The following is a 457046-nucleotide window of genomic DNA, read 5'->3' on the forward strand; positions in this document are numbered from 1 at the left end:
GGTCGCCAAGCTCCAAAAGATGCGCAACGCCAGTCTTTTTGCTCTCCCAACGACCGGGCTCGCTCTCGCGGGCGGTGCGACGAGCATCCTTGGTGAGGTCGCCAAGCTCCAAAAGATGCGCAACGCCAGTCTTTTTGCTCTCCCAACGACCGGGCTCGCTCTCGCGGGCGGTGCGACGAGCATCCTTGGTGAAGTTGCCAAGCTCCAACAGGCCTCGCTGAGGCTGGGACTGCGTAAGTCGCTCGTGGATTTCAACACCGCCTCATCGCAAAGTTATGCAACTACAGCGTTCCAGTTGGCCAGCCTGGCACGGATCACTGCACCCTTCGCGACAGGCTTTACCCCTCTGGGGTCGACAGGCACTCTTAGCGCCACTCCCGTGATCTCCTCAGCTTTGAAGCTGAAAGACCTCTACGCAGGGCGGCCCCCGTTCTCTGAACCTGCGACCCAGATGTCAGTTGATGCGGTCTCGGTGGTAGACCCGGAATCTGTCCACATCACTGCGCAAAACTTGCTTGCAGATAAAGAGGCGGCTTCAGAACTCGCAAACCTAGTCAAGGCTTTCATTGACCAGACGAGCGAGGCCGGTAGAACCACAGAAGAGCCAGCCGACAGGTTCAGCCCAAAGAGCATCGCACCAGGAGCGCTCTTCCTTGGAGCGTTGGTTTTTCTTTTTGGAACAGCAGTTGATGTCATCGGTGCTCTAGAACCGAGCCTGACGGCCACCCTTGACAGGCAGTTCATGTACGTGTCCTTCGGGATGGCGACCGTTTATTTTCTGTACCAGGAAGGGAAGCGCTAGGCAACGCCGTGGTCAAACCAGCCGACTCTCAAGAATTGGTGATCTTCCCATCTCTCAAGCCAATCACCGAATCGGCCTCAAAGCACTCAGCTGCCCGAGTTGACAGTCCGTAGCGCGTGCTTTTGAACGCCGTCACTCGCCTCGATCGGCCGCTGCTGGGTACCGTCATGGTCGTGTCTGGCGTGCGTCGGGTTGGTCACCCGTGTGGCGTGCGCTGGTTGATCGCGCGCGACTAGGGGAGCTGGTACGGGCATGGCCGTTGATGCTGCTCGCACGGAAGAGCAAGAGGGGTTCACGTCGGCGAGGGCTGCGCGGGTGATGGTTGCCGCGTGTCGGGCTGCGGGGCTCGATGACAGAGGGGCAGAGCTGATCCGTCTCGGGGAGAACGCGCTGTTTCAGCTGGCCTCCGTGCCGGTGATTGTGCGCGTTGCACGGGGTGAAGAGTGGCTACCCAAAGCCCGCACCGAGGTCGCTGTGTCGCGGTGGCTGGCGAAGGAAGGGTTCCTGGCGGCTCGGATCGTCGAGGACCTGGAGCAGCCGTTCTTGATCGATGGTCACCCGGTGACCTTCTGGCATCTGATCGTCGAAGGGAACCGTAAGGCGGAGTACGGGGAGTTGGGCGGGATCCTGCGGGATCTGCACGCGCTGACTGTGCCCGACGGTCTCGTGCTGCCGTCCTACGATCCCTTCGACAAGCAAGCGCTGCGGCTTGACCGGGCGGTGATTCCGGAGGATGACAAGGTCTTCCTGCGGAAGCGCTGGCGCGAACTGCACGACAAGTACGCCGAGTTGCGGTTCGAAACGCCCAAGGGGCCGGTCCACGGGGATGCCCACGTGCAGAACCTCATGGTGGACGACCAAGGCCGCGTGGTTCTGATCGACTTCGAAATGTTCTGCTATGACCATCCCGAGTGGGATCTCATGGTTACGGCTGTGGAGCACTACAGCCTTGGCTGGCAGACCGACGAACAGTACGCCGACTTCGTGGGCGCGTATGGGCGGGACCTGCACGACTGGGACGGCTACGAGACGCTGCGAGGCATTCAAGAGTTCGGCATGACGACGTGGCTGATGCAGAACGTGCAAGAGGACGAACGGACGGCGGCCGAGTACCGCCGGCGTATCGCTGGTCTGCGCAATGACGATGGGCCTCGGGACTGGCGGCCCTGGTAGCGGCTACTCGTCGTCCTCGTCCAGGCGGTTGAGCGCGTCGCGCACCTTCTCGTTGAAGGCGGCAACTGTGGGGTTCGTCGCGTGCACGCTGACTTCGTTCTGGAAGTCGGTGACGTAGCGCTGGAAGCGGTTGGACTGAAGGGAGTCGCCGCCGTCGACTGCGAGGCTCGCGGTGGTGACGGCGGCTTCCAACTCGCCGTTGAGCAACTGGCTTTGGGCGAGGACCATGCGGCAGAAGCCCAGGGTCCGGGCGTACTTGGGGTCTGTGCTGTCCACGGCGCGCTGAGCCTGGGCGACGGCGTCTCGGCGCATCTTGAGGTCGCGGAAGCAGTGGCAGAGTTCGCCCATCAGTTCTGCGGGGTCGAAGTAGCTGATCCACGCGGGGTCTTCGGCCGTGTCGGCACGCTCGAAGTAGCGCTCGGCCTCCTTCATAGCGCGCCCCGCCGCGCTGGAGTGACCAGCGTTGGACAGGGCGCGGGCCTCCATCGCTGAACTCAAGGCCATGACGCGGGGCGTCGCCCGGCCCTTGGCGCCCTCGACTGCGGCGCGGGCCAGCTGGATGGCCTGGGCGTGGTTGCCCAGGTAGTTGGCCTGGTGGCTGAGGTTGCCGAGGATGCGGGCGCCGAACATGCGGTCGTCGATGACCTGGGACAGGCGCAGTGTTGAGGTCAGGTATCGGTGGGCGAGTCGGTGGTTACCGACGTCGTACGCGGTCCAGGCGAGCAGTTGGGAGATTTCGGCGGCTGCTCCGAATAAGGAGGTGCCGACCTTCTCGCTGTAGCTCGCGTTCAGCAGCGGCAATACGTCTTCGCGGAAGTAGTGGCGCAGTGCCTTGTGGCCGTGGCCTCCGCCGTACTTGAAGTCGAGTTGCATGAACAGGCCGGCGGCTTCCTTGATCGCGCGGACGTCGCGCATGCCGATGCGTCGGTGATCGGGTCTGTCGGCCTGGATGCCGTCGGGGCGCGCGATCATCCATGACAGGACGGCGGAGTTGAGGTCGGCGTCCGCGACGGCCAGTGGGCTCGAAGCGGGAGCGTCGGCGTGCTCGTGGGTGAGTCCGTCGAGCATGGACAGGACGTCGGGCACGGTGCTCGGGTAGCCGACAGGCTCGGGGGTCGTCGACTTGGTGTGGTCGAAGAAGCCGAGATCGCCCGGCGTGATGCGGCGGCGGAGCTTGTTCGAGAGAACGTCTGCCATGAGAGCGGCTGTCTGCGGCCTGATGCCTGCACCTTCTCGCCAGCGCTTGACGGCGACATGCGTCGTTCCCAGGGGCATGCCACGTTGGGCGCCTTCGTCTGTCATGCGCTTCGCAAGGCCTTTGTTCGAGACCTTCGCTTCGTCCATGACCGCGATCAACTGCGCGTTTGGCTCTCGGCTCATGCTCCCCTGCCAACCCGAGATTGACGGCGAGTATTCATCGTGTCACAGCGGCCTCACTCTGGGGGGTTCATTCCTGAACCCCCATTGCCTTTGCCGGTGTTCACGTGAACCCCCTGGTGAACACTGCCGATTGAGCCTCCCGCGCCGTTCACTGGTCGACACAGATCAGCGGGCTACGGGCCCATCGGCGCGCGGGAGGGAACGCGGTGGACGTGCAACACAGCAGACACCCGGTGATCGTCTCGGCGGAGGGAGCTCCGCGCCGGTCGGTGCACGACCCGTCCAACGGTCATTTCCGGGCGCTCACGCTCTACGCCGAGGACTCCGGCTGCGCCAAGGCTGCGCGCGACACGGTGGGCTCCTACCTCCGAACGTGGGGGTTGGAGCACGCGGTTGTCGACGCTCAGCTCATCGTGTCGGAGCTGGTCGGCAACGTAGTGCACCACGCCGTGCCGGATGATGCCCTAGCTTCGCCCGGTGCTTCGCGGAGGATCGAGGTGTCGCTCATGACGGTGCCTGAGGTGCTGGTCATCGGTGTCTCGGATGAGGACTCGGACCCGCCTGAGTTGGCGGCTGGCGAGTGGATCTCACCAGAGCTGGCGGGGGACTTCTCCGAGGCGCTGTTGCCGGAGCGAGGGCGCGGGCTGTTGATCGTTCAGCGGCTGGCTGATGCGGTGTGGTGGTCGCCCGGTGTGAAGGGTGGCAAGACCGTGTGGTGTCGCCTCGACCTCGACCGGCTGTGGGCTGAGAACTCGGCCTGACAAGCGCCGGGCCACCGCCTCTGTTTGCTCCCTCGCGATCGGGAGCGGGCGGCGACCCGGTTACCGGCTGGAGTTTGACCACTCCGGCCAACCAAAGGGGCGCAGTTTCTCGAACACTCGGGGGGCTCCCCTCCCGATTGAGGGGCCGCGCTTCACATCCCCCATATAGGCCGGGCCACCCACTGCCCTGGTAAGCGAACGGGTGGCCCGGCTGGGAACACGGCGGTTCCCGGTGCCTGATGGTACCGGGGCCGCCGTGCTGCGTTCTGGCCCTGGCCCAAAAGAAGTTGACGATCCGTTACCTAGATCAGGGCAGAGGTGGGCAAGGTGACTGGCTCCGGTGAGGACTGGCCGAACGACGGTCTGGACGTGGCGGGCTCGGACTTCGGTTTCTGGATGTCCGGCGTCGACTACATCGCGGGGTGGCGCGAGGCGCGCGACGCTGCCGACCGGCTGAACCGGGCGCTCCTGGGCGTGGGCTTCGAACTCTCCGCCGTTCGGGCCGTGGCCTCAACGAACGAGGATGGTGGTGGTGTAGTCCGCTTGGCGGGTTGGCCGGGTGCCGTGGATCGCCTCGCCGGTCTCCTGGAGGCGCTTGCGGACGGCGACGGTGGTGCGCTGTGAGGTGTCTTTTCGCTGGTGAGTGGCGCGCGTTGGGCACGTCGCCGGCCGTAGAGACTTTGGGCGGGAGCTGCCATGGGGCGAGAGAACAGGGGGCCTTACGCTCGCCGGCGGATCGGGCAGTCTGTTGGGGCTGCCCGTGTTTGGCCCGATCGGCCCCCTGTTCTTCGAGGCTCGCCCCATGGTGGCTGCCTAAAGTCTCGGAGGCCGGCGACCCCCAGCCCCGTGGGCTCCGGCCCGGGACGGCTGGTCGACGCTTCCCGTCCTGTGGCGTGCTGCGGTGTGGGGCGTGGGCCGACCGGACGGGACCGGCGGCCACGCCGCACGCCCGGCCGGGGCGGCCGGGCGCCCCGGCGCGCCGCAGGCGCGCCCTTGAGGAAGTGAAGGCTGTTTCGACCGATCGCCGTTGCCGCTCAGGCGCGGGTGCGTCGGGTGGGCTGTTTGTCGGCGGTGATCCGGTAGGCGAGTTCGGCACGGTCCGCACCCACGCGCAGCTCTTCGAGGATCAGCGGGCGGTCGTCAGTGCCGTGCGCGGTGCGGGCCACGTGCAGGACCGGGGTCGCGTCGGGGAGTTGGAGGGCGGTGCGCTCGTCGGGCAGCGGCATGTGAGCGCGTACCGTCTCGGTCCACGTCAGCTTGTGTCCGGCCTGGGTGAGGACCCAGTAGATCGCTGCGGGGAGCTTGCACGGCTCCTCGCCGAGCAGCGGGACGGACTCGGCGACCTCGAAGGGGATCAGCGTGCGGTGCATGGCGCGCGTCCCGGTGGCTGGGTCGATCAGAAGGCGGTCGCAGCCGAACAGGGCTTCCTCCTCGTCGAGTTGGAGGAGTCGGCCGGTGGTCTTGGTGGTGTGGGTGCGGTAGGTGCTGGGCTGTTCGGTCTCCTGCCAGATGTCGCCGTTGGGCATCACGAACTTGCCCTCGGCGGTGCGGCTGATGCGGCGCTCGACGGTAAGGACGGGGTGTCCGCTGGAGCGCACGAAACTGCCCTTGCCGTGCCGAACATCGATCAGGCCTTCCGCGCGCAGCGCCGCAATCGCGTTGCGGACGGTCGGCCGTGAAACGCCGTAACGGGTCATCAGTTGGGCTTCGGACGGCATGAGGGAGTCCGGGGCGAACTCGCCGGACAGGATCGCTTCCCGCATCACGGCGGCGACTTGCTGGTAGAGGGCTCCGGGGCGCTGGATCTCCGACATGGCGGCATCTCCGGGTGAGTTGAAGTCGTAGGCACGTCGCACGCGCGACATCACTCGTCAGCATAAGCACTTGCACTCTCGCCGTACAGAGCTTCATAGTCGTAACTCGTAAGGACAAGTGACGTCTGAATATGTCAGGCGTCCCGACCGGCCAGGAGGCCAACGAAATGCAGTCCATTCCCGTGGACACGACACGGCTGGGCGTACTGCGGTGCGCAGGCGTGCCCGAAGTGAAGTTCAGCAACTCCGAGACACAGGAGGTGAAGAAGGACCGGGACGGCAACCCGGTCTACTCCGTCGCGGTCACCGTACGGCCGGACGGACGGCGGATCTCCGTCATCGAGATCGCCGTGAGCGGAGAGCCCAAGGGCCTCGAAGCGGGCCAGATCGTCAAAGTGACCGGACTGACCGCGTTCATGTGGTCGATGGGCGAGAGGCACGGCGTCAGCTTCCGCGCCGACGCCATCACGCCCCTGCACTCAACTGGTGTGCAGGGCAAGGGCGGTGACGCGTGATGGGGCCCATCCTGCTTGCCTTCGCGCTCGGCGCGCTGGCCTGGCTGCTGGTCGTCGGCGACCTGGTGCGGCGGCACCGCCCGCTCTGGCACTGGTACTTCACCGGCTACCCGGTGACCGTGTTCCGAGTCCTGGCGACTTGGCGCAAGGCGGCCGTGCTCAACGACCTCGCCGTCTCACACCGTCCGCCGCGCGGCCTGCTCGGGGACCTGGTGGTCAAGGGCGATCCGCTGCGGCCGATCGCACCCCGGATCTCCTTTCCCCGTGCCACCCGCACGGGCCTGACAGTGACGGTACGGCTGCACGCGGGCCAGACACCCATGACGTACATGAAGGCGGCGGAAGCACTCGTCCACGCATGGCGGGTGCACGCGGTACGGGTCACCTCACCGGAACGCGGCCTGGTGCTGCTCACGGCGACGGCCGACGATCCGCTTCAGCGACCCGGCTTAGCCACCGCCCCGGCCGAACTCCTCTCGGCGCTCATCGGCGTGATGGAGTCCGGCGGCGCCTGGGTGATGAACCTCCGACTGGTGCCGCACTGGCTGATCACCGGGGCCACCCGCTCGGGCAAATCCACCCTGCTGGCCCGACTGATCGCCCAACTCGCCACACAGCCCGTCGCCCTGGTCGGCATCGACTGCAAAGGCGGCATGGAACTCGGCCTGTTCACCCGGCGGTTGACCGCGCTGGCCACCTGCCGACGCGAAGCAGTCGCGGTGCTCTCCGCTCTGGTGGTCGACATACAGGACCGGATGAGCGTGTGCCGGTCGGCGGGTGTGCGCTCCATCTGGGAACTGCCGGACAAGCTCCGGCCGGTGCCGGTCGTCGTGATCGTCGACGAGATCGCGGAACTGTATCTGTCCGACGGCACCCGTGAGGGCAAGGCGGAAGCGGAGCAGTGCTCCACGCTCCTGCTGCGGCTGGGACAGCTCGGGGCCGCGCTCGGCCTGCACCTGGTCGTCGCCGGACAACGTGTCGGCTCCGACCTCGGCCCCGGCGTCACCGCCCTGCGGGCCCAGCTCGGCGGCCGGATCTGCCACCGCGTCAACGACCCCGGCACGGCAGAGATGACCTTGGGCGACCTCAACAAGGACGCCGTGGCTGTCGCGCAGTCGATCACGGCGGAGGAACGCGGCGTGGCCGTGTGTACGGGCCCGGACGGCGGTTGGAGCCGTGCCCGTTCCCACCTCACCCCGACGCAAGAGGCCGTGGCGACGGCCCGGAAGTACTCCGGCATGACCCCCGAACTGCCCGCCCTCGACCGCGCGCTTGCGGCGCTGGAAGGAGACGACGAATGACCGGCGATGTGATCAGCAACGGCACCGCGTTCACGTTCGCAGTGATCTTCGGGACCATCACCGTCCTCCTCGTCCGCTCCCGCAACGTGCGCGCCTGGGAAGCGGTCTGCGTCGGCCTCTTCGGCGTCTACCTCGGGCAGACCCCTGTGGTCTACACCATCCACGGCCTCGTGCTCTGGATGATCAGCGGCTTCTCCCACACCTGAGCAGAAGGGACCCACCACCATGCCCATGTCCCGCGTGAGGTGCCCGTTCTGCAAGGGCGACGGAGCCCGTAGAACCTGGACCGGACGGCTGCGGCGCTGCCGCGTCTGCCGGGGCACCGGAACCATCCGCTGACCCGAGATCACCACAACCGGCCCCGCACGAAAGGACCCAACCCATGACCGACCACGCGCCACCACCAACCATCCGTGCCGCTTCGGCGGCCCACCCCGGAAGGTCACCACCATCACCCCGGAGTACACCCCGGCTGACAGGCGCGCCGTCCTCGACCGCGCGGCGCGCCTGCATCAGCTCCCCGAAGCAGACCGTGACGCACTCCGCATTGCCCAAGACCCGAAGTTCCCGCGCTGGCTGGAGCAGATCACCGCAACCGGCGGCTGCGCCCACCCCGTCCACCTCTCCGGCTCCACCACCACCTTGAACGGGGCAACCGGCGAGATCCTGCACTACTACGACACCCGCACCGAGCCCGGCGAACGCCTCCTCGTCCGCTGCCGCAACAGACGGGCAACCGTCTGCGCCCCCTGCTCCCGCCTCCACGCCGGAGACACTTACCACCTCGTCCGCGCCGGTCTCCTCGGCGGTAAGAACATCCCCGCCACGGTCCGCAACCGGCCCCGCCTCTTCGTCACGCTGACCGCCCCGTCCTTCGGGCCAGTCCACCGCGCCGGAGAGATCTGTCGACCGCGCCGTGACGGCAGCAGCTGCGAGCACGGACGCCCCCTCGGCTGCGGCACCGTCCACGCCCCGGCCGCGTCGGTCGTCGGCCAACCGCTGTGTGCCGACTGCTACGACTACCCCGGCCACGTGCTGTGGCACGCGCACGCCTCCAAGCTGTGGGACCGGTTCGTCATCGACGTCCGCCGTCGCCTGGCCTCCTCAGTCGGCATCGTCCAGTCCCGCTTCCCGGCGCACGCCCGGCTGTCCTTCGCCCGCGTCGCCGAGTACCAGAAACGGGCGGCCGTCCACATCCATGCCGTCGTCCGCCTCGACGGCCCCAACGGGCCCGACGACGAACCCCCGGCATGGGGCACCATCGACCTGCTCACCGATGCCGTGCTCGCCTCGGCTCGGCGGGTCCTGGTCCGCACCCCCTACAGCCCGGCCGTGGGGGAACTGGCCCTGCGCTGGGGAGCCCAGGCCGACGCCCGGCCGCTGCATGCCGACAGTGACGGGCCCGACGATGACGCTGTGGCCGCGTACGTGGCCAAGTACGTCACCAAGGGAGCCAGCGAGACAGGCGCCGGCACCGACCACAAGGTCACCACCTGGGACGACATCGACACGGCCCCCGTCAGCGCGCACGTCCGCACCCTCATGCGCACCTGCTGGCGCCTCGGAGGTCTGCCCGAGTACGAACCGCTGAACCTGCGCACCTGGACCCACACCCTCGGCTACCGAGGCCACATCCTCACCAAGTCCCGCGCCTACTCGACGACATACGCAGCACTACGCGCCGAACGCGCCCACCACATGGGCCACGCCGACCTGCCCGACGCGATCACCGAACGGAACTGGCGCTACGTCGACTCCGGCCACACCCCCGGCGCCGCCCTCATCGCAGCTGGAATTGCTGAAGACCTGGCGACCAACCGGGAAGCGGTTCATGACGCCATGTCCCCCACGTCCGGAGGCGCCTTTGGTACCGGATGAGTTACGGAGACGGGTTGCCGAATCCCGGGCACGGCAAGGACTTCCCCCGGTCATCGAAGACTTGGCAGTGATCGAACGCGTTGCGCTCGCCTTCCGCCTCGTCGAGCCAGATCTTTCCGAATCCGGGCCTACCGACAGAGACTTGCGCTATTGGGGCGGCTGAGAGCACAGCCGCCCCACGCACAACGCTAGTTGTCCTGTTTCGTGATGTAAGTGACCGCGCCCATAGCGATGCCAAAGCAGCCTGCAATGGTCGCGCCTCCTGCACCAACTGCTGTTAGCGGCGATGCACCGAGCACAGCCACGAGAAGGCCAGCCAGGAGCCCGAAGATTACGGACGCCTCAAGAGCGATCAGAACTTCATACAGCCGGTGGTTACACACCTGAGAAGGAGCAGACACGACGGTCCTTCCGAGTTCCATGCGGACATCGGCAGCCGGTCATGTCGACGGGAAACGCACATGAGTCCAGACGGCTAATGTCAACGCAGCGAGAACGTTGCCAAGCGGCGCATGGGGCGCCCTGGAGCCACCACGTGGCAAGACACACGTGGTAGGACGCTGTTCATGTGCATCCCCCAATCTGCTGCGCCTCTGGGCGCCCAGGTCATTGAATTTCAGGGTAGTACAACTACCCAACCCTTCGACAGAGCACAGCGGTTGATCCCTGGCTAGGCAATCCAGTCGAATACAAATCGATCTTCGTCCCATCGCTTCCGAGGGTTCGCAGGATGTACCTCGATGGACGGGACGCACGCCGTGACGATCGCCCGGCGTTGGGAGTTGTTCATCTTCTTCCAGCGTGCCTGCATGTCCTCGAAGCTGCCAACGAAATCCCTGAGAACCGCGATCCGCGAGACCTTCGCGAGTTTGTCCCGGTTCTGGTTCAGCCGGTCCTCGATGGGCTGTCGGGCGATCATCCATTCCTTGCGGCTGATTCTCCGCTCCCCGACGTCCAGGGCGAGTGCTTCAAGGTCTTCCTCGTCTTCCCGGATCTCGTCATACAGCTCCTGTCCCGCGTCGTCCTGATCGCGCAAGCGCCTCATGAAGGCGGGCGACTCCAGCGCGGCCAACACCATGTCCCGCACGTGCTGGTCGGTCCGTTCGGCGTTGGTGGCCGTACCGGCGCACGCGTCCGTGCCCGGGGTGTTGGGGCAGACGTACCGGGCTACGCCGCTCCGGGGACGGCCGCTCATCCCCCACCCGCAAGCCTTCCCGTCCTCCTTCGGCTTCCCGCAGCGCAGGACGCCGGAGAGTAGATAGCTACGCCTCGTCGTGCCCTCCACGCGGCGCCGCCGTGCCGGATCGCTGAGGATCCTTCGTACGCGGTCCGAATCCTCGCGGCTGACGATGCCGGGCCAGACAGCATCGGCAACGATCTCCCCGAGCAGCGGGCGCGTCCCCTCCCAGGAACCGCGCGGGGTGTGCTCACGTCGTCCACTGATCCGGGCCGACGCCAGCAATCGGCGCAGTCCGCTCGGCTTCCAAGGCTTGCCCGCCGGACTGACGATCCCCCGTGCCTGCCAGTCACGGCAGATGCTCGCCAGGCTCTCGTTCGCAAGCACACGCCGAACGCCCTCGCGAAGCACCTCCGCCTCGCTCTCGCGGATGGTCACACGGTCGTCCTCGTACCCGAACGGACGCTTACCGCCCCCGGCCACCCTCCCCGCTTCGGCGGCTTGTCGCCGCTGACGCGTCTGGCGCTCTGCCTTGTGCTCCGCCTCGTGGCGGGCGGCGGCTCCCAGCATGCGAGCGACCATGCGGCCAGTCGGTGTGGCCAGATCGATCTCCCCACTCACGGTGGCGAGTTCGACGCCTTGGCGGTCCGCGAGGTCAATGACGTCTTCCAATTCACGCGGTGACCGGGTCATCCTGTCGACGTGCCATACCGCTATCGCCTCGACCTCACCCCGACTCACCGCCGCCAACAGTTCCTGCCACGCCGGCCGAGGCGCTCCCGAGTACGCGCTGACGTCGTTGTCCGTGTGGACGGCTACAACGTCCCACCCCACGCGGTCACACAGTGCCCGGCAGTCCTCTTCCTGACGCGCGACCCCGAGTCCGGCGCCGCCCCGGTCCTGGCTGATCCGGCAGTAAATCGCTGCTCGCCTCGTACCCGAAGTGCCCTTCGTACCCGTCGAGTTCGTCATGGGTCACATAGGTACACCCTCGTAGGGACAGGGGTGTCCTGTCCGACGGGGCTCGCTCAGGCTGCCACGGATGACTGACCCCTTGCCGGCGGCCAGGTTCGGTGATCGTCGCGCCGGGGAGTTCAGCTTCAGGGAACACCTGGAGCTGATCAGGACCCGCCCTGGCATGTACGGCCTGGACGGCTCCTACGGCAACTACGTGACCTACCTCTACGGCTATGACGCGGGGACCCAGGGCAGCGCGCTGCTCGGGTTCCGGGAGTGGCTGCTCCTCAGGCTGGGGCAGCAGAGCAGCTTTGTGTGGTCGAGCCTCATCACAGAACTCGCAGTGCCGGGCGTCTCGGGATCCCTGGGCCATCGAGGCCTGGACGAGGAACAGGACCACAGGGCGGTACTGGCCCTGTTCCAGTTCCTGGGAGACTTTCTGCGGGACCGTGACGCAGAGCGCAACGGACTGCGCGTCATCTTTCGCGACTACTCGCTGCGCTTCGCCGAGTGATCCACGAACCGACTACGCACTCGTGGCATCGTCGGCTCCGCCTGCCGACGCACTGACGAACACCGCCAGGTAGCGGAACTCTCCACCTGCTCCGCCCTGCTCGGAGTACGTCTCCCACTTGAGGGGGTACGTACCTCGCAGACTGCAGGTGTTCCGCTCGTAGGTCCCCTCGGCCCAGAGCAACGTCCCCGCAAGTTCCCGTCCGTGGTGAATCCGGAAGTCATGATCCCGAGTACGTCTGCGGCCGGAACCCGGCGAAGTCCACAGGGACGCCTCGTTGGACAGCATGAGGGCAAGGCCGTTCTGGTCGGGCCGACGACAGAAGCGCTCCAGCCTCGCCATGTCCCGAACGAAGTGCAGACGGGCAAGGTCGGTGGCACCGTGTGCCTTCAGGTCGTAGTCCTCGACCGGAGTACCGACCTTGCCTGACCAACCTCTGGTGAAGTACTTGAACTCGATCGCGGTGCGGCGCTCAGGCCCGAGGCACTGGAGGTCCAGATACTCGGTCTTGCCCGACCTCCGCTGCGGCACCTCAAGCCGCGAGTGCACGTCCGGCGCCAACTCCCAGAGGACCCGGGCAAAACTGTGCTGAAGGTCGGCTTCGGAGTGAAAGACCGGTCTGCGCCGAGACAGCTCCGTCATGACGTCGTCCAGTGAGGCCTGTCCGGCAATGCTGCTCGTGGGATCTATCGGCGTCATGGTCACTGCGCCATTGAAGGGGCACTCGCCTGAACTCTCAAGCTCTGCAGGCTCCGTGCACGGAGCCAAGCGCGTTCAAAAATGAATGGCTGGCAGGGAGCCGGGAACCTCACCCTGTATGTCATGGACGAACCACAACACAGGATCCGCGCTCTGTACACGACATCCACAATCACCGTTTACCAGGCATACGCCCCGGAAATCGGCCTGCCCGCCGTCCAGGAGGGCCGTTTCCCCGCCGTGTGGAAGCGCGACCGGATGACGTGGATCAAGCCGTCTTTCCAGTGGATGATGTACCGCTGCGGCTGGGGCGCCAAGGCGGGGCAAGAGACCGTCCTCGCTGTCGAGATCAGCCGCGACGGCTTCGAGTGGGCGCTGCGCCACGCCTGCCTGTCGAGCTACGTTCACGGGGCGCACTCCGACCGAAGCACCTGGCAGCGTCAGTTGAAGCGTTCGCCTGCCCGCGTGCAGTGGGACCCCGAGCGGGATCTGCACCTCCAGCCCCTGCCGTACCGGTCCTTGCAACTGGGTCTCTCAGGTGAGGCCGTGCGACGGTATGCGGACGAGTGGACGGTCGCCATCCGCGACGTGACCCCGCTCGCCCACCAGATCCACTCCCTCGTCAGCAGTGGTGACCTGACCTCTGCGACCCGGCTACTGCCGCAGGAACGCCCTTATCCCGCCGGCGACGAATCCCTTGCCCACATCCTGGGGTGACGGACCGGTCCGCCGAACGGCGAACCGCGGCCGACGGGTCACACGGCAGCACAAGCTCGGCGGGACGGGGGTGTCCTGTCCGACCGGTGCGGCGTCGGCCGAAGGATGAGCAGCGACCTCGACAGAGACCGTCTGTCCACACTGTGGCAGCGCCAGTTCCCGAAGGGGCCTCCCATCGCCCTCCACCGGTAGAACACGGTCCTGGACGAACTCTTCGAGGGCACCGACGTCCACGTCATCACCGTGGCCTGGTCCTGGGAGCCGGACGGACCGGAACTCCCGCCGGAGCGGTACCAGTTGCACCCCGAAGGCCCCCGACGGACGACGCTCGCTTACGACGACGATCCAGACCTCGAACTCCACAGCTACAAGCGTCTCTACGCCGACTGTCGGCTCAGCCGCATCCACCATCCATACGACGGCGGCGCGGACGTCATCGCAACGAGTTCCGCAGAACGCGACCGGGTGCGCGACTGCGACGAAGACTGACTGCCTCGAAACCGCCGGCCTTTGAGACGACGTTCGGGGAGGGATCAGCCGCTCCCCGATCGGGAGTTGACATCAGTAGCACCTGGCGATGAGCCAGGGGGTGTGCACGCCCACCCGTGTGCGGTGGCATCCCCAACAGGACCTCCACCTGCACACCCCCTGCCGCACCGCCCGTTGCAGTTCGGCCTGTCCGGAGCGGGCGTACCCAACCGCAGCCGCAGCCGCCGTCGCCGTCGCCGTCGCCGTCACCCTAGAGCGTCAGCCCTCCGTGCGAGTCGGCAGTCGCCACCCCGGGCGTGGGAAGTGGCAGGTGTAGCCGTCCGGGTAGCGCTGGAGGTAGTCCTGGTGCTCGGGCTCGGCCTCCCAGAAGGGGCCGACCGGTTCCACCTCGGTGACGACCTTGCCCGGCCACAGACCCGACGCGTCCACGTCCGCGATCGTGTCCTCGGCGATCCGCTTCTGCTCGTCGTCGACGTAGTAGATCGCCGAGCGGTAGCTGAGGCCGATGTCGTTGCCCTGGCGGTTCCTGGTGCTCGGGTCGTGGATCTGGAAGAAGAACTCCAGCAGCGCGCGGTAGTCGGTCTTCTCGGGGTCGTAGAGGATCTCTATGGCCTCCGCGTGCGTGCCGTGGTTGCGGTAGGTCGCGTTCGGCACGTCACCGCCCGTGTAGCCGACGCGGGTCGCCTCCACGCCCGGGAGCCGGCGGATCAGCTCCTCCATCCCCCAGAAACATCCGCCCGCCAGTACGGCCCTCTGCGTCTGCGCAGCCATCGCGTTACCTCCACTTTCTGTCGGCCTGTCGGCTCGGTCACCCACAGTCCACAACGCGCGGGGGCGCCCCGCGATTCCTCACCCGGCGGGTTCCGGCGCCTCCGGGTCGGCCCCGCCCCGACCGCAGGATAAGGTAAGCCTTACCTTGCCAAATCGTGGCGGAGAGTCGGAGTGTCGGAGTGGCAGTGACAGTGCGTTTGTTCGTGACCAAGGCCTGCACGGTGGTGGGTGCCGCCGCCGTCGTCGGAGGCCTCCTGGCCGGGTGCTCGGGCTCCTCCGGTGACAACGATGCCGAGACCGGTGCGGGCTCGCACGACGCGGGGGCGCAGAACAAGGTCATCGGTGCCTCGGAGGGGCCCTCCGCCGCGCCGAGCACGCTGGCTACCGGCATGGGCGCGGACACCGCCACCGACGGCACCTTTCCCCGGACCGTCACCCACTTCGAGGGCACCACGACGATCGAGGCCACGCCTACGAAGATCGCCGTGCTCAGTACCGGGCAGCTCGACGACCTGCTCTCGCTCGGTACCGTGCCGGCCGTCACCACCCGGGCCGAGAACGCCGGGCTCGTGCCCGACTACCTCGCGAAGGCCTTTCCCTCGGACAGGTCGAAGCTCGCCGCGATGACGGACGCGGGCACCCGTACCGCGCCCAACCTGGAGACGCTGGCCGCCGCGAAGCCCGATCTGATCCTCGTCAACGACTCGCTCGGCGACCTCTACCCCAAGCTGTCGAAGATCGCGCCGACCGTCGTCACGGCGGGCAACGGCATCAACTGGAAGCGTGACCTGCTGCTCGTCGGTGACGCGATCGGCAAGGGCGAGCAGGCGCGGGAACTGCTCGACGGGATCGTCGAGGACGCGCACGAGAAGGGCGAGGCGCTCTCGAAGACCTCCGTGTCGATGCTGCGGTTCACGCCCGGCAGGACCCGGATGTTCGGGGTGTCCTCCTTCACCGGTTCGATCGCCGTCGACATGGGGCTCGACCGGCCCAAGTCGCAGCAGTTCAAGGCGATTTCGCAGGACATCGGCGCGGAGAGCATCGACTCGGCTGACGGTGACTGGATCTTCTACTCGGTGCAGGGCGACGCGGGGAAGACCGACGCGGCGAGCGTGCTGGCCGGACCGCTGTGGAAGTCGATGAAGGCCGTGGGGGCCGGGCACGCGGTGAAGGTCGACGACGACCCCTGGTACCTCAACGCGGGTCCCACCGCCGCCCGTCTCGTCGTGCTCCAACTCGCCGAGCACATCAGCGAGTAGCGCGACGAACCGCGGAAGCGAAGTGACTCTCAAACGCCTCGCCTGGCCGGCGGCCACCCTCGCGGTGGCCGCCGCCGTTCTGCTCAGCCTCGCGGTCGGCACCCGCCCGGTCCCGCCGTCCGCCGTGCTCGACGCCCTTGTCCACGGCGGGAGTTCACCGGACGCCCTGGTCGTACGGTCGCTGCGGCTGCCCCGCACCGAGATCGGACTGACGGCGGGCGCGGCGCTCGGCGTGGCGGGCGCCGCGCTCCAGGCCGTCACCCGGAACCCGCTCGCCGACCCGGGCATCCTCGGCCTCAGCCAGGGCGCGGCGGCCGGAGTCGTCCTCGCCATCGCGACCGGCCTCGCGAGCGGCTTCGAGGGCTACGTCTGGTACGCCTTCGCCGGTGCCGTCCTCGCCGCCTGCCTGGTCTACGGGATCGCAGCGCGCGGCCGGGGCGGCGCGTCCCCGGTCAAACTCGCCCTGGCCGGTACCGCGTTGGCCGCGATGACGGCGGGCGGGACGACCGTCGTCCTGACCTCCAGCTCGGCCACGCTCGACCAGTTCCGGTTCTGGCAGGTCGGCTCGCTGAGCGGTCGGGACGCCGACACCGTCGTACGGATGCTGCCGTTCCTGGCGGCGGGCGGGATGCTCGTGGTGGCGTGTGCGCGCGGGCTGGACGCGCTGGCGCTCGGGGACGAGACGGCGCGGGCGCTGGGGCATCGGGTGGGGGTCGTGCGGGTGTGCGCGGCGCTCGGTGCGACGCTGCTGGTGGCGTCGGCGGTGGCCGCGGCCGGTCCGATCGCCTTCGTCGGGCTCGCCGTCCCGCACCTGGCCCGGCGTCTCACCCCGGGCGGGCACCGGGCCCTGCTCCCGCTGTCGGCGCTGCTCGGCGCGGCGCTGCTGGTCGCGGCGGACGCGGCGGGCCGGGTGGTACGGGCCCCGGCGGAGGTGCCGGCCGGGGTGATGACGGCGCTGGTCGGGGTGCCGGTGCTGGTGGTGCTGGTACGGCGCCGGGGAACCGCCCTGTGACCACCACCGGAGTCACCGTCCTGCGCCCGCGCCCCACCATCTCCCTTGTCCTGCACCGCCGTTCGGCCGTCGTCGCGGTGGCTCTCGTGCTGCTGCTGGCGGTCGCCATGGGCGCCGCCGCCTGTCTGGGGCAGACCTACCTCCCGCCGGCCGAGGTGTGGCGCACGCTGCGCACCGGTGGCGGGCCCCATGACCTGGTCGTCAACGAGTTGCGGGTGCCCCGGATCGTGCTCGGGGCCCTGGTCGGGACGGCTCTCGGGCTCGCGGGGGCGCTGGTGCAGACCGTCACGCGGAATCCGCTGGCCAGCCCGGATGTGATCGGGGTCGGACACGGTGCCGCCGCGGCGACGGTGCTCGCGCTGTCCACCGGGCTGGTCGCCTCGCCCGGTGCGATGCCGGTCGTCTCGGTGGTGGGCGGACTGGCCGCCGCCGCGCTCGTGTACGTGCTGGCGTGGCGGCACGGGATGCGGCCGAGTCGCTTCGTCCTGACGGGTGTCGGCGTCGGGGTCGCGCTGTCGGCCGTCGTGCAGCTGTATCTCGCCGACAGCGAGCTGGAGGCCGCCGAGCAGGTCAAGCTGTGGCTGACCGGTTCGCTGAACGGGCGCGGCTGGGAGCAGGCGGGGCCGCTGGCCGTCGTACTGCTGCTGTCCCTGCCCGCGCTGGTGTGGGCGGGCAGGGCCGTACGGCCGCTCGGCCTGGACGCCGATACGGCGGCCTCGCTGGGGGTGCGGGTGGACCGGACGCGGCTGGCCCTGACGGTCCTCGGGGTGGTGCTGGCCGCGACGGCGACGGGTGCGGCCGGGCCGATCGGGTTCGTCGCGCTGACCGCCCCGCAGTTGGCCCGCCGCCTCACGCGCACGCCTCAACTACCGCTGCTGTGCTCGGCGTTGGCGGGCGCGCTGATCCTGGTGACGGCGGATCTCGCGGCCCGCACGGTGTTGCCCCCACTGGAGGTTCCGGTGGGGGCGCTCACCTCGCTGGTCGGGGGGCCGTATCTGTTGTGGTTGCTGGGGCGGAACAAGGCGAGAGGTTAAGGCGGGCGACGCCGTCAGATCGTCGACGTGTCGATCACGAAGCGGTACCGCACATCACTCGACAGCACCCGCTCGTACGCCTCGTTGATCTGGTCCGCGGAGATCAGTTCGATCTCGGCGCCGAAGCCGTGCTCGGCGCAGAAGTCCAGCATTTCCTGGGTCTCGCGGATGCCGCCGATGCCGGAGCCGGCGAGGGTCTTGCGGCCGCCGATCACCGAGAACAGGTTGAGGGAGACGGGCTCCTCGGGGGCGCCCACGTTGACCAGGGCACCGTCCGTCTTCAGGAGGGAGAGGTACGCGCCGAGGTCGAGCGGGGCCGACACCGTGGAGATGATGAGGTCGAGGCTGCCGCGCAGGTCGGTGAAGGTCTTCGGGTCGCTGGTCGCGTAGTAGTGGTCGGCGCCGAGCTTGAGGCCGTCCTCCTGCTTGCGCAGGGACTGCGAGAGGACGGTGATCTCCGCGCCGAGCGCGTGCGCGATCTTGACGGCCATGTGGCCGAGGCCGCCCATGCCGATGACCGCGACCTTCTTGCCGGGGCCGGCGTTCCAGTGCTTCAGCGGCGAGTAGGTGGTGATGCCGGCGCACAGCAGCGGCGCGGCCACGTCGAGGGAGATGCCCTCGGGGATGCCGAGGACGTAGTTCTCGTCGACGACGATCTTCTCGGCGTAGCCGCCGTAGGTGGGCTCGCCGTTCTTGTCGAGCGCGTTGTACGTGCCGACGTTGCCACCGGTGCAGTACTGCTCCAGACCGGCCTCGCAGTTCTCGCACTCGCGGCAGGAGTCGACCATGCAGCCGACGCCGACCCGGTCGCCGACCCGGAACTTGGTGACACCGGGGCCGACCTCGGAGACGATGCCGGCGATCTCGTGGCCCGGCACCATCGGGAAGATGGCCTGGCCCCAGCCCTCGCGGGCCTGGTGGATGTCCGAGTGGCAGATGCCGGCGAACTTGATGTCGATCAGGACGTCGAACTCGCGGACGGCCCGGCGCTCGATCGTCGTGCGCTCCAGGGGAGCCTTGGCGGCGGGGGCCGCGTATGCGGCGACTGTGGTGGTCATGCCGGAACACTCCTTGGGGGGATGCGCGCCCGGCTGCCTTCCGTCCGGGCACGGTGACCAGCCTGCCCGAATCTTCCACGGCTACCCAGGCCACGGTTCTGCGTACGTCCGCTGTGCCTACCACCAGCGAGGTCAGGCTCATGGACGTACGACCGGGAATACTGGAGCGTATGGACGAACAGCCCGAATCCGCCCCTGGGCCTCTGGACGCCGGCCGGCCGCTGGACCGGCGTGCCGAGCTGAGTGAGTTCCTGCGCACCCGGCGGGCCCGGCTGAAGCCCGGGGACGTCGGGCTGCCGGACTTCGGGCGGCACCGCAGGGTGCCCGGACTGCGGCGCGAGGAGCTGGCGCAGCTGGCCGGGGTGTCGGTGGCGTACTACACCCGTCTTGAGCAGGGCAACGGGCGGAACGTGTCGGCGGAGGTCCTCGACGCCATCGCCCGCGCGCTGCGGCTGACGGACGCCGAGGCCTCGCACCTCACGCATCTCGCGAAGCCGAAGCAGCACAAGAAGAAGTCCTCGACCCCGGCCCAGCAGCATGTGCGGGCGCCGCTGCGGCAGCTGCTCGACACGATCGACACGGTTCCCGCGTACATCACGGGCCGCCGCACGGACATCCTGGTGTGGAACCGGATGGCGGCGGCCGTCTTCGGCGACTGGTCGGAGCTGCCGCCGCAGGAGCGGAACTGGGCGCGGCTGGTGTTCCTGCGGCCCGAGTACCGGGATCTGTTCGTGGAGTGGGAGCAGAAGGCGTCGGACGTCGTCAGCATGCTGCGGATGGACGCGGGCTTCTGCCCGGACGACCCGCGGCTGTCCGCGCTGGTGGGTGAACTCTCCGTGAAGAGCGAGGAGTTCAGGCGGCTGTGGGCGACGCACGACGTGAAGGAGAAGACCTACGGCGTCAAGCGTCTGCACCATCCGCTGGTCGGTGACCTCACCCTGCACTTCGAGGGCTTCCGGCTGTCGGACGGCTCCGAGCAGGCGCTGATCACCTATCACGCGGAGCCGGGCTCGCCGTCCGCCGACGCCCTTCGCCTGCTGGCGAGTTGGGGCACGGACGCGACGCGGGCGGGGGCGGCGGCCGAGCGTCCCGGGTTCAGTCTCTGACGCCGAGGTCGGTGCGCATCAGTTGTCGCATCGCGGTGAGCCGGGGTTCGGCCTCCGCGAGGTCGCGCATGGTCTGTTCGGTGGTTTCGCCGTCTCTGGCCAGGCCCCGGTCGAGGCGTTTGACGGCCGCGTCGGTGTTCGCGAGGACCTCGTTGACGGCGCGTGACGCGTCCAGGACGTGTTCGGGTACGACCAACTGGGCTTCGGCGTAACGGTCGCGGTGGTCGCGGCGGGCCTCTTCCAGCTGCTCGCGTTCCGCCTCGGTGTAGACGCCGTCGCGGATGCGGTGCAGGGCGTCCTTGAGGAGGGTGTGGAACTGCCGTGAGGCGCGGTTCATGGCGGTGTAGGCGTCTCTGCGCTCCTCGAACAGCCGTCTGCGCTCGGCGACTTGGGCGTCCTCGGCGCGCTGCCGGGCGGTGAGGCGCTGGCTGAGGACGGGGGCGAAGAGGGTACCGAGCACGCCGACTACGGCGGTGATCATGGCGGTGACGGCGGCGGTCATGGAGTCAGGGAAACACGGAAGGCCCGCCGGAAGGTGCGCTTCCGACGGGCCGACCGCTTCGACCGGACCTGCTTCGGGGCCTACTTGGCGTAGTACGCGTTGTAGATCGAGATCGTCGACCTGTTGCCCTTCTTGTCGGCGATCTTCGCGTGGAAGGAGATGGCCTTGCCCTTGGCCGGGTTGGTGACGGTGATCCTGCCGTCGACCACGGTGAGCTTCTTCCAGGTCTGGCCGTAGTCGTACGACACCCACACGCCGAGGGACTTGAGGTTGCGGCCGGCCGCCGCGCCCTCGACGGTGACCGGGAAGGTCGTCTTCTTGCCCGCCGCGACGCGGTTGTCCGGGCCGGTGACCGCGTGGAAACGGGCGGTGGAGACCGGGAGTTGGGCGACGTTGGAGCCGTTCGGCTTCTTCGAGGAGAACGTCCAGCTCGCGTCGATCCGGGTGGAGGCGGCGGCGACCTTGACGCTGCGGATGACCGAAGTGGTCAGCTTGTAGGCGGCGTTGGCGGCCGGGACCGTGAACGGGGTGTCACCGAACAGCGGGTCCTTGTTGGAGCCGACCTTGGTGCCGTTGCGGTACAGGGTCGTGTTGACCGAGGTGAAGGTCGACGAGCCCGGGTTGCCCTGGGAGTCGGCGAACAGCGGCACCAGTGCGGAGATCTCGTTGCCGCTGCGGAACACGCCGAACCCGGCGGTGAGACGGGGTCCGAAGACCGCCGTGTTGAAGGTCCTGGAGTAGGTCCGGCCGGCCTTGAAGGTCTGGAGGCCGTTCAGCGAGTAGTAGGCCTCCTGGATCGGGAAGCCGTCCGCGTCGAACCCGCTGTCCTGTGCGAAGTCCAGCTCCCACTGGACGCGGTCGACGGTGGAGAGATGCAGGGTGCGGACGCCGGGCAGCGGCTGCGGGATGCTCGTGGCGGAGCCGCCGATGCCGTCGGGCAGGTAGCCGAAGGCGGTCACCTCGCCGCTCTTGCCGCGCGCCCCGGCGCCCATGTGGACCTTCACCGTGGCGAGTTCACTCGCCTTGTAGTGCCTGGTGTAGCCGGTGGCGAGCTGTTTGACCTTGGCCACGGTCGTGGTGTCGTACTGCTCGTCGCCGCCCTTGACGAAGTGGGCGTCCCACTGTTCGGACAGCGAGCCGTCGGTGATCTGCGGACCGAGGTGCGCGGTACGGAAGTTGTCGTAGGAGTCCAGGAGCCAGCCGAAGGAGGTGCCTCCGTCGGCGGTCTCGACCAGGTAGGCGGGGGACGCGAAGGTCGACTTGACGCCGGTGCCGGGCACGGTGATGTCGACCGGCTTCGTCGTGCGGGCGTCGACGGTCAGCGTGGTGTCCTTGCTGATGTCGAGCTTCGGCCGGGCGAGCCAGTCGGCGCCCTTGGCGGGGTCGCGCGGGTCCACGAAGATCCCGGCGTCGAGGACGTAACCGCCCTTGGGGACACGGACCTTGACGGTGCCGGAGGCGTCGTAGGGGCTGAAGAACGAGCCGTTGCCGAGGCCGGAGACGCCCGCCACCGAGGCGTCGTAGTAGGTGGCCGGGGTGCCGTCGCGGTTGACGAACTTCAGGGTCAGGTCGTACGACTGCACCTCGCGCACCACGGCCGCCGCGGTACGGACGCTCTGTCCGCCGCCGGTCGCCGTCACGTACGCGGAGTAGGCGCCGTCGAGGGTGCCGCCGAGCTTGGTGTTGACGGTGAGGCCGACCGAGGCGCTGCCGCCGGCCGGGACGGTGACCTTGGTGGCGCCCAGCTTGTAGAAGCCGGCGGGTGCGGTGCGGCCCTTGGGGTCGGTGGCGGCGACCTTCAGGTCGAGGGTGACGTCCTTGGTGCCGAGGTTGCGGTAGGTGAGCTGCTTGGTGACCGGGGTGTCGTCGGTGTGCGGCCACTGCTGGATGCCGAAGCTCTCCGACACCGGGTCGGCGATCACGGTCTGCTTGATGGCCCTGTCGACGGCGATCCGGCCCGAACCCTGCTGGAACGGCGTGTAGTCGCCGCCCTTGGCCGACCCGGTCAGCGCGCCCTTCAGCTCGGCGTAGCCCCAGGTGGGGTGCTCCTGCTTGAGGAGGGCGGCGGCGCCCGCGACATGCGGGGTGGCCATCGACGTACCCGAGATGGTCAGGTAGCCGGGCGGGTTCTCGCCGACTTCCTGGTCGATGAGGCTGCCCGGAGCGGCGGCGGCCGTGATGTCGACGCCGGGCGCGGTGACGTCCGGCTTGATGGCGCCGTCGCCCAGGCGTGGGCCGGTGGAGGAGAAGTCGGCGAGCTGGTCGTTGTGGTCGACCGCGCCGACCGTGATGGCCGCGTCCGCGCTGCCGGGCGAACCGATCGACTCCGGGCCCTCGTTGCCCGCCGCGATGGCGAACAGGATGCCCTTCTCGGCGGAGAGCTTGTTGACCTCCGCCTCCAACGGGTCGATGCCCGGGGTGTCCTGGCCGCCCAGGCTCAGGTTGACGATGTCGGCGCCCTGGTCGGCGGCCCACTCCATGCCGGCGAGGATGCCGGAGTCGTCGCCGGAGCCGCTGTCGTCGAGGACCTTGCCGCTGAGGATCTTCGCGTCGGGCGCGACGCCCTTGTACTTGCCGTGCGACTTGGCGCCGGTGCCCGCCGCGATGGAGGCGACGTGCGTGCCGTGCCCGACGCGGTCCTCGGTGTCGGGTGAGGTGGAGAAGTTCTTGGCCTCGACGACCTGCGTCTTCAGGTCCGGGTGGTCGGCGTCGACCCCGGTGTCGAGTACGGCGATCCTGACGCCCTTGCCGGTGTAGCCGGCGGCCCACGCCTTGGGGGCGCCGATCTGCGGCACCGATGTGTCGAGGCTGGCCCGGCGGACGCCGTCGAGCCAGACGTGCGCGATGCCGGAGGCCGCCGTGTCGCCGTCGGTGACCGCGTCCCACAGCTCGTGGGTGTCCTTCGGCGGGGTCTGGACGGCGTCGGCGTTCAGGGTCTTCAGGGACCGGCGCAGGGTGCCCGCGTCACGGACCTCGGCCTTGGTGGCGGTGGCGGCGCCCCGGTAGCCGACGATGACCTTCAGGCCGGCCTTCTGGGAGGCGCGCTCGGCGGACTTGCTCAGTTCGGTGATGTCGAAGAGCCGCTGGTCGAGCTTGCCGGTGGCGACCAGGCGGGCCGCGTCGGCGGGTATCACGAGGGTGTGCCCGGCGACCTTCCGCACCTGGACGGGTATGTGCTGGCGGCCCTTCGCCGGCTGGAGGCCCACGACCCGGCCCTTGGCGTCGACGGTGACGCGGTCGCCGGTGATCAGGGTGAGGTGGTGCTGGCCGGCCAGTCGGGACCGCGCGGCGCTGTCCGTGCGCTGCGCGGAGCCGGTCGTGCTCGACGCGCTCTGTCCGGGCTTCGCCGATGCCGGGCTGGTCAGGCCGGCGGCGAGGGCGACGGCGGCGGCCGTGGCCACACCGGCCGCGCACGCTCTCTTCACTTGTCTGCGCAAGACTCCCCCTGGAGCTCAGGTACCGGGCGGATTCCCCGTCCACCCGGCCGGGGGAGCATTCGCACACCTGCGCGTACACCCCCCGGAACACGCAGTATGCCGAGGGGTGATCAACCGCTCAAGAGGTGAAAGGAGGGTGAGAAAGCGCGGCCGGAGAATGTTACGAGCCCGCGCGGACTCCGTTACCCAGTCGCCGGGTGCAGCCCGCCGAAACTCCGCTAGGCAGCTCCCGCAGCCCCTCGAACTCCCTTGCACAGCACAGAAGTTGACTGCACTACTTGGACCCCGCGTTCTCCTTCACGGTGATCTTCCCCTTGCGGATGGTGGCGAGACGCGGCGCCTTCTTCGCGATGGCGGAGTCGTGGGTGACCATGATGAAGGTCAGCCCGTGCTCCTTCCACATGCGCTCCAGTACGTCCATGATCTCGTCGCGCATCGACTCGTCGAGGTTGCCGGTGGGCTCGTCGGCGAGCAGCACCTTGGGCTGCTTGACGAGCGCGCGGGCGATGGCGACGCGCTGCTGCTGCCCGCCGGACATCTCGCCGGGGAGGTGGCCGAGGCGCTCGCCGAGACCGACCGACACCAGGGCGTCGGCGGCCCGTTGGCGCCGTTCCTTCGCCTTCACACCGAGCGGTACGAGGGCGGTCTCGACGTTCTCCTGCGCGGTGAGGGTGGGGATCAGGTTGAAGGACTGGAAGACGAAGCCGATGTTCTCGCTGCGGACCTTGGTGAGCTTGGCCTCCGACAGCTTCGCCAGGTCGACGCCGTCCAGGACGATTTCACCCGCGCTGGGCCGGTCGAGGGCGCCGATCATCTGGAGCAGGGTGGACTTGCCGCCGCCGGTCGGCCCCTGGATGACCAGGCGGTCGCCGTCGCCGATGGTGAGGTCGATGCCGTCGAGGGCGTGGACGGTCTCCTTGCCCCGCGAGTAGAGCTTGGTGACGCCTCTGAGTTCGTACATCGTGCAACTCCTGGAGAAGTAAAGGGGGTTGGGGCCCGCCGGAGAGACGGGCCCCAAAGGGCCGGGCCTGACTGCCGTACCGGTGCCGCTACTCGACTCTGCGCAGGGCGTCGGCCGGGCGCAGCCGGGAGGCGCGCCAGCCGCCGAAGGCACCGGCGATCAGACCGCCGGCGACGGCCAGGCCGACCGCGAGCGCGATGGTGGTCGCGTTGACGGGCGCGGTGAGCGCGACGTCGAGCGTCTTGGCCGCGGCCTCCCGGCCGGGACCGCCGAAGCCGCCGCCTCCGCCGGGGCCGCCCGCGCGGGCGCCGCCGCCGGCCGAGTTGCCGAGGGAGGCCGACAGGGTGGGGCTGATCGCGGTCACGACGTACGCGCCCGCCAGGCCGAGCGCGATACCGAGGACACCGCCGACCAGGCCGTTGACGACGGCCTCGCCGACCACCTGCCGGGTCACCCGGCCGGACTTCCAGCCGAGCGCCTTCAGCGTGCCGAACTCCCGCACCCGGCGGGAGACCGCCGAGGAGGTGAGCAGACCGGCGACCAGGAACGCGGCCACGAGCACCGCGATCGACAGCCACTTGCCGACGCTGGTGGCGAGGGAGGAGGCCGTGGACAGCGAGCCGGAGACGGTGTCGGCGAGGTCGGCGGAGGTGGTGACCGTCGTACCCGAGACATTGCTCGTGATGGTCTTCTTGACCGCCGAGATCTGCTTGGAGTCGGTCGCCTTGACGTAGATCGTGGTGACCTTGTTCTTGTCACCGCTCAGGGTCTGCGCCTGCGTCAGCGGGATGTACAGGTTGGCCGCCGCGTCACCGCTGGTCGCGGTGGCGATCCCGATCACCTTGTACTTGACGCTCTTGATCGTGACGGTGGACCCGACCTTGAGCTTCTTCTCCTTGGCGTACGCCGAGTCGGCGACGACGACCTTGGCGTCGGTCTCCGCGGTGGTGAAGGTGCGGCCGCTGGTGATCTTCGAGGAGGTCAGCGGGCCGAGGGCCGGCTTGGTGACGTCCGTGCCGTAGACCGTGTACGCGTTGATGTTGAAGTTGGCGCCGCCGCCGGTGACTTCACCCTGCGGCTGGCCGTTGCCGCCGCCGTTGCCGCCGCGGTTCCCGCCCTCCGCGTTGCCGCTGCCACTGCCCTGGTTCTGCCGGAACTGGCCGCGGGTGAACTGTCCGTCGACCTTGACGACGTTGAGGCTCAGCCCGCCGACGGCGTCCGAGACGCCCTTCTGCCCGGCCACCTTGGTGACGGTGCTGGAGGCCAGCGTGGTGAAGCCCTGGACCATGACGCGGTCGCTGCTCTGCGTGGTGCTGTCGCCGTTGTTGTTGGCGTCGAACCGGAACCGCGGCTGCTGCGAGCCGCTCGCGGTGGGCGTGGCCGCCTTGGTCACGGTCATGTCCGTGCCGAGGCCGTACAGCGACTGGAGGACCTTGTCCTGAGCCTTCCCCATGCCGGAGGACACGGAGTTGACCACGATGACCAGCGCGATGCCCAGGGCGAGGCCGGAGGCGACGACGAGGGCCGCTTTTCTGCGGCGGCGCAACTCGCGCCTCAGGTAGGTGAAGAACATGGCCCGCAAGCTAGGTACAGCGCGTGATGATGCCATAAGGCCGACATAAGAGAACGATGAGAAGGCTGTCCGTGGGCAAGGAATCAACCGCTGGAGAGCTGTCAAAGCGCGTGCGGGAGGGCCTCGCCCGGCTCGCACCACACCGTCTTGCGGTCCGCGCCGTGCTCGACGGTCATTACCGCCGGCCAAACGCGAAGGCGGTCACCCCCAGCCACCGGCCAGGAGCAACCGCCTTCAAGCGAAGCGGAGTTGACGGGTCGGATCAGACCGCCGAACCCGCCTTCCACTGGGCCCAGTCCATGTTCCAGCCGTTGAGGCCGTTGTCCGGGGAGACCGTCTTGTCGCCGGTGTTGGAGACGACGACCACGTCACCGATGATCGAGTGGCTGTACATCCACGCGGCCGGGGTGTTCGGGTCGTCCGCGCCCTTCTTGTCCTGGAGGCCGACGCAGCCGTGGCTGGTGTTGGTGTTGCCGAACACCGACGCGGCGCCCCAGTAGTTGCCGTGGATGAACGTGCCGGACGTGGTCAGGCGCATCGCGTGCGGCACGTCCTTGATGTCGTACTCGCCCTTGCCGTCGTCGTCGGTGAAACCGACCGTCGCGCCGTTCATCCGGGTCTGCACGAACTTCTCCGAGATGACCATCTGGCCCTCGTACGTGGTGTGTTCGGGCGAACCGGCCGAGATCGGGATGGTCTTGACGACCTTGCCGTCCTGCTCGACCTTCATCTGCTTGGTCTTCGCGTCGACGTAGGAGACCTGGTTGCGGCCGATGTGGAAGGTGACCGTCTTCTGCTGCACGCCGTAGACCCCGGAGGCGCCCTCGACGCCGTCGAGCGCGAGCTTCAGCGTGACGGTGGAGTTCTCCTTCCAGTAGTCCTCGGGGCGGCAGTCCATGCGCTGGGTGTTGAACCAGTGGCAGACGACCTCCTGGCCGCTGCTGGAGGTGACGGTGACGCCCTTCTGGACGGCGGCCTTGTTGGTGATCGCCTTGTTGAAGTTGATCGAGACCGGCATGCCGACGCCGACCGTGGAGCCGTCCTCCGGGGTGAAGTTCCCTATGAAGCTGTTGGCCGGGGAGACCGTGGTGAAGGACGCGTTCTCGTGGGCGGCGAGGCCCGCGGAGTCCTTGGCGGTGGCGGCGACCTTGTAGGTCGTGGAGCGCTCCAGCTGGGCGCTGGGCTTCCAGCTGAGCTTGTCGGCGGAGATGGTGCCCGCGACGGCCGTACCGTCCGCGGTCGTCATCGTCACGGCCGTGAGCGTGCCCTTGCTGACGGTGACGGCGGCCGAGTTGTTGATGGAGGCGTTGTCCGAGCCGTCCGCCGGTGTGATCTTGATCTGGGCCGCGGACGACTTCTTCGCCGCCGCCTCGTCGGCCTTCGACTGCGAGCTCTGGCTCGCGTCCCCGCCGGACGACTTGTCGTCGCCGCCGGAACACGCCGTGAGCACGAGCACACCGCCGAGCAGTGCGGACGCGGCCATCAGGCCCTTGCGCCGCTTACTGTCCGTCATCACACGCTTCTCCATCGTTGCCGAATAACCGAAAACCCGAGCACCCCGTCGAACAGTTCTCACGCTGTTCTCAACAGCTCTTAAGAAACCAACGCTACGACTGGTGCGTCCCGTTCCGTTTCCCCGTCAGGTGTGGGGCACACCACGTCCGCCGTGGACGCCCGGAACCGTTGGGACGACGAAACCCCGGACAGCGGTTGCCGCCCGGGGTCACCTGGTCCCGCGCACGGCTCAGCCGACCACTGCCGTCCCGTCCGTTTCCTCGTCGCCGTCCACATCATCCTCGTCGAGGTCCCAATCCGGCGAATCCGGGTCGTAGTCGATCTCCTCACTGCTCCACGAGGCCTGGGCCAGGTCGACCCCCGGCATCTCGCCGACCAGGTCGAACGGGTCCACGAGATAGGCGAGGGCCTCGGCGGTGTCTTCCGTCACAGCGCTCTCGGCGTGCGCCCGTTCGTCACCGGGCAGCTCCGGATCGTCGGCGACCTTGGCCAGCGCGGCCCTGGTCACGGCGTCCTCGTTCTCGACTTCGAGGACGAGTTCGACACGAAGGCGTACAAAACGTGATGTCTCTGGGGTGCTCATGCCGGGAGCGTACGGCCCACAGCTCCCGCGACTTTCCCACGACCCGCAGAGTTCATTAGCATCGCTCCACACGGCCAATTCGCCAGCGCCACAAGGGGATCGATATTCCGTGTCAACCGCTCGCCGAACGATGCTGACCGCCACCGCCGCGGGCACCCTGCTGGGCGCCCTGTGGTTCGTCCCCTCCGCCAACGCGACGGTGACCGACCAGGTGAGAGTGGAGACTTCGGCGACGCCAACCTCCCAGGTCACCCAGCAGGCGAGAGTGACCTCGACGGCCGACAGCACCTCCGCGGACGGCACCCAGCTCGCCGACACCGGCAGCCCGGACACCACTCCGTACATCGTCGGCGGGACCCTTTTCCTCGGTCTCGGCGCCGGTTTCGTGGCGTATTCGGTGCGCCGGGAACGGCTCGGTTTTTAACTTACTTGACTCTTGCTTGACTCAAGCTTCATAGTCCGCTCATGAAGAGATCATCGGGCATACGGCTGTGCGTCACCGTCGCGGTGGGCGCACTGTCGCTGGCCCTCATCACCGGTTGTTCGGACAGCGGTTCGGACGACGTCAAGAGCAACACCGGGAACACCGCCGAGGGTTCCGGGAAGAACACCGCCAAGGCGCTCACCGCCGCGGAGTTGAAGAAGCTGGTCCTCGCCCAGGGCGATGTCGACGGCTACAAGATCGAGCCGGGCGAGACGATCCCCGGCGGCAAGAGCGGCATCAAGGCCGACGAGAACTGCGAGCCCCTCCTCTACGTCCTGAGCGGCCTCGCCCCGGCCGACGCCTCCGTGCAGACCAGCCGCATGGCCACCGCGGAGAAGAAGCCGTCGGCCGCCGCCTCCGCCGACCTGGAGGACCTGAGCGGCGACGACGTCGAGAAGGCCCTGACCGACTCCATGAGCGTCGACCTGACGATGGTCGGGCTCTCCTCGTACGACGGCGACGGCGCCGAGCAGGCCTTCAAGGCCGTGTCCGACGCGGTCACGGCCTGCGCCGGCGGCTTCACGGGGACGGCCGGGGGCGAGGAGCAGAAGGTCACCAAGATCAGCACCGAGAAGGGTTCGGGGGCCGGCGACGAGTCGGTGGCCTACGCGACGTACGGCGAGCCGGACGAGGCGGACGGCAAGGCCCCCGTCGCGCACGCCGAGGTCGTCCGCCACGGGAACGTCGTGGCGACGTACTACACGATGAACATCGGCGCGATGGTCGCCGACAAGAGCTACACGGTGCCGGCCGCGGTCGTCACCGCGCAGTCCGCCAAGCTCAAGTGACGTACGGGGCCCGGCCGTTGCCACGGCCGGGCCCCGACTGCCCTACAGCAGCGGCCCGGTGACCTTCTCCGCTGCCGTCACCACATGCCCCTCGCGCACGAACGCCTCCGCCGCCGCCAGGTCGGGAGACAGGAAGCGGTCCGGTCCCGGACCCTCCACCCCCGCCGCCCGTACGGCGTCGATGACCGCGCGGGACGCGGGCGCCGGGGCCAGGCCCTCGCGCAACTCCACGGCGCGGGTGGCCGCGTACAGCTCCACCGCGATGATCCGGGTGAGGTTGCCCACCGCGGTACGCAGCTTGCGCGCGGCCGACCAGCCCATGGAGACGTGGTCCTCCTGCATGGCGGAGGACGGGATCGAGTCGGCCGAGGACGGTACGGCCAGCCGCTTCATCTCGCTGACCAGCGCGGCCTGTGTGTACTGGGCGATCATCAGCCCGGAGTCGACACCGGCGTCGTCGGCGAGGAACGGCGGCAGCCCGTGCGAGCGGTTCTTGTCGAGCAGCCGGTCGGTACGGCGCTCGGCGATCGAGCCGAGGTCGGCGGCGGCGATGGCGAGGAAGTCGAGGACGTAGGCCACGGGCGCGCCATGGAAGTTGCCGTTGGACTCGACCCGGCCGTCGGGCAGCACGACGGGGTTGTCGACGGCGGACGCCAACTCCCGTTCCGCGACGAGGCGGGCGTGCGTGATGGTGTCCCGGCCGGCCCCGGCGACCTGCGGGGCGCAGCGCACGGAGTAGGCGTCCTGGACGCGGGGCGCGTCGTCCTGGTGGTGGCCGGTGAGTTCCGAACCGGCGAGCACGGCAAGCATGTTGGCGGCGCTGGCGGCCTGCCCGGGGTGCGGGCGGATGGCGTGCAGCTCGGGCGCGAGCACCTTGTCGGTGCCGAGCAGGGCCTCCAGGGAGAGGGCGGCCGTGACGTCGGCCGACTTGTAGAGCATGTCGAGGTCGGCGAGCGCCATGACCAGCATGCCGAGCATGCCGTCGGTGCCGTTGAGAAGGGCGAGACCCTCCTTCTCGCGCAGTTCGACCGGCGCGATGCCGGCCTCGGCGAGCAGCTCGCCGGCGGGCTTGACGACCCCGTCCGGGCCCTCCGCGTCGCCCTCGCCCATGAGCGTGAGCGCGCAGTGCGAGAGCGGGGCGAGGTCACCGGAGCAGCCGAGGGAGCCGTACTCGTGGACGACGGGCGTGATCCCCGCGTTGAGCACGTCGGCCATGGTCTGCGCGACCTCGGGCCGCACTCCGGTGTGGCCGGAGCAGACGGTCTTGAGCCGCAGGAACATCAGGGCCCGGACGACTTCCCGCTCCACCCGCGGGCCCATCCCGGCGGCGTGCGAGCGGACGATGTTGCGCTGCAACTGGGCGCGGAGCTCCGGGCTGATGTGCCGGGACGCCAGCGCCCCGAACCCGGTGCTCACGCCGTACACGGGCTCCGGCTTGGCCGCGAGCGCGTCGACGATCTCCCGCGCCGCGACGAGCGCCGCGACGGCCTCGCCCGAGAGCTCGATCCGGGCGCCCCCACGCGCCACGGCAAGGACGTCGGACGCGGTGACCCCGGACGTCCCCACCACCACAGTGTGCATATCCATATTCAGGAGCGTACGCATTGAATGCGGCAGTGTCACTACCGGGGTGCCGGTTGAACCCTTACAGGTAGGTCACGCCCGCCGCCCCCGGAACCGCCGCCGCTCCGCCGGAGTCTCGGGGGTCGGCGAGTCCGCGAGCCGCACCACCGGGTCGTCCGGGCCGTCCCGCCCGGCGACCACCGGGCGGTCCGCGCGCAGCGCCTTCGCACGGTACTGGGCCGCGTCCGCCAGCCGGAACAGCCGGCGCCCGGACCGCACCGCCCCGATCTGGTCCTCGGTCGAGGCGACCCCGCAGGCGACCCCCTCGCCGAGCTCCAACTCGGCGGCGCGGCGACACAGTTCGGTCGCCGCGTCGACCACCTCGTCGGCCGGCGGCCCGACCGCGAGCAGACAGAACTCGTCCCCGCCGAGCCGTGCGGCGAGCGCGCCCGGCAGCATGGCACCGCACAGCGACAGCACCGACCCGAAGCGCTCCAGGAGCCGGTCGCCCACCGCGTGCCCCCGGGTGTCGTTGACCCGCTTGAGCCCGTTGAGGTCGCACACGACCAGGCTGACCACGACCCCGTCCCGCCGGTGCCGCTCCACCGCCTCGTCGAGCCGTACGTCGACCGCGCGGCGGTTGGCCAGACCCGTGAGCGCGTCCGTGAACGCCAGCCGCCGCGCCTCCTCAAGGCGCTCGGTCTGCGCGAGCCCGGCCGCGACCACGGAGGCCAGCACGGTCGCGAAGTCCGCGTCGGCCCGGTCGAACACGGGCACCCCGACCGGCCGCGCCACGTACAACTCGCCCCAGGCCCGCCCGTGCAGCACGATCGGCGCGACCACACAGCAGCCGCGCCCACGACGCCGTAGCGCCGCCACCCGCTGATGGCAGTACCCGGGGCTGCCCGCGGCCGGGCCCTCGGCGGTCTCCACCCAGGCGTTGGGCTCGCCGCCCCCGGCCCACCGCTCGTGCAGGAACTCGGTGATCTCGGGGAACTGGTGCACCGGATACGTCTCGGCGTCCGGGAACTCCTCCTCGCCCCCGGCCCGCTCCCCCACATTGACCAGGACCCGCAGCCGCCCCAGATCCCGCTCCCACACCGACAGCGCGGCGAAACTCCCCGCCAGTGCCCGGCACGCCCCGGTCGCCGCCGCCCGCCAGGACTCGCGCGGGGTGTGCGCCGCCGCCATCCCCTGCGCCAGCTCCACCACGGCAGCCAGCCGCCTGTCCTCACCCATCACTCCAGGCTAGGGACGTTTGCCGCATATCGGGACATTGATGCGGCGAACAGGTGTCTACGCCCGGTGGCCGCCGCTACTCACCCGGCCACTGCGGCGTCCGCTTCTCGTTGAACGCCGCCACCCCCTCGGCCCGGTCCCCCGAGAACGCCACCGACCGCCACGCCGCGTCCTCGACCTCAAGGCCCGCGCGCAGATCCAGACCATGGCCGAGCCGCAGCGCGCGCTTGGCCGCCCGCAGGCCGACCGGCGAGTTCGCGGCGATACGGGCACCCAGCGCGAGAGCCTCCGCGCGGTCCTGACCCGTCTCCACCAGGACGTCCACGAGCCCCAGCTCCGCCGCCTCGGGCGCCGCCAACCGCCGCGCGGTGAAGATGAGTTCGGCCGCGCGCGCCGCGCCCACCCGGCGCGGCAGCAGCTGCGTACCACCGCCTCCCGGGATGACGCCCACCGACACCTCCGGCAGCCCCACCACCGCCGTGCCGTCCGCCACGATCAGGTCGCAGGACAGGGCGAGTTCGAAGCCGCCGCCGAGCGCGAAGCCGTGCACGGCGGCGATCGTCGGCATCGGGAGGTCCAGGACGCCGGTGTACGCGCCCCGGGCGACCGGCCGCTGCCGTACCAGCTCCGCGTCGGTGAGCGAGTTGCGCTCCTTGAGGTCCGCGCCGACGCAGAAGGCCCGCTCGTGCGAGGAGGTCAGCACGGTCACCCGGACGTCCCGGTCGGCCGCCAGCGCCGTACAGGCCGCGGCGACGGAACCGGCCATCGCGGTGGACACGGCGTTCATGGCCCTGGGCCGGTCGAGGACGAGTTCCGCGACCTGGTCGTGCCGCCGCACCAGCACGAACTCCCCGAACCGCTCCTCGCTCATGACACCCTCCTGGTTAACGTGGGTTAACAGAAATCGCCTCGATCATCGCACGCGCCTTCCCCGTTCGGGTGACATGCCGCCCAACTCCCGCCGCGGCGCCGGGAGAAGCGCATAACGTGCGTCCGCCACACGACAGGGGAGGGATCGTGACGACGACCACGACGGCGGAGCGGGCCGAGGGCGACACGGACACCGAGCCCCCCGTCCTCCCCCGGGGCAGGCACCGCCGGCCCCGCCCCCGCAAGCTCCTGCTGGCCCTCGGCGGGCTCGTCGTGGCCGCCGGGGTGCTGAGCCTCGTACGGCTGACGCCCGAGTCGGGGGTCAGCGGGGTGGGCACGGCGGAGGCGGAACCGAGCGCGGACGCGGACGCGGGGCGCGATGCCGGGCACCCGGCCAACGCCGCCGCCACGATCAGCGCCGATCCGGCGGCGGTCCCCTCCACGATCCCCTCCGCGACCTCGGTGATGGGCGGCGCGAGCGCGACCCCGACCACGGCTTCCGGCGTCGTACCGACCCCGTACGCGACGACGGCACCCACGACCGCCCCGGAGCCGACAACGGCTACGGCCACGGACCCCGACAGCGCCGCCGCGCAGCCGCAGGCATCCACCACCGCGCCGGAACCCGGGACGCCCGAGCCGAGCGCGCCCCCGGAGCCGACCCCGAGCAGGACCGGCGGCTCCCCCGCCCCGGCGCCGAGCCGGCCCGGTCTGTGCGTGCCGATCATCGGGCTCTGCGTGGACACCCCGGCGCACGGCGGCTGACCGGACGAGCGCGGGGAAGGCAGGGAGGCCTAGGCCGGGGCCGAGTCCCGGCGGGTCAGCAGCCAGGGTTCGACCACGCCCAGGCCGCGCACCGGGCGCTGCCACATCGGCTGGAGCGCGAAACGGTACGTCGGGGGCTCCTCGCCCTCCTTCTCGGCGGTCGCCGCCGCCTCGGCCGCCTCCGCCTCGGACGCGGGCGCCTCGCCGCTGCGGATCAGCTCCTCGGCGAACGCGCTGTCGACGAGGACGGCGTCGCGGGGGGCTATCGAGGTGAGTCGCGAGGCGAGGTTGACGGTCGTGCCGAACACATCGCCCATGCGGGTCGTGACCGTGCCGAAGGCGATGCCGACGCGGAGTTCGGGCATGGTCTCGTCGTGCGCCATCGTCTCGATCAGGCGCAGCGAGATCTCGGCGGCGACCCCCGCGTCGTCGGCGGAGAACAGGACCTCGTCGCCAAGAGTCTTGATGAGCCGGCCGCCCCGCGCGGCCACCAGGTCGGCGGCGGTGGTCTCGAACGCCTCGACCAGCTCGCCGAGTTCGTCCTCCTCCATACGGCGGGTCAGCCGGGTGAAGCCCACCAGGTCGGCGAAGCCCACCGCCAGGCGCCGGTCGACCATCTCCTCGTCGTCACTGGCCTGCACGACCCGGCCGGCCGAGGCGGCGAGCTGGCGCCGCCACACATAGACGAGGAACTCCTCCAGCTCGGGCAGCAGCAGCTCGATGATCGGGTACGTCACCTCGGTGCGGGACATGCCCGGCTCGGGCGGCTCGGTCAGGCCCTCCAGGAACGAGTCCATCTGCCAGCCCGCCAGCCGCGCGGTGGTCTGCCCGGTGGAGCGGGCCACCTGCACGGCCATCGCCTCGCTCAGCAGCCCCGCCTCGACCAGACCGGCCAGGCGGCGCAGCGCGAGGACGTCCGCCTCCGTGAACGCCTTGGCCTGGCCCACGTCGGCGAAGCCCATGGCCCGCCAGAAGCGGGTGGCCAGCTCCATGGAGACACCGGCGGTACGAGCCGCCTGGAACGGCGTGTAGCGGCGCTCGGCGCCCAGGATGAGGCCTTCGAGGCGCAGCGCGAGGGGGTCTTCGCCGGGATCGGCGGCATAGGGGTCGGCCCGGCCACCGGTGGCATCGGGGTCCACCCGGCCGTCCGCGTCCGCGCCGGAGCCCGTGTCGTCGACGGTCACGCCTGCTGCCCTTCCGATCTGCCACGGTCAGGTATCGACCGGGCCCAATGCTACGGCAGGTGTGGGCCAGCTCACTCCGTGAGTCACACGGAGAGCGCCGCCACAAGAGCGGTCGGGGTCACGCGGGGCGCAGGTGCACGATGTCGCCCGCCCCCACGGGCTCCTGCACGCCGTCCTCCGTCGCGAGCACCAGCCGCCCGTCCCCGTCGATCGCGACGGCCTCCCCGGTGATCGACCGGTCCCCGGGCAGCTCGGCCCGCACGACCCGGCCCAGCGTGGCGCAGCCGGCCGCGTAGGTCTCCTGGAGGCCGCTGGCGGCCGGGTCCCCGCCCGCCGCGCGCCACTTGTCGTACCACTGCTCCAGGGACCGCAGCACCGCCCGCAGCAGGGGGTCGCGGTCCGTGGTGACGGCCCCGGCCAGGGCCAGGGAGGCCGCCTGGGGCACGGGCAGCTCGTCCTCGCGCAGGGAGACGTTGACGCCCACGCCGACGATCACGGCGCCCTCCCCGGCGCGCTCGGCGAGGATGCCGCCGGCCTTGCGCTCCTCGCCACCGACAGTCACCAGGAGGTCGTTGGGCCACTTGAGTGCCGTGTCGACCCCGGCCGAGCGGGACAGGCCGGTGGCGACGGCGACACCGGTGAGCAGCGGGAGCCAGCCCCAGCGGGACACGGGGACGTCGCCCGGCTCCAGCAGCACCGAGAAGAACAGGCCCGAGCGGGCCGGGGCCGTCCACTGCCGGTCGAGCCGCCCGCGCCCGGAGGTCTGCTCCTCGGCGACCAGGACGGTGCCCTCGGCCGCCTTGCCTGCGGCGGCCAGCGCGACGAGGTCGGAGTTGGTGGAGCCGGTGGACTGCACGACCTCCACCCCGGTCCACAGCCCGCCCTCCCGGACCAGCCCGCGCCGCAGGGCGCCGGCGTTGAGGGGCGGCCGTTCCAGATCGGACCAACGGCTGCTGTTCTCGTCTGAGGCATCTCGCGGCGTCATGCAAGCCACCCTAGGTGTGTTGTACGCCGCACTGCCGATCGGTAGGCCCGCCACTACTCTACGAATGAGTAACCGTCCCCCCTTTTGAGCAGGCAGGGAGCCGAAATCCCGATGTCCGAGCCGGAAGCGCCTCAAGAGATCGACATCCACACCACCGCCGGGAAGATCGCGGATCTTCGGCGCCGCACCCAGGAGGCGACGCACGCGGGCTCGGAGCGCGCGGTCGAAAAACAGCACGCCAAGGGCAAGTTGACGGCCCGTGAGCGGATCGACCTGCTCCTCGACGAGGACTCCTTCATCGAGTTCGACGAGTTCACCCGGCACCGCTCCACGGACTTCGGCCTGGAGAAGAACCGCCCCTACGGCGACGGTGTCGTCTCCGGCTACGGCACGGTCGACGGCCGTCCCGTAGCCGTCTTCTCGCAGGACTTCACGGTGTTCGGCGGCGCCCTGGGCGAGGTCTACGGGCAGAAGATCGTCAAGGTGATGGACTTCGCGCTGAAGACCGGCTGTCCGGTCATCGGCATCAACGACTCCGGCGGCGCCCGCATCCAGGAGGGCGTGGCCTCGCTCGGCGCGTACGGCGAGATCTTCCGCCGCAACACGCACGCGAGCGGGGTGATCCCGCAGATCTCCCTCGTCGTGGGCCCGTGCGCGGGCGGAGCCGTCTACTCCCCCGCGATCACCGACTTCACGGTGATGGTCGACCAGACCTCGCACATGTTCATCACCGGACCGGACGTCATCAAGACGGTCACCGGCGAGGACGTCGGCTTCGAGGAGCTGGGCGGCGCGCGCACCCACAACTCGGTGTCGGGCGTGGCCCATCACATGGCGGGCGACGAGAAGGACGCGATCGAGTACGTCAAGCAGCTGCTGTCCTACCTGCCGTCCAACAACCTCAGCGAACCCCCCGCGTTCCCCGAGGAGGCGGACCTCGCCCTCACCGACGAGGACCGCGAGCTGGACACCCTGGTCCCGGACAGCGCGAACCAGCCGTACGACATGCACACGGTGATCGAACACGTCCTGGACGACGCCGAGTTCTTCGAGACGCAGCCGCTGTTCGCGCCGAACATCCTCACCGGCTTCGGCCGGGTCGAGGGCCGCCCGGTGGGCGTCGTCGCCAACCAGCCCATGCAGTTCGCGGGCTGCCTGGACATCGACGCGTCCGAGAAGGCGGCACGGTTCGTGCGCACCTGCGACGCGTTCAACGTCCCGGTCCTGACCTTCGTCGACGTCCCCGGCTTCCTCCCGGGCGTCGACCAGGAGCACTACGGCATCATCCGCAGGGGCGCGAAGCTGATCTACGCCTACGCGGAGGCCACGGTCCCGCTCATCACGGTCATCACCCGCAAGGCCTTCGGCGGCGCCTACGACGTCATGGGCTCCAAGCACCTGGGCGCCGACCTCAACCTCGCCTGGCCGACCGCGCAGATCGCCGTCATGGGCGCCCAGGGCGCGGTGAACATCCTGCACCGCCGCACGCTCGCCGAGGCCGAGGCCGCCGGAGAGGACCTGGACGCGGTCCGCGCCCGGCTGATCCAGGAGTACGAGGACACCCTCCTCAACCCCTACATCGCGGCCGAGCGCGGCTACATCGACGCGGTCGTCCTGCCCTCCGACACCCGCCGGCACGTCGTCCGGGGTCTGCGCCAACTCCGCACCAAGCGCGAGTCGTTGCCCCCGAAGAAGCACGGCAACATCCCCCTGTAAGGAGCCCGCTGTGACAATCAAGGTCGTAAGGGGCAACCCGACCCCGGAGGAGTTGGCCGCCGCCCTGGCGGTGGTCAGGGCCCGCGCCGCGGCGGCGTCGGAACCGCCCGGCGCGCCGAGGCAGCGGGACGCGTGGTCGGACCCGTCCAGGATCGCGACGGCGAGGCTGCCCATCCCCGGGCCGAGTGCGTGGACCCGCACGTTCTGGCCGGGTTAAAGGCATCGCCCTCAGGGGGCGGGGGGGGGGGGAACCGCGCACGCCACCGCGATGATCCCGAGCACCGATTTGAGTACCCGTACTCAGGCGCCCGCCCCCGCCCGAGCCGCACGCTGGTGTCATGTTGTGGTCCGACCCCGATGACGAGCCTCCCGAGGAACTGCGGGAGACGCAGGTCATGTTGCGGCGGCTCGGCATCCTCATGGCACTGGCGATGATCCTGGCGATGATCGTGCTCGGACTGACCTAGGTCGTGTCCGCGGGCCCGTCTGGCGGATCATGCCGCAGACGCGGGTCCGGCACGCCCGCCCGCCGCGTTGTCGTCACGCGCCGGCTCCCCCAGTCCCGGCTCCGCTCGACCGGGGACCCCCATCGCGTCGACTCCCTCCTCCGCCTCGCGGTCGGACGCACCGGACCCCGCCCGCCGGTGCTGATCAGGCACCGGCGCTTCCTGCGACCCGATCCGCCGGACAGGCCCCGGGTGTCCGGTGCGCCGCCGATACCCTGGGCCCATGACAGATCAGCCGCGCCGCCGACTCGTGCTCGCCTCTCAGTCCCCCGCCCGGCTGGGGCTCCTGCGTCAGGCGGGACTCGATCCCGAGGTGATCGTGAGCGGGGTCGACGAGGACGCCGTCAGCGCGCCCACCCCGGCCGACCTCGCGCTCGCCCTCGCCGAGGCGAAGGCCTCCGTCGTGGCCGCCCTGCCCGAGGTGCGCGGCGCTCTGGTGATCGGCTGCGACTCGGTGCTCGACCTGGACGGCGAGGCCCTGGGCAAGCCCGCCGACGCCGAGGAGGCCACCGCCCGCTGGAAGGCGATGCGCGGCCGGGCCGGCACGCTCCGGACCGGGCACTGTGTCTACGACACGACGAGCGGCCGGTATGTGTCGGCGACCGCGTCGACCGTGGTCCGCTTCGGCGAGCCGACCGACGCCGAGGTCGCCGCGTACGTCGCCTCGGGCGAACCCCTTTACGTCGCCGGGGCGTTCACGCTCGACGGCCGTTCGGCGCCGTTCATCGAGGGCATCGACGGCGACCACGGGAACGTGATCGGCATCAGCCTGCCGCTCGTTCGCCGTCTGCTGGGTCAACTGGGCGTCGGCATCACGGAGTTGTGGACGCCCCGAGAGGCGTGATCAGGAGGGGCTGGGGGCCGGCGGCGGAGCGATCGGCGCCGGGTCCTTGTCGGGCTGCTCCGGGTCCTCGGGGCGGTCCGGGCCGTCCGGTGCCGGGGCCGCGTCCGAGGGGCCCTCCAGCCGGTCGTAGGTCATCAGGAGCAGGACGACGAGGCCGAGCACCACCACCATGAAGACGAACGCGGCCTTGTCCTCCACCATGGCCCAGGCGAACGCGCCCAGCAGCCCGTGCACCACGGCCACGCTGATCAGCAGGATGCGGCCGAGGCCGGCCGGCGCCCGGTCGCGCACCGCGACCAGCAGGGCGACCACGGCGCACAGCAGGAAGTACAGGCCGAAGACGACGCCTCCCGCCTTCGAGGAGACGGACATCGCGTCCGGGTCGATACCGGCCAGGGACATGTTCTGACGGTCGGCGACGATCCCCAGGAACCAGTTCAGCGCGGCCACCGCGAAGGCCTCCACGAACAGGACGACCGCCAAGATCCATGCCACCGGTCTGCGTATCACCGGCCCCCACCCACTTCCGTTCGAGACATCCCGAACGCTACTAACGGGTAAACCTCGGGACAAGGGTTGCGTCAGGGGCAAAGAATCATTGGGCCGTTCGTAGGGACTCCACAAAGAAACGGCGTGGCGCGCGGCACGCTCTCACAGAGACCTTGACCACACCGGAGGGCTAGGGTTTCCCGGAGGAGTCCTGCGTACCGAGGTGCGACAAGGGATTTCACGGGTCGAGCGGGCCTCGTATCACGCTCCGTGTGGGCAAGCTCACCACTGGGGACGGGTCGATGCGCCGTGTCGGCAGTCCCTAAACTCGGCTTGTTTCAAGGAGGGAGCCTCAATCGTGCGCAAGGTGCTCATCGCCAATCGTGGCGAAATCGCTGTCCGCGTTGCCCGGGCCTGCCGGGATGCCGGGATCGCGAGCGTGGCCGTATACGCCGACCCGGACCGGGACGCTCTGCATGTCCGCGCCGCGGATGAGGCGTTCGCCCTGGGCGGTGACACACCGGCGAGCAGCTACCTGGACATCGACAAGGTCCTCAACGCGGCCCGCGAGTCCGGTGCCGACGCCGTCCACCCCGGCTACGGATTCCTGTCCGAGAACGCCGAGTTCGCGCAGGCGGTCCTCGACGCGGACCTGATCTGGATCGGCCCGCCGCCGCAGGCCATCCGGGACCTCGGTGACAAGGTCGCCGCCCGGCACATCGCCCAGCGCGCCGGCGCCCCGCTCGTGGCCGGCACCCCCGACCCGGTGTCCGGCGCGGACGAGGTCGTCGCGTTCGCCGAGCAGCACGGCCTGCCCATCGCGATCAAGGCCGCCTTCGGTGGCGGCGGTCGCGGTCTGAAGGTGGCCCGCACGCTCGAAGAGGTTCCCGAGCTGTACGACTCGGCGGTGCGCGAGGCGGTCGCCGCCTTCGGGCGCGGCGAGTGCTTCGTGGAGCGCTACCTCGACAAGCCCCGGCACGTGGAGACCCAGTGCCTGGCCGACACCCACGGCAACGTGGTCGTCGTCTCCACCCGTGACTGCTCCCTCCAGCGCCGGCACCAGAAGCTGGTCGAGGAGGCGCCCGCGCCGTTCCTCTCCGAGGAGCAGGTCGCCGAGCTGTACTCCTCCTCGAAGGCGATCCTGAAGGAGGCCGGCTACGTCGGCGCCGGGACCGTCGAGTTCCTCGTCGGGCAGGACGGCACGATCTCCTTCCTTGAGGTCAACACCCGCCTCCAGGTGGAGCACCCGGTCACCGAGGAGGTCGCCGGCATCGACCTCGTACGGGAGATGTTCCGCATCGCCGACGGCGGCGAACTCGGCTACGGCGACCCCGAACTGCGCGGCCACTCCTTCGAGTTCCGCATCAACGGCGAGGACCCGGGCCGCGGCTTCCTGCCCGCGCCGGGCACCGTCACCACCTTCGCCCCGCCGTCCGGCCCCGGTGTCCGCCTCGACGCGGGCGTCGAGTCCGGCTCGGTCATCGGCCCGGCGTGGGACTCGCTGCTCGCCAAGCTGATCGTCACCGGCGCGACCCGCGAGCAGGCGCTCCAGCGCGCGGCGCGGGCGCTGGAGGAGTTCCGGGTCGAGGGCATGGCCACCGCGCTCCCCTTCCACCGCGTGGTCGTCAAGGACCCGGCGTTCGCTCCCGAACTCACCGGCTCCGCCGACCCGTTCACGGTCCACACCCGCTGGATCGAGACCGAGTTCGTCAACGACATCAAGCCCTTCGCCGCCCCGGCCGACGCCGAGGCGGACGACGACGCGGACCGCGAGACGATCGTCGTCGAGGTCGGCGGCAAGCGCCTGGAGGTCTCCCTCCCGGTCTCCCTCGGCATGTCGCTGGCCCGCACCGGCCTCGCCGCCGGGGCCAAGCCCAAGCGCCGGGCGGCCAAGAAGTCCGGTCCGGTCGCCTCGGGCGACACCCTCGCCTCGCCGATGCAGGGCACGATCGTCAAGGTCGCGGTCGAGGAGGGCCAGGAGGTCAAGGAGGGCGACCTCGTCGTCGTACTCGAAGCGATGAAGATGGAACAGCCGCTGAACGCGCACAAGTCGGGCACGATCAAGGGCCTCGGCGCGGAGGTCGGCGCGTCCATCACGTCCGGCGCCGCGATCTGCGAGATCAAGGACTGATCCGGCGGTACGTCCAGGGGTGCCCGGCCGACAGGAACAGCCTGTCCGCCGGGCACCTCTGTACTGTGACGGGACAGCGCCGAGGAGAGCAGGTGGGAGCGATGGCCGACACGGTCAGGCCGCCGGCTGGGCTGCGCGCCGACGCCCGCCGCAACTACGAACGGCTGCTCGCCGAGGCCCGGGTGTCCTTCGCCGCGCACGGCACGGACGCGTCCCTGGAGGACGTGGCCCGGCGCGCGGGTGTCGGTATCGGCACGCTGTACCGGCACTTCCCCAACCGGCAGTCCCTGATGAGCGCGGTCTTCGAGGACGCGGTCGGTGAACTCCTCGCCCGGTCACGGGAGTTGCTGGACGCGCCGCAGCCGTGTGCGGCACTGGTGACCTGGCTGCGCGAGATGGTGACCCACGCGAGCGAATACCGGGGGCTGGCGCGGGCGTTGCTGGCGGTGGCCGACGACGACACGTCGGCGCTCGCCCGGTGCAGTGGCCCCATCCGGGAGGCGGGCGGTGCGTTGCTCTCGCGGGCGCAGGGCGCCGGTGACGTGCGCGGTGACGTCGAGATCGGCGACCTGTTGCAGCTGACGCACGCGATCGCGCTGGCGGCCGAGGGCAATCCTGGGGATCCCGAACTGGCGGACAGGTTGCTCACGTTGACGTTGCGGGGGTTGAAGCCGTAGGTCTGGTGCGGTTCGTTCTTGAGTGCGGGCCGGTCAGGGCTCGTGGGGGCTGGTCGCGCAGTTCCCCGCGCCCCTCAAAGACACGGCTCGTCTCAGCCGACCTGCTCTTAAGGGGTGCGGGGAACTGCGCGACCAACCCCGCCCGCCGACGATGCGGTCAACGCCTCCGCAGATCCGCCACCCTGGCAGCGCGTTCCCGCTCGGGGGACTCCCCGGTGAGCACCCCCGCCGGGCGCAACCCCGGTGCCCCGCCCGGTACTTGACCCCGTCGCGGTGCCGGAAGGGGTACGTCCCGGCGGCGTTGGTCCCGCGCCGGGGTCTGATCACCCCCCTGGGCTCCCGAACCGCCCGCCACGGCGATCTGCACCCCCTGGTCGGCCAGCGCCTGCAACTCCGTGGCGGCGCGGTCGTCGTGGCCCGGGGGCTCGTCCGTGACGAGGCGGGTGATCACGTCCGTGGGCACGGTCTGGAACATGGTGTCCATACCGAGCTTGGTGTGGTCGGCGAGGACGACGACCTCGGCCGCCGCCTGGACGAGCGCGCGGTCGACGGACGCCGAGAGCATGTTGGACGTGGACAGCCCGCGTTCGGCGGTGAGCCCGCTTCCGGAGAGGAAGGCCCGGGAGACGCGCAGCCCCTGGAGGGACTGCTCGGCCCCGCTGCCCACCAGCGCGTAGTTGGAACCGCGCAGGGTGCCCCCGGTCATCACGACCTCCACGCGGTTGGCATGGGCCAACGCCTGGGCCACCAGCAGGGAGTTGGTGACGACGGTCAGTCCGGGCACCCGGGCGAGCCGGCGGGCCAGCTCCTGGGTGGTGGTACCCGCCCCGACCACGATGGCTTCGCCCTCTTCGACGAAGCTCGCGGCGAGATCGGCGATGGCCGTCTTCTCGGCGGTCGCGAGATGCGATTTCTGCGGAAAGCCGGACTCCCGCGTGAACCCGCCCGGCAATACCGCACCGCCGTGCCGGCGGTCGAGGAGTCCTTCTGCCTCCAGTGCGCGCACGTCCCGCCGTACGGTCACTTCGGAGGTCTGGACGACGCGGGCGAGCTCACGGAGCGATACGGCTCCATTCGCTCGCACCATTTCGAGGATCAATTGGCGACGTTCTGCAGCGAACACGAAACTGACAGTAACCCCAACGACCGTCTGCTTTCAGCTGTTTGCGGTGAATAGCAGAAGTTGTTCGCACAGGGGGGCGAGAAGTGGTATAGGGGTTAGTCCTCGCGCCTATGCCGTGCGAATGGGCGGCAACTCCCCGTGACCAGCGGGGAGTCGGCGTCGCCTCAGACTTCGCCCGTCGCCTTGCGGGTGTGCAGCTGTCGGGCCACCTCGGCGATCGAGCCCGAAAGGGACGGGTACACGGTGAAGGCGTTCGCGATCTGTTCGACCGTCAGATTGTTGTCGACGGCGATCGAGATCGGGTGGATCAGCTCCGAGGCGCGGGGCGCCACGACCACACCGCCGACGATGATGCCGGTGCCGGGGCGGCAGAAGATCTTGACGAAGCCGTCCCGGATGCCCTGCATCTTCGCGCGCGGGTTGCGCAGGAGCGGGAGCTTCACGACCCTGGCGTCGATCTTGCCCGCGTCGACGTCGGCCTGGGAGTAGCCGACGGTGGCGATCTCCGGGTCGGTGAAGACGTTCGAGGAGACCGTCTTCAGGTTCAGCGGGGCCACCGCGTCGCCGAGGAAGTGGTACATGGCGATACGGCCCTGCATCGCGGCCACCGAGGCGAGCGCGAAGATTCCGGTGACGTCGCCGGCCGCGTAGACGCCGGGAGCTGTCGTACGGGAGACCTTGTCGGTCCAGATGTGGCCCGAGTCGCGCAGCCTGACGCCCGCCTCCTCCAGGCCCATGCCCGCGGAGTTCGGGATGGCGCCGACCGCCATCAGGCAGTGCGAGCCGGTGATGACGCGGCCGTCGGCGAGGACGACCTCGACCTTGTCGCCGACGCGCTTGGCGGACTGGGCGCGGGAGCGGGCCATGACGTTCATGCCTCGGCGGCGGAAGACGTCTTCGAGTACGGCGGCTGCGTCCGGGTCCTCGCCGGGGAGGACGCGGTCGCGGGAGGAGACGAGGGTGACCTTGGAGCCGAGGGCCTGGTAGGCGCCGGCGAACTCGGCGCCGGTGACGCCGGAGCCGACCACGATCAGCTCTTCGGGGAGTTCGGTGAGGTCGTAGACCTGGGTCCAGTTCAGGATGCGCTCGCCGTCCGGGCGGGCGTCGTCCAGCTCGCGGGGGTGACCGCCGGTCGCGATGAGGACGGCGTCGGCCACGAGGGTCTCCTCGGTGCCGTCGGCCGCCTTGACGATCACCTTGCGGGAACCGTCGATCGCCTGCATGCCGTCGAGCCGGCCCCGGCCGCGCATCACCCGGGCGCCGGCCCGGGTCACGGACGCGGTGATGTCGTGCGACTGGGCGAGCGCGAGGCGCTTCACACGGCGGTTGACCTTGCCGAGGTCCACGCCGACGACCCTTGCCGCCTGTTCCAGGGGTGGGGTGTCGTCGGCGACGATGATGCCGAGTTCCTCGTACGACGAGTCGAAGGTCGTCATGACCTCGGCCGTCGCGATAAGGGTCTTCGACGGGACGCAGTCGGTCAGCACCGACGCCCCGCCCAGACCGTCGCAGTCGACGACGGTCACCTCCGCGCCGAGCTGCGCGGCCACCAGCGCCGCTTCATAGCCGCCGGGTCCGCCACCGATGATCACGATCCGAGTCACGTACCCCATTGTCCCGCACGCTTCAAGATGCTTCCGCCCGGGGGCGACGGGGGTGCCTGCGGTTCGTTGTGGGTCGGTGCCGTGCCGGGGGGTGTCCGTCCTCGGAACGGCGCGGAATCGGTCTCGCAAGAGTGCCAGGGGGTTGACGCGCCAACCGCTGCGGGCGGACACCCCCCGGCACGGCCCCTTCTCGCCGTACTCGGCTCTCCCGCCGTGCGGGGTGCTTCCGTCACGGGAGTGGCGGGTGGGTTCGCTGCCGTACTCTCGGAGCATGTCGCTCTACGCCGCGTACGCCGGCAATCTCGACGCGCGGCTGATGACCCGCCGCGCCCCGCACTCGCCGCTGCGTGCCACGGGCTGGCTGAACGGCTGGCGGCTGACCTTCGGCGGTGAGCACATGGGCTGGGAGGGCGCGCTCGCCACGATCGTGGAGGCGCCGCGCTCGCAGGTCTTCGTCGCGCTGTACGAGATCGCGCCGCCCGACGAGGAGTCCATGGACCGCTGGGAGGGCGTCGGCCTCGACGTCTACCGGCGTATGCGGGTGCGGGTGCACACCCTGGACGGTGAGGAACCCGCCTGGGTGTACGTCCTCAACGGGTACGAGGGCGGGCTGCCCTCGGCCCGTTATCTCGGCGAGCTGGCCGACGCCGCCGAGTCCGCCGGGGCGCCGCACGACTATGTGATGGAGCTGCGGAAGCGGCCCTGCTGAGGGTTTCCCACACATAACGTCCGCCACGGGTCTCGTTGGAAACGACAAGACAACGATCGCCATCCCGTGAGCTCTGTCATCTACGCGCGTAGGCCCGGACCGGCTACCCTCGACCGCGTGAACGCATCTCTTCTTCCGGACGACATCCAGGGCGACCCCCACGCCGCCGCCGACGCCGCCGCCGCGCACCTGCGCGAACTGACGGGCGCCGAGACCCACGACGTCGCTCTTGTGATGGGCTCCGGCTGGGGGCCGGCCGTCGACGCCCTCGGTGTGGCCGAGGCCGACTTCCCCGTGACCGAGCTGCCCGGTTTCCCGCCGCCGGCCGTCGAGGGCCACGGCGGGCGGGTCCGCTCGTACGCGATCGGTGACAAGCGCGCGCTGGTCTTCCTCGGCCGCACCCACTACTACGAGGGCCGCGGTGTCGCCGCCGTCGCGCACGGCGTCCGTACCGCCGTCGCCGCCGGCTGCAAGACCGTCGTGCTGACCAACGGCTGCGGCGGACTGCGCGAGGGCATGCGGCCCGGGCAGCCGGTCCTGATCAGCGACCACATCAACCTCACGGCCGCCTCCCCGATCATCGGCGCCAACTTCGTCGACCTGACGGACCTGTACTCGCCCCGGCTGCGCGCGCTGTGCAAGGAGATCGACCCCGGTCTGGAGGAGGGCGTCTACGCCCAGTTCCCCGGCCCGCACTACGAGACGCCCGCCGAGATCCGCATGGCGCGGGTGATCGGGGCGGACCTGGTGGGCATGTCCACCGTGCTGGAAGCCATCGCGGCCCGGGAGGCGGGCGCGGAGGTGCTGGGTATCTCCCTGGTGACGAACCTCGCTGCGGGCATGACCGGGGAACCGCTGAACCACGAGGAGGTTCTCCAGGCGGGCCGGGACAGCGCCGCGCAGATGGGGTCGCTGCTGGCCCAGGTGCTCGGCCGGCTGTAGGACCTGTCCGGCGGATCAGGTCGCAGGAAAGCTTCGGTGCCTGATCGACCCCGCGTCTGCGGCATGATCCGTCGGACACGACCGAGGCGCCGTCTCCCAGGAACGCAAGTAGACACGAGAGGTTGACCTGACGTGCACGACGACGATCTCATCGCGCGGGCCGGGACCTGGCTCGCCGAGGACCCCGACGCGGACACCCGCGAGGAGCTGGGCAAGCTCATCGAAGCCGGGGACGTCACGGAACTCGCGGACCGCTTCCGCGGCACCCTCCAGTTCGGCACCGCCGGACTCCGCGGCGAACTCGGCGCCGGACCCATGCGGATGAACCGCGCCGTCGTCATCCGCGCCGCCGCCGGACTCGCCGCGTACCTCAAGCGCACCGGCCACACCGACGGGGTCGTCGTCATCGGCTACGACGCCCGGCACAAGTCCGCCGACTTCGCCCGCGACACCGCCGCCGTGATGACCGGCGCGGGGCTGCGCGCCGCCGTACTGCCCCGCCCGCTCCCCACCCCCGTACTCGCCTTCGCCATACGGCACTTGGGCGCGATCGCGGGCGTGGAGGTCACCGCGAGCCACAACCCGCCCCGGGACAACGGCTACAAGGTCTACCTCGGCGACGGCTCCCAGATCGTGCCCCCGGCCGACGCGGGGATCGCCGCCGAGATCGACGCGATCGGCTCCCTGCACGACGTGCCCCGCCCGGCGGAAGGCTGGGAGGTGCTCGACGACAGCGTCCTGGACGCCTACCTCGCCCGCACGGACGCCGTCCTCTCCCCGGACTCCCCGCGTACCGCCCGTACCGTCTACACGGCGATGCACGGTGTCGGCAAGGACGTCCTGCTGGCCGCGTTCGCCCGTGCCGGGTTCCCCGAGCCGGTGCTCGTCGCCGAACAGGCCGAGCCCGACCCGGACTTCCCGACCGTCGCGTTCCCCAACCCGGAGGAGCCGGGCGCGATGGACCTCGCCTTCGCGCGGGCCCGGGACACCGACCCGGACCTGATCGTCGCCAACGACCCCGACGCCGATCGCTGTGCGGTGGCCGTCCCGGAGGCGGGGGTCTGGCGCATGCTGCGGGGGGACGAGGTCGGTGCTCTGCTCGCCGCCCACCTCGTGCGGCGCGGTGCCCGGGGCACCTTCGCGGAGTCGATCGTCTCCTCCTCCCTCCTCGGCCGCATCGCCGAGAAGGCCGGCCTGCCCTACGAGGAGACCCTCACCGGCTTCAAGTGGATCGCCCGGGTCGAAGGCCTTCGCTACGGCTACGAGGAGGCCCTCGGCTACTGCGTCGACCCGGACGGTGTGCGTGACAAGGACGGGATCACCGCCGCCCTGCTCATCACCGAGCTGGCGTCCGAGCTGAAGGAGGAGGGCCGTGGTCTGCTGGACCTCCTCGACGATCTCGCCGTGACGCACGGTCTGCACGCCACCGACCAACTCTCCGTACGCGTCGAGGACTTGACGGTCATCGCGGACGCCATGCGGAGACTGCGCGAGCAGCCGCCGACCGAACTCGCGGGCCTGGCCGTCACGAAGGCCGAGGATCTGACCGAGGGGACCGAGAAGCTGCCGCCCACGGACGGGCTGCGGTACACCCTCGACGGTGCCCGCGTCATCGTCCGGCCCAGCGGCACCGAGCCCAAACTGAAGTGCTACCTGGAGGTCGTGGTCCCGGTGGCCGCGCACTCCGGCCTTCCGGCGGCCCGCGCGCGGGCGGCCGAGACCCTCGCCGCGATCAAGCGGGACCTGTCGGCCGCGGCCGGCATCTGAACGGCCCGACGCCCCCGCACGGGGTTCAGTCCCGCACCAGGTAGCTGAACCCCGTGTCCGGTCCCAGGCAGGACGTCGATCGTGAGCAGCTCGTGGCCTTCCTCGGTGCCGATCGTGGGGTCCGTCCTCCGCACGGCTTCGCGGGCCGGGGTCGGCCTCCGCCTGTTCATCCCGGAGAGCGGTCGGTGTCGCCCCCGTGTGCGTGAACCGCGCCCCGCGAGCGGCACCGTCGTGAAACCGTCGTGAACGGGCCACCTCTCCCCGGCGTTACCCGGACCGCCCGTTCACGTGGTCCGAAGTGTGCCGCTCGGTAAGGCGGGAGGCGTGGCGGTCAGGACAGCCAGCGGACGACGAGCGCCGCGATCCAGGCCGCACCGAGGATCACGGCCAGCGGCCACAGCGGGCGTCCGCGCTCCTTCTCGGCGCTCTCGCCGGTGGGGCGCAGGGCGGGGTCGGCGATCATCGCGGAGAGTTCGGCGGCGAGGGCGTCGTGGGGGTGGGTCCAGCCACGCCTGCGCTGGAGCCGGGGCCAGTGGAGTGCGGAGAGGTCCCAGTCGTCGCCGTCCCGCACCCGCAGCCTGACGTCGAACGCCACCCGGCCGGCCGAGCGGAGATCCTCCCAGGGGACGTGGCGCGGCCGGCGCAGGCCGTTCAGCCAGACGCCGGTGCGCTCTGCGGTGACGCGCCAGAACAGCTTCCGCGGAATGAAGGTGGCACCCGCGACACCGCCGACGATCACCCAGGTCGCGTCCCAGGGGCCCGGGTCGCTCACGACCAGGAGGACCCAGCCCGCCCACTGCGCGACCAGCAGGGTCGACAGCCAGTCCACCCGCCCCGCCCGCCAGCGCCGTACCGGGACGGGCGTCAACGTGCGCGCGGCCTCGACCAGTTCCTGGTAGTCCGCCTCGGCCCGCGCCGCCCGCTTCTCCCGGGCCAGCCCCCTGCGCACCCCGCGCTCCGACAGCGGCCGTACCGGCCCGGTCGAGCGCTCCGTCAGCGGCGGCTCGCCCGGCTTCGGGGCGGCGCTGACGAGCAGTATCTCGGCTCCGTCGTAGGGCGTGCCGTAGAGGACGGCCTCGTGCAGGGGGCCGCGTTCCTCGTCCTTGAGCCCGTCGAGGAGTTCGTCCAGCTCCTCTTCCTCATCCTCCTCGTCCGCCTCCCCGTCGTCGGCCTGTGTCATCACCGGGACCGTGAACAGCGGCCGGAGCGCCGTCGCGTCGTCGGCCGCGAAGACCACGGCGTCCCCGTGCACGTCCTTGCGGACGAGGACCCGCAGCACCGGCGCGGGCGCCCCGCGCAGCGCGAGGGCCCGCCTGCGGCCCAGCACCCCGGAGAGCAGCACGCTGCACGCGAGCCCGAGCAGGAACAGGCCCGCCCCGGCCGCCCCTTGGCGGTCGTCCGCGTCGTGCCACAGCGGGGAGGCACCGAGCAGCACGAGTGCGGGCACGGCCACGAAGCCGCCGAAGCCGACGAGCAGCCGGCCCCGCCGCAGCGGCTCGTCCGCCGTCGGCGGCACGGCCGTGACCCCGTCGGCCGCCGCCAGGGCGATGCCCCGCTGCCGGGCACGCGCGCGTGCCCGCAGTTCGGTGGCCGTCACCGACAGGACCAGCAGCAGCGCGGCGCACACCGGCGCCGGCCACGGCACCCCGTCCACCGCCACCGCCCACGCCAGGGCCGCGGCCACCACCGGGACGGAGAACCGTACGACCTCGGGCCGCCACACCCCCCAGACGACCTGGAGCGGCAGCAGCGCGATCAGATATCCGGGCAGGTCCGTCAGGGTCAGCAGGCAGAAGGCGACGATCAGCGCGAACACCGCCGACTGCTCCAGCAGCCACCTCCGGGGCCGGACCGGCACCCACCACGGGGCTTCCGCCCGGGCCCACGCGCGCGTCGGCTCCTCGTCCCAGGCGGCGCAGCCGTCGGGTATCGCGCCCGGGGGCAGCCTCAGCGGCTCCTGAAGGATCGTGTCCATGACTTCCCAGACTTCCCAGAGACTCGGACCACGGGTGTGGTCGGCGTGGCTCGGCTTCGTCTCCGGGCTTGCCCGAAGGGGGGACCAGCGCCGCCGAGTTCGGGTCGCACGATGACCCGGAAAAGCTGTGCGTGCCGGGGGGGGCGGTCCGGTCAGCCCGTCGCCAGCAGGATCGCCAGCACCACGGCGCCGGCGAGCGCCGGGGCGATCACCTCGTAGGCCCAGCGGACGGTGATCTCGCCCTGCGCCGACTCCGCCTGTTCCCGGTTCTCCAGCAGTTCGTTCAGGTCGCTCATGATCTGGTCGGACTCGGCCCGTGTGGACCCGCCGGCCCCGGAGTCGCCGGCCGCGCTCGCGCCGAAGCTGCCGAACCCGCCGAAGCCGCCGCCGAAGGCACCGGCCCTGCCGCCCCGGCCGGCCTGGCCGCTCGCCTCGGCCTTGGACCGCGCCTCGCGGCGCGCCGCCCGCTTGCGGCCGCGCAGCGAGACCGGGATCGCCCACAGCTGGAACTTGGCGCCGGCCTTGGTGAGCACCTCGTTCGAGAGCCCGGACCGCAGCGCGGCCACCTCGCCCCACGGGACGACGACGAGCCGGAAGGGGTTGCGCACCCGCAGCCGGTCGTCGTTGGCGTACACGGCGGGGCGGAAGGTGAAGGCGACCACCAGCGGCACCACGAGGATCAGTCCCGCGAGCGCGAGCCACGGCGTGCGGCCGTCGCCCCGTACGAGCGCGTCGATGCCGAGCCAGAGCCCGATGGCGAGCAGCAGGACACCGCCGGCGATACCCATGGACGACCTGTAGACGCGGTCCGGGGGCTGCGGGGTGGGGGGCTCGTGGTGCGGGGTCGTCATGCGCCGATTGTGCCTCAGGGCCGCGCCCGGTCGTGGTCGGGGACCCGTTCGGCGGCGAGTGCGGGTGCGTCGTGGCTCGTCGCGCGGTTCCCCGCGCCCCTCAGGTGAGACGACTCCTCGGGGTGTACAAGCCGCTACGCGCGTAGATATGCTCGTGTGGTGACCATGCCCACCACTGCACCCACAGCACCCGCTCTCGGCGACGTCACCGCGTCCGACAGCACGCTGCGCCGCTTCCTCCACGGGCTGCCCGGCGTCGACGCGGTCGGCCTGGAGGCGCGTGCCGCCTCGCTCGGGACCCGTTCCATCAAGACCACCGCCAAGGCGTACGCCATCGACCTGGCCATCTCGATGGTCGACCTGACGACGCTGGAAGGCGCGGACACCGCGGGGAAGGTCCGGGCGCTGGGCGCCAAGGCCGTCCACCCGGACCCGACCGACCGGTCCGCGCCGTCGACCGCGGCCGTCTGCGTCTATCCCGACATGGTGGCCGCCGCGAAGGAGGCCGTCGCCGGTTCCTCCGTGAAGGTCGCCTCCGTCGCCACCGCCTTCCCGGCCGGCCGTGCCGCGCTCGACGTGAAGCTGGCCGACGTGCGCGACGCGGTCGCCGCGGGCGCCGACGAGATCGACATGGTCATCGACCGCGGGGCGTTCCTCGCGGGCCACTACATGAAGGTCTACGACGAGATCGTCGCCGTGAAGGAGGCCTCGGGCGCCGCGCGTCTGAAGGTCATCTTCGAGACCGGCGAGCTGTCGACGTACGACAACATCCGCCGCGCGAGCTGGCTCGGCATGCTGGCCGGCGCGGACTTCATCAAGACGTCGACGGGCAAGGTCGCCGTCAACGCGACGCCCGCGAACACCCTGTTGATGCTGGAGGCGGTGCGGGACTTCCGCGCGCAGACCGGCGTCCAGGTCGGTGTGAAGCCCGCGGGCGGTATCCGCACCTCCAAGGACGCCGTCAAGTTCCTGGTCCTCGTCAACGAGACCGCGGGCGCGGACTGGCTGGACAACCACTGGTTCCGCTTCGGCGCGTCCTCGCTCCTGAACGACCTGCTGATGCAGCGTCAGAAGCTGGCCACCGGCCGCTACTCCGGCCCCGACTACGTGACGGTGGACTGATCCGACATGACTGCCTTTGACTACGCTCCGGCGCCCGAGTCCCGCTCCGTCGTCGACATCGCGCCCTCCTACGGCCTGTTCATCGACGGCGAGTTCACCGAGGCGGCGGACGGCAAGGTCTTCAAGACCGTGTCCCCGTCCACCGAAGAGGTCCTGTCCGAGATCGCCCGCGCGGGCGAGGCGGACGTGGACCGCGCGGTGAAGGCCGCCCGCAAGGCCTTCGAGAAGTGGTCGGCGCTGCCCGGCTCCGAGCGCGCCAAGTACCTGTTCCGCATCGCCCGGATCATCCAGGAGCGCAGCCGCGAACTGGCCGTCCTGGAAACCCTGGACAACGGCAAGCCCATCAAGGAGACGAGGGACGCCGACCTCCCCCTCGTGGCCGCGCACTTCTTCTACTACGCGGGCTGGGCCGACAAGCTGGACCACGCCGGCTTCGGCGCGAACCCCCGACCTCTGGGCGTGGCGGGCCAGGTCATCCCCTGGAACTTCCCGCTCCTGATGCTCGCGTGGAAGATCGCCCCGGCCCTCGCGACCGGCAACACGGTGGTGCTGAAGCCCGCCGAGACGACCCCCCTGTCCGCGCTCTTCTTCGCGGACATCTGCCGCCAGGCGGGCCTGCCCAAGGGTGTCGTCAACATCCTTCCGGGCTACGGCGATTCGGGCGCCGCGCTGGTCGCGCACCCGGACGTGAACAAGGTCGCGTTCACCGGTTCCACGGCCGTCGGCAAGGAGATCGCGCGGACGGTCGCGGGCACGGACAAGAAGGTCACCCTCGAACTCGGCGGCAAGGGCGCGAACATCGTCTTCGACGACGCCCCCATCGACCAGGCCGTCGAGGGCATCGTCACCGGCATCTTCTTCAACCAGGGCCAGGTCTGCTGCGCGGGCAGCCGCCTGCTCGTACAGGAGTCGATCCAGGACGAGTTGATGGACTCGCTCAGGCGCAGGCTGTCCACGCTGCGCCTCGGCGACCCGCTGGACAAGAACACGGACATCGGCGCGATCAACTCCGCCGAGCAGCTCTCCCGCATCACCACGCTCGTCGAGCGGGGCGAGGCGGAGGGCGCCGAGCGCTGGTCCCCGGAGTGCGAACTCCCGTCCTCCGGCTACTGGTTCGCCCCGACACTCTTCACGAACGTCACCCAGGCGCACACCATCGCCCGCGACGAGATCTTCGGCCCGGTGCTGTCGGTGCTGACCTTCCGCACGCCCGAGGAGGCGGTCGCGAAGGCCAACAACACGCAGTACGGCCTGTCGGCGGGCATCTGGACGGAGAAGGGCTCCCGCATCCTCGCGGTCGCGAGCAGGCTGCGCGCGGGTGTCGTCTGGTCCAACACGTTCAACAAGTTCGACCCGACCTCGCCGTTCGGCGGCTACAAGGAGTCGGGCTTCGGCCGCGAGGGCGGTCGCCACGGCCTGGAGGCGTACCTCGATGTCTGATCGCTTGACTGTGCTGAAGACCTACAAGCTGTACGTCGGCGGGAAGTTCCCGCGTTCCGAGAGCGGCCGGGTGTACGAGGTGACCGACGCAAAGGGCAAGTGGCTGGCGAACGCCCCGCAGGGGAGCCGCAAGGACGCCCGTGACGCGGTCGTGGCGGCCCGCAAGGCGTTCGGCGGCTGGTCCGGCGCCACGGCGTACAACCGGGGCCAGATCCTCTACCGCGTCGCCGAGATGCTGGAGGGCCGCAGGGACCAGTTCGTGCGCGAAGTGGCGGACGCGGAGGGCCTGTCGAAGGCGAAGGCGGCCGTCGTCGTGGACGCGGCGATCGACCGCTGGGTCTGGTACGCGGGCTGGACCGACAAGATCGCCCAGGTGGTCGGCGGCGCGAACCCGGTGGCGGGCCCGTACTTCAACCTCTCCTCCCCCGAGCCGACGGGTGTCGTCACCGTCCTCGCCCCCCAGGAGTCCTCGTTCCTGGGCCTGGTCTCGGTGGTGGCCCCGGTGATCGCGACCGGCAACACGGCGGTCGTGATCGCGAGCGAGAAGTCCCCGCTCCCCGCGCTGTCGCTGGCCGAGGTGCTGGCGACCTCGGACCTGCCCGGCGGAGTCGTCAACATCCTCTCCGGGACGACGGCGGAGATCGCGGCGCCCCTCGCCGCGCACCAGGACGTCAACGCGATCGACCTCGCGGGCGCCGACGCCGTACTGGCGAAGGAACTGGAGATCGCGGCGGCCGACAACCTCAAGCGGGTACTCCGTCCACAGCCTGTGGATTACACGGAGACCCCGGGCACGGACCGCCTGACGGCCTTCCTGGAGACGAAGACGGTCTGGCATCCGACGGGTTCGCTGGGAGCGGGCGGCTCGTCCTACTGAGCCCTGCCCGCGACCCCCGGGCCGCGCCTCACCGTCCGGGAGGCGCGGCTCGCCGCGTGTTCCGCCGTCAGCCGTTCAGCAGGCCCGTCACCTGGCCCACCACCGGCATGCTCCCGATCGACTGGGCCTCCGCCACCGGTCCCGTCAGCGCCCGCGAGGCCAGCGGCTGGAAGTCCGCCAGCTGGGTCGCCACGCCGTTGTCGAGCGGGTCGACACCCGTCCCCGCGAGGGGGTTGGGCTTGAGCCCGGCGACCGGACCGGTGACGTACCCGACCGTGCCGGTGAGGGCACCCAGCCCCGCCGCGGGGTCGATCTTGCCCAGCGAGGTGGGGCGCGTCCGCATCACGTCGACGACCGGCGCGTTGTCCGCGGCGGCGGCCGTCGCCGCGCCCGCGCCCAGGGCGACTCCCGCCGTCGCGAGGGCGACCAGGGCGCGCTGGGCGGTCGGGTGCGGGGAGGACGTGTGTCGTGCCATTGCTGGTGCCACCTTCTGGTGCGCAGGGTAATCAGGTCAGCACGAAGGGTAGTTGACGTGTGATGCGCGTTCCAATGCCGACCCGCGGGGTCGGCAGGACGTACGGAATACGTCAAACTGGTGTCCCGTGAGCATCCTTTCCCCGTCACCGGCCCGTGTCGTGCTGCTGTGCGGCCCCTCGGGTTCCGGCAAGTCCCTCGTCTCGGCCCGCTCCGGTCTCCCCGTGCTGCGGCTCGACGACTTCTACAAGGAGGGCGACGACCCGACACTGCCACTGGTGGCGGGGAGTTCGGACATCGACTGGGACCACCCCGACTCCTGGGACGCGGAGGTCGCGGTCACCGCGATCGTCGAGCTGTGCCGCACGGGTCGTACGGATGTGCCGGTCTACGACATCTCGCTGAGCGCCCGTACGGGCACGGAGGCGGTCGATGTCGGGCGGACGCCGTTGTTCATAGCCGAGGGGATCTTCGCCGCCGAGGTGATCACCCGCTGCCGGGAGCTGGGTGTCCTCGCGGACGCGCTGTGTCTGAGCCGGGGGCCGGTGCGGACCTTCCGGCGACGTTTCCTGCGGGACCTGCGGGAGGGCCGCAAATCGGTGCCGTTCCTGGTGCGGCGCGGCTGGCGGCTGATGCGGCTGGAGCGGTCGATCGTGGCGCGGCAGACGACGCTCGGCGCGTACGCGTGCGACAAGGACGAGGCACTGGGCCGGCTGGCCGCGGCGGCGGTGGGCCGGCGCCCGGCGGCGGCCCCCGCGCCCACCCCCACGCCCAGCATCTGACGGCACACACGCAGAAGCGGGACTGGACGGACCCCCCGGCCCTCCAGTCCCGCTTCCTGTTCCCCCGTGGTCCCCCGTGACCCCGTTCGGCACCCCCCGGTACCGATCCCCCGCGGCCCCGTGCTTCCCCCGTGACCCCCTGTACTTCCCCCCGTTTTCCTTGCTTCCCCCCCGACCCTCAGGCGACGAGCTCCCCGAAGGCGTCCTCCTCGTCACGGCCGAAGCTGAGGACCTCGTCCTCGCGCATCCGGCGGAGCGACCGCCAGATGCTGGACTTCACCGTGCCGACACTGATGTCGAGGATCTCCGCGATCTCCGGGTCCGTGCGGCCCTCGTAGTAACGGAGGACCAGCATGGTGCGCTGGAGTTCGGGCAGCCGGGCCAGCGCCTGCCACAGGACCGCGCGCAGTTCGGTGCCGCGCATCGCGTCCGTGTCGCCGGGCGTCTCCGGCAGTTCCTCGGTCGGGTACTCGTTCAGCTTGCGGCGGCGCCACGCGCTGATGTGCAGGTTCGTCATGGTGCGGCGGAGGTAGCCCCCGACCGCGGCCTTGTCGCTGATCCGGTCCCACGCCTTGTACGTCGAGAACAGCGCGCTCTGGAGCAGGTCCTCGGCCTCGAAGCGGTCGCCGGTCAGGTGGTAGGCGGTCGCGTACAGGGAGGCGCGGCGCTCCTGGACGTAGGCGGTGAACTCCGCCTCCGACAGCGAACGACGCTCCCCCGTGTCCTCCCTGTACCCGCTTCCCCCGTGTGCTTCCCCCGTGTGCGCGTCAACCACCGTCATGTAACCGGTGTGCTGACGCCCGGCACCGCGAACGCACCCCCGCCCGCTCACGGCACCGGACTTCTCGGAACCCCGGGTGACGTCGTGCAGACGCGTGATGACTGCGTTGTTGCTGGTGCTGTGCAGCGTGTTCATCTCGCGCCCCCCGTAGTGGACTTGCCCGGTGTTCGGATGTTCCGGCGTGGTTCCTTGCCTGTGCCGAAAATCCTGCCGGGGTGACTTCATGGGCATGTCCGCCGACTGTCACAGACCTGTCACAGGGGTGGGTCTCTGCGGCCGTCCTCAGAAAACGGACAGTCCGGTCACAGAGAGGAGCGCTACGGGGACGTACCCGTACAGGTGTCGAAACACCGACCCCGCATGGGCCAGAATGAGCCCCGTGCCTTCCCTGTTGCTGATCGAGGACGACGACGCCATCCGGACGGCCCTGGAGCTCTCGCTGACGCGCCAGGGCCACCGGGTGGCCACCGCTGCCAGCGGCGAGGACGGTCTGAAGCTGCTGCGCGAGCAGCGGCCGGACCTGATCGTGCTGGATGTGATGCTGCCCGGCATCGACGGTTTCGAGGTGTGCCGTCGCATCCGGCGCACGGACCAGCTGCCGATCATCCTGCTCACCGCGCGCAGCGACGACATCGACATCGTCGTCGGGCTGGAGTCCGGTGCCGACGACTATGTGGTCAAACCCGTGCAGGGGCGGGTGCTGGACGCCCGTATCCGGGCCGTGCTGCGGCGCGGCGAGCGGGAGGCCAACGACGCGGCCTCGTTCGGTTCGCTGGTCATCGACCGGGCCGCCATGACCGTCACGAAGAACGGCGAGGACCTCCAACTCACGCCCACCGAGCTGCGGTTGCTGCTCGAACTGAGCCGGCGGCCCGGACAGGCCCTGTCCCGGCAGCAGTTGCTGCGCCTGGTGTGGGAGCACGACTACCTCGGCGACTCCCGGCTGGTGGACGCGTGTGTCCAGCGGCTGCGTGCCAAGGTCGAGGACGTGCCCTCGTCCCCCACCCTCATCCGTACCGTGCGTGGCGTCGGTTACCGCCTGGACTCGCCTCAGTGACCGACGCGCAAGGGGGGATCCGCGGCTGGCGCCCGGGTCGTAAGGGAGTTCTGTGGCGGCTGCGGTTCACCAGTCTGCGACTGCGGCTGGTGGTCGTGTTCGGGCTGGTCGCGCTGACCGCCGCCGTGTCCGCGTCCGGCATCGCCTACTGGCTCAACCGCGAGGCCGTCCTCACCCGCGCCCAGGACGCGGTGCTGCGCGACTTCCGCCAGGAGATGCAGAACCACGCCGGCGCCCTGCCCGTGCACCCCACGCAGGACGAACTCATGCGCACCGCGGGCCAGATGGCCAACAGCAGCCAGCGCTTCAGCGTCCTGCTCGTCGCCCAGGACACCAACGCCAAGACGGTCTACGGCAACTCCGGCGGCCTGAACGGCTTCTCGCTGGAGGACGTGCCCAAGTCGCTGCGCACGGCGGTCAACAAGCAGCAGTCGGTGACCGACGGCAACAAGGAGCCGTACCACCTGTACTGGCAGCGGGTCACCGAGCACGGCACCCCGTTCCTGGTCGCGGGCACCCGGATGATCGGCGGCGGACCGACCGGCTACATGCTCAAGTCCCTTGAGCCGGAGGCGAAGGACCTCAACTCCCTCGCCTGGTCGCTCGGGATCGCCACCGGCCTCGCGCTGATCGGCTCCGCGCTGCTCGCGCAGGCCGCCGCGACCACCGTCCTCAAGCCCGTGCACCGGCTGGGCATCGCCGCGCGCCGGCTGGGCGAGGGCAAGCTCGACACCCGCCTCAGGGTCTCCGGCACGGACGAACTCGCCGAACTCTCAAGGACGTTCAACCAGACCGCCGAGGCGCTGGAGAAACGGGTCGCCGACATGGCCGCCCGCGACGACGCCTCGCGCCGTTTCGTCGCCGACATGTCGCACGAACTGCGCACCCCGCTGACCGCCATCACCGCCGTGGTCGAGGTCCTGGAGGAGGAACTCGACGCCGAGACCGGCAGCGTGGACCCGATGATCGAGCCCGCCGTACGGCTCGTCGTCAGCGAGACCAAGCGGCTCGGCGACCTCGTCGAGAACCTCATGGAGGTCACCCGCTTCGACGCGGGCACCGCCCGGCTCGTCCTCGACGACGTCGACCTCGCCGACCAGATCACCGCCTGCATCGACGCCCGCGCCTGGCTCGACGCCGTCGACCTCGACGCCGAACGCGGCATCCACGCCCGGCTCGACCCGCGCCGCCTCGACGTCATCCTCGCCAACCTCATCGGCAACGCCCTCAAGCACGGCGGCTCCCCGGTCCGGGTGTCCGTCCGCCTGGAGGACGACGACCTCGTCATCGCGGTCCGCGACCACGGCCCCGGCATCCCCGAGGACGTCCTGCCGCACGTCTTCGACCGCTTCTACAAGGCGAGCGCCTCCCGCCCCCGCTCCGAGGGCAGCGGCCTCGGCCTCTCCATCGCCCTGGAGAACGCCCACATCCACGGCGGCGACATCACCGCCGCCAACTCCCCCGACGGCGGCGCGGTGTTCACCCTCCGCCTGCCGAGGGACGCCTCCGCGCTCATGGCGGAGACCGACAAGGGCGAGGCCGAAGGGGACAGCTCGAAGGGGAACGCCTCATGAAGGCACGCCGGTTGCTGGCGCTTCCGCTGCTCGGTCTGGCGCTCGCCGGGTGCGGGATCCGCGCCACGGAGGTGCCCACCGACTTCGGGGCCGCGCCCTCCCGGGTGCCCTGCACCCTGGCGGAGCCGGACGTGACGGCCCAGGCCGCGCGAGGCGTTCCGGTGCAGGTGTTCCTGCTCTGCGGCTCCTCGCTGGTGGCCGTCGACCGGGCCGTACAGGTGCCGGACGGCACGGCGGACGTACGGCGCCGGGTGATCGTGGCCCAGGGTCTGCTGGACCAGCTCGCCGAGTCGCCGTCGACGGGCGAGCGGGACGCCGGGTACACGACCGACGTACGCGGTGGCATGTCCGTGAGCGGCCCGCGCGCCAAGGACCCCAAGGACGCGCTGCGGCTGTCCAACGCACCCGCCGACCTGACGTCGTACGCGCTCGCCCAGATCGTCTGCACCTTCTCCGACTCGGCCGCGGCCGAGGGCGACGGCTCCGTCATCCTCGGCGGGCCGGACGACGCTCCGCTGCGCCGCTACGAGTGCACGGACGACGTCCGCTCCGCGCCGGGGACGAAGGCTCCGCCTTCGAGTGAGGTCACCGAGGGCTGAAAGCGCCCCGGAGGTGAACGAGCCCAGAAGCAGGGGTGTGGCGGAAGCCTCACCTTGGTGCTTGGGCCCCGTCCGGAACCGATCGTGCCGGACGGGGCGTCTAGTGGGGCGTGCAGCGTCAAGGCTCCATCGGCGGCAGTGCCGCGATTCGCGTCCGTGTGACAGGGGGTGTCCTCCTCGTCGCACACCTCGTGCTCGTCGCCTGGGTCACGCTGCGACCGAGGGACGTCCCCTGGGTGATGCCCCCGAACCTGCACCCGCTGGCCAGCATCCGCGCCGATCTGGACCTGGGCTGGGCGGAGGCCTCGAAGCGGATCGGTGAGGGCCTCGCGCTGCTGGCCCCGCTGGGCGTGCTGCTCCCCACGGTCAGCGGCAGACTCCATGTCTCCCCGCTCGCGTCCCTGATCCGTACGGTCGCCGCCGGGGCCCTGATCTCCCTGGGCATCGAACTGCTCCAGACCGGGGTGCCGGGCCAGGTCGTGGACGTCGACTCACTGCTCATGAACACGGTGGGCGTGGCCCTCGCGCACGTCGCGATCGTCCCCGCCGCCCGCGCGTGGCTCCGCCGCAGGGCCGAGAGCCCCCTCCCCACGCCCCTCCTCCAGGAGGAAGTGCCTCAGGGACGGACCCCGACGATTCCCAGGGTCGGCATCGCACCGTAGAGCGACGCCGGGCGGGCTTCCGGTTCGTAGCGTTGATGTCAGATGAGGCAGCCGCAGGGGAGGCCTCGGAGAGACGCTCGCGAAGGAGCCCATGATGACCGCCATTGCCCGCCCCACCCAAGGCCGCATGATCGGCGGAGTGTGCGCAGCGCTGGCGCGGCGCTTCGGCACCTCCGCGACCACGATGCGCGTGATCTTCCTGCTCTCGTGCCTGCTGCCCGGCCCGCAGTTCCTGCTCTACATCGCCCTGTGGATCCTGTTCCCGTCCGAGGACAAGGTACGCACCGAGGCCTGGTAGCCCCATCCCCACCGCAGCACACCGATGGGACGCGCCCCTCGCCCGGGGCGCGCCCCATCGGCGCGTTCAGATCATGCGGGGCGCGATGGGCCCGGTTTGGGAGCCTCCGGGCCTGTCGGGCGCCCAGCGGGCCCGGCCCAACGGCCGTCTGCCCGGCAGGCGCGCCGGCCCACCGGGCTTCAGCCCAACCGGACTTCGAACAACCGAAACCCGGCCCGGCAAACCTCAACCCAACGACCCGGGCCCGGCGGACCTCAGCCCACCGGGCCTCAACCCAACTGCCCCAGCCCAGCGGGCATCAGACCGGCCGGTCTCAACCCAACTGCCTCAGCCCGGCAGGCATCAGGCCAACAGGGCATCAGGCCAACAGGTCTCAGCCCAGCGGGACGCCGTTCAGCGGGAGGCCGTGGGTGGGGAGGCCCGTCTGGGAGAGGGGGAGGCCGCCCAGGAGGCCCGCGACGGGGGCGGTGGGGCCGTCGGAGAGGACCTTCTCCGCGGCCGGCTGCACGGCGGAGAGGCCGCCGGCGAGCGCGGGCTGCGCCTGGCTCAGCGCCTGGCCGGCGCCGGGGAGCGCCTTGGTGACGTTCTCCGCGGGCAGCGTGTGGGTCACGGCGCCCAGGGCCTGGGTGGCGTCCGGGACCGCCGGAGCCGCGCTCGCGGCACCCGCGCCTACGGCGGCGAAGGCGGCACCGAGGGCGGCGACACCGAGGGTCTTGGCAGCAGACTGCTTCATGGTGAATGCGTCCTTGAATGGGATGACGGGGGATGTGAGCGGTCCAAGACCGTAAACACGCGAAGGCATCCGCCGCAAACATCGAAATGCGGACGGATTGTGAAAGCCCGTCCGCATCTCCCGTGTCCCGAGTGGTGCTTGTCAGTCCGCTTCGGGCGTAGAACCGCTGGTGGAGGCCGTCTGACGGAACAGCCATTCGGATTTGAGTTCCGCATATCCGGGCTTGATCACGTCATTGATCATGGCCAGTCGTTCATCGAAAGGAATGAATGCTGACTTCATAGCATTGACGGAGAACCATTGCATGTCGTCGAGCGAATAACCGAACGCCTCGACAAGGTGCTCGAATTCGCTGCTCATGCTGGTGTGGGACATCAGCCGGTTGTCCGTGTTGACCGTGGCCCGGAAGTGCAGTCGGCGCAGCAGGCCGATGGGGTGCTCGGCGTAGGAGTCGGCGGCGCCGGTCTGGAGGTTGGAGCTGGGGCAGAGTTCCAGCGGGACGCGCTTGTCGCGGACGTAGGAGGCGAGCCGCCCCAGTTCCACCGAGCCGTCCTCCTTCACCTGGATGTCGTCGATGATGCGCACCCCGTGCCCGAGCCGGTCGGCCCCGCACCACTGCAACGCCTGCCAGATGGACGGCAGTCCGAACGCCTCGCCCGCGTGGATGGTGAAGTGGTTGTTCTCGCGCTTGAGGTACTCGAAGGCGTCGAGGTGCCGGGTGGGCGGGAACCCGGCCTCCGCGCCCGCGATGTCGAAGCCGACGACGCCCAGGTCGCGGTAGCGGTTGGCGAGTTCGGCGATCTCCAGGGCGCGGGCGGCGTGCCGCATCGCGGTGAGGAGCGCCCCGACGCGGATCCGCCGCCCGTTCTCGCGGGCCAGCGACTCCCCTTGCCGGAAGCCCTCGTTGACGGCCTCGACGACCTCTTCGAGGCTGAGCCCGCCGTCGAGGTGCTGCTCGGGCGCGTACCGCACCTCGGCGTACACGACACCGTCCTCGGCGAGGTCCTCCGCGCATTCGCGGGCGACCCGGATCAGCGCGTCCCGGGTCTGCATCACGGCGACGGTGTGCGAGAAGGTCTCCAAGTACCGTTCCAGGGAACCGGAGTCGGCGGCCTCGGCGAACCACACGCCGAGTTTGTCCGGGTCGGTCTCGGGGAGCTGGGTGTATCCGGCGTCGCGCGCGAGTTCGACGATCGTCCCCGGGCGGAGGCCGCCGTCGAGGTGGTCGTGCAGCAGAACCTTCGGCGCCCGGCGGATCTGGTCCGAGCTCGGGATGTTCGTGGTCTGGCTCGTCATTTCCGCACTCTAACTCCTACGCGCGTAGATCGCCCGTAGCGCGAATCCGTCGATACGCAACGGTGACCGCGCGGAAGGATGGCGTACACGCCCACTTCTGACACTGTTCTGTCATGGCACAGCAAGCGACACCGGTTCGGACGGCCCGGCTGGGGAGAGCACTCGGTCCCGAACCGACCTCGGTGAGCGGCGTGGTGCTGCTGCTCCCCGGCGGCGAGGAGGTCTCCGCCCGCAGGCCGTCCCCTCTCATGGCGACAGCGTCCGTACGCGCGTTGGGGCGCCGGCTGGCCCGGGCGGGCGCCGCCGAGGGCCTGGCCGCGCATGTCGTCCACTACCGCTGCCGCGGCTGGAACGGCAGCGAGGCGCATCTCGCGCACGACGCCACCTGGGCGGTGGACGAGGTCGTACGACGCTACGGGGACGTGCCGGTGTGTCTGGCCGGGGTCGACATGGGCGGGCGGGCCGCGCTGCGCTCCGCCGGGCACGAGGCGGTCAACTCCGTGGTGGCGCTGGCCCCTTGGCTGCCCGAGCAGGACGTGGCCGCGTCACCCGAACCGGTGAGGCAGCTGGTGGGCCGGCGGGTGCTCATCGTGCACGGCACGAACGACGAACGCACCGATCCCGAACTGTCGTTCCGGCTGGCGGCCCGGGCGAAGAAGGCGAACCGGGACGTGTGCCGGTTCGAAGTCCACTCCGACGGACACGCGTTGCACCAGCACCGCCAGGAAGTCCACGCGCTGACCGAGGACTTCGTGCTGGGGGCGTTGTTCGGGCGGTCGTTCTCCCGGCCGGTCGAGGACGCGCTGCACGCTCCGCCGCCGTTGGGGCTGAGGATGCCGTTGGCCGCGGGGTTCGGGCGGTCGCTGCGCAGGGGGTGAGGGTCCGCCGACCCGTCAACAGCCCTTCCGCTGCGGCTAGTCGGGCAGCAGGTGCCCTCTCCTCGACAGGAGGAACCGCTTGAAGGCCGCCACCGGGGGTGTGTCCGGGCGGCCGTCCAGCCAGGCCACGCCGATCTCCCGTACCGCCTTGGGTGCGGTGACGGTCAGTTCGGCGACTCCCGGGCGGGGCACGGCCGGTGGCGGGAGCAGGGCCACTCCAAGACCCGCCGCCACCAGGCCCCGCAGCGTCTCCGCCTCTTCGCCCTCGAAGGCGATCTTCGGGCGGAAGCCGGCCTCCGCGCAGACGTCGTCGGTGATGCGGCGCAGACCGTAGCCCGGTTCCAGGGTCACGAAGGTCTCCTCGGCGGCCTCCGCGAGGCGGATCCGGCGGCGCGCGGCCAGGCGGTGGTCGGCGGGGACGACGAGGCGGAGCTTCTGCACGTCGAGGCGGTGGGCCACGACGTCGGGGGCGTCGAGGGTCGGGGCGGTCAGCAGGCACAGGTCCAGTTCGCCCGCGCGCAGCCGCTCCAGCATCGCCTCGCCGTAGTTCTGGACGAGGCTGAAGCGGACCCGGGGGTGGTCGGCGCGGAAGGCGCGGATGAGTTCGGGGACGGTCTCCGAGCCGAGGGTGTGCAGGAAGCCGAAGGCGACCTTGCCGGTGCTGGGGTCGGCGTCGGCGCGGACCTCGTCGGCGGCCTTGCCGATCTCGGCGAGGGCGCGTTCGACGGAGGCGAGGAAGGTGCGGCCGGCGGGGGTCAACGACACCGTGCGGCCCCGGCGGGCGAACAGGTCGACGCCCAGGTCCTGTTCGAGGCGGACCATCGCCCGCGACAGGGTGGACTGCGGGACCTGCATCTCCTGCGCGGCCCGGGTGACGTGCTCGGTGCGGGCGACGCCGGCGAAGTACGCGAGGCGGGGCGCGAGCAGCGCGACGATGTCTTCTGTGTCACCGGACGGTGACAGGTGAGCCGGTGAGCTGTACTGATGCGCCATGGGAACGATTATGGCGTTTCCGTGCATTGGACGGATCAGCGGGAACGTCCGTAGCTTCGAAGCATGTCTCCCGCCGATACCGGGGCGTCCACCGTCGTGGCCGCCACCGTCCCCGCTCCCGCCGCCTCCTCCCCCGCCGCCGCGGGCGACTCACGGCTGACGCCGGGCGGTCCCGGCTATCGCCGGATGAGCTTCGCGCTCTTCCTCGCGGGTGTGGCGACCTTCGCGCTGCTGTACTCCACACAGGCCCTGCTGCCGCTGATCTCCGGCGAGTTCGGGGTGGCGGCGGGCGCGGCGAGCTGGACGGTGGCGGCGGCGACCGGCGGACTCGCGCTGTTCGTCCTGCCGATGAGCGCGCTGTCGGAGCGCTTCGGACGCCGTACGGTCATGACCGCGTCGCTGGCGGTCGCGGTGGGCATCGGGGTCCTGGTGCCGTTCGCCCCCTCGCTGGGCGCGCTGGTGGTGCTGCGGTTCCTCCAGGGCGCCGCGCTGGCCGGGCTGCCCGCGTCGGCGACGGCGTATCTGGCGGAGGAGGTCCGGCCGAAGGCGCTGGTCACGGCGATCGGCCTGTTCGTGGCGGGCAACAGCGTCGGCGGGATGAGCGGCCGGGTCATCACCGGCTGGGTCGCGCAGGAGTGGGGCTGGCGGGTCGCCGTAGGCGTGATCGGTCTGCTCGCGGTCGGCTGCGCGGTCGCCTTCCGGCTGCTCCTGCCCGCCCCGCGGCACTTCACGCCGGGCTCGCTGCGCCCGCGGGTCCTGGCCCGCACGGTCCGCGCCCACCTCGCGAACCCGCTGCTGTGCCGGCTGTACGCGATCGGCGCCCTGTTCATGACGGTCTTCGGCGGCGTCTACACGGTGATCGGCTACCGCCTCACCGAGGCCCCCTTCTCGCTCCCCCAGGGCATCGTCGGCTCGATCTTCCTGGTGTATCTGGTGGGTACCGTGTCGGCGTCCACGGCCGGGCGGCTGGTGGGCCGGCTGGGGCGGCGCGGGGCCCTGTACCTGGCGGGCGGCACCACGGCCACCGGTCTGCTGGTCTCCCTCGCCGACTCGCTGCCCCTGGTGCTGCTGGGCCTGGTGCTGATCACGGCGGGCTTCTTCGCGGGGCACGCGGTCGCGTCCTCGGCGGTCAGCAAGACGGCGACGACGGGCCGCGCGCAGGCCTCCGCCCTCTACCAGTCCGCGTACTACATCGGGTCCAGCACCGGCAGTACGGTCGGCGCGCTGGCGTTCCACGCGGGCGGCTGGGCGGGGACGGTCGGCGTGGGCGTGCTGGCGGTAGTCGGTGTCGTGACGATCACCGTGCTGGGGTCGCGGGCGGCGCGCGTGGAGCGGGCCCTCACCCCCGCCTGACCTGCACGTTCACCGACTCCGGGCGCCATTGTCAGTGGGCTGCGGTAGCTTCCGGAGTGTGGCGCAAGGACGCGCACGACGGGAACGGCCACAGGGGTGGGTGGGCGAGACGATGACCGACAGCACCGCGACGACGACAGACCTCGACATCAGACTGGAGAAACACCGCGTCGAGCTGACCGGGTACTGCTACCGCATGCTCGGCTCCTCCTTCGAGGCCGAGGACGCGGTGCAGGACACGATGGTCCGCGCCTGGCGGAGCTACGACAAGTTCGAGGGGCGCTCCAGTCTGCGGTCCTGGCTCTACCGGATCGCGACCAACGTCTGCCTGGACATGCTGTCCGCGGGCAACAAGCGGGCGCGGCCCGTCGACCTCAGCGACTCCACCCCGCTCGCCCAGGCCGCGCTGTCGCCCCGGCCCGACAACACCTGGCTGGAGCCGATGCCGGACGCGCGCGTGCTGCCCACGGTCGCCGACCCGGCGGAGGCCGCCGTCGCCAAGGAGTCGGTGCGGCTCGCGTTCATGGCCGCCCTGCAACAACTGCCGCCGAAACAAAGGGCGGTGCTGATCCTGCGCGAGGTGCTGGCCTGGCGGGCGAACGAGGTCGCCGAACTGCTCGGCACCTCGGTCGCCTCGGTCAACAGCGCGCTCCAGCGGGCCCGCGCCACCCTCGCCGAGCGGGACGAGAAGGCGGCCGACGCGGCTGTCTCCGACCCGCTCGACGAGGAGCAGAAGAAGCTCCTGGAGCGGTATGTCGCGGCCTTCGAGGGCTACGACATGGCGGCCCTGACGGCGCTGCTGCACGAGGACGCCATCATGACGATGCCGCCGTTCGACCTGTGGCTGACCGGCCACGACGACATCACGGGCTTCATGACGACGATCGGCGCCGCCTGCGAGGGCTCCCGCCTGGTCCCGGTGGAGGTGAACGGCCTGCCGGGCTTCGCCCAGTACAAGCCGGACCCGGAGGCGGGCGGTTTCAGCCCCTGGTCGGTGCAGGTCCTGGAGATCTCAGACGGCAGGCTCACCGGGTTCCACTTCTTCCTGGACACCCAGCGCTGGTTCCCGCTCTTCGACCTGCCCCTCCACCTCGAAGCGGAGCCCGACCAGATCGAGGAGGGCGCGTAGTCCGGGGGCGGGCCCGCGCAGCCTGATCCGGCCGCCGGCCCGCCGCGCGGTCAGTTCGAGGCGGGCCAGCAGCTCGACGGTCGCCAGCCCCGGCGGTCCGGGCCCCACGCTCTCCACCCGGACGGGTACGACCCCGGCACGGCCCGCCGCCAGCCGCAGCCGTACCTCGTCGCACAGCCGCGCCACCTCGTCACGGGTGACGGGGCGGTCCGGCACGAGTACAGCGGGTGTCATGGCGTCCACGATCGGTAGACCGGGCGGGCGGTCGTAACTCATCGGGGGGCCACCGCCCAGGACTCGGGGGTCACCGCCCAGGACTCGGGGGCCACCGCCTAAGTTGGCTGTATGCCCCACGGATCAGCCCCGCCCCGGATACCCGACGCCCTCGTGCGCGCCGCTGCCGTCGAGGAGGCGCCGTGCAGGGGGTGTTGACCGGGTTCGCGGTCATCGGGGTCGTCATCGCCGTCGGCTATCTGCTGGGCGTGCGCGGCTCCCTCGGTGAGAACGGCCGGGACGTGCTGACCCGGCTGGCGTTCAACGTGGCGTCCCCGGCGCTGCTGTTCACCACCCTCGCGCGGGCCGACCTCTCGGTGGTGTTCTCCAGCTGGCTGCTGGTGACCGTGCTGAGCACGGCGGCGGTGGCGGGCGTGTTCGTGGCGGTGGGGGTGGCCCGCGGCTGGGGGGTGGGCCGTACGACGATCGGCGCGCTCTGTTCCGGCTACGTCAACTCCGGCAACCTCGGCATCCCGATCTCGGTGTACGTCCTGGGCAACGCCTCGCTGGTGGCGCCGGTGATGCTGTTCCAGCTCGTCGTGGTCAGCCCCCTCGCGCTCACGATCCTCGACCTGTCGGACCGGGGCGAGAAGGGCCCCCGGTGGCTGCGGCTGCTCACCCCCGTGCGCAACCCGATCGCGGTCGGCTCGCTGGCCGGGGTCGCGGTGGCGGCGGCCGGAGTGCGGCTCCCGGGACCGGTGATGGACCCGCTCACCCTGATCGGCAACATGGCGGTACCGGCCGTCCTGCTCGGCTTCGGCATCTCGCTGCGCGGGAGCGCGCTGCCCGCGCGGGGTGCCGAGCGGTGGCCGGTCCTGCTGTCGGTCGCCCTGAAGTCGGTGGGACAACCCGCCGTCGCCTGGGGGCTGGCCGTCGGGGTGTTCGGACTGCGCGGGGCCGCGCTGCTCGACGTGGTGGTGACATCGGCGCTGCCCGGCGCGCAGAACCTGTACACGTACGCGAGCCGCTATCGGGTGGGCGAGGTGCTGGCCCGGGACTCGATCCTGCTGTCGACGATCCTGTCGGTGCCGGTGCTGGTGGTGATCGCGGCGCTGCTCGGGTGAGCCGGGCGGCAAGCACCGTAGGACGAAAAGCCGTTGGCCGGGCGGGGTGGCCGCTGTTACCTTGCCGGAGGCCGTGCGAGAGAACGAGGAGGTGGTACCCGTGGACACAACGACGACATGGGTGCTCTCCTGCGGGGTCACGGTCGGGCGGTAGGTCGTCCGGGAGCGCCGTACACAGCTCTCCCGAAAGGCACGACCATGGACACGACCCTGCGCTTCACCTCCGAGCGGCGCCTCGACGACGGCGTCCTGGAACGCGAGTTCACCCTCGGCGAGATCCCCGGCACCCTGTGGACGCCCGACTCCACCGCGCCGGCCCCGCTGATCCTCATCGCCCACAACAACGGCCTGCCCAAGGCGCAGCCCCGGCTGATCGCGCGGGCCCGGGCCACCGCGGCGGCCGGTTACGCGGCGGTCAGCATCGACGCCGCGGGCTGCGGCGACCGGCCCCGTTCCGCCGCCGACGCACAGTTGCGCGCCGATCTCGGCCGGGCGATGCGGGCCGGCGATCCGACCGACGAGATCTTCGAGTCCCTGGTGGGCCCGCTGGTCGAGAAGGCGGCCCCGGAGTGGCTGACCACGCTCGACGCCGTCCTCGCGCTGCCCGAGGTCGGCGGCCCGGTCGGCTACTCGGGGTGGATGGCCCTCGGCATCCGCCTCGCGGTGACCGAGCCGCAGATCGCGGCGGCCGGATTCTTCGCCGGGGGCTATGTGCCCCGCGCCCAGCGCGCGGAGGCCGAGCGGGTCGCCGTCCCGCTGCTGCTCCTGCTCCAGTGGGACGACGAAGGAAACCCCCGCCGGCGGGCCCTGGACCTGTTCGAGGCCTTCGGCACCCGGGAGAAGACCCTGCACGCCAACATGGGCGGGCACACGGGCACTCCGTGGTTCGAGGCGGAGGACGCCTTCCGGTTCTACGGCAGGCATCTGAAGAAGTAGGCGGCCGGGCGCCGAGCAAGCGGGAGGGGCCGGGACGTTACGTCCCGGCCCCTCCCCCGCTTCCGGCCCGGCTCAGGCGATGCGCTCCAGCACCACCGGCGAAGGCGTGAACGCCGTGTCCTGGGCGCCGATGTCGTACGAGCCCTCGACCGCCTCCAGCGCGTACGCGAAGCGCTCGGGGGTGTCGGTGTGCAGGGTCAGCAGGGGCTGGCCCGCCGTCACCACGTCGCCCGGCTTGGCGTGCATCTCCACTCCCGCGCCCGCCTGCACCGGGTCCTCCTTGCGGGCACGCCCCGCGCCCAGGCGCCAGGCGGCGATGCCGATGTCGTAGGCGTCGAGGCGGGTCAGGACACCGGACGTCGGGGCCGTCACGACCTGGCGCTCGCGGGCCACCGGCAGTTCGGCGTCCGGGTCGCCGCCCTGGGCCGCGATCATCCGGCGCCAGACGTCCATCGCCGAGCCGTCGGCCAGGGCCTTCGCCGGGTCGGCGTCCTTGACGCCGGCCGCGTCGAGCATCTCGCGGGCCAGCGCGACGGTCAGCTCCACGACGTCGGAGGGGCCGCCACCCGCCAACACCTCGACGGATTCCCGGACTTCGAGGGCGTTGCCCGCCGTCAGGCCGAGAGGAGTCGACATGTCCGTCAGGAGCGCGACCGTCCGCACGCCGTGGTCGGTGCCCAACCCGACCATCGTGGACGCCAGTTCACGCGCGTCCTCGATCGTCTTCATGAACGCGCCGGTGCCGACCTTGACGTCCAGGACCAGGGAGCCGGTGCCCTCGGCGATCTTCTTCGACATGATGGACGAGGCGATCAGCGGGATCGCCTCCACCGTGCCGGTGACGTCACGCAGGGCGTACAGCTTCTTGTCCGCGGGGGCCAGGCCGTCGCCCGCCGCGCAGATGACCGCTCCGGTGCCCTCCAGGACCGACAGCATCTCCTCGTTGGAGAGCAGCGCGCGCCAGCCGGGGATCGACTCCAGCTTGTCGAGGGTGCCGCCGGTGTGGCCCAGGCCGCGGCCGGAGAGCTGCGGGACGGCCGCGCCGCAGGCAGCGACCAGGGGGGCCAGCGGGAGGGTGATCTTGTCGCCGACACCGCCCGTGGAGTGCTTGTCGGCGGTCGGGCGGGAGAGCGAGGAGAAGTCCATGCGCTCGCCCGAGGCGATCATCGCGGCGGTCCAGCGGGCGATCTCGGAACGGTTCATGCCGTTGAGGAGGATCGCCATGTTGAGGGCGGCCATCTGGTAGTCGGCCACCTCGCCGCGGGTGTACGCGTCGATGACCCAGTCGATCTGCTCGTCGCTCAGTTCACCGCGGTCCCGCTTGGTGCGGATGACGGAGATGGCGTCCATCGAGACTTGCGCCATGGCTTGGCTTTCCTTCCAGAACGTTCGGAACACGCACGGCCCCGCCGAGTGAGCCGATGGTCGACTCAGCGGGGCCGCACGGGAGTTACTTGGTGAGGTGGTCCGGCCCGAAGGCCTGCGGGAGCATCTCCGAGAGCGGCAGGACGCCCGCCGGTGTCTCCACCAGCAGACCGGGACCGCCGAACTCGTACAGCAGCTGACGGCAGCGACCGCACGGGACGAGGATGTCGCCCTTGCCGTCGACGCAGGTGAAGTGGGTCAGCCGGCCGCCGCCGGTGCGCTGGAGTTCGGACACGAGCCCGCACTCCGCGCACAGGCCGAGGCCGTACGACGCGTTCTCCACGTTGCAGCCGGAGACCGTGCGCCCGTCGTCGACCCGGGCGGCGACCCCGACCGGGTAGCCCGAGTACGGCGCGTAGGCGTGGGACATCGCCTCCCGCGCCTCGGTGCGCAGTTCGTCCCAGTCGACGGCCAACTCGGCGGCGGGCGCGGTCACTTGCCCTGTCCCTTCCGGTACGGCAGGCCGTCCGCCTTCGGCATCCGCAGATGCTGTGCGGACAGCGAGAGGACCAGCAGGGTGACGATGTACGGGCTGGCGCCGACCAGTTGGGTCGGGACCTGGTCGGTGGTGGCGTACCAGACGAACATCAGGGCCGCGACGACGGCGGTGAGGCCGGCCGGGACGTAGCGCTTCTTCCAGACCAGGTAGCCGACGCCGGCCACCAGCAGGAAGCCGAGCAGCAGGATCAGCGCGTGCACGTTGGTGGCACCGCCGCGCAGGTTGAGGCTGTCGGTGTAGCCGAACAGGCCCGCGCCGAGGGCGAGTCCGCCCGGCATCCAGTTGCCGAAGATCATCGAGGCGAGGCCGATGTAGCCCCGGCCGCCGGTCTGGCCGTCGAGGTAGACGTTCGAGGCGACGATCGACAGGAAGGCGCCGCCGAGGCCGGCGAAGCCGCCGGAGATGATCACGGCGAGGTACTTGTACTTGTAGACGTTGACGCCGAGGGACTCGGCGGCCACCGGGTTCTCGCCGCAGGAGCGCAGCCGCAGGCCGAAGGCGGTGCGCCACAGGACCCACCAGGTGGCGGGGACGAGGGCGACCGCGACGACGGTGAGCGGCGACAGGTTGGTGACCAGACCGCCGATGAGACCGGCGATGTCGGAGATCAGGAACCAGTGCTTGCCGTTGAGCGTGTCCAGCCAGCCGGAGAGGCCCGGGATGTCGAAGTTGCCGAGCGAGTCGATGGGCGGGGACTGCTTGGCGGAGCCCTCGGAGGTGTTGGCGAAGGTGAACTTCGACAGATAGCGGGTGACACCGAGCGCCAGGATGTTGATGGCGACACCGGAGACGATGTGGTTGACGTTGAACGTCACGGTGGCGACGGCGTGCAGGACGGCGCCGAGGCAGCCGCCGAGGATGCCGAAGACGACACCGGTCCACGGGCCCCACTGGTAGCCGGCCCAGGCGCCGAACCAGGTGCCGAGGATCATCATGCCTTCGAGGCCGATGTTGACGACGCCCGCGCGCTCGGCCCACAGACCGCCGAGACCGGCGAGGCCGATCGGTACGGCGGCGCGCAGGGCGGTGGACATCTGGCCGGTGGAGGTGATGCCGTCGGCGCCGGTGATGAGGCGGACGACCGAGGTGAGGATCAGCGCGCCCGCGATGATCAGCAGGAGCACGGGGAGGGAGAATCGGCGTCCGCCCTTGCCGGGCTGCTTCGCCTGCGGCTTGGCGATGGTCGCGGTACTCATCGGGCCGCCACCTCCTTCTTCTCGGAGTTGTTCCGGGCGGCGGCGGCGAGTTCGGCGCCGACGCGGCTCTGCTGGCGGCGCAGGCCCCAGGTGCGGACGACCTCGTAGGAGATGACGACCGCGAACACGATCAGGCCCTGCATGATCGTCGCGATCTCCTTCTCGTACGCCACCGGGGTCGCGTAGTCGAGGGCGGGCGAGGCCTTGTCGAGGAAGGCCCACAGAAGGGCGGCCAGTGCGATGCCGCCGGGGTTGTTGCGGCCCAGGAGGGCGATGCCGATGGCGGTGAAGCCGAGGCCCTCGGGGAAGGTGAGGCTGTAGGTGTGGCTGTCGCCGAGCAGCAGCGGCAGTCCGGCGAGACCGGCGACACCGCCGGAGATCAGCATCGCGGTGAGCGTCATGCGCTTGGCGTCGACGCCGGAGGCGGCTGCCGCCGTCTCGGACTCGCCGGTGGCGCGCAGGTCGAAGCCGAAGCGGGTGCGGTTGAGGACGAGCCAGTACAGGACGCCCATGATCACCGCGAGGAAGACCAGGCCGTAGATCTCGCCGGTGTCCGCGCCCATGTCGATGCCGGGGATCCAGCCGGACTTCTTCATGATGCCGGTCGTCATGTTGTTGCCGACCTGGACGCCCCACGTGTCGGTCTGCGTGAGGTAGAGGATCAGGCTGGTCGCGATGGCGTTCAGCATGATCGTGGCGACGACCTCGCTGACCCCGCGGGTGACCTTGAGGACACCCGCGATACCGGCCCAGAAGGCGCCGGTGAGGACCGCGACGAGCAGCAGCAGCGGCACCTGGAGGACGGCCGGGAGGCCGACGTGCGCGCCGACGACCGCGGTCATCACGGCGCCGAGCCGGTACTGGCCGTCGACACCGATGTTGAACAGGTTCATCCGGAAGCCGAGGGCGACCGCCAGGGCGGCGATGTAGTACATCGACGCCTGGTTGATGATCAGCACCTGGACGTCCGAGTACCCGATCTGCTGGAGCATCAGGTGGTACGGCTCGATCGGGTTCTTGCCCGAGGCGAGCAGCACGACCGAGGTCAGCAGGATCGCCGCGACAAGCGCCATGACCGGGCCGGCCACGGCGAGGAGCAGCCGCTCCTTGTCGAACTTCTTCATCGGGCCTCGTCCTCCGGGGCGGCGGTGTCGTCCGTGCTCTCAGCGCGCTCAGCGCTCTCTACGGTGCTCTCCGCGCCGTCCGCCGCTTCCTCGACGTGTTCGAGGTGACCGGAGGCGGCGCCGGTCATGGCCGAGCCGAGTTCCTCGGGGGTGACGGTGGCCGGGTCGGCGTCGGCGACCAGCCTGCCGTCGTAGATCACGCGCAGGGTGTCCGACAGGCCGATCAGCTCGTCGAGGTCGGCGGAGATCAGCAGGACGGCGAGGCCCTCGCGGCGGGCGGCGCGGATCTGGTCCCAGATCGCGGCCTGCGCGCCGACGTCCACACCGCGGGTGGGGTGGGCGGCGATCAGGAACTTCGGCTTGTGGCTCATCTCTCGGCCGACGATCAGCTTCTGCTGGTTGCCGCCGGAGAGGGAGGCGGCGGTGACGTCGATGCCGGGGGTGCGGACGTCGTACTCCTCGACGATCCGGCGGGTGTCCTCCTGGGCGCCCTTGATGTCGAGCCAGACACCCTTCGCGTTGGGGCGCTCGGTGACATGGCCGAGGATGCGGTTCTCCCACAGCGGGGCTTCCAGCAGGAGGCCGTGGCGGTGGCGGTCCTCGGGGATGTAGCCGATGCCGTGTTCGCGGCGGCGGCGGGTGGCCCAGGGGGTGATGTCGTCGCCGAGGAAGCCGATGGTGCCGGAGTCGGCGTTCTTCAGGCCGATCAACGCGTCGATCAGCTCGGTCTGGCCGTTGCCCTCGACGCCGGCGATGCCCATGACCTCACCGGCGTGGATGGTGAAGGTGACGTCGTCCAGGACGCGCTTGGCGGCGCCGCCCGCGACGGCCGCGTCGCCGAGGAGTCCGCCCGCGGTGGGCTCGGACTCGGCGCCCAGGGAGGCGCCGGCGGCGTACACGGTGAGGTTGCTGACCTCGATGACGGGCTGGTCGGTGACGGTCGACTCGGCGGTCTCGGGGGTGGGGAGTTCGCTGCCGACCATCATCTCGGCGAGCTGCCGGGAGGTCGTCTCGGCGGGGACGGCGGTGCCGACGGTGGTGCCGCGCCGGATGACGGTGATCTCGTCGGCGACGGACAGCACCTCGCCCAGCTTGTGCGAGATGAAGATGACGGCGAGGCCCTCGGACTTCAGCTCGCGCAGGTTGCTGAAGAGGGCGTCGACCTCCTGCGGGACCAGGACGGCGGTGGGCTCGTCGAGGATCAGGGTGCGGGCGCCGCGGTAGAGGACCTTCAGGATCTCCACGCGCTGGCGCTCGGCGACACCGAGGCTCTCGACCAGGACGTCCGGGCGGACGCTGAGGCCGTAGCGGTCGGAGATCTCCTTGATCTTCTTGCGGGCGCCGCCGCCGATGCCGTAGAGCTTCTCGCTGCCCAGGACGACGTTCTCCAGGACGGTGAGGTTGTCGGCGAGCATGAAGTGCTGGTGGACCATGCCGATGCCGCGGGCGATGGCGTCGGCGGGCGACGAGAAGGCGACCTGCTCGCCGTCGACGGCGATGGTGCCCTCGTCCGGCTTCTGCATGCCGTAGAGGATCTTCATCAGGGTCGACTTGCCGGCGCCGTTCTCGCCGACGAGGGCGTGCACGGTGCCTTTTCGGACAGTGAGGTGGATGTCGTGGTTGGCCACGACCCCGGGGAAGCGCTTGGTGATCCCGGCCAGCTCGACCGCGGTCGACTGTGCGGTGAGCGGAGGGCTGCTGGACGCGTCGATGGCGAACTCTCCTCGTGGAAAGGGGCCTCTCTACGCGCGTAGCGCCCCTGCTTTAAATAGTGCCCGGACCTGACCGGCTCTGTTTGACATCCGATCCGTTCCGAGCATTCTGCCGCGAGAACGGGGCGCGAAGAGACATGCTCCCCGCACCCCGTTCCGTGGCCGTAACGCTGCCATTACAGCGCTCTTTTGGCCATGGTCGTAACTGGCCTACGAGCCTCGGATCAAGAGGTCTTGACCGTGATCGAGCCGCTCTTGATGCCGTCCTCGGCCTTCTTGAGGGCGGCCTGGAGGGTGGCGTTGTTCTTGAAGACCGGGTTGGAGTCGGCCAGGCCGACGCCGCCGTTGCTCAGCGAGCCGCGGATCTCGCCGCTGAGCGGCTTCTTGTCCTTGATGACCGACTTGGCGAGGTCGTAGACCGCGCCCTGCACGTTCTTCAGCGCCGAGGTGAGGATGTACGGCTTGTAGGCGGCGAGGGCCTTCTGGTTGTACTGGTCGGAGTCGACACCGATCGCCCACACCTTGTGCGCGGCGGCGGCCTTGATGACGCCCTGGCCGGAGAGGCCCGCGGCGGCGTAGACGACGTCCGCGCCGGCCTCGATCTGGCCCTCGGCGGCGGCCTCGCCCTTGTCGGGGCTGGAGAAGCCGCCCTCCTCGGCGGTCTGGGTCAGGTACTGCGACTTGACCTTGACGCCCTTCTTGGTGTCCGCGACACCCTGCGCGAAGCCCGCCTCGAACTTGTGGATCAGCGGGACGTCCACGCCGCCGATGAAGCCGACGGTGTTGGTCTTCGTGGTGAGCGCGGCGGTGACGCCGGCCAGGTAGGAGGACTGCTCCTCGTGGAAGACCATGTCGGCGACGTTGTCGGCCTTGATGGTGTTGTCGTCGATGATGCCGAAGGTGATCTTCGGGAACTTCGCGGCGGCTTCCTTGACGGCGGGCGCGTAGGCGAAGCCGACACCGATGACCGGGTTGTAGCCGGCGCGGGCCAGCGTCTCCAGACGCTGCGTCTTGTCCGCGTCGGACTCGCCGTCCTGCGGCTCCACGTCCCGGCCGCCGACGCCGAAGTCCTTCTCGGCCTTCTGGAAACCGGCGTACGCGGCGTCGTTGAAGGACTGGTCGCCCTTGCCGCCGACGTCGTAGGCGAGGCCAATACCCTTGGAGGAGCCGCTGCTGCTACTGCTGCTGGCGGACGAGCTGGACGAGCTGCCGCAGGCGGAGACGGTGACGGCAAGTGCTGCGGTTGCAACGCCTGCAACGGCGATACGGGACACCCGGCGCATGGAACGAGACTCCTTCGTGCAAGCGCCCCAACCAGGCGCTGGTTCCGTCGCAGAGTAACGCGCGTAGACAGGCGGGAGAACCCCAACTTGCCAGAGCGTTATCCGACCGTTTTGAACCTTTGCCAAACACCAAGCACCCGGATGGCGGAGCGGGCGAACGGGAGCCGAGGAAACGGAGAACCGGACCCGGAGAACGCGGGGAGCCCCGGGACCGTCTCGGTCCCGGGGCTCCCCGTGTCGGCGTCAGGAGGGCGCTGTCACCCTCACTTGGTCGTGGTGGCGACCGTGACCTTGCCGTCGATGATGTCCTGCTTGGCCTTGTCCACCGCGGCCACGGCGGCGGTCATGGCCTTGTACTTCGGGTTGGTGTCGGAGAAGCCGACCCCGTCGTTGTCGAGGCCGTAGCGGATCACGCCGGTCTTGGGCTTGCCCTCGTACACGGACTTCACCAGGTCGTAGACCGCGCCGCCGACGTTCTTCAGGGCCGAGCCCAGAATCGAGTCCTTGTACTTGGCGAGCGCCTTCTGCTGGTACTGGTCGGAGTCCACTCCGATGGCCCACACACCCTTGGCGGAGGCCTCGGAGATGACGCCCTGGCCGGAGAGACCGGCGGCGGCGTAGATGACGTCCGCGCCCGCCTCGATCTGGCCGCTGGCCGCGTCCTTGCCCTTGTCGGGGCTGGAGAAGCCGCCCTCGGCCGCGGTCTGGGTCAGATACTGCGACTCGATCTTGATGCTGGGGTTGACCGACTTGGCGCCCTGGTCGAACCCGGCCTCGAACTTGTGGATCAGCGGGACGTCGACGCCGCCGATGAAGCCGATGTGGTTCTTCTTGGTCGCCTTGGCCGCGGCCACGCCCGCCAGGTACGAGGACTGCTCCTCGTGGAAGACGAGGTCGGCCACGTTGGCGGCCTTGTCCTGCTCGTCGTCGATGATGCCGAACGTGATGTTCGGGAACTTCGCGGCGGCCTCCTTGACGGCGGGCGCGTAGGCGAAGCCGACCCCGATGACCGGGTTGTAGCCGGCCTGGGCCAGCTGCTCCAGGCGCTGCACCTTGTCCGCGTCGGACTCGCCGTCCTGCGGCTCGATGTCGCGGCCGGAGATGCCGAAGTCCTTCTCGGCCTTCTGGAAACCGGCGTAGGCCGCGTCGTTGAAGGACTGGTCGCCCTTGCCGCCGACGTCGTAGGCGAGGCCGATGCCCTTGCCGGTGTACTTGCCGGACGAGGACGACGAACTGTCGCTGGCCTTGTTGGCATCCTTGCTGGAGCTACCGCAGGCGGTAGCCGCGAGGGCGATGACCGTGACGGCCACCGCGGCTTGGGAGAACTTCGTCCTCCGAGATGTATGACGCACAGCAAGCACTCCTTCGTCCTCACGGCACCGTCACCGGACCGCTTCCCCAACGCGCCGCCTCTGGTGGCGATTTCCGCGCACAGTAACGCGCGTAGACGAGGAGGGGAACGGGGTTTCTCCTTGCCGTTACCGGATCGTGCCGCCGCCGCGTTACGTTCCCGCGCCGGTGGTTACACCCGGGTGACACAAGGGGACGTAGGGGTACCGAACGGGCATCCCCACGCCCCCGTCCCGGTCAGAGCGCCGCGTCGATCAGCGCGGCGGCGGTGAACAGCTCCACGCCGGCCGTGATCGCGGACTCGTCGGCGTCGAAATCGCCCTGGTGGAGGTCCCGTACGGTCCGCTCCCCCGGCCGCCGCACGCCCAGCCGGGCCATGGCACCCGGCACACGCTCCAGATACCAGGAGAAGTCCTCGCCGCCCAGGCTCTGTTCGGTGCCCTCGACGGAGAGCGGGCCGCGGCGCGCGACCATGGCGTCCCGCAACAGCTCGGTGACCAGCGGGTCGTTGACCACGGGCGGCACCCCGCGCACGTACTCGATCACGGACTTGGCCCGGTGCAGCCCGGCGACCTCGTCGATCGCCGCGTGCACGATGTCGGGCGCCTGCCGCCAGGCGTCGAGATCGAGACACCGTACGGTGCCCGACAGCTCGGCGTGCTGCGGAATGACGTTGGGGGCGTGACCGGACTCGATCCTGCCCCAGGTCACGGACACCCCGCTCCGCGCGTCCATCCGGCGGGCGACGAGCGCGGGCACGTCGGTGGCGACCCGGGCGGCGGCGGTGACGAGGTCGGTGGTGAGATGCGGCCGGGCGGTGTGCCCGCCGGGCCCGTCGAGGGAGACCTCAAGCCGGTCGCAGGCGGAGGTGATCGGCCCCACCCGCAGCCCGATCTTCCCGCTGTCCACCTTGGGGTCGCAGTGCACGGCGATGATCCGCCCCACCCCGTCCAGCACCCCGCACTCGATGGCGTCGGCCGCCCCGCCGGGCAGCACCTCCTCGGCGGGCTGGAAGAGCAGCCGCACCGCCCTCGGCAGCAGCCCCCGCTCGTGCAGCGCGGCGAGCACGAGCCCCGCGCCCAGCACCACGGTGGTGTGCACGTCGTGCCCACAGGCGTGGGCGCGGTCGGGCACGGTGGAGCGGTACGCGCAGTCACTCTTCGTGTCCGGGATGGGCAGGGCGTCGATGTCGGCGCGCAGCGCGAGCATGGGCGCGCCGTTGTCGCGCGGCCCGATGTCACAGACGAGCCCGGTCCCGATGGCGAGGACCCGCGGCTGGAGACCGGCCTGCTCCAGTCGGGACTTGATCGCCGCGGTGGTCCGGAACTCCTGGTTGCCCAGCTCGGGATGCATGTGCAAGTCCCGGCGGAACGCGACGAGTTCGGCCCGCAGGGCCTCCGGCAGGGTGCCGGGAAGCACGTTCCCGGCAGACCCGACGGACTCGCCCTCGGACTCCGCGTCGGATCCTGCGTCGGATCCCGCGCCGGACTCTGCCTCGGACTCTGGTGACATCAATTGCTTCACCCTCTGAAGGGTAGGGCGCCCGGGTGGTCAACTGACCCTCGATCAACAAAAGTTCAACCCGTTAGACGAAGAAAATCTGACCGCCGGCCGCATAGCTGCTAGCTGAGATGGGTAAGCTCTCTGCCTCTTCTGGGATACCACGCCTCCCCACAGTCCAGCGTGCACCGTCCGCATCGCGGAATCGTCACTGCCGCGCGGCGCTACGGCTACGCAGCGTGTCCGGCCCGGACCCTGGTCGGACCTTGGTCGGATGCCGGTCGGATGCCGGTCGGATGCCGGTCGGCTCCTGGCGGGAAGCGCACCCTCGGGCCGCACACCGTTGCTAGGGTCCGCCGACGTGAGCGACCCGGACTTCCTCCAGGCAACCCGTTCCTCCTACGACACGATCGCCCCCGCGTACAGCGCGGAACACCCCGACGGCCTCGGCGAGGGCCCCGTCGAGGGGGCGCTGCTGACCGCCTTCGCGGAACTCGTCCGCACAGCGCCGGGCGAGGCGTCGGTGGCCGACGTGGGCAGCGGCCCCGGCTACGTCACAGCCCGCCTGAACGCCCTCGGCCTCCAGGCCTACGGCATCGACATCTCCCCGCACATGGTGGCCCTGGCCCGCGAGGCACATCCGGGCCTCCGCTTCGAGGTGGGCTCGATGACGTCTCTGGACGTGGCCGACGGCACCTTGGGCGGGATCATCGCCCTGTACTCGACGATCCACGTCCCGGACGCCCACCTCCCCGGAGTCTTCGCGGAGTTCCACCGGGTGCTGCGGGCGGGGGGCTATGTGCTGCTCGCCTTTCAGGCGTCGGAGGGCGAGCAGATTCATATGGCGGAGCGGTATGGGCAGGAGATCTCGCTCGACTATTACTTCCGTACGCCGGCGAAGGTTTGCGAGGTCCTCGCGGGCACGGGCTTCAGCTTGTACGCACAGGCTCGGGTCGAGGCGCAGGGGGAGCGGAAGTGGGGGCGGGCGTTCGTCCTGGCTCAGAAGGTTCAGAAGGTCGGGTAGGGGGTGGTTTTCAGGGCTGTGACGAAGGCGGAGAAGGGAGTTGGGCGGAGGGTGAGGGTGGCGCGGGCCGGGGATATGCGGGTGGGGGTGGTGGCGATCTCCACGCACGAGTTGCCGTCACCGCCTCCGGAGTAGGACGACTTCCGCCACGTGCCGAGGCTGTTCATGGGATGCCTCACAGCTCCTTCGCCAGTCCATGTGCGCTGCCCCTCAGGGCCTGCACGAAGGTGGAGAAAGCTCCGGCCGGGAGGGTGAGGGTGACGCCGGTCGGGGTCTTGGAGTCACGTATCGCCACGCGTGTGAGGTCACTCGCAATCTCCACGCACGAGTTGCCGTCACCGGCACCGGAGTAGGACGACTTCCGCCAGGTACCGGAGATGGCCATACGGTGCCTCACAACTCTCGCGTCAACTCGTGGGCACCGTCTTTCAGGGCTTCGATGAACGCGACGAAGGATCCTGTCGGGAAGGTGAGAGTGGCGCGACCTGGGGTCTTCGAATCACGGATGGCCATCCGGGAACGCCGGTTGGCGATCTCCACACAGGCGTTGCCTTCGCCGCCGCCGGAGTAGGACGACTTTCGCCAGGTGTCGGGGGTGCTCATAGCTGGCTTCACAGCTCCTTCGCCAGTTTGTGGATGAAGTCACGTGAACGTTCGGGTTCGAGTGACACCCCTTCCACTCTACGGAAGAGCGTTCGAAAGCGGGCGAGTTGGGCATGCGCGTCAACGAAGACCGTGCCGTGAGGTCCATCGCGCACCACAGTGTCCAGCGCAGGGATGGAGCCACCCGCGTACACCATCGCGCTTCCGGCACCGGCGAACCCGTCCACTTGGAACGGGATGACGCGCACGGTGACTTGGTCGACTTCCGAGAGCTCCAGGATGCGCGCGAGCTGTGTCCGTGCTGCCGCACGATCGCCAACCCTGATGCGCAGCGCGGCCTCATGGATCACGGCCTCGTAAGGAATGGGGCCAGGGTGTTCGATGACGACCCTTCGCATCATCCGGTGCTCCACCCAGCATTCCACCTCGCTGTCCGGGAACTCCGGGTTCATGTAGGAGAACAGGGCTCGCGCATACTCCCCGGTCTGCAGCAGGCCCGGAACGTGGAGGAAGTCGACGTCCCAGCGATAGCCAGCGTGGTGCTCCAACTCGGCCAGATCCAGGAACGTCATGGGCAGGCGCCCTCGATACTCCTCCCACCAGCCGCGGATCCGATCCGTCGCCATGGCCACCAGCGCCGAGACCAACTCCTCGTCCGCGCAGGCGTAATGAGCCGCCATCCGCCGCAGCCGCTCCTCGCTCACCCCCGCGATCCCGGATTCGATCTGGCTCATCTGAACGGAGTTCACACCGAGCAGACTGGCCGCCTCGGTCGCCTTGAGCCCTGCGGATTCCCGCAGCTTCCGCAGTTCAACTCCCAGACGCACCTGACGCGCCGTGGGCTGCCGTCTGGGTGGCATGGTTTCCTCCCCCGCGTTCACCAGCCCTGGTGGGGCTACTCGTTCGGGGTCAGATTACGCGATCACCTTGCGAGGGAATAAATCTATGACCTACCGTCAGTGACGCAACGTGCACCGTGCGGAAGTGCACCACCCCGTCCCGCCATGACGGCCGCGGCAAGCCACCGCACGCGAACTCCCCACCACCCGAACAGAGTTGCCCCATGCCCGAAACCAGGACCGGCGTCGAACCCTGGGAGTACTCCCTCTCCATCCCCAACGACCCCCGCTCCGTCACGATCAGTCGCCGCACCCTCCGTCTCATCCTCACGATGCACGGCCTCATCACCCTCGTCGACACCGCCGAACTCCTGGCAACGGAGCTGGTGGGCAACGCCGTACGCCACACGGAAGGTCCCACCGCGCTGCGCATCGCCTGGGCTCCACACACCCTTCGCATCGGCGCCTGGGACGCGAACCCCGAACCCCCGGAACCACACGGCGAGTTGACCACGCTCACCGACCGGGAGGACGGACGCGGCCTCGCTCTCGTCCAGGCCTGCGCCGATCTCTGGGGCTGGCAGCCGCTGTCCAGGAACGGTCACCGGGGCAAGTACGTCTGGTGCGAGCTGGGCAGCGCGGCCTGAACGATCCTTCGCCCCTCGAAAGGGTGAACGCATCCAAATCGGCTCGACACCCCGGCCCTTGATCAACCTAGGTTGCGCACATGGTCACATCAACCCACGAGGGCATGCACCGGATCTTCCAGGAGCGGCCCGAGATCCTGGCTCCGGTGTTCGAGGTACTGGAGGTCCCGTTATCCGGGAAGGCGACCGTGGACGCCGTCACCACGGACGTGACGGAGACCCGGCCACTGGAACGCCGCGTGGACACAGTCCTGCGCGTCGCCCAGTCCAACGGCGAGGACTTCCTGCTCGCCATCGAGGCGCAGTCGGACAAGAAGGAAGCCAAGGCCGCGAGTTGGGCGTACTACATCGCCTTCCTCCAGGCCAAGTACCACCTCCCCGTACTGCTTCTCGTGGTCTGCCAGGACCGGGCCACAGCGAAGTGGGCGGTCGGCCCCTTCAAGTGCGGCACTCGTGAATGGACAGCTCAGCGGACGTACCCGCTGGTCGCCGGCCCGGACAACCTCCCGGTGATCACCGACATCAGAACGGTCGCGAACAAGCTCGCCCTGGCCGTCCTCTCCGCCGTGGCCCACGCCCGCAACCCGAAGTGCGCCGCCATACTGGAGGCGATCGGCACCGTCCTCCAAGACCTCCAGGAAACGGACCCCGAGACCGTCGGCTACTTCGCCGAGTTCCTGGAAATCAATCTGGGTAACACCCCAGCCGGAAAGAAATGGCAGGAAATCATGTCGTTCGTCATCTACTTCCCCGGCCGGGGGACGGTCCGCGAGAGGGCCTACCTGGAGGGCAAAACGGAAGGCAAGGCCGAGGGCAAGGCCGAAGGCAAAGCTCGTGGTCAGGCAGCCGGCGAAGCCAAGGGCGTTCTGCTCGTGCTGGAAGTACGCGGCATCCCCGTACCGGACAGCGTGCGCGAGCGCATCACCACCTGCACCGATCTCGACCGCATGGACACCTGGTTGGAGCGTTCTCGCACGGTCGAGCGGGCGGAGGACCTGTTCGCCGAGGACCCGGAGTCTCCGGAAACTGGACCCGAGACTGCCTGAACGACGAACAGCACCGGGATCGGCACCGCCGAATCACTCGCGGCGGCTCAGTCACCCGGCCGCCCGTACTCCGCCCGCGGCCCACTGAGCCGCTCGGCGACGACCGCGAGCCAGCCGCTGGGTGAGTAGGGCGCCGGTGGGTCGACCTCCATGCCCAACTCGGCGACACCCAAGGCATAGTCCGACTCATCCAGATCCAGGGCCAGCAGCTCGCGCAACTCCCCCACCACCCGGGCCACCACGTGCGGGTCCGTGCCCGCCCGGTAGTCGTCCACGGCCCCGTCGTGATCGTCGAACTCGTCCGGCATGTCCTGCGAGAACCAGCCGCCGAGGAACTGACCGAGTTCGGGGAAGCGGGCGTGCCATTCCCAGTGGGTGGTGGGGGTGGCCGGGGGTGGGACGTCGCCGTCTTCGACGCTCTGCTTGAGGTGGTCGGCGAGGCAGTACAGCCACTGCTGGACCTCCGCCTCGGGGAGCCCGATGTCCGGGATCGCGTAGAACTCACCCAGGCGCAGCCGGAGTCGACCCGGAGGATTGTCGGCGTACTCCCTCAACTGCCGTTCCGCGACGGCGAGGGCCCATGGTCGGCTGTGCCAGGTGTGGCGGAGGTAGGCGGTCAGGGCGTGGCTGGGCTTGTCCGGGGTGTCGTCGGCCGGCTGTCCGGCGTAGGCGCGGATCACCTGGTCCAACTCGCCGTAGCGGCGGTCGTGTTCGAGGGGGGTCAGGGGCACGGTGGCAGGCCTTCCGCGGGTAGCTAGAGGTAGATCGGGAAGGTGGCGTGGACGGCGAAACCGTGCGGGCGTGACCCGTCCCGCTTCAGGATCACCCGGGCCGCGCGGACGTCCACCGGCTCCCGTCCCGCCAGCATCATCGCCTGGAGCAGGACCCGCCCGACCGGCTCCTCACGGGAGGGCCAGGACGCCTCGATGGTCAGGCGGGGGCGGGTGGATCGGGCGAGCCAGCGGTGGATGACCTGTTCGTTGGCGGTGACCGTCTGTTGGGTGGCCCATTGGGCGGTCTCGTGGTCGGGGTAGGTGGCCGAACGGGCTGGGTACGCGGTCATGAATGCTCTCGCTGCATGTGCTCGTTGATGGTGTCGATGACTTCCTGCAGACGGCTGCGGGTCGCCCAGGACAATCGCTCGCGCAGCGCGTCCGGACCTGGAAACAGGGTGAGGGCGCGCTGTGCCTCAGTGGTGTAGGAAGCGGCACGTTCATGGCAATAGGGGTGTTCGTCCGTCACCACGGAACCCACGACATCCGTGAATGTTCGGTCCGCTTCATCGGCAAGGATCGCATCCAGCCCAAACAGATGAGGAAACGTCTGCAAGAACTCCCAGCCCCCCATGGGGAGTTGCCAATACTCCGGCACCCCCTGCCGGTCGAGCGTCCGGACAATTTCAGCAAGCATGCGCAGATACTCCGCCGGCTCCACATCTCCGCAGGCCCGTTTCATCTTCTCCAGAAAATTCGACGGAAGCGATTCAAGGCCGGTGTTGATTTCGACGTGGTCGGCGGCGGCATCGAGAACGCCGGTGGCCACGTACACCGAGCAGTTCCAGTTCGCGCTCCAATTTCCGCCTACGACTCGGATGTACCGTCGGATCTCATCGTCCAGCGACAGCTTTCCCCGGGATTCCTGGACCGCGATCGCGATGTCGAGGAGCCGGATCACCGGGCCGTCCGAAAGAAGCGAAGGCGGGAGTGACTGCACGCTGATCACCTGTCTTATGGCCCCTTGTGAGGCATGGCTGTGAGAACGATGAAGGGCGGCTCCAGGCCCACCTTGTAGATCAGGCGGACCTGCACCCACTCCGCGTCCGTAGCTGCCGCCTGCATACCGTCGTTATCATAGTCGTCGCGCGAGACGCTGCGCCCGACGGACTGACCGGGGAATTCCTTGTAGAGCGGGGGCTGGAGTTCCGATTTATTCGGGTCGTAGTTCGGATTATTCTTGATCTTCTTCTTGACGCTTTCAATCCACTTGTCGACCCGGTCCGCGTTGTCAATGTCCTCGATGGTCGCAGTGGTAAATCTCTGGGCGGAATCGAGACTCTCGAACGCCGACGCCGCCGGAGCGCTGCTCTGGTCCCGCAATCGCATTCTCAGCTGGTCGTCGGTGAGACCGACGTGCTTGTCGATGACGTGACTGCCGTACAAGCCCTCCTGACTCGCCAAGTCCAGCGGAAAGTACATGTTTTCCGGATCCTGCCCCGGAACCGTGAAGTGGTGCTCTTCTCTGAACTCGTTCAGCGATCGCGCGCCGAACGCCTCAGCACGTGCCTCTTCCGCAGCGTACGTAGGCACGCTGCGTCTGGCCTCCTCCAGGGCGGGCTTGAGCTTGGTCAGGTCGGTGGCGTGGTCGTGTATCTCCTGGTTGTAGGAATCAACGGCGTGGTTCAAGCGGCCCGTGTCGATGTTGGAGATGAACTCCGCTGCGAGTTCGGGGAGTTCGCCGACTTTCTCCAGGGCGTCCAGGACACCCTTCACGGCGAAGGTCTTCGTCGCGGCGTCCTTGTAGACGTCGGTGATCGTCGACCTGATCCTCGTGACCTCCGCGCTGACGCCGTCGCTCGCCGCCGCGATGTCGCGCGCGGTGTCCTGGAGGACGTCCAGCGCGGGCTGTCGGCCGTCGCTGTGGGCCCACTTGTAGCCGTCGCGCTCCTTGCCCCAGGCCGTCGTGCCCCAGATCGCGGAGCAGAACTGCTTCATCGCGCTCTGCCACTCGTCGTTCCCCGGCGAGGGATTCGTGATGTACGCGATGGCGTCGTCGAACGTGCCGGCCGACGCCTTGGCGTCCTTGGCCGCCGTTCGCCAAGCCTGCGCGATCCTGGGAAGGCTGACGTCGTCGCCGCCCGGCGTGATGTCGGCGACCTTCCCGTGCTGCAACGCGTATTTGAGGACAGGGCGCAGGATGTGGTCGCCGACCCAGCTCAGTGCGCCGGAGACCTCGTCGATGACCGCGTTGCCCCAGCCGTCGTCGACGGCACCGCCGCCCCAGCCCAGTTCGGCGACCGGGCCGCCCGCGCCGGCCTTCTTCAAAACGGCGGGTGGGCTCTTCCTCACCACCGCCGGGGTCAGGATGTTGGTCGCGTGCTCGGCTTCCGCGTAGTTGTTCGCGGTGACCGTGAGGCCGACAGCGGCGCCCCCGACGCCTTGTGTCGCCGCGTCCCAGACATCCAGGAACAGGGCCGCGACCTCGGCGTACGCCCTCGCGAAGGCCTCCGGGCCGGTGCCACAGCCCACCGCGTGTTCGTATCCGTCGAGGGTGTCGACCAGGCTCTTGGCCCGGTCCGCGAAGTCGTACTGGGCGTTGCGCAGCATGAAGGAGGCGTAGTACACGTGCGGCGGCCGGACGTCGAAGCCGGTGACCACGCTGCTGCCGGGTGCCGCGGGTTTCATCGCGGCCAGTTCGTCGGAGCGCTGCTGGCGCGCCGAGACCGTGTCCTGCTGCGAGATGTCCTTGCCCTGCGGGTCCTGAAGAGTTCCGGGAGACGGGGCCGGGGTCGGGGCCGGGACCGGGGTGGGCCCGGAGCCGGAGCCGGATGTCGGCGCGGGCGTCGGCGCTGGCGTCGCCATCAAGCCGCCCCCCAGCCCCGCAACACCGCCCGATGCGCCGCCGCGTAGTTCGCGTGACCGGTGGTGACGTACGCGTGCAGCCACCGCTGGGCTGCCTGGAGGTCCTGGGCCGAGTGGTCCCACTCGTCGAGCTTCTCGACGAAGACCTCGCGGGCCTCGCCCTTCCAGGACAGGACGACCGGTTCGGCGCGGTCGTAGAGGTCGTCGAGTCTGGTGTTGAGCTGTTTGAGGATGTCCTCCAGTTCGGCGGCGAGGTCGTGGAGGGTGGCGAAGGAGACGGCTATGTGGTCGTCGTCGGCGGAAGGCCCGGTCGGCATGATCCCCCTGGATACCGGTCGGCAACTACGGCTGGATGGACGTGTCCGACGGCTCGTTCGGAAGGAGTCGAGGCTGTTGCGCGGCGGTGCCGTTGTCCCGGCAGCCGAAGCCTCGTCGGGCGCCTGCGAGTGCCGTCGAGCGATCTGATCTTACGAGACATGACAAGAGTGGGGGTCGACCGGCCACCCGGCGAACCCCTGCTCCGCTCCCGACGCCGCCCCGACAGCGCTCCGGCACCGCCCCTACGTCGCTCCTACGCAGCCCCTACGCCGCCGTGACCGCCGACAACCTGTGCACGTCCTTCGCCGTCCCCGTGACCCCCGACAGGAACCCCTGTGCCCGTGGCGACGCGTTCTCCGTCAGCCATGTCGGGTCGATGTCGCAGACCGCTACGCGGACCTCCGTGCCGACCAGGGCAAGTGGCAGGGTGTGGACGACAGTTGAGGGGAAGCTCAGGATCGTGCGGCCGATCGGGCCTCGGCGGGCGATCAGTTCGAGAGGGAGGTCCGGGCGGACGATCTCCAGGCCCGTCTCGACCGCCAGGCGGTGGAGTTTCTCCGTCGACTCGCGGCGGTGGGCGAAGTAACGCGTCGCGCCGTGGGTCTTGGCGAGCGCGGTGACCGCCTCCAGGTAGCGGTCGGCGTCGACAACTCCCGTTTCGACCAGGGATGTTCCGACCATGTCGGCGCCCTTGGTGATGCGGGGCGGGCCGAAGGTGGCGCGGGTCCACGCGAACTCGTTCGCGGTGATCGTGACGCCCTCGGGCGGGGAATCGATCGGCATGGAGGAGAAGATCTCCACCCGGCGGCGGGTGCCCGGCGTCAGGCGGCGGCGGGCCGCGGAGGACACCGGGGCGAAGATCAGGTCGCGGGGGCCCTGCCGGCCGCCCTTGCGGTGCCAGCGCACCAGGCGTTCTCCGCTGGCCAGTTGGGCGACGAACTCCATCGTCGCCGTACCGTCGTCGACGACCACCAGGTCACGTGCGCTGGTGATCGTCAGGAGGAGTTGTACGTAGCGGGAGAACGGGTCTCCCATGACGATCCGGTCCGCCCTGCGCAGCAGCCGGGTCAGGCCGCCGACGGTCTGGAAGGGAGCCGCGGGTCCGCCCCGCGCCTCCTCCCAGCGCACGGTGTGGCCCTCGTCGCGGGCCAGTTCGGCCATGCGGCGCAACTGGCCGCGGGTCATCGGGTCGGTCGGGGACAGGACCACGAGGGTGAGCCCCCCGCCGGGTGCCTCCTCGGCCCTGGGCGCACGCAGGTGCGCCCACTCCAGCACGTTCAGCAGCTGTACCGGACTCTCCACGAACGCGAGAGTGTGGGGGGTGAGGCCGGCGGTGCCGGCGCGAGGGCTCATTGTCGTACGACCGTCCCGTGACCGTAAGTGGGGCTTGATGACTCAGCTCACATTCAGACCGAGACCGGCTCGCCCGCCGCGGCGGCGATCTCCGCCTCGGCGACCACGCCGTTGACGCGGCGCAGCTTCTTCATCGGGCCGAGCTCCGACTCGTAGACCTTCTTGACGCCGTCGCCGAGGGAGGCCTCGATGGTGCGGATGTCGCGGACCAGGCGGGTCAGGCCCTGCGGCTCGACGGAGGCGGCCTGGTCCGAGCCCCACATGGCGCGGTCGAGGGTGATGTGGCGCTCGACGAAGGTGGCGCCGAGGGCGACCGCGGCGAGGGTGGTCTGGAGGCCCGTCTCGTGGCCGGAGTAGCCGATCGGCACGTTCGGGTACTCGGCCTGGAGGGTGTTGATGACGCGGAGGTTGAGCTCCTCGGCCTGCGCGGGGTAGGTCGAAGTGGCGTGGCACATCAGGATGTTGTCCGAGCCGAGGACCTCGACCGCGTGGCGGATCTGCTTCGGGGTGGACATGCCGGTGGAGAGGATGACCGTGCGGCCGGTCGCGCGGAGGGCACGCAGCAGCTCGTCGTCCGTGAGGGACGCGGAGGCGACCTTGTGGGCGGGGACGTCGAACTTCTCCAGGAAGGCGACGGCCTCGGTGTCCCACGGGGAGGCGAACCAGTCGATGTTCTTGCTCTTGGCGTACTCGTCGATCTGGCGGTACTCGTCCTCGCCGAACTCCACGCGGTGGCGGTAGTCGATGTAGGTCATACGGCCCCAGGGGGTGTCCCGCTCGATGTCCCACTGGTCGCGCGGGGTGCAGATCTCCGGGGTGCGCTTCTGGAACTTGACGGCGTCGCAGCCGGCTTCGGCGGCGGCGTCGATCAGCTTGAAGGCGTTCTCCAGCTCACCGTTGTGGTTGATGCCGATCTCGCCGACGACGTAGACGGGGTGGCCGGGGCCGGCGGTCTTCGAACCGAACTGGCGCAGACGGGAGTTGATGCTCATGACAGCGGGTTTCCTTACTTGGTGAGGGAATCGAGAGAGGGGCCGAGGATCCAGCTGGCGATCTCTCGGACAGCGCCGTCGCCGCCGGGCACGGTGGTGACCGCGCGTGCGGCGCCGCGTACGACGTCGTGGGCGCTCGCGACCGCCACGGGCCAGCCCACGAGGGCGAAGCACGGGAGGTCGTTGACGTCGTTGCCGACGTAGAGCACGCGCTCCGGCGCGATGCCCTGCTCCTCGCACCACTGCTTGAGTGCGAGGTCCTTCCGGTCGATGCCGTGCAGCACGGGGAGTTTCAACTTCCGTGCGCGGGCGGCCACTACCGGGTTCTGCTCCGAGGACAGGATGAGCATCTTCAGGCCGCTCCTGCGCAGCGCCGCGATGCCGAGCCCGTCTCCGCGGTGTACGGAGACGAACTCCCTTCCCTCGGAATCGATCAGCACCCTGTCGTCGGTCTGGGTGCCGTCGAAGTCGAGTACGACCGCGTCGATGTCGTCGGCGGTCGGGAGCGAGCCGGGGCGGTCCGCGTCGAAGAGCGGGGCCAACGCCCGTGCCCGCGCGAGCTCGTGGGGGTCGTCGATCTCCAACACCCGTGCGGGGTCGGTCCGGACGAGTTCGGTGCGGCCGAAGAAGCGGTGGCCGGCCTTGCGGAAGCCGGCCGCGTCCATGCCGTAGACGGCGCCGGTCTCCAGGAAGTCCTGGGGGCGGTCCTGGCGGCGCGGGCGGAAGGACTTGTCGTGGTTGACGCCGTAACCGCCGCTGGTGACAGGGGGGTTGGCGACCTTGGTGGCGCCGCCGACCTGGCCGGTGGCGGTCGGCTCGACGACCGCCGTCGCCTCGTCGTCGGCGTCGCGCCACACGAAGCCGTGGAAGGGGGCCACCGTGTGCGCGGTGTCGGCGCCGTTCGCGACGATCGCGTTGACGATGCCGTCGACATCCTCGCGGACGATGAAGGGGCTGGTGCACTGCACCAGCAGGACGACGTCCACGGGCGCGCCGTGCAGGGCCTCGTGGGCGTCCATCGCGTGCAGGACGGCGGCCTCGGAGGTGGCCGTGTCGCCGGCGATGGCGGCCGGGCGCAGGACGATCTCGGCGCCGGCCTGGCGGGCGGCGGCGGCGATGGCCTGGTCGTCGGTGGAGACCACGACGTCCGTGACCAGTCGGCTGGCGCGGCACTCGCGCACCGCGCGGGCCACCAGCGGCACTCCGCCGACCGGCGCGAGGTTCTTGGCGGGGACGCCCTTGGAGCCGCCGCGCGCGGGGATCACCGCGAGCACCCGGCGCACCGAAGCGCCTTGGCCCGCTTGCGGGTTGGACATGGGCTCTACTCCTTGAGCGGGAATCCTGACGTTCACAGCTCCCCCATCCGGCGGATGACGGGCGCCACGCGCTGCACGCCGTGGCGGTAGGCGCCGCGGGCGGCCCGGCGGACGATCTGCCGGACGGGTCCGGGCGCCCGGTCCGCGGCCGGGGCGCCGGGCAGCGGGGTGCCGTCCGGGCCGAGGTGGTGGCGGGCGAGGATGCCGGGCAGATAGCCGGGGGCGGTCTCGGGGGTGTAGTAGGGGGTGAGGGCGGGCATGTCGGCGGCGGCCAGCAGCTTGGCGATGCGCTCGCGGGCCGCGTCGAAGGCCGTCTCGTACGACCCGCCCCCGACGCCGTCGCCGGCCATGACGCCCTGTCGGGCCACCCACCCGGCGTCCGGCACCGGCTCGTACCCGGCGTCCAGTTGCTCCCAGGAGGCGAGGCACCCGGAGCCCACGAAGTGGTGGTTGCCGAGGCCCTCGCGGATGCCGAGGTCGGTCAGCACGACGGTGGGGATACGGCGGTGCAGGGACTCCAGGGCGGCCGTGGAGCTGATGGTCACCAGGAGGTCGGTGCGGTCGAGGACTTCGCCCATGTGCCCGTACACCAGGCGGAAGTTGGCGGGCAGGTCCTTGCCCTGGACCAGCTTCTGGTAGGGCAACTCCTCGATGTGCGTGGTGTGTTCGCCGGGCTTGGAGCGCAGCTTGAGCAGCACCTCGCGGTGCGGGTGCAGCCGGGCGTGCCGGATCGCCCGGTCGAGCAGGTAGGCGCGGTCGCGGCGGTTGTCGGGCACCGAGGGCTGCACCGCGAACACCACGGTGTACGGGTCCTGCCGGCCGGTGTAGGTGTCCCCGCCGAGGAACGGCAGGGCGACCTCGGTGACCGCCGAGGAGTCGGCGCCGACGCCGTCGTAGACCTCGCGGAAACGGTCCGCGTCCTGGCGGGAGTTGGCGAGCACGAGGTCCGCGCCGTGCCGCAGCAGCAGGCCGTCCGCGAGCTTCTCGTAGACGACTCCGACATAGCCGGTGACGACGACGGGCCGCTCGGCGCGTCCGTGCCAGGTCCGTGCCAGACCGTGCAGCATCGCCTGGACCCCGCCGCCGACGAGGGAGAGGACGAGGATGTCGTACTGGTCCTCGGGGCTCCGCTCCATCGCGCGCAGGAACTCGACGGCGGTCACCTCGCGGAGGGAGTCCGCGGTGACGCCGACTTCCTTCAGCTGGCGGGCTGTCGGGGTGGCACGACCCCGCAGGAGGTATCCGTCCAGAGAGATGTCCGAATTCGGCGGAGCGATGCGATTCGCGGTGAGCGAACCCCATTTCCACCGGGTGTCGGAATCCGCGAGGACGGCGACTCGCAGGGTCTGCGTTGCACTTGCTGGCACACCGAAGACGCTAGGAAGCCATTCCGTTGCTCGGCCCAACCCGAGGGCAACAAACGGTTAACAGCACAACGCCGAATGGCGAACCGGCACAGGAACGGGCCTGAATAAAACCCGGTACACAGGTTCGCCATGTTTCGTTCACCCAAAATCAAGGTGACAGTAAAGACGGATGCCGGGCTGCCGCCTAACGTCGCTCCCGTGGTCAAGCTCTCCGTCATCGTGCCGTTCTACAACGTGCAGCAATACGCGCCAGACACCCTCAGGAGTCTGCGCGCGAACGCGCGCGCGGACTTCGAATTCATTCTCGTCGACGACTGCTCGCGCGACGGGACACCCGACATTCTCGCGCGCGCGGAGCGCGAGTTGCCAGGCGCGGTGTATGTCAGACACGAGAAGAACGGAGGACTGGCGACCGCGCGCAACACCGGGATCGACAAGGCCCGGGGGGAGTACCTGACGTTCCTCGACGGGGACGACTGGCTCGCCCCCGGCTACTTCCCCCAACTGGTGCACGCCATCGAGGAGTTGGGCTGCGACTTCGTGCGCACGGACCATGTCCAGTGCACCGCGCGGGCCCGCACGATCCAGCGGATGCCGCACGGCAGGCGCGGGGTCGTGATGAATCCGCGCGAGGCGATCCTGCCCGCCGACCGGTCCACCTCCGTCGACTACGCCTACGCCTGGGCCGGGGTCTACCACCGCCGGCTGGTCGACCGCGGACTGCTCCACTTCACCGACGGGCTGCGCACGGCCGAGGACCGGCCGTGGATCTGGAAGCTGCACCGGGAGGCGGAGTCGTTCGCCGCGGTGAGCCTGCTCGGGGTCTTCTACCGGCGCGGGGTCGCCTCCTCCCTGACGCAGATCGGGGATGTCCGCCAGCTCGACTTCATCCGCGCGTTCGACCAGGTCATCGAGGAGACCGCCCAGGACCGGGACGCGGACAAACTGCTCCCCAAGGCCGTCCGTACATACTGCGCAATCATTTCCCATCATCTGGGATCCATCGAAAGGTTCGAGCCCGCGGTGGCGAGAAAACTGAAGTCGATGAGCGCCGTCGCCCTGCGACGCATGCCACAGGACGTGGTGGACGAGGCGCTCGACTCCATGGACATCCAGCGCGCGACGAGGCTGCGCCGACTGCGCCGCCGTCCCGCCGCCGCGGGGGCCGCCGCGTGAGGACCCAGATCTTCCTGGCGTCGACGCTGTACGGCACCGCCACGCTGGCCGCCGCCCTCGACTCCGACTGCTTCCGCCCCGCCGACCGGCGCATCCTCCTGGTCTGCAACAACGCGGCGACCCCCGAGACCACCCCGGGACTGGACGAGGCCCCCGGCTTCGAGCGGCTGCGCGAGCGCTTCGACGACCTGCTGTCGTGGAACGAGACCATCTCCCCCTTCCACCCCGGCGGTTGGGCCCCCCGCCCGGACGACGTCCCGCTGTGGGAGCGCCATCTGCGGCTGCTGTGGAACCTCGGCGACGACGACGTGGAGCTGATCGTCGAGTCGATCCAGGTCAACCCGGCGCTCGGCGTCTGCCAGATCTTCACCGGCGCCCCCGTCACCGTCTACGCCGACGGCCTGATGAGCTACGGCCCGACCCGCAACAAGATCGACCCGCTGGTCGGCACCCGGGTGGACCGGCTGCTCCACCTCGACCTGGTCCCGGACCTCACCCCGCTGCTGCTCACCGAGTTCGGCGTGCCGCCGGAGATCGTCCCGACCGACGCCTTCGTCAAGGTGCTGGCCGAACTCGGCGACACCGCAGACGAGTTGCCCCCGCTGCCCGACCAACCCGCCCTGCTGCTGGGCCAGTACCTCTCCGCGCTCGACATCCTCACCGCCGAGGAGGAAGAGGACCTGCACGTCCGGATGCTCAAGGGCGTGGTCCAACTCGGCCACACGCGCGTGGTGTTCAAGCCGCACCCCTCGGCACCGGCCCGCTGGTCGCGCGCGCTGGAGCTGGAGGCGGAGAAGCTCGGCGTCGACCTCACGGTCCTCGACACCCCGGTCCTCGCCGAGGTGCTCTACCAGCGGCTGCGGCCCGCCCTGGTCGTCGGCTGCTTCTCCACCGCGCTGCTCACCGCGAGCGCGCTGTACGGCCTGCCGGTCGCCCGCACCGGCACGTCGACGCTGCTGGACCGGCTGACGCCGTACGAGAACAGCAACCGGGTGCCGGTGACGATCGTCGACGCGCTGGTGCCCGAGCTGACGAACCGCGCGGCGGTCACCGACCAGCGCGAGGGCATGGCCGTCGCGGTGCTCAACGAGCTTGTGCGGGCGGTCGGTTACGCGATGCAGCCGAAGATCTACCCGAACCTGCGCCCGGCCGCCGAGGCCTATCTGACCCGGCGGCTCGACGGGCACAGCTGGCGCTACTTCAAGCGCAAGCGCCTCACCTCGCTGGCGCTGCCCGGCGCGGTACCGGCCCAGCTCGCGTTCATCCCGCGCAACGCGACCGTGCGCCGGGTGGCCCGCCGCGCCCGCCTGCTGAAGCGGGGCGTGAGCCGCTGACGCGGGGGCCCTACGGCACGACGGCGGGCCGGCTCCTCGGGGGGTCGGCCCGCCGTCGTGCCGTAGGCCCTACACGCCCGTCGTGGCGGGGACGCGACAAGGTTGGGTACGGGCAGGCGAAGCCTGGATGAACGGCCGCGGACGGGGTGACGAAGGGTCGCGGCGAGCGCGCAAACCCGCCCGGATGTCGGACTAGTGTGCTGTGATCCAGCTGAGTCAGACCGAGGGGAACCTTGTGATCGACACGCCCGCGGACACGCGGGAGAACCCGACGGCCACCGTGGTCCGCGCCGAACTGCCGCCGACCACCGAGGAGCTGCCGCCGGCCGAGCCGCCGCAGCCCCCCAAACGCCGGGAGACCCGCCTCCGCGCCCTGGACGGGCTGCGCCTGATCGCCGCGCTGATGGTGGCGGCCTACCACTACGGCGGCCGTGACGGCGAGGTCGTCCAGGCGTGGGGCACCTCGCCCAGACACCAGTTCCCCACCCTGCACACGCTGTTCTCGTACGGCTGCCTGGGTGTGCAGGTGTTCTTCGTGATCAGCGGCTTCGTCATCTGCATGAGCGGCTGGGGCCGCCCGCTGCGCTCCTTCTTCGCCTCCCGCGCCTCCCGGCTGCTGCCCGCGTACTGGGCGGCGATCCTCATCATCACCGGCGTCTTCGCGCTGCCGATGGTGGCGTACAAGGCCGCCGCGCCGAGCGACGTCCTGGTCAACCTGACGATGCTGCAAATGCCGTTGGGTGTCGACCGGGTGCTCGGGGTGTGCTGGACGCTGTGGGCGGAGATCCGCTTCTACGCCCTGTTCGCCCTGTGCGTCGTGCTGCCCGGCGCGAACCGGCGGCGCGTGATCATGTTCTGCGCGGGCTGGACGCTCGCGGCGGCGATCACCCAGGGCGCCAAGTCGCCGCTGCTGGACATCGTCCTGATGCCGGAGTACGCGCCGTACTTCATCGGCGGCGTCGGCCTCTACCTCGTGCACCGCGACCGCAAGGACGCGTACGCGTGGGGCATCGTCGCCGTCAGCTGGCTGATCGGCCAGCACTACGCGGTGGCCCGGCTGTGGCACACGCCCAACGACACGGCCTTCTCCAACCGTTCCGCCTGGGGAATCATCCTGGTCGTCACCTTCGGCTATGTCGCGGTCGCCGCCATCGCCCTGGGCTGGATGCGCTGGGCGAACTGGCGCTGGCTGACGGTCGCGGGCGCGCTGACATATCCGTTCTATCTCGTTCACGAACATCTGGGCTGGGTCGTGATAAAGGCCTACCACCGGTCGCTGGGAATTCCGTCGTACGCGACCATCGTGCTCACCGTCTTCACCATGCTGCTGCTCGCGTACGCGCTGAACCGCGTGGTCGAGAACCGGCTGACACCGAAGCTGCGCACGCTGCTGTCGACACCGCGCGGCTGACCGCCCGCGGAATGCCGCGCGAAATGCCGCGTGGAAACGAAAAGGGGCGCCCGAGAATTCCGGGCGCCCCTTCCGCGCCTCCGCACAACGGGCGTACAGGAATTGGCCCGGCGTTCACCTGAAGGCCCGTTTGGGCGGGCGCCGCTGGGCAGATGCTGGGGTGTCCCGCACGGGCTCAACCAGGCGAGCCCGTCCCTGCCAGGGAGTGTTCTCCACGATGACCCCCGTACCAGGCACGATACGACCGCCCCGCCGGCTCGACGACGTACCCGGCTGGTTCCCCGTTCTCGACCAGGTGCTCTTCGAATGGTTCCTGGACCGGCAGGAAGCCGCGGGGACGAAGGGCGATCTGCTGGAGGTCGGGGTGTACATGGGCAAGAGCGCGATCTGCCTCGGCCGGCACAGCGGGGACGGTGAGCGCTTCACGGTCTGCGACCTCTTCGAGGGCGACGCCCAGGACGACGCCAACCAGGCCGAGTCGACGAAGTCGTACAGCGCGCTGACGCAGCGGGTCTTCGAGGAGAACTACCTCGCCTTCCACGACACCCTGCCCCGGGTCCTGAAGGGCCCCAGCAGCATCGTGCCGGAGGAGGTCGCCCCGGCCAGCTGCCGCTTCGTCCACATAGACGCCTCGCACCTGTACGAGCACGTCCGCGACGACATCGGCGCGGCCCGCGAGACGCTGCTGCCCGGCGGGATCGTGGTCCTGGACGACTTCCGCTCCGAACACACGCCCGGCGTCTCCGTGGCCGTCTGGGAGGCGGTGCTCACCAGGGGCCTGCGCCCGATCTGCCTGAGCACCCAGAAGCTCTACGGCACCTGGGAGGACCCGGGCCCGGTGCAGGACGAACTGCTGGCGATGGTGCGCGGGCGCGAGGACTGCGACCTCAGCGTCCAGCAGGCCGCCGGCCACCGCATCATCCGCCTGAAGTCCAGGAAGGGCATGCAGGCACCCCCCTTCCCCCCGTCCCGCTACGCGCACCGCACGGCACAGACCACGTCCGGTCGCCCCCGCGCCACACCCCCGCCCCGCCACCACGCAGCAGCCCGGGCCCGCCGCTTCGCCGCCGACCTCCTGCCACCCATCCTCACCCGCACCATCCGCAACAGCCTCAGCCGCTCCTGAACCGCGCCTCGATACCCGCCAGCACCAGGTCCAGCCCCTCCTCGAAATGCCGGCCGCAGCACAGGAAGGGCACACAGACGCCCCCGTCCCGCCTCGCGGGGTACGGACCGGCACGGACCACGTCCGGGCGCTCGCGGACCACGCCCCCGATCCGCCGCGACACGACACGTCTCGCCCCGCGCCCGCCGCTTCCCCGCCGATCCCCTCCCGTCGATCCCCTCCCGCCCATCCTCACCCGCGCCATCCGCAACGGCCTCAGCCGCTCCTGAACCGGGCCTCGATACCCGCGAGCACCAGGTCGAGTCCCTCCTCGAAGTGGCGGCCGTAGTCCTGGAAGATCTCCGCGCCCGCCGCGGCCGACAGGGGGAAGTCGGCCAGCCGGCGGGCGCGTTCGTCCGTGCTGTAGCCCTCGCGGCGTTCGTCCGGGAGTGGCTGGACGCCCTGTTCCTCGCTGACGAAGCCGATCGTGTAGAGGTACGACGTGGAGGTCGCGCGGACCGCCTGGGCGAGGGTGAATCCGGCCTGGGTGAAGACGCGCAGGGTGTCCTCCATCTGCACGGCGTGCAGGGTGCCGGTGAAGCGTGAGCCGCTGAAGACCTTGGCGCCGTCGCGGTAGCAGAGCAGTGCGGCGCGCAGTCCGCGGTTGGACTTCAGCAGCCGTTCCTGCCAGGTGTCCTCGGGTGCCGGCGGGGCGTCGGCGACCATCCGGCGGTACATCTCCGTCGCCATCTCGTCGAGCAGCGCCTGCTTGTCCTTGAAGTGCCAGTACAGGGCGGGCGCCTTGACGCCCAGTTCCTTGGCGATGGCGCGCAGGGACAGCCCGTCGAGGCCGGCCTCGTTCAGCACCTTCAGGGCGGTGTCGGCGACCCGTTTGCGGTCCAGGGGGATGCGTCGTTCCGTACTCACGCTCGACAGCTTGACAGCTTAACGGTGTTAAGGGCACCCTGCTGTCCATCGCCACTTAACAGCGTTAAGGAGATGAGGATCATGACAACCCACACCGATGTACTGATCGTCGGCGCCGGCCCCACCGGCCTCGCCCTCGGCATCGACCTGGCCCGGCGCGGAGTGGACGCGCTGGTCGTGGAGAAGGCGGACGCGCTGTTCCCCGGCTCACGCGGCAAGGGCATCCAGCCGCGCACGCTGGAGGTCTTCGACGACCTCGGCGTGATCGACGCGATCCTCGCGCAGGGCGGCGCCTACCCGGTCGGCGCCGTCTGGAAGGACGGCCGCAAGGTCGGCGAGCACCGGATGTTCGAGCCGTCCGAGACCGACCCCGACACCCCGTACGGCGCCCCGTGGATGGTGCCGCAGTGGCGCACCCAGGAGATCCTGTCCGCGCGGCTGGCTGAGCTGGGCGCGACGGTGGCCTTCGGCCGCGAGGTCACCGGCCTCGCCCAGGACCGGGACGGCGTGACCGTCGAGTTCGCCTCCGGCGGGCCGGTCCGCGCCCGGTACGTGGTGGCCGCCGACGGCGGTCGCTCCGTCGTCCGGCGGACCCTGGGGATCGGCATGACCGGCGAGACCGTCGACCCGAACCCGATGCTGGTGGCCGACGTCCGGATCACCGGCCTCGACCGCGACAACGTGCACGTCTTCCCACCGCACGGGGACACCGGCTTCCTCGCGGTGTTCCCGCTGGCCGGCACCGAGGACTTCCAGGTCGTCGCCCAGTTCCCGGAGGGCACCGCCATAGACCTCACGCTCGACGGCATCCGCGAGACCGTGGCCGCCCGCACCCACCTCGCCCCCGAGGCCGTGACCGAACTCCGCTGGGCCTCCGACTTCCGGCCGCGCGCCGCGCTCGCCGACCGCTTCCGCGCCGGGCGGGTCTTCCTCGCCGGGGACGCGGCCCACGTCCACTCGCCGGCCGGCGGCCAGGGCCTCAACACCAGCGTCCAGGACGCCTACAACCTCGGCTGGAAGCTCGGCGCGGTACTGCGCGAGGGCGCCCCCGAGTCGCTGCTCGACACCTACGAGGAGGAGCGGCTGCCCAACGCGGCCGACATGCTCGGCGTCTCCACCGGGGTCCACCGGGGCGAGGTGCGGCGCGGCCGGGCCACCCAGCAGCTCGGCCTCGGCTACCGGAACGGCTCGCTCTCGGTGGACACCCGCACGGGCCTGCCCGAGGACGCGCTCCGGGCGGGCGACCGCGCCCCGGACCGTACGCTCGACGGCGTCCGCCTCTTCGACGCCTTCCGCGGCCCGCACTGGACCCTGCTGGCCCTGGACACCAAGCCCCCGGCGGCCGTCCCCGCCGCGGTCCCCGTCGTGGCGGGCCCGGCCGTCGAGACGTACGGCACGGGCCTCTTCCTGATCCGCCCCGACGGCTACGTCGGCTGGGCGGGCAGCACGCAGGACGGCCTCGCGCGGTACGCGGACCGGCTGGGCCTCGGCTAGATCCGGCTGGATCCGGTTAGATCCGGTCAGACCGAGCTGGCCAGCGACAGCTTCACCGCGAAGCCCAGGAACAGCGCGCCCGCCGCCGAGGTCGCCCCCGCCGCGAGCCGCCTGCGCCGCCGGAAGGCCGACGCCAGCCGGGTCCCGCCGAAGATCAGCGCACTGAGGTAGAGGAAGCTCGCCAGCTGCGCGAAGGCGCCGAGCACGACGAACGACAGCGCCGGATAGGCGTACCCCGGGTCGACGAACTGCACGAAGAAGGCGACGAAAAACAGAATCGCCTTCGGGTTGAAGAGACTCACGACGAAGGCACGCCGGTACGGCCGCTCGTCGGCGACCTCCGCGGCGGGAGCCGCCGTCATGGCCGCCCGCTCCTTCCGGGTCCGCCACATCGCCCACGCGGCCCGCAGCATGCCGAACGCCAGCCAGGTCAGATACCCGGCCCCCGCGTACTTCACGATCCCGAACAGCACGGCGTTGGCCTGCAACAACGAGGCGACCCCGGCGGCGGAGAGCGTCATCAGCACGGTGTCCCCGCACCACACACCGGCGGCGGCGGTGTACCCGTCCCGGGTCCCGCGCCGAGCGGCGACCGAGAGGACGTACAGCGAGTTGGGGCCGGGCAGCAGAACGATCAGGACCAGGCCGGCGAGGTAGGTGGGGAGGTCTATGACACCGAACATGAGCACGAGTGTGCCACGGGGGCGGGGCTGTGGGCCCTCGCCGTCGGGGAGGAGGTCCACGGGGAGATCGAGCGGGCCGGACCGCGGCTCGCGTGCCGTGGTGGGCACCTCCGGTCGCCACACGATGCCGCGCCGTTCGCGGTCCGTCGTCCGGGGGTACGTGTCCGGGTGACACCGGTGAGACGGCGGGGGTCCGGGATGCGTACTACGGGTATGGGGAGAGCGATCGTCGCCACGGCGGCCCTGTCCGCCCTGCTGGCGGTGTCCGGCTGCACGGTGGAGGGCACGGACGCGGACGGCAGACACCATCTGCCGGTGCGCATCGAACTGCCGGGCGCCAAGGCCAGTCCCTCGGCCACGCCGAGCACACCCGGTCCCACCCGCGCCGCGAACGTCCTGTGGTCGCGCGGCGACAGCGGCTCGGGCGTGCGGGAACTACAGGCGCGGCTGCGGCAGGTCGACTGGCTCTTCGACGGGCCGACCGGGACCTACGACGACCTCACCGAGCAGGCCGTCGCCGGTTTCCAGGGCAAGCGCGGGCTGCCGAGGACCGGCGCGACCGACCAGGTCACCTGGCGGCGGCTGCTGGGCATGACGCACGAGCCCGGCAAGTGGGACCTGTATCTGATGGGCGGCCAGCCGGCCGGCCCGCCCGACCCGCGCTGTCTGACCGGCCGGGTGCTGTGCATCGACAAGACGACCCGCACCCTGCGCTGGATGATCGACGGCCGGACGGTGTCGACGATGTCGGTCCGGTTCGGCGCGCAGTACACCCCGACCCGCGACGGCGTCTTCCACGTCTACTGGAAGGCACGGGACTGGGTGTCCACGCTGTACCACTCCCCCATGCCGTACGCGATGTTCTTCAGCGGCGGCCAGGCGGTGCACTACTCCTACGACTTCTCGGCCCGGGGTTACGCGGGCGGCTCGCACGGCTGCGTCAACGTACGGGACGAGGCGGCGATCGAGAGTCTGTTCGCGCAGGTGCGGACCGGCGACAAGGTCGTCGTCCACGAGTGAGGTGTGCGGGGCGCGGGCGGGACCGGGGGAACGTGTCCCGCCCGCGCCGAGTGCACGAGCCGTAGGTACGGGGGGAACCCCGGCTCTGTGCGACGGCCGATGACCAGTCGGCTCACTCAGTACTGCGCCACGGGGGCCGAAAACGTCACACCCCGCGCGAAAAAAGTTCCGAGCCGGGCGAATGCGCAGGTCAGAGGGTGCTGTACGTCGGTGCGGGCGTCGGTGTCCCGGTGGCCGCGGTGGTGTGCGCGGGGGCGGCCGGGGTCTGCCGGGCGAGCGGGGTGAAGGCGGAGGGGCGGGGGGTGGCGATCACGCCGTTGCCGTTGTGGCCGCCGCCACCGCCGCCGCTGTTTCCGCCGCCCGCGTTGCCGCCGCCCGGGGCGATCGGGGCCATGTCCCCGTTCCCCTCGCCGTCACCGCCCTGGCCGCCGCCCTGGTCGCCCGCGTCGCCCTGTCCGCCGCCGGGGCCGTTCTGGTCGCCGCCCTGGGAGCCGCCGCTCTTGCCGTCGCCGCCCTGGGTGCCGCCGGTCTTCTTGAGCACGCCCTGGCAGTACGTCCACACATGGGAGGTGCCGCCCGCCGCGCCCTCCAGGGTGCGCTTGCGGCCGGGTGCCAGGGACTTGCCGTCGCGCACGGCACGGCAGGACGAGGCGACCGCGTTCCACCAGCCGCCGGAGTGCGCGGACTCGTCGTCGCCGGTGCCGGGGGCGGGGGTGCGGTCCGTGCCGCCGCCGGCCGCCTCGCCGGAGGAGTCGTCGGAGCCGGCCGTGCCGTCGCCCGCCGAGGGGGTGCCGGAGCCGGGGGTGTCGCTGGGCGAGGGCGGGACGAGCGGGTGGTCCGGGGTCGCGGCGGCGGAGAGCGAGGCGGCGGGCGCCGGGTCGTCGAACGGCGACGGCAGGACTCCGGTACCGGCCGCGGCGGCGACCCCGCCGGCCAGTCCGACGGCGAGCGCGGCGGTCAGCGCGAACCGCGCGGATGTGCCGAGCCGCGGTTCGCGTACGGTCCCCTCGGGCCGTCCGAGCCGGATCAGCCCGGCGTCGGAGGGGTGCGCGCGGCCGGGCCCGCCGAGGGCGGTCCGTTCCGCGTCGGCGTCCGCGCGCGCGGCCCGGAACGCGGCCAACGCGGCTTCCTCGCCCGGGAGTTCGGCCTTGGCGGAGGTGGGTTCCACGGACAGCGCGCCGAGGGTCCTGGCGAGCCGTTCGGCCTGGTCGCGGGCGGCCGGGTCGACGGCTTCGAGGGACTCGCCGCGCAGCAGGAGTTCAGCGGTTTCGCGGTCCAGCCATCGGCCGGGGGTCCGGGGGGTGTCCCCCGGCACAGCGGAGCGCTCGTCGGCCATCACATGTCCTTCTGCGTCCGCGTGCGCGTATGCGTCACAGTGGCGGACGTCACCGCGTGGTCGCGCGGTTCTCGCTGGGGCGGCAGGGCGTCGAGGGCCGCGGCCGTTTCCGGGTCGCCGCCGAGCAGTTCGGCGAGGCGTTTCAGACCGCGGTGCGCGGCCGTGCGGACGGCGCCGGGCCGCTTGCCGAGGGTCTCCGCGGCGGTCTTGGCGTCGAGGCCCATCACCACCCGCAGGACGACGGCCTCGGCCTGGTCCTGCGGGAGCTGGGCGATGAGGGAGAGAGTGCGGTCGGTGGCCAGCGCCTCGATGGCCTCGTCGGCCGTGTCGGACTCGGCGGCGCGGCCGGCCAGCTCGGTCTCGTCGCCGCCGATCGCGGGCCGGCGCCCGCGCATCCGTATGTGGTCCAGGGCGCGGTTGCGCGCGATGCGGGCCGCCCAGCCCCGGAAGCGGTCCGCGTCCCCGCTGAAACGGTCCAGGTCACGGGCTATCTGGAGCCAGGCCTCGGACGCGACGTCCTCGGCGTCGGGTTCGCCGACGAGCGTCCGTACGTATCCGAGCAGCCGTGGGTGCACCGTGCGGTACACAGTCCGGAACGCGGTCTCGTCCCCGTCCTGTGCCGCAAGCACCGCGGCGGTCAGCTCCGCGTCGTCCCCCAGCACGTGGTCCCTCGAATTTTGTCGGTCGCCGCCGTCCGGCGCGAAAGGCACGTTACGACCTGAAACCGCTGCTCGTCCATGTCCGTACAACCCGCAACTACCTGCTCGGGACCCGCGGTGTGACAGAAAACGCACTCCTGACGCTGTAGAGAGTACGGGCCGCCGCGCGGCCCGTGCCGCGCGACGGCCGGGGCCTCTCCTGTGGGGGGTGGCGGCCCCGGCCGTTGCCGCGACGGCATCTCGTCGGCACGGTGGCTGTCGACCTCCGCGCATCCGCGGTCTCCCGGTTCGCATCGCGCACGGCCTATGTACGGCGCGCGTGACCGGTGGCGGGCTCACCCGAACAGCGCGGCGGACAGGCGGTGCGGAGACCGCGCGGGCAGTCTGGCCTCGAACGCTGCGCCGGGGACCGCTCCGATCCGACCTCTCTGCGGCTTCGCCACGCCCCGCCGTACCTGCGGATCACCCAGGAGACGCCCCATGTCCACGATCGCACCGTCCGAGCTCCGCTTCCCGGTCGGGCCGCCGTTGTCCTTCGCCGAGTTGGAGCGGGCCGCCGAGGGCCCGTTGCGTCTCGTGGTGGAGCCTGAGGTACGGCAACGCGTCGCCGGCTGCCATGAGTTCGCCCTGCGCCGGATGGCCGACGGGCGTCCGGTGTACGGGGCGACGACCGGCTTCGGGCCGCTGGTCACCTTCCCCGGGCGGTCGAAGGCGGCCGACCAGTGCGCCAACGTGCTGGCCCATCTGACCGCGGGCCAGGGTCCCGATCTGGACCCGGGTGTCGTGCGGGCCACGATGCTGGTGCGGCTGAGGTCCCTGTGCAAGGGGCACTCCGGGGTGTCGCTCGACGTCGTCGACGCCCTGACCGCCGCGCTGGGCACCGGGTTCGCCCCGGCGGTGCCCCGGTTGGGCTCGCTGGGCGCCAGCGGGGATCTCGTCCCGTTGGCGTATGTCGCCCGGGCGCTGAGCGGGGAGGGCCGCGCGTATGTCGACGGCCGTGTCATGTCCGCGGCCGACGCGCTGGCCGAGTGCGGTCTGGCGCCGGTCGCCCTCGACGGGCGGGACGCTCTCGCCCTCGTCAACGGCACGTCCCTGACGGCCGCGGCGGCGGCTCTCGCCTCGGCGTCGCTCGCCCGGTCCCGGACCGTCGCCGTCCTGCTCTCCGCCGCCCTCATCGACGTCCTGGGCGCGGCGCCGGACTTCCTCGCACCGGAGCTCCTGGACGCCTTCGGCCACCCCGGGACGGTGCAGGTGGGCCGGGAACTGCGGCGCGGGCTGGCGGGCCTGGCCCCGTCCGGCACCCGGCCGCTCCAGGAGCCGTACAGCGTGCGTTGCACCCCGCAGCTCATCGGGGCGGCCGGGGCCGCGCTCGACCACGCCCGCGAGGTGGTCCACCACGATCTGGACTCCGTCAGCGACAACCCGCTGTTCTTCCCCGACCGGGACCTGGTGGCGCACGGCGGAAACTTCTTCGGCCAGCCCGCCGCCTTCGCCGCCGATCAACTCACCCTGGTCGCGACCCAGTTGGGCAATCTGGCGGAACGTCAGCTCGGCCTGCTGATCGACCCGCACCGCAACGGGGGCCTGCCGCCCATGCTGTCCCCCGATCCCGGACGTCAACACGCCCTCCAGGGCGTGCAGATCGCCGCCACCGCCGTCGTCGCGACGATGCGGCGCGCCGCCCACCCCGCGTCCGTGCAGAGTCTGCCCACCAATCTGCACAACCAGGACGTGATCCCCTTCGGCACCCAGGCCGCCCTCAACGCCCTTGACACGGCACGCCTGTTGCGCCTGCTGCACGGCTCCCTCGGCGTCGCCCTGCGCCAGGCCGCCCACCTCACCCCCCGCACCCTGACGCCCGGCACCGCGGCGCTCGTCGGCCGACTCGCCGAAGTCTGTGCCCCCGTCGAGCAGGACCGCCCGCTGGACGAGGAGATCCGCCGGGCGGCCGACGTCCTGGACCGGTCGGCCCGGCGCGCCTGACCGGGGTCCCCGGCACCGCCGGTCGGCCCCTCCATGCCCCCCACCGCTGTCCCCACCGGAGCACGGCATGCCCCAACTCACCACCACACCCTGCTGTCCCACCGCCACGGGCCCCACTCCCCGCGGTCTGGTCGAGCCCCTCGCCCTCCCCGAACCGGGCACCCGACCGGACCCGTGCCCCGGAGGCGGCCGTCAACGACCGCCCCGCTGCGGGCAGTTCCTCGAAACCGACCTGGGCCTGATACGAGCGGCGGCCGGCGGAGCGCGTCCCGTCGCCCTCCTCGCCCCCGAGGATCCCCGCCGACGCGCCCGCTACCGCTGGGCCGTGGGCCATCACGCGGCCTTCGCCGTATGGCAGCAGCTGCGGCACGCCCTGGAGTCGACGCTCACGGGACCCGAACCGCCGACGGCCGCGATCCGCGCCGCCGCCGGGCTGTACGACCTCTACTCCGTGCTGTTCCTGTACGCGGGCAGTTGCTCGGCCCAGCAGTACGCGGCCACCGTCCGGCCCGACATGACGGACCATCACCCGGCGTTCAGCGGTGAGTGGGCCCCGGACCACGAAGCGATCCCGTCCTTGCTGAAGCGTGTACGGGCCGCCCTGCCGGACACCGCCGCCTTGCCGCTGACCGGCGCCGTCAGGCTCAACCACCGGATCCACATGAGCGTCGCCCGCAAGCTCGTCCCGGACGGCGCGTCCCTGCTCCAGCAGGCCGGCCGGCCACCGGGACGCGGCCCGTCACCGGCCGAACGCGACCTCTACGACGCCTACTTCGCCGTACGAAGACAACGCGTGTGCACCTCGGCCTTCGCCTCCCAGCTCGTGCGCCGACTGGCCCAGGTGCTCTGCGACATCGCCGTGCACGGCCTGCCCGGCTCCCCCGCCCGGCCCGGCCACGCGGAGGACATCGAGGCCCTCCGGCTCCGAGCCCCCGAGCTGCTGCGCCGGCTGGCCGAGGACACGGCGGCCGGCCTGCCGCCCCGAACGGAAGGACTCCTGTGAACCACCCGACCACCACCACCGACCGCGTCAAGAGTCTCGCCATGAGCCCCGGCCTCTACGACTACCTGCTCGCGCAGGCCGAACCGCCCGACCCCGTCCAGCAGCAACTCCTGGACACCACGCGGGCCTTGGGCGGTGTCGCGGAGATGCAGATCCCGCACGAGCAGAGCGTGTTCCTCAGCCTGCTCACCCGGATCAGCGGCGCCCGGACCGTCGTCGAGGTGGGCACCTTCACCGGGTACTCGACCCTGGCCTTCGCCCGCGCGCTGCCCCCGGGCGGCACCGTCATCACCTGCGACGTGTCCGCCGAGTGGACGGACGTCGCCCGCCGGGCCTGGCAGGCCGCAGGCGTCGCCGACCGCGTCGAGCTACGGCTCGGCCCCGCCCAGGACACACTGCGCCGGCTCCCCGAGGAGCCCTGGATCGACCTGGTCTTCCTCGACGCGGACAAGCCCGGCTACCGGACCTACTGGGACCTCCTGGTGCCCCGCGTCCGGCCCGGCGGCCTCCTGCTCTGCGACAACGTCCTGTACGGGGGCGAGGCGGCCGATCCCGGGCGCACCGGGAACGCGGACGCAATCCACCGCTTCAACCAGCACGTACGCGCCGACTCCCGGGTGGAATCCGTCCTCCTGCCCGTCGCCGACGGCCTGACCCTCGCCCGCAAACTCCCCGCGCCACCCGTGCCACCCACGGAGTCCCGGTCCGGGGCCACCCCATGACAACCGCCAGGACCCCGGAACCAGGGGTGCTCGCCGACGCCGTCCGGCCCGCGCCGGGCGGCGGGACCCGCCGGCCGGACGCGGGCGCGCTGGCCGGCCGTACGGTCCTCATCACCGGTGCGAGCCGCGGCCTGGGGCGTTTCTTCGCGGACGTCTGCGCCGGAGCCGGCGCCCGCCTCGTCCTGACCGCACGCTCCTCCCGGCCGCTGCTGGACGCGGCGGACGAACTGCGGGCGCGCGACACCGAGGTGCTCGCGGTACCGGCCGACGTCACCGACCCCCGTGCCATGTCCCGAGCCGTCGAACGCGCCGTAGCCGCGTACGGCGCGGTCGACGTCCTGGTCAACAACGCGGGCGTCCCCGGCCCGCTCGGCCCGCTGTGGGAGACCGATCCGGACCAGTGGTGGCACACCCTGGACACCAACGTCCGGGGCACGGTACGGGCCTGCCAGGCCGTGCTGCCCGGCATGCTGAGCGGGCGGGGCGGACGGATCGTCAACATCGTCAGCGAGGCGGGGCACCACCGCTGGCCGCACGCCTCCGCCTACTCGGTCTCCAAGGCGGCCGTCATCAAACTCACCGAGAACCTCGCGGCGGAACTGCGGCCCCACCCCGTGAGCGTCTTCGCGTTCCACCCCGGTCTGCTCGACCTCGGCATCACCCGCAGCCACCTGGCCCGCCATCCGACGGGCGACCGCTGGACCGACATGGTGGGCGACTGGCTCGTCGACCAGCGGGACTCGGGACGCTTCGCCGCACCCGGGGACACGGCCCGCATGCTGCTGCGCCTCGCCTCCGGGGAGGCCGACCGGTACTCCGGGCGCTATCTCACCCCGGACACGGCGATCGGCGACACCCATGACGGCCACGCGCAGGGCCGTTGACGACGAGAGGCGGCCCGATGTCCCTGCCCCGGTTCACCGCGGACCGACCCACCCGAGCGGGCTTCCTCACCTCGGCGTTCCTGGCGCTCGGGGAGCGCGCGACGGACCCCGCGGACCTGTACTTCGGACTCCACCTGCGCCTGCACGGACCACCGCCCGATCTGCTCGCCCTGCGCGCGCTCGTCGCCGAGCGGGCGGCGCGCGTCCCCCTCCTCACCCACCGGCTCACGGTGCGCCCCGACGGCCCGTGGTGGGAACCCGATCCGCTGTTCGACGCGGCCCACCACGTCCACCAGCTGCCCGACGGCGACCTCGCTCCCCGTTCCGCGCAGAGCCTGCTCAGCACCCCGCCCGACGACAACCGGCCCCGGTGGGGGCTGTGGTTGCAGCGCGGCGACGCCCGGGACTGGGCTCTGTGCTACCTGGTCCACCACGCCGTCCAGGACGCCACCTCGATGCTGCACACCTTGCGCGCCCTGTTCGAGCACGTCCCCCACGCGCCCTTCCCGACCGGGCCCGCTCCGGCGAACAGCACACCGCGCGGCACGCGAACCGTCCGGAGCCTGATGCCGCTGCTCCCCGGCGTCCTCGGCACGTATCTCCCTCGGAAGCGGTGGAACCAGCCCCGGCAGAACGACGGCGCCCTCCCGGTCCTGGCGCACTCCGCGGTCGGGCTGACCGTGCTGCGCGCCTCCGCCCGGGCCACCGGCACGACGGTCAACGACGTCCACCTCGCCGCCATGGCGACCGCTGTCGGCGACTGGAACCCGGACCCGCACCCGGCCGGACCGTGGTGGCGGCGCGGCCCGCACGTCCTCGTGCCCGTCAGCACCAGGCTTCCCGAGGACCGCGAGGACCTCGCGCCCGACCGCGGCAACCGCATCGGGCTCCTCAGAACGCGCATCCCCTGTACGGCTTCGGACCGACGGCGCCTCAGCCGCCGCCGCGTCGCGCTGCGGGCGCTCACGGAACACACCCCGCCACGGCTCGCGGCCTGGATCCTCGGGCGCGTGACCGATCCCTCCGGGGTCGCCCTCACCGCCTCCCACATCCGCGTCGACGAACCGCTGACCGTCCTCGGCTCCCGGGTCACCGACACGACGGCCATCCCCTGGCTGCCGCCCGGCCACGGCTGTTTCACCTTCCTGGTCACCTATGACGGGACCGCCAGACTCTCCGCCCTCACCCGTACGGCGAACCCGAACCCGCGGCGCCTCACCGGGCTCTGGTCCCTCGCGCTCCGGTCCGCCGCACCTTCGCGCCGTACGGACGACGGGGATCGACACCTCAGCGTGGAGTGACTTCGGTCACACCTTGAGGTCCTCGCGCTCCCGCCGGGCGGAGCCGGCCCGGCGCCGACCGATGGCACACAGCGGGGGCGAAACGTTCATTCAAGCGCGGACCTCGGCCGTTCGAAAGTTCCGCCCGCGCGCGCGACGAAGACGACGGCCGTCCCACCGGTCGAACACCACGAGACGGCCAATACCCCTTATCCAGAAGGCGTGTTAACTCCGTGAAACCCGATGGAGTGACCTCCGGAACCCACGGTTGACGGTGATAGCATTCCGCCGTCTGCGACCTTGATCCACATTTGGTCAGGCCTCGGGTCTGAACGCGGCCACCCCACCGCGTCGATCAGTCATGCAGTCCCCTGGACGGGTTGCGGATCCTTGCAAGGCGTACCCCCGATGACGCCTGCGTGCCACGCGCCGGGAAAGGTTTCCATGACTCAAGACGTGCTTCTCTGGTGCCTGGTTGCGATAGCGGTGACAGCCGTAGCCGCAGTCGTGGCACTCGTGCTCCGCAGCAGAGCCCTGGGGCGGAGGAAGAAGGAGTCCGAGGCCGCGCTGGAGGCGCGACTGCGGTACGCCCAAGGTGAACTCGACCGCGCCCAGGCCGCCTTGACCACCCTGCGCGACGAGCAGGACGGTGTCATCCGCGAGGCCGAGCAGGCCGCCGAGGAGAACACCAAGTCGGTCCTCAAGGGCGCCGCCCGCTTCCTCCAGAGCCTCGCCGCCGAGCAGACCACGCTGCTGGACGGCGTCCAGCGCGAGTACGGCGGCCACGCGGTCCTCACCGACCTGATGGACATCACCCACGCCAACGCCCAGATGGCCCGCAAGGCGCAGGGCATCGCCGTCATGTGCGGCGCGCCGCTGGGCCGCCGCAACCAGCCCGCCAGCGTCTACGACGTCGTCCGCAGCGCGCAGAGCCAGATCCGCAACTTCCAGCGGGTCGAGATCATGCAGCCCAGCGGTATCGCGCTGAAGGCCTCCGCGGTCGCGCCGGTCGCCCTGGCGGTGGCCGAACTCCTCGACAACGCGGCCAGTTTCTCCCAGGCGGACGCCCCCATCGAGGTCACCTTCCGGCAGGCGCAGAAGAACCTGTGCATCGTCATCGACGACGCCGGCGTCGGCATGGGCGACGAGGACCGGCAGCGGGCCAGCGCCCTGCTGTCCGGCGAGGGCCTGCCCCGGCTGTCCCAGCTGGGCACGCAGCCGAAGTTCGGCTTCCCCGTCATCGGTCTGATCGCCCGTCAGCACGGCTTCACGGTGGACGTCACCGGTGTCTCCCGCTACGGCGGTGTACGGGCCGTCGTGCTACTGCCCGAGGAGCTGTGGACCATGGAGGAGACCCTGCCGCCGGCCACCGAGGCGCCCGTGAGCACCATCCGGCCGATGGAGACCGGGCGGACGGCGCGCACCGCGGGCGGCCTGCCCAAGCGCGGCTCGCGGATGTCGCCCACCGGTGTCGGCACCGGCGGGGAGCAGGCGCCCCGGCGCGGTTCCCGGCGCGGCACCGGCAGCCTGGCCGCCCTGCAGCGCGGTACGCAGTCCGCGCGCGACACGGCCTCCTTCGACATCCAGACGCCCGGAGGGTCCGAAAACGCATGAGTACAGCAGACCTGTCCTGGATGGTCCAGGACATCGTGGACAACGTGCCGAGAGCACGGCACGCCGTGGTGCTGTCCGCGGACGGTGTACCGCGCGGGTCCACGGACGACCTGACCGGCCAGGACGTGCGGACCATCTCCGCGGCCATGGCGGGGATGCAGTCGCTCAGCCGGGCCACCGCGCACTTCGCCGGACTGGCGCCGAGCCGGAACTGGATCCAGACGGTCATCGAGTTCCAGCACGGCTGGGTGTTCCTGATCGGGGCCGGGCAGGGTGCCTACCTGGCCGCCGCCGCGGAGCCCGACGTGGACATGGAGCAGCTGTCGTTCCGGATGAACCGGCTGGTCTCCCGGCTGGGCAACAACCTCACGGTCCCGGCGCGGGTGACCGGCGGCGAGGCGACCCAGGCCGTCGACGGCGCCGGAGCGCCGCTGGAGGGCGGGGGCAGCGGGGTCTTCCTGCTCGCGGAGCTGGACAAGGCGGTGGCGTCGGTGCCGGGCGCGCTGCACGCGCTGCTGCTCGGCGCGGACGGGCTGCCGCGCGGGTCGAGTTCGGGGATCGGCCGGAACCTCGCGGACACCATCTCGGCCGCCATGACGGGCATCCACGCCTACAGCCGGGCGACCGCGCCGTTCGCGGGCGGTCAGCAGGACGACGAATGGCTGCAGACGGTCATCGAGTTCGAGCACGGCTGGGTGTTCCTGATCGCCGCCGGCGAGGGCGCGTTCCTCGCGGCTGCGGCCGAACACGGCTGTGACATCGAGGAGTTCACCGTACGCCTGGGCGACACGATGCCGGCACTGGCCGGCGGGTCGGGCGCCCGGGGAGGAAGGACGGGCGATGCGTGACGAACTGGAAGGCGACGAGCTGGAACTGACGGCCCCATTAGTCCCACTCTTCGTCATCGCGCAGGGTCGCGCGCTGCCGCGGGAGAGCGAGTACGAGCACACCACGATCATCACGGCCCAGGACGGTGCCGTGGCCGCGGCCCGCACGATGGCCCCCGAGGCCCGTACGGTCATGGATCTGATCGCGGACGGGTTCCTCTCGGTCGCCGAGGTCGCCGCGCACACCCGGCTGCCCCTGGGCATCGTGCGCATCCTGCTGGCGCAGATGGCCGAGGACGGCCTGATCCATGTGCGCAATCCGGTGCCCCATGCCGAACGCCACGATCCCGTCCTGCTGACCGCCGTGCTCGACGGCCTGATGCGAATTCGAACCGGAGCGTAGTCCCGTGTATCTGGATCCCGACGTCTCCCGTTCCGTGAAGATCCTGGTCGTGGGCCACTTCGCGGTCGGGAAGACCACGTACATCGGCAGTGTCTCCGAGATCGAACCGCTCCAGACCGAGGAGGAGATCACCGAGGCCAGCGAGGGTCTCGACGACCTCTCCGAGACGCCGGACAAGACGACCACGACCGTGGCGATGGACTTCGGGCGGCTCACCCTCGGCGAGGACCTGGTCCTCTACATCTTCGGCACGCCCGGGCAGGAACGGTTCAAACAGATGTGGGAGGGGCTGTCCCGGGGAGCGCTGGGCGCGCTCGTCCTGGCGGACCCCGAGCGGCTGGAGGAGACGTTCCCCGTCCTCGACCTGGTCGAGGCGTTCGGACTGCCCTACGTCATCGGCGTCAACACGTTCGAGGGGAAGCACCAGTTCCCGCTCTCCGAGGTGTGCGAGGCGCTCAACATCTCCGAGGAGACCCCGGTCATCCACTGCGACGTGCGTGACCAGGACTCCTCGATGCAGGCACTCATCACGCTCGTGAAGCACCTCTTGTCCTCACTCGGCTAGGAGCCAGCGCATGCAACAGCCCTTCGACCCGGCCGGGGCCCCGGCCGGCTGCCCCGCACACGGCAACGTCCCGCTGTACGGGTCCGACTTCGGCTCCGACCCCGAGAACATGTACGCGCAGCTGCGCACGCTGGGGCCCAGCGCCCCGGTCGACATCGCACCGGACGTCGAGGTCGAGCTGGTGACCAGTTACGACGCCAGTCTGTACATCCTCCAGAACCCGACCCTGTTCGTGCGCGACTCGCGCCGCTGGAACGCCCTGAACAACGGGGAGATACCGGCGGACAGCCCGGCGCTGCCCATGATGGGCTACCGGCCCAACGCCCTGTTCAGCGACGGCGCGGCGCACGCGCGGCTGCGGCAGGCGGTCACGGACAGTCTCGCGACCGTCGACCAGAGCCGGATCGTCCGGCTGACGCAGCAGTCGGCCGACTACCTGATCAGCCAGTTCAGCTCCGAGGCCATGGGGCAGGCGGAGCTGATGTCCGCCTACGCGCAGCCGCTCCCGCTGCTGGTCTTCGGTGAACTGTTCGGCTGCCCGCCCGAGTTGGGCGACCGGGTGATCGCCGGCATCACGGGCATCTTCCAGGGCACCCCGGGTGCCGACGAGACGCTGGGCGGCGCGCTCGCCGAGCTGATCGCGCTCAAGCGCCGGCAGCCCGGCGAGGACCTCACCACCCGGCTGATGGTGCACTCGTCCCGGCTGACCGACGAGGAGGTGCTGCACCAGCTGGTGACCCTGCTCTCCGGCGGGACCGCGCCCCTGACGGCCTCGATCGGCACCAGTGCCGCGCTGTACCTCAGCGACGACTGGCCGAGCGGTCTGCCGGTCGAGGACGCGGTCGTGAAGACCCTGTGGAACTACGCGCCGATCGCCAACTACGCGGCCCACTACCCCACCCAGGACGTCGAGTTGGGCGAGCGGACGCTGCACGCGGGCGACCCGGTGCTGATCTCGTTCGCCGCCGCCAACAACGACCCGAAGCTGACCGCGCACCGCGAACAGCTCAGCTCCAAGGCCCACTTGGCCTTCGGCGCGGGTCCGCACGCGTGCCCGGCGAAGGACCCGGCGTTCATGATCGCGGCGACGGCCGTCGAGTCCCTGCTGAACCGGCTGCCCGACGTCGAGATGCGCGTCCCGTTCAAGGAGCTGGCCTGGGTGCCGGCGCCGTGGAGCCGCCAGCTGGTGACCGTGCCGATCCGGTACACGCCCCGTACGGTGCCGTCCGCGGCCACGCCCCGTCCGGCCCGGCCGGCCACCACCGCCCAGGCCGTGCCGTCGGCCGCCGCCATGCCGCAGCCGGCCGCGTTCAGCCGGCCGTCGCACGCCGCTCCGAAGCCCAAGGGCGGAATGTTCAGCCGCTTCCGGGCCTGGGTGAATGGCGAGTGATGTAAGTAACCCTATGAAAGCACTGCGTTATTGGATGATTCAAACATCCCACGGGTACGAATGGCGGCTGGCAGAAAGGAGCCACCATCGTGGGAAGCGTCACGACTCCGTCCACGGACCGTCGGGCCACCGTCTCCCTGTTCTCCCGTCTTCGGACGGCCGACGGACAGGCCGATCCCTTCCCCATCTACGCAGAACTCAGGGCGCGCGGCACGGTCAGCCGCGCGCCCTGGGGCGGTCACCTCGTGACCGGCTACGGCACCTGCGACCAGGTACTGCGCAATGGCGTGTGGCTCGAACCGGACACCGAATGGCGCGCACGGCAGGGCGAGCGCACCCGCTGGAGCGCCCCCTCCTCGCGTGAGATCAGCCGAACCATGCCGGCGCTCAACCCCCCGGAGCACACCCGGGTGCGCCGGTCGGCCGGCTCCTTCGACCGCACCACGATCGAGCAGATCGGCCATCGGGTGAGCCGGGTCGTCGACCGGCTGCTCGACACCTTGCAGGAGCATCTGCACGCGGGCGAGGCCGACTTCTCGGCCCTCGTGAGCGAGGAACTCCCGGTCGCCACCATCGGCGACTGGCTCGGGCTGCCCGGCGCGGACTGGCCCCGGCTGCGGGAACTCACCCATGACCAGGTCTTCACCCAGGAGTTGCTGCCGAACGCCAGCCAACTGGCCCGTTCCGACGCGGCCATGGTGGAACTGCGCGCCTACTTCCTGGAGTTGATCCGCGATCGGCGCGCACACCCCGGGGACGATCCCGTCTCCCGGTGGATCCGCACCTGGGACGAGCTCGAACCGGACCGGGACAAGGCCGACGAGGCCGTCTACTTCCTCGCCCTGTTCGTCCTGCTGGCCGCCCTGGAGACGACCTCGACACTGCTGTCGACGACGACTCTCCTGCTGGTGGAGGACCCCGGCCGCTGGGACCAGCTCGCCGAACACCCCGACCTGGTACCCGCGTTCGTGGAGGAGACACTTCGCTACGACCCTCCCACCCACGTCATCAGCCGGGTCGCCTCCGAGGACTGCCTCCTGGAGGGCACCGAGGTGAAGGCGGGGGAGATGGCGCACCTCATGGTGGGCGCCGCCCAGCGCGATCCCACCCGGTTCACCGACGCCGACTCCTTCGCGCCCCGGCGCAAGGCGACCCATCTGGCCTTCAGTGGCGGCATCCACTACTGCCTGGGCGCACCGCTGGCCCGGCTTGAGGCACAGACCCTGCTCAGCCGCATGATCGCCCGACTGCCGAGACTCACCCTGGTCCGCCGCCCCGCGCGGGCGCCCCGGGTGGCGTTCAGGCGACTCCTGAACCTGGACGTTTCACTGACATGAACCCGCCAATCACTTCCAGCCAGGCGGGGCCCGCCGCCCTTCCCGACACCGCGCCTCCCGACACCGCGCCACCCGGCGCCGTGAGCCTCACCCGGACCGGTTCCGTCCTCCACGTACGGCTCAACCCCACCGCCCAGGACGACGACGTCCTGGACACCGCCGTTCTGGACGCGCTCATCGCCGTGCTCGACGGCCTCCACGAACAGCCCGACATCCAGATCCTGGTGCTCTCCTCCCTCGGCAAGGACTTCTGCCTGGGAGCGGACCGCCAGGAGTACCAGGAGGCCCTGGCCGACGACCCGACCGGAACCACGCTACGGCTCGCCGCGGACAAGGCCCACCGGCTGTGCCAGGCGCTGGAGAACACCCACGCCGTCACCATCGCCCGGCTGCACGGCGGGGTGGTCGGGGCCGGCCTCGCGCTCGCCGTGCACTGCGATCTGCGCGCGGGAGCGGACACCTGCCGTTTCCGCATGCCCGAGGTCGGCCTCGGACTCGCACCGGCCTGGGGCGGCGCCATGGGACGTCTCATCGCCGAGGCCGGCGCCGCCAGGATCCGCGAACTCATGCTCACCTGTGACGAGTTCGACGCCTCCACCGCCCAGCGGCTCGGGCTCCTCCACAAGGTCGCACCCCTCGACCGGCTGGACGAGGCCGTCACCGCCTGGACCAGACCGCTCGCCCGGCGCTCCCCGCAGGCGCTGGTCCTGACGAAACGCATGCTCGCCGGGTACGCGCGCGCCGCCCGCACCAGCGACACCGCCCTGCTCGACTCCCACCTGCTGGCCGCGCAGCTCGCCCGGCCCCGCTGAGCGAGAGCGCGAGAGAGCGGGAGAGCGGGAGGCGCGTGCCGGACGGGGGCGGCACGCGCCCGCGCGCAGTCGGCGCGTCGTGTTCAACTGCCGTGTTCGGGTGCCGTGTTCAACTGCCGTGTCGAGCGACGCACCCCGGCTCAGCCCACCCCTGGGCGCCAGTCGTCCTCGCGCCGCGGGCTCGTCGCGTGCGTGCCGGAGTCCCTGGCCCGGCGGAACGCGGCCACCGCCCGGCGCTCCGCCTCGTCGTCCACGGCCGCCTCGCGCAGCGCGGCGCCCAGCAGGGCCGGGAGGCCGTCGCCGTTCCGCTGCTCAGTCATCTCCGTGTCCATCCGTCGGCGAACCCTCGTCCGACTCCCCCAGCGTCCCGGTACCGGCATCCGTCACACCCTCGCCGGCGAGTTCGCGGGCCAGTCGCTTCAGCCCACGGTAGGCCGCCGTACGGACCGCGCCCGGACGTTTGCCCAGGACGCGCGCGGCGGCGGGGCCGTCCAGTCCTACGACGACGCGGAGCAGGACCGCCTCCGCCTGGTCGCGGGGCAGGCCGCGGACCAGGTCGAGGGCGTGTTCGGTGGAGAGGGACTCCAGTGCCTGGTCATGGGTGCTGTGCGGACCGGGGAGTTCGAACACGTCCTGTTCCAGCGTCGCGGACCGGGGCCGTACCCGCTGTCTGCGGAGGTGGTCCAGGGCCCGGTGCCGGGCGATGGTCGCCGTCCAGCCGCGGAAGCCCGCGCCGTCGCCCCGGAACCGGCCGAGGTCGCGGGCGATCTCCAGCCAGGCGTCGGCCGCCACGTCCTCGGCCTCGTCGCCGACCAGCCCGCGCAGATAGCCGAGCAGTCCGGGCTGCACGATCCGGTACGCGATCGCGAAGGCCCCGTCGTCGCCCTCCTGGGCGCGCGCGACAGCGGCACCCAGTTCCCCGTCGCGCGCGTGCCCACGGCGCGGCTCGCCTGTCTGGCCCAAGGACTGTCCTCGTCCGTACGCTTCACGTGACGTACCGCTGCGCGTACCGGGTTCGCGAAGGATCCGTACCGGGCGCGGCGGTCCCCCGCACCCCCATGGCCATCAGCGCCGGGCCTCACAGAAGTGTCACAGCGCCCCGCCACGGGGTACGGCTCCTCGGAGCCGTCGTCCTAAAGCGTTGTGTCCACCGGCTGTTGGGGCGTCTCGGCGGGCACCGCGCCCGGTGCGGGCACGCGGTCCGTGTTCACCAGGACGCCCGCGATGAGCGCGGCCAGCAGCAGTGAGGCCATCGCCCACCAGGTGGCGACGTTGAAGCCGTGCACCGCGGCCTTGGCCTCCAGGAGCGGCTTGTCGACGCCCGGTCCCGCGTGGGCGGTGGCGTAGCGCGTGGTGACCGTGGCGGCGATCGTGTTGAGGAGGGCCGTACCGATCGAACCGCCCACCTGCTGTGCGGTGTTGAAGGTCGCGGAGGCCGCGCCGGAGTCGCGCGGGGCGACGCCACCGGTGGCCAGGGACACCGAGGTCATCATCGCCGTACCCATGCCGAGGCCGAGCATCAGCATGCCGGGCAGGACGTACTTGGTGTACGCGGGCTCCACGCCGACCTGGGCGATCAGCGCGAGCGCGCCCGCCGCGACCAGCAGGCCGGGGACGATCAGGGTGCGGGGCGGGACCCGGTACACCAGCCGGGCCGCGATCTGCGTCGAGCCGGTGATCATGCCGACGGTGATGGGGAGATAGGCGACACCGGTCTTGACCGGCGAATAGCCGAGGACACGCTGCATGTAGTACGTGAGGAAGAGGAACACGCCGAACATGCCGATGGTGACGAACAGGATGGTGAGGAAGGCCCCGATACGCTGACGGTCCTTCACCACCGTCATCGGCAGCAGCGGGACCCGCGCGCGGGTCTGCCAGAGCCCGAACGCGAGGAGCAGGACGACACCGGCGGCGAGCAGCCCGAGGACGAGTCCGTCGCCCCAACTCCGCGACTCCGCCTCGGAGAAGCCGTAGACGAGGGTGAGCATCCCGGTCGAGCCGAGCAGTGCGCCGGGGATGTCGAGGTGGGCCTCCGGGTGCCGGGAGCTGTCGCTGAGCAGGACCCAGGCGCCGGCGAACGCGACCAGCGCGATGGGCACGTTGACGTAGAGGCACCAGCGCCAGTCCAGGTACTGGGTGAGGAAGCCGCCGGCGAGGAGGCCGACCGCCGCGCCCGCGCCGACGATCGCGCCGAACACGCCGAAGGCCTTGCCGCGGTCCTTCGGGTCGGTGAACGTCGTCGTGAGCAGCGAGAGCGCGGAGGGGGCGAGCAGCGCGGCGAAGACGCCCTGCAACGCGCGGGCGCCGAACAGCATGCCCTGGTTGGCCGCGGCGCCGCCGAGCGCGGACGCAGCGGCGAAGCCGATCAGGCCGATCATGAAGGTGTTCTTGCGGCCGGCGAGGTCGGAGACCCGGCCGCCGAGCAGCAGCAGCCCGCCGAAGGCGAGGGTGTAGGCGGTGATGACCCACTGCCGGTTGCCGTCCGACATGCCCAGGTCGGTCTGGGCGGACGGCAGTGCGATGTTGACGATCGTCATGTCGAGGACGACCATCAACTGCGCGAGCGCGATGACGACCAGCGCCCACCAACGACGGTTGTCGGCCATGTGCCCTCCCCGGTCCGGCAGTTGCCCTCATCGTCCTCCCGGACCTGCCGGTTGGGAACGCAAGCGTCTCCAATTACACCGATTTTGCCGAGGCCCCGCCCCGCCGCCCGGCCAACCCCCTTACCGGGACGCCCCGTTCAGCGCGTCCCGGCACAGCAACCGCAGCGAACCGTGCCCGCCGAAACACCGCCGCGCCTCGTCGACGGGATCCCACAGGCGACCGTCCGGGGTCCGCAGCCAGTGCTCGCCGCCGCTCGTCCACCACTCGGCGCCGGTCTGCCACGCGATCACCTCGCCGGCGTAGGCGCCGAATACGCGCAGCTCGCTCCGCACGGCGGCGTACGGCGTGCCCTCCCGGCGGATCTCCTCGATCATCCGGTCGACGCGCCACAGGCTGTGTGCCGAGTAGTCGAGGCGCACCCGGGCGCCCTCGCGCATCGTCGCCACCGCGTCCGCGGCCCATCGCATCGGCTGCGCGGCGGCCCTGGGCCGGGACCCTTGTCTCATCCGTTCTGTCGTCACCCCACCAGGAGAAGCACGGCGGGACGCCCTCGCGGCACCCCGATCCGGACATTCCGCCGGACCGGCGCAGGACCGCCCCACACTCACCGCACGACGCTCACGGACCGGCCGGAAACGGGCCTGCCCTCAGCACCGGCCGCGGGCCCGGCGCGACACCACCGCGCGCAGCACCCGGCGGCCCTCCGTCGACACGGCCAGGGCCTGGCGGATGCCGCCCGGGGCGGCGCCGGAGAGGAGTTCGAGCACGGTGACCTGGCGGCGCAGTTCGGCGCCGACGAGCGGCGAGACACCGTCCGTGCGGCCGGCCCGGCGGGCGTCGACCGGGGAGCCGTCGTCGGCCGGGTCGAGGAGCTGGTGGACGCGGAGCGAGGCGACGGAGCAGGTGTCCGCCCACGCCCGCGCCGACGGGTCGGCCGGTACGTCCGGGGCGGTGTCGAGCATCCGCCGGGCCAGCGGCGCGGCCAGGTCCTCGCCGGGTTCCTCGAAGAGCGCGGGCAGTTCGGCGCGCGCCTTCTCCAGCCGCTCGCCCCACTCCCGCGCCGCGGCGCCGTCCGCGAGCGCGGCCCACAACGGCCGCAGCACCTCGTCGCCGCCGCCCAGCAGCGGCACGCACCGATCCAAACAAGCCAGCCCACTGACGGCCAGTGCGCGTTCGTCGGCCTGAGCGATCAGTTCCACCAGACTCATCCGAACCTCCCTCGGCGGGGCCCCTCCCCTTTGGGGCCCGCGTCTCCCCTGACTGCGTGCTCCACCACGGGAGTGTCACACGGGACGAGCCCGGTCAGGTCGGGAAAGCGGAAGAAGAGCTTTTCGGCCAACATGCCCCACAGCGCGCAGCTCCGGGGCCGTCCCCGCCGCCCTCCCTCAACCCACCTTGTCCGCAAGGGACTTGAACTGGGCCCAAGTCAGCGCCGGGGTCCCCGGGTCCCACAGTTTCTGGACGGTGGCCCGCAGCGGCATCCGGATCCCGGCCGCGACCTGCGCCTGCGTCTGCGAGCCGGCGAGGTCGCACCAGACCGCGAACGAGCCGCCGAGGATCTGCGCGTCGTACTTCGCCGGGACGGCCTGCGTGCCGCGCAGCACGCGCGGGGTCCACTGCTCGTAGATCCGCCGCCCGGTCGGATAGACGAAGGTCTGCGGCTCACCGAGGACGTAGTACAGGTACTCGTCGTTGTAGTTGAGCACTTCCCGCCCCGCGGCGAGATAGCTGACGGGCTGCCGGGCGCCGATCTCCTTGCCCGTCCAGTACGCCACCTGGAGGTCCTTGGCCGCCTGCACGGACGTCCCCGCGAAGAAGCCGTCGTTCCACACCCGCATCGTCCGGTCGTGGTTGCGGACGGTGTCGGCGCGGTCGTTGAGCCAGCCGGTGGTGAGGTCGGCGACGGTGCCGCCGGAGCCGTAGGCCTTGGTCGCGGCGGCGGCCAACTGCGGGAACGAGGCCTGGGGGTCGGCGACGGTGAGCGCCTGGTACTCGTCGCCGCCGAGGTGCCACTGGTCGCCGGGGAACAACCCGGCGTATTCGTCGAGGAGTTCGTCGACGATCGCGGCGGACGCGTCCTTGGAGATGTCGATGGCCCCCCGCGTGGCGACACCGGACGCGTTGCGCAGCTGGAGATCGGGGTGCGCGGCGATGACCGCGCCGAGATGCCCCGGAGAGTCGATCTCGGGCACGACGGTGATGTGCCGGGCGGCGGCGAGTTCGACGATCGCCTTCACCTGCGCCTTGGTGAGATGGTCCTTGGAGACGACCTCGGGATGGCTGGTGGACTCGATCCGGAAGCCCTGGTCGTCGGAGAAGTGCAGCCCCAGTTCGTTGAACTTCAGGTCGCCCAACTCCCGTACCCGGTCCTCGATCCAGGACGCGGTGAACGGCTTGCGCGCGATGTCCAGCATGAACCCCCGCCGCGGCTTGGCCGGTTGGTCGTGCACGACGCCCTCCGGCGCCGAACCGCCGCCGTGCACCTCCTGCTTGAGCGTCCGGGTGCCGTAGAACACCCCCGCGTCCGAGGGCCCGCTGATGGTGACCCGGCCACCGCGCACGGTCATCGCGTACGACTCCGGGTTCGCGCCCTCGTCGTCGTTCAGCGCCAGCCGTACGTCCCCGGCGCGCACGTCACCCGCCTCGCCCGCGTACGTCAGGCCCAGTTCGCCGGCGATCAGCCGCCCCTCGTCGACGAGGTCGGCGTCGTCCACCACGACCCGCTCCCCCTTGACGGGACGCCAGCCGGGGCCGCGCGCGGGAGTGTGCGAGCGCACGGCGGGAATCGTGCGGGGGGTCCGCGACAGCGGATAGACGCGGGTCGGGCTCGGGGTGGGCGCGGGGGTGCGGGAGGCGGTGGCCCGCGAGGACGCGGTGGTGCCGTCGGCGGGACTCAGCGCGGCGCCCACCGGGCTCCCGTCGCCCCCGGAGGAGGTCCACAGCCCGAGGCCGACCCCGCCCGCGACCACGGCGGTGGCCGCGGCGACCGCGATCAGCCCCCGCTTGCGGTTCCGCTCCACCTGCTTCGCCGACGCGCGGCGCCTGTGCTGGCTCACGGCGCCAACCTACGGCCCCGGGCGGATCGCGAGTGTCCACCACGCGTTCCGAAACTCTCCCTTCCGGGTGAAATTCGGGCATGCGTCGGACACCTCATGACCACTCCCGATAACGTGGTGACGCACCTCTCACCGCATCCCCTGCCGCACCATCCGTGACGCGAGGATCCACCCTGCCTGCGCACCGCCTCCCCCACCTTCCCGGCCGACTGGTCATACCGGCGCTGCCCGAGCAGTCCCGCACCCCGCCGTCCCCGCAAGCGCTGGCCGCGTTCAACTCGGCACCGCCCGAGGACGCCCGCCGCACCCTCCTGGCCTGCCTCCACAGCCACCGCTGGTCCCGCCGCCTCACCGACCACCGCCCCTACCCCGACCTGGACGCCCTGCTCGCCGCGTCCGACGAGGCGGCGTACGACCTCACGGCGGGCGACCTGGCGGAGGCGCTGGCGGGCGAGTCGCTCCCCGTCCTCCCCGACGACACCTACGAGGCCGCCCACATGGCCCTCGACGCGGCCCACGCGGCCTACGAGGCCCGCTTCGGCCATGTGTTCGTCATCTGCGCGGACGGGATCGCCCCGGACGAGGTACTGGACCACGTACTGGCGGGCATCCGGTCCCGGCTGGCGAACGAACCGGAGGAGGAACGGGTGGTGGTGGCGGAGGAACTGCGGCTGCTGGCGCGGGGGCGGCTCGCCGGGCACTTCTGAGCGCGCCCGGAACTAGCCCATACGCGCCCCTTTGGGTGCCAGTTTGATCACACAAGCAGGCCCGCCGTAAGACCCGCGTCAGCGCCTGGTTACGATGCTGAGGGCCGGAGGACCGTACCCGGCCGGGCCCGACCGACAGAGAAGCCGGCGCGGCCCTACATCCCCGCTCCCGGAGGGCTTCCGTGCCGGCTGGAACGCTGTACCGCGGCCGGGAAGGAATGTGGTCCTGGGTGGCTCATCGAGTCACCGGCGTCCTCATCTTCTTCTTCCTGTTCGTACACGTGCTGGACACCGCTCTTGTGCGTGTCTCCCCCGAGGACTACGACAAGGTCGTAGCCACCTACAAGACGCCGATCGTCGCACTGCTGGAGTACGGCCTCGTCGCCGCGATCCTCTTCCACGCCCTCAACGGCCTGCGCGTCATCGCCGTCGACTTCTGGTCGAAGGGCCCGCGCTACCAGAAGCAGATGCTCTGGTCCGTCGTCGGCCTGTGGGTCGTGCTCATGCTCGGGGCGATCTACCCCGTGCTCGGCCACGCCGCTCGTGTTCTCTTCGGGAGCTGACACAGATGTCCACGACTGAAACCGCGGCGTCGGGCATCGGCCCGGTGGAGAGCGCGGCCGTCTACACCGTAGACAACCCCGCGCCCCTCATCGAGGCCCCCCGCAAGCGCACCAAGAAGACCCCGAAGTCGACCCGGGGCAATTTCGAGATGTACGGCTGGCTCTTCATGCGCCTGTCGGGCGTCGTGCTGGTCGTCCTGGTCCTCGGCCACCTGCTGATCCAGCTCGTCCTCGACGGCGGTGTCTCCAAGATCGGCTTCGCCTTCGTGGCCGGCCGCTGGGCCTCGCCGTTCTGGCAGGTCTGGGACCTGCTGATGCTCTGGCTCGCGATGCTGCACGGCGCGAACGGCCTGCGCACGGTCATCAACGACTACGCGGAGCGCGCGAACACCCGGCTGTGGCTCAAGGGCCTGCTCTACACCGCCACGGTGTTCACCATCCTGCTGGGCACGCTGGTGATCTTCACCTTCGACCCGAACATCCGCTAGGCCACCGGGCTGAGGGACTGAGGAATTCCTGATGAAGATCCACAAATACGACACCGTCATCGTCGGCGCCGGCGGCGCCGGTATGCGCGCCGCGATCGAGTCGACGAAGCGCAGCCGCACCGCCGTCCTGACGAAGCTCTACCCCACCCGCTCCCACACGGGCGCCGCGCAGGGCGGTATGGCCGCCGCGCTCGCCAACGTGGAGGAGGACAACTGGGAGTGGCACACCTTCGACACGATCAAGGGCGGTGACTACCTGGTCGACCAGGACGCCGCCGAGATCCTGGCGAAGGAGGCCATCGACTCCGTCCTCGACCTGGAGAAGATGGGCCTGCCGTTCAACCGCACCCCGGACGGCACGATCGACCAGCGCCGCTTCGGCGGTCACAGCCGCAACCACGGCGAGGCCCCGGTCCGCCGGTCCTGCTACGCGGCCGACCGCACCGGCCACATGATCCTCCAGACGCTGTACCAGAACTGCGTGAAGGAGGGCGTGGAGTTCTTCAACGAGTTCTACGTCCTCGACCAGCTGATCGCCGACGTCGACGGCGTCAAGACCTCGGTCGGCGTGGTCGCGTACGAGCTGGCGACCGGTGAGATCCACGTCTTCCAGGCGAAGGCCGTGATCTACGCGTCCGGCGGCTGCGGCAAGTTCTTCAAGGTGACGTCGAACGCCCACACCCTGACCGGTGACGGCCAGGCCGCCGTGTACCGGCGCGGGCTGCCGCTGGAGGACATGGAGTTCTTCCAGTTCCACCCGACCGGCATCTGGCGCATGGGCATCCTGCTGACGGAGGGCGCCCGCGGTGAGGGCGGCATCCTCCGCAACAAGGACGGCGAGCGCTTCATGGAGAAGTACGCGCCGGTCATGAAGGACCTCGCGTCCCGTGACGTCGTCTCGCGCTCCATCTACACGGAGATCCGCGAGGGCCGCGGCTGCGGTCCCGAGGGCGACCACGTCTACCTCGACCTCACCCACCTCCCGCCGGAGCAGCTCGACGCGAAGCTCCCGGACATCACCGAGTTCGCGCGCACCTACCTGGGCATCGAGCCGTACACGGACCCGATCCCGATCCAGCCCACCGCGCACTACGCGATGGGCGGCATCCCGACGAACGTCGAGGGTGAGGTCCTCACCGACAACACCACCGTCGTCCCGGGCCTGTACGCGGCCGGCGAGGTCGCGTGCGTGTCGGTGCACGGCGCCAACCGCCTGGGCACCAACTCCCTCCTGGACATCAACGTGTTCGGGCGCCGGGCGGGCATCGCGGCGGCGGAGTACTCGCAGAAGGCGTCCTACGTCGAGCTGCCCGAGGACCCCGCGCAGCAGGTCATCGACCAGGTCGAGCACCTGCGCAACTCCACCGGCACCGAGCGCGTGGCGGTGCTGCGGCGCGAGTTGCAGGAGACCATGGACGCGAACGTCATGGTCTTCCGCACCGAGCAGACCATCAAGACGGCGGTCGAGAAGATCGCGGAGCTGCGCGAGCGCTACAAGAACGTGTCGATCCAGGACAAGGGCAAGCGGTTCAACACCGACCTGCTGGAAGCGATCGAGCTCGGCAACCTGCTGGACCTCGCCGAGGTCATGGCGGTCTCCGCCCTCGCCCGCAAGGAGTCGCGCGGCGGTCACTACCGCGAGGACTACCCCAACCGCGACGACATCAACTTCATGCGCCACACCATGGCGTACCGCGAGGTCGGCGACGACGGCACCGAGTCCATCCGTCTCGACTACAAGCCGGTCGTCCAGACCCGCTACCAGCCGATGGAGCGTAAGTACTGATGGCAACTCCTGTTCTGGACAAGGAAGAAGCGGCCGGCCAGCCCGAGCCCGGCTTCGCCGACTCCCCCTACATCACGGTCACCTTCCGGGTCCGCCGCTTCAACTCCGAGGTCTCGGCCGAGGCGACGTGGGAAGACTTCCAGCTGGAGATCGACCCCAAGGAGCGCGTCCTCGACGGTCTCCACAAGATCAAGTGGGACATCGACGGCACGCTGACCTTCCGCCGCTCGTGCGCGCACGGCATCTGCGGTTCGGACGCGATGCGGATCAACGGCAAGAACCGTCTCGCCTGCAAGACCCTGATCAAGGACCTCAACCCCGAGAAGCCGATCACGATCGAGCCGATCAAGGGTCTGACGGTCCTGAAGGACCTGGTCGTCGACATGGACCCGTTCTTCCAGGCGTACCGCGACGTCATGCCCTTCCTCATCACGAAGGACACGAACGAGCCGACGCGTGAACGGCTCCAGTCGGCGGAGGACCGCGAGCGCTTCGACGACACCACGAAGTGCATCCTGTGCGCCGCGTGCACGTCCTCGTGCCCGGTCTTCTGGAACGACGGCCAGTACTTCGGCCCGGCCGCCATCGTCAACGCGCACCGCTTCATCTTCGACTCGCGCGACGAGGCCGGCGAGCAGCGCCTGGAGATCCTCAACGACCGTGACGGCGTGTGGCGTTGCCGCACGACCTTCAACTGCACGGACGCCTGCCCGCGCGGCATCGAGGTCACGAAGGCGATCCAGGAAGTGAAGCGGGCACTGATCACGCGCCGCTTCTGACGTCCTTCCCCGCACGTCTCCGTACGTCCGCGTACGTCCCCGAGGGCCCCGTTCCTGTTCCGGAACGGGGCCCTCGGCCGTGCCGGCGGCACGCGTCCCCGGACACCCTGGGGCGCCCGGGTCCAGGGTCTTCCCCGGGCCCCTCCCTGGCGACGCCGTACCCGGCGCGCTGCCAACGTTGCGGTCCCAGGCCCTGGTTCGGGGGTCTGGACAGGTCGCGTCGGCGCACTGCCGGGAGGGGCTGGTCTCATGCAGCCGTACGAAGAGGAATACGGAAGGCGTTACCGGGAGGAGGAGGAAGAGGAGTTCGGTGGTGAGGAGCGCCGCGAGGAGCGGGTGGCCGAGTCGCTGGAGAGCCCCTTCGACGAGGAGGAGGAAGTCCAGCTGGCCACCGAGCTGTTGGGGGTCACCTCCGAGGAGGAGCTGGAACAGTTCCTGGGCAACTGGCTGAGGGCCGCCGCGCGGAAGGCCGGGGGCATCCTGCGGTCCTCGGTCGGCAAGCCGCTCGGCGGGATCCTCAAGAACGTCGCCAAGCAGGCGCTGCCGGCCATCGGGGGCGCCCTCGGGACGGCGATCGGCGGCCCCGGCATCGGCACCGCGATCGGCGCCAAGGCGGGCGATCTGGTGAGCAACCTGTTCGAGGTCGAGGGCGAGGGCATCGACCACGAGGAGTACGAGTTCGAGACCGCCCGGCGGTTCGTCGCGCTGAGCGGTGCCGCCGCGCGGAACGCGGCGTTCGGCTCACGCCGGTTGGCTCCCCGGGCCCTGGCGCAGCAGGCCGTCCACTCCGCCGCCCGCCGCTACGCGCCGGGAGTGGCCCGGCGCTTCCGGTCCTTCGCCCTGCCGGCTCCTTGGTACTGGCCCGGCCCCGTGCCCGCGTTCGTCGAGGACCCGGCTCCGGTACCGGGCGCTCCCGCCGTCAAGGAGGAGTGGGGCGGCCACGAGGAAGGGCGCGAGGAACGGCGCGAAGAGCGGCGCGAGTTCGGTGAGCGGCGCGCCGAGGAGGAAGCGGAGGAGTGGGAGCGCGCCGAGGAGGAACGCGCCGAGGAGGAGCGCCGCGCCCGGGAGGAGGGCTGGGGCCACGAGGAGCGGAGGCACCGCGACGGCCATCACGAAGGCCACCACGAAGGCCGTCACGAAAGCCACTACGAGGGCCGCCACGAGGCTCACCACGAAGGCCATCACGACGGTCACCACAACGGCCGTGCCCGGTCCGGGCGTTGGGTCCGGCAGGGCCGCAAGATCGTCATCATGGGGGCCTGACCGCCATGGACCTGCGGCCGGCAGCCACCGCGCTGCTCGAAGGCGAGGCCCGCGCGCTGCTGACCCGGCTGAACCGGGTCGAGCCGTTCGCACTGCACGAGACCATGGTGCCTGCCGCCGCACCGTCCGCCGCCGCCCGGAGCGCGATCGAGCGCTTCCTCATGGAGGGCCGCAGCAGGCTCCGGCACCGGGTCGGCGCGTATCTGGAGTGGCTGCGCGGACCGGGCGCCGACCGGGACCCCGAGTGGCAGCAGCACCAGTTCTCCTTGCTGCGCTGGGAGTTCAACTCCGTGCTGAGCCACTTCGACGTCTTCTCGGAAGCCGTCACCCAGCGCAGCGAGCACGACGTCGGGGTGCAGCTCGCCGGCCTGGACGTCGCGGCCGTGGACGCGCTCACCACCCCGGGCACCCCGCTCGCCGACCCGCCGCCCGTCGTCTGCTACCTCGCCCGTGGTCCGGGCGGCGCGATCCGCCGGGTGCACACCCGCATCCCCGGCGGCGGACGCAGCCCGGTCGCGCTGATCCGGATCCCGCGCGAACGCATGGTGGGCTACGGCATCGGCTCGTCCCTGGTCCACGAGGTCGGACACCAGGCGGTGGCCCAGCTCGGGCTCCTGGGCTCACTGCGCCCGGTCCTCTACGACATCGAGCGGCACGCGGCCACGGCCGCCGAGCGGTCGGCGTTCCGCTACTGGGGGCTGACCCTCTCCGAAGTGCTGGCGGATCTCTTCGCCGTGGGGAAGCTCGGCATCGGCGGCACCCTGGGCCTGATGGCCGTGGTGAGCCTCCCGCGCCGGCTGGTGCTCGCGCCGGCTCTCGACGACCCGCACCCGTTCCCGTACATCAGGGTCCGGCTCAGCTGCGCCATGGGCGACGCCCTGTACCCGCATCCGCAGTGGCGGCGGCTGAGCGCGCTGTGGGCGGCGCTCTACCCGCCGCGGCGCGCCCCGCGCGAACTGCGCGAGCTGACCGTGCTCCTCGAACGGTCGCTGCCCCGCTTCGTCCGTCTGCTGGTCACCCACCGCCCGCCCGCGCTGAGCGGCGCCCGCCTGGCCGACCTGATGCCCCGCTCCAGCCGCGCGCCCGCGCTGCTGCTGACCCGCTACCGGAGTTGGGCGCGCGACCCCCGGTCGCTGCGCACGGCCCCGCCCACCCTCGTCCTGGCGGTCCTGGGCCAGGCGAGAGCCGCGTCGCTGATCACACCCGAGGAGGAGAGCCGTCTGCTGGGCGAGCAGCTCACCCACTGGGCGCTCACCAGCTCCCTGCACAGCGCGGCCGCAGAAACCCGACAACCCATCACCGCGAGCGCGGCGAACCGCACCCGTTGAGGAGGCCGTCATGGCCACGATCGAAGTACGGCCCCACCACATCCAACAGGGCGGACGCGTCTCCCTGTTCGCCACATCCACCCACCCGGAACCCACCGTCACCTGGGAGGTCCTCGGCTTCGGCCCCCTGCCGGGCGACCCCCAGGACCCGGCCCGCGCCGTCTGGGACGTCCCCGACGACCAGCGGCCCGGCGCCTACACCGCCCGCGTGACCTTCCGCGGCCCCGGTGTCGCCGACGACGTGGCGACGGCCGACCTCACCGTGCAGGTGCGGCCGATCGCCGCCGGCGACAGCATCAACGTCCAGCTGCGCAGGGCGAGTTCGGACCCCACGGACGACCAGGCCCTGTGGACGGCGATCCGCCGCTCCACCGACCGGATCTCGTTCAACGAGTACAGCGCGTTCATCGACCCGATCATGTGCAACGTCGCCCCGCTGCCCGGCGCCCGCGAGCCCCGCAGGTCGATCGGCCCGCGCGCCCTGCCGTTCCCCGGTGTGGACGCGTACCGGCTGCTGAAGGTCGCCACCGAGGTGTTCCTGATCGTGCGCTGCGGGGTCCTGGTCGACGGCGACGACCTGACGTCGCCGTTCGAGGGGGTCGACCTGGAGGAGGAGCGGCGCCGCTACGGCGAGTCGGGCGACGTGGACGGCGACGCCTTCGGGCGCGCGATCCAGCAGCGCTGGCTGCGCTACATCTCGGCCCACTCGCCGGGTGAACGCCGTCCGGACGAACAGGACTTGGCGCTGCTGCCCTACCTCGGGGTGATCCGGCTGAAGCTGGGCGAGCTGGCGATCACGGACGCGGACAAGTTCGGCGTGGAGTGCTTCGGCATCCTGCGCGACAAGCTGACGTTCCCCTGCTTCCTGGAACTGATCTGGTCGTACTGGCACGAGGAAGGCATGCTGGTCCGCTCGACCGAGGCCATCGCCGCCCGCTTCCAGAACGTGCACGGCCCCGGCGACTACGACCCGCTGGCCCATGTCGACATCGATCCGCTGCGTGCCCTCAGCCAGTTGATGTGGGGCTATGTGCAGGACGAGCAGAACCGGCTGTCGCCGCTGCGCCGGGCCTACGAGTACGACCACCAGTACGGGGTGACCCAACTGGCGCCCGGCGGACCGCCGATCAGGTCGGTGGACAGCCGTCCGCGTTTCCTGGAGGCCTTCCACACCCTGCTGAGCCTGACGAACGTCTTCTTCCGCGAGGACGACGACACCACGGTCATCGCGGACGGCTTCCCGATCCTCAACGCGCTCAAGGACGTCCATCTGCTGCTGACCGAGGGGCAGCACAACCAGTACGGCGACCTGCCCTGGACCGCCCGCCAGGAGATGCTGATGGAGGAATGGCTGCTGGCCCGCCCGGAGATGCGGGAGTTCCTGCCCGGCCGCACGATGGTCGCCTACCCCGAGCAGTGGATGGACCGCGTCGACACCATGAAGCGGCTCCAGGGCTGGACCCCGGACACCGTCATCCACTTCCGCGACCTCGGCCGGTTCGGCGAGCAACTGCTCCTGTCGATCCGCTACGGCAACTGGAACGCGGTCAACGACCGTACCCAGGCGGCGAACTGGGCCCGCTACTGGCGCTCGGAGATCCAGGGGTACCTGCACTCGTACCGCTCGGTGACCGGGGTCGACCTCGGTCTTGAGCGCACGGACGGGCGCGTCGACGCGACCATGCCCGCCGTGCATCTGCGCCGCAGGCTGCTGGAGCGGCAGGGCCGGCCCGCCGTGGGCGCGGGCGCCGACCGGCGGGGTGCGCGGCAGCTGGGCGGGGCCGAGCCCAGGGCGCAGCTGCCGCGGGCCGCCCGGAGCCCGCAGGAGCTGCCGCGCGGCAGGCAGCCCGAGCGGCGCCCGGCCGGACTGCCGCCGGGCCGGTCCGGGGCGGTCCGGCACGGCCGTCCGGAAGGGGAGTGAGGTCATGCCGACGACCTCGACCGCCGGCCGGGGCCCCGCGTCCGTCGCGCCGGTCGCCGCCCCCGCGCGGCTCGGTGTGCTGAGCGCGCAGGGCAAGGCGCCGTACCGGTTCACCGCCGAGGACGCCGAGTGGACCGCGCGGTTCGTCATCGGGGAGTCGGGCGGCCGGGACGATCCGGACAGCCACGCGGTCGTCTGGGCGATGTTCAACCGGTACGCGCTGCTCACCCGCCCCTACTACCGGACGTTCAACGCCTTTCTGCGGGCCTACTCGACGCCGTTGCAGCCGGTCCTCAAGAGCTGGGGGGCGAGCCGGCGGAACATGGACCGGGCCGACTTCGTCCGCACCGGCGGCACCTTCGGACCGCCCGCCCCGCCCGGCATCCCGCGCGGTCAGCGCCGTGCCTACCTGGACCTCCAGCGGCGGCCGTGGGCCCAACTGCCGTCCTCGGCACGGTCGGTGGCCCTGCGGGCGCTCGGCGGGGCGGTCGCCAACCCGATCGGGAACGCGACGGAGTTCGGTTCCACGTACGTCTACTTCCACGACGCGAACCGCAGGTATCCGAACCCCGACGAGTGGCGGCGCTTCACCGAGCGGTACGCCGAGCGGATGGGCTGGAAGTGGATCGGGCCGGTGCCGGGGCTGGACCAGAACACGAACACGTTCTTCGTCCAGCGCAGGCTCGCCGCGCTGCCCGTCCCGGCGGTGCGCGTCCTGGCGGGATGAGCCCCCGGGCCCGGCCGGCCGGACCGCTCAACGGCACGCGCGTTGAACCGACTTGACGGGGCGGGCAGCATGGCCCCGCGAACACCGACGCAACTACGGGGGTAGACGTCGACATGCCGGTGAACACATTGTCGTGCCCTGCGCAGCGACCGGCCGACGCCGGGGAGGTGCCCTTCCTCGGCCGGGGGCCCCACCTCACGGCGATGGAGGACCGGCTGCGGGAGGCCCGTTCGGGCGCCTCGCGTCTGGTCGTCGTCGAGGGCCCGCCGGGCATCGGGAAGACGGCCCTGGTCCGCCGCTTCCTGCGCACGGCGGAGCGGGTCCGGGTGCTGGAGGCCAGCGGCGCCGAGAACGAGACGGCGCTGTCCTACGGCGTACTCGCCCAGCTGCTGAGCGGGACCTCGGTGGGCGAGGACCTGCCGGGGCCGGGGGACGAGCCCGGCGCGGTCGGGGCGCGGCTGCTCGCCCTCACCCGCCGCATCCCCGGGGACACCGTCGTCGTCCTCGTCATCGACGACGCCCACTGGGCGGACGCCCCGTCGCTGGACGCGCTCACCTTCGTGCTGCGCCGGCTGCCGCGCGAGCCGGTGCTGACCGTGCTGGCCGTCCACGGGCCGGCCGAGGCCCGACTCCCCAAGGGGCTGGGGAAGTTGCTGGCCGACGAGGAGACCCTGCGCGTCGCGCTCGACGGCCTGAGCGCCGAGCAGACCGGCGCGCTGTGCGAGCGGCTGCTGCCCGCGGGCCTGCCGCCGCAGGCCGTCGGCAGACTGCACGCCCACACCCGGGGCAATCCGCTGCATCTGCGCGCCCTGCTCCGCGAGGTGACGCCGAAGGCCCTGGCCGCCGCCGACTCCCCGCTGCCCGCGCCCCGTTCGTACCAGTCCCTGGTCCGGGACCGCCTCGCCCACTGCGATCCACCGGCCCGGGAGCTGGTGGCCGCGGCCAGTGTGCTGGGGCTGCGCGCGCCGCTGCACCGGGTGGCGCAGCTGGCCGGTCTGGAGAACCCGCTGCCCGCCGTCGAACAGGCCGTGGGACAGGGGCTGTTGGAGGAGTGCCCGACGGGCGGCCCGCCCGAGCTGGCCTTCCCGCAGCCGCTGGTCCGGGCCGCCGTCTACCACCAGTTGGGGCCGGCCCGGCGGGCCGCGCTGCACACCGGGGTGGTGCGGGCCAGCAAGGACACCGCGAACCGCACCTGGCACCAGCTGCTCGCGGGCCGCGGCCCGGATCCGGCGCTCGTCGCCGACCTCGCCGCGGGCGCCCGCCGGCAGGCCGCCGCGGGTGACTGGTCACGGGCCGCGTCGATGGCGGCGCACGCCTCCCGGATGGCGGCGACCCGGCCCGAACGGGAGCGGCTGACCGTGGAGGCGGCGGACGCGCTGCTGTGCGACGGGCGGGTGGAGGAGGCCACCGACCTGGTGCGGGCGCTGCCCGGCGACAGCGCCCGGGCCGCCCACCGCTACGCGCACGGCCAGCTCGCGTTCGCCCGGGGCGAGACGCCCAGCGCCCGGCTGCTCCTCGACGACGCGTGGCGGCACTGCGACCCCGCCCTGGACCCGGAGCTGGCCCGGCGCATCGCGGAACGCCTCGCCCTGCTCGGCCTCGTCCAGGGCGAGGCGACGGCCGCCGTGCGGTGGGCGCGGCGGGCCGGGAACCTGCCGCCCGTGCCGTTCACCGGCGGACTGCTGCGCTACGCCCAACTGGCCGCGCTGGGCCTGACGGGCGCCGCCGAGGAGGGCGTCGCGCGGGCGGCCGGGCTGCCGGAGTCGGTGCTCGTCCGGTCCGGTGACGTGGACGTGCTGCTGGGCCGCAGTGCGCTGCGGCTGGACCGCGACGACCTGGAGGGCAGCCGGGCGGACCTGCGTTCGGCGGCGCCGCTGTGCCGGAGCGGTCCCGCGCCGCTGCGCGCGACGGCCCAGCTCCTGCTGGGCGAGACCGAACTCCGGCTCGGGAACTGGGACATGGCCCTGCGCGAACTCGAATCCGCCGCTACGACCGCTGCCGTCGGCGGCCTCGCCTGGCTGGCGCCGGTCGCCTGCGCGGACCTCGCCGGGGCGCTCGCGCTGCGCGGCCGGACCGAGCAGGCCGCCGCGTACCTGGCGAAGGCACGGGCCGGCGGCGGACACGGCCACACCGCGGCGGCCTTCGCCCATGTGGCGAGGGCGCGGGCCCGGGCGGCGGCGGCGCGGGGCGCGCAGGACGAGGTGGCGGGCGCGCTGCTGCCGCTGCTGGAACGGGAGCCGGTGGCGCGGACGCCCGTGGCACCGTGGTGCGATCTGCTGGTGGACGCGCTGACCGCGCTCGGGGAGCACCGGCAGGCCGAGCGGATCCTGGACGGCCTCGACGCGCCCGCCGCGCACCGGGGCCGGCACTCCCGGCTGGCGGCGGCGGCCCGGGCGCGCGGCACGCTGCTGGCGGCGCGGCGGTCGCCGGCCGCGGCGGAGTCGTCGTTCCGCACGGCACTGGCCCACGCGGAGCAGGTCCCGGACCCTTTCGAGCGGGCCCGCGTGCAGCTCGCCCACGGCGCGTTCCTGCGCCGCGCGGGCCGGCGCACCGACGCGGCCGGCCAACTCCGCGCCGCCCTGCGCACGTTCACCGACCTGGGCGCCACCCCGAACGCGACCCTCTGCGAACGAGAACTGTCCGCCACCGTCGGATCGACCGCCGCCGACTCCCCCCTCACACCCCAGGAACTGTCGATCGCCCGCCTGGCCACCTCCGGCCTGACCAACCGCCAGATAGCCCGCCACCTGGTACTCAGCGTCAAGACGGTCGAGTTCCACCTCAGCCACACCTACACCAAGCTGGGCATCAACTCCCGCATGGGCCTGCTGGACAAGCTGCCGCAGCGACCATGAGGTTCGCCTCAACGAGTGATCACATCGTCGGCCCGCGGTCGCCTCTCGACGGCATTCGTCCCCGTCCACCTAATCTGACGGAATGTCAGACGAAGAGTCGTACGAACTGCTCGGTTTCGACAACGTGCTCCTCCCCGTAGGGGATCTCGCCGAGGCGGTTCCCTTCTACGAACGTGCGGGGTTCACCGTGGGGTTCCGGCTCGACGAGGCCGGGATCGCGATTCTGAAGGTGGGGGGCGAGACGCCCGGGGTGCTGCTGCGGCAGGAGGAGGGGCTCGGGCACCGGCCGCCGCCGTGGCCCTCGCCCCGGGTGTGGCTGGAGGTCCCGGACGCGCGGCGGGCCGCGCGACACCTCACCGGCATCGGCGTCGAACTGCTGGACGCGCCCCTGTCCGTGGCCACCGGGTGGACCGTCGAGATCGCCGACCCCTGGGGCAACGTCATCGGGTTCACGGACTACACGAAGCGGCCGGAGCTGGCCCGGCGGGTGTGACGCAGATCCCGGCACAGGCGAGTTGAACACGTTCAAAAATGCTTCTACAGTCTCCCCTGTCAGCATTTTTGAACGCGTTCAAGAAGGGGGAGGCGCATGGACCGCACGGTCATCGCCTACGTCATCTACCTCGCCGTCAGCATCGGACTCACCGTCTGGGTGGCCCGCACGCTCAGCCGCAACGGGCGGATCTTCCTGGCCGACGTCCTGAAGGGCAACGAGAAGCTCGCGGACGCCGTGAACCACCTCCTGGTGGTCGGCTTCTACCTCGTCAACCTCGGGTTCGTCGCCCTGTACCTCAGCGGCGACGGAACCATCGACGACACCCGGGGCATCTTCGAGGCCCTGTCGACCAAGGTGGGCGTGGTGCTCCTGGTGCTCGGGGTGATGCACCTGGGCAACGTGTACGTGCTCAACAAGATCCGGCGGCGCGGGGTCCTGGAGCGGGAGCAGGTGCCGCCCGTCGCGCCGCAGGACTGGGTCGGGGCGTGAGGACCGTGGCGGCCCCCTCGGCGGACCGGGCGGTCCCGGTCCGCCGGCTCACCGTCCTGTACGACGCCGACTGCTCCCTGTGCGCCTTCCTGCGCGACTGGCTCGTACGGCAGCCGCAGCTGGTGCCCCTGGAGCTGGTGCCGGCGTCCTCCGAGGAGGCACGGCGGCGCTTCCCCGGCCTCGATCACCGGGCCACCCTTGAGGAGATCACCGTCGTCGGCGACTCCGGGCAGGTCTACCGGGGCCCCGCCGCGTGGATCGTCACCCTGTGGGCGCTGCGCGAACACCGGCCGCTGGCACACCGGCTGAGCACCCCGGCCGGGGCGAGGATCGCCAAGGGCGCCGTGCTGGCCGCCGCGAAGTGGCGTGGGGCGCAGCAGGGCAGCGGCCGGTGGGGCGGCGGTGTGTACGGGCGGACCGACGGGTGGACGTACGACCCGGCCGGCGGCTGGTCGTACACCGGGCCGGGCTGCGACAACGGCACCTGCGCCAGTGGCTAGGCTCTGGTTCCGTGCCCGCGAACAACGACGGCCCCGACGAGGGCGCGACCCCCAGCAAGTCCGAGCAGACCCGCTCGCTCATCCTGGAGACGGCCATGCGGCTCTTCCAGGAGCACGGCTACGACCGGACGACGATGCGGGCCATCGCCAAGGAGGCGGGCGTCTCGGTCGGCAACGCCTACTACTACTTCGCCGGCAAGGAGCACCTGATCCAGGGCTTCTACGACCGTATCGCCGAGGAGCACCGGCTCGCGGTCCGCGAGGTGCTGGACCGGGAGACCGACCTGGAGGCGCGGCTCGCGGGCGTGCTGCGGGTGTGGCTGGACATCGCGACGCCCTACCACGAGTTCGCGGTGCAGTTCTTCAAGAACGCCGCCGACCCGGACAGCCCGCTCAGCCCGTTCTCCCCGGAGAGCGAGCACGCGCGCGTGCAGGCCATCGACGTCCACAGGGAGGTGCTCTCGGGGGCGAAGACCAAGGTGGCGCCCGAACTGCGGGACGTGCTGCCCGAGTTGATGTGGCTCTCGCAGATGGGGCTCGTCCTGTACTGGGTGTTCGACCGGACCGAGGGACGGGAGCGCAGCTACCGGCTCGCCGAGCGCGGCGCCCGTCTCACCGCGCGCGGCGTCTCCCTGGCGCGCTTCCGGGTGCTGCGCCCGCTCGTCCTTGAGGTGCACGAGCTGTTCACGGACTTCCTGCCGGGCATGACCCACGCGCTGCCCGACCCGGCACGGAAGAAGCGGGGGGAGCAGCGGGAGCGCGGGGCGTCCGCCGACGTCAGCGACGACGGCGGACGCCCCTGAGCGGCCGGGTCAGTTGACGGCGTCGACCTCGCCCTCGGCCAGCTCGACGTCGTAGACCAGCGGGTCGTCCGTCACGGCCACCTGCCGGGCGACCGAGCCGTAGGAGGGTGCCGTCGTCGCCAGGAGGTAGCTCCCCGGTGCCGGGGCCGAGACGATGTACGAGCCGTCCGCCAAGGACTCGACGCGGTCCAGTTCGCGTCCCCCGGTCGTCCGCAGGGTGACGGACGCGCCCTCCACGGGCTCGCCCTCGGTCGTACGGACGAAACCGTGGACGGCCGACGCCGGGCCCTCCACGACGGCCTGCGCGGGCTCCTCGGCGGGTTCCACCGCGAGGTGCGGCAGGCTCTTGTCGAGCCAGGCCGGGAGCCACCAGTTGGAGTCGCCGAGCAGGTGCATCGCGGCCGGGACCAGGGCCGTCCGCAGGATGAACGCGTCGAGGGCGACCGCGGCGGCCAGGCCGACGCCCGCCGTCGCCGCGCCCGTGTTGCCGCTCAGGACGAAGGCCAGGAAGACGCAGACCATGATGAGGGCGGCGGAGTTGATGACGCGGCTGGTCTCCGCGAGACCGACGCGGACCGCGCGGGCGTTGTCCCGGGTGTGGACCCACTCCTCGTGCATCCGGCTCACCAGGAACACCTGGTAGTCCATGGAGAGGCCGAAGAGCAGGGACAGCATGATGACCGGCAGGAAGGCGTTGATCGGGCCCTCCTTGCCGAGGCCCAGCAGGTCCAGGCCCCAGCCCCACTGGAAGATCGCCACCAGGACACCGAAGGAGGCCGCCGCCGCGATGAGGTTCATCAGGGCGGCCGTCAGCGGCACGACCAGGGAGCGGAACGCGAGCAGGAGCAGCAGGAAGCTCAGGCCGATGATCGTCGCGACGAACAGCGGGAGGCGGTCCCCGGTGACGGACGCGAAGTCCTTGGAGATCGCCGTCACCCCGCCGACGTGACCGGTCGCGCCGGCCCCGGGTATCACCTTGTCCCGCAGGGTGTCGATCAGGTCGTCGGTCTGCACGGACTGCGGTGAGGCCTTCGGGACGACCTGGATCACCGTCACCCCGCCCGTGGGCGGCAGCGCGGCGACCCGGGCCACGTCCTCGGTCGCCTGGATGTCCTTGACCAGGGTGGCCGTGTCACCGCTCGAAGTGACCACCTGGAGGGGGCCGTTGAAGCCGGGTCCGAAACCGTCGGCCAGGAGGTCGTAGGCCTTCCTGGTGGTCGTCGAGGCGTTGTCGTTGCCCTGGTCGGTGGCGCCCAGGCGCAGCGACAGCACGGGGAGGGCGAGGACGGCCATGACGACGACGGCGAGGGCGGCGATCCGGCGCGGGCGCTTCTGCACGGCGGCCGACCAGCGGACCGCGAGGTTGTCGGCGCGCTCCGGCTCGGGACCGGTCGCGGCCAGCCTGCGGCGCTGCTTGCGGCTGAGCACACGCGGGCCGAGGAAGCCGAGCAGCGCGGGCAGCAGGGTGGTCGCCGCGAGGACGCTCAGGACGACCGTGAGGGAGGTGCCGATGACGACGCCGTCCAGGAAGCGCAGGTTCGTGACCAGCATGCCGGCGAGCGCGATGCACACCGTGCCGCCCGCGAACAGCACCGCGCGGCCGGAGGTGTTGAGGGCGACGACCGCCGACTCCTCGGGATCCATGCCCCGTTGGAGGCCGCGCCGGTGCCGGGTGACGATGAACAGGGCGTAGTCGATGCCGACGCCGAGGCCGATCAGGGTGGCCAGCAGGGGCGCCAGGTCGGGGATGTCGGTGGTGTGGCTGAGCAGCTGGGTGGAGAACAGGCCGGTGCCGACGCCGAAGATCGCGACGCCGATCGGCAGCAGGGCGGCGTAGAACGAGCCGAAGGCCAGGAACAGGACGATCGCCGCCGCGAGGATGCCGACGCCCTCGGCGATGCCGCCGGGCGGCTCCTCGACCCGCTGGACGGCCTGGCCGCCCAGTTCGACGTGCAGGCCGGCGCGCCGGGCGTCCTGCGCGGTGTCGACGACCTTCTGGACGAGGTCCTTGGGGACGGCGTTCGCCTGCTCGGCGAAGGTGATCTGCGCGTAGGCGATCGTCCCGTCGGAGCTGATCTGGGCCGCGCCGCGGGCCCCGGAGTAGGGGCCGGTGACCTCGCCGACACCCTTCATGGCTGCGATCCGGTCCAGGGCGGGCTGGATACGGGTCTGTACCGACGGGTCCTTCACCGAGCCCGAGTCGACCTTCCAGACCACCGTGTCGGTGTCGCCCGAGCTGTTCGGGAACGCCTTCTGCATCAGGTCGTACGCGCTCTTGGAGTCCGTGTCCGGGAGGGAGAAGACGTTCGCGTAGTCCGTCCCCGCCGTCGTCGCCGAGAAGCCGAGGCCGAACAGTGCCCCCACCCACAGCAACAGGACCACCAGCCGGTGCCGATAGCACCACCGTGCCAATGCCGCCACGCTCAACACTCCTTACGCAAAACCGAGTTGACTCGGTCGATCGGTCGGATGGTCCCCCAGGTCCTGGGCTACACAATTGGCGCCGGCACGCGCGCGTGGACACGTCCTGGCCATGACTCTCAAGGAACTCCAAAGACCGGACGGCCCCGATGTCAGTGGTGCCGCCGATACTGGGGGCATGACGGCTCCAGGAACCGTGCTGGTGGTGGAGGACGAACCGAGCATCGCCGACGTCCTCGCCATCGCGCTGCGCTACCACCGCTTCGAGGTCATGACCGCGGGCACGGTCCGCGAGGCGCTCGCGCTGGCCGAGCGCACCCGCCCGGACTGCGCGCTGCTCGACGTGATGCTCCCGGACGGCGACGGCCGCGCGCTCGGGCGGGAACTGCGCGCCCGCAGGCCCGACCTGGCCCTCGTCTTCCTCACCGCGCGGGACGCGCCCGCCGAGATCGTCGGCGCCCTCGGCTTCGGCGACGACTACATCACCAAGCCCTTCGACATCGACGTGGTCGTCGCCCGCATCACCGCCGTCCTGCGCCGCACCCGCCCCGCCGACGTCCTCCCCCAGCGCCCGCCGCTGCGCTACGGCGACCTGGAGCTGGACGAGACGACGTACTCGGTGCACCGCGAGGGCCGCTCGGTCGAGCTGACCCCCACCGAGTACGCGCTGCTGCGCTTCCTGGTGCGCAACGGCGGCCGGATCGTGCCCAAGGAGCAACTGCTGCGCCATGTCTGGCAGTACGAGCACACCCCGCCGGAGTCAACCGTCGTCGAGACCTACATCAGCTATCTGCGCCGCAAACTCGACACCCTGGGGGCACCGGTGATCACCACCCGGCGGGGCGTCGGATACGGGCTCGCATGAGGATCCGGCTGCCGAACTGCGAGCGCGGCATCCACTCGCTGCGCGCCAAGCTGACCCTGGCCAACCTCGCGCTGCTCGCCCTGGGCATCGTCATGGCCACCGCCGTCAGCCTGATGGGCATGCGGCACTACCTGCTCGCCCAGGTCGACGCCGAACTCACCAAGTCCCGTGACTCGCTGAGCAGTTCGCAGCTCACCATGCGGCAGATCAACGTACTGAGCTCACTGGCCGGCATCGGCGACCGGATGGTGCCCCAGCAGCAGCCCGGCTCCCCGAAACCCGACACGGTGTTCGCGGCGGTCGACCGCCGGGGCAGGGTGCTCACCATCGCCGGCTACGCCCCCACGGCGGCGCAGCGGGCGCTCGCCGACGCCTTCGGCGACCCGGCCGCGCTCACCAAGGACCGCGCGCCGCGCGACATCTCGCTGCGCGGCGACTCCTACCGGGCGACCGGGACCCGGCTCAGCGACGGCACGTACATCCTGATCGCCGCCTCCACCGGCGGCCTGCACCACGGCATGGCCAAGGCGCTCAAGCTGGACCTCGCCTTCGGCAGTCTGCTGCTGGTGCTGCTCGCCACGCTCACCATGGTCAGCGTGCGGCGGCGGCTGCGGCCCCTGGAGGACATGGTGGAGACCTCGACGGCCATCGCCGAGGGCGATCTGACCCGGCGGGTGCCCTCCAGCCACCATCCGACCCAGGAGGTCGAGCAGCTGCGGGTCGCCCTCAACTCCATGCTCCACCAGGTGGAGTCGGCGTACCGCACGCGCGAGCGCACGGCGGCCCAGCTGCGCCGTTTCGTCGCCGACGCCTCGCACGAACTGCGCACCCCGCTGGCGGCGATACGCGGCTACCTCCAGCTCTACGACAAGGGCATGCTGACCGAGCCCGACGAGCGCAGACGGGCCTGGGACCGGATGAACGCGGAGGCCGACCGCATGGGCCGCCTCGTCGACGAACTCCTCACCCTGGCCCGCCTGGACCAGCGGCCCGAACTGCGCATCCGGAACGTCGACGTGAGCCGGCTGGTGCGCGACGCCGCCGAGGACCTGCGGGTGCAGCAGCCGGAGCGGCCGGTCACGGTCGGCGCCGACGGCTCCCTGCTGGTGCGCGCCGACGAGTCGGGCCTGCGCCAGATACTCGGCAACCTGGTGACCAACGTCCGCACCCACACGCCCGCCGACGTGCCCGTGCGGCTCGGTGTGGAGCGCGAGGACGGAATCGTGCGGCTGTGCGTCGCGGACGAGGGCCCGGGGCTCGAAGAGGACGACGCGGCCCGTATGTTCGACCGCTTCTTCCGGGCGGGCGGCGGCGCGGGCAGCGGCCTGGGGCTGGCGATCGTGCAGGGCGTGGTGCGGGCGCACGGCGGGGACGTGGCGGTACGGACGGCACCGGGCGAGGGCCTCGCGGTCACGGTGACCCTGCCGACCCGGGCGCCGGTGCCGTCGTAGGACGTCAGGAGCGGTTGTACGGCGTCGGGGGCCGTCGGCTCAGATCCAGTCCAGGGCCCACAGCCGGAACACGCCGGTGCCGTCCGTGAGATAGGAGATGCCGCCGACGTCCTCGCTGCTCACGACGTACTCCTTGCGCTGCCACAGCGGGATCAGCGGGACGTCCTGGGCCACGTCCACCTGGAGGTCGCGGAAGTCGTCGTCGACGCGGCTGCGGTCGGCGAACTGCTGGCTGTTGAGGATCAGCTGATCGACGATCTTGTTGCTGTAGCCGGTGTTCATGGTGGAGCCGGTGCCGACCAGCGGGGAGCCGAAGGTGTCCGGGTCGGGGTAGTCGGCGACCCAGCCGACCGCCCACGCGTCCAGCTTGCCGGTGGCCCAGCGCTTCTGGAAGTCCGTCCACTCGTAGCCCTTGACGTCCACCTTGAACAGGCCGCCCGCCTCCAGTTGCTTCTTCAGCTCGGCGGCCTCCTCGGCGCCGGAGCCGTGCCCGATGCCGTAGCCGTAGGTGAAGTGGACCGGGACGGAGACGCCGGCCTCTTCGAGGAGTGCCTTGGCCTTGCTGACGCTCTCCGTGGGATAGGCGTCGAAGAACGACGTCGTGTGGCCGACGATGCCCGCCGGGATCAGCGAGTACAGCGGGTCCACGGTGCCGTCGTAGACCGTGGCGGCCAGCTCGTCGCGGTTGACCAGCCAGGCCATCGCGCGCCGGACCAGGACGTCGTGCAGGGGCGTGCCCTTACGGGTGTTGAGGTACAGGTTGCGGGTCTCGGAACTGTCGGCCTCCGACACCCGCTGGTTCGGGTCGCTGGCGGAGAGCCCGGAGAGCATCTTCGGCGGCAGCTGCCGGGTGGCGACCTGCACCTGCTTCGCCCGGTACGCCTTCTGGAGCGCGTCCGAGTCGGCGTAGTACCGCAGCTCGATCGGGCTCCCGGTGTTCTTGACCGCGCCCTTGTAGTGGCTGTTGGGCTTCAGTACGGCCTGCTTGCCCTTCGTATACGTCGACAGGGTGTACGGGCCGGTGCCGTCGACCTGGAACCCGTTGCGCGGGGCGTCCTTCGGGTACTTGGTGCTGTCGACGATCGCACCGGCCCCGGTGGCCACCTTGAACGGGAACGTGGCGTCCGGCGACGACAGGTGGAAGGTGACCGTCATCCCGGAGGCGGTGACCGAACCGAGGGTGGAGAGCAGCGAGGAGGGACCGACGTCGGAGTTGATCTTCTTGACCCGGTCGAAGGAGTACTTCACGTCCTGCGCGGTCATCGTCCGCCCGCTCGGGAAGGTGAGCCCGTCGCGCACCACACAGCGGTACGTCCTGAGCCCGCCGCCCACGAAGCCGCAGCTCTTGGCCGCGTCCGGGACGGGTGACGTGCCGCCCGAGTCGAATGTCATCAGCGTCTGGAAGACATTGCTGTACAACGCCCAGGAACCCGCGTCGTAGGCGGCGGCCGGGTCGAGCGAGGTGACGGCGTCCGTCGTCCCCACCGTGATCGTCCTGTCCTTGTTCCCGTCCGACGGCAGCAACTGCCAGCCGCCCACTCCCACGGCCGCCAGAACCAGCAGCGTCGCGAGAATCCGTATGCGAACCGACCGCATCGGTGTGCCCTCCCCAGAACCCTCCCGGGTTCCTGCGCATCTGCCACTCCCCTAGTGGCGCGGATCACCTAACCACAGGAGTTTCATCCGGGGGAAGAGGGTTCTGGCGAGATGAGAAAGAACTTACCGACGGGTTTCGACCGCCCGTTTCACCGACGTTTCCCGGCCAACCCGCGGAACTGCCCCGACCGGGCAACTAGGCCTGTTTCGAAGCCAGTTCGACGACGGTGATGTCGGACGGCGCGCCCACCCGGGTCGGCGGTCCCCAGGCACCCGCGCCCCGGCTGACGTACAGCTCGGTGTCCCCGTAACGCTCCAGGCCCGCGACCGTCGGATTGGCCGCCGCCGCGATGAAGTTGCCGGGCCACAGCTGTCCGCCGTGGGTGTGCCCGGAGAGCTGGAGGTCGACGCCGTGCCGGACCGCCTGGTGGATCTGGGCGGGCTGGTGCGCGAGCAGCACGCACGCGCGCGTGGTGTCCCGGTCCCCGAGCGCCTTCTCGAAATCGGGCCCCTGCCCCTCGCTCTCGCCCTGGAGGTCGTTGACCCCGGCGAGGTCGAAACCGGGCAGTTCCGTCCGGGCGTTCTCCAGGGGGTGGATCCCGAGCCGGCGGACCTCTTCCAGCCACTGTTCGGCGCCGGAGAAGTACTCGTGGTTCCCGGTGACGAAGAAGTTCCCGAACCGTGCCCGCAGTCCCGCCAGGGGTGCCGCCGCCGGGCCCAGGTTCTTGACGCTGCCGTCGACGAGGTCGCCCACGACCGCGATCAGATCGGGCTGCGTCGAGTTGATCGTGTCGACGACCTTCTGCGCGAACCCCCGCCCCAGGACCGGCCCCAGGTGGATGTCGCTGACGACCGCGATCCTGAACCCGTGCGCGGACCGCGGCAGTTTGGCCAGCGGCACGGTGACCCGCCGTACGCCCGGCCCGCGCAGGACGCCGTAGGTGCCGTAGCCGACGGTCCCCGCGGCGGCAGCGGCGGCGGCGCCCCCGACGACCCGGGAGACGAACAGCCGGCGGGAGGGCACGCTCCGCGGCTCCTCCGGGGCCGCGGTCACGGGCTCCTCCGGGGCCGGGACGGTCGCGGGCTCCGCCACCGGCGTCACGGCCCGCCCGCGCCGTTCGAGGAACCGGCGCAGCAGCGGCCGTAGGACCTCTCCGGCGAGGACGGCCAGCAGGAGGTAGATCGCCAGGGCCATCCACAGGAAGCCGGGCCAGCCCAGGGCGCGCTGGAGCCAGAAGGGCGCGCCGCCGCGTTCGGCGGCGAGGGCCGCGATCATCAGGACCGGGCCGGCGGTCAGCACCACCGTGCCGGTGATCCGGGCCGGGCCCCACGCGCGCGTGGTGTCGCGGACCAGGCGGCGCCAGACGTACCAGTGCGCGCCGCCCAGGACCGCGACCGCGACCAGGGCGGCGAGGGCGACGACGACGATGGCCACTTCGCTATGACGTCTCGCGCAGTGCGCGCAGTCCACGCAACCCGAGGCCCCCGATGACCGTCCCCAATACGAAGGACACGACGGCCAGGGTCAGATGGACCCAGAAGTACGCCGTCGGCCGGCCGTCGTCGAAGGCCAGTCCGCTGCCGTCCGCGACGAGATTCTTGACGAAAGTGATCCAGATGACCCAGCTCCACACCCCGAAGGCGAGCAGGAACCAGGAGACGCGGCGGCTGAGCTTCATGAGTCCAGTATCGCGGCCGGTGTCCGGGGCCCGTGTCCGGGGTGGGGCCGGTGACGGGACTTCGGTTCCCCGGGCCTGTACGTTCTCGTGCGTGCCCGCTCCACAGCAGACCATCAGGCGATCCCTGCTGGTGCTCTCCGCCGCCCTGTCGTCCCTCGCGCTCACCGCGCCGCTCGCCCTCGCGGCCCCGAGTCCGACCCCCACTCCGAGCGCCACGACGACCGCGTCGGCGAGTCCTACGGCCACTCCCCCGGCGCACATGTCGTCGGTGGGCGGCACCCGGCTCGCGCGGCCCGGCACGCAGGTCAATCAGGCCGCCGGGGTCCCGGTGCTGCCCAAGGACCTCACCGCGCGGTCGTGGATCGTGACCGACGCCGAGTCCGGCGACGTCCTGGCCGCGCACAACGCGCACTGGCGGCTGCCCCCGGCGAGCACCCTGAAGATGCTGTTCGCGGACACCGTGCTGCCGAAGTTCCCGAAGACGACCGAGCACAAGGTCGTCCCGTCCGACCTGGCCGGGATGGGCGAGGGGTCCAGCCTGGTCGGGATAAAGGAGGGCGAGAGCTACACGGTCCGCGACCTGTGGCTCGGGGTGTTCCTGCGCTCCGGCAACGACGCCGTGCACGTCCTGTCCCACATGAACGGCGGCGTCGGCAAGACCGTCGCCGACATGAACGCGCACGCCCAGGACCTCCAGGCGCTGGACACGCGCGTGGTGACTCCGGACGGCTACGACGAGCCGGGGCAGGTCTCCTCCGCGTACGACCTGACGCTGTTCGCGCGCAGCGGGCTCCAGAAGAAGGACTTCCGGGAGTACTGCTCGACGGTGAGCGTGAAGTTCCCGGGCGCGACCACCAAGGAGAAGGGCAAGTCGGTCCGCGGGACCTTCGAGATCCGCAACACCAACCGGCTGCTGAGCGGCGACTCGGACGTCTCGGTGTACCCGGGCATCGCCGGGGTCAAGAACGGCAACACCACCAACGCGGGCGCCACCTTCACCGGGGTCGCCGAACGCGGCGGCAAGGTGCTGCTGGTGACGGTCATGAACCCGGAGAAGGACGAGCACAACGAGGTCTACAAGGAGGCCGCCAAGATCCTCGACTGGGGCTTCCAGGCGGCCGGCAAGGTGCGGCCGGTGGGTGAGCTGGTCGCGCCGAGGAACGTGGCGCAGGCGAGCGCGCAGCCGGGCGCGACGGCCGACGCGCAGGCGGGCGGCGACACCTCGGGCACGCAGCCGGCCGCGTCCGCCACGCCCCTGGCCGCCGAGGAGGACGGTTCGGGCGGGGTGGGGATCGCGCTGGCGATCGTCGGCGGGCTGCTGGTGCTGCTGGCCGGCGGTGTCTTCCTGGTCAACCGGCGCTGGCCGCTGCCGGATCTGGTCCGTCGTCGCCCGCGTCCCTGACCTTCGGGTTCTGGGCCGCCTCGGCCGGGACGTAGTCGTCGTCCTCGCCCGGGCGGCTCGGGGTGGCCGTCCAGGCCGCGCAGAACAGGACGAGTTTCGACGTGAAGTTCATCCACAGCAGCAGGGCCACGGGGACGCCGAACGCGCCGTACATGCTCTTCGCGGCCACGCCCTGGATGTAGCCGCTGAGGAGCAGCTTCAGCAGTTCGAAGCCGACCGCGCCGATCAGCGCGGCCACGGTGAGGCGGCGGCGCGGGGGCTCGACGCCGGGCAGCAGGGTCAGGACGTACAGCAGGAGCAGGAAGTCGGCGAGTACGGCGACGGCGAACGCGGCGGCCCGCAGCAGGATGCCGCCCCAGCCGCCCTGGGCGATGCCCAGCTCCCCGTTGATCCAGTCGACCAGCGCGGAGGCGACGGTGGAGACGGCGATCGTCGCGAGGACCGCGCCGCCCAGGCCGATCAGCACCCCGGTGTCGATGAGCTTGCGCAGCAGCGGGTTCTCGTCGCGGTCGGGCAGCTCCCACACCGCGCGCAGGCACTCCCGCATCGAGCCGACCCAGCCGATGCCGGTGAACAGCAGGACGGCACCGGCGATGAGGCCGACGGTGCCCGCGTTGTCGACCAGGGAACCGATGTTCAGCTGGTCGGAGATGCCGGGGACCTGCTCGGCGATCTTGTCCTGGAGTTCGTGCTGCTGGTCGGTGCTCAGGGTGGCGGCGGCGATGGCGGCGGCCACGGTCAGCAGCGGGAACAGCGCGATGAAGCTGATGAAGGTCATGGCGGCGGCGAGCTGCGACCACTTCACCCGGTCCAGGCGCTCGTACGACCGCCACGCGTGCGTGGCCGTCAGGCGCGCCGTCAGCGGCCCGACGAAGGGGAGCTTCTTCAGCCAGTCCATGATCCGATTCTGCCCTCGTCCGCCGACACCGATGTGCGGGTACCCCGTAAACACGCGGGTGGCGCCCCCTGGCACGGCATCCGATTAATCGCCCATTTCAGGGAGGCCGCGAACGCCGCACGACGAACCGCCCATAAGCGGGCGATACGGTCACGGGCATGCGTCCTCCACAGTCCCTCCTCGTCCTCGGCGGTACGTCCCGGATCGCACTGGCCACCGCCCGCCGGCTGATCGCCCGCCGCACCCGCACCGTGTGGCTCGCGGGCCGCCCCTCCCCCGCGCTGGAGAGCGCCGCCGCGGAACTGCGCGCCCTGGGGGCCGAGGTCCGCACCGTCGACTTCGACGCGCTGGACCCCGCCTCCCACGAGACCGTGCTCGGCAAGGTGTTCGCGGAGGGCCCCGTCGACATGGTGCTGCTCGCCTTCGGCACCCTCGGCGACCAGGCCCGCGACGAGCGCGATCCGGCCGCCGCGGTGCGGGTCGCGCACACGAACTACACCGGCGCCGTCTCCTCCGGCCTGATCAGCGCGCGGGCGCTCCAGGCCCAGGGCCACGGCTCCCTGGTGGTGCTCTCCTCGGTGGCCGGCGAACGGGCCCGCCGCGCGAACTTCATCTACGGCTCCAGCAAGGCCGGCCTCGACACCTTCGCGCAGGGCCTGGGCGACGCGCTGCACGGCACGGGCGTGCACGTCATGGTCGTACGCCCGGGTCTCGTCCGCTCGCGCACCATGGCCGACCCGAGGGCCGCCTCCCTCACCACGACCCCCGAAGCGGTCGCCACGGCCATCGAACTCGGCCTGCGCAGAGGCTCGGAGACGGTCTGGGTCCCGGGAGCACTGCGCGTGGTGACGTCGGCGCTGCGGCACCTGCCGCGCGGGCTGTTCAGACGGCTGGCGGTGTGAGCGGACTCAGTGGCTGGGGATCGTCCCACGATCCGTACGGGCCGCCTGGGGCGGTACGACGGAGCCGCCGAAGGTGAACTCGCGGAGCTTGCGCCAGATGTCGTCGGCGCCCTGCTCGTAGAGCGCGAAGCCGGTGCAGGACCACTCGGCGCGGTAGTCGGCGAGCGCTTCGAAGGCGCGGTCCATCGACGCCTCGTCGATGCCGTGCGCCACGGTGACGTGCGGGTGGTACGGGAAGTGCAGCTCGCGCGCCATCGGCCCGGAGGCGGCGCGGATCTGCTGCTGAAGCCAGGTGCAGGCGGAGACGCCCTCGGCCACCCGGACGTAGACGACCGGGGAGAGCGGCCGGAACGTGCCGGTGCCGGACAGCCGCATCGGGAAGGGGCGCCCGGCGGCGGCTACCGACATGAGATGGTCCTCGACCTCGGACAGCCGCGCGGCCTCCACCTCGGTGGGCGGCAACAGCGTGACGTGCGTGGGGATGCCGTGCGCAGCGGCGTCGCCGAAGCCCGCGCGCCGCTCCTGGAGCAGGCTGCCGTGAGGCTCCGGGACCGCGATCGACACACCGATCGTTACGGTCCCCACGTCGTCTCCTGTCGTCCTGTCGGTGGTCGTGCTGGTGCTGTCCGGTGGTCCCGATGCCGAGCGGGGCGGCCACGCGCGCGGCCACCCGGCTATCGACTGTACGGCCACAGCGGAGTTGTGGGCAGGCGCAACCGTAGTGATGTGCAGCGCTCTGTCCAGTGGTACGGGGTCGGTACCCGGCCGGTGCCCGGGTGCGGTCGTGCGCCTCAGTGCTTGGCGGGCAGGAAGCCGACCCGGTCGTAGGCCTGGGCGAGGGTCTCGGCGGCGACGGCCCGCGCCTTCTCCGCACCCTTGGCGAGGATCGCGTCCAGCGTCTCCGGGTCGTCCAGATACTGCTGGGTGCGCTCCCGGAACGGCGTCACGAACTCGACCATCACATCGGCGAGGTCCGTCTTGAGCGCGCCGTACATCTTGCCCTCGTACGCCCGCTCCAGCTCGGCGACCGGTGTGCCGGTGAGGGTGGAGTGGATGGTGAGGAGGTTGGAGACGCCCGGCTTGTTCACCGCGTCGTAGCGGATCACGGTCTCCGTGTCGGTGACCGCGCTCCTGACCTTCTTCGCGGTCGCCTTCGGGTCGTCGAGCAGATTGATCAGGCCCTTCGGCGTGGACGCCGACTTGCTCATCTTGATCGACGGGTCCTGAAGGTCGTAGATCTTCGCCGTCTCCTTGAGGATGTACGGCTTGGGGATCGTGAAGGTCTCGCCGAAGCGGCCGTTGAAGCGCTCGGCGAGGTCGCGGGTCAGCTCGATGTGCTGGCGCTGGTCCTCGCCGACCGGGACCTCGTTCGCCTGGTAGAGCAGGATGTCGGCGACCTGGAGGATCGGGTACGTGAAGAGGCCGACGGAGGCGCGGTCCGCGCCCTGCTTGGCCGACTTGTCCTTGAACTGGGTCATCCGGCTGGCCTCGCCGAACCCGGTCAGGCAGTTCATGACCCAGGCCAGCTGGGCGTGCTCGGGGACATGGCTCTGGACGAAGAGCGTGCAGTGGTCCGGGTCCAGGCCGGCGGCGAGCAACTGGGCCGCGGCCAGCCGGGTGTTGGCCCGCAGGTCCGCCGGGTCCTGCGGGACCGTGATCGCGTGCAGGTCCACGACCATGTAGAACGCGTCGTGGGACTCCTGGAGCGCCACCCACTGGCGGACGGCGCCGAGGTAGTTGCCGAGGTGGAACGAGCCTGCGGTGGGCTGGATTCCGGAGAGCACGCGGGGTCGGTCTGAGGCCATGCGGACCATTGTCTCAGAGAGCTCGGGTGGGTTCGGTGCATGGGGAACCGCGGGCCGGTGGGGGCTTGGCGCGCCCCGCGCCGGAGCCGCAAATGAATGCGGCCCCGCGCCCCTGAAAGCAGGTCGGCTCAGCCCAAGTCGATCTCCGGGTACAGCGGGAAGCCCGCTACCAGGTCCGTCGCGCGCTGCGCGATCTCCGCGGAGACCTTCTCGTCGAGGACGTGGGAGGCCTTCGAGGGGGCGCCCGACTTCGTCGTGCCCGGCTCGGCGGTGGTCAGGACGCGGTCGATGAGGGCGGCGACCTCGTCCATCTCGGCGGTGCCCAGGCCGCGCGTGGTCAGCGCCGGGGTGCCGATGCGGATGCCGGAGGTGTACCAGGCGCCGTTCGGGTCGGCCGGGATCGCGTTGCGGTTGGTGACGATGCCGGAGTCGAGGAGGGCGGTCTCGGCCTGGCGGCCGGTGAGGCCGTAGGAGGACTCGACGTCGATCAGGTTGAGGTGGTTGTCGGTGCCGCCCGTGACCAGGGTGGCGCCCCGGCGCATCAGGCCGTCGGCCAGCGCGCGGGAGTTGTCGACGATGCGCTGCGCGTAGTCCTGGAAGGCGGGCCGGCGGGCCTCGGCGAGGGCGACGGCCTTGGCGGCCATGACGTGCGGGAGCGGGCCGCCGAGGACCATCGGGCAGCCGCGGTCGACCTGGTCCTTGAGGGAGTCGTCGCACAGGACCATGCCGCCGCGCGGGCCGCGCAGCGACTTGTGGGTGGTGGTGGTGACGATCTGGGCGTGCGGGACCGGGTCGAAGTCGCCGGTGAGGACCTTGCCCGCGACCAGGCCGGCGAAGTGCGCCATGTCGACCATCAGGGTCGCGCCGACCTCGTCGGCGATCTCGCGCATGAGGCGGAAGTTCACCAGGCGGGGGTAGGCGGAGTAGCCGGCCACGATGATCAGCGGCTTGAAGTCGCGGGCCGAGGCGCGCAGGGCGTCGTAGTCGATGAGGCCGGTCGCCGGGTCGGTGCCGTAGGAGCGCTGGTCGAACATCTTGCCGGAGATGTTCGGGCGGAAGCCGTGGGTGAGGTGGCCGCCCGCGTCCAGGGACATGCCGAGCATGCGCTGGTTGCCGAAGGCCTGGCGGAGTTCGGCCCAGTCGGCGTCGGAGAGGTCGTTGACCTGGCGGACGCCCGCCTTGGCGAGGGCGGGGACCTCGACGCGGTCGGCGAGGACCGACCAGAAGGCGACGAGGTTGGCGTCGATGCCGGAGTGCGGCTGGACGTAGGCGTGCCGGGCGCCGAAGAGTTCGCGGGCGTGCTCGGCGGCGAGGCCCTCGACGGTGTCGACGTTGCGGCAGCCGGCGTAGAAGCGGCGGCCGATCGTGCCCTCGGCGTACTTGTCGCTGAACCAGTTGCCCATGGCCAGGAGGGTGGCCGGGGAGGCGTAGTTCTCGGAGGCGATCAGCTTGAGCATCTCGCGCTGGTCGGCGACCTCCTGGCCGATGGCGTCGGCGACGCGCGGCTCGACGGCGCGGATCACGTCGAGGGCGGCGCGGTAGGCGGTGGACTCGTTCGAGAGGGGCGCGGAATTGTCGGGCATGGGGACCTCCGGACGTGGCGTTCGGCGTTCACGGTACGGCCCAGGCGCACGGCACAGATCGCAGCTCGGACCGCTCCCCGATGGTCGGTCCCATCCCAGCGCGCCAGTCACGGCCCGCCGGTCAGCCTACCGGGCGGGCCGGACGGGACGGCTCGGGCGTCCAGCATCTGGAGTTCGGTGAGAGTCCCCGCGCGGGGGGTCTCGGCGATCTCCGCTCCCCTAGAGTCCCTTTCGTGCTCTTGGGAATGGTGTGCGCGCTCGGCGCGGCGATCTGCTTCGGTACGGCGACGGTCCTCCAGGCGGTCGCCGCGCGGGCGGCGACGACGGGTGGGGGCGGGGACGCGGCGCTGCTGCTGCGGGCGCTGCGGCAGTGGCGGTATCTGGCGGGGCTGGGGCTGGACGGACTGGGGTTCGTGTTCCAGATCGCGGCGCTGCGGTCGCTGCCCATCTACGCGGTCGGGGCGGCCCTGGCGTCGAGCCTCGCGGTGACGGCGGTGGTGGCCGCGCGGCTGCTGAAGGTGCGGCTCAGCGGGATGGAGTGGGCGGCCGTCGGCGTGGTGTGCGCGGGGCTCGCGATGCTGGGGCTGGCGTCGGGCGCGGAGGGGGACCGGGCCGGGTCCACGGCCTTGAAGTGGGCGATGCTGGGGACGGCCGGTGCGGTGCTGCTGCTCGGGCTGGTCGGCGGGCGGCTGCCGGAGCGGGGGCGGGCGTTGACGCTGGGGCTCGGTGCCGGGTTCGGGTTCGGGGTGGTCGAGGTGGCGGTCCGGCTGATCGACTCGCTCGCGCCGTCGACGCTGTTCGGCAATCCGGCGACGTACGCGCTGCTGGTGGGGGGCGGCGCCGCGTTCCTGCTGCTGACGACGGCTCTTCAGCGGGGGTCGGTCACGACGGCGACGGCGGGGCTGGTGATCGGGGAGACGATCGGTCCGGCGGCGGTGGGCGTGGTGTGGCTCGGGGACCGTACCCGGGACGGGCTGGAGTGGCTGGCGGTGCTGGGGTTCCTGGTGGCGGTGGCGGGCGCGTTGGCGCTGGCGCGGTTCGGCGAGGCGCCGGCCTCCGGCGGTGGAGCGGGTGACAGGGCGGGTGACGGTGCGGGTGAGTTGGTGTGACCGTCCCTGGGGGCTGCGCCCCCAGACCCCGCTTCGGCCCTGAAGGGGCCTCGTCCTCAAACGCCGGACGGGCTGCTTGTCGCCCGCCTGGGTCAAGCACGTACTCCCCTCAAGGAAGCACCCTGCACAGCGCCTCCAGCGCCCCCGGCCAGGTGTGGTCGGACGGTGTGCCGTAGCCGACCGGCAGGGCGTCCAGCGGGGCGGCGAGGGCGTGTTCGTGGCGGTAGGTGGACAGGGAGTGGAGGGCCAGGCCCTGCCAGGCGGCGGCCTGGACCACCGTCTGTTCGGTGCCGGGCGGGAGGGTGAGGACGGCGTGGAGGCCGGCCGCGATGCCGGTGACGTGGACGGCGGGGGCGTGCCGGGCGAGGGCCTCGATCAGGGTGTCGCGGCGACGGCGGTAGCGCAGCCGGGTGGCGCGGACATGGCGGTCGTAGGCGCCGGAGGTGATGAACTCCGCGAGGGTCAGCTGGTCCAGGACGCCGCAGGTGTCGATGCCGCCCTTCACCTCGGCGACCTCCTCCGCGAGTGCCGGGGGCAGGACCATCCAGGCCAGGCGGAGGCCGGGGGCGAGGGACTTGCTGGCGGTGCCGAGGTAGACGACGTGGTGGGGGTCGAGGCCCTGGAGGGCGCCGATGGGCTGGCGGTCGTAGCGGAACTCGCCGTCGTAGTCGTCCTCCAGGACCAGGCCTCCGGTGCGGCGGGCCCAGTCGACGACGGCGGAGCGGCGGTCGTGGCGGAGCGGGACACCCATCGGGAACTGGTGGGCGGGGGTGAGCAGGACGGCCGACTCGTCCGTCAACCGCCCCGGGTCCGTGCCCCGTTCGTCGAAGGGGAGCGGGCGGGTGCGCAGGCCGGCCCCGGCGAGGATCGTCCAGTGCGCGGGCAGGCCGTAGGACTCCACGGCGACGGTGCGGGCGCCGCGGGCCCGCAGCGCGGCGCCGATCAGCCGCAGGCCGTGGGAGATGCCCGCGCTGATCAGGATGTGCTCGGGGTCGGCGCGGACGCCTCGGGCGCGGGCGAGGTAGCCGGCGAGGGCGGTGCGCAGTTCGGCACGGCCGCGGGGTTCGCCGTAGCCGAGGGCCTGGTGCGGGGCGGCGGTGAAGGCGCGGCGGGCGGCCTTGAGCCACTCGGTGCGGGGGAAGGCGGCGAGGTCGGGGGTGCCGGGGACGAGGTCGTAGGCGGGGCGGGTGCTCGGGCGGCGGGGCGGGGTGGTGTCGGTGGGCGGGACGACGGCGCGGTCGGCGACGCGGGTGCCGGAACCCTGGCGGGCGGTGAGCCAGCCCTCGGCGACCAGGTCGGCGTAGGCGTCGGCGACCGTGTTGCGGGCGATGCCGAGGTCGGCGGCTAGGGAGCGGGAGGAGGGCAGCCGGGTGCCGGGGGTGAGGCGGCCGGTGCGGACCGCGTCGCGCAGCGCGTCCGTCAGGCCGCGGCGGACGCCGGTGCTGGTGGCGGCGGGTTCGAGGTGCAGGTCGACGCCCAGAGTGGCCCATGATTTCGCCATGGAAATGGACCATACCCCTGGGCTGCCTCGCTTCTAGGGTCGGGACATGACCACAGCACGAGAAGCTCCTTACGCCCCCGAGCACCAGCCCCGCCTGCACTGGGCCGAGCACGCCCCCGAGGTCTACAAGGCGATGGTCCGGCTCGACGCCGCCGCCCGGCAGGGGCTCGACCCGAAGCTGCTGGAACTGGTGAAGATCCGCGCCTCACAGCTCAACCACTGCGCGTTCTGCCTCGACATGCACACCAAGGACGCGCTCGCGGCGGGCGAGAGCGTGGAGCGGATCGTCCAGCTCGGCGCGTGGGAGGAGTCGCGGCACTTCTACACCGAGAAGGAGCTCGCGGCGATCGAGCTGACCGAGGCCGTCACCGTCCTCACGGACGGCTTCGTGCCGGACGAGGTGTACGAGCGGGCCGCCGCGCGGTTCGAGGAGGCCGAGCTGACCCGGCTGATCGCCGCGATCACGGTGATCAACGCGTGGAACCGGTTCGGGGTGAGCACCCGGATGGTGCCGGGGCACTACCGGCCGGGACAGCACAAGTGACCGTGCGGACAAGGGAGTTGAGCCGTGGGAGGCGTTGAGCTGTTCCGGAGTCTGCACCGGCGGCGGCTTCCCGGGGACCCGCTGGTGCTGCCGGGGCCCTGGGACGCGGCGAGTGCCCGGGTGTTCGTGGACGCCGGGTTCCCGGCGCTGGCCACGCCCAGTGCCGGGGTGGCCGCCGCGCTGGGGTACGCGGACGGGGCGACTCCGGCGGACGAGATGTTCGCGGCCGTCGCGCGGATCGCGGCGGCGGTGGACGTGCCGGTGTCGGCGGACGTCGAGGGCGGATACGGGCTCGCGCCGAAGGAGCTGGTGGAACGGCTGCTGGAGGCGGGGGTGGTCGGGTGCAACCTGGAGGACTCCGAGGGGGGTGTGCTGAAGGACCCCCGGCGGCACGCCGACTGGCTCGCCGAGGTGCGGTCGGCGGCGGCGGGCCGGCTGTTCGTCAACGCGCGGGTCGACACCTTCGAGTACGGCGACGGCGATCCCGGACAGGCCATCGAGCGGGCCGCGTTGTACGTCGCGGCGGGTGCCGACTGCGTGTATCCGATCGGGGCTCCGGCGGACGTGCTGCCGTTGCTGCGGGCCGGCATCCAGGGGCCGGTCAACGCGTTCGCGCGGCTGGACGGCAAGGGCCCCCCGCCCACCGCACTCGGTGAACTCGGGGCCACGCGCGTCACGTTCGGAGCCGGGCTCCAGCGGTGGGCGGCACTCGCGCTGTCCGGGATGGCGGGCGAGCTGCGGCGGTGAGCGGGGTCAGGACAGCCATGCCTTCCAGGTGGCGGGGTGGCTGTCCACCCACTTCTTCGCCGCGTCGGCCGGGGACAGCTTCTGGTCGGCGATCATCAGGGAGACCTCGTTCTGGTCCTCGGTCGTCCACCGGAACTTCTTGAGGAAGGCCGCCGCCTTGCCGCCGTGCCGCGCGAAATCCGTGTTGAGGTACTTCTCCAGCGGGGTGTGCGGGTAGGCGCAGGCGACCTTGGCCGGGTCGGCGTCGCAACCCTCCTTGTGGGCGGGGAGTTTCACCTCGGTCATCGGGACTTTCTTGAACAGCCACTGGGGTGCGTACCAGTAGGTGAGGAAGGGCTTCTTCTCCTTGGCGAACTGCTTGATCTGGGTGATCTGCGCGGCCTCCGAACCGGCGAACACCACTTGGTAGTTCAGCTTCAGGTTGCTCACCAGGGCCTTGTCGTTGGTGACGTAGGAGGGCGAACCGTCCATCAGCTGGCCCTTGTCGCCGCTCTCGGCGGTGCGGAAGAGGGACGAGTAGTCGTTCAGGTTCTTCCAGTTCGTGATGTCGGGGTGTTGCTTCACCAGGTACGTCGGGACGTACCAGCCGATGTGGCCGGTCACGCCCAGGCCGCCCGCGCGGGTGATCGTCTTCTTGTCGTCGACGTAGCGCTTCTCTTGGTCGGGGTGACCCCAGTCCTCCAGGATCGCGTCGACGCGGCCCTGGCTGAGCGCGTCCCAGGCGGGGACCTCGTCAACCTGGACGGTGTCGACGCGATAGCCGAGCTTGTGCTCCAACAGGTATTGCGCGACAGCCACGTTGGCCTGCGCGCCCACCCAGGACTGCACGGAGAGGGTCACGGATTTCGCGCCCTGGGTGCCCGCGAAGGGCGAGGCCTGCTTGGTCATGTCGGCGGCGCCGCAGCCGGTCACCAGGACCAGCGACGCGAGCGACGCCATGGCAGTGGTCGTACGGACGCGCATGTCAGGCTCCCTTCTTCGCGCGGCGTTCGGTCGGCTGGGTCACGCGGTCGAGCATCAGGCCGAGGCAGACGATCGCGGCGCCCGCGACCAGGCCCGTCGCCAGGTCGCCCTGCGCCAGGCCGAACACGGCGTCGTAGCCGAGCGCGCCGCCGCCGACCAGGCCGCCGATGATGACGACGGCGAGGACGAGGACCACGCCCTGGTTGACGGCGAGGAGCAACGCCGGGCGGGCGAGCGGGAGTTGGATCTGCCGCAGCTGCTGGGCGCCGGTCGCGCCGAGCGAGCGGGCCGACTCCAGGGCGGCCGGGTCGACCTCGCGCAGGCCCTGGGCGGTGATGCGGACGACGGCGGGCAGGGCGTAGACGACCGCCGCCGCGACGGCGGGGGCGCGGCCCACGCCGAACAGGGCGACGACCGGGATCAGGTACACGAACTGCGGCATCGTCTGGCAGACGTCGAGGACGGGGCGCAGGGCGCGTTCGCAGCGGTCGCTGCGGGCGGCGGCGATGCCCGTCGCGAAGCCGAGGACGAGGGTGACGGCCACGGCCGCCAGCACCTGCGACAGCGTGTCCAGCGACGGCTTCCACACGCCCAGCACGCCGATCGCGGCCATGGCGAGGACGGCGGTGAGCGCGGTGCGCCAGGTGCCGATCACCCAGGCGAGGGCGGCGACGATCAGCAGCACCGACCACCACGGCAGCCACTGGAGGCCGTCGCGCACGGGGTCCAGGACCCAGGTGGTGAAGTGCCCGGCCCAGTCGGCGGTGCCGCCGAGGTAGGGGACGCCGGAGTAGAGGTGGGCGGTCATCCAGTCGACGACGCGGTTGACCGGTCCGGCGATGTCCAGGGTCCGGCCGGAGGGCCAGTCCACGGCGCCGGCGAGCCGGGCGGCCAGCGCCACGGCGACGGTGGCGCCGAGCGCGTACAGCCACCGGCGCGGGTGCGAGGCCGTGGGTTCGCCGCTCTGCTCCCCCGCCGCCGCCGTGACCCGGTCGAGTACGACGGCCAGGAGCACGATCGGGATGCCGGCGGCCAGGGCCGCGCCCACGTCCACGGACGCGAGGGCCTGGTAGACGCGGTCGCCGAGGCCTCCGGCGCCGATGACGGAGGCGATGACGGCCATGGAGAGGGCCATCATGATCGTCTGGTTGAGGCCGAGGAGCAGTTGCTTGCGGGCCAGCGGGAGCCGGGCGGTCAACAGGCGTTGGCGTCCGGTGGCGCCCAGGGACTCGACGGCCTCCAGGACCTCCGGGTCGGCCTCGCGCAGGCCCAGCGCGGTGAGGCGGGCCATGGGCGGGGCCGCGTAGACGACCGTGGCGAGGACGGCGGCGGGGACACCGATGCCGAAGACCAGGACGACGGGCAGGAGGTAGGCGAAGGCCGGGAGCACCTGCATGGTGTCCAGGACCGGGCGCAGCGCGCGGTCGGTCCGCGCGGAGAGGCCGCCGGCCAGGCCGAGCAGCGCGCCCACGATCACCGAGGTGAGGACCGCGACCACCATGAGGGCGAGGGTCTGCATGGTCGGCACCCACATGCCGAGCAGCCCGCAGGCGAGGAAGGCGGCACCGGTACCGGCCGCGAGCCGTACGCCGGCCACCCGCCAGGCGACCAGCGCGCCGAGCGCGGTCACGCCCGCCCAGCCGGCCGCGAGCAGCACCAGGTACACGGCGCGCACGGACAGTACGACGGCGTTGCTGACGTAGCCGAAGAAGTAGAGGAACAGCGGGGAGCTGTCGCGGTTGTCGATGATCCAGTCGTTGGCCCGGCCCAGCGGTCCGGACAGGTCGACGGTGAGGGCGCCGGGCCAACTGCCGCTGGACCAGTGGGCGTCGGCGAGCGGCACCAGGACGGCGGCGGCGAGCGCGAGCAGCAGGAGCTTGGACGCGGCGCGGTGCCGGAGGACTCCGGGCAGGGCCGGGCGCGGGAGGGACGCGGTGACCGTGGCCATCAGACCGCCTCCTTCCTGGGCTCCGTTCCCGCGACGACACCGAGGAGCGTTTCGTGGTCGACGACTCCGAGGCAGTGGCCGTCCGCCACGACACAGGCGGGTCTGCCGGTGCGCGCGACGACCTCGATCGCCTCGGTGACGAGTGCGCCGGGGGCGAGCGTGCCCGGATGCTCCGCCGCGCCGCACCCCCCGGGGCGCATCGCGGTGCGGACCGTCATGACGTCGGCGCGCGGCACGTCCCGTACGAACTCGCGGACGTAGTCGTCGGCGGGGGAACCGACGATCTCCTCGGGGGTGCCGAGCTGGACGATGCGGCCGTCGCGCATCAGGGCGATGCGGTCGCCGAGCTTCAACGCCTCGTTCAGGTCATGGGTGATGAAGACCATCGTGCGGCCCTCCTCGCGGTGCAGCCGGACGACCTCCTCCTGCATGTCGCGCCGGATCAGCGGGTCGAGCGCGCTGAACGGCTCGTCGAACAGGAGGACTTGCGGGTCCACCGCCAACGCCCTTGCCAGGCCGACGCGTTGGCGCTGACCGCCGGAGAGCTGGCCGGGGCGGCGCTGTTCCATGCCCTCCAGGCCGACCTTGGTGACCACCTCGGCGGCCCGGCGGCGGCGCTCGGCCTTGCCGACGCCCTGGATTTCGAGGCCGTAGGCGACGTTGTCGAGGACCGTGCGGTGCGGCAGGAGGCCGAAGTGCTGGAAGACCATCGCGGCGCGGTGGCGGCGGAGTTCGCGCAGCCGGGCCCGGTCCATGGCGCGGACGTCCTCGCCGTCGATGGCGATGGCGCCGGCCGTGGGTTCGATGAGGCGGGTGAGGCAGCGCACCAGCGTGGACTTGCCGGAGCCGGACAGGCCCATCACCACGAAGACCTCGCCCTTGCGGACGTCGAAGGAGACGTCGCGGACGGCGGCGGTGCAGCCGGTGCGGGTGCGCAGCCCGGCGGCGTCGAGGGCGGCGAGTTCCGGATCGGCGGGAACCTGCTCGGACTTGGGGCCGAAGACCTTCCACAGGCCGTCGACGGAGAAGACGGGACCGCTCGTGGCGGCGGAGGCGCTCATCACGCACCGCCCCCGATCAGCTCGACGGCCCGCTCGCCGACCATGAGCACCCCGATCATCGGGTTCACGGCGGGCATGGTCGGGAAGACGGAGGCGTCGGCGATCCGCAGGCCGTCGAGGCCGCGGACCCTCAACTCGGGGTCGACCACGGCCAGTTCGTCCGCCTCGGCGCCCATGCGGCAGGTGCCGGCCGGGTGGTAGACGGTGTGGGCGGCCTTGCGGGCGTACTCGCTCAGCTCGGCGTCGCCCAGGATCTCCGGGCCGGGGGCCACTTCGCGCTTGAGCCAGCCGGCGAGGGGTTCGGTGCGGGCGATCTCGCGGGCGATGCGGATGCCGTCGACGAGGGTGCGGCCGTCGTAGTCGTCCTCGTCGGTGAAGTAGCGGAAGTCCAGGGCGGGTTTGACGGCGGGGTCGGCGCTCTCCAGGTACAGGCGCCCCCGGCTCTTCGGCTTGGGGATGTTCGGGGTCATCGAGACGCCGAACTCGGGGCGTTCGTAGCCGAGCCGCTCGGGGTTGTCGGTGAAGGGGACCTGGTAGAAGTGGAACATCAGGTCGGGGCCGGGGTGTTCGGGGTCGCGGCGCACGAACAGGCCGGCGTCGGAGTCCATCGCGGAGTTCTCCGGGATCGGCCCGTCGGTCTCCCAGACGATCACCGACTCGGGGTGGTCGAGGAGGTTCTCGCCGACGCCCGGGAGGTCGTGGGCGACGGGGATGCCAAGGGCTTCGAGGTCGGCGCGCGGGCCGATGCCCGAGTGCAGGAGCAGCCGCGGGGAGTCGACGGCGCCGGCGCACAGCACGACCTCGCGGCGGGCGCGGATCAGCAGTTCCTCGCCGTCCTCGGTACGGACGTGCACGCCCTCGGCGCGGGTGCCGGCCAGCTCCAGGCGGTACGCCCAGGTCTCCAGGAGGATCGTCAGGTTGGGGCGCTCGTCCATCACCGGGTGCAGATAGGCGACGGAGGCGCTGGACCGCTTGTTGTCCTCGGGGTGGTAGGCGAGGTCGAAGAAGCCGACGCCCTCGGTGAAGGGCGCCTTGTTGAAGCCCTCGACGCGCGGGACGGCGAGCGCCTCCTGGGCCGCGTCGACGAAGTCGCGGGCGACGGCGTTCCGGTCCTTCTCGTCGACGGGGACGATGTTGTTGAGGAGGCGGGCGTAGTACGCCTCCATCGAGATCGCGCCCCAGCCCTTGGCACCGGCCGCCTCCCACTCGTCCCAGTCGGACGGCAGCGGCTTGAACGCGATGAGCGTGTTGTGCGAGGAGCAGCCGCCGAGGACGCGGGCGCGGCTGTGCCGGATGTGGGAGTTGCCGCGCGGCTGTTCGGTGGTGGGGTAGTCGTAGTCCAGCTCGCCGCCGAGGAGGCCCGTCCAGCGGCGCAGGGTCAGTACGTCCTCGCGGCCGACGTCGCTGGGGCCGCCCTCGATGACGGCGACGGTGACGTCGGGGTTCTCGGTGAGGCGGGAGGCGATGACGGAGCCTGCGGTGCCGCCGCCGATGACGACATAGTCGTACATGTGCTCGTTCTGGGGCATGGGGGTACTCACTCCTGTCGTGAAGGATCGGGGCGGGGGGCTCAGCCCGCGAACCAGCGCACCGGCTTCGGTGCCAGGTTCTGGTAGACGTGCTTGGCCTCGCGGTACTCGGCCAGCCCGGCGGGGCCGAGTTCCCGGCCCACCCCGCTCCTGCCGAAGCCGCCCCACTCCGCCTGCGGGAGGTAGGGGTGGAAGTCGTTGATCCAGACGGTGCCGTGCCGCAGGCGTCCGGCGACGCGGCGGGCGCGGCCCGCGTCGGCGGTCCAGACGGCGCCCGCGAGGCCGTACTCGGTGTCGTTGGCGAGCGCGACCGCTTCGTCCTCGGTGCGGAAGGTCTCGACGGTGAGGACCGGCCCGAAGACCTCCTCGCGTACGACGGTCATCTCGCGGTGGCACTGGTCGAGGACGGTCGGCTCGTAGAAGTAGCCGGTGGCGGGGAGCGTCGCGGAGGGCTCGGGGCGCCGGCCGCCGGAGCGCAGCACCGCGCCCTCGGCGAGGGCGGCGGCGACGTACGACTCGGTCTTCTCGCGCTGCGGCGCGGAGACGAGCGGGCCGCACTCGACGCCGTCCTCGGTGCCCCGGCCGAGCCTGATCCTGCCTGCCCGGCGGGCGAGTTCGGCGACGAAGCGCTCGCGGACGGACTCCTCGACGATGAGCCGGCTGCCCGCCGAGCAGACCTGGCCGCTGTGGATGAAGGCCGCGTTGAGGGCCTGGTCGACGGCGGTGTCGAAGCCCTCCTCGGTGGCGCAGGCGTCGGCGAAGACGACGTTGGGGTTCTTGCCGCCGAGTTCGAGGGCGACCTTCTTCACGGTGACGGCGGCGGCCCGGGCGACCTTGGTGCCGCTGACGAGGCCGCCGGTGAAGGAGACGAGGTCGACGTCGGGGTGCTCGGCGAGGCGGGCGCCGACCGTGTGGCCCGGCCCGGTGACGATGTTGGCGACCCCGGCGGGCAGCCCCGCCTCGACGAGCAGGTCGATCAGGGCGATCGTCGTCAGCGGGGTGAGCTCGCTGGGCTTGACGACGAAGGTGTTGCCGGCCGCGAGGGCGGGCGCGATCTTCCAACTCGCCTGGAGGAGCGGGTAGTTCCAGGGGGTGATCAGCGCGCAGACGCCGACCGGCTCGTGCACGACGACGCTGTGGACGTCGGGGGTGCCCGCGTCGACGACCCGGCCGGGGGCCTCGGCGGCGACGAGGTCGGCGAAGTAGCGGAAGGCGTCGGCGACGCAGTCGATGTCGACCCGGCCCTCCTCGACGGTCTTGCCCGCGTCCCGGCTCTCCAGCAGGCCGAGGTCCTCGCGGTCGCGCACCAACAGGTCGGCGACGCGGCGCAGCAGGGCGGCGCGCTCGGTGACGGGGGTGCGCGGCCAGGCGCCCGCACCCCCGTCGAAGGCGGCGCGGGCGGCGGCGACCGCCAGGTCGGTGTCCTTCCCGTCGCCCTCCGCGACCACGGCGAACGGCACCGCGTCGGCGGGGTCGATGATCTCGCGGGTGGCTCCGGAGACCGCTTCCAGCCACTCCCCGCCCGCGTGAATGGTCTTCCCCGCCCGCTGTTCCGTCTTGTCCTTGTCGGCCATGATCGGTGTTGCCTTCCGTTCCTGTTCAGTGCCCCGGCGCCTGCCCGGACCGCTCGTATGCATGCGCGTTCGACGGCCGGAAGTGGGCGGGATCACCCCGATGGACACCCACGACTCCTTTGACTAAAGTCAAAGAAATATGGAACCAGTATCGGCGGCGGACATCGCCGCCCTCCGCCGCTTCAACCGCTACTTCACCCGCCGCATCGGCGCCCTCGACGACCACTACCTCGGCCAGGACCGCCCGCTCGGCGAGGCCCGGCTGCTCTTCGAGATCGGCGATGGCCTCCCGCTGCGCGAACTGCGCGGCCGGCTCGCCCTGGACGCCGGCTACCTCAGCCGGATGGCGAAGGCGCTGGAGGCGCAGGGCCTGGTCCGGCTGACCGTGCCCGCGCACGACACCCGGCTGCGCCTGATCGAACTCACCCCGGCCGGCCGGATCGAGGTCGAGGAGCAACACCGCCGCGCCGACGCCCTCGCCGCCGGTCTCCTCGACACCCTCACCGCACCCCAACGCACCGAACTGACCCGGGCGTTGGCGACCACCCAGCGCCTGCTGCGGCTGGCCGGCATCACGGTCGCCCTGGTGGACGGCGCCGCCGAGGACGCCCGCGCCTGCCTCGACGCCTACGCCGCCGACATCGACACCCGCTTCCCCGAGGGCTTCGACAAGACCGATCTCGTACGGCCGGAGGAGGTCACCGGCGACGCGGGCGCGTTCTTCGTCGCGTACGAGGAGGGACGGCCGGTCGCGTGCGGGGCGCTGCGGACCCTGGAACCCGGCATCGGCGAGATCCGGCACGTCTGGGTCCACCCCGACGCCCGCCGCCTGGGCCTGGCCCGCCGCATCCTGACCGAACTCGAACACGCCGCCGCGGCCCACGACTTCACCGTCGTACGCCTCGACACGCACGCGACGCTCACCGAGGCGCAGGCGATGTACCGGGCGTGCGGGTACACGGAGATCCCGGCCTACGTCGACCATGTCTACGCGTCCCACTGGTTCGAGAAACGACTGCCGGACGCCCACTGACCCGCCTCCCTCCTCACGCGCACTATCGCGTCCTGCGCGGAACGCGTACTATCGCGTCGTCCGGTCCCGCCCGAACGCCGACTTCCTCCATGTGCCGTCCAGTTGAGGAGCCCCCGTGCCCACCGCCCTCCTGAACCCCGTCCTCGACCTGCTGACCCTCCGCGGCACGGTGACCGCCGCCGAACCGATCACCGCCCGGATGCGCCGGCTGCGCGTCGAGGGCGACGGGCTCGCCGGGCTCGACGTCCGGCCCGGCCAGCAGGTACGGGTCCTGGTCGGCGGTCTGACCCTGCGCACGTACTCGGTGTGGCGCCACGACCCGTCCGGCGCCGTCGAGTTGTGCGTGCTGGACCACTCCGAAGGGGGACCCGGGGCCAGTTGGGGCAGGAGCGTCCGCGTCGGCGACCAGGTGCGGCTGCGCAGGCCCGAGGGCACCTTCACCCTCCGCCCCGAGGCCGCCCACCATGTCTTCGCCGGCGAGGAGACCGCCTCCGTCGCCTTCGGCGCGATGCTGGCCGCGCTGCCCGAGGGGGCGCGGATCTCCGGCGCCGTAGAGACGGAATCGGCGGCGGACCGGCTGCCGCTCGCCCACGCCGACCGCCTCGACTGGCTGACCAGGGGCGGGACTTCACTCCCGGACGCGGTGCGGCGGCTCGCCCCCGAGCCGGGCGGGATCGCCTATGTCGCCGGGGAGGCCCGGACCGTGCAGGCCGTACGGCAGGTGCTCGTACGGGACTTGGGCTGGGAGCGGCGGTCGGTGCTCACCAAGCCGTTCTGGGCACCGGGCAAGCGGGGGCTTGAGTAGCGGGTACTGCGGTGGCGGGGGCCGGCGCGGTGTCTCCCGCCGGTCAGCAGCGGGCGCCCGCCGGGCAGAAGGAGGCCACCGCCTCGGTGAGCGGGCCCCTGACGAGAGACGGGGACACGGACTCCGGGCCGCTGGCGTGGATCGCGTAGAGCGAACCGTCCGCCGCCGTGAAGCGGTGGTCGATCACCCGGCGGGCACCCCGGTCCGGGTCGTCGTAGCGGTAGGCGAGTTCGGCCCAGGTGGCGCCCGAGGCACGGCCGAGGACCCGGTAGCCGGGCTGTCGGGCGAAGCCGTAGCCCCGGGCGTACTCGGCGAGGTCCAGGGACGCGGCCGGGGAGGTCTCGGAGACACGGAAGATCTGGAGGTGCCGGGTGCCGTCCGGGGAGTCGTAGGAGACCACCGGGGCCTTGACGCCCTGCCGTTGGGCGCGGGTCCAGCCACGGGGGATCTCGACGGTGTAGCCGGTGGGGTCCTTGGTCGTGCGGTAGGCGGAGCGGGTCGCGGAGACCTGGTCCTGAGCGGCGGTGCGGTGCTGGGTGACGTACCAGAAGCCGCCGCCGGCGCCCGCGCCCAGGACCACCGTGGCGGTGAGCACGAGCACGACCCGCCAGACGCGACGGCCGGGGACCGGCACGGGAACCGGAGCGGGGGCGGACGGTGACACCCACAGCGGCGGCGGGACCGGCGAGGTCTGGGTCTCCGCGGTCGACCACGCCGACCAGACCGCCTGCCCGCTCTCCTCGCTCGGCCCGCGCCGCGCCCCGAAGTCGTCCCAACCGCTCATCGCGAAACCCCCGAATCGCCGCGCCACGCACTGCTTCAGAAGTTAGCGGCGGAAAAGGGGACGGACCCCGCTCCGGCGGAGACCGGAACAGGGCCCGTGCAAGCCCGTGACAGAGCCGTGGCGAACGGCCCCTCGGGGTGGCTCAGATGAGGCCGAGCGAGCGGACCGCCTCGCGCTCCTCCTCCAGTTCCTTCACCGACGCGTCGATGCGGGCGCGGGAGAACTCGTTGATGTCCAGGCCCTGGACGATCTCGTAGACGCCGTCCTTCGTGGTGACCGGGAAGGAGGAGATGAGGCCCTCCGGGACGCCGTAGGAACCGTCCGAGGGGATGCCCATGGAGGTCCAGTCGCCGTCCGCCGTGCCGTTGACCCAGGTGTGGACGTGGTCGATGGCGGCGTTCGCGGCGGAGGCCGCGGACGAGGCACCGCGGGCCTCGATGATCGCGGCGCCGCGCTTGGCGACGGTCGGGATGAAGTCCTCGGCGAGCCACTGCTCGTCGTTCACGGTCTCGGCGGCGTTCTTGCCCGCGACCGTGGCGTGGAAGATGTCCGGGTACTGGGTGGCCGAGTGGTTGCCCCAGATGGTCAGGCGCTTGATGTCGGCGACCGTGGTGCCCGTCTTCTTCGCGAGCTGGGTCAGCGCGCGGTTGTGGTCCAGGCGGGTCATCGCGGTGAAGCGGTCGGCCGGTACGTCCGGGGCGGCGGCCTGCGCGATGAGCGCGTTGGTGTTGGCCGGGTTGCCGACGACGAGGACCTTGATGTCGTCCGCCGCGTTGTCGTTGATGGCCTTGCCCTGCGGCTTGAAGATGCCGCCGTTGGCGGAGAGCAGGTCGCCGCGCTCCATGCCCTTGGTGCGGGGGCGGGCGCCGACGAGGAGGGCGACGTTGGTGCCGGCGAAGGCGACGTTCGGGTCGTCCGTGATGTCGATGCCCTGGAGGAGCGGGAAGGCGCAGTCGTCGAGCTCCATGGCCGTGCCCTCGGCGGCCTTGAGCGCCGGGGTGATCTCCAGGAGACGCAGCTTGACCGGCACGTCCGCGCCGAGCAGCTGGCCGGAGGCGATGCGGAAGAGCAGGGCGTAACCGATCTGGCCGGCCGCGCCGGTGACGGTGACGTTCACGGGAGTGCGGGTCATGGCGTTCTCCGTTATGACAGCTGGCGGTGGGGCGACACTGCCCCGGGGTGCGGGACGTACAAATGATCGATCTCTTGGCATCAAGAGATCCACCGGTCAGGCTATCGCGCATCCGGGATCGCGGGCTGCCGGGTCCGTGTGGCCCACCCCACAGCGCCCGGACCGGGACGCGTCGGGACACGGAAAAGGCGGCCGTCCGGCTCGGGAGAGGAACACCGGACGACCGCCGTGGGGGGTACCGGAGCTCCGGACTCCCGTGGGGGTGATGACCGCCTGCCCCGATCCGGGGCGGGCATTCCCCACGTTCACCGAATCCCCACATACCCGCCCTGGGCCGTGTCCGCGAAGTCCCGTCGTCCGCCCGGAGGTCGGGCCTCGCGGCGTCCGGTGCGTGCGCCGGGGGTCCCCCCGGCCGGAGGCAGGGGGAGTGCCGCCCGGAAGCCCTCGTACTGGGCGTACTCGGGCTTTCGGGCGGTGCGGCGAGCGTGCGTGCGTGCCGGGCGTCGCGAGGCAGGCGGGACTTCGCGGACACGGCGACACCGCGACACGGCCTAGGTCGTGCACCCCTTCTGTCCGGACGCCAGCGTCACGCAGGCCTTCGCCGCGCTCGCGTCCTTCACCGCCACCATCGGGGTGTAGGCGATGGAGTCACCGGCCGCCGTGATGCTGTCGGCCTCCTTGGCCGTGCCCGCGCTCACCTGGACGGAGTCGCCCTGGACACCCGTGGTGATCCGGCCCCAGGCGGCCCCGCAGGTCCTGCTGTAGCGGACCTCGACGACGGTCGTGCCCACGGTCGCGGTCTTCACGGTCGTCGCCGCGCCCGCGTCCGTCGTGCAGCCCATGGCCTCGGCGTCCTTGCCGGTGCAGCCGGCGCCCACGCACTTCACCCCGGCCGGCAGATCGGGGTCCGCGCTCGGCGACGGCGAGGCCGAGGCGGGCGGGGCGCTCGCGGTCCTGTCCCCGCCGCTGTGGCGGGTGAACAGGAACACGGCCCCGATCACGACCAGCATCCCGACGACCCCGGTCCCGAACATCAGCAACCGCCGCCTGGCCCCGGCCAGTCCGTCCGGCGGCCCCGGCCGGGGCGCCCGCGGCAACTCCGCGTGCGGCACCTCCGTATACGGCACGTCCGCGTGCGGCACCGGGGCCTCCGGCACCCGCCCGGCCCCCGGCCGTACAGCCGCGCCACCGGCCCCGGCCCCTGCTCCCGGACCCGGTCCCAGTCCCGAATACCCGGCCAGCCCCCACGAGTTGCCGACCTTCGAAGCGCCTTCCCGTACGTCGGACCCGGGCGCCGCCGGCTGCGGCGGCACGGTCGGGGAGACCCCCGCCGGGCCCGCGATCCCCGGAGTCGCGGCGACCCTGCCGCCCTTGCGGGAGGCTTTGCCGCCCTCGGTCTTCTGGGCCGGGGGCGCCCCCGACTCGCCGAGCGCGGCCCGCGCCTGGGAGATCCGCACCGCCTCCATGGTCATGTCGTGCCGCATCTCCGAACGGCTCCAGGCCCGTTCGGCCAGCTCCCACATCGTGGTCAGATGCACGGGATGGGTGCCGGTGACCTCCGCGAGGGCGACGATCGCGCCCTTCGGCGCGAGGAGCCGGCCGTTGAGATAGCGGTCCCAGGACGTCTTGCTGTAGCCCGTGCGGTCGGCCACCGCCGCGACGCTCAGGCCGCTGCGCTCCACGAGCCGGCGCAACTGGCCCGCGAACTCCTTGACCTGCGGATCGAGTTCATCCGGCAAGGCCCTCCAACGAGGCATTGCGTTCCCCCCTCTGCCCTGAATTGCCCACGCTAACGCGGTTGTTGGTCGAGTTCGTTGCATATCCGCAAACTTGTCAATACATCGACACACCGGACACATAACGGTGTTCACCCGAGCGCAACGACTCCCGCGACAGTCATGAGAAGCATCAGAACCAGCAGCACCAGCGCGTACCGGAGCAGCCGTCCGCCGGGCCCGCCGTCCCCCTTCCCGGGCGGGGTGTCCCACCAGGGCAGGGTCGGATCGTCCCGGTACTCGTCGCCGCCCGCCGCCGGCTCCGGGACGGCGACCGGTCGGGGCCAGGCCTGGACCGCCAACTCCCAGCGCACACCGATGCGTTCGGGATCGACGCCGGCGACCCGGCACAGCGCGACCACGGCCTGCCGGGGCGGGGGCTGGGTCGCGTTGAGATAGCGGTGCCAGGAGGACTTGCTGTACGCGGTGCGCGCGCCGAGCGCGACCAGGCTCAGCCCGGTGCGGTCCTTGAGGAGGCGCAACTGCTCCACGAAGTGCCGTACCTCCGCCGGGAGATCGTCCGGCAGCGGCTGCCAGCCGCTCATCGCACCCCCACCGCCCACCGCTCGCACGGCCCACTTGCCCGTTCCGAGCGAAATGACGACGTGGGAAGAGGAACGGTTCCCTCGTCGCGGCGCCGTGCGGACCGCGTAGCGAAACGGTCACCTCCCTGCCACAGCGCGCCGACAGCCGTTGAACAGCCCGCGCACAGCGGGGCACGCTGAGACGCAGACGGCGGCGCGTCCCTGCTCGGGGGAGGGGACGGGCCGCCGTCGTGCGTCGTGAACAGGCCTGCTGTCAGCTGGTGTTGACCGTGTAGTGCAGCGTGTCCTTGAGGAACGGGATCACCAGCCACGGCTTGGGCTGCGCCATCATCGCCAGCAGGACGATCGCGAGGCCGAGCACGCAGTAGGTGACGACGTCGGTGAAGCGGGAGCGGACGGCGAGCATGCCGACGTCCGGCACCACCCAGCGCAGGACGGCACCGGCCAGCAGGGCGGCGCCGATGAGCAGGGTGCCGTAGCGGAAGACGTCGAAGGCGGTCAGCAGGAGGCCGAGGCCGACCGTGCCGAGCACCGCGAGGATCGGCCACTGGCGGGCCGGGGCCGGGGCGGCGCCGGACGCGGCCCGGCCGCCGCCCTCGGGGCGGGCGGTGTCCCGGGTGAAGAGCGGGAAGCGGCGGGTGGTGCGGCGCGGGGTGCCGTCCGCGTCGGGGGCGCTGACGGGGTCCGTCACCTCGATGTCGTCCACGGCGTCGGTGCCCCTGCCCGCCGGCCCCTTGCGCTCAGGCGACACTGCGCTCCGCCGCCTCGACCACGTTGACGAGCAGCTGGGCACGGGTCATCGGGCCGACTCCGCCGGGGTTCGGGGAGATCCAGCCGGCCACCTCGGCGACGCCCGGGTGGACGTCCCCCACGATCTTGCCGTCGGCGTTGCGGGAGACCCCGACGTCGAGGACGGCGGCGCCCGGCTTCACGTCCTCGGGCCGGACCAGGTGGGCGGAACCGGCGGCGGCGACGATGATGTCGGCGCGCTTGAGGTGGGCGGAGAGGTCGCGGGTGCCGGTGTGGCACTGGGTCACCGTCGCGTTCTCGCTGCGCCGGGTGAGCAGGAGGGGCATCGGGCGGCCGATGGTGACACCGCGTCCCACGACCACGACCTCGGCGCCCTTGATCTCCACGCCGTGGCGGCGCAGCAGGGTCAGCACGCCGTTCGGCGTGCAGGGCAGCGGGGCGGGCTCGTTCAGGACCAGCCGGCCGAGGTTCATCGGGTGGAGGCCGTCGGCGTCCTTGTCGGGGTCCATGAGTTCGAGGATGCGGTTCTCGTCGATGCCCTTGGGGAGCGGCAGTTGGACGATGTAGCCGGTGCAGGCCGGGTCCTCGTTGAGTTCCCGGACGACCGCCTCGATCTCCTCCTGGGTGGCGGTGGCGGGCAGTTCGCGCTGGATGGAGGCGATGCCCACCTGGGCGCAGTCGCGGTGCTTGCCCGCGACGTACTTCTGGCTGCCGGGGTCGTCCCCGACCAGGATCGTGCCGAGGCCGGGCGTGACGCCCTTCTCCTTCAGCGCCGCCACGCGGGCGGTCAGATCGGACTTGATCGCGGCTGCGGTGGCCTTGCCATCGAGAATCTGGGCGGTCATGACGCCATTCTCGCGGATGACGCCCTCCGGGTTCCAATCCAGGTACACCCCCGGGGTATCACCATGATCACTGATGTTGCACTTACACAACGCCTTTGGAATGCCGCTGGACAAAAACTCGTCACGAAGAGAACGATGAACACGCTGCATTGCGGTGTGTGTTGGGGGGGGGCAAACCGCTCATGTTGTGACGTACCTCCGCGCAATCCGCATCGTCCCCGCATTGCCAACGGAGGAAAACCCGCCATGAGTTACGACCCCAACAACCCGTACGGGCAGCAGCCGCCGCAAACCCCTCCGCCGGGCTACGGCCAGCCCCAGGGCCAGCCGGGCTACGGCTACCCGCAGGGAGCGCCCCAGGGCGTCCCGCCGCAGGGATACGGCTACCCGCAGCAGCCGGGCTATCCGCAGCAGCCGGGTTACCCCGGCGCGCAGGCCCCCGAGGGCTACGCGAACGTGCCCGGTCTCGGTGTCGTCGAGGTCGGCACCTACGGCGCCCGGTTCGGCGCCCGCCTGCTCGACATGGTCTTCGCGTACATAGTGGTGATCATCCTCAACCTGGTGATCTTCGGCGCCGCCTTCGGCACCGGCACCAAGAGCAGCGGCGTCGCCATCGGCGCCCTCCTCGGCGCCGCGCTGCTGTCCGCCCTGACGTTCATCCTCTACGACGTGATCTTCGTGTCGACGCTCGGCAGCACGCCCGGCAAGATGATCCTCGGCATGAAGATCGTCAGCTCCCGCACCGGCCAGAAGCCCGGCTTCGGCTCGGCGCTGGTCCGCTGGGGCTTCCCCATCGGCCTCGGCTACATCACGTGCTTCCTCGGGTACGTCCTCATCGTGATCTCGCCGTTCTTCGACAACACCGGGCAGCTGCGCGGCTGGCACGACAAGGCGGCCAACACCCTGGTCATCAAGGGCTGACCACCGGCCCGTAAAAGCCCGGAAGGCCGCGCACCTCCAGAGGTGCGCGGCCTTCCGCATGCCCGTGGCCCGTCAGTGGAAGAAGTGGCGCGTCCCCGTGAAGTACATCGTGACGCCGGCCTTCTGCGCGGCCTCGACCACCAGCTCGTCGCGGACCGAACCGCCCGGCTGGACAACGGCCTTGACGCCTGCCTCGGTGAGGATCTCCAGCCCGTCCGGGAACGGGAAGAAGGCGTCCGAGGCGGCGTAGGAACCCTGGGCGCGCTCGGCGCCCGCCCGCTCGACCGCCAGCTTCGCGGAGTCCACCCGGTTGACCTGGCCCATGCCGACGCCGACCGAGGCGCCGTCCTTGGCCAGCAGGATCGCGTTGGACTTCACCGCGCGGCAGGCCTTCCACGCGAAGGCGAGGTCGGCCAGCTCCGCCGCGGACAGCGCCTCGCCGGTCGCCAGCGTCCAGTTCGCCGGGTCGTCGCCGTCGGCCTGGAGCCGGTCGGTGACCTGGAGCAGCGCCCCGCCGTCGATCGCCTTGAACTCGACCGCGTTCGCCGGGGCGCCCGGGGCCTTCAGCACCCGGATGTTCTTCTTCTTGGCGAGGGCCTCCAGCGCGCCCTCCTCGTAGTCCGGCGCGACGATGACCTCGGTGAAGATCTCGGCGACCTGCTCGGCCAGCTCCTTGCTGACCGGCCGGTTGACGGCGATCACCCCGCCGAACGCCGACAGCGGGTCACAGGCGTGCGCCTTGCGGTGCGCCTCGGCCACGTCCGAACCGACCGCGATACCGCAGGGGTTGGCGTGCTTGATGATCGCGACACAGGGCTCGGCGTGGTCGTAGGCGGCACGGCGCGCGGCATCCGTGTCCGTGTAGTTGTTGTACGACATCTCCTTGCCGTGCAGCTGCTCGGCCTTGGCGAGACCGCCGCCCGAGGCGTCGACGTAGAGCGCGGCCGGCTGGTGCGGGTTCTCGCCGTAGCGCAGGGTGCTCTCGCGCTCCCAGGTGCCGCCCAGGAAGTCGGGGAACCGCGACTCGTCGACCGGCGCGTAGGCGCTCGCGAACCAGCTCGCCACCGCCACGTCGTAGGACGCCGTGTGCTGGAAGGCCTCCGCGGCGAGCCGCTTGCGGGTGGTGAGGTCGAAGCCGCCGTTCTGTACGGCGTTCAGGACGTCGGCGTAGCGCGCGGGGCTGGTGACGACCGCGACCGAGGGGTGGTTCTTGGCGGCGGCGCGGACCATGGAGGGGCCGCCGATGTCGATCTGCTCGACGCACTCGTCGGGGGACGCGCCCGAGGCGACGGTCTCCCGGAAGGGGTAGAGGTTGACGACCACCAGGTCGAAGGGGGCCACGCCCAGCTCGTCGAGCTGCTGCCGGTGGCTCTCCAGCCGCAGGTCGGCGAGGATGCCCGCGTGCACCTTCGGGTGCAGGGTCTTGACCCGGCCGTCCAGGCACTCGGGGAAGCCGGTCAGCTCCTCGACCTTGGTGACGGGGACGCCGGCGGCGGCGATACGGGCGGCGGTGGAGCCCGTCGAGACGAGTTCGACGCCCGCCTCGTGCAGGCCGCGTGCCAGCTCTTCGAGGCCGGTCTTGTCGTAGACGCTGACGAGCGCCCGTCGGATGGCTCGCTTGTTGCTCTCGGCGGTCACTGGATAACTACCTTTCGTCCCTCGATGCGATAGCCGTTGCGGGCCAGCCGCCCCACGACATCGACGAGCAGCCTTCGCTCGACTTCCTTGATGCGCTCGTGCAGAGCGCTCTCGTCGTCCTCGTCCCGGATCTCGACCACGCCCTGAGCGATGATCGGTCCGGTGTCGACGCCGTCGTCGACGAAGTGGACGGTGCAGCCGGTGACCCGGGCGCCGTACGCGAGCGCGTCCCGTACGCCGTGGGCCCCCGGAAAACTGGGCAGCAGCGCGGGGTGCGTGTTCACGACCCGGCCGCCGAAGCGGGCGAGGAACTCCTTGCCCACGATCTTCATGAACCCGGCCGACACGATCAGGTCGGGCTCGTACGCCCCGGTCGCCGCCGCGAGGGCCGCGTCCCACTCCTCGCGGCTCGCGAAGTCCTTCACCCTGCACACGAAGGTGGGCAGTCCGGCGCGCTCGGCACGGGCCAGGCCCTCGATGCCCTCGCGGTCCGCGCCCACGGCGACGATCTCGGCTCCGTACGCCGCGTCGCCCTCGGCCGCGATGGCGTCGAGGAGCGCCTGGAGATTCGTACCGGAACCGGAGACCAGCACGACAAGGCGCTTGGCCACGGGCTTGGCGGCCACGGTGGGGCCCTTTCTCGGGGGAGCGGGGTACGGGTGGCCGGCCCGTCTCGTGCATTCATACGAATGCATCGCGCCCCGGGATACGGGGAAGTCTACGAAGCGGCCGACCGTCAGCAACGATACCGGCACACCGGACAGCCCCCACGGGACGGGGGCGTGGCCGGAAGGTAGCGTCTGCGGAGAGCGGGTTCGGGAACGCCGTTGTGGTGCGAGGCGTTCACGAAGTGACAGCTCGTGTCGGAAAGACGTGACCAACGACGACGCAACCGACGAAGACACAGTCGACAAAGACGTATCCACCAAGGGGAAGACGCTCACTTGATGCCGGACCGCAGTCTGCGACTCCTCACGTTCCCCCCGCAGTCCTTGCAGGGAGGGGAGCGCGGCACCGTGCTGCTCCGGGAGCGGCCCTCGTCGCCGCCCGACGCGCCCTCCGAGGGGCAGAGCGGCGCGGGTCAGGACGACAACCCGTTCGCCCCGCCGCCCGAGGGCACCCCGGACCGGCCGTGGCAGCCCCGCCGCCCGGAGGGCCGCGGCGGTGACGACTCCTCGCAGGGCGACGGCGGCCGTTCGCCGTGGGGCAGCCAGTGGAGCGACCGGCAGCCCGGCCGGTCCCAGGGCGGCTTCGGCGACCGGCTCGGCGGACAGGGCGGCCCCGGCGGCGGCCCCGAGGGCCCGAGCGGCCCCGGTTCCGGACCCGGCATGCGCTGGGACCCGACCGACCCGGCCCAGCGCCGCGCCCGGTACGCCCTGCTGAGCGGCATGTGGGCGTTCTTCTTCGCCCTCTTCAGCTGGCCGTACGTGGCCCTGCTGCTCGGCGCGCTGGCCCTGTACTGGGGCGGCAGCGCGCTGCGCGCCAAGCCCCGCGGCACCGACCCGGACACCCCGGCCGCCCCCGAGGCGGCGGGCCGCCCGCAGACGACGGCGGCGGTGAGCGGCCTGGTCACCGCGTCCCTCGCCATCGCCCTGGTCGCCGCGATGTTCGTCGCGCAGCTGGCCTACAAGGACTTCTACACCTGCACGAACGACGCGCTCACGAACGAGGCGAAGCAGTCCTGCAACCAGCTGCTGCCGAAGGACCTGCGGGGCTTGCTGGGGACCGCCAACTGACCTTCCTCACCGGATCATTCGGTCCCCGGCGACTCGGGGGACTCCGAGGCCTTCGGGGTCTCCGGGGTCTCCGGGGAGTCCTGGGGCGCCGGGAACTCCTCCGGCTCGGGCCGAGTCGACGCCTCCCTCAGGACCGCCCAGCGGGCCTCGCGGGAGGCGTCGTCGTACCAGGGCGTGGGTGAGGGCTCCGGCGGGACGTCGACCGGCAGGAAGTCGTAGGGGTCGAAGGTCGGGTCGTGGTCGTAGGCGATGTACGGCTGGTCGACGGCGGCCGGGACCGGGACGGGGACGGGGGGCGGGACCGCGAGGGGGGTCTTCTTCGGCCCGCGAGTGAACCGGCGTCGGCCGACCGTGAGCAGGTCGCGGAACCGGCGTCGGGGTGTGGCGTCCGGCGCCGGCCCGGCCGCACCGTCCCGGGGCTTCGCGATCGTCGGCGTCGGGACCCTGGGTTCCCGCAGTCGCCAGGCCCGCAGCCCCGTCGCCGTGGGGACGGCCACCACCGCGAGCCACGCCAGCGCCGCTCCCCCGGTCTGCCACCACACCGGCCCGAACCGGGCCAGCGCCGCACCCCCGAGCGGACCGCCCGACAACTCCGCCAGCAGCGCCAGCGCCATGGCGCACAGGGCGGCGGCGAGCAGCGCGGTGGCGGCGGTACGGCCCTGCGGCCAGGGTGCCGCCGGACCACCGGTGCCTCCCGGTGTCGTCAACCGGCCCTCGCCGTCGCCCCGTTGTCCCACCGCGACCCGCGCCACGAACCACCCGACCGTCCCCCCGGCGACCAGCGGCACCAGTACCGCCAGCCAGTTCAGCGGGGTTCCGGTGCCCGCGTCCGGGACCGCCGCGAGCAGCGGGAACGGCGGAAGCAGCGGGGCCGGGGCCGAGTTGAGGGGGTCCACCGTGTGGTGGGTGCCGAGCGCGAAGCCGGGGCCGAGGGCGTAGGCCGCCGACCAGACCGCCGCGTTCGGGACCAGCGCGAGACAGAGCAGCAGCACGGCGAACCGGCCCGACAGCGCCTCCGTCAGCCGTAGGAACGAGGCCTGGGCCGCGCCCCCGTGCCACACCAGGGAGGCCGTCAGCAGCAGCGCGCCGCCGCCGACGAACACCGCCGTGCCGATGCCCGCGGCGCGCGCGGCGGTGCCGATCCGGGCTCGGGACGCGCGGGCCTCCGGGCCGAGGACGAGCCGCCGCAGCCCGGCCGGCAGCAGGACCAGCACGCTCAGCACGGGTTCACGCGGGCGCCCGTACGCCGTCCACACACCGGAACCGGCGGCGCCCGCCGCGAGCAGCGGCAGGCAGACCGCCGTCCAGCTCCAGGAGGGGGAGAGTTCGCCGCCGGACGCGTAGAGCGCGGCGGTGGCGCCGACCGCGAGGTAGCCGAGGGCGACGCCGGTCCAGGCGGTGCGGGCCGGGACCGGCGGGATGTCGGTCTCCTCGTCCGCGCCGCCCAGCACGGCGTCCCGGGCCGCCCGGTGCAGCAGCCAGACCGGCAGCACGAGGAGGAGCAGCGGGGTCACGCCCACGGGGGCGGGGATCCCGGAAAGAGTGTCGGTGCGGACCAGTTCGACGCCGTGCGCGAGCAGCCAGAGCGCGGCGGCCATGTGCAGGGCGCCGCCGGGTCCGCTGTCGGGGTACGGCGAGCTGATCCACAGCACCGTCACGAGCACGGCGAACGAACCGAGCCCGAGCCCCGCCGCGACGGCGCCACCCAAGAGGCTGGCGGCCAGTCCGGGGGATCGGTCGCGCATCCGGGTGAGGAGGGGCGACAACGACGGTCGGCGGTGGGTCATCGGCATCACGACCGCCATGCTCCCAACGACACGCGCTTTCTCGTCGTAACAGGCGAACCTCCGAAGTGTCGCTCAATATACATTTATGTACTTTTTCGTACGAAGGGGCACCCGGTGACGCAGACCCCTGCAACCCCGCTCCCGCCGCCCAAGGAACGCCGACGCCTGCGCGAGGCCGCGTCGCTGACGCAGGCTCAGCTCGCCACGCGGGTCGGCGTCAGCCGCGAGACGGTGCGCGCGTGGGAGACCGGCCGCACCACACCGCGCGGCCGGAAACGGGAGGCGTACGCGAAACTGCTCGACGACCTGGCCGCGAACACCCCCACACCAGAAGAAGCAGAAGCAGACACAGACGCAGACGCAAAGGCAGAGGTGGAGGTGGAGGTGAAGGTGGACGCAGTCGAGGTGGGGACGGCCGTGCCGGAGGCCCAACCGGAGCCGCGGCACGCCGACATCGTCGTGGTCGAGATCCCCGTACCGCACACGGACCCGCCGCAGGCTCCGGCGCCGGCTCCGGTGCCCGCCCCCCTGACGCCCGCTCAGGCCTTCGACGCGCTCTACGCGTTCTGCGCGCCCTCCCTCGTCCGGCAGACCTATCTGCTGACCGGGCGGCGCGAGTTGGCGCGGGAGTCGGTGGAGCGCGCCTTCCAGACCGCCTGGCAGCGCTGGCCCGAGGTGGCGGTCGACCGCGACCCGGCCGGCTGGGTGCGTTCGGCCGCGTACGAGTACGCGCTCTCCCCCTGGCACCGCTTCCGCCCTCGATACCGCCACCCGGAGCCCCCGCCCCCGGCCCCCGCCGACCGCGCCCTGCTCACCGCACTCCTCGAACTCCCCCCGTCGTACCGCCGCACACTGCTGCTCTACGACGGTGTCGGGCTCGGTCTCGCGGAGACGGCGGCGGAGACGGAGGCGAGCACACCGGCCGCGGCGAACCGGCTGCTGCACGCCCGCGAGGCGCTGGCCGCGCGGCTGCCGGACCTCTCGGACCCGGCCGAGCTGCACCGGCGGCTGACCGAACTGGCCTCCACGGGGCGTCTGCACGCGGCCAAGCCGCCGATCGTACGGTTCGTCGGCGAACGCCGGACCCTGTTCTGGACCCGGGCGGCGATCGCGTTCACCGTCACCATCATCGGCGCGACGACGCTGACGCTGCGCACGGCACCGACGCACTACGAGCCGCCGGTGCCCTTGGGCCAGCGGATCGAAGGGGTGCCGGCGCGGGTGGTGCAGGGGGCGCTGTCGGAGGAGCAGGTGGCGCTGCGGAACCGTCTGCGGACCGGGATGACGAACGGACCGGAGCGGTTGGTGCCGCTGAGCCGGTAGTTCGCGTCAGCAGTTCACGTCGGTGGTTCGAGTCGGTCGGCTGTCGGTGGTTCGAGTCGGTCGGCTGCGGGCCGGAGTTCCCGCTGACGCGCCGATGGGCCCGCCCCCACAAGGGGAACGGGCCCATCGGCGTTCAGCGGAGAGACTCAGCCGGCGAGGATCTCGCGGGCGAGCTTCGCCGTCTCGGTCGGCGTCTTGCCGACCTTGACGCCGGCGGCCTCAAGGGCCTCCTTCTTCGCGGCGGCCGTGCCGGAGGAACCGGAGACGATGGCACCGGCGTGGCCCATCGTCTTGCCCTCGGGCGCGGTGAAGCCCGCGACGTAACCGACGACCGGCTTGGTGACGTTCTTCGCGATGAAGTCCGCCGCGCGCTCCTCGGCGTCGCCGCCGATCTCACCGATCATCACGATCAGGTCGGTGTCGGGGTCGGCCTCGAACGCGGCGAGCGCGTCGATGTGCGTCGTACCGATGACCGGGTCGCCACCGATGCCGACCGCGGACGAGAAGCCGATGTCACGCAGCTCGTACATCATCTGGTAGGTCAGCGTGCCGGACTTCGAGACCAGGCCGATACGGCCCGGCTTCGTGATGTCGCCCGGGATGATGCCGGCGTTCGACTGACCGGGGGTGATCAGACCCGGGCAGTTCGGGCCGATGATGCGCGTCTTGTTGCCCTTGGCGACCGCGTACGCGTAGAACGCGGCCGAGTCGTGGACGGCGATGCCCTCGGTGATGACGACCGCGAGCGGGATCTCCGCGTCGATCGCCTCGACCACGGCGGCCTTGGAGAAGGCCGGCGGTACGAAGAGGACGGATACGTTCGCGCCCGTCTTCTCGATCGCCTCGGCGACCGTGCCGAAGACCGGGATCTCGGTGCCGTCGACGTCGACGGACGTGCCGGCCTTACGGGGGTTGACGCCACCGACGATGTTGGTGCCGTCGGCCAGCATGAGCTTGGTGTGCTTCATGCCCGTGGAGCCGGTCATGCCCTGGACGATGACCTTGCTGTCCTTGGTGAGGAAGATAGCCATGGCTGTTTTGTCCCTCGTCCCTTACTTCGCAGCCGCGAGCTCGGCGGCCTTGTCGGCCGCGCCGTCCATGGTGTCCACGCGCTGGACCAGCGGGTGGTTGGCGTCGGAGAGGATCTTGCGACCCAGCTCGGCGTTGTTGCCGTCGAGACGGACGACGAGGGGCTTGGTGACTTCCTCGCCCTTGTCCGCGAGCAGCTGAAGCGCCTGCACGATGCCGTTGGCGACCTCGTCGCACGCGGTGATGCCGCCGAAGACGTTGACGAAGACCGACTTGACGTCGGGGTCGCCCAGGATGATCTCCAGGCCGTTCGCCATCACGGCCGCGGACGCGCCGCCGCCGATGTCGAGGAAGTTGGCGGGCTTCACGCCGCCGTGGTTCTCACCGGCGTACGCGACGACGTCGAGGGTGCTCATGACGAGACCCGCGCCGTTGCCGATGATGCCGACCTCGCCGTCGAGCTTGACGTAGTTGAGGTTCTTCGCCTTGGCGGCGGCCTCAAGCGGGTTGGCGGAGTCGTGGTCGATCAGCGCCTCGTGCTCCGGCTGGCGGAACTCGGCGTTCTCGTCCAGCGAGACCTTGCCGTCGAGGGCGATGACCTTGCCGGAGGCGACCTTGGCGAGCGGGTTGACCTCGACGAGGAGGGCGTCCTCCTTGACGAAGGTGTTCCACAGGGTCACCAGGATCTCGGCGACCTGCTCGGCGACGTCGGCCGGGAACTTCGCCTGCGCGACGATCTCCCGGGCCTTCTCGATCGAGACGCCCTCGTTGGCGTCGACCGGGACCTTCGCGAGCGCCTCGGGGTTCTCCTCCGCGACGACCTCGATCTCCACGCCGCCCTGGACGGACGCCATGGCGAGGAAGGTGCGGTTGGTGCGGTCGAGGAGGAAGGAGACGTAGTACTCCTCGACGATCTCGGGCGCGGTCTCGGCGATCATCACCTTGTGGACCGTGTGGCCCTTGATGTCCATGCCGAGGATGTCCGTCGCGCGGGCGACGGCCTCGTCCGGGGTGGCGGCGAGCTTCACGCCACCCGCCTTGCCACGGCCGCCGACCTTCACCTGCGCCTTGACGACGGACTTGCCACCGAGCCGCTCGGTGGCTGCGCGGGCCGCCTCAGGCGTGTCGATGACTTCACCGGCCAGCACCGGTACATCGTGCTTGGCGAAGAGGTCCCTCGCCTGATACTCGAACAGGTCCACGCGCTTCCGTCCTCAGTGATATCGCGGTTCGTTGGATGCGTGGGCGTGCCGCGAAGGGCAACGTGACGTCCGCTGTCACAAGGGAGGCGCACACGGTGACCGAGCGCGCGGCATGTCCGTCTCGCAGGTTATCGCTGGTTGCGGAGGGCCTCTAAATCGAGGGTCACACCTGAGCGGTGATACCTGTCACATGATGCCGGGATCGGTGACACGGAGTGCCGCGAACGGGACCCGCAGGCGGGTTCCGCGAACGGGTTCCGCGGACCGATTCTCCGGGCGGGGTCCCCACCGGGTTGGGGCTGGCCCGGCGGGGACCCCTACCGCGAGACGCGCCCCCGGACGGACCGACGGCATTCGGCCGTCCGGGGTCACCGCCTCACGGAGTCTGTTACTCCCAGCGCCGGACGGCCCGGGCACGGACGACGTGGGCGGCACGCACATCGTGTACGTCACGCACATCGCGTGCGGCCCGGGCGGCCCGTGCGCCCTGGATGGCCGCGGCGGCCCTGACCCGGGACCCTCGCGGGACGGAGACCACGGCATCGACGAGACGTCGTCGGACCTCGGCCGGAGTGATGTCGGTGCTCGTGCTCGTGCTCATGTTGTTGCTCATGGGTACGTCGGTTCCTCAGGCGTTCCAGAAAGGGAGACATGGCGACTTTCCGGGCAGACCAACTGCCGGAAGGACTCCCCTAGCCCGGGAAAACGGGAACGTCCCGGTACCTGTCCCGGGTCTCCCCCGCGTCCGCCCTCTCGGCAGCACCGCGCACGAACCGCACGGCCACCCTCGCGCCCGACGTCACGGCCTGCGCGTCACAGTGCCGCGCCCCACCGCCGTCCACCGCCTGCTGATCACGCGGACCACCGCCCGGGTCCCCGCCGGGCGCCCGGTGGGCGGGCACGTGCCGGACGACCGGAGCATGACCCACCCCCGCCCGCCCTACGGCGCCGAGCGCGTCCGCAGCGTCGACGACCCGCGGCCCGTACGCCACGCCTGCCCCTACGGCGGCCTTGGCGGTCCCCGCCTTCGAACGATGCCCACCGCCCGAACGCCCCGGAGCCGACCGGACCGGCGTCGATGCCGACGCCGGAACCGTCACCGGCGCGGTGTGCGCCGGCGGCTCCTGGCCCGGAACCACCGGCTGCCTCGGCACTTCGGGGACCGAGGGCAGAGAAGGCAGGGTGGGCAGCACAGGCAGCGTGGGCAGTGCGGGCGCCTCGGCCAACACCTCGGTCACCGTCTTCGTCACCAAGTCACCCACGGGCCGGACGACCCGCTCCACGGTGTCCGCGACCGGATCGAGACCAGGGACTTGAATCGGAACAGGAACTGGAGCCCGAACATGAACCGGAGCCGGAATCCGAACCGGCTTCACCACGGAGGCCGCCGAAGCCGCCGCCGAAGCCAGCACCGGGACCCCGGGCTGCCGGCCCGGCGCCCCGTCCGCCGCCCGCGCCTGCCCTCCGCAGACGAGGGCGAGCACGAACAACCCGCCCACCAGCACGGCGAGTTGAAGAGCACGCCGCCCGACCGCCGTACGCATCACGCGCGGGGCGGCACCGGACGGTACGGCAGGGCAGATCATGAGGTGACGATCCTTGCACGGGCGCCTCGGGGACGCACAACCCCCCTGTCCCACGCGCCCGTTCATCACCACCGGTACCGGTTCGTCAGGCGGTGTCCGGTATCGGCAACGGCCGCTTCTCGATCGCCGCGGCCATCACCTCCGGGAACAGATCGGGTGTGCACGCGAACGCCGGCGCCCCCAACGCGCCCAGCGCGGCGGCGTGTTCGCGGTCGTAGGCCGGCGCCCCCTCGTCGGACAGCGCGAGCAGTGTCACGAACTGCACCCCCGACGCCCGCATCGCCGCGACCCGCTTGAGCATCTCGTTGCGTATGCCTCCCTCGTAGAGGTCGCTGATCAGCACGACCACCGTCTCGGCGGGCCGGGTGATCTGCGACTGGCAGTACGCGAGCGCCCTGTTGATGTCCGTACCGCCGCCGAGCTGGGTCCCGAAGAGCACGTCCACCGGGTCGTCGAGCTGGTCGGTGAGGTCGACGACCGCGGTGTCGAAGACCACGAGCCGGGTGTCGATGGAGCGCATGGACGCGAGCACCGCTCCGAACACGGAGGCGTAGACGACGGACGCGGCCATCGACCCGGACTGGTCGATGCAGAGGATCACCTCCTTCTTCACGGACTGGGAGGCACGCCCGTAGCCGATCAGCCGCTCCGGCACGACCGTCCGGTAGTCGGGCAGGTAGTGCTTGAGGTTGGCCGCGATCGTGCGGTTCCAGTCGATGTCGTGGTGGCGCGGCCGGTTGATACGGGCACTGCGGTCCAGGGCCCCGGTGAGAGTGGCCCGGGTACGGGTGGCGAGCCGCTTCTCCAGGTCCTCGACCACCTTGCGCACCACCGCCCGTGCCGTCTCCTTGGTGGTCTCGGGCATCGCCTTGTTGAGGGAGAGCAGCGTGCCGACCAGGTGCACATCGGCCTCCACCGCCTCCAGCATCTCCGGTTCGAGCAGCAGCGCGGACAGCCCGAGCCGGTCGATGGCGTCCCGCTGCATGACCTGGACGACGGAGGAGGGGAAGTACGTCCGGATGTCCCCGAGCCACCGCGCGACAGAAGGCGCCGACGCCCCCAGCCCCGCCGAACGGTCCTTCCCCGCCCGCCCCTTGTCCCCCCTGCCGTACAACGCGGCCAGCGTCCCGTCCATCGCGGCGTCCTGCCCGGACAGCGCGCACCCGGTCCCATCGGCCGCGTCACCCCCGAGCACAAGCCGCCACCGCCGCAGCCGCTCCGCGCCGGCGCCTCCGGTACCGGCATCGGTATCGGTATCGGTCGTGGTCGTGGTCGTCCCAGCCGCACCACCGGTCGCCATCACGCGCGTACCCCCGCCCGCAGCCCCTCCCACAAGGGCACGACCCGCGCGACGGTCGCGGGACGGTCCTCGGCCCGACGCCCCCCGCCACCCGGCGCGGTCCGGCGCCCGGCAGCCCCCGCCTGCGCCCTCTCCCCCGGCCTCCGCGTGCCCTGCTTGCCCTGCTTGACCTGCTTGACCTGCTTGACCTGCTTGCCGCCGCTCGTCGTCATCCCGCCACCCCCACAAGCTCGTTGTCGTCGTTCCCCATCACGTCGTCCAGCCCCAGCAGCAACCGCAGCACCGGCACCACCGCGTCCGCCCGCCCCGCGTCCAGCTCCGCTCCGAACCCGGACATCCCGACCGCCGCCGCCACCGACCCCGCCCGCTTCCCGGGACCGCGCCGCACGAGTTCGCCGAGTGTTCTGCGTACCCCCGACTCGTACGCCGAGAACGTGCGCCGCAGCAGCGGCAGTACGTCCGTGAACGCCTCCGCCGACACCCCGGTCAGCCAGGTGTCCACCAGCCCGAGCAGTCGCTCGTCGTGCACGAGGAGCAGCCCGCCCCCGCCACCGACGAAGCCCTCGATCCAGGCCGCCGCGTCCGCCGGTGGTGTGCCGGGCGAGAGCACCAGCCCCATCAGCCGGGCCGCCTCGTCCGGCCCCAACTCCCCGCCGTCCAGCAGCAGTCGTACGGCACGCCCGCGGATGACGCCCGGCACGGTGTCCCGCGCGGAGAGCGTCCGGAGCACCGCTCGCCAGCGGCCACCCAGGTCCGGGGCCTCGGCGCCGGCCTCCCCGAGCAGTGCCACCGCCCCGTGCACCGCGTCCACATGGCGGCGCATCTCCTCGGCCGCTTCCGTGTCGAGGACCGTGCAGGCCGGGGGCAGGCCGACGAATATCCGCTCGGCGAGGCCTGCGGCGACCTCCGTCAGCGCTCCGGTGTCGGTGTCGCGCACGTCTCCGTAGCGCAGTGAACGGACCAGAGCAGGGAGCGCCTGGGCGAGATGGCCGACGTCCGTGTCGAGTGCGGCGCGGTCGGCGAGGGTCCGCATCACCACGGGGAGCGCGTCCGGCAGTTCGGCCAGCAGGCAGTGCTCGGCGAGGGCGGTGATGTCGGCGAGGCTCTGTGCCCCTACGGTGTCCGCCTCCGCCTTGGCGTTCGCCGCGGCGAGCACCGTGGTGCCCCAGACGCCCGCCTCGGCGACCCGCACGGCCAACTCCGGTTCCCAGCGCAGCCGCCACGTCTCACGGAACGTGCCCGTGCTCCCCCGCGAGGCGGTCGGCTCACCCCACGCGATGCCCAGCAGCCGCAGCCGGTGGAGCAGTCTGCTGCGCGCCGCGTCGGTCTCCTTGCGCAGGTCGAGCTCCAACTCCCGCTCCAGCGCCTCCGGTTTGATCCGCAGTCTGCGCTGCTGCCGGTCGAGGTCGCGCTGCAACGGCACCGCCGGGGCGCCCGGCGGCACCTCGCCCAGCACATCCCCGACGACGAGCCGGTCCCGCACGAGGGACAGCGGGACGTCCGAGCCCTCGCACATCACCGCGCGCACCGCGTCGGTGGTCTCACCGAGCCCCGGCAGCGGCCGGCCGCGCATCACCGCGAGGGTCTCGGCCAGCCGTACCGCCTCGATGACATGGGCCGAGGAGACGATCCGGTCCTCCTCCCGCAGCAGCCCCGCGACCTTCGTCATCCAGCGCTCGACCGGCCGGTCCGGCGCCGCGAACAGATGGCCGTACCAGCCCGGCGAGTCGATGCCCGCGCCATAGCCTCCGGCCCGGGACAGCCGGCGGTGCGTCCACGGCACCCAGGTCAGCTCGGCCTTGACCTTGGGCAGCCCCTTCAGCAGTGCGCGGTCCCCCGCGACGGTGCTCCGCCGCCGCAGCGCGGGCACATGCCAGGCCCCGCACACCACGGCCACACCGCCCTCGAACTCCTGCTGCGCCGCCCGCACTTGGAGCCGCATGTACGCCTCGCGCGCCAGGTCCCGGTCGTGTCCGCCGGGCCCGTACGTCTCGCGCAGCGCCTCCATGGCCTCCTCCAGCGCGGTGAACGGCGCGTACGGGTCGCGTTCCCCCGCACCCCGGTGCTCGACGACGTCCTCCCACCAGCGCTCGGGGTCGTCGTACCCCGCGGTCTCGGCGAGCACGGCGAGGGGATCGACGCGGATGTCCGGGCCGGAGGGCGCGTCGGGGGCGGGCGGGGCCGTGGGCGGATCCGGCTGCCGCTCCTCCCCCATCGGCTCGTCCTTCGTCGGCTCGTCCTTCGTCGGCTCCTTGTCCGTCCGCCCCTCCCCCGCCGACCCGTTCTCGGCATCCGGGGTGTCCTCCGCCGCCCTCCCCCACGCCAGCGTGTGCACGGCCGGAAGGTCGATGAAACGGGCCGGTACGCCGTGCTCCAGGGCCCAGCGGATCGCGACCCATTCCGGGGAGAACTCGGCCAGCGGCCAGAAGGCCGAGCGGCCCGGCTCGTCCACGGCGTGGGCGAGGAGCGCGACCGGCGGTCGCATGTCCTCGTCGGCGGCCAGCGGAATCAGCGCGTCGGCCTCGGGCGGCCCCTCGATCAGTACGACCCGCGGCCGGGCCGCCGCCAGCGCCGCCCGCACGGCCCGCGCCGAACCGGGCCCGTGGTGCCGCACCCCGAGCAGCAGCGGTCCGGCACCCGGACCACCGACCTCCTCGGCACCCCGCCCCCTGGACCGGCTCACGCGCTCACCTCCCGGCAGGCCCGGTAGAAGTCCTTCCAGCCGTCGCGCTCCCGGACGACCGCTTCCAGGTACTCCTGCCAGATGACCCGGTCGGCCGCCGGGTCGCGGACGACGGCGCCGAGGATGCCCGCGGCGACATCGCTCGGCCGCAGCAGCCCGTCACCGAAGTGGGCCGCCAGGGCGAGCCCGTTGGTGACGACGGAGATCGCCTCGGCCGTCGACAGCGTGCCGCTGGGCGACTTCAGCTTGGTCCGCCCGTCCGCGGTGATCCCGTCGCGCAGTTCGCGGAAGACGGTCACCACCCGGCGGATCTCGTCGACCCCTTCGGGGACCGCGGGCAGGTCGAGCGAGCGGCCGATCTGGTCGACGCGGCGGGAGACGATGTCGACCTCGGCGTCCGCGCTCTCCGGCAGGGGCAGCACCACCGTGTTGAAACGGCGGCGCAAGGCGCTGGAGAGGTCGTTGACTCCGCGGTCGCGGTCGTTGGCCGTGGCGATCAGGTTGAAGCCGCGGACGGCCTGCGTCTCCTGCCCCAACTCCGGTATCGGCAGCGTCTTCTCGGACAGGATCGTGATCAGCGAGTCCTGTACGTCGGCCGGGATCCGGGTCAGTTCTTCGACCCGCGCGGTCATCCCCTCCGCCATGGCCCGCATGACGGGGCTGGGCACCAGGGCGTCGCGGCTCGGGCCGTTGGCGAGCAACTGCGCGTAGTTCCAGCCGTAGCGGATCGCCTCCTCCGGGGTGCCGGCGGTGCCCTGGACGAGGAGCGTCGAGTCGCCGCTGACCGCTGCCGCGAGGTGTTCGGAGACCCAGGTCTTGGCGGTGCCGGGCACGCCGAGCAGGAGCAGGGCGCGGTCGGTGGCGAGGGTGGTGACGGCGACCTCGACGATGCGGCGCGGGCCGACGTACTTCGGCGTGATCACCGTGCCGTCCGGCAGGACGCCGCCGAGCAGATAGGTGGCGACCGCCCACGGCGACATCTTCCAGCGGACCGGGCGCGGCCGGTCGTCCTGCGCGGCGAGCGCGGCGAGTTCGTCGGCGAAGGCGTCCTCGGCGTGCGGACGCAGCGCCTCCGGCCGCTCGGCCGACTGCTGCTCACTCGCCTGCGCGTTCATGGATTCTGCGGACACAGTCATGGCTGAGGCCCCCTCCAGCTCGGCCGGTTCGGATCTGGTGTCCACCGTGCACCACGCCACTGACAATCCGTTCCGACCTGCGGAAACGTGCTGGCGGAGGCATCCGCCGAACCGCTCGCGGGCCGATTGTCAGTGCCGGGATCTACCTTCGATGTCATGACTCAGCAGGGGGTGCGCTGGACGGCTGATCAGGTGCTCGCACTGGCGCCTGACGCAGCGTCACGCAAGGCGGGAAGCAAGCTCGGGGCGGCGGGGCCGTGGTCCGAGGCGGGGAGTTCCGACGAGGGGACGGTGTGGGGGCTGTGCAAGGGCAGTGGCAGCAAGCCGTATCAGACGGTCGTCGACATCGCGGAGGCCGCGGGGCCGGCGTACAAGTGCAGTTGTCCGAGCCGCAAGTTCCCGTGCAAGCACGCGCTGGGACTGCTGCTGCTGTGGGCGGGCGAGGACGGCGCGGTACCGGCGGGGCAGGCGCCGGACTGGGCCGAGCAGTGGCTGGCGGGGCGGCGGAAGCGGACGGAGGACAAACGGGCGGCGGAGGCGTCCGGTTCCCCGGCCACCGCTGATCCCGAGGCGGCGCGGCGCAGGGCGGAGCGCCGGGCCGAGCGGATCACCGCGGGCGCGGGCGAGTTGGAGCAGCGGCTGACGGACCTGCTGCGCACCGGGCTGGCCGCCGCCGAGCAGGCGGGGTACGGGCTGTGGGAGGAGACCGCGGCCCGCATGGTCGACGCGCAGGCTCCCGGACTGGCCGCGCGGGCGCGGGAGTTGGGGGCGATCCCGTCCTCGGGACCGGGCTGGCCCGTGCGGTTGCTGGAGGAGTGCGCGCTGCTCCACCTCCTCGACCGGGCGTGGCTGCGCCGCGAGGGGCTGCCGGACGGTCTGGCGGCCACGGTCCGCTCCCGTGTCGGCCTGCCCGGTTCGGCGGACGGCCCGCCGGTGCGGGACAGTTGGCTGGTTCTGGCCCAGTACGACACGGCGGACGCGAAGCTGACGACGCGCCGGATATGGCTGCACGGCACGGTGTCGGACCGTACGAGCCTGCTCCTGTCGTACGGTGCGGCGGGCCGTGCTCCGGAGTTGGCGCTGCCGGTCGGGCTGGCCCTGGAGGCGGAGGTGTCCGCGTTCCCCGGTGCCGGGCAGCTCCGGGCGGCCCTGGGCGAGCAGTTCGCACCGCCCGGACCGACGACGGCTCGGCCGCGAGGTGTGACGACCGCGCAGGCCGCGGCCCGTTACGGCGCGGCGCTGCGTGACGACCCGTGGCTGGACGCGGTCCCGGTGACCCTGGACCGGGTCGTGCCGACCCCGGACGGCGACTCCTGGCAACTGGCGGACGCGGACGAGGAGTTGGCACTGCCTCTCACTGCCGCCGCCTGTTCCCGGCCCGGCCTGTGGCGGCTCGTCGCGCTCTCCGGGGGCGCCCCGGTCAAGGTCTTCGGCGAACTGGGCCACCGGGGCTTCACCCCGCTGACGGCCTGGCCGGAGGCGGCGGGAGAGCCGGTGTCCCTGTGCTGAGCACACCCACCCACTCGACGGAAAGGCACCGCATGAACAGCACCTCCGCCGCGGGCGACTGGGAGGAACTGGTCACCACCGCGCTCCTCGGCACGGACCGCCGTACGCCCGCGGGGTGCGCGCCGGGCCGGGACGCGCCCGTGGCGCTGCTGGACGCGGCGGCCGTGGCGACCGTGCGGCGGCGGGCGGGGCTCCGTCCGGCGCGGGCGGCCGGACGACCGGAGCCGGCCGTGCCCGACACGCGTCCGGCGCTGCCCGTCGCGGCGGCCCGCCGGCTGGTCATGCTGCTGACCGACCGTCCCGGCACGGGCGGCGGCGGACGCCGGGGCACCTCGCCCGATCTCATGGAGTTGCTGCCCCAGTGGCTCGCGGCGGCCAACGCGCGCGGTTTCGGCGCCCCCGTCGAGGTGCTGCCCGCGCTGCTGGACGCGGCCCGGGGGCGTACGGATCTGCGGCCGGCGGCGCTGGAGTTCGCGGGCCCGCGCGCGTTGTGGCTGGCCCGGCTGAACCCGGACTGGCGGTTCGCGCTGCGCGCCACCCCGGGCGGCGGTGCTGCCCTGCCCGACCTCGACGACCCGGACCAGGTCCGACAGCTCTGGCAGGAGGGCCTGTTCGCCGAACGTGTCGCCCTGCTCGCGGCGATACGCGCGCACCGCCCCTCGGCCGCGAGGGACCTGCTCGTCACCACCTGGGCGACGGAGCGGGCGGAGGACCGGCTGATGTTCCTCGACTCGCTGCGCACGGGGCTCACGGCCGGGGACGAGCCCTTCCTGGAGCAGGCGTTGGCCGACCGGAGCCGCAACGTACGGGCCACGGCGGCGGAGTTGCTGTCGGCGCTCCCCGACTCTGCGCTCGCCGCGCGGATGGCGGTCCGGGCGACGGCCTGCGTGGCGGTGGACCGTACGCGCGAGGAACCCGGCCTGGTCGTGGAGGCGCCGCACGAGTGCGACCCGGGTATGGAGCGGGACGGTGTGATCGCCAAGGCTCCGGCGGGGCGCGGTGAACGCTCTTGGTGGCTCGGCCAGTTGGTGGAGGCGACCCCGCTCGGGACCTGGGAGCGGCGGCTCGGCGGACGTACGCCCGGGGACATCGTGGCGCTTCCGGTGGCGGACGACTGGCGGAGCGAGCTGCACGCCGCGTGGTGCCGGGCGGCGGTACGGCAGCGGAACGCCGCATGGTCCCGGGCCCTGCTCGGGTCGCCGTCCGCGCCCGAGGCGGGAGGGCCGGGGGCGGTGTCGCTGGCCGAGCGCGCCAAGCTGCTCGGCACGCTGCGCGGGGACGAACGCGCCGAGTGGGTGGCCGGGTTCATCGCGGCGCAGGGGTTGTCCGAGGCGTTCCAGCTGCTCGGGGTGTGTGCGGTGCCATGGGCCGCGCCGCTGGGGCGGGCGGTGGTGGACGCGCTGAACATCGCGCGGGACGCGGGGAGTTACCCATGGAGCTTCAGCGGGGTGATGGGGCTGGCCGAGCGGTGCCTCGACCCGGCCGAGGCGGGCCGGCTCGACGGTCTGCTCGCGGTGCCGGACGAGTCGGAGGACGCGGCACCGGGAGCGGGGGGTTATTGGGCGGAGGCGTTCCAGCGACTCGTGACGACCCTGCGGTTGCGGGCCGCGATGGCACGGGAGTTGGCGGGGCCGTGACGCCGACTCCCGCTCGCCGCAGGCCTACGCGCCGGCCGGCTGGCGCACGTTCTCCCGCACCCAGTCCACGATCGACTGTGTGGTCGCCCCGGGGGTGAAGATCTCCGCGACGCCCTTCTCCTTGAGGGGGGCGATGTCCTCCTCGGGGATGATGCCGCCGCCGAACACGAGGATGTCCTCCGCCTCGCGCTGCCGCAGCAACTCGATCACGGCGGCGAAGAGCGTGTTGTGGGCGCCGGAGAGGATGGAGAGGCCGATCGCGTCGGCGTCCTCCTGGATCGCGGTGTCGACGATCTGCTCGGGGGTCTGGTGCAGGCCGGTGTAGATGACCTCCATACCGGCGTCGCGCAGCGCCCGCGCGATCACCTTGGCCCCGCGGTCATGGCCGTCGAGCCCCGGCTTGGCCACCACCACGCGGATCGGACCGGCTGCCACACCCATCACTGCCTCCATGAAGCGCTCGCGTTCATCCCTACCGGCGGGTACCGCGGCACCCGCTCCGGCGCGGGGAGTGAACGAACGTTATCTCCAGCATCCCGCAACCGGCAGTTTCGCGGTGGATACCGAGGGGGAAATCACACGATGGGACACGTTCACCGCGCAGCGTTCCAGCGGGAACAAGCGCACCGGGAGCCGCAACGAGGTCGCCGCACCACCGCGCCGCAGGCCGCGCGCCGTGGTGGTGCGGCGCATCGGCGCAGGCACGAAGGGCACGCAGGGCAGGTGCGCCACGCCCGCTCCGCGCGTACCCCTCGCGCGACCGCCGGTGATCCTCGCGGCGGCCTCCCACGAGGGCACACGGGGGACGGAGCTGTCGTTCCGTGTGCCGACAGGAGGTCGGCCATGAAGGTCACCAGGGCGGTGCAGCCCTTTCTCCCCCTCTGTCAGCGCCTTCTGCCCAGCAGGCTGGCGGGGCTCTCCATGGCCCTCCTGAAAGCAACGGCCCTGGAGATCGCGATCCTCGCGGGCCACCTTCTCCTCTATCCGTCCGGCATCACCCAGGAACGCAGGCTGCCGCTTCCTCCGGCCCCCTCCCCGGAGGACGCGGCACCGCTGCCGACCGAGGCGAGGCCCCCGGTGGTGCTGCTGCACGGGTTCATCGACAACCGCTCGGTGTTCGTGCTGCTGCGCCGGGCCCTGGCCCAGCACGGCCGCAGGCCGGTCGAATCGCTCAACTACTCGCCGCTGACCTGCGACATCCGTACCGCGGCCGAGCTGCTCGGCCGGCATGTCGAGGAGATCTGCGAGCGCACGGGCAGTGAGCGGGTGGACATCGTCGGGCACAGTCTGGGCGGGCTGATCGCCCGCTACTACGCACAGCGGCTCGGCGGTGACCTGCGGGTCCGCACACTGGTGACGCTCGGGACCCCGCACTCGGGCACCGCCGTGGTCCCGCTGGCCGACGCGCATCCGATCGTCCGCCAGATGCGGCCGGGCTCGGCGGTCATCGAGGAGCTGCGCCTGCCCGCCCCCGGCTGCCGCACGCGCTTCGTCTGTTTCTGGAGCGACCTCGACCACCTGATGGAGCCGCTGGAGACCGCCCGCCTCGACCATCCCGATCTGATCACTGAGAACGTGCAGGTCAGCGGTATCGGCCATCTCGCGCTGCCGGTGCACCCGGCCGTCGCGACGGGAATCTGCCAGGCGCTCGACACACCGCAGACGGAAGCTCCGGCCACGACCGCCCGCGCGGGCGGTCTGACGGTGGCCTGATGCCGACCCGACAGGTGGCCCGACGGATGGCCTCACAGGCGCCCTGACGGCGGCCCGATCGTCGGCGCCCGGACGTCTCGCACAGGGCGCCGACAGCCGCGGAACAGCCTCCGACCTCGAACGCTATTCGAACACCAGGCCAAACCCGTGCCCGCCGTCCCCCGAAACACGGCCGAATGCCCGTTTCCGGCGGACGCGAAACCTGAGGAAGATTGTCGGGCCCGCGTACCGCCGGGTACAGTCGCCGCACTGCTCTGGCAGCCCCTGTTGTCGAGGCGAATAGAGAAGTTGGTGAACGACCGTCACCCGTCGGGGATCATGACCACCCCGGCTCCGGCTTCCGATGCCACCTCGGCGCAGTACGCGTCGTACGGCGGACAGGACGCTCAGTACGGTGACTTCACCACGTACGGCGACCACTCCGCCACGGGTTTCCACCCGGGCGCGGACAGCGAGCACAGCACCGCGAGTTTCGCCACCGATCCCCTCTTCGGCGACATGCAGGGCCACGGCACCGGTTCGCACACCACGGGCGCCTACGACTCCTCGGGCTGGTCCACGGGTGCCCAGCACGCCCTGAACTACGACCCGTACGCGGCCCAGCACCACGCCGCCTACGACACGGGCGCCTACGAGACCACCGCCTGGTCGGCCGACTACCAGCAGCTGTCCGCGATCCCGCCGCAGACCTCCGCGCAGGACATCAGCGGCCAGTGGGACGCCGCCGCCTGGCTCCAGCCGGACCGGTCGGCCCACTCCGCCGCCCCCGCCGACCCGACCCAGCAGTGGGAATGGGGCACGCAGGCCTTCGACACGGGCGCCTACGACGCCACGCAGTGGAACGCCGACGGCAGCCCCGCCGACGCGACCACCGCCTTCGAGCAGCCGTCGTACGACACGACGCACGAGGGTTCGTACGACGGCACGCACGAGGGCACCTACGACGAACCCGCCCCGGAAGACGGCGAGTTGACCGCCACCGGTGAGATGCCCGCCCTCGACGAGGACGGGTCGGACCCGGACGGTCCCGAGGCACGGCACGAACTCCTCGAAGACCAGGAGGAGTTCACCCCGGCCCCGGCGACCGCCTCGCGAGCCGCCGGCCGTGGCGGGAGCCGTTCCCGGCGCCGTACGCCTCCGAAGCGGTCCAAGCTGATCACGATCGCCGTGCCGTCCGCGTGTGTGATGGGGGTGGCGGGGATCGCCGCCGCGTCCGTCGGCACCCTGTCCGGCGGCAGCGACACGACGGCGTCCGCCTCCGACGCGACCACGGTGAAGCCGTCCGTCGCGAACAACAAGCTGGACGCGCAGATCAAGAGCCTGTCGGCCGGTGCCGACGACTTCGCCGACCGGGCCAGCCGTACGCAGGAACGCATCGACCTCAAGGCCCAGCAGGAGGCCGAGCAGAAGAAGGCGGCGGCGGAGGCGGCCCGCAAGGAGCGGCTGCGCCCCAAGTACGTGCTGCCGGTGACGCAGAAGGGCCTCAGCGCCTACTTCGGCCAGGCGGGCGTCAACTGGATGTCCGTGCACACCGGCATCGACTTCCCCGTCTCGTACGGCACGACGGTGATGGCCGCGACCGACGGCGTCGTCAGCACGAAGTGGAACAGCGCCTACGGCAACATGCTGATCCTCACGGAGAAGGACGGCACCCAGACCTGGTACTGCCACCTCTCCAGCTACCGCGTCGCCTCGGGCACGACGGTGAAGGCCGGCGACCCGATCGCGTACTCCGGGAACTCGGGCAACTCCACCGGTCCGCACCTGCACTTCGAGGTGCGCCCGGCGGGCGGAGCGGCCATCGACCCGCTCCCGTGGCTTCGCAGCCACGGGCTCGACCCGACGTAACTCCCCTTCCTCCTACAGCTTTTCGACCGGCGCGTACCGCAGCAGCAGGCGCTTCGGCTTGGCCTCTCCGAAGTCGACCGTCGCCTCCGCGTTCGCCCCCGTGCCCTTCACGCCGACCACTGTGCCGAGTCCGAACTGGTCGTGCGTGACCCGGTCGCCGACGGCCAGGGACACCACCGGCTTCTCCGAGGTCCGGCGGGTGGCGAAGCCCGACGCGCCCGACGCCGACGAGCGCGAGCGGGTCGAGGACAGCGAGGCCGCGATGCCCGAGGCCGGACCCGTGGACGGCGGGGCCGCCATGGCACCGGTCCGCTTCCACTCCACGTGCGCCGCCGGGATCTCCTCAAGGAAGCGCGAGGGCGGGTTGTACGACGGCTGTCCCCAGGCGCTGCGCAGCGAGGAGCGGGTGAGGTACAGGCGCTCCCGCGCGCGGGTGATGCCGACGTAGGCGAGGCGCCGCTCCTCCTCCAGTTCCTTGGTCTGGCCGAGGGCGCGCATGTGCGGGAAGACGCCGTCCTCCATGCCGGTGAGGAAGACGACCGGGAACTCAAGTCCCTTGGCGGTGTGCAGAGTCATGAGGGTGATGACTCCGGAGCCGTCCTCGCCCTCGTCGGGGATCTGGTCCGAGTCGGCGACCAGGGCCACCCGCTCCAGGAAGGCGGCGAGTCCCACGGGGGTCTCGCTCTCGCCGTCGCCCGCGCCGCTCTCCTGCTCGAACTCCAGGGCCACGGCGGCGAGTTCCTGGAGGTTCTCGATGCGGGTCTCGTCCTGCGGGTCGGTGGAGGCCTGCAACTCGGCGAGATAGCCGGTGCGTTCGAGGATCGCCTCCAGGACCGTCGCCGGTCCGGCACCGGACTCGACGATCGTACGGAGGTCCTCCATCAGCGTGTTGAACTTCTTGACGGCGTTCGTCGACCGCGCGGCCATGCCGTAGGCCTCGTCGACGCGCTTCAGCGCCTGCGGGAAGCTGATCTTCTCGCGCTGCGAGAGGGCGTCGATCATCGCCTCGGCGCGCTCCCCGATGCCGCGCTTGGGGACGTTGAGGATGCGGCGCAGCGGGACCGTGTCCTCCGGGTTGGCCAGGACGCGGAGGTAGGCCAGGACGTCCCGGACCTCCTTGCGCTCGTAGAAGCGGACGCCGCCGACGACCTTGTAGGGCAGGCCGACGCGGATGAAGATCTCCTCGAAGACACGGGACTGGGCGTTCGTCCGGTAGAAGACGGCGACGTCCGAGGCCTTGGCCTCGCCCGCGTCGGTGAGACGGTCTATCTCCTCGGCGACGAACTGCGCCTCGTCGTGCTCGGTGTCGGCGACATAGCCGGTGATCTGCGCGCCGGCGCCCGCGTTGGTCCACAGGTTCTTGGGGCGGCGGGACTCGTTGCGCTCGATGACCGCGTTGGCGGCGGAGAGGATCGTCTGGGTGGAGCGGTAGTTCTGCTCCAGGAGGATCGTCGTCGCGTTCGGGTAGTCCTCCTCGAACTGGAGGATGTTGCGGATCGTCGCGCCCCGGAAGGCGTAGATCGACTGGTCGGCGTCGCCCACCACGCACAACTCGGCCGGGGGCAGGTCGTGTTCGGCGGGCGGTACGTCCTCGTCGTGCGCGCCCGTCCCGACCAGCTCGCGCACCAGCGCGTACTGCGCGTGGTTGGTGTCCTGGTACTCGTCGACCATGACGTGCCGGAAGCGGCGGCGGTAGTGCTCGGCGACGTCCGGGAAGGCGCGCAGCAGGTTGACCGTGGTCATGATCAGGTCGTCGAAGTCGAGGGCGTTGGCCTCGCGCAGCCGCGACTGGTACATCGCGTAGGCCTGGGCGAGGGTCTTCTCGAAGCCGTCGGCAGCCTGGGCGGCGAAGTCCTCCTCGTCGATCAGCTCGTTCTTCAGGTTCGAGATCTTGGCGCTGAAGGACTTCGGCGGGAACTTCTTGGGGTCGAGGTCCAGGTCGCGGCAGACCAGGGCCATGAGGCGCTTGGAGTCGGCGGCGTCGTAGATCGAGAACGAGGAGGTGAAGCCGAGCTTCTTCGACTCGCGGCGCAGGATGCGGACGCACGCGCTGTGGAAGGTCATCACCCACATCGCGTTGGCGCGCGGGCCGACGAGCTGCTCGACGCGCTCCTTCATCTCGCCCGCGGCCTTGTTGGTGAAGGTGATCGCGAGGATCTGGCCGGGGTGCACATGGCGCTCGCCGAGGAGGTGGGCGATGCGGTGGGTGAGCACGCGGGTCTTGCCGGAGCCCGCGCCGGCCACGATGAGCAGCGGGGTGCCGGAGTGGACGACGGCCGCGCGCTGGTTCTCGTTCAGCCCGTCCAGGAGGGCCGCCGGGTCGACCGCGGGGCGCGGGGCGCCGTCCCGGTAGTAGGCGTCTCTGCTCGCGGGCATGTCGAACTTCCCGCCGAACAGGTCGTCCGGGACCGGCTCCGGTCCGTGCTCGTCCTCGGGCGGTGGCGGGGGCTCTTCCTCGTGGGCCCGAGGGGCCTTGAGATCCGCCAGGAAGCTGTCGTCAAAGAGGCTGCTCATCGCCCTCCGAGTTTAGGGCGCGCCACTGACAACGGGTCGCCACCCCGAGAACTCGGGAAAATTCACGGTCCACAACCATCCCGTCACGATCAGCGACGACCGCTCCCGCGCATGACCGAGGTCACGCGAACCTATCGGGCATTTCGGCCGCCAACCTTCACACAAGACACACACGTTGGTTAGCGTTCGATCAAGCTCCGTGACCCCACCGACCCGGAAGGAGTCGCCCCTTGGCCTCGTCGCACCGCAAGCCGCGTTCCGCCGGCTCGCGCATCGCAGGCATATGGACCCCCGCCGACGACGGCGGCGACCGGAACCCCGGAGAGGTCGAGCGGAAGATCGACGACCTCTACCGCCGGGCGGACTCGGCGGCCGAGGAGCACGGCACCCCCAAGCGCACACTGAAGTTCAACTCCGCGCGGAAGAAGCCGGGTTCCTTCACCGCCACCCCGGACGACCATTACGACCACGCCCAGTTGATGAGCCGGCTGACCGCCCGCCAGAAGGACGCGGTCGCCGCGCACCTCAGGCAGCGCTCCACGGCGGCGGCGAGGCCGCAGGAGTCGGCGGCGGGCGGCCGGGTCCCCGACGGGACGCCGAGCGACCTGAGGACGGCCAAGGCCACCGTCCAGAAGAAGCTCGCCACCGCACACGCGCTGCTGTCCCAACCGGCCACGCCCACAAGGGGGCAGGAGGCCGCCGCACTCGCGAAGCAGGCCATCGCCTTCGCCCGCGCCCAGATCGGCAAGCCGTACGTCGTGGGTGCCGCGGGACCGGGCTCCTACGACTGCTCGGGCCTCACCCAGGCCGCCTGGAAGGCCGCCGGAGTCACCCTCCCGCGCGCGACCGGCGAGCAGGCGACCGCCGGCCCGGCGGTCCCCCTGGCCGACGCGCAACCCGGCGACCTGGTCTTCTTCCACGACGACGTCAGCCACGTCGGTGTCTACGTCGGCGACGGCCTGATGATCCACGCCCCGAAGCCCGGCGCCTACGTCCGCGAGGAGTCGATCCACTTCGAGAGCACGGCGACCGTCCACAGCGTGGTGCGGCCGGCCTGAGCCGAATCGGCCGGCCTGAGCGGAATCGGTCGGCACGCGCGCGTGCGGGCGGCGTCGGCGTTCTCGACAGCCACGCGCGCGTGGAGGTGCTTTTGAGGTCCACGCGCGCGTGCCCCGGTGTCGCCGCCGGAACGGCTCCCTAGCATCGGAACCATGTCCGGTACCGGTATCTCCCGCTTCCGCGCCTGGTGGGCGCAGCGTCCGCCGGCGGCCGGGGCCGTCGTGATGGCGACCGGCATCGTCTCGGTCGGCCTGCGTCTCACCGGGTACGAGGTGCTGTCCCGTATCGCCTTCGCGCTGGCCTGCGCCTTCTGGCTGGGGCTGGCCGTGGACTTCGCCGTACGGCTGCTGTGGGACCGGCGGCGGTGGCTCACGGAGGCGGGGACGCCCGGTGCGCTGACCGCCGTGGCCGCGACCGCCGTGCTCGGCACCCGGTTCTCGATCGCGGGGTGGCAGACCGTGGCCGAGGCGCTGCTCGCGCTCGCCGCGGTGCTGTGGCCGGGGCTGCTCGTGCGGGTCCTGGGGAACTGGCGGGGGCGCATGCCCGGGACGGTGTTCCTGGGCTGTGTGGCCACGCAGTCGCTGGCGGTGCTGGGGGCCACGGTCGCGGCGGCCGGGTCGGTGGCCTGGCTCGCCCACACGGCGTTGGTGCTGTTCTGGTCCGGGCTGGTCCTCTACGGGTTCGCGCTGGCCCGTTTCGAGTGGCGGCAGATCGTCGTCGGGGCCGGTGACCACTGGATCGTCGGCGGCGCGCTGGCCGTCTCGGCGCTGGCCGGGTCGAAGCTGATCGTCGCCGACAGCGCCCGCCTGTATCTGTGGAACTCCGACGACCGGGGCGTCCTGCGGGCCGTGACCGTGGCGCTGCTGGTGCTGGACGTGGCCTGGTGCGTGGTGCTGCTGGCCGCCGAGATCGGCCGGCCCCGGCCGCGCTTCGACCTGCGCCGCTGGTCGACGGTGTTCCCGCTCGGGATGACGGCGGCGACCGTCCTGTCCGTGGGCACCGCCGTGGACGCCCCGTGGCTCAGGACGCCGGGGCAGGTGGTGCTGTGGATCGCGGTGGCGGCCTGGCTGGTGGTGGCGGCCGGGACGGTCCGGTTCTACTTCACCGCCGCCTCCGGGGTCACGTCCACAGGACCGCGATGAAGATGTTGACCATGGTGAGGCCGCCCACCAGCGCGAACTGGTTCTTGTCGACGCTCTCCTCGTCCCGCTTCACATAGACGAGTCCCAGGATCACGACCAGCAGCGCGAGCTTGACGCCGATCTTGATGTTGTTGACGTGCTGGTCGTCGGCCTGGTTGAGGCCGACCAGGATCGCGCCGGTGACCAGCATGGTCAGCGCGCCGTGCAGCATGCCGGGGACGAAGCGGGCCGTGCCCTGGCCCATCGCCTTCAGCTGGGTGAGGAAACCGCCGAGCAGCGCCGCGATGCCGATGATGTGCAGGCCGACGAAGAGATGGATGAGTACGTCCATGGCTCCGGAGCCTATGCAGGGGCCTGGGACGGGCCGACACCGGGCCGCCCTACGACTCGTACGACCGTGCATATATGCGGCCCATAGCACCGTGTCACCCCGTGTCGCGCCGGAACCGCCGCATCGGTCAGCGCGCCGCGCGAAGGCGGTGGCCCCGGGCCGGAATCGCAGTCACCCACCGTCAATCGGCGATCACCTCATGTCATTTCCGGACATGCGTTACCGGGCCGTCACCATCAGGTTTAGCGTCCTCCACCAGGTGACCGGCTCCCCACCGCCGCCCGGACCAGGGGCGGCAGTCGGACACCACCGCCGAGAAGGTCCGGCGGCGGTCCGCTCCCCCTGTGCGGGCCGCCGCCGGACGCGCAACCGGCCGCTCCCCCGGCGGTCGTACGAAAGGACGTGCAGTCCACGTGGCAGCGCACCGCAAGCCCCGACAGCGCTCGCTCAGCGGCCATACGGCCCGCACCGCCGCCACGATCGCCCTCGCGGGCGCGGCGACGGCGACCGGCTTCGACGGGACCTCGCAGGCCGAGCCGCAACTGACTCCGACACAGGTCAAGGCCAAGGTGGACAAGCTGTACCAGGAGGCGGAGGTCGCCACCGAGAAGTACGACGGCGCCAAGGAGAAGGCGGACGCGGCCGAGAAGCGGCTCAACACCCTGCGGGACGAGGCGGCGCGCAGGACGGAGAAGCTCAACTCGGCCCGGGACGCGCTCGGTTACGTGGCCGCCGCCCAGTACCGCAGCGGTGGCATCGACCCCGCGGTGCAGCTCATGCTCTCGAACAATCCCGAACGCTTCCTGGACGGCGCCGAGTTCGCCGACCGGGTGGGCCACCGGCAGACGGCGGCCGTCACCCTCGTACGCCAACAGCTGCGGGAGATCGAGCAGTTGCGCGGCGCCGCGCACATCGAGCTGACCTCGCTGAAGTCACGGCAGGCGGAACTCGGCCGGCAGAAGAAGACCATCAACGGAAAGCTGGACCAGGCACGGCGGCTGCTGTCCGCGCTGCCCCCGCAGCAGCGGGCTCAGGTCGAGCAGACCGCGGGCACCTCGGGGCGCGCGTCCCGGTCGGCGACCACGGCCCGGGACGCGCTGCACGCGCCCGGCTCCGCCGCCGCGGCGGCCGACGCCCCCGACTCCCGCGCGGCGGCGGCCGTCGCCTACGCCTACCGCAAGCTCGGCAGCCCCTACGTGTGGGGCGCGACCGGACCCGACGCCTTCGACTGCTCGGGCCTCGTCCAGGCCGCCTACAACTCCGCCGGAGTCGCGCTGCCCCGCACGACCTACGCCCAGATCAACGCCGGCCGGCGGGTCTCCCGGGACGAACTGCGCCCCGGCGACCTGGTGTTCTTCTACTCGGGCATCAGCCATGTCGGCATCTACGTAGGCGACGGCCAGATGATCCACGCCCCGAACCCGACCGCTCCGGTGCGGCTGGCGCCGATCGACCAGATGCCGTTCGCGGGGGCGACCCGGGTGGTGTGAACTCCCTTACGGGTCACACCAGTCGGCGGGCCGTCGCCCAGCGGGTCAGCTCGTGCCGGTTCGACAGCTGGAGCTTGCGCAGCACCGCCGAGACATGGGACTCGACCGTCTTCACCGAGATGAACAGCTGCTTGGCGATCTCCTTGTAGGCGTAGCCGCGCGCGATCAGGCGCAGCACCTCGCGCTCGCGCTGGGTGAGACGGTCGAGGTCCTCGTCGACCGGCGGGGCGTCGGTCGACGCGAAGGCGTCGAGGACGAACCCGGCCAGCCTCGGGGAGAAGACCGCGTCGCCCTCCTGGACCCGGAAGACGGAGTTGACGAGGTCGGTGCCGGTGATCGTCTTGGTGACGTAGCCGCGGGCACCGCCGCGGATCACCCCGATCACGTCCTCCGCCGCGTCCGACACCGACAGCGCGAGAAAGCGCACGGGCTGCTCGGCGTCGCTCATCAACGGGGCGCAGCGGCGCAGGACTTCGACCCCGCCGCCGCCCGGGAGGTGGACGTCGAGGAGGACCACCTCGGGGCGGGTCGCGGTGATGACCGTGACCGCCTGGTCGACGTCCGCGGCCTCACCGACCACCTCGACACCGGTCTCCTCGGTGCGGCCGATCTCCGCCTGGACCCCCGTACGGAACATGCGGTGGTCGTCGACGAGGACCACCCGCACGTGACGCCCGCCCGCGCTCGTGCCGGTCGGCTCCACAGGCTCGTTCGTCTCGGTCGCGTCGCTCATGACGTCTTCTCCGCCCTCTCCATCTCCAGCTCGACCTCGGTACCACCGTCCGGCACCGCGCGCAGCCGTGCCGTACCGCCGTGTCGCTCCATGCGGCCGATGATCGATTCTCTGACGCCCATGCGGTCGGCGGGTATCGAGTCGAGGTCGAAGCCCGGTCCGCGGTCACGGACGGACACGAAGACCTTCTTCCCCTCCACCTCGGCGTAGACCTGCACGGCGCCGCCCTCGCCACCGTACTTGGCCGCGTTCACCATCGCTTCGCGCGCGGCCTGCATCTGGGCGCCGATTCTCTCGTCGAGCGGGCAGTCGCCGACGACGACCACCTCGATGGGGACGCCGTGCTTGTCCTCGACCTCGGCCGCGCTGCGCCGGACCGCCTCGGCGAGGGTGTCGGGTTCGTCGGCCTCCTCCTTGCCGGTGCCCTCCGGTTTGTAGAGCCAGGCGCGCAGGTCGCGCTCCTGGGCGCGGGCCAGCCGGCGCACCTCGTTCGGGCTGTCCGCGTTGCGCTGGATCAGGGTCAGGGTGTGCAGCACGGAGTCGTGCACATGGGCGGCGACCTCGGCGCGCTCCTGGGCGCGGATGCGCATCAGGCGCTCCTCGGAGAGGTCCTGGGTCATCCGCACGAGGTAGGGGCCGGCGAGCAGGGTGATGCCGACGAGGACCGCGAGGGCCGCCTGGAGCACCGACCCCAGGTGGGCGGCGGAGCCCTGGAGCACGAAGATCGCGGTGGCGCCGGCGGTGACCAGCAGGACGCCGCCGCCCGCGCGCAGCAGGCTGAGCGTACGGCGCCGGCCGCCGACCTCGGCCCAGCGGGCGCGGCGCGCGTTGTCCGCCTGGCGCCAGACGAGGGCGACGCCCGCGCCGACGAGGACGGTCGGGAAGAGATAGGCCTTGGCTCCGTCGCCCAGATTCACGTTGCCGACGAAGACCAGCGCCACGACGACCATGAGGAGCAGGGCGACGATCTGGCCCTTGTCCGGCTTGCGGGCGACGAGTCTGCGGCGGCCGTCCGGCGAGGTCTCGGTGGAGACCAGGGACGGGGGCCGCTGGCCGGCGACACCGCCGACGCCGAGCGGTACGAAGAACCAGAACGAGGCGTAGAGCAGCGCGCCGAGTCCGTCCGCGAGGAACAGCCCCACGAACACCAGGCGCACCCAGATCACCGGCAGGCCGAGATGCCCGGCGAGCCCCCGCGCCACTCCGCCGAGCCAGCGTCCGTCGCTGCTGCGGTAGAGCTTGCGCGGGGGCCGCGGGTCCTCGACTGGCACTGCTGCGGCGTCCGGCATGCCATCGATGTTCACACGCCCCGCCGCCCGGAGCATCAGGGTCGGCCCCCGAGACTCCCCTGATCTTCGAAAACGACGTGTCTCAGGGGCCTTTCGCGGTGTCGGGGTCGGGGTCGAACACTACCCCGGTCCCTGTCAGGGCGGATCTCAGGGTTCGGCCAGGGTCGTCCCGACTGCCATCGGCGCCTCGCGCCGGGCAGCATGGACGCATGACAGATCACGAGCGCGCCGCGACGGGTCAGGGACCCGGCTCCGGCCCGGGCCCGGCAGCGGGCGGCGGGCCCGAGGACGCCGTGCCCGCCGCGGGTGCCGCGTCGCCGGGTGCCGCGCCCGGCGGCACCATGACGGCCGCGCACCGGTTCCGGCGGGACCGGCGGTCCAAGGTGCTCGCGGGGGTGTGCGCGGGGCTCGGGCGGCAGTGCGACATGGACCCGGTGATCTTCCGGATCACGCTCGCGGTGCTCTCGGCGACGGGCGGCATCGGCCTCATCTTCTACGGCTTCGCCTGGCTCTTCGTCCCGTACGACGACGAGGAGGAGAACGAGGTCCGCAAGCTCTTCACCGGCCGCGTAGACGGCCAGGCCCTGGCCGCCGTGCTGTTCGCGCTGGTCGGCTGCGGTGTGTTCCTGTCGATGCTGAGCAACGGCAGTGTGCTCACCTTCGCCGTCGTCCTCTCCCTCCTGCTGGCCGGCGCGGGGTACTGGTCGCAGCAGCGCGGCGCCCCCGACCCCGACCCGCTGGCCGCGCAGGCCGTCGCCGACGCCCCGCCGGAGGCCCAGGCACCGCCGGTGCCCGCCTCCTACCCGTCCTGGTGGCGCGACCCGATCGTCAAGGACGGCACCCACGTCGGTGGCACCGGATATCTGTGGGGCCCCGGCGACTCCCGTGCGCGCGACATCACGGACGCGGTCCACATCAGTCTCGGCCCCTCCTATCCGCACTGGCCCGCGGATCTGCGGACCGCGCGGCCGGCCGTCCCCAAGCCGCGCGGCCCGCGCTGGATCGGCGGCTGGGTCTTCCTGTTCGCCCTGCTCGCGGGCGCCCTCGGCACCGCCGCGAAATGGGACGACCAGGCACTCGGCACCAGCCTTCAGACGGGCCTGGCCTGCGCGCTCGTCGTCTTCGGAGTGGGGATCGCGGTCAGCGCGTTCACGGGGCGTACAGGGGCGGGCTCGGTGTTCCTCGCGATCGTCACGGCAGGTCTGCTCGCCGCCTCGGCGGCCCTGCCCAAGGACCTCACCACCCACTGGGAGCACCTGACCTGGCAGCCCGCCGCGGTGACCCAGGTACAGCCGAAGTACGACCTGGGCAACGGCGTGGGAACCCTCGATCTGACCCGGCTGCGGCTGGCCGACGGACAGACGGTGACGACGCACGCCGAAGTGGGCATCGGCCAGTTGAAGGTGATCGTGCCGTCGGACGCGACGGTGAGACTGACCGTGGACGTGGGCGTCGGGGACATCCAGTTGCCCGGTGACGACAAGAAGGACGTGGACGTGGAACCGGGCAAGCACCAGCAGGTCACCCTGACCCCGGCGACGGGCGTCAAGAGCACCGGCACGCTGGACCTGGACCTCCGGGTCGGCGTCGGACAGGCGGAGGTCAGCCGTGCCGCGTCATGAGTTCCAGCCCGGGAAGCTGGTCATCGGTCTCTTCCTCGTCGCCGCGGGCGTGGCCTACGCCGGGGACGCGGGCGGGCTGTGGGTGACCGAGTGGTTCACGGCGATCCCCCTGGTCGTGGTCGGCCTGCTGCTGGCCGGTGTGGTGGCGGGGGTCAACGGGGCGGTCCGCAGACGACGCAGGGCCGGCCGTACGGGCACGGCCGACCCCGGTCCTGAGATATCCGGCTGAGGGCCGACTACCGGTAGCCGCCCGCCCGTTGCCTTCGCCTCGCGCGTAGCGCCGCGTCCAGGGAGAACACGGAGGCGCCCGCGAGGACGAGGGGCAGCCAGGCCATCAGATAGGCGAGGTCGTTGCCGTAGTAGTAGGGGTCGGACTGCCAGCTGACGGTCAGCCACAGGCTGAGGGAGATCAGCGCGCCGCCGAGTGCGGCGATGCGGGCCAGCAGACCGATCAAGGTGCCGATGCCCACGGCGAGTTCACCGAAGGCGATGGCGTAGCCGAAACCGACGGGGCTCTTCAGGGACAGGTCGACCAGGGCCGGGATCGCGGACGAGTCGCGGACCGCGCGCATCGTCTCGCCGACCGAGCCCGCGCCGGACGCCTTCAGGAAGGCGCTGTCGGTGAGTTTGTCCAGGCCCGCGTAGATGAAAGTGACGCCCAGGAAGACGCGCAGTGGGAGGAGGGCGTATCGGGTGGCGGTGTCCCGCCAGCTCCGGTCGCCGTCGAGGTACGGGGTTTGCGTATCCATTCGAGTGCCGTGAGTCATCGCCCTTAGCCGCCTCTCGCCCGCCGTTGACCCCTCAACAGACCATACGTACGAAAAGGGGGACCCGCTCAACCATGCTTCGGACAGTTTTTCGGAATGGGGCCGCCTTCGGGCGGTGGTCGGCCAGGTTCGTCGGCCATGCGGATGTGAGCCCGGATCTGCCGCACGGAGCGCCCGGGGACTTCGGCGACGGCCGCCCGCGCGTCGTCGCCGAACCGGACCAGGCGGCCCGGGTGACGAACCCGGTGGCCTGGGTGGCGGACCCGCTGGCCTGGGTGGCAGGGCGCGGTCACGGCGAGGGGCGGGGAGCCGTCCGGGTGGGGCTCGGCCAGGCCTACGCACGACTCCCGGTCGACCGGGCCGCCCGCTCGGTCGCCGGACTCCCGCCCGGACTGCCCGTGAGGGTCGGCCGGGAGGACCGAGCGGACCGGTCGGACCGGTCGGACCGGTCGGACCGGTCGGACCGGTCGGACCGGTCGGACGTCGTCACCCGTGGGTGGGGTCAGTCGGCCACGTCGACGACGCAGGTGTTCGTCTCGACGCCCGCCGCGGTCACGACCTGTACCTCCACCCGTCCGGGTTCGACGTCCACGGGGACCGGGACGGTCAGGAGGGTGTCCGTCGGGTTGGAGAAACCGCCGGTGACCGGGACGAGCGGGACATGGACGTTGACCGGGCCGATGCGCACGACCATGCGGGAGAGCCGGTCCGCGGTCCGGGCGCCCGGGGGCACGAAGCCCGCGCCGCGGATCTCGATGTCGTCGCCGGTGCGGATGGGGGCGTCGAGGTCGCCCGCCTCACGTGCCCGCACCACGGAGAGGATGACCGGACGGCCGCCCTCCGCGTACTTGCCGGCCAGGTACGTCGCGGCGGAGATGAGGACGACCACCGCCAACCCCCAGGGCAGGTCCGGGAGTTGGTCGGGGCGGCGGGCGAGTCGCACGGCCGCGAAGACCAGGGCGACAGCGCTGATCACGACGTACTGGATGTCGGCGAAGGTGCCGCGTCCCGCGTCGTCGGTGAGGAGGTCGGCCGCGCGCGGGCGGTCGGCGGGGATCTTCTGGAGGCGCTGGCCGAGGACCCGCAGGCCGACGACCCGGCGGACCAGGACGGCGATGGCGCTGACCACGGCGAGGACGGTCACCACCCCGGCGCCGCGGGCGAGTTCGAGGCCGGAGATGAGGGCGTCGCGTTCGGCGTGGTCGGAGGCGGCGGCGAGGCGGCCGGCCAGGACCAGCACCGCGTACGCGACGAACAGCACCCAGGACACGGCCACCGCGCGGGAGGTCGACAGCCGGTTGTCCTCACCGATGACCGGGGCCAGCGCCCCGCCGCGCGCCCGGTGGAACCAGGAGGCGGCGCTCAGCGCGCCCGCGACCACCAGCGCGGCCAGCGCTCCGGCCGTGCGGGCCGCCGTCCAGCCCGCGCCGATCGCGGTGAACGACTGCACCAGGAGCAGTACGACGAAGCCGCCCCACACGGCGAGTGCCGTGCGGTGCCACAGGCGCGCCAGCCAGGCGCCGCCCTCGGCCCGGCCGCGTTCGGCGACGTCGTCGGCGGACTGGGTCAGCTCGTCCGAGACCCACTGCCGGGAGGCGGACGCCGAGTGCGCCACCGCCGCGGGCAGGCCCTCCCCGGCCGCGAAGCCGTCCCGCTTGACCAGGAACGCGGCGACCGCGCGCCGATGCCCCTCGCGTGCTCCGTGCGGGCAGTCCCCGCAGGTGCAGCCGCCTCCGTGGGCACCGATGTGCTCGCCGCCCTGTCTCGCCTCCTGCACCGCCACGCCCGATGCCCGCCTTCCCCACCGTTGTCCGACACAACTCCCGCACGACAAGAGCGGATTGTGCCCTACGGGACACGGCTCGCGTCCGGCAGGTCTGGTCAGCGCGGGTGAAGTGGGCGCCGCCGTGTTGACCCGGCTGCGAGAATTTCCGTATGGCCGAGATCATCCAGCGCGACGGGACCTGGGCCTTCGACGGCACAACGGTCAGGATCACACCGGGACTTCACCGCTCCGTGCCCCTGTTCCGGCAGACCTACGGCGAGATCGCGGTACCCCTCGAAGCGGTCGCGGGCATCGTCTACGAGCCGGAACGCAAGCGCGGCCGGTTGCGGTTGAGGCTGCGCGAGGGGGCCGATCCGCTGTTGCAGGCGACGGGCGGGCGGCTGCCGGACGCGGCGGATCCGTACCGGCTGATCGTGGACATCGACCGGTCCGGGGTCGCGGAGTACGTGGCGGAGGAGATCCGGCACGCGCTGCTCCTGGACCAGATCCCCAAGGAACCGACCAAGGCCTATCTGCTGCCGGGTCCGCCGGTCCCGGTCTCGGTCCGGTCCTCCGACGGCACGGTGTCCTTCGACGGCGCCCAGGTGCGGATCGACTGGGCGGACACCTCGGAGCGAGTGAAGCGGGCGACCGGGCCGCGGATAGTCGCGGTGGGCGATCTGGTGCAGGTGGAGTGGCTGCCCAACTCCGGTTACGAGGACGGGTTCATGCGGTTCGTGACCCGGGAGACGGTGTTCTCCAAGCTGCCGCCGGAGAAGGATCCCTACGCCCTGGACCTGTGGGGCAGCACCCGCCGTGATCTGCTCACCGCGCTGGTGGCGACGGCGGTGACCGCGCGGCTGCCGCATCCGTCGGTCCGGGAGCGGGAGAACGGCGAGTTCGCGGACCGTCCGCGGCGGGCGGCGAGTGTTCCTCCCCCGGCCGACCATCACGACGTACTGCTGCGCAGGCTGCGGGAGTTGGGCGAGCTGCACCGGGAAGGGGTGCTCACGGACGAGGAGTTCAGGATGACCAAGGCGGCCGTGCTGCGGGGCTTCAGCTGAGGAGGTCCGGTTCGTTGCGGCTGATGTCCTGCCACAGGGGCTGGTAGTTGATCCACGCGACGAGGTCTCCGCCGGTCTGTTCGCGGGTGGCGACGGCGAGTTTGTGGTCGATGAGGAGGGGGCGGCCGGCGGCCTTGGCGAGGAGTTGCACTTGGCAGGAGCGTTCCATGGACACGAACCACCAGGCCGCCGCGTCCACCGAGTCGCCCACGGTCAGCAGGCCGTGGTTGCGCAGCACGAGTGCCTTGCGGGAGCCCAGCGCGGTGGCGATCCGCTTGCCCTCCTCGGTGTCGACGGAGACCCCGCTGTAGGCGTCGTAGAGCGCGTGGTCCTCGTAGAAGGCGCAGCTCTCCTGGCTGATCGGGTCGAGGAAGTCGCCGAGGGCGGAGAGGGCGCGGCCGTGCACGGAGTGGCAGTGGGCGACGGCGACGACGTCCGGGCGGGCGGCGTGGACCTGGGAGTGGACGGTGAAGGCGGCCTGGTTGACGTGGTGGTGGCCCTGGAGGACCTGGCCCTCGGAGTTGGCGAGCACCAGGTCGCTGACGGTGACGTGCCGGAAGGGCATGCCGAAGGGGTTGACCCAGAAGCAGTCGGTGAACTCGGGGTCGCGGGCGGTGATGTGCCCCGAGACCCCGTCCTCGAAGCCGAGCCGGCCGAACAGGCGCAGGGCACCGGCGAGCCGTTCCTTGCGGTGCCGGCGTTCGTCCTCGACCGACTCGTGCATCGGCGGCATGGCGAACCGCAGCCGGTCGGTGGGCAGGGGGGAGGGCGGCGTCGGCCCGTGCATCGGTCCTCCAGCACTGGGTTTGTTGTAAGGGCGAGAAGTTACCGCCGGTCGGTCGAAAAGGGCAGTGCAGGGCCGTAAAGAGGACAGAGGTTGTCGGTTATCGGCGGAACACTCGCCGTATGACAGCGAACTGGGCCACTTTCACCGCCGCCGAACCCGACCTCGCCGCGACCGTCGAGGCGCGGTTCGGTGCCTTCACGCACCACACGCTCGCGACGCTGCGGGCGGACGGGTCGCCGCGCACGAGCGGGCTCGAAGTCCGTTTCCTGAACGGCGAGTTGTGGCTCGGGATGATGCCGGACTCGTTCAAGGCGCTGGATCTGCGGCGCGATCCGCGCTTCGCGCTCCAGGCGAATCCGGGGGCGGGGACGGAGATGGGCGGCGGGGACGTGCGGGTCGCCGGGCGGGCGGTGGAGGTGACGGACGCCGGGGTGAAGGGGGCATACAGCGAAGAGGTGGAACCGCCGGAGCCGTTCCACCTCTTCCGCACCGAGTTGACCGAGGTCGTGCGGACCTACGTCGAGGACGAGACGTATCTCGTCGTGCGGGTCTGGAAGCCCGGAGAGCCGGTGCGGACCCTCAGGCGGACCTGATCGCGGGCCGGTGGGACTACTCCCACTCGATGGTCCCCGGGGGCTTCGAGGTGATGTCGAGGACGACGCGGTTGACGTCGGCGACCTCGTTGGTGATGCGGGTGGAGATCTTCGCGAGGACGTCGTACGGCAGGCGGGACCAGTCGGCCGTCATGGCGTCCTCGGAGGAGACCGGGCGCAGCACGATCGGGTGGCCGTAGGTGCGGCCGTCGCCCTGGACGCCGACGCTGCGGACGTCGGCGAGGAGGACCACCGGGCACTGCCAGATGTCGCGGTCGAGGCCGGCCGCGGTCAGTTCCTCGCGGGCGATGGCGTCGGCGTCGCGGAGCAGGTCGAGGCGGTCCTTGGTGACCTCGCCGACGATGCGGATGCCGAGGCCGGGGCCGGGGAAGGGCTGGCGCTGGACGATCTCGTCCGGCAGGCCCAGTTCCTGGCCGACCATGCGGACCTCGTCCTTGAAGAGCTTGCGCAGCGGTTCGACCAGCTCGAATTCGAGGTCTTCGGGGAGGCCGCCGACGTTGTGGTGGGACTTGATGTTGGCCGTGCCGGTGCCACCGCCGGACTCCACGACGTCCGGGTAGAGCGTGCCCTGCACGAGGAAGGCGACCTCGGGGCCCTCGTCCGCGATGATGTCCGCCTGCGCCTGCTCGAAGACGCGGATGAACTCGCGGCCGATGATCTTCCGCTTCTGCTCCGGGTCGGAGACCCCGGCGAGCGCGGTGAGGAAGCGCTCCTCCGCGTCGACCACGACGAGCTTGACGCCGGTCGCGGCCACGAAGTCCTTCTCGACCTGCTCGGTCTCGCCCTTGCGCATCAGCCCGTGGTCGACGTAGACGCAGGTCAGCTGGTCGCCGATGGCACGCGCGACGAGGGCGGCGGCCACGGCGGAGTCGACGCCGCCGGACAGGCCGCAGATGGCGCGCTTGTCGCCGACCTGCTCGCGGATCGCGGCGACCTGCTCGTCGATCACGTTGCCGGTGGTCCAGGACGGGGTCAGGCCCGCGCCCCGGTACAGGAAGTGCTCCAGGACCTGCTGGCCGTGCGTGGAGTGCATGACCTCGGGGTGGTACTGGACGCCGTAGAGCTTCTTCTCGTCGTTCTCGAAGGCGGCGACCGGGACGACGTCCGTGGACGCGGTGACCGTGAAGCCCTCCGGGGCGGCGGAGCAGGCGTCGCCGTGGGACATCCAGACGGACTGCTCGTCCGGGGTGCCCTCGAAGAGGGTCGAGGACGAACGGGAGACGTGCAGGGGGGTGCGGCCGTACTCGCGGGCGCCCGTGTTGTCGACGGTGCCGCCGAGGGTCGTCGCCATCAGCTGGAAGCCGTAGCACATGCCGAAGACCGGGACGCCGGCGTCGAAGAGTTCGCGGTCGAGGCGGGGGGCGCCCTCCGCGTAGACCGACGAGGGGCCGCCGGAGAGGATGATCGCCGCCGGGTTCTTGGCGAGCATCTCGGCGACCGGCATGGTGCTCGGCACGATCTCGCTGTAGACCCGGGCCTCGCGGACGCGGCGGGCGATGAGCTGGGCGTACTGCGCGCCGAAGTCGACGACCAGGACGGTGTCGGGGGCGGGGGTCGCTGCTGACACGGGGGCCTTCCGGCGGTTGGGCGGGGTTCTGGTCACCGATTCTAACGGGGTCGGCGCCGGACACCCGGTCGTCCCGGAGGCTCCGCCCCCGGACACCCGGACACCCGGACCCGCGGACCCGCGGACCCGCAGACCCCCGAACCCCGAACCCCCGAACCCCGAACCCCCGAACCCCGAACCCCCGAACCCCCGGCCCCCGGGCCCCCGGCCCCTTTGCCCACCCGCCACCCGACCCGGTCGGCCGAGAAGGCGCTGTGGCATACTCGCCGCATGCGCAAGACCGCGACCTTCCGATTTACCTATGGCACCGGGCCCACCGGCTGCCATGGTCGTGCTGCTTGAGCATCTGACAAGCGACTTCCCCAGGCGCCCCGGGCCGACAAGGTCCGGGGCGCCTGTGTTTTCCGGACCGCGTCGATCCGGGGCACCCCTCACCTCACCTCATCTCGCCTCACTTCACTTCACCGAGGAGCCCCGCATGACCGCCACCACTCCCGAGCGGACCATCGCCGACGCCCGTGAGCGCATCGACGCTCTCGACGACCGGATCATCGGGCTGATCCAGGAACGGATCGCCGTCTCCGCCGTCGTGCAGGAGACCCGGATCGCCTCCGGCGGGCGGCGGGTGAACCTGTCCCGGGAGAACGAGATCCTCGGCCGCTACCGGGACGCGCTCGGCAAGCCCGGCACCTCGCTGGCGATGACGCTGCTCGAACTGTCCCGGGGGCGGATCTGAGTTCGAGCGCCGTCTCACCCGTACGGCGCGTGACCGGCCGTGAACGGCTTCGTTGGTGGTGGTGTCCGTGCCAGCCAGGGGCGGGCCCGAAAGAACCACGCGTGGCTCGCTGGGGCGATGAGACGTACGGATCGTGCCGTGCGTCGTGGGACCTCGCTCCAGGGTCGTGACCGGACGGCAGGGGACAGCAGCCCGGTCACCCAAGAGAACGGTCGGCTCCGGGGACGCCCGGGGCCGCCCGGCGGAAACTGCAAAAATGCACAAAGCCGGATCGAACGGTTGCGGTGGCCGTCTCCATCCAGCACGATGCGTAGAAACCCCCCGAGCGTCCCGCCGAGCCCCAAGTCCCAAAGCAGTCAACCGCATTGCGGTACACCGTCCCACTGCCAAAGGTCGAGACCAAGCGCGCGCCCCGTGTGCGCCGGGGCGCCGACCGGGGGCACTCGAAACAACTTGAGACCAGCGGCGCAACCCCCCGGCGCCGCTCCCAGGCACCGGCGCTGCCCTGACGTCGGTGCTGACGGAGAAGGGCCCCGCGGCTCCGTCCCGCGGGGCCCTTCGCTTGCCCGGCACACACCATCCACCCACGACCGGGGCTAGGTCCGGCTCACCGTCCCGCACGTGCCCTGGCCCTTGCCGATGTCGCGGCTGCGGTCGTACGGGTCCGTCGTCGGGCCCGAGGGGGTCGCGCCGGTGGGCGACGACGTCGCGTCGGAGTCGAACTGCGGGTGCAGATAGCCGTCGTAGACATCGCAGGCCGAGTTGCCGAAGTCCGCGTTGTTGAGGGTGAGGGACAGCAGGCCGGGGGTGACCTGGTAGCGGGCGGGGTCGAGGATCTCCAGGTCGATCACCCGGCGGACGATGGTGCGGGCGACCTCGGTGGAGCCGCCGGTCCGGACCAGCGGGTAGACGAAGGTGTAGTCGGAGTGGATCGTGACGCCCCCGCTGGAGTCCTTGGCGAAGGTGATGCGTCCGCGCGTCTTCACCACCTTGCCGACCAGCCGTACTTCCTTGGGGTTGAAGCGGCTGAACAGCAGCGTGGGGTCGTCTGTCTTGCTCGGGGCGGTCAGGGAGGTGTTCAACTCGCTGAGCACCTTGGGCTGCTTGGGGTCGAGGACCGCGAGCGCGGCGGACGGGCGCCCGCCGCCGATCGTCTTCGGGTCGAGGTTGGCGGCGACGAGCAGGATCTTCGTCTGCTGGAGGGCGAGTTCGACCCGGTCCTTGGAGATCGTGCCCACGGCCGTGGCCTTCGGCAGGATGATGCCGGCCGCGCCGTCGGCCCAGTTCAGGGCGGGTGAACCGGCGAACGGCCGGTCCAGGGTGGGCGTTTGGGGGTTCACGGTGGAGGGCGCGGCGGTCGGGGCGGCGGTCTCCGGCGCGAGCGGGGAGGCCGAGTCGGAGTGGCCCTTGCCGAAGGGGTCGCCGGGCAGCAGCGAGGGCCGCATCGCGACCACGGCGAGCGGGACACCGAGCACGGCCCACAGGCGGCGTCTGCGCCGGGACCGCCCGTTCATCTCCTGCCAGGCGGGACCGGTCCGCCAGCCCTCGGGCTGCTCGGACCGCTTCAGACGTTCGGTGACCTCGCGGGCGCGCGCGGAGGGTTCCTTCTGTGCGGAGGCCCGGATGTCCCGCTCCGTGTCACGGGCGAACTTGTCCCAGACGTCGTCGGGGATCTCCGGGGTCGAGGACGGTTCCTCTGACGGTTTGTCGGACACCTGGTAGTTGTAGGCGCCCGAAAGCGTGTTCACAAGAAGAACCCGGGTGTGACTCAGCCCACAAACAGTGATGTGACTCAGCCCACATAAGAATTCGGTGAGGATTCGCACAACCTTTCACGGGCTTCCCAGGTCACACCTGCAAGAACAAGGGCCACACCCGCGCCCCACACGCGGAGCCCTCCGCCCAGCGCGCCGTACTGTCGCGGCGCTCCGGACTTCCTGAGGACTTCATGAAGCTTCGCCGTGTCATGGCCACGATCGCCGCGACGGCCGCCATCGCTCCGCTCGCCCTGCTGTCGGCGCCGGCCGCGTTCGCCGAGGACGGCGCGCCGGACACGTCGTCCAGCAGCCCGGCGGCCGAGGAGAGCAGCCCCGCCGCCGACGCGAGCAGCCCCGCGGCCGACGACAGCTCCCCCGCGGCGGACACGAGCAGCCCGGCGGCCGACACCAGCAGCCCCGCCGCCGACACCAGCTCGCCGGCCGCGAGCACGAGCAGCCCCGCCGCGTCCGGCACCCCGAGCGGCAGCGCCTCGGCGAGCCCCTCCGCGTCGCCGAGCAAGCCGTCCGACTTCGACCCGTACGAGGACTGCACGTCGTTCGACCTGGACGAGAAGCTGACCGCGTCGCTCACCGGGCTGCCGAACAAGATCGTCGCCGGTTCCGGCTGGCACAACTTCAAGTTCGTGGTGAAGAACGCCTCGGACAAGGACCTTCAGAACGTCTGGATCAACGCGCTCACCGAGTACAGCGACGATGTGAACGACGACGCGTCGCTGCTGCTGGACCTCGCCGACATCCAGCTGAAGCAGGACGGCAAGTGGACCGACTCCTACCAGCAGACCGTCGGCAGCGGCCATGACAAGATCACGCTGTCCGGCAGCGTCGTCGCGGTCCTGCCCACCCTGGAGAAGCACTCCTCGACCACGCTCGACCTGCGCGTGAAGATCAAGTCCACGGCCCCCGCGGGCTCGTCGTTCGCGCTGAGCCAGGCGGTGTACGCGGGCCAGGACGACGACTGCTACGTCAACGGCGACTACTACGAGTTCTCCGTGCTCGCCGCGGGCAGCGGCAAGCCGGGCGACGTCGGCGAGGCCAAGCCGACCGGCCAGAAGCCCAGCGGGACCGACGAGGACCTGAAGCCGCAGGGCTCGGTCAACGAGGCCACCGGCAACCTCGCCGAGACCGGCTCCAGCTCCGCCCTGCCGGTGATCGGCCTCGTCGGCGGCGCGGCCGTCGTCGCGGGTGCCGCCGCCGTGGTCATGGTGCGCCGCCGCAAGACCGGAGAGAGCGCGTAACCCGTAGCTCGCCCGACAAAGGACCTGCGCTCGGAGGGGGGCGCAGGTCCTTTCGTTCTACGGCTTCGGCGGCACCGTCGGCATCCCCAGGAACGGCAGCCTCAGCGCGCCGAACGCGCCCTCGGGGACGGCCGGTCGACGCGGCGCCACCGCTTTCAGCCGTTCGTACGACGCCCCTTGGCGCGGACGCGGGTCCGGCTCGCCCTTGTTGGGCCAGTACGACATCGCGCGCTCGGCCTGCGCGGTGATGGTGAGCGACGGATTGACCCCGAGGTTCGCCGAGACGGCCGCGCCGTCGACCACCGAGATGCCGGGATGGCCGTAGAGGCGGTGGTACGGGTCGATCACGCCGCTCTCGCGGGAGGCGCCGATGGGGCAGCCGCCGAGGAAGTGGGCGGTGAGAGGGGTGCCCATCAGTTCGCCGACGTTCGAGCCCGCGAAGCCGTTGATCTCGGCGGCGATGGCGGTCGCGGCCTCCGAAGCCGCCCTGATCTGAAGGGGGTTGGGGGCGCCGTGCCCCTGACGGGCCGTCAACAGCCCTTTCCCCACGCCGTCCTGCTTCAGATACGTCGTCAGGGAGTTGTCCAGCGACTGCATCACCAGGCCGATGATGGTCCGTTCCGACCAGTGGCGGTTGGAGAGGGACCGCAGCACCAGGAGCGGGTGGCGGGCCGCGTTCGCCAGCCAGGCCAGCACCCTCGACGAGCCCTCCGCGTAAGGGACTTGGAGGATGGAGAGGCCGCCCATCGAGTTGGAGCCCTTGCCGTAGCGGACCGGTTCGATGTGGGTGTTCTCGTCGGGGTGGATCGAGGAGGTGATGGCGACTCCGCGCGTGAAGTCGGCCTTCGCGCTGCCGGTCGCCCTGCGGTAGCGGCGGTCGCTCGTCTGCGCGCCGACCAGCGCCTCCGAGTTGGTGCGGGTGAGTTCGCCCAACTTCTCCGACAGGTAGGGCAGTTGGCCGCCCGCCTTCATGCGGTGCAGGAGGGTCTGGGTGCCGTAGGTGCCGGCCGCGAGGACGACCCGGCGGGCCTTGAACACACGGCCCTTCGACGACTTCCGCGCGTCCGTGGGCAGGGTCGCCACCGCGTAGCCGCCCTGCGAGTCGTCCGTGACCGACACGACCGTCGTCATCGGGTGGACCTCGGCGCCCGCCTTCTCGGCGAGGTGGAGGTAGTTCTCGTTAAGGGTGTTCTTCGCGCCATGCCGGCAGCCCGTCATGCACTCGCCGCACTCGGTGCAGGCGCTGCGGTCCGGGCCCGCGCCGCCGAAGTACGGGTCGGCGACCCGCTCGCCGGGCCTGGCCTTCGCGGTGCCGTCGGCGTCCTCGCCGTCGCCGAAGAAGACGCCCACCGGGGCCATGTGGAAGGTGTCACCGACGCCCATCCGCTGCGCGGCGGCCTTCAGATGGACGTCGGACGGGGTCGTCGTCGGATTCAGCCGTACGCCGAGCATGCGGCGGGCCTGGTCGTAGTACGGGCCCAACTCCTCCTGCCAGTCCGTGATGTCACGCCACTGGGGATCCTCGAAGAACGGCTTGGGCGGGACGTAGAGGGTGTTGGCGTAGTTCAGGGAGCCGCCGCCCACGCCCGCGCCGGCCAGGACCATCACATTGCCCAGCAGATGGATGCGCTGGAGGCCGTAGAGGTTGAGCCGGGGAGCCCAGAGGTAGTTCTTCAGGTCCCAGGAGTTCCTGGGGAGGGACTCCCGGGTGAAGCGGCGGCCGGCCTCCAGGACACCTACGCGGTAGCCCTTCTCCGTCAGGCGCAGGGCGGTTACGGAACCACCGAAGCCCGAGCCGACGACGATGACGTCGTAGTCGTAGGTGTCCTGTGACACGTGCTCTCCTCGTCGAGAACCAGGGACCGGTCAAGTACGGGCCGGACAAGTACGGCCCGGATACCGCTACTTGAGGCGCAGGGCCTTCATCACCCGGAGGCTGCGGCTCATGAACTGGGCGTACGCCTCGTCGGTCATCCCCAGCGAGGGCGCCATCGGCAGCAGCCGCTGCTGCGCGACCGTCTGGGCCTCCGTGTACTTGAGGATGCCCTCGGAGCCGTGGCGGCGGCCGAGGCCGGAGTCCTTCATGCCGCCCATGGGGGACTGCACGCTGCCGTAGGCGGGGGCGTAGCCCTCGTTGACGTTGACGGTGCCGGTGCGCAGCCGGGCGGCGACGGCATGGCCACGGCGGCCGTCCTTCGTCCAGACCGAGGAATTGAGGCCGTAGGACGTGGAGTTGGCCGCTTCCACCGCCTCGTCCTCGGTCCTGAAGCGGTAGACGGAGACGACCGGGCCGAAGGTCTCCTCGCCGCACACCGACATGGGGGCCTCGACGCCGTCGAGGATAGTCGGTTCGAAGAAGTAGGGGCCGATGTCGGGGCGGGCGACACCGCCCGCGAGCACCTTGGCACCCTTGGCGACGGCCTCCTCCACGTGACGCGTCACCGTCTCCAACTGCCGCTCCCCCACCAGCGATCCCATGTCCGCGCCGTACGCCAGGGAGGTGCCCAGGCGCATGGCCTTGGTGCGGGCGGCGAAGCGCTCCAGGAAGGCGTCGGCGATCGACTCGTGGACGTACAACCGCTCGATGGAGATGCAGAGTTGGCCGGCGGAGGAGAAGCAGGCGCGGACCGCGCCCGCCGCCGCCTTGTCGAGGTCGGCGTCCTCCAGCACCAACATGGCGTTCTTTCCGCCGAGTTCGAGGGAGACGCCGACCAGCCGGGCCGCCGCGCCCTGCGCGACCTCGCGCCCGGTGCGGGTGGAGCCGGTGAAGGAGACGTAGTCGGCGTGCCGGACGACCTCGGGGCCGACGACCGGGCCCTCGCCGAGGACGACCTGGAAGACGTCGGCGGGCAGCCCGGCCTCGATGAGCAGGTCCCGGGCCCACAGCGCCGTGAGGCAGGTCTCCGTGTCCGGCTTCATCACCACCGCGTTGCCCGCGACGAAGGCCGGGAGGGCGTCGCCGACGGAGAGTTCGAGCGGGTAGTTCCAGGGGGCGATCTGGCCCACCACCCCACGCGGGTGGCGGAGTTCGGTGACCTTGGTGAGGGTCGGGACGGCGCCGGTGTGCCGCTTCGGCCTGAGATAGGCGGGGGCCTTGCGGCCGTAGTGGCGGGCCGCGACGGCGACGGCCTGCACCTCCTCGTGCGCGTGCAGCCGCGCCTTGCCGGTCTCCAGCTGGATCAGGTCGAGGACCTCGGCCTGGCGGGCGAGGACGAGGTCGTGGAAGCGGAGCAGGACGGCGGCGCGCTGCCGTACCGGGGTCCGCTCCCACAGCGCCTGGGCGGCGCGGGCCGCGTCGAAGGCCTTCGCCACGTCCTCGGGGGTGGACTCGGGCAGGTCGGCGAGCTTCTCGCCGGTGAACGGCGTGTGGTTGGCGGTCCGCCCGGAACCGGCCACCCCCTTCGTGAGCTGGGCGACCAGCTCCGGGGTGACCACATCGGCGGCGGTACGGGCGCCTGTGGGGGCCGGTGCGAGGGGGTTCGTGCCGGTCGTCGTTTCCGTACCGGTCTTTTCCGGGGCCTGCGAGTCCGTCATGTGCGGCAGAGTATGCCGCCGCGGAGGGTTTGGGTACCCGTCGGTAATCGGGATTCACCAGGCGCTCACACCGCGCCAGCGATCACTGGCAACGAATGCGCTGATCAGGGCGTTGTGCGGGGATGATCACCGGCCGGTCGCCGCCGGATCAGTTTTCCGGGAGGGTGAGCCTGGCGCGGGCGCCCTTGAAGAGCGCGGTGCCCTTCTTCTCCGCCGGTGTGCCCTTGGGCATGTCCACGCGCAACTCGTACATGCGCCGGTCGGCGGTGCGGACGACCAGGGCCATCGTGCGGGTGGGGACGCCGGACTGCGTGTAGGTGATGTCGGCGAGGGCCGCGTCCTTGTTCGCGCGGAAACTGGTGCGCGTGTACCGCGAGTCGGCCGTGCCCCGGCCCAGCGCGCGCGCTTCGGCGAGCGCCGACTCGGCCGCCGCGTCCCATTCGGTGAGACGGACACGGAGGGCGCCGGTGCCGTAGACGACGGTACGGGTGCCTGCCGCCGCGTCGGACCGGAGCAGGCGGTACGGGGGCGGGAGGTAGAGGACCGCGCGCATGCCCGCGCGGCGGTGGGCGGTCCAGGTGTCCTTGTCGAGGACGTGCTCAAGAACGGTGCCGACGACCAGACCCACGAGGAGGAGCGCGCCGACGGAGACGAGGGTGAGGAGGAGGGGGCGGCGGGGGCGGCGGGGGCGGGAGCGGGGTTTGGGCCTCAGGCTGGGCCTGGGGGTGGCTTCGGGTGCGGTGGGCGCCGCTGTCGGCTCCGGGATCGGGTCGACGTCCGTGTTCTGTACGGCAGTTGTCGGCTCCACCGATACGTCCCTCCCCTCGGCCACCGCCTCCAGTACCGCGTCGGCTTCCTCCGCCGTCGGCCGCTGCTGCGGGTCGCGGGCCAGCATCCGGACAATCAGCGGTCCGAGGGGCCCGGGTCGGCTCGGGCGGTTCGCCGGCCAGGATCGCGCCGAGGGTGGACTCCACTGTCGCCCGGCGGAAAGGCGACGCCCCTTCGACGGCCGCGTACAGGAGGACGCCGAGGGACCACAGGTCGGAGGCGGGGCCGGCGCCGGTGCCGGACATGCGCTCGGGGGCGACGAATTCGAGCGAGCCGACGAACTCGCCGCTGGCGGTGAGGGATTCCTCGCCCTGGATGTGCGCGATGCCGAAGTCGGTGAGGACGACCCGGTCGCGGGGGCCGAGCAGGACGTTGGCCGGTTTCACGTCACGGTGCACGATCCCCACGGCGTGCGCGGCGCACAGGGCGCCGAGGACGGCGTGCCCGACACGCGCGGTCTCGGCGGGGGTCAGACGTCCGCGCCCGAGCCGGTCGTGCAGGGACTCGCCGCGCACCAACTCCATGACGATCCAGGGGAGTTCCTCCTCGATGACGACATCGTGGATGACCACGGCGCACGGGTGGTCGACCCGGGCGGCGGCGCGGGCCTCGCGGTAGAGCCGGTGGGCGGCGCGCTGGAACTCCTCGTCCTGCGGGTCGCCGGGCAACCGCGGTTGTTTGACGGCGACTTCGCGGTCCACGAGTTCGTCGAAGGCCCGCCACACGGTGCCCATGCCGCCGGAGCCGATGCGTTCGAGCAGCCGGTAACGACCGCCGACCAGACGTCCGTCGCGCACCTGTTCGCCGACTTCGCTCATGCCCCATCAGTACCGTGCCGGATACGGACTTGTCGACGCGCCCCGGGCTCGGGAATCCGGGCTCAGGAATCCGGGTCCTCGTACTGCTCCGCGAGCCGGAGTCCGAGGTCGGATTCCCATTCCAGGGCCCACCGCCGCAGTCGCCCGGTCTCCGCCGCGTCGAGGCCGTGCGCCGCGAACTCCTCGTCGCTCACCCAGACCACGCCCTCCAGCCGGTCCCGCAGGCCGAAGAGGTCGAACTCCCGCCCGGCGGCCCGCAGTCCGAGCTCTTCGAGTTCGACGACGGAGAAGTGTCGGCAGGCCGCGCGCACGGCGATCACGTCCTGCGGCAGACCCCGGTCCGCGAGCGCGCGCACGCTCGCGACCGCCAGGTCCACGTGACCCGTCGCGTCCGGCACACCCACCGCCGACTCCCCTTCCACCGACTTCCCCTCCGCCAACTCCCCTTCTACGCCGGTACGAACGTGTCCAGCGCGACGTCGAAGTACTCCTTCGCCTCCCGCACCTTCCCGACCGGCGCCGACACCCACACGTCGTACATCCGGCCGCCCTGCTCCCAGCACAGGTCGTAGGTGTGCCGGGGGCCCTCCGCCGTGCTGAAGCCGTTCCAGGTGAACTCCCAGAGCGCGGCGGGATATCCGTAGTGGGTGGTGTCGGTGACCTTGCCGTCGTGGTAACCGGGGTTCGTGGACGCCCCGTCGGCCGCCGCGCTCTTCATCACCGCGAGCGGGCCGCCCGCCTCCGGGTCGGCCATCTTGATGCCGAGCCGGAAGGTCTCCCCCGGCGACATGTAGAAGATCCGCTCGCCCTGCGGGACGCGCACGAAGTCCTCCGGTACGGCGAGCACGAAGCCGTCCGGGTCGTGGGCCACGCGGTAACCGGAGGGCGCGGTGGGGCTGTTGACGCTCTTCGAGGGCGAAGGCGACGGCGAAGACGTGGGCGTCGATGACGGTGACGGTGACCGTGTGGTCGGACGAGTGGGTGACGGGGACGTCGTACCGCCGCTCGTGGACGTCAGTGGCGCCGAACTCACCGGCGGGGCGGCCCCCTTGTCGTCGCCGCGCATCAGCAGCGCCGCCGCCGACACCCCCGCCCCGGCCATCGCCGCGACCAGCAGCGCGGCCACCAGGACACCTCGGGTGGAACGCCGAGGGGGCGGCACCTCCGTGTCGGCGGGTGTGGGCGTCGGCACCGACGGCCTCGGAGGCGCCAACTCCCTTAGCGGAACGTCCTGTTGGGTCGGTGTGTAGCCGGGCGCGGGGTGCGCCGCCGCCCGCCCGTCACCGGCCGGCGGCTTCGGCGCGTGCCCCGTGCCCACCTGCGGAGTGCGGCCCGTCTTCAGGAAGGCGCGCAGCATCCGTTCCGCCTCGGCCGCCCCCAGCCGCCGGTCCGGGTCGCGTTCGAGCAGGCCCCGTACCACGGGCAGCAGCGGCCGGGCCTCCTCCGGCGGCCGGATCTCGTCGAAGACGACCGCGTGCAGGATGCCGCCCAACGAGTCGCGCCGGAACGGCGATTCACCGCTCAGCACCGTGCACAGCAGCGCGCCCAGGGACCACAGGTCGGAGGCGGGACCCGTCCGCGCGCCGGACATCCGCTCCGGCGCGGTGTACTCGGGCGAGCCGACGAACGCGCCGTTCTCGGTGAGCGTCGTGGCGCCCGCGACCTGCGCGATACCGAAGTCGGTCAGGACGACCCGGGCGAAGGCGGCCGGGTCCGGATCGGAGGTGCCGGTGTCCAGCAGCACGTTCGCCGGTTTGATGTCCCGGTGCAGGACGCCCGCCGCGTGCGCCGTGCGCAGCGCGCCGAGGAGCGCGACACCGATCCGGGCGGCCTCTGCCGCCTCGACCGGGCCGTGCGCGGAGATGCGGTCGGCGAGCGAACCGCCGTCGATCAACTCCATGACGATGTACGGCCGTTCGTCCTGCTCGACGACGTCGTGCACGACGATGACGTGCGGATGCCGCAACTGCGCGACCGCCCGCGCCTCGCGCAGCGTCCGGTCGCGCTGCTGCCGGGCCTCCTCCTCGGAGAGGGAGTCGTCCTGGGCGATCTCCTTGACGGCCACCTGGCGGCCCAGCAGTTGGTCGGTCGCCCGCCACACGACGCCCATGCCACCGCGTCCGAGCCGCTTCTCCAGTCGGTAACGCCCGGCGATCACCCGGACGTTGTCCCCCTCGGTCCCCATGCGCACCATCATGACGTAACCGGAAGCGGTCAGCCCGAGTCCGGACTCCAGCTCTGGAGGACCGACTTGAACTGCTTGCTCGTCTTCGCCCAGTCGGCGGCCGGCGAGGACATGTAGATCGCGTACTCGATCCCGTCCCGGGAGGTGTACGTCTCCTCGATGGCGCGCCGCGGCCCCGGGAAGGGTGTGTCCTTGGCCTGCGCGGTCCAGGTGTAGTCCCACAGGGAGCCCGGACGGTCGCGGAACGTGTTCGCCTCCAGGGTCACCCGCTGGTAGTCGACCAGCCGCTCCAACTGGACTTCCAGGTCGAGCTGGTGGGCGTTCGGGGTGGGGAAGTCCGGCGAGGAGTCGATGGCGATGCGGACGAAGTGCTCCCCGTCGTCGGGCGTGTAGTCGACCTGCCTGATACCGCCGGAGTCGCTGTACTCCTTCCGCGCCCAGCCCTTGGGGAGCGAGATGTCGAAGCCCCAAGGGTCGTGCCGGACCTGCCAGTTGGCGGAATCCGAACTCTCCGGCGAGGCCGTGGCACTGTGCGAGACCGAGGTGCCCGGGGTGGTGCCCTGGGCCTGGTCGCGGTCCTCGTTCCACTTCTGGAGGCCCAGCGCCGTACCGCCGCCGACGAGTGCGGCGAGGACGACCACCAGGACGACGGAACGGAACCGGCGGCGCTTGGGCGGAGCCGGCGCGACGGTACCGGTACCCGCGAGGGAGATGGCGGGCGTCCGCTGCTGGTACGTGGCTCCCGTCGCCGACGGGTACGGCGTCGTGCCGTTGCCGGAGTACGCGGTCGCACCGGTGGCGGAGTACGGGGTCGCGCCGGTGCCGGGCGTGTCCGAGCCGAGGCTCTCCGCGCGCGAGCCCACCCGCTGGGTCGGCAGCCACTCCTGCGCCGACCGGGGCCGTCGTCCCTCGGCGGCCTCCGCGAGCATCTGCTCGGTCTGGTCCGCGTCCGGCCGCAGTTCCGGGTCCTTGTTGAGCAGCGCGGTGATGACGGGCGCGAGCGCACCGGCGTACCGCAGTTCGCCGGCCTCCTCCTCGACGACGGCCTGCATGGTGGACAGCGGCGAGGTGCGGCGGAACGGCGACCGGCCCTCGACGGCCGTGTAGAGCGTGGCGCCCAGCGCCCACAGGTCGGAGGAGGGCCCGGGATCGGCGCCGCGGACCCGCTCGGGAGCGAGGTAGTCGACGGACCCGACGACCTCGCCGGTCCGGGTGATGGTGCTGTCGCCCTCGATCTGCGCGATGCCGAAGTCGGTGAGCAGCACCCGCCCGTCCTGCCCGAGCAGGACGTTGCCCGGCTTGACGTCACGGTGCAGGACACCGGCGGCGTGCGCGGCCCGCAGGGCGCGCAGCACCCACATGCCGATGCGCGCGGCCTCGGCCGGCTCGATCCGGCCCTGCTCCTTGACCGCGTCGGCCAGCGAGTTGCCCTCGACCAGCTCCATGACGATCCACGGGCGGCCGTCGTGTTCGAGGACGTCGTGCACGGTGACGACGGCGGAGTGGTTGATGCGCGCGGCGGCGCGCGCCTCGGCGCGGGTACGCGCCAGCAGTCTCGGCTGGTCGCTCTCGGACACGTACAGCGCGGCCGTCAACTCCTTGATGGCGACGGCCCGGTGCAGCACCTCGTCGTGCGCACGCCACACCCGGCCCATGCCGCCGCTGCCGATCGATTCGGCCAGTCGATAGCGCCCCGCGAGGAGCAGGCCCTGCATCTGATTCACGTTGCCCCGCAATGCTCTTGACAGGCTCAGCGTAAGGACCGGCCCTCCGACAGGGAACCAGCGGGGTACCAAGGAGACCGCACTGTGACGGTTGTCGCTTCTGCGTCCGAACGGGAACCGTCCGGCCCCGGCGCGCCGCCTTTTCGGGTCATCCGGTGTACTGGTAGGTCGACGACGCCTGCTCGTACAACCGTGTCACCTCGTCCCGTTGGGCCTCCGGGCCACGCACCTGGACGATGTGGTAGCGGCCGTCGATGAGGAACACCATGTTGCGGACGAAGAGGTCGCCGCCCTGGCTGTCCGTCCAGGTGAACTGCCCCTCGGCCATGGTCCGTCCGCCGACCGTGATGGTCCGCAGGCCGGTGGCCGTGGCCCAGCTGGAGTCGCGGTAGGGCTGCAACTCGCGTTCCGTGTCCCGCTGGTAGACCATCGGGTCGCTGCCGTACTTCGACGCGCTGTCCCGTCCCGCCACCACGATCAGCTCGAAGTCGCCGTGCGAGTACACCACTTGGCCGCTGCCGTTCTTCGGGGTGCGGGTCCAGCCCTTGGCGACGGCGACCTGGAAGCCCACGGAGTCCGTGCGCAGCACGAACCCTGCGGCCACGGTCGCGCCGGTCTGCGTCCCGGTCGAACCGGCCGACTGGGACGGCGTGTTGGAGCCGGAGCCGGTGCCCGAGCCGGAGGCATCGGGTGAGGTCTGGTCGGGCTGCGGCCGGCTGCTCGCCGGGGCCGAGGACTGACCGGGCGCCGGACTGACGTCCCCCGCCGCTCCCGTCCTGTCCCCCTGCCCGGCGCCGGTGTCCTCCCCGGCCTTGGGCAGGAAGAGCATGGCGTACGCGACGGCACCGGCCAGCAGCAGGAATATGAGCACCAGCAGGGTCCGGCCGAGGCGCCGGGGCGAGCCCCCGACCTCCTCCTTGGCCCGCTTGTGCCGGCCGTGCGGACTGGTCGCGGGCAGCCCGGCCCGCCGCCTGCGCACCAACTCGCCGCGCCGCCGCACGATCGGCAGCCGCCTCGGGTCGGTCGGCGGAGTGGCGACCACATGGGCACCGGCCTCGGGCTCGGGCGCCGAGCGCACCAACGACCGCAGCCAGCCCCGCAGTTCCTCGAAGTCCAGCCGCTCGGTCGGGTCCTGCCTCAGCAACGACTCCACGACCGGCCGCAGCGGCCCGCACTCCTCGGCGAAGGCAGGCGGCTCCGCGCACACCAGCTGCACCAGCTCGGCGGTCGCCTCCTCCGGATAAGGAGCGTGCCCCTGTACGGCCCGGAAGAGCAGCGCGCCGAGCGCCCACAGGTCGGTGGCCGGTCCGATCGGCGCGGCCAACTGCCAGTTCTCGTGCACCGGTACGGCCTGCTCCGGCGCCCACCGCTCGGTCACGGGTCCCACCACGGTCATCCGCACCTGCCGGGCCCGCTCGGCCGCCAACGCGGTCGCGGGCCCACGCCGGACGGACGCACCGGCGGCGGCCAACTCGTCCCAACGCGCGGGAGTTTGGGACTGCGGCGCCAATTGCGGCTGAGACTGCGGCTGCGGCTGCGCATAGGGCTGCGGTGCGGGTACAGGTGCGGGGCTCGCGGTGGGAGGGGCGGGTTTGTCGAGGCGCGGAGCCGAAGTGCCCGTACCGGTGAACCTGTCCGCCGGCGTCGGCGCACCCGGCCGCGGCACGGCGCCGTGCCAGGAGGTGTTGCGGACGCCGTAGGGGTCGGCTATCTGCCCGGGCGGCGTACCACCGCCCGCGTGCTCCACTCCGCTGCCACTACCACCACCGCTGCCACCGGCATACGGCAGTGGCGCAGGCGGCAGTGCGGCCGAACCGCCGGGCTGCGTACGGCCGTTCTCGCCCTCGGCCGTGGGGCGGGCGCCGGGCAGTGCGGGCCGTCCGGGCTGCTGGGCCTCCTGCACCCGGGCGGCGGCACGCGCTCCCGCCCGGTACGCGGCGATGGCACCGGCCCGCGCGGCCCTGACGTCACCGCCCGTGTCCGCTTCCCTGCGGGCCAACGCGGCGGACGCCCCGCTCCCGCCACCGCCCTCCGCGCCGACTCCGGGCAGCCCGCCGGCAGCCCTGGCTTCGATGGCGGCCCGCCGAGCGGCCTCGGGATCGAAACCGGCGGGGCCGACGGCAGGGTTCGCAGCACTGGGGGCGGTCGGAACGGCCGGAACACCGGGCGCACCAGGCCCTTCACCGCGGGCTACGGCACCGGCGGCGCCCGTCGCGCCCCCGAATCCGATGGCGGCACCACGGGCAGGAGCCGTAGAGGCAGCCGATGCCGGAGGACCCGAGGACCCCGCGAAGCCCGTAGGAATCGGGGCGGCGGAACCGGTGGGAAGTCGGGGAGTCGAAGGTGCTGGAGCGCCGCCCCCGCTGCCCGCACCGCCCCCGCCGTGCGGGCCAGGGTGTGCGCTGCCGTTCTCGGCGGTCTCGCCGTCCTGCGGGGGGACCGGGTCGTAGCCGCAGAGTGCTTCCTCCGCCGCGCCGACCGCGAGGCCGGTCAGCATCACTCGGCCGTCGTCGCAGACCAGTACCGTGCGCGCGGTGATGTTCCGGTGCACCCAGCCGTGGGCGTGCAGCACCCGCAGCGCCATGAGCACGTCGGAGGCGACCTCGGCCGCCCGGTACGGCGACATCGGCTTCTCGGCGAGGAGTGCGGCAAGCGGCTGGGCGGACACCAGTTCGCTCACTATCCACAGCGAGCCGCCTTCGGCGAACACGTCGAAGACCTGGTCCAGCCGGGGGTGGTCGGGGATCCGCGCGGCGGCCTGCGCGGCCTCGACGGCGCGCCGTACCGCCGGATCGGTGGGCCGTCGCGTGGCGGTGCGCGCCGCGGCCGGCCGTCGTGCGCCCCGGTCGCGCGCGGTGAACCCGTCGGGCAGCCCGTCCTCGCCGAGCACCTCCGCCTCGACGACCTCGGGCAACGGCACCTGGCGCACCAGGACTTCCTGTCCGCTGTACGTGTCGAAGGCCCGGGTCTCGCTGAGTTCGTACTCGTCGGAGGGGGGCAGCGGCAACCGGTAGCGGTCGGCGAGCACCCGACCCGCATAGTCGTCCACGTTGCCTCCCCCGGCCGTCCGGTTGGTCAATTCCGTTCGCCTTGCGCCCCGTTCCGCCTACCCGCATACCTGGATGCGTACGGTCCGCAACCACTCACGATACGTGCCGGAGGCAACCCGCAAAGAGGGGTTGACGGATCTGGCACGCCAAACCCGGACCCACCCGCCTCACGACTTCGGCTCGAACGTCTTCGTCAGCGTCGTCCAGGTGTCCTGACGCAGCTCACTGTCCCAATTCGCGGCTTTCGCCGTGTACATGAGCGCGTAGCCGAAGCCATTGGCGACGAACCCGCGGTCGATGGTCCGGTACTTCGTCCCGCCGTCCGTGTAGGTGAACTCCCAGTCCGCCGTGTTCCAGCCCCGGTAGTCCACCTTCTCTATGCGGATCCGCGTGTACCCGGAGCGCGTCATGTACCGCTCCTGGTTCTTCCAGTCCGCCACCGGGTCGTTCTTGGGCGAAGTGGTCCAGGCGATCAGCAGCTTCTGCCCGTCGGGGCCGACCAGCCGGACTCCGGCGGAGTCCGTCGACCGGTACGACCATCCGGCGGGCAGGCCTATGGAGAACCCCTGGCTCCCCTTGTACGTCTTCACGACCGCGGCACCGTCCGAGGAGCCGTCGGTCTCGGCACCGCTGCCGCCGGACGCGCTCGTACCGGTGGACGTCGACGTGTCGTCCGAGGCCGACGCGGTCGACGAGGAGTCGGTCTGCGCACCGCCCGTGCCCGCCTTGTCGCCGTCGTCCTTCTTGGTGTCGGTTCCGCCGCTCGCACTCGCGCTCGCGCTGGCGACCGCCTTGCCGCCGCTGTCCTTCTTCGAGCCCTTCGAGCCGCTGTCGTCACCGCCACCGAGCGTGAGCGCCAGCACGACACCGACCACCGCGAGCACGACCACCACCGCGATGATCACCAAGGTCCGCCTCGGCACCACATCGGTGATCGGCGCCCTCGGCACGGGCCGCGGCGGCAGATCCGGCGGAGTCATCACGGGCCACCCGGAACTCCGCCCGCCCGAACCGGCGTTGACCCCCCGCGCACCCACTTCATGGGTCGCGGCGGAATCCTTGACCCCGGTGTCCCCCCGCCCCGGCTCCCGCAGCCCGGAGACCTGCGCACCCGACGCCTTGACACCCGAAGCCTGCACACCCAGGTCACGCGTACCGGCGTCCGACGCGTCGGCCTTCGCCGCCGAACCTGACGCGGCACCCGAACCGGCCGACGTCCCGGACCGGGTCACCGCACCGGAAGCTCCCCCGGACCGAGCCGAAGGCACCCCAGGGGTCCGAGACCCGGCAGCCGCGGCGGCAGCACCCGAGCCACCGGCCGCACCCTTCGCATCACCGGAGTCACCGGACTTACCGGCCTCCGAAGTACCGGCAACAGCCGCAGCGCCATCACCGCTCGCACTTGAGCCGCGCGAGCCACCAGGTCCAGCGGCAGCGGGAGTTGCCCCCGCACCAGAACCGGAACTCGAACCAGAACCAGAACCAGTACCTGTGGCCGCCGAACCCGGAGTCGTGGCCGAACCCGTACCGACCGCAGCAGCAGCCGCGCTACCCGCCCCCGCAGCCTTCCGCATCGACCGAAACGCCCCGCGCAGGCGCTCGGCGCCCGCCGAACTCCCGCCGCTCTTCCTGCCACCGGACTCGGCCGACCCCGATCCCGATCCCGATCCCGACCCAGGCCCCGGCTGCGCGGGCAACGGCACCACCGTCGTCGCGTCCACCGGAGGTACCGGCTCCGGCTCGGGCGCGTGGATCACCGCGTTGAGCATCGCCCGCGCACCGGCGTCGTCGAGCCGCTGGACCGGGTCCTTGTTCAGCAGGCCGTAGATGACGTCCTTCAACGGCCCGGCGTTCTTCGGCTCCTCCAACGGCTCGGTCATCACCGCGGTGAGCGTGGCGATCGCGGAACCCTTGTCGTAGGGGGGTGCGCCCTCGACCGCCGCGTACAGCAGGCCGCCGAGCGACCACATGTCGGCCGCCGGGCCCGGCTTGTGCCCGCGCGCCCGCTCCGGGGAGATGTACGAGGGCGCGCCGACGAGCATGCCGGTGGAGGTGATCGACGGGTCTCCCTCGACCTGTGCGATACCGAAGTCGGTGAGCACGACCCGGCCGTCCTCGGCGATCAGCACGTTCGACGGCTTCACGTCGCGGTGCAGGATGCCCTCGCGGTGCGCGGACCGCAGGACGTCGAGTATCGCGAGCCCGACCTCCGCGGCGCGGCGCGGTTCGAGCAGGCCGTCCTCGCGGATGGCCTCGGCGAGCGACTTGCCCTCGACCAACTCCATGACGATCCACGGCCGGTCGTCCTCGTCGACCACGTCGAAGACCGTCACCGCGCTGGTGTTGCGGATTCGCGCGATGGCCTTGGCCTCGCGCAGCGTCCGTGTGATCAGCCGCCGTTTCTCGTCCTCGTCGATGCTGGACGGGAACCGCAGCTCCTTGACGGCGACCGTCCGGCCCAGGGTTTCGTCCTCGGCACGCCACACCGTGCCCATGCCTCCGCGGCCGAGCACTTCTCCCAACCGGTACCGCCCGGCGAGAAGACGCTCGTTCTTGTCCTGACGAGTGTCCTGACGGGATGTCCCCGCCCGCTCCGCCTCCGACATGCGTCCCCTCATGCAACCCGCCCTGACAGAGCCTCCATTGTCCCCCACCGAACAAGTGCCCAACGCCCAGGGGGCCTCTCGTGGCGCACGCCCCGCGCATCAGGTCGGACATCCTGCGCAGGTCACACAGCCAAGGGGGGCAGGATGACCGTCGAGAACGGAGGTTCGCGATGCCCATCCCTCGGACACTGCTGGCCATTCCGGTGTCCCTGGCGCTCCTCTGCCTGTCCCCGGCGGCCTCCCGGGCAGGTGCCACAGCGACCCCGAGCGCCCTGGTCCCCCTGCTGGTCAGCAGGGGCAGAGCACCCGGCGCGGCGCTCCTGGCCGCCGACGGGACAGGCCTCCGTTACACGCAGGCCGGAACGGGTGTCAGCCGTGCCGACCACTTCCGCGCGGGCAGCATCACGAAGACCTTCATCGCGACGGTCGTCCTCCAACTGGCCGTGGAACACCGGCTGTCGCTGTCCGACCCGGTGGAGCGGTACCTGCCGGGCCTGGTGCGCGGGGCGGGCAACGACGGGCGCGCGCTGACCCTGCGTTCCCTGCTCACCCACACCAGCGGCCTGTACGACTTCACCGAGGCCACCGGGGGCACGATCCCCGTGTCACCGCTCGAGGCCGTCCGTATCGCGCTCACCCACCCTCCGGCCGATCGAGGCCGCTTCTCCTACTCGAACACCAACTACGTGCTGCTCGGCCTGGTGATCCGGCGGGTCACCGGCCGCTCGTACGCCACCGAGGCCGAGCGCCGCATCATCGCTCCGCTGCGTCTGACGGGCACCTCCTTCCCGGGCTCCCGCACCACTCTTCCCGCGCCGCACGGCCGCGCCTACGCGACCGACGGCTCCGACGTCACCGATCTCGACCCGCAGGTGGCCGGCGCCGCGGGCGAGCTGGTGACCACGCTCGCCGATCTGGACCGCTTCTACTCGGCCCTGCTCGGCGGCGCGCTACTGCCCCCGCGCCAACTGCGCGAGATGCTCAACACCCGTACCGCACACGGCTCGTACGGCATGGGGCTGTTTCCGGTGAGGCTGCCGTGCGGCACCACGGTGTGGGGGCACAACGGCCGGATCTCGGGCAGCTACGTGCGCACCGCAGCCACCGTCGACGGCCGTCATGTCCTCACCTTCCGGGTGAACACGAGCGAGATCGCGGACCCCGGTCTCGAACCTGCCCTGCTCGCCGCCGAGTTCTGCCCCCGCACCTCGTAGAACGGCCGGGTTCCGGACAAAGATCCCGGCTCACGACACTCGTTCGAGTGAAGCCGCCGTCGAGTGGATCAGCGGTGCGCGCCCTAGCAGAGTCCGCGCCGGGCGGAGTCCGCGCCAGGCCGAGTCCCCGGCGGAGTCCCCGCAGAGTCCCGGTCGCGCTGAGCCGCCCTCAGTCGCCTTCGGTCGGCACGATGTCCGGCGCGCCCAACCGCGCCGCGTCCGCCGTCAGGTCGTCGGGCTGGCGCTGCGACTCGCGCTCGGCCTCCACCCGCTTCTCGTAGTGCTCGACCTCGCGCTCGATCTGGTCCTTGTCCCAGCCGAGCACCGGTGCCATCAGCTCGGCGGCCTCGCGGGCGCTGCGGGTGCCCCGGTCGAAGGTCTCGATGGAGATGCGGGTGCGGCGGGTCAGCACGTCGTCCAGGTGCCGGGCGCCCTCGTGCGAGGCGGCGTAGACGACCTCGGCGCGCAGATAGTCGTCGGCGGCCTGGAGGGGTTCGCCCAGTGTCGGGTCCTTGGCGATGAGGTCGAGGACCTCCTCCGCCATGGTCCCGAAACGGTTCAGCAAGTGTTCGACGCGCACCACGTGGATGCCGGTCCGTGCGGCGATCCGCGCTCGCGCGTTCCACAGCGCGCGATAGCCCTCGGCGCCGAGCAGCGGCACGTCCTCGGTGACGCATTCGGCGACGCGCATGTCGAGCCCGTGCACCGCCTCGTCCACCGCGTCCTTGGCCATCACCCGGTACGTCGTGTACTTGCCGCCCGCCACGACGACGAGCCCCGGCACCGGATGCGCCACGGTGTGCTCGCGCGACAGCTTGCTGGTGGCGTCCGACTCGCCGGCCAGCAGGGGCCGCAGCCCCGCGTACACGCCCTGGACGTCGTCTCTGGTCAGCGGTACCGCGAGGACCGAGTTCACATGCTCCAGGAGGTAGTCGATGTCGGCGCTGGAGGCGGCCGGGTGGGCCTTGTCGAGGTCCCAGTCGGTGTCGGTGGTGCCGACGATCCAGTGCCGGCCCCAGGGGATGACGAAGAGCACGGACTTCTCGGTGCGCAGGATCAGTCCGCTGCTGGAGTTGATGCGGTCCTTGGGGACGACCAGGTGGATGCCCTTGGAGGCGCGGACGTGGAACTGGCCGCGCTCGCCGACCATGGCCTGCGTGTCGTCGGTCCACACGCCCGTGGCGTTCACGATCTGCTTGGCGCGGATCTCGTACTCGCCGCCCGCCTCGACGTCCTCCACCTTGGCGCCGACCACCCGCTCGCCCTCGCGCAGGAACCCGGTCACACGCGCGCGGTTGGCGACCTTCGCGCCGTACGACGACGCCGTGCGCACCAGGGTGGCCACATAGCGGGCGTCGTCCATCTGGGCGTCGTAGTACTGGAGGGCGCCCACCAGGGCGTCCTTCTTCAAGGCGGGGGCCACGCGCAGGGCGTGACGGCGGCTCAGGTGGCGGTGGGTGGGCAGGCCGCGTCCGTGGCCGCGGGCCATCGACATGCCGTCGTAGAGCGCGACGCCGGAGCCGGCGTACAGGCGCTCCCAGCCCTTGTGCTGGAGGGGGTACAGGAACGGCACCGGCTTCACCAGGTGCGGGGCGAGCCGCTCCAGGAGCAGTCCGCGTTCCTTGAGGGCCTCGCGGACGAGGGCGAAGTCGAGCATCTCCAGGTAGCGCAGGCCGCCGTGGATGAGCTTGCTCGACCTGCTCGATGTGCCGGACGCCCAGTCGCGCGCCTCGACCAGTCCGGTGGACAGACCGCGTGTCACGGCGTCCAGGGCGGTGCCCGCGCCGACCACGCCTCCGCCCACGACGAGCACGTCCAGTTCGCGCTCGGCCATTCCCGCCAGTGCCTCGGCCCGCTGCGCCGGACCCAGTGTCGCTGTCCTCACCGCTGCCTCCCGCTATCGGTAGCGCCGGCCGCACCCGTTCGGCGAAGCCCGGTTCGTATCCCTCCTGCCCAAATTCTGACCGGGTTGCCCGACTTCAGCCACCACTCGCCCCCAGCCTGTGGACAACAATCACAGGACTGCCGAAAAACACAGCCGTCCAATCCCGCATAACGGTCATATTTACTCCTAGTCTGACATTGCGCTCGCTCGTTCTGTCCACAGGGCTTGCGCACCTGTCCCGCTTCGGTTACTGGGAAGGACGGCCCACGCCATGCCCGCAGATCTCGCCGTCATCGGACTCGGTCCTCTCGGCCTGCCCCTGGCCCAGGCCGCTGTCGCCGCCGGTATCGCCACGGTCGGCTTCAAGACCGGCCCCGAGGCCGGCTCCCTCAGCCCCGCCGAACTGCGCCGGATGCTCTCGGGGGGCTTCCGGACGGCCACGAACCCCGCCGAACTCGGCCGGGTACGCACCGCCGTGATCTGCGCGCCGACGCCCCCCGACGCCGACGGCGGCCTCGACCTCGGCCAGGTGGAGACGGCCGCCCGCGCCCTCGCCGCGCATCTGCGCCCGCACACCACGGTGATCCTGGAGTCACCGGTGCACCCCGGCACCACCGAGGACTTTCTCCGCCCCCTCCTCGAAGAGGGATCCGGCCTCCGCGCGGGCCGCGACTTCCACCTCGCCCACTCCCCCAGCCGCGTCGACCCCGGCAACCGCGACTTCACCCCCGCCAACACCCCCAAGGTGATCGGCGGCCTGACCCCGGCCTGCACCGAGTCCGCGGCCGCCTTCTACGGCCGGCTCACCGACAAGGTGGTACGCGCGCGTGGCCTGCGCGAAGCGGAGACCGTGCAGCTCCTGGAGACCAACTTCCGGCACGTCAACATCGCCCTCGTCAACGAAATGGCCGTCCTGTGCCACGACTTGGGCGTCGACCTCTGGGACGTCATCCGCTGCGCGGAGACCAAGCCGTTCGGCTTCCAGGCCTTCCGCCCCGGCCCGGGCGTCGGCGGCCACGCCGTCCCCCAGGGCCTGACGGCACCCGGGGGCCGCCCGCTCCGCATGGTCGAACTCGCCCAGCAGGTCAACAACCAGATGCCCCGTTACGTCATCCAGCGCGCCGCCACGCTCCTCAACGAGCACGGCAAGTCCGCGCGCGGGGCCCGTGTCCTCCTCCTGGGCGTCACCTACAAGGCCGACCTCGCCGACCAACAGGCCACTCCCGCCCAGGAGATCGCGATCCGGCTCATGGAACTCGGCGCCTCCGTCAGCTACCACGACCCCCACATCCCCTCCTGGAGCGTCCTGGGCCGCCCGGTCCCCCGCGCGGACTCCCTCTACGAGGCGGCGGCCGACGCCGACCTGACGATCCTGCTCCAGCAGCACCGGACGTACGACCTCCAAGGCCTGTCCGTGAAGGCCCAGTTGCTCCTGGACACGCGCGGGGCCACGCCGACCGGGGCCGCACACCGACTCTGAGCACGAAAACGACTGGTCACAGGGTCACGTCGACCTGCTAATCTCCCCTCACTCGTCGCACAGCCGTCTCATTTCCGTGCGCGCGCATCTCCGCTTCACCTTTCTCGTCTTCGTATCCCGTGGGGGGATTTCTGTCATGAGCCAGTCAGCCACGCCACCGCAGCCACAGCCTCAGCCCGAGGTCCAGGCCCAGCCCGAGACTGAGGCCCAGGCCCAGGCCCAGCCGCAGCAGCCCGCGCCGCCGCAGCCGCAGCCGGTCGACGGCAACCCGTACGCCCAGCAGCCCGGCGCGGTACCGCCGCCGCCCCCGGCTCCGTACGCGCCGCCCGCTCCCCCGAGGAACAACATCGCGCTCGGTCTAGTGACCGCTGTAGTCGCCGCGCTGGTCGCCGCCGGGATCTACGGCGTCGTCATCGGCACCACCAAGCACGAGATCGGCTGGGCGGCGGTCGGCGTCGGCTTCGTGATCGGCCTGGCCGCGGGCAGGCTCGGCGGGCGCAACCCCGCGCTGCCCGTGGTCAGCGCCGTGCTGGCCCTGGGCGCGGTCTACCTCGGCCAGCTGGTCGGCGAGGCGATGATCGGCGCGGACGAGCTGGGCGTGAACTTCAGCAAGGTGTTCTTCGACCACTTCGACGTGGTCCAGGACGCCTGGAAGGCCGACGCCGACCCGATCACCTTCCTCTTCTTCGCCATCGCCGCGTTCGCCGCGTTCTCGGGGGCCAAGAAGGCGGCGCTCTGATCCCGGCGCGCGGGTTGCGCAGGGGGCGCTCGGGGCGGGGTGTGCGTCGGGGGCTGGTGGCGTGTGACTTTCGGCGCCGGTACCGTGAGAAGCAGGTGGAGCCCACCGCAGGGCTAACTGCGGTGAGCTCCTGAAAAGTGAACGGAGTGTCCACCCCTAGTTGGTATAGGGGTGGCCGCTCACTTTCCGCCGTGAATCCACAAGATGCACCTCCTCCGGAACTTCACCAGCCGAAGCCAGGTTCGGTCCCAAGAGGTGGGCTTGCGGTGGCGACCCATGGGCGCCCCCTTCCACGAGGCCGCCCATTAGCCCGGTAGGCGGTTCGTCTGGAATTCGGGCCGGGCCCCGAGAGCCCGGGTCCGGAACGATTTCCGTGGAAGGGGGCACCCCGCACAACTGGGGCGCCGATCACGGACGTTACCGCCCCGACCCGCCCCACCAGCGAACTTTCGCCCCGAACGCAACCGTGCGCCCCCTCTCTCCAACTCACGCCCCGCCAGCCCCACTTGGGCACACGAAAAGGCCCGGACCGCTCGGGTCCGGGCCCTTCGAGGCGTCGTAGGGCTGACTGGGGCTACCGCTTGTGCTGGGAGTCCGCGACCGTGACCTCGACGCGCTGGAACTCCTTCAGTTCGCTGTAACCCGTCGTCGCCATCGCGCGGCGCAGCGCGCCGAAGATGTTCATCGAGCCGTCCGGGACGTGCGACGGGCCGGTGAGGATCTCCTCGATCGTGCCGACCGTGCCGAGGTCGACCTTCTTGCCGCGCGGGAGTTCCTCGTTGACCGCTTCCATGCCCCAGTGGTGGCCCTTGCCGGGGCCGTCCGTGGCGCGGGCCAGCGGGGAGCCCATCATGACCGCGTCGGCGCCGCAGGCGACGGCCTTGGGGAGGTCGCCGGACCAGCCGACACCGCCGTCGGCGATGACGTGCACGTACCGGCCGCCGGACTCGTCCATGTAGTCGCGGCGGGCGGCGGCCACGTCCGCGACCGCCGTCGCCATCGGGACCTGGATGCCCAGGACGTTGCGCGTGGTGTGCGCGGCGCCGCCGCCGAAGCCGACCAGGACACCGGCCGCGCCCGTGCGCATCAGGTGCAGGGCCGCCGTGTAGGTGGCGCAGCCGCCGACGATGACCGGGACGTCGAGTTCGTAGATGAACTGCTTCAGGTTCAGCGGCTCGTGCGAACCGGACACGTGCTCGGCGGAGACCGTCGTACCGCGGATGACGAAGATGTCCACGCCCGCGTCGACGACGGCCTTGGAGAACTGGGCCGTGCGCTGCGGGGAGAGCGCGGCGGCGGTGACCACGCCCGAGTCGCGCACCTCCTTGATGCGCCGGCCGATCAGCTCCTCCTTGATGGGAGCCGCGTAGATCTCCTGGAGGCGGCGGGTCGCGGCGTCCGCGTCCAGCTCGGTGATCTCGTCGAGCAGGGACTGCGGGTCCTCGTAGCGGGTCCAGAGTCCTTCGAGGTTGAGCACGCCGAGGCCGCCGAGCTCGCCGATGCGGATCGCGGTGGCCGGGGAGACGACCGAGTCCATGGGGGCGGCCAGGAAGGGCAGTTCGAAGCGGTAGGCGTCGATCTGCCAGGCGATCGAGACCTCCTTCGGGTCCCGCGTACGGCGGCTGGGGACGACGGCGATGTCGTCGAAGGCGTACGCCCTGCGCCCGCGCTTGCCGCGCCCGATCTCGATCTCAGTCACGTCTGTGGCCTTTCCTTCTGCGTCTCAGCGTCTTCCAGTATCGCCGACGGGTACGACAAGGGCGGCCCCGGATGCTCCGGAGCCGCCCTCGACCCGCTTCACGCGCGCGTGGCGCTCACTTGCTGCGGCTGTAGTTCGGTGCCTCGACCGTCATCTGGATGTCGTGCGGGTGGCTCTCCTTGAGGCCCGCGGACGTGATGCGGACGAAGCGGCCCTTGGTCTCCATCTCCTCGATGGTGGCCGCGCCCACATAGCCCATGGTCTGGCGCAGGCCGCCGACGAGCTGGTGCAGCACGTTGGCCAACGGGCCGCGGTAGGGCACCTGGCCCTCGATGCCCTCGGGGACGAGCTTGTCGTCGGAGGCGACCTCGGCCTGGAAGTAGCGGTCCTTGGAGTACGACCGGCCCTGGCCGCGGGACTGCATCGCGCCGAGCGAGCCCATGCCGCGGTAGGACTTGAACTGCTTGCCGTTGATGAACTGGAGCTCGCCCGGGGACTCCTCGCAGCCCGCGAGGAGGCTGCCGAGCATCACCGTGTCGGCGCCGGCGGCGAGCGCCTTGCCGATGTCGCCGGAGTACTGGAGGCCGCCGTCGCCGATGAGCGGGACGCCGGCCGCGCGGGCGGCGAGGGAGGCTTCGTAGATGGCGGTGACCTGCGGGACGCCGATGCCGGCGACCACGCGGGTGGTGCAGATGGAGCCGGGGCCGACGCCGACCTTGATGCCGTCGACACCCGCGTCGACCAGGGCCTGGGCGCCGTCGCGGGTCGCCACATTGCCGCCGATCACGTCGACGCCGACGCTCGACTTGATCTTCGACATCCAGCTGAGGGCGTTGCTGTTGTGGCCGTGCGAGGTGTCGACGACCAGGAAGTCCACGCCGGCCTCGGCGAGGGCCTGGGCGCGGTCGAGCGCCTCGGGGCTGGCGCCGACGGCGGCGCCGACGATGAGGCGGCCCTCGGCGTCCTTGGCGGCGTGCGGGTACTGCTCGGCCTTGACGAAGTCCTTGACCGTGATGAGGCCCTTGAGGACGCCGGCCTCGTCGACCAGGGGAAGCTTCTCGATCTTGTGGCGACGCAGCAGCTGCATGGCGTCGGCGCCGGTGATGCCGACCTTGCCGGTGACCAGGGGCATCGGGGTCATGACCTCGCGCACCTGACGGGAGCGGTCGGTCTCGAAGGCCATGTCGCGGTTGGTGACGATGCCGAGCAGCTTCTTGTTGCCGTCGGTGACCGGGACGCCGCTGATGCGGAACTTGGCGCACAGGGCGTCGGCCTCGGCGAGCGTGGCGTCCGGGTGCACGGTGATCGGGTCGGTGACCATGCCGGACTCGGAGCGCTTCACGAGGTCGACCTGGTTGACCTGGTCCTCGACGGACAGGTTGCGGTGCAGGACGCCGACGCCGCCCTGGCGGGCCATCGCGATGGCCATCCGGGACTCGGTCACCTTGTCCATCGCCGCGGAGAGCAGCGGGATGTTGACCCGGACGTTGCGCGAGATGCGGGACGAGGTGTCGACCGCGTTCGGGAGCACCTCGGACGCGCCCGGCAGCAGCAGCACGTCGTCGTAGGTCAGCCCCAGTGTCGCGAATTTGGCGGGCACTCCGTCGACGTTTGCAGTCATGACACCTTCCCCAATGGCCTTGATCGGTGCGGATGTCCATGCTAACGGGAAGCAGGGGCCGCGAATTCCATGATTCGACGGCTACGGCCGACTCCGGGCTTCGTATGTTCGTACGGAACCGGGCGCCCGGCTGTTCAAAAAAGGTGTCGCGCGTACCGGTGTTACTGCTCGGCCAGGGCCCGCAGACGGCTCAGCGCACGGTGCTGGGCGACCCGGACCGCGCCGGGTGACATTCCCAACATCTGGCCGGTCTCCTCGGCCGTCAGGCCCACGGCGATGCGCAGCAGGAGCAGTTCGCGCTGGTTCTCCGGGAGGTTGGCCATGAGTTTCTTGGCCCATTCGGCGTCACTGCTGAGCAGGGCGCGCTCCTCGGGTCCGAGGGAGTCGTCCGGGCGCTCGGGCATCTCGTCGGACGGCACCGCCGTGGAACCCGGGTGGCGCATCGCGGCGCGCTGGAGGTCGGCGACCTTGTGGGCGGCGATGGCGAAGACGAAGGCCTCGAAGGGGCGGCCGGTGTCCTTGTAGCGCGGGAGGGCGAGGAGGACGGCCACGCAGACCTCCTGGGCGAGGTCCTCCACGAAGTGGCGTGCGTCGCCCGGGAGTCGGGACAACCTGGTGCGGCAGTAGCGCAGGGCCAGTGGGTGTACGTGGGCGAGCAGGTCGTGCGTGGCCTGCTCGTCTCCGTCGACCGCGCGAAGGACGAGTCCACCAATCGCCCCTTGGGCACTGGCCCCCTCGTCGTCACGCATCGGTCCATGGTGCCTTGCGGCCGTGTGGTCCGTGGCACCGCGTCCGTTGTTGTGCACCGAAGCGTTATGAGCAGGTGCGCCGGAACTCATCTCCTGCGCCCTCCCCTCCCGCTCGACCGACTCGTCCCCGAGGAACTCCACATCTCAAGGATGCGGCATCCGCGGCGAAACGAGCAGCGGGCGCCCGGCGGGCCCCGTCACCCTCCCCGCCCGCCCGCAGACAGGCGGGGATTCCCGTACCCCCGCTACAACCCACTGACCTGGCCCTAACGGACCAGACCCCAGCGGAAACCGAGCGCCACGGCGTGCGCCCGGTCCGAGGCGCCGAGTTTCTTGAAGAGCCGCCGGGCGTGGGTCTTGACGGTGTCCTCGGAGAGGAACAGCTCACGGCCGATCTCCGCGTTGGAGCGGCCGTGGCTCATGCCTTCGAGGACCTGGATCTCGCGTGCGGTGAGCGTCGGCGCGGCGCCCATCTCGGCGGACCGCAGCCGGCGCGGGGCCAGTCGCCAGGTCGGGTCGGCGAGGGCCTGGGTGACCGTGGCCCGCAGTTCGGCGCGCGAGGCGTCCTTGTGCAGATAGCCGCGGGCGCCGGCCGCGACCGCGAGGGCCACGCCGTCCAGGTCTTCGGCGACGGTGAGCATGATGATGCGGGCGCCCGGGTCGGCGGAGAGCAGCCGCCGCACGGTCTCGACACCGCCGAGTCCGGGCATGCGGACGTCCATCAGGATGAGGTCCGAGCGGTCGGCGCCCCAGCGGCGGAGGACTTCCTCCCCGTTGGCCGCGGTCGTCACGCGCTCGACACCGGGCACGGTCGCGACCGCGCGGCGGAGCGCCTCTCGGGCAAGCGGGGAGTCGTCACAGACGAGGACGGATGTCATGGCCGCCCTCCGCAGCTGATGCGCGTCACCTTGAGCCTCCAGGCTGGTACGAAATCGTCACCTGTGCGGTCGACCGTCTCGGACGCCTGCCCGAGCACTTGTGTTTGCAACCGCCTCGCACTCTCAACGACGGTCACTCGAAAGAGTTACGGGGCCGTGTGTCGTCTTCGGCACTCTACGTGAGGGTGCGGACACGGCGGAGGGATGCGCGGCCGACCCTCAAGCTTTCATCACAACCAGTGCCCCATTCAGCCCTATTTCTTCCCTTTTCATGGTGTCTAAGGCTAGATTCGCAATGAGTCATATTTTCATCTCCTTAGATCGTAGTTGTACGGTCGTGGACACCGTATCCGCCCATAACGGCTACAAGGGGTCACGCAATGGCAGATTTCTCCCGCCTTCCCGGACCGAACGCGGACCTGTGGGACTGGCAGCTCCTGGCTGCCTGCCGAGGGGTCGACAGCTCGCTCTTCTTTCATCCCGAGGGCGAGCGCGGTGCGGCACGAAGCGCTCGTGAGAACTCGGCCAAGGAGGTCTGCATGAGGTGCCCGGTCCGCGCACAGTGCGCGGCGCACGCGCTGGCGGTGCGCGAGCCGTACGGCGTCTGGGGCGGCCTCACCGAGGACGAGCGCGAAGAACTGATGGGACGGGCCCGCAACCGGCTGGTGTCGGCCTCGGCCAGCGGTGGGGACACCGTCTCGAACACCTGAAGGAACGTTTCTGCAAGGAGACCGCAAGACGACCGCAAGGACGGGCACGCGCACGCGTGCCCCTTACTTTTCGCGGCCCGCCGTGGCCCCCACTTTTGGCGGCCCGCCGTGCCCCCTACTTCTGGCGGCCCGCCGTGGCCGCCCGCGCCAGCTGGTCCAGCGTCGCCGCCACCGCGGGCACGCGTGCCAGGTCGGGCAGGGTCAGCGCGACGATCTCCCGCCGCACCGCCGGTTCCAGGGTCACCGTCCGCGCGCCCCGGGGCCGTACGGACTCGATGGCGAGCTGGGGCAGGACGGCGACGCCCAGGCCCGCGCTCACCAGGCCGACGACCGCCGGATAGTCGTCGGTCGCGAAGTCGATGCGCGGGGTGAAGCCCGCCTTCTCGCACACCTCGACCAACTGGCCGCGGCAGCGCGGGCAGCCGGCGATCCAGGGGTCGGCGGCGAGGTCCGCGATGGCGACCGACCGCACGCGCGCGTGGCGGTGCTTTTCCGGGACCAGGGCCACCAGGCGGTCGCGGAGCAGCGGTCGTACCACCAGGTCGGACCAGTCCTCCGCGCCCGCCGCCGTCTCGTAGCGGAAGGCGAGGGCGATGTCGCAGTCGCCCTCCCTGAGGAGGTCGACGGAGTTCGGCGGCTCGGCCTCCTCCAGGAAGACGCGGGTGCCGGGGTGGGCGGCGCGCAGGGCGGCGAGGGCCGTGGGGACGAGGGTCGAGCTGCCGCTCGGGAAGGAGACCAGCCGGACCCGGCCGGCCCGCAGGCCCGCGATGGCGGCGACCTCCTCCTCGGCGGCGGTCAGCCCGGCGAGGATGCCGGCCGCGTGCCGGACCAGGGCCTCGCCCGCCTGGGTCAGGCGCATCTCACGGCCGGTGCGGATCAGCAGCGGGGTGCCGATCGAGGTCTCCAGGGCCTTCATCTGCTGGCTCACGGCGGGCTGGGTGCAGCCCAGTTCGCGGCCGGCCGCCGAGAAGGAGCCGGTGGCGGCGACGGCGCGCAGCACACGGAGATGTCGGGCCTCGATCATCCGCCGAGCATAAGCCGACCTTGGGTGTACGGGGGAATAATCCGCCGCGGCTTTGGGGCGCTCTCGCCTACCGTGACCTCATGAAGCTTCTCTCGCTGAACCTGGGCCGCGCCACGGCCGTGCCGTACACGGACCAGCCGGACGGCGTGACGGGGATCGACAAGCGGCCGACCGACGGGCCCGTCCGGGTGAGCGCGCCCGGTCCCAAGGGGGTCGCGGGCAGCGGTCTCGCCGGGGACGCCGTGTGCCATCTGCGCCATCACGGCGGCGACGACCAGGCGGTGTACGCGGTCGCGCGCGAGGATCTCGACGACTGGGAGCGGGAGTTGGGGCACCCGCTGGCCAACGGCTCCTTCGGGGAGAACCTGACGACCCTGGGCCTTGACGTGTCCGGCGCGCGGATCGGGGAGCGGTGGCGGATCGGGGCCGAGGTGGTCCTGGAAGTCACCTCCGGGCGGATTCCGTGCCGCACCTTCCAGGACCATCTGGGCGAACGCGGGTGGGTGAAACGGTTCACCTTGAAGGGTGCGCCGGGAGCCTATCTGCGGGTGATCGAACCCGGTGAGATCCGGGCGGGGGACGCGATCGAGATCGTGCACCGGCCCGGTCACGAGGTGACGGTGGCCCTTCAGTTCCGGGCCGTGACGACCGAGCGGGCGCTGCTGCCGCGGCTGCTCCCGGCGGGCGAGGCGCTGCATCCGGAGGCTCTCGCGCAGGCCCGGAAGTATGTCGCGGAGCACACCGGCTGACCTGCCGTCACGGCCTGTTCGACGCTTTGTTCGACACGTGTTCGTCACGGATCGGGAGGGCCTGTGCAGAGATCCGGCCCGATCGCCCGGGGTCACTAATCTTGCGCCATGACAACGGCATTGATTACGGGATCGACCGCGGGGATCGGTGCCGCGTTCGCGCGGCGGCTCGCGGCGGACGGACACAACCTCGTGCTGGTGGCGCGGAACACCGCGCGGCTCGGCGAGCAGGCGACCGAACTGCACGACCGGCACGGCATCGAGGCGGAGGTGCTGACCGCCGACCTCGCCACCGACGAGGGCATCGAGACGGTCGCAGCCCGGCTCTCCGACCGCAAGAACCCGGTCGACCTGCTGGTCAACAACGCCGGCTTCGGCAACAAGGGCCGCTATCTCGACGTACCGATGGCGGACGAGCTGAGGATGCTGAAGGTGCACTGCGAGGCGGTGCTGCGGCTGACCGGCGCGGCGACCGAGGCGATGCGCGAGCGCGGGCGCGGCGGGGTCGTCAATGTGGCGTCGGTGGCGGCCTTCGTACCGCGCGGGACGTACGGCGCGTCGAAGGCGTGGGTGGTGCAGTTCACGCAGGGGGCGGCCAAGGACCTGGCCGGGACGGGCGTACGGCTGATGGCGCTGGCGCCCGGTTTCGTGCGGACCGAGTTCCACGAGCGGGCCGGGATGGGCACGGACAACATCCCGAACTGGATGTGGCTGGACGCGGACAAGCTGGTCGCGGCGGCGCTCACGGATCTGGCGCGCGGCAAGTCGCTGTCGATCCCCGACCCGCGCTACAAGGCGCTGATGGGCCTGGTGAAGGTCACTCCGCAGGCGGTGCTCGGCGGGATCACGTCGAAGACCGGGCGGAAGTACGGGCCGCGGTGACGGCAGCCGCCCTGGCGACGGTGACAGCGGCACGAAGGCCCGGCTCCCCCAGAGGGGTGCCGGGCCTTCGGTCTGTCACAGGTCCTGCTACGGGTTCACCGACTCGCGTCAGTGGGAGTGGCCGTGGCCGTGACCGGCGGCGGCGGGCTCCTCCTCTTCCTTCTTCTCGACGACCAGGGTCTCGGTCGTGAGGAGGAGGGAGGCGATGGAGGCGGCGTTCTCCAGGGCGGAGCGGGTGACCTTGACCGGGTCGATGACACCGGCCTTGACCAGGTCGCCGTACTCGCCGGTCGCGGCGTTGAAGCCCTGGCCGGGCTCCAGGTCGGCGACCTTGGAGGTGATGACGTAGCCCTCAAGGCCGGCGTTCTCGGCGATCCAGCGCAGCGGCTCGACGACCGCGCGGCGCACGACCGCGACACCGGTGGCCTCGTCGCCGGTCTTGTCGAGGTTGCCCTCGAGGACCTTGGCGGCGTGGACCAGAGCGGAGCCACCACCGGAGACGATGCCCTCCTCGACCGCGGCGCGGGTCGCGGAGATGGCGTCCTCCAGACGGTGCTTCTTCTCCTTCAGCTCCACCTCGGTGGCGGCGCCGACCTTGATCACGCACACGCCGCCGGCCAGCTTCGCGAGGCGCTCCTGGAGCTTCTCGCGGTCCCAGTCGGAGTCCGTGTTCTCGATCTCGGCCTTGATCTGGTTGACGCGGCCCGCGACCTCGGAGGCGTCGCCGGCACCGTCGACGACGGTCGTGTCGTCCTTGGTGACGGTCACGCGACGGGCGGAGCCGAGCACGTCCAGGCCGACCTGGTCGAGCTTGAGGCCGACCTCCTCGGCGATGACCTGACCGCCGGTGAGGGTGGCGAGGTCGCCGAGCATCGCCTTGCGGCGGTCGCCGAAGCCGGGGGCCTTGACCGCGACCGCGTTGAACGTGCCGCGGATCTTGTTCACGACCAGGGTCGACAGGGCCTCGCCCTCGACGTCCTCGGCGATGATCAGCAGCGGCTTGGAGGCGTTGGCCTGGATGACCTTCTCCAGCAGCGGCAGCAGGTCCTGGATGGAGCTGATCTTGCCCTGGTGGATGAGGATGTACGGGTCTTCGAGGACCGCTTCCATCCGCTCCTGGTCCGTCACGAAGTACGGCGACAGGTAGCCCTTGTCGAAGGCCATGCCCTCGGTGAAGTCCAGCTCCAGACCGAAGGTGTTGGACTCCTCGACGGTGATGACACCGTCCTTGCCGACCTTGTCCATCGCCTCGGCGATGAGCTCGCCGACCTGGCTGTCCTGGGCGGACAGGCCGGCGACGGCCGCGATGTCGGCCTTGTCGTCGATCGGGCGCGCGGTGGCCAGCAGCTCCTCGGACACGGCCTTGACGGCGGCGTCGATGCCCTTCTTCAGGGCGGCCGGGGAGGCACCGGCGGCGACGTTGCGCAGGCCCTCGCGGACGAGCGCCTGGGCGAGCACGGTGGCGGTGGTGGTGCCGTCACCCGCGATGTCGTTGGTCTTGGTCGCCACCTCCTTCACCAGCTGGGCGCCGAGGTTCTCGTACGGGTCGTCGAGCTCGACCTCGCGGGCGATGGTGACACCGTCGTTGGTGATGGTGGGGGCGCCGAACTTCTTGTCGATGACGACGTTGCGGCCCTTGGGGCCGATCGTCACCTTCACCGTGTCGGCAAGCTTGTTGACGCCGCGCTCAAGGGCGCGACGGGCGTCCTCGTCGAACTTCAGGATCTTCGCCATGGGAGCGGTTCAGCCCTCTCGGAAAACGTGGGTGAAACGAACCGCGCCCCCGACGCCCGGCTTCATAAGGTCGCGGGGGCCAGGGGCGCAGCTCACATACTGAATGTGCTTCAGTCACATACTGAATGTGCTTCAGACGGTGCTTGAAGCGAATTACTTCTCGATGATCGCGAGCACGTCGCGGGCCGAGAGGACGAGGTACTCCTCGCCGCTGTACTTCACTTCGGTGCCGCCGTACTTGCTGTACAGCACGATGTCGCCGGTCTTGACGTCGAGCGGCAGGCGCTCGCCGTTCTCGAAGCGGCCCGGGCCCACGGCGAGGACGACGCCCTCCTGGGGCTTCTCCTTCGCGGTGTCCGGAATGACCAGGCCGGAGGCCGTGGTCTGCTCGGCGTCGAGCGGCTGGACCACGATGCGGTCCTCAAGCGGCTTGATGGCAACCTTGGAGCTGGCGGTCGTCACGATCCGACCTCCCCCTTCGGAGATCTCACGGGGTTAACTGTCTGAGGTGGCGACCAGGTGGATCCGTCGTCGCGGGTGCCGGACCTGCCCGTCGCTATTGGCACTCTCCAGGGGGGAGTGCCAGGTCTGAGACTATGACTGCGATTAGCACTCGGTCAAGCGGAGTGCCAATGCCCGCGGCGCTTGAGCGGATTTTTCACCACCGTCGGCCGTGGCTGCCGCCCCTGGGGCTGCGCCCCCGGACCCCCCGATCGGCCTGGACGGCCTCGTCCTCAAACGCCGGACGGGCTGATCGTGCCGACCGGCGCCGGGCAGTTGCCGTGAGCCACCGGCGCGGCAGAGGTGGTCCTCAGAGATAGCCCTCAGAGATAGTCCTCCAGGCGCCCCACCGTCAGGCCGCGCTCCTGGATGCCCCGGAGCAGTCGGGCCGTCGTGCCGGTCGGGGTGATGCGGACGATGTCGCCGGGGACGAGGCGGTGGGCGCCCCGGGCGTAGGTGAGGGTTCCGGTGGTGGTGGAGGCGCGCCACAGGACCAGGGCGGAGATGCCGCAGTCGGCGGCGGCCCGGCGGGTCGTCGTGTCGTACGTGCCGTCGGGGGGCCGGAGCAGGCGGGGCCGGGGGTGGGCCAAGTGGCCGCAGATCCGGGTGCGTTGGGCGTCGTAGGGCAGGCCCGCGACGGGGCGGTGGTCCTGGGGCGTGCCGAACTCGGTGACGGGCAGGCGCAGTTCGCGGACCATGTCGGCGAAGCCCGGGTCCGGGCGGGCGCCCGTGCCGTGGTCGTAGGTCAGGAAGACGACCCTGTCGCGGGTGCGGACGTGGTCCACGACGGGTGGCAGGCCGGGGCCGGCGGAGCGGGCGGGAGGTCCCGGGGAGGGTTTCGGGGCCGGGGCCATGGGGGCCGTCAAACCCCAGTGGCGGTACGGCTGTTCGGGGGCCGGGCCGTGCGGGTGGACGCGCTGGGCGGCCTTCTTGCCGAGCCGTTCGATGGGGTCGACGGACTGGGCGCAGCCGGTGAGGAGGGTGGCCGCCAGGGCGACGGCCACCGGTACCCGGAACCTCACAGGTAGTCCTCAAGGCGCGCCACCGCGTAGCCCTCGGCCGTGACCTTGCCGAGGAAGCGGCGCATGTCGTCGACCATCGTGCCCTTCCATTCGTCTCGGCCCCTGAAGTGGGTCAGGACGATGTCCCCGGGGTGCAGTTCCTGGTCGTCCTCGCGGTACTCCCAGTGGTCGACGAAGACCTCCTCGTCCCAGATCGGGGCGTACTTGATGCCGCAGGACTTGGCGGCGACGAGGGTGTCGTGGTTGTAGTTCCCGTACGGCGGCCGGAAGACGGTGGGGGCCTTGCCGAACTGCTTCTTCATGATGTCCTGCATGCCGCAGATCTCGCGCTTCTGCTCGGCGTAGGACAGGCCGGGCAGGTAGGGGTGCGTGAGGGTGTGGTTGTTGATCGTGTGCCCCTGGGCCTGCATCTTCCTGAAGTAGCCGTAGTCGTCCTTGACGAGGTAGTTGCTGAGGAAGGCCGTGTACGGGATCTTCAGCTCGTCCATCATCCGCAGGAACGCCGGGTCCTTGTTCTCGCCGTCGTCGATCGTGAGGAAGACGATCTTCTGCTTGGTGGGGATCGTCGTGAAGACCGGCGGGAGGTTCAGCTCCTCCTGGTCGTCCACCTCGAAGCCCTTGCGCGCGGTGATCTCCGGCTTGTGCGCGGGCGCCGGCGGGGCCTGGAGCGGCACCTTCGCCAGTCCCCAGCGCTTCGCCGCGGCGACCCGGGCGGTGTGGGCGGCGCGCAGCCTGGTGGCGTAGGAGTCGAGCGCGCGGGCGGGGGGCGCGTGCAGGGGCCGCGCGCCGTGCGCCGGGGGCGCGGGGTGCGCGGTCGCACCCGAATCGGACTGGCCGCAGCCGGAGGCGAGAGCGGCGAGCGCGAGGGCGGCGAGCGCGGCGCGGACGCCCGGCTTCCACCCCCGCCCGCCCGTCCGCTCCCCCATGCGCTCACACGTCCGATTGATGTCATTTTGTACGACTACTCGCATGGGGTGGGATCTTTTCAGGCCCCGGCCCCGATCCCGTGCCGACACCGCCGACACACCGCCACCGGAGGCAGACCGTCCACCGACTGGCCCACAATGTCCCGGTGAACGACCCCGTACTCGCCTTCGCCGCCCTGCTCACCCCCGAGGGCCGTGCCCTCCTCGACGAGGTCGCGGGCACCGACCCGGCCAAGGAGCTCGCCGTCGCGACCCGGCTGCGCCGCGAGCACCCCGCCGACCTCGTCTCGGCGGCCCTCGGCCAGGCCCGGCTGCGGCAGCGGGCGGCGGCGAAGTTCCCGTCCGAGGACGCCTCCCGCATGTTCTTCACCCCGAACGGCTTCGAACAGTCCACCCGCGCCACGGTCGCCGCCCACCGCGCCGGACGCCTGCGCGAACTGGGCGTGGGCTCCGTCGCCGACCTGTGCTGCGGCATCGGCGGCGACGCCGTCGCGCTGGCGCGGGCCGGGGTACGGGTGCTGGCCGTGGACCGCGATCCCCTGACGGTCGCGGTGGCCCGCGCGAACGCGGAGGCGCTGGGCCTCGCCGACCTCATCGAGGTGCGCGAGGCGGACGTCACGGACGTCGACACGTCCGGGTACGACGCCGTGTTCGTCGACCCCGCGCGACGCGGCGGCCGGGGCCGCGTCTTCGACCCCGAGGCCTACTCGCCCCCGCTCTCCTGGGCCGTCCGCGCCGCTACGGCGGCTCCGCTCGCCGCGCTGAAGATCGCGCCGGGTGTGCCGCACGAGGCGATCCCGGAGACGGCCGGGGCGGAGTGGATCTCGGACGGCGGGGACGTGAAGGAGGCGGTGCTGTGGTTCGGGACCGGGGTGCGGCCGGGGTCGGTGCGGGCAACGCTCCTGCCCGGCCCGCGAGTTCTGCACGGCCGCGGCCTGCCCGACCCCGAAGTCCGTTCCGTGGGGCGGTACTTGTACGAGCCCGACGGTGCCGTCATCCGCGCCCACCTCGTCGCCGAGGTGGCCCAGGAGGTCGGGGGCGGCCTCGTCGACGAGACCATCGCCTACGTCACGGCGGACGAACTCCGGCCCACCGTGTACGCCTCCGCCTACGAGATCACCGACCGACTCCCCTTCGGCGTCAAGAAGTTGAAGGCCCTGCTGCGGGAGCGCGAGGTGGGCGTGCTCACCGTGAAGAAGCGCGGTTCGGCCGTCGAACCGGAGGAACTGCGCAAGAAGGTGAAGCCCCAGGGCCCCAACTCCGCGACGGTGTTCCTGACTCGGGTGGCGGGGGCACCGACGATGCTGATCGGCCGGCCGGTCTAGGGCCTGTCCGCGAAGTCCCGTCGCCCGCCCGGAGGTCGGGCGTCGCGAGGCGGGCGGGACTTCGCGGACCGGGCACGGTCTAGGACCCGTCCGCCTCCTCGGCTCTGCGCAGCAGGAGTTGGCGTTCGCGTTCGTTGCGGGCGAGGGCAGCGGCCCGTGCGAACTCCGTTCTCGCCTCCGCCGTGCGGCCGAGGCGGGCGAGGAGGTCGCCTCGGACGCTGGGCAGCAAGTGGTAGTCGCGCAGGGCGGGTTCGGCGGCGAGGGTGTCGACGATCTCCAGGGCCGGGGCCGGGCCGTCCGCCATCGAGACCGCCACCGCGCGGTTCAACTCGACCACGGGGGACGGGGACCGGGCGGCGAGCAGACCGTACAGGGTCGCGATCGTCGGCCAGTCGGTCTCGTCGTAGGTGTAGGCGTGGGCGTGGCAGGCGGCGATGGCGGCCTGGAGGGCGTAGCGGCCGGGGGCGCCGGTGGAGACGGCGTCCGCGCGGCCGAGGGCGGTGATGCCCCGGGCGATGAGCAGGCGGTTCCAGCGGCGGCGGTTCTGGTCCCTGAGGAGGACGGGGTCGCCGTTCGGGGCGGTGCGGGCGGCCGAGCGGGCGGCCTGGAACTCCAACAGGGCGGCCAGGGCGTGGACTTCGGGTTCCTTCGGCATCAGGCCGGACAGGAGGCGGGCCAGCCGCAGGGCGTCCTCGCAGAGGCCGGGGCGGAGCCAGTCGTCGCCCGCCGTCGCCGCGTAGCCCTCGTTGAAGATCAGGTAGATGACGTCGAGGACGGAGCCGAGGCGGGCCTCGCGGTCGGGGCCGTAGGGGACCTCGAAGGCCACGTTCTTCGTCGCGAGGGTGCGTTTGGCGCGGACGATGCGCTGGGCGATCGTCGGCTCGGGGGCGAGGAAGGCGCGGGCGATCTCGGGGGTGGTCAGGCCGCCGAGGAGGCGCAGGGTGAGGGCGGTGCGGGCCTCGGGGGACAGCACCGGGTGGCAGGTGGTGAAGACGAGGCGCAGCAGGTCGTCGTCGATGTCGTCGGGGGCCGGGGGCTCCTCGGGCGGGGCGGTGGTCTCCAGGGTGCGGCCGATCTCCTGGAGCTTGCGGGCGTAGTTCTCCCGGCGCCGGACCAGGTCGACGGCGCGGTGCCGGGCGGTGGCCATGAGCCAGGCGCCCGGGTTGTCGGGGACGCCGTCCCTCGGCCACTGTTCGAGCGCGGCGACCAGCGCGTCCTGGGCCAGTTCCTCGGCGATGCCGACGTCGCGCACCGTGCGGGCGACGGCGGCGATGATCCGCGGCGACTCGATGCGGAAGACGGTCTCCAGGGCGGTCACGGGCGAGGCGGTGGGTTGTGCTTGCGGTTCCACAACCCACCATCGAACACCTCCGGTGCCCGCGGGCCAAGGAATGCTCAGCCCTCCGCGATCTCCCGCACCTCGCAGGTCACCGTCCAGAACTCCTCGTGGACCTTCAGGAACCGCTTGGTCCACTCGATCGCCTCGGCCATGTCCTTGCACTGCATGAGCGCGTAGCCGCCGACGACCTCCTTGGACTCGGTGAAGGGGCCGTCGGTGACGGAGATCCGGCCGCCCTCCCAGTGGACGCGGGCGCCCTGCGCGCTCGGGGTGAGGCCCGCGGTGTCGAGCATCACCCCGGCCTTGGTGATCTCCTCGATCAGCTCGCCCATCCGCTGCATCAGTTCGGGGCTGGGGCCCTCGGCGGGGGCGGTCTTCTCGTCGATCTGCACGAGGGAGAGGTAACGGGGCATGGTGACTCCTCGGACGGGACACGGGCCGGGTCCTTCCCGGCCTTTCAACCATGCGTCGAACGGGGGTCCGCCGGATCGACACACTCGCCGGAATTCCCCGAAGATTTTTTTCCGGTGCCCTGTTTCCGCAGGTCAGGCCGCTCAGCCCAGCGACTTCCACAGATCACTCGCCGCCGGTTCCTTCGCGATCACCCGGTTGGGGTCGGACGGAGCCGTGACGACCGGCATCGTGATCGTCTTCACCGCGTCGGCCGACAGTCCCTTCAGGCTCTCGCCGAAACTGATCAGTTCGCTGAGGGAGTCGAGGCCGGTGTCGGTGGTGAGGCTGTCGGTGACCGCGTCGGTGACCTCGTAGAGCTTGGTGGGGTCGGTGAGCAAGTCGTGGGTGGAGATCTGGGTCAACAGCGCCTTCACGAGCATCTGTTGGAGGCCTATGCGGCCGAGGTCGCTGCCGTCGCCTATGCCGTGCCGGGTGCGGGCGAGGGCCAGCGCCTGCTTGCCGTTGAGGTGGTGGGTGCCCTTCTTCAGGTGCAGGTGGCTGTCGTCGTCGTCGATGTCCTGGGTGGTGGTGACGGTGACGCCGCCGAGCGCGTCGACCAGCTTCGCGAAGCCCGCGAAGTCGATCTCTATGTAGTGGTCCATGCGGACGCCCGTGATCGACTCGACCGTCTTGACCGCGCAGACCGGGCCGCCCACCGAGTACGCGCTGTTGAACATCGCGTTGTACGCCACGGAGGTCGAGCCGCCCGACTTCAGCGGGCAGGACGGCCGGGTGACGAGGGTGTCGCGCGGGATGCTGACGATCGTGGCCTTCTTGCGGCCCGCGTCGAGGTGCACGACCATCGCCGTGTCGGAGCGGGCGCCGGAGCTGTCGCCGCCGCCGAGCGCCTTGTTCGCCTTGCCGCTGCGCGAGTCCGAGCCGAGGACCAGGATGTTCAGCGAGCCGGTCGGCACGGGGGTGGCGGACGCGGAGGCGGACGCCGAGGGGGTGGTCACCGCCTTGGCGGGGCGGTCGGTGCCGAGCGCGCTGTCGATGTCGACGCTCTTGATGTTGTCGTTGAGGTGCCAGTAGGCCCAGCCCGCCGTGGCGACCCCCAGGACGAGGGCGCCGGCCAGAGCGAGGCCGGCGATCTTCAGCACCCTCGACCGCCGGCCCACTCGTCTGTCCCCGTCGGCGTTCTCGTTGTCCGTCACGGGGAGGAACGTAAGTCCGAATTATTAGGAGAAAGTTAGGGGAGGCGTCCTGGCTCGGTTTTCTGCGGAAAAACTCACGGTTCTCAGTCCCGCCTCACGCCTCCCGGCGTCCTCATCCCAAGGTCACCACCGGTACCGGGTTGCTGCCGCTCCAGGACGCGTTGAACCCGAACGTCACCGAGCCGCCGTCCGGCACCGTCCCGTTGTAGCTCGCGTTGGCGCAGCTCACGGCCGCCCCGGACTGGGTGCACGTGGCGTTCCAGGCCTGTGTGATCCGCTGCCCCGCGCCGTAAGTCCAGCTCGCGTTCCAGGACGACAGCGCGGCCCCGGCGCAGGTGATCGTCACCTGCCCGGTGAACCCGGTGTTCCACTGGCTCGTCACGCCGTACATCGCCGAGCACGCCCCGGTCGGCGGGGTCGTGGTCGTACCGCCGAGTGCCTCCGCAATGCCGTAGTACGCCGGTTTCGGCGCGTAGTTCTCGTCGTACGGGGTCGCCGCGCCGTAGCCCGGGAAGGTGCTCGGCACCCAGGAGTCGGAGTCGGTGAAGCCCCAGACGGTGATGTTCACGCAGCGCGCGACGGCGGCGCAGGCGGCGACCACGCTCTTGAAGTCGGCCTTCTGCTGGGCGAGCTTGGCGCTGTCGGCCGGGAGTGCCATGCGTACGTCGAGTTCGGTGATCGCGACGTCCACGCCCAGGTCGGCGAAGCGCTGGATGTTCTGCTGGAGGGTGGCGGGGACCTGGCCGAGGATCAGATGGGCCTGGAGGCCGACGCCGTCGATCGGGACGCCCGCCGCCTTGAGGGACTTGACCAGGTCGTAGAGGGCGGTGGACTTCGCGTTGACGCCCTCGACGTTGTAGTCGTTGATGTACAGCTTGGCCGCCGGGTCGGCCGCGTGGGCCCAGGTCAGCGCCTGGGCTATGTAGTCGGCGCCGAGGCCGTTGTACCAGAGCGTCGAGCGGTAGCTGCCGTCCTCGTTGAAGGGTTCGTTGACGACGTCCCAGGCGGCGATCTCGCCCTTGTAGCGGCCGACTTCGGTGTTGATGTGGTTCTGGAGCAGGCTGCTCAGCTGTGCGGAGGTCCAGGTGCCGTTGGTCAGCCAGCTCGGGTTCTGACTGTGCCAGACCAGGGTGTGGCCGCGCACCTGCTGGCCGTGGGCCTGCGCGAAGGCGACGATCTGGTCCGCCTCCGACCAGTTGAAGCTGCCCTGCGTGGGCTCCACGGTCCCCCACTTCATGGCGTTGCCGGGGGTGAGCGAGCTGAACTGCGTGCCCGCGATGTCGCCGTAGGCGCCGGTGAGTTTGGAGCCGGTGACCGCGGTGCCGACGACTTTGCCCTTCGCGGCGGCGAGGTCGCGCAGCGGGGTGTCGGCGGCCTGTGCGGCGGGGGCGGTGAAGAGCATGACGGCGCCGGTGACCAGGGCCGCCAGGGACAAGCCGGTTCTCAGAGATCTCATGCGGATGCCTCCGAAAGTTTCGGTTGTGCAACCGATTGGCTTCGGAGGAGTGTGGGGCGGCTCACCCCACTCGTCAAGACGTCAGCTTCCGGCCACCGCGCTCACCCGGCGACCGGCGGAGCCGTACTGCTGCGCACCACCAGGCTCGTCGCCAGCTCCACCCGCCGCGCCGCCGAGGACTCCTCCTCGCGTGCGAGGTCGAGCACCAGCCTGGCCGCCGCCTCGGCCATCTCGGTGAGGGGCTGTCGTACGGTCGTCAGCGGCGGCCCGACCCAGCGGGCGACCGGGAGGTCGTCGAAGCCGACCACGCTCAGGTCCTCCGGGACGCGCAGCCCCAGTTCGCGCGCGGCCTCGTACAGGCCGAGCGCCTGGAGGTCGTTGCCGGCGAAGACGGCCGTGGGCCGGTCCGGGCGGCGCAGCAGGTCGAGGCCCAGCCGGTAGCCGGCCTCGTGGTGGAAGTCGCCGGTGACGACGAGCGAGCCGTCGACCGGCAGTCCGGCCGTCTCCAGGGCGGCCCGGTAGCCGTCGACGCGGGCGCGGCTGCACATCATCCGGGAGGGTCCGCTGATCGCGCCGATCCGGGTGTGGCCGAGTTCGACCAGGTGCCGGGTGGCGGCGAGCCCGCCCTGCCAGTTGGTGGCGCCGATCGACGGCACGTCGGCGCCGGGGTCACCGGCCGGGTCCATCACCACGAACGGGATGGACCGGCTGGTCAGCAGCGCGCGCTGCGACTCGTCGAGCCCGGACAGCACGAGGATCACACCGTGCGGGCGGCGGGCGGCGACCTGGTCGGCCCAGGTCCGGCCGGGGGTGAGCCGCCCCGCGCTCTCGCTCAGCACCACGCTCAGCCCGGCTTCCCGCGCCACGTTCTCCACACCCCGGATGACCTCCAGCGCCCAGGCGCTCTCCAGTTCGTGGAAGACCAGGTCGATCAGCGGGGAGCGGGTCGCCTCGGCGCGGCGGCGCCGGTAGCCGTGGACGCGGAGCAGGTCCTCGACGCGGGTGCGAGTCGCGGGCGCCACATCGGCACGGCCGTTGAGGACCTTCGAAACAGTCGGAGCCGACACTCCCGCCTCGCGGGCGATCTCGGCGAGCGTCGCGGTCTGCGTCGATCGACCTGTCCTCTGGCTTTCAGCGGAATCCGGGGCAGTCATGGCGGCGATCGTATCCCTGCGCGACCCCTTGACGAACCTTTTCACGCGCCTTACGTTCCCGGAACATTCGTAGAACGGCTCGAAACATTCGCACGAGAGGTGCTGTCTGTGCTGTTTATGGATCCCCACACGTCCGACGGCGGGCGTACGTTCAGCAGGCGCTGGGTGCTCGGCGCCGGTGCCACCACCCTGCTCACGACCGGCCTCACGGCCTGCGGCTCCAGTGACGGCACCGGCGGCAGCGGTACGGTCACCGCCTTCGTCTACGGCGACGACGCGACGAAGGTCCAGGTCAAGGCCGTCACCCGGTTCAACGCCTCGGCGGCGGCCAAGAAGGCCAAGGGAAAGATCAAGCTGGAGAAGGTGCCCGGCACCGACTACCCGGCCAAGCTGCGCACCGCGATGGGCTCGCCGAACGCGCCGGACGTCTTCTTCAACTGGGGCGGCGGCTCGATCAAGGCGTACCAGGAGGCGGGCCAGCTGGTCGACCTCACCGACACCATCAAGTCCGACCCGGTCCTCAAGGACGGCTTCCTGCCCTCGGTGCTCGCGGCGGGCGCGCTCAAGGGCAAGAACTACGGCATACCGATGCGCGGCATGCAGCCCGTGATCCTCTTCTACAACAAGTCGGTCTTCGCCGCGCAGAAGCTCCAACCGCCCACCACCTGGACCGAGTTGCTCGGCATCAACAAGAAGCTGAAGACCGCGGGCATCACACCGTTCGCGCTCGGCGGCGCCGACATCTGGCCCGAGCTGATGTGGCTGGAGTACCTGGTCGACCGGATCGGCGGCCCCGACGTCTTCGACCGGATCAAGAACGGCGACGCGTCCGGCTGGGGCGATCCGGCCGTCCTCAAGGCCGCCGAGACGGTCAGGCAGCTCATCGACGACGGCGCCTTCGGCAAGGGCTTCAGCTCGGTGTCGTACGTCAACGGGGGCGCCCCGGCGGTGTTCGCCAAGGGCAAGGCGGCGATGCACCTGATGGGGTCGTGGGAGTACTCGACACAGCTCGGCAAGTTCCCCGACTTCGCCAAGAACGACCTGGGCTGGGCCGCGTTCCCGAAGTACGAGGGCGGTGCGGGCGACATCCGCAACGTGGTCGGCAACCCCACCAACTACTGGTCCGTGAACACCCGTACGGGCAACAAGGACGCGGCCATCGCGTTCCTCCGCGACTGCGCCTCGGAGGCGTACGCGAAGGACCTGGTCGCCAACGGCGACATCCCGACCACCTCGAACGCGGAGCAGCTGCTCGACTCCTCCCCCAACCCCGAGTTCGCCAAGTTCCAGTACCAACTGGTGCGGCAGGCAACGGCGTTCACACTCAGCTGGGACCAGGCGGTGGATCCGGACGTGTCCACACCGATGCTGACGGAGATCAACAAGCTGTTCGTGGGCAAGAGTTCACCGAGCCAGTTCGTGTCCGCGCTCAAGGCGCTCAAGTGACCCAGAGCGCGGCGGCGAGGTCCGGCCGGCCGCACGCGGTGTGGGCCATCCCGGGTGTCCTGTTCTTCGCCTTCTTCGCGGTGGCCCCCATGCTCCTGGCCGTCTACCTCTCCTTCACCACGTGGAACGGCCTCGGCGACCCCAGGCCCGTCGGCCTCGCCAACTGGACGAAGCTCCTGCACGACGACCGGCTCACCCAATCCCTCACCGTCACCGTCCTGTTGACGGTGACGAGCTGGGCGTTCCAGACGCTGGTGTCGCTGCTGCTCGGGGTCTGGGCGGCGGGACGCCAGCGCAACCGGGCCGTCCTGTCCGCGATCTTCTTCGTGCCGTTCCTGCTGTCCTCGACGGCCATCGCGCTGCTCTTCTACGCGCTGCTCGACCCGAACTTCGGCGTCATCCACCAGGACACGCTGGGCTCGACGAGCGGCGCGTTCCTCGCGATCGTGTTCGTCGGGGGCTGGCAGTTCATCCCCTTCCACACGCTGATCTACCAGGGCGGGGCCCGCCAGATCCCCGAAGTCCTCTACCAGGCGGCGGCGATCGACGGCGCGGGCCGCTACCGCCAGTTCTTCTCGATCACCCTGCCCCAGCTCCGCAACACGGCGACGACGTCCAGCGTGCTGATGATCGTCGGCTCGCTCACCTACTTCGAGACCGTCCTGATCCTCACCCAGGGCGGCCCCGGCACGGACACGGCGATCCTGCCGTACCTGATGTACGAGGCCGGCTTCAAGAGCTACGACTTCGGCTACGCGAGCGCGATAGCGACCTTCCTGGTCGTGGCCGCCACCGCGCTCTCCCTGGTCCTGGTCCGGCTCACCGGCTTCGGCGCCATGCGCAGTACCCGCGAAGGGATGTGACGGAGTGTCACACGACACCTTGCCGCGTCCGGCGAGGACGGCCGAGGAGCCCGTGCCTCCCCCGCGCACCCGAAGGCACCGCCACTGGAGCCGACGTCCCAACCCGCTGGCCGGCCTCGGCTCGCTGGTCTGGCTCGCGGTCGTCGTCGTCCCGATCTACGCGATGATCTCGGCCTCGCTCACCCGCCAGGACAAGGCCCTCGGCAACAACGCCCTGAAACCGCCCACCGATCCGACCCTCGCCAACTACAACACCGTCCTGCACAACGGCTTCGGCCACTTCCTCGCCAACACGGCACTGGTCGCGGCGGCGGTCGTGGCCATCGTGCTCGTGCTGTGCGTACCGCTCGCCTACGTCGCCGTCCGCACCCGCACGATCTGGTCCGGCGCGGCCTTCCGCCTGTTCCTGCTGGGAGTCGCCATCCCGGCCCAGGCGGTGGTGGTCCCCCTGTACCTGATGATCGCCAAACTCGACCTGTACGACAGCCTGTTGGCGGTCGTCCTGCCCACCGCGGCCTTCGCGATGCCGGTCTCCGTACTGATCCTGACCGGCACCCTGCGGGACATCTCGGAGGACCTGTACGAGGCGATGGCCCTGGACGGCGCCTCGGCGACCCGGATGCTGTTCCAGCTGGTCGTCCCGCTGGCCAGGGGCGGTATCAGCACCGTCGTCATCTACACGGCGCTCCAGGCCTGGAACGGCTTCCTCTTCCCGCTGATCTTCACCCAGTCCGACGGCCCCCGGGTCCTGACCCTCGGACTGTTCAACTACGTCAGCCAGTTCGGCGTGAACATCCCCGCGCTGCTCGCCTCGGTCGTCCTCTCCGGCATCCCGATCTTCGCCGTCTACCTGGTGGCCCGGCGCGCCCTGGTCGGCGGTCTGATGGGCGTGGGCGGCAAGTGATCCCGGCGGCCCGGAAGCAGCCCAACGCCTTTTCTCTGACAGGAGTTTCATGACCACCGCCCCCTGGCGCGACCCCGCCCTGCCCGCCGCCGCCCGCGTCGACGACCTGCTCGCCCGCATGACCCTCCAGGAGAAGACCGCCCAGCTGTACGGCGTGTGGGTCGGCGCCGACACGGACGGCGACGGAGTCGCCCCGCTCCAGCGGGAGATGACCTCCGACTACGACTGGGACGAGCTGATCACCCACGGCCTGGGGCAGTTGACCCGTTCCTTCGGCACCGCCCCGGTGGACCCGGAGCTGGGCGCGCGGGCGCTGGCCCGCGCGCAGCGCCGGATCGCCGCGGCCGGCCGGTTCGGCATCCCGGCCGTCGCCCACGAGGAGTGCCTGGCCGGGTTCACCGCGTGGGGCGCGACGGCGTATCCGGTGCCGCTGGCCTGGGGCGCGAGCTTCGACCCGGCGCTGGTGGAGGAGATGGCCCGGCGCATCGGCGCCGACCTGCGCGCGGCCGGTGTCCACCAGGGCCTGGCCCCCGTCCTGGACGTCGTCCGCGACCCGCGCTGGGGACGGGTCGAGGAGACGATCGGCGAGGACCCGTACCTGGTCGGCACGATCGGTGCCGCGTATGTGCGGGGCCTGGAGTCGGCCGGGGTGGTGGCGACGCTGAAGCACTTCGCCGGGTACGCGTCCTCGGTGGGCGCGCGGAACCTGGCGCCGGTGCGGGCCGGGGTGCGGGAGTTCGCGGACGTGACCTTGCCGCCGTTCGAGATGGCGCTGCGGGAGGGCGGCGCGCGGTCGGTGATGGCGGCGTACAACGAGACGGACGGCGTCCCGGCCTCCGCGGACCCCGCACTCCTGACCCAACTCCTGCGCGAGGAATGGGGGTTCACCGGGACGGTGGTCGCCGACTACTTCGGCATCGGCTTCCTGGAGACGCTGCACCGGGTGGCGGGCAGCCCGGCGGAGGCGGCGCACGCGGCGCTGGCGGCGGGGATCGACGTGGAGCTGCCGACGCTGAAGTGCTACGGGAAGCCCTTGGTGGAGGCGGTGCGGGCGGGGGAGGTCCCCGAGGCGCTGATCGACCGGGCCGCGCGCCGAGTGCTGTTGCAGAAGTGCGAGTTGGGGCTGCTGGACGAGGACTGGTCACCGGAGCCGACCGCCCCGATCGACCTCGACTCGGCGGCGAACCGCACCCTTGCCCGCCAACTGGCGGAGAAGTCGGTGGTGTTGCTGGACAACCCGGACGGCCTGCTGCCGCTCGCCCCCGACGCCCGCATCGCGGTGGTGGGCCCGAGGGCGGCGGACGCGCTGGCCATGCTGGGCTGCTACTCCTTCCCGTCCCACGTGGGGGTCCTCCACCCCGAGGTGCCGATGGGCATCGGGATCCCCACGCTTCTGGAGTCGCTGCGGGCCGAACTCCCGGACGCCAAGGTGACGTTCGCGGAGGGCTGCGACGTGTCGGGACCGGACCGGGCCGGTTTCACGGAGGCGGTCGCGCGCGCGTCCGAGTCGGACGTGTGCGTGGCGGTGCTCGGCGACCGGGCCGGCCTGTTCGGACGCGGCACCTCGGGCGAGGGCTGCGATGTCGCCGACCTCCAACTCCCCGGCGTACAAGCAGAGTTGCTGGACGCACTGGTGTCGACCGGCGTCCCGGTGGTACTGGTCCTGCTCACCGGCCGCCCCTACGCGCTGGGCCGCTGGCACGGCCGGCTGGGCGCGGTGGTCCAGGCGTTCTTCCCGGGGGAGGAGGGCGGCCCGGCGGTGGCGGGAGTGCTGTCGGGCCGCGTCAACCCCTCCGGCCGCCTCCCGGTGAGCGTCCCGCGCATGCCGGGCGGCCAGCCGTGGACGTATCTCCAGCCCCCCTTGGGCCTGGCCGACGAGGTCAGCAGCCTCGACCCGACCCCGCTGTACCCCTTCGGCCACGGCCGCTCGTACACATGCTTCACGTGGGAGACGACCCAGTCACCGGAACCCGTGATCGACACGGACGGTTCCTACGACGTGACGGTCACCGTCCGCAACACGGGCGACCGCGCCGGCACGGAGGTCGTCCAGCTCTACCTGCACGACCCGGTGGCCTCGGTGACCCGCCCCGACGTCCGCCTGATCGCCTACCAGCGCCTGGAGTTGACCCCCGGCGAGGCCTCCCGCGTCACCTTCCGCTTCCACCCGGACCTGTCCGCGTTCACCGACCGCTCGGGACGCCGGGTGGTCGAACCGGGGGCACTGGAACTCCGGTTGGCGGCGTCGAGCGCGGACGTACGACACACCACCCGCCTCCAACTGACGGGACCTGTACGGGTACTTGGAGCCGGACGGCGGTTGTCGTGCGGGGCGGAGGTGTCGGGGGTGGGGTGACACCGGGCGCGGGTCAGACCTTGATCACCTGGACACCGGCACCGCAGAGGTCCCGGAGGTCCTCGGGGTCAGAGGTCAGCACGGTGACGGGAGCGGGCGAAGCGAGCGCCGTCGCGGCAACGATCGCGTCAAGGGCGTACTTGTTCCCGTGCAGACCGGTCGCGGCGAGGAGCCTGCTCGCGTGGCGGGCGATCGCCTCACCGGGCGGGACGACGTTGACCCGCGAGACGGCGTGGTCGAAGCGTGCCTGTTGCGTCCTGGGGTCACGGGCCTCGACGAGGGTCACGGAACTGACGACCACACGGATGTCCTCGGCCTCGGCCGCGACGAGCCACTCGGTGAGTTCCGGAGTGCGCCGGACGAGTTTGGACAGGCCCTCGCAGTCGAGGACGAGCGTGCCGCTCACGCGGCGTCGGCGGAACCGGCCGAGCCGCCCCGCAGGACGGCCCGCTTGGCCTCGACCGCGGTCGGGTCGGCCGGACCGTGCACGGCCTCGGCGTCCTCGATCAGTTCCCGCAGCCGGTCCCGCTCCAGTTGGCGCTGGATGAGCGCTTCGACATAGGCGGACATACCTCGATTGCCGGTGCGCGCCTTGAGGGCGGCGATGGTGCCTTCGTGGAGCGACACCGACACCGGACGGACGGGACCTTCGCCGGGCGCGGGAGACTCAGCCATGAACCCAGTTCAACAAAACTCTTGTTATTCACCCACCGACTCGAACCGCCACCGATGCACCGCCCGCATGACCAACTCCCCCTCCGGCTCGGGGAGTTCGGGCAGCTCGGCGTCGTAGGCCGCGTCCCACCACGTGATGACGAGGACGCGGTCCTGGGGGGCGCGGAGGAACTCCCGGCGCAGGGGTTCGGACGGCAGGCGTTGCGCGCGGGCCCAGGCGAGCAGGTCGGCGCCCCGGCCCTCGGCCGCCCTCGCCTCCCACATCAGGGCGACCGTCACGAGTACAGGTTCTTCCCGCTGACCTCGTGCACGTGGTCGTGGTCGTGGCTGTGGCCGGGGACGTGCGGGTCCGTCACCGGGAGGGACGAGTCCGCCGAGAGGTCCCAGTCCGAGGGGGCGCGGTCGCGGGCCACCATCTCCGCGCCGAGGGCGGCGACCATCGCGCCGTTGTCCGTGCACAGCTTGGGGCGCGGCACGCGGAGGCGGATACCGCCGGCCTCGCAGCGCTCCTGGGCCAGAGCCCGCAGGCGGGAGTTGGCGGCGACCCCGCCGCCGATCATCAGGTGGTCGACACCCTCGTCCTTGCAGGCCCGTACGGCCTTGCGGGTCAGGACGTCGACGACCGCCTCCTGGAAGGACGCCGACACATCGCGCACCGGCACGTCCTCCCCCGCCGCCCGCTTCGCCTCGATCCAGCGCGCCACGGACGTCTTCAGCCCGGAGAAGGAGAAGTCGTACGCCGGGTCGCGCGGCCCGGTCAGTCCGCGCGGGAAGGCGATCGCGGTGGGGTCGCCCTCCTTCGCGTACCGGTCGATGACCGGGCCGCCCGGGAAGCCGAGGTTCAGGACCCGCGCGATCTTGTCGAAGGCCTCGCCCGCCGCGTCGTCGATCGTCGCGCCGAGCGGTCGTACGTCCGAGGTGATGTCCGAGGAGAGGAGCAGCGAGGAGTGGCCGCCGGACACCAGCAGGGCCATCGTCGGCTCCGGGAGCGCGCCGTGCTCCAGCTGGTCGACGCAGATGTGGGAGGCGAGGTGGTTGACGCCGTAGAGCGGCTTGCCCAGCGCGTAGGCGTAGGCCTTCGCCGCCGAGACGCCGACCAGGAGCGCGCCCGCGAGGCCGGGGCCCGCCGTGACCGCGATGCCGTCGAGGTCGCTCGCGCTCACGCCCGCGTCCTTCAGGGCGCGCCGGATCGTCGGGACCATCGCCTCCAGGTGGGCGCGGGAGGCCACCTCCGGTACGACCCCGCCGAAGCGGGCGTGTTCGTCGACGCTGGACGCGACCGCGTCGGCGAGCAGGGTGTGGCCGCGGACGATGCCGACGCCGGTCTCGTCGCAGGAGGTCTCGATGCCGAGGACGAGGGGTTCGTCAGCCATTGATCTCGGTTCCTTGTACGGAAGACGACCCCGCGGCGGAACTGCCGTCGGGATCTGTGGTCAGGCGCATCACCAGGGCGTCGACGTTGCCCGGCTGGTAGTAGCCGCGCCGGAAGCCGATGGGCTCGAAGCCGAAGCGCTCGTAGAGCTTCTGCGCGCGGACGTTGTCGACCCGGCATTCGAGCATGATCTCGGAGCACTCGAACTCGCTCGCCGCGCCCAGGAGTTCGGTGAGCAGGGTGGCGCCGAGGCCGGTGCCCCAGTGGTCGCGGGCGACGGCGATGGTCTGGACGTCGGCCGTGGCGGGGCCGCTGTCGGACGCGGTGCCGGTGGTGGCGAGGCCCGCGTAGCCGATGATCCGGACACCGCCCTCGTCCTGGTCGTCGGTCACCTCGGCCACCAGGTAGCGGCGGGTCGCCTCGGCGCCGCGCGCATGGGCCAGTTCGGACCAGAACATGCCCCGGGACCAGGCGTCCTCGGGGAAGAGGTCCTTCTCCAGCTCCAGCACGGGATCGATGTCCCACCAGCGCATCTCGCGCAGCCGGGGGCTCGTGGATTCGGTCACTTGGGGGTGACCACCTTGTAGTTCTTGGGGACCTGGGCGTCGGGTCGGCGCAGGTAGAGCGGGCGGGGCGCGGGGAGTTCGACGCCCGCCGCGAGTCGCTCGGCGGCCAGGGCGGCGAGCGCGGCGGCGGACACGTGCTCGGGCTCGTGCGCGGACGGGAAGGTGTCCGGGTAGAGCAGGGCGCCCGCGCCGACCGCGGGCAGTCCCGCGATCTCGTCGGCGAGGTCGGCGGGCCGGTCCACGGCCGGGTCGGTGACCCGGGTGCGGGAGTCGGCGTAGCGCGCCCAGTAGACCTCCTTGCGGCGCGCGTCGGTGGCCACGACGAAGGGGCCGTCGAGGTCGGCGGCGTAGGCGAGGCCGTCCAGCGTGCACACTCCGTGCACGGGCACGCCGAGCGCGAGGCCGAACGTGTCGGCGGTCATCAGGCCGACGCGCAGCCCGGTGTAGGGGCCGGGGCCGGTGCCGACGACGACAGCGGTGACGGCGTCGAGCCTGCGCCCCGCGTCGGCCAGCACACGGTCGACGGCCGGAAGCAGCAGCTCACCGTGGCGGCGCGCGTCCACCTGACTCGACGAGGCGATGACGGCCTCGCCGTCGTGCAGGGCGACGGTGACGGCGGGGGTGGCGGTATCCAGAGCGAGCAAGAGCACGCAAACAGCCTACGGCTCCGACGCCCCGGGCACGGCCGCCCCGGTCGGCCCGGCCCGACTGCTACCGTCACCTACGGTCACCACACTTACTGGACATACAAGACACGGAGGTGGGCGCCGATGGCCGGCAGCAGCTCGGGAATCGTGGCCGGGCTCACCGTGGCGGCCGTCGCCACGGTCGGTTTCCTCGCCTATCAGGCGTCGGCGAGCGTCCCCGCCGGGCTCGGGACCTCGGCCCGCGCGAGCGCCCCGCCGGCGGTGGCCACCTCGAAGGCGCCCCGCGACAAGAAGAACCCCGCCGCGCTGCCCACGGGCTCCGGCCGGGGCGAGCGGGTCGTGTACTCGCTGGACGACGACCGGGTGTGGCTGGTCGCCGACAACAACAGGGTCAACCGGACGTTCAAGGTCACCCCCGGGACGGTGGACCCGGCCCTGGGCTCCTACTGGGTCACGTCCCGCTCGAACGCGGTCACCGGCACCGACGGCACCCCCATCCAGCACGTCGTCCGCTTCACCGGCACGAACGGCGTCGCGATCGGCTTCAGCTCGGCGGTCGGCGGCGCGACCCAGGAGCCCGACCCCACGGTGAAGTCCGGCGGCATCCGCGAGTCGGTCGAGGACGGCACGGCGATGTGGCAGTTCGCGACGATCGGGCAGTCGGTGGTGGTGATCCACTAGGGCGTGGCGGTCCGGCGACGGTCCCTGCGCACGCTGCGGGCCCTGCGCACACTGCGGGCCCTGGGCACACTGCGCGCGGCCGGTCGCGTGCTACGCGGCTTCGCGTGACTCGGCCGGTGCGGTCTCCGGGGCGCGCGGCGGTGTCGAGACGGCCCTCGCCGCGGCGCCGGCCGCCAGCAACTCCCGCATGGACACCGCGGCGAACGCGTACGGCCGCGGGCGGTCCTGGTTCTCTGAGGCCGACGAAGCCGGCGTGGACGCCATGGACGCCTCCTGGGACCTGGGGGCGGACGTAGTTAGGTAGACCTAACTACGAACGGGATACCATGTGACCACGCGCGGGACCCGAAACGCAACATCTTGCCGACACCTTGTCGGAACCTGACCGACCGTACGGCCCGGCCGCACCGCCCGGTCGTAGCGCCCGGTCAGCCGCCGAGGACGCCGAGTTCCACTCCGGACCAGCGCTCGCCGAGCCCGGTGACGGTGACGTGGCGTACCTCGTCCGTGGTGTCCCCGACCGCGCGGTGGATGACGACGGACAGCCGGTCGTCGGTCAGTTCCTCGACCTTGCCCTCGCCCCACTCCACGACGATCACCGACTCCGGCAGCGAGACGTCGAGGTCGAGGTCCTCCATGTCGTCGAGCCCACCGGCCAGCCGGTACGCGTCGACGTGGACCAGCGGCGGCCCGTCGCCGAGCGAGGGGTGCACACGGGCGATGACGAACGTCGGCGAGGTGACCGCGCCGCGCACCCCGAGCCCCTCCCCCAGGCCCCGGGTCAGCGTCGTCTTGCCGGCGCCGAGCTCCCCGGTGAGCATCACGAGGTCGCCCGCGCGCAGCAGCTTGGCCAGCCGGCGGCCCAACTCCCCCATCTGGTCGGGGGAGTTGACGGTGATCGAGACGGACAGGGGCTCAGCCGCGCTGTGCGGTGCTGCTGGTGCTTCCATAGCCGCTTACGGTAGCCCCTGCGGGCACGGCCCCCGCGCGGGTGAGCAGGTCGGCGAGGCGGTCGGTGACGACCTCCGGGTGCTCCAGCATGACCAGGTGTCCGGCGTCCGGTACGAGCACCAGCTCCGCGTCCGGCAGCTGGTCGGCGATGGCCTCGCTGTGCTCACTGGGGGTGACGAGATCACCGATCCCGGCCAGCACGAGCACGGGCATGTCCTTGAAGAGTTTGAGGGCCGCCGTCTTCTCGTGGTCGGTGAACGCCGGATAGAACTCGGCGACCACGTCGATGGGCGTGCCCTCGATCAGCCGCTCCGCGAACCGCGCGACCGCCGGATCGACGTCCCGCGACGCGAACGAGTACCGCTTGATGATCCCGGCGAACAGATCGGCGGTGGCCCGCCGCCCCCGCTCCACCAGCGCGGCCTGCTGACCGAGCGCCTTCAGCACACCGGGCAGCACCCGCCGTACCGCGTTGACCCCGGCGACCGGCAGGCCGAAGCTGACCTCGCCCATCCGCCCGGCGGACGTACCGACGAAGGCCGTGGCCACGACCCGGTCGCGGATCAGCTCCGGGTACTGGTCGGCGAACGCCATCACCGTCATGCCGCCCATGGAGTGGCCCACGAGCACGATCGGCCCCTCGGGCACGGCCGCGTCGAGCACGGCTCTCAGATCGCGGCCCAACTGGTCGATGGTGACCGGCATGCCGTCCTCCAGCTGCGCCACCCCGCGCGCGGACCGGCCGTGACTGCGCTGGTCCCAGTACACGGTCCGTACGACCCCGCGCAGGGCCGCCCGCTGGAAGTGCCAGGCGTCCTGGTTGAGGCAGTAGCCGTGACTGAAGACGACGGTGACCGGGGCCGGTGTCTTGCGTCCGAAGAGCCGGCGGCGCCTGGGGGTGACGGCGGCGATCTCGGGCTCGATGTCGTCGACCTCGTAGTACAGCTCGGTGCCGTCCTCCGCGCGGGCCGTGCCGGGGACGCCGCGCAGCGAGCCGTACGGTCCCGTGGAGTCGAGTGCCAGCCGCGCCCGCTCGCGCATGCTGCGCCCGACCGTCATCCGCTCTATGGCGACACCGGCCGCGGCACCGGCGGCGATCACGCCTATCGCGGCGCCCGCGATCCCGGTCACCTTGCGCCAGTTGCCCGTCGCCCCCGTGGCGGCGGAGGCGACCGCGGCGACCGCCTCCGCACTGCTCTCGCTCACGTGCCGCTCCTCTTCCCGTCCCGGTCCCGCGCTGCGTCGTCTGCCTCATACCCAGGGACGACCCGATCGACGAGGGCGGCCTCGTCGTCCACCGGGACGTCCTCATCGACGCCGTCCTCATCGACGTAGACGCGCGGAACGCGTGTTCCGATGCGGGTCACGATCTCGTAGGCGATGGTCCCGGCCGCCTGCGCCCAGTCCTCGGCGGTGGGCTCGCCGCGGTCCCCGGGGCCGAAGAGGATCGCCTCCGCCCCGGCCTCCGGCTCGTCCCCGCCGAGGTCCACGACGAACTGGTCCATGGCGACCCGGCCCGCGACCGTGCGCCACTTGCCGCCGACCAGCACCGGGCCGGTGCCGGAGGCGTGCCGGGGGATGCCGTCCGCGTAGCCGACGGGGATGAGGCCGAGGGTCGTCGTGCCCGGGGTGACGTAGTGGTGGCCGTAGCTGACGCCGTGCCCGCCCGGCACCTGCTTCACCAGGGCCACGGACGCCTTCAGGGTCATCACCGGCCGCAGCCCGAAGTCGGCCGGGGAACCCTGCTCCGGGATGGGCGAGACGCCGTAGACGGCGATGCCTGTGCGGACGAGGTCGAAGTGGGAGTCGGGGCGGGTGAGGGTGGCGGGCGAGTTGGCGATGTGCCGGACCTCGGGCCGTACGCCCTGGTCCTCGGCGTACGCGACCATCTCGCGGAAGAGGGCGAGTTGGGCGTCCACGGAGGGATGTCCGGGTTCGTCCGCGCAGGCGAGGTGCGACCAGAGGCCGGTGACGCGGAGCAGGCCCTCGGCCTCCGCGCGCAGGGCCTCGCGCACGAGTTCGGCCCAGTCGGCGCCGGGCTGGCAGCCGTTGCGGCCCAGTCCGGTGTCGGCCTTGAGCTGCACGCGCGCGGGGAGGCCGCTTTCGCGGGCGGCGGCCACGACCTCGCGCAGCGCCCACATGTCGCTGAGCGACAGGTCGAGGTCGGCCTCGATGGCCTCGCGCCAGGGCCCGCCGGGTGTCCAGAGCCAGCACATGATCCGCACCCCGGCCGGCAGCCCGGCGCGGGCCCGCAGGTCGAGGGCCTCCTCGGGGGTGGCCGTACCGAGCCAGGTCGCCCCGGCCTCGACGGCCGCGCGGGCGCACGGCAGGGCGCCGTGGCCGTACGCCTCGGACTTGACGACGGCCATGACGGCGGCGCCCGGCGCGAGGGCGCGCAGGGCCCGCACATTGGCCCGCAGGGCGCCCAGGTCGATCTCGGCGCGGGCGCGCAGGGGCGCGGTCGGCACAGTTGCTGTCTCGTTCATGACGCCCCCAGTCTCTCAGAGGGGACTGACAGTCCCGCAGGCCCGGCTAGTTCCCGGGCCGGTGGCCCCAGACGTAGACGCGGTCGCCCTTCTTGAGGACGTTCCACAGTTTGCGGGCGTCGGCCAGCCGGAGGTTGACGCAGCCCCAGGAGCCGGTGGTGGTGTAGATGCTGCCGTAGACGGCGTGGAAGGCGATGCCGCCGTCGAAGAACTGGGCATACGGCATCGGGCTGTTGTAGAGCGTCGACCAGTGGTTCTTGTGCTTCCAGTAGATCTTGTGCCAGCCGCCCCGGGTGACGTGCCCGGTACGTCCGCTGCGCATCGGCACCGGCCCGAAGACGACCTTCTTGCCCTTCTGCACCCAGGTGAGCTGCCGGTCGAGATCGACACAGGCGACCCGGTACGCGCGGACGGGGCACTTGCCCGCCGCGTTCGGGTTGTTCTTCGCGGCGAGGAGCTGCATCCGCGCCCAGGTCACGGGTCCGGCGAAGCCGATCGCGGGCTTGATGCCCTGCTTCTTCTGGAAGGCCTTGATGGCCGCGCAGTCGGCGGCCGACTGCCGGCCGTCCACCTTCAGCCGCAGCCACCGCTCCACGCCCCGCTGGTAGGGCCCGGTCTGTTTGCTGCACGAGACCTTCGCCACGGCGTCCCCGATCGGCACGTACTCGACGAGCGCGTACGTCCCCGCCGCCGCGTCCCTCGGCTCGACCCGGTCCTCCTCCGGGGTGGGTGTGTACACCTTCGGTACGAGGGCCTGGTCGGGCGTGTCGATCTGCCAGGGCTGATACGGCCCCGGAGGCACCCCCGGCACGAGCTCGCTCTCGCCGGGTCCGGCCGCCGGCGGCACCGGCCCGTCGGCGGCGGCGGTCGTGGCCCCGAACGGGAGGGCGATCACCGCGGTGAGCAGCACCGCGATGCTTCTGTGCGCGATTCGTGTACTGATCATGCGATCAGAGAAACGTGACGCCCGGTCGGTGGGCGGGTGCCGCGCGGAGGGGTCACTCTTATTGACGAGTGGGGAGAGTGGGGTGGGAGCGGTGGGCGCGGTCCGCGCGGGACGGGTTCAGTCCCTCACGTCCCGCCACGCCGTCCGTACGGCCTCCGCGACGTCGTGTGCTCCCGCCGGTGCCCCGTCCGCCGCCAGGCGTCCCGCGAGGCCGTGCAGGTACGCGCCCGCGCTGCCCGCGTCGAACGCCGTCAGGCCCGCCGCCAGCAGTGAGCCCGCGAGGCCCGACAGGACGTCGCCGCTGCCCGCGGTGGCCAGCCAGGCGGTGCCCGTCGGATTGACCCGCACCGCGCCGCCCCCGGAGTCGGCGACCAGTGTCGTCGAGCCCTTGAGGAGCACGGTCGCCCCGTAGCGGCGCGCCAACTCCCGCGCGGAGGTGAGACGGGCCGCCTCGACCTCGGCGCGCGGTACTCCGAGCAGCGCGGCGGCCTCGCCCGCGTGCGGGGTCATCAGCGTCGGCGCCCTGCGGGCCCGTACGGCGTCCGGATCCGCCAGCCGCAGGCCGTCCGCGTCGATGAGCACCGGCACGTCGGCCGCCACCACCTCCGCCACGGTCGCCGCGTCGTCGCCCGCACCCGGCCCGACGACCCAGGCCTGCACCCGGCCCGCCTCGGCCGGTCCCCGGTCCGACACCAGGGCCTCGGGGAACCGCGCGATCACCGCGTCCGCGGCCGGACCGACGTACCGTACGGCCCCGGCCCCGCCCCGCAGCGCTCCGGCGACGGCGAGCACGGCCGCGCCCGGGTAGCGGCCGGACCCGGCGGCGATGCCCACCACCCCGCGCCGGTACTTGTCGCTCTCGGCGCCCGGCACGGGCAGCAGCACCGCTACGTCGGCGTGTTGCAGGGCCTCCAGTTCGGGTTCGGGGGGCAGTTCGGCGCCGAGTCCGATGTCGACGAGCCGTACGGAACCGGCGTACCCGCGCGCGGGGTCGATCAGCAGCCCGGGTTTGTGGGTGCCGAAGGTGACGGTGAGGTCGGCCCGGACCGCCGCGCCCCGTACCTCGCCCGTGTCCGCCTCGACGCCGCTGGGCAGGTCCACGGCGACGACGGCACCCCGGGAGTCCCCGGCGAGGGTCGCGAGCCGCGCGGCGTCCGGGCGCAGTCCGCCCCGGCCGCCGATCCCGACGATCCCGTCGAGGACCAGATCGGCGCGCAGGACCGGCCCTTGGGCATTGTCCGGCGACACGGTTCGGCCGCCCGCGCGGAGCAGCGCCACGAGCCCGCGCGCGTGGGTGCGGTCGGGGGCGAGCAACACCGCCGTGACGGCCGCGCCGCGCCGGGCCAGCCGGGCGCCCGCGTAGAGCGCGTCGCCGCCGTTGTCCCCGCTGCCGACCAGCAGCGCGACCCGGCTGCCGTAGACCCGGCCCGTCAACTGGGCGCAGGCGACGGCCAGTCCGGCCGCCGCGCGCTGCATGAGCGCGCCGTCAGGCAGCCGTGCCATCAGCCGCCGTTCGGCCGCCCTCACCGTCTCCACGCTGTACGCAGTACGCATGCGGTCGAGTCTGCCCCGGGGGGTGCAGGGAACGCACGCGGGGGCTCACGGTTCCCCGCCCCCGTCACCCCTCCGCGATCACCACCGCCGAGGCCACCCCCGCGTCATGGCTCAACGACACGTGCCAGGAGCGGACGCCCAGTTCGGCGGCGCGGGCCGCGACCGTGCCCGTCACGCGCAGGCGGGGCTGTCCGCTGTCCTCGACGTAGATCTCGGCGTCCGTCCACAGGAGCCCGGCCGGGGCGCCCAGTGCCTTCGCGAGGGCCTCCTTCGCGGCGAAGCGGGCGGCGAGGGAGGCGGGTCCGCGGCGTTCCCCGCTCGGCAGCAGCAACTCGCTGTCCAGGAACAGGCGTCGGGCCATCCCGGGTGTGCGCGCCAGCGACGCCGCGAACCGGTCGATCTCGGCCACGTCGATACCAACCCCGATGATGCTCATGGCGAGCACCCTACGGCCGTGTCCGCGCGGGCCACGGACACGGCCGGGAGGCTTCGGCGCCCTTGCCGCGCGGATCAGGCGGCGTCGAGGGCCGCGGTGATCTTGCGGATCATCTCGTTCATGACGGGCCCGGGTTCGCCCTTGACGCCCCGTACGGCCTCTTCCACGGCGACCAGGACGGTGGAGCGGAAGTTGTCGGCCTCGGCCGGGTCCTGTTCCCTGAGGAGCGCCGTGGTCGCGGTCAGGGCGGGCAGCACCCGGTCGGCGATCTCGGCCGCGGACCTGCCGTCCAGGCCCTCGGTCTTCGACTTCTCGGCGAGGACGTGGCCGACCCGGCCGGTCGCCGAGGACAGCGCGATGCTGCCCCGGGTGGCGATCCGGTGCGGCGATCCGGTGGCACCGGCGGCGACCAGCAGCGACACGGCGCCGAACGCGGCGGTGCGCAGGGTGGCCTTGTCCTTGTCGGTGAGGGTGAGTTCGATGGCCATGGTGGTGTGCTCCTCGGACGGGAGTGGGCGGGCGTCTGTTGTGGAACAGAGCCTGCGCCCGGCCGGTTTCACCACGGCCTCAGCCTGCTTTCAGCGGGCCCGCCGCCCTCAGAGCGTCCGGATTCCGCGCCGCCACACTCCGCTGACCAGCGGCACGCCCGGCCGGTAGGCCAGGTGCACATGGCTGGGCGCGTCCAGCAGGATCAGGTCGGCGCGGGCGCCGGGCGCGATCCGGCCCACGTCCTCGCGCCGCAGGGCCGCCGCTCCGCCCGCCGTGGCCGACCACACCGCCTCGTCCGGGGTCATGCCCATGTCCCGCACCGCCAGCGCGATGCAGAACGGCACCGAGGAGGTGAACGACGAGCCCGGGTTGCAGTCGGTGGACAGCGCGACCGTGACCCCCGCGTCCAGGAGCCGGCGCGCGTCCGGCCACTGGGCCCGGGTCGAGAACTCGGCGCCGGGCAGCAGGGTCGCGACGGTACGGCCGCTCGCCAGCGCGTCGACGTCCGCGTCCGTGAGGTGGGTGCAGTGGTCGGCGCTGGCCGCGTCCAGTTCCACGGCGAGCTGGACGCCGGGGCCGTAGGAGAGCTGGTTGGCGTGGATGCGCGGGCGCAGGCCCTTCGCCTTGCCTGCGGTCAGGATCGCCCGCGCCTGGTCGCCGTCGAAGGCGCCCTTCTCGCAGAACACGTCGATCCAACGGGCGTACGGGGCGCAGGCGTCGAGCATCTCGCCGGTGACGAGCGACACGTACGCGGCGGGGTCGTCGGCGCGGTCGGGCGCGACGATGTGCGCGCCGAGGTAGGTCACCTCGTCGGTGTGCGCGGCGGCGATCCGCAGGGCGCGGGACTCGTCGGCGACCGTCAGGCCGTAGCCGGACTTGGTCTCGAAGGTGGTCGTGCCCTGGCGCAGGGCCTCGTCGAGGTAGCGGGTGAGGTTGGCCTCCAGCTCCGCGTCGCTCGCGGCGCGGGTGGCCGCGACCGTCGTGCGGATGCCGCCCGCGCTGTAGGCCCGCCCGGACATCCGGGCGTTGAACTCCTGCGTGCGGTCGCCCGCGAAGACGAGGTGCGAGTGCGAGTCGACGAAGCCGGGCAGGACCGCTCTCCCACCTGCGTCGACCCGATTGTCAGTGGCGGGTGCTTTGCTTGATTCACCGGTCCACACGACGTGGTCGCCGTCGATGACGACGGCCGCGTCCTGGACCAGACCGAGGGGCGAACCATCACCGAGGGAGGGGTCGTTGGTGACGAGTGTGGCGATGTTGGTGATGACGGTGCTGCTGCTCATCGTGTCCTCGTGGGTGGTGGTCAGGCCCGCAGGGCTTCGACTGCGCGCGCGAGCGCTTGCGGCACATCCGGGACGAGCGCGTGCGCCCCGTCGCGTACGACGTGTCGCCCGCCCACGACGGTGTGCCGTACGTCGGCCGCCGTCGCCGCGAATACGGCGGTCTCGGCGCCGAGCCTGGGCACCGGCCCCGCTGTTCTGACGGAGTCGAGCGCGATCGTCGTGAAGTCGGCGAGGGCGCCTTCCGTGAGGCTGCCCGCCTCGTCCCAGCCGAGGGCCGCGTGGCCGTCGGCGGAGGCCGCGCGGAGCAGGGCCGCCGCTGTCCAGTGGCCCCGGGTGCGGGTGCGCAGGCGCTCGTTCAGCTCCATCGCGCGGGCCTCTTCGAGCAGGTCGATGACGGCGTGGCTGTCGGAGCCGAGGGAGAGCGGGGAGCCGGCCCGCTGGAGGGCGACCGCGGGGCCGATGCCGTCCGCGAGGTCGCGTTCGGTCGTCGGGCACATGCAGGTGCCCGTGCCGGTCGAGCCGAGCAGCGCGATGTCCTCGTCGGTGAGGTGGGTGTTGTGGACGCCCGTGGTGCGCGGGCCCAACACCCCGTGTTCGGCGAGGAGTTGGGTGGGCGTCAGGTCGTGGGCGGCGCGGCAGGCGTCGTTCTCGGCGGTCTGCTCGGACAGATGGACGTGGAGCGGGGCCCGCCGCTCCTGGGCCCACTGGGCCACGGTCGCCAACTCGCCGGCGGGCACGGCCCGTACGGAGTGGACGGCGGCGCCGATCCGCGCGTGATCCCGTTCCTTGAGAAGTGAAGAGCGTTCGGCCCAGGCCTCCGCGCTGCCGTCGGAGAAGCGGAGCTGGTGGTGGTTGGGGGGCTGTCCGAAGCCGGAGGAGAGGTAGGCGGTGTCGAGGAGGGTGATGCGGATGCCGGCTTCGGAGGCGGCGGCGAGGAGGGCCTCACCCATCGCGTTGGGGTCGGCGTAGCGGGTGCCGCCGTGGGCGTGGTGCACGTAGTGGAACTCGCCGACCGCCGTGATCCCGGCGAGCGCCATCTCGGCGTACACCGCGCGGGCCAGTGCGTGGTAGGTGTCCGGGGTGAGCCGGTCGGCGAAGGAGTACATGAGCTCCCGCCAGGTCCAGAAGGTGCCGGAGCCGACCTGGACGGTGCCGCGCAGGGCGCGGTGGAAGGCGTGGCTGTGGGCGTTGGCGAGCCCGGGGAGGGTGAGTCCGCGCAGGATCTCGGCCCCGGGGGGCGGGCCCTCCACGCCCGTGCGGACGGCCGCGATCCGTCCGTCGCCCACCTCCAGGGCGACGCCCGGCTCGACGTTGGTGTCGAGCCAGGCGTGTTCCAGCCAGTACGTCCGCGTGTCGGGGTGCGTCACCTGCGGGCCAGCCCTTCCAGTACGTCGGCGAGTGCGGTCACCCCGGCCACGCAGTCGTCCTCGGCCGCGAACTCGGCCGGGGAGTGCGAGACGCCCGTGGGGTTGCGCACGAACAGCATGGCGGTCGGGATGCTCCCGGAGAGGATTCCGGCGTCGTGTCCGGCGCCGGTGCCCAGGACGGGGACCTTGAGGTCGGTGTCCTTGCCCAGGACGCGGGCGAGTTCGTCGCGCAGGGCGTGGTCGAACTCGACGACGGGGGTGAAGGACTCCCGGACGACGTCGAGGTCGACGCCGTGCGCCTCGGCGTACTCGCGGGCCGCCTTCTCGACGCCGGTGACCACCGTGTCCAGGGTGTCCTGGTCGGCGGCGCGGGAGTCGAGCCAGCCGCGCACCAGGGAGGGGATGGCGTTGACGCCGTTCGGCTCGACGGCGATCTTCCCGAACGTGGCGACGGCACCGGCGAGTTGGGCCTCGCGGCGGGCGGCGAGCACGGTCTCGGCGTACGACAGCATGGGGTCGCGCCGGTCCACCAGGCGGGTGGTGCCGGCGTGGTTGGCCTCGCCCCGGAAGTCGAACCGCCACCGGCCGTGCGGCCAGATGGCGCTGGCGATGCCGACCCGGTCGCCGGACAGGTCCAGCGCGCGGCCCTGTTCGACGTGGAGTTCGACGAACGCGCCGATGCGGGCGAGCCGTTCGGGGTCGGGGCCGATGGCGTCGGCGTCGTAGCCCGCCGCGGCCATGGCCTGCGGCAGTGTGATCCCGTCGCCGTCCGTCAGGCGGTGCGCCTGCTCGACGGTGAGCTGCCCGGCAGCCAGCCGCGAGCCGACGCAGGCGAGCCCGAAGCGCGCGCCTTCCTCGTCGCCGAAGTTGACGATGGCGAGCGGCTTGCCGAACTCGACGCCCCTGCCGCGCAGTTCGTCGAGCGCGGCGAACGACGACACGACACCGAGGGGTCCGTCGAAGGCCCCGCCGTCCGGCACCGAGTCGAGATGCGACCCGGTGACGACGGCGTCCCCGGCGGCGGGGTCGCCGAGCCAGGCCCACTGGTTGCCGTTGCGGTCGAGTTCGTAGGTCAGGCCGCGGGCCCGGGCCTGCTCCTCGAACCAGGCCCGGCATGCGGCGTCGGCGTCCGTCCAGGCGAACCGGCGGTAGCCGCCGGAGTCGGGGTGCCGGCCGATGGGGAGCAGGTCGCGCCACATCGAGTGGAAGGAATCACCGGCCGGCGCGGCCGGCGCCCGGTTCCCCGTCCCCGTCCCCGTCCCCGTCCCGGTCGCCGTCGGAAAGTCGCCGCGCCGCTCGTCTCCCGGAAGGGTCACGCGTCGTCACCCTCGCGCATCGGCACCCGCACGCCGCGCTCGTCGGCGACCCGCTCCGCGATGTCGTAGCCCGCGTCGACGTGGCGGATGACGCCCATGCCCGGGTCGTTGGTCAGGACGCGGCGGATCTTCTCGCCGGCGAGCTTGGTGCCGTCGGCCACCGAGACCTGGCCGGCGTGGATGGAGCGGCCCATGCCGACACCGCCGCCGTGGTGGAGGGAGACCCAGGAGGCGCCGGAGGCGACGTTGACCATGGCGTTCAGCAGCGGCCAGTCGGCGATGGCGTCGGAGCCGTCGAGCATGGCCTCGGTCTCGCGGTAGGGGGAGGCGACGGAGCCGCAGTCGAGGTGGTCGCGGCCGATGGCCAGGGGCGCCACCAACTCGCCGCTCGCCACCATGTCGTTGAAGCGCTCGCCGGCCTTGTCGCGCTCGCCGTAGCCGAGCCAGCAGATGCGGGCGGGCAGGCCCTGGAAGTGGACGCGTTCACCGGCCAGCTTGATCCAGCGGTGCAGGGACTCGTTCTCCGGGAAGAGGTCGAGGATCGCCTTGTCGGTCTTGGCGATGTCGGAGGCCTCGCCGGACAGGGCGGCCCAGCGGAAGGGGCCCTTGCCCTCGGAGAAGAGCGGGCGGATGTAGGCGGGGACGAAGCCGGGGAAGGCGAACGCCCGCTCGTATCCGGCGAGTTGGGCCTCGCCGCGGATCGAGTTGCCGTAGTCGAAGACCTCGGCGCCGGCGTCCATGAAGCCGACCATGGCCTCGACGTGCTTGGCCATGGACTCACGGGCGCGGGTGGTGAAGCCCGCCGGGTCCTTGGCGGCCTCGTCGGCCATGTCCTCGAAGGCGATGCCCACGGGGAGGTAGGCCAGCGGGTCGTGGGCCGAGGTCTGGTCGGTGACGATGTCGATGGGGGCGCCCTCGGCGAGCATCTGCGGGAGCAGTTCGGCGGCGTTGCCCAGCAGGCCGATGGAGAGCGGGCGGCGGGCGTCGCGGGCCTCGACGGCGAGCTGGAGGGCGTGCGCGAGGGAGTCGGCGCGGACGTCGAGGTAGCGGTGCTCGATGCGGCGCTCGATGGCGCGCGGGTCGACGTCGATGCAGATCGCGACGCCGTCGTTCATGGTGACCGCGAGGGGCTGGGCGCCGCCCATGCCGCCGAGGCCGGCGGTGAGGGTGATGGTCCCGGCGAGGGTGCCGTTGAACTTCTTGGCGGCGACGGCGGCGAAGGTCTCGTAGGTGCCCTGGAGGATGCCCTGGGTGCCGATGTAGATCCACGAACCGGCGGTCATCTGGCCGTACATGGTGAGGCCGAGGGCCTCAAGGCGGCGGAACTCCTCCCAGTTGGCCCAGTCGCCGACGAGGTTGGAGTTGGCGATGAGGACGCGCGGGGCCCACTCGTGGGTCTGCATGACGCCGACCGGGCGGCCGGACTGGACGAGCATCGTCTCGTCCTGCTTGAGGGTGCGCAGGGTGCGGACCATGGCGTCGTAGGAGCGCCAGTCGCGGGCGGCCTTGCCGGTGCCGCCGTAGACGACGAGCTTGTCGGGGTGTTCGGCGACCTCGGGGTCCAGGTTGTTCTGCAGCATCCGCAGGGCGGCTTCCTGCTGCCATCCCAGGGCGCTCAGTTCCGTACCGCGCGGTGCTCGTACGGGGCGGGGTCCTGACATGGTCTGCCTCCTAGCGGACTGCTCTCAGCGGATCTGTGTACGCGTCTCTGCCGCGGTTCCACCGCGGTTGTTCACTGCGATTCTTACTGCGGTTATTCACATCCTGGCGCTCTGAATAGAACTAGTCAATACATGGCGGCGCCGATGTGGGCGGCCTCGGGATGTTTGGCTGGATGTGACGAGCACGGGCAACGACACGACGGGGGACACGGTGAACGACGTACACCAGGGTCACACGGACGGCGCCGAGCGGGCGGCGCGGCGGGACCGGGCGGTGCGGGCCGCCCTCGAACAGGGGCTGCTGGGACCGGAGTCGCCCATCGCCGCGCTGCTGGACGTCACCGGGATCCGGGAGTCGGCGGCAGCGCTGCGGGCGGCGTTCGACGCGGTGACGGCGCCGGGGACACCGGTGCTGCACGCGTTCGCGGTGAAGGCGAACCCGATGGTGGCGGTGGTGCGGCTGCTGCGCGAGGAGGGCATCGGCGCGGAGGTGGCGAGCCCCGGCGAACTGGCGCTGGCGCGGGCGGCGGGCGTACGGCCGGAGCGGACCGTGTTCGACGCGCCGGCGAAGACACCGGCGGAGCTGCGCGAGGCGCTGGCGCTGGGGATCGCGGTGAACGTCGACAACCCGCAGGAACTGGCGCGGATCGACGGGCTGATGAGGTCGGCGGACAGTCGTTCGCCGGTCGGGATCCGGGTCAACCCGCAGATCGGCGCCGGGTCGATCGCCGCGCTCTCCACGGCGACGGCGACCTCGAAGTTCGGGGTGGCACTGCGGGACGAGGGGGCGCGCGAGTGGGTGGTGCGGGCGTTCGCCGAGCGGCCGTGGCTGACCCGGCTGCACGCGCACACCGGGTCGCAGGGCATCCCGCCGGAGCTGCTGGCGCGGGGCGTCGCGGAGACGTACACGCTGGCGGAGGAGATCAACGGGCGGCTCGGGCGCCGGCAGATCGACACGCTCGACATCGGCGGCGGGCTGGGGGTGGCCTTCGACGCGGACGCGACGAGTCCGACGTACGCGCAGTACGCGCGGCTGCTCAAGGAGACCGTGCCGGGGCTGTTCGACGGGCGGTACGGGCTGGTGACCGAGTTCGGGCGGTCGCTGCTGGCCAAGCAGGGGACGGTGGTGGCCCGGGTCGAGTACACGAAGAGCGCCGGCGGGCGGCCGATCGCGGTCACCCACGCGGGGGTGCAGGTGGCGCCCCGGACGGTGTACGCGCCGCGGTCGTGGCCACTGCGGGTCGCCGCCTACGACGCGAAGGGGCGGCCCAAGTCGGGGGCCGCGGTGGTGCAGGACGTCGCCGGTCCGGCCTGTTTCGCGGGTGATCTGCTGGCGGAGGGCTGCGCGCTGCCGCTCCTTGAGCAGGGCGACCATGTGGCGGCGCTGGACACCGGGGCGTACTACTTCACGGCCCACTACGCCTACAACTCCCTTGCCAGGCCCGGCATTTACGGCTTCGTGCCGGACGGTTCGGGAGGTGTGGCGTTCGCGACCGTGCGGCAGCCGCAGACGATGGCGGAGATCGTGGCCGAATCCGGAGGGGCGCACGCCGCCGCGCTCACCACCCTTCACGCACCCGGGCGCCATTGACGCACCCCCGTGACCATGGGGTTGAACTGGTGGGGAAACGGGGTCAGTTGACCCACCTTAGTCACTCGGGGCATGTTCCACCGGAAAATGCCGGATCCCTCACCCCTCGGCCACACGGTGCGTAGCTTCGTGGTCACTCAGCCGAACCGCAGGCGGGAGGGGAGCCACGGTGCCCGGAATCGACGAGTGCTTACTGGAGGCGATGCGGCTGCCCGGTGCCCGGGGCGCCGCCCTGGTCGACTGGACCAGCGGGCTGGCCCTGGGCGTCGTGGGAGAGTCGCCCGGCGGCGACCAGGAGGCCAGCGCGGCGGAGGCCGCGGAACTGGCGCGGCTGGCGGCCGAGCACCGGGCGTTCGCGTCCGAGGCGCAGGACGGGGAGGAGGCCGACGATCCTCCGCTGGAGGATCTGATCGTCAGCAACCGGGACAGCTATCACGTCCTGCGGTTCGTGCGGACGTCGTTCGACAGCAGTGTGTTCCTGCATCTGTGGCTGGCCCGCGCGGAGGGCAATCTCGCGCTGGCCCGGATCCGCCTCGGCGAGATGGCGGGACGGCTGGTGCTGGGATGACCGCGCTCAGGACCACGCCGACCACCCCGCCGCCCCGGCTGCCGGTACGGGACAAGGCCGCCGCGATCGACCGGGCCTGGGGCGGGGTCTCGCCGATGCTGACCCGGCTCGCGACCGAGGAGGCCACCGGCGTCCTCGTCCGCGAGCGCGGCAGTCTGCATCTCGTCGCGGGCCGGGTGGTGCACGCCGAGAGCCCCTCCGCTCCCGGACTCGACCTGCTCCTCACCGCGCACGGCACCCTGCGCGCCGAGGCCTGGCAGGCCGCGACCGACGCGACCGACGACCGGCACGACACCACCCGGCTGCTGCTGGACGGCGGCCTGATCGGCGCGGGCGCGCTGGAACTGTGCCAGCTCGGGGCGCTGTACGACGCGGCGTACTTCGTGCTCGCGCCGAGCAGCACCCCGGGGCGTTTCCGGTACGGGGTCACGCATCCGCTGGGTTCCGTGCGGCCGGTTCCGGTGGCCGCACTGGAGCGCGAGACGCTGCGCCGCCGCGAACTGCTGCACCGCGTCTGGCCGGACGCGGCGACGGACGGCGCGCCGCTGGTGCGGACCGACCCCGTCGCGCCCCCGCCGGTCACCCCCCGGCAGGCCGCCGTACTGGCGTGGGTGGACGGGGTGCGGACGGCGCCGGAGATCGCGCGGCTGCTGGGCCGGCGGGCCTACCCCACGCTGCTGGACGTCCGGCGGCTGGTGTCGGCGGGGCTCGTCTCGCCCCGGCCGCCCGCGCCGCCCGCCGTCATGCCGCCGCCCGACGTCACCGACCCCGACATCACATTGCTGAAGAGGCTCAGGGATGCGCTGGAGGCCCTTTGAGTGGCAGCGAGCACGCGCCGAGAGGAGAGAGCCGATGGCCGCCGAGGCCGAAGTCCTGGACGAGCTGCGGCGGTTGAGAGCCCGGGTGCCGCAGCTGACGGGGGCGCTCGCGGCGGGTGTCGACGGTCTCGTGCTGGCCCAGGACACCCCGGGCGTCGAGCCGGAGCGGGTCGCGGCGCTGACCGTGACGGCGCTCGGCGTGGCCGTACGGATGGCGGACGCGACCGGGCAGGGCGACTTCCGCGAGCTGCTGGTGCGCGGGGTCTACGGCTATGTCGTGACCTGCGCGGCGGGCCGGGGCGCCGTGCTGACCGTGCTCGCGCAGGACAGCGTGAACGTCGGCCGGCTGCTGCTGGAGAGCCGCCGCTCGGGGGCCCGGATCGGGGAACTGGTCGACGCCGAGGCGGCGGCGACGACCGAGGCGGCGGAGCGGGCCGACGCGGCGCCGGTCAAGGAGCCCACCAGAGCCACCACCGCACGACCGAGAACAGCGCGCGCACCACGCACCACCGCAACGACCAACGCGCGCACCACCACGGAAAGTTGAACGGACCCAAGGGAGCACTGTCATGGCCAACACCGAAACCTCGCTCAAAGAGGCGCTGACCTCCATCGAGGGCGCGACCGGCGTCGCGCTCGTCGACTACACCAGCGGTATGGCGCTCGGCACGATGGGCGGCAGCAAGACCTTCGACCTCGGCGTCGCCGCCGCAGGCAACACCGACGTGGTGCGCGCCAAGATGCGCACCATGGAGCACCTCGGCCTGAAGGGCGAGATCGAGGACATCCTGATCACCCTCTCCAGCCAGTACCACCTGATCCGGCTGATCAAGGGCCGCGGCGGCAACGGGCTGTTCCTGTACCTGGTGCTGGACGCCGGCCGCAGCAACCTGGCGATGGCCCGCCACCAGCTGAAGCGGATCGAGGCCGATCTGGAGGTCTGAAGACCGGGTCAGGAGACCGGTCAGACGTAGACGTCGCCGCGGCGGCGCGCCCCGCCCGGGGTGGCGTCGCCCGCGGCGATACCGGTGGAGCGGTAGCCCTTGACGGACTTCCCGGCGGGGGCACCGCCCCGCCCGTCCAGCCAGTCCACGCGGATCCACAGCAAGACGTCCTCGGCCCGTTCCCGGCGCCCCAGCCAGGCGGCCTTCAGCCGCAGGCCGGTGCCGGCCCCGGCGAGCAGCATGCCGCCCGCCGCCGGGACGGCGAACCCGCTGCCCAGCGCGAGCGCGAAGGCGAGGACGAGCCACCAGCGGTGCGCGCGGCGCCAGTTGCGCACCGACACCGCGCGGTCCTGGAGCACGTCGTGCTTGCCGGCCCGGGCGGCGCCACGGGCGAGGGCTATGTAGCGCCGACGGCGCACGTACGACACGACGGCCGCCGCGAGGATGAACAGGGCGGCCCCCGCCATCACCCCGATCCGGCGCCCGGTGATGCCCGACGGCAGCACTCCGACGCCCGCGGCCAGCACCCCGAACCACCACAGCGGGGCGGCTCCGGCCCGTACGACGACGGCCACTCGGGCCAGTCCCTGGACTCTGCGATCTCCGCGATCTCCGCGTGCCACGTCCTGCCTCCTGGTCGTCCCGGCACAGTTGTGTCGGGCCGGGAGACTAGTGAGCGAACGTGAGACGAGTCTGAGAACGGGCTATTTCGCCCGCACCCGGATGCCACCCCCGCCCCGGGTCAGGAGGGCGTGTCCAGGCGCTCGGTGAGTTCGCCGGCGGCCCAGCGGGCCCACTGCTCGGCGGTCTCGGAACCCCGCAGGCCGTATTCGAGCATGAGCCAGCCGCAGATCTGGACGGGGTCGCCCACCCACTCCGCGTTGTCGAGGATGGCCTGCATCGCGGTGAGCCGCTGGTGGTTGTGGTCGGCGAACTTCTCCAGGTACGCGGCGCCCTCGCCGCGGTCGAGGGTCCACAGGAAGAAGACGCGGAGCAGGGCCGCGCTGCGGAAGGCGAGGTCGACGTCGGATTCGGTGAGCCAGCGGCGCAGTTCGGCGCGGCCCGCGTCGGTGATGCCGTACTCGCGGCGCTGGCGGGCGCCGGTGCCGGTGATCTCGATCAGCCCGTTCTCGTCGAGCTTGGCCAGCTCGCTGTAGACCTGGCTCTTCTGGGCGGGCCACACGGCCGACAGCCCCTCGTCGAACCGCTTGAGCAGGTCGTAGCCGCTGGCGGGCTGCTCGGAGAGGAGCCCGAGGAGGGCGTGGGGCAGGCTCATGACCTCACCCTACCGTCCGGACTTTCACTAACCATGACTGGACGGTCGAGAGTTGGACGGTCATAATCCAACCGTCCAACATTGGACTCCCCGGTACGGCTGCTCTTGGACTCGTGGAGGAAAACACCGGTGAACTACGTCCGCGGTTTCGCACCCTGGCTGTGTTACGCGGCCCTGAGCCCGGTCGACTGGCGACTGGGCACGGGCGCCGCCGCACTGGCCGCGCTCTGGTTGCTCGCAGGGCAGCTCCGCGCCCGGAGCGTCGATCTGCTGGGCGCCGCCACCTGCGCCTTCTTCGTGGTCATGGCCGTCGTCGCGCTGGCGGACCCGGCGTCGGGACTGCGGCACTGGATCTGCGCGCTGGCGAACGCCACCCTGGCGGCCACCGCCCTGGCCTCCCTCGCCGTGCGCCGCCCCTTCACGCTGGCCTTCGCCCGCGCGGAGGTGGCACCGGAGTTCTGGCACTCGCCGCGCTTCATCCGGGTCAACATGGTCCTGACGACCATATGGGCGTCCGCGTTCGCGCTCGGCGCGCTCGCCTGCGCCCTCGTGGTCGGCTACGACCACTCCGCGACGGCGCCGCTGGTCGCCGCCCAGGTGCTGGCGTTCGTCGTCCCGTTCGTCCTCTCCGGCCGTTACGCGGCCCGGGCCAAGGCCGCCGCCGCGAACGCGACCGCGGCCGGACAGGCCATCGCATGAGCGCCCCCGACACGACGACCGAACCGACCGGATCAACCGGGTCGGCCGGGTCGGCCGGGTCGGCCGAGCCGTCCGAACCCACCAGACCCGCCGAGCCGGCCGGGCGGATCGAACCGGCGAGTCCGGAGCGGCTGATCTACTTCTCGGACGCGGTGGTGGCCATCGCCATCACCCTGCTGGCCCTCGAACTGCCGGTCCCGGGCGCGGACGCGCACGGCGACGCGGGCGTGCGGCACTTCCTGCGCGAGCACCTGACGGAGTACGTCGCGTTCCTGGTCAGCTTCGCGGCCATCGCCATGCAGTGGATGCTGCACCAGCGCGTGTTCCGGTACGTGAGGGGCCTGTCCGGCGGGGCCATCCGCTGGAACCTGCTGTGGCTGCTGCTGATCGTCGTCACACCGTTCACCACGAAACTGCTGACCAGCGAGGCGGACGCGTTCCGGACCCAGTTCATCGTGTACGCGGCCGGCCAGGCCCTGACCGGCCTGTGCTTCAGACTGACCGTCGCGGATCTGCGCCAGTCCGGGCTGCTGCGCCAGGACGCCCCGCGCGAGGTGATCGCGGAGACCCTGGCGTGGGTGGACGCGACGATCGTGACGTTCGCCGTCTCGATCCCCGTCGCCCTGGTCACGCACTGGGCGTCCCTGTGCTGGGCGCTGCTGCCGGTGGCGCAGAAGCTCCTGCGCCGCGTCACCTCCTGACGCGAAGGGGCCGCCCGGCCACCACGCCCCGGGCGGCCCCGACACCGAACAGCACGTCCGCACAAGGCACTTGACGCCCGTCCTTTCACGCCTGCCAGGTCACGGTCACGCCCGTCACTCCACGAACAGCCCCCGTGCCGCCGCCCGCGCGTCGAACTCCTCCAGCCGGGCCTGCGCGTCCGGCAGGTCGTCGCACATCGCCTCAAGGAGGACCCGCCCCAGCAGCATCGGCGCGCACGCCGTGTCGAAGGCGAGCCCGGTGCCGACGGCGGCCGGGATCAGCAGGTCGGACACCTTGGCGACGGGCGCGAACGCCGAGTCCGCGACGGTGACGACGGTCAGGCCCGCCTCCCGCGCGTACGCCAGGGTGTCGACGACCTCGCGCGGATGCCGGGGCAGCGCGAAGCAGAGCAGAGCGGTGGCACCGGCCCGGACGGCCGCGTCGATGCGGTCGTGGATCATCGTGCCGCCCTCGTTGAGCAGCCGTACGTCCGGGTGCACCTTGGCGGCGAAGTACGCGAAGCCGTACGCCTGGGAGGCCGCCGCGCGCAGTCCGAGGACGGGCAGCGGGCGCGAGGCGGCGAGCAGCCGGCCCGCCTTGGCGACCGGGCGGGGATCGGCCAGTATCTCGGAGAGGTGCCTGAGGTTCTCGATCTCGGCCTCTACGGCCTGCTGGTACTCGTTGTACGACGCCGTGTCCGGGGCCGACTCGGCGGGCGCGACCTCGCGGAGGTGCTTGCGCAGCGCCGGGTAGCCGTCGAAGCCGAGCGCGACCGCGAAGCGGGTCACGGAGGGCTGGCTGACGCCGGCGAGTTCGGCGAGTTCCACACTGGACAGGAACGGCACCTCCGCCGCGCGCCGCACCATGCTGTGGGCGATGCGCCGCTGGGTCGGGGTGAGCCGGTGCCCCTCGAAGAGCGTCTGCAACCGTGCGGCCGGGCTGTCGATCGCACCCGTACTCGTGTCCAAGGTCCCCTCCAGGATCGCGTCCACCGTCTCGTCCAGACTCCCATCCACGGTCATGCCGTGTTCCCCCTCCAGATCTCGGTGAACCGGTCCAGCAGTCCGGCCGCCGCCGTCACGTCGTCCGTGAGCGGCCGGTCCGCCGGGTCGTCGTCGAGCACCGCCTCGGCGAGTTCCAGCGCGCGCCCGACCGGCAGTTCCGGGTCGGGCCGCAGGTCGCGCTGGCGCAACGCCCGTACGGCGGCGACGAGTTCGCAGCCGACGACGAGACGGTACGCGCGGCAGGCGCGCAGTGTCTGACGGGCGGCGAGCGAGGCGAAGCTGGCCTGTTCCTCGACGCCCCGGGAGAGTACAGCGTGCCCGAGCGAGGCGGGAGCGGAGAACGCGCGCAGGTCGCCGAGGGCCGCCGCGGCGGCGTACTCCAGGATCATCACGCCGGAGGAGGCGGGTTCGCTGTCGGCGAGGAAGGGCCTGAGGCGGGTGAACGCGGGCTCGTTGAGGGAGGAGAGCCGCGAGGTCGACAGCCGGGCCACCTGGGTCAGCGCGAGCCTGAAGTGGTCCAGGGCGAGGACGAGTTGGGCCTGGTAGAAGCCGCCGTGGTGGTAGGCGGTCATGTCCTCGGCGGAGATGAAGGGGTTCTCGGCGGCCGCGTTGATCTCGATCGCGAGCACCTCCTCCAGCGCGTCCGCCGCGTCGTGCGCGGGCCCGTGGATCTGCGGCAGGCACCGGAAGCCGTACGGGTCCTGGATGCGCCCGAGCGGAGGGGTGGGCCGGTCGGCGGCACCGATCAACTCCCGCATCCGGCGGGCGACTTCGACCGAGCCCCGGTGCGGGCGGTGGGCGTGCACGGGCGCGGCGAACGGCTCGTGCGACCCGTCCACGGCGAGCAGCGACAGGGCCCCGACGACCTGCGTGGCACCGATCAGTCCGCGCAGTTCGTGCAGCGCGAGCGCGGCCTGTCCGAGGGTGAGGGCGTTGCTGCTGATGAGCGCCAACGCGTCGTTGTTGTCGAGGGGTTGGGGCTCGGGGACGCCGGCCGCGTCCCGGTCCGTCCCCCGCCAGGGCCGCTCCCCGACCAGGGCCAGTCCCACCTGGGCGAGTGCGGCGATGTCCCCGGTGCCCACCGAACCGAACTCGTTGACGGCCGGATGCACCCCGCTCTCCAGGGCCTCGCACAGGGCGGTGACGACGGTCGGGCGCAGGCCGGCGCCGCCGGCGAGGAGCTGGTTCGCGCGGACGGCGAGCATGGCGCGGACCTCGCGGGCCGGGAGTTCGTCGCCGATCGCGCCGGCGTGGCTGCGGAGCAGGCGCAGGCCGTGTTCTGCCGCCGCCTCGGTGGGCACGTCCTCGTTCCGGTTGGCGCCGACGCCGGTCGAGCGGCCGTAGACGCGGCCGGTCGCGGCGATCTGGCGGGCCGCGTCCCAGGACTCGGTGGCGCGCTTCATGGCGTCGGTGCCGGGAACCGGCCGCGCGTCCCCGTCGGCGAGCCGGACGACGTCGGCGACCCCGAAGCCGACCCCGTCGAGGACGACGAGATCGGAGCTCCCGGACACCATGGCATCGGCGGCGTCCACGATCCGAGACGACATAAGGCCCAAACTCCCCTCAATCAGGACACTGGATCTTGCCTACCGGGCATCCGTTACCTCGGATTAACGCGGAGACATTGACAAACTATTCAGACACCGAGAACTCTGCATGACGTTATACAGCCGGGCAAGGGACAACTCATGATCCAGTTCGACGCGGTCCACAAGCGCTTCCCCAACGGCACGACAGCAGTTCACGACCTCTCCCTGGAGATGCCGGAAGGCGGGGTCACCGTACTGGTCGGTTCCTCCGGTTGCGGCAAGACGACCACCCTTCGGATGATCAACCGGATGATCGACCCGACCTCGGGCGTCATCAAGGTCGGCGGCAAGGACGTCACCCAGCAGGACGCCGCCGAACTGCGCCGCTCCATCGGGTACGTCATCCAGCAGTCGGGGCTCTTCCCGCACCGCACGGTCCTCGACAACATCGCCACCGTGCCGCTCCTGCTGGGCCACGGCCGGAAGAAGGCCAGGGCCCGCGCGGCCGAGCTGCTGGAGACCGTCGGCCTGGCCGCCGACGCCGGCAAGCGGTACCCGCACCAGCTCTCCGGCGGCCAGCAGCAGCGCGTCGGCGTGGCCCGCGCGCTCGCCGCCGACCCGCCCGTCCTGCTGATGGACGAGCCCTTCGGCGCCGTGGACCCGGTGGTCCGCACTCAGCTCCAGGACGAACTCCTGCGCCTCCAGAAGGAGTTGAACAAGACCATCGTCTTCGTCACGCACGACATCGACGAGGCCGTACGGCTCGGCGACAAGATCGCGATCTTCCGCACCGGCGGCCACCTCGTCCAGTGCGCGGCGCCCGCCGAACTCCTCGCCCGTCCGGCCGACGACTTCGTCGCCGACTTCCTCGGCGCCGAGCGCGGTCTCAAGCTGCTCTCCCTGACCACCCTCGCGGACGTCCCGCAGGGCCCGGCCCCCCAGGGCACCGCCTGGACCCTGGTCCTGGACGAGGCCCGCAAGCCCCTCCACTGGGCGTCCGAGAACACCGAGATCCCCGTACGACCGCTCACGGACGGCGACTCGCTGCTCGCCGCCCTCAACGAGTCCGTCGCCTCCCCCAACGGCCTGATCGTCCGCGTGGACGCGGCCGGTGTCCTCACCGGGGTCTCCTCCCGCGACGACATCCACACCCACGCGGGCCAGGCGCACGCCGAAGCGCGGGTGGCGGCATGAGCGTCGACTGGTCGTGGATCGGCGACCACACCGACGACCTGACCAGCCTCACGTTCTCGCACCTCCAGGCCGCGCTGACCGCCGTCTTCTTCGGCCTGGTCATCTCGCTCCCGCTGGCGGTCCTGGCCCACCGGGTCCGCCCGCTCCGAGGCTTCCTGCTCGGCCTCTCGAACGTGCTGTTCACGATCCCCTCGATCGCGATCTTCGTCCTCCTCCTCCCCATCAGCGGCCTGACCCGCACCACGACCGTGATCGGCCTGACGGTCTACACGCTGGTCGTGCTGCTGCGGAACACGGTCGAGGGGCTCGACTCGGTCCCCGCGAAGACGAAGGAGGCGGCGAAGGCGATGGGCACGCGCCCGCTGCGCACGCTCCTCACCGTCGAACTCCCCCTCGCGCTCCCGGTGATCATGGCGGGCGTCCGCATCGCCACGGTCATGTCGATCTCCCTGGTCTCCGTGGCGACCTACATCGGCGACGGCGGCCTCGGCCAGCTCTTCACCGACGGCTTCCAGCGGGACTTCCCGACCCCGGTGATCGTGGGCGTGGTCCTCACCCTGCTGCTCGCCGTGGTCGCGGACGCGGCCCTGGTCGCCCTCCAGTACGTACTCACCCCGTGGAAGAGGCGGCGAGCCTGATGTACGAACTCTTCAAGAACCTCGCCAAGTGGCTGACCAGCGGCTCCCAGTGGGCCGGTTCGGACGGCATCGCGCACCGCCTCGCCGAGCACCTCCAGTACTCGCTGCTGGCCACTCTCATCGCGGCCGTGATCGGCCTCCCGCTGGGCCTGCTGATCGGGCACACCGGCAAGGGCGCGTTCCTCGCGATCAACCTGGCCTCCTTCGGCCGCGCGCTGCCGACCGTGGGTCTGGTCGTCCTGGTCTTCCTCGCCAGCGGCCTGTCGATGTGGCCGGTGTACATCGCGCTGGTCGCCCTCGCGGTCCCGTCCATCGTGACGAACACCTACGCCGGGATGACCGCCGTCGACCCGGACGTGAAGGACGCGGCACGCGGCCAGGGCATGCGCGGCCACCAGGTCCTGTTCCAGGTCGAGTTGCCCCTCGCGCTCCCCCTGATCATGACCGGCCTGCGGCTCGCCCTGATCCAGGTGGTGGCCACGGCCACGATCGCCGCGTACGTGTCTTTCGGCGGGCTGGGCCGGTACGTGTTCGACGGGCTCGCCCAACGGGATCTGGTCCAAGTGCTCGGCGGGGCGGTGCTTGTGGCTGTCGTCGCCATCGTGCTGGACCTGGGCCTGTCGGCCCTTCAGCGATACCTCTTCCGCCACCGCACGGCGTGAGTCCTCCGGTGGATTGCCGCTTTTCGTCTGCGGCTTCGTCGTGGCTGGTCGCGCAGTTCCCCGCGCCCCTTGGGGCGCGCTGAATCTGAAGGAACTTGAAATGAACCGTCGTACCCTTCTCGGCGCCCTCGCCGGAACGGCCGTCGCCGTGCCTGTCCTGTCCTCGTGTTCGAGTGGGGTCACCTCGCTCGACGGCGGGGGATCGGCGGGCGGTGGCAGCGCCTCCAGCAAGAACGGCGTCACCATCGGCACCGCCAACTTCACCGAGAACCAGGTGCTGGGCTACCTCTACGCCGCCGTCCTGGAGACGGCCGGAGTGAAGGTCAAGGTCCGCCCCAACCTCGGCACCCGCGAGATCGTCTTCCCCGCCCTCAAGAGCGGTGACATCGACCTCCTCCCCGAGTACCAGGGCTCGCTGCTCACCTACCTCCAGCCCAAGTCCATGGTCGCGGAGGCGGGCGAGATGCAGAACGCCCTCACCCTCGCCCTCCCCGCCGGCCTCCAGGTCCTGCCCTACGGCATCGCGGAGGACGCGGACTGCTTCGCCGTCACCCGCGCGACCGCGAAGAAGTACGGCCTGACCTCGCTGGCCGACCTGGCGAAGTACAACGGCAAGCTGACGCTGGGCGCCTCCGCCGAGGTGAAGACCCGTCAGGTGGGCGTCGTAGGACTGAAAGACGTGTACGGCGTGGAGTTCAAGGAGTTCAAGTCCCTTGATTCCGACGGGCCGTTGGTGAAGGGCGCGCTGAAGAAGGGCGATGTGGACGTGGCGAACCTGTTCACCACCGACACCGACATCAAGGCCAACGACTGGGTCGTGCTGACCGACCCCAAGACCCTGATCCCCAGCCAGCACATCGTCCCGCTCATCGCCGACCGCGTCGCCGACTCCACGGTCCGCAAGGCACTGGCCCGGCTCGGCAATCTGCTCACCACGGCCCAGCTCACCGAGTTGAACCGCCAGGTGGACAAGGACAAGAAGGACCCGGAGGACGTGGCGAACGCGTACGCGAAGCAGCACGGGCTGAAGAAGTAATGCCCGGTCGATGATCTGACGACGAATCACCCAAGCGTCATTAAATCGACACTCTGGGTAACTGCTCGCATGCGTAGGGTGATTACACCCCCACCACCTGAGGAAACGCATGGCCTCGAACCGCACGGCCTTTCCGACGGCCACCGCACCCGCAGCCCTCACCGAACTGCTGGACGGCAACCGGCGTTACGCCACCGGCCACTCCCGTCACCGGCCGGCCGCCGCACAGCACCCGTTCGCGGTGATCGTCGGCTGCGTCGACTGCCGGGTACCGCCCGAGCTGGTCTTCGACCAGGGCCTCGGCGACCTGCTGTGCACCAGGACGGCGGGCGAGGTCCTGGACGAGGCGGTGCTCGCGGCCGTCCAGTACGGCGTCGAGGAACTGGGCATCCCCCTGGTGCTGGTGCTCGGCCATGAGCGCTGCGGGGCGGTGGCGGCGACCCTCGCCCACCTGGAGACCGGCGCTCCCGTGCCCGGCCATCTCGCCCTGCTGGTGGACGAGATCGCCCCGGCCGCGCACCGCACCCGCGCGCTGCCCGGCGACTGGGCCGAGCACACGATGTGCGCCCACACGGCCTGGGTCAGGGACGCGATCCGCGCCGACCCCGCGTTCGCGTCGGCGCACATCGCGGCGGGACGCTTCGACCTCGGCACAAAACTCGTCTCCCTGCTGCCCTGACCCGCGCGCCCCGCTCCCGGTGAACCCGACCCCGAACAGGGGGGCTATCCCCAGTGCAGCGGGCGTGCCGTCTCCCTACTCTGAGGCGCATGACGGGAATGGACTCGCACGACACCGAACTCAAGAAGGAACTCAACGCCACCCTGCAAGCACGCAGGGAGCTGGGCGACGAGTACGAGTCGGCGCTGGTCGACTCGTTCCTGGAGAAGGTCGACCAGCGCATCGACGGCGCGGTGGAGCGCCGGGTGCGGCGGCAGATGGCCGAGCAGCAGATGGTGGTCGCGCGCGGCTCGCGGGGCCCGAAGCCCACCGACTCCTGGGGCGAGCGCTTCGGCTTCGGCATCGTCTCGATGGTGCTGGCGATCCCGCTCTCCGCGATCGGCGGGGGCATCGCCCACCTCCCCGGCCTTCTGGTGGCCTGGGTCGGCATCGTCGGCGTCAACACCGTCCAGGCCGCCCGCACCAACCCGGGACTGTTCGGCGGACGACACCACAAGTCCCCCTCGCAGGACAGCGAGTGGGAGGACTGAGCACTGCTCGTAGAAAAACGAGGGGGCGGACGACTGGCCCCATGAGTGGTCCTACGACTGGAAAAGCTATGCGCGGGGACCGCCGCACCCCCCGTTGACGGGAGGGCGGGACGACGGCGGTCCCCGCGAGGGACGCGGGCCGGGTCAGGGCCAGGCTGGCGCGTCCTGGGCGTCGGTGGAGGTCCGGGAGCCGCTCCGGAGGTCCGTGACGCCGTTTTTGTGTCGGCGAGGCGGGGAGCCGCTCCCGCCCTGCCGACACCCACTAATCTGCCGTACCCGTGTTAAGCGGGTGCTGCGTGGACGTGACGCGCTCGTACCACTTCCGCGAAGTCCACCGATTCGGTGGGCGACCGCAAAGTCGCCGCCGACACGGCCCGTTCACCGGACGTTCGCTACTGCTTCCCGCCCTTGGCGAGGAAGGACAGCAGGTCCTGCCGGCTGATGACCCCGGTCGGCTTGCCCTCGACCAGGACGATCGCCGCGTCGGCCGCGCCGAGCACGGACATCAGGTCGCCCACCGGCTCACCGGAACCGACCTGCGGCAGCGGCGCCGACATGTGCTTCTCCAGCGGGTCGGAGAGCGAGGCCCGCTGGGCGAACAGCGCGTCCAGCAGCTCGCGTTCGACGACCGAGCCGACGACCTCGGCCGCCATGACGTCCGGGTGACCGGCGCCCGGCTTCACGATCGGCATCTGCGAGACGCCGTACTCGCGCAGCACCTCGATGGCCTCGCCGACGGTCTCGTCCGGGTGCATGTGCACGAGGGAGGGGATGGCGCCGTGCACCTTGTCGTTGAGGACGTCGGCGACGCGGGCGCTGGGGCCCTCGTCCTCCAGGAAGCCGTAGTCGGCCATCCACTCGTCGTTGAAGATCTTGGAGAGGTAGCCGCGCCCGCTGTCGGGGAGCAGGACGACGACGACGTCGTCCGGGCCGAGCCGCTCGGCGACCCGCAGCGCGGCGACGACGGCCATCCCGCACGAGCCGCCCACCAGCAGCCCCTCCTCCTTGGCGAGGCGGCGGGTCATCTGGAAGGAGTCCTTGTCGGACACGGGGACGATCTCGTCCGCGACCGTGCGGTCGTAGGCCGTCGGCCAGAAGTCCTCACCGACGCCCTCGACGAGATACGGCCGCCCGGAGCCGCCGGAGTAGACGGAGCCCTCGGGGTCGGCGCCGACGACCTGCACCCGGCCCTCGCTGGCGTCCTTGAGGTAGCGCCCGGTGCCGGAGATGGTGCCGCCGGTGCCGACGCCCGCCACGAAGTGGGTGATCCTCCCCTCGGTCTGCTCCCACAGCTCGGGGCCGGTCGAGTGGTAGTGGGAGAGCGGGTTGTTCGGGTTGGAGTACTGGTCGGGCTTCCAGGCGCCCGGCGTCTCGCGGACCAGGCGGTCGGAGACGTTGTAGTACGAGTCCGGGTGCTCGGGATCCACGGCGGTGGGGCAGACGACCACTTCGGCGCCGTACGCGCGCAGCACGTTGATCTTGTCGGTGGACACCTTGTCGGGGCACACGAAGATGCAGTGGTACCCCTTCTGCTGCGCGACGATGGCCAGGCCGACGCCGGTGTTCCCGCTGGTCGGCTCGACGATGGTGCCGCCGGGCCGGAGCTCCCCGCTCTTCTCGGCCGCCTCGATCATACGCAGCGCGATGCGGTCCTTCACGCTGCCGCCGGGGTTGAAGTACTCCACCTTGGCGAGAACGGTCGCCTGGATACCCGCGGTCACGCTGTTGAGCCTCAGCAGCGGGGTGTTGCCGACGAGGCTGATCATCGAGTCGTGGAATTGCACCGTTGTCTCCGGTTGCTGCAAAAGAAGTGGTCGTGACTGGTCCCGTCAGCCTAAGGCCCATAAATGACGTTCACCGCCTGTTGAGATTGGGCCACCTGCTGTTCGGGGCAAGGAGTGGATGACGGCTCAGAGGAGGTGGCGGCGGCGTATGACGAAGATGTCGAGGGCGCGGGTGGCCCGCAGGATCGCGGCCGGTGCGGCGTACGGCGGTGGCGGGGTCGGGCTGGTGGGCGCGGCGGCCGTCGGCCTGGTGCTGGCCGAGGTGCGCTTCGTGAAACGGCACGTGGGCAACGGCGGCGCGCCGGGCAGCAACCATGTGCCGAGCGCCGACGGCCGCTACGGCCATGTCTACGAGACCCCGGGCGAACCCCCGCTGCGGCTGACCATGCTCGGCGACTCCACGGCCGCGGGCCAGGGGGTGCACCGGGCCGCGCAGACCCCGGGCGCGCTGCTGGCGTCCGGCCTCGCGGCGGTCTCGGAGCGGCCGGTCGAGCTGCGCAACGTGGCGCTCCCGGGCGCCCAGTCCGACGACCTGGACCGCCAGGTGGCCCTCGCCCTCGCGGACACCTCCCGGGTGCCGGACGTGTGCGTGATCATGATCGGCGCGAACGACGTCACCCACCGCATGCACCCGACCAGATCGGTCCGCCACCTCTCGGCGACGGTACGGCGGCTGCGGACGGCCGGTGCCGAGGTGGTCGTGGGCACCTGTCCCGACCTCGGGACGGTGGAGCAGGTCCAGCAGCCATTGCGCTGGCTGGCCCGCCGGGCCTCCCGGCAGCTGGCGGCGGCGCAGACGATCGGCACGGTCGAGCAGGGCGGGCGCACGGTGTCGCTGGGCGACCTGCTGGGCCCCGAGTTCGCGGCGAACCCGCGCGAGCTGTTCGGCCCGGACAACTTCCACCCCTCGACGGAGGGCTACGCGACGGCGGCGATGGCGGTGCTGCCGACCGTCTGCGCGGCCCTGGGCCTGTGGCCGGCCGAGGAGGACCGCCCGGACGTGTCCCGCCGCGAGGGCTTCCTGCCGGTGGCACGGGCGGCGGCGGAGGCCGCGGCGGAGCCGGGCACGGAGGTCACGGCGGCGATGCCGACCGGGCCGCGCGGGCCGTGGGCCCTGCTGAAGCGGCGGAAGCGGCGGCGGGTGCCCGAGCCGGAGATCGCTCCGGTACGGAGCGCCCACCCCTGACCCGGGGAGAGCGGGCACCGGGAAAAGCAAGCGCTTAGAAAACTGCGGCCAGGGTCACACAGCGATCCCCGTGACCTGTGCCATACGTACGGGTAACTTCCGAAGGAGACGTGCAGTCCCCCCGTACAAAACGCCAATGGAGCCGTGATGCCCGAAGCCGTCATCGTCTCGACCGCCCGCTCGCCCATCGGCCGCGCCGTCAAGGGCTCCCTCAAGGACCTGCGCCCCGACGACCTCACCGCCACGATCGTCCAGGCCGCCCTCGACAAGATCCCCGAGCTGGACCCGAAGCTCATCGAGGACCTGATGCTCGGCTGCGGCCTCCCCGGCGGCGAGCAGGGCTACAACCTCGGCCGGATCGTCGCCGTACAGCTGGGCATGGACCATCTGCCGGGCTGCACGATCACCCGTTACTGTTCCTCGTCCCTCCAGACCAGCCGGATGGCCCTGCACGCCATCAAGGCCGGCGAGGGCGACGTCTTCATCTCGGCCGGTGTCGAGACGGTGTCCCGTTACGTCAAGGGCAGCTCGGACGGCCTGCCGGACACCACCAACCCGATCTTCGCCGAGGCGCAGGCCCGCACCGCCGCCACCGCCGCGTCCGAGGGCTCCAGCTGGCACGACCCGCGCGAGGACGGCCTGCTGCCCGACCCGTACATCGCGATGGGCCAGACCGCGGAGAACCTCGCCCGGATCAAGGGCGTCACCCGCCAGGACATGGACGAGTTCGGCGTCCGCTCGCAGAACCTCGCCGAGGAAGCCATCAAGAACGGCTTCTGGGAGCGCGAGATCACCCCGGTCACGCTGCCCGACGGCACGGTCGTCAGCAAGGACGACGGGCCGCGCGCCGGCGTCACCCTGGAGGGCGTCTCCGGCCTCAAGCCGGTGTTCCGCCCCGACGGCCTGGTCACGGCCGGCAACTGCTGCCCGCTGAACGACGGCGCCGCCGCGGTCGTCATCATGAGCGACACCAAGGCCCGCGAGCTGGGCCTGACCCCGCTGGCCCGGATCGTGTCGACCGGTGTCTCCGGCCTCTCCCCCGAGATCATGGGCCTCGGCCCGGTCGAGGCGTCCAAGCAGGCGCTGGGCCGCGCGGGTCTGACCGTCGACGACATCGACCTGTTCGAGATCAACGAGGCGTTCGCCGCCCAGGTGATCCCGTCCTACCGCGACCTGAACATCCCGCTGGAGAAGCTGAACGTGAACGGCGGCGCCATCGCGGTCGGCCACCCCTTCGGCATGACCGGCGCCCGCATCACCGGCACGCTGATCAACTCGCTCCAGTTCCACGACAAGCAGTTCGGCCTGGAGACGATGTGCGTCGGCGGCGGCCAGGGCATGGCGATGGTCATCGAGCGCCTCAGCTGATCAACTGCCCGTAGCCGTACGGGAACTTTGCGTCACCCTCAGGCCCGGAACCCGGTAACCACCTGGGTTCCGGGCCGATTTGTGATCCAATCTCCCCCAGGATGTGACCTATCTCCCATCGAAGAGGGATTTCCCCAGGTCAGGACCGTTTCACCACCAAACATCGGGCCCAAAGTCCTGCCCGATTCGTGACGTTACGCACTGACAGCTGGTTAGTCCGCCCTTCAAGCTGATGTAGGAAGTCGGGGGTCGACTTTGAACCGGGAGTACGTCAGTGAGCGCCATGCCGATCGCTTTGCTGCTCACCACGGCCGCCACAGGCGCCGTGGGCGTCGCCGTCCTGCGCACCCTCTTGGTGCTCCGTCGACAGGTGGCGGACCTGCACACCGAACTGGCCGAGGGCCGGGCCGCCGCCGTACGGGCGCTCGTGCCCGCCGCCCGCAGTCATGCCGACACGGACGAGATACGCGCCGCCGTGGCCGAGGCACTGGCCGAGGAGCGGGAACGGGAGCTGGCCGAGGCGCGCGCCTTCTGGGCCGCCCAGGAGGCCCGCGACACCGAGGTGCCGACCCTGCTGGGTCTGCCCGACAGCGAGCTGTTCATGCCCCGCCAGAGCGACTTCGTGGGCCTTGAGCCGCTGGAGCCGGTGACCGAGCTGTCCGCGGACGCCGACGAGTTCGCCGGCGACTCCCCCGAACTGGCCGCGGCCCGTCGCCGCCACCCGTCCCACCCTGACTTCGTCCCCGCGCAGTCGCCGGTCTCGAACGACCACGAGCGCACGGTGGCGACGCTGGAGGAACTGGCCGAGTCCGCCGTCGAACTGGCCGACGTCCGCCCCGGTCCGCTCGGCACGCTCGACGTCTACGTCTTCGTCGACGGCACCACCCTCTGCATGACCCCGGGCCACCGCGAGACCGCGGAACGCCTGGCGGCGGCGCTCCGGTCCGGGGAGACCCCGTTCCTGCTGGGCGGCTCGGGAGTCTCGGGCGCGTACACGCTGACGTTCGCGTGCGGCCAGGAGAACGTGTACATCCTGGCGGACCGGGTCATAGCGTCCCTTTGATCGTCAGGGGTACGCCGGTCCGTTGTCGGGTGCGGGCCGGTGGGGGCCGGTCGCGCAGTTCCCCGCGCCCCTCAAAGACCTGGGCCCAGCGTGTCTTTAGGGGCGCGACCGGCCACGACGCACCGCAGGCCGCCAACGCCCCCTCAGACCGCCGCCTTCTTCTGCGCCTCCGCGACCAGCTCCAGCGCCCGCTCGACCTCGGCGTCGTTCTGAAGTACGACCGCCAAGTCGTGCACAGCGACGGTGATTTGGTCGGCCGCGGCGAACATCCCCGCGTCCGGCATCTCCCGGGCAGCGGCGCCCGGCTCCTCGACGGACTGCGCCCACAGGGACATCTGCCTGGCCAGCGCCAGCGCCTCCGCGGCAGCGCCTCGTTGCAAACGACTCTGCGGCGCGGCCCTGAGCCGGTCCGCGAAGTGATCCACCGCTTGAGTCAACCGCGTCGTATCCACCACGCCGCGAGACTACGCGTCGCACCCGGACTGTTGCCAACGGGCGAACGCTCAGGCACGGTGACCTGAAGGACCGGCTTACACCCCATGCGTCCGGAGGCGCCGATGTCCCAAGTGTTCTCCCAGGAGACCCACCAGAACATGCTCGCCCGCATCCCCCACTGCACCGGTCGTGAAGTGTCCGACTGGCTGCGCACCGTCGACGAAGGCCCCGCCCTCTTCCGCTTCGAGGAGAAGGTCAGCTGGCTCCGCGCCGAGCACGACCTCGCGTACGGCCACGCCAAGGCGATCATTCACGAGTACGACCTGAGGAGGGCCGCGCGCAAACTGCTCTAGGCGCGCACCACGGACACGACGAAGGGCCCCGGGACGAACCCGGGGCCCTTTCGCGCGATCGGCCAGCCGTCGATCGGCCGGCTGTCGGCTAGTCGTTGCTGTTGAGGATCGCGAGGATCCGCAGGAACTCCATGTAGATCCACACCAGCGTCAGGGTGAGACCGAAGGCGGCGAGCCAGGCCTCTTCCTTGGGGGCGCCGTACGCGATGCCGTCCTCGACCTGCTTGAAGTCCAGGGCCAGGAAGCAGGCACCGAGGATGATGCCGACGACGCCGAAGAAGATGCCGAGCGGGCCGCTGCGGAAGCCGAGGCCGTCACCGCCGCCGAACACGGCGAACAGCAGGTTCACCGCCATCAGCAGCACGAAGCCGAGCGCGGCGGCCATCACGAAGCCGTAGAAGCGGCGGTTGACGCGGATCCAGCCCGCGCGGTACGCGATGAGCACACCGGCGAAGACCGCCATCGTGCCGATCACAGCCTGCATGGCCGCGCCGCTCGCGATGCGGTTGTCGACGACGCTGGAGACGACGCCGAGGAAGACGCCTTCCAGGGCGGCGTACGACAGGATCAGCGCGGGGACCGGCTTGCGCTTGAAGGACTGGACGAACGCCAGCACCATCGCGATCAGCGCGGCGCCGATCCCGATGCCGTAGGAACGGCCGATGTTGGCGTCGTCGACCGGGAGCAGCGCCCAGGCGAGCGCGGCCGTGACGATCAGCGTGCCGAGGGTGGTACCGGTGCGCAGGACGACGTCGTCCATGGTCATCCGGCCGGTGGTGGCCGGGGCCTGGGGCGGTGCGCCCTGCTGGAGGTCCTGCTGGGCGTAGGGGTTCTGCGCATAGGGGTTGCCCTGGGCGTACGGGTTGCCCTGCGTGCCCACGGCGGGGCCCCCGGCCTGCGGCGCGGTGTTGAAGCCCGCGTAGCCGTTGTCGCGGCTGAACCCCCGTCGCGAGAAGACCGGGTTTCTGCTCCTCATTTCACTCCTCCATGGCCGCCTCGCGCGGCCTTGGCCTCAAGAGTAATAGGTAGGCAAAAGTTTGACCCTACCTCTTGGGGAGGATCTTCCCCTCGTCCTGCCACGGTACGCGGTGGACCGCACGCCCTGTGGACACTGGTACCAACCCGTGACGCCCGCCTTGGCAGGGTCTTATCCCTGTTCAGCTCCCTGTTCAGCCGGTTCCTCCAGGGGGAATCCGGTATAGGCCTCCGCGAGGTCCGTCTCGGCCGCCCGCGAGGACGCGATGCGCTCCAGCCGGGCCAGCTGGAGCCGCCCCTCGAAGGGGGTCGCGGCGGGCGCCGGGTGCAGGAGGCTCGTCATGTCGTAGGAGAACCGCTCGGCCTGCCACACCCGCCGCAGACAGGTCGCGGAGTACCCGTCGAGCAGTTCCTCGCCGCCCGTCCTCCTCTTGTACGTCAGTGCCCGCGCGAAGGTGACGACGTCGCCGACCGCGAGGTTGAGGCCCTTGGCCCCGGTCGGCGGCACGATGTGCGCGGCGTCGCCGGCCAGGAAGAGCCGGCCGTGGCGCATGGGTTCGTGGACGTAGGAGCGCATGGGGGTGACGGACTTCTGGGTGATGGGCCCGCGGTCGAGGGTCCAGCCGTCCGCCGTCTCGAACCGGCGCTCCAGTTCGTCCCAGATCGCGTCGTCGCTCCAGCTCTCGGCGTCGGCGCCCTCCGCCACCTGGAGGTAGAGACGGGAGACGGAGGGGGAGCGCATGGACAGCAGGGCGAAGCCGCGGTCGTGGCGGGCGTAGACGAGTTCGTCGTGCGAGGGCGCGACATCGGCGAGGATGCCGAGCCAGGCGTAGGGGTAGGACCGTTCGAAGACGCGGGTCAGTCCGGCGGGGACGGCGTTGCGGGCGATGCCCCAGAATCCGTCGCAGCCGACGACGTAGTCGCAGTCGAGGACGTCCTCGCGGCCGTGCTGCCGGAACCGGACGCGCGGGCGGTCGCTGTCCGCGCCCTCCACCGCGAGCGCCTCGGCCTCGAACAACAGCGGCCCGCCGTCCGCGAGTTGAAGGGCGATCAGGTCCTTGCACACCTCGGTCTGCGCGTACACCATGACGGACCGTCCGCCGGTGAGGGCCGGGAAGTCCACCCGGTGCCGCCTGCGGTCGAAGCGCAGCTCGATCCCGTCGTGCCGCAGCCCCTCCCGGTCCATCCGCTCCCCGGCCCCGGCCGCCCGCAGCACGTCGACGGTCCCCTGCTCCAGGATCCCGGCCCGCTGCCGGTGCTCGACGTACTCCCGGTCGTGGCTCTCCAGTACGACGGAGTCGATACCGGCGTTGTGCAGCAGTCGGGCGAGCAGGAGCCCGGCGGGGCCGGCTCCGATGATGCCGACGGTGGTACGCATCGGGGTCCCTTCGAGTGCGGTCTCGCTCGGTATGTTCGTGGAGTGAAATTTCCTTCACCTTGTTGGCCGCTTCAGTCTCCGACCGGCCGGGCCGGGCTGTCAACGGTTGGGGGGTGATCGGGGAACTCGGGCACGTCACGGCGACACACCGTCCCCACAAGTCACCGTAAGTGACCACGATAGTGCCCGGAGCCGGACTTGAACCGGCACGCCCGCGAAGGGGCAGCGAGGTTTAAGCTCGCCGTGTCTGCATTCCACCATCCGGGCAGGCCGTGGGCTCCGCATCGAGGTCACGAGCCTATCGGGGCGCGTCTCCCCAACAGCGGGCGGGCGTACCGATGTTGTCTTATTTTATTGATGTCTGAGGGTGCATCAGACCGCGGAAAGAGCCATCAGCACTTGCCAATAGCCTTGCGTGCGGTCTGGGGGCCTGTATGCGGAATGACGGAATTTCACCGCCCGAACGAGGGTGCTCCACCGGTTCTTGACCCGGCCCGGACCGGGGGCCGGCACGGGGCTCTGCGCGAAGTCCGGCTCGGGGTCCGGCTCGGGGGCGGTCCTCATCCCCAGGTATGACAGCGCGGGGTGCAGTCCGACTGAAGGCTGCCCCAGGAACCGGAACAGCGGGTGACTCCCCGGCGGGATACGGCCGCGAGGATGGGACGCGTCCCCAGCAACACCGTCGTCCCGACAGGAGTGCCTTCCGTGACCACCACCCCCATCGCCGACCGGGCCACCTCCGTGGCCGCGCGCGCCACGGATCTTTCCAAGATCTACGGACAGGGCGAGACCCAGGTGGTCGCCCTCGACCAGGTCTCGATCTCCTTCCGGCAGGCCGAGTTCACGGCGATCATGGGCCCCTCGGGGTCCGGCAAGTCCACCCTCATGCACTGCGTGGCCGGTCTGGACACCTTCTCGTCCGGTTCCGTGCGGATAGGCGACACCGAGCTGGGCTCGCTGAAGGACAAGCAGCTCACGAAGTTGCGCCGGGACAAGATCGGCTTCATCTTCCAGGCGTTCAACCTGCTGCCGACGCTGACCGCCCTGGAGAACATCACGCTCCCCATGGACATCGCGGGCCGCAAGCCGGACAAGGAGTGGCTGGACTCAGTGATCCGGATGATCGGGCTCTCCGACCGGCTCAAGCACCGGCCCGCGCAGCTCTCCGGCGGCCAGCAGCAACGCGTCGCCGTGGCACGGGCGTTGGCCTCCCGCCCCGACATCATCTTCGGCGACGAGCCGACCGGAAACCTCGACTCGCGCTCCGGCGCCGAGGTACTGGGCTTCCTGCGCAACTCCGTGCGGGAGCTGGGGCAGACGGTGGTCATGGTCACCCACGACCCGGTGGCCGCGGCCTACGCGGACCGGGTGGTCTTCCTCGCCGACGGACGCATCGTCGACGAGCTCTTCGAGCCGACGGCCGACTCCGTCCTCGACCGCATGAAGCGTTTCGACGCGAAGGGCCGTACCAGCTGATGTTCCGCACCGCTCTGCGCAACGTACTCGCGCACAAGGCCCGGCTCCTGATGACCGTGCTCGCCGTGATGCTCGGCGTCGCGTTCGTGTCGGGGACCCTGGTCTTCACCAACACCATCTCGAACGCCTTCCAGAACAGCTCGGCCAAGGGCTTCGACCAGGTCGACGTCGCCGTCAGGGCCAAGTACCAGGACAGCGCCGGCGACGCGGTCGGCAAGACGCCCGAGCTGACCCAGGCCATGCTGGACACCAGCGCCAACGTGCCCGGCGCCGCCTCCGCGACCGGGGTCGTCAACGGCTTCACCGCCATCGCCGACAAGAAGGGCAAGCTCATCGGCGGCGGCTTCCAGTCGGAGGGCGGCAACTACTGGGGGGACAAGGACGCCCGCTACCCCCTCAAGTCCGGTGCGGCGCCGCACGGTTCGGGTGAGGTCGCGATCGACTCCGAGACCGCGAAGCGGGCCGGCTACCGGGTCGGCGACACCGTGCGCCTCTCGGTCGACGGGCCGGTGCTGACGCCCAGGATCACCGGCATCTTCACCACCGACGACGGCAATGTCGCCGCCGGCGGCAGCCTCGCCCTCTTCGACACGGCCACCGCGCAGAAGCTGTTCGGCAAGGCGGGGACGTACGACGAGATCGACGTGAAGGCCAAGGCCGGAACCGGTCAGGCGGCGCTCAAGACGCAGCTCGACCAGGCCCTGCCCAAGGGCCTCACGGAGACCACCACCGCCAAGAAGCTCGCCGACGACCAGGCCGAGACGATCGCCTCCTCGATGAGCGGCCTGAAGTCCGGGCTGCTGGTCTTCGCGGGCATCGCCCTCTTCGTCGGTACGTTCATCATCGCCAACACCTTCACCATGCTGGTCGCCCAGCGCACCAAGGAGCTGGCCCTGCTGCGCGCGGTCGGCGCCTCGCGCCGCCAGGTCACGCGGTCGGTGCTGCTGGAGGCGTTCGTGGTCGGCGCGGTCGCCGCCGTGGCCGGTCTGCTGGCCGGTATCGGCATCGGCGCCGGGCTGCGCGCCATGATGGGCACGATCGGGGCGACCGTTCCGGACGGCCCGCTCGTCATCACCTCGAACACGGTGCTCAGCGCCCTCGCGGTCGGCATCCTCATCACGATGCTCGCCGCCTGGCTGCCCGGCCGCCGGGCCGCGAAGATCCCGCCGGTCGCCGCGATGAGCAGCGTGCACGCGCAGGCCACCACCAAGTCGCTGGTGCTGCGCAACACGCTGGGCGCGCTGTTCTCCGCGGCGGGCGTCGCGGTCGTCATCGCGGCCACCTCGATGAGCGGCTCGGACGGCCAGGCGCCCATGGGCATCGGCGCCGTGCTGCTGATCATCGGGGTGTTCATCCTGACCCCGCTGCTGTCCCGCCCGCTGATCGCGGCGGCGGCCCCGGTGCTGCGGATCTTCGGGATCTCCGGCAAGCTGGCCCGGCAGAACTCGGTGCGCAACCCGCGCCGTACGGCCGCCACCGCCTCCGCGCTGATGATCGGCCTCACCCTCATCACCGGGATGACGGTGATGGCCGGCAGCCTCCAGCAGGCGATCGACCGGATGGCCTCGTCGGCGATCAGCGCCGACTACATCGTCTCGATGGCGAACGGCAACGAACTCTCCGCCGACGTCGACAAGACCCTCACCACCACCTCCGGCGTCACGGCCACCAGCCCGCTGCGCAACGCCCCTTCGCGCATCGACGGCAAGAGCGAGTTCCTGACCGGGGTCAACGGCTCCGCGATCGGCAGGCTCACCGACCTCAAGGTCGACAGCGGCACCTTCAAGGTCAGCGGCACCCAGGTCGTGGTGGACGACGACACCGCCAAGTCCCATGACTGGAAGGCCGGTTCGACCTTCACCACGCACTACGAGGACGGCAAGTCACAGCAGCTCACCGTCTCCGCGGTCTACGAGGGCAACGCGCTGATCCGCGGCATCATGCTCGACAACGCGACGCTCTCCCCGCACCAGACCGACCCGGCCGACATGCAGATCCTGGTCAAGACCGCGGACGGCGCGTCGAGTTCGACCAAGGACCGGCTGGAGAAGGCCCTCGGCTCCAACCCGGCGGTCAAGGTCCAGGACAAGAAGGACCTCTCCGACAGCGTCGCGCAGGTCTTCACCCTGATCCTCAACATGGTCTACGGCCTGCTCGCCATGGCGGTGATCGTCGCGGTCCTCGGGGTCATCAACACGCTCGCGATGTCGGTGTTCGAGCGCTCGCAGGAGATCGGGATGCTGCGTGCGATCGGCCTGGACCGCAAGGGCATCAAGCGGATGGTCCGGCTGGAGTCCCTGGTCATCTCGCTCTTCGGCGGGGTGCTCGGCATCGGCCTGGGCGTCTTCTTCGGCTGGGCGGCCGGTGAGCTGATCGGCTCGAAGATGGCGACCTACGAACTGGTCCTCCCCTGGGCCCGGATGGCGCTGTTCCTGCTGCTGGCGGGCACGGTCGGGGTCCTGGCGGCCCTGTGGCCGGCCCGGCGGGCGGCGAAGCTGAACATGCTGTCGGCCATCAAGTCGGAGTAGCGGGACGGGAGTTGACAGAAGAGGCCAGGGGCCCGTTCCGGATTCGGAACGGGCCCCTGGCCATGTGCCGCGAAAGCGCGGTCAGTTCCAGGTGCGGGCGCGCAACGGCATTCCGGAGCGGCCCGGTTCGGGGGTCTTGACGGCCAGCACCTGGTTGACGCCTATGCGGTTGCGTTCGAAGCCGAGGGCGGAGGCCGCCATGTAGAGGCGCCACACCCGGGCCCGGCCGGCGCCGACCAGCCCGACCGCGCGCCGCCACTCGGCCTCCAGGTTGGCGACCCAGCGGCGCAGGGTGAGCGCGTAGTGCTCGCGGATCGCCTCGACGTCCCGCACCTCGAACCCGGCGTTCTCCAGCTGGGTCACGGTGGTGCCGATCGGGGCGAGTTCGCCGTCCGGGAAGACGTAGGCGTCGATGAACCCGTCGATGTCGTAGGCCGATTCGTCCTGCCAGGGGCGGCGGGCGATCTGGTGGTTGAGCAGCCGTCCGCCGGGTCCGAGCAGTGCGAAGAGGTCTCTCGCGTACTCCAAGTACCGTGCGGAGCCCACGTGTTCGGCCATGCCGACGGAGGAGACGGCGTCGTAGGGGCCGTCGGTGACGTCGCGGTAGTCCTGGACGCGGATCTCGACCCGGTCGGTGAGTCCCTCCTCGGCGACGCGCTTGCGGGCGTAGGCCGCCTGTTCCTGCGAGAGGGTCACGCCGACGACGCGCACGCCGTACTCGCGGGCCGCGTGGATCGCCATCGAGCCCCAGCCGCAGCCGACGTCCAGGAGTCGCTGACCGGGCGTCAACTCCAGCTTGCGGCAGATGAGTTCGAGCTTGTCGCGCTGCGCGTCCGCGAGTGTGCCGTCCGGGGAGTCCCAGTAGGCGCACGAGTAGACCATCGAGGGGCCGAGGACGATCTCGTAGAAGTCGTTGCCGACGTCGTAGTGGTGGGTGATGGCGCGTTTGTCGGTGCGCTTGGTGTGCAGGTGGGCGCGGCTGCGGCGGACCTCCTCCGGGGGCGGGGCGGGCGGCAGCGGGAGTCCGGCGAGCTTCACCAGTCCGCGGGCCGCCGAGCGCACCTCGGGGTCGCGCAGGGCCTGGGTGAGGGTGCGGGCGTCGGCGCCGCGCTCCCACACCAGGGAGGACATCGCGTCGAGGGCCGCGTAGAGGTCGCCCTCGATGTCGAGGTCCCCGGAGACCCAGGCCCGTGCCATGCCCAGTTCGCCGGGCTTCCACAGGAGGCGGCGCAGGGCCCGGCGATTGCGTACGACCAGGACCGGCGCGTCGGGCGGCCCGGCCTCGGAACCGTCCCAGGCGCGGACGCGCACCGGGACGGGGGTCCCCAGAAGCTGTTCGAAGAGGGATTTGAGCCGCAGCGCGGCATCAGCCATGGCGCACACCTCCGTGACGCGGATCCCGGAATTGTCCATCACTACGTAAACACCGGCCAGGCCCGCTCGCAGTCCTGCTTGAGCATTACGAGTAGGCAAAATAGGTGTATCGACCATGGAGGTGGGGCGGTCCGGGAACGCCGAAGGGGCCGCCCGCACCACGGATGGCGGATGGCCCCTTCGGGGGTGTCGCAGTACTTCAGCCGTGACCGCGGACGGTCAGGAGGCCTTGGCCTTCGCGTCGGCCTTGCCCGCGGCGGGCTCGGCGGCGACGGCCGGGGCGGGCGCCGGCTTGGCGGCCTCGTAGAACTCCTCGCGGGGGTTCTCCATGGCGCCGAGCGAGACGACCTCGCGCTTGAGGAACATCGCGAGCGTCCAGTCGGCGAAGACGCGGATCTTGCGGTTCCAGGTCGGCATCGCCAGACCGTGGTAGCCACGGTGCATGTACCAGGCGAGACGGCCCTTGACCTTGATCTTCATCTTGCCCATGACGATCATGGCGACGCCCTTGTGGAGGCCGAGGCCGGCCACGGCGCCCTTGTTGGCGTGCGAGTACTCCTTCTGCGGGAAGCCCCGCATGCCGGAGATCACGTTGTCGCCGAGGACCTTCGCCTGACGCAGCGCGTGCTGGGCGTTCGGCGGGCACCAGGCGTTCTCGACACCGGCCTTGCGGGCTGCGATGTCGGGCACCTGGGCGTTGTCGCCGGCGGTCCAGATGTAGTCGGTGCCGGTGACCTGGAGGGTCGGCTGCGCGTCGACGTGACCGCGCGGGCCGAGCGGGAGGCCGAAGCGGGAGAGAACGGGGTTCGGCTTGACGCCGGCCGTCCACACGATCGTGTTGGAGTCGACCTCAAGGCCGTTCTTCAGCACGACGTGACCGTCGACGCAGGAGTCCATCGAGGTCGAGAGGTAGATCTCGATCCCGCGGCTCTCCAGGTGCTCCTTGCCGTAGAGGCCGAGCTTGGGGCCGACCTCCGGGAGGATCTTGTCGGCGGCGTCGACGAGGACGAAGCGCATGTCCTCGCGGGAGACGTTGGTGTAGTACTTGGCCGCGTCCCGGGCCATGTCCTCGACCTCGCCGATGGTCTCCGCGCCGGCGAAGCCGCCGCCGACGAAGACGAAGGTGAGCGCCTTGCGGCGGATCTCCTCGTCGGTGGTGGAGTCGGCCTTGTCGAGCTGTTCGAGGACGTGGTTGCGCAGGCCGATGGACTCCTCGATGCCCTTCATGCCGATGCCCTGTTCGGCGAGGCCGGGGATCGGGAAGGTGCGGGAGACCGCGCCCATCGCGATGACGAGGTAGTCGAAGGGCAGCTCGTACGCCTCGCCCACGAGGGGGGCGATCGTGGCGACCTTGCGGTCCTGGTCGATGGTGGTGACCCGACCGGTGAGGACCTCCGCCTTGGGCAGGACGCGTCGCAGCGGGACGACGACGTGCCGAGGGGAGATGCTGCCGGCGGCGGCTTCGGGGAGGAAGGGCTGGTAGGTCATGTACGACCGGGGGTCGACGACCGTGACGGTCGCCTCGCCGTAGCGCATCTTCTTGAGAATGCGCCGAGCTGCGTACAGGCCTACGTACCCACCGCCTACTACGAGGATCCTGGGACGCTCCGTGGTGCTCATGCCATCGAGTATCCACCTGCCCCTGGGGGGTCGCTCGTGCGCCCCTTCACAAGCTTGCACAGGGGCTGTGTTATCCTCCGCGACCCACATGATCCAGGTCACCTCGCGCGAGGGGGACCACGGTGCGGTTCGCCCCATTGTCAAGGCCGCGTGAGCTGCTCCTCTACCCCGGCGGACCCCCTGGACCACACCTCCGTGACACCCTCACGAAACTCCCCCGAATCACTCCCGTACCACCCCGCCGAGCCTGCTCACGACCTCGCGCGGGCCCCGGACGGGCCAACCGGGCCGGTCCGGTCGTCCAACAGGACAGAATTCCTTGTGAAGAACTTCACGAACTTTCTTACGGACACGTTCCGGGCGGGGTGACGAGCGCCCCCTGCAACCGCTCATACGTTATATGGGCTGCTCAGGAGTTTAGTACCGGGCAGTAACAAATCGGGCCGGACGCGGTGGCCGATCACGGGGTCCCGTCGGGAATGCGGTCGGCGCCGGCGCACGTTGAGGGCAGCGCCCGTACCCCCTCCCTCCGGGAAGAAGGCACGCCCATGACGTCCTCCCCGAACACCATGCGCGCCGTGCGGCTCTCCGGCCCCGGCCCCGTGGGCAACCTGCGGCTGACCGAACTCCCGCTGCCGCCGGAGCGGGAGGGATGGGTGCGGATCAGGGTCGAGGCCTTCGGGCTCAACCGGTCGGAACTGAAGCTGCGGCTGGGGGTGAGCGTGGGGGTCACTTTCCCCCGGGTGCCCGGTATCGAGGCCGCGGGGACCGTCGACGCGGCCCCGGCCGGGAGCGGGCTGGCGCCCGGACAGAAGGTCGTGGCGATGATGGGCGACATGGGACGCACCTACGACGGCGGCTACGCGGAGTACACCTCGGTGCCGCTGGCCCAGGTGATCCCCGTCGACACCGAACTGCCCTGGGAGGTGCTGGGCGCGCTGCCGGAGATGGTGCAGACCGCCCACGGCTCGCTCACCGTCGGCCTGGACCTGAGGCCCGGCCAGACGCTGCTGATCCGCGGCGGGACCTCCTCGGTCGGCCTGGCCGCCGCCGCGCTGGCCCGCCGGCACGGCGCGACGGTGCTGTCCACCACCCGCCGCCCCGACCGGCTCGCCTCGCTCACAGCGCACGGCGTCGACCACCCGCTGCTCGACACCGGTGAAGTCGCGCCCGCCGTACGGGAGTTGTACCCGGACGGCGTCGACGCGGCGCTCGACCTCGTCGGCGTCCCGACCCTCCCCGACACCCTGCGCACGGTCCGCGTGCACGGCACGGCCTGCTTCGGCGGGAGCCTCTCCAACCAGTGGACGGTGCGGGACTTCGCCCCGAACGAGTACCTCCCCCGGGGCGTCCGCCTGGCCGGCTACTTCGGCGACGCCTCCGACCTCCCCCGGGAGACCTTCCAGGAGATCCTCGACGCGGTCGCCGCCGGCCGACTCGCCTTCCCCTTGGACCGCGTGTACGACGGCCTGGAGCAAGTGCCGCAGGCCCACGAGGACATGGAGCACGACCGGGCGACGGGGAAGCTGGTGGTGCGGGTCCGGCACACCGACTAGCACTGAAGGACGAGCCGGACCCGGTCGAAGCGCCGGGTCGTGAGGTCCTCCGGGCGGATCAGCCAGTACAGGGTGCCCGTGTCGCCCCACGTCATCCCCGCGTCGTCGTCGCTGTCCAACTGGGCCAGCACGAGCCAGCGTTCGGCCTCGCGGTCCAGGAGCGGGTCGCCCCAGGGGCGGCCGGGGCCGAGTTCGGCGTCCGCGACCTCGTACTCCACCGGGCCCTGCACCGGGACGGCGTGGCCGCCGAGTTGATGGCCCGTACGGCTCCGAAGGCGGTCGAACGCCCGCCTGAACGACCGGAGTCGGGGTTCGGTCTCCCGTGGTCCGGGCCACGGACGGCCGTCACCGAGCAGGGCGGCCCGCGCCTGCGGCAGCCAGAGGTCGGGCGCGCTCGACTCCACCTCCGCGACCAGGTGAGTGCGCGGGTACGGCTCCAACTCCCTTGGTACGGGCGCCGGGTGGACCGGAGTACCGGCCGCGACGTGGAGCACCTGGGCCCCGGCCCACGACCCGCGGTCGTAGATCGAGTGGAACGTCCCCGCGCCGCCGGTGCCCTGATCGTCGTAGTGGAAGAAGAACAGCAGGGTGCCGTCGGGCGGGAATCCCGGGGGCAGGGCCTCGGGGGGCAGGGCCGCGCAGCGGACCGAGGCGACGAAGGACAGCGGGCCGCGGCCGGGCCAGGTCGGCCAGGCGGTGCCGAGCGGGAGGTCCGGTGTGCCGCCGAGGGTGGCGGCGGCCCGTTCCGGGTCCGGGGTCCGGCGCAGGCGGACGCACGGACGCAGAAGGGCCGTCCAGCGCTCGGCGAGCCCGGCGGGCAGGTGGTCGGCCGCGAGGCGGGCGTAGCGGTCGGCGGGGCGTTCGTCGGTCATGACGACCATGGTCGCGCCCGGCACCGACACAGCCGGGCCGGGCCGGCGTCTACTCCCCCGCTGCCTGGAAGGCGATGCCGTCGAGGATGTCGTGTTCGCTCACCACGACCTCGGTCGCGCCCGTGCGCTCCATGATCGCGAGGAGGACTAGGGTGCCCGCGCCGATGACGTCGACGCGGCCGGGGTGCATGGAGGGGATCGCGGCGCGTTCGGCGTGGGTGGAGTGGAGGAGGGACGTCGTGATCTCGCGGACGCGGTCGTAGGGGACGCGGGAGTGGTGGATGGCCGCCGTGTCGTACTCGGGGAGGTTCTGGGCGATGGCCGAGACCGTGGTGACGGAGCCGGCCAGGCCGACCAGGGTGCGGGCCTCGCGCAGCGGGACCGTCTCCTCGGCGAGGTCGAGTGCCGCCTCGATGTCCGCGCGCATCGCCGTGACCTGGTCCGGGGTGGGCGGGTCGGAGACCTTGCCGTCGTGGACGAGGTGGCGCTCGGTCATCCGGACGCAGCCGATGTCCACGGAGCGCGCGGCGCGGACCTGGTCGTCGCCGACCACGAACTCCGTGGAGCCGCCGCCGATGTCCACGACGAGATACGGCTTGGCGAGGTCGTCCCGGCCCGTGAGTTCCTTGGTAGCGCCGGTGAAGGAGAGCTCCGCCTCCTCGTCGCCGGTGACGACCTCGGGTTCGACGCCGAGGATGTCCAGGACGCCCCGCACGAAGTCGTCGCGGTTCGAGGCGTCGCGGGAGGCGGAGGTGGCGACGAAGCGGAGGCGTTCGGCGCCGAGTTCCTTGATGACCGCGGCGTACTCGCGGCAGGCCGCGAACGTGCGCTCCAGCGCCTCGGGGGCGAGCCGCCCGGTCTTGTCCACGCCCTGCCCGAGCCGGACGATCGTCATCCGCCGGTCCAGGTCGACGAGTTCGCCGGTCTCCGGGGTCACGTCGGCGACGAGGAGGCGGATCGAGTTCGTACCGCAGTCGATGGCGGCGACCCGGGTCACTGCTCGTCCTCCTTCGTGACGCTCACGCACGGGCCCTTCGCCCACCACTCCGGCAGCATCGCCAGGGCCTCGTCGCCCAGCGGGTTGACCCCCGGGCCCGCGGCCAGGGAGTGGCCCACCAGGACGTGCAGGCACTTCACCCGGTCCGGCATCCCGCCGGCGCTCGGGAATCCCTCCAGGACCTCGATGGCGTCGCGGCGGGCGATGTAGTCCTCGTGGGCGGCGCGGTACGCGGCGGCCAGTTCGGGGTCCGTCTCCAGCCGGGCCGTCATCTCCTTCATCACGCCGTTCGCCTCCAGCGTGCCGATCGCCGAGGCGGCCTTCGGGCACGTCAGGTAGTACGTCGTCGGGAAGGGCGTGCCGTCGGGGAGGCGGGGCGCCGTCTCCACCACGTCGGGCTGTCCGCACGGGCAGCGGTGCGCGATGGCGCGCAGGCCGCGCGGCGGACGCCCGAGCTGCTGCTTGAAGGCCTCGACATCCGCGTCGGTGGGCTCGGTGCGCGGAGTGGACGGCGGGGGCGTTTCCATGCCTGTACGGGAGTCTCTCTGAAGTGTCTGTCGGTGATGTCGTCGGTTCACTGGTCGGAGGCGTCGGACTTGTCGACGCCGTCCCAGACGTTCGCGTACCAGGGGCGGTCGGCCGCCCCCAGCTCGGCGCGCGACTGCTTGGCCGCGTCCGGGTCGATCACGATGTAGCCCGTCTCACCGGGCAGCACGTAGTGCAGCCGCTGCCGGATCTGCTGCTCCGCGTACGCGTCGTCCTGCCAGCGCGCCTTGAGGTCGCGCAGCTGCTCGACGCGCTGCCGGGCCTGCGCCTGCTGCCGCTCCAGGTCGGAGATCTCGGCGCGCTGGGAGACGTACTGCCTTATCGGGTAGGCGAGCGCCACGATCAGCGAGCAGAGCACCAGGGCGAGGAGGGCCGCCCGGCCGGTGAGCCGGGAGCGGCGGGCCTGCCGTTTGGTCTGGGAGCGGTAGACACGGGCCGCCGTCTGCTCGCCGAGCAGCTTGAGCCTGGTCGCGGTGGAGAACCGGTCCCGGTCCTTCACGGCCATGTCCCGCCTCCCCTTGCCTACGTGTTCATACGTGCGTACGTCCCCGCACACGGTACGGGACCGGGTGCGGGGACGTACGGACGACTGGCTAAGGCTTAGCCCGGTATGGGTCAGCCCTTGATGTTCAGCCCTTGAAGCGGGGGAACGCGCTGCGGCCCGCGTACTCGGCGGCGTCGTCGAGGATCTCCTCGATGCGCAGCAGCTGGTTGTACTTGGCGACGCGGTCCGAGCGGGCCGGGGCGCCGGTCTTGATCTGGCCGCAGTTCACCGCGACGGCGAGGTCGGCGATGGTGACGTCCTCGGTCTCGCCGGAGCGGTGGGACATCATGCACTTGAAGCCGTTGCGCTGGGCCATCTCGACGGCGTCCAGGGTCTCGGTCAGCGAGCCGATCTGGTTCACCTTGACGAGCAGGGCGTTGGCGGTGCCCTCCTCGATGCCGCGGGCGAGGCGCTCGGGGTTGGTGACGAAGAGGTCGTCGCCGACGATCTGGACCTTCTCGCCGATGCGGTCGGTGATGACCTTCCAGCCGGCCCAGTCGTCCTCGTACAGCGGGTCCTCGATGGAGACGAGCGGGTACGCGGAGACCAGCTCCTCGTAGTACTCGGTCATCTCGGCGGCCGAGCGGGACTTGCCCTCGAACTCGTACTTGCCGTCCTTGTAGAACTCGGACGCGGCGACGTCGAGCGCGAGCGCGATCTGCTCGCCGGGGACGTAACCGGCCTGCTTGATGGCCTCGATGATGAGGTCGAGGGCGGCGCGGTTGGACTCCAGGTTCGGGGCGAAGCCGCCCTCGTCGCCGAGGCCGGTGGACAGGCCCTTGGTCTTCAGCACCTTCTTGAGGGTGTGGTAGACCTCGGCGCCCCAGCGCAGCGCCTCGGAGAAGGACTCCGCGCCGATCGGGGCGATCATGAACTCCTGGATGTCCACGTTCGAGTCGGCGTGCGAGCCGCCGTTGAGGATGTTCATCATCGGAACGGGCAGCAGGTGCGCGTTCGGACCGCCGAGGTAGCGGAACAGCGGGAGGTCGCTGGCCTCGGAGGCGGCGTGCGCGACGGCGAGGGAGACGCCGAGGATGGCGTTGGCGCCGAGCGAGCCCTTGTTGTCGGTGGCGTCCAGGTCGAACATGGCCTGGTCGATCAGGCGCTGCTCGGTGGCGTCGTAGCCGACGAGCTCCGGGCCGATCTGCTCGATGACGGCGAGGACGGCCTTCTCGACGCCCTTGCCGCCGTAGCGGTTGGGGTCGCCGTCACGCAGCTCGATGGCTTCGAAGGCGCCCGTGGAGGCGCCGGACGGAACGGCGGCACGACCCGTGCTGCCGTCGTCGAGGCCGACCTCGACCTCGACCGTGGGGTTGCCTCGGGAGTCCAGGATTTCCCGGGCTACGACGACGTCGATGGACGGCACGAGCATCTCCTTCTTGGGATCTGACGCGGCTGCGGCACCACCGCAGCGGCTCTGCGAGACGAGCCTAACCGGCTCGGGGCGATTGGCCATCCGGTCGGCCGTCTGATGGACAGAACCGAGAGTAAATTGTTTCCGAACGGAACAAAGCGCTTCGCCAAAGGGCGCACAAAATCAGCGGGACGGCACAAAAAAGCCCCGCCCCGGTGCGTACGGGGGAACACGCACCGGAGCGGGGAGCCCGTGGGGGACGGGGGTGACCCTCACGAGGTCTCCATGGTGGAGTCCACGGATGTGAGGGCGCTGTGGTTCAGCTGAGAGCTACTTAAGGTGCAGCTGCTGACCCGGGTAGATGAAGTCGGCGTCGTCGATGATGCTCTTGTTCAGCTTGAACAGCTGCTGCCAGCCGCCCTTGACCTTGTGCTTCTCGGCGATGGAGCTGAGGGTGTCGCCCTTGACGACCTTGTACTCGCCGTCACCCTTCTTGACCTTCTTGCCGGTCGGGGTGGTGACGGTCTTCTTGACCGCGGGGCGCTCGGCGGAGCGGGAGGCGGTGGTGTCCGTGGTGGAGCGCTCGGTGGTGCTCTTCGAGGAGCTGGAGCCGCTCGACGAGCTGGAGCTGGAACCGGAGTACGCGGCGCTCGACAGGCCGGTGCCGCAGACGGGCCAGGCGCCCTTGCCCTGGGAGGCGAGGACCTTCTCGGCCACGGCTATCTGCTGCGACTTGGAGGCCTGGTTCGCGGTGGCGGCGTAGGCGGTGCCGCCGTACGCGGCCCACGTCGAGGCGGAGAACTGGAGACCGCCGTAGTAGCCGTTGCCGGTGTTGATGGACCAGTTGCCGCCGGACTCGCACTGGGCGACCGCGTCCCACTCGGAGGCGGTGGCGGCGGAGGCGCTGCCGGTCGCCATGAGCGGGGCGGCGATGGCGACACCGGTCACGCCGGCGAGCGTGGCGACACGAGTGGCCTTGGACGGACGGCGGTGCTTGCCCTTGCTGGAAAACAGCATGGAAGATCCCAATCCCCTCACCGACGCCTGCGAGGTGAGCTGTCGGGTTCGGGCCGTGTGAGTTGCCCGGCCGCGCACCTCCCGGTGCGCGACTTCACCCCAAGCCGGTTCCGGACGTCTCTCGACTCCCGGGCCCGGCACTTACCTTGGGTCCCCCGCTCCTGCCTACGGCGCTTGACGCGACGACTGTTCCCGGAGGCCGCTGGCAGGACTCGGCGTGTGCGGCAGCCGGGGCTCGTGGTGACGAGCGGCCTTGACCGTAGACAGGGAATCGGCGGAATTTCAAAGACGATCAGGGCTTCTGAGACTCATCCCACACTTTCACCAAACCGGACATTCGGCTCGAAGTGTGACGTGAACTCCCGCTGTTTTGCTGCTACTTTCCGCCCGTTTCGGCACTGACGTCCAGGGTCTGACCGGCGACGATCGCGCCCGGATCGGCGCCTATCACCTTTTTGTTCTCGGCGTACAGCGCGCGCCATCCGCCGTCGTAGCCAAGGGAGTCGGCGATGGAGGCGAGGGAGTCGCCGGCGCGGACGGTGTACGTCTTGGGCGTCGCGCTCTCGTCGACGCTCTCGTCGGCACTCGCGCCGCGGTGCTTGCCGGTGCTCTGCTGCTCGACGCCCGCGTCCGCCGAGTCGCCGAGCGCGCCGGTGTCGACGAGGCTCGACTTGCCCACCGCCTGGCCCGAGTTGCCCGATTCGTCGAATTTCGGCGATGCGGTGGCGGAGCTGTCATCCGTCGAAGAGGGGGTGGACTTGTCGGACTTGGCGGGGTTGTCCGTCGCGGAGGGGGTCGGGCTCTGCGTGTCACCGGTGGAGGAATCGGACGAATCGGAGGGAGTCGACTGCGTGTTGCTGGAGTCGGACAGCCCGAACGATCCGGAAGCGCCGGCGGAGTCGTCGGAGTCCGTCGAGCCCGAGGAGTCCGTCGCGCTGCTGGAGGGCGAGTCGCTCGCGAGGCCGGTGTCGACGTCGGTCGAACCCGAGGTCGTGGTGAGACCGGCGACCAGCGCGCAGGTGACCCACTCGGAGGTGCCCTTGGCGTCGAGGATCTTCTCGGCCACGGCTATCTGCTGGGAACGGCTGGCGAGGTCGGCGGTCGGCGCGTAGTCCTGCCCGCCGTACTTGTCCCAGTCGTCCTGGGTCACCTGCAACCCGCCGAAGTGGCCGTTGCCGCTGTTCTCGCTCCAGGAGCCGCCGGTCTCGCACTCGGCCACCTTGTCCCAGGTGGTGCCGTCGGCGGCGTTCGCGGCGGCGGCACCGAGAAGCGGGATGGCGATGGCGGAGCCGGTCACACCGGCCGCGACGAGGATCGCCGGAGCCTGGCGGGGGCGACGGTGACGACCGTTCCCGGAGAGCATGCGGAGGCCTTTCGCGTGACGGCGGGGGAACCGCGCGACGGGTGCTGCGGGGCGCCGCGCTGGTACGTGAACGTAGCCGCAGTCGATCACCAGTCACAAGTTAATGCCACGCAGATCACGTGAAGATCACAGAGTTGAGGAACTGTCACCTTCAGGTTTACGCGCCGAGATGCCCTGTTCGGTCCGGTTCTACGACGGTGTCGACGGGGTTGGTGCACCCGCTCCCGGCGTGAACTCCACGGGCAGCGTGCGCAGTCCACGCATGATGAGACCGCCGCGCCAGCGCAAGTCGGCCGGATCCACCGCCAGTTGAAGGTCCGGCAGACGGGTCAGGAGGGTACCGAGCGCGGTCTGTCCCTCCAGGCGGGCGAGCGGGGCGCCGAGGCAGTAGTGGATGCCGTGGCCGTAGCCGAGGTGTTGATTGTCACGCCGTCCCAGATCGAGGACGTCGGGGTCGGCGAACCGCTCCGGATCGCGGTCCGCGGCGGCCAGGACGACGAGGACGGGGTCGCCGGCCGCGATGTCCTGCCCGCCCAGGGTGATGGGGCGGGTGGCGAAGCGCCAGGTCGCCAGCTCCACCGGGCCGTCGTGGCGCAGCAGTTCCTCGACCCCGGTCTCCAGGAGGCCGTGCTCGCCGGCGGCGAGGGATCGCTCCAGACGCGCCCGCTGCTCGGGATGGGTCAGGAGCGCGTACGTGCCGTTGCCGATGAGGTTGACGGTCGTCTCGAACCCGGCGAACAGCAGGATGAAGGCCATCGCGGCGGCTTCGTTCTCGGTGAGGTGCTCGCCCTGGTCGGAGGCGCGGATGAGGGCGGAGATGAGGTCCTCTCCGGGGAGTGCCTCCGGGCTGTCGGCAAGGGCCGCGCGCTTGCGGTGGATGAGATCGGCGAGATAGCCGCGCATCTTCTTCACCGACCGCGCGACTCCGCCGCGCGGCCCGCCCCCGTGCCGGATCATCATGCCCGCCCAGTCCCGGAAGTCGTCCTGGTCCTCGCGGGGGACGCCGAGCAGGTCGCAGATGGCGTAGATGGGGAGCGGGAACGCGAAGTCGTGAATGAGGTCGGCGGAGCCCTCCGCGGCGAACCGGTCGATGAGGTGGTCCGTCAACTCCTGCACGCGGGGCGCGAATTCGGCGACCCGGCGGGGTGTGAACGCCTTGCTGACCAGCCGTCGCAGCCGCGTGTGGTCCGGCGGGTCGATGTTGAGCAGATGCGTCATCAACTCGGCCTTGCGCTCCCCCGGGATACCGGTCTTGCCCTTGGCGTGCGCCGGTTCGTCGTGATGCGCGGGGTTCTTCGACAGCCGCGGATCGGCGAGCGCGAGCTTGGCATCCGCGTACCGCGTGACCAACCAGGCCTCCACCCCGCTGGGCAACCGCGTCTTGTGCACGGGCGCGTGCTCACGGAGCCAGGCGTAGGCGGGGTAGGGGTTGGTGGCGAACTCCCAGGTGAAGAGTTCGGGGGCGGTCGTGGGGGCGGGGCTGCCGGGGTGCGGCCGGGTCGGCTGGTCTGTCACTCCTTGACGGTATCCGGGGTGGTGGTCGGGGCTCGGCGAGGGCCTGCTGCGCGGCGGGGTGGCCCATGTCGACGGCTTTGCGGAACCGGACCGTGGCCTCAGTCCGTGGCTTCAGTCCGTGGCCTCGGGCATCGCCTGGGCCCCACCCCCTACCCCCCTTCCTTGTCCTCCTTCTTCAGGCCCCTTCCTCAACCTCCCTGATGGCATCCCGGTAAGCCCGCCCCGCCGCTCGCAGCGCGGCCTCCGGGTCCACCCCGTCCGCCTCGGCGCGTACCGCCAGCGCGAGCAGTGCGTAACCGAGGTCGTCGTCCGCCTTCGGCAGCGGGACCTCAAGTCCCGCCGTCCGTACGCGCGATGCCAGTTTCGCCGCGAGGGCGAGGGCGGGCTGGCCGGTCGGGATGCCCTCGGTGACGGAGGTGCGCTGTTTCTCCATGGCCTTGGTGCGCAGCCAGTGCTCCTTGACCTCCTCCGGCGTCGACGCGGTCTCGTCGCCGAAGACGTGCGGGTGGCGGTGGATCAGCTTGGTGACGATGCCGGCGGCCACGTCGTCGATGTCGAAGGGGGTGTCGGGGTCGTCCTCGGCGATGCGGGCGTGGAAGACGACCTGGAGGAGCACGTCCCCCAACTCCTCGCGCAACTCGCCGCGGTCGCCCTCCTCGATCGCCTCGACGAGTTCGTACGCCTCCTCGATGCCGTACTTCGCCAGGCCCTTGTGGGTCTGCTGGGAGGACCACGGGCACTCGACGCGGATGCGGTCCATGACCTGGACGAGGTCGAGGAGGCGGGCGCCGGGCAGGTCGTAGGAGGCGGGGAGGAGTTCCAGCTCGGGCATCCGGACGCGGCCCGAACCGGCGAGGCGGGCGAGGCCGTCCGTCAGGGCCGGTTCGCCCTCGCCCGTGGCCACGATCACCACGGTGTGGCCGCCCGCGCAGGCGGCGACCAGTTCCTCGGCGGTCGGGGACGACTCGACGACAGCTATGCCGGCCTCGCTCAGATACGGCAGCTGCGGATGCGTACCGTCCGCGCACAGCACGCGGTCGGCGGTGCGCAGCGCCTCCCAGGCGGGCCAGGACAGCAGGCCGGGGGCGACCCGGTGGCTGGTGGTGAGCAGGACGATACGGCCGGGAGCGGGGGTGCTCCCGGGGGCGGGCGTGCTCTCGGGACCGGGGGTGGTTGCGTTCACCCACCGAACGTAACCCACGCCACCGACAGCCCCACGCGTCGTCCACAGGACACCGGCGGCCCCTCGGACGCGGGGCGCTCCGCGTCCGCCGTACCGTTACGCCGACTGCTGCGACTGCGCCGCCGTGACCTCGCGCACCCAGGGTGTCTTCGCGTCGACGCGGCTGCTCTTCTCGACGTCCCAGGTGCCGTAGCGCGGGTTGAGGTCGACGTGGAGTTCCTTGGACGCGGTCGACAGGGCCTTCCAGAAGGCGGGCTGGCTGGTGTCCGTGCCGAGCTTCGCGGCGAGTTTGCGGCCCTCGACCTGGAGGCGGAGGTTCTCGTCGAGGCGCTGCGGCGGGACGCCGTACTGGGCGAGCCAGGTCGCCTCCAGGGCCTTGGAGCCGCCCGCCTGCTGGGCGAGGGCGGCCCGCATGTCCTGGATGTCCTTGCGGGTGACGGTGACGTCGGCGTCCTGGGCCGCGCGGTGCACGACCTGGTCGAAGACCATCCCGTAGAGCGTCTCGCGGGTGAGGCCGCCGGTGGTGGCGATGGCCCGCGTGTACTGCGCCTGGTCCTGGACGGCCGCCCGTTGCGCCACGCGCACCTCGTTGACCCGGCTCTGCAACTGCGCGACGGTGATGCGCTGCCCGCCCACGACGGCCGCCGCGCCCGGATGCGCCTCGCTTCCGCAGGCGGTCAGGGCGGGGGCCGCGGCGGCGATCACGGCGGTGAGGACGAGCGCGGTGCGACGGCGGCGGTGCAAGGGAGCCTCCCGAGGAGATTGTGCGACGGTGCACAAAGTCTTGCGGTGATCGATGTTAGGCAGTGGGTCGCCTGTGGCCAACCCATTCGACCAACGATTCACCGGGACTTCGGGCACCGGCACGCGCGCGTGCGCTAGCGCTGCGCGTCCACCGCGCGTTCGACCGCGGCGGCGACTTCCTCGCGGAGGCCGTCGCCGGTCGCCACCCAGGACACGTTCGTGCCGCTCTTGCCCCCGTCGGCGGCGCCGACGAGCACGAAGCCGACCTTCGCGTACCGCTCCGTCGTCTCCTGTACGGCCTTCACCTCGGCGCCGCCCACCGCGAGGACGACCTCGCAGGAACTCTGGAGCATGGCGTTGAGGAAGGGGCGGGCGTTGGCGGTGCTCTGCTCGCCGGTCACCGAGGAGTAGGTCACGCGCGCGTGCGTCCTGAGCGAGGCGTCCTGCATGCCCCGCCAGACCGTGGCGGCGGGGCTCCCGCTGATCCCCCGGCGGTCGGTGAGCAGGCAGGCGTCGGTGTCGGTGTAGTGCCGGGCCCGGGTGGCGGGGATCGGCGGGCGGGTGTCGTGCCTGGAGAGGACGATCCCGGTCACTATCACCCCGAGCGCGACGGCGAGCGCCGTGGCGATCATGGCGATGGTGCGACCGCCGAGCGCCCGCAGCCCCTCCGCCATGGCCTGCCCCACACGCGTGAGCCGTCCCCCCTGGCCCCCCGCCCGTCCCCCCGCCGGAGCCGGACGCGCCTGCGTGACCTGCCGGACCTGCTTGCCCATGTACCGCTACTCCTCAGGCCGCTCGACGACCGGGCCACCCGTCGCCCGCCGCGGCCACGCCCGCCACGCGTGCGCGGAGGCGCCCGCCATGGAGAGCGTGACCAGTACCAGGTCCACGCCGAACAACGCCCCGTGCGTGTCGACCGGTGTCAGGGCGAGTTCGGTGATCCAGGCCGCGAGGACCGCGGTGAAGCCGGCGAAGGCCAGCCAGTCGGCCCGGGTGCGGCGGCGCAGGGCGAGGACGAGCGACGGGACGGGACAGAGCAGGCCCAGACTGACGACCGGCAGCGCGGCGAACCCCGCGCGCACGGCCGGTGTCCGCAGCACCGGTGCCGCGGACGCCCGCAGCAGCCTCACCATCTTCATCGCCCTCGCCCCCTCACTCCTGGCCCCCAACTCCTCAGCCCCACCCGTCAGCCCTCGTCCTTCGGTCACCGGACCTTCAGGGCTCCGTGGGGTCAGCCGGTGATGGCCACCGGCGCGTCCCACGCGTCGCGGTCCACGGTGATCGTGTAACCGCCGCGGGTCTCCTTGCTGTTGACCAGGTACTGGTGGGCGCGGCTGTGCCCGGTGAACTGCGTGGCGCCCCAGGGCCAGTCGGAGGTGGTCGTGTTGACCTTGTCCCACAGCGCGTACCAGAGGTTGCCCGGGAGGTCCGTCTTGCTGGACGCCGTCGCGATGGCCTTGGCGCTGGAGCTGGAGAAGCCGTAGAGGCCGCTGCGGTAGACCTTGGCGTGCAGTTCCTTGTCGAAGGCGCGCACATAGGTCAGTACGGCGTCGTTGCAGGACGTGTTCGTCGTGTCGTACGACTCCATGTCCAGGTAGACCGGGCTGCCGGCCTTGAAGCCGAGGGCCGCGGACTTGGCGACCGCGTCGTCGGCCTCGGACTTGCCGACGGCCGCGGCGGTGCTGGCGCTGATCTTCACCGAGCCGCCGGAGCCGCAGGACGGCTGCGAGCCGACGTAGAGCGGGATGAACTTCCAGCCGACCGTGGTGAGGGACTTGACCCAGGAGGCGGTGAGGTTGGGCTGGCTGCAACCGCGGTTCTTGCCGCCGATGTAGACGGCGGCGGCGCCGTAGAGGCCGCCGTGCCAGGCCTTCATCGCGGCGAGGGAGGGGGCGGCACAGGTGTCGAAGGCGCGGCCGGTGTAGGTCTTCTGCGCGGGCCAGGTCGTGGCGGCCATCGAGGTCTGCGCGGCGATACCGCCTCCGGCGACGACGGCCGCACCCGCGACGCCCCACGCGATGTATCTGCGCTTCTTCGACTGCCGGTGCTCGGACACGAAAAACCCCACCCCTGTTCATGACAAGCGGACGATCACGACGTCCGCCGGAAAGTTGTCGGCCCCCTGGGGGCCCCGGAAGCTGCGCGGGTCCGGCGCGGCGACGCCGTAGGACTACGGTCGTACGGCCCTGGTACGGAACTGTCCGTGCGCGCGCGGGACTTGGGACCCCAGCGAATCGCACAGTAATCGACGCCGCCCTTCGGCCTGGAAAACGAATCCTCTCGATCGCCACAAGATTCCCTCACGACACGGCAAAAACTCCCGTACCGGGGAACGCGGACCGGACAAACGCCGTACCAGGGCGCGGATGCGGCGGGCGTCCGCCGGAGCCGCGCGAGGGCCGACCCGGCCGTTCGTCCCCCGGGCGGCGGCCCGTGCCATAACCTTGGGCCGACCTTGGGGGGTTGACATGGCAAAACGGCTGGAAGCCGGCTGGGGACAGCGAATCGCCTGGGTGTTCCTCGCGTGGGCGTCGTGCGGCCTGCTGATGTGGGTGCCCTTCCTGTACGCGGCGATCCGCCGCGGGCAGGGTTCGGACTGGGGCGCGTTCGCGTCGTTCGTGCTCTACGAGTGCGTCACCCTGCCGTGGGCGGCGTCGGGCGGCAGCTCCAGCGGCGACCCGTTCCTCGGCCTCGCGGTCGTGGCGACCATGCTGATGGCCGCCGGACTGCTGCTGTTCGGGATGTTCGACAACCCGCCCCCGAAGCAGCAGCTGTACATGGGCATGCCGGTGCCCCCGCAGCAGGGCAACCCCTACCTGCGGTAGCCCACCGGCTCACGGCCTCACTGCCTCATTGGCTCACTGACTCACTGGCTCCCGGTGCGCCGCAGGATCCGTACCGCGGGCCAGACGATCAGTCCGGTGACGGCCCACAGGAAGCCGGAGAGGCCGAGCCATTCGCCGGTGCCGCTGTCGGGATCGCGGCCGAAGACCGTCATCGCGAGCGCGACGAACGCGAACAGCCCGCCCAGGAGGAAGAGGACGACGAGCGCGGCGGTCTGTCCGCCGGTGCGCCGGGCGGGCGCGGCGGCCGTGCTCTCGCCGACCGGTCGCGCGGGCGGCGCCTCCGCGCGCGGGGCGCTCCGCGGCGGCAACTCCACACGCGCGTGCGGCGGTACGGCCGCGTCGAGCGTCGCCATCGTGTGCGCGTCGACTCCGTAGAGCCCCGGTTCCACGGCGACGGCGAGACCGTCGGTCCCGATCAGCCGCCGCCCACCGTCGGGCCAGCTGAGCACGGCGGCGCAGGAACGGTACGGCACGGTCACCGCGAGGTCGGCGCCGTCGCGACCGCGCGCGGTGAGGCTGACCCCGTCGTCCCCGACCACCAGCGCGGACCCGTCCTTGGTGACCGCTTCGAAGCGTCGCCCGGTGACGGCGTACGGGGAACGCGTCGGCGCCTCCGCGTACCCGGCCCAGCCCGCGCCGTGCCCCGAGGGCACCTGGAGCAGGGCGGTACCGGCGGCCTCCAGGGCGACGGCGTGCAGCTGATGGAGCGTCACCGACCAAAGCTCGTGCCGCAGTTCGTCCAGAGTGGGCGACGGCCGTCCGGCGAGCAGGTCCTCCGCCGCGCCCGGCAGCCGTCGTACGGCCGCGTCGGCCGCCGTCAGTCCCGCGTCGGCGCGCGTGCGTACGGCGTCCAGGTCGGCCTGCGCGATCCGGCCGGCCTGGAGCGCGGCGAGGACGTCGACGAAGCCGCCGAGCACCGCGTCCTGCTTGGCGGGCAGGGCGTCGGCGAAGGCGGTGAGGAGGGCGTGGCCGTCGCGGCGGGAGGTGTAATCGGTGGCCGCGGTATAGGAGTTGCCGTCCTCCTGGCGCAGGGCGCGGGAGAGTTCGCGTTCCAGGACACCGGCGTAGAGGCGGGCGGCGGCGGTGTCGGTGACGACGGCGTCGAGCAGCACACCGCCCTGGCCGTCGGCGAAGTGGGCGGGGGTGGTGGGGAGCGCGGAGGTGACGGCGGGCAGCGGGTGGCGGGGGCCCGGGGGCAGTCGGAGCGCGAGCCCGGCGGGGAAGCGCTCGCCGGCGATCCACAGCACGGCGTTGCCGGCGGTGAACCAGGTCCGCGTCCAGTGCCGTACGTCCTCGGGACGCAGGTTCCTGACGCCCCACTCGGGGTAGCTGACCAGGCCGTAGCCCTGGGCGCCGTAGCGCCACAGCGGGAGTTGGCCGGGTTCGCGGCGGGACTCCTCCGTCCGCAGGATCTCCTTCTCCGTCTCCAGGCGCTCCATGGGGAGGTCGGCGAGGGAGGCGCAGACGCCGTGGAGGTAGGCGACGATCTCGTGTTCGGCGCCCTCCACGTGGAAGTGGGTGAAGGCGGCCTTGGTCGCGCCGTTGTAGTGGTAGTCGGTGAGACCGTGGCGGTGCAGGGCGAGGTGTTCGACGAGGTGGGTGACGCCGGCGCGGGCGAGGGTCTCGTCGGCGGTGCCGACGCGGAAGACGAGTCCGGCGCGCGGGGGCCCCGGGGCGTAGGCGAAGAGGGTGGGTATGCCGTCGACTTCGGTGCGGTGGATGGCGTTCGGGCCGGAGTCGGCGGCGGTGGCAGCGGATGCCGTGTTGGCGGTGGCGGTGGCGGTGGCGAACTGGCTGTGCTGAGCGGCCCGGTGGTCCTCGGGGCGCGTCCCCCGGTGGTCCTGGGGGTTCGTCCCCTGGTGGTCCTGGGGGTTCATCTTCGGCCTCTCAGAGCGGAGTTGGCGGTGTCGCGGTGCTGGACGTACGCCTCGGCGGGCTTGCCGAGGTAACTCCACGGATAGTCGGAGGCGAGGTTGCCGAGGGCCCGGAAGTGGGCGGCGGCCTGCGCGGTGTCGCCGATCAGCGAGAACAGCGCGGCGAAACACCCCTGGACGGTGACCCAGCCGTACGGTCGCGCGAAGCTCGGGTGGAACACGGACCGCCCGGCGGCCTCGACGAGTTCGGCGTGCACGTGCGGCTGCCGCAGGTACTCGGCGCGCTTGTCGTCGGCGCCGAGGTCGAGCCAGTGCTCGATGTGCGCCTCGGCCACCAGCCCGCCGTTCAACGCCCCTTCGGGCGCGGTCAGCAGACACTCGCGCGCGAACCCGTGGGCCTCGTCCCAACTGCCGCCCCACTTGGGGCACAACGTCTGGAGGAGACGGGCCTGCCCGGTGAAGTGGTGGGGGTGGTGGCGGGCGAGCCGGTGGTAACGGCGCCGGGTCTCGTTCTGCCCCAGCGACAGACCGCGAGCGGTGTTCAGCCGCTCGGCCCAGGCCGCGTCGTAGGAGGGGTCCAGTGCCGTGGCCCGGATGAGCTGCTGCTCCGCGTCCCTCAAGTGGGCGTGGAACGCGGTGAACTGGTCCCTGCTGACGTCCTTGGCCCGCGCCGCGGTCCGTATCCCCCACCCGACCTCGACGAGCCGCGCGCCGAGCACGGTGAGCGCGAGAACGTCGTGCGGTACGGCGGCCACCTGCTGCCGCAGCGCGTGCTCGACGCCGTCGACCTCGGCCAACACCCGTACGAAGAAGGCCCGGTCGGTACCGGGCGGCAGGCTGTCGTGGTACTGCCGGATCGCGGCCCAGTCGCCCACGGCGGCGGCCCGGCGCAGCCAGGCGACCTCCGGGAAGGCGGAGGCGAGTTCGAAATCGGGGCCGGGTGCGGGCCCTGGGACGGATGACATGCGGCGGATCCTAGGCGAGGCCTCTGACATCGAGGGGAGCGGGGAATGCGCAGGTCAGACATGGGTTGGACGTGACTGTCACTTGACTGTCCCCCGACCGCCCGTCCAACCTCCGTTCACCGAGGCCTCATAGCTTCCCCACTTTTCCGTACGTCTCCCGGGAGCCACCGCCCATGTCCCTGAACGCCCGCCGCAACCGCCAACTCCTCGAAGCGGCAGCCCCGTTGCTCCTCCAGGAAGAACGCGTCGAGTTCATGTCCCTGGCCGCGATCGGCTCGGTCTCCGTCCGCAAACAGGCCCTGACGGCCGCCGTGGTGGGGGTGTTGAGCGCGGGCACGGTGATGGCCACGGTCACTCCACGCCCCCTGTACATAGCCCTGACCGACCGGAGAGTCCTGTTCTTCGACGGCAACAGAGGCGGCAAACCAGGCAAGTTGGTACTGAACCTGCCGCGCCCGTACGTCTCGGCGGGCGGCTCGAAGAAGGCGTTCCTGGGCTTGCAGTTCACGACGCGGTTGTCGGTGACGGGGCAGGAACAGGAGCTGAAGGTGACGTTCCCGGTACAACACCGGGGGGACGGGCCGCGGTTCGTGGGGGCGTTGCCGGTTACGCGGTGAGTGGTTCGCATCGGGTGTGGTTGCGGCGGGCGCCGTGCCTGGGCGACGGCTGCCAGCCTGGGGGATCGGAGCGGGCCGGGACGAGCGCGAGCGCCGGCCCGCACTCGGGGTACGCGTGCGTGTCCGCGTCCGCGTCCGCAACGAGTTCCAACGGCCCTGCTGGGGGCGGAGGTTCGGGATCGGCGTCCCAGGCCCCGATCCGCAAGATCCCCGCTCTGGCCCCCACCCCCGCCTCCCAGCGGACGCGCAGCTCGACGGGCCCGTCCGTATGCCGTACGGCGTTGGAGACCAACTCGGCGGCGATGAGTTCGGCGGCGTCGACCAGGCCGATGAGTCCGTGGACGGTGAGGATGAGGCGGACGGTACGGCGGCTCACGGTGACGGCTCAGGGGTCGAGCTGCACAGGCTCCGCGAGGCGGCGGAACTCACCGCCGTCGATGCAGCGGCGCTACTCGGAACGGGTCGCGTGCAGATCAGCCACATCGAATCCGGAATCGTGGGCGTGAGTGAAGAACGAGTACGCCGCCTCGCATCCCACTACGCCTGTACGGACGCGGAGTTCACCGAGGCCCTGGTCGCGATGGCAACGGAGCGCACGCGGGGTTGGTGGGAGGAATACCGGGGCCTGCTGCCCACGTCGTTCCTCGACCTCGCCGAACTGGACCATCACGCCACGTTCTTGCACGAGGTGGCGATCCTGTACGTGCCGGGGTTGACGCAGACAGAGGACTACGCCCGCGCGGTGTTCTCCGCGAGGGTCCCGGAGCTCACCGACGAAGAGCTTGAGTTGCGCGTCCGACATCGCCTGCAACGCCAACAGATCACTGCCCCGTACGAGTTGGTGATCCACGAGTCGTCCCTGCGTATCAGGGTCAGCGACCGCGCGGCCTCCCGAGCCCAACTCACCAAGCTTCTCGGGCTCTCCGAAGCGGACAACATCACCATCCGTGTCATCCCGTTCGACTTGGACGGCTTCGCCCGGGCCGCCAGCGCGATGACGTACGCCGGCGGCTCCGTACCCAAACTGGACACAGTCGTACGCGACGTACCCCACGGCTCGGCCTTCATCGACTCCGAAGCACAACTCGGTGCCTTTCGAACGCGCTTCCGTAAGGTGGAAGCCGTGTCACTCGACCCCGATCGGTCGCGCGACTTCATCAACCGACTGGCGAAAGAGCTGTGAGACACCTCATGGACAACTGGCGGAAGTCGTCCCACTCGAGCCCGGACGACGGCAACAACTGCGTGGAGATCGCGACCACCCCCACCCACGTATCGATACGCGACTCGAAGGCACCGGCCGGGGCCACGCTCACCTTCCGCACTGGAGCCTTCGCCGCCCTCGTGCAAACCGTCAAGGCAGGCACGGCACACCCCCGGATCGCAGTCGGTGCCACCGTCACCATCACTGACGGCCCGTTCGTAACGCTTCAGGCGACGATCACGGAGATCGGCACCCCGACGTCGGGGGCCAAGGGTGTGATCGAACTGTTCGGACGCCCCTCCCCGGTCGAACTCACCATCACCGACACCTCGAACGAACGACGGGTGACAGCAGTTCAGGACCGCTCGCAGATCATCGCCAAGCACCAAGACGCCATCCGCCACTTCGGGGTCGTGGGACGCATCGTCTCCGGTAGAGACACAGGCCGGTACATCCGGGTCGACACCATGGCCGACCTCGACGAACCTGCTGGGGAACATACGGAGTCATTCGGCGTAATGATCCGCAGCGCGGACGACCCTCGCATGCAGATCCACTGCGTCGGAGAATGGGTAGAGGATTGGGCCGGTGTGGAGGAATCCTTCCGACTCGATGGCCGCCAAATCGACTGGAGTCAGTGAACGTAGTGCGGTGCCCCCCAGGCACTCCCTCGGCTCCTTGCCCTCGACGAAGGCCGACTGCGTCTCGTCGTAGAACGGGTGGTGGAAGGTCGTCGTCAGGTGCGCGCCCTGCGCAACCGGCGCCTCCCCGCCAACCTTGCCGCTGTGACCGGGCGTTACCGAGGACGCCGCCGCGACCGTCTCGGCCGCCGACACCTGATCAGCGCCGTGGTCGTGACTCGCGCCCAGCGCCCCCAGCACCGCAGCCGACGCCGCCAGGCCGAACGCCGCCTTGCGGGCGACCTTCTTGGCCAAGGACTTCGCACCGTCCTTCGCACCCTGCTTCGCAGCGGACTCCGCCGTCGCCCTGATCGTCAGGTCCACGAAGTCGTGGTCCGCGTGCGTCACGATCACCGCGGTGACCGTGTGGGCCTCCGTACCCGCAACCCCCGGGCAACTTCTCTTCTTGACCGCAGCGTTGCGGCTTCCAAGGCTCCAGAAAGGAGCCCATCAGGAATTCAACACAGCCAACGGAGAAGAGCTCACGTTCGGAGCCATTTATTCCGTTCGATCTGTCCGTATAGCGCCATTCGCATAATTCGCTAGGAAAGACTACCCCAGTCGATCACCGGATCTTCTACGAAATCCACTATAGGAGCTCTGTCAAGTCGCTGACCACTCACCTCACCTGGCACCCAGTCGATGCAGCCAGGACGGTCGCCGCTGTTCGAGAGGCAGAACTCGTCGAGCGCGGCAAGCACCCGATCGACTGGAATCGCACTAGCAGGGTCATGGAAGAGAGGGTAGCCCGGGTCTGATACAACGCATGGATCGACGGAAGGCGGGTGAGGATTATTGGAAATCCAAACGGATTCATACAGCTTGCCCACCCTTGAACTGTCGCCGTCGACAAACCAGATGAGGCCCCCATATCCCGTTCGCCTATTCACTGCTACACGCAGATGGTTATCAGCTACTCGATTTTCGTTGCTATGCCGCTCGTCCGCCATGGAAAACCATGCGTCACTTCCCGGGGTATAGCTCTTCCCCTCCCCATCTTCCCCGCGAAGGTTCTCCATGACGGTCGAAACTATGCGGGCTATCTCCTCCAACGTCTCGCCATAGACCCATTCACCATTGAAGAAAGCACTCAATATCATCGATACCACTAATTCCGAATGATCTGCAAGACTGCCCAGTGGAACATTGCCACGGAAAGGCCACCGTCGAAAAATTCGGGGTCACAAAAATTTGAGACCTGAGACGCTCCAACCTACTCATCGTCAAGTCAGCCAGCCCAGAAAAGCAAAAATTAAACCACTTGCCCTCTGCGCAGGTCTAGGATGTCAGGATTGCAAGCAACCAACTCTGCTTCAAATTTCGACCATCCAACTTCGATGCGCCTGCTCAATTCCCTGTCCCCAACAGGAATCAGCCACACAATTGCCGCGCGCCGACCTCCATCCAGAGGGAAAGAAGAGAAATCGTCCGGATAGTATACGGGCGGCATGGCATAGAGACCTACCATCTCACTCCCCGGAGCGATCGGCCCCGGCAGCCTGATGAAATCTCCTCTGAGCACTGCCTTCCCGCTTTGAATTGACCTGGAAGCGATATGTTCAAGGATTCCGGGCCACGGCCCGTGGCCAGACTCGCGAGGGTTTGGCTCACCATAAGAGCACGCCATCAATTCAATAGAGATTTCCTGCCCACCGTCGCGAACTCGCAAGGGAATTTGACTGAGACCGACCGTCGCATACGATGTGACATTCGAAAATTCACCATCACCGAACATGCAAACGGTAATTTCGTGATCGTCACGCAGTTCGTCAACCGCCCACCCTCCCTTCATCACGCCGAGGCAGCTCTCCAGGTGAACAAGGGCTGCACTCATAGTGAGATATCGTCCATTCCATTTCCGGATCATGGTGCAAGCGGTAAACTCCGCCCGAATACCCGTTGGCTATTTTGAGCTGCTTCCTCACCCGTGACATCGTCACGCCAGATCAGAACAACCAATTCCGCTTCGGATTTCGAGCACGTCTTCCAACTCGAACGAAAGAACAAGTCGTCCCGGCTCACCGTTGGGCGCCGTCTGCCGAGTCAGAAAAGCATGCCTTCGTCCGGCGAATCCTTGATCACGGCCTGCAAAGTGTCGGGGCTGTCCTGCGTTTGCACAGGAGCTCTGAGCGTTACCCCTTCTACATCCACATCAAGCTCGTCGGGAGCCGGCGTATACAACTCGATCCCATACCCGGTAAGTACGCATCCAGAGCCATCGAGACTGAATTCGATTGAATTTGAGCGCAATTCAGCCAGCACGTCACCGAACGGCCTCTGCAGGAGCTGAATACCCGAAAATGAAAGTTCAGATACAGCTGTCGCCTCGATGAAGTCCAGGCGGTCGCTCTTGTCAAAGTGCAGCATTAGCCCCCTCGAAGAGTAGTGGTCAATGAGGGAGTCATCAGGACTTCTTTTGAATGAGGAGAAGTTACCCAGCCTTTCGCGAACATCACTCCTGAACTCGCCAAAGTGGGCACGCTCAATCCCGACCCAGGGAATTACTTCATTCACAGGAACCTCCACGTCGATACGTGCAATCCGACAATCTGACGAGTGCGGGGTGACGGACCATACGCATCAATCTTCCACGGCGATATCGAACTAGAACAATGTCAACTGCACGTGAAGCATGCCGGGAACTCTCCTGAGCGCTTGATATCTAGCATTATTCGGCAGGTCGTCGATCATCTGTCCTATTGCATTGTTGTATTTACCGGGGAACCGATCAACAACGTCGTCGATGTCCATCTGCATGGCCTCGTCGGCACGTCCTTGACCTATTAGGCTGGCCTGCGCAGCCCGCCAGTTCTCCGGCCCGTCGCCTCGTCCCCAACTTGAGGTCGCAACATGGTCAACCTCATCCATCTGAATTGACGGTCCGTATCTCAACCCGAGAGGCGAACTCTGATTCGCCGGCATGTGGTTGATCTCGGTACCAGGGACATTCGTCTTCTTAAGTTTCCCTGTGACCGAATCAATGTCCTTTAGATCCTTGTACTGCGACGCACCTCTGTATTCATATCCTGGTGCGGCCTGACCACACTTGGCAACAGCGTTTGCATTGTGGACCAAAACCGGCGTGGTACCAGCCTCCACATAGTACGTGTGGAGACTTCCGATGGTCAGGTCGTACGTAGTGGTATTCGCATGAAACAGCCGAACACTCATAACCTCAGCGGTCCCGGTCGTAGTCCTGAGGACGTCGCCGACCTTCAATTCCTTGGCGTCGACGAACCCCGACTGGGTCTCATCGTAAAACGGGTGGTGGAAGGTCGTTGTCAGGTGTGCGCCCCGCGCGTCCGACCTGGTCCCGGCAGTCTTGCTGTTCTGGCCGAGTGGCGCCGGAGAGACCGCCGCCACCGTCTTGGCCACCGGCTCCTGACCGGAATCGTGACCGTGGCTCGCGCCCAGCGCTCCCAGTACCGCCGCCGATGCCGCCAGGCCGAACGCCGCCTTGCGGGCGACCTTCTTGGCCAGGGACTTGGTGGCGTTGTCCACGCCCTTCTTCGCGCCGGCCTTGGTAGCAGCCTTGATCGTCAGGTCCACGAAGTCGTGGTCCGTGTGCGTCACGATCACCGCCGTGACCTTGTGCGCCTCCGTACCGGCAACCCCAGGTACCGAGTTGGCGATCGTGTCACCCACCTTCACCTGGTCGATCGCCTTCGTCGAACCGTCGGCCATCAACACCCGCGTCGAACCGGTGAAGCTGTGCGGGATCGGGCAACTCGCGCCCTCGTCCTCGCCCGAGTGGGACTGAGACCGCGTCCCCGCCCCCTCAGACTCCGCCGCAGAAGCCGCCTCGTCCGTGGCATCCGCTGCCCCGGCCTCCCCGGCCTCCGTCGCGCCCTTGCCGAACAGGCCGCCGACGACCTCCATCGCCTTCGGTGCCGCCTTCGCCAGGACCTTGCCGCCCAGGGCGCCCAGGGCGCCGCCCAGGGCGCCCGTCGCCGCGCCCTCGATCGCCGAGCCCGCGAACGCTCCCGCGCTGCAGTCGCCGCCGCCGTTCTGGGCGCACTTGAAGCCCTGTTCGACCAGGGAACCCGCCGCGCCCGCCAGGGCCGCGCAGCCGATCGTGCCCACGCCCCATGTCGCCGCCTCGCAGCCCGCGAAGACCGCTGTCGACACGACGATCGACGTGATCGCCGCCGCGTGGTTCTTGACGAACTTCGCGGTGGTCTTCACCGCCTTGACCGTGGCGTGGTAGGCCGTCCGCGTCGCGTGGGCGACCGCCTTCGCCGCCTTCTTCACCTCGTGGGCGACCTTGTGGGCCGCGTGCTTCACGGCGTGGACCACGCGGTGGGCGACCTTCGACGCCTTGTGGTACGCCGTGTGCACCGCGTGAACTGCCGCGTGGTACACGCGTTTCACGTGTCTGACCGTGTAGTGGTAGACGCGCCGCGTCACCCGCACCGTCGCGCGGTAGACGTCCGCGACCTTGTGGACGACCTTGTGGGCCGCGTGCTTCACGGCGTGGACCACCTTGCGGGCCACGTGCTTCGCCGCGTGGTAGACGGCCTTCGCCGCGTGCTTGACCTTCTTGACCACGTGCTTGGCCTTCTTGAGGTCGCACGAGAAGCTCCACATGGAGCAGTGGCCGGACGGGTCCGTGCCCACCATCGGGTTGTCGTCGACGTAGGCGAAGGGGTTCGCCGCCACCGAGTCGGGGCTCGGGTCCAGGGACACGCTGTCCTTGTTCAGGAACTCGCCCGTGTTCGGGTTGTACCAGCGGGAGGCCGTGCCGACGTCGCCCGTGCCGGGTTCCGTCCAGCCCGACTGGAAGCCCAGGTGGCCGATCAGCGACAGCGTCGCCGTCACCTTGCCCAGGGGGTCGTACGTCGCCGAGCCGCTCAGACCCGTCGCGCCGGACGTGAACGTGCCCACCACGTCGTCGTGCAGGTCCGTCAGGGCCAGGGCACCGGCGGATGAGCCGGTTTGTTTGATGCCGACCAGGCCGCCGCCCGGGTCGTAGGTGTAGGCGTCGTCGCCGTCCGTCGCGATCGTGTTGTCCGCGCCCGAGTAGGCGAACGTCCGGGTCGACGACGCGGATGTGTTCGTGTCCGTGATGTTCCGGCCCAACGCGTCCAGCGTGTACGACTGCGGGCCGGCGACGATCTGGTCGCCGAACGCGTCCGTCTTCAACGCGGCCGTGCCGTTCGCCGTCGATGACTCCTGGGTCATCGTGCCGCGCGCCGAGTAGGAGTACGAGTTCGTGCCGTCCGACGTCAGCTGGTCCCGCGCGTCGTAGGTGTAGACGTCCGCGCCGACCCGCACCCGGTTGCCCGAGGCGTCGTACGCGTACGCCGTCGTCGCCGAGCCGTTGTTCCACGACGTCAGGCGGTCCGACCAGTCGTAGGTGTACGTGTTGGACGACGCGCCGGTCACGCCCGCCGTCGTCTTCGACGTCAGGTTGCCGTTGTCGTCGTAGCCGTAGGTGAAGCTCGACAGCGTGGTCGCGCCCTGCACCATGACGTCGCTCGACAGTTCGTGCGCGCTGTTGTAGCCGAACGTCCTCGTCTGGCCCGTACTGCCGTACTTGACCGTCTTCAGGTTGTTCAACTGGTCGTACGTGTACGAGAGATGGGTGCCGCTCGCCGCGTCGTCCAGGGAGGAGAGGCGGCCCGCCGTGTCGTAGCCGTACGACTGCGTGCCCGCCGCGTCCGCGCGGCTCAGCATCGAGCCGTCGTCGTTGTACGTGAAGCTCGACGAGCCCGCCGCACCCGAGGTGGACAGGAGGTCGCCGCGGTCGTCGTAGGTGAACGCGTCGTGCGTGGAGGCCTGGTGGTCCGCGGCGCCCACCGTGCCGGCCTCGTCGGTGTCCGCGGAGGTGACCCGGCCGTCCGCGTCGTAGGAGAAGCTGTGCTTCGCCGTGGCCGCTTCCGCGCCCGTGCCGGTCATCGTCTTGAGCTGGTCGTTGGCGTCGTACGTCATCGACGTCGTGACGCCGCCGGGCGCGGTGGCCGAGGTGACGTTGCCGTCCGCGTCGTAGGCGAAGGTCGTCGTGGAGTCGGCGGCCGAGGTGTACTGGCTCGTCGTCGGCTCGGTGACCGTCTCCTGCTGGCCCCAGGGGGTGTAGCCGTAGCGCCAGGAGTTGCCGCGGCCGTCCGTGAAGCGGGTGCGGTTGCCCGCCTGGTCGTAGCCGAAGGACGTGGTGATGGAGGTCGTCGCGTCGACCGGCTCCACCTGCTGGGTGATGGTGCCCGCCGCGTCGTACGTCCAGCGGGTGGTGTGCTGGTTGGCGTCGGTGGCCGCGGTCAGGTTGCCGTTGCCGTCGTACTGCTGCGAAGTGCCGTACAGGTACGTGCCGTTGGGGTCGTAGCTGCGGGTGGCCGTCGGGTCGTCGTCGACGTCGTAGTCGGTGGTCGTGTAACTGCCGTCCGCCAGCGTCGTCCTGGTGTTGTTGTCCTCGAAGTCGTAGGCGTAGGACGTGGAGTTGCCCGCGCCGTCCGTCGTCTTGGTGACGTCGCCCGCCCGGTTGTAGGTGTACGTCGACGTCACGCCGCCCGGGGTCGTCGTCGAGGAGACGTGGGCCCCGTAGGGGTTACCGGTGGTGACGGCGTAGGAGGTGGTCGAGGTCAGGGTGCGGGTGGAGGGGTAGCGCTCCAGGGTGGTGGCGGTGACCTGGCGGCCGAGGTAGTCGTAGGTCGCCTGGGCCTGGGCGCCCGTGCCGTCGGTCGCGGTGCGCTGCTCGCCGTTCGTGTCGTAGGTGGCGTGGGTCTTGGTGCCGTCCGGCTCGGTCACCTGGGCGAGGTCGCCGAGCTGGTCGTAGAGGTAGGAGGTGGTCCGGCCGCCCGGTGTCGTCTCGCCGGTCTGGTTGCCCTCGCTGTCGTACGTCCAGACGGTCGTGCCCGCGTCGGGGGTCGACGCCCCGGACGGGGTGTACGACGGGAGGGTCTCGCTGACCTTGTTGCCGTCGGCGTCGTAGGCCGTGGTGGTGACCAGGCCGTTCGGGTCCTTCTCGGCGACGGCCTCGCCGAAGGTGTTGAAGCCGCTGTAGGTGACCGGGCGGACCGTCACGGCGTTCGCGGCGATGCCGTCCGCCTCCGACTGGACGGCCGGGGCCGTGGTGACGGCGAGGTTGCCCGCCTCGTCGTAGGCGTAGTCGGTGGTGTTCTGCTCGGGGTCGGTCTCGGAGGTGGGCAGACCGCGTCGGTCGTACGTGTACTTGGTGGTCCGCTGGTCGGAGGAGCCGACCGTGCCGCCCGAACGGCCCTTGCCGTAGAGGGAGTTCACCTCGGTGGCCGACAGGGCCCGCTGGTAGGTCTGGGCGTTCTGGACCGAGCCGGCCACGACGTCCGAGACCGCGCCGCCGGCCAGTTTCGTGCCGCCGATCGAGAGCGGGCCGCTGCCGGTCCACGGGGTGGTGTCCGTGGCCGTGCCCGCGAGGGTGCCGTTGACGTAGAGCTTCATCGCGCCGGTCGACGCGTCGAAGGTGCCCACCAGGTGGGTCCAGGTGTTCAGCGTGGGCGCGGTGGTCGCCTTGGCGTCGTAGAAGGCGGCCGGGCTGCTCGCGTCCTCGCCGGCCACGTGGAAGCGGTAGGCGTTGTCCCCCTTCGAGTACTGGAGGTAGAAGGAGGGCCTGTTGGTGCCGCCCTGCGCGACGAACGTGCGGTAGGTCGAGGTGTCCGTCAGGTTCACCCACGCCGACACCGTGTAGGACGCGGACGTGTCGAGGACCGGGCCGTTCGTCGCGATCACGCTGCCGGTGCCGGTGGTCGTGCCGTCGAACTGGGCGCCGCCGCCCGAAAGCCAGGTCACTCCGGAACCGGCGGTCGCGGTGTTGCCCGTGCCGGAGGCGTCGGTGACGGATCGGCCGCTGGTCTGGTCGAGCTTCCACCAGCCCGCCGGGTGCCCGGAGGCGTCGCCGTACAGGGTCTCGCTGAGCAGATTGCCCATGTCGTCGTACGTGTGGGTGGTGGTGCGGTCGAAACCGGTCGCGTCGTGGTCGTTCTCCGACGCGATCTGGTCGTCCGGGGTGTACGACACGGACGTGACCCGGTCGACACCGGTCGGGTCGACGGTCGTCGACGTCGTGCGGCTGGAGGCGTCGACCGTGTACTGGGTGACGTTCTCGCCGTTGTCGGTCGTCTGCGTCAGCAGGTTGCCGGCCGCGTCGTAGGTGTCCGACTCCAGGGTGTAGCTGCTGGAGGCGTCGGAGCTGGTCTTCTTCACCGTCGCGGTGAGGCCGTCGTCGGTGTAGGTGTACGACGTCTTGTTGCCCATGGCGTCGGTGATCGAGGCCAGCCGCCCGGCCGGGTCGTAGGCGCGGGAGGACTCGACGAGCGAGGCGGCGGTCTGCGGGGAGACCGGGTCGCCCGTGTACATCAGGGACTGCGTGAGCAGGTTGCCGTTGTCGTCGTAGGTGTAGTCGGTCTCGTTGCCGGCGCTCGTCACCTCCGACTTCTTGTTGCCCGAGGTGTCGTACGCGTACGTCGTCGTGTTGCCGTACGACGCGCCCGCCGCGACGTTGGCGTCGGACTCGGTCAGCAGCCGGTCGTAGGCGTCGTAGGTCTGCGTCTCGGTGCGCGAGGTGTCGCCGCCCTGTCCGTCGGCGACGGTCTGGGAGAGGACGTCGCCGTCGTCGTCGTAGACCGTGCTGGAGACGGCGGTGTGGGTCGCGCCCTGCACGCGGTCGGTGATCTGGGGGTCGCTCTCGGTGGTGACCTGGCCGTTCTGGTCGTACGTGTAGCTGGTCGTGAGCCCGTTCGGGTAGGTGTCGGAGACGACCTTCTGGCTCAGGACCTGGCCCACGCCGTCGTAGGTGTACGACGTGACCAGGCCGATGGCGTCGGTGGTGGAGGCGACGTCGCCGTTGCTGAAGTACGCCACGGAGTTGACCGCGCCGCCGGGGCTGACCGTCCTGACCGGCAGGCCCTTGGGCACCACCCCGCCGCCGGTGGCCGGGTAGGTGCTGGTGCCGTCGCTGTAGACGGTGGTCGTGGCGCGGCCGGCCGGGAAGCCGGGGACGGCCGGGCCGGTGACCGCGGTCTGGTTGCCCGTCGAGTCGTAGGTGTACGACGTCAGATAGGTGGTGTCGGTCGCGGACGCGGAACGGCCGTCGCGCTCGGTCAGCAGCTGGTCGTTGCGCGGGTCGGCCGTGGTCAGCTGGGCGGTCGTGTCGTCCGGGTAGTACGTGTAGTACTCGGTGTCGCACTTGTTGGCGACCTGGTCCTGGCAGGACGTGGACGAGACGATGTTGCCGCGCACGTCGTGGCCGGTGGTGGTGACCGCGCCGTTGGGGTCGATGACCGTGTGCTCGAAGCCGGCCGTGTCGTAGCCGAAACTGGTCTTGTTGCCGAGGCCGTCGGTCTCGGTCAGGGCCCGGTTGCCGTTGGTGACGTCGTAGGTGTACGTCAGCGTGGACGTGGTCGGCGAGGTCACCTTGACCGTCTCGACCGGGAGCAGCCCGCTGGAGTTCTTGGCCGCCTCGACATGAGCCGCCACGTCCGCCGCGCTCAGCGCCGTGTGGTAGAAGGCCGCGTCGGCGATCGAACCGGTGAAGTGGCTGACGTCTCCCGGGGAGTCGAGCCAGCTCTTGGCGAAACCGGCGCCCAGATAGAGGTGGTTGTAGGTCTGGTCGGCGGGGGTGCCGGAGTAGCTGGACTGCTGGACGCCGTCCAGGTACAGGGTCTGGGTGGCGCCGGAGGCGGTGAGGGCCACATGGTGCCAGGCGTTGTCGGTGACCGTGCCGGTCGAGCCGAACGCCGTCGAACCGGAGCCGCTGCCCGAGTAGTAGTGGCCGTGCAGCTTGTTGTCGCTGCCGACGTACAGCAGGGGCGCCCAGCTGCCGGACGCGGCGGTCGCGCCGGAGATCACCGCCGACTGGGAGCCGACGATGACACCCTGCGAGGCGGTCTTGAACCAGAGCTCAAGAGTGCGGTCACTGGTGCCGAACTGCACGGACGTCGGCAGCTCGGTGTAGGACGAACTGCCGTCGTACGTCGTGGCCTTGGCGTCGGTGAACGGTCCGCTCGCGCCGAGCGTCACCCCGCTGTACGTGCCGTTGCCGCCGTGCACCTCGTTGAGGGCCGTGGTCGCGCCGGCCGCCTCGCCGAGCCGGTAGTAGCCGGCCGGTCCGCCGCCGAGGACCGCGCCCCGGTAGGTCTGGCTGGAGCCGGTGACGGTGGGCGCGGCGAGCTTCCAGACGCCGCCGTTCTCGTCGGTGAGCTGGGTGAGGGCCGTGGTCGCCGGGTCGTAGGTCATCGTCGCGAAGGCCTTGCCCGAGGGACGCTTCACGGAGGTGAGCAGGGACGCCGAGTGAGTGCCGTACTGGTAGAGGGCGTTGACGTCGGCGGCCACCAACGGCCGTCCGTACCAGGCCGCGTCGGCGATCGAACCGTTGAAGTAGGTCGCGTAGCCGGTGGCGTCGCTGCTGCTGGCGTGGTCCTCGTCGGGCCAACTCCCGCCCAGGAAGCCGGTGCCGAGGTAGTTGAAGACCTGGTTCTTGCCGAAGGCGACCGCGCTCTTGATGGAGACGGTGCCGGTGCGCGAGCCGACCTTCGTGTTGTCGAGGAACAGCGTCTGCGAGTTGCCGGCCGCGCTCAGCACCACGTGGTGCCACTTGCCGTCGGCCACGGACGCCGAGGACACGATCGGGTTGATGCCGCCGCTGTACCAGAACTCGGCGTTCAGCTTGCCGTCGGTGCCGACGTAGACGGACGGCGTGTAGAAGCCCGCGGCCTTCGCCGAACCGATCGGCTGGGAGGCGTACGAGTAGAGCACGCCCGGTCCGGCCGAGGTCTTGAACCACAGGGACAGCGCGCCCGAGTCGGTGTCGTTGCCGGTGTTCTTCGGCAGCGCGACGTCCGAGGTGCTGCCGTTGAAGGAGGCCGCGGTGGACGAGGAACCGGTGAGCGGCCCGGCCGCGCCCAGCGTCACGTTCTCGTAAGTCGCGTTCTTGGTGCCCTCGTTGGCGAGGACGGCGTCCTTGGCGGTGGTGCCGGAGCTCTCGGTGAGCGGCCAGGCCGCGCTCGGGTCGAGGTCGAGGGAGGCGTTCTGGTACTGCGAGCCGCTGGTGTAGCCGTACGTCGTGCACTTCGTCGCCGACAGGGGCGCGCACACGGTCGTCAACTGGTCGCCCGTGTAACCGTAGTTCCAGGTCAGCGCGGTCGACGCGGTGCCGGTGGTGACCGGGTCGGTGGTGACGGTCACGACGTGCGGGGAGAGGGGAGCGCTCGGTGCGGACCAGGTGAGGTTCAGGGCGCGGCCGGACACGTCGGACTTCATCTGCGTGACGTGGGTGCCGGTCCAGGTCAGCGTGATGGAACGGCCGTTGGCGTCCGTGACCGAGGTGAGCCCGTAGTTGCCCGTGGTCAGCAGGGTGGTGAAGGCGTAGACCGTGTCGTCCTTGTCGGTCAGGCTGTAACCGCCTGCGCTGACCGTGGCGAACGTGGCCCAGCGACCGGTGCCGGGCGCGAAGGTGCCGTCGCTGTTCTTGCCGTAGCCGACCTGCGAGCCGTCCGGATAGGTGACGTTGACACTGGTGACCGCGCCGGCCGCGCTGTACTGCTCGGTGGCCCGCGAGTCGAAGATCGACGACCAGCCGGAGCCGAAGGCCCCGGTCCAGCGGGGGTCACGGGAGTTGTAGTCGCGCTCGACGTCGAGGGACGGTCCCACGGTGGAGATCGAGGCGTCCGTGTCGGAGGTGGTGTAGTTGCCGATGGACGCGTCGAAGCCGTGGTCGCTGCTGTTCTGGGACAGCCCGGAGGTGATGGCCGGTTGGGGTACCTGGACGGACAACTCGTAGGGATCGGCGGGCGAGTAGAGCCCGGTCGTCGCGTCGTACGCCTGCACTTCCCAGGTGTAGTTCTTGCCCCAGGCGAGTTTCCCGGCCGGTACGGTCCAGTCGCCGGTGGAGACCAGGCCCGAGTCGGAGACCAGGGTGTTGTTGGCGTCGTAGACCTTGAACTGGTACTTGTTCGCGCTGCCGCTGGTGGAGTTGGCGCCGCCCGCCCAGGCGGTGAACTCGGGGGTGGTGGTGCCCACGACCGCGTTGTCGGCGGGGAACTGCTCGTAGAGCTGCGGGGCGGTGTTCCCGGTGTAGGTGACCGAGATGTACGGGCCCTTCCCGGCGTCGTTGAAGGAGCCGAACTGCTTCCAGTGCACGTTGTCGTTCGTGGCCGCGTAGACCGCGAGGCCGTTGTCGGCCGTCGTCCCGCTGAACCAGCCCTGGATCGCGGACGTCGTCAGCGGCACGCTCAGCCAGTCGCCGACGGTCCGGTCGGCGCCGGTGTTGGCGCAGGCGTTCGGGACGCTCGGGGTCAGGTTGCCGATGGAGGAGCCGTAGGTCGGCCCGGGGTAGGCGGTGACGCCCTCGGGTGTCCACGCCTGGGTGACCAGGGCGACGTCGAACTTCTCGGCGGTGCAGGTCGCGGCCCAGGTGTCGAACAGGTGCAGCGTCGCCGAGGTGACGGTCGTGCCGCTCGCGTCCCAGGCGGTGTCCCAGTGGTTGATGTAGCTCGCCGCGGAGTGCGTGCCCGAGTCGTACGAACCGACCTTGATCGTCTGCTCGTAGGAGTGGTCGCCCGTCGCGTCCGAGCCCGACTCGGCGTAGGTGGTGGTCCAGCCGTCGTCGACGGTCGGGTCGACGGTGACGGGGAAGACGCGGTGCGTGTCCTTCAGCCAGGTCTCGTCGAGGGTGATCTTCAGCGCGTAGCCGCCGCCGTCCCGCACGAGGGTCGTGGTGACGTCGTGGGTGGTGGTCGGGTCACCGGAGCGCGGGTCGACCTTCGAGTCGTAGGCGTACGACGAAGGGACGCGCTCCACGGTCTTCCCGGCGGCGTCGCGCAGGACGATCGAACCGTCCTTGTTCTGGACGGGGTTGAGGCCCTTGAGGCGGAGCGGGAAGGTCCAGGAGTCGCCGGCGTCCGCGGAGTGCAGGACGACCGCTTCCTTCACACCGGTGGCGGTGGGGGCGACCTGGAGATCGGTGTCGGTGAGGACACCCGGGTAGGTGACGCGCGAGCCGCCGTCGACGGCGCCCTTGACGGCCTGGGCGTTCTTCAGCCCGTAGGAGACGGTGTGCTGTGCGTCGGGGGCGAGGGAGACGAGCGTGGAGTCGTCGGCCTCGGCCGCGAAGTCGACGTCGACGGAGTTGGCCCTCTCGTGCCACCGCCCGTCCGGTCCGGCCCGCACGTCCACGTCGATGGGCGCCCATTTGCCCTTGCCCACCTGGTAGTTGACGGGCGTCGGCGAAATCTGTCTGGTGACCGAACCGTCGGCGTTGTCGAAGACGGTGTCGGTCCGGGAGGACTTGCCCGCGTCCCGCTTGCTCGTCCTCGCGTCGAAGCCGGCCTTGCCCGCGGCGCTCTTCCCGCGCTTCACCGACGCCGAGTGGGCGTGGTACGCGCCGAGTTCGCCCTTGCCCTTCCCCGGCTCACGGCCCGCGCCCCGGTGCGCCTCGGTGGCCGCGGCGGAGACCCGGTGCGACTTGCCGGCCGCCGTGCCCGACTTCTCCGACGGCAGCCGGCCCCAGTGCGGGTCCTTCAGCCAGGCGGTGAGCGAGGACAGGCTCGGCAACGAGACGTCCACGGCGTGCAGTTCGACCCCTTCGGCCATCGCCTGCTGCGTCGTCCACATGAGGGCCAGCGCGGTCAGCAGGAGCAGGGCGACACCGCGGCGGGCGCGCCGTGTGCGACGGGAGGGGCGAACACGGCGAGCGAGCCGGATACGCACGAGGGGGACTCCAACGGTCGACGGGCACGAAGCAGCCGCCGCGAGTCATCACCGCATCGATTGACCGGGTCCTGACAGGCAGCTACAGAAACGCACAGATCTTGCCCATCTCAAACAAAGACCCGACAGACCCCTGAAGGGATCATCGACCGATCTTGACCATTACCCGGTGAACGCGCCCCGAGTCACCCCTCATGCCCCTTTGCTCCTTGTGAACTCCTTTGCCAGTACAACGACTTGAGCAGAACAGATCGTCATCTCCCGTATGTGTACTTCACGGGAAAGGGCGTGCCCCGACGGGCACTCGTCTCACTTCGCGTGGAACCTCGACGGCGCGTTCGTCGGGTTCCCGCCGGACGGGAGCCGCTGGCCCGGACAGGCCGAGAGGACCTTCTTCATCGCGGCCTTCTCGGCGGCCGTGACCCACAGCTCGTACTTCTTCTTCACGGCGACCTGCGCGGCGACATACGTGCAGCGGTACGTCTTGTCCGGCGGCACCCAGGTCGCCGTGTCGCCGTCGCCCTTGCTGCGGTTGGCGCTCGCGCCGACCGTGAGGAGGTTGAGGGGATCGTTGGCGAGCGCTATGCGCTTGCTGGCGTCCCAGTACTTGGCGCCCTTCTGCCAGGCGTCGGACAGCGCGACGAGGTGGTCGATGTCGACGAGACTGGCCCCGCGACGGTAGATCACCTCCTTGCCGGAGTACGGGTCGGATTCGAGCACGCCGTACGACACCTTGCAGTCGCCGCCGGTGAACTTCACCTGCTTCAGGTCCCGTTTGAGGATGTCGTCCCTGGTGTCACAGCCGTTGGAGTCCGTGTCGGCCCAGGCGCTGCCGAACCGCTCGCGGGAGTAACCGGTCTTCGGCGCACGGCCCTTGACGGGCAGGGACTCGGCGGCGGTCAGGGCGGCACCTCCGCCGGTGCCTCCGCCGGAGTTCCCCGCGGAGTCCCCGCCGGCTGTCGCCTCGGGCCCGGAGGCCCCGGTGGTGTCCTTGCATCCGGCGACGGACAACATGATCAGGACGGCGACAGCCGCCCCACCCCTCAGACGCATCACGGTGCGCCCCTCCCCTGGTTCACCCGGCCCCCGCCCCGGCGGGGGCGGATATTGACCTGGTGCCCACGTTAGCGGCGCCGATGTCGTGAACATATGGGGCCCGGGGGCGCATGACGTGCAACTCGGACGCAATCGGCTCGACTTGACGGGCGTGGGCGCGCCCGCCTCGCACTACCTCCACACCCTTGACGGACCAGTTCAGTGCAGCGGCGACGGGACGAACGTGACCGTCGCCTCCGTGTCCCGGTCGACGGCCGGGGCGCAGACGGCGTTGGCGCTCGTGCAGGCGCCCGACCAGCCCTGGATGAGGTAGTCCGGGTCCGAGACGGCCGCGGTCAGTCGCTGGCCGCTGTCCACGATCCGGACCACGCACGGCTTGCTCTGGGTGGGGATGCTGATGTCGAGGTCGGCCTTCAGCTCGCAGACCTGCCCGGCCCGGTTGTCGGTGATCGTGACGGCGCGGTCGGCCGCCCCGGTGCTCGTGACCGTGAGGGACACGAAGCCCGTACCGGTCAGGGCGGCCCTGTACGACTTCCCTCCGGACATGATCGTGAGTTGATCGCTCGCGGGCCCGACGCGACCCGGCGAGAACTCGACCGACACCGTGCAGGTCGCCCTGGCCTCCAACCGGTCCGCGCAGGTGCCGTCCGCGTACGAGAAGCCGCTGTCGCCCGGGACGGTCGCGGAACCGAGGTCGATGGCCTTGTCGTTGGGGTTGGTGACGGTGAAGTCCACCACGGGCGCCTCGACGGACGGGAAGATGTGCGTCAGCCCGAACTCCTGTGCGCTGGGGGTGATTTCGGGCCCGGAGAGTGTGATGGGCGTCGTCCCGCCGTCGCCGCCCGCCGTTGTCTGACCCGTGGTGGTCTGACCGACCGTCGTCTGGCCGACCGTCGTCTGACCGGCCGCCGAGCCGCCGATGGCCCCTCCCCCTCCCACTCCCCCTGCCGAACCCGGACCCACCGGTGGCGACGAGCTGTGGCCGCCTCCCCCGCCCCCGAATCCCCCCAGGGCCTGCCCGATCGCCGTACCGACGACCAGTACCGCCACCACCGCCGCCACGGCCGTCAGCACCCGCCGCCAGGAACGCGGGTTCCCCGGCGGAGGTGGTGACGGTGGCGGCGGTGACGGCGGTGGTGGAGACGGTGACGGCGACGGGGGCGGCGGCACCGGTTCGAGCAGTGCCAGATTCGCCGCGGTGACCTCCGCGCCCGCCGTGTCCCCCAGCCGGGTCCGCAGGTCCAGGGCCCGTCGCAGCAGTCGGCGGGCCTCGTCCGTACGGCCGTGGAGGAGGTGCTGGACGCCCTGCTGGTGGCTGAAGTACGCCTCGGCCGCCCGGTCGCCGAGCCCCCGCGCGGCGGTGATCCCCTGTGCGAGGGCGTGCTGCCAGGCCTGCCAGTGGCTCTGGACGAACAGGACGCGTTCGACGGCGGTCACCAGCTGGGAGACGACCTCCCACTCGCGCCGCTCGGCCGCGATCCCGAGGAGGCTCAGCGCCGCCTCCACGGCTCCGCGCGCGTCCTCGCCGGTCGGGTCGCCGGAGGCGAGCCAGGTGACCAGCGAGCGCAGGACGGTGGCCAGTCCGATGTGGCGGTACAGGATCTGCCGGTACGACTCGCACTTGCAGACCGGCAGCCCGAAGCGGTCCTCGCGCCGCTCGGCCAGGCCGCTCGCGAACAGCGACTCGAAGGTCTCGCCGACAAACGCGATGTCGGCCATCTGCGCGAGCAGCCCGGCGGGCAGCAGCGCGCCGCCGAACAGGGTGAGCACCGCCAGCACCCGCTTGGCCTGGAGGCCCGCGGCCGAGATGCTCAGCTCGTCGAGGGTGTCCGGGTCGGACTCCGCGCGCCGGGCGAGGTCGGCGAAGGAACGCCCGTCGGACCGCACCAGCGCGCCGGCCTGCCGGAGATGCAGCGGCTGTCCGTCCACGGCGGCCACCAGCCGTCGTACGGCGGGCAGTTCGGCGGCCGTGACCGAGCGGCCCAGCTCCCGGGAGAGCAGGTCGACCGCCGCCTGTTCCGACAGGCCCGGCAGCGCGTACGAGGTCCCCAGCGCGCCCAGCACCGGGGCGGCGGCGCCGATCACCAGCGCGCAGCCCGGCAACACCCTTCTCAGGTCGGCGAGTTGATCCGGGCGGTAGGACACGTCGTCGAGTACGACGACTCCTGCGACATGTCCCAGCGCCTGGCCGCACTGCCGGGTGGTGAGGCGCCTGCCGTCCGGGAGGGGGTAGACGTAGAAGTGGCGCATCAAGTCCTGGAGCAGGTCCTCCGGTTCGGTGTCCGCCACCCGGACGTACGCTCCGCCCACGGCCGCGTCCCTGAGGAGGGTGGTCTTCCCCGCTCCGCAGGGGCCGGTGAACTCCACCGCCGCGCGCTCACGGACCGCCGCGCGCACGAGCCCGCGCTGCTCCTCCCGCCCCGCGACGAACGGCGGCGCGAGGCCGCCGGGACCGTGGGAACGCCGTGTCGGTCGTGGTTCGGTGCGCAGCGGGACGCGTGTGACGCGGGCGCCGTGCCGGTCGGTGAACGTGACGGCGAGACCGCCGAGGACGACACTGTTCATTCCTCCCCCTGGGAATGAACGGGGCACCTGACAGGCGCCGATGCGTCAACGATGGGGAGTGGGCGACACCCGTGTCAAGGCATCGCCCACACGGGCTACGACCCCAGGATCGTGGCCAGGAACTCACCGACCCAGCCCAGCAACTCCCGCCCCACCAGCGGCTTTCCGCCCACCCTGGACGTCTTGGGGCGCGGTACGAGCACCTGGTGCGCGGCCGGCTTGATGACGGTGCCGGGGTAGAGGCGCTTGAGGCGCAGTTCCTGGGACTCGCGCAACTCCACCGGGGCGAAGCGGATGTTGGTGCCCTGGAGGACGACCTCGCCGACGCCGCACGCGCGCGCGAGCATGCGCAGTCCGGCCACCAGGAGCAGGTTCTCCACCGGCTCGGGCAACTTGCCGTAGCGGTCCACGAGTTCCTCGCGTACGGCCTTGATGTCCTCCTCCGTGTTGGCGGAGGCGATCGACCGGTAGGCGGCCAGGCGCAGCCGCTCGCCGGGGGCGTAGTCGTGCGGGACGTGCGCGTCGACCGGGAGCTCGATCTTGACCTCCAGGGGCGGTTCCTCCTCGACCCCGCCCTCCAGGGACGCGCGGTAGTCGGCGACCGCCTCGCCGACCATGCGGACGTACAGGTCGAAGCCGACGCCCGCGATGTGGCCGGACTGCTCGCCGCCCAGGAGGTTGCCCGCTCCGCGGATCTCCAGGTCCTTCATCGCCACGTACATGCCCGCGCCCATCTCCGTGTGCTGGGCGATGGTGGCGAGGCGTTCGTGGGCCGTCTCCGTGAGGGGCTTCTCCGGGGGGTACAGGAAGTAGGCGTAGCCGCGCTCGCGGCCCCGGCCGACCCGGCCGCGCAGCTGGTGGAGCTGCGAGAGACCGAAGTTGTCGCCTCGTTCGACGATCAGCGTGTTCGCGTTGGAGATGTCGATGCCGGACTCGACGATCGTCGTCGACACCAGGACGTCGAACTTCTTCTCCCAGAAGTCGACGACGACCTGCTCCAGGGCCTGTTCCGACATCTGGCCGTGGGCGGTGGCGATGCGCGCCTCCGGGACGATCTCGCGCAGTCGTGCCGCCGCGCGGTCGATCGATTCCACCCGGTTGTGGATGTAGAAGACCTGGCCCTCGCGCAGGAGTTCACGGCGGATCGCGGCACCGATCTGCTTCTCCTCGTAGGGGCCCACGAACGTCAACACCGGGTGACGCTCCTCCGGGGGCGTCGTGATCGTCGACATCTCGCGGATGCCGGTGACCGCCATCTCCAGGGTTCTGGGGATCGGGGTGGCGGACATCGTCAGGACGTCGACGTTGGCGCGCAGCTTCTTCAGCTGCTCCTTGTGCTCGACGCCGAAGCGCTGCTCCTCGTCGACGATGACCAGGCCGAGGTCCTTGAACTTGGTCTCCGAGGAGAACAGGCGGTGGGTGCCGATGACGAGGTCCACGGAGCCCTCGCGCAGGCCCTCCAGGGTCGCCTTCGCCTCCGTGTCGGTCTGGAAGCGGCTCAGCGCCCGCACGTTGACCGGGAACTGCGAGTACCGCTCGGTGAACGTCCCGAAGTGCTGCTGCACCAGGAGGGTGGTCGGGACGAGGACGGCGACCTGCTTGCCGTCCTGCACGGCCTTGAAGGCGGCCCTGACCGCGATCTCCGTCTTGCCGTAGCCGACGTCGCCGCACACCAGCCGGTCCATCGGGACCGACTTCTCCATGTCGTCCTTGACCTCGGCGATGGTGGTCAGCTGGTCGGGGGTCTCCGCGTACGGGAAGGCGTCCTCCAGCTCGCGCTGCCAGGGGGTGTCCGCGCCGAACGCGTGCCCCGGGGCCGCCATCCGGGCCGAGTACAGCTTGATGAGGTCGGCCGCGATCTCCTTGACGGCCTTCTTGGCGCGCGCCTTGGTCTTCGTCCAGTCGGCGCCGCCCAGGCGGTGCAGGGTGGGGGCCTCGCCGCCGACGTACTTGGTGATCTGCTCCAGCTGGTCGGTGGGGATGTACAGCCGGTCGCCGGGCTGGCCGCGCTTGGCGGGGGCGTACTCGACGACCAGGTACTCGCGGGTGGCGCCCTGCACGGTGCGCTGCACCATCTCGATGTAGCGGCCCACACCGTGCTGCTCGTGGACGATGTAGTCGCCCGTCTCCAGGGTGAGCGGGTCGATGCTCTTGCGGCGGCGGGCCGGCATGCGGGCGCCGTCCTTGCCGGCGGCTTTCTGCCCGGAGAGGTCGGTCTCGGTGAGGACGGCGAGCTTGAGCGCGGTGTCGACGAACCCGTAGTCGATCGATCCGGTCGCGACGTGCACCACGGAGGGGGCGATCTCCCCGAGGTCCGGCTCCAGGCGGGCCGCCACGCCCTCGCCGCCCAGGACCTCGACGGTGCGGGCGGCGGGCCCGTGGGCCTCGGTCACGAAGACCGTGCGCCAGCCGTCCGCGAGCCAGCCCTTGGTGTCGGCGAGGGCCTTGGCGGTGTCGCCGCGGTAGGTCTCCGGGGCGTGCATCCCGAGCTTCAGGGTGTCCGTGTCGCCCGCCGCGTCGGCGGCGGACGTGAACGTCTCGTCCGCGGCGAACGGCGACACCGACCACCACATCATGTCCAGCTCGCGCGCCCGGTCCCGTACGTCCGCGATGGACCACAGGGAGGCCGCGTCCACGTCGATGGGCGCCTCGCCGCCGCCCGCCGTGGCCGCCCAGGAGGCCTGGAGGAACTCCTGCGAGGTGGCCACGAGGTCGGCGGCACGCGTGCGGACCCGCTCCGGATCGCAGACGACGGCCATCGCGCCCTTGGGGAGCACGTCCAGCAGCAGTTCCATGTCGTCGACGAGCACCGGGGCGAGCGATTCCATGCCCTCCACGGCGATGCCCTCGGCGATCTTGCCGAGCAGCTCGCCCAGTTCGGGGTGCTGTTCGGCGAGGGCACGCGCGCGCGTGCGGACGCTTTCCGTCAACAGGAGTTCACGGCAGGGGGGTGCCCACAGGCCGTGTTCGGCGACCTCCAGGGAGCGCTGGTCGGCCACTTTGAAGTAGCGGATCTCCTCGACCTCGTCGCCCCAGAACTCGATGCGCAGGGGGTGTTCCTCGGTGGGCGGGAACACGTCCAGGATGCCGCCTCGTACGGCGAACTCGCCGCGTCGCTCGACGAGCTCCACGCGCGCGTACGCGGCGGCCCCGAGCGCGTCGACGACCGCGTTCAGGTCGGCCGACCCGCCGGACCGCAGGGCGACCGGCTCCAGGTCGCCGAGCCCCTTGACCTGCGGTTGCAGCACGGACCGCACCGGGGCCACGACGACGGAGACCGGGCCCGTCTCCGGGTCGTCGTCCCGGGGGTGGGCCAGGCGGCGCAGCACGGCGAGGCGACGGCCCACGGTGTCGCTGCGCGGGCTCAGCCGCTCGTGCGGGAGCGTCTCCCAGGAGGGGTACTCCACGACGCCGTCCGGGGGCAGCAGCGAGCGCAGGGCCGCCGCCAGGTCCTCCGCCTCGCGGCCCGTCGCGGTCACCGCGAGGACGGTGCGGCCGGCCTCGCGGGCGAGCGCGGCGACGGCGAAGGGGCGGGTCGCCGGGGGGCCGACCAGGTCGACGTGCATGCGGTTGCCGTCGGCCGCCGCGCGGGTCGCTTCCGCGAGGGCGGGGTCCTTGACTACGGCGTCGAGCAGACCGTGCAGACTCATGGAGGGGCGCTTCCGTCCGGGGGGTGGGCAACACGAAGGGCCCGACGCGGGTTGTGGTGGGCCGGGGGCTTCCAGCGTACGACGACGGTGACGCGACCGGGGTTGGTGCCGGTGTACCGGGCCCCCTTCGCCCCCCGACCGGAAAGTCGCCGTCGAAGGACGGCACAGGCCGCCGTCGACGCACGGCACGACAGCCCGGCGCCGAGAAGTCCCCCGTGACTTCTCGGCGCCGGGCCTCCCCGTGGGCGGTGGCTATTCGGTGGCGATGGCGTTGAGGACGTTCATCCGGCCCGCCCGGAACGCCGGGACGAGGGCGGCGAAGAGGCCCACGAAGGCCGAGCCGACGAAGACGGCGACGATCGTGCCCCAGGGGATCTCCAGGACCTTCAGGCCCTCCAGGGCGAGGAGCTGCTGGGCGGTCGCGCCCCAGCCCATCCCCAGGCCGAGGCCGAGCAGCGCTCCGAAGAGGGCGATCACGACCGACTCCATGCGGATCATCCGGCGGAGCTGCCTGCGGGACATGCCGATCGCTCGCATCAGACCGATCTCGCGGGTCCGTTCGACGACCGACAGGGCGAGGGTGTTCACGACGCCCAGGACCGCCACGATGATCGCCAGGGCCAGCAGGCCGTAGACCATGTTCAGGAGCTGGCCGATCTGGTCCTTCAGTTCCTGCTTGTAGTCGGTCTGGTCGCGCACCTGGTACTGCGGGTAGGGGGCCATGGCCTTCTTCAGGGCCGCGTACGCCTGCTTCTCCTGGCCGTCCTTGGCCTTGGCGAACATGATCTCGTTCGGCGGGATCTTGCTCGCGGGGACGTACTTCCGCATCGTGGCGATGCTGGTGTAGCGGGCGCCCTGGTCGATGGCGACGTCGTCGTCCGTGATGGCGGCGACCTTGAGCCTGGCCGTGGAGCCGCCCTTGAAGGCGACGGAGATGGTGTCGCCGACGTGGACGCCGTGCTTCTTGGCGTACTTGGAGCCGACCGACATGGCGTCGGTGCCGTAGGCGGCGGACAGGTCGCCGGCCGTGGTGGCGCGGCGCAGGTCCTGGGCGTAGGACGGGTCGGCGGCGGTGAGGCCGTCGGTGTCCTTCTGGCCGTCGGGCGAGGTGAGGGTGGCGTCGAGCACCTTGTAGCGGGTGACGTGGACGAGGTCGGGCGACTGTTCCATCGCCTTCTCGGCCTGCGGGACGATCCGCTGGTTGCCCTGGACGATGAAGTCGGCGCCCACGGACTTGTCCAGCTCGCTGGTGGCCGAGGCGACCATCGAGGAGCCGACCACGGAGAGGCAGGCGACGAGGGCGAGGCCGATCATCAGGGCCGCACCCGTGGCACCCGTACGCCTGGGGTTGCGGAGCGCGTTGCGTTCGGCCAGGCGCCCCACCGGGCCGAAGGCCCGCAGGAGGACGACGCTGATGACCCGGACGACCCCGTTGGCCAGCAGCGGGCCGATGATCACGAAGCCGATCAGCGACAGCACGACACCCGCGCCGAGGACCAGCGAACCGTCCGTGGCCTTCTTGGCGGTGGCCGCCGCGAACAGGGCGGCGGCACCCGCGCCGGTCAGCACCAGGCCGATCAGTGCCCGTACCCATCCGGCCTTGCCGTCGGCCGGGGTACCGGCGTCGCGCAGCGCGGCCATCGGGGAGACCTTGCCGGCCCGGCGGGCCGGGAGGTAGGCGGCGAGGACGGTGACGATCACGCCGAGGAGCAGGCCGAGCACGGGAGTGGTCCACTTGACCGTCAGGTCCCGGGTCGACAGGTCCATGCCCGCCGCGCCCATCAGCTTCATCAGGCCCACGGCGATGCCGACACCGGCGCCGACGCCGAGGACGGAGCCGATGATCCCGAGGAGGGTCGCCTCGACCAGCACCGAGCGGTTGACCTGCTTGCGGGAGGAGCCGATCGCCCTCATCAGGCCGATCTCGCGGGTCCGTTGGGCGACCAGCATCGAGAAGGTGTTGATGATCAGGAAGATGCCCACCAGGAACGCGATCCCGGCGAAGCCGAGCATGGCGTACTTGATGACGTTCATGAACTGGCCGACGCCCTGACGGTTCTCGTCGGCGTTCTCCTTGGCCGTCTGGATCTTGTACGTCCCCGTCGCGGCGAGGGTCTGCGCCACGTTCCGCTTGAGCTGATCGTCCGTCACCCCGCTCGCGGCGGTGACCCCGATCTGGGTGAACCGGCCGGTGGCACCCAGGAGTTCGCGCTGTGCGGTGGCGGTGTCGAAGTAGACGACGGCCGCACCGGGGTTGGTGACCTTGAAGGTGGCGATGCCGACGATCCGCGCGGTGAAGTCACCGGTCTGCGAGATGGTGCGCAGCGAGTCGCCCAGCTTCAGGTGGTGCTTGTCGGCGGTGTCGGCGTCGACCATGGTCTCGGTCGGGCCGCGAGGGGCGTGTCCGGAGGTGATCTCCATCGAACGCAGGTCGTTCTTCGTCCAGTTGCCCGCGATGGTGGGCGCGCCGGTCGAGGACCCCATGTTCTTGTCGGCACTGTTCACGACGGTGACGTTCATCGAACTGACGCCACCTTCGACCGACTTGACGCCCTGGGCCTTCGCGACCTGGGCGACCGCGGAGGCCGGCAGCGACTCGGGCAGTCCGTTCTGCGGGGTGCCGCCGTCCGCCTTGGCGGCCTTCGGCAGCACCGTGACGTCGGAGGCGGTGGCCGCGAAGAGCTTGTCGAAGGTGGTGTTCATCGTGTCGGTGAACACCAGCGTGCCGCACACGAACGCCACCGACAGCAGCACGGCTGTCGCCGAGAGCGCCATCCGCCCTTTGTGGGCGAAGAAGTTGCGCATCGAGGTCTTGAGGACGGTCATGACGTACGCCCCCGCGCGTCGAAGTCCTTCATGCGGTCGAGGACGGCGTCGGCGGTCGGCTTGAACATCTCGTCGACGATCCGGCCGTCCGCGAGATAGAGCACACGGTCCGCGTACGAGGCGGCGACCGGGTCGTGCGTGACCATCACGATGGTCTGCCCGAGGTCGTCCACGGAGCGGCGCAGGAAGCCCAACACCTCCGCTCCCGCACGGGAGTCGAGGTTTCCGGTCGGCTCGTCACCGAAGATGATCTCGGGCCGGGCCGCCAACGCCCGTGCCACGGCGACGCGTTGCTGCTGACCGCCGGAGAGCTGGTTGGGCCGGTGCTTGAGCCGGCTGGAGAGCCCGACCGTCTCCACGACCTGCGCGAGCCAGCCCTTGTCGGGCTTGCGGCCAGCTATGTCCATGGGGAGGGTGATGTTCTCCAGCGCGTTCAGCGTCGGCAGCAGGTTGAACGCCTGGAAGATGAAGCCGATCCGGTCCCGGCGCAGCTGCGTGAGCTTCTTGTCCTTGAGGCCGGTGATCTCGGTCTCGTCGAGGTAGATCTGCCCGGAGGTCACGGTGTCGAGCCCGGCGAGGCAGTGCATGAGGGTGGACTTGCCGGACCCCGAGGGGCCCATGATCGCGGTGAACTGGCCGCGGGCGATGTCCACGTCGACATGGTCGAGGGCGACGACGCGGGTCTCCCCGGCCCCGTAGGCCTTGACGACCTGCCGCGCCCGCGCGGCAACGGCCGTACGCCCTCCAGTGCCCCCGTGCCTGGGAATGGTCACAGCCGATGTCACGGTATGTCTCCTAAGTCGGTCGGTGGTGGAACGCGGGTCGTTCTCGTGTGGATGAGTCTGGCGGCGGGAGAGGGTCCGGCGCGCTGGTGCTCAGCGCAGTCTTTTCCTGGGGAAAACCCCACCCCGTCGGGTTCGGTGCGCCGCCCCCCAGCGGCATAAAGCCAGGTTAAGGACGCTCCCGGCGCATCTCCTCCTCCGACAGTACGAACCCGCCCCGGGCCGCAGTACGGAGGGACCCCTAGGGGATGTCCACCGCCGGGTGGAGAGGTACTCGGGGTCGCGTCCACCCTGCCGCCATGCGCGGGTCAAGTGGGAGAGTGTCGTACGGCAGATAGATGCAGGGGGAAGGAATCCGCGTGGGCGACACGAGACCCGCGATACGTCAGGCCGCACAAGGCACCGTGCCGGACAAGCGGGGCGCCGTCGTCGCGGCCCTCATGCTCGCGATGGCGCTGGCCGCCCTCGACTCCACCATCGTCTCCACGGCCGTACCGCAGATCGTCGGCGACCTCGGCGGCTTCTCCGTCTTCTCCTGGCTCTTCTCCGGCTATCTGCTCGCGGTGACCGTCACCCTCCCCGTCTACGGCAAGCTCTCCGACACCTTCGGCCGCAAACCGGTGCTGATCACGGGCGCGGCGGTCTTCCTCGCCGGTTCGCTGCTGTGCTCGGTGGCCTGGAGCATGGGCGCGCTGATCGCGTTCCGGGTCGTACAGGGCCTGGGCGGCGGGGCGTTGCAGGGCACGGTCCAGACACTCGCCGCCGACCTGTACCCGCTCAGCGAACGCCCCAAGATCCAGGCGAAGTTGTCCACGGTGTGGGCGGTGTCGGCGGTCGCGGGCCCGGGCGTCGGCGGACTGCTCGCGGCCTACGCCGGCTGGCGCTGGATCTTCCTCGTCAACCTCCCGGTCGGAGCGGTGGCGTTGTGGCTGATCGTCCGCCACCTCCACGAACCGCACCGCACCCGCGCCGCCCGCCCGCGCGTCGACTGGGCGGGCGCGCTGGCCGTGTTCGCGTGCGGCGGCGTCCTGATCACGGCACTGGTGCAGGGCGGGGTGGCCTGGCCCTGGCTGTCGGCACCGTCGATCGCCCTGTTCGGTACGGGACTTGCGCTGGCCGGCTCGGTGGTGGCCATCGAACGCCGGGCGGCGGAGCCGATCATCCCCGGGTGGGTGTGGCGCCGCCGTACGATCGCGGCCGTCAACCTGGCGCTGGGCGCACTGGGGTTGCTGATGGTGGCACCGAGCGTGTTCCTGCCGACCTACGCCCAGTCGGTGCTGGGCCTGGCCCCGGTGGCGGCCGGATTCGTGCTCTCCGTATGGACGTTGACCTGGCCGGTGTCGGCGGCGCTCAGCCAGCACGTGTACCGGCGGATCGGTTTCCGCAACACGGCGATGCTGGGCATCGGGACGGCGACCCTGATCCTGTTCGCGTTCCCGTTCCTCCCCTACCCCGGCTCGGCCTGGCAGCCGATGCTCCTGATGATGCTGCTCGGCGCGGCCCTAGGACTCTTCCAACTCCCCCTGATCGTGGGGGTGCAGTCGACGGTGGAGTGGGAGGAACGAGGAGTGACGACCGCGTCCGTCCTCTTCTGCCGCCAGACCGGCCAGACGATCGGAGCGTCGGTCTTCGGCGCGGTCGCCAACGGAGTGCTGGCCTCACGGCTGGGCGGGGCGAGCGATCTGGACTCGGTGACACGGGGGTTGGACGGCGGCGCGCTGCCGGAGGCCACACGGCGGGCCGTCGCGGACGCGGTGCACGCGGTGTACGTGGGCGCGGGGATCGCCGCCGCGGCGGCCTTCCTGGTGCTGCTGGTGCTGGCGCCTCGGCGGTTTCCGGTGTTGAAGGAGTGAGCTCGGGCCGTCCATCCGAACTCCGTTTCACGCGGGCGTAGTTCGGCCACGACCCCAAGCATGAACGCGGTGCGCAACGACTCACAACGCGCCCCGGAGCAAGGAAGCTCTGCGCCGACCCCCACCAACACCCGAGATCAACAAGCCGGTTGACCCCGCAAGCGCCCACCAACCACCCACCAACCGCCCAGTTCGCCGAAAAGCACCCACACCGCCCAACCGGCGAGTAACATGCGTGACCCGCTCCGCCCAACTCCTGCGGTCCGCCGCCACGGACCCGAGCCACGCAAGGAGCACGGGATGTCCTACGACCCGTACCCTCCGCATGATTCACATGACTCATCCGCCCCGCCCGCCCCGCACCCACCCCGCCTCACATACCCCTGGCAACCGCCGCCGCCCCCGCCCGAACGGCGGCGCCCGCCCCGGCGTCCCGCGCTCGGGAATCACCGGGATCTGCGGGTGCTGCGCGGTGCGTACCGGCGGCAGCGGCGCGTGGCGTCGCTGACCGCGCTCGGCTACTTCTGCCTGTTGCTGGCGCTGTCCGCGTTCGCGCCGCCGCTGATGTCGAGCACGGCCGTCGCCGGTGTGCCCGCCGGGCTGCTGCTCGCGCTGGCCCAACTGCCGGTCGCCTGGCTGGCGATGGCGCTCTACGAGCACACGGCCGCGCGCCGCGTGGACCCCCTCGCCGACCGCATCCGCAGACAGGCCGAACTCGACGCCAGACGGGAGGCGGCACGATGACCGGCTTCCACGACCCCGCGCCGCAGACCATGTCCCTCGTCGCCTTCACCACCGTCGCCACCCTCACGCTCCTGCTGTGCGTGATGACGGGACCCGACCGCGACGACCTCGACGAGTTCTACACGGGGTACGGATCGCTCTCGCCGCTGCGCAACGGGCTTGCCATAGCGGGTGATTACATCTCCGCGGCGAGTGTGCTGGGCACGAGCGGGGTGATCGCCCTGTACGGCTACGACGGGGTGGTGCTGGCGCTGAGCACGGCGCTGTCGTTGCTGCTGCTGATGTTCCTGCTGGCCGAACCGCTGCGCAACGCGGGCCGGTTCACGATGGGCGACGCGTTCGCCCGGCGGATGCCGGGGCGGGCCGTGCGGATCGTGGCGTGCGTCGTCACCATCATCGCGCTGCTGCCGCTGATGCTGGTCCAACTCGCGGGCGCGGGACAGCTGTTGGCGTTCATCCTCGGCTTCTCCAGCGACTCGTTGCAGACCGGCTGCATCATCGGCCTGGGCGCGCTGATGATCAGCTACGCGGCGATCGGCGGCATGAAGGGCACCGCGCTCATCCAGATCCTGAAGATCGTGATGCTGCTCGGTTCGGGCGCCGTGATCGCCGTACTGATACTGAACCGCTTCCACTGGGACCTGGGCGCCTTCTTCGACACGGCCGCACGGCAAAGCGGGATCGGGACCGACTTCCTGCGCTCCGGGGTCGAGTTCGCCGGCGGGCCGAGTCCCCGGCTGGACATGATCAGTTCGCAGCTGACCGTCGTCCTCGGGGGCGCCTGTCTGCCGCACATCACGATGCGCATGTACACCGCGTCCAGCGCCCGGCAGGTGCGCCGGTCGATGTCGTGGGCGGTGTCGGGCGTGGCGCTGTTCGTGGTGATCGTGACGGTCGTCGGGTTCGGCGCCACGGCGCTGCTCGGGCGGGCGGCGATCACGCGGGCCGATCCGCAGGGCAACACGGCGTATCTGCTGGGCTCCCGGGCGGTGTTCGGGGCGGACGTGTCGACGGCGGAGACCCTGCTGTTCACCACCGTCACCACCGCCGTGTTCCTGACCCTGCTCGCCTCGGTCGCCGGGATGATCCTCGCCTGCGCCAACTCCCTCGCCCACGACGTCTTCGCGACCCGCGTCGAACGGATGCCGGTCCGCCGGGAGATGACGCTGGCCCGCCGCTCGGCGCTGGCCGTGGGCGTCCCGGCCATCGCGCTGGCGACGCTGATCCAGCACCGGGGCCTGCAACCCCTGGTCACCCTGTCCTTCTGCCTGGGCGCCTCGGCCATAGCACCCGCCCTCGTCTACAGCCTCTTCTGGCGCCGCTACACCCGAACGGGCCTGCTCAGCACGCTCATCGGCGGCACGCTCAGTGTGCTGCTGCTGATGCCGGGCACCAATCTCGTCTCCGGCTCACCGGCCGCCGCGTTCCCGGGCGCCGACTTCAACTGGTTCCCGTTCACCACCACCGGGCTCGTCACCATCCCCCTCGGCTTCCTCTGCGGCTGGCTCGGCACGGTCGCCTCGGGCCGGAAGAAGGAGGAGGAACAGCGCAGACGCTACGAGTCGATGGAGGGCTGGATCCTGGCGGGCGCGGTACGCAGAGGCGAAGGATGAAAGGGATGAAAGAAGGGACGAAGGAAAGAACGAAGGCTCGCCCCGGCGCCTCTGTACACCCCTGTCACCCCTGTCACCCCTGCCCCCCTGTCACTCGGCCGGTGCCCGGCCGGTGAGGGCGGTCAGGCTGCTCCGGACATGGTCCATGTGCGCCTGCACGTCGTCCCATGTCTCGCCGTGCTCGCGCAGTACGCGCTCGGTGTCGCGGGCGATCCGGTCCGCCCGGACCCGGGCCTCGGCGACCACCTCGGCGGCGCGTTCCGCGGCCTCGTCCTGGCGGCGGCGGTCCGACAACTCGGCCTCGGCGTAGGCCTGTTCGGCTTCGGCGAGGGCCGCCTCGGCGCGGGCCACCCGCTCGGCGCACCGGGTGTCGAGCGCGGCCAGCCGTTCCTCCGCGGAGCGTTCCGCCTCGGCCCAGCGTTCGGCGTGCTCCTTGGCCTGCTCGTCCAGGAGACCGGCGGTGCGCTGGCGCACCTCGCGCAACGCGGCGAGCGCCTCCGTGCGCCCCTCCTTCACCTCGCGCCGGGCGCCGATCCGGAGGTCGTCGGCCTCGGCGCGGGCGGCGAGAAGCCGCTGCCGCGCGCGTTCCTCCACCTCGGCGCGGAGCGCGTCGGCGTGTTCGTGGGCCTCCTGGAGCACTCCGGCGGCGCGCGCCTCGGCCCGCGCGACCTCTTCGCGCGCCGACCCCCGCGCGGACTCCCGTACGGCGGCGGCCTCTTCCTCCGCCAGCCCGAACAGCCGTCGCGCCCGCTCGCCGAGCGTGTCGTACGACTGCGGGGCGAGCCGCGCCACCGTCTCCCGCAGCCGTTCGGCCTCGGCCTCCATGTCCCTGGCCAGCACGGTCAGCCGCGCGGCCCGCTCCCACGCGGCGTCCCGGTGCCGGGAGACCGCCGCCGCGTACGCGTCCACCTGGGCGGGGCGGTAGCCGCGCCCCCGTACTGCCACGAAGCCACGTGGCGACACCGATGCGCTGCTCATCCTGGAACCCCTCTCCACCCGACGGACACGAAATGATGATTTCGCGCATATCTTGATGGATGAGACATAAGGGTTCATAACGCGACACTCCGGGTGCGGGTCACGGGTGTGGCTCACGCAAAAAGGTCCGGACCCGGTCGACCGACCGAGCCCGGACCTTCCTCACCGCTACTTCTCCCGCCCCTCCCCGGCGGCCCTACGGCCTTCGGGGCGGGCCGGCGTCACAGCAACCCGTCCCACATCTGCTCCAGCAGGACCGACCACCAGCTCTCCGGCGAACCGAGCGCCGCCGGGTCCAGCGAGGCCAGTTGCGCCTGGAAGTCGACGGTCCAGCGGCCCGCCTGCTCCTGGTTGAGCCCGTACCGCAGCCGCCACATCCGGCCCAGCAGCGCGAGGCAGCGCGCGAACTCGGGCAGCCCCGTGTTCACGAACTGCGGCGGTACGGAAGCACCACCCGGCCCCGCCTCCACCGGCACCGCGACGATGTTCGCCGTGCCGTACTGGACGCAGATCGCCTTGCCGAAGTCGCTGCCCATGACGAGGTAGGAGCCCGCGTCGGCGGACGGCCGCACCCCGCGCTCCTGCGCGAGTTCGGCCAACGTCGGTACCGGGCGCCCGGGTTGGGCCTGCGCCCAGAAGAACGGGCCCATGTCCATCGGCAGTCCCGCCGCCACCAGCGTGTGCGCCACGACCGGCGGCACACCCTGCCGGGACACCGCCGCCTGCTCGAACCGGAACACTCCCGGCCCGAACGCGCCCGCCAGCTCCTGCGCGATGGCCTCCGGCGGCACCGGTGGCGTCGGCTGCACCGGCGGCAACGGCGCCCGCACCGGGGCGAGTCGGGCCGGCCCGTCCGCCACCTGGTGCAACTCGCCCTGATGCGCGATGAGTTCACGCATCCCCTGCTGCCGGCTCGCGTGATCCGTGCCGTACGGCGCGATGCTGGCGATGCGGGCCTGCGGCCACTGTTCGCGGATCATCCGCGCGCAGTACGCGCCCGGCAGCTCGCAGGACTCCAACTCCGTGTGCAGTTCCAGGACTTGGTCCGGCGGGATGTTCAGTCCGCGCAGCTCGTGGAAGATCTGCCACTCCGGGTGCGGGGTGCCCGGCGCGGACCGCCGGATCAGCTGCTGCTCGGACCCGTCCGGCGCGCGGTAGCGCAACACGGCCTGGTAGCCCGGCCCCACGGTCGGCTGCCCCTGCTGCGGATAGCCGTAGGCGGGCTGCTGCTGCCCGGGGAACGGCTGACCGCCCCCGGGAGCGGAGGGCGCCTGCGGCGGCGACATCGGCGGAGCACCCGGAGGCATCCCCGGGGCACCGGGCGCACCGGGCGCGCCCGGGAACTGCGGCGCCGGAGGAGCACCGGGCGCACCGGCCGGCGGCCCGGCCAACACGGTCTCCGCACGATGCACGGCACCCTGAGTACCACCACCCTGCGGGGCGGAGGGGCCGGGGGGACCGGGGGCGTACGGCGGCGGAGGCGCAGCGGGCGCACCCGCCCCACCGGGCACACCAGGAGCCCCGGGCGGCTTGGGCGCGCCCGGCCCCGCAGGCCCGCCCGGCCCGCCCTGACCGGGGTCGGCGAACATCGTGGCCGCATGGTGGACTCCCCCCGGAGGCTGCCCCCCGGGAGTGTTCGGCGCACCGGGCGGCCCCACAGGCCCCCCGTCCGGACCGAGCCCCGAAACCATCTGCGTCGCCACATACCCGGCCGCCGCCGGCGGAGGCGGGGGCGGCGACCCGGCAGGCGCACCGCCCGGTCGCGCGCCCGGCGTCCCCGGGGCGCCCGGCGGAGGCGGCGGGTTCGACCCACCGCCGCGTGCCCGCCGCGGCGGAGGTGCCGCCTTGCTGGTGGCCGCGTCGGCGATGTCCCCGGCGTTGGGCGCGAGCGCCGGCCCCGGCGGGTGGGGATACCCGTACGAAGCCGGCGCGGGCGCACCCCCAGGTCCGCCGCCCTGCACCGGCCCCGGCCCCGGCCCCGGCCCGTGTGAACTCTCGTCTCCAGCACCGACATTGGGATCGCCCATTGCCGATGCGACTGCTGTGGGCGGGAGTTGACTGCCGCCGGACATCAGTGCGGTGGCGGCGTCGGCCGGGGTCTCGTCATCCCGTTCCCGCAGGGGCGGTGCGAACACGGTCGCGGGCAGCGGTACCGAACGGTCCTCGCCGGCATCGGCGTTGGTGTCGGTACCCGCCCACGGCGTCGCACCGACCGGCGCATCGGGCGTACCCGGCGCATCGGCACCGCCACCGGCGTCCGGCCAGGCCGAAGCCGCCGGCACCCCGGCCTGCGTCTCGGGCAACGAACCCGAACCGGCCCCCACACGCGAGCCCGCCGACGGCCCCGCCGACGGCCCCGCCGACGGACTTGACGACGGACTTGACGACGGACCTGCCGACGACCCCGAAGGCGCCGGAGGAATCCCGATCTTGTCGGCCGCCTCCTGCAACCACTCCGGCGGACTCAGCAGGAACGACGTCTGGTTGAGGTCCACGCGCGCGGGAGCGGCCGGTACCGCGTCGGCGACCTCGTCGGGGCGGCCGTACTCCTCCTCGTAGCGGCGGATGATCTCACCGACCGGCAGCGCGGGCCACAGTGTGGCCTCGCCGCTGTCGCGGGCGAGGACGAGCCGCTGGCCGCCGCCGTCCGAGCGCGGGCCGTCGGCGCGGTCCTCGGCCCAGGCCACGAAGCCGAGTTCGAACTCCCGCACCCGCACCTCGCGGTGCTGGTACGAGGGCAGGTCCCCGTTGATCCATTCCTCGGCGCGCTCCTGCGCCTGTGCGAAAGTCACCATCGCTCAGTTCACTCCCCCACCGCGGCGGCCGAAGACACCGGTACCGATCGTGCGAACCCGCCGTCGACCATCAGGTTCGCCACCGTCTCCAACTCCGGTGGATTTCCGGCGAGTCGGCCCAGGAACTGGTCGAAGTCGCCCCCGGCGGGCAGCAGTAGCCGCTCCACGCGGTCGGCCGGTGCCCAGGACGGGTCGACGTCGCGGGCGTCGTCGTAGGCGCAGAACCACACCGAGCCGATCGCCTGGCCCTTGACCTTCACCACGAGCAGGCCGCCCTGGACGAAGCCGACGGCGAGGTAGTCCTTGGTGAGGTGGTCGCGCAGGCACTTGTTGACGTAGACGAGGTCGTTGACGGCCGCCTCGTCGCGGACCGTGAAGAACGGCTGGTCGATCAGGAGGCCCAACTCGGCGTCCAGCGCGGTGCCGACGGGCGCGCTGCCGCCGGCCGCCTTGAGGAAGGACCGGTAGGCGCCCGGGAGCCGGTAGCCGAGGTCCTCCTCGACACCCTGGACCTGCGCCTCGGTCACCGCGAGCGAGGACTTCGGCAGGCCGAAGTGCGCGGGGCGGGTCTCCTGGAGCGGGCGGGTGCCGCGCTTGCCGTGGTCGACGGCGGCCGTGGCGATCCCGCCGTGGTGCCGCAGCAGGGCCTTGACCTCGACGGGGACGAGTTCGAGGCGCCGGGTGCCGACCACGTGGTGCCAGGTCCAGCCGTGCGGGGTGGCGACCGCGGGCACCGTGTCCCACAGCTCGTGGCGGGTCGCGGCCAGGGCCGCGTTCGCGGACACGTAGTCCGTCAGGCGCAGTTCGTCGACGCCGAAGCCCTCCGGGGGTTCGGCGATCTCGGCCGCCGCGCGGGCGTACGGCGAGAAGTCGGGGTAGCCGCGCTCGTCCATCCGTACCCCTCTGGGGTGACGGGCCGCCCGGACCGGGTCCGGGAAGTGCACGACCTGCCCGGCGTAGGCCGCGTTCGGTGGCACGGCTCGCTGCCCGAGCCGACCTGTCGTCATGGCGGTTGCCCCCTGCGGCATTCAGTACGATTCACAGCGGCCGAATATCCAATTCGCCCCACTGTGCCCCGTATCGACTGTCTCGTCTTCTTGACGTCTTCGTTCGACTGTCTCCACGCGTCGACCGCGTGGATCGCGGTGCGGACAGCCTATGCGGTACGGCGGCACGGGTCACCGGCAGCGGTCACCGCCGCCCGTCACCGGACCTTCACTTCCGTGACCTGCCGTCACCCCGCCGTGACAGCCCGCCGACGCCCTGGCGTGTCGTACCGCCCCAGCTTCCGCACCAGCCACGGCATTTGGCACTCTGAGACCCGCCGGGGGATGCTCGGGAGGGGATGACGATCATGAACGCCACGCAGACGGGACCGCACACCGGGGCGCACACCGGGCCGTCCGGGGACCCCAGGGTCGGCTGGAGCGCCACCGAGGGACGGCATGTGCCGGCCCTCAACCACCGCCGTGACGGCATACTTCCGACCGTCGCCGCCGCCCTCTCCGTGCGCGGCGCGACCACTCTCACCGGCACCGCCGCGCGCGGCGACCAGCCGCCCGTGCTGCACCCGCTCGTGCAGGACTTCCTCGACACCCTCACCAGCGCCCAGCGCGACCGGTTCACCGGCCGCTGCGCGGAGGCGATCCTGATCTCCCGCCACATCGCCGCCGCAGACGCCGAGCGCAGCAGGCGCGCCGCGCGCAAGCCGATGACCAACGGCGAGGCCCGCAAGGCCCTCAAGCAGGCCAAGCTCACCGCCCGCCGCATCCGCGAGGACGGCGACCCCCTGCACGGCAGCTTCGCCGCCCCCTGCCGGGCCTGCGCGGCCCTGAGCGCCCACTTCGGCGTCCGAGTCGTAGACCCCACGCCGGAGACAGGCTGAACCCCACCACCACACACCCGCACCACGGCACGACCGCACAACCGTCCCTGACGCCGACGATCGAAGGGCAGATGCACCCCGACCGCCACTCGCACTCCTCCACGCGCTTCTCCGTACCCGTCGACGCCGCTCTGCGCGCCGCCGGCTGGCAGCCCGGCCGCTGGGACATAAAGCAGGCCGAGATCTGGGCGGACACCCTGCGCGACCACACCTCGCCCGCAGGCCACCAGCACGCCGTGTTCCCGGCGGCGGTGGAGGCCTGGGCCGAGTTCGGCGGCCTGCGCATCGCACCCACCGGCCCCGGCCGCCAGATCGCCCCCGCCGCACTCCACCTGGACCCGCTGCACGGCCTGCACATGGCCCGCACCCTGGGCGACCTGGGCCGAGCCCTCGACACGGACGTCAGCCCCCTGGGCGAGGAACCCGACACCCAGTCCCTGCTGGCCATCGACGCGGAGGGCCGCGTCTACGCCCTGGACCACACAGGCGACTGGTACCTGGGCGCGGACATCGACCAGGCCCTGACGTCCCTGGTCTCAGGCATGGAACCCCTACGCCTCACAGCAGGCTGACCCGAGCGGGACGACCGTAGAGCCGTAGAGCCACACGAACCGCACCCCACACGGACCGTCGGCCGAGTACGGCGGAAGCACCGGGCACGCCGGGACAGCCGAGTACGGCGAGAAGGGGTCGTGCCGGGGGGTGTCCGCCCGCAGCGGTTGGCGCGTCAACACCCTGACACTCTTGCGAGACCGATTCCGCGCCGTTCCGAGGACGGACACCCCCCGGCACGGCACCGACCCCCCACAAACGGCAGCCCGAGCCCCGGACCTCAGACAGCCGGAATGACGGCAGAGACCCGGAACCCCCCGGCATCCGTGGGCCCCGACACGAACACCCCGCCCAGCGCGAGAACCCGCTCCCGCATCCCGACCAGCCCGTTGCCACCCGAGGGCAACCGGGCAGCGGAGGCGGACGCCGGCTCCGGCGGCGGCTCGTTCTCGACCTGCATAGCGATCTCCGACACCCGGTGCGCGAGCCGTACATGCGTCTTCGCCCCGGCCGCGTGCTTGTGGACGTTGGTCAACGCCTCCTGCACCACCCGGTACGCGGTCTGCTCGATCTCGGCCGCGTACGACCGCGTCTCCCCCTCCACCGACAGATCCACGGCCATCCCGGCCGCCGCGGACTGCCCGAGCAACTCGTCCACGTCCGACAGACACGGCCCGTCGCCCACACCCTCCTCGTCCACGACGCGCGAGGCAGCCGCCGCAGCCGCAACCCCCACCGCGACCAACGGCACGGCGGCCCGCTCCCGGCCCCCCACCCCGTCCCCGCTCCGCAGCACCCCGAGCATCTCCCGCAACTCGGTCAGCGCCTGCCGCCCCATGTCCCCCACGAGGGCCGCGTTCTTGACGGCCTTCTCCGGATCCTTCCGCGCGACCGCCTGCAAGGCCGCCGCGTGCACGACCATCAGACTCACCCGGTGCGCCACGACGTCGTGCATCTCGCGCGCGATCCGGGTCCGCTCCTCGCCGCGCGCCCACTCGGCCCGCTCCTCGGCCCGCTCCGCGAGGAGCTGCAACTCCCGCTCCAGGCTGTCCGCGCGCTCCCGCAGGCTCTCCATCAGACGGCGCCGGGCGCCGACGTACATCCCGAGCAGGACGGGCGGCGCCGTCATCCCCACCGCGGTGGTGATGGAGGCGAACGGCACGAACCAGTCCCCGAGTTCCCAGGTCCCGCGCTGCGTGTCCTGCCGTACCCGCACGAACATGACGATCAGCATGCCGAGGAAGGACATCCCGGCCAGCGACCCGATGATCCGGCGCGGCAGCTCCGACGCGGCGAGGGTGTAGAGGCCGACGATCCCCATCAGGTAGCCCATCTGGGCCGGAGTGATGGCGATGGACACGAGGACGACCGCGATCGGCCACTTGCGCCGCACGATCAGCGTCGACCCGGCCAGCACGCCGAACACGACTCCCACGGCGGCCGGAACCCCCGCGTCGTGCGCGAACCGGACCCCCTCCGCCCCGCACTCCGCCGCGGAGCCGACGGCGAGCCCCAGGTCCAGCGCCGCGCTGCGCCACCTGGTCCACCACCACGGTCCTCCCCGGGCCGTGGCGTCCTCTTCCCCCGTCGTGGTCATGCCTCCAGCCTACGGGCGCCGGGCCCCGGTTTTCCGTCGAGTTTCGACGAGTTGCCTATACCACTGCGCGTAATCGAACAATGACGAAACCGATCACCGCCGACAAGTACCGATCATCGCCGCCAAGTACCGTCGCACGGAGGCCATCGCGTACGGCATAGTGTTGAGTGCCTGCTCGACAACCAGACCAGACATCTGGTTCGAGCGAGTTTGATCCCCCGTGGTGTAATTGGCAGCACCGTGGCTTTTGGTGCCATTTGTCCGGGTTCGAGTCCTGGCGGGGGAGCAACACCTTTCCCCAGCAACACACTTAGGGCCCTGACAGCACTGTCAGGGCCCACTCTCATGTCCCCCATGAAACGCCCCGGTATCCTGCGAATGTCCACCCCCCAGCATTCCGAAGCCGAAGGGCATACCCGTGAGCGCCATTCGCCCGGCAGCCGTCGTCGTACTCGCAGCGGGTGAGGGCACCCGTATGAAGTCGGCCACACCGAAGGTCCTGCACGAGATCTGTGGCCGCACCCTGGTCGGTCATGTGCTGGCCGCCGCCCGCGAGTTGGAGCCGGAGAACCTGGTCGTCGTCGTCGGGCACGCACGGGAGAAGGTCACCGCCCACCTCGGCGAGACCGACCCCGGTGTGCGCACCGCGGTCCAGGCGGAGCAGAACGGCACCGGGCACGCCGTACGGATGGCGCTGGAGGAGATCGGAACCGTCGACGGCACCGTCGTGGTCGTCTGCGGCGACACCCCCCTGCTGCGCGGCGCGACCCTGCGCGAACTCACCGCGAACCACACCACCGACGGCAACGCGGTGACCGTCCTGACCGCCGAGGTCCCGGACTCCACCGGCTACGGCCGGATCGTGCGCGACGGCGCCTCCGGCGCGGTGACCGCGATCGTCGAGCACAAGGACGCCTCCGACTCGCAGCGGGCGATCCGGGAGATCAACTCCGGGGTGTTCGCGTTCGACGGCCAGCTGCTCGCCGACGCCCTCGGCAAGGTGCGCACCGACAACAGCCAGGGCGAGGAGTACCTGACCGACGTCCTCGGCATCCTGCGCGAGGCCGGCCACCGGGTCGGCGCCTCGGTCGCGGGCGACCACCGCGAGATCGCCGGGATCAACAACCGTGTGCAGCTCGCCGAGGCGCGCCGCATCCTCAACGACCGGCTGCTGACCGAGGCGATGCTCGGCGGGGTCACCGTGGTCGACCCGGCGACGACGTGGATCGACGTGACCGTCACCTTCGGCCAGGACGCGACCGTCCAGCCCGGCACGCAGCTGCACGGCGGCACGCACATCGGCGAGGGTGCCGACGTCGGCCCCAACACCCGGCTGACGGACACCGTCGTGGAGGCCGGCGCCCGCGTCGACAACACGGTGGCCGTCAGCTCGCACATCGGCCCGGGGGCGAGCGTCGGGCCGTACGCCTATCTGCGTCCCGGTACCCGGCTGGGCGCGAAGGGCAAGATCGGGACGTACGTCGAGACGAAGAACGCGACGATCGGCGAGGGGACGAAGATCCCGCACCTCTCCTATGTGGGGGACGCGACGATCGGCGAGTACAGCAACATCGGTGCCGCCAGTGTGTTCGTCAACTACGACGGACAGGCGAAACATCACACCACCGTCGGGTCGCACTGCCGCACCGGGTCGGACAATATGTTTGTGGCACCTGTCACGGTCGGGGACGGCGCGTACACCGCCGCCGGGTCCGTGATCACGAAGGACGTACCGCCCGGTTCGCTGGCCGTGGCCCGTGGCCAGCAGCGGAATATCGAGGGCTGGGTGGCCCGCAAGCGGCCGGGAAGCGCGGCGGCGAAGGCCGCGGAAACCGCTTCCCGCCAGCACTCGAACGAAGACTGACCGGAAACGGGTGCGTGCAGGACGGCGTACCGTGATAAACGCACACCCAGTTGAATGACCTCTGAGGAGACAGTGCTGTGACCGGGATCAAGACGACCGGCGAGAAGAAGATGATGTTCTTCTCCGGCCGCGCCCACCCCGAGCTTGCCAAGGAGGTCGCCCAGCAGCTGGGTGTCGGGGTCGTCCCGACGAAGGCCTTCGACTTCGCGAACGGTGAGATCTACGTCCGCTTCGAGGAGTCGGTGCGCGGCGCGGACTGTTTCGTGATCCAGAGCCACACGGCTCCGATCAACCAGTGGATCATGGAACAACTCATCATGATCGACGCCCTCAAACGCGCGTCGGCCCGCTCCATCACGGTGATCGTGCCGTTCTACGGCTACGCCCGCCAGGACAAGAAGCACCGCGGCCGTGAGCCGATCTCGGCCCGGCTGATCGCCGACCTGATGAAGACGGCGGGTGCGCACCGCATCCTCACCGTCGACCTGCACACCGACCAGATCCAGGGCTTCTTCGACGGCCCCGTGGACCACCTCTTCGCCCTGCCGCTGCTGGCGGACTACGTGGGCTCCAAGGTCGACCGCAGCAAGCTCACCGTGGTCTCCCCGGACGCCGGCCGCGTGCGCGTGGCCGACCGCTGGTGCGACCGCCTCGGCGCGCCGCTGGCGATCGTGCACAAGCGGCGCGACAAGGACGTGGCGAACCAGGTGACCGTCCACGAGGTGGTCGGCGAGGTCAAGGGCCGCGTCTGCGTCCTGGTCGACGACATGATCGACACCGGCGGCACGATCTGCGCCGCCGCGGACGCCCTGTTCGCGCACGGCGCGGAGGACGTCATCGTGACGGCCACCCACGGTGTGCTCTCCGGCCCCGCGGCCGACCGTCTGAAGAACTCCCGGGTCAGCGAGTTCGTCCTCACCGACACCCTCCCCACCCCCGGTGAACTGGGCGCCGACCTCGACAAGATCACGGTCCTGTCGATCGCCCCGACCATCGCCAGCGCGGTCCGCGAGGTCTTCGAGGACGGCTCGGTGACGAGCCTCTTCGACGAGCACTGACCCCACGCGTCACGGATCGATCCGTAGATCGATTTCTGGTACGGCCTCCCCGCCGAGTAAGCTGCCCGAGTTGCTCGGCGAGGGAGGCCGTACCGCTTCGCAAGAAGTCCGTACGGCGGTCCGTTATCGACGCGCTCTTCGTAGCAGGCCGATGTTCGGCCGGGTGACCGCCCCCACCCCAATCTGTTCTACGAGGAGTGACCATGGCCGACGTCAAGCTCACCGCCGAGACCCGCACCGAGTTCGGCAAGGGTGCCGCCCGCCGTATCCGCCGTGAGAAGAAGGTTCCCGCGGTCGTCTACGGGCACGGCTCCGAGCCCGCCCACATCACCCTGCCGGGCCACGAGCTGCTGCTCGCCCTGCGCACCCCGAACGTCCTGCTCACCCTGGACATCGAGGGCAAGACCGAGCTGGCGATCCCGAAGGCCGTCCAGCGCGACGCCATCAAGGGCTTCCTTGAGCACGTCGACCTGCTCCTCGTGAAGCGCGGCGAGAAGGTCACCGTCGAGGTCCCGGTCCACACCGAGGGCGAGCTGGCCCCGGGCGCGTACCTCCTGGAGCACGTGCTGAGCACGCTGCCCGTCGAGGCCGAGGCCACCCACATCCCCGAGTCGGTCACCGTGTCCATCGCGGGCCTGGAGGCCGGTGCCTCCATCGTCGCCAAGGACATCCCGCTGCCCAAGGGCACCTCGCTGGCCGTCGACGAGGACGCGGTCGTCCTCCAGGTGCTGGCCGCCCAGGCGGAAGAGGCGCCCGCCGAGGGCGAGGCCGAGGCCACCGAGGCCTGATCCTCACCTTCACCGCTTGTGCCAGCCGCTGTTCCCGCCGGGGACAGCGGCTGGCTGCTGAGGGCCCGGGGAACCGCCCCGGGAGAACACAGCGAGGAGACATGGACGTGACGACCGACGCGAACGCCCCCTGGCTGATCGTGGGCCTCGGCAACCCCGGCCCCGAGTACGCGGCCAACCGGCACAACGTGGGCTTCATGGTGGCCGACCTGCTCGCCGAGCGGATCGGCGGGAAGTTCAAGCGGGCCGGCAAGGCACAGGCGCAGGTCCTGGAGGGCCGGATCGGCGCCCCGGGTCCGGCGAGCCGCCGGGTCGTGCTGGTGAAGCCGATGTCGTACATGAACCTGTCGGGCGGCCCGGTCAACGCGCTGCGCGACTTCTACAAGGTGCCCGTCGCGAACATCGTCGCGGTCCACGACGAGCTGGACATCGACTACGGCACCCTGCGCCTGAAGCTCGGCGGCGGGGACAACGGCCACAACGGGCTGAAGTCGATGACGAAGGCGATGGGCCCCGACTACCACCGGGTGCGGTTCGGCATCGGGCGCCCGCCGGGCCGGATGCAGGTGGCCGACTTCGTGCTGAAGGACTTCTCCTCCACGGAGCGCAAGGAACTCGACTTCCTCGTGGACCGCGCCACCGACTCGGTGGAGTGCCTGGTGAGCGAGGGCCTGGAGCGGGCGCAGAGCGCGTACAACTCCTGAGCCGTCCGACTTGCCCGGCTCATCCCGCTTGTCCCGTACCGGAGTTGACCGTGTGTGCGGGTATGGCCAATGATCCCCGCCATGAACTTCGGACGGCTCGCGGGGATGGGCACGGTCGCCGTGCTGATCCTGATCGCGGGGGTGTGGGGCTCCTGGCCCACCGCGCACAACGTGATGCTGACCAAGGGCCGCGAGCGCGGCACGGTCCGGATCACCGCGTGCGGCGACGACACCTGCACCGGCCCCTACACACCGGTGTCGGCCGGATCGAGCCCCCGCGCCGAGGTCGTCATCGCGCACACCGTGGCGGTGAAGAAGGGCAAGACGTACGACGTGATCGTGAAGCCCGGCACCGACGAGGTGATGCGCTCCGGTCCCGCAGGCGTCCTCTACGCCTGGGTCCCGCTCGGCGGCGCCCTTCTACTGGCCTCGGTGGTGGTGGCGGGCGGGCTGCGCCTGACCCGGGCCGCGTGGATACTGGCCGGCTCGGGGATCGCCCTGCTGACGGCGGCGTTCGTGGCGCTGTGACCAGCGCCTGAACGCCGCCGCACGCTCCTCGGTCAGCCGGTGTTGCGCAGGCCCGCCGCCACGCCGTTGACGGTGAGGAGCAGGGCCCGCGCGAGCAGCGGGTCGGGCTCGGCACCGGCCGCCGCCTCATCGCGCTGGCGCTTGAGGAGGGTCACCTGGAGGTAGGAGATCGGGTCCAGGTAGGCGTCGCGGATGGTGAACGTCTGCTTCAACACCGGGGTGGCGTCGAGGAGTTCGGCCTCGCCGGTGACGCGCAGGACCTCGCGGACGGTGAGTTCGTGCTCGGCCTCGATGTCGGCGAAGACGTGCTGGAGCTCGGCGGGGACGAGGGTCTCGACGTAGTGGCGGGCGATGCGCAGGTCGGTCTTCGCGAGGGTCATCTCGACGTTGGAGATGAAGTTCCGGAAGAAGTGCCACTGCTCGTGCATCTCGTCGAGCACGGTGTCGAGCCCGGCCTCGCGCAGCGCCTTCAGCCCCGAGCCCACACCGAACCAGCCGGGCACGATCTGCCGGGACTGGGTCCAGCCGAACACCCACGGGATGGCGCGCAGTCCGTCGAGCGAGACACCGGAGCCGGGACGGCGGGAGGGCCGCGAGCCCAGGTGCAGATCGGCGAGCTGGTCGACCGGCGTCGACGCGAGGAAGTACGTCGGCAGGTCCGGGTCCTCGACGAGCCTGCGGTACGCGGCGTGGGCCGCGTCGCTGACCACGTCCATGGCCGCGTCCCAGCGCGCGAGCGCCTCGTCGGACTGGCGCGGGGCGGTGTGCAGGGCGGAGGCCTGGAGGGTGGCGGCGACCGTCAGTTCCAGGTTCTCCCTGGCCAGTGACGGCACCAGGTACTTGTCGGAGATGACCTCGCCCTGCTCGGTCACCTTGATCTCGCCCTCCAGGGTGCCCCAGGGCTGGGCGAGGATCGCGTCGTGGGACGGACCGCCGCCGCGGCCGACGGTCCCGCCGCGGCCGTGGAAGAGCCGCAGCCGTACGCCGTAGCGGTGCGCCACGTCACGCAGCCGCCGCTGGGCGCGGTGGATCTCCCACTGCGAGGTCGTGATCCCGCCGAACTTCGAGGAGTCCGAGTACCCGAGCATGACCTCCTGGACGTCCCCGCGCAGCGCGACCAGCCGCCGGTAGGAGGGGTCGGAGAGCATGTCCTCCAGGATGGTGTCGGCGGCCTTGAGCTCGTCGGTGGTCTCCAGGAGCGGCACGATGCCGACCTTCGCCCAGCCGGCGTGCAGGTCGATCAGACCGGCCTCGCGGGCGAGCAGGGCGGCGGCGAACACGTCGTCGGCGCCCTGGCACATCGAGATGATGTACGACTCGATGACCTCGGGCCCGAACACGGCGAGGGCCTTCTTGACGGTCTCGAACACGCCGAGGGTCTTCTCGCCGGCCGCGTCGACAGGCGCCGGGGTGGGCGCGAGGGGCCTGCGCGACCGCAGTTCCTTGGCGAGCAGCTTGGCGCGGTACTCGCGGGGCATGTCCGCGTACCGCCAGGACTCCTCGCCGAGCCGGTCGAAGAGCTGGCCGAGCGCGTGGTGGTGGGCGTCCGCGTGCTCCCGTACGTCCATGGTGGCGAGCTGGAGGCCGAACGCGCCGAGCGTGCGGATCGTACGGTCCATGCGGCCGTCGGCGAAGAGGCCGCCGCGGTGGGCGCGCAGGGAGGTCTGGATCAGGGTGAGGTCGTGCAGCAGCTCGGCGGTGCCCAGGTAGTCGCGGCCGGGCTGGTGCGGGGTGTCCCTGGCCAGGCGGCTCTTGGTGTTCTCCAGCTTCTGCCGGACGCAGGTGGCCTTGAGCCGGTAGGGCTCCTCGGCGTTGAGCCGCTTGTAGCGGGGGCTGATCTCGGGCAGCAGCTCCAGGTCTGCCTGGAGGGACTCCAGCAGTTCGTCCGTCGCGCCCGTGTAGCGGATGGAGTTGGAGAGGAAGCCGCGCAGCTCGTCGATGGTCTCCAGGGCGTCGTTGATGCCGTGCTCGTGCTGGAGGATCAGGACGTCCCAGGTGACCTGGGGGGTGACGTTCGGGTTGCCGTCGCGGTCGCCGCCGATCCAGGTGCCGAAGGTGAGCGGGCGGGTGTCGTCGGGCAGCTTGACGCCGACGCGCTCCAGTTCGGCGGTGAGGTCTTCGAGGACGTCGCCGACCGCGCCGGCGTGCAGCTCGTCGAGGTAGTAGATGGCGTTGCGGGCCTCGTCGGCGGGCTCCGGCCGGACGACCCGGAGCTCGTCGGTCTGCCAGACCAGGTCGATGTTCTCGGCCAGCCGGGTGTCGTAGCGGCGGCGGTCGGACTCGATGACCGGGGTCTCCAGGAGCGTGGCGATGCGCCGGAGCTTGTTCAGCACCGAGCGCCGGGCCGCCTCCGTGGGATGCGCGGTGAAGACCGGGCGGACGTTCAGGTTCTTGACGGTCTCGCGCAGGTGGTCGGGGTCGGCGTCCTTGAGGCGGTCGGCGGTGCGGGCGAGGAGTCCGCCCTCGGCGGCCCGCCGGGCGCGCAGCTCACGGCCTCGGTGCACCTGTTCGGTGACGTTGGCCAGGTGGAAGTAGGTGGAGAAGGCGCGGACCAGCTTGGCGGCGGTCTCCAGTTCGGTGCCGCGCAGCAGCTCGGCGGCGGCCTCGCCGTCCTCCCGGGTGAGGCGGCGGACCTTCTCGACCAGTTCCAGCAGCTCGGGGCCCTCCTGGCGGACGAGGGTCTCGCCCAGCAGGTCGCCGAGGCGCCGGATGTCGGCGCGCAGCTCGTTGTTGGTCGTGGTGGCCTGGTCGTCGGCACTGCTCACAGGTGCGGCTCCTTGCAGTGTTTGAAGCTCGTCTGGAGGGGACCCGGAGGGCGGTCCCGCGGCGGCTGCCGCATACGGGACGGACATCCGGGAAGAAAACAGAGCGGACCGCGCTGTCCGACCGACACCAAGGATAGGTGTCCACTCTGACGCGCGGTCTCACGGGCTTCGTCCGCCGGTCGACACGCTGCCATACTTACGTCGCCGTAGGTTACGGAACCGTAGGGAAGTACATGCTGAACTGTTGCTGCCCGGCTCCCGCCGTCCGACGCTTCGCCTCCACCTCCGAACCCCACAGGGGACGCCCATGACCACGAGCTCCGATGTGATCGACGACGCCCCGCGGGCGAACGACGACGGCACTCCACTGCCCGCCGCCACCCTGGGCGGCGAGAAGAAGGGGTCGCTGGAGCAGCTCACCCTTCTCCTCTTCATCATCGTCCCGTTCCTGGCGCTGATCGCGGCCGTGCCGCTGGCCTGGAGCCGGGGCGGGGTGAGCTGGCTGGACCTCGGCCTGCTGGTGTTCTTCTACTACCTCGGCTGCCACGGCGTGACGATCGGCTACCACCGCTACTTCACCCACGGCTCCTTCAAGGCGAAGCGCCCGTTGCGGATCGCCGTCGCCATCGCCGGGTCGATGGCGGTGGAGGGGCCGCTGGTGCGCTGGGTGGCCGACCACCGCAGGCACCACAAGTTCTCCGACGCGGAGGGCGACCCGCATTCGCCGTGGCGCTACGGCGAGACGGTGCCGGCCCTCGTCAAGGGCCTGTGGTGGGCGCACATCGGATGGATGTTCGACGAGGAGCGCACCCCGCAGGACAAGTACGCGCCGGACCTGATCAAGGACCGGACGATCCGGGCGATCTCCCGCCAGTTCATCTTCTGGACGATGCTCTCGCTCGCGCTCCCGCCGCTGATCGGCGGGCTGGCGACGATGTCCTGGTGGGGCGCCTTCACCGGCTTCTTCTGGGGCTCGCTGGTGCGGGTGGCGCTGCTGCACCACGTCACCTGGTCGATCAACTCGATCTGCCACGCAGTCGGCAGCCGCCCCTTCAAGTCCCGGGACCGCTCGGGCAACGTGTGGTGGCTGGCGATCCTGTCCTGCGGCGAGTCCTGGCACAACCTGCACCACGCCGACCCGACGTCCGCGCGGCACGGTGTGATGCGCGGCCAGCTGGACTCCTCGGCGCGGATCATCCGCTGGTGCGAGCAGCTCGGCTGGGCCTACGACGTGCGCTGGCCGTCACGCTCGCGTATCGATTCACGCCGTATCCCCGCCGCGGAAGGCTCTCGGCCCCGGAAGGAGTCGGCGAAGGCGGCATGATTGACGCCGTGGCGACCGATCCCAGCAGCACCCCGAGCGACGAGAAGCCCCGGCGCGCGCGCCGCACCCGGATGACGGGAGCCGAACGCCGGGCCCAGCTGCTGGAAGTCGGTCGCACGCTCTTCGCCGCGAAGGGTTTCGAGGCCACCTCGGTGGAGGAGATCGCGGCGAAGGCCGGGGTCTCCAAGCCGGTGGTGTACGAGCACTTCGGCGGCAAGGAGGGCCTGTACGCGGTGGTCGTGGACCGCGAGATGCGCCGCCTGCTGGACATGGTGACCAGCTCCCTGACGGCCGGCCACCCCCGCGAACTCTGCGAGCAGGCAGCCTTCGCGCTCCTCGACTACATCGAGGAGTACACGGACGGCTTCCGCATCCTGGTCCGCGACTCCCCCATCCCCCAGTCCACCGGCTCCTTCGCGTCGCTGATCTCGGACATCGCGACGCAGGTCGAGGACATCCTGGGCCGCGAGTTCAAGAGCCGCGGCTTCGACGCCAAGCTCGCCCCGCTCTACGCCCAGGCCCTGGTGGGCATGGTCGCGCTGACCGGCCAGTGGTGGCTGGACGTCCGCCGTCCGAAGAAGGCGGAGGTGGCCGCGCACCTGGTCAATCTGGCCTGGCACGGGCTGGACGGGCTGGAGGCGAAGCCGCGGTTGATAGGGCACCGCAAGAGCTGAGCGCGCGGAAGGGGCCCCTGCCGAGAAGCAGGGGCCCCTTCGCTGTCGGTCGTCGTCCCTCGGCTCAGCGCTTGAACGCGTCCTTGGCCTTCTCCTTGGCCTGCCGGGCGTCACCCTTGGCCTTCTCGGCCCGCCCCTCGGCCTTCATCGTCTCGTTGCCGACGGCCCGGCCCACGGTCTCCTTGACCTTGCCCTTGACCTGTTCCTTCTTGGCCTTGGCCTTCTCGTCCTTCGCCACGTTCATCACTCCCGGTCGGATCGGAACTCGGTCACCACGCGGGTAGCCGCGATCCCGTCCGGCAAACGCGGTTCAGCCTTCCGGTTCCAGGAACTCCAGCCGGTTGCCCACCGGATCCTCCGAGTAGAAGCGCCGGTGCCCCGGCAGCTCCGCGTCCCAGACGACCTTCGCGCCACGGGCCGCCAGCCGGGCCGCGTACGCCTCGATGCCGGTGACGCGCAGCCCGGGATGGGCCTTGGCCGACGGGCGGAAGTCCTTCTCCGTCCCCAGGTGGAGCCGTACGGCCCCGGCCCCGAACCAGCAGCCGCCCCGCGCGGCCAGCGCCGGCGGCTTCGGGATCTCGGTCATGCCGAGGACGCCGACGTAGTAGGCGCGCAGCGCGTCCTCGGTCCCCTCCGGGGCCGCCAACTGCACGTGGTCCACGGCCGCGAGCACCGCTCACACCCCCTTTCGGGCCACCGCGAACAGCCGCCGGAACGGCAGCACCGTGCCGTACTCCGCCGCCGGATACGCCTCGCGGAGCAGGTCGCGGTACTCGGCGACGAACGCGTCCCGTGCCTCCGGGTCGTCGGCGAGGGCCGTGAGGACCGGGCGCAGTCCGGTGCCCTTGACCCAGTCGAGGACGGGGTCGGGGCCGGGCAGGACGTGCTGGTACGTCGTCTGCCAGACGTCCGCCGAGCAGCCGAGGCGGGCCAGCCGGTCGAGGTAGACGCCGGGCGCGTGCACGGAGTCCTCGCGCCGCAGGACCTCGCCGAGCCGGCTCTTCCAGCGGGCGGTGGCGGCGAGTTCGCGCATCAGGGCGTGCAGGGGCGCGTCGATGTTGTCCGGCACCTGGAAGGCGAGGGTGCCGGAGGGGAGGAGCGCGGAGACCCAGTCGCCGAAGCGGTCCAGGTGCCCCGGCACCCACTGGAGGGCCGCGTTCGACACGATCAGGTCGTACGGTTCGGCCGGCGTCCAGGTCGTGGCGTCCGCGTGGGCGAAGTCGAGGCTGCCGCCGCCGGCCGTGGGACCGGCGTAGGGCTCGGTCCTCGCGAGCATCTCGGGCGAGTTGTCGTAGCCGGTGACGCGGGCGGTGGGCCAGCGGTCGGCGAGGACGGCGGTGACGTTGCCGGGGCCGCAGCCGAGGTCGGCGATGCGCGGCGGGGCGGAGGGCAGGTCGGGGACGCGGGCGAGGAGGTCGGTGAAGGGGCGGGCGCGGTGGTCGGCGTGCCGCAGGTACTGGGCGGGGTCCCAAGTGGTCGTCATGACACCCACCCTCCACCCCATTTATCTCGACGTCAAGAGACTTTGATACGAGTTAGTTGATATCAAGAGACTTCACGTCGACACAACCACTACACTGATCGTCATGGAGGACGAGGTCGATCGGCTTGTCGCGGCGTGGCGCCGGGAGCGCCCGGACCTCGACGTGGAGCCGCTTGAGGTGCTCAGCCGGGTGAGCAGACTGGCCCGGCACCTGGACCGGGCCCGCAGGCTCGCGTTCGCCGAGCACAGCCTGGAGCCCTGGGAGTTCGACGTGCTGACGGCGCTGCGGCGCGCGGGCAGCCCCTACCAGCTCTCCCCCGGCCAGCTGCTGACACAGACCCTGGTCACGTCCGGCACGATGACGAACCGCATCGACCGGCTGGCGAAGAAGGGCCTGGTCGAACGGCTGCCCGACCCCAGCGACCGCCGGGGCGTCCTGGTCCGGCTCACCGAGGAGGGCCAGGACCGCGCGGACCAGGCCCTGGCCGGACTGCTGGCGCAGGAGCGCGCGATCCTCGCGGAACTCTCCCGCGCCCAGCGGGGCGAACTGGCGGGACTGCTACGCCAGTTGACCGCCCCGTTCGACAACATCCCCGGCTAGGTCGACGGGCCCGACACCGGCGCGCCGCGCCAGCGCGACCGCCGCCAGGGTCGAGTGCACCCCGAGCTTCCCGAGCACGTTCTGCATATGCGTCCGGACCGTGTGCGGGGACAGGAACAGCCGCTCGGCCACGGCCTTCCGCCCCAGACCGGCCACCATGCAGCGCAGCACCTCGCGCTCCCGCGGAGTCAGCGACTCCACCAGCCGCTCGCTCTCGGTGCGGTGCTTGCGCGCGGCCGTCAACTCCCGCAGGACCCCGGTCAGCAGGGCCGGCGGCAGATGCGTCTCGTCGCGCAGGACGCCTCGGATGACGGTCAGCAGCCTGGACAGCGAACAGTCCTTGGCGACCCAGCCCGAGGCCCCGGCCTGCAACGCCAGCGCGGCCCGGCGCGGATCGTCCTTCTCCGCCAGGACGACCATCCGTACGCTCGGCTGGGCGGAACGGACCCCGGCGACCAGGGAGATCCCGTCCACCAGCCCGTCCTCGTTGCCCGCCTGCACCGGCACGGCGGGCCGGATGCCCTGCACATTGCCGCCCAGGTCGGCGTCCACCAGCAGGACGTCGAATCTACGGCCCTCGGCGTTCGCGCGCTCCATGCTGCGCAGCGCGGCGGGACCACTCCCGGCCGCGGACACGTCGACATCGGGCTCGGCCGCCAGTGCCGCGGCGAGCGATTCGGCGAAGATGCGATGGTCGTCGACGACCAGGACTCGGATGCGAACCACGAAACCCCCTTCCCCAGGCTCCTGGTGGAGCAGGGGATACCTCATCGTCGGGAGACGAAGCGATGGCTGCGGGTACGACGCCCGGGAGCGGCCGAAGCCGCACGGCCGCCGCCGTGCAGAGACTGCTACCCCCACATCGGGCGTCGTACCCGACTTTGTCTCGCCCCCTGATCAGCACCGGCCCCCACCGGTGCTGTTCACAGCGTACGGCCGGGGCGCAGCAGCGGAACCCAATTTGCAGAACTGACTGTCCGGCACGTTTATGGTGAGCCGCATGTTTCGTATTGAGACGGAAGTCGACAGAGCGCGACGCGATCTGCTCCGCGCCCGGCTGCTCGAAACCAACACGACCGCGTCCCCGGTCCTCCGCGCCCTGCGCGGAACCCCTCGCGAACGCGAAGTTCCACTTCAGGTCTGGGCGTTGGACGACTCCGGTGACCTCGCGGGCGGAGCGGTCTGCCACACCTGGGCGGACTGGCTCCACGTGACGTATCTGTGGGTGGACGGCCGACACCGGGGGACGGGACTCGGCTCCCGGCTACTCGCGCGAGCGGAGCGCATCGCCCGCGAGGAGCGCGCCTGTGTGGCGGCCCGCCTGGAGACCTGGGACTTCCAAGCCCCGGACTTCTACAAGAAGCAGGGGTACGAGGTGGTGTGCGTGATCGCGGACTATCCGCCGGGGGTTACGGAGTACACGTTGACGAAGCGGCTTGGGTGAGGGGGCGGCCACCGCGCCGTGCGGCCGCCCTCGGCGTGCTCGGTGGCTCGCCTCAACCCGTACGCTCCGTCACCGGGTGCCTGTTGCCATGCTCTCGGGAACAATCCGGTGCAGGGGCGCCGTCAAGCCCAGCTCCCTTCTGGAAGGCACCAAGCACAGCGCAGCCGCCCATGACGATGGCCGCCACAGCACCCGCATCCGAGAAGGCTGAGCGGAATGCCTTCAGCCTGCGGGACAGACTTACACGGGGCTGGCGCGCTTGGGGACACCGTTCCCCGGGTCGTCCCGGTTCTTCAGAGCCTGCTGTCTGCCACCGGTGCAGAACGTCGCGCACCTTGGCCCGGCTGGGAACATTCCGCAGGCCAAGAGGCTCCGCGCCGACTTGGAGTGCTTGCCACACGGCCGCCTCGGCCTTGTACAGGAGGCCGTCCCACAAACGTTTCCGCTGCGAGCCCTGCCGCAGTGATCGCGCAGCTCTTATGACATCGGGAAAGACCGACTGGGCCCGTTCGAAATCAAGGTAGTACGGCAGATCCTTTTCCATACCCTTGGCCGCGGCCGGCACGGTCGACTCCATGGCTTCGGCCCATGAGTCGATCACGGCTTTGTGCTGCTTGTTCGGGTAGCGCATGCGGACCAGGTGGGTTGCCAGGTCGTAAAGAGGATCGCCGTACGTAGCAAGCTCCCAGTCGACAGCGATTACACGGGAGTCGGTCGTGAGGACAATGTTGTCGCGATGCAAGTCCCCGTGAAGCAAGCCGCAGGGACGGGGGGCCATGACCGGTGCCTTCTCGGCCATCTGGGCCAGCACGTCCTCCGGAACTCCCAGTTGGCTGAACAGGCCGCCGTACACAGACCAGCTGGGTCGGCGGATCTGACGGTCGGCCAACTGCGTAAGAGCGGCCAGGTAGCCCCGACTGTCCGAACCGTAACGAGGCCAGTCGTGAGGCAGCGCCGGTAGCTCTTTCCGGCCTAACGCAGCTGTCTGGGCGAGGATTTCGACCATGGCCGAGATCCACGACTGCTTCACGCGCTTCCCGTCCGGGCACACAGCGGACAGTGGCTCACCCTCCACGTAGCTGAGCACAGTCGCCGTGGCTGTACTGGCCAGGCATTGTGGAACGTTCGGCAGCACGCCTCTGAGCGAGCGCAACAGCTGGGCTTCGGACCACGTTCTGATCACTACCGGGACGGCGTCCGGTCTCGGAACGCGCACGAGCACGTGGGTGCCGGGTTCGCCCCCACAGAGTCGGGCCATGGTTTCGGTAAGAGGCAGCACATAGTTACGGTTGTGATGGCCGCGGCTCTTGGTGCCAATGTTCTGGGCCAGCCGCACGAACTCGTCGCCGGCATCGACTTCGATGGACACTTCACTCCTGGGAGACACCTGAAGCAGGGCGTGCTCCCGCAGGCTGCTCAAGGGTTGGAAAACCTCTGGAGCATAGTGTGAAGCAGGTGTTCGTGAGTGCATTTCGGCCACTCGTGATACCCGTGGGTGTCACACGGCGAGGTGCTCCCACAGCGAATCGAACCATTCCTGCTGGTCCCTCACCCAGGCGGCCTGGGTGTCGTCCACGCCCTCGCCCTTGTCGAAGTAGGTGCCGGTGGCGCCGACGCTCAGGATGTCGAGTGCCTCCACCTCCTCCGTCCCGCCCAACGGAATGCGCCGACGGACCAGCTTGTACATGGTCTGGAAGGCTTCCGTCTCGTTGAGCAGGAACAACTTGGACGTCGGCATCACGGGAACACGCCTGACCTCGAAGCCCACCTCCTGGACCGGGCTGTTGGCCCGGAGATTCCGGAGTGTGTCCTCCAGGGACGACAGACAGCGGTCGGAGATCACCGCCAGGCGCTCCACGACTCTCTTGTCATCCGGTGCGGCGATGTTCCGCGGGACCGGCATCGGCATCTCCCGGTCCGGAAGCAGCATGCGCAGCCTGATCCTTTCCGGCACGGGAGCCGAACCGGCAAGAATATCCACGGCCTGGACGCGGAGATGTACGTCGAGCGATTCGGACGTCAAACAGGAGACGTCAAGCCTTACTTCTGTTTGCGCGAAAGCCCGTTTGACGAACCAGTCCATTCCCACCCTCTGTATCCGGGCGGAAGCGGCTTCAGGTGCCTTGATGACGACGCGTGAACCGCTGCCCTGACGGGATACGATCCAGCCCTCCTCGCGCAGTTCTCGCAGAGCGCGCTGCACGGTGTCCCGGGAGACGTCGAGCGAGGTGGCCAGATCCCGCTGGGGCGGCAGCATGCCGCCCCCTGGGTACTCGTGGGCCAGGATGCGGCGACGCAGTTCGGTCAGAACCCTCTCGACCGCTCCGCCGACCTCGTCGCGTCCGCCGTCACTCACACAACGACCGTACCTCGCAAGGTCGGTGGCGAAAACCAGTTCCGGTCAGATTGGCGGACAGATTGAACTGGTGGTTACGGGATCAAGCAGTCCGGGGATACCAACCACGAGCCAATTTGGTCCAATTGGCCGACTTCACTGAATCGGACGGGGGTCCTGAATGATCACCCGGGATTTCGCAAGGTTAGTCGTCCAGGCTGTTCTCGATCAGCAGTCATGGACACCGTACGGCACCCCTGGTGCAGCACTTCTGATCCTGGCCTCCATCCTGATCGCCTCGCCGATGGCGCCGAAGCAGGGGAAGGCACCCGAAGAAGCGAAGGACGAGAAGGTCCACAAGGATGCGAAGGGGCGGCGGTCATCGCACCTGTGGTGGGTGGCACTGCTGCTCTTCCTGCTGGTGATTCATCCCTGAGACCTGAGCACGTCCCAGACCTCCTTGAGGGAGGGCACCATCCGCGACGGCTCCACTCCCGCCCGCCGGAACGCCCGAACCTTGGGGAGGTCGCACGCGTATCCCAGAAAGGGGATTCCAGCGGTCCGGGCCGCTTCGTAGTCCGTCGGCGCGTCGCCGAGCATCAGCGCCTCGGACGGTTCGGCGTCCATCGCGTCGAGCGCCAGCAGCAGGGAGTGCGGGTCCGGCTTCATCAGGTGGAGGTCGCGCGTACGCCCGTAGACGTGCGGAAAGAAGCCGTCGAGCCCCTTGGCTGCGAGGTAGGCGGTGGCCGCCCGGGCCGAGTTGTTGGTGCTGACGGCCAACTGGACGCCCAGGCCCGCCCAGGCCCGGATGACGTCCTCGGCGTGCGGGGTGTCACGAGCGGAGCCGACCGCTTTCAGTTCCTCGCCGGTCAGCCACTCCTCCAGTTTCACGACCTGGTCGGTGTCCGGATGCCGTTGGCCGATGCCGGCCAGCATGGCGTGCGGGTCCTTGCGTAAACGTTCCGCCATGGGCAGCAGTTCGAGCTGCTTGTCCTGTTCGAGTGAACTGACCAGTCTGTTGGCTATTTTGGGCGCGGAGTACCCCGCGAACAGCTGGCAGATCGGACCGTCCAGGTCCCACAGGACGTAGCGCACCGGGGAGATCAGTTTCCGGAGGTCGTCGGCCGAAGCCGTCTCCGGTTCGGTCGCAGGCGTATCAGGGGTCATCAGGAGAGTGTCAGGTTCCCGGCGACGCTTTCCCAGAGGGCAGCGAGCCGGGCCGACCCGAGTTCACCCCGTACGCACCGCGACCGGCCCCGCCGTCAGCCCACCCGCCGAGCCCCCGCAGAAGGCACCGCCGGGAACACCCGAGGTGCCGTATAGCCGGCGCCCGCGAACGCCTCCTCCACCGCCTTCGTCACCGTGTCCGTGTCCGAGGCCTCGACCAGGACGATCGCCGAGCCGCCGAAGCCGCCGCCCGTCATGCGGGCGCCCAGCGCGCCGGCGGTGACCGCCGTGTCGACCACGAGGTCCAACTCCGGGCAGGAGATGCGCAGATCGTCGCGGAGCGAGATGTGGCCCTCCGTCAGGACCGGGCCGATCGCCCGGACTTCGCCCGCGTCGAGGAGGGAGATGACCTGGTCGACCCGGTGGTCGTCGGAGACGACATGGCGCACGTAGCGGCGGACGCGTTCGTCCGTGAGGCGGGCCAGGGATGCGTCCAGGTCCTCGTACGCCACGTCCCGCAGGAAGGGCACGCCGAGTCGGCGGGCGCCCTCCTCGCAGCCCTCTCGGCGTTCCGCGTAGGCGCCGTCGCCGAGGGCGTGCTTGACCCTGGAGTCCACGACCAACAACGACAGACCCTCCGACGCCAGGTCGAAGGGGATCTGGCGGATCGACAGGTCCCGGCAGTCGAGGTGGAGCGCGTGGCCCTCCTCGGCGCAGGCCGAGGCCGTCTGGTCCATGATGCCGCAGGGGACGCCGACGAAGTCGTTCTCGGCGCGCTGCGAGAAGCGGGCCAACTCCGGTCCGGTCAGGCCCAGTTCGAAGAGGTCGTTCAGGGCCAGGGCGGTGACGACCTCCAGGGCGGCCGACGAGGACAGGCCCGCGCCCGTCGGGACCGTGGAGGAGAGGTGGATGTCCGCGCCGGTGATCTCGTGGCCCGCCTCGCGCAGCACCCACACCACGCCCGCCGGGTACGCGGCCCAGCTGGTGTTGGTGCGCGGGGCGAGTTCGGCCACGTGGAGTTCCACGACCGGGCCCTCGATGTCCGCCGAGTGGAGGCGCAGGACGCCGTCCGTGCGGCGCGAGACCGCCGCCACCGCCGTGTGCGGCAGGGCGAGCGGCATCACGAAGCCCTCGTTGAAGTCGGTGTACTCGCCGATCAGGTTGACCCGGCCCGGCGCGGCCCAGACGCCCTCGGGAGCGGTGCCGTACAGCTCCTCGAAGCCCTCAAGTACACCCACGTGTTCTCTCCTAACCCTTCGATACGTTCTGCGCGAACGCCCACGCGTCCGCGACGATGCCCGCGAGGTCCGCGCGGGTCGGGTTCCAGCCGAGGCGCTCCTTGGCGCGGTCCGCCGAGGCGACCAGGGTCGCCGGGTCGCCGCCGCGGCGCGGGGCGACGATCTCGGGGATCGGGTGCCCGGTGACCTGGCGGACCGTCTCGATGACCTGGCGGACGGAGAAGCCCTCGCCGTTGCCGAGGTTGCAGATCAGGTGTTCGCCGGGGGTGGCCGCCTTGAGCGCGAGCAGGTGCGCGTCGGCCAGGTCGGCGACGTGGATGTAGTCACGGACGCAGGTGCCGTCCGGCGTCGGGTAGTCGTCGCCGTAGACGGAGATCGCGTCGCGCCTGCCCTGGGCGACCTGGAGCACGAGCGGGATCAGGTGCGACTCCGGGTCGTGGCGCTCGCCGCAACTGCCGTACGCGCCCGCCACGTTGAAGTAGCGGAGGGAGACCGCGCCGAGGCCGTGGGCCGCCGCCTCGCTCGTGATCATGAAGTCGACCGACAGCTTCGAGGCGCCGTAGGGGTTGGTCGGGGAGGTGCGCGCGGTCTCGACGATCGGGACCTCCTCCGGCTCGCCGTAGGTGGCCGCCGTGGAGGAGAAGACCAGCTTGCGGACGCCGGCCTCGCGCATCGCGGCGAGCAGGGCCATCGAGCCGCCGACGTTGTTCTCCCAGTACTTCTCGGGCTTGACGACGGACTCGCCGACCTGGGAGAACGCGGCGAAGTGGAGCACGGCGTCGTAGGAGGGGTCCAGCCACTTGGCGGCGTCGCGGATGTCGCCCTCGACGAAGGTGGCACCCGCCGGGACGCCCTCGCGGAAACCCGTCGAGAGGTTGTCCAGGACGGTGACCTCGTGGCCCGCCTCCAGCAGATGCTGGGCGACCACGCTGCCGACGTAACCCGCCCCGCCCGTGACCAGGTACTTACCGCTCATCAACTCGCTACCTCTCGCAGTCGCTCGGCCGCGCGCTCCGGCGGCACGTCGTTGATGAACACGCTCATGCCGGACTCGGAACCCGCGAGGAACTTCAGCTTGCCGGAAGTGCGGCGGATGGTGAAAAGCTCAAGGTGGAGCGCGAAGTCGTCCCGGCTCACACCCTCGAACTCCTCCAGCGTGCCGAACGGCGCCTGGTGCCAGGCGGCGATGTACGGCGTCGGAGACTCACCCGCCCCTTCTTTCCCTCCATCCCGCTCATCGAAGATCCGGTCGAAGCGCCTCAAGAGTTCCAGATAGACCTTGGGGAACTCTGTGCGCGCGGCCTCGTCCAGGCCGAGCAGATCGGGCACGCGGCGCTTGGGGTACAGGTGGACCTCGTAGGGCCAGTGCGCGGAGTACGGCACGAAGGCCGCCCAGTGTTCACCCTCAAGGACGACCCGCTCACCGGCGAGTTCGCGCTCCAGGACGGAGTCGAAGAGGTTCTCCCCGCCGGTCGCCTCCTTGTGGGCCGCGAGCGAGCGCAGCATCAGCGCGGTGCGCGGGGTGGTGAAGGGGTAGGCGTAGATCTGGCCGTGGGGATGACCGAGGGTCACCCCGATCTCCTCGCCGCGGTTCTCGAAACAGAAGACCTGCTCCACGGAGGGAAGATGCGACAGCTCCGAGGTCCGGTCCGTCCACGCGTCGAGGACGAGGGCCGCCTGCTCCTCGGTCAGCGCGGCGAAGGACGCGTCGTGGTCGGAGGTGAAGCAGACCACCTCGCACCGGCCGGAGTCCCCGGCCAGCGAGGGGAAACGGTTCTCGAACACGACGACGTCGTAGGAGGAGTCCGGGATCTCGCTGAGCCGGTCGCCCGTGGTCGGGCAGAGCGGGCACTGGTCGGCCGGCGGGTGGTAGGTGCGGCCCTGGCGGTGCGAGGCGATGGCCACGGAGTCGCCGAGCAGCACGTCCCGTCGTACCTCCGAAGTGGTGACCGTGCGCTCCAGCGGGCGGCGGTCCACCGCGTCGCGCACGGTGTCGTCCCGCAGGTCGTAGTAGATGAGCTCACGACCGTCGGCCAACCGGGTCGAGGTCTTCTTCACGCCGGGCTCTCCATCCGTACGTACATCCACGCCACATCCGGGCTTCACACAGAACTAAACACATCAAACCACCAATCCCCCCAGCCGTCACCATCAGAATCAAACAAAGAACACCAAACGAAGAACATCAAACCAAGGTGAGCGCTTGATGCAGACTCTGCAGCCCCCCACCTCACTCGCCGCCGGGCTCCGGCTCCCCACCAACGGGCTCGACTACACGATCCTGGCGATCTACTTCGCCGTCGTCCTCGGCATCGGACTGGCCGCCCGCAGATCGGTGCGGACCAGCCTCGACTTCTTCCTCTCCGGGCGTTCCCTGCCGGCCTGGATCACCGGTCTCGCCTTCATCTCGGCCAACCTCGCCGCCACCGAGATCCTCGGCATGGCCGCCAACAGCGCGCAATACGGCGCCTACACCGTGCACTGGTACTGGATCGGCGCCATCCCCGCCATGGTCTTCCTCGGCCTGGTGATGATGCCCTTCTACTACGGCTCGAAGGTGCGCTCGGTCCCCGAGTTCCTGCTGCTGCGCTTCGACAAGGCCGCGCACCTGCTGAGTTCGATCCTGTTCGCCTTCGCGGCCATCCTCATCGCGGGCGTCAACCTCTACGCCCTCGCGATCGTCGTCGAGGCCCTGCTGGGCTGGCCGCAGTGGGTGGCGATCGTCGTCGCCGGCGCCTTCGTGCTCGCGTACATCACCCTCGGCGGCCTCTCCTCCGCGATCTACAACGAGGTGCTCCAGTTCTTCGTGATCCTCGCGGCCCTCATCCCCATCTCCTACCTCGGCCTGAAGAAGGTCGGCGGCTGGGACGGCCTCACCCACAAGCTGGACGCGACCCACGGCCACGACTTCACCACCGCGTGGGGCGGCACCGGCATCGGCAGCGTCAACCCGCTGGGGGCGAACTGGCTGACCATCGTGCTCGGCCTCGGCTTCGTCCTCTCCTTCGGCTACTGGACGACGAACTTCGCGGAGGTGCAGCGCGCGCTGTCCGCGAAGAACCTGTCCGCCGCGCAGCGCACCCCGCTCATCGCCGCGTACCCGAAGGTCTTCATCGTGTTCCTGGTGATGATCCCGGGCCTGGTCGCCGCCGCCCTCGTCCCGAAGATCGGCACCGGCGGCTCGGACCTCCAGTACAACGACGCGATCCCGTACCTGATGCAGGAGCTGCTGCCCAACGGTGTCCTGGGCATCGCGGTGACCGGGCTGCTGGCGGCGTTCATGGCGGGCATGGCGGCCAATGTGTCGTCCTTCAACACGGTGTTCACCAACGACATCTGGGCGAAGTACGTCGTGCCGGACCGCGAGGACGAGTACTACGTCCGCTTCGGCCGCCTGATCACGGTGATCGGCGTGGCCGCCTCCGTCGGCACGGCCTTCCTGGCCTCGTCCTTCTCCAACATCATGAGCTACCTCCAGACGCTCTTCTCCTTCTTCAACGTGCCGATGTTCGTCGTCTTCATCGTCGGCATGTTCTGGAAGCGGGCCACCCCGAAGTCCGGCTTCTGGGGCCTGCTCGCGGGCACGGTCACGGCGATGCTGAACTACTTCTGGATCTACAAGCAGGGCATCGTCTCCATCCCCTCCGACCAGGGCGCCAACTTCGTCTCCGCCATCGCCGGGTTCGTCGCCGGTGCGGTCGTCATGTTCGCGGTGTCCCTCTTCACCCGCCCGAAGCCGGCCGAACAGCTGCGGGGCCTGGTCTACGGCACGACGTCCCCCGGCATGACCGAGGCGCCCGCCGCGGGCGACGACGCGTGGTACCGCCGGCCGGCACTGCTCGGCTGGGGCGCGGTGATCCTGGCGGCCGTCTGCTACATCCCGTTCTCGTTCTAGTCGCGGGAGGATTGAGGAACCATGTCTGAGAACTCCGAGCACGACGTCCAGCGCGCGGTCGCCGAACTGGAGGGCAGGTCGACGACCGCGTCCCGGCTGTTCGACCTACGGCTGATCATCGGCGGCCTGTTCGTCGTCTACGGCGTGATCGTCACGATCGCGGGCATCGACCCGTCGGACGCGTCGCTGGACAAGTCCGAGGGCGTCAACATCAACCTCTGGACCGGCATCGCGATGCTGCTCCTCGGCATCTTCTTCCTGGGATGGCTGAAGCTGCGCCCGACACCTCCGGTGGAGGCGGAGACGGAGACGGAGACGGAGACGAAGACCACGGAGGAGGAAGGGGCCTAGCCACAGGCCGCGTCCCGCGCCGACGTCTCACGTCTCCTGTCCCACCGTCGCGTTCACCGGTCCCGCCCGGTCCAGCAAGCCCGTGCGGGCGGCCAGGGCCGCCGCTTCCAGTCGTGAGCCGACGCCGAGTTTCATCAGGACCCGTTGGACGTGGGTGCGGGCCGTGGAGGGGGCTATGCCCATGCCGGCGGCGATCAGGCGGGTGTCCTCGCCGTCCGCGACCCGGACCAGGACCTCCACCTCCCTCGGGGTGAGCATCTGCAACAGCCGCTGGCCCTCGTCGTCCGGCTGGGCCGCCGGGTTGAGCAGTTCGCTGAAGGCGCCCTGGAGCAGCTGCGGCGCCACGGCCGCCTCGCCCGCCCGCGCTTTCATGATGGCGCGCTCCACGCCCTCTATGCGCTCGTCGTGCCGGACGTAGCCCGAGGCGCCGGCCGCGAAGGCCGCGGCGATGCCGCGGGGGCTCGGGACCGGGCCGAGGACCAGGACCGCCACCTGCGGGCGTTCCCGCTTGATCTTCACCACCGGGTCGAAGATGCCCGGCTCGGCCGGTGTCGCCGTACCGAGCAGGCACACCTCGGGCGCCCGGGTGATCACCAGTTCCGCCGCGCCCGCCGCGGGCGCCGCCGCGGCCAGCACCCGGTGTCCCCGCAGCTTCAGCGCCGAGGCCAGTGCCTCGGCGAGCAATCGGTGGTCGTCGACCACCATCAGCCGCACTCCCATCGAGCAACCCCCCAGTCCCCCCAATGGATGCCCACTATGGATGCCCACCGGTCCCCAAGAACAGAGGGCCCCCAGCACCCCCGTTCTTCATGCCCCCGGAAGCTACACGCTTGTTCGACGTTGCGCTGCCCCTACAGGAGAGAAGTGCCCCGGATCGACTGACTTTTTCGTATTCCGGGGCATTCACGGGTGATGAGGGTGGTGAGGAAAAGGTGTGAAGGGAGGGGTGGTTCAGCCTGTCGTGCCGAAGGCGATCGCCAGGTCCTTGTCGGCGCCGGAGGACGACGAGGGCTTGTCCGCGTAGACCGCCGACATGTAGAGGCGGCCCTGCCCGTAGAGGATCTCCGCGTAGTCGGGCAGGAAGCTGGTCTCGGTGTCCCGTACCGTCTCGGTGCTCGGGTTCTCCAGCAGCGTCGTCTCCTTGAAGGAGTTGCCGTCGATGCTGACGATCTGGCCGCCCTTGTCGTAGGGCGGGTACTTGTACGCGAGCACGTTGCTGCCGTCCATGCGCAGCGGGGTGATGGTGTAGCCGTCGCCCGCGTCGGCGCGCTGGCCGGTCTGCTTCCCGGTGCCGAGGTCGAAGGCGACGATCTCGTTGGTCTTGCTGTAGGAGTCGCCGGAGCCGTCGTGCTCCTCGGTCGGCACGTACAACCGGTCGTTGCCCACGGCGAGTTCGGTGCAGTACTCGACACGCGTGATGCCGTCGCAGCGGGCCGCGTACTGCTTGCCGGGCGCCGAGATGTGGGCGCGCAGCGCGCCCGTCTTGTTGTCGATGGAGAAGAAGTCGGAGATGCCGCTGCCGTCGCCCGCGCTGTCGCCGACGTCGGCCGCGACGACCAGCGGGTCGGTGGAGACGATGCTGGCGTACTCGATGCCCTCGGCCATCTTGTAGTCGGAGAGCACCTTCCCGGAGGTCGGGTCGATGGTCTGGATGTGCAGGGTGGGCGAGTCGTAGGTGCCGCACTTGCGCACCGCGACCAGCTTGGCGCCGCCGCCGTAACCGGCGTCGTAGCAGTCGCCGGTCTTCGGGCTCCACAGGACCTTGCCGGTGGCGAGGTCGAAGGCGGCGCCGCCGTCGGTGCTGCCGACCGCGACCGTGCCGCCGCTGACGGTGACGTTCTCGAAACTGATCGGCTGGTCACCGGATTCGGCGGTCTTCGTCCACAGCTTGGTGCCGGCGTTGAGATCGATCGCGGCAATCTGGCTGCATCCGCTGGAGGGCTTGGCCTTGGTCGGCATGGCGGGCTCGTAGAGGATCGCCGTCCGGCCGTCGGTGGTGGTGTGCTTCGTGGCCTGGCAGACCGGGCCGGGGAGCTTGATCGTCCACAGCTTGGCGCCGGTGTCGCGGTTGTAGCCGTCGACCTCTGCGGCCCCGCTCTTGGCGTACACCTTGTCGGTGAGCCAGGAGCCGGAGGTCACCATGGTGTCGCTGACCTTGGGCATCGGGACCTGGAAGAGGACCTTGGAGGCGGTGTCGGCGGGCACCTTCTCCTTGCCGCCCGAGGTCGTGCCGCCCTTGCCGTCCGAGGGGGTCGAATCGGCGGTGGTCTTCTTGTCGCCCGCCTTGTCGTCCTTGCCGGACGAGGACGAGTACCAGATCCCGCCGCCGACGATCAGCGCGATCACCACGACCGCGGCCGTGATGATCGCCGCGGACGCCCCGAACTTCCGTCCACCGCCGCCCGGTTGCCCCGGCTGCGGATGCAACGGCATGGTCGGCTGACCGGGCTGGGGCTGCCCCGGGTAGCCGTAACCGGGCTGCTGGCCATAGGGGTTGGGCTGCTGCCCGTACGGCTGCTGCGGGGACTGCGCGTACGGGTTGGGCTGCTGGCCGGGGTAGCCGTAGCCCGGCTGCTGGGGCGGGGGCGGGGGCGGCGGTGCCTGCGGGTAGCCGTAGCCCGGCGGGGGCGGGGGCTGCTGCGGGGGCTGGTCGGGGGGCGGGCCGAAGCCGCCCTGCTGCGGGGGCTGGTTCGGCGGGGGCGGGGGCGGCTGGGTCATGACGGGTACCTCGGGGACGGATCGGCGGAAGCGGACAGGACGGCGGAAGGCGTCACTTGCCGTAGGCGAGCATCAGCTTCTCCTTCGTCTTGTCGTTTCCGTTCAGCCGGGTCGAGGAGATGTAGAAGCGGCCGTCGACGTAGTCGATGTCCCGGGAGAAGAAGCTCGACTCGATGCGCGCGGTCCCGGCCGGCATCTGGAGCAGCTTCGTCGTGGTGTGCGAGGAGCCGGTCGTGGGGACGGACACGATCCGGCCGCCCGCGTCGTAGGCGGCCTCGACATAGGCGACGAGCTTGCCGCCCTCGGCCCTGACCGGTTGCATCGACTCGTCCGTGGGCGACTTGACGCGCCACTTCTCCTTGCCGGTGGCCAGGTCGATCGCGACGATCTGGTTGGGGCCGGTCGTCGCGTCGGTCGGGAGGTAGAGGGTGTCGGCGTCGACCGCGACACCCTGGCAGCCCTGGAGGTCGCGGTCGAGGATCGCCAGTCCGCAGGAGGGTGCGAAGGCGGCCTTGGAGTCGACCTGCGAGCGGACGGAACCGTCGCTCTTCAGCGTCGAGATGTTCCAGTGCTTGTGGTCCGAGTCGGTCATGTAGAGGACGACCGGGTCCACGGAGTACACCCGGGACACCGTCCACCCCTTGGGGATCGACTTGGTCCACTTGGCGCCGCCGGTCGCCGGGTCGAGCTCCTGCACCTCGTCGTGCGCGTTCGCGGAGCCCGCCCCGCAGGAGGAGACGGCGATCAGCCGGGTGCCGCCCGCGAACGCGGCCGGGAAGCAGGCCGCGCCGTACTTCTTCTTCTCGAAGAGCTGCTTGCCGGTGGCGAGGTCGTAGGCGACGCCCGACTGCGAGCGGCCCACCATCAGGGTCTTGCCGGTGATGGTCAGCCCGATGCTGAGCGCGCTGTCGAACAGGCCGCCGTCCGCGACGGTCGCGGTCCAGCCCTTGGCCCCGGTGTTCAGGTCGAGCTGCTGGAGGCGGTTGCACTTGGCGTTGTCGCTGACCCCGCTCTCGTAGGCCACCACGATCTTGTCGTCGGACGACTTCTGCGAGGTGACCGCGCAGATCTTCTGCGGGAAGGTGATCGTGGGCCAAGTCGGCTTGCCGTCGCCGACGTTGTAGGCGACGACCTCCTTGTACGCGGCCTTCACCGCCGTGCTGCCGGTGATCCACATGCCGGGGGCGTCGGCGCCGGAACCGGGCGCGTCGGGCGCCTCCTTGTACCAGAGCACCTTCGCCTCGCCGGACTTGCGGCCCTCGTTGAGGTTCTCGGAGTCCGTGCCGCCGTCGCCGCTGCCGTCGCCGGAGTCGACCGGGTCGTCCGAACCGCCGGTGGCGGACGGCTTCGCGGAGTCGCTCTGTTCCGCGACCGGCTTCTTGTCGTCACCGCCGCCGGTGACCGCCCACACCGTGCCGCCGACCACCAGCAGACCGGCGACCGCCGCAGCGATCAGAAGGGCCGGTCTGCCCTTGAACGGGCCGCGCCCGGACGGGGGTTGGGGCGGGGCGAACTGCGGGGGCGGGGGCGGCGGGTAGCCGTAACCGCCGTAGGGCGGCTGGGGTTGCTGGCCGTACGGCGGCTGCGGTTGTCCGCCGTAGGGGCCGGGCTGCTGGGTGTACGGTCCCGGCTGCTGCTGCGGGTAGCCGTAACCCGGCGTCGGGGAGACCGGCGGCCCGAAGCCGCCCGCCGGTGGCTGTGGCGGTTGGTTCGGCGGCGCTCCGTAACCACCGGACGGCGGCTGGTCGGGCGGCTGAGTCATCAGCGCTTCCCCCTCGTTCACTGATTTCTCGTACGGGTCGTTCAGTGCTTTGTTCGGTCGTCTGCTCAGTGGTCTGTTCAATGCTTTTCAGACAGCCTCAGACGGCCCTTTCTATCACTGAGCTGTCCATGCACAACGGGCCGGTTCGCCCCTGTACCCAAGGGAGAACCGGCCCGTGACAGCGCCGTTATGCGCCTTCACCCACCCTTCACGCGTCCTCGGCGAGTTCCAGCCAGCGCAGCTCCAGCTCCTCGCGCTCACCGCCCAAGTCGCGCAGCTGCGCGTCCAGTTCGGCCACTTTCGCGAAGTCCGTGGCGTTGTCGGCGATCTGCGCGTGCAGCTTGGCCTCCTTCTCGGAGACCTTGTCCAACTGCCGCTCGATCTTCTGGAGTTCCTTCTTCGCGGCCCGCTGGTCGGCGGCGCTCACTGCGGGCGCGGCCTTCTCCACCACGGGGGCGGCAGCGGCGGCGGCCTCCTCCATACGGTGGCGCCGCTCCAGGTACTCGTCGATGCCGCGCGGCAGCATCCGCAGGGTCGCGTCGCCGAGGAGGGCGTACACCTGGTCGGTGGTGCGCTCGACGAAGAACCGGTCGTGGGAGATCACGATCATCGACCCGGGCCAGCCGTCGAGGACGTCCTCCAGCTGGGTCAGCGTCTCGATGTCGAGGTCGTTGGTGGGCTCGTCGAGGAAGAGGACGTTGGGCTCGTCCATGAGGAGGCGGAGGAGTTGCAGCCGCCGCCGCTCACCACCGGAGAGGTCGCCGACCGGCGTCCACTGCTTCTCCTTGTTGAAGCCGAACGTCTCGCACAGCTGCCCTGCGGTCATCTCCCGCCCCTTGCCGAGGTCGACCCGCTCCCGCACCTGCTGCACGGCCTCCAACACCCGCAGCGTGGGCTTGAGTTCGGCGACCTCCTGGGAGAGGTAGGCGAGCTTGACGGTCTTCCCCACGACGACCTTTCCGGCCGCCGGCTGGGTCTCGCCGTCGCTGCGGGCCGCGTCCGCCAACGCCCGCAGCAGGGAGGTCTTCCCGGCGCCGTTGACCCCGACCAGGCCGACGCGGTCGCCGGGGCCGAGGTGCCAGGTGATGTGCTTCAGCAGGACTTTGGGCCCGGCCTGGACGGTCACGTCCTCCAGGTCGAAGACCGTACGGCCCAGGCGCGACGACGCGAACTTCATCAGCTCGCTGGTGTCGCGCGGCGGCGGCACGTCCGCGATCAGTTCGTTGGCGGCCTCGACCCGGAAGCGCGGCTTGGACGTACGGGCCGGGGCGCCCCGGCGCAGCCAGGCCAGCTCCTTGCGGACCAGGTTCTGCCGCTTGGTCTCCTCGGTGGCGGCGATGCGCTCGCGCTCGGCGCGGGCGAAGACGTAGTCGGAGTAGCCGCCCTCGTACTCGTAGACGTCACCCCGCTGCACGTCCCACATGCGGGTGCAGACCTGGTCCAGGAACCAGCGGTCGTGGGTCACGCAGACGAGCGCGGAGCGCCGCTCGCGCAGATGGCGGGCGAGCCAGGCGATGCCCTCGACGTCCAGGTGGTTGGTCGGCTCGTCGAGGACGACCAGGTCCTGCTCCTCGATGAGCAGCTTGGCGAGCGCGATACGGCGGCGTTCGCCACCGGAGAGCGGGCCGATCACGGTGTCAAGCCCCTGCGGGAAGCCCGGCAGGTCCAGGCCGCCGAAGAGTCCCGTCAGTACGTCGCGGATCTTGGCGTTGCCCGCCCACTCGTGGTCGGCCAGGTCCCGGATGACCTCGTGGCGGACGGTCGCCTCGGGGTCGAGGGAGTCGTGCTGGGTGAGGACTCCCAGCCGGAGTCCGCCGGAGTGGGTGACGCGGCCGGTGTCGGACTCCTCCAGCTTGGCGAGCATCCGGATCAGGGTGGTCTTGCCGTCTCCGTTGCGGCCCACGACCCCGATCCGGTCCCCTTCGGAGACACCGAGCGAGACACCGTCGAGCAGGGCACGGGTGCCGTACACCTTGCTGACGTTCTCGACATTGACCAGGTTGACGGCCATTTCTCTCCTGACAGGGGGGACGGTCAGCCCCCCAGCCTAATGCGCGCCGGGAGGCCGACGATCCGTGCAGGTCAGCGGGCCGCCGCTGCCCTCACCTCGGTCAGCAGGTCGTACATCGTCTGCCCGGGGCACTCCGTCGACAGCCAGTCGCGGTGACCGCTGACCGTCGTGACGTCCTTGGTGACGCCGTTGACCGGGTTGACGAAGGTGGTCCTCGCCTGCGGGTCGAGACCCTTGAAGCGGGCGATGACCTTGATCAGGCGGATCAGGGACGCCTTCGCGGCGGCCGTGGGCGGCTGGTCGGTGAGGGTGCCGAGGAGGGCGATGCCGAGGTTGCCGGAGTTGTAGCCCGCGGTGTGGAAGGCGGTGACCAGCTTGCCGTCGGCGTCGAAGGCGGGGACGCCGTCGTCGCCGGAGTAGCGGCCCTCGTAGACGACGCCGGCCTCGTCGATGAGGAAGTGGTAGCCGATGTCGCCCCAGTCGAGGGTGACCGCGTGGTACTCGTAGATGCCGCGGACGGTGGCGGCCGGGTCGGGGTCGGCGTTCGGGGTGTCCGTGTGGTGGACGGTGATCGTCTGCAACGGGTAGTACACCTCGGGCGAGTTGACCTTGCCGTCCTTGTACCGCTTGGACTCGTCGGCGCCCCAGGCCGGGCGCGAGAGGTAGCGGACGCCGCGGACGCGGGTGGGCTCGCTCGGCACGTGGAAGGTGCGGTCGGGGCCGTGCGTGCAGTCGATCGCGAGGGAGCGCACGTCGGTGGCTCCGTCCGGGGCCGTCAGCTCGTACGAGGTGGCGCCGCCCGAGGCCACCAGGGCCGTGCCGCCGTCGTCGACGGTCGCGCAGCCGCCGGTCAGCCGCTGGACGGCGCCGTCCCCGAAGCTGATGCCCGCGCCGGTCGCCGCGCCGGTCCAGCGGACGCCGACGTAGGACGCGGGGAAGGCGGTCGTGTCGGCGCCGGTGGCCGCGGCGGAGCGGGTGGCGGGGAAGGTCTCCGGCTCGGTGCCCGCCGGGGTGGCGCCGGTGCTCGCGGCGTCCGCGCCCGAGTCGGTGGCCGCGCCCGAGTCGGTGGCCGCGAAGACCACCGGGGTCAGGGTGGCTCCGGCGGCGACGGCTCCGGCGGCCCCGATCGCGCCGCGACGGGACAGGGACCGCTTGCGGCGGTGGGAGGACGGAGCGGGGTGGGGGGTCGGGGTGGGGGATTCGGACACGGACGTCGCCTTCCACGGTCGTTCACTCACGAGGCGTCGCACCACACGGGTCGCACGCGACGCCTGAATCTTCAAGTAAAACTAACCGCAAGGGCTTTCCCCCGCGTCCTCCCTCCGTACTACTTCGTGTGGAGATCGGGCGAAGATGTCGTACGACGACATGAACGCGTCGTACGACGGCATGAACACGGTGGGCGTCGGCCGCACGCGTCGCGTGGGTCAGGCGGGTCTTCCGGGGACCTGGGCGGTAGGTGCGGGCCGGTCGAGCACGGTCGCCCCCGCCGCCGGACCCGCCGCCGTGCGGACCGTCCGGCAGGTGCCGGACGCCGTCAGCGCGTCCGCCACCTTCGCGGCCGACCCGGGGTCGCGGGTGAGGAACGCCGTCGTCGGGCCCGAGCCGGAGACCAGCGCGGCGAGGGCGCCCGCGGCGCGGCCCGCGGCGAGGGTGTCGGCGAGTTCCGGGAAGAGCGAAAGGGCCGCGGGCTGAAGGTCGTTGGAGACGGCGGCGGCCAGCGCGTCCGGGTCGCCCTTCGCGAGCGCGGCCAGGAGCGGCTGCGAGGCGACCGGCTCGGGGATGTCGGTGCCCTCGCCCAGGCGGTCGAACTCGCGGAAGACCGCGGGGGTCGACAGCCCGCGCCCGGCCATCGCGAACACCCAGTGGAAGGCGCCCCCGACCTCCAGGGCCGTCAGCCGCTCCCCGCGCCCGACCCCCAGCGCCGCCCCGCCCACCAGGCTGAACGGCACATCGCTGCCCAACTCGGCGCAGATCTCCAGCAGTTCGGCCCGTGAGGCACCGGTGCCCCACAGCGCGTCGCAGGCCACCAGCGCGCCCGCGCCGTCCGCGCTGCCGCCCGCCATGCCGCCGGCCACGGGGATGTCCTTGGCGATGTGGATGTGCACGGCCGGGTCCCGCCCGTACCGTTCGGCGAGCGCTACGGCCGCCCGTGCCGCCAAGTTGGTGCGGTCCAGGGGGACTTGGGCCGCGTCCGGGCCCGTGCAGGTGACCCGGAGCCCGTCGGCCGGGGTCACGGTGACCTCGTCGTACAGACCGACCGCGAGGAAGACGTTGGCCAGGTCGTGGAAGCCGTCGGGGCGCGCGGCGCCGACCGCGAGTTGGACGTTGACCTTGGCGGGAACCCGTACCGTGACGCTCACTTACTCGGACTCTCCCTTGTCTTCCACCGTGTGTTCCGCCTTGTGTTCCGCGATGCGGGCGAACTCCTCGACCGTCAGCGACTCGCCGCGCGCCTGCGGGGACACCCCGGCCGCGACGAGCGCGGTCTCGGCCGCCGCCGCCGAGCCCGCCCAGCCGGCGAGGGCCGCCCGCAGTGTCTTGCGGCGCTGCGCGAAGGCCGCGTCGACCACGGCGAACACCTCGCGGCGGTCGGCGGTCGTCTTCGGCGGCTCCGCCCGGCGGGTGAGCGCCACGAGCCCGCTGTCCACGTTCGGCGCGGGCCAGAAGACGGTACGGCCGATGGAACCGGCCCGCTTGACGTCGGCGTACCAGTTCGCCTTCACGGACGGGACGCCGTACACCTTCGAACCGGGCGGTGCGGCGAGGCGGTCCGCGACCTCCGCCTGGACCATCACGAGGGTGCGCTCGATGGTCGGGAAGTGCTCCAGCATGTGCAGCAGGACCGGTACGGCCACGTTGTAGGGGAGGTTGGCGACCAGCGCGGTGGGGGGTGGGCCGGGGAGTTCGGTGACCTGCATCGCGTCGGAGTGGACGAGCGCGAAGCGGCCGGCCCGGTCGGGCATGCGGGCGGTCACCGTCGCCGGCAGCGCGCTCGCCAGGGTGTCGTCGATCTCCACGGCGGTCACGTGGGCGGCGGCTTCGAGCAGGGCGAGGGTGAGTGAGCCGAGGCCGGGGCCCACCTCCACGACCACGTCGTCGGGGCGGACGTCCGCGGTGCGGACGATGCGGCGGACCGTGTTCGCGTCGATCACGAAGTTCTGGCCGCGCTGCTTGGTGGGGCGTACGCCCAGGGCTGCGGCCAGTTCTCGGATGTCGGCGGGGCCCAGGAGGGCGTCGGGGTTGCTGCTCACGTACCTAGGTTACGGGGCGGTTCTTCGGCCGCCGCTCCCCCGCTGCGCCCCCTGTCCCCGTCCCCCCTCAACCGTGCAGCCGCGTCCCGCAGTGCGGCCACGGACTCGCGCCCCTGCGCACGTACAGCCGCTTCGCCCTGAACGTCTGTTCCTCCGCGCTCGCGTCCTGCGGGCGTCCGCTGCCGCCGAGGCTGTGCCAGGTGTGGGTGTCGAACTGGTAGAGGCCGCCGTAGGTGCCGGAGGGGTCGACCGCGCCGGGGCGGCCTCCGGACTCGCAGGTGGCGAGGCCGTGCCAGTCGAGCTGGTCGGCGCCCTGGACCGAGGTGGGCATCGCCTTGGTGCCGACCTTGACGAGCTGGGAGCGGGGTTCGCGGACCAGCTGCTCGTCGACGCGGCGGGGCTTCTCCTTGACGCCGTTGACCGTGCGCAGGGCGTAGGTGACGCGGCGCAGGCCCGGCCGGCCGGCGCGTTCGACGACCTCGGTGCCCTTGAACAGGGTGGGGTCGTCGGTGCGTTCCACCTTGAAGGGGATGGCCTCCTCGCGGACCTCGCGGGTGCCGGTGACCCGTAGGACCGTGATCGTCTGGCCGTCGCGCGGGAAGCTGTCGGGCGGGACCGAGGTGGTGTCCTCGCCGTGCAGGCCGATGCCGGCCTCGTGGACCGCCTCGCCGACCGTCGCCGCGTTGGTGCGGATCGTACGGGCGCGGCCGTCGGCCATGATCGTGACGGTGCGTTCGGTCCGTACGTCGAGGGCGAGTCCGGCGCGGCCGATGGGCTGGGAGCGGGAGGTCGAGAGGTAGGCGCCCTCCGCGCGTACGCCGAGCTGTTCGAGGGCGCCGTCGACCGTGCGGGCCGTGGTCCACACCTCGCGCCGGTGTCCGTCGACGGTGAGCCGCACGGGGCGGCCGTAGCGGACCGCGACCTCGTCGCCGCTGGCGAGGTCCGCGTCCGGGCCGGGCGCCACCACGTCGTGCTCGCCGACCTCGACGCCCTGCTGGGCGAGGAGTTCGGTGACGTCGTCGGCGAAGGTGTGCAGGGTGCGCGGCCTGCCGTCGACGGTCAGCTCGATCGCCTTGTCCTTGGCGACGAACGCGGTGGTGCCGCCGGCCAGGAAGGCGACGACCAGGGCCTGCGGGACCAGGCGGCGCACGGTGGCGGCGGTGGAGCCGGTGCGGTCGGCTCTTCGTCTGCGGTCCGCGCGGCCCGGCGCGACGGTGACCGCCTGGCGCGGGAACACGGGCTCCGGCGCCTCGTAGGCGGGCCGGTACGTGTCCTCGTACACCTGGGTCGCGTCGGTGTACCTGACGCCGTACCTGTCGGTGTGCTCGTCGGTGTGCTCGTCGGTGTAGACATCGGCGCGCACACCGCGGTCGTACGTCTCGTAGGTCTCGTGGTTGCTCACGCCGACACGCTCCAGAAGGCCAGACGGGTCCGGATCGGGCCCACAGAACCTAGCGGAGCGACGGTCACTCTCCAAAGCGACGCGACTACCCAGAGTCGTGTTCGACGGGTCGCGCGAGCCGCACGGGCGGGGTCGCGGAGCCGTCGTCGACGGGCGCGCGGAGGCTCAGTAGCCGAAGGCGCGGGCCGTGTTGGCGGCGAGGGCCGACGCCAAGGCGTCCTCGTCGATGCCCCGGACGGCCGCCATGGCGCGGACCGTGACCGGAATGAGATACGGCGCGTTCGGCCGTCCGCGGTACGGCGCCGGGGTGAGGAAGGGGGCGTCGGTCTCGACGAGGACCAGTTCGAGCGGGGCGACGGCGAGCGCGTCCCGAAGGTTCTGGGCGTTCTTGAACGTGACCGTGCCGGCGAACGACATGAAGTACCCGGCGCTCGCGCACAGTTCGGCCATCTCGGCGTCGCCGGAGTAGCAGTGGAAGACGGTCCGCTCGGGGGCGCCCTCCTCCTTGAGGACGCGCAGCACGTCGGCGTGGGCGTCGCGGTCGTGGATGACCAGGGCCTTGCCGTGCCGCTTGGCGATCTCGATGTGGGCGCGGAAGGACCGCTCCTGCGCGGCCTTGCCCTCGGGGCCGGTGCGGAAGTGGTCGAGGCCGGTCTCGCCGACGCCCTTGACGTGGGGCAGTCCGGCCAGCCGGTCGATCTCCGCCAGGGCCTCGTCCAGGGCGGAGTCGCCGCCGCCGGTGCGCGCGCCCTGCCTGGACCAGCCGTCGGGGTCGCCGTGCACGATGCGCGGCGCCTCGTTCGGGTGGAGGGCGACCGTCGCGTGGATCGCGTCGTGGCGGGCGGCCGTCTCGGCGGCCCAGCGCGAGCCCTTGACGTCGCAGCCGACCTGCACGAGCGTCGTGACCCCGACCGAGGCGGCCTTGGCGAGCGCCTGCTCCACCGTGCCGGACTGCATGTCGAGGTGGGTGTGGGAGTCGGCGACGGGCACCCGGAGGGGCTCCGGGAGCGGAGGCGCGCTCTTCTCGACGCGCTGGTCGGCGCTGTTCTCGACGCGCTTGTCGGCGCTCTTGTCGACGGTCTTGCCGACGGTCTTGTCGCTGGAGGCAGGCATGCCCCGATCCTACGAAAGGGGCATGCCCGCCCGGTCGCGGGAGCCGGTCAGCTCGCCTTGCGGTGGTGGTGGAAGGGGTGCAGCAGGTCGGACAGGTGCCAGTGGTGCCCGGTGGGCTCCTGCGCGGAGGCCGCGGTCCCGTCCGCCGGGTCGGTGCCCTCCGCCGCCGGCCGGGGCCTGGGCGCCCGGTACTGCCGCTCCGCCGCGTCCCGTACCGACGACACCTGGCCCGCCCGCATGATGCGCACGACATGCCCGTCGCAGTTGTGGCACGCGGGGCGGCTCAGGGGCGACGGCACGACCTGGCCGTCCGCCACGTACATCACGAACTGGTGGCCGTCGGTGTCGACGTGGTGCTCTATCTCGTAGGCCTGCTCCCAGCCGTGCCCGCACCGCATGCAGGCGAAGGAGTACGACTCGTTCACCACGGCGGTGGCAGCGCCCCGGAGGCCGGTCTGCCCTGCGATCTCACTCATGCCAGCTCCTGCTTGCTTGCTGCTGGACAAGCGCCTCCGGCGAGGGGATTCCCCCCGGAATCCCGGTGGAGGCGAGGGACGGGTGCGTCCCTCAGTCCAGTGGACGCCTCAGGCAGGGCGAGCGCATCAGTCCTGTCGACTGTTGGAGGCGATTTGGACTTTCCTTGTCGAATCGCCCTCCCGAGCCGGTCGGGACTTTGCATTCGGTGACCGTGCTTTGCCCCGCCATGGGGCGCCCGCTCATGGGAGAAGCGCCCTGCTCAGAGGGGATCGCGCCGCAGCTCAGAGGGGTTTTTGCGCGGTCTTGGCGGCCACCACGGCATCGAAGACCTCGCGCTTGGGAACGCCCGCTTCGACCGCGACCGCGGCGATCGCTTCCTTTCGCCGCTCGCCCGCCTCCTCGCGCACCCGGACCCGCCGCACCAGCTCGTCCGCGTCGAGTTCCCCGGCCTGTTCCGGCGCCCCCTCCACCACGACGGTGATCTCGCCGCGCACCCCTTCCGCCGCCCACGCGGCGAGTTCGCCGACCGGGCCGCGCTTGATCTCCTCGTACGTCTTGGTGAGTTCCCGGCACACGGCGGCCCGCCGTTCCGGGCCGAACGCCTCCGCCATCGCGGCGAGGGTGTCGTCGAGCCGGTGCGGGGCCTCGAAGTAGACGAGGGTGCGCCGCTCACCGGCCACCTCCCGCAGCCGCGACAGCCGTTCGCCCGCCTTCCGCGGCAGGAACCCCTCGAAGCAGAACCGGTCCACCGGCAGCCCCGACAGCGCGAGCGCGGTGAGCACCGCGGACGGCCCCGGTACGGCGGTCACCCTGATGTCCTTGGCGACGGCGGCGGCGACCAGCCGGTACCCCGGGTCGGACACGGACGGCATCCCCGCGTCCGTGACCAGCAGCACCCGCGCCCCGCCGACCAGGGCCTCGACCAACTCGGGTGTCCGGGCGGCCTCGTTGCCCTCGAAGTACGACACGACCCGCCCCTTGGGCTGCACCCCGAGGGCCTGGGTCAGCCGGCGCAGCCGCCGGGTGTCCTCGGCGGCGACCACATCGGCCCCGGCCAGCTCCTCGGCGAGCCGGGGAGGAGCGTCCTGCGTGTCGCCGATGGGGGTGCCCGCCAAAACAAGGGTTCCAGTCACGTTCCCATCCTCGCAGGGCCGACAGATCCGGACGCATCCGGACCGAGACCGCCCATGCACGGGACTCACACAGAGGTGTTCCCTACGATGGCGCGGTGACCAGTACAGCGTCGTCCACGGACTCCACGGACACCCGGCAGGGCCAGGCCCCACCAGAGCAGCGGCCGTCGTGGCAGCAGCGGCTGCGCCGTTTCGGCTACACGGCGGGGCCGAGAAGCGACGTACGGGACCGGCTGGTGCCGCCGTACACGGAGCCCAGCCCCCGGCTGTGGGCGACGCTCGGCTTCTCGCCGACGCTCGTCGACCGCATCACCCGGTGGTCGGCGTGGGGCGGGCCGCTGCTGGTCACCCTCATGGCCGGCGTGATGCGCTTCTACCACCTGGGCAGTCCGAAGGCGGTGATATTCGACGAGACGTACTACGCCAAGGACGCGTGGGCGCTCGTCCACCGCGGCTTCGAGGTCAACTGGGACAAGAACGCCAACGACCTCATCCTGAAGACCGGCGGGCACGTCCCCATCCCGACCGACGCCGCCTACGTCGTGCACCCGCCGGTCGGCAAGTACGTCATCGGCCTCGGCGAGCTGATCTTCGGCTTCAACCCGTTCGGCTGGCGCTTCATGACGGCCCTGCTCGGCACGCTGACCGTGCTGATGCTGTGCCGCATCGGCCGCCGCCTGTTCCGCTCCACGTTCCTCGGCTGTGTCGCGGGCGTCCTGATGTCGCTGGACGGCCTGGCCTTCGTGATGGCCCGCACCTCGCTGCTCGACGGTGTGCTGATGTTCTTCGTGGTGGCCGCGTTCGGCTGCCTGCTGATCGACCGCGACAAGGCCCGCGCGAGACTCGCGGCGGCGCTCCCGGTGGGCGCGGACGGCCGGGTCCGCCCCGACGCGCACACCGCCGACACCCTGTCCCTCGGCTGGCGCCCCTGGCGCTGGACGGCGGGCCTGCTGCTGGGCCTGGCGATCGGCACCAAGTGGAACGGCCTGTACATCACGGCCGCGTTCTTCGTGCTGATGCTGATGTGGGACGTCGGCTCCCGCAAGGTGGCGGGCGCCCGCAACGCGTACGTGGCGGTCCTCAAGCACGACCTGGGACTGGGCTTCGTGGCGACCATCCCGGTCGCCCTCACGGTCTACCTGACGTCCTGGATCGGCTGGATCCTCTCCCCCACGGACGGCACCGGCGGCTACTTCCGCAACTGGGCCGCGACCGACGGCAAGGGCGGCACCTGGAGCCACGTCCTGCCGGACTGGGTACGCAGCCTGTGGCACTACGAGCACGAGGTCTACGAGTTCAACGTCGGCCTGCACTCCCCGCACACGTACATGTCCAACCCGTGGAGCTGGCTCGTCGACGGCCGCCCGGTCTCCTACTTCTACGAGTCCCCCTCCCCCGGCACGGACGGCTGCCCCCTGAACGCCGGCGACAAGTGCGCCCGCGAGGTCCTCGCCATCGGCACGCCGATGCTGTGGTGGGCGGCCTGCTTCGCGATCCTGTACGTCCTGTGGCGCTGGGCGTTCCGCCGCGACTGGCGCGCGGGCGCGATCGCCTGCGGCGTCGCGGCCGGCTACCTCCCCTGGTTCCTCTACCAGGACCGCACGATCTTCTTCTTCTACTCCATCGTCTTCCTGCCGTTCCTGTGCCTCGCGGTGGCGATGCTGATCGGCGCGATCATCGGCCCCCCGGGCTCCAGCGACACCCGCCGGGTCACGGGGGCGGTCGGCGCGGGCGTACTGGTCCTACTGATCACGTGGAACTTCATCTACTTCTGGCCGCTGTATACGGGGACGTCGATTCCTATTGGGCAGTGGCGGTCTCGGATGTGGCTGGACACCTGGGTCTAGCTGGGCAGACACACCACGAGGGCGCGGCTGACAGCCACGCCCTCGTGGTCGTTATTGGTCGTTAGCGGTTGTCGTGGGCCGTCCTCGGACGGCCCGAGGACGGCCCGGCCCCGGGCCCCGGCAGATTTACAGCGGGCCGGCCCCAAGGCCGATGAGCTGGCCCTTTTCCTTTCAACCCTCTTCGCGGGGGACGCCCGGGGGCTGCAAGGAGAGCCAGTGGCCGACTCCTGACGTCAGCCGCACCCCTTGTCTAGCCAAAAAGGATCACCAAAGCAGAGATAACTCCCACTGCCGCAGCGATGGCGGCGGTCGGGTCACCCATGCCTGCAGGAAGTCCCGGCGTCGCACGCTGAGTGTGCTTGAAGATGAAGTACCCCACGACGCTGCCGATGACGAGGACGGCGATGCGCCAAGCCTCGATGTGTACCGTCATATACGGGCCCCTTCCGGCTCAAGGGCCTGCCTGCTTCGACCCTCCAAGATCAGGGCAGGCAGGCCCGTCTGAACTCCTACAGACGCAGGAGTCGATTCCCCTCTAGGGCAACGGCGCCTACCTCCAAAGCAGACCCAAATCACCTTAAAAGGGGTGGGCCTAACCTGCGGGGCGACTTCCAAAACGGTGCCATCGTGGCCTGATGCAGCCAAAGGCACGGCTCATCCAAAAAATACAACGTGCCTGTTCAGCGGCGCGTGCAGCAGAGGAACTAGCCCTGACTGCGTCCTATGATGCATCGCTAAACTGTACCCAGTAGGGGATGGGGGACTTTATGGCACGTGGACTGGCTGTCAGCTTTGACGGAGCCGCCCTCAGAGCGCTTCGCATGTCTCGTGATTCGCGCCGCAGCGAGAGCGCCACACCACTGAGCGCTCAGGAACTCGCCCGTCGCATAGGAGCCACCAAGGCGCAGATCCTTGCCTACGAGAACGGTCTAAGAGTCCCTGAGCCACCACGCATCCTCGCCTTGGCTCACGCGCTGAACGTCCATCCGCTGAAGTTGGCGAGCCCAAACGACTACCGGGAGTGGGACATAGCTGACCTGCGCCGAGCGTGCGGCCTGACACAACGTGATGCGGCCCGGCGACTCGCCGTACGTGAGAGCACCTATCGGCGCTTCGAGATCCACGCGACACTGCCAAACTCAGCCGCCATACCCACATTCCTCGACAAGGTGGCGGTAGCCTTTGACGTCCCCCTGGAGAATGTGGTAGCAGCAGTGCGCCGCGGACGTGCCGTCCCAGAGCACCTTGAACAAGTGGAGCGGTCAGTAAGACATCTGTTCTCAAAGTACGGTGCACAGCCTGGCTTCTGGTCACAGCCATCGACGGATGAGCCTGATCTCTTGGCTCTGGCCTCCCGGTACGGGTGGTCGCCTCGCTCGACGAGTTGGATCCTGGGTTCCGAGTTCAAAGAGCTTCGCCGGCTACTCCTCCGAGCGGAGGTTGAGCGAGTTCGGGCGGACTATGAGATCGACGCCGATCGCCAAACTCAAGCGCGGACCCAGCATCAGCGCTCACGACGGACGTTTGAAGAGTCGCTTCAGCGACTCCCCATACGCTTAGAGAACATGTATATGCACGGCAGACGCTCATAGGGCTCGCAGCGTGTCCCGGCCATTCATTCGTTTCCGAGCGGCGAAGACCACGTAGATGACAAATCCGTCTCCTTCATCCCAGGACTGGGCTTAGCAAGAAAGACGGGACAGAACGGTCCAACAGGCGTACTCTGACTTCGTAGCCGACGGAGGAAATGATGGCTCTAAGGGCCCGCCGAGAATTAACTTGCGGGTTTCTGGCCTTGACATCGCAGGTCAACGCATTGCCCGCCCACAGGTTGTTCTCCGGCAGGTCCTAAGGCCCTGGTCGGGACCCCACCGGGCCGGATCACGCGAACTTCATCTACTTCTGGCCGCTGTACACGGGGACGTCGATTCCTATTGGGCAGTGGCGGTCTCGGATGTGGCTGGATACGTGGGTTTAGGTGGTTGGACATTCCGGGAGGGCGCGGCCTACAGGGCAGCGCCCTCCCGCTCGTTGTCGGCGCTTGCGGGTCGCGAAGAGCCGCGCGTTTTCTTTCGCAGGCCGACCGAGGGCAGCCGGACTGGCTTGCATGCGACCTCTCCTATGTTGTCTCACCTGGCAAGTTTCGCGAGCTTCTTGTAATTGCTCAGGGCGGTGACCATGGCCAGGTCTCGGCTCTGCCAGTCATTGCGGACCATATAAGGAATCTTGAGACCACGAGCAGCCCATCGCAGGCTGCTGATGCCGCATGATCGATGAATTCACCAAGGACAACCTGCTCGGGAGACTGATCTGTGGGCGACCGAGGACGAGAAGCGCGATCAGATCGTCGGGTTCTACCGGCGCACGTGGGAACACTCGGACGCGACGATCAACGGGCTTCCCCTCGACGCCCCCGGCCGCGTGCCGCGGTGGCCGCATGCCGGGCACGCCGACATCCTGCGCGAGGGCGTCGACGGCCGCATCAGTCAAGGCACAGCAGGCTGTGTCACGTGACGTGATGTTCGAGCGGCATGATGTCGGCCGAGGGTGCTGATCCGTCGAAGCGTCTGGTTCCTGATGAGCTCTGGGAGATGGTCGCCCTGTTACTGCCGCCGACGTTCGGCACGTCGAACCTAGGGCTTGCCGAAACCAGGGTTGCCCGGCATGGGCATATCAGGGTCCAACCCAAGGCGCGCTTTAACAAATATCCAATTGATATCGACAAGCCGTTCACCAATATCACTGTCCCGCTGAATCGCCAGACTCACTTCACCCAATCGCTCATACACGAAAGAAATATCGACATCAATGGAATCGGGGCCTGCCGATACGTCTGGCTCCACGCCGTCAAGATAGCAGCGCCAAATCTTCGAGGCCATGTCGCGAGAACTTCCGGGAGGAGCGATCCCAACAGACCAAATGCCTCGCTCCCTGGTTGCCCACACTTCGCATCCATCTCCCTGGAACCTCATCAAGATATTCTCGAACCCACCTGTTTCTCGCGTCTCAATCAAAGAAAATCCACGTCTCAGAAGCCATTCCGACAGTTCACCGACCTGCTCTTCGCTCATGACCACTTCCCCCTTTACGATGTTGGAGCGCCGACAGAATTACCAACCTGAGTGCAACACATTGCGCGGCATCCCGGTCCAATGGCCCCGGTGCAGCGCTGCCGTCAGCGGCGCAGGCGGCAGGCATCGGCACCGACTTCCGCATCGCCTTCACCATCGGGTGTATCGCACCACCGTGTATGCGGTCGGAGCAATGGGCCGTGCCCCTGTGCCGTCGAGAATGTCCAGGACCTCGAAGTCGGCACCCGCCGCGTAGTGCTCCAGCTCGCGGGGAACAGGACGCGTCGGCGGATTTCGTCCTGGGCCTCCTCGCCCGAGGGGAGCTGGAGGTCCACGCCGATGCACTCGAAACGCTTGGCCAAGATCTCCAGGTCCCGGCCGGTGCCGCACCCGAAGTCGACCAAGGTCCGGGCGTCCGGACAGTGCAGTTCGATCAGGATCTGGCACATCCCGGCGCCCGCACTGTCCGCCTGGACCAGGTCGTAGAGCGCCGGATCCCGGTACAGGAGGTTGGTGGCTTCCACGTGCTCAACTTCCGTGTCGGGGCTGGTCACATGAGGCTTCGCAGGCCGACCTCCACCAGGACGGGCGAATCCGGGGGTGTGCATCCCGAACGCCATCAGCGTCGGCACGGGTTCGGGCGTCGGCAGTTCGGCTTGCGTCTTGGAGTGGTGGGCGTTGTTCTCGTCGCCTCCGCCGCTGCCCGTGAACACCTCGCACCGCCGGGCGGCTACCTGCTCGCGTACGACGTCGAACGCAGAAACTCAGCTACGACGACGGGTGCACCGAGAGATCACCCGCGTGGGTCTCCAGCGACCAACAGCGGCCTCAGCCCCGCACCTCGCACCACACCACCTTCCCGGATGCCCCCGGTTCCACCCCCCACCGCACCGCCACCGCGTCCAGCAGCATCAGTCCGCGCCCCGATTCGGCGCCGAGGCCGGTGTCGGTCGTGGCGTCCAGGAGGACGGGGAGGGCACGCGGGTCGGGGTCGGTCACCTCGACCCGGATACGGTCGTCGTCCGGGCCGACCCTGGCGATCCGTACCCGTACCGGTGTCCCCTCCCCCACATGCCGGATCACGTTGCTCACCAACTCGCTGACGCAGAGCTCCACTTCGGGGTGCGGGCCGCCGCCCAAGTAGGCGCGCACCGCGTGTCGTAGTTCGGGGACGGCCTTCGGTACGGCGAGCAGCTCGGCCTCGAACACCCTCGCCGCGTTCATCGTTCCGCCGCCTGACGGAGTACGGCGGCCAGGCGGCGGGCCGTGTCGAGGTTGCAGTTGCCCAGCGCGACCAGCCCTCCGGAGCCCGGCAGGTCCGCGCGGAGTGACGGGAGTGTGATGCCGTGGGCGGCGAGGGCGTCGCGGAGTTCCTCCGCGCAGAGGGTGGTGTCGTAGGGGGTGGACATGGGCCGGGGCCTCCTGTGCGTTCTGTGACGAATCACTCACACAGTGACGTGACAGGCCCTACCGTGAAAGGAGTTCGAGTTACGCCTGTCAACGAGCAAATGGCGGTGGTCAGTTGTGCCTCCTCGCAAGGACACCGACGCGTCGGCGAACGTCCCCTCCTTCTACGGCGCGGAGTTGCGCTACAAGAGGGAACAGGCGGGTCTGACGCTGGAGCAGTTGGCGGAGGGCAGTTATCGGGGGGTGCCGTTCCTGAGCCAGATCGAGCGCGGGGAGCGGCGGATGCCGCTGGATCTGGCCCGGCATGTGGACCGTCGGCTCGGGACGGACGGGTTTTTCGAGCGGCGCTGTGAAGACGCGAGGAAGGCGAAGCAGTCGGGGCACGCGGAGTACTTCGCGGATGTGGCGGAGATGGAGAAGTTCGCGGAGTCGATCGAGGACTGGGCACCCATGCTGGTGCCGGGGCTACTCCAGACATCGGCGTACGCCAAAGCCGTCGTACGCACCTCGCTCCCGTGGCTGCGCCCCAAGACCGTCGAGAAGCAGGTCGACGCTCGTATGGATCGAGCGAAGCTCTGGGAGCGCGAAGACCCTCCGGCGTTCTGGGGGATTCTGGACGAGAGGATGATCCGCAAACCGCTGCTGCCGCCCGAGGAGATGGCAGAGCAACTGGACCACGTGGCGCACGTGATCCGGTCCACCCAGAGTGTTTTGCAGATCCTTCCGGAAACGACAGCAGTCCACCCGATGATGATGGGCATGACCCGCGTCATGACGTTCCCGGACGCGCCGCCCGTGGTCTACACGGAGGGTCTCCACAGTGGCCAACTGATCGACTATCCGGCCCTCGTGAAGGACTACCGCAGGTCGTACGATCTGCTCAGGGCCACGGCGTTGTCCCCGGAGGCGTCTCTGGCCATGATCGATCAAGCGGCGAAGGACCATCGAAATGGCAAGCACCGAACGTGACTTGAGCTCTGCCCGCTGGCGCAAGAGCAGCTACAGCAACGGCAGCGGTGGCGAATGCCTGGAAGTGGCCGACGAAGTCACCGGCCTCGTCCCCGTCCGCGACTCCAAGGTCCCGGACGGCCCCGTGCTGCTCCTCCCTAGCAGCGCCTGGTCCGCCTTCACCGCCGGTCTCCGTTAGGACAACCCGTCGACCAAGCGCCGAACGTGACTTGAGCACCGCCCGCTTGGGCAAGAGCACCAGCACCAACCCCCCGGAAGTCACCGACGGAGTCACCGGTCTCCGTTAGGACAACAAAAAGCAACACCTCTCACAGCTTTCCCTCACGCCCCATACAGTCGGAGGACTGACAGCGGGAGGGGACCGCACCATGCGCAAGGGGGTCAAAGTCACCGTCGTCGGCGGTGTGTTCGCCGTGATGGTGGGTGGGGCCGGGTACGGGGCGTACAATCTCATGTCCGCGCTCGGCGGGGACGGCGGGTCGGCCGGGTCCGGTGGGGCCGCGGCCGTGAAGACGGGGCCGCCCAGCGCTTCGGAGGTCAAGGCCACCACGGCCAAGTTCTTCGCGGCCTGGGAGAAGGGGCAGGCGGTGACCGCCGCGTCGTACACGAACAACGACGCCGCCGCCGATCCCGTACTGGAGTCGTTCGGCGGGGCCGGTCACATCGCGAAGGTGAAGATCACGCCCGGTACGGCGACCGGCGCCACCGTACCGTTCACGGTGCACGCGACCGTGTCGTACAAGGGCATCGACAAGCCGCTCGACTATACGAGCCGGCTGACCGTCGTCCGCGGAAAGACCACCGGCCGCGCGCTCGTCGACTGGCAACCGGCCGTCGTTCACCCGGAGTTGAAGGCCGGCGACACCTTCGTCACCGGTGAGTCCGAGAACCCGGCGATCGAGGCCGTGGACCGGGACGGGGCCGTGCTGACGAAGGAGAAGTATCCGTCGCTCGGGCCGATCCTCGACGAGTTGCGCGCCAAGTACGGTGACAAGGCGGGCGGTACGCCGGGGATCGAGCTGGCGATCAAGCATCAGGGCGAGGGTTCCGCCGACACCACGCTGGTGACCCTGGAGAAGGGTGAGGCCGGCAAGGTGCGGACGACGCTCAGCGCGAGCGCGCAGGCCGCCGCCGAGAAGGCCGTGACGAAGTACTCGGAGTCGTCCGTCGTGGCCGTGCAGCCCAGTACCGGGCAGGTGCTCGCGGTCGCCAACAATCGTGACGACGGGTTCAACGCCGCGTTCCTGGGGCAGTTGGCGCCCGGCTCCACGATGAAGATCATTAGCGCCGCCACGCTCATCGACAACGACATCACCAGCATGACCGGCGCGGCGCCCTGTCCGCCCACCGCCACCTGGCAGAGCCAGACCTTCCACAACCTGGAGGGACTGGCCCCGGACGAGAAGGCCACGCTCGCGGACAGTTTCGCGCGCTCCTGCAACACGGCGTTCGTGAAGTTCGCCGACTCGGTGAAGGTGGACTCGCTGACCCGGGAGGCCCAGGACCGGTTCGGGCTCGGCCGGGACAACTGGAAGACCGGCATCCCGTCGTTCGACGGCTCGGTGCCCGCCTCCGGCGGTCCGGACACCGCGGCGAACCTGATCGGCCAGGGCCAGGTGCAGATGAGCCCGCTGAACATGGCGTCGGTGACGGCGACCGCGAAGACGGGCACGTTCCGGCAGCCGGTCCTCGTCGCGCAGAGCCTCGACGACCGTCAACTGGCCACCGCGCGGGGCCTGTCGGCGAGTACGTCGGCGCAGTTGCGGGCGATGATGTACCGCACCGCGACCAGCGGGACCGCCGCCGGGATCATGGCCGGGCTCGGCCCCGACATGGGGGCGAAGACGGGGTCCGCCGAGGTGGACGGGCAGTCGAAGTCCAACAGCTGGTTCACCGGCTACCGGGGCGATGTCGCCGCGGCGGCCATGACGCAGGACGGCGGCCACGGCATCGACGCGGCCGGCCCGATCGTGCGGGCGGTACTGGCGGCGAGTGGCTGAACTCACTCCCGGTGGAAAGTGAACTCACCCGCACAGGACGGGACTCTAGGGTGGGCGTGGTCGTTGGGGTGGGAGAGGGCCGAGGGCGACGGGGGCCCGAGGGGATTCGCGGAGGATCGGGAACTGTGGGCACCAGGGGCAAGAGAAGGCGCGTCGCCGAGCGGCGGAAGGCGAGACCCGCCATGGTCGGCGGGGTGATCGCCGTGGCCGTCGTCGGCGCGGGGGTCGGTGCCTACGCGCTGTACGACGGCGGGGCGTCCGCCGAGGCGCGCACGTCGGCCTCGGACCACAAGGCCGTCAAGAAGGGCCCGTTGACGGCGGCCGAGGTCCAGACGACCGCGAAGCGGTACCTGGCCGACTGGCAGCAGGGCAAGGTCGCCCAGGCCGCCGCCGTCACCGACAGGTCGGCGGCGGCTTCCGCGCTGCTCACCGGGTACACCAAGAACGCCCACATGAAGGGCATCACCGTCACCGAGGGCACCCCCACCGGCACCAAGGTCCCCTTCTCGGTGAAGTGCACGGTGTCGTACAAGGGCATCAACAAGCCCATGACGTACGCCACTTCGCTCACCGTCGTGCGCAGCGCGAAGGACGGCAAGCCGTACGTGCAGTGGCACGCCTCCGTCGTCCACCCGGACCTCGCGGACGGCGACACCCTGGTGACGGGCGAGTCCGGCACCCCGCCGATCAAGGCCTACGACCGGGACGGCGGCGAGCTGACGACGGCCAAGTACCCGTCCCTGGGGCCGGTGTTGGACGGGCTGCGGGAGAAGTTCGGGAAGAAGGCGGGCGGCAAGGCGGGCATCGAGCTGCGGGTGGTCCGCGGCAAGCAGTCCAAGGAGTCCGACAAGACGCTCGTCGAGCTGAGCAAGGGCACGCCGGGCAAGGTGAAGACGACGCTCAGCCCGACCCTCCAGGCGGCGGCGGAGACGCAGGTCGGCAAGCAGAAGAACTCCTCGGTCGTGATGATGCGCCCCTCGACCGGCGAGATCCTGGCCGTCGCGAACGCCTCGCACGGCTTCAACGTGGCCTTCCAGGGCTCGCTGGCCCCCGGTTCCACGATGAAGATCGTGACGTCGACGATGCTCTTCGAGAAGAACCTCATCACTCCGGACGCGTCCCACCCCTGCCCCAAGACGTACAAGCTGGCGGGCTGGACCTTCCACAACGACGACGACTCGGAGATCAAGCAGGGCACGTTCAAGATGGCCTTCGGGGCCTCCTGCAACAACGCCTTCATCAACTTCGCGCCCAAGCTGTCCGACAGCGACCTGACGACGGAGGCCCAGCAGGTCTACGGCCTCGGCATGAACAACTGGGCCATCGGCGTGCCCACCTTCGACGGCTCGGTCCCGGTGCAGAGCGGCGCGCAGATGGGCGCTTCGCTGATCGGCCAGGGCGGGGTCCGGATGAACCCGCTGAACATGGCGTCGGTGGCCGCCACCGTCGACACGGGCACCTTCCACCAGCCCTACCTGGTCGCCGCGTCGGTCGACGGCCGCACCCTCGCGAAGGCCTCGCGCACGATGTCGTCGACGACGCAGGCCGAGCTGAAGGAAGTCATGAAGTACACCGCCGACTACGGGACGGCGGCGAAGGCGATGGCCGGGCTCGGCCCCGACTACGGCGCGAAGACCGGTTCGGCGGAGGTCGACGGCCAGAAGAAGCCCAACGGCTGGTTCACCGCGTACAAGGGCGACCTGGTGGCCGCCGGCGTGGTCCAGGCGGGCGGCCACGGCGGCGACACGGCGGGGCCGATCGTGGCGGCCCTGCTGAAGCTGGGGGCCGGCCTCGGCGGCTGAACTCCCGCGAGAGCAGAGGGAGTTCAGCGCGACCGGGGGGCGTTCGGCTCGGTCGGGGAGGGTTCAGCTCACCACGGGTGCGGCGGCCGTGTACGTCCGGCGCAGGAACCGCATGATCGTCTTCGTCTCGAACTGGACGACGGAGACGCCCTGTTCGGAGTGGAACTCGACGACGGCCTGCACCCGCCCGCACGGCCACACCCGTACCTCGCCGCTGCCGGCCGGGGCGCGCAGCCCCTGTTCCAGCAGCGCGCGGTCGAAGGTCCATTCGTCGGTGCCGGGCAGGCCGACCCGGATCGAGCGCGGATCGGCGTCGGGGTCGTAGCGCAGGACGACGGGGACCGCGCCCCGCTCCACCTGCGCTTCGTCCTCATCGGTGACGATGTGGGCTCGCGCGTACTGTTCGACTACGGACATCGGGCGGCCCCTAACGCTGAGTGACCTATGTGAAAGCTGTGCATCCGCTCCCACTACCCCAATGTCGCATATTTTCTCGGGAGCGCCCCTCGGGGCGACAGATCTCACATACCGGCCGGGGACCTTCTCGCTCTTGCAAAAGACTCGCAACAACCATCTAAAATCACTCTGTGCATGTCCCTGACGGATTCATAGACGCCCCCGTGTCCGCCGCGACCGGCGTGGTCGCCGCCGCCGCGCTCGCCGTGAGCCTGCGCGGCGCGCGCCGGGAACAGGGGGGCACCTCCCGCGCGAGCGAAGTCGAGCGTGGGGGAGAGCGGACCGCGCCGCTGGCGGGCCTGGTCGCCGCCTTCATCTTCGCCGTGCAGATGCTCAACTTCCCGGTCGCGGCCGGTACCAGCGGCCATCTGCTCGGCGGCGCGCTGGCCGCGATCCTCGTCGGCCCCTACACCGGTGTGCTGTGCGTCTCCGTCGTCCTGCTCATGCAGGGCGTCCTGTTCGCGGACGGCGGGCTGACCGCGCTCGGCGTGAACATCACCGACATGGCGATCACGACGACGGTCGTCGCGTACGCCGTCTTCCGCGGCCTGGTCAAGATCCTCCCGCGCGGCCGTCGCTCGATCACCGCCGCGTCCTTCACCGCCGCCCTGCTCTCCGTCCCCGCCGCCGCCCTCGTCTTCACCCTCCTCTACGCCCTCGGCGGCACCACCGACGTCTCCCTCGGCAAGGTCGCCGGCGCGATGATCGGCGTCCACGTCCTCATCGGCGTCGGCGAGGCCGCGATCACCGCGCTCACGGTCGGCGCGGTGATCGCCGTACGCCCGGATCTCGTCCATGGCGCGCGCGGGCTGGAGCAGCGGCTGAAGCTGCGCGTGAACGGCGAACTCGTGGACAGCGCGCCCCAGCGGCCGGCGCCCGTCCGCGGCTCGCACCGCAAGGTGTGGCTCACCGGCCTAGCCGCCTCCCTCCTCCTCGCCGGCTTCGTCAGCTTCTACGCCTCCTCCAACCCCGACGGCCTGGAGAAGGTCGCCGCCGACCACGGCATCGACCGCACCACCGAGGAGCACGCCTCGGCCGACTCCCCGCTCGCGGACTACGGCGTGCGCGACGTCGAGGACGCCCGGCTCTCCGGCGGCCTCGCGGGCGTGATCGGGGTCGGCGTCACGGTCGTCGCGGGCACCGGGGTCTTCTGGGCGGTCCGCAGGCGCCGCGACACCTCGAAGACGCAGGCGGCCTGAGATGGGCGCGGGGCACGCCCACCGCCTGTACCGGCACGGCCACTCCCGGGTGCACGCCCTGCCGCCGCACACCAAACTGGCCGCCGTGTTCGCCTTCGTGGTGGTCGTGGTGTCGACCCCGCGCGAGGCGATGTGGGCGTTCGGGCTGTACGCCGCGCTGCTGGCGCTGGTTGCGTACGCGGCCCGGGTGCCCGCCGGTTTCCTGCTCCGCCGCCTGCTGATCGAGATCCCCTTCGTGGCGTTCGCGGTGCTGATGCCCTTCGTCGCGGAGGGCGAGCAAGTAACCTTCCTGGGCCTGGAGTTGAGCGTGAACGGCCTCTGGGGCGCCTGGAACGTCCTCGCCAAGGGCACCTTGGGCGTGGCCGCCTCCGTCCTCCTCGCCGCCACCACCGAACTCCGCGAACTCCTCCTGGGACTCCAGCGGTTGAAGCTCCCACCGCTCCTCGTCCAGATCGCGTCCTTCATGATCCGCTACGGCGATGTCATCACGGACGAGCTGCGCCGGATGCGGATCGCCCGCGAGTCACGGGGTTTCGAGGCCCGGGGCGTGCGCCACTGGGGCGTGCTCGCGAAGTCGGCGGGCGCGCTGTTCATCCGCTCCTACGAACGCGGGGAACGGGTCCATCTGGCCATGGTGAGCCGGGGTTACACGGGTGCCATGCCGGTGATCGACGAGGTCACCGCCGACCGGGCCCAGTGGTCCTACGCCCTCGCACTGCCCTGTGCCGCCCTTGTCGTATGCCTGTTGGGATGGACCCTGTGACGACCCACTCTCTGGACGTGTCCGGGCTGGCCTTCGCCTACCCGGACGGCCATCAGGCCTTGTTCGGCGTCGACTTCACGGTCGCGCGCGGCGAACGGGTCGCCCTGCTCGGCCCGAACGGCGCCGGCAAGACCACCCTCGTGCTGCACCTCAACGGCATCCTCACCGGCGGCGCCGGGACGGTGACGGTGGCCGGACTCCCGGTCGGCAAAAGGCACATGGCGGAGATCCGGCGCCGGGTCGGCATCGTCTTCCAGGACCCCGACGACCAGCTCTTCATGCCGACGGTCCGCGAGGACGTGGCGTTCGGCCCGGCGGCGGCCGGGCTGAAGGGCGCGGAGCTGGAGCAACGGGTGCGCACCGCCCTGGAGTCGGTGGGAATGGCGGACTTCGCGGACCGGCCCCCGCATCATCTGTCGTTCGGGCAGAGGCGCCGCGTCGCGGTCGCGACCGTGCTGGCGATGGAGCCGGAGATCCTCGTCCTCGACGAGCCCTCCTCCAACCTCGACCCCGCCTCCCGGCGCGAACTGGCCGACATCCTGCGGTCGTTGGACGTGACCGTCCTCATGGTCACGCACGACCTGCCGTACGCGCTGGAGCTGTGCCCGCGTTCGCTGGTCCTGAGCGAGGGCGTGATCGCGGCGGACGGCCCGACCGGCCGACTCCTCTGCGACGAGGCGCTGATGCGGGCCCATCGGCTGGAGTTGCCCTTCGGGTTCGACCCGCGGTCCGTGACAATGGGCGCGTGACGAACGAGGACCGTACGGTCGCCGCCGGTGCCGCCGGGTCGCTGCTCCTGGACGAGCAGCTGTGCTTCGCGCTGTACGCGGCCCAGCGCGCGCTGACCGCCGCGTACCGCCCGCTCCTTGAGGAACTGGAGCTGACCTACCCGCAGTACCTCGTCCTCCTCGTCCTGTGGGAGCGCGGCGAGAGCACGGTCAAGGACCTCTCGAACGCCCTGCGTCTGGACTACGGCACGCTGTCGCCGCTCCTGAAGCGTCTGGAGGCGGCCGGGCTGGTCCGCCGCGAGCGCGCGGCCCACGACGAGCGCGCGGTGCTGGTCGCGTGCACGGAGCGCGGCGCGGCCCTGCGGGAGCGCGCGGCCCGGGTGCCGGGGGCGCTGCTCGCGGCGACGGAGCTGGAGCTGCCGGAGGTCGTACGGCTGCGCGCGGAGCTGTGGCGGCTGGCGGAGCGCGCGGAGGCGGCGGCGGAACGGGCCCGCTGACCTCGGGTTACCGACGGTCACCACCCCCTGCTGGCCACGTGTCACCTACCCGCCAGTATCTTGTGCACGATGTAGTTGCCCACTCCTGTCTTCGCACTCCGTGTTCCGTCCTGTGTTCCCGTTCCGGGGGAGGTCCCGCCATGACCGACGACGCCGCTGCCGCCGCCGTCGACACCCGCCCGACGAAGATCATGTACGTCGCCGAGGCCACCGCCCACGGCGGCCGGGACGGCTTCGTCAGCAGCCAGGACGGCCAGCTCGCCCTCCAGGTGGCGATGCCCCCGGCACTGGGCGGCGACGGCAACGGCACCAACCCCGAGCAGCTCTTCGCGGCCGGCTACAGCTCCTGCTTCCACAACGCGCTGGTCCTGGTCGGCCGCAGGGCGGGCTTCGACCTGGCCGGATCCACGGTCGCCGCGAAGGTCGGCATCGGCCCCAACAAACAGCGCGGCTACGGCCTCGCGGTCGCCCTGAGCGTGTCCCTACCGGTCCTCGACCCGGACATCGCCGCGAAGCTGGTCGACGCGGCCCATGAGGTCTGCCCGTACTCGAACGCGACCCGCGGGAACATCGACGTCACGATCCTGCTTGGTTGAGACAGGACAGCTGACCGGCGGGACCAGGAGTGCGGACGTGGACGTGAACGGCGTGGTGGCCGAGGGCTTCGAGCCGGTCGGGGAGGCGTTCGCCGCGAACTTCGAGCTGCGCGGGGACCGGGGCGCGGCCGTGACCGTGTACCGGGACGGGCACCGGGTCGTGGACCTGTGGGCCGGCACCAAGGACATCGACGGCAGCACGCCCTGGCAGCGGGACACCGCCCAGATCGTCCGCTCCGCGACGAAGGGCGTGGCCGCCGCCGCGCTGCTGCTGCTCGCGCAGCGCGGGGAACTGGACCTGGACGCCCCGGTGGGCGAGTACTGGCCGGAGTACAAGACCGCCGGCAAGGAGCACACCCTCGTGTGGCAGCTGCTCGCGCACCGCGCGGGGGTGCCGGTGCTGGACCACCCGCTGACCCCCGAACAGGCCGCCGACCCGGTCCTGGGCGCCGCTGCGGTGGCGGCCCAGGCGCCGGTGTGGGAGCCGGGCACGGACCACGGCTATCACGCGCAGACGTACAGCTGGCTGACCGGGGAACTCGTCCGCCGGGTGACGGGCCGCTCGATCGGCGCGTGGATCGCGGACGAGATCGCCGGCCCGGTCGGCGCGGACCTGTGGGTGGGCCTGCCCCCCGGTGAACGAGGCCGGGTGGGCCGGGTCGCGCAGGTCGAGGCGGCCCCGGCCGACACGCACGCACTGCGCCTGCGCCCCAAGCGGTCGGTCTCCGAGGCGTACGCGAACCCCGACTCCCTCACCCGGCGCGCGTTCGGCGCGATCACCCCGATGCCGGACGAGAACGACCCGGCGTACCGGGCCGCCGTGCTCCCCGCGTCGAACGGCATCGCCACGGCGGACGGCCTGGCCCGTTTCTACGCGTCCCTGATCGGCGAAGTCGAGGGCGGCACAAGGCTGTTCACCCCGGAGACGGTCGAGCTGGCCCGCACGGAACGCTCGGCGGGACCGGACCGCGTGCTCGTCGTGGGCACCCGGTTCGGCCTCGGCCACATGCTCCACGGCAGCGCGTCCCCGCTCCTGTCGGACGGCTCCTTCGGACACCCCGGCCGGGGCGGCGCGCTCGGCTTCGCAGACCCGGATTCAGGCATCGCGTTCGGGTATGTGACGAATTCGTTCCGGAAGAGCGTGACGGCTGATCCACGGGCGCAGGCCCTGGTCAGAGCGGTGCGCACCACCCTGTCGTAGCGCACCGGTACGGCCGCGGCCGCAGACACCACGGCCTGCGTTCACGACCCTGTGGCAACAATGGGGTATGCGCTGCTGCATCTCGGCTCCCCTCGCGGCCCTCGCCGCGCTCCCCACCCCGTACGACCTCCTGCGCTCCGGCGCGCTCCTCGCCCCGGCGCTCGTACGGGCCGTGCACGGCGGTTCCCCGCGCGGCAAGTACCGCCAACTGGCCGCCGTACACCTGGAGTTGGTCACCCTCACCGAGGACAGCGCCATCATCACCTGGCACACCCGGATACCCGGCACCGACGACGGTCTCGGCCACCCGCTCCCTGCGGTCACCGAGGGCGAGGTCCTCTACGGCACCCACCCGGCGCGGCTCAACCGCGTCGCCGCCGAGGAGCGGCCCACCGCGCACCACCAGGTGGAGCTGACCGGCCTGGAGCCCGGACAGACCTACTACTACCGGGCCCGGTCCGGGGGCGTGACCGCCGTACCGACGCCGTTGCAGCACGTGCGCGGGAACGCCGTAGGCACCTCGCGGCACGGCCTGGGCTCCCTGACCGGCACGTACTCCTTCACCACGCCCCAGCCGCCGCCCGGCCGGCACCTGCTGTCCATCGCCCTCTGCAACGACCTGCACCTCGGCGAGACCACCGCGGGCCTGATGGCGGGCTTCCCGCTGCTGCGCGGGGTGTCGCAGGCCGCGGGCCTCACCGCCTATCCGGAACTCATGACCCGGGCCCTGGTCGAGGAGGCCAAGCGGCGCGGCGCGGACGTCCTGCTCGCCGCCGGGGACATCTCGGCGGGCGGATCGCCGCAGCACCTGGCACAGGCCAGGCGCATCCTGGACGGCTTCGGCACGCTCGGCCGCGACTACCTCGTCGTCCGCGGCAACCACGACCGGGCGGGCGGCGGCGCGGACACGTTCCACGAGGGGTTCCGGGACGGCTTCGGCGGCGGCCCCGGCTACTTCGCGCACGACCTGGGCGGACTGCGGATCATCGGGCTCGACACCTACGCCAAGGCCGGCAACGGCGGTGACGCGGGCGGACTCGGCGAGGAGCAGCTGTCCTGGTTCCGGGCACGGCTCAGGGCGGAGCCGGACCGGCCCACCGTCGTCTTCGGTCACCATCCGCTGACGGTACGGGACTCCGTGTTCCCGGTGACCCAGGGACAGCAGCTGGACCGGCGGCAGGCGCGGGCGATCGTCGACGCGTACGCCTCGGCGCCCGGGGTCTTCCTGCACCACGCGGGCCACACCCACCGGAACAAACGGACACCGCTGGTGCGGGCACCTCATGTCGTACAGCAGGAGGTCACCGCCGCGAAGGACTACCCCGGCGGATTTCTGCTGCTGCGCGTCCACTCCGGGGGATACGCGCTCAACCACTACAAGGCGGGCGGCGTCGAGGCGCGCGAGTGGGGAGAGCGGTCCCGGCGGGTGGCCGGCGGCCTGTGGCCGCACCACGCCCTGGGACGGGCGGCCACGGACCGCAACAGCGTCAGGGCGCACGACCTGTCCGGCATCGGCTCCTTGAGCCTGGCCGCCGGCTGAGAAAAGACCGTCGTTCCCCTGGTCAGCCCGCCCGCAGCATGAGCCCGATCCCGGCCACCAGCAGCACGGCCGCGGCGATCCTCGGCGCCCCGAACCGCTCCTTGAAGAAGACCGCCCCGATGGCCGCGCCGACGATGATCGACGATTCGCGCAGGGCCGCGATGGGGGCGAGGTCCGCGCGGGTCTGGGCCCACAGGACGAGTCCGTACGCCAGCATGGACAGGGCGGCGCCGAGACAGCCCACGGCGGCGAACGGCCGTAGGGCGGGAAGCAGTTGACCACGTCGAAGGTGAAGGGCGTAGACGGGGATGAGCCATCCCTCCGCCACCATCAGCCAGACGATGTACCCCATCGACGACCCCGAGGCACGCACACCGAGCCCGTCCACGACGGTGTACGCGGCGATCGACAGCCCCGTCGCCAACGCGGCCCCGATCGCGGCCCAGTTGGGCGTCTTCCCGCGCATCCCCCACAGGGCGACACCGGTAAGTCCCGTACAGGACAGGGCGATACCGGCCGCCGCCCACCCGTCGGGCACCTCGTGCGCGAAGACGGCGGCGAAAACCGTGACGACTAGGGGAGCGGTGCCGCGCGCGATCGGATAGGCCTGACCGAAGTCCCCGAGCCGGAACGACTTCATCAACAGCAGGGTGTAGGCGAGATGGATGAGCGCGGAGGCCCCCAGATACGGCCACGCGCCGGCCGCCGGAAAGGCCGTGAACGGCACGAGCGCCAGTCCGATGACCGTCCCGCCGCCCGTGATGAGCGTGAACCCGACCAGCTTGTCGGTGATCCGGTGCGCGATGGCGTTCCAGCAGGCGTGGGTGACCGCGGCGAGCAGGACGGCGGCGGCGACCGGAGGTGTCACGGGGTCTGCTCGCGCACGTCCACCACACTGGCACCGGCGTACGCGACGAGTTCCTTCGGCTCCATCGGGAACACCGCATGCGGATTGCCCGCCGCGGCCCACACGACAGCGTGCGCGAGCAACGAACGATCCGCGAGCACACGGGTCTTCGTACGATGCCCGAAAGGCGGCACACCGCCGATGGCGTACCCGGTCGTCTCCCGTACGACATCGGCCTTGGCCCGGGTGACCTTCTCCACGCCGAGTTCCTCCCGCACCCGCTCCACGTCCACCCGCGAGGCCCCGTCCATCAGCACCAGCACGGGCACCCCGTCGGCCGCGAAGATCAGGGACTTGCAGATCTCGCTCAACTCGCACCCGATCGCGGCGGCGGCCTCCGCGGCGGTACGGGTCGCGTCCGGGAAGCGTCGGATGCTGCCGAGCAGGTCCCCGAGCCCCGACTCCCGCAAGGCTTCGGCGAAACGAGGGTTGGCGCCGGAGTCCTGGGTGTTCTCGCTGCCGTTCGTGGTCATGTCGGCACGCTAGCGGGGGCTGCACCGGGCCTGCGACTGAGTTCTTGCCGTGGGGCCACTCGCTTCTTTGCCAGTGTCGGGCTTCCACGGACCGAGTAAAGGGCGCTCCCTACGGTCGCGTCGGCTTCGCCGATGCCCCTCCGGGCCACCCTTGACACGGTCCGCTCCAGCCCGTTAGAGAAGCGAGCGAGCGGCCGAGAGGAGCAGGGGGCCTGGGCGAGTGGGCCCCTTACGTGGGCTGCGTACGCGCCCAGCGAAGAGGAACGCGTCCGCGCCTCGCCAGCACGCCGCGCCGTCTCAGCGGCCAACCCCGAGAGGGGCCAACAGACCAACCAACTAACCAACCACCTAGAGGACCCTGCCCTTCCAGAAGCCGGGGTCATTTCTAACTGGTCAGGGTGTGTGTCAGTGGTTAGATTTCTCCCCGGCTTCCAGCACCCCCCACCCTCCTCTTCTTCCTCCCGTGCCGGAGGGTTGGTCTGCTGCTGGCCACTGACCACTAGGCACTGACCACTCGGCACCGGCCGTTGGCCGCTGAACCGGCGCGGCGTGCTGGCGAGACGCGGACGCGCCCCGTAGCACCGGCCGCGTACGCAGCCCACGTAAGGGGCCCACTCAGCCGGGCCCCCTGCTCCCCCGGGCCGCTCGCTCGCTTCTGAAACGGGATTGCGCGAGCCGAGTCAAGGGTGACCCGCAGGGTCATCGGCGAAGCCGACGCGACCGCAGGGAGCGCCCTTTACTCGGATCGCACAATCCCGACACTGACAAAGAAGCGAGTGGCCCAACAGCAACCCCACAACGCCGTTCGTGGAACGCGCCGTTCGTCAGCCGGTGAGGGCAACGTCCTTCGTCGTCTCGACTCCCGCCGTGCGACCGGGGCCGGTGTGGTACTTCCAGTAGAGGTTCGTGTGAGCGATGACCTGCTCCGGCGGCGGCGCACCCCACTGACTGAGGTCGGTCGTGGTGTGGGCGTCGCCGACGAGTGTCACGTCGTAGCCGCGGGTGAACGCGCTGTGGAGCGTGGAGCGGATGCACTGGTCGGTGGACGCGCCCGCCACGACCAGGCGTCCCACCTGCGCGGCGGCCAGTACCTCTTCGAGGGGCGTGTCGTCGAAGGAGTCCGGGTAGAGCTTGTGGAGCCGGGGTTCCTGGTCGCCGGGGGTCAGTTCGGGGACGAGCTGCCAGCCCTCGCCGCCCTTCGGCACGTTCTCGTCGGAGTGCTGGATCCAGATGACCGGGACGCCTTCCTCGCGTGCCCGGTCGGCGAGCGCTGCGATGTTGGCGACGACCTGGTCACGGTCGTACGCGTCGGCCACGACGGCGACCTGGACGTCTACCAGCAGGAGTGCGGTGCGGGGCCGTTCTGCGAGTGTGGTCATGTCCGACACGCTAGTCCGGCCCACTGACATCGGCCCGGTTCAGATCGGCCTGAAGCCCGGTCCGACGGATTGCGGTACGGCTTCTTCGTCCGGGTCCACCTCGCTCAGCCCCTCGACGAAGGCCAGGACGAACGCGCTGAACGGGCCCTCGAACACCTCCAGTTCGAGGCTGTGGCTGTCGGTGACGACCTTCCACCGGTCCGGGTCCGGGTCGCAGGGCCAGAAGAAGTGCTCGTTGCCGGAGTAGTCGTAGCCCCAGGAGATCAGACCGCCGGGTTCCGGGTGGACGGGGAAGGTGTGCAGGTCGGGTGCGCGGCGCCGGGCCGCGGCGCGCCGCTCGTGGATCTGGCGCATCCGGTCCAGGAGCGGGCTGTCGCCGCGCGGGTGGAAGACCACCAGCTCGTCGCAGATCACGCCCGTGCCGTAGGTGTCGAGGAAGGTCTTGAAGTCGGCGGGCAGGGGCGAGGCGACGTACGTCTCGGTCTCGGTCCAGTCGTCGGGGGACGGGGTCCTGGCCGTGGTCGAGGGGCCGAGCAGCCGTATCAGATCGTCCAGTGCTGTCACGACCGCGACCCTGTCACGGACGCGATCTGCCGCGCCACCCGAACTCGGTGGCGCGGCAGATCAGTTGCCCGGTGCCTCAGTGCCTCGCGGCAGCCGCCTCAGGCCCGGACCAACTCCCGGTCCTCGTCGGGATCCGAGTCCTTGGTGTCGAGGTCGCGCAGGCCTTCGCCCTCGACGTCGACGTTGGGCAGGGCGCGGTCCAGCCACTTCGGCAGCCACCAGGCCTTGTCGCCCAGGAGGGCGAGGACGGCCGGGACGATCGCCATGCGGACGACGAACGCGTCGAAGAAGACGGCGATGGCGAGGCCGAAGCCGATCATCTTGATCATGGATTCGCTGGAGGTGATGAAGCCCGCGAAGACGGCCATCATGATGACCGCCGCGGCGGTGACGACCCGGGCGCCGTACTTGAATCCGGTGACGACGGCCTGGCCGGGCCGCTCGCCGTGGACGTACGCCTCGCGCATCCGGGTCACGAGGAACACCTCGTAGTCCATCGCCAGGCCGAAGACCACGCCCACCATGAAGATCGGCATCATCGACATGATCGGACCGGTCTCCTCGACACCGATCAGGCCGGAGAGCCAGCCCCATTGGAAGACGGCGACGACGGCGCCGAGCGAGGCGAGCACGCTGAGCAGGAAGCCGAGCGCCGCTTTCAGGGGGACCAGGATCGAGCGGAAGACCACGATCAGGAGGAGGAAGGCGAGGCCGACGACCAGGCACAGGTAGGGGATCAGGGCGTCGTTGAGCTTCTGCGAGAAGTCGATGTTCATCGCGGTGGTGCCGGTGACCAGCACCTGCGCGTCCGTGTCGGCCTTGATGCCGGTGCCCTCGGCGCGGATGGAGTGGACCAGGTCCTCGGTGGTGACCGACGACGGTTTGGAGTCGGGTACGACGGTGATCATCGCGGTGTCGCCGGCCTTGTTGAAGACGGCCGGGCTGACGGAGACCACGTCGTGGAGTGTCTTGATCTTGTCGGTCACCGCGGTGGCGGCTGCCTTGGGGGCGTCGCTGTTCTTGGCGTCCACGACGATCATCAGCGGGCCGTTGAAGCCGGGGCCGAAGCCTTCCGCGAGGAGGTCGTAGGCGCGTCGCTGGGTGGTGGAGGTCGGTTGTGAGCTGTCGTCGGGCAGCCCCAGCTGGAGCTGGCTGGCGGGCAGTGCGACGGCGCCGAGGCCGAGCACGCCGAGGATCAGGACGGCGGCGGGACGGCGTACGACGAAGCTCGCCCAGCGGGTGCCCATGTTCGGCCTGGCGGCCTTGGCGGCTTCCTTGGCGCTGCCGCCGCCCAGCCACTTGGCCTTCTGGCCGGCGGGCTTGATCCTGCGGCCCGCGTAGCCGAGCAGTGCCGGGATCATGGTGAGCGCGATGAGGACCGAGACGACGACGGTGCCGGCCGCGGCGACGCCCATCTTGGTGAGCATCGGCACGTTGACCACGGAGAGACCGGCCAGTGCGATGACGACGGTGAGGCCGGCGAAGACCACCGCCGAGCCCGCGGTGCCCACGGCCCGGCCGGCCGCCTCCTCGTGCGCACGTCCCTCGGCCAGTTCGGCGCGGTAGCGGGAGACGATGAACAGGGCGTAGTCGATGCCGACGGCGAGGCCGATCATCAGGGCGAGTGTCGAGGTGGTCGATCCCAGGTCCAGGGTGTTGGCCAGGGCCGTGATCGTCGAGACGCCGATTCCGACGCCGATGATCGCGGTGAGCAGCGGCAGGCCGGCCGAGACCAGCGAGCCGAGGGTGATGAGCAGGACGACGGCGGCCAGCACGATGCCGATGACCTCGCCGACGCCCATCTCGGCGGCGGCCTGGAGCGCGTCGCCGCCGACGTCGACGGTCAGTCCGGTGGCGCGGGCCTGGCTCGCGGTCTCCTCCAGGGCGTCCTTGCTGGAGTCCTTGAGGGCGACGCCGGCGACGTCGTACTTCACCGAGGCGTAGGCGACGGTCCCGTTCCGGCTCACGGCGTTCGTGGTGAACGGGTCGGTGACGGAGACGACTTCGGAGCCGTCGGCCAGCTCCTTGACCGTCTTCTCGACGGTCGCCCGGTTCGCGGCGTCGGTCATCTTCTCGCCGCTCGGCGCCTTGAAGACGACGCGCGCGGTGGCACCGTCCGAGCTGGAGCCGGGGAAGCGCTGGTCGAGCAGGTCGAAGGCCTTCTGTGCCTCGGTCCCGGGGATGGAGAAGGAGGTGGAGCCCGCGGCGGGCGCGCTGGCCGCGCCGACTCCCGCGAGGGTGAGCAGGGCTATCCAGAGGAGGGCGACGTAGTGCCGTCGCCTGAAGGCGAGCCGGCCGACTTTGTAGAGGAACGTGGCCACGAGGGCGTACTCCCGGTCAGGTCGTGGGGTTCTTCGGGGCAGGTGTGACCGGCCGGTTGGGGACACGGCTGATCGGCCCGACGACGTGAGCGGTTACGTCAGGTGGGCGTGCTGTGGGTCTGTCAGACGACAGGTGCGCCGAGTGCGGGGAGCACCACGGCGTCGATGTACGAGGTGAGGTAGGCCTGGGTGGGCGGGAGGTCCTCGATCACCGTGCGGGTGGCGAAGGCGCCGATCATCATGTGCACCACGAACTCCAGCGCGGGGCGGTCCGCGCGGACCTCGCCCCGGTCGATGGCGCGTTGCATGACCCGGCGGAACTCTTCCATCTCGGGTTCGATGAGCAGTTCCCGGAAGGCCTGGAGGAGGTCCGGGTTGTTGTGGGTCGCCATGGCGAGACCCCGCATCAGCGCGGAGTTCTGTTCGATCCGGCAGTCGTCCTCGCGGGCGACCATGGCGTGCATGTCGCCCCGGAGTGTTCCGGTGTCGATGTCGGCGGCCCGGCCCGGCTTGCTGTGCCGTACGGCTTTCGCCACCAGTTCGGCCTTGCCGCCCCACTGGCGGTAGAGGGTCGCCTTGCTGGAGCGGGTGCGAGCGGCGACGGCGTCCATGGTGAGGGCGTCGTAGCCGACTTCGCGGAGCAGGTCGAGCACGGCCTCGTACAGCTCGGCCTCGCGCTCGGGTGTGATGCGACTGCGACGCGCCGTTGCGACTTCAGTCATGCGACTCACCTTCCGGCTCCGAACGACACGGTTTCGTACGTGACGAATGTAGCGCACCCTTCTACGAAACGAAACCGTTTCGTACGTGTGGTGAGTCACCCGGAGTGCTGGTTCACGAGTTGCTCCGGTCCGTCCCGCGGAAAAGCATAGGGACGTGAGCTATCTGCGCCTGCCGCACCTCAACGGAGACCTGCTGAGCTTCGTGGCCGAGGACGACCTCTGGCTGGCCCCGCTCGACGGCGGGGGCCGCGCCTGGCGGCTCACCGTCGACCGCACCAAGATCGGCCACCCCCGCTTCTCCCCCGACGGCCGCCACCTCGCCTGCACGAGCTGGCGGAGCCTGGTCCCGGAGATCCACCTCGTCCCCGTCGAGGGCGGCCCCGGCCGCAGACTCACCTACTGGGGCAGCGCCGACACCCGGGTCTGCGGCTGGACACCGGAGGGCGACATCCTCGCGGTGGCCTCGCACGGCGAGCCGTTCTCCTACTTCACCTGGGCTCACAAGATCCCCACCGACGGCGACCCCGGCGGCCGGCTCCCCTGGGGCCCGGTCTGCGACATCCAGCTCGCCGACATCGACGGCGAACGCCAGACCCTCCTGCTGACCGGCACCCCGCCCCACGAACCGGCCGCCTGGAAGCGCTACCGCGGCGGCGCCATGGGCCGCCTCTGGCTGCACGGCCGCCGCCTCCTCGCCGACCTCGAAGGCCATCTGCACTCCCCCATGTTCGTCGCCGGCCGCATCGCCTTCCTCTCCGACCACGAGGGCGTCGGCAACCTCTACTCCTGCGCCCACGACGGCTCCGACCTTCGCCGCCACACCGACCACGACACCTTCTACGCCCGGCACGCGGCCAGCGACGGCACCCGGGTCGTGTACCAGTGCGCCGGCGACCTCTGGATCGTCGACGACCTGTCGCCGGCCGCCCTCCCGCGCAGGCTCGACGTACGCCTGAGCGGTCCGCGCGCCGGCCGCCGCACCTACCAGGTCCCCGCCGCCCAGCACGTCGACGGCATCTCGGTCGACGAGACGGGCCGGGCGAGCGCCGTCGTCGTACGGGGCAGCCTGTACTGGCTGACGCACCGCGACGGCCCGGCCCGCACCATCACCGACACCCCGGGCGTACGGGTCCGCCTGCCCGAGATGCTCGGCAGCGGTGGGCAGGTCGCCTACGTCACCGACGCGGACGGCGAGGACGCGATCGAGATCTCCTACCTCCCGCGCGCCACCGGCGACCGCGCCCCCCGCCGCCTGGCCTCCGGCGAGGTGGGCCGCGTCCTGGAGCTGGTGTCGGACCCGGCGGGCGAGCGGCTGGCTATCGCCGCGCACGACGGACGGCTGCTGCTCCTCGACGCCACGGAGGACTCCGACGGGGAGGTCACCGAACTGATCCGCTCGATCAACGGACCGGTACGCGACCTCGCCTTCTCCCCCGACGGCTCCTGGCTGACCTGGTCCCACCCGGGCATCGGTCGCTCGCTGCGCCAGATCAAGATGGCCCGCATGAAGGACCGGCTGATCGTCGACGTCACCAACGGCCGCTTCGAGGACGAGAATCCGGTCTTCACCAGGGACGGCCGCTACCTCGCCTTCCTCTCCTGGCGCGGCTTCGACCCGGTCTACGACGTCCACACCGGCGACCTCTCCTTCCCGCTCGGCTGCCGCCCCTACCTCGTCCCGCTCTCCTCGGCCACCCCCTCCCCGTTCGCGCTCACCCCCGAGGGCCGCCCGGCGGCCGGCGGACTGGACGCGGCACAGGACGACGAGGGCGCGGACGGCGCGGTGACGGTCGAGGTGGAGGGCCTGGAGAGCCGGGTCACGCCGTTCCCGGTCCCGGCCTCCAAGTACTCGGCGCTGTACCCGGTCTCGGGCGGCGGCCTGGTCTGGCTGCGCTGGCCGATCTCCGGCGCGCTGGGCGAGACCTTCGCCAACCCGGACGACACCAGCGGCCGGCCGACCCTCGAACACTTCACCATCAGCAAGGCGAAGAAGTCCGAACTCGTCGACCACCTCGACTGGTTCGCGGTCAGCGGCGACGGATCGCGCCTGGTCGTGGTCGACGAGGACGAACTGCGGGCGGTGCCGTCCACGGAGTCCGGCGACGGCGACTCGACCGTCTGGATCGACCTGCGCCGCATCCTGCACGAGGTGGACCCGCCCGCCGAGTGGCGCCAGTCCTACGAGGAGGCGGGCCGGCTGATCCGCGCCTACTACTGGGATCCGCAGATGTGCGGCATCGACTGGGACGGCGTCCTGGACCAGTACCGCCCGCTGGTGGACCGCGTGGCGTCCCCGGACGACTTCGCGGACCTGCTCCGCGAAGTCCTGGGCGAACTGGGCACCTCCCACGCCTACGTCACCCCCTCCCGCCGCAACGAGGGCCCGCCCCACTACCAGCGCCGCCAGGGCCTGCTGGGCGCCAACCTGGTCCGCAGGGACGGGGGTTGGACGGTGACCCGGATCCTCCCCGGCGAGTCCTCGGACTCCAAGGCCCGCTCCCCGCTGGCCGGCACCGGCATCCGCGAGGGCGCGGTCCTGACCCATGTCGACGGCCGCCCGGTCGACCGACTCACCGGCCCCTACCCGCTGTTGGCGGGCGCGGGCGGCACGACGGTGGAGCTGACCTTCACCCCGGCGGAAGGCGAGGGCAGGGCCCGCCGCGTCGCGGTCGTCCCGCTCGTCGACGAACGCCCGCTGCGCTACCAGGACTGGGTGGCCAAACGCCGGGCGGTGGTACGGGAGTTGAGCGGCGGCCACTGCGGCTACCTCCACATCCCCGACATGGGCGGCTCCGGCTGGGCCCAGTTCAACCGCGACCTGCGCCTGGAGGTGTCCCGCCCCGCCCTCATCGTCGACGTACGCGGCAACGCGGGCGGCCACATCAGCGAGCTGGTCGTGGAGAAACTCACCCGCACCATCCTCGGCTGGGACCTGACCCGCAACGCCCAACCGGTGTCGTACGCCTCGAACGCCCCCAGAGGACCGGTGGTCGCGCTGGCCGACGAGGCGACCTCCTCGGACGGCGACATGATCACCGCCGCCTTCAAACTGCTCCGCCTCGGCCCGGTCGTGGGCCAGCGCACCTGGGGCGGAGTGGTCGGCATGACCGGCCGCCACCAACTCGGCGACGGCACCGTCATCACCGTCCCGATGAACGCGGCCTGGTTCGACGCCTACGGCTGGTCGGTCGAGAACCGGGGCGTGACACCGGACTTGGAGGTGCTCCGCACCCCGCTGGACTGGGCCGAGGGCCGCCACGCCCAACTCGACGACGCGGTCAGGCTGGCCCTGGACCTGCTGGCCCTGCACCCGGCGGCGACCCCGCCCGGCTACGCCGACGTACCGGACCGCAGTAGACCGAAGTTGCCGCCGCGCCTCTGAAACGGAGCGTGGGGCGCCCCGAGAGCCGGGGCGCCCCACGCGATCGGACCGCGACTAGGCGTCGAAGTCCTGGTCCATCCGGTCCTCTTCACGCCGTACGCGCTCGGAGACCTCGTCCTGCTGCTGCCCGCCGCGCGAACCCGCCTCGTCCTGGCCCTGGCCCATCCGGTCCTTGGCCTTGTCCGCGAGGTCCTTCGCCTTGTCCTGGAACTGGTCCTTCATACCCATGTGGGTTCACTCCCGTAGTGGGGGAAACGGCCCTTGACCGGGCCTCGACCAGATTCACACGGGCGGACACAGTTCGCATTTCGGTCAGTTACGTTCCGTAGCCCGCGCGGCCTCGTCCGCCGCCCCGCCCGCCCCGACCAGCCCCGAGCGCACCCCGTCCAGCCGGGACCCGAACCGCCGCATCTCCCGCTGCCCCACCGCCCCGATGATCCCCGGCAGATACCCGCGCACGCCCTGCATCCCCCGCAGCCACCCCTGCCCGTACACATGGGCGGAGCGCCGTTCGATCCCGGCGACGATCCGGTCCACGGCCGGTCCCAGCGGATACGTCTTGTTGGCCGGCCACGGCAGCCGCTGCCGCAACTCCCGCATGACGTCGTCCTGATCGGCCCCGCGCACCATGTCGGTGTCGGTCCAGGACAGATACCCGACCCCGACCCGTACGCCCTTGTGGCCGACCTCGGCGCGCAGGCTGTGCGCGTACGCCTCGACGCCCGCCTTGGAGGCGCAGTAGGCGGTCATCATCGGCGCGGGCGTGATCGCGGCGAGCGAGGCGATCTGGAGCAGATAGCCGCGGCTCTCCGTCAGCACCGGCAGGAACGCCCGCGCGGTCACGGCCGATCCGATCAGGTTGACCTCGATCACCCGCCGCCACGCGTCGGGGTCGGAGTCGGCGAAGGGCCCGCCGGTGGCGACACCCGCGTTGGCGACGACGATGTCGACCTTCCCGAACCGCTCCTTGACCTCGGCCGCGACCCGCGTCATCGCCTCGTGGTCGGTGACGTCCGCGTACCAGGAGGCGCTGTCGGTGTGCAGCCGCTCCGCGACCTGCTTGAGCGCGTCCGGCTCCAGCCCGACCAGCGCCACCCGCGCGCCGCGCGCGGACAGTTTGCGGGCGAGCAGTTCGCCGACGCCCCGCGCGGCCCCGGTCACGACCGCGACCTGACCCTCCAGGCTCATCTTGCCGCTCATGCGCCCTCCTTGACCTGATCTGTCGGCTCGAACTCGATGTAGGCGGCGGCCAGTTCGCGGATCTTCCCGCTGACCAGCTCGGGCGCCTCGACGGGGGTCATGTGCCCGAGCCCCGTCAGCTCGGTGCTGCCGACGCACTGCGGCAGCGCGGCGACCAGCGCCCGCGCCTGCACCGGCGGCGTCAACCGGTCCGCCGTACCGACGACGACGGCCGTGGGCACCGCCAACTCCCGTACGTCGCGGTCGAGATCGAGGGTGGCGAGCACCTGCGACCAGGCGTGCCGCACGGTCCGCGGGCACGCGTGCACGATCCGCGCGCACGCCTCGACCATGTGCGGCGCGGAGCCGGGTCCCATCGTCCCGTACTTCAGGATCCGGCGCGCGGCGGGCGTGACCGGCCCGAGCGGCGCGCGGGTGCCGAGGATCCCCCGGGTGAGCCGGGTGCGGGTCCGGCCGGGTCGCAGCGGCAGCACGAGCGACTCCTCGACCAGGCGCGAACTGCCCGTGCTGCACAGCAGGACGGCCACCGCGTGCTCCCGGAACCGGGCCCGTCCGGCCGCCGCCAGCACGGTCATCCCGCCCATGGAGTGGCCCGCGATCACGGCCTTCTCCCCGGGCGCGAGCGTCGCTTCGAGGACGGCCTCCAGGTCGTCGGCGAGCGCGTCGGTGCTGTAGGAGACGGCCGCCGGACTGCGCCCGTGGCCGCGCTGGTCGTAGACGACGACCCGGTGGTCGACCGCCAAGTCCCTTGTCTGCGCGGCCCAGAAGGCCGTGGAGCAGGTCCAGCCGTGCGCGAGGACGACGGCCGGCGCGCCCTCGGGGCCGTGCACCTCGGCGTGCAGCCGCGAGCCGTCGGCGGAGGTGACGGTGAGTTCGCGGACGGGGACGGGCGGGGCGTAGGGCCCGGAGTCGACATGCGTGAGACGGCTCATGCGGCGGCCTCGGCCTTCTGCTCGGCGGGCGCCCGCACGACCTCGTACTCGGCGAGGTCGACGCGCCGGGTGGCCCTGCGGAACTCGGTGGTCGTGCCGGGCCAGACGGTGGTGTTGCGGCCGTTGGCGTCGAGGTACCAGCTGGTGCAGCCGCCGGTGTTCCACACGGTCCGCTTCATGCGTTCCTGCACCCGGTGGTTCCAGGAGGCCACGGCGGCGGGCCGGGCGTCGAGCGCGACGCGTCCGCCGAGGACGTCCAACTGCCGTACGTAGTCGGCGAGATAGTTGAGCTGGGACTCGATCATCAGGATCATGGAGGAGTTCCCGAGGCCGGTGTTGGGCCCGATGATGGTCATCCAGTTGGGGAACCCGGCCGCCGAGGCGCCGCGCAGCGCCTCCATCCCGCCCTGCCAGGCCTCGGCGAGCGTCCGCCCGTCCGCGCCGACGACCCGGTCCGCGATCGGCATGTCCGTGACGTGGAAGCCGGTGCCGAAGACGATCGCGTCGACCTCGGCCGTACTGCCGTCGGCGGCGACGACCGTCGAACCGCGGACCTCGCTCAGCCCACTGGCCACCACGTCGACGTTGGGCCGGGCGAGGGCCGGATAGTAGGCGCTGGAGAGCAGGATGCGCTTGCAGCCGATGCGGTAGTCGGGGGTGAGCTTGGCGCGCAGGGCCGGGTCCTTGATGGAACGGGCCATGTTCCGCCGGGCCAGCCGCTCGATCATGCCGAGTTCGTCGGGCCGCTTGGTGAACGCCTGGACCTGCAACTCCCGCAGCCCCCACAGGAGTCCGCGGCGGGCCTGGGTGGTGAAGGGCAGCGTCCGGTGCAGGGCGCGTTCGGCGCCGCTGATGGCGCGGTCGACGCGGGGCATCACCCACGGCGGGGTGCGCTGGAAGAGGGTGAGGCGCTCCACCCGCGGCTGGATCGACGGCACGATCTGGATGGCGGAGGCGCCGGTGCCGACCATCGCGACGCGCTTGCCGCGCAGGTCGTAGTCGTGGTCCCAGCGGGCCGAGTGGAAGACCTTGCCGGGGAAGGAGTCGAGGCCGGGGATGTCCGGGATCTTGGGGTCGGAGAGCGGTCCGGTCGCGGAGACGACGAGGTCGGCGGAGTAGGAACCGCCGCTGGTCTCGATGTCCCAGCACAGCCGCCGCGCGTCCCAGGTCATCATCTTGACCTCGGAGTCGAGGCGGATGTGGGGGCGGAGCCCGAAGACGTCGGTGACGTGCTCCAGGTAGCCGCGGATGTGCTCCTGCCCGGAGAAGGTGCGCGGCCAGTCGGGGTTGGGCGCGAAGGAGAACGAGTACAGATGGGACGGTACGTCGCAGGCGCACCCGGGGTAGTTGTTGTCCCGCCAGGTCCCGCCGACGCTGTCGGCGCGCTCCAGGACGACGAAGTCGGTGACGCCCTCGCGCCGCAGCCGCACCGCGGCCCCCAGCCCGCCGAACCCGGAGCCGATCACCGCCACCCGCACATGCTCGCGTTCGGTCATCCCGTGCCCTCCCATGCAACCCGTACTACCCGTTCAACCGCGCCAGTGAACACTGGCGCAATCGGACTGTAGAACAGGTCCGTACTCATGGGTAGGGGGCGGCACCAGGAAAGTTACCTTGGGTACGACGTAGGGTGCGGGCGTGGCGGAGAAGGCAGAACAGAAGCGCGAGTACCGCATGGAGGAGCTCGCCGAGCGGGCCGGCATCACGGTGCGCACCCTGCGCTTCTACCGCGAGCGCAAACTCATCCCCCCGCCGCGCCGCGAGGGCCGTATCGCCTGGTACGACGAGACGCACCTCGCCCGGCTGCGCACGATCTCGGCGCTCCTGGAGCGCGGCCACACCCTCAACGGCATCGCGGAACTCGCCGAGGCCTTCGACCACGGCCGCAACGTCGGCGAACTGCTGGGGCTGGGCGCCCCCACCGAGGAGACCCCGGTCCGGCTCACCCCGGAGGCCCTCGCCGACTACTTCGGCGACCAGGCCACCCCGGAGAACTTCGCCGCCTCGCTCGAACTCGGCTACCTCGGCACCGACGGCAGCGAGATCGTCCACATCAGCCGCCGTCTCCTCGACGTCACGGCCGCGCTGGTCCGCGAGGGCATCCCCCTCGCGGACGTCCTCACCGCGGGCCGCCGGGTCCGCGAGCACACGGAGTCACTCGCCGAACTCTTCGCCGGCCTGGTCCTCGGCCGGGGCGGCACGGCACAGGACCTGCAACGACTGCGCCCGCTGGCGAAGAGCGTGGTGGAGGCGGAACTGTCGATGGCGATGGACCGACGCCTGCAACGGGGCACCGGGGACCCCCAACTGCCGTAGCCGACGGCCGACTTCCCCCTCAGAGGTCGTAGACCACCGTCACCGGCGCGTGGTCCGACCAGCGCTCGTCGTGCGTCGCCGCCCGCTCGACGAACCCCTTGACCGCCTTGGCGGCGAGCCCCGCCGTGGTCACGTGGTAGTCGATCCGCCAGCCGCTGTCGTTGTCGAAGGCCCGCCCCCGGTACGACCACCACGAGTACGGCCCCTCGACGTCCGGATGCAGCGCCCGTACGACATCGACGTACGCGCCGTCCTCCGCGTCGAGCACCCGGCCCAGCCACTCCCGCTCCTCCGGCAGGAACCCGGAGTTCTTCTGGTTGGCGCGCCAGTTCTTGAGGTCGGCGGGCCGGTGGGCGATGTTCCAGTCGCCGCAGACGACGACCTCGCGGCCGTCGGCGGCGGACCGCTCGCGCAGCTCCTTCAGGTGGACGAGGAACTCGTCCATGAAGCGGATCTTCTCGTCCTGCCGCTCGGTGCCGACCTCCCCGGAGGGCAGGTAGAGGCTGGCGACCGTGACGCCGGGGAGGTCGGCCTCGACGTAGCGGCCACTGGCGTCGAACTCGGCCGAACCGAAGCCGACCTGGACGCGGTCGGGCTCGCGGCGGGTGTAGAGGGAGACGCCCGCGCGGCCCTTGGCGGCGGCCGGCGCGTGCACCACGTGCCAGCCCTCGGGGGCGCGCACGTGCTCCGGCAGCTGCTCCGGCTCGGCCCGCACCTCCTGGAGGCACAGGACATCGGCGGAGGTCCCGGCGAGCCACTCCACGAAGCCCTTCTTCGCGGCGGCCCGCAGACCATTGACATTGACTGAGGTCACAGTGAGCACTCGGGCACGATACCGGCACACTGGACGGAGTCCGGATTCCCGTTTCGAGTAGGTATACGATTTTCCGCATGAATATACGCACTGTTCCCTTCGACCACCCCGACGCCGTGAAGCTGAACGACGAGGTCCAGGCCGAGTACCACGTCCGCTACGGCGACGGCGGCGACTCCACCCCGCTCGCCCCACCGGACTTCGAACCGCCCAACGGCGTGTACCTGATCGCCTACGACGAGGACGACAGACCCCTCGCCACCGGCGGCTGGCGCTCCCAGGACGCCAACGGCGAGGGCAACGAGGACGGCGACGCCGAGCTGAAGCGGATGTTCGTGATCGAGCAGGCGCGCGGCCGGGGCCTCGCCCGCCGCATGCTGGCCGCCCTGGAGGAGGACGCCCGCGCCGCCGGCCGCGTCCGCATGGTCCTGGAGACCGGCACCAAGCAGCCCGAGGCCATCGCCCTGTACACGTCCAGCGGCTACGAGCCCTGCGTGAAGTTCGGCTACTACCGCCACTTCGACGACAGCAGGTGCTTCGCGAAGGCGCTGTGAGCGAGGGAACGACAAAGATCCCGCCCGATCTTCCGATCGGGCGGGATCCTGATGTTGTGTGGACCTGTGGGGATTTGAACCCCAGACCCCCTCGATGCGAACGAGGTGCGCTACCAGACTGCGCCACAGGCCCTTGCAACGAGTGAAACTCTAGCATCCCCCTCAGGGTGCTTGGAAATCCGTTCCTTGCCTGGTCACTCGTTGGCCGCGCGGGGCCGCTCGCCGTCCTCGTACTGGTCGAACAGCGGGGTGCGACCGCGCTCGCGGGCGCGGCGCGCGGAGGCGGCGCGGCGGGCGTCGGTGCGGCCGTCCGGCGTCGCCTTGTCGTCGTCCGACAAGTCCTCGACGTCCTCGTCGTCGCGGGCCGTCGGCTGCGCCTCCTGCTCGGGCGCCACCGAGCTGGAACGCGCGGAACTCCACGCGTCGGGCGCCCCGAGGTCCACGTCGGAGGTGGCGCGCGGGGCGACCGGCGCGGTGACGTACGTCGGCAGCGGTACGGGGACGGGGTCCCAGCTGTCGCCCTGGCCGGGCCGGCGCTGCCGTTCGCGCTGCTGGTCCACCCACTCGGCGTGGTCGGTCTGCTCGACCAGCGCACGGCGGTCGGCGGCGAGGGCGGACATCCCGGGGTCCGTCTCCGGTTCGGGTCCCTCCTCGGCGTCGTCGATCCCGGCGTCCACGGACGCGCGCCGGCGCGGCTGACGCTCTCTCAGCCGCTGCGCTGCGGCCTCGGCCTGACGGCGGTCCATCTGGTAGGCGAAGCGACGGCGTTCCTGGGAGCGCAGATAGGCGATGTACCCGCTGAGCAGTACCGCGGGCACTCCGGGCGCCCACAGGAGGGTGAGTCCGCCGACCGCCGCGACGACCGCGCCGAGCGTGAAGGCGAGGAAGAGCATCACGGTGGTACGTCGACGGCGCGCGAGCACCTTCACGCGCCGGGCGCGCGCGGCGGCGGCCTCCTCGGCGGGCGTACGCCGCCCGACCGGGACGCGCCTACGGGCGGACGCGGGGGCGGACTTGGGCGCCTTGACCGTCTTGGCGGATGCCTGGACGGGGGCTTGCTGGGGTGCCGGTCTGGCCGTCTGGTCCCGGGCTTGGTCGCGTGCCGGTTCGCGACCCGGCTCGCGCACGGGTTCGCGTGCCCCTTCGCGCTCCGGTTCCCGTTCCCGTGTCGTCTCCGACCGGTCCGGGCCGGGCCGGCGGACCTGTGCGTGCACCTGGGGACGGGCCGGGGGCATGGCGAAGGCCCGGACGTCCACCGAGTCGGTGACGACGTCCGGCACGACGGCGCCGGACTCCCCCTCCTCGGTGGAGCGCGCCCGCAGGTCCTTGGCGTACCGGCGCTCCATCCCCGCCCGTCCGGACAGCAGCCGGATGGCGGTGCTGAAGCGTTCCGTCGGACGGGCCTCGTTCAGCTCGTCCTGCCTACGGAGCCACATCGGCACCAAGTAGGCGGCCCAGGCCCCGACAATGACTGCGTAGATGAGGCCGCTGCTGCTCACGCCTCACACGGTAGAGGGGTTTGCGTGAGGCCATCTGCCAATTGAGCCGGTGTGTCGCACGATCTGGCTGATATTTCGAGCTTTTTTTGTGACCGATGCGATCAGCAGGCCGCGAGGTTGGCGAATTCATTGCCTCAAGGTGGTCATCCGTCGATCACTTTCGAACACTTATTCAATTTCCGGAGAGGCGGACTTCCGGGCCCGACATCCTCCCCGTCACGCGGGATTGTCGTGCGGCGCGCTCCGGGAGCGTGCCCGCTGCCAGCGGGCCAGCAACCCTTCGGGGACCTCTTCCGCGGTGAGCGCGAAGACGAGATGGTCGCGCCAGGCGCCGTCGATGTGGAGATAACGGGGCCGCAGCCCCTCCTCACGGAATCCGAGTTTCTCCACGACCCTGCGGCTGGGACCGTTCTCCGGGCGAATGCAGACCTCGATGCGGTGCAGTCCCACGGCCCGGAAACAGTGGTCGACGGCGAGTGCCACGGACGTCGGCATCACTCCGCGCCCGGCCACCGACTCGTCCACCCAGTAGCCGATGTGGCCCGAGCACATGGAGCCCCAGGTGATCCCGGCGACCGTCAACTGCCCGACCAGACGCCCCTGGTACTCGATGACGAACGGCAGCATCCGGCCCGAGTTCGCCTCCGAGCGCAGGTGCCTGACCATCTGCCGGTAGGTCGGCCGGTGCGCGATCGGCCCGCTGGGCGTGGGCGGCGGGATGGTCGCCTCCCAGGGGCGCAGCCAGTCCCGGTTGCGCCGGTTGACCTCGCGCCAGACGCGCTGGTCACGGAGTTTTATCGGCCTCAGGACGATGTCGCCGTCCGCCAGTACGGCGGGCCAGGATGGGCTGTTCAGCTCGCACCCCCACTGGTGTCGGCGGGTCTGGGGTGATCGCCGCCGCGGATCTGGTCGACGGCGTGCGCCAGCAGGGGTTCCAGGACGGCGAGGCCGTCCTTCACCCCGCCGGTGGAACCGGGCAGGTTGACGATCAGTGTGTGCCCGGCGACTCCGGCCAGGCCCCGGGAGAGCACCGCGGTCGGCACCTTGTCGCGGCCGTACGCCCTGATGGCCTCGGCGATGCCCGGCACCTCGTGGTCGATCACCGCGCGGGTGGCCTCGGGGGTGCGGTCGGTGGGCGAGAGACCGGTGCCGCCGGTGGTGACGATCACGTCGAAACCGGCCTCGGCACCCGCGCGCAGCGCGGCCTCCACGGGATCGCCGTCAGGGACGACCCGCGGGCCGTCCACGGCGAACCCGAACTCCCTGAGCCGCTCGGCGATCAGGGGCCCGCCCTTGTCCTCGTAGACGCCGGCCGCCGCCCTGTTGGAGGCCGTGACGACCAGCGCGCTGTACGGCGCGAGGAGGGCGCCGCCGATCGACGCGTCGAGGCTCATGTGCGGCTCCAGTCCCCCGACTTGCCGCCCGTCTTCTCCTCCACGCGCACGTCCGTGATGACCGCTCCCTTGTCGACCGCCTTGACCATGTCGATCACGGTGAGCGCGGCGACGGAGACCGCGGTGAGGGCCTCCATCTCGACGCCCGTGCGGTCCGTCGTCTTCACGGTGGCCCGGATCCGTACAGCGTCGTCCGCGACCGACAGGTCCAGTTTCACACCCGACACCGACAACGGGTGGCAGAGCGGGATCAGATCCGGGGTGCGTTTGGCGCCCATGATGCCCGCGATGCGCGCGGTGGCCAGGGCGTCACCCTTGGGTACTCCCTCGCCGCGCAGCAGTTCGACCACACGGGGCGAGACGAGGACGCGTCCGCTGGCGGTGGCGGTGCGCACGGTCACGTCCTTGCCGGACACGTCGACCATCCGGGCGGCGCCCGCGTCGTCGATGTGCGTGAGGCGGTCTTGCGCAGGGGGTCCGGGGGTGTCCCCCCGGAAAGGCTCAGTCATGCTGTGTGGCGCTCCCGGTCCGGGCGTGTTGTGCGCGACACGGTACCGCCAACCAGGAGTGCTCAGCCGAGCAGGACCACGTCGACCTCGGTGCCGGGCTCGACGGACTCGACGTCCTCGGGGACGACGATCAGCGCGTCGGCGAGCGCGAGGGCCGCGACCAGGTGCGATCCGGCGCCCCCTACGGGGGTGACCGCGCCGTCGGCGTACGTCCCGCGGAGGAACTGTCTGCGCCCCTTCGGGGAGGTGAGCGCCTTGTCGGTGGTGAGGGTGGCGCGGGTCCTGGGGCGGTGCACGTCGTCGAGACCCATCAGGGTGCGGATCGCGGGGCGGACGAACAGCTCGAAGGAGACGTACGACGACACCGGGTTGCCGGGGAGGGCGAGCAGCGGGATGTGGTCGGGGCCGATGGTGCCGAAGCCCTGGGGTTTGCCGGGCTGCATGGCGAGCCTGCGGAAGTCGATCCCGGCGCCGTCCTCGTCCTCGTCGCCCACGGAGGACAGGGCTTCCTTGACGACGTCGTACGCCCCGACGCTCACGCCGCCGGTGGTGACCAGGAGGTCGGCGCGGACGAGCTGGTCCTCGATGGTGTCGCGGAGGGTCTCGGCGTCGTCGGCGACGGCGCCGACCCGGTAGGCGATGGCGCCCGCGTCGCGGGCGGCCGCGGTGAGGGCGAAGCTGTTGGAGTCGTAGATCTGGCCGGCGCTCAACTGCTCGTCGGGCTGGACGAGTTCGCTGCCGGTGGACATGACGACCACGCGCGGGCGGGGGCGGACGCGGACCGTGCCGCGGCCGATGGCGGCGAGGAGGGCGATCTGCGGCGGGCCGAGGATCGTGCCGGCGTCCAGGGCACGGTCGCCGGCCTTCACGTCGCTGCCCAGCGCGCGCACGTGCGCGCGTGCCTCGGCCGAGCGGTACACGTGCACGTGTCCGCCGGCCGCCTCGGGGTCCTCGCTGCGGGCGCGCATACCGGTGACCGGGCCGTCGCCGAGGCCTCCGTCGGTCCACTCCACGGGGACGACGGCCTCCGCGCCGGGCGGCAACGGGGCGCCGGTCATGATCCGGGCGGTCTCTCCAGGGCCCACGTGGAGCGTTCCGGCCTGGCCGGCCGCGACGTCGCCGACGACCGTGAGGACGGCCGGGTACTCCTCGCTCGCGCCCGCGACGTCCGTGACCCGCACCGCGTACCCGTCCATCGAGCTGTTGTCGAAGGGCGGGAGCGAGACCGGCACCGTGATGTCCTCGACCAGGACGCAGCCCTGGGCGTCGAGCAGATGCAGCTCGATGGGTTCCAGGGGGCGGACGGTCGCGAGGATGTCCTCCAGGTGCTCGTCCACCGTCCACAGGTGGTCGGGTCCTGGGGTGCGGGTCGCGGCGGTGCTCAACGTTGCTACATCTCCTCGGCTACGTAACTGCGAAGCCAGGCGCGGAAGTCCGGGCCCAGGTCTTCACGTTCGCACGCGAGTCTGACAATGGCACGCAGATAGTCGCCCCGGTCTCCGGTGTCATAGCGGCGGCCCTTGAAGACGACGCCGTGCACGGGGCCGCCGACCTTCTCGTCGTCGGCCAGCTGCTGGAGGGCGTCGGTGAGCTGGATCTCGCCGCCGCGGCCGGGCTCGGTCTTGCGCAGTATCCCGAAGATGTGGGGGTCGAGGACGTAGCGGCCGATGATCGCATAGTTCGACGGCGCGTCGGCCGCCTCCGGCTTCTCGACCAGGCCGGTGACCTTGACGACGTCGTCGTCCTCGGTGGCCTCCACGGCGGCGCAGCCGTAGAGGTGGATCTGTTCGGGCGCGACCTCCATGAGGGCGACGACGCTGCCGCCGTGCCGCTCCTGGACCTCGACCATGCGCGCGAGGAGGGGGTCCCGGGGGTCGATCAGGTCGTCCCCGAGGAGGACGGCGAAGGGCTCGTGGCCGACGTGCGGGGCCGCGCAGAGGACGGCGTGGCCGAGGCCCTTGGGGTCGCCCTGGCGGACGTAGTGCATGGTCGCGAGGTCGCTGGACTCCTGGACCTTGGCCAGCCGGCTCGCGTCGCCCTTCTTCTGGAGGGCGGATTCGAGCTCGTAGTTGCGGTCGAAGTGGTCCTCAAGGGGGCGCTTGTTGCGTCCGGTGATCATGAGAACGTCGTCGAGCCCCGCCGACACGGCCTCTTCGACCACGTACTGGATCGCGGGCTTGTCCACGACCGGCAGCATCTCCTTGGGAGTTGCCTTCGTGGCCGGCAGGAACCGGGTGCCGAGACCGGCTGCGGGAATGACAGCCTTGCTGATCCTGGGGTGCGACTGAGTCATGCCCGAACCTTATCCGGTGCCTTTGTGCTGAATCTGTGGCTCCGGTTAATACGCTCTCATATGAGCACATTAGGAAGGATGCGGGTGGGACCTGTGCGTCACCTAGGACATGAACCCGAGCCTGACAAGCGAATGTTGCGGAGAGAGTTCCTCTCGGTGAGGAACAGGTTGACGGCCGGTGACGTGCGGGAAGCCGCCACCGCGCTCGCCGACCGCGCGCTGGAGCTGCCCGAACTGGCCCACGCGCGCACGGTGGCGGCGTACGTCTCCGTGGGCAGCGAACCAGGAACGCTCGTCCTCCTGGACGCCCTCCGCGCGCGCGGAGTCGACGTCCTCCTCCCCGCGCTCCTCCCGGACAACGACCTCGACTGGGGCGCCTACGACGGCGAGGGCTCGCTCGCGCGGGTGCGGCACGGCGGAAAGATGGCCCTGTTCGAACCGTCCGGCGAACGGCTCGGCCCGGACGCCGTGACAGCCGCCGACGTCGTCCTGCTGCCCGGCCTGGCGGTCGACGGTCACGGAATGCGGCTGGGACGCGGCGGGGGCTCCTACGACCGCGTGCTGGCGCGACTGGAGCGGGCGGACGCACGTCCCGCGCTACTGGTGCTGCTCTACGACTCCGAGGTCGTCGCGCACGTCCCCGCGGAGGCGCACGACCGGCCGGTGCGGGCGGCGGTGACACCGAGCGGTGTGCACCGGTTCCCCGGGAACTGAAATGGCCCTCCACGCGCGCGTGGAGGGCCATTTCAGAGGGTCAGCCGGTCACGGCTTCAGCACCAGGGTGTCGCTCGTGCTGCTGTCGACCGCCTTGGACGTGAAGGACCACGGCAGCAGTTCGCCGTTGACCCACTTGCCGGTCTGGTCGGTGTAGTGCGCGCTGAAGGCGTGTCCGGAGGCTCCGGTGAGGTTGATCCACTTGGACTTGTCGAAGTTGTCCAGGTTGACCACCATGCGCATCGACGGCACCCAGACCACTCCGTAGCCGCCGGCCGCGTTCCAGCCGGTGGCGTTGACCGTGGCCTCGCCGCCGCTGAGCTTCCAGGGGCCGCGGTTGAGGATGTACTGGACGATCGAGGGGCCCTCGGTGCCCAGGGTCTGGTTCTTCAGGAACAGGCGGTGCAGCCGGCCCCAGCTCCAGGTGTCGATGTCCTTGCCGAGCTTGGCGGTCAACTCCCAGCGGGCGTCGATCATGGCGCGCTTGAAGAGCTGGTTCATGTTGCTCGCGCCCGGCCGGGTGCCCGACTTGGGGGTCGTCCACCAGTCGCTGTTGGGGTCGTCCATGAGCTTGCGGACGACCTCGAACCAGCGGTCGCCGCCGTCCGGCTGCGCCTGGTCCGCGTCGCGCTCGCCGCACTCGCGCACCTTCTGGTTGGTCTCGTCGGCGGGACCGGTCGTGTCGACCGGCGACACGAAGAGGCACTGTCCCTTGACCCGCAGCTCCTTGGGCAGCTTGTTGCCGAAGGCGAGCTTGAGGATGTTGCGCCAGACCGAGTTGAAGTAGGCGGCAGCGGCCGAGTCGGCGTCCTGGGTGTAGTCCCAGCCCTCCAGGAGCTTCTGCGCCTGGCGCACGTCCGGGTCGGGCTCGTCGATCTTCAGCAGCTTGGGCACCAGCAGCTTGGCGATCTCGCTGCTGTCGTCGAGCTGCATCTGCCGCATGTCGTCGGTGGAGATCTTGCCGCCGCCGTCGATCTTCGACTGGATCAGATCGGTGATGCGCTGGCTACGGGTGCCGTAACCCCAGTCCGTGGTGAGCGTGTACGGGTACTTGTCCTTGTCGATCACCGCCTGGTTCGCGGTGACGATGTAGCCGCGCTTCGGGTTGTACTCGTAGGGCAGCGCGGCCTGCGGGATGTAGCCGGTCCAGTCGTACTTGGAGTCCCAGCCGGGCACCGGCAGCGAGCCGTCGCCCTTGCCGCGCACGGGGATCTTTCCGGGCAGCGTGTAGCCAATGTTGTTCTTGGTGTCGGCGTAGACGAGGTTCTGCGAGGGCACGTCGAACTTCGTGGCGCCCGAACGGAACTCGCTCCAGTCGGAGGCCCTGTCGATGGCGAAGACGGCGTCCATGGTGGTGCCCGGGTCCTCGGCGGTCCAGCGCAGGGCGATGGCGTAGCCGTCGCCTCGGTCGGGGGCGGCGGTGTCGACGGTGGCCTTCTTGCCGACCTTCACGAGTTCGTCGTTGCGGTCGGACAGCAGCGGGCCGTTGTTGGTCTCCCGGACGACGATCTTCTTAGACGCGCCACCGGCGACCTTGATGGTCTCGGTGCGGCTCGTGAAGGGCTTCGTCGTGCCGTCGTAGAGGTACCCGTCGCCGGAGAGCTTCTCCAGGTAGAGGTCGGTGGTGTCGACCCCGGAGTTGGTCATGCCCCAGGCGATGTCCTGGTTGTGGCCGATGACGACACCGGGCATGCCGGCGAAGGTGTAGCCGGTGACGTCGTACTGGCACTTGCTGGAGATCGCGCGGCAGTGCAGGCCCATCTGGTACCAGACGGACGGCAGCGAGGCCTCCAGGTGCGGGTCGTTGGCCAGCAGGGGCTTGCCGGTGATGGTGTGCTCCCCGCCGACGACCCACGAGTTGGAGCCGATGCCCTGGCCGTTGACGCCGACGGCCGTCGGGAGATCGTCCAGGACGTCCGAGAGGCCCGCGAGCTGGCTCGTGAGGGCCGAACCCGACGAGGACGACGAGGAACCCGTCGTGCCGCTCGTGGACGTGCCGGTGGTGCCGTCACCGCCGTCGAACGTCTTGGTGTAGTCGTCGTACTCGCCCTCGGTGACGATCGGCTGGTTGCGGCTGTAGGGATAGTCCGGGTACAGGTCCGCGATCTGCTGCGGGCCGAGGCGGCTGGTCATCAGCGCGCGGTCGATCTCGTCCTGCATGTTGCCGCGCAGGTCCCAGGCCATCGCCTTCAGCCACGACACCGAGTCGACCGGGGTCCACTTCTCGGGCTTGTAGTCGTTGGTGAAACCAAGGGCCGCGTACTCCAGGGAGATGTCTTTCCCGTCCTTGCCCTGGAGGTAGGCGTTGACCCCCTTGGCGTAGGCCTGGAGGTACTTCTTCGTGGAGGCCGACAGCTTGGTGTCGTACTCCTTCTCGGCGACCCGGTCCCAGCCCAGGGTGCGCAGGAACTCGTCGTTCTTGACCTGCCCCTTGCCGAACATCTCGGACAGCCGCCCGGCGGTCATGTGCCGGCGCACGTCCATCTCGTAGAACCGGTCCTGCGCCTGGACGTAGCCCTGGGCCATGAACAGGTCCTCGTCGGAGGACGCGTAGATCTGCGGGATGCCGTAGCTGTCGCGCTTGACGTCCACGGGCCCCGACAGGCCGTCGAGGGTGATCGAACCCGTGGTCTGCGGCAGGGAGGCCCGGACCGTACTGACGGACCAGTAGGCGCCGTAGGCGATGCCCCCGATGATGGCCATGACCAGGACGAGAACCAATAGACGGGCTTTGCGCCCCTTTTTCCTGCCGGACTTGCCGGGCTTATGACCCGATGAGGCGGTGGTGTTGGGGGGCATCGCTGTCCTTGCTGTCCTAACGCGAGCGGCAGGGCGGGCTGTGCTTTTGACTGAGCGCTGGAGCAACCATAGGCGCAGGCTTCCGAGCGACTTGACGCGGAGTCGGGTACCGGCGCGGACGGGCGTTCGATCTTGCCTCGCGGAGTGTCAAGAAAGCGTCAAGAGTTAGGTAAGGTAACGAAGTACTTGGATGTGTGGCGCCGCCGTCCCGCGTCCCCTGTACATGTGCTGCCGCCCCGGACGCGCGTCAGCCGAGGAAGGGAAGCTTTCTGACTGTCCACCACCTCGACCAGCTTCTGCTCGTCTGCTCGCTCGTCCTGCTCGTCGCCGTCGCGGCGGTCCGGATCTCCTCGCGCAGCGGGCTCCCCAGCCTGCTCGTCTACCTGGGGATCGGTATCGCCATGGGCCAGGACGGCGTCGGCGACATCCACTTCGACAACACCGAGCTGACCCAGGTCATCGGATACGCGGCCCTGGTCGTGATCCTGGCCGAGGGCGGACTCGGCACCAAGTGGAAAGAGGTCAAGCCGGTCCTGTCGTCGGCCGCCACCCTGGCGCTGGCAGGAGTGGCGGTGAGTGTCGGCGTCACGGCCGCGGGCGCGCACTATCTGGTCGGACTGGAGTGGCGGCAGGCGTTCATCATCGGGGCGGTGGTGTCCTCGACGGACGCGGCGGCGGTCTTCTCCGTGCTGCGCAGAATCCCCCTCCCCGCGCGCGTGACGGGCACTTTGGAGGCCGAGTCCGGCTTCAACGACGCACCCGTGGTCATCCTGGTCGTCGCCTTCTCCACGGCGGGCCCGGTCGAGCACTGGTACACCCTGGTGGGCGAGATAGCCCTGGAGCTGGCCATCGGCGCGGCCATCGGCCTCGCGGTGGGCTGGCTCGGCTCCTGGGGGCTGCGGCATGTGGCGCTGCCCGCCTCCGGCCTCTACCCGATCGCCGTGCTGGCGATCGCGGTCACCGCGTACGCGGCGGGCGCCCTGGCGCACGGCAGCGGCTTCCTCGCGGTCTATCTCGCCGCGATGGTCCTCGGCAACGCCAAGCTCCCCCACTGGCCCGCGACGCGCGGTTTCGCCGACGGGCTGGGCTGGATCGCCCAGATCGGCATGTTCGTCCTGCTCGGCCTGCTGGTCACCCCGCACGAGCTCGGGGACGACGTCTGGCCGGCGCTGATCATCGGCCTGGTGCTGACGATGGTGGCCCGACCGCTCAGCGTGGTGGTCAGCCTCACACCGTTCCGGGTGCCCTGGCAGGAGCAGTCGCTGATGTCCTGGGCCGGGCTGCGGGGCGCGGTGCCCATCATCCTGGCGACCATCCCCATGGTGAACGGCGTCACCGGCAGCCGTCGCGTCTTCAACATCGTCTTCGTCCTGGTCGTCGTCTACACCCTCGTCCAGGGGCCGACGCTGCCCTGGCTGGCGCGCAAGCTGAAGCTCGGTGAGGGCGCGGAGGCCGCCGACCTCGGCATCGAATCGGCCCCCCTGGAACGGCTGCGCGGACATCTGCTGTCCGTCGCGATCCCCGGGGAGTCGAAGATGCACGGCGTCGAGGTCAACGAGCTGAGACTGCCGGCCGGGGCCGCGGTGACCCTGGTCGTACGCGACGGAAAATCGTTCGTCCCACTGCCCTCGACGGTCCTGCGGCGCGGCGACGAACTCCTGGTCGTGGCGACGGATCCGGTCCGGGACGCGGCCGAACAGCGGCTGCGGGCGGTGGGCCGCGGCGGGAAGCTGGCGAGCTGGCTCGGCACGGACAATGCCGCGGCCGGTCGTTAAGGGCATGTTTCGTACGGTTCACACGTTCACCAATCACAGGTGAACGCGCGCGTGGTGCCCGTTTTCACAGGTCCACCGGGCTTCACTCCCTGTACGATGAAGGCACATTCAGATCGAACCAACTCTGCCTGACGCAGTGCTGGCGCGACCGTATGGCGGCCGAACCCCTCCTCCGCAGCGGGCACGGTATCTACCGCAGTTCCGCGCAAGAGGACAGTGCTCGGCGCCCCCCGCACAGGGCGCGCTACCAGGTGGCAGAAAGGCACGGGCCGTGGCATCCACGGTCACCTCTCGTCCGGGATACGGGCAGTTGCTGCGCACGCGCGGCGCCTGGACGTTCCTGCTTCCCGGCTTCGCCGCGCGTCAGCCGTTCGCGATGCTCACCATCTCCATCGTGCTGCTCGTGCAGCACACCACCGGCTCCTACGGCGCGGCGGGCGCCGCCGCGGCCGTCACCGGTGTCTCCATGGCCCTGTTCGCCCCCTACAGCGGGCGCCTGGCCGACCGCCACGGGCAGCGGGCCGTGCTGATTCCCGGCGTCCTGGTGCACACGCTGTCGGGCCTGACGTTCACCGCGCTCGCGCTCGCCCACGCCTCCTTGTGGGCGCTGTTCGCGGCGGCCGTGCCGACCGGTGCCTCGGTGCCGCAGATCGGGCCCATGGTGCGCGCCCGCTGGGGCGTACGGCTCCAGGACTCGCCCCTCATGACGACCGCCGCGGCCTTCGAGTCCGTCACCGACGAACTGACCTTCGTTTTCGGCCCGTTGCTGGCGACCGCCCTGTGCACCACCGTGAACCCGGCGGCCGGCCTGGTCACGGAGGCCGGACTCACCCTGGTCGGCGGCCTGCTCTTCGCCGCCCGGAAGAGCACCCAGCCCACCGTGACCACCGACCGGCACGCGCGCGTGGAGCACGTTTCCGCACTGCGTGTCCCCGGAGTGCGCGTACTGATCGTGACCTTCCTGGGCATCGGTTCCGTCTTCGGCGGAATGCAGGTCTCCCTGGCCGCCTTCACCGAGTCAATCGGCGAGCCGGGCCTGAACGGCGTCCTCTACGGCACCTTCGCCGCCGGCAACATGCTCTCCGGGGTCGTCTGCGGTGCCGTTGCCTGGAAGATCGCCCCGCAGCGCCGACTACTGGTGGGCTACGCGGCCCTCGCGCTGACCGCGTCCGCGCTGTGGACCGCCCACTCGGTGCTGCTGCTGGCCGGCCTCGGTCTCCTGGTCGGCATGTGCATCGCGCCCGCCCTGATCACCGGCTACACCCTGGTCGAGGGCCTCGTTCCGGCCGGTGCCCGCACCGAGGCCTTCACCTGGCTGACCGGCGCGGTCGCCCTGGGCCAGGCCGCCGCCGTCACCGTCGCCGGACAGTTGGAGGACCGCCTGTGGGGCGGCGCCGGTTTCCTGGTGCCGATGGCCGGTACGGTGCTCGCCCTGGGGACCCTGATCGCACTCCGGTCACACCTCGCGACCCGGCCCCACCACCGCACGGTGGCACGTGGCGTCGGTCACCGCGTGCCGGTGGCAGTGGACTGATCCCCGGGAATAGGTCACTATGGACGCTCGTTAGCACTCATTGAGTGAGAGTGCCAGGAGGAAGACACAGTGCCGACCTACCAGTACCAGTGCACCGAGTGCGGCGAGGGCCTTGAAGCGGTCCAGAAGTTCACCGACGACGCGCTGACCGAGTGCCCCAATTGCGGTGGCCGCCTGAAGAAGGTGTTCTCCGCGGTCGGCATTGTCTTCAAGGGCTCCGGCTTCTACCGGAACGACAGCCGCGGCTCCTCGTCGAGCAGCTCGCCGGCCACCTCGAAGCCGTCGACGTCCTCGGACGCCAAGCCGTCCACCCCGTCGACCACGTCCTCGTCGTCGTCTTCGGACTCCACGTCGAAGTCGTCGAGCTCCGGCTCCTCGACCGGCAGCAGCAGCTCGGCCGCGTAGGCCAGTAGGTCACGCAGGACTTCTCGACCGAAGACCCTGTCGTCGTACGACGACAGGGTCTTCGGCGTTTTTCCGAACCGGTGCCGAGCCGGTCTCCGAACCAGTACCGAGCCGATTCCGAGTCAGTTTCCGCACCGGTTCCCGAGGCCGCTCCTGCGCCTTTTCGGGGGCGGCTAGTGTGCTGGTCATGGCGAACGCAGAGATCGGCGTAATCGGCGGCTCCGGCTTCTACTCGTTCCTGGACGACGTGTCCGAGATCCAGGTGGACACGCCCTACGGGCCACCCAGCGACTCCCTCTTCCTCGGCGAGATCGCAGGCCGGCGGGTCGCGTTCCTGCCCCGGCACGGACGCGGCCACCATCTGCCTCCGCACCGCATCAACTACCGGGCCAACCTCTGGGCGTTGCGTTCCGTGGGCGTGCGCCAGGTCCTCGGTCCGTGCGCGGTGGGCGGGCTGCGCCCCGAGCACGGGCCGGGCACGCTGCTGGTGCCGGACCAGCTGGTGGACCGTACGAAGTCGCGGGCGGCGACGTACTTCGACGGGCTCCCGCTGCCCGGTGGCGGGGTGCCGAACGTCGTGCACGTGTCCCTGGCCGACCCCTACTGCCCGACCGGCCGGGCGGCGGCGCTGAAGGCCGCGCGCGGGCGGGACTGGGAGCCAGTCGACGGCGGCACGCTAGTGGTGGTCGAGGGGCCGCGCTTCTCGACCCGCGCCGAATCCCTCTGGCACCAGGCCCAGGGCTGGTCCGTGGTCGGCATGACCGGCCATCCCGAGGCACCTCTCGCCCGCGAACTGGAGCTCTGCTACTCCTCGTTGACCCTGGTCACCGACCTCGACGCGGGCGCCGAGACCGGCGAGGGCGTCTCCCACGACGAGGTGCTCCAGGTGTTCGCGGCCAACGTGGACCGGCTGCGGGGCGTGCTGTTCGACACGGTGGCCGCGCTGCCTGAGAACGGGGCGCGGGACTGCCTGTGCGCGAACGCGCTGGGCGGAATGGATCCGGGCTTCGAGCTGCCGTAGCGGACCGGGCGGTGGGGACGACGGGCGCTTCCCGGTTGCGGAACTTCCCGTTCGGGTGAGGCAGTTGTCCACAACCGGCGGGTAGCGCACGGGCCTCGGCGGACCGCGAGGAATTCCCGCATCGTGGGAGCGCAAATCGATCCCTCGTCGCAGGTGGTGATCCACATGTCCCTCTCCCCTCCCGGTTCTCCTCTCATCTCCCCTGCCATTCCGCGCCCGTTGGGCACCGACGCTCCGGCGACGTGCGAGGTGCCGCACTTCGCGCCGGTGCGGGTGCGCGGCGGGTGGTACCGACTGCGCCGGCTGCTACGGCACCGCAGGCGGGCCGTGGCCGCCGGGCTCGCGGTGACGGCGGTCGCGCTCGTGGCGGCGGGCCCGCGCGACACGGCGCAGGCGCGGCACGGCGACCGTCCCCGCGGGCATCCGGTGGCCGACCCGGTACGGCAGCAGCGCGGGGCGGTCGAATGGGTGTCGGCTCCGGTGCGGATCGCCGACGCCGGTACGGTCCGGCTGCTGCGGTCCGGCGACCGGGTCGACGTGATCGCGGCGCAGGACACGGCGGCGGGCGGTGACGCCGAAGTGGTCGCGCGCGGGGTGCGGGTGACGAAGGTGCCCGAGCCGCTCGACGAGGCGGCGGGCAGCGGGGCGTTGGTGGTGCTCTCGGTGCCGCGTGCCACGGCGGCGCGGCTGGCCGGTGCGAGCGCCACCGCGCGGCTGGCGGTGACGATGTATTGATCCGTGCTCTTCGTTTCGTGAGCCGCTCCTTCAGGCGCCTGTGCGAATTCGTGTCAAGTCCCTCGTTCGAGTTACGGAATTGGACACGGCGGCCTCGCCGTGACGTAGGTTGCGGAGCTGTTGGTTCCACACCCTGCGCGTGCGAGAAGAGGCTCCGAGTTGAGCGAGAAGAAGAAAGAACCGGGCGTCTGGCAGGGGTTCAAGACCTTCCTGATGCGCGGGAACGTCGTCGATCTGGCAGTCGCGGTGGTCATCGGCGCCGCCTTCACGAACATCGTCAACTCGGTGGTGAAGGGGCTCATCAACCCGCTCGTCGGCGCGATCGGCACGCAGAACCTCGACAGCTACAGCTCGTGCCTGAGCGACAGTTGCTCAGGGGACAAGGGCATCCAGCTGATGTGGGGCTCGGTGCTGGGCGCCGCCCTCAGCTTCGTGATCACCGCCGCGGTGGTCTACTTCCTGATGGTCCTGCCGATGTCGAAGTACCTGGCCCGGCAGGAGGCCCAGCGCAAGGCCAAGGAGGGCACGCACGAGGTCATCGAGATCACCGAGCTGGAGGTCCTCAAGGAGATCCGCGACGCGCTGGTCGCCCAGCGCGGCAACGGACACCGGGAGCCGTAGCCGACGACCCGGGCGTTACGAGAGCCGTGACCGGCGGCTCAGATGTGGTGGGGCGGCTTCTCGTCGAGGAAGCGCCTGAGATCGGCGGCGCTGTCGCCCTCGGCCCGCTCGCCCCACCCACGGTCCGTGTCGTCCGCGGAGGGCCGGCTCAGCGGGTCGTCGAAGACCAGGGCGGGCTTCGGACGGCCCGGCCCGCTCGGTTCGCGCGGCTCGGGGGCGGGGACGGTACTCATGTCTCCAGCGTACGGCCACGGCGGCCACGAGTGCGCCCCGTGGACGGCGGCCCGGCGACCGAGCGGCCCGCTTCTGAAAATCGTGCCGTTATCTGCTGTGCTTGTGGGCATGACGTCCGAGATTCCCAGACCCCTGCGCCCGCTGACCGCCCGCGGCCGGGACGAACCACACCGGGTCGCCTCGCCGCTGGAGCTTTTCTTCGACCTGTGTTTCGTCGTGGCGATCGCGCAGGCGGGGGTCGAGCTGGCGCACGCCTTGGCCGAGGGGCACGCGGGACAGGGCGTCCTCAGCTACTCGATGCAGTTCTTCGCGATCTGGTGGGCCTGGATGAACTTCTCCTGGTTCGCCTCGGCGTACGACAACGACGACGTGCTGTACCGGATCGTCACCCTGGTGCAGATCTCCGGTGTGCTGGTCCTCGCGGCCGGCGTCGCGCGAGCCTTCGAGCACCACGACTTTCTGTTGGTGTGGCTCGGGTACGTGATCATGCGGTTGGCGATGGCCACCCAGTGGCTGCGGGCGGCGCGAGGCACCACCGGCCCGGAGCGGACGATGGCATTGCGGTACGCGGGCGGCGTGCTGCTCTGCATGATCGGCTGGACGGGCCTGGTGGTCCTGCCGGAACCGGCCCGCGGCTGGGTGTTCCTCGTGATGGTGATCGCCGAGTTGTGCGTTCCGCGCTACGCGGAGAAGGACTTCCCTACGCCGTGGCATCCGCACCACATCTCGGAGCGGTACGGCCTGTTCACGATCATCGTGCTGGGCGAGACGATCGCGGCGGCCACGGTGGCCGTGAGGTCCGGGGTGGACGAGCACGACGCCCTGGGCGAACTGCTGCCCATCGCGGCGGGCGGGCTGCTGATCGTGTTCGCCGCCTGGTGGATCTACTTCGTGGTGCCGATCCACGGCCATCTCCGGTCCAACCGGCAGGCGTTCCTGTGGGGGTACGGCCACTATCTGATCTTCGCGTCGGCGGCCACGATCGGCGCCGGTCTGGAGGTGGCGGTCACGGAGGCGACCGGCAGGGCGCACATCTCGACGCTGGCCGCGTCGGCCGCGGTGACGCTGCCGACGGCGCTGTACCTGTTCAGCGTGTGGGCGTTGCACGCCCGTCACTACAAGGTGGGCCTGGCCCAGCAACTGGTGCTTCCCGTCGCCGCGTTGCTGGTGCTCTGCTGCACCTTCCTGGGCTCCTGGGCGGTGCTCGCGGCGGGTCTGGTGTCGGCGCTGACGGTGGCGGTCGGCACGACTCTGACCGCGCTCTCGGCCGGCGTGGCGGGCGAGGCCGAGGCGACGGTACCGGTGGGCTGACCGGCACCCGTACCCAGTCGACCAGCAGGGGAACAACGCTCCACACGGAGCCGACCAGCGACCCAACAACCGCCCCGACCGCACCACCGGTCCCCGGATCCACCGCGCGCTGCATGAGACTGGACTCCATGACAGTTGACGCATTGACGGACGTGGCCGGAGTGCGGGTGGGTCACGCGACGCGCTCGGGGGACGGCTGGCTCACCGGTACGACCGTGGTGCTCGCGCCCGAGGGCGGGGCGGTGACCGCCGTGGACGTGCGCGGCGGCGGGCCCGGTACCAAGGAGACGGACGCGCTCGATCCGCGCAATGTGGTGCAGCGCGTCGAGGCGATCGTGCTGACCGGTGGCAGCGCGTACGGGCTCGATGCCGCGTCCGGGGTGATGGCCTGGCTGGAGGAGCAGGGGCGCGGGGTGCGGGTGGGCGCGGATCCGGCGCATGTCGTGCCGGTGGTGCCCGCGGCCTGTGTGTTCGACCTGGGGCGGGGCGGCGACTTCAAGGCCAGGCCGGACGCGGCCACCGGGCGGGCCGCGGTGGAGGCCGCCGCGATCAGCGGGCCGGGGGTGCGGGTGCGCGAGGGGTGCGTGGGCGCCGGTACGGGCGCCGCGGTCGGGCCGATGAAGGGTGGCGTCGGGACCGCGAGCATCGTGCTGGAGTCGGGGATCACGGTGGCCGCGCTGGTCGTGGCGAACGCGGCGGGGTCGGTCGTGGATCCCGAAACGGGCGTCCTGTACGGCGAGTTGTTCCAGGGGCGGGTGACGTACCCGGAGGCGCGGGTGCATGAGGCCGCGCGTCGGCGGCTCGCCGAGACGGCCGCGCAGCGCACGCCTCCTCCGCTGAACACCACGCTCGCCGTGGTCGCCACCGACGCGGACCTGTCCAAGGCGCAGGCGCAGAAGCTGGCCAGCACGGCGCACGACGGCATCGCGCGTGCGGTGCGGCCGGTGCATCTGCTGCACGACGGGGACACGGTGTTCGCGCTGGCCACCGGGGCCCGTCAGCTCGACGCCGAACACCCCCTCGCCCTCAACGACATTCTCGCCGCCGGCGCGGACGTGGTGACGCGGGCGATCGTGCGCGCGGTGCGGGCCGCCGAGTCGGTGGACGGGCCGGGCGGGGCGTGGCCGTCGTACGAGGAGCTGTACGGGAGGCGGTAGGCGTCCTGTGGTGGTGTGGGTCCGGTGTTTCCGGGGCTTCGTCCCGGTGTTTGTCGCGGTTCTGTCACCGGATGGCGTTCTTGGGGAACGGCGGGAACCCGTGCGGGGGCGGGGACCCTCTTTGTCCACGCATCGCAGCGGATCACCCACACCACACGAACCTGGAGCAGCCCGTGACAACGCCGGACATAGCAGCGCGGCGCGTACTGGGGGCCATCGCCGCCCTGGTGGTCGGCACCCTCACCCTCAGCGCGTGCGGCGGCAACGCCAGCGCGGATTCCGACACCAACGGCAAGGGCGTCGGCGGTTCGTCGGTCAAGGCGTCCACCGCGAAGATCGTCATCTCGGCCAAGGACGGTTCGATGAACGCGTCCATCAACTCCACCGGTGTGCAGGTCAGCAACGGCCGGCTGACCGAGGTGAAGATGACGGTGGCCGAGTCGGGGCAGGCCGTGGAGGGCGCGGTCTCCGCGGACGGCGCGAGCTGGAAGCCGAAGGCGCAGTTGGAACGCGGGACTAAGTACCGGATCTCGGCGACCGCGAAGGACGCGAGCGGCAAGACCTCCGCGGCGAACTCGGTCTTCACGACGGTCAGTTCGAGCAACAGCTTCATAGGGACGTACACGCCGGACAACGGGACGACGGTCGGTGTGGGGATGCCGGTGTCGTTCACCTTCGACAAGGTGATCGGCGACAAGAAGGCCGTGCAGTCGCACATCACGGTGACGTCCAGCAGCGGGCAGCAGGTCGTGGGGCACTGGTTCGGGGCGCAGCGGCTCGACTTCCGGCCGCAGGAGTACTGGAAGGCCGGTTCCAAGGTCACGATGAAGATCGACCTGGACGGGGTACAGGGCGCGAACGGCGTCTACGGCGTGCAGAAGAAGACGGTGACCTTCACCATCGGCCGTTCGCAGGTCTCCACGGTCGACGTGAACACGCAGACCATGACGGTGGTGCGGGACGGGCAGACGTTCAAGTCGCTGCCGATCTCCTCGGGCGACCCCGAACACACCACGTACAACGGCCAGATGGTGATCTCCGAGAAGTTGACACAGACGCCGATGGACAGCCGGACGGTGGGCCTCGGCAACGCGTACAACATCCCGGACGTGCCGCACGCGATGCGGCTGACCTCGTCGGGGACGTTCATCCACGGCAACTACTGGTACAACCAGTCCAACCCGCCCTTCGGCCGGACCGGCACCAGTCACGGCTGTGTGGGGCTCGCGGACGTGCAGGGCGCGCAGGGCGCGACGAACGCCAAGTGGTTCTTCGACAACTCGCTGATCGGGGACGTCGTGATCGTGAAGAACTCCCCCGACAAGCAGGTCTCCCCGGACAACGGGCTCAACGGCTGGAACATGGCGTGGAGCGAGTGGACCGCGGGAAGTGCCGCCTGACCGGCAGCTTTTGACGGAATTTCGGGCCGCGCGGGAACATCTCGCGCGGCCCGCGCGTTTTCCGGGCATACGTTTTCTCGGTTCTCGGGCACGATGTCCGACCGAGGGGCTACGGTATGCACCCACAAGGTGACATGCAGCAACGCCGGGAGAAGCCTTGAGCGTTCCGTACGACATGGCAGCGTACGAACCACCCGAGTCGCACGAGTCTCCGGAGGAGCACCTCGCGCGACTGCTCGGCCGTGCCCTGAACTCCTTCGAGTTGCCGGACGAGACGATACGGCTGGTCCTGGACTGCGCGCTGGCGTACGACGGTTCGCTGCACTCCGCGCACCACAGCGCGGGCCTGCACCGGGAGACGTACCGGCACACGTGGCTGCTCAGCGACGGTTCGGCGCTGACCCTGTGGGAGCTCGTCCACAACACCGTGCTGGGCCGGGAGGCGCAGCACGAGGTGTATGTCGACGAGGAGGAGTTGCGCACGGCGACCGCGCGGCTGCCGATGCCGCCGGACACGACGGACTTCGAACTCCCGGTGCTGGTGCACCTGTCACCGATTCCGGAGCCGCGGCACTCGTATCTGGCGGACAATTCCGCGGACCACGCGCGGCGTTTACTGCGTCGCGCCGAGAACGCGGACCAGCCGGACGAGGAGACGGCGGCGCTGCTGGCGACGGCGTTCGCGCACCAGATCATCCAGGCCTTCGGCCGCCCGTACCGAGCGGGCCGCGCGGCGGCGTGCTTCTCGCTCTACGAGCACGCGTTCCTGCTGCCGGACGGCGCGGAGATCTCCCTGTGGGAGGTCGAGCACACGGCCACGCCCGACGGCCGTCACATGTGCGAGGTGTACGACAGCGAGGACGCGGCCCGGGACGCGATGGAACGCCGGGCGGCGCAGGTCTCGTAGGACCCACCCCCGGGCAGGGCCCCGGGCGGAAGTGCGGGTGGGGGGTTCAGCGGCCGTCGCTGAGTTGTCGTACGAGACCGGCGAAGGCGTCGCGCTCGGCCGGGGTCAGTTCGACGGACTCCAGGTGGGGAGCGGTGGCGCGCTGGTTCGGGAAGCCGTGGAGCGGGTGGGCCGCGTGCCACACGGTGGGTTCGACGAGGGCGCGGCGCAGGATGCGGGTCAGGCCGAGCACCCAGGCGACGGTCGCCAGGGCGAGGACGGCCACACCGGTCAGCTGGAGGATCGAGACGTGCTCAGGCATGCGTTCCAGTAGACACCACGGTCCGGGACCGTGGTCCCGGACCGTGACGAATCTCGCAGTTGCCGTGAACACCTCACAGCGGGCCAAAAGCAGCTAGGCGGCGACCGGTTGCTTGGCGTCCGCCGCGGGGGCCGCCATGTCTTCCGGCGCTCCGGGGGCCGTGCTCCCGGCGGCCGGCTTGCGCATGCCCTTCAGTACGACGACCAGGGCCGCGCTGACGCACATGCCGATCGCGATGGCGATCAGGTAGAGGAACGCGTGGCCGATCAGCGGGACCACGAAGATGCCGCCGTGCGGAGCGCGGAGGGTCGCGCCGAAGGCCATCGACAGGGAGCCGGTGATCGCGCCGCCCACCATCGAGGACGGGATGACCCGCAGCGGGTCGGCCGCCGCGAACGGGATGGCGCCCTCGGAGATGAAGGAGGCGCCCAGGACCCATGCGGCCTTGCCGTTCTCGCGTTCGGTCTCGGTGAAGAGCTTGCCGCGCACGGTCGTGGCCAGGGCCATCGCCAGCGGCGGGACCATGCCCGCCGCCATCACCGCGGCCATGATCTTCATCGCGGAGTCGCTGGGGTTGGAGACCGCGATACCGGCGGTGGCGAAGGTGTACGCGACCTTGTTGACCGGGCCGCCGAGGTCGAAGCACATCATCAGGCCGAGCAGGGCGCCCAGCAGGATGGCGTTGGAGCCGCTGAGGCCGTTGAGCCAGTCGGTCATGCCCTTCTGCGCGGAGGCGATCGGCTTGCCGATGACCACGAACATCAGGAACCCGACGATCGCCGTGGAGATCAGCGGGATCACCACCACCGGCATGATCCCGCGGACCGCCTTGGGGATCCTCACCTTCTGGATCGCCAGCACCACGCCACCGGCGATCAGACCGGCCGCCAGACCGCCGAGGAAGCCCGCGTTGATGGTGGAGGCGATCATGCCGCCGACGAAGCCGGGCACCAGGCCGGGCCGGTCGGCCATGCCGTAGGCGATGTAGCCGGCCAGGACCGGGACCAGGAAGCCGAAGGCGACGGCGCCGATCTGGAACATCAGCGCGGCCCAGCTGTCGGTCTGCGTCCACGCGAAGTGCTGCATGACCGAGGGCGCGGACTTGATCTCGTAGCCGCCGATCGCGAAGCCGAGGGCGATCAGCAGACCGCCTGCCGCGACGAACGGGACCATGTAACTGACGCCGGACATCAGCCACTTGCGCAGCATGGTGCCGTAGCCCTCGCCCGGTTCACCGCCGCGTTCGACGGGGGTCGGGGCGCCCGCGCCGGCCGTGACCTCACCCCGCTCCGCCTTGCCGCGGACCTCGGTGATCAGCTCGGCGGGGCGGTTGATGCCGGCCTTCACGCCGACGTCGACGGTCGGCTTGCCGGCGAAGCGGGCCTTGTCGCGGACGGGCACGTCGTGGGCGAAGATCACCCCGTCCGCCGCCGCGATGACCGCCGGGTCGAGCCGGGTGAAACCGGCCGAGCCCTGGGTCTCCACGACGAGTTCGACACCGGCTTCGCGGCCGGCGTTCTCCAGCGACTCGGCCGCCATGTAGGTGTGCGCGATACCGGTGGGGCAGGAGGTGACGGCGACGATCCGGAAGGGGCGGTCGCCCTCCCCCGCCGGGTCGGTGCTGTCCGCTGCGGCACCGGCGGAGGCCGCCGCCGGTGCCGCAGCGGAGTCTGTGGAGCCCGCGGGCTCGTCGCCGCGGATCAGCGCCGCCGCGCCCGCCGCGTCGCCGACGGAGCGCAGCGCGGACGTGAACTCGGCGTTCATCAGCTGCCGGGCGAGCGCCGAGAGGATCGTGAGGTGGGCGTCGTCGGCCCCGGCGGGCGCGGCGATCAGGAAGATCAGGTCGGCGGGGCCGTCCGGGGCGCCGAAGTCGATGCCCTCGGCGCTGCGCCCGAAGGCGAGCGTCGGCTCGGTGACGTGCTCGCTGCGGCAGTGCGGGATGCCGATGCCGCCGTCGAGGCCGGTCGGCATCTGCGCCTCGCGGGCGGCGACGTCGGCGAGGAAGCCGTCGAGGTCGGTGACCCGGCCCTGGGCAACCATGCGCTCGGCGAGGGCGCGTGCCGCCGCCTCTTTGGTATCGGCGGACAGGTCGAGGTCGACCAGGTCCGCGGTGATCATCTCGCTCATCGCGGGCTCCTTCGCACGCGTATCGCCCGGGGAGTGCCGTGGGCGGGGGTGGGGACGGGGGGGAAGACGGGAACGGGAACGGGGACGGGGACGGGGGTACCGCGGGGTGTCGCGGTGGGGGTGGCCGGGGTGGTGGCCGGGGTGACTGACCGCGGGGTGTGCCGCCGCCCTCCGGCCGGTTCGAGGGGTGTCCTGAGGGCCGTAGAAACGTTCATGCGACCGGCTCCGTCAGGACGCGGTCGACCGGGACGTCGGTGGTGACCGTGACGGCGGACGGGTCGAGGTCGGACGGGGTGGGCATCACGCTGCCGGGGAGCTGGACGGCCGCCGCGCCGTGGGCGACCGCCGAGGCGAGGGCCTCGGGGCCGTGGCCGCCGGCGATCAGGAAGCCGGCCAGCGAGGAGTCCCCCGCGCCGACATTGCTGCGGACGACGTCGACGCGCGCGCTGCCGTACCAGGCGCCCGAGGCGTCGACCAGGAGCTGGCCGTCCGCGCCGAGGCTGGCGAGGACCGCGCCCGCGCCCAACTCCCGTAGTTCCTCGGCCGCCTTGACGGCGTCGCCGACGGTGGCGAGGGGGCGGGAGACGGCCTCGGCGAGTTCCTCGGCGTTGGGCTTGACGACGTCGGGGTGCTCGCGCAGGGCCTCGATGAGCGCGGGGCCCGAGGTGTCCAGGGCGATGCGGACGCCGGCCGCGTGGGCGCGGGCGACCAACTCGGCGTACCAGGACGGCGCGAGGCCGCGCGGGAGGCTGCCGCAGCAGGCGATCCAGTCGGCGTCACGGGACTGCCCGCGCACGGTCTCCAGGAGCAACTCCTGTTCGGCGGCGGTCAGTTCCGGGCCGGGGGCGTTGATCTTCGTGAGGACGCCGTCCGCCTCGGCCAGCGCGATGTTGGAGCGGGTGGCCCCGGCGACCGGGACCGGCGCGACCTCGATGCCCTGCGCGTCGAGCAGGCTGGCGACCAGTGCGCCGGGCGCGCCGCCGAGCGGCAGGACGGCGACCGTACGACGGCCCGCGGCGGCGACCGCGCGGGAGACGTTGACGCCCTTGCCGCCCGGGTCCATGCGCTCGCCGGTGGCCCGGATGACCTCGCCCCGGTCGAGGGAGGGGACCTCGTAGGTGCGGTCGAGGGACGGGTTCGGGGTGACCGTGAGGATCATGCGCACTCGTTTCTAGACACACAGCACTTGCGTGCCGCCGCGCTCCATGGCGGTGGCGTCTTCCGGGCTCAGCCCGCTGTCGGTGATCAGGAGGTCCACGTCGCCCAGGGCGCCGAAGCGGGCGAAGTGCTCCTGGCCGTGCTTGGCGGAGTCGGCGAGCAGCACGACCCGGCGGGCGGCGCCCATCGCCGCGTGCTTGACCGCGGCCTCGGCGAGGTCGGGCGTGGTCAGCCCGTGCTCGGCGGAGAAGCCGTTGGCCGCCACGAACACGACGTCGGCGCGGATCTCGCCGTAGGCCCGCAGCGCCCAGGCGTCCACGGCGGCGCGCGTACGGTGCCGCACGCGTCCCCCGACGAGGTGGAGCTGCATGCCCGGGTGGTCCGCGAGGCGGGCCGCGATGGGCAGGGAGTGGGTGACGACGGTGAGTTCGGCCTCCAGCGGGACGATGCCCGCGAGGCGGGCCACCGTCGTCCCGGCGTCGAGGATCACCGTGCCCTGCATGGGCAGTTCGGCGAGGGCCGCCTTGGCGATGCGGTCCTTCTCGTCGGCCGCCGTCGACTCGCGCTCGGCGAGGTCGGGCTCGAAGTCGAGCCGTCCGGCCGGTATGGCACCGCCGTGCACCCTGCGCAGCAGGCCCGCCCGGTCGAGGGCCTTCAGGTCGCGGCGGATCGTCTCCGCGGTGACCTGGAACTCCTCGGCCAGCGACACGACGTCGACCCGGCCGCCGTCACGGGCCAGCCGGAGGATCTCCTGCTGCCGCTCCGGTGCGTACATGTCCGTTCGCCTCCGACCAGTGCCCGAACTTGTGGTTTCGCTCGGAGGCTACGCCCACATTTCCGGAAAGTAAACAGGTTCGGGCATCAGGCGGACATGAACGGGCAGAGGGTCACATCAACAGGGGGCGCCGGAAGGGCCGGCCGTGAGGGGCCGTTCGGGCGTCGGGGTCAGTGTCCGGCGGCGCGGTGACGCAGCGCGTCCACATCGTGGACGACGAACCGGCGGTATCCGGCCTCGACGATCCCGTGGTAGCGCAGGGTCCTGATCGCGTTCTCCGTGGTCGAGACAGCGAGCTGGAGCGCGGCGGCGAGGTCCTTCTGGCTCGGGCCGGTGATCCTGACGCGGTCCGCCCGGGGGTCGGGGCGGCCGGCGGTGTCGGCGAGATGCGCGAGGAGTCTGCTGACCCGCTCCAGGGGCGGCCTGGTGGCCATCGTGTAGACGAGTTCGTCGCTGCGGCTACGGTCCTCCAGGCTGCGCAGCAGCGCGCGCTGGGCCTCGGGCCGCTTGCGGAGCAGGGCGTTGAAGTGATGCGC

The 457046-nt window shown here is 70.9% G+C and carries 413 protein-coding genes, 3 tRNA genes, 3 pseudogenes and 1 riboswitch (1 of these 420 only partly in view); of the genes and pseudogenes, 183 read left to right on the plus strand and 236 right to left on the minus strand.

Annotated features, from left to right (window positions below):
- A partial coding sequence (locus ACIQPR_RS02460) for a hypothetical protein (RefSeq protein WP_403640717.1) occupies positions 1 to 802 on the plus strand: 802 nt, incomplete at its 5' end.
- Between the two features lie 252 nt (positions 803 to 1054).
- Positions 1055 to 1975, plus strand: a complete 921-nt coding sequence (locus ACIQPR_RS02465) for an aminoglycoside phosphotransferase family protein (RefSeq protein ID WP_403640720.1) — start codon at positions 1055 to 1057, stop codon at positions 1973 to 1975.
- Between the two features lie 3 nt (positions 1976 to 1978).
- On the opposite strand, the gene ACIQPR_RS02470 is transcribed toward ACIQPR_RS02465, so the two are convergent.
- Positions 1979 to 3355, minus strand: coding sequence for a sporulation protein (locus ACIQPR_RS02470; protein WP_403640723.1), 1377 nt, complete (start codon positions 3353 to 3355; stop codon positions 1979 to 1981).
- A gap of 206 nt (positions 3356 to 3561) precedes the next feature.
- On the opposite strand from ACIQPR_RS02470, the gene ACIQPR_RS02475 reads away from it, so the two are divergent.
- Complete coding sequence (locus tag ACIQPR_RS02475) at positions 3562 to 4116, plus strand: ATP-binding protein (protein ID WP_403640726.1); 555 nt, start codon at positions 3562 to 3564, stop codon at positions 4114 to 4116.
- Positions 4117 to 4443: 327 nt separating this feature from the next.
- A complete protein-coding gene (locus ACIQPR_RS02480; RefSeq protein WP_403640729.1) occupies positions 4444 to 4740 on the plus strand; it encodes a hypothetical protein in 297 nt (98 codons plus the stop codon).
- Positions 4741 to 5150: 410 nt separating this feature from the next.
- Here ACIQPR_RS02480 and ACIQPR_RS02485 read toward each other — a convergent pair whose 3' ends face one another.
- Positions 5151 to 5930, minus strand: a complete 780-nt coding sequence (locus ACIQPR_RS02485) for a GntR family transcriptional regulator (protein ID WP_403642852.1) — start codon at positions 5928 to 5930, stop codon at positions 5151 to 5153.
- 167 nt (positions 5931 to 6097) lie between these two features.
- Between ACIQPR_RS02485 and ACIQPR_RS02490 the strand changes: the two genes are divergently transcribed.
- From ACIQPR_RS02490 to ACIQPR_RS02505, 4 genes are all read left to right on the plus strand, one after another.
- Positions 6098 to 6445 carry a hypothetical protein gene (locus ACIQPR_RS02490; RefSeq protein ID WP_403640732.1) on the plus strand — a complete coding sequence of 116 codons (348 nt, stop codon included), beginning with the start codon at positions 6098 to 6100 and terminating at the stop codon, positions 6443 to 6445.
- On the plus strand, positions 6445 to 7746 hold the full coding sequence (locus tag ACIQPR_RS02495; protein WP_403640735.1) for an FtsK/SpoIIIE domain-containing protein: 1302 nt from the start codon (positions 6445 to 6447) through the stop codon (positions 7744 to 7746). The genes ACIQPR_RS02490 and ACIQPR_RS02495 overlap by 1 nt, the downstream gene beginning before the upstream one ends.
- Positions 7747 to 7754: 8 nt before the next feature.
- Positions 7755 to 7952 carry a hypothetical protein gene (locus ACIQPR_RS02500; protein ID WP_403642855.1) on the plus strand — a complete coding sequence of 66 codons (198 nt, stop codon included), beginning with the start codon at positions 7755 to 7757 and terminating at the stop codon, positions 7950 to 7952.
- Positions 7953 to 8253: 301 nt separating this feature from the next.
- Positions 8254 to 9624, plus strand: coding sequence for a replication initiator (locus ACIQPR_RS02505; RefSeq protein ID WP_403642856.1), 1371 nt, complete (start codon positions 8254 to 8256; stop codon positions 9622 to 9624).
- Between the two features lie 670 nt (positions 9625 to 10294).
- Here ACIQPR_RS02505 and ACIQPR_RS02510 read toward each other — a convergent pair.
- A complete protein-coding gene (locus ACIQPR_RS02510) occupies positions 10295 to 11773 on the minus strand; it encodes a recombinase family protein (protein WP_403640738.1) in 1479 nt (492 codons plus the stop codon).
- A 70-nt stretch (positions 11774 to 11843) separates the two neighbouring features.
- On the opposite strand from ACIQPR_RS02510, the gene ACIQPR_RS02515 reads away from it, so the two are divergent.
- Positions 11844 to 12272 carry a hypothetical protein gene (locus ACIQPR_RS02515; RefSeq protein WP_403640741.1) on the plus strand — a complete coding sequence of 143 codons (429 nt, stop codon included), beginning with the start codon at positions 11844 to 11846 and terminating at the stop codon, positions 12270 to 12272.
- A gap of 12 nt (positions 12273 to 12284) precedes the next feature.
- Here the strand turns inward: ACIQPR_RS02515 and ACIQPR_RS02520 are convergent, their stop codons facing one another.
- On the minus strand, positions 12285 to 12971 hold the full coding sequence (locus ACIQPR_RS02520; RefSeq protein WP_403642859.1) for a hypothetical protein: 687 nt from the start codon (positions 12969 to 12971) through the stop codon (positions 12285 to 12287).
- A gap of 123 nt (positions 12972 to 13094) precedes the next feature.
- Between ACIQPR_RS02520 and ACIQPR_RS02525 the strand changes: the two genes are divergently transcribed.
- Positions 13095 to 13688: a DUF4291 domain-containing protein gene (locus ACIQPR_RS02525; protein ID WP_403640744.1), complete on the plus strand. Its 594-nt coding sequence runs from the start codon at positions 13095 to 13097 to the stop codon at positions 13686 to 13688.
- Between the two features lie 243 nt (positions 13689 to 13931).
- The gene (locus ACIQPR_RS02530; RefSeq protein ID WP_403640747.1) at positions 13932 to 14177 is read left to right on the plus strand and encodes a hypothetical protein; all 246 of its coding nucleotides are present in this window, start codon (positions 13932 to 13934) and stop codon (positions 14175 to 14177) included.
- A gap of 258 nt (positions 14178 to 14435) precedes the next feature.
- On the opposite strand, the gene msrA is transcribed toward ACIQPR_RS02530, so the two are convergent.
- Positions 14436 to 14948: a peptide-methionine (S)-S-oxide reductase MsrA gene (gene msrA / locus ACIQPR_RS02535; protein WP_403640750.1), complete on the minus strand. Its 513-nt coding sequence runs from the start codon at positions 14946 to 14948 to the stop codon at positions 14436 to 14438.
- Positions 14949 to 15139: 191 nt separating this feature from the next.
- Between msrA and ACIQPR_RS02540 the strand changes: the two genes are divergently transcribed.
- The 3 genes from ACIQPR_RS02540 to ACIQPR_RS02550 are packed head-to-tail and all read left to right on the plus strand — an operon-like array spanning position 15140 to position 18253.
- Positions 15140 to 16207, plus strand: coding sequence for an ABC transporter substrate-binding protein (locus ACIQPR_RS02540; protein WP_403642861.1), 1068 nt, complete (start codon positions 15140 to 15142; stop codon positions 16205 to 16207).
- Positions 16208 to 16229: 22 nt separating this feature from the next.
- Positions 16230 to 17219: a FecCD family ABC transporter permease gene (locus ACIQPR_RS02545; protein WP_403640753.1), complete on the plus strand. Its 990-nt coding sequence runs from the start codon at positions 16230 to 16232 to the stop codon at positions 17217 to 17219.
- The gene (locus ACIQPR_RS02550; RefSeq protein ID WP_403640756.1) at positions 17216 to 18253 is read left to right on the plus strand and encodes a FecCD family ABC transporter permease; all 1038 of its coding nucleotides are present in this window, start codon (positions 17216 to 17218) and stop codon (positions 18251 to 18253) included. The genes ACIQPR_RS02545 and ACIQPR_RS02550 overlap by 4 nt, the downstream gene beginning before the upstream one ends.
- Positions 18254 to 18267: 14 nt before the next feature.
- Here ACIQPR_RS02550 and ACIQPR_RS02555 read toward each other — a convergent pair whose 3' ends face one another.
- A complete protein-coding gene (locus tag ACIQPR_RS02555; RefSeq protein ID WP_403640759.1) occupies positions 18268 to 19311 on the minus strand; it encodes an NAD(P)-dependent alcohol dehydrogenase in 1044 nt (347 codons plus the stop codon).
- A 170-nt stretch (positions 19312 to 19481) separates the two neighbouring features.
- On the opposite strand from ACIQPR_RS02555, the gene ACIQPR_RS02560 reads away from it, so the two are divergent.
- Positions 19482 to 20417 (plus strand): helix-turn-helix domain-containing protein, encoded by a 936-nt coding sequence (locus ACIQPR_RS02560; protein ID WP_403640762.1) that lies wholly within the window; start codon positions 19482 to 19484, stop codon positions 20415 to 20417.
- On the opposite strand, the gene ACIQPR_RS02565 is transcribed toward ACIQPR_RS02560, so the two are convergent.
- The 6 genes from ACIQPR_RS02565 to ACIQPR_RS02590 all read right to left on the minus strand — a co-directional run bounded on the left by ACIQPR_RS02565 (position 20407) and on the right by ACIQPR_RS02590 (position 28988).
- On the minus strand, positions 20407 to 20919 hold the full coding sequence (locus ACIQPR_RS02565) for a hypothetical protein (protein WP_403640766.1): 513 nt from the start codon (positions 20917 to 20919) through the stop codon (positions 20407 to 20409). The two genes, ACIQPR_RS02560 and ACIQPR_RS02565, sit on opposite strands and share 11 nt — an antisense overlap.
- 80 nt (positions 20920 to 20999) lie before the next feature.
- Positions 21000 to 24344 carry a S8 family peptidase gene (locus ACIQPR_RS02570; protein WP_403642864.1) on the minus strand — a complete coding sequence of 1115 codons (3345 nt, stop codon included), beginning with the start codon at positions 24342 to 24344 and terminating at the stop codon, positions 21000 to 21002.
- A gap of 286 nt (positions 24345 to 24630) precedes the next feature.
- Positions 24631 to 25317, minus strand: a complete 687-nt coding sequence (locus ACIQPR_RS02575; RefSeq protein WP_403640768.1) for an ABC transporter ATP-binding protein — start codon at positions 25315 to 25317, stop codon at positions 24631 to 24633.
- A gap of 88 nt (positions 25318 to 25405) precedes the next feature.
- Entirely contained in the window at positions 25406 to 26890 is a 1485-nt protein-coding gene (locus ACIQPR_RS02580; protein WP_403640771.1) for an ABC transporter permease, read from the minus strand.
- A gap of 262 nt (positions 26891 to 27152) precedes the next feature.
- On the minus strand, positions 27153 to 28403 hold the full coding sequence (locus ACIQPR_RS02585; RefSeq protein ID WP_403640774.1) for an Ig-like domain-containing protein: 1251 nt from the start codon (positions 28401 to 28403) through the stop codon (positions 27153 to 27155).
- Between the two features lie 231 nt (positions 28404 to 28634).
- On the minus strand, positions 28635 to 28988 hold the full coding sequence (locus ACIQPR_RS02590; RefSeq protein WP_403640777.1) for a hypothetical protein: 354 nt from the start codon (positions 28986 to 28988) through the stop codon (positions 28635 to 28637).
- Positions 28989 to 29118: 130 nt separating this feature from the next.
- Between ACIQPR_RS02590 and ACIQPR_RS02595 the strand changes: the two genes are divergently transcribed.
- The gene (locus ACIQPR_RS02595) at positions 29119 to 29412 is read left to right on the plus strand and encodes a hypothetical protein (RefSeq protein ID WP_403642867.1); all 294 of its coding nucleotides are present in this window, start codon (positions 29119 to 29121) and stop codon (positions 29410 to 29412) included.
- A 41-nt stretch (positions 29413 to 29453) separates the two neighbouring features.
- Entirely contained in the window at positions 29454 to 30260 is an 807-nt protein-coding gene (locus tag ACIQPR_RS02600) for a hypothetical protein (protein ID WP_403640781.1), read from the plus strand.
- A gap of 42 nt (positions 30261 to 30302) precedes the next feature.
- Here ACIQPR_RS02600 and hutH (ACIQPR_RS02605) read toward each other — a convergent pair whose 3' ends face one another.
- From hutH (ACIQPR_RS02605) to ACIQPR_RS02615, 3 genes are all read right to left on the minus strand, one after another.
- Complete coding sequence (gene hutH / locus ACIQPR_RS02605) at positions 30303 to 31841, minus strand: histidine ammonia-lyase (protein ID WP_403642869.1); 1539 nt, start codon at positions 31839 to 31841, stop codon at positions 30303 to 30305.
- A gap of 75 nt (positions 31842 to 31916) precedes the next feature.
- Complete coding sequence (locus tag ACIQPR_RS02610; protein ID WP_403640784.1) at positions 31917 to 33062, minus strand: diguanylate cyclase domain-containing protein; 1146 nt, start codon at positions 33060 to 33062, stop codon at positions 31917 to 31919.
- A 76-nt stretch (positions 33063 to 33138) separates the two neighbouring features.
- Positions 33139 to 33933, minus strand: a complete 795-nt coding sequence (locus tag ACIQPR_RS02615) for an enoyl-CoA hydratase/isomerase family protein (RefSeq protein ID WP_403640787.1) — start codon at positions 33931 to 33933, stop codon at positions 33139 to 33141.
- Between the two features lie 146 nt (positions 33934 to 34079).
- On the opposite strand from ACIQPR_RS02615, the gene ACIQPR_RS02620 reads away from it, so the two are divergent.
- The gene (locus ACIQPR_RS02620) at positions 34080 to 34697 is read left to right on the plus strand and encodes a hypothetical protein (RefSeq protein WP_403640790.1); all 618 of its coding nucleotides are present in this window, start codon (positions 34080 to 34082) and stop codon (positions 34695 to 34697) included.
- A gap of 29 nt (positions 34698 to 34726) precedes the next feature.
- Here ACIQPR_RS02620 and ACIQPR_RS02625 read toward each other — a convergent pair whose 3' ends face one another.
- Both ACIQPR_RS02625 and ACIQPR_RS02630 read right to left on the minus strand, forming a co-directional pair.
- Positions 34727 to 35881: an adenylate/guanylate cyclase domain-containing protein gene (locus ACIQPR_RS02625; protein WP_403640792.1), complete on the minus strand. Its 1155-nt coding sequence runs from the start codon at positions 35879 to 35881 to the stop codon at positions 34727 to 34729.
- A 118-nt stretch (positions 35882 to 35999) separates the two neighbouring features.
- Positions 36000 to 36866, minus strand: a complete 867-nt coding sequence (locus tag ACIQPR_RS02630) for a biotin--[acetyl-CoA-carboxylase] ligase (protein WP_403640795.1) — start codon at positions 36864 to 36866, stop codon at positions 36000 to 36002.
- Positions 36867 to 36977: 111 nt separating this feature from the next.
- Here ACIQPR_RS02630 and ACIQPR_RS02635 point away from each other — a divergent pair, with 111 nt between their 5' ends.
- The 4 genes from ACIQPR_RS02635 (at position 36978) to ACIQPR_RS02650 (ending at position 39932) form a co-directional block, all read left to right on the plus strand.
- Positions 36978 to 38582, plus strand: a complete 1605-nt coding sequence (locus ACIQPR_RS02635) for an acyl-CoA carboxylase subunit beta (RefSeq protein WP_403640798.1) — start codon at positions 36978 to 36980, stop codon at positions 38580 to 38582.
- Positions 38583 to 38592: 10 nt separating this feature from the next.
- Positions 38593 to 38799 (plus strand): acyl-CoA carboxylase subunit epsilon, encoded by a 207-nt coding sequence (locus tag ACIQPR_RS02640; RefSeq protein ID WP_403640801.1) that lies wholly within the window; start codon positions 38593 to 38595, stop codon positions 38797 to 38799.
- A gap of 121 nt (positions 38800 to 38920) precedes the next feature.
- Positions 38921 to 39049: a morphogenic membrane protein MmpB gene (gene mmpB / locus ACIQPR_RS02645; protein ID WP_403640803.1), complete on the plus strand. Its 129-nt coding sequence runs from the start codon at positions 38921 to 38923 to the stop codon at positions 39047 to 39049.
- Positions 39050 to 39311: 262 nt separating this feature from the next.
- Positions 39312 to 39932: a Maf family protein gene (locus tag ACIQPR_RS02650; protein WP_403640806.1), complete on the plus strand. Its 621-nt coding sequence runs from the start codon at positions 39312 to 39314 to the stop codon at positions 39930 to 39932.
- Here ACIQPR_RS02650 and ACIQPR_RS02655 read toward each other — a convergent pair whose 3' ends face one another.
- Positions 39933 to 40427 carry a hypothetical protein gene (locus tag ACIQPR_RS02655; protein ID WP_403640808.1) on the minus strand — a complete coding sequence of 165 codons (495 nt, stop codon included), beginning with the start codon at positions 40425 to 40427 and terminating at the stop codon, positions 39933 to 39935.
- A 352-nt stretch (positions 40428 to 40779) separates the two neighbouring features.
- On the opposite strand from ACIQPR_RS02655, the gene ACIQPR_RS02660 reads away from it, so the two are divergent.
- Together ACIQPR_RS02660 and ACIQPR_RS02665 are read left to right on the plus strand one after the other, a co-directional pair.
- A complete protein-coding gene (locus ACIQPR_RS02660; protein ID WP_403640811.1) occupies positions 40780 to 42552 on the plus strand; it encodes an acetyl/propionyl/methylcrotonyl-CoA carboxylase subunit alpha in 1773 nt (590 codons plus the stop codon).
- A 101-nt stretch (positions 42553 to 42653) separates the two neighbouring features.
- On the plus strand, positions 42654 to 43229 hold the full coding sequence (locus ACIQPR_RS02665) for a TetR/AcrR family transcriptional regulator (RefSeq protein ID WP_403640814.1): 576 nt from the start codon (positions 42654 to 42656) through the stop codon (positions 43227 to 43229).
- Positions 43230 to 43386: 157 nt separating this feature from the next.
- Here the strand turns inward: ACIQPR_RS02665 and ACIQPR_RS02670 are convergent, their stop codons facing one another.
- Positions 43387 to 44352, minus strand: coding sequence for a DeoR/GlpR family DNA-binding transcription regulator (locus ACIQPR_RS02670; protein ID WP_403640816.1), 966 nt, complete (start codon positions 44350 to 44352; stop codon positions 43387 to 43389).
- A 164-nt stretch (positions 44353 to 44516) separates the two neighbouring features.
- Positions 44517 to 45965: an NAD(P)H-quinone dehydrogenase gene (locus tag ACIQPR_RS02675; RefSeq protein ID WP_019072870.1), complete on the minus strand. Its 1449-nt coding sequence runs from the start codon at positions 45963 to 45965 to the stop codon at positions 44517 to 44519.
- A gap of 262 nt (positions 45966 to 46227) precedes the next feature.
- Between ACIQPR_RS02675 and ACIQPR_RS02680 the strand changes: the two genes are divergently transcribed.
- From ACIQPR_RS02680 to ACIQPR_RS02690, 3 genes are all read left to right on the plus strand, one after another.
- Positions 46228 to 46665: a gamma-glutamylcyclotransferase gene (locus tag ACIQPR_RS02680; protein WP_355903230.1), complete on the plus strand. Its 438-nt coding sequence runs from the start codon at positions 46228 to 46230 to the stop codon at positions 46663 to 46665.
- 117 nt (positions 46666 to 46782) lie between these two features.
- Positions 46783 to 47607 (plus strand): purine-nucleoside phosphorylase, encoded by an 825-nt coding sequence (locus ACIQPR_RS02685; RefSeq protein WP_403640819.1) that lies wholly within the window; start codon positions 46783 to 46785, stop codon positions 47605 to 47607.
- A 132-nt stretch (positions 47608 to 47739) separates the two neighbouring features.
- Positions 47740 to 49374, plus strand: coding sequence for a phospho-sugar mutase (locus tag ACIQPR_RS02690; RefSeq protein ID WP_403640822.1), 1635 nt, complete (start codon positions 47740 to 47742; stop codon positions 49372 to 49374).
- 331 nt (positions 49375 to 49705) lie between these two features.
- On the opposite strand, the gene ACIQPR_RS02695 is transcribed toward ACIQPR_RS02690, so the two are convergent.
- Positions 49706 to 51349, minus strand: a complete 1644-nt coding sequence (locus ACIQPR_RS02695; RefSeq protein WP_403640825.1) for a hypothetical protein — start codon at positions 51347 to 51349, stop codon at positions 49706 to 49708.
- Between the two features lie 152 nt (positions 51350 to 51501).
- Positions 51502 to 52200: a PH domain-containing protein gene (locus ACIQPR_RS02700; protein WP_403640827.1), complete on the minus strand. Its 699-nt coding sequence runs from the start codon at positions 52198 to 52200 to the stop codon at positions 51502 to 51504.
- 165 nt (positions 52201 to 52365) lie between these two features.
- Between ACIQPR_RS02700 and deoC the strand changes: the two genes are divergently transcribed.
- The 3 genes from deoC to ACIQPR_RS02715 are packed head-to-tail and all read left to right on the plus strand — an operon-like array spanning position 52366 to position 55639.
- A complete protein-coding gene (gene deoC / locus ACIQPR_RS02705; protein ID WP_403642871.1) occupies positions 52366 to 53322 on the plus strand; it encodes a deoxyribose-phosphate aldolase in 957 nt (318 codons plus the stop codon).
- 6 nt (positions 53323 to 53328) lie between these two features.
- Complete coding sequence (locus ACIQPR_RS02710) at positions 53329 to 54762, plus strand: aldehyde dehydrogenase family protein (RefSeq protein ID WP_403640830.1); 1434 nt, start codon at positions 53329 to 53331, stop codon at positions 54760 to 54762.
- Positions 54755 to 55639: an aldehyde dehydrogenase family protein gene (locus ACIQPR_RS02715; RefSeq protein ID WP_403640833.1), complete on the plus strand. Its 885-nt coding sequence runs from the start codon at positions 54755 to 54757 to the stop codon at positions 55637 to 55639. The genes ACIQPR_RS02710 and ACIQPR_RS02715 overlap by 8 nt, the downstream gene beginning before the upstream one ends.
- A gap of 67 nt (positions 55640 to 55706) precedes the next feature.
- Here the strand turns inward: ACIQPR_RS02715 and ACIQPR_RS02720 are convergent, their stop codons facing one another.
- Entirely contained in the window at positions 55707 to 56114 is a 408-nt protein-coding gene (locus ACIQPR_RS02720) for a hypothetical protein (protein ID WP_403640837.1), read from the minus strand.
- A 127-nt stretch (positions 56115 to 56241) separates the two neighbouring features.
- On the opposite strand from ACIQPR_RS02720, the gene ACIQPR_RS02725 reads away from it, so the two are divergent.
- Positions 56242 to 56895 carry a uridine kinase gene (locus tag ACIQPR_RS02725; RefSeq protein ID WP_403640840.1) on the plus strand — a complete coding sequence of 218 codons (654 nt, stop codon included), beginning with the start codon at positions 56242 to 56244 and terminating at the stop codon, positions 56893 to 56895.
- A 178-nt stretch (positions 56896 to 57073) separates the two neighbouring features.
- Here the strand turns inward: ACIQPR_RS02725 and ACIQPR_RS02730 are convergent, their stop codons facing one another.
- Entirely contained in the window at positions 57074 to 57811 is a 738-nt protein-coding gene (locus ACIQPR_RS02730; protein ID WP_403640843.1) for a SigE family RNA polymerase sigma factor, read from the minus strand.
- A gap of 244 nt (positions 57812 to 58055) precedes the next feature.
- On the opposite strand from ACIQPR_RS02730, the gene afsQ1 reads away from it, so the two are divergent.
- The 5 genes from afsQ1 (at position 58056) to ACIQPR_RS02755 (ending at position 61866) form a co-directional block, all read left to right on the plus strand.
- Positions 58056 to 58733, plus strand: coding sequence for a two-component system response regulator AfsQ1 (gene afsQ1, locus ACIQPR_RS02735; RefSeq protein WP_019066936.1), 678 nt, complete (start codon positions 58056 to 58058; stop codon positions 58731 to 58733).
- Positions 58730 to 60307, plus strand: a complete 1578-nt coding sequence (locus ACIQPR_RS02740; RefSeq protein WP_403640847.1) for an ATP-binding protein — start codon at positions 58730 to 58732, stop codon at positions 60305 to 60307. The genes afsQ1 and ACIQPR_RS02740 overlap by 4 nt, the downstream gene beginning before the upstream one ends.
- Positions 60304 to 60906, plus strand: coding sequence for a hypothetical protein (locus tag ACIQPR_RS02745; protein WP_403640850.1), 603 nt, complete (start codon positions 60304 to 60306; stop codon positions 60904 to 60906). The genes ACIQPR_RS02740 and ACIQPR_RS02745 overlap by 4 nt, the downstream gene beginning before the upstream one ends.
- Before the next feature lie 110 nt (positions 60907 to 61016).
- The gene (locus ACIQPR_RS02750) at positions 61017 to 61568 is read left to right on the plus strand and encodes a VanZ family protein (protein WP_403640853.1); all 552 of its coding nucleotides are present in this window, start codon (positions 61017 to 61019) and stop codon (positions 61566 to 61568) included.
- Between the two features lie 94 nt (positions 61569 to 61662).
- Positions 61663 to 61866, plus strand: a complete 204-nt coding sequence (locus ACIQPR_RS02755) for a PspC domain-containing protein (protein WP_026178268.1) — start codon at positions 61663 to 61665, stop codon at positions 61864 to 61866.
- A 373-nt stretch (positions 61867 to 62239) separates the two neighbouring features.
- On the opposite strand, the gene ACIQPR_RS02760 is transcribed toward ACIQPR_RS02755, so the two are convergent.
- Positions 62240 to 62599: an ATP-binding protein gene (locus tag ACIQPR_RS02760; protein WP_403640856.1), complete on the minus strand. Its 360-nt coding sequence runs from the start codon at positions 62597 to 62599 to the stop codon at positions 62240 to 62242.
- A gap of 141 nt (positions 62600 to 62740) precedes the next feature.
- Positions 62741 to 63895: an adenosine deaminase gene (locus ACIQPR_RS02765; RefSeq protein ID WP_403640859.1), complete on the minus strand. Its 1155-nt coding sequence runs from the start codon at positions 63893 to 63895 to the stop codon at positions 62741 to 62743.
- Positions 63896 to 64008: 113 nt separating this feature from the next.
- Between ACIQPR_RS02765 and ACIQPR_RS02770 the strand changes: the two genes are divergently transcribed.
- Positions 64009 to 64773, plus strand: coding sequence for a dienelactone hydrolase family protein (locus ACIQPR_RS02770; protein ID WP_403640862.1), 765 nt, complete (start codon positions 64009 to 64011; stop codon positions 64771 to 64773).
- A 36-nt stretch (positions 64774 to 64809) separates the two neighbouring features.
- Here ACIQPR_RS02770 and ACIQPR_RS02775 read toward each other — a convergent pair whose 3' ends face one another.
- Positions 64810 to 65766 (minus strand): LysR substrate-binding domain-containing protein, encoded by a 957-nt coding sequence (locus ACIQPR_RS02775; RefSeq protein ID WP_403640865.1) that lies wholly within the window; start codon positions 65764 to 65766, stop codon positions 64810 to 64812.
- A gap of 63 nt (positions 65767 to 65829) precedes the next feature.
- On the opposite strand from ACIQPR_RS02775, the gene ACIQPR_RS02780 reads away from it, so the two are divergent.
- On the plus strand, positions 65830 to 67119 hold the full coding sequence (locus ACIQPR_RS02780; protein WP_403640868.1) for an MFS transporter: 1290 nt from the start codon (positions 65830 to 65832) through the stop codon (positions 67117 to 67119).
- A gap of 112 nt (positions 67120 to 67231) precedes the next feature.
- Positions 67232 to 68248 carry a sigma-70 family RNA polymerase sigma factor gene (locus ACIQPR_RS02785; RefSeq protein WP_403640871.1) on the plus strand — a complete coding sequence of 339 codons (1017 nt, stop codon included), beginning with the start codon at positions 67232 to 67234 and terminating at the stop codon, positions 68246 to 68248.
- Here the strand turns inward: ACIQPR_RS02785 and ACIQPR_RS02790 are convergent.
- Entirely contained in the window at positions 68132 to 68482 is a 351-nt protein-coding gene (locus ACIQPR_RS02790) for an STAS domain-containing protein (protein ID WP_403640874.1), read from the minus strand. The two genes, ACIQPR_RS02785 and ACIQPR_RS02790, sit on opposite strands and share 117 nt — an antisense overlap.
- 182 nt (positions 68483 to 68664) lie before the next feature.
- On the opposite strand from ACIQPR_RS02790, the gene ACIQPR_RS02795 reads away from it, so the two are divergent.
- Positions 68665 to 69585 carry an AEC family transporter gene (locus ACIQPR_RS02795; RefSeq protein WP_403640877.1) on the plus strand — a complete coding sequence of 307 codons (921 nt, stop codon included), beginning with the start codon at positions 68665 to 68667 and terminating at the stop codon, positions 69583 to 69585.
- Positions 69586 to 69795: 210 nt separating this feature from the next.
- Positions 69796 to 70521 (plus strand): alpha/beta hydrolase, encoded by a 726-nt coding sequence (locus ACIQPR_RS02800; protein ID WP_403642874.1) that lies wholly within the window; start codon positions 69796 to 69798, stop codon positions 70519 to 70521.
- Positions 70522 to 70593: 72 nt separating this feature from the next.
- Here the strand turns inward: ACIQPR_RS02800 and ACIQPR_RS02805 are convergent, their stop codons facing one another.
- The 8 genes from ACIQPR_RS02805 to ACIQPR_RS02840 all read right to left on the minus strand — a co-directional run bounded on the left by ACIQPR_RS02805 (position 70594) and on the right by ACIQPR_RS02840 (position 80622).
- Positions 70594 to 71886, minus strand: coding sequence for a thymidine phosphorylase (locus ACIQPR_RS02805; protein ID WP_403640880.1), 1293 nt, complete (start codon positions 71884 to 71886; stop codon positions 70594 to 70596).
- 85 nt (positions 71887 to 71971) lie between these two features.
- Positions 71972 to 72382 carry a cytidine deaminase gene (locus ACIQPR_RS02810; RefSeq protein WP_403640883.1) on the minus strand — a complete coding sequence of 137 codons (411 nt, stop codon included), beginning with the start codon at positions 72380 to 72382 and terminating at the stop codon, positions 71972 to 71974.
- Entirely contained in the window at positions 72379 to 73641 is a 1263-nt protein-coding gene (locus ACIQPR_RS02815) for an ABC transporter permease (protein ID WP_403640886.1), read from the minus strand. Before ACIQPR_RS02815 ends, ACIQPR_RS02810 begins: the two co-directional genes overlap by 4 nt.
- Positions 73638 to 74765, minus strand: a complete 1128-nt coding sequence (locus ACIQPR_RS02820; protein WP_403640889.1) for an ABC transporter permease — start codon at positions 74763 to 74765, stop codon at positions 73638 to 73640. The genes ACIQPR_RS02815 and ACIQPR_RS02820 overlap by 4 nt, the downstream gene beginning before the upstream one ends.
- A complete protein-coding gene (locus tag ACIQPR_RS02825) occupies positions 74762 to 76477 on the minus strand; it encodes an ABC transporter ATP-binding protein (protein WP_403642877.1) in 1716 nt (571 codons plus the stop codon). Before ACIQPR_RS02825 ends, ACIQPR_RS02820 begins: the two co-directional genes overlap by 4 nt.
- Before the next feature lie 224 nt (positions 76478 to 76701).
- Positions 76702 to 77760, minus strand: coding sequence for a BMP family protein (locus ACIQPR_RS02830; RefSeq protein ID WP_403640892.1), 1059 nt, complete (start codon positions 77758 to 77760; stop codon positions 76702 to 76704).
- Between the two features lie 263 nt (positions 77761 to 78023).
- The gene (locus ACIQPR_RS02835) at positions 78024 to 79070 is read right to left on the minus strand and encodes a BMP family protein (RefSeq protein ID WP_403642880.1); all 1047 of its coding nucleotides are present in this window, start codon (positions 79068 to 79070) and stop codon (positions 78024 to 78026) included.
- A 277-nt stretch (positions 79071 to 79347) separates the two neighbouring features.
- Positions 79348 to 80622: an amidohydrolase gene (locus tag ACIQPR_RS02840; RefSeq protein ID WP_403640895.1), complete on the minus strand. Its 1275-nt coding sequence runs from the start codon at positions 80620 to 80622 to the stop codon at positions 79348 to 79350.
- Between the two features lie 349 nt (positions 80623 to 80971).
- Between ACIQPR_RS02840 and ACIQPR_RS02845 the strand changes: the two genes are divergently transcribed.
- A complete protein-coding gene (locus ACIQPR_RS02845) occupies positions 80972 to 81634 on the plus strand; it encodes a class I SAM-dependent methyltransferase (protein WP_403640898.1) in 663 nt (220 codons plus the stop codon).
- On the opposite strand, the gene ACIQPR_RS02850 is transcribed toward ACIQPR_RS02845, so the two are convergent.
- Genes ACIQPR_RS02850 through ACIQPR_RS02865 form a run of 4 tightly spaced genes read right to left on the minus strand, consistent with a single transcriptional unit; the run spans position 81619 to position 83097 of the window.
- Positions 81619 to 81801: a DUF397 domain-containing protein gene (locus ACIQPR_RS02850; RefSeq protein WP_403640901.1), complete on the minus strand. Its 183-nt coding sequence runs from the start codon at positions 81799 to 81801 to the stop codon at positions 81619 to 81621. The genes ACIQPR_RS02845 and ACIQPR_RS02850 overlap by 16 nt on opposite strands.
- 8 nt (positions 81802 to 81809) lie before the next feature.
- Positions 81810 to 82019, minus strand: a complete 210-nt coding sequence (locus tag ACIQPR_RS02855) for a DUF397 domain-containing protein (RefSeq protein WP_403640904.1) — start codon at positions 82017 to 82019, stop codon at positions 81810 to 81812.
- A gap of 8 nt (positions 82020 to 82027) precedes the next feature.
- Entirely contained in the window at positions 82028 to 82237 is a 210-nt protein-coding gene (locus ACIQPR_RS02860; RefSeq protein WP_403640907.1) for a DUF397 domain-containing protein, read from the minus strand.
- A gap of 8 nt (positions 82238 to 82245) precedes the next feature.
- A complete protein-coding gene (locus ACIQPR_RS02865) occupies positions 82246 to 83097 on the minus strand; it encodes a helix-turn-helix domain-containing protein (RefSeq protein ID WP_403640910.1) in 852 nt (283 codons plus the stop codon).
- Positions 83098 to 83300: 203 nt separating this feature from the next.
- Between ACIQPR_RS02865 and ACIQPR_RS02870 the strand changes: the two genes are divergently transcribed.
- Together ACIQPR_RS02870 and ACIQPR_RS02875 are read left to right on the plus strand one after the other, a co-directional pair.
- Positions 83301 to 83723, plus strand: a complete 423-nt coding sequence (locus ACIQPR_RS02870; RefSeq protein WP_403640912.1) for an ATP-binding protein — start codon at positions 83301 to 83303, stop codon at positions 83721 to 83723.
- An 80-nt stretch (positions 83724 to 83803) separates the two neighbouring features.
- Complete coding sequence (locus ACIQPR_RS02875) at positions 83804 to 84769, plus strand: hypothetical protein (protein ID WP_403640915.1); 966 nt, start codon at positions 83804 to 83806, stop codon at positions 84767 to 84769.
- Between the two features lie 47 nt (positions 84770 to 84816).
- Here the strand turns inward: ACIQPR_RS02875 and ACIQPR_RS02880 are convergent, their stop codons facing one another.
- The 9 genes from ACIQPR_RS02880 to ACIQPR_RS02920 all read right to left on the minus strand — a co-directional run bounded on the left by ACIQPR_RS02880 (position 84817) and on the right by ACIQPR_RS02920 (position 93693).
- On the minus strand, positions 84817 to 85500 hold the full coding sequence (locus ACIQPR_RS02880; protein WP_403640918.1) for a contact-dependent growth inhibition system immunity protein: 684 nt from the start codon (positions 85498 to 85500) through the stop codon (positions 84817 to 84819).
- 23 nt (positions 85501 to 85523) lie between these two features.
- On the minus strand, positions 85524 to 85832 hold the full coding sequence (locus ACIQPR_RS02885) for an RNase A-like domain-containing protein (RefSeq protein ID WP_403640922.1): 309 nt from the start codon (positions 85830 to 85832) through the stop codon (positions 85524 to 85526).
- Entirely contained in the window at positions 85829 to 86491 is a 663-nt protein-coding gene (locus ACIQPR_RS02890) for a hypothetical protein (protein WP_403640925.1), read from the minus strand. The genes ACIQPR_RS02885 and ACIQPR_RS02890 overlap by 4 nt, the downstream gene beginning before the upstream one ends.
- A gap of 5 nt (positions 86492 to 86496) precedes the next feature.
- Positions 86497 to 88092 (minus strand): RNase A-like domain-containing protein, encoded by a 1596-nt coding sequence (locus tag ACIQPR_RS02895; RefSeq protein ID WP_403640928.1) that lies wholly within the window; start codon positions 88090 to 88092, stop codon positions 86497 to 86499.
- A 254-nt stretch (positions 88093 to 88346) separates the two neighbouring features.
- Positions 88347 to 88664 (minus strand): WXG100 family type VII secretion target, encoded by a 318-nt coding sequence (locus ACIQPR_RS02900; RefSeq protein WP_403640931.1) that lies wholly within the window; start codon positions 88662 to 88664, stop codon positions 88347 to 88349.
- A gap of 265 nt (positions 88665 to 88929) precedes the next feature.
- Entirely contained in the window at positions 88930 to 90018 is a 1089-nt protein-coding gene (locus ACIQPR_RS02905) for a hypothetical protein (RefSeq protein ID WP_403640934.1), read from the minus strand.
- Between the two features lie 53 nt (positions 90019 to 90071).
- Entirely contained in the window at positions 90072 to 91010 is a 939-nt protein-coding gene (locus ACIQPR_RS02910; protein WP_403640936.1) for an N-acetylneuraminate synthase family protein, read from the minus strand.
- Positions 91011 to 91024: 14 nt separating this feature from the next.
- Positions 91025 to 92326, minus strand: a complete 1302-nt coding sequence (locus ACIQPR_RS02915) for a cytidylyltransferase domain-containing protein (protein ID WP_403640939.1) — start codon at positions 92324 to 92326, stop codon at positions 91025 to 91027.
- 32 nt (positions 92327 to 92358) lie between these two features.
- The gene (locus ACIQPR_RS02920) at positions 92359 to 93693 is read right to left on the minus strand and encodes a DUF6716 putative glycosyltransferase (RefSeq protein ID WP_403640942.1); all 1335 of its coding nucleotides are present in this window, start codon (positions 93691 to 93693) and stop codon (positions 92359 to 92361) included.
- 198 nt (positions 93694 to 93891) lie between these two features.
- On the opposite strand from ACIQPR_RS02920, the gene ACIQPR_RS02925 reads away from it, so the two are divergent.
- From ACIQPR_RS02925 to ACIQPR_RS02940, 4 genes are all read left to right on the plus strand, one after another.
- Complete coding sequence (locus tag ACIQPR_RS02925) at positions 93892 to 94869, plus strand: glycosyltransferase family 2 protein (protein WP_403640944.1); 978 nt, start codon at positions 93892 to 93894, stop codon at positions 94867 to 94869.
- A complete protein-coding gene (locus ACIQPR_RS02930) occupies positions 94866 to 96203 on the plus strand; it encodes a polysialyltransferase family glycosyltransferase (RefSeq protein ID WP_403640946.1) in 1338 nt (445 codons plus the stop codon). The genes ACIQPR_RS02925 and ACIQPR_RS02930 overlap by 4 nt, the downstream gene beginning before the upstream one ends.
- Before the next feature lie 235 nt (positions 96204 to 96438).
- Positions 96439 to 97614 carry an acyltransferase family protein gene (locus ACIQPR_RS02935; RefSeq protein ID WP_403640948.1) on the plus strand — a complete coding sequence of 392 codons (1176 nt, stop codon included), beginning with the start codon at positions 96439 to 96441 and terminating at the stop codon, positions 97612 to 97614.
- Between the two features lie 217 nt (positions 97615 to 97831).
- Entirely contained in the window at positions 97832 to 98740 is a 909-nt protein-coding gene (locus tag ACIQPR_RS02940) for a class I SAM-dependent methyltransferase (protein ID WP_403640950.1), read from the plus strand.
- Between the two features lie 255 nt (positions 98741 to 98995).
- Here ACIQPR_RS02940 and ACIQPR_RS02945 read toward each other — a convergent pair whose 3' ends face one another.
- Entirely contained in the window at positions 98996 to 99646 is a 651-nt protein-coding gene (locus tag ACIQPR_RS02945) for a TetR/AcrR family transcriptional regulator C-terminal domain-containing protein (RefSeq protein ID WP_403640952.1), read from the minus strand.
- A gap of 81 nt (positions 99647 to 99727) precedes the next feature.
- Between ACIQPR_RS02945 and ACIQPR_RS02950 the strand changes: the two genes are divergently transcribed.
- The gene (locus tag ACIQPR_RS02950; RefSeq protein WP_403640955.1) at positions 99728 to 101140 is read left to right on the plus strand and encodes an FAD-dependent oxidoreductase; all 1413 of its coding nucleotides are present in this window, start codon (positions 99728 to 99730) and stop codon (positions 101138 to 101140) included.
- A gap of 26 nt (positions 101141 to 101166) precedes the next feature.
- On the opposite strand, the gene leuE is transcribed toward ACIQPR_RS02950, so the two are convergent.
- The gene (gene leuE, locus ACIQPR_RS02955; RefSeq protein ID WP_403640958.1) at positions 101167 to 101823 is read right to left on the minus strand and encodes a leucine efflux protein LeuE; all 657 of its coding nucleotides are present in this window, start codon (positions 101821 to 101823) and stop codon (positions 101167 to 101169) included.
- A 213-nt stretch (positions 101824 to 102036) separates the two neighbouring features.
- On the opposite strand from leuE, the gene ACIQPR_RS02960 reads away from it, so the two are divergent.
- On the plus strand, positions 102037 to 102843 hold the full coding sequence (locus ACIQPR_RS02960; protein ID WP_403640961.1) for a L,D-transpeptidase family protein: 807 nt from the start codon (positions 102037 to 102039) through the stop codon (positions 102841 to 102843).
- Between the two features lie 190 nt (positions 102844 to 103033).
- On the opposite strand, the gene ACIQPR_RS02965 is transcribed toward ACIQPR_RS02960, so the two are convergent.
- Positions 103034 to 104179 carry a hypothetical protein gene (locus ACIQPR_RS02965; RefSeq protein ID WP_403640964.1) on the minus strand — a complete coding sequence of 382 codons (1146 nt, stop codon included), beginning with the start codon at positions 104177 to 104179 and terminating at the stop codon, positions 103034 to 103036.
- Positions 104179 to 104841, minus strand: a complete 663-nt coding sequence (locus ACIQPR_RS02970) for an RNA polymerase sigma factor (protein WP_403640967.1) — start codon at positions 104839 to 104841, stop codon at positions 104179 to 104181. Before ACIQPR_RS02970 ends, ACIQPR_RS02965 begins: the two co-directional genes overlap by 1 nt.
- A gap of 477 nt (positions 104842 to 105318) precedes the next feature.
- Here ACIQPR_RS02970 and hutH (ACIQPR_RS02975) point away from each other — a divergent pair, with 477 nt between their 5' ends.
- The 12 genes from hutH (ACIQPR_RS02975) to ACIQPR_RS03030 all read left to right on the plus strand — a co-directional run bounded on the left by hutH (ACIQPR_RS02975) (position 105319) and on the right by ACIQPR_RS03030 (position 117658).
- Entirely contained in the window at positions 105319 to 106821 is a 1503-nt protein-coding gene (gene hutH / locus ACIQPR_RS02975; RefSeq protein ID WP_403640969.1) for a histidine ammonia-lyase, read from the plus strand.
- A 67-nt stretch (positions 106822 to 106888) separates the two neighbouring features.
- Complete coding sequence (locus ACIQPR_RS02980; RefSeq protein WP_403640972.1) at positions 106889 to 107824, plus strand: hypothetical protein; 936 nt, start codon at positions 106889 to 106891, stop codon at positions 107822 to 107824.
- A 41-nt stretch (positions 107825 to 107865) separates the two neighbouring features.
- Positions 107866 to 108546 (plus strand): O-methyltransferase, encoded by a 681-nt coding sequence (locus ACIQPR_RS02985; RefSeq protein ID WP_403642883.1) that lies wholly within the window; start codon positions 107866 to 107868, stop codon positions 108544 to 108546.
- Positions 108543 to 109430 (plus strand): SDR family NAD(P)-dependent oxidoreductase, encoded by an 888-nt coding sequence (locus ACIQPR_RS02990; RefSeq protein WP_403640975.1) that lies wholly within the window; start codon positions 108543 to 108545, stop codon positions 109428 to 109430. Before ACIQPR_RS02985 ends, ACIQPR_RS02990 begins: the two co-directional genes overlap by 4 nt.
- Before the next feature lie 17 nt (positions 109431 to 109447).
- Entirely contained in the window at positions 109448 to 110731 is a 1284-nt protein-coding gene (locus ACIQPR_RS02995; RefSeq protein ID WP_403640978.1) for a wax ester/triacylglycerol synthase domain-containing protein, read from the plus strand.
- Positions 110732 to 111217: 486 nt separating this feature from the next.
- Complete coding sequence (locus ACIQPR_RS03000) at positions 111218 to 112324, plus strand: ATP-binding protein (RefSeq protein ID WP_403642885.1); 1107 nt, start codon at positions 111218 to 111220, stop codon at positions 112322 to 112324.
- Positions 112325 to 112344: 20 nt separating this feature from the next.
- Positions 112345 to 113172, plus strand: a complete 828-nt coding sequence (locus tag ACIQPR_RS03005; protein ID WP_403642888.1) for a roadblock/LC7 domain-containing protein — start codon at positions 112345 to 112347, stop codon at positions 113170 to 113172.
- Entirely contained in the window at positions 113165 to 113554 is a 390-nt protein-coding gene (locus tag ACIQPR_RS03010) for a DUF742 domain-containing protein (protein WP_403640980.1), read from the plus strand. Before ACIQPR_RS03005 ends, ACIQPR_RS03010 begins: the two co-directional genes overlap by 8 nt.
- Positions 113555 to 113558: 4 nt before the next feature.
- Positions 113559 to 114119, plus strand: a complete 561-nt coding sequence (locus ACIQPR_RS03015) for a GTP-binding protein (protein WP_403640983.1) — start codon at positions 113559 to 113561, stop codon at positions 114117 to 114119.
- Between the two features lie 10 nt (positions 114120 to 114129).
- The gene (locus ACIQPR_RS03020; protein ID WP_403640986.1) at positions 114130 to 115509 is read left to right on the plus strand and encodes a cytochrome P450; all 1380 of its coding nucleotides are present in this window, start codon (positions 114130 to 114132) and stop codon (positions 115507 to 115509) included.
- An 89-nt stretch (positions 115510 to 115598) separates the two neighbouring features.
- Positions 115599 to 116846, plus strand: coding sequence for a cytochrome P450 (locus ACIQPR_RS03025; protein WP_403640988.1), 1248 nt, complete (start codon positions 115599 to 115601; stop codon positions 116844 to 116846).
- Positions 116843 to 117658: an enoyl-CoA hydratase/isomerase family protein gene (locus tag ACIQPR_RS03030; RefSeq protein WP_403640991.1), complete on the plus strand. Its 816-nt coding sequence runs from the start codon at positions 116843 to 116845 to the stop codon at positions 117656 to 117658. Before ACIQPR_RS03025 ends, ACIQPR_RS03030 begins: the two co-directional genes overlap by 4 nt.
- A gap of 140 nt (positions 117659 to 117798) precedes the next feature.
- Here the strand turns inward: ACIQPR_RS03030 and ACIQPR_RS03035 are convergent, their stop codons facing one another.
- The 6 genes from ACIQPR_RS03035 to ACIQPR_RS03060 all read right to left on the minus strand — a co-directional run bounded on the left by ACIQPR_RS03035 (position 117799) and on the right by ACIQPR_RS03060 (position 123324).
- Complete coding sequence (locus tag ACIQPR_RS03035) at positions 117799 to 117978, minus strand: hypothetical protein (RefSeq protein ID WP_403640994.1); 180 nt, start codon at positions 117976 to 117978, stop codon at positions 117799 to 117801.
- Positions 117971 to 118621 (minus strand): RNA polymerase sigma factor, encoded by a 651-nt coding sequence (locus ACIQPR_RS03040; RefSeq protein WP_403640997.1) that lies wholly within the window; start codon positions 118619 to 118621, stop codon positions 117971 to 117973. The genes ACIQPR_RS03035 and ACIQPR_RS03040 overlap by 8 nt, the downstream gene beginning before the upstream one ends.
- A gap of 170 nt (positions 118622 to 118791) precedes the next feature.
- Entirely contained in the window at positions 118792 to 120267 is a 1476-nt protein-coding gene (locus tag ACIQPR_RS03045; RefSeq protein WP_403641000.1) for an MFS transporter, read from the minus strand.
- A 120-nt stretch (positions 120268 to 120387) separates the two neighbouring features.
- Positions 120388 to 120774: a hypothetical protein gene (locus ACIQPR_RS03050; RefSeq protein WP_403641003.1), complete on the minus strand. Its 387-nt coding sequence runs from the start codon at positions 120772 to 120774 to the stop codon at positions 120388 to 120390.
- 141 nt (positions 120775 to 120915) lie between these two features.
- Complete coding sequence (locus ACIQPR_RS03055) at positions 120916 to 121476, minus strand: hypothetical protein (protein ID WP_403641005.1); 561 nt, start codon at positions 121474 to 121476, stop codon at positions 120916 to 120918.
- A gap of 177 nt (positions 121477 to 121653) precedes the next feature.
- Positions 121654 to 123324 (minus strand): glycoside hydrolase family 20 protein, encoded by a 1671-nt coding sequence (locus ACIQPR_RS03060; RefSeq protein WP_403641007.1) that lies wholly within the window; start codon positions 123322 to 123324, stop codon positions 121654 to 121656.
- A gap of 155 nt (positions 123325 to 123479) precedes the next feature.
- Between ACIQPR_RS03060 and ACIQPR_RS03065 the strand changes: the two genes are divergently transcribed.
- The 14 genes and pseudogenes from ACIQPR_RS03065 to ACIQPR_RS03130 all read left to right on the plus strand — a co-directional run bounded on the left by ACIQPR_RS03065 (position 123480) and on the right by ACIQPR_RS03130 (position 138029).
- Positions 123480 to 124031 (plus strand): 2-oxo-4-hydroxy-4-carboxy-5-ureidoimidazoline decarboxylase, encoded by a 552-nt coding sequence (locus ACIQPR_RS03065; protein ID WP_403641010.1) that lies wholly within the window; start codon positions 123480 to 123482, stop codon positions 124029 to 124031.
- Between the two features lie 131 nt (positions 124032 to 124162).
- A pseudogene (gene sdhC / locus ACIQPR_RS03070) lies at positions 124163 to 124594 on the plus strand (succinate dehydrogenase, cytochrome b556 subunit); the annotation flags it as partial.
- Positions 124595 to 124599: 5 nt separating this feature from the next.
- On the plus strand, positions 124600 to 125082 hold the full coding sequence (locus ACIQPR_RS03075; protein ID WP_019066876.1) for a succinate dehydrogenase hydrophobic membrane anchor subunit: 483 nt from the start codon (positions 124600 to 124602) through the stop codon (positions 125080 to 125082).
- 31 nt (positions 125083 to 125113) lie between these two features.
- Positions 125114 to 126868 carry a succinate dehydrogenase flavoprotein subunit gene (gene sdhA, locus ACIQPR_RS03080; RefSeq protein ID WP_403641014.1) on the plus strand — a complete coding sequence of 585 codons (1755 nt, stop codon included), beginning with the start codon at positions 125114 to 125116 and terminating at the stop codon, positions 126866 to 126868.
- The gene (locus tag ACIQPR_RS03085) at positions 126868 to 127647 is read left to right on the plus strand and encodes a succinate dehydrogenase iron-sulfur subunit (protein ID WP_403641017.1); all 780 of its coding nucleotides are present in this window, start codon (positions 126868 to 126870) and stop codon (positions 127645 to 127647) included. The genes sdhA and ACIQPR_RS03085 overlap by 1 nt, the downstream gene beginning before the upstream one ends.
- Before the next feature lie 249 nt (positions 127648 to 127896).
- Positions 127897 to 128910 carry a hypothetical protein gene (locus tag ACIQPR_RS03090; RefSeq protein ID WP_403641020.1) on the plus strand — a complete coding sequence of 338 codons (1014 nt, stop codon included), beginning with the start codon at positions 127897 to 127899 and terminating at the stop codon, positions 128908 to 128910.
- A gap of 5 nt (positions 128911 to 128915) precedes the next feature.
- A complete protein-coding gene (locus ACIQPR_RS03095) occupies positions 128916 to 130238 on the plus strand; it encodes a hypothetical protein (RefSeq protein WP_403641023.1) in 1323 nt (440 codons plus the stop codon).
- Between the two features lie 10 nt (positions 130239 to 130248).
- The gene (locus ACIQPR_RS03100; RefSeq protein ID WP_403641026.1) at positions 130249 to 132159 is read left to right on the plus strand and encodes a hypothetical protein; all 1911 of its coding nucleotides are present in this window, start codon (positions 130249 to 130251) and stop codon (positions 132157 to 132159) included.
- A 4-nt stretch (positions 132160 to 132163) separates the two neighbouring features.
- Positions 132164 to 132886: a hypothetical protein gene (locus ACIQPR_RS03105; protein WP_403641029.1), complete on the plus strand. Its 723-nt coding sequence runs from the start codon at positions 132164 to 132166 to the stop codon at positions 132884 to 132886.
- Positions 132887 to 132999: 113 nt separating this feature from the next.
- The gene (locus tag ACIQPR_RS03110) at positions 133000 to 135741 is read left to right on the plus strand and encodes a helix-turn-helix transcriptional regulator (RefSeq protein WP_403641032.1); all 2742 of its coding nucleotides are present in this window, start codon (positions 133000 to 133002) and stop codon (positions 135739 to 135741) included.
- Positions 135742 to 135823: 82 nt separating this feature from the next.
- On the plus strand, positions 135824 to 136234 hold the full coding sequence (locus tag ACIQPR_RS03115; RefSeq protein WP_403641035.1) for a VOC family protein: 411 nt from the start codon (positions 135824 to 135826) through the stop codon (positions 136232 to 136234).
- Between the two features lie 96 nt (positions 136235 to 136330).
- Positions 136331 to 136726: a hypothetical protein gene (locus tag ACIQPR_RS03120; protein WP_403641037.1), complete on the plus strand. Its 396-nt coding sequence runs from the start codon at positions 136331 to 136333 to the stop codon at positions 136724 to 136726.
- Positions 136723 to 137226, plus strand: a complete 504-nt coding sequence (locus ACIQPR_RS03125) for a thiol-disulfide oxidoreductase DCC family protein (protein WP_403641040.1) — start codon at positions 136723 to 136725, stop codon at positions 137224 to 137226. The genes ACIQPR_RS03120 and ACIQPR_RS03125 overlap by 4 nt, the downstream gene beginning before the upstream one ends.
- 11 nt (positions 137227 to 137237) lie before the next feature.
- Positions 137238 to 138029, plus strand: coding sequence for a TetR/AcrR family transcriptional regulator (locus ACIQPR_RS03130; protein WP_403641043.1), 792 nt, complete (start codon positions 137238 to 137240; stop codon positions 138027 to 138029).
- 9 nt (positions 138030 to 138038) lie between these two features.
- Here ACIQPR_RS03130 and ACIQPR_RS03135 read toward each other — a convergent pair whose 3' ends face one another.
- Positions 138039 to 140441: an MMPL family transporter gene (locus ACIQPR_RS03135; RefSeq protein ID WP_403642890.1), complete on the minus strand. Its 2403-nt coding sequence runs from the start codon at positions 140439 to 140441 to the stop codon at positions 138039 to 138041.
- 187 nt (positions 140442 to 140628) lie between these two features.
- Here ACIQPR_RS03135 and ACIQPR_RS03140 point away from each other — a divergent pair, with 187 nt between their 5' ends.
- Entirely contained in the window at positions 140629 to 141315 is a 687-nt protein-coding gene (locus tag ACIQPR_RS03140) for a response regulator transcription factor (RefSeq protein WP_403641046.1), read from the plus strand.
- Positions 141312 to 142766 (plus strand): sensor histidine kinase, encoded by a 1455-nt coding sequence (locus ACIQPR_RS03145; protein WP_403641048.1) that lies wholly within the window; start codon positions 141312 to 141314, stop codon positions 142764 to 142766. Before ACIQPR_RS03140 ends, ACIQPR_RS03145 begins: the two co-directional genes overlap by 4 nt.
- 39 nt (positions 142767 to 142805) lie before the next feature.
- Here the strand turns inward: ACIQPR_RS03145 and ACIQPR_RS03150 are convergent, their stop codons facing one another.
- The 3 genes from ACIQPR_RS03150 to ACIQPR_RS03160 all read right to left on the minus strand — a co-directional run bounded on the left by ACIQPR_RS03150 (position 142806) and on the right by ACIQPR_RS03160 (position 146041).
- Positions 142806 to 144362: an ABC transporter substrate-binding protein gene (locus ACIQPR_RS03150; protein ID WP_403641051.1), complete on the minus strand. Its 1557-nt coding sequence runs from the start codon at positions 144360 to 144362 to the stop codon at positions 142806 to 142808.
- 196 nt (positions 144363 to 144558) lie between these two features.
- Complete coding sequence (locus ACIQPR_RS03155) at positions 144559 to 145797, minus strand: metallophosphoesterase (protein WP_403641053.1); 1239 nt, start codon at positions 145795 to 145797, stop codon at positions 144559 to 144561.
- Between the two features lie 4 nt (positions 145798 to 145801).
- Positions 145802 to 146041 (minus strand): SCO4848 family membrane protein, encoded by a 240-nt coding sequence (locus tag ACIQPR_RS03160; protein ID WP_403641056.1) that lies wholly within the window; start codon positions 146039 to 146041, stop codon positions 145802 to 145804.
- Positions 146042 to 146132: 91 nt separating this feature from the next.
- Between ACIQPR_RS03160 and ACIQPR_RS03165 the strand changes: the two genes are divergently transcribed.
- Positions 146133 to 147443, plus strand: coding sequence for a D-alanyl-D-alanine carboxypeptidase family protein (locus ACIQPR_RS03165; protein ID WP_403641058.1), 1311 nt, complete (start codon positions 146133 to 146135; stop codon positions 147441 to 147443).
- Here ACIQPR_RS03165 and ACIQPR_RS03170 read toward each other — a convergent pair.
- Positions 147391 to 148341: a YihY/virulence factor BrkB family protein gene (locus tag ACIQPR_RS03170; protein ID WP_403641061.1), complete on the minus strand. Its 951-nt coding sequence runs from the start codon at positions 148339 to 148341 to the stop codon at positions 147391 to 147393. The two genes, ACIQPR_RS03165 and ACIQPR_RS03170, sit on opposite strands and share 53 nt — an antisense overlap.
- Before the next feature lie 158 nt (positions 148342 to 148499).
- Between ACIQPR_RS03170 and ACIQPR_RS03175 the strand changes: the two genes are divergently transcribed.
- Positions 148500 to 149243, plus strand: coding sequence for a decaprenylphospho-beta-D-erythro-pentofuranosid-2-ulose 2-reductase (locus ACIQPR_RS03175; protein WP_403641064.1), 744 nt, complete (start codon positions 148500 to 148502; stop codon positions 149241 to 149243).
- Between the two features lie 6 nt (positions 149244 to 149249).
- Here ACIQPR_RS03175 and ACIQPR_RS03180 read toward each other — a convergent pair whose 3' ends face one another.
- The 3 genes from ACIQPR_RS03180 to ACIQPR_RS03190 form a co-directional block, all read right to left on the minus strand.
- Entirely contained in the window at positions 149250 to 149828 is a 579-nt protein-coding gene (locus ACIQPR_RS03180) for a 2'-5' RNA ligase family protein (protein WP_403641067.1), read from the minus strand.
- 206 nt (positions 149829 to 150034) lie between these two features.
- Positions 150035 to 151048: a tryptophan--tRNA ligase gene (trpS, locus tag ACIQPR_RS03185; RefSeq protein WP_403641070.1), complete on the minus strand. Its 1014-nt coding sequence runs from the start codon at positions 151046 to 151048 to the stop codon at positions 150035 to 150037.
- 128 nt (positions 151049 to 151176) lie between these two features.
- Entirely contained in the window at positions 151177 to 152631 is a 1455-nt protein-coding gene (locus ACIQPR_RS03190; protein ID WP_403641073.1) for a glycine hydroxymethyltransferase, read from the minus strand.
- A gap of 245 nt (positions 152632 to 152876) precedes the next feature.
- On the opposite strand from ACIQPR_RS03190, the gene ACIQPR_RS03195 reads away from it, so the two are divergent.
- On the plus strand, positions 152877 to 153740 hold the full coding sequence (locus ACIQPR_RS03195; RefSeq protein WP_403642893.1) for a hypothetical protein: 864 nt from the start codon (positions 152877 to 152879) through the stop codon (positions 153738 to 153740).
- 109 nt (positions 153741 to 153849) lie between these two features.
- On the opposite strand, the gene ACIQPR_RS03200 is transcribed toward ACIQPR_RS03195, so the two are convergent.
- Positions 153850 to 155241, minus strand: coding sequence for a PLP-dependent aminotransferase family protein (locus ACIQPR_RS03200; RefSeq protein ID WP_403641076.1), 1392 nt, complete (start codon positions 155239 to 155241; stop codon positions 153850 to 153852).
- Between the two features lie 46 nt (positions 155242 to 155287).
- Here ACIQPR_RS03200 and ACIQPR_RS03205 point away from each other — a divergent pair, with 46 nt between their 5' ends.
- Together ACIQPR_RS03205 and ACIQPR_RS03210 are read left to right on the plus strand one after the other, a co-directional pair.
- Positions 155288 to 155785 (plus strand): carboxymuconolactone decarboxylase family protein, encoded by a 498-nt coding sequence (locus ACIQPR_RS03205; RefSeq protein WP_403641079.1) that lies wholly within the window; start codon positions 155288 to 155290, stop codon positions 155783 to 155785.
- Between the two features lie 24 nt (positions 155786 to 155809).
- The gene (locus ACIQPR_RS03210; RefSeq protein WP_403641082.1) at positions 155810 to 156532 is read left to right on the plus strand and encodes an isocitrate lyase/phosphoenolpyruvate mutase family protein; all 723 of its coding nucleotides are present in this window, start codon (positions 155810 to 155812) and stop codon (positions 156530 to 156532) included.
- Between the two features lie 6 nt (positions 156533 to 156538).
- On the opposite strand, the gene ACIQPR_RS03215 is transcribed toward ACIQPR_RS03210, so the two are convergent.
- Genes ACIQPR_RS03215 through ACIQPR_RS03235 form a run of 5 tightly spaced genes read right to left on the minus strand, consistent with a single transcriptional unit; the run spans position 156539 to position 163607 of the window.
- Entirely contained in the window at positions 156539 to 157495 is a 957-nt protein-coding gene (locus tag ACIQPR_RS03215; protein ID WP_403641085.1) for an ABC transporter substrate-binding protein, read from the minus strand.
- Between the two features lies 1 nt (position 157496).
- A complete protein-coding gene (locus ACIQPR_RS03220) occupies positions 157497 to 159443 on the minus strand; it encodes an ABC transporter permease (RefSeq protein WP_403641088.1) in 1947 nt (648 codons plus the stop codon).
- The gene (locus ACIQPR_RS03225; RefSeq protein WP_403641091.1) at positions 159443 to 160504 is read right to left on the minus strand and encodes a glycine betaine/L-proline ABC transporter ATP-binding protein; all 1062 of its coding nucleotides are present in this window, start codon (positions 160502 to 160504) and stop codon (positions 159443 to 159445) included. Before ACIQPR_RS03225 ends, ACIQPR_RS03220 begins: the two co-directional genes overlap by 1 nt.
- A complete protein-coding gene (locus ACIQPR_RS03230) occupies positions 160504 to 162033 on the minus strand; it encodes a GMC family oxidoreductase (protein WP_403641094.1) in 1530 nt (509 codons plus the stop codon). The genes ACIQPR_RS03225 and ACIQPR_RS03230 overlap by 1 nt, the downstream gene beginning before the upstream one ends.
- A 41-nt stretch (positions 162034 to 162074) precedes the next feature.
- Entirely contained in the window at positions 162075 to 163607 is a 1533-nt protein-coding gene (locus tag ACIQPR_RS03235; protein WP_403641097.1) for an aldehyde dehydrogenase family protein, read from the minus strand.
- Positions 163608 to 163746: 139 nt separating this feature from the next.
- Here ACIQPR_RS03235 and ACIQPR_RS03240 point away from each other — a divergent pair, with 139 nt between their 5' ends.
- Together ACIQPR_RS03240 and ACIQPR_RS03245 are read left to right on the plus strand one after the other, a co-directional pair.
- Positions 163747 to 164640, plus strand: coding sequence for a GNAT family N-acetyltransferase (locus tag ACIQPR_RS03240; RefSeq protein ID WP_403641100.1), 894 nt, complete (start codon positions 163747 to 163749; stop codon positions 164638 to 164640).
- Between the two features lie 115 nt (positions 164641 to 164755).
- Positions 164756 to 165445, plus strand: a complete 690-nt coding sequence (locus tag ACIQPR_RS03245; protein WP_403641103.1) for a siderophore-interacting protein — start codon at positions 164756 to 164758, stop codon at positions 165443 to 165445.
- 43 nt (positions 165446 to 165488) lie between these two features.
- Here the strand turns inward: ACIQPR_RS03245 and ACIQPR_RS03250 are convergent, their stop codons facing one another.
- From ACIQPR_RS03250 to ACIQPR_RS03275, 6 genes are all read right to left on the minus strand, one after another.
- Positions 165489 to 166229, minus strand: a complete 741-nt coding sequence (locus ACIQPR_RS03250) for a hypothetical protein (RefSeq protein WP_403641106.1) — start codon at positions 166227 to 166229, stop codon at positions 165489 to 165491.
- A gap of 142 nt (positions 166230 to 166371) precedes the next feature.
- The gene (locus tag ACIQPR_RS03255) at positions 166372 to 167361 is read right to left on the minus strand and encodes a malate dehydrogenase (RefSeq protein WP_403641109.1); all 990 of its coding nucleotides are present in this window, start codon (positions 167359 to 167361) and stop codon (positions 166372 to 166374) included.
- A gap of 551 nt (positions 167362 to 167912) precedes the next feature.
- Complete coding sequence (locus ACIQPR_RS03260; protein WP_403641112.1) at positions 167913 to 169100, minus strand: helix-turn-helix domain-containing protein; 1188 nt, start codon at positions 169098 to 169100, stop codon at positions 167913 to 167915.
- 128 nt (positions 169101 to 169228) lie between these two features.
- Positions 169229 to 169681 (minus strand): helix-turn-helix domain-containing protein, encoded by a 453-nt coding sequence (locus ACIQPR_RS03265; protein WP_403641115.1) that lies wholly within the window; start codon positions 169679 to 169681, stop codon positions 169229 to 169231.
- Positions 169682 to 169934: 253 nt separating this feature from the next.
- Entirely contained in the window at positions 169935 to 170432 is a 498-nt protein-coding gene (locus ACIQPR_RS03270) for a DUF3017 domain-containing protein (protein ID WP_403641118.1), read from the minus strand.
- Entirely contained in the window at positions 170422 to 171276 is an 855-nt protein-coding gene (locus ACIQPR_RS03275) for a bifunctional methylenetetrahydrofolate dehydrogenase/methenyltetrahydrofolate cyclohydrolase (RefSeq protein ID WP_403641121.1), read from the minus strand. The genes ACIQPR_RS03270 and ACIQPR_RS03275 overlap by 11 nt, the downstream gene beginning before the upstream one ends.
- Positions 171277 to 171522: 246 nt before the next feature.
- On the opposite strand from ACIQPR_RS03275, the gene ACIQPR_RS03280 reads away from it, so the two are divergent.
- Positions 171523 to 172197, plus strand: coding sequence for an RDD family protein (locus ACIQPR_RS03280; protein WP_403641124.1), 675 nt, complete (start codon positions 171523 to 171525; stop codon positions 172195 to 172197).
- 72 nt (positions 172198 to 172269) lie between these two features.
- Here the strand turns inward: ACIQPR_RS03280 and purH are convergent, their stop codons facing one another.
- Positions 172270 to 173835, minus strand: a complete 1566-nt coding sequence (purH, locus tag ACIQPR_RS03285; RefSeq protein WP_403641127.1) for a bifunctional phosphoribosylaminoimidazolecarboxamide formyltransferase/IMP cyclohydrolase — start codon at positions 173833 to 173835, stop codon at positions 172270 to 172272.
- A complete protein-coding gene (purN, locus tag ACIQPR_RS03290) occupies positions 173832 to 174461 on the minus strand; it encodes a phosphoribosylglycinamide formyltransferase (protein WP_403641129.1) in 630 nt (209 codons plus the stop codon). Before purN ends, purH begins: the two co-directional genes overlap by 4 nt.
- 321 nt (positions 174462 to 174782) lie before the next feature.
- On the opposite strand from purN, the gene ACIQPR_RS03295 reads away from it, so the two are divergent.
- Positions 174783 to 175571, plus strand: coding sequence for a hypothetical protein (locus ACIQPR_RS03295; RefSeq protein WP_403641131.1), 789 nt, complete (start codon positions 174783 to 174785; stop codon positions 175569 to 175571).
- A 14-nt stretch (positions 175572 to 175585) separates the two neighbouring features.
- Here ACIQPR_RS03295 and ACIQPR_RS03300 read toward each other — a convergent pair whose 3' ends face one another.
- Complete coding sequence (locus ACIQPR_RS03300; RefSeq protein WP_403641134.1) at positions 175586 to 177376, minus strand: DUF6350 family protein; 1791 nt, start codon at positions 177374 to 177376, stop codon at positions 175586 to 175588.
- A gap of 96 nt (positions 177377 to 177472) precedes the next feature.
- On the opposite strand from ACIQPR_RS03300, the gene ACIQPR_RS03305 reads away from it, so the two are divergent.
- The gene (locus ACIQPR_RS03305) at positions 177473 to 178681 is read left to right on the plus strand and encodes a helix-turn-helix domain-containing protein (RefSeq protein WP_403641136.1); all 1209 of its coding nucleotides are present in this window, start codon (positions 177473 to 177475) and stop codon (positions 178679 to 178681) included.
- Positions 178682 to 178827: 146 nt separating this feature from the next.
- Here ACIQPR_RS03305 and sucD read toward each other — a convergent pair whose 3' ends face one another.
- The 8 genes from sucD to ACIQPR_RS03345 all read right to left on the minus strand — a co-directional run bounded on the left by sucD (position 178828) and on the right by ACIQPR_RS03345 (position 187617).
- Positions 178828 to 179712, minus strand: coding sequence for a succinate--CoA ligase subunit alpha (gene sucD / locus ACIQPR_RS03310; RefSeq protein ID WP_019066811.1), 885 nt, complete (start codon positions 179710 to 179712; stop codon positions 178828 to 178830).
- Positions 179713 to 179733: 21 nt separating this feature from the next.
- A complete protein-coding gene (sucC, locus tag ACIQPR_RS03315; protein WP_403641139.1) occupies positions 179734 to 180912 on the minus strand; it encodes an ADP-forming succinate--CoA ligase subunit beta in 1179 nt (392 codons plus the stop codon).
- A 388-nt stretch (positions 180913 to 181300) separates the two neighbouring features.
- Positions 181301 to 181525, minus strand: coding sequence for a hypothetical protein (locus ACIQPR_RS03320; protein ID WP_403641141.1), 225 nt, complete (start codon positions 181523 to 181525; stop codon positions 181301 to 181303).
- 79 nt (positions 181526 to 181604) lie between these two features.
- Complete coding sequence (locus ACIQPR_RS03325; RefSeq protein WP_403641144.1) at positions 181605 to 182162, minus strand: hypothetical protein; 558 nt, start codon at positions 182160 to 182162, stop codon at positions 181605 to 181607.
- 421 nt (positions 182163 to 182583) lie between these two features.
- The gene (locus tag ACIQPR_RS03330; RefSeq protein ID WP_403641147.1) at positions 182584 to 183798 is read right to left on the minus strand and encodes a VWA domain-containing protein; all 1215 of its coding nucleotides are present in this window, start codon (positions 183796 to 183798) and stop codon (positions 182584 to 182586) included.
- The gene (locus ACIQPR_RS03335; protein WP_403641150.1) at positions 183798 to 184010 is read right to left on the minus strand and encodes a hypothetical protein; all 213 of its coding nucleotides are present in this window, start codon (positions 184008 to 184010) and stop codon (positions 183798 to 183800) included. Before ACIQPR_RS03335 ends, ACIQPR_RS03330 begins: the two co-directional genes overlap by 1 nt.
- A complete protein-coding gene (locus ACIQPR_RS03340; RefSeq protein ID WP_403641152.1) occupies positions 184007 to 186481 on the minus strand; it encodes a DUF5682 family protein in 2475 nt (824 codons plus the stop codon). The genes ACIQPR_RS03335 and ACIQPR_RS03340 overlap by 4 nt, the downstream gene beginning before the upstream one ends.
- Positions 186478 to 187617 (minus strand): AAA family ATPase, encoded by a 1140-nt coding sequence (locus ACIQPR_RS03345; protein WP_403641155.1) that lies wholly within the window; start codon positions 187615 to 187617, stop codon positions 186478 to 186480. The genes ACIQPR_RS03340 and ACIQPR_RS03345 overlap by 4 nt, the downstream gene beginning before the upstream one ends.
- Before the next feature lie 156 nt (positions 187618 to 187773).
- Here ACIQPR_RS03345 and ACIQPR_RS03350 point away from each other — a divergent pair, with 156 nt between their 5' ends.
- Positions 187774 to 189126, plus strand: coding sequence for an SWIM zinc finger family protein (locus tag ACIQPR_RS03350; protein WP_403641158.1), 1353 nt, complete (start codon positions 187774 to 187776; stop codon positions 189124 to 189126).
- Between the two features lie 32 nt (positions 189127 to 189158).
- Complete coding sequence (locus tag ACIQPR_RS03355) at positions 189159 to 190763, plus strand: DUF5691 domain-containing protein (protein WP_403641161.1); 1605 nt, start codon at positions 189159 to 189161, stop codon at positions 190761 to 190763.
- Positions 190764 to 190787: 24 nt separating this feature from the next.
- Here the strand turns inward: ACIQPR_RS03355 and ACIQPR_RS03360 are convergent, their stop codons facing one another.
- On the minus strand, positions 190788 to 191204 hold the full coding sequence (locus ACIQPR_RS03360) for a cobalamin B12-binding domain-containing protein (protein WP_403641164.1): 417 nt from the start codon (positions 191202 to 191204) through the stop codon (positions 190788 to 190790).
- 402 nt (positions 191205 to 191606) lie between these two features.
- On the opposite strand from ACIQPR_RS03360, the gene ACIQPR_RS03365 reads away from it, so the two are divergent.
- A complete protein-coding gene (locus ACIQPR_RS03365) occupies positions 191607 to 192476 on the plus strand; it encodes an esterase/lipase family protein (protein ID WP_403641167.1) in 870 nt (289 codons plus the stop codon).
- A 318-nt stretch (positions 192477 to 192794) separates the two neighbouring features.
- Complete coding sequence (locus ACIQPR_RS03370) at positions 192795 to 194324, plus strand: peptidoglycan DD-metalloendopeptidase family protein (RefSeq protein WP_403642895.1); 1530 nt, start codon at positions 192795 to 192797, stop codon at positions 194322 to 194324.
- 12 nt (positions 194325 to 194336) lie between these two features.
- Here the strand turns inward: ACIQPR_RS03370 and pcrA are convergent, their stop codons facing one another.
- A complete protein-coding gene (pcrA, locus tag ACIQPR_RS03375) occupies positions 194337 to 196838 on the minus strand; it encodes a DNA helicase PcrA (protein WP_403641170.1) in 2502 nt (833 codons plus the stop codon).
- A gap of 230 nt (positions 196839 to 197068) precedes the next feature.
- On the opposite strand from pcrA, the gene ACIQPR_RS03380 reads away from it, so the two are divergent.
- Together ACIQPR_RS03380 and ACIQPR_RS03385 are read left to right on the plus strand one after the other, a co-directional pair.
- Positions 197069 to 197896 carry a C40 family peptidase gene (locus ACIQPR_RS03380; protein WP_403641174.1) on the plus strand — a complete coding sequence of 276 codons (828 nt, stop codon included), beginning with the start codon at positions 197069 to 197071 and terminating at the stop codon, positions 197894 to 197896.
- Positions 197897 to 198049: 153 nt separating this feature from the next.
- On the plus strand, positions 198050 to 199039 hold the full coding sequence (locus ACIQPR_RS03385) for a tellurite resistance/C4-dicarboxylate transporter family protein (RefSeq protein ID WP_403641177.1): 990 nt from the start codon (positions 198050 to 198052) through the stop codon (positions 199037 to 199039).
- Here ACIQPR_RS03385 and ACIQPR_RS03390 read toward each other — a convergent pair.
- Complete coding sequence (locus tag ACIQPR_RS03390; RefSeq protein ID WP_403641179.1) at positions 199017 to 199370, minus strand: hypothetical protein; 354 nt, start codon at positions 199368 to 199370, stop codon at positions 199017 to 199019. The two genes, ACIQPR_RS03385 and ACIQPR_RS03390, sit on opposite strands and share 23 nt — an antisense overlap.
- A gap of 413 nt (positions 199371 to 199783) precedes the next feature.
- On the opposite strand from ACIQPR_RS03390, the gene ACIQPR_RS03395 reads away from it, so the two are divergent.
- The gene (locus ACIQPR_RS03395; RefSeq protein WP_403641182.1) at positions 199784 to 200860 is read left to right on the plus strand and encodes an NlpC/P60 family protein; all 1077 of its coding nucleotides are present in this window, start codon (positions 199784 to 199786) and stop codon (positions 200858 to 200860) included.
- A 13-nt stretch (positions 200861 to 200873) separates the two neighbouring features.
- Here the strand turns inward: ACIQPR_RS03395 and ACIQPR_RS03400 are convergent, their stop codons facing one another.
- Together ACIQPR_RS03400 and ACIQPR_RS03405 are read right to left on the minus strand one after the other, a co-directional pair.
- On the minus strand, positions 200874 to 201593 hold the full coding sequence (locus ACIQPR_RS03400) for a LuxR C-terminal-related transcriptional regulator (protein ID WP_403641184.1): 720 nt from the start codon (positions 201591 to 201593) through the stop codon (positions 200874 to 200876).
- A complete protein-coding gene (locus tag ACIQPR_RS03405) occupies positions 201590 to 202882 on the minus strand; it encodes a PspC domain-containing protein (protein ID WP_403641186.1) in 1293 nt (430 codons plus the stop codon). Before ACIQPR_RS03405 ends, ACIQPR_RS03400 begins: the two co-directional genes overlap by 4 nt.
- A 209-nt stretch (positions 202883 to 203091) precedes the next feature.
- Here ACIQPR_RS03405 and ACIQPR_RS03410 point away from each other — a divergent pair, with 209 nt between their 5' ends.
- Complete coding sequence (locus ACIQPR_RS03410; RefSeq protein WP_403641188.1) at positions 203092 to 204504, plus strand: PspC domain-containing protein; 1413 nt, start codon at positions 203092 to 203094, stop codon at positions 204502 to 204504.
- Positions 204491 to 204733, plus strand: a complete 243-nt coding sequence (locus ACIQPR_RS03415) for a hypothetical protein (protein WP_403641191.1) — start codon at positions 204491 to 204493, stop codon at positions 204731 to 204733. The genes ACIQPR_RS03410 and ACIQPR_RS03415 overlap by 14 nt, the downstream gene beginning before the upstream one ends.
- Positions 204734 to 204740: 7 nt before the next feature.
- Here ACIQPR_RS03415 and ACIQPR_RS03420 read toward each other — a convergent pair whose 3' ends face one another.
- Positions 204741 to 205271: a DoxX family protein gene (locus ACIQPR_RS03420; RefSeq protein ID WP_403641193.1), complete on the minus strand. Its 531-nt coding sequence runs from the start codon at positions 205269 to 205271 to the stop codon at positions 204741 to 204743.
- 502 nt (positions 205272 to 205773) lie between these two features.
- Positions 205774 to 207054, minus strand: coding sequence for a hypothetical protein (locus ACIQPR_RS03425; protein WP_403641196.1), 1281 nt, complete (start codon positions 207052 to 207054; stop codon positions 205774 to 205776).
- Between the two features lie 152 nt (positions 207055 to 207206).
- Here ACIQPR_RS03425 and ACIQPR_RS03430 point away from each other — a divergent pair, with 152 nt between their 5' ends.
- Complete coding sequence (locus tag ACIQPR_RS03430) at positions 207207 to 208100, plus strand: DUF4429 domain-containing protein (protein ID WP_403641199.1); 894 nt, start codon at positions 207207 to 207209, stop codon at positions 208098 to 208100.
- On the opposite strand, the gene ACIQPR_RS03435 is transcribed toward ACIQPR_RS03430, so the two are convergent.
- The gene (locus tag ACIQPR_RS03435; protein ID WP_403641201.1) at positions 208093 to 208887 is read right to left on the minus strand and encodes a class II aldolase/adducin family protein; all 795 of its coding nucleotides are present in this window, start codon (positions 208885 to 208887) and stop codon (positions 208093 to 208095) included. The genes ACIQPR_RS03430 and ACIQPR_RS03435 overlap by 8 nt on opposite strands.
- Before the next feature lie 119 nt (positions 208888 to 209006).
- Between ACIQPR_RS03435 and ACIQPR_RS03440 the strand changes: the two genes are divergently transcribed.
- The gene (locus ACIQPR_RS03440) at positions 209007 to 209480 is read left to right on the plus strand and encodes a pyridoxamine 5'-phosphate oxidase family protein (RefSeq protein ID WP_403641204.1); all 474 of its coding nucleotides are present in this window, start codon (positions 209007 to 209009) and stop codon (positions 209478 to 209480) included.
- 16 nt (positions 209481 to 209496) lie between these two features.
- Here ACIQPR_RS03440 and guaA read toward each other — a convergent pair whose 3' ends face one another.
- On the minus strand, positions 209497 to 211068 hold the full coding sequence (gene guaA, locus ACIQPR_RS03445; RefSeq protein ID WP_403641207.1) for a glutamine-hydrolyzing GMP synthase: 1572 nt from the start codon (positions 211066 to 211068) through the stop codon (positions 209497 to 209499).
- Positions 211069 to 211546: 478 nt separating this feature from the next.
- Between guaA and ACIQPR_RS03450 the strand changes: the two genes are divergently transcribed.
- Positions 211547 to 211804, plus strand: a complete 258-nt coding sequence (locus tag ACIQPR_RS03450) for a chorismate mutase (protein WP_403641210.1) — start codon at positions 211547 to 211549, stop codon at positions 211802 to 211804.
- Between the two features lie 596 nt (positions 211805 to 212400).
- On the opposite strand, the gene ACIQPR_RS03455 is transcribed toward ACIQPR_RS03450, so the two are convergent.
- Entirely contained in the window at positions 212401 to 213552 is a 1152-nt protein-coding gene (locus ACIQPR_RS03455) for a hypothetical protein (protein ID WP_403641213.1), read from the minus strand.
- Between the two features lie 200 nt (positions 213553 to 213752).
- Here ACIQPR_RS03455 and ACIQPR_RS03460 point away from each other — a divergent pair, with 200 nt between their 5' ends.
- Entirely contained in the window at positions 213753 to 214817 is a 1065-nt protein-coding gene (locus tag ACIQPR_RS03460; protein ID WP_403641216.1) for an LAETG motif-containing sortase-dependent surface protein, read from the plus strand.
- Positions 214818 to 214874: 57 nt separating this feature from the next.
- On the opposite strand, the gene ACIQPR_RS03465 is transcribed toward ACIQPR_RS03460, so the two are convergent.
- From ACIQPR_RS03465 to ACIQPR_RS03505, 9 genes are all read right to left on the minus strand, one after another.
- Positions 214875 to 216653: a GMC family oxidoreductase N-terminal domain-containing protein gene (locus ACIQPR_RS03465; RefSeq protein ID WP_403641220.1), complete on the minus strand. Its 1779-nt coding sequence runs from the start codon at positions 216651 to 216653 to the stop codon at positions 214875 to 214877.
- 66 nt (positions 216654 to 216719) lie between these two features.
- Positions 216720 to 218351, minus strand: coding sequence for a succinic semialdehyde dehydrogenase (locus ACIQPR_RS03470; RefSeq protein WP_403641222.1), 1632 nt, complete (start codon positions 218349 to 218351; stop codon positions 216720 to 216722).
- 148 nt (positions 218352 to 218499) lie between these two features.
- Positions 218500 to 218979, minus strand: a complete 480-nt coding sequence (locus ACIQPR_RS03475) for a hypothetical protein (RefSeq protein ID WP_403641224.1) — start codon at positions 218977 to 218979, stop codon at positions 218500 to 218502.
- Entirely contained in the window at positions 218951 to 219997 is a 1047-nt protein-coding gene (locus ACIQPR_RS03480) for a serine/threonine-protein kinase (protein ID WP_403641226.1), read from the minus strand. The genes ACIQPR_RS03475 and ACIQPR_RS03480 overlap by 29 nt, the downstream gene beginning before the upstream one ends.
- A gap of 62 nt (positions 219998 to 220059) precedes the next feature.
- Positions 220060 to 220437 (minus strand): hypothetical protein, encoded by a 378-nt coding sequence (locus ACIQPR_RS03485; RefSeq protein WP_403641229.1) that lies wholly within the window; start codon positions 220435 to 220437, stop codon positions 220060 to 220062.
- Positions 220438 to 220445: 8 nt separating this feature from the next.
- On the minus strand, positions 220446 to 222182 hold the full coding sequence (locus ACIQPR_RS03490; protein ID WP_403641232.1) for a protein kinase: 1737 nt from the start codon (positions 222180 to 222182) through the stop codon (positions 220446 to 220448).
- A gap of 29 nt (positions 222183 to 222211) precedes the next feature.
- Positions 222212 to 223897: a serine/threonine-protein kinase gene (locus tag ACIQPR_RS03495; protein ID WP_403641235.1), complete on the minus strand. Its 1686-nt coding sequence runs from the start codon at positions 223895 to 223897 to the stop codon at positions 222212 to 222214.
- A gap of 157 nt (positions 223898 to 224054) precedes the next feature.
- Positions 224055 to 226955, minus strand: a complete 2901-nt coding sequence (locus tag ACIQPR_RS03500; protein WP_403641239.1) for a protein kinase — start codon at positions 226953 to 226955, stop codon at positions 224055 to 224057.
- 168 nt (positions 226956 to 227123) lie between these two features.
- On the minus strand, positions 227124 to 229562 hold the full coding sequence (locus tag ACIQPR_RS03505; RefSeq protein ID WP_403642898.1) for a serine/threonine-protein kinase: 2439 nt from the start codon (positions 229560 to 229562) through the stop codon (positions 227124 to 227126).
- 170 nt (positions 229563 to 229732) lie between these two features.
- Here ACIQPR_RS03505 and ACIQPR_RS03510 point away from each other — a divergent pair, with 170 nt between their 5' ends.
- The gene (locus ACIQPR_RS03510; protein ID WP_403641242.1) at positions 229733 to 230776 is read left to right on the plus strand and encodes a serine hydrolase domain-containing protein; all 1044 of its coding nucleotides are present in this window, start codon (positions 229733 to 229735) and stop codon (positions 230774 to 230776) included.
- Between the two features lie 169 nt (positions 230777 to 230945).
- On the opposite strand, the gene ACIQPR_RS03515 is transcribed toward ACIQPR_RS03510, so the two are convergent.
- Positions 230946 to 232661, minus strand: coding sequence for a glycerol-3-phosphate dehydrogenase/oxidase (locus ACIQPR_RS03515; protein WP_403641245.1), 1716 nt, complete (start codon positions 232659 to 232661; stop codon positions 230946 to 230948).
- A gap of 271 nt (positions 232662 to 232932) precedes the next feature.
- On the opposite strand from ACIQPR_RS03515, the gene ACIQPR_RS03520 reads away from it, so the two are divergent.
- Both ACIQPR_RS03520 and ACIQPR_RS03525 read left to right on the plus strand, forming a co-directional pair.
- Positions 232933 to 234141, plus strand: a complete 1209-nt coding sequence (locus ACIQPR_RS03520) for a nucleotide sugar dehydrogenase (protein WP_403641248.1) — start codon at positions 232933 to 232935, stop codon at positions 234139 to 234141.
- 136 nt (positions 234142 to 234277) lie between these two features.
- Positions 234278 to 234880 carry a hypothetical protein gene (locus tag ACIQPR_RS03525; RefSeq protein ID WP_403641251.1) on the plus strand — a complete coding sequence of 201 codons (603 nt, stop codon included), beginning with the start codon at positions 234278 to 234280 and terminating at the stop codon, positions 234878 to 234880.
- A gap of 574 nt (positions 234881 to 235454) precedes the next feature.
- Here the strand turns inward: ACIQPR_RS03525 and ACIQPR_RS03530 are convergent.
- The 4 genes from ACIQPR_RS03530 to ACIQPR_RS03545 all read right to left on the minus strand — a co-directional run bounded on the left by ACIQPR_RS03530 (position 235455) and on the right by ACIQPR_RS03545 (position 239827).
- Complete coding sequence (locus ACIQPR_RS03530) at positions 235455 to 236579, minus strand: GuaB3 family IMP dehydrogenase-related protein (protein ID WP_403641254.1); 1125 nt, start codon at positions 236577 to 236579, stop codon at positions 235455 to 235457.
- 115 nt (positions 236580 to 236694) lie between these two features.
- Positions 236695 to 238200, minus strand: a complete 1506-nt coding sequence (guaB, locus tag ACIQPR_RS03535) for an IMP dehydrogenase (RefSeq protein WP_403641257.1) — start codon at positions 238198 to 238200, stop codon at positions 236695 to 236697.
- A gap of 161 nt (positions 238201 to 238361) precedes the next feature.
- The gene (locus tag ACIQPR_RS03540) at positions 238362 to 238949 is read right to left on the minus strand and encodes a sigma-70 family RNA polymerase sigma factor (protein ID WP_200715865.1); all 588 of its coding nucleotides are present in this window, start codon (positions 238947 to 238949) and stop codon (positions 238362 to 238364) included.
- Between the two features lie 266 nt (positions 238950 to 239215).
- Entirely contained in the window at positions 239216 to 239827 is a 612-nt protein-coding gene (locus tag ACIQPR_RS03545) for a response regulator transcription factor (protein WP_003948568.1), read from the minus strand.
- Between the two features lie 380 nt (positions 239828 to 240207).
- Between ACIQPR_RS03545 and ACIQPR_RS03550 the strand changes: the two genes are divergently transcribed.
- Complete coding sequence (locus ACIQPR_RS03550) at positions 240208 to 240537, plus strand: WhiB family transcriptional regulator (protein ID WP_403641261.1); 330 nt, start codon at positions 240208 to 240210, stop codon at positions 240535 to 240537.
- Between the two features lie 115 nt (positions 240538 to 240652).
- Here ACIQPR_RS03550 and ACIQPR_RS03555 read toward each other — a convergent pair whose 3' ends face one another.
- Positions 240653 to 241561 (minus strand): LysR family transcriptional regulator, encoded by a 909-nt coding sequence (locus tag ACIQPR_RS03555; RefSeq protein ID WP_403641264.1) that lies wholly within the window; start codon positions 241559 to 241561, stop codon positions 240653 to 240655.
- An 80-nt stretch (positions 241562 to 241641) separates the two neighbouring features.
- Here ACIQPR_RS03555 and ACIQPR_RS03560 point away from each other — a divergent pair, with 80 nt between their 5' ends.
- Entirely contained in the window at positions 241642 to 242310 is a 669-nt protein-coding gene (locus tag ACIQPR_RS03560; protein ID WP_403641267.1) for an MOSC domain-containing protein, read from the plus strand.
- Positions 242311 to 242418: 108 nt separating this feature from the next.
- Positions 242419 to 243192 carry an SDR family NAD(P)-dependent oxidoreductase gene (locus tag ACIQPR_RS03565; RefSeq protein ID WP_403641270.1) on the plus strand — a complete coding sequence of 258 codons (774 nt, stop codon included), beginning with the start codon at positions 242419 to 242421 and terminating at the stop codon, positions 243190 to 243192.
- A 108-nt stretch (positions 243193 to 243300) separates the two neighbouring features.
- Here ACIQPR_RS03565 and groL read toward each other — a convergent pair whose 3' ends face one another.
- The 4 genes from groL to ACIQPR_RS03585 form a co-directional block, all read right to left on the minus strand.
- Complete coding sequence (groL, locus tag ACIQPR_RS03570) at positions 243301 to 244926, minus strand: chaperonin GroEL (RefSeq protein WP_403641273.1); 1626 nt, start codon at positions 244924 to 244926, stop codon at positions 243301 to 243303.
- A 153-nt stretch (positions 244927 to 245079) separates the two neighbouring features.
- Complete coding sequence (gene groES / locus ACIQPR_RS03575; RefSeq protein WP_008747517.1) at positions 245080 to 245388, minus strand: co-chaperone GroES; 309 nt, start codon at positions 245386 to 245388, stop codon at positions 245080 to 245082.
- A 362-nt stretch (positions 245389 to 245750) separates the two neighbouring features.
- The gene (locus ACIQPR_RS03580) at positions 245751 to 246449 is read right to left on the minus strand and encodes a hypothetical protein (protein WP_403641275.1); all 699 of its coding nucleotides are present in this window, start codon (positions 246447 to 246449) and stop codon (positions 245751 to 245753) included.
- Positions 246446 to 247375 carry a polysaccharide deacetylase family protein gene (locus ACIQPR_RS03585; protein WP_403641278.1) on the minus strand — a complete coding sequence of 310 codons (930 nt, stop codon included), beginning with the start codon at positions 247373 to 247375 and terminating at the stop codon, positions 246446 to 246448. The genes ACIQPR_RS03580 and ACIQPR_RS03585 overlap by 4 nt, the downstream gene beginning before the upstream one ends.
- 146 nt (positions 247376 to 247521) lie before the next feature.
- Between ACIQPR_RS03585 and ACIQPR_RS03590 the strand changes: the two genes are divergently transcribed.
- Positions 247522 to 248700, plus strand: a complete 1179-nt coding sequence (locus ACIQPR_RS03590) for a methyltransferase domain-containing protein (RefSeq protein ID WP_403641281.1) — start codon at positions 247522 to 247524, stop codon at positions 248698 to 248700.
- Between the two features lie 79 nt (positions 248701 to 248779).
- Here the strand turns inward: ACIQPR_RS03590 and ACIQPR_RS03595 are convergent, their stop codons facing one another.
- From ACIQPR_RS03595 to ACIQPR_RS03615, 5 genes are all read right to left on the minus strand, one after another.
- Positions 248780 to 250051 carry an RNA polymerase sigma factor gene (locus ACIQPR_RS03595; protein WP_403641284.1) on the minus strand — a complete coding sequence of 424 codons (1272 nt, stop codon included), beginning with the start codon at positions 250049 to 250051 and terminating at the stop codon, positions 248780 to 248782.
- 44 nt (positions 250052 to 250095) lie between these two features.
- Positions 250096 to 250452, minus strand: coding sequence for a YciI family protein (locus tag ACIQPR_RS03600; RefSeq protein WP_403641287.1), 357 nt, complete (start codon positions 250450 to 250452; stop codon positions 250096 to 250098).
- Positions 250453 to 250593: 141 nt separating this feature from the next.
- The gene (locus tag ACIQPR_RS03605; RefSeq protein WP_403641290.1) at positions 250594 to 251646 is read right to left on the minus strand and encodes an LCP family protein; all 1053 of its coding nucleotides are present in this window, start codon (positions 251644 to 251646) and stop codon (positions 250594 to 250596) included.
- Positions 251647 to 251758: 112 nt separating this feature from the next.
- Positions 251759 to 253102 carry an endo-1,4-beta-xylanase gene (locus ACIQPR_RS03610; protein ID WP_403641293.1) on the minus strand — a complete coding sequence of 448 codons (1344 nt, stop codon included), beginning with the start codon at positions 253100 to 253102 and terminating at the stop codon, positions 251759 to 251761.
- Positions 253103 to 253203: 101 nt separating this feature from the next.
- Positions 253204 to 254256 (minus strand): LacI family DNA-binding transcriptional regulator, encoded by a 1053-nt coding sequence (locus ACIQPR_RS03615; RefSeq protein ID WP_403641296.1) that lies wholly within the window; start codon positions 254254 to 254256, stop codon positions 253204 to 253206.
- Positions 254257 to 254373: 117 nt separating this feature from the next.
- Here ACIQPR_RS03615 and ACIQPR_RS03620 point away from each other — a divergent pair, with 117 nt between their 5' ends.
- The 4 genes from ACIQPR_RS03620 to ACIQPR_RS03635 are packed head-to-tail and all read left to right on the plus strand — an operon-like array spanning position 254374 to position 259825.
- On the plus strand, positions 254374 to 255702 hold the full coding sequence (locus ACIQPR_RS03620) for an ABC transporter substrate-binding protein (RefSeq protein ID WP_403641299.1): 1329 nt from the start codon (positions 254374 to 254376) through the stop codon (positions 255700 to 255702).
- Positions 255699 to 256565, plus strand: coding sequence for a carbohydrate ABC transporter permease (locus tag ACIQPR_RS03625; protein ID WP_403641301.1), 867 nt, complete (start codon positions 255699 to 255701; stop codon positions 256563 to 256565). Before ACIQPR_RS03620 ends, ACIQPR_RS03625 begins: the two co-directional genes overlap by 4 nt.
- A gap of 4 nt (positions 256566 to 256569) precedes the next feature.
- Positions 256570 to 257469, plus strand: coding sequence for a carbohydrate ABC transporter permease (locus ACIQPR_RS03630; protein ID WP_403641304.1), 900 nt, complete (start codon positions 256570 to 256572; stop codon positions 257467 to 257469).
- A 49-nt stretch (positions 257470 to 257518) separates the two neighbouring features.
- The gene (locus tag ACIQPR_RS03635) at positions 257519 to 259825 is read left to right on the plus strand and encodes a glycoside hydrolase family 3 N-terminal domain-containing protein (RefSeq protein ID WP_403641307.1); all 2307 of its coding nucleotides are present in this window, start codon (positions 257519 to 257521) and stop codon (positions 259823 to 259825) included.
- A gap of 13 nt (positions 259826 to 259838) precedes the next feature.
- Here the strand turns inward: ACIQPR_RS03635 and ACIQPR_RS03640 are convergent, their stop codons facing one another.
- The 6 genes from ACIQPR_RS03640 to tsaB are packed head-to-tail and all read right to left on the minus strand — an operon-like array spanning position 259839 to position 263088.
- Entirely contained in the window at positions 259839 to 260231 is a 393-nt protein-coding gene (locus ACIQPR_RS03640; RefSeq protein WP_403641310.1) for a type II toxin-antitoxin system VapC family toxin, read from the minus strand.
- The gene (locus ACIQPR_RS03645) at positions 260228 to 260500 is read right to left on the minus strand and encodes a hypothetical protein (RefSeq protein ID WP_403641313.1); all 273 of its coding nucleotides are present in this window, start codon (positions 260498 to 260500) and stop codon (positions 260228 to 260230) included. The genes ACIQPR_RS03640 and ACIQPR_RS03645 overlap by 4 nt, the downstream gene beginning before the upstream one ends.
- Positions 260501 to 260524: 24 nt before the next feature.
- Positions 260525 to 260779 (minus strand): hypothetical protein, encoded by a 255-nt coding sequence (locus ACIQPR_RS03650; protein ID WP_403641315.1) that lies wholly within the window; start codon positions 260777 to 260779, stop codon positions 260525 to 260527.
- Entirely contained in the window at positions 260776 to 261873 is a 1098-nt protein-coding gene (gene tsaD / locus ACIQPR_RS03655; RefSeq protein ID WP_403641318.1) for a tRNA (adenosine(37)-N6)-threonylcarbamoyltransferase complex transferase subunit TsaD, read from the minus strand. Before tsaD ends, ACIQPR_RS03650 begins: the two co-directional genes overlap by 4 nt.
- Positions 261866 to 262438, minus strand: coding sequence for a ribosomal protein S18-alanine N-acetyltransferase (gene rimI, locus ACIQPR_RS03660; RefSeq protein ID WP_403641321.1), 573 nt, complete (start codon positions 262436 to 262438; stop codon positions 261866 to 261868). The genes tsaD and rimI overlap by 8 nt, the downstream gene beginning before the upstream one ends.
- Positions 262435 to 263088, minus strand: coding sequence for a tRNA (adenosine(37)-N6)-threonylcarbamoyltransferase complex dimerization subunit type 1 TsaB (gene tsaB, locus ACIQPR_RS03665; RefSeq protein ID WP_403641324.1), 654 nt, complete (start codon positions 263086 to 263088; stop codon positions 262435 to 262437). The genes rimI and tsaB overlap by 4 nt, the downstream gene beginning before the upstream one ends.
- A gap of 120 nt (positions 263089 to 263208) precedes the next feature.
- Here tsaB and ACIQPR_RS03670 point away from each other — a divergent pair, with 120 nt between their 5' ends.
- Positions 263209 to 263766, plus strand: a complete 558-nt coding sequence (locus tag ACIQPR_RS03670; RefSeq protein WP_403641326.1) for a hypothetical protein — start codon at positions 263209 to 263211, stop codon at positions 263764 to 263766.
- Between the two features lie 90 nt (positions 263767 to 263856).
- Here ACIQPR_RS03670 and ACIQPR_RS03675 read toward each other — a convergent pair whose 3' ends face one another.
- From ACIQPR_RS03675 to hutU, 12 genes are all read right to left on the minus strand, one after another.
- Positions 263857 to 264030: a hypothetical protein gene (locus ACIQPR_RS03675; protein ID WP_403641329.1), complete on the minus strand. Its 174-nt coding sequence runs from the start codon at positions 264028 to 264030 to the stop codon at positions 263857 to 263859.
- Between the two features lie 164 nt (positions 264031 to 264194).
- Positions 264195 to 264716, minus strand: coding sequence for a tRNA (adenosine(37)-N6)-threonylcarbamoyltransferase complex ATPase subunit type 1 TsaE (gene tsaE / locus ACIQPR_RS03680; protein ID WP_403641332.1), 522 nt, complete (start codon positions 264714 to 264716; stop codon positions 264195 to 264197).
- Positions 264682 to 265923: an alpha/beta fold hydrolase gene (locus ACIQPR_RS03685; RefSeq protein WP_403641335.1), complete on the minus strand. Its 1242-nt coding sequence runs from the start codon at positions 265921 to 265923 to the stop codon at positions 264682 to 264684. Before ACIQPR_RS03685 ends, tsaE begins: the two co-directional genes overlap by 35 nt.
- A complete protein-coding gene (alr, locus tag ACIQPR_RS03690; RefSeq protein ID WP_403641338.1) occupies positions 265920 to 267203 on the minus strand; it encodes an alanine racemase in 1284 nt (427 codons plus the stop codon). Before alr ends, ACIQPR_RS03685 begins: the two co-directional genes overlap by 4 nt.
- 46 nt (positions 267204 to 267249) lie before the next feature.
- Positions 267250 to 268149, minus strand: coding sequence for a L,D-transpeptidase family protein (locus tag ACIQPR_RS03695; protein WP_403641341.1), 900 nt, complete (start codon positions 268147 to 268149; stop codon positions 267250 to 267252).
- Positions 268150 to 268266: 117 nt separating this feature from the next.
- The gene (locus tag ACIQPR_RS03700) at positions 268267 to 269703 is read right to left on the minus strand and encodes an NAD(P)H-hydrate dehydratase (RefSeq protein WP_403641344.1); all 1437 of its coding nucleotides are present in this window, start codon (positions 269701 to 269703) and stop codon (positions 268267 to 268269) included.
- A 64-nt stretch (positions 269704 to 269767) separates the two neighbouring features.
- Positions 269768 to 270139 carry a holo-ACP synthase gene (locus ACIQPR_RS03705; RefSeq protein WP_403641346.1) on the minus strand — a complete coding sequence of 124 codons (372 nt, stop codon included), beginning with the start codon at positions 270137 to 270139 and terminating at the stop codon, positions 269768 to 269770.
- Positions 270140 to 270213: 74 nt separating this feature from the next.
- Positions 270214 to 270627, minus strand: a complete 414-nt coding sequence (locus ACIQPR_RS03710; RefSeq protein WP_403641349.1) for a hypothetical protein — start codon at positions 270625 to 270627, stop codon at positions 270214 to 270216.
- 108 nt (positions 270628 to 270735) lie between these two features.
- Positions 270736 to 271911 carry an imidazolonepropionase gene (hutI, locus tag ACIQPR_RS03715; RefSeq protein ID WP_403641352.1) on the minus strand — a complete coding sequence of 392 codons (1176 nt, stop codon included), beginning with the start codon at positions 271909 to 271911 and terminating at the stop codon, positions 270736 to 270738.
- Positions 271912 to 271931: 20 nt separating this feature from the next.
- Positions 271932 to 273278, minus strand: coding sequence for a formimidoylglutamate deiminase (locus ACIQPR_RS03720; protein ID WP_403641354.1), 1347 nt, complete (start codon positions 273276 to 273278; stop codon positions 271932 to 271934).
- Positions 273275 to 274477: an allantoate amidohydrolase gene (locus ACIQPR_RS03725; protein WP_403642900.1), complete on the minus strand. Its 1203-nt coding sequence runs from the start codon at positions 274475 to 274477 to the stop codon at positions 273275 to 273277. Before ACIQPR_RS03725 ends, ACIQPR_RS03720 begins: the two co-directional genes overlap by 4 nt.
- A 113-nt stretch (positions 274478 to 274590) precedes the next feature.
- A complete protein-coding gene (gene hutU / locus ACIQPR_RS03730) occupies positions 274591 to 276255 on the minus strand; it encodes a urocanate hydratase (protein ID WP_403641357.1) in 1665 nt (554 codons plus the stop codon).
- Between the two features lie 211 nt (positions 276256 to 276466).
- Here hutU and ACIQPR_RS03735 point away from each other — a divergent pair, with 211 nt between their 5' ends.
- From ACIQPR_RS03735 to ACIQPR_RS03755, 5 genes are all read left to right on the plus strand, one after another.
- Positions 276467 to 277846, plus strand: coding sequence for a diaminopimelate decarboxylase (locus ACIQPR_RS03735; RefSeq protein ID WP_403641359.1), 1380 nt, complete (start codon positions 276467 to 276469; stop codon positions 277844 to 277846).
- Between the two features lie 169 nt (positions 277847 to 278015).
- Positions 278016 to 278414: a hypothetical protein gene (locus tag ACIQPR_RS03740; RefSeq protein WP_403641362.1), complete on the plus strand. Its 399-nt coding sequence runs from the start codon at positions 278016 to 278018 to the stop codon at positions 278412 to 278414.
- Complete coding sequence (locus ACIQPR_RS03745; protein WP_403641364.1) at positions 278411 to 279232, plus strand: transcriptional regulator; 822 nt, start codon at positions 278411 to 278413, stop codon at positions 279230 to 279232. Before ACIQPR_RS03740 ends, ACIQPR_RS03745 begins: the two co-directional genes overlap by 4 nt.
- Before the next feature lie 34 nt (positions 279233 to 279266).
- A complete protein-coding gene (locus tag ACIQPR_RS03750) occupies positions 279267 to 279779 on the plus strand; it encodes a roadblock/LC7 domain-containing protein (protein ID WP_403641367.1) in 513 nt (170 codons plus the stop codon).
- A 22-nt stretch (positions 279780 to 279801) separates the two neighbouring features.
- Complete coding sequence (locus tag ACIQPR_RS03755) at positions 279802 to 280176, plus strand: hypothetical protein (RefSeq protein ID WP_403641370.1); 375 nt, start codon at positions 279802 to 279804, stop codon at positions 280174 to 280176.
- A gap of 20 nt (positions 280177 to 280196) precedes the next feature.
- Here ACIQPR_RS03755 and ACIQPR_RS03760 read toward each other — a convergent pair whose 3' ends face one another.
- On the minus strand, positions 280197 to 280799 hold the full coding sequence (locus ACIQPR_RS03760; protein WP_403641373.1) for a hypothetical protein: 603 nt from the start codon (positions 280797 to 280799) through the stop codon (positions 280197 to 280199).
- 119 nt (positions 280800 to 280918) lie between these two features.
- Positions 280919 to 281452 (minus strand): PadR family transcriptional regulator, encoded by a 534-nt coding sequence (locus tag ACIQPR_RS03765; protein WP_403641376.1) that lies wholly within the window; start codon positions 281450 to 281452, stop codon positions 280919 to 280921.
- Between the two features lie 129 nt (positions 281453 to 281581).
- On the opposite strand from ACIQPR_RS03765, the gene ACIQPR_RS03770 reads away from it, so the two are divergent.
- The gene (locus ACIQPR_RS03770; RefSeq protein WP_403641379.1) at positions 281582 to 282151 is read left to right on the plus strand and encodes a hypothetical protein; all 570 of its coding nucleotides are present in this window, start codon (positions 281582 to 281584) and stop codon (positions 282149 to 282151) included.
- Complete coding sequence (locus tag ACIQPR_RS03775; RefSeq protein WP_403641382.1) at positions 282148 to 282852, plus strand: TMEM175 family protein; 705 nt, start codon at positions 282148 to 282150, stop codon at positions 282850 to 282852. Before ACIQPR_RS03770 ends, ACIQPR_RS03775 begins: the two co-directional genes overlap by 4 nt.
- A 114-nt stretch (positions 282853 to 282966) precedes the next feature.
- Here the strand turns inward: ACIQPR_RS03775 and ACIQPR_RS03780 are convergent, their stop codons facing one another.
- Positions 282967 to 283875 (minus strand): MurR/RpiR family transcriptional regulator, encoded by a 909-nt coding sequence (locus tag ACIQPR_RS03780; protein WP_403641384.1) that lies wholly within the window; start codon positions 283873 to 283875, stop codon positions 282967 to 282969.
- On the minus strand, positions 283872 to 285404 hold the full coding sequence (locus tag ACIQPR_RS03785) for an aromatic amino acid ammonia-lyase (protein WP_403641386.1): 1533 nt from the start codon (positions 285402 to 285404) through the stop codon (positions 283872 to 283874). Before ACIQPR_RS03785 ends, ACIQPR_RS03780 begins: the two co-directional genes overlap by 4 nt.
- 141 nt (positions 285405 to 285545) lie before the next feature.
- Here ACIQPR_RS03785 and ACIQPR_RS03790 point away from each other — a divergent pair, with 141 nt between their 5' ends.
- From ACIQPR_RS03790 to ACIQPR_RS03815, 6 genes are all read left to right on the plus strand, one after another.
- On the plus strand, positions 285546 to 286580 hold the full coding sequence (locus ACIQPR_RS03790; RefSeq protein WP_403641389.1) for an ABC transporter ATP-binding protein: 1035 nt from the start codon (positions 285546 to 285548) through the stop codon (positions 286578 to 286580).
- Entirely contained in the window at positions 286577 to 287218 is a 642-nt protein-coding gene (locus ACIQPR_RS03795) for an ABC transporter permease (protein ID WP_403641392.1), read from the plus strand. Before ACIQPR_RS03790 ends, ACIQPR_RS03795 begins: the two co-directional genes overlap by 4 nt.
- Entirely contained in the window at positions 287218 to 287880 is a 663-nt protein-coding gene (locus ACIQPR_RS03800) for an ABC transporter permease (protein WP_403642902.1), read from the plus strand. The genes ACIQPR_RS03795 and ACIQPR_RS03800 overlap by 1 nt, the downstream gene beginning before the upstream one ends.
- Positions 287881 to 287980: 100 nt before the next feature.
- A complete protein-coding gene (locus tag ACIQPR_RS03805) occupies positions 287981 to 288916 on the plus strand; it encodes an ABC transporter substrate-binding protein (protein WP_403641395.1) in 936 nt (311 codons plus the stop codon).
- Positions 288917 to 289025: 109 nt separating this feature from the next.
- On the plus strand, positions 289026 to 289595 hold the full coding sequence (locus tag ACIQPR_RS03810) for a carbonic anhydrase (RefSeq protein ID WP_403641398.1): 570 nt from the start codon (positions 289026 to 289028) through the stop codon (positions 289593 to 289595).
- Positions 289596 to 289693: 98 nt separating this feature from the next.
- On the plus strand, positions 289694 to 290125 hold the full coding sequence (locus ACIQPR_RS03815; RefSeq protein ID WP_403642905.1) for a hypothetical protein: 432 nt from the start codon (positions 289694 to 289696) through the stop codon (positions 290123 to 290125).
- 392 nt (positions 290126 to 290517) lie between these two features.
- On the opposite strand, the gene ACIQPR_RS03820 is transcribed toward ACIQPR_RS03815, so the two are convergent.
- A complete protein-coding gene (locus ACIQPR_RS03820) occupies positions 290518 to 291909 on the minus strand; it encodes a cystathionine beta-synthase (protein WP_403641400.1) in 1392 nt (463 codons plus the stop codon).
- 148 nt (positions 291910 to 292057) lie between these two features.
- Between ACIQPR_RS03820 and ACIQPR_RS03825 the strand changes: the two genes are divergently transcribed.
- From ACIQPR_RS03825 to ACIQPR_RS03835, 3 genes are all read left to right on the plus strand, one after another.
- Positions 292058 to 293095, plus strand: a complete 1038-nt coding sequence (locus ACIQPR_RS03825) for an SGNH/GDSL hydrolase family protein (protein ID WP_403641403.1) — start codon at positions 292058 to 292060, stop codon at positions 293093 to 293095.
- Positions 293096 to 293242: 147 nt separating this feature from the next.
- Positions 293243 to 294463 carry an acetyl-CoA C-acetyltransferase gene (locus ACIQPR_RS03830; RefSeq protein WP_403641406.1) on the plus strand — a complete coding sequence of 407 codons (1221 nt, stop codon included), beginning with the start codon at positions 293243 to 293245 and terminating at the stop codon, positions 294461 to 294463.
- 283 nt (positions 294464 to 294746) lie between these two features.
- Positions 294747 to 295526, plus strand: coding sequence for a hypothetical protein (locus tag ACIQPR_RS03835; RefSeq protein ID WP_403642908.1), 780 nt, complete (start codon positions 294747 to 294749; stop codon positions 295524 to 295526).
- A 143-nt stretch (positions 295527 to 295669) separates the two neighbouring features.
- Here ACIQPR_RS03835 and ACIQPR_RS03840 read toward each other — a convergent pair whose 3' ends face one another.
- The gene (locus tag ACIQPR_RS03840; RefSeq protein WP_403641409.1) at positions 295670 to 295981 is read right to left on the minus strand and encodes a hypothetical protein; all 312 of its coding nucleotides are present in this window, start codon (positions 295979 to 295981) and stop codon (positions 295670 to 295672) included.
- A 102-nt stretch (positions 295982 to 296083) separates the two neighbouring features.
- Here ACIQPR_RS03840 and ACIQPR_RS03845 point away from each other — a divergent pair, with 102 nt between their 5' ends.
- Complete coding sequence (locus tag ACIQPR_RS03845) at positions 296084 to 296314, plus strand: DUF4287 domain-containing protein (protein WP_366316557.1); 231 nt, start codon at positions 296084 to 296086, stop codon at positions 296312 to 296314.
- Positions 296315 to 296402: 88 nt separating this feature from the next.
- Here the strand turns inward: ACIQPR_RS03845 and ACIQPR_RS03850 are convergent, their stop codons facing one another.
- The 3 genes from ACIQPR_RS03850 to ACIQPR_RS03860 form a co-directional block, all read right to left on the minus strand.
- Positions 296403 to 297290: a Bax inhibitor-1/YccA family protein gene (locus ACIQPR_RS03850; protein ID WP_403641411.1), complete on the minus strand. Its 888-nt coding sequence runs from the start codon at positions 297288 to 297290 to the stop codon at positions 296403 to 296405.
- A gap of 171 nt (positions 297291 to 297461) precedes the next feature.
- The gene (locus tag ACIQPR_RS03855; RefSeq protein WP_403641414.1) at positions 297462 to 298667 is read right to left on the minus strand and encodes a 4-hydroxybenzoate 3-monooxygenase; all 1206 of its coding nucleotides are present in this window, start codon (positions 298665 to 298667) and stop codon (positions 297462 to 297464) included.
- A gap of 183 nt (positions 298668 to 298850) precedes the next feature.
- Positions 298851 to 298934, minus strand: a tRNA-Leu gene (locus ACIQPR_RS03860).
- 438 nt (positions 298935 to 299372) lie between these two features.
- Between ACIQPR_RS03860 and ACIQPR_RS03865 the strand changes: the two genes are divergently transcribed.
- Both ACIQPR_RS03865 and ACIQPR_RS03870 read left to right on the plus strand, forming a co-directional pair.
- Positions 299373 to 300143 carry an ABC transporter ATP-binding protein gene (locus tag ACIQPR_RS03865; RefSeq protein ID WP_403641416.1) on the plus strand — a complete coding sequence of 257 codons (771 nt, stop codon included), beginning with the start codon at positions 299373 to 299375 and terminating at the stop codon, positions 300141 to 300143.
- A complete protein-coding gene (locus ACIQPR_RS03870) occupies positions 300143 to 302671 on the plus strand; it encodes an ABC transporter permease (RefSeq protein ID WP_403641419.1) in 2529 nt (842 codons plus the stop codon). The genes ACIQPR_RS03865 and ACIQPR_RS03870 overlap by 1 nt, the downstream gene beginning before the upstream one ends.
- A gap of 81 nt (positions 302672 to 302752) precedes the next feature.
- On the opposite strand, the gene ACIQPR_RS03875 is transcribed toward ACIQPR_RS03870, so the two are convergent.
- Entirely contained in the window at positions 302753 to 304045 is a 1293-nt protein-coding gene (locus ACIQPR_RS03875) for a class I SAM-dependent methyltransferase (RefSeq protein ID WP_403641422.1), read from the minus strand.
- A gap of 219 nt (positions 304046 to 304264) precedes the next feature.
- Positions 304265 to 305665, minus strand: a complete 1401-nt coding sequence (locus ACIQPR_RS03880) for an NAD(P)/FAD-dependent oxidoreductase (protein WP_403641424.1) — start codon at positions 305663 to 305665, stop codon at positions 304265 to 304267.
- Between the two features lie 548 nt (positions 305666 to 306213).
- Here ACIQPR_RS03880 and ACIQPR_RS03885 point away from each other — a divergent pair.
- Positions 306214 to 307221: a zinc-binding dehydrogenase gene (locus tag ACIQPR_RS03885; protein ID WP_403641427.1), complete on the plus strand. Its 1008-nt coding sequence runs from the start codon at positions 306214 to 306216 to the stop codon at positions 307219 to 307221.
- On the opposite strand, the gene ACIQPR_RS03890 is transcribed toward ACIQPR_RS03885, so the two are convergent.
- The 13 genes from ACIQPR_RS03890 to ACIQPR_RS03950 form a co-directional block, all read right to left on the minus strand.
- The gene (locus tag ACIQPR_RS03890; RefSeq protein WP_403641429.1) at positions 307218 to 308093 is read right to left on the minus strand and encodes a YwqG family protein; all 876 of its coding nucleotides are present in this window, start codon (positions 308091 to 308093) and stop codon (positions 307218 to 307220) included. The genes ACIQPR_RS03885 and ACIQPR_RS03890 overlap by 4 nt on opposite strands.
- 49 nt (positions 308094 to 308142) lie before the next feature.
- Positions 308143 to 309090 (minus strand): exopolyphosphatase, encoded by a 948-nt coding sequence (locus ACIQPR_RS03895; RefSeq protein ID WP_403641432.1) that lies wholly within the window; start codon positions 309088 to 309090, stop codon positions 308143 to 308145.
- Positions 309087 to 309617: a DUF501 domain-containing protein gene (locus tag ACIQPR_RS03900; protein ID WP_403641435.1), complete on the minus strand. Its 531-nt coding sequence runs from the start codon at positions 309615 to 309617 to the stop codon at positions 309087 to 309089. The genes ACIQPR_RS03895 and ACIQPR_RS03900 overlap by 4 nt, the downstream gene beginning before the upstream one ends.
- Before the next feature lie 47 nt (positions 309618 to 309664).
- On the minus strand, positions 309665 to 310141 hold the full coding sequence (locus ACIQPR_RS03905) for a septum formation initiator family protein (RefSeq protein WP_403641438.1): 477 nt from the start codon (positions 310139 to 310141) through the stop codon (positions 309665 to 309667).
- 124 nt (positions 310142 to 310265) lie between these two features.
- Complete coding sequence (eno, locus tag ACIQPR_RS03910; protein WP_403641441.1) at positions 310266 to 311552, minus strand: phosphopyruvate hydratase; 1287 nt, start codon at positions 311550 to 311552, stop codon at positions 310266 to 310268.
- 312 nt (positions 311553 to 311864) lie between these two features.
- The gene (locus tag ACIQPR_RS03915; protein ID WP_403641443.1) at positions 311865 to 312551 is read right to left on the minus strand and encodes a transglycosylase family protein; all 687 of its coding nucleotides are present in this window, start codon (positions 312549 to 312551) and stop codon (positions 311865 to 311867) included.
- Between the two features lie 9 nt (positions 312552 to 312560).
- Positions 312561 to 312734, minus strand: a riboswitch (cyclic di-AMP (ydaO/yuaA leader).
- A gap of 193 nt (positions 312735 to 312927) precedes the next feature.
- Positions 312928 to 313914 carry a transglycosylase family protein gene (locus ACIQPR_RS03920; protein WP_403641446.1) on the minus strand — a complete coding sequence of 329 codons (987 nt, stop codon included), beginning with the start codon at positions 313912 to 313914 and terminating at the stop codon, positions 312928 to 312930.
- 189 nt (positions 313915 to 314103) lie between these two features.
- Positions 314104 to 315429, minus strand: coding sequence for a cytochrome P450 (locus ACIQPR_RS03925; protein ID WP_403641449.1), 1326 nt, complete (start codon positions 315427 to 315429; stop codon positions 314104 to 314106).
- 175 nt (positions 315430 to 315604) lie between these two features.
- On the minus strand, positions 315605 to 316612 hold the full coding sequence (locus ACIQPR_RS03930) for a nucleoside triphosphate pyrophosphohydrolase (protein WP_403641452.1): 1008 nt from the start codon (positions 316610 to 316612) through the stop codon (positions 315605 to 315607).
- Positions 316613 to 316708: 96 nt separating this feature from the next.
- The gene (locus ACIQPR_RS03935; protein ID WP_403641455.1) at positions 316709 to 317356 is read right to left on the minus strand and encodes a SurA N-terminal domain-containing protein; all 648 of its coding nucleotides are present in this window, start codon (positions 317354 to 317356) and stop codon (positions 316709 to 316711) included.
- Positions 317357 to 317490: 134 nt separating this feature from the next.
- Positions 317491 to 318129: a hypothetical protein gene (locus tag ACIQPR_RS03940; protein ID WP_403641458.1), complete on the minus strand. Its 639-nt coding sequence runs from the start codon at positions 318127 to 318129 to the stop codon at positions 317491 to 317493.
- 6 nt (positions 318130 to 318135) lie between these two features.
- Positions 318136 to 318495: a hypothetical protein gene (locus tag ACIQPR_RS03945; protein ID WP_403641461.1), complete on the minus strand. Its 360-nt coding sequence runs from the start codon at positions 318493 to 318495 to the stop codon at positions 318136 to 318138.
- Positions 318496 to 318587: 92 nt separating this feature from the next.
- Complete coding sequence (locus ACIQPR_RS03950) at positions 318588 to 319412, minus strand: glycoside hydrolase domain-containing protein (protein WP_403641464.1); 825 nt, start codon at positions 319410 to 319412, stop codon at positions 318588 to 318590.
- Between the two features lie 412 nt (positions 319413 to 319824).
- Between ACIQPR_RS03950 and ACIQPR_RS03955 the strand changes: the two genes are divergently transcribed.
- The gene (locus ACIQPR_RS03955; protein ID WP_403641467.1) at positions 319825 to 320181 is read left to right on the plus strand and encodes a hypothetical protein; all 357 of its coding nucleotides are present in this window, start codon (positions 319825 to 319827) and stop codon (positions 320179 to 320181) included.
- Between the two features lie 41 nt (positions 320182 to 320222).
- Here ACIQPR_RS03955 and ACIQPR_RS03960 read toward each other — a convergent pair whose 3' ends face one another.
- Together ACIQPR_RS03960 and ACIQPR_RS03965 are read right to left on the minus strand one after the other, a co-directional pair.
- A complete protein-coding gene (locus ACIQPR_RS03960; RefSeq protein WP_403641470.1) occupies positions 320223 to 322079 on the minus strand; it encodes an insulinase family protein in 1857 nt (618 codons plus the stop codon).
- A complete protein-coding gene (locus ACIQPR_RS03965; RefSeq protein ID WP_403641472.1) occupies positions 322076 to 323041 on the minus strand; it encodes a hypothetical protein in 966 nt (321 codons plus the stop codon). Before ACIQPR_RS03965 ends, ACIQPR_RS03960 begins: the two co-directional genes overlap by 4 nt.
- Positions 323042 to 323214: 173 nt before the next feature.
- Between ACIQPR_RS03965 and ACIQPR_RS03970 the strand changes: the two genes are divergently transcribed.
- Entirely contained in the window at positions 323215 to 323658 is a 444-nt protein-coding gene (locus tag ACIQPR_RS03970; protein ID WP_403641475.1) for a hypothetical protein, read from the plus strand.
- On the opposite strand, the gene ACIQPR_RS03975 is transcribed toward ACIQPR_RS03970, so the two are convergent.
- Positions 323648 to 324034, minus strand: a complete 387-nt coding sequence (locus ACIQPR_RS03975; RefSeq protein WP_403641478.1) for an ATP-binding protein — start codon at positions 324032 to 324034, stop codon at positions 323648 to 323650. The two genes, ACIQPR_RS03970 and ACIQPR_RS03975, sit on opposite strands and share 11 nt — an antisense overlap.
- Between ACIQPR_RS03975 and ACIQPR_RS03980 the strand changes: the two genes are divergently transcribed.
- Positions 323996 to 324841: a helix-turn-helix domain-containing protein gene (locus tag ACIQPR_RS03980; RefSeq protein WP_403641481.1), complete on the plus strand. Its 846-nt coding sequence runs from the start codon at positions 323996 to 323998 to the stop codon at positions 324839 to 324841. The two genes, ACIQPR_RS03975 and ACIQPR_RS03980, sit on opposite strands and share 39 nt — an antisense overlap.
- An 8-nt stretch (positions 324842 to 324849) precedes the next feature.
- Positions 324850 to 325026 (plus strand): annotated as a pseudogene (locus ACIQPR_RS03985) (DUF397 domain-containing protein); the annotation flags it as partial.
- Between the two features lie 342 nt (positions 325027 to 325368).
- Here the strand turns inward: ACIQPR_RS03985 and ACIQPR_RS03990 are convergent.
- The 10 genes from ACIQPR_RS03990 to ACIQPR_RS04035 all read right to left on the minus strand — a co-directional run bounded on the left by ACIQPR_RS03990 (position 325369) and on the right by ACIQPR_RS04035 (position 350098).
- Positions 325369 to 325896 carry a hypothetical protein gene (locus tag ACIQPR_RS03990; RefSeq protein ID WP_403641484.1) on the minus strand — a complete coding sequence of 176 codons (528 nt, stop codon included), beginning with the start codon at positions 325894 to 325896 and terminating at the stop codon, positions 325369 to 325371.
- Positions 325897 to 326084: 188 nt separating this feature from the next.
- Positions 326085 to 326642, minus strand: a complete 558-nt coding sequence (locus ACIQPR_RS03995; RefSeq protein WP_403642911.1) for an Imm1 family immunity protein — start codon at positions 326640 to 326642, stop codon at positions 326085 to 326087.
- Positions 326643 to 326794: 152 nt separating this feature from the next.
- Positions 326795 to 327376 (minus strand): suppressor of fused domain protein, encoded by a 582-nt coding sequence (locus ACIQPR_RS04000; protein WP_403641486.1) that lies wholly within the window; start codon positions 327374 to 327376, stop codon positions 326795 to 326797.
- A 209-nt stretch (positions 327377 to 327585) separates the two neighbouring features.
- The gene (locus tag ACIQPR_RS04005; protein WP_403641489.1) at positions 327586 to 328056 is read right to left on the minus strand and encodes a hypothetical protein; all 471 of its coding nucleotides are present in this window, start codon (positions 328054 to 328056) and stop codon (positions 327586 to 327588) included.
- Positions 328057 to 328146: 90 nt separating this feature from the next.
- On the minus strand, positions 328147 to 339216 hold the full coding sequence (locus ACIQPR_RS04010) for a LamG-like jellyroll fold domain-containing protein (RefSeq protein ID WP_403641492.1): 11070 nt from the start codon (positions 339214 to 339216) through the stop codon (positions 328147 to 328149).
- Between the two features lie 309 nt (positions 339217 to 339525).
- Positions 339526 to 340269: an HNH endonuclease family protein gene (locus tag ACIQPR_RS04015; protein WP_403641495.1), complete on the minus strand. Its 744-nt coding sequence runs from the start codon at positions 340267 to 340269 to the stop codon at positions 339526 to 339528.
- Positions 340270 to 340470: 201 nt separating this feature from the next.
- Entirely contained in the window at positions 340471 to 342837 is a 2367-nt protein-coding gene (locus tag ACIQPR_RS04020) for a hypothetical protein (protein WP_403641497.1), read from the minus strand.
- A 95-nt stretch (positions 342838 to 342932) separates the two neighbouring features.
- The gene (gene mfd, locus ACIQPR_RS04025; protein WP_403641500.1) at positions 342933 to 346487 is read right to left on the minus strand and encodes a transcription-repair coupling factor; all 3555 of its coding nucleotides are present in this window, start codon (positions 346485 to 346487) and stop codon (positions 342933 to 342935) included.
- Positions 346488 to 346739: 252 nt separating this feature from the next.
- Positions 346740 to 349313, minus strand: coding sequence for an ABC transporter permease (locus ACIQPR_RS04030; protein WP_403641502.1), 2574 nt, complete (start codon positions 349311 to 349313; stop codon positions 346740 to 346742).
- On the minus strand, positions 349310 to 350098 hold the full coding sequence (locus ACIQPR_RS04035) for an ABC transporter ATP-binding protein (protein ID WP_093628593.1): 789 nt from the start codon (positions 350096 to 350098) through the stop codon (positions 349310 to 349312). The genes ACIQPR_RS04030 and ACIQPR_RS04035 overlap by 4 nt, the downstream gene beginning before the upstream one ends.
- Positions 350099 to 350454: 356 nt before the next feature.
- Here ACIQPR_RS04035 and ACIQPR_RS04040 point away from each other — a divergent pair, with 356 nt between their 5' ends.
- The 3 genes from ACIQPR_RS04040 (at position 350455) to ACIQPR_RS04050 (ending at position 354305) form a co-directional block, all read left to right on the plus strand.
- Positions 350455 to 351948: an MFS transporter gene (locus ACIQPR_RS04040; RefSeq protein WP_403641505.1), complete on the plus strand. Its 1494-nt coding sequence runs from the start codon at positions 350455 to 350457 to the stop codon at positions 351946 to 351948.
- A gap of 300 nt (positions 351949 to 352248) precedes the next feature.
- Positions 352249 to 352692, plus strand: a complete 444-nt coding sequence (locus ACIQPR_RS04045; protein ID WP_403641508.1) for a DUF485 domain-containing protein — start codon at positions 352249 to 352251, stop codon at positions 352690 to 352692.
- Positions 352689 to 354305 (plus strand): cation acetate symporter, encoded by a 1617-nt coding sequence (locus ACIQPR_RS04050; protein WP_403641511.1) that lies wholly within the window; start codon positions 352689 to 352691, stop codon positions 354303 to 354305. The genes ACIQPR_RS04045 and ACIQPR_RS04050 overlap by 4 nt, the downstream gene beginning before the upstream one ends.
- A gap of 90 nt (positions 354306 to 354395) precedes the next feature.
- Here the strand turns inward: ACIQPR_RS04050 and ACIQPR_RS04055 are convergent, their stop codons facing one another.
- The 3 genes from ACIQPR_RS04055 to ACIQPR_RS04065 form a co-directional block, all read right to left on the minus strand.
- Positions 354396 to 355283, minus strand: a complete 888-nt coding sequence (locus ACIQPR_RS04055) for a cellulose-binding protein (RefSeq protein WP_403641513.1) — start codon at positions 355281 to 355283, stop codon at positions 354396 to 354398.
- Positions 355284 to 355504: 221 nt separating this feature from the next.
- Complete coding sequence (locus ACIQPR_RS04060) at positions 355505 to 358078, minus strand: SUKH-4 family immunity protein (protein WP_403641516.1); 2574 nt, start codon at positions 358076 to 358078, stop codon at positions 355505 to 355507.
- A gap of 8 nt (positions 358079 to 358086) precedes the next feature.
- Positions 358087 to 359085: an SMI1/KNR4 family protein gene (locus tag ACIQPR_RS04065; RefSeq protein ID WP_403641519.1), complete on the minus strand. Its 999-nt coding sequence runs from the start codon at positions 359083 to 359085 to the stop codon at positions 358087 to 358089.
- 338 nt (positions 359086 to 359423) lie between these two features.
- On the opposite strand from ACIQPR_RS04065, the gene ACIQPR_RS04070 reads away from it, so the two are divergent.
- Positions 359424 to 359963, plus strand: a complete 540-nt coding sequence (locus tag ACIQPR_RS04070; protein WP_403641522.1) for a YwqJ-related putative deaminase — start codon at positions 359424 to 359426, stop codon at positions 359961 to 359963.
- Between the two features lie 71 nt (positions 359964 to 360034).
- Positions 360035 to 360535 carry an SUKH-3 domain-containing protein gene (locus tag ACIQPR_RS04075; protein WP_403641525.1) on the plus strand — a complete coding sequence of 167 codons (501 nt, stop codon included), beginning with the start codon at positions 360035 to 360037 and terminating at the stop codon, positions 360533 to 360535.
- Between the two features lie 260 nt (positions 360536 to 360795).
- On the opposite strand, the gene ACIQPR_RS04080 is transcribed toward ACIQPR_RS04075, so the two are convergent.
- A complete protein-coding gene (locus tag ACIQPR_RS04080; protein WP_403641528.1) occupies positions 360796 to 362112 on the minus strand; it encodes a sensor histidine kinase in 1317 nt (438 codons plus the stop codon).
- A gap of 214 nt (positions 362113 to 362326) precedes the next feature.
- Between ACIQPR_RS04080 and ACIQPR_RS04085 the strand changes: the two genes are divergently transcribed.
- The 6 genes from ACIQPR_RS04085 (at position 362327) to ACIQPR_RS04110 (ending at position 367054) form a co-directional block, all read left to right on the plus strand.
- Positions 362327 to 362398 (plus strand) — tRNA-Gln (locus ACIQPR_RS04085).
- Between the two features lie 132 nt (positions 362399 to 362530).
- A complete protein-coding gene (gene glmU, locus ACIQPR_RS04090) occupies positions 362531 to 363976 on the plus strand; it encodes a bifunctional UDP-N-acetylglucosamine diphosphorylase/glucosamine-1-phosphate N-acetyltransferase GlmU (RefSeq protein ID WP_403641531.1) in 1446 nt (481 codons plus the stop codon).
- 77 nt (positions 363977 to 364053) lie between these two features.
- A complete protein-coding gene (locus ACIQPR_RS04095) occupies positions 364054 to 365034 on the plus strand; it encodes a ribose-phosphate diphosphokinase (protein WP_403641534.1) in 981 nt (326 codons plus the stop codon).
- 203 nt (positions 365035 to 365237) lie between these two features.
- A complete protein-coding gene (locus tag ACIQPR_RS04100) occupies positions 365238 to 365822 on the plus strand; it encodes a 50S ribosomal protein L25/general stress protein Ctc (RefSeq protein WP_403641537.1) in 585 nt (194 codons plus the stop codon).
- 101 nt (positions 365823 to 365923) lie between these two features.
- Positions 365924 to 366526 carry an aminoacyl-tRNA hydrolase gene (gene pth / locus ACIQPR_RS04105; protein ID WP_359607297.1) on the plus strand — a complete coding sequence of 201 codons (603 nt, stop codon included), beginning with the start codon at positions 365924 to 365926 and terminating at the stop codon, positions 366524 to 366526.
- Positions 366527 to 366607: 81 nt separating this feature from the next.
- Entirely contained in the window at positions 366608 to 367054 is a 447-nt protein-coding gene (locus tag ACIQPR_RS04110; RefSeq protein WP_403641541.1) for a hypothetical protein, read from the plus strand.
- 32 nt (positions 367055 to 367086) lie between these two features.
- Here ACIQPR_RS04110 and ppc read toward each other — a convergent pair whose 3' ends face one another.
- Complete coding sequence (ppc, locus tag ACIQPR_RS04115) at positions 367087 to 369819, minus strand: phosphoenolpyruvate carboxylase (RefSeq protein ID WP_403641543.1); 2733 nt, start codon at positions 369817 to 369819, stop codon at positions 367087 to 367089.
- Between the two features lie 307 nt (positions 369820 to 370126).
- On the opposite strand from ppc, the gene ACIQPR_RS04120 reads away from it, so the two are divergent.
- Positions 370127 to 371143, plus strand: a complete 1017-nt coding sequence (locus ACIQPR_RS04120; protein ID WP_403641546.1) for an acyl-CoA desaturase — start codon at positions 370127 to 370129, stop codon at positions 371141 to 371143.
- Positions 371140 to 371817 carry a TetR family transcriptional regulator gene (locus tag ACIQPR_RS04125; RefSeq protein ID WP_403641548.1) on the plus strand — a complete coding sequence of 226 codons (678 nt, stop codon included), beginning with the start codon at positions 371140 to 371142 and terminating at the stop codon, positions 371815 to 371817. The genes ACIQPR_RS04120 and ACIQPR_RS04125 overlap by 4 nt, the downstream gene beginning before the upstream one ends.
- Positions 371818 to 371881: 64 nt before the next feature.
- Here the strand turns inward: ACIQPR_RS04125 and ACIQPR_RS04130 are convergent, their stop codons facing one another.
- The 3 genes from ACIQPR_RS04130 to ACIQPR_RS04140 all read right to left on the minus strand — a co-directional run bounded on the left by ACIQPR_RS04130 (position 371882) and on the right by ACIQPR_RS04140 (position 373300).
- Positions 371882 to 372055 (minus strand): CsbD family protein, encoded by a 174-nt coding sequence (locus ACIQPR_RS04130; protein ID WP_403642913.1) that lies wholly within the window; start codon positions 372053 to 372055, stop codon positions 371882 to 371884.
- Positions 372056 to 372127: 72 nt separating this feature from the next.
- On the minus strand, positions 372128 to 372490 hold the full coding sequence (locus ACIQPR_RS04135; protein WP_403641551.1) for a VOC family protein: 363 nt from the start codon (positions 372488 to 372490) through the stop codon (positions 372128 to 372130).
- A gap of 3 nt (positions 372491 to 372493) precedes the next feature.
- Positions 372494 to 373300, minus strand: coding sequence for a trans-aconitate 2-methyltransferase (locus ACIQPR_RS04140; protein ID WP_403641554.1), 807 nt, complete (start codon positions 373298 to 373300; stop codon positions 372494 to 372496).
- A 103-nt stretch (positions 373301 to 373403) separates the two neighbouring features.
- Between ACIQPR_RS04140 and tamR the strand changes: the two genes are divergently transcribed.
- On the plus strand, positions 373404 to 373901 hold the full coding sequence (gene tamR, locus ACIQPR_RS04145; protein ID WP_019066624.1) for a MarR family transcriptional regulator TamR: 498 nt from the start codon (positions 373404 to 373406) through the stop codon (positions 373899 to 373901).
- Here tamR and ACIQPR_RS04150 read toward each other — a convergent pair.
- Positions 373860 to 374627 carry a response regulator transcription factor gene (locus ACIQPR_RS04150; protein WP_019066623.1) on the minus strand — a complete coding sequence of 256 codons (768 nt, stop codon included), beginning with the start codon at positions 374625 to 374627 and terminating at the stop codon, positions 373860 to 373862. The two genes, tamR and ACIQPR_RS04150, sit on opposite strands and share 42 nt — an antisense overlap.
- 262 nt (positions 374628 to 374889) lie before the next feature.
- Between ACIQPR_RS04150 and ACIQPR_RS04155 the strand changes: the two genes are divergently transcribed.
- The gene (locus tag ACIQPR_RS04155; RefSeq protein WP_403641558.1) at positions 374890 to 375345 is read left to right on the plus strand and encodes a GNAT family N-acetyltransferase; all 456 of its coding nucleotides are present in this window, start codon (positions 374890 to 374892) and stop codon (positions 375343 to 375345) included.
- A 52-nt stretch (positions 375346 to 375397) separates the two neighbouring features.
- On the opposite strand, the gene ACIQPR_RS04160 is transcribed toward ACIQPR_RS04155, so the two are convergent.
- Both ACIQPR_RS04160 and ACIQPR_RS04165 read right to left on the minus strand, forming a co-directional pair.
- Positions 375398 to 376714 carry an aminoglycoside phosphotransferase family protein gene (locus ACIQPR_RS04160; protein ID WP_403641561.1) on the minus strand — a complete coding sequence of 439 codons (1317 nt, stop codon included), beginning with the start codon at positions 376712 to 376714 and terminating at the stop codon, positions 375398 to 375400.
- 129 nt (positions 376715 to 376843) lie between these two features.
- Positions 376844 to 377701 carry a winged helix-turn-helix domain-containing protein gene (locus ACIQPR_RS04165; protein WP_403641564.1) on the minus strand — a complete coding sequence of 286 codons (858 nt, stop codon included), beginning with the start codon at positions 377699 to 377701 and terminating at the stop codon, positions 376844 to 376846.
- Positions 377702 to 377861: 160 nt separating this feature from the next.
- Here ACIQPR_RS04165 and ACIQPR_RS04170 point away from each other — a divergent pair, with 160 nt between their 5' ends.
- Positions 377862 to 378116, plus strand: a complete 255-nt coding sequence (locus tag ACIQPR_RS04170) for a hypothetical protein (protein WP_403641567.1) — start codon at positions 377862 to 377864, stop codon at positions 378114 to 378116.
- Here the strand turns inward: ACIQPR_RS04170 and ACIQPR_RS04175 are convergent.
- The 4 genes from ACIQPR_RS04175 to galT form a co-directional block, all read right to left on the minus strand.
- The gene (locus tag ACIQPR_RS04175; RefSeq protein ID WP_403641570.1) at positions 378107 to 378847 is read right to left on the minus strand and encodes an HAD family hydrolase; all 741 of its coding nucleotides are present in this window, start codon (positions 378845 to 378847) and stop codon (positions 378107 to 378109) included. The genes ACIQPR_RS04170 and ACIQPR_RS04175 overlap by 10 nt on opposite strands.
- A gap of 95 nt (positions 378848 to 378942) precedes the next feature.
- A complete protein-coding gene (gene galK, locus ACIQPR_RS04180) occupies positions 378943 to 380085 on the minus strand; it encodes a galactokinase (protein WP_403641573.1) in 1143 nt (380 codons plus the stop codon).
- A 10-nt stretch (positions 380086 to 380095) separates the two neighbouring features.
- Positions 380096 to 381061 (minus strand): UDP-glucose 4-epimerase GalE, encoded by a 966-nt coding sequence (gene galE / locus ACIQPR_RS04185; protein WP_403641576.1) that lies wholly within the window; start codon positions 381059 to 381061, stop codon positions 380096 to 380098.
- Positions 381061 to 382143 (minus strand): galactose-1-phosphate uridylyltransferase, encoded by a 1083-nt coding sequence (galT, locus tag ACIQPR_RS04190; protein WP_403641579.1) that lies wholly within the window; start codon positions 382141 to 382143, stop codon positions 381061 to 381063. The genes galE and galT overlap by 1 nt, the downstream gene beginning before the upstream one ends.
- A 148-nt stretch (positions 382144 to 382291) precedes the next feature.
- On the opposite strand from galT, the gene ACIQPR_RS04195 reads away from it, so the two are divergent.
- Together ACIQPR_RS04195 and ACIQPR_RS04200 are read left to right on the plus strand one after the other, a co-directional pair.
- A complete protein-coding gene (locus tag ACIQPR_RS04195) occupies positions 382292 to 383980 on the plus strand; it encodes a sodium:solute symporter family protein (protein ID WP_403641582.1) in 1689 nt (562 codons plus the stop codon).
- Between the two features lie 21 nt (positions 383981 to 384001).
- Positions 384002 to 384331 (plus strand): hypothetical protein, encoded by a 330-nt coding sequence (locus tag ACIQPR_RS04200; RefSeq protein WP_403641585.1) that lies wholly within the window; start codon positions 384002 to 384004, stop codon positions 384329 to 384331.
- Between the two features lie 27 nt (positions 384332 to 384358).
- On the opposite strand, the gene ACIQPR_RS04205 is transcribed toward ACIQPR_RS04200, so the two are convergent.
- From ACIQPR_RS04205 to rsmI, 11 genes are all read right to left on the minus strand, one after another.
- Positions 384359 to 385051, minus strand: a complete 693-nt coding sequence (locus ACIQPR_RS04205; protein WP_403641588.1) for a LuxR C-terminal-related transcriptional regulator — start codon at positions 385049 to 385051, stop codon at positions 384359 to 384361.
- A gap of 231 nt (positions 385052 to 385282) precedes the next feature.
- Positions 385283 to 387049 (minus strand): PQQ-binding-like beta-propeller repeat protein, encoded by a 1767-nt coding sequence (locus ACIQPR_RS04210; RefSeq protein WP_403641591.1) that lies wholly within the window; start codon positions 387047 to 387049, stop codon positions 385283 to 385285.
- Positions 387050 to 387101: 52 nt separating this feature from the next.
- Positions 387102 to 388811 carry a PQQ-binding-like beta-propeller repeat protein gene (locus tag ACIQPR_RS04215; protein WP_403641594.1) on the minus strand — a complete coding sequence of 570 codons (1710 nt, stop codon included), beginning with the start codon at positions 388809 to 388811 and terminating at the stop codon, positions 387102 to 387104.
- Positions 388812 to 389019: 208 nt separating this feature from the next.
- Positions 389020 to 390822 (minus strand): ABC-F family ATP-binding cassette domain-containing protein, encoded by a 1803-nt coding sequence (locus ACIQPR_RS04220; RefSeq protein WP_403641597.1) that lies wholly within the window; start codon positions 390820 to 390822, stop codon positions 389020 to 389022.
- Between the two features lie 71 nt (positions 390823 to 390893).
- Positions 390894 to 392030: a peptidoglycan recognition family protein gene (locus ACIQPR_RS04225; protein ID WP_403641600.1), complete on the minus strand. Its 1137-nt coding sequence runs from the start codon at positions 392028 to 392030 to the stop codon at positions 390894 to 390896.
- 219 nt (positions 392031 to 392249) lie between these two features.
- Positions 392250 to 393185 carry a 4-(cytidine 5'-diphospho)-2-C-methyl-D-erythritol kinase gene (locus ACIQPR_RS04230; protein WP_403641602.1) on the minus strand — a complete coding sequence of 312 codons (936 nt, stop codon included), beginning with the start codon at positions 393183 to 393185 and terminating at the stop codon, positions 392250 to 392252.
- Positions 393186 to 394076, minus strand: a complete 891-nt coding sequence (rsmA, locus tag ACIQPR_RS04235; RefSeq protein WP_403641605.1) for a 16S rRNA (adenine(1518)-N(6)/adenine(1519)-N(6))-dimethyltransferase RsmA — start codon at positions 394074 to 394076, stop codon at positions 393186 to 393188.
- 67 nt (positions 394077 to 394143) lie between these two features.
- On the minus strand, positions 394144 to 395478 hold the full coding sequence (locus ACIQPR_RS04240) for a ubiquitin-like domain-containing protein (protein WP_403641608.1): 1335 nt from the start codon (positions 395476 to 395478) through the stop codon (positions 394144 to 394146).
- Positions 395479 to 395643: 165 nt separating this feature from the next.
- A complete protein-coding gene (locus ACIQPR_RS04245; protein WP_403641611.1) occupies positions 395644 to 396591 on the minus strand; it encodes a TatD family hydrolase in 948 nt (315 codons plus the stop codon).
- Between the two features lie 47 nt (positions 396592 to 396638).
- Positions 396639 to 397067, minus strand: a complete 429-nt coding sequence (locus ACIQPR_RS04250; RefSeq protein ID WP_403641614.1) for a hypothetical protein — start codon at positions 397065 to 397067, stop codon at positions 396639 to 396641.
- A gap of 282 nt (positions 397068 to 397349) precedes the next feature.
- A complete protein-coding gene (gene rsmI, locus ACIQPR_RS04255) occupies positions 397350 to 398201 on the minus strand; it encodes a 16S rRNA (cytidine(1402)-2'-O)-methyltransferase (protein ID WP_403641617.1) in 852 nt (283 codons plus the stop codon).
- A 95-nt stretch (positions 398202 to 398296) separates the two neighbouring features.
- On the opposite strand from rsmI, the gene ACIQPR_RS04260 reads away from it, so the two are divergent.
- Positions 398297 to 400048 (plus strand): dolichyl-phosphate-mannose--protein mannosyltransferase, encoded by a 1752-nt coding sequence (locus ACIQPR_RS04260; protein WP_403641619.1) that lies wholly within the window; start codon positions 398297 to 398299, stop codon positions 400046 to 400048.
- A gap of 250 nt (positions 400049 to 400298) precedes the next feature.
- Here the strand turns inward: ACIQPR_RS04260 and ACIQPR_RS04265 are convergent, their stop codons facing one another.
- On the minus strand, positions 400299 to 400481 hold the full coding sequence (locus tag ACIQPR_RS04265; protein ID WP_403641622.1) for a hypothetical protein: 183 nt from the start codon (positions 400479 to 400481) through the stop codon (positions 400299 to 400301).
- A 334-nt stretch (positions 400482 to 400815) separates the two neighbouring features.
- On the opposite strand from ACIQPR_RS04265, the gene ACIQPR_RS04270 reads away from it, so the two are divergent.
- Positions 400816 to 401640: a helix-turn-helix domain-containing protein gene (locus ACIQPR_RS04270; RefSeq protein WP_403641624.1), complete on the plus strand. Its 825-nt coding sequence runs from the start codon at positions 400816 to 400818 to the stop codon at positions 401638 to 401640.
- 712 nt (positions 401641 to 402352) lie between these two features.
- Positions 402353 to 402602: pseudogene (locus ACIQPR_RS04275) on the plus strand (type I restriction endonuclease subunit M); the annotation flags it as partial.
- Between the two features lie 79 nt (positions 402603 to 402681).
- On the opposite strand, the gene ACIQPR_RS04280 reads toward ACIQPR_RS04275, so the two are convergent.
- The 4 genes from ACIQPR_RS04280 to ACIQPR_RS04295 all read right to left on the minus strand — a co-directional run bounded on the left by ACIQPR_RS04280 (position 402682) and on the right by ACIQPR_RS04295 (position 404528).
- A complete protein-coding gene (locus tag ACIQPR_RS04280; RefSeq protein ID WP_403641627.1) occupies positions 402682 to 403119 on the minus strand; it encodes a hypothetical protein in 438 nt (145 codons plus the stop codon).
- A 104-nt stretch (positions 403120 to 403223) separates the two neighbouring features.
- Positions 403224 to 403832 carry a hypothetical protein gene (locus ACIQPR_RS04285; RefSeq protein WP_403641630.1) on the minus strand — a complete coding sequence of 203 codons (609 nt, stop codon included), beginning with the start codon at positions 403830 to 403832 and terminating at the stop codon, positions 403224 to 403226.
- Between the two features lie 115 nt (positions 403833 to 403947).
- On the minus strand, positions 403948 to 404343 hold the full coding sequence (locus ACIQPR_RS04290) for an ATP-binding protein (protein WP_403641633.1): 396 nt from the start codon (positions 404341 to 404343) through the stop codon (positions 403948 to 403950).
- Positions 404340 to 404528: a hypothetical protein gene (locus ACIQPR_RS04295; protein ID WP_403641636.1), complete on the minus strand. Its 189-nt coding sequence runs from the start codon at positions 404526 to 404528 to the stop codon at positions 404340 to 404342. The genes ACIQPR_RS04290 and ACIQPR_RS04295 overlap by 4 nt, the downstream gene beginning before the upstream one ends.
- A 115-nt stretch (positions 404529 to 404643) precedes the next feature.
- Here ACIQPR_RS04295 and ACIQPR_RS04300 point away from each other — a divergent pair, with 115 nt between their 5' ends.
- From ACIQPR_RS04300 to ACIQPR_RS04315, 4 genes are all read left to right on the plus strand, one after another.
- A complete protein-coding gene (locus ACIQPR_RS04300; protein WP_403641639.1) occupies positions 404644 to 405495 on the plus strand; it encodes a helix-turn-helix domain-containing protein in 852 nt (283 codons plus the stop codon).
- Positions 405476 to 405673, plus strand: a complete 198-nt coding sequence (locus ACIQPR_RS04305; RefSeq protein WP_403641641.1) for a DUF397 domain-containing protein — start codon at positions 405476 to 405478, stop codon at positions 405671 to 405673. Before ACIQPR_RS04300 ends, ACIQPR_RS04305 begins: the two co-directional genes overlap by 20 nt.
- Before the next feature lie 190 nt (positions 405674 to 405863).
- Entirely contained in the window at positions 405864 to 407495 is a 1632-nt protein-coding gene (locus ACIQPR_RS04310) for a penicillin-binding transpeptidase domain-containing protein (protein ID WP_403641644.1), read from the plus strand.
- 182 nt (positions 407496 to 407677) lie between these two features.
- Positions 407678 to 409297 (plus strand): penicillin-binding transpeptidase domain-containing protein, encoded by a 1620-nt coding sequence (locus ACIQPR_RS04315; RefSeq protein ID WP_403642915.1) that lies wholly within the window; start codon positions 407678 to 407680, stop codon positions 409295 to 409297.
- Between the two features lie 63 nt (positions 409298 to 409360).
- On the opposite strand, the gene ACIQPR_RS04320 is transcribed toward ACIQPR_RS04315, so the two are convergent.
- The gene (locus tag ACIQPR_RS04320; protein WP_403641647.1) at positions 409361 to 409714 is read right to left on the minus strand and encodes an SsgA family sporulation/cell division regulator; all 354 of its coding nucleotides are present in this window, start codon (positions 409712 to 409714) and stop codon (positions 409361 to 409363) included.
- Positions 409715 to 409884: 170 nt separating this feature from the next.
- Here ACIQPR_RS04320 and ACIQPR_RS04325 point away from each other — a divergent pair, with 170 nt between their 5' ends.
- From ACIQPR_RS04325 to ACIQPR_RS04355, 7 genes are all read left to right on the plus strand, one after another.
- Entirely contained in the window at positions 409885 to 410952 is a 1068-nt protein-coding gene (locus tag ACIQPR_RS04325) for an energy-coupling factor ABC transporter permease (protein ID WP_403641650.1), read from the plus strand.
- Between the two features lies 1 nt (position 410953).
- Positions 410954 to 411715, plus strand: coding sequence for a cobalt ECF transporter T component CbiQ (cbiQ, locus tag ACIQPR_RS04330; RefSeq protein WP_403641651.1), 762 nt, complete (start codon positions 410954 to 410956; stop codon positions 411713 to 411715).
- Entirely contained in the window at positions 411703 to 412464 is a 762-nt protein-coding gene (locus tag ACIQPR_RS04335; protein ID WP_403641654.1) for an energy-coupling factor ABC transporter ATP-binding protein, read from the plus strand. Before cbiQ ends, ACIQPR_RS04335 begins: the two co-directional genes overlap by 13 nt.
- Complete coding sequence (locus ACIQPR_RS04340; RefSeq protein WP_403641657.1) at positions 412461 to 412940, plus strand: MarR family winged helix-turn-helix transcriptional regulator; 480 nt, start codon at positions 412461 to 412463, stop codon at positions 412938 to 412940. The genes ACIQPR_RS04335 and ACIQPR_RS04340 overlap by 4 nt, the downstream gene beginning before the upstream one ends.
- A 140-nt stretch (positions 412941 to 413080) precedes the next feature.
- Entirely contained in the window at positions 413081 to 413536 is a 456-nt protein-coding gene (locus ACIQPR_RS04345; RefSeq protein ID WP_403641660.1) for an organic hydroperoxide resistance protein, read from the plus strand.
- 37 nt (positions 413537 to 413573) lie between these two features.
- Positions 413574 to 414737, plus strand: coding sequence for a serine hydrolase domain-containing protein (locus ACIQPR_RS04350; RefSeq protein WP_403641663.1), 1164 nt, complete (start codon positions 413574 to 413576; stop codon positions 414735 to 414737).
- A gap of 67 nt (positions 414738 to 414804) precedes the next feature.
- Entirely contained in the window at positions 414805 to 416277 is a 1473-nt protein-coding gene (locus tag ACIQPR_RS04355) for a metallophosphoesterase (protein ID WP_403641666.1), read from the plus strand.
- Positions 416278 to 416299: 22 nt separating this feature from the next.
- Here the strand turns inward: ACIQPR_RS04355 and ACIQPR_RS04360 are convergent, their stop codons facing one another.
- From ACIQPR_RS04360 to ACIQPR_RS04385, 6 genes are all read right to left on the minus strand, one after another.
- Complete coding sequence (locus tag ACIQPR_RS04360; protein WP_403641669.1) at positions 416300 to 417145, minus strand: EamA family transporter; 846 nt, start codon at positions 417143 to 417145, stop codon at positions 416300 to 416302.
- Positions 417142 to 417657 carry a YbaK/EbsC family protein gene (locus tag ACIQPR_RS04365; RefSeq protein ID WP_403641672.1) on the minus strand — a complete coding sequence of 172 codons (516 nt, stop codon included), beginning with the start codon at positions 417655 to 417657 and terminating at the stop codon, positions 417142 to 417144. The genes ACIQPR_RS04360 and ACIQPR_RS04365 overlap by 4 nt, the downstream gene beginning before the upstream one ends.
- A gap of 824 nt (positions 417658 to 418481) precedes the next feature.
- Positions 418482 to 419036, minus strand: coding sequence for an isochorismatase family protein (locus ACIQPR_RS04370; protein ID WP_403641674.1), 555 nt, complete (start codon positions 419034 to 419036; stop codon positions 418482 to 418484).
- Between the two features lie 39 nt (positions 419037 to 419075).
- Positions 419076 to 419600 (minus strand): hypothetical protein, encoded by a 525-nt coding sequence (locus tag ACIQPR_RS04375; protein ID WP_403641677.1) that lies wholly within the window; start codon positions 419598 to 419600, stop codon positions 419076 to 419078.
- A 98-nt stretch (positions 419601 to 419698) separates the two neighbouring features.
- Entirely contained in the window at positions 419699 to 421921 is a 2223-nt protein-coding gene (locus ACIQPR_RS04380) for an MMPL family transporter (protein ID WP_403641680.1), read from the minus strand.
- Between the two features lie 122 nt (positions 421922 to 422043).
- Entirely contained in the window at positions 422044 to 422643 is a 600-nt protein-coding gene (locus tag ACIQPR_RS04385) for a TetR/AcrR family transcriptional regulator (RefSeq protein WP_403641683.1), read from the minus strand.
- Between the two features lie 154 nt (positions 422644 to 422797).
- Here ACIQPR_RS04385 and ACIQPR_RS04390 point away from each other — a divergent pair, with 154 nt between their 5' ends.
- Positions 422798 to 426025 (plus strand): S41 family peptidase, encoded by a 3228-nt coding sequence (locus tag ACIQPR_RS04390; protein ID WP_403641686.1) that lies wholly within the window; start codon positions 422798 to 422800, stop codon positions 426023 to 426025.
- 54 nt (positions 426026 to 426079) lie between these two features.
- On the opposite strand, the gene ACIQPR_RS04395 is transcribed toward ACIQPR_RS04390, so the two are convergent.
- The 4 genes from ACIQPR_RS04395 to ACIQPR_RS04410 form a co-directional block, all read right to left on the minus strand.
- Positions 426080 to 426253, minus strand: a complete 174-nt coding sequence (locus ACIQPR_RS04395) for a hypothetical protein (RefSeq protein WP_403641689.1) — start codon at positions 426251 to 426253, stop codon at positions 426080 to 426082.
- An 84-nt stretch (positions 426254 to 426337) separates the two neighbouring features.
- Positions 426338 to 427225: an SDR family oxidoreductase gene (locus ACIQPR_RS04400; protein WP_403641692.1), complete on the minus strand. Its 888-nt coding sequence runs from the start codon at positions 427223 to 427225 to the stop codon at positions 426338 to 426340.
- Complete coding sequence (locus ACIQPR_RS04405) at positions 427222 to 428157, minus strand: alpha/beta fold hydrolase (protein ID WP_403641695.1); 936 nt, start codon at positions 428155 to 428157, stop codon at positions 427222 to 427224. Before ACIQPR_RS04405 ends, ACIQPR_RS04400 begins: the two co-directional genes overlap by 4 nt.
- Entirely contained in the window at positions 428154 to 429653 is a 1500-nt protein-coding gene (locus ACIQPR_RS04410; protein WP_403641698.1) for a flavin-containing monooxygenase, read from the minus strand. Before ACIQPR_RS04410 ends, ACIQPR_RS04405 begins: the two co-directional genes overlap by 4 nt.
- A 142-nt stretch (positions 429654 to 429795) precedes the next feature.
- On the opposite strand from ACIQPR_RS04410, the gene ACIQPR_RS04415 reads away from it, so the two are divergent.
- Positions 429796 to 430473 (plus strand): MerR family transcriptional regulator, encoded by a 678-nt coding sequence (locus ACIQPR_RS04415; RefSeq protein WP_403641701.1) that lies wholly within the window; start codon positions 429796 to 429798, stop codon positions 430471 to 430473.
- 19 nt (positions 430474 to 430492) lie between these two features.
- Here the strand turns inward: ACIQPR_RS04415 and ACIQPR_RS04420 are convergent, their stop codons facing one another.
- Complete coding sequence (locus ACIQPR_RS04420; protein ID WP_403641704.1) at positions 430493 to 431296, minus strand: exodeoxyribonuclease III; 804 nt, start codon at positions 431294 to 431296, stop codon at positions 430493 to 430495.
- Between the two features lie 68 nt (positions 431297 to 431364).
- On the opposite strand from ACIQPR_RS04420, the gene ACIQPR_RS04425 reads away from it, so the two are divergent.
- Positions 431365 to 431841 (plus strand): GNAT family N-acetyltransferase, encoded by a 477-nt coding sequence (locus ACIQPR_RS04425; protein WP_403641707.1) that lies wholly within the window; start codon positions 431365 to 431367, stop codon positions 431839 to 431841.
- A gap of 59 nt (positions 431842 to 431900) precedes the next feature.
- Here ACIQPR_RS04425 and ACIQPR_RS04430 read toward each other — a convergent pair.
- From ACIQPR_RS04430 to galU, 7 genes are all read right to left on the minus strand, one after another.
- A tRNA-Ala gene (locus ACIQPR_RS04430) sits at positions 431901 to 431974 on the minus strand.
- Positions 431975 to 432035: 61 nt separating this feature from the next.
- Positions 432036 to 433340 carry a gephyrin-like molybdotransferase receptor GlpR gene (glpR, locus tag ACIQPR_RS04435; RefSeq protein ID WP_403641710.1) on the minus strand — a complete coding sequence of 435 codons (1305 nt, stop codon included), beginning with the start codon at positions 433338 to 433340 and terminating at the stop codon, positions 432036 to 432038.
- Positions 433341 to 433556: 216 nt separating this feature from the next.
- Positions 433557 to 434195 carry a GNAT family N-acetyltransferase gene (locus ACIQPR_RS04440; protein ID WP_403642918.1) on the minus strand — a complete coding sequence of 213 codons (639 nt, stop codon included), beginning with the start codon at positions 434193 to 434195 and terminating at the stop codon, positions 433557 to 433559.
- Complete coding sequence (locus ACIQPR_RS04445; RefSeq protein ID WP_403641713.1) at positions 434192 to 434734, minus strand: molybdenum cofactor biosynthesis protein B; 543 nt, start codon at positions 434732 to 434734, stop codon at positions 434192 to 434194. Before ACIQPR_RS04445 ends, ACIQPR_RS04440 begins: the two co-directional genes overlap by 4 nt.
- On the minus strand, positions 434731 to 435243 hold the full coding sequence (gene moaC / locus ACIQPR_RS04450) for a cyclic pyranopterin monophosphate synthase MoaC (protein WP_403641716.1): 513 nt from the start codon (positions 435241 to 435243) through the stop codon (positions 434731 to 434733). The genes ACIQPR_RS04445 and moaC overlap by 4 nt, the downstream gene beginning before the upstream one ends.
- 62 nt (positions 435244 to 435305) lie before the next feature.
- The gene (gene glp / locus ACIQPR_RS04455) at positions 435306 to 436628 is read right to left on the minus strand and encodes a gephyrin-like molybdotransferase Glp (protein ID WP_403641719.1); all 1323 of its coding nucleotides are present in this window, start codon (positions 436626 to 436628) and stop codon (positions 435306 to 435308) included.
- Between the two features lie 5 nt (positions 436629 to 436633).
- Positions 436634 to 437536, minus strand: coding sequence for a UTP--glucose-1-phosphate uridylyltransferase GalU (galU, locus tag ACIQPR_RS04460; RefSeq protein ID WP_403641722.1), 903 nt, complete (start codon positions 437534 to 437536; stop codon positions 436634 to 436636).
- A 132-nt stretch (positions 437537 to 437668) separates the two neighbouring features.
- On the opposite strand from galU, the gene ACIQPR_RS04465 reads away from it, so the two are divergent.
- Positions 437669 to 438250 (plus strand): 5-formyltetrahydrofolate cyclo-ligase, encoded by a 582-nt coding sequence (locus tag ACIQPR_RS04465; RefSeq protein WP_403641725.1) that lies wholly within the window; start codon positions 437669 to 437671, stop codon positions 438248 to 438250.
- Between the two features lie 48 nt (positions 438251 to 438298).
- Here ACIQPR_RS04465 and ACIQPR_RS04470 read toward each other — a convergent pair whose 3' ends face one another.
- Positions 438299 to 441049: a penicillin acylase family protein gene (locus ACIQPR_RS04470; protein ID WP_403641728.1), complete on the minus strand. Its 2751-nt coding sequence runs from the start codon at positions 441047 to 441049 to the stop codon at positions 438299 to 438301.
- Positions 441050 to 441243: 194 nt separating this feature from the next.
- On the opposite strand from ACIQPR_RS04470, the gene ACIQPR_RS04475 reads away from it, so the two are divergent.
- The 6 genes from ACIQPR_RS04475 to mscL all read left to right on the plus strand — a co-directional run bounded on the left by ACIQPR_RS04475 (position 441244) and on the right by mscL (position 447140).
- Positions 441244 to 442824 carry a potassium/proton antiporter gene (locus ACIQPR_RS04475; protein ID WP_403641731.1) on the plus strand — a complete coding sequence of 527 codons (1581 nt, stop codon included), beginning with the start codon at positions 441244 to 441246 and terminating at the stop codon, positions 442822 to 442824.
- Positions 442825 to 443095: 271 nt separating this feature from the next.
- Complete coding sequence (locus tag ACIQPR_RS04480; RefSeq protein WP_403641734.1) at positions 443096 to 444358, plus strand: MFS transporter; 1263 nt, start codon at positions 443096 to 443098, stop codon at positions 444356 to 444358.
- A gap of 69 nt (positions 444359 to 444427) precedes the next feature.
- Positions 444428 to 444763 carry an FmdB family zinc ribbon protein gene (locus ACIQPR_RS04485; protein WP_403641736.1) on the plus strand — a complete coding sequence of 112 codons (336 nt, stop codon included), beginning with the start codon at positions 444428 to 444430 and terminating at the stop codon, positions 444761 to 444763.
- A gap of 187 nt (positions 444764 to 444950) precedes the next feature.
- Complete coding sequence (locus ACIQPR_RS04490) at positions 444951 to 445784, plus strand: S-methyl-5'-thioadenosine phosphorylase (protein ID WP_403641739.1); 834 nt, start codon at positions 444951 to 444953, stop codon at positions 445782 to 445784.
- 165 nt (positions 445785 to 445949) lie between these two features.
- Positions 445950 to 446519, plus strand: a complete 570-nt coding sequence (locus tag ACIQPR_RS04495) for a hypothetical protein (RefSeq protein WP_403641742.1) — start codon at positions 445950 to 445952, stop codon at positions 446517 to 446519.
- Positions 446520 to 446678: 159 nt separating this feature from the next.
- A complete protein-coding gene (gene mscL / locus ACIQPR_RS04500; RefSeq protein WP_403641744.1) occupies positions 446679 to 447140 on the plus strand; it encodes a large conductance mechanosensitive channel protein MscL in 462 nt (153 codons plus the stop codon).
- A 38-nt stretch (positions 447141 to 447178) separates the two neighbouring features.
- Here mscL and ACIQPR_RS04505 read toward each other — a convergent pair whose 3' ends face one another.
- Entirely contained in the window at positions 447179 to 447373 is a 195-nt protein-coding gene (locus ACIQPR_RS04505; RefSeq protein ID WP_403641746.1) for a hypothetical protein, read from the minus strand.
- Positions 447374 to 447482: 109 nt separating this feature from the next.
- On the opposite strand from ACIQPR_RS04505, the gene ACIQPR_RS04510 reads away from it, so the two are divergent.
- The 4 genes from ACIQPR_RS04510 (at position 447483) to ACIQPR_RS04525 (ending at position 452149) form a co-directional block, all read left to right on the plus strand.
- Entirely contained in the window at positions 447483 to 448685 is a 1203-nt protein-coding gene (locus ACIQPR_RS04510; protein WP_403641749.1) for a low temperature requirement protein A, read from the plus strand.
- A gap of 128 nt (positions 448686 to 448813) precedes the next feature.
- Positions 448814 to 449842 carry a P1 family peptidase gene (locus ACIQPR_RS04515; protein WP_403641752.1) on the plus strand — a complete coding sequence of 343 codons (1029 nt, stop codon included), beginning with the start codon at positions 448814 to 448816 and terminating at the stop codon, positions 449840 to 449842.
- Between the two features lie 173 nt (positions 449843 to 450015).
- Entirely contained in the window at positions 450016 to 451242 is a 1227-nt protein-coding gene (locus ACIQPR_RS04520) for an Ig-like domain-containing protein (protein ID WP_403641754.1), read from the plus strand.
- A gap of 157 nt (positions 451243 to 451399) precedes the next feature.
- On the plus strand, positions 451400 to 452149 hold the full coding sequence (locus tag ACIQPR_RS04525; RefSeq protein ID WP_403641756.1) for a DUF6227 family protein: 750 nt from the start codon (positions 451400 to 451402) through the stop codon (positions 452147 to 452149).
- Between the two features lie 46 nt (positions 452150 to 452195).
- On the opposite strand, the gene ACIQPR_RS04530 is transcribed toward ACIQPR_RS04525, so the two are convergent.
- The 5 genes from ACIQPR_RS04530 to ACIQPR_RS04550 form a co-directional block, all read right to left on the minus strand.
- On the minus strand, positions 452196 to 452450 hold the full coding sequence (locus tag ACIQPR_RS04530; protein WP_403641759.1) for a hypothetical protein: 255 nt from the start codon (positions 452448 to 452450) through the stop codon (positions 452196 to 452198).
- A gap of 93 nt (positions 452451 to 452543) precedes the next feature.
- Positions 452544 to 454577, minus strand: coding sequence for a fructose-specific PTS transporter subunit EIIC (locus ACIQPR_RS04535; RefSeq protein WP_403641762.1), 2034 nt, complete (start codon positions 454575 to 454577; stop codon positions 452544 to 452546).
- A 211-nt stretch (positions 454578 to 454788) separates the two neighbouring features.
- Positions 454789 to 455736: a 1-phosphofructokinase gene (gene pfkB / locus ACIQPR_RS04540; protein ID WP_403641765.1), complete on the minus strand. Its 948-nt coding sequence runs from the start codon at positions 455734 to 455736 to the stop codon at positions 454789 to 454791.
- Between the two features lie 12 nt (positions 455737 to 455748).
- Positions 455749 to 456510, minus strand: a complete 762-nt coding sequence (locus ACIQPR_RS04545; protein ID WP_403641768.1) for a DeoR/GlpR family DNA-binding transcription regulator — start codon at positions 456508 to 456510, stop codon at positions 455749 to 455751.
- 170 nt (positions 456511 to 456680) lie between these two features.
- Positions 456681 to 457046: the 3' portion of a Crp/Fnr family transcriptional regulator gene (locus ACIQPR_RS04550; RefSeq protein WP_403641771.1), read on the minus strand. It continues 366 nt past the right edge of the window; only the last 366 of its 732 coding nucleotides appear in the window; its start codon lies beyond the right edge, outside the window; the stop codon is at positions 456681 to 456683.

It is taken from the genome of Streptomyces sp. NPDC091280 (genome assembly GCF_044768565.1).
Classification (GTDB): Bacteria; Actinomycetota; Actinomycetes; order Streptomycetales; family Streptomycetaceae; genus Streptomyces.

Coding starts and splice junctions, on each gene's coding strand:
- ACIQPR_RS02465 (WP_403640720.1), top strand. CDS start 1,055: ATGGCCGTTGATGCTGCTCGCACGGAAGAGCAAGAGGGGTTCACGTCG.
- ACIQPR_RS02470 (WP_403640723.1), bottom strand. CDS start 3,355: ATGAGCCGAGAGCCAAACGCGCAGTTGATCGCGGTCATGGACGAAGCG.
- ACIQPR_RS02485 (WP_403642852.1), bottom strand. CDS start 5,930: ATGTCGGAGATCCAGCGCCCCGGAGCCCTCTACCAGCAAGTCGCCGCC.
- ACIQPR_RS02490 (WP_403640732.1), top strand. CDS start 6,098: ATGCAGTCCATTCCCGTGGACACGACACGGCTGGGCGTACTGCGGTGC.
- ACIQPR_RS02495 (WP_403640735.1), top strand. CDS start 6,445: ATGGGGCCCATCCTGCTTGCCTTCGCGCTCGGCGCGCTGGCCTGGCTG.
- ACIQPR_RS02510 (WP_403640738.1), bottom strand. CDS start 11,773: ATGACGAACTCGACGGGTACGAAGGGCACTTCGGGTACGAGGCGAGCA.
- ACIQPR_RS02515 (WP_403640741.1), top strand. CDS start 11,844: ATGACTGACCCCTTGCCGGCGGCCAGGTTCGGTGATCGTCGCGCCGGG.
- ACIQPR_RS02520 (WP_403642859.1), bottom strand. CDS start 12,971: ATGACGCCGATAGATCCCACGAGCAGCATTGCCGGACAGGCCTCACTG.
- ACIQPR_RS02525 (WP_403640744.1), top strand. CDS start 13,095: ATGGACGAACCACAACACAGGATCCGCGCTCTGTACACGACATCCACA.
- msrA (WP_403640750.1), bottom strand. CDS start 14,948: ATGGCTGCGCAGACGCAGAGGGCCGTACTGGCGGGCGGATGTTTCTGG.
- ACIQPR_RS02555 (WP_403640759.1), bottom strand. CDS start 19,311: ATGACCACCACAGTCGCCGCATACGCGGCCCCCGCCGCCAAGGCTCCC.
- ACIQPR_RS02560 (WP_403640762.1), top strand. CDS start 19,482: ATGGACGAACAGCCCGAATCCGCCCCTGGGCCTCTGGACGCCGGCCGG.
- ACIQPR_RS02565 (WP_403640766.1), bottom strand. CDS start 20,919: ATGACCGCCGCCGTCACCGCCATGATCACCGCCGTAGTCGGCGTGCTC.
- ACIQPR_RS02575 (WP_403640768.1), bottom strand. CDS start 25,317: ATGTACGAACTCAGAGGCGTCACCAAGCTCTACTCGCGGGGCAAGGAG.
- ACIQPR_RS02580 (WP_403640771.1), bottom strand. CDS start 26,890: ATGTTCTTCACCTACCTGAGGCGCGAGTTGCGCCGCCGCAGAAAAGCG.
- ACIQPR_RS02585 (WP_403640774.1), bottom strand. CDS start 28,403: ATGACGGACAGTAAGCGGCGCAAGGGCCTGATGGCCGCGTCCGCACTG.
- ACIQPR_RS02590 (WP_403640777.1), bottom strand. CDS start 28,988: ATGAGCACCCCAGAGACATCACGTTTTGTACGCCTTCGTGTCGAACTC.
- ACIQPR_RS02595 (WP_403642867.1), top strand. CDS start 29,119: ATGCTGACCGCCACCGCCGCGGGCACCCTGCTGGGCGCCCTGTGGTTC.
- ACIQPR_RS02600 (WP_403640781.1), top strand. CDS start 29,454: ATGAAGAGATCATCGGGCATACGGCTGTGCGTCACCGTCGCGGTGGGC.
- hutH (WP_403642869.1), bottom strand. CDS start 31,841: ATGCACACTGTGGTGGTGGGGACGTCCGGGGTCACCGCGTCCGACGTC.
- ACIQPR_RS02610 (WP_403640784.1), bottom strand. CDS start 33,062: ATGGGTGAGGACAGGCGGCTGGCTGCCGTGGTGGAGCTGGCGCAGGGG.
- ACIQPR_RS02615 (WP_403640787.1), bottom strand. CDS start 33,933: ATGAGCGAGGAGCGGTTCGGGGAGTTCGTGCTGGTGCGGCGGCACGAC.
- ACIQPR_RS02630 (WP_403640795.1), bottom strand. CDS start 36,866: ATGACGCCGCGAGATGCCTCAGACGAGAACAGCAGCCGTTGGTCCGAT.
- ACIQPR_RS02635 (WP_403640798.1), top strand. CDS start 36,978: ATGTCCGAGCCGGAAGCGCCTCAAGAGATCGACATCCACACCACCGCC.
- mmpB (WP_403640803.1), top strand. CDS start 38,921: ATGTTGTGGTCCGACCCCGATGACGAGCCTCCCGAGGAACTGCGGGAG.
- ACIQPR_RS02650 (WP_403640806.1), top strand. CDS start 39,312: ATGACAGATCAGCCGCGCCGCCGACTCGTGCTCGCCTCTCAGTCCCCC.
- ACIQPR_RS02665 (WP_403640814.1), top strand. CDS start 42,654: ATGGCCGACACGGTCAGGCCGCCGGCTGGGCTGCGCGCCGACGCCCGC.
- ACIQPR_RS02675 (WP_019072870.1), bottom strand. CDS start 45,965: ATGGGGTACGTGACTCGGATCGTGATCATCGGTGGCGGACCCGGCGGC.
- ACIQPR_RS02680 (WP_355903230.1), top strand. CDS start 46,228: ATGTCGCTCTACGCCGCGTACGCCGGCAATCTCGACGCGCGGCTGATG.
- ACIQPR_RS02695 (WP_403640825.1), bottom strand. CDS start 51,349: ATGGACACGATCCTTCAGGAGCCGCTGAGGCTGCCCCCGGGCGCGATA.
- ACIQPR_RS02700 (WP_403640827.1), bottom strand. CDS start 52,200: ATGACGACCCCGCACCACGAGCCCCCCACCCCGCAGCCCCCGGACCGC.
- deoC (WP_403642871.1), top strand. CDS start 52,366: ATGCCCACCACTGCACCCACAGCACCCGCTCTCGGCGACGTCACCGCG.
- ACIQPR_RS02710 (WP_403640830.1), top strand. CDS start 53,329: ATGACTGCCTTTGACTACGCTCCGGCGCCCGAGTCCCGCTCCGTCGTC.
- ACIQPR_RS02715 (WP_403640833.1), top strand. CDS start 54,755: ATGTCTGATCGCTTGACTGTGCTGAAGACCTACAAGCTGTACGTCGGC.
- ACIQPR_RS02720 (WP_403640837.1), bottom strand. CDS start 56,114: ATGGCACGACACACGTCCTCCCCGCACCCGACCGCCCAGCGCGCCCTG.
- ACIQPR_RS02730 (WP_403640843.1), bottom strand. CDS start 57,811: ATGAACACGCTGCACAGCACCAGCAACAACGCAGTCATCACGCGTCTG.
- ACIQPR_RS02745 (WP_403640850.1), top strand. CDS start 60,304: ATGAAGGCACGCCGGTTGCTGGCGCTTCCGCTGCTCGGTCTGGCGCTC.
- ACIQPR_RS02755 (WP_026178268.1), top strand. CDS start 61,663: ATGACCGCCATTGCCCGCCCCACCCAAGGCCGCATGATCGGCGGAGTG.
- ACIQPR_RS02760 (WP_403640856.1), bottom strand. CDS start 62,599: ATGAAGCAGTCTGCTGCCAAGACCCTCGGTGTCGCCGCCCTCGGTGCC.
- ACIQPR_RS02765 (WP_403640859.1), bottom strand. CDS start 63,895: ATGACGAGCCAGACCACGAACATCCCGAGCTCGGACCAGATCCGCCGG.
- ACIQPR_RS02770 (WP_403640862.1), top strand. CDS start 64,009: ATGGCACAGCAAGCGACACCGGTTCGGACGGCCCGGCTGGGGAGAGCA.
- ACIQPR_RS02775 (WP_403640865.1), bottom strand. CDS start 65,766: ATGGCGCATCAGTACAGCTCACCGGCTCACCTGTCACCGTCCGGTGAC.
- ACIQPR_RS02780 (WP_403640868.1), top strand. CDS start 65,830: ATGTCTCCCGCCGATACCGGGGCGTCCACCGTCGTGGCCGCCACCGTC.
- ACIQPR_RS02785 (WP_403640871.1), top strand. CDS start 67,232: ATGACCGACAGCACCGCGACGACGACAGACCTCGACATCAGACTGGAG.
- ACIQPR_RS02790 (WP_403640874.1), bottom strand. CDS start 68,482: ATGACACCCGCTGTACTCGTGCCGGACCGCCCCGTCACCCGTGACGAG.
- ACIQPR_RS02805 (WP_403640880.1), bottom strand. CDS start 71,886: ATGGCGCAAGTCTCGATGGACGCCATCTCCGTCATCCGCACCAAGCGG.
- ACIQPR_RS02815 (WP_403640886.1), bottom strand. CDS start 73,641: ATGAGTACCGCGACCATCGCCAAGCCGCAGGCGAAGCAGCCCGGCAAG.
- ACIQPR_RS02820 (WP_403640889.1), bottom strand. CDS start 74,765: ATGAAGAAGTTCGACAAGGAGCGGCTGCTCCTCGCCGTGGCCGGCCCG.
- ACIQPR_RS02830 (WP_403640892.1), bottom strand. CDS start 77,760: ATGCGCCGGGTGTCCCGTATCGCCGTTGCAGGCGTTGCAACCGCAGCA.
- ACIQPR_RS02840 (WP_403640895.1), bottom strand. CDS start 80,622: ATGTCACCAGAGTCCGAGGCAGAGTCCGGCGCGGGATCCGACGCAGGA.
- ACIQPR_RS02850 (WP_403640901.1), bottom strand. CDS start 81,801: ATGAACAGCCTCGGCACGTGGCGGAAGTCGTCCTACTCCGGAGGCGGT.
- ACIQPR_RS02855 (WP_403640904.1), bottom strand. CDS start 82,019: ATGGCCATCTCCGGTACCTGGCGGAAGTCGTCCTACTCCGGTGCCGGT.
- ACIQPR_RS02860 (WP_403640907.1), bottom strand. CDS start 82,237: ATGAGCACCCCCGACACCTGGCGAAAGTCGTCCTACTCCGGCGGCGGC.
- ACIQPR_RS02865 (WP_403640910.1), bottom strand. CDS start 83,097: ATGCCACCCAGACGGCAGCCCACGGCGCGTCAGGTGCGTCTGGGAGTT.
- ACIQPR_RS02870 (WP_403640912.1), top strand. CDS start 83,301: ATGCCCGAAACCAGGACCGGCGTCGAACCCTGGGAGTACTCCCTCTCC.
- ACIQPR_RS02875 (WP_403640915.1), top strand. CDS start 83,804: ATGGTCACATCAACCCACGAGGGCATGCACCGGATCTTCCAGGAGCGG.
- ACIQPR_RS02885 (WP_403640922.1), bottom strand. CDS start 85,832: ATGACCGCGTACCCAGCCCGTTCGGCCACCTACCCCGACCACGAGACC.
- ACIQPR_RS02895 (WP_403640928.1), bottom strand. CDS start 88,092: ATGCTGCGCAACGCCCAGTACGACTTCGCGGACCGGGCCAAGAGCCTG.
- ACIQPR_RS02900 (WP_403640931.1), bottom strand. CDS start 88,664: ATGCCGACCGGGCCTTCCGCCGACGACGACCACATAGCCGTCTCCTTC.
- ACIQPR_RS02905 (WP_403640934.1), bottom strand. CDS start 90,018: ATGAGCCCTCGCGCCGGCACCGCCGGCCTCACCCCCCACACTCTCGCG.
- ACIQPR_RS02910 (WP_403640936.1), bottom strand. CDS start 91,010: ATGAGCATCAACTCCCGTCTGCGCCAGTTCGGTTCGAAGACCGCCGGC.
- ACIQPR_RS02915 (WP_403640939.1), bottom strand. CDS start 92,326: ATGTCCAACCCGCAAGCGGGCCAAGGCGCTTCGGTGCGCCGGGTGCTC.
- ACIQPR_RS02940 (WP_403640950.1), top strand. CDS start 97,832: ATGACCCCCGTACCAGGCACGATACGACCGCCCCGCCGGCTCGACGAC.
- ACIQPR_RS02950 (WP_403640955.1), top strand. CDS start 99,728: ATGACAACCCACACCGATGTACTGATCGTCGGCGCCGGCCCCACCGGC.
- leuE (WP_403640958.1), bottom strand. CDS start 101,823: ATGTTCGGTGTCATAGACCTCCCCACCTACCTCGCCGGCCTGGTCCTG.
- ACIQPR_RS02960 (WP_403640961.1), top strand. CDS start 102,037: ATGGGGAGAGCGATCGTCGCCACGGCGGCCCTGTCCGCCCTGCTGGCG.
- ACIQPR_RS02965 (WP_403640964.1), bottom strand. CDS start 104,179: ATGGCCGACGAGCGCTCCGCTGTGCCGGGGGACACCCCCCGGACCCCC.
- hutH (WP_403640969.1), top strand. CDS start 105,319: ATGTCCACGATCGCACCGTCCGAGCTCCGCTTCCCGGTCGGGCCGCCG.
- ACIQPR_RS02980 (WP_403640972.1), top strand. CDS start 106,889: ATGCCCCAACTCACCACCACACCCTGCTGTCCCACCGCCACGGGCCCC.
- ACIQPR_RS02985 (WP_403642883.1), top strand. CDS start 107,866: ATGAGCCCCGGCCTCTACGACTACCTGCTCGCGCAGGCCGAACCGCCC.
- ACIQPR_RS02990 (WP_403640975.1), top strand. CDS start 108,543: ATGACAACCGCCAGGACCCCGGAACCAGGGGTGCTCGCCGACGCCGTC.
- ACIQPR_RS02995 (WP_403640978.1), top strand. CDS start 109,448: ATGTCCCTGCCCCGGTTCACCGCGGACCGACCCACCCGAGCGGGCTTC.
- ACIQPR_RS03005 (WP_403642888.1), top strand. CDS start 112,345: ATGGTCCAGGACATCGTGGACAACGTGCCGAGAGCACGGCACGCCGTG.
- ACIQPR_RS03010 (WP_403640980.1), top strand. CDS start 113,165: ATGCGTGACGAACTGGAAGGCGACGAGCTGGAACTGACGGCCCCATTA.
- ACIQPR_RS03020 (WP_403640986.1), top strand. CDS start 114,130: ATGCAACAGCCCTTCGACCCGGCCGGGGCCCCGGCCGGCTGCCCCGCA.
- ACIQPR_RS03030 (WP_403640991.1), top strand. CDS start 116,843: ATGAACCCGCCAATCACTTCCAGCCAGGCGGGGCCCGCCGCCCTTCCC.
- ACIQPR_RS03035 (WP_403640994.1), bottom strand. CDS start 117,978: ATGACTGAGCAGCGGAACGGCGACGGCCTCCCGGCCCTGCTGGGCGCC.
- ACIQPR_RS03045 (WP_403641000.1), bottom strand. CDS start 120,267: ATGGCCGACAACCGTCGTTGGTGGGCGCTGGTCGTCATCGCGCTCGCG.
- ACIQPR_RS03050 (WP_403641003.1), bottom strand. CDS start 120,774: ATGAGACAAGGGTCCCGGCCCAGGGCCGCCGCGCAGCCGATGCGATGG.
- ACIQPR_RS03055 (WP_403641005.1), bottom strand. CDS start 121,476: ATGAGTCTGGTGGAACTGATCGCTCAGGCCGACGAACGCGCACTGGCC.
- ACIQPR_RS03075 (WP_019066876.1), top strand. CDS start 124,600: ATGTCCACGACTGAAACCGCGGCGTCGGGCATCGGCCCGGTGGAGAGC.
- sdhA (WP_403641014.1), top strand. CDS start 125,114: ATGAAGATCCACAAATACGACACCGTCATCGTCGGCGCCGGCGGCGCC.
- ACIQPR_RS03085 (WP_403641017.1), top strand. CDS start 126,868: ATGGCAACTCCTGTTCTGGACAAGGAAGAAGCGGCCGGCCAGCCCGAG.
- ACIQPR_RS03090 (WP_403641020.1), top strand. CDS start 127,897: ATGCAGCCGTACGAAGAGGAATACGGAAGGCGTTACCGGGAGGAGGAG.
- ACIQPR_RS03095 (WP_403641023.1), top strand. CDS start 128,916: ATGGACCTGCGGCCGGCAGCCACCGCGCTGCTCGAAGGCGAGGCCCGC.
- ACIQPR_RS03100 (WP_403641026.1), top strand. CDS start 130,249: ATGGCCACGATCGAAGTACGGCCCCACCACATCCAACAGGGCGGACGC.
- ACIQPR_RS03105 (WP_403641029.1), top strand. CDS start 132,164: ATGCCGACGACCTCGACCGCCGGCCGGGGCCCCGCGTCCGTCGCGCCG.
- ACIQPR_RS03110 (WP_403641032.1), top strand. CDS start 133,000: ATGCCGGTGAACACATTGTCGTGCCCTGCGCAGCGACCGGCCGACGCC.
- ACIQPR_RS03115 (WP_403641035.1), top strand. CDS start 135,824: ATGTCAGACGAAGAGTCGTACGAACTGCTCGGTTTCGACAACGTGCTC.
- ACIQPR_RS03120 (WP_403641037.1), top strand. CDS start 136,331: ATGGACCGCACGGTCATCGCCTACGTCATCTACCTCGCCGTCAGCATC.
- ACIQPR_RS03140 (WP_403641046.1), top strand. CDS start 140,629: ATGACGGCTCCAGGAACCGTGCTGGTGGTGGAGGACGAACCGAGCATC.
- ACIQPR_RS03145 (WP_403641048.1), top strand. CDS start 141,312: ATGAGGATCCGGCTGCCGAACTGCGAGCGCGGCATCCACTCGCTGCGC.
- ACIQPR_RS03150 (WP_403641051.1), bottom strand. CDS start 144,362: ATGCGGTCGGTTCGCATACGGATTCTCGCGACGCTGCTGGTTCTGGCG.
- ACIQPR_RS03160 (WP_403641056.1), bottom strand. CDS start 146,041: ATGAAGCTCAGCCGCCGCGTCTCCTGGTTCCTGCTCGCCTTCGGGGTG.
- ACIQPR_RS03170 (WP_403641061.1), bottom strand. CDS start 148,341: ATGGACTGGCTGAAGAAGCTCCCCTTCGTCGGGCCGCTGACGGCGCGC.
- ACIQPR_RS03175 (WP_403641064.1), top strand. CDS start 148,500: ATGCGTCCTCCACAGTCCCTCCTCGTCCTCGGCGGTACGTCCCGGATC.
- trpS (WP_403641070.1), bottom strand. CDS start 151,048: ATGGCCTCAGACCGACCCCGCGTGCTCTCCGGAATCCAGCCCACCGCA.
- ACIQPR_RS03190 (WP_403641073.1), bottom strand. CDS start 152,631: ATGCCCGACAATTCCGCGCCCCTCTCGAACGAGTCCACCGCCTACCGC.
- ACIQPR_RS03195 (WP_403642893.1), top strand. CDS start 152,877: ATGGTGTGCGCGCTCGGCGCGGCGATCTGCTTCGGTACGGCGACGGTC.
- ACIQPR_RS03200 (WP_403641076.1), bottom strand. CDS start 155,241: ATGGCGAAATCATGGGCCACTCTGGGCGTCGACCTGCACCTCGAACCC.
- ACIQPR_RS03205 (WP_403641079.1), top strand. CDS start 155,288: ATGACCACAGCACGAGAAGCTCCTTACGCCCCCGAGCACCAGCCCCGC.
- ACIQPR_RS03215 (WP_403641085.1), bottom strand. CDS start 157,495: ATGCGCGTCCGTACGACCACTGCCATGGCGTCGCTCGCGTCGCTGGTC.
- ACIQPR_RS03220 (WP_403641088.1), bottom strand. CDS start 159,443: ATGGCCACGGTCACCGCGTCCCTCCCGCGCCCGGCCCTGCCCGGAGTC.
- ACIQPR_RS03225 (WP_403641091.1), bottom strand. CDS start 160,504: ATGAGCGCCTCCGCCGCCACGAGCGGTCCCGTCTTCTCCGTCGACGGC.
- ACIQPR_RS03230 (WP_403641094.1), bottom strand. CDS start 162,033: ATGCCCCAGAACGAGCACATGTACGACTATGTCGTCATCGGCGGCGGC.
- ACIQPR_RS03235 (WP_403641097.1), bottom strand. CDS start 163,607: ATGGCCGACAAGGACAAGACGGAACAGCGGGCGGGGAAGACCATTCAC.
- ACIQPR_RS03240 (WP_403641100.1), top strand. CDS start 163,747: ATGGAACCAGTATCGGCGGCGGACATCGCCGCCCTCCGCCGCTTCAAC.
- ACIQPR_RS03250 (WP_403641106.1), bottom strand. CDS start 166,229: ATGAGCGGTTGGGACGACTTCGGGGCGCGGCGCGGGCCGAGCGAGGAG.
- ACIQPR_RS03255 (WP_403641109.1), bottom strand. CDS start 167,361: ATGACCCGCACTCCCGTGAACGTCACCGTCACCGGCGCGGCCGGCCAG.
- ACIQPR_RS03265 (WP_403641115.1), bottom strand. CDS start 169,681: ATGAGCGGCTGGCAGCCGCTGCCGGACGATCTCCCGGCGGAGGTACGG.
- ACIQPR_RS03275 (WP_403641121.1), bottom strand. CDS start 171,276: ATGACCGCCCAGATTCTCGATGGCAAGGCCACCGCAGCCGCGATCAAG.
- ACIQPR_RS03280 (WP_403641124.1), top strand. CDS start 171,523: ATGAGTTACGACCCCAACAACCCGTACGGGCAGCAGCCGCCGCAAACC.
- ACIQPR_RS03295 (WP_403641131.1), top strand. CDS start 174,783: ATGCCGGACCGCAGTCTGCGACTCCTCACGTTCCCCCCGCAGTCCTTG.
- ACIQPR_RS03300 (WP_403641134.1), bottom strand. CDS start 177,376: ATGGCGGTCGTGATGCCGATGACCCACCGCCGACCGTCGTTGTCGCCC.
- sucD (WP_019066811.1), bottom strand. CDS start 179,712: ATGGCTATCTTCCTCACCAAGGACAGCAAGGTCATCGTCCAGGGCATG.
- ACIQPR_RS03320 (WP_403641141.1), bottom strand. CDS start 181,525: ATGAGCAACAACATGAGCACGAGCACGAGCACCGACATCACTCCGGCC.
- ACIQPR_RS03330 (WP_403641147.1), bottom strand. CDS start 183,798: ATGGCGACCGGTGGTGCGGCTGGGACGACCACGACCACGACCGATACC.
- ACIQPR_RS03335 (WP_403641150.1), bottom strand. CDS start 184,010: ATGACGACGAGCGGCGGCAAGCAGGTCAAGCAGGTCAAGCAGGTCAAG.
- ACIQPR_RS03345 (WP_403641155.1), bottom strand. CDS start 187,617: ATGACTGTGTCCGCAGAATCCATGAACGCGCAGGCGAGTGAGCAGCAG.
- ACIQPR_RS03350 (WP_403641158.1), top strand. CDS start 187,774: ATGACTCAGCAGGGGGTGCGCTGGACGGCTGATCAGGTGCTCGCACTG.
- ACIQPR_RS03355 (WP_403641161.1), top strand. CDS start 189,159: ATGAACAGCACCTCCGCCGCGGGCGACTGGGAGGAACTGGTCACCACC.
- ACIQPR_RS03360 (WP_403641164.1), bottom strand. CDS start 191,204: ATGGGTGTGGCAGCCGGTCCGATCCGCGTGGTGGTGGCCAAGCCGGGG.
- ACIQPR_RS03365 (WP_403641167.1), top strand. CDS start 191,607: ATGAAGGTCACCAGGGCGGTGCAGCCCTTTCTCCCCCTCTGTCAGCGC.
- ACIQPR_RS03370 (WP_403642895.1), top strand. CDS start 192,795: ATGACCACCCCGGCTCCGGCTTCCGATGCCACCTCGGCGCAGTACGCG.
- pcrA (WP_403641170.1), bottom strand. CDS start 196,838: ATGAGCAGCCTCTTTGACGACAGCTTCCTGGCGGATCTCAAGGCCCCT.
- ACIQPR_RS03385 (WP_403641177.1), top strand. CDS start 198,050: ATGTCCGGTACCGGTATCTCCCGCTTCCGCGCCTGGTGGGCGCAGCGT.
- ACIQPR_RS03390 (WP_403641179.1), bottom strand. CDS start 199,370: ATGGACGTACTCATCCATCTCTTCGTCGGCCTGCACATCATCGGCATC.
- ACIQPR_RS03400 (WP_403641184.1), bottom strand. CDS start 201,593: ATGAGCGACGCGACCGAGACGAACGAGCCTGTGGAGCCGACCGGCACG.
- ACIQPR_RS03405 (WP_403641186.1), bottom strand. CDS start 202,882: ATGCCGGACGCCGCAGCAGTGCCAGTCGAGGACCCGCGGCCCCCGCGC.
- ACIQPR_RS03410 (WP_403641188.1), top strand. CDS start 203,092: ATGACAGATCACGAGCGCGCCGCGACGGGTCAGGGACCCGGCTCCGGC.
- ACIQPR_RS03420 (WP_403641193.1), bottom strand. CDS start 205,271: ATGACTCACGGCACTCGAATGGATACGCAAACCCCGTACCTCGACGGC.
- ACIQPR_RS03430 (WP_403641199.1), top strand. CDS start 207,207: ATGGCCGAGATCATCCAGCGCGACGGGACCTGGGCCTTCGACGGCACA.
- ACIQPR_RS03435 (WP_403641201.1), bottom strand. CDS start 208,887: ATGCACGGGCCGACGCCGCCCTCCCCCCTGCCCACCGACCGGCTGCGG.
- ACIQPR_RS03440 (WP_403641204.1), top strand. CDS start 209,007: ATGACAGCGAACTGGGCCACTTTCACCGCCGCCGAACCCGACCTCGCC.
- ACIQPR_RS03450 (WP_403641210.1), top strand. CDS start 211,547: ATGACCGCCACCACTCCCGAGCGGACCATCGCCGACGCCCGTGAGCGC.
- ACIQPR_RS03460 (WP_403641216.1), top strand. CDS start 213,753: ATGAAGCTTCGCCGTGTCATGGCCACGATCGCCGCGACGGCCGCCATC.
- ACIQPR_RS03470 (WP_403641222.1), bottom strand. CDS start 218,351: ATGACGGACTCGCAGGCCCCGGAAAAGACCGGTACGGAAACGACGACC.
- ACIQPR_RS03480 (WP_403641226.1), bottom strand. CDS start 219,997: ATGAGCGAAGTCGGCGAACAGGTGCGCGACGGACGTCTGGTCGGCGGT.
- ACIQPR_RS03490 (WP_403641232.1), bottom strand. CDS start 222,182: ATGGGGACCGAGGGGGACAACGTCCGGGTGATCGCCGGGCGTTACCGA.
- ACIQPR_RS03495 (WP_403641235.1), bottom strand. CDS start 223,897: ATGCAGGGCCTGCTCCTCGCGGGGCGCTATCGACTGGCCGAATCGATC.
- ACIQPR_RS03505 (WP_403642898.1), bottom strand. CDS start 229,562: ATGTCGGAGGCGGAGCGGGCGGGGACATCCCGTCAGGACACTCGTCAG.
- ACIQPR_RS03510 (WP_403641242.1), top strand. CDS start 229,733: ATGCCCATCCCTCGGACACTGCTGGCCATTCCGGTGTCCCTGGCGCTC.
- ACIQPR_RS03520 (WP_403641248.1), top strand. CDS start 232,933: ATGCCCGCAGATCTCGCCGTCATCGGACTCGGTCCTCTCGGCCTGCCC.
- ACIQPR_RS03525 (WP_403641251.1), top strand. CDS start 234,278: ATGAGCCAGTCAGCCACGCCACCGCAGCCACAGCCTCAGCCCGAGGTC.
- guaB (WP_403641257.1), bottom strand. CDS start 238,200: ATGACTGCAAACGTCGACGGAGTGCCCGCCAAATTCGCGACACTGGGG.
- ACIQPR_RS03540 (WP_200715865.1), bottom strand. CDS start 238,949: ATGCGTGACGACGAGGGGGCCAGTGCCCAAGGGGCGATTGGTGGACTC.
- ACIQPR_RS03545 (WP_003948568.1), bottom strand. CDS start 239,827: ATGACATCCGTCCTCGTCTGTGACGACTCCCCGCTTGCCCGAGAGGCG.
- ACIQPR_RS03550 (WP_403641261.1), top strand. CDS start 240,208: ATGGCAGATTTCTCCCGCCTTCCCGGACCGAACGCGGACCTGTGGGAC.
- ACIQPR_RS03555 (WP_403641264.1), bottom strand. CDS start 241,561: ATGATCGAGGCCCGACATCTCCGTGTGCTGCGCGCCGTCGCCGCCACC.
- ACIQPR_RS03560 (WP_403641267.1), top strand. CDS start 241,642: ATGAAGCTTCTCTCGCTGAACCTGGGCCGCGCCACGGCCGTGCCGTAC.
- ACIQPR_RS03565 (WP_403641270.1), top strand. CDS start 242,419: ATGACAACGGCATTGATTACGGGATCGACCGCGGGGATCGGTGCCGCG.
- groL (WP_403641273.1), bottom strand. CDS start 244,926: ATGGCGAAGATCCTGAAGTTCGACGAGGACGCCCGTCGCGCCCTTGAG.
- ACIQPR_RS03585 (WP_403641278.1), bottom strand. CDS start 247,375: ATGGGGGAGCGGACGGGCGGGCGGGGGTGGAAGCCGGGCGTCCGCGCC.
- ACIQPR_RS03600 (WP_403641287.1), bottom strand. CDS start 250,452: ATGCCCCGTTACCTCTCCCTCGTGCAGATCGACGAGAAGACCGCCCCC.
- ACIQPR_RS03610 (WP_403641293.1), bottom strand. CDS start 253,102: ATGAGATCTCTGAGAACCGGCTTGTCCCTGGCGGCCCTGGTCACCGGC.
- ACIQPR_RS03615 (WP_403641296.1), bottom strand. CDS start 254,256: ATGACTGCCCCGGATTCCGCTGAAAGCCAGAGGACAGGTCGATCGACG.
- ACIQPR_RS03620 (WP_403641299.1), top strand. CDS start 254,374: ATGGATCCCCACACGTCCGACGGCGGGCGTACGTTCAGCAGGCGCTGG.
- ACIQPR_RS03635 (WP_403641307.1), top strand. CDS start 257,519: ATGACCACCGCCCCCTGGCGCGACCCCGCCCTGCCCGCCGCCGCCCGC.
- ACIQPR_RS03645 (WP_403641313.1), bottom strand. CDS start 260,500: ATGGCTGAGTCTCCCGCGCCCGGCGAAGGTCCCGTCCGTCCGGTGTCG.
- tsaD (WP_403641318.1), bottom strand. CDS start 261,873: ATGGCTGACGAACCCCTCGTCCTCGGCATCGAGACCTCCTGCGACGAG.
- ACIQPR_RS03670 (WP_403641326.1), top strand. CDS start 263,209: ATGGCCGGCAGCAGCTCGGGAATCGTGGCCGGGCTCACCGTGGCGGCC.
- ACIQPR_RS03675 (WP_403641329.1), bottom strand. CDS start 264,030: ATGGCGTCCACGCCGGCTTCGTCGGCCTCAGAGAACCAGGACCGCCCG.
- tsaE (WP_403641332.1), bottom strand. CDS start 264,716: ATGGAAGCACCAGCAGCACCGCACAGCGCGGCTGAGCCCCTGTCCGTC.
- alr (WP_403641338.1), bottom strand. CDS start 267,203: ATGAACGAGACAGCAACTGTGCCGACCGCGCCCCTGCGCGCCCGCGCC.
- ACIQPR_RS03695 (WP_403641341.1), bottom strand. CDS start 268,149: ATGATCAGTACACGAATCGCGCACAGAAGCATCGCGGTGCTGCTCACC.
- ACIQPR_RS03700 (WP_403641344.1), bottom strand. CDS start 269,703: ATGCGTACTGCGTACAGCGTGGAGACGGTGAGGGCGGCCGAACGGCGG.
- ACIQPR_RS03705 (WP_403641346.1), bottom strand. CDS start 270,139: ATGAGCATCATCGGGGTTGGTATCGACGTGGCCGAGATCGACCGGTTC.
- ACIQPR_RS03710 (WP_403641349.1), bottom strand. CDS start 270,627: ATGGCCATCGAACTCACCCTCACCGACAAGGACAAGGCCACCCTGCGC.
- hutI (WP_403641352.1), bottom strand. CDS start 271,911: ATGAGCAGCAGCACCGTCATCACCAACATCGCCACACTCGTCACCAAC.
- ACIQPR_RS03725 (WP_403642900.1), bottom strand. CDS start 274,477: ATGTGGCGCGACCTGCTCCCCATCGGCCGGCACCCCGACTCCGGCGGC.
- hutU (WP_403641357.1), bottom strand. CDS start 276,255: ATGTCAGGACCCCGCCCCGTACGAGCACCGCGCGGTACGGAACTGAGC.
- ACIQPR_RS03745 (WP_403641364.1), top strand. CDS start 278,411: ATGACCGCGCTCAGGACCACGCCGACCACCCCGCCGCCCCGGCTGCCG.
- ACIQPR_RS03750 (WP_403641367.1), top strand. CDS start 279,267: ATGGCCGCCGAGGCCGAAGTCCTGGACGAGCTGCGGCGGTTGAGAGCC.
- ACIQPR_RS03755 (WP_403641370.1), top strand. CDS start 279,802: ATGGCCAACACCGAAACCTCGCTCAAAGAGGCGCTGACCTCCATCGAG.
- ACIQPR_RS03765 (WP_403641376.1), bottom strand. CDS start 281,452: ATGAGCCTGCCCCACGCCCTCCTCGGGCTCCTCTCCGAGCAGCCCGCC.
- ACIQPR_RS03775 (WP_403641382.1), top strand. CDS start 282,148: ATGAGCGCCCCCGACACGACGACCGAACCGACCGGATCAACCGGGTCG.
- ACIQPR_RS03780 (WP_403641384.1), bottom strand. CDS start 283,875: ATGACCGTGGATGGGAGTCTGGACGAGACGGTGGACGCGATCCTGGAG.
- ACIQPR_RS03785 (WP_403641386.1), bottom strand. CDS start 285,404: ATGTCGTCTCGGATCGTGGACGCCGCCGATGCCATGGTGTCCGGGAGC.
- ACIQPR_RS03790 (WP_403641389.1), top strand. CDS start 285,546: ATGATCCAGTTCGACGCGGTCCACAAGCGCTTCCCCAACGGCACGACA.
- ACIQPR_RS03795 (WP_403641392.1), top strand. CDS start 286,577: ATGAGCGTCGACTGGTCGTGGATCGGCGACCACACCGACGACCTGACC.
- ACIQPR_RS03800 (WP_403642902.1), top strand. CDS start 287,218: ATGTACGAACTCTTCAAGAACCTCGCCAAGTGGCTGACCAGCGGCTCC.
- ACIQPR_RS03805 (WP_403641395.1), top strand. CDS start 287,981: ATGAACCGTCGTACCCTTCTCGGCGCCCTCGCCGGAACGGCCGTCGCC.
- ACIQPR_RS03810 (WP_403641398.1), top strand. CDS start 289,026: ATGGCCTCGAACCGCACGGCCTTTCCGACGGCCACCGCACCCGCAGCC.
- ACIQPR_RS03815 (WP_403642905.1), top strand. CDS start 289,694: ATGGACTCGCACGACACCGAACTCAAGAAGGAACTCAACGCCACCCTG.
- ACIQPR_RS03825 (WP_403641403.1), top strand. CDS start 292,058: ATGACGAAGATGTCGAGGGCGCGGGTGGCCCGCAGGATCGCGGCCGGT.
- ACIQPR_RS03830 (WP_403641406.1), top strand. CDS start 293,243: ATGCCCGAAGCCGTCATCGTCTCGACCGCCCGCTCGCCCATCGGCCGC.
- ACIQPR_RS03835 (WP_403642908.1), top strand. CDS start 294,747: ATGCCGATCGCTTTGCTGCTCACCACGGCCGCCACAGGCGCCGTGGGC.
- ACIQPR_RS03845 (WP_366316557.1), top strand. CDS start 296,084: ATGTCCCAAGTGTTCTCCCAGGAGACCCACCAGAACATGCTCGCCCGC.
- ACIQPR_RS03850 (WP_403641411.1), bottom strand. CDS start 297,290: ATGAGGAGCAGAAACCCGGTCTTCTCGCGACGGGGGTTCAGCCGCGAC.
- ACIQPR_RS03855 (WP_403641414.1), bottom strand. CDS start 298,667: ATGCGTACCACCGTCGGCATCATCGGAGCCGGCCCCGCCGGGCTCCTG.
- ACIQPR_RS03870 (WP_403641419.1), top strand. CDS start 300,143: ATGTTCCGCACCGCTCTGCGCAACGTACTCGCGCACAAGGCCCGGCTC.
- ACIQPR_RS03875 (WP_403641422.1), bottom strand. CDS start 304,045: ATGGCTGATGCCGCGCTGCGGCTCAAATCCCTCTTCGAACAGCTTCTG.
- ACIQPR_RS03880 (WP_403641424.1), bottom strand. CDS start 305,665: ATGAGCACCACGGAGCGTCCCAGGATCCTCGTAGTAGGCGGTGGGTAC.
- ACIQPR_RS03885 (WP_403641427.1), top strand. CDS start 306,214: ATGACGTCCTCCCCGAACACCATGCGCGCCGTGCGGCTCTCCGGCCCC.
- ACIQPR_RS03890 (WP_403641429.1), bottom strand. CDS start 308,093: ATGACCGACGAACGCCCCGCCGACCGCTACGCCCGCCTCGCGGCCGAC.
- ACIQPR_RS03900 (WP_403641435.1), bottom strand. CDS start 309,617: ATGGAAACGCCCCCGCCGTCCACTCCGCGCACCGAGCCCACCGACGCG.
- ACIQPR_RS03905 (WP_403641438.1), bottom strand. CDS start 310,141: ATGGCCGTGAAGGACCGGGACCGGTTCTCCACCGCGACCAGGCTCAAG.
- eno (WP_403641441.1), bottom strand. CDS start 311,552: ATGCTCGTGCCGTCCATCGACGTCGTCGTAGCCCGGGAAATCCTGGAC.
- ACIQPR_RS03915 (WP_403641443.1), bottom strand. CDS start 312,551: ATGCTGTTTTCCAGCAAGGGCAAGCACCGCCGTCCGTCCAAGGCCACT.
- ACIQPR_RS03920 (WP_403641446.1), bottom strand. CDS start 313,914: ATGCTCTCCGGGAACGGTCGTCACCGTCGCCCCCGCCAGGCTCCGGCG.
- ACIQPR_RS03940 (WP_403641458.1), bottom strand. CDS start 318,129: ATGGGCAAGCAGGTCCGGCAGGTCACGCAGGCGCGTCCGGCTCCGGCG.
- ACIQPR_RS03945 (WP_403641461.1), bottom strand. CDS start 318,495: ATGAAGATGGTGAGGCTGCTGCGGGCGTCCGCGGCACCGGTGCTGCGG.
- ACIQPR_RS03955 (WP_403641467.1), top strand. CDS start 319,825: ATGGCAAAACGGCTGGAAGCCGGCTGGGGACAGCGAATCGCCTGGGTG.
- ACIQPR_RS03960 (WP_403641470.1), bottom strand. CDS start 322,079: ATGAACCCCCAGGACCACCAGGGGACGAACCCCCAGGACCACCGGGGG.
- ACIQPR_RS03965 (WP_403641472.1), bottom strand. CDS start 323,041: ATGTCATCCGTCCCAGGGCCCGCACCCGGCCCCGATTTCGAACTCGCC.
- ACIQPR_RS03970 (WP_403641475.1), top strand. CDS start 323,215: ATGTCCCTGAACGCCCGCCGCAACCGCCAACTCCTCGAAGCGGCAGCC.
- ACIQPR_RS03995 (WP_403642911.1), bottom strand. CDS start 326,642: ATGATATTGAGTGCTTTCTTCAATGGTGAATGGGTCTATGGCGAGACG.
- ACIQPR_RS04000 (WP_403641486.1), bottom strand. CDS start 327,376: ATGAGTGCAGCCCTTGTTCACCTGGAGAGCTGCCTCGGCGTGATGAAG.
- ACIQPR_RS04015 (WP_403641495.1), bottom strand. CDS start 340,269: ATGCGTCTGAGGGGTGGGGCGGCTGTCGCCGTCCTGATCATGTTGTCC.
- ACIQPR_RS04020 (WP_403641497.1), bottom strand. CDS start 342,837: ATGAACAGTGTCGTCCTCGGCGGTCTCGCCGTCACGTTCACCGACCGG.
- mfd (WP_403641500.1), bottom strand. CDS start 346,487: ATGAGTCTGCACGGTCTGCTCGACGCCGTAGTCAAGGACCCCGCCCTC.
- ACIQPR_RS04030 (WP_403641502.1), bottom strand. CDS start 349,313: ATGACCGTCCTCAAGACCTCGATGCGCAACTTCTTCGCCCACAAAGGG.
- ACIQPR_RS04045 (WP_403641508.1), top strand. CDS start 352,249: ATGTCCTACGACCCGTACCCTCCGCATGATTCACATGACTCATCCGCC.
- ACIQPR_RS04050 (WP_403641511.1), top strand. CDS start 352,689: ATGACCGGCTTCCACGACCCCGCGCCGCAGACCATGTCCCTCGTCGCC.
- ACIQPR_RS04055 (WP_403641513.1), bottom strand. CDS start 355,283: ATGAGCAGCGCATCGGTGTCGCCACGTGGCTTCGTGGCAGTACGGGGG.
- ACIQPR_RS04060 (WP_403641516.1), bottom strand. CDS start 358,078: ATGGTGACTTTCGCACAGGCGCAGGAGCGCGCCGAGGAATGGATCAAC.
- ACIQPR_RS04065 (WP_403641519.1), bottom strand. CDS start 359,085: ATGACGACAGGTCGGCTCGGGCAGCGAGCCGTGCCACCGAACGCGGCC.
- ACIQPR_RS04070 (WP_403641522.1), top strand. CDS start 359,424: ATGACGATCATGAACGCCACGCAGACGGGACCGCACACCGGGGCGCAC.
- ACIQPR_RS04075 (WP_403641525.1), top strand. CDS start 360,035: ATGCACCCCGACCGCCACTCGCACTCCTCCACGCGCTTCTCCGTACCC.
- ACIQPR_RS04080 (WP_403641528.1), bottom strand. CDS start 362,112: ATGACCACGACGGGGGAAGAGGACGCCACGGCCCGGGGAGGACCGTGG.
- ACIQPR_RS04100 (WP_403641537.1), top strand. CDS start 365,238: ATGGCCGACGTCAAGCTCACCGCCGAGACCCGCACCGAGTTCGGCAAG.
- pth (WP_359607297.1), top strand. CDS start 365,924: ATGGACGTGACGACCGACGCGAACGCCCCCTGGCTGATCGTGGGCCTC.
- ACIQPR_RS04110 (WP_403641541.1), top strand. CDS start 366,608: ATGAACTTCGGACGGCTCGCGGGGATGGGCACGGTCGCCGTGCTGATC.
- ACIQPR_RS04120 (WP_403641546.1), top strand. CDS start 370,127: ATGACCACGAGCTCCGATGTGATCGACGACGCCCCGCGGGCGAACGAC.
- ACIQPR_RS04125 (WP_403641548.1), top strand. CDS start 371,140: ATGATTGACGCCGTGGCGACCGATCCCAGCAGCACCCCGAGCGACGAG.
- ACIQPR_RS04140 (WP_403641554.1), bottom strand. CDS start 373,300: ATGACGACCACTTGGGACCCCGCCCAGTACCTGCGGCACGCCGACCAC.
- tamR (WP_019066624.1), top strand. CDS start 373,404: ATGGAGGACGAGGTCGATCGGCTTGTCGCGGCGTGGCGCCGGGAGCGC.
- ACIQPR_RS04155 (WP_403641558.1), top strand. CDS start 374,890: ATGGTGAGCCGCATGTTTCGTATTGAGACGGAAGTCGACAGAGCGCGA.
- ACIQPR_RS04170 (WP_403641567.1), top strand. CDS start 377,862: ATGATCACCCGGGATTTCGCAAGGTTAGTCGTCCAGGCTGTTCTCGAT.
- ACIQPR_RS04175 (WP_403641570.1), bottom strand. CDS start 378,847: ATGACCCCTGATACGCCTGCGACCGAACCGGAGACGGCTTCGGCCGAC.
- galE (WP_403641576.1), bottom strand. CDS start 381,061: ATGAGCGGTAAGTACCTGGTCACGGGCGGGGCGGGTTACGTCGGCAGC.
- ACIQPR_RS04195 (WP_403641582.1), top strand. CDS start 382,292: ATGCAGACTCTGCAGCCCCCCACCTCACTCGCCGCCGGGCTCCGGCTC.
- ACIQPR_RS04200 (WP_403641585.1), top strand. CDS start 384,002: ATGTCTGAGAACTCCGAGCACGACGTCCAGCGCGCGGTCGCCGAACTG.
- ACIQPR_RS04205 (WP_403641588.1), bottom strand. CDS start 385,051: ATGGGAGTGCGGCTGATGGTGGTCGACGACCACCGATTGCTCGCCGAG.
- ACIQPR_RS04210 (WP_403641591.1), bottom strand. CDS start 387,049: ATGACCCAGCCGCCCCCGCCCCCGCCGAACCAGCCCCCGCAGCAGGGC.
- ACIQPR_RS04215 (WP_403641594.1), bottom strand. CDS start 388,811: ATGACTCAGCCGCCCGACCAGCCGCCGTCCGGTGGTTACGGAGCGCCG.
- ACIQPR_RS04220 (WP_403641597.1), bottom strand. CDS start 390,822: ATGGCCGTCAACCTGGTCAATGTCGAGAACGTCAGCAAGGTGTACGGC.
- ACIQPR_RS04245 (WP_403641611.1), bottom strand. CDS start 396,591: ATGCCTGCCTCCAGCGACAAGACCGTCGGCAAGACCGTCGACAAGAGC.
- ACIQPR_RS04250 (WP_403641614.1), bottom strand. CDS start 397,067: ATGAGTGAGATCGCAGGGCAGACCGGCCTCCGGGGCGCTGCCACCGCC.
- ACIQPR_RS04265 (WP_403641622.1), bottom strand. CDS start 400,481: ATGACGGTACACATCGAGGCTTGGCGCATCGCCGTCCTCGTCATCGGC.
- ACIQPR_RS04270 (WP_403641624.1), top strand. CDS start 400,816: ATGGCACGTGGACTGGCTGTCAGCTTTGACGGAGCCGCCCTCAGAGCG.
- ACIQPR_RS04280 (WP_403641627.1), bottom strand. CDS start 403,119: ATGAGCGAAGAGCAGGTCGGTGAACTGTCGGAATGGCTTCTGAGACGT.
- ACIQPR_RS04290 (WP_403641633.1), bottom strand. CDS start 404,343: ATGAACGCGGCGAGGGTGTTCGAGGCCGAGCTGCTCGCCGTACCGAAG.
- ACIQPR_RS04295 (WP_403641636.1), bottom strand. CDS start 404,528: ATGTCCACCCCCTACGACACCACCCTCTGCGCGGAGGAACTCCGCGAC.
- ACIQPR_RS04305 (WP_403641641.1), top strand. CDS start 405,476: ATGGCAAGCACCGAACGTGACTTGAGCTCTGCCCGCTGGCGCAAGAGC.
- ACIQPR_RS04310 (WP_403641644.1), top strand. CDS start 405,864: ATGCGCAAGGGGGTCAAAGTCACCGTCGTCGGCGGTGTGTTCGCCGTG.
- ACIQPR_RS04315 (WP_403642915.1), top strand. CDS start 407,678: ATGGTCGGCGGGGTGATCGCCGTGGCCGTCGTCGGCGCGGGGGTCGGT.
- ACIQPR_RS04320 (WP_403641647.1), bottom strand. CDS start 409,714: ATGTCCGTAGTCGAACAGTACGCGCGAGCCCACATCGTCACCGATGAG.
- cbiQ (WP_403641651.1), top strand. CDS start 410,954: ATGGGCGCGGGGCACGCCCACCGCCTGTACCGGCACGGCCACTCCCGG.
- ACIQPR_RS04335 (WP_403641654.1), top strand. CDS start 411,703: ATGGACCCTGTGACGACCCACTCTCTGGACGTGTCCGGGCTGGCCTTC.
- ACIQPR_RS04345 (WP_403641660.1), top strand. CDS start 413,081: ATGACCGACGACGCCGCTGCCGCCGCCGTCGACACCCGCCCGACGAAG.
- ACIQPR_RS04355 (WP_403641666.1), top strand. CDS start 414,805: ATGCGCTGCTGCATCTCGGCTCCCCTCGCGGCCCTCGCCGCGCTCCCC.
- ACIQPR_RS04365 (WP_403641672.1), bottom strand. CDS start 417,657: ATGACCACGAACGGCAGCGAGAACACCCAGGACTCCGGCGCCAACCCT.
- ACIQPR_RS04370 (WP_403641674.1), bottom strand. CDS start 419,036: ATGACCACACTCGCAGAACGGCCCCGCACCGCACTCCTGCTGGTAGAC.
- ACIQPR_RS04385 (WP_403641683.1), bottom strand. CDS start 422,643: ATGACTGAAGTCGCAACGGCGCGTCGCAGTCGCATCACACCCGAGCGC.
- ACIQPR_RS04395 (WP_403641689.1), bottom strand. CDS start 426,253: ATGGGTATGAAGGACCAGTTCCAGGACAAGGCGAAGGACCTCGCGGAC.
- ACIQPR_RS04400 (WP_403641692.1), bottom strand. CDS start 427,225: ATGAGCGGCAAGATGAGCCTGGAGGGTCAGGTCGCGGTCGTGACCGGG.
- ACIQPR_RS04405 (WP_403641695.1), bottom strand. CDS start 428,157: ATGAGCCGTCTCACGCATGTCGACTCCGGGCCCTACGCCCCGCCCGTC.
- ACIQPR_RS04410 (WP_403641698.1), bottom strand. CDS start 429,653: ATGACCGAACGCGAGCATGTGCGGGTGGCGGTGATCGGCTCCGGGTTC.
- ACIQPR_RS04425 (WP_403641707.1), top strand. CDS start 431,365: ATGAATATACGCACTGTTCCCTTCGACCACCCCGACGCCGTGAAGCTG.
- ACIQPR_RS04445 (WP_403641713.1), bottom strand. CDS start 434,734: ATGAGCCTCGACGCGTCGATCGGCGGCGCCCTCCTCGCGCCGTACAGC.
- moaC (WP_403641716.1), bottom strand. CDS start 435,243: ATGACTGAGCCTTTCCGGGGGGACACCCCCGGACCCCCTGCGCAAGAC.
- galU (WP_403641722.1), bottom strand. CDS start 437,536: ATGACTCAGTCGCACCCCAGGATCAGCAAGGCTGTCATTCCCGCAGCC.
- ACIQPR_RS04465 (WP_403641725.1), top strand. CDS start 437,669: ATGTTGCGGAGAGAGTTCCTCTCGGTGAGGAACAGGTTGACGGCCGGT.
- ACIQPR_RS04470 (WP_403641728.1), bottom strand. CDS start 441,049: ATGCCCCCCAACACCACCGCCTCATCGGGTCATAAGCCCGGCAAGTCC.
- ACIQPR_RS04490 (WP_403641739.1), top strand. CDS start 444,951: ATGGCGAACGCAGAGATCGGCGTAATCGGCGGCTCCGGCTTCTACTCG.
- ACIQPR_RS04495 (WP_403641742.1), top strand. CDS start 445,950: ATGTCCCTCTCCCCTCCCGGTTCTCCTCTCATCTCCCCTGCCATTCCG.
- ACIQPR_RS04505 (WP_403641746.1), bottom strand. CDS start 447,373: ATGAGTACCGTCCCCGCCCCCGAGCCGCGCGAACCGAGCGGGCCGGGC.
- ACIQPR_RS04510 (WP_403641749.1), top strand. CDS start 447,483: ATGACGTCCGAGATTCCCAGACCCCTGCGCCCGCTGACCGCCCGCGGC.
- ACIQPR_RS04515 (WP_403641752.1), top strand. CDS start 448,814: ATGACAGTTGACGCATTGACGGACGTGGCCGGAGTGCGGGTGGGTCAC.
- ACIQPR_RS04530 (WP_403641759.1), bottom strand. CDS start 452,450: ATGCCTGAGCACGTCTCGATCCTCCAGCTGACCGGTGTGGCCGTCCTC.
- ACIQPR_RS04535 (WP_403641762.1), bottom strand. CDS start 454,577: ATGAGCGAGATGATCACCGCGGACCTGGTCGACCTCGACCTGTCCGCC.
- pfkB (WP_403641765.1), bottom strand. CDS start 455,736: ATGATCCTCACGGTCACCCCGAACCCGTCCCTCGACCGCACCTACGAG.
- ACIQPR_RS04545 (WP_403641768.1), bottom strand. CDS start 456,510: ATGTACGCACCGGAGCGGCAGCAGGAGATCCTCCGGCTGGCCCGTGAC.